Annotated in this window: 426 protein-coding genes, 16 pseudogenes and 1 riboswitch (2 of these 443 running past the window's edge); of the genes and pseudogenes, 241 read left to right on the top strand and 201 right to left on the bottom strand. The window is 62.9% G+C overall.

Annotated features, from left to right (window positions below):
* Both NKL04_RS14435 and NKL04_RS14430 read right to left on the bottom strand, forming a co-directional pair.
* Nucleotides 1–279: the 5' portion of a hypothetical protein gene (locus tag NKL04_RS14435; RefSeq protein ID WP_023684778.1), read on the bottom strand. Its footprint begins 144 nt before the window's first position; the window shows 279 of its 423 coding nt (coding positions 1–279); its start codon is at nucleotides 277–279; the stop codon falls past the left edge of the window.
* A 130-nt stretch (nucleotides 280–409) separates the two neighbouring features.
* The gene (locus NKL04_RS14430; protein ID WP_031198104.1) at nucleotides 410–961 is read right to left on the bottom strand and encodes a cytochrome c; all 552 of its coding nucleotides are present in this window, start codon (nucleotides 959–961) and stop codon (nucleotides 410–412) included.
* 482 nt (nucleotides 962–1443) lie between these two features.
* On the opposite strand from NKL04_RS14430, the gene NKL04_RS14425 reads away from it, so the two are divergent.
* From NKL04_RS14425 to NKL04_RS14385, 9 genes are all read left to right on the top strand, one after another.
* Nucleotides 1444–3006, top strand: coding sequence for a DUF2778 domain-containing protein (locus NKL04_RS14425; protein ID WP_084568578.1), 1563 nt, complete (start codon nucleotides 1444–1446; stop codon nucleotides 3004–3006).
* A gap of 174 nt (nucleotides 3007–3180) precedes the next feature.
* A complete protein-coding gene (locus NKL04_RS14420; RefSeq protein ID WP_023701869.1) occupies nucleotides 3181–3966 on the top strand; it encodes a ThuA domain-containing protein in 786 nt (261 codons plus the stop codon).
* A 103-nt stretch (nucleotides 3967–4069) separates the two neighbouring features.
* Complete coding sequence (locus tag NKL04_RS14415; protein WP_023701868.1) at nucleotides 4070–5128, top strand: Gfo/Idh/MocA family protein; 1059 nt, start codon at nucleotides 4070–4072, stop codon at nucleotides 5126–5128.
* Nucleotides 5129–5149: 21 nt separating this feature from the next.
* Nucleotides 5150–5551, top strand: a complete 402-nt coding sequence (locus NKL04_RS14410; RefSeq protein WP_023670313.1) for a GFA family protein — start codon at nucleotides 5150–5152, stop codon at nucleotides 5549–5551.
* Between the two features lie 196 nt (nucleotides 5552–5747).
* Nucleotides 5748–6413 carry a hypothetical protein gene (locus NKL04_RS14405; RefSeq protein WP_023670314.1) on the top strand — a complete coding sequence of 222 codons (666 nt, stop codon included), beginning with the start codon at nucleotides 5748–5750 and terminating at the stop codon, nucleotides 6411–6413.
* Between the two features lie 7 nt (nucleotides 6414–6420).
* The gene (locus NKL04_RS14400; RefSeq protein ID WP_352723792.1) at nucleotides 6421–9099 is read left to right on the top strand and encodes an OmpA family protein; all 2679 of its coding nucleotides are present in this window, start codon (nucleotides 6421–6423) and stop codon (nucleotides 9097–9099) included.
* 11 nt (nucleotides 9100–9110) lie between these two features.
* A complete protein-coding gene (locus NKL04_RS14395) occupies nucleotides 9111–9605 on the top strand; it encodes a Rab family GTPase (RefSeq protein WP_023670316.1) in 495 nt (164 codons plus the stop codon).
* Between the two features lie 3 nt (nucleotides 9606–9608).
* Nucleotides 9609–10679, top strand: a complete 1071-nt coding sequence (locus NKL04_RS14390) for an adenylate/guanylate cyclase domain-containing protein (RefSeq protein ID WP_023684785.1) — start codon at nucleotides 9609–9611, stop codon at nucleotides 10677–10679.
* A gap of 144 nt (nucleotides 10680–10823) precedes the next feature.
* On the top strand, nucleotides 10824–11891 hold the full coding sequence (locus tag NKL04_RS14385; protein WP_023684786.1) for a cyclic nucleotide-gated potassium channel: 1068 nt from the start codon (nucleotides 10824–10826) through the stop codon (nucleotides 11889–11891).
* Nucleotides 11892–12099: 208 nt separating this feature from the next.
* Here NKL04_RS14385 and NKL04_RS14380 read toward each other — a convergent pair whose 3' ends face one another.
* The 9 genes from NKL04_RS14380 to NKL04_RS14340 form a co-directional block, all read right to left on the bottom strand.
* A complete protein-coding gene (locus NKL04_RS14380) occupies nucleotides 12100–12828 on the bottom strand; it encodes an amino acid ABC transporter ATP-binding protein (RefSeq protein ID WP_023670319.1) in 729 nt (242 codons plus the stop codon).
* A gap of 71 nt (nucleotides 12829–12899) precedes the next feature.
* On the bottom strand, nucleotides 12900–13574 hold the full coding sequence (locus NKL04_RS14375) for an amino acid ABC transporter permease (protein WP_023701866.1): 675 nt from the start codon (nucleotides 13572–13574) through the stop codon (nucleotides 12900–12902).
* Nucleotides 13571–14248, bottom strand: a complete 678-nt coding sequence (locus NKL04_RS14370; RefSeq protein WP_023695534.1) for an amino acid ABC transporter permease — start codon at nucleotides 14246–14248, stop codon at nucleotides 13571–13573. The genes NKL04_RS14375 and NKL04_RS14370 overlap by 4 nt, the downstream gene beginning before the upstream one ends.
* 129 nt (nucleotides 14249–14377) lie before the next feature.
* Nucleotides 14378–15166, bottom strand: coding sequence for an ABC transporter substrate-binding protein (locus tag NKL04_RS14365; RefSeq protein WP_023670322.1), 789 nt, complete (start codon nucleotides 15164–15166; stop codon nucleotides 14378–14380).
* Nucleotides 15167–15275: 109 nt separating this feature from the next.
* The gene (locus NKL04_RS14360) at nucleotides 15276–16439 is read right to left on the bottom strand and encodes a saccharopine dehydrogenase family protein (RefSeq protein ID WP_023701865.1); all 1164 of its coding nucleotides are present in this window, start codon (nucleotides 16437–16439) and stop codon (nucleotides 15276–15278) included.
* Nucleotides 16436–16945: an Lrp/AsnC family transcriptional regulator gene (locus NKL04_RS14355; RefSeq protein ID WP_023670324.1), complete on the bottom strand. Its 510-nt coding sequence runs from the start codon at nucleotides 16943–16945 to the stop codon at nucleotides 16436–16438. Before NKL04_RS14355 ends, NKL04_RS14360 begins: the two co-directional genes overlap by 4 nt.
* A 318-nt stretch (nucleotides 16946–17263) precedes the next feature.
* A complete protein-coding gene (locus NKL04_RS14350; RefSeq protein WP_352723791.1) occupies nucleotides 17264–18307 on the bottom strand; it encodes an acyltransferase family protein in 1044 nt (347 codons plus the stop codon).
* 170 nt (nucleotides 18308–18477) lie between these two features.
* Nucleotides 18478–19203: a 3-keto-5-aminohexanoate cleavage protein gene (locus NKL04_RS14345; protein WP_023701861.1), complete on the bottom strand. Its 726-nt coding sequence runs from the start codon at nucleotides 19201–19203 to the stop codon at nucleotides 18478–18480.
* 350 nt (nucleotides 19204–19553) lie between these two features.
* On the bottom strand, nucleotides 19554–20027 hold the full coding sequence (locus tag NKL04_RS14340; RefSeq protein WP_031209572.1) for a MarR family winged helix-turn-helix transcriptional regulator: 474 nt from the start codon (nucleotides 20025–20027) through the stop codon (nucleotides 19554–19556).
* A gap of 154 nt (nucleotides 20028–20181) precedes the next feature.
* Between NKL04_RS14340 and NKL04_RS14335 the strand changes: the two genes are divergently transcribed.
* Both NKL04_RS14335 and NKL04_RS14330 read left to right on the top strand, forming a co-directional pair.
* A complete protein-coding gene (locus NKL04_RS14335; RefSeq protein ID WP_023701859.1) occupies nucleotides 20182–20997 on the top strand; it encodes a p-hydroxycinnamoyl CoA hydratase/lyase in 816 nt (271 codons plus the stop codon).
* Nucleotides 20998–21030: 33 nt separating this feature from the next.
* Nucleotides 21031–22521, top strand: a complete 1491-nt coding sequence (locus NKL04_RS14330; RefSeq protein WP_023701858.1) for an AMP-binding protein — start codon at nucleotides 21031–21033, stop codon at nucleotides 22519–22521.
* Nucleotides 22522–22543: 22 nt separating this feature from the next.
* On the opposite strand, the gene NKL04_RS14325 is transcribed toward NKL04_RS14330, so the two are convergent.
* From NKL04_RS14325 to NKL04_RS14315, 3 genes are read right to left on the bottom strand one after another with little or no spacing between them, the layout of a single operon-like run.
* A complete protein-coding gene (locus NKL04_RS14325; RefSeq protein ID WP_023701857.1) occupies nucleotides 22544–23851 on the bottom strand; it encodes a c-type cytochrome in 1308 nt (435 codons plus the stop codon).
* Between the two features lie 13 nt (nucleotides 23852–23864).
* Nucleotides 23865–26165: a xanthine dehydrogenase family protein molybdopterin-binding subunit gene (locus tag NKL04_RS14320; protein ID WP_023701856.1), complete on the bottom strand. Its 2301-nt coding sequence runs from the start codon at nucleotides 26163–26165 to the stop codon at nucleotides 23865–23867.
* A 15-nt stretch (nucleotides 26166–26180) separates the two neighbouring features.
* The gene (locus NKL04_RS14315; protein WP_031197152.1) at nucleotides 26181–26633 is read right to left on the bottom strand and encodes a (2Fe-2S)-binding protein; all 453 of its coding nucleotides are present in this window, start codon (nucleotides 26631–26633) and stop codon (nucleotides 26181–26183) included.
* Between the two features lie 174 nt (nucleotides 26634–26807).
* On the opposite strand from NKL04_RS14315, the gene NKL04_RS14310 reads away from it, so the two are divergent.
* On the top strand, nucleotides 26808–27230 hold the full coding sequence (locus tag NKL04_RS14310) for an OsmC family protein (RefSeq protein ID WP_023701855.1): 423 nt from the start codon (nucleotides 26808–26810) through the stop codon (nucleotides 27228–27230).
* 44 nt (nucleotides 27231–27274) lie between these two features.
* A complete protein-coding gene (locus NKL04_RS14305) occupies nucleotides 27275–27814 on the top strand; it encodes a carboxymuconolactone decarboxylase family protein (RefSeq protein ID WP_023684792.1) in 540 nt (179 codons plus the stop codon).
* Nucleotides 27815–27860: 46 nt separating this feature from the next.
* Here NKL04_RS14305 and NKL04_RS14300 read toward each other — a convergent pair whose 3' ends face one another.
* A complete protein-coding gene (locus tag NKL04_RS14300) occupies nucleotides 27861–28319 on the bottom strand; it encodes a hypothetical protein (protein ID WP_031202147.1) in 459 nt (152 codons plus the stop codon).
* Between the two features lie 65 nt (nucleotides 28320–28384).
* On the opposite strand from NKL04_RS14300, the gene NKL04_RS14295 reads away from it, so the two are divergent.
* Nucleotides 28385–29128, top strand: a complete 744-nt coding sequence (locus NKL04_RS14295) for a 2OG-Fe(II) oxygenase (protein WP_023701853.1) — start codon at nucleotides 28385–28387, stop codon at nucleotides 29126–29128.
* A 378-nt stretch (nucleotides 29129–29506) separates the two neighbouring features.
* Nucleotides 29507–31129 (top strand): ABC-F family ATP-binding cassette domain-containing protein, encoded by a 1623-nt coding sequence (locus tag NKL04_RS14290; RefSeq protein ID WP_023701851.1) that lies wholly within the window; start codon nucleotides 29507–29509, stop codon nucleotides 31127–31129.
* A gap of 45 nt (nucleotides 31130–31174) precedes the next feature.
* On the opposite strand, the gene NKL04_RS14285 is transcribed toward NKL04_RS14290, so the two are convergent.
* The 3 genes from NKL04_RS14285 to NKL04_RS14275 form a co-directional block, all read right to left on the bottom strand.
* Nucleotides 31175–33796 (bottom strand): bifunctional diguanylate cyclase/phosphodiesterase, encoded by a 2622-nt coding sequence (locus tag NKL04_RS14285; RefSeq protein WP_031199429.1) that lies wholly within the window; start codon nucleotides 33794–33796, stop codon nucleotides 31175–31177.
* Between the two features lie 262 nt (nucleotides 33797–34058).
* Nucleotides 34059–34952: a hypothetical protein gene (locus NKL04_RS14280; RefSeq protein ID WP_023701849.1), complete on the bottom strand. Its 894-nt coding sequence runs from the start codon at nucleotides 34950–34952 to the stop codon at nucleotides 34059–34061.
* A 236-nt stretch (nucleotides 34953–35188) separates the two neighbouring features.
* A complete protein-coding gene (locus NKL04_RS14275; protein ID WP_023701847.1) occupies nucleotides 35189–36835 on the bottom strand; it encodes an acyl-CoA synthetase in 1647 nt (548 codons plus the stop codon).
* Between the two features lie 201 nt (nucleotides 36836–37036).
* Here NKL04_RS14275 and NKL04_RS14270 point away from each other — a divergent pair, with 201 nt between their 5' ends.
* The 4 genes from NKL04_RS14270 (at nucleotide 37037) to NKL04_RS14255 (ending at nucleotide 43303) form a co-directional block, all read left to right on the top strand.
* Complete coding sequence (locus tag NKL04_RS14270) at nucleotides 37037–38158, top strand: KamA family radical SAM protein (protein ID WP_031209569.1); 1122 nt, start codon at nucleotides 37037–37039, stop codon at nucleotides 38156–38158.
* 150 nt (nucleotides 38159–38308) lie between these two features.
* Nucleotides 38309–42118, top strand: coding sequence for a methionine synthase (gene metH / locus NKL04_RS14265; protein WP_023701845.1), 3810 nt, complete (start codon nucleotides 38309–38311; stop codon nucleotides 42116–42118).
* A gap of 190 nt (nucleotides 42119–42308) precedes the next feature.
* Nucleotides 42309–42899, top strand: coding sequence for a BA14K family protein (locus NKL04_RS14260; protein ID WP_023701844.1), 591 nt, complete (start codon nucleotides 42309–42311; stop codon nucleotides 42897–42899).
* Between the two features lie 86 nt (nucleotides 42900–42985).
* Nucleotides 42986–43303: a DUF2934 domain-containing protein gene (locus NKL04_RS14255; protein ID WP_023701843.1), complete on the top strand. Its 318-nt coding sequence runs from the start codon at nucleotides 42986–42988 to the stop codon at nucleotides 43301–43303.
* Nucleotides 43304–43337: 34 nt separating this feature from the next.
* Here the strand turns inward: NKL04_RS14255 and NKL04_RS14250 are convergent.
* Nucleotides 43338–44337: pseudogene (locus NKL04_RS14250) on the bottom strand (IS481 family transposase).
* 247 nt (nucleotides 44338–44584) lie between these two features.
* Between NKL04_RS14250 and NKL04_RS14245 the strand changes: the two are divergent.
* From NKL04_RS14245 to NKL04_RS14190, 12 genes are all read left to right on the top strand, one after another.
* Nucleotides 44585–45226: a hypothetical protein gene (locus NKL04_RS14245; RefSeq protein ID WP_352723789.1), complete on the top strand. Its 642-nt coding sequence runs from the start codon at nucleotides 44585–44587 to the stop codon at nucleotides 45224–45226.
* Entirely contained in the window at nucleotides 45227–45769 is a 543-nt protein-coding gene (locus NKL04_RS14240; protein ID WP_023701468.1) for a hypothetical protein, read from the top strand.
* 71 nt (nucleotides 45770–45840) lie between these two features.
* Nucleotides 45841–47478: an ATP-binding protein gene (locus tag NKL04_RS14235; protein ID WP_023701469.1), complete on the top strand. Its 1638-nt coding sequence runs from the start codon at nucleotides 45841–45843 to the stop codon at nucleotides 47476–47478.
* 406 nt (nucleotides 47479–47884) lie between these two features.
* Complete coding sequence (gene minC / locus NKL04_RS14230) at nucleotides 47885–48712, top strand: septum site-determining protein MinC (protein WP_023701471.1); 828 nt, start codon at nucleotides 47885–47887, stop codon at nucleotides 48710–48712.
* 49 nt (nucleotides 48713–48761) lie between these two features.
* A complete protein-coding gene (gene minD, locus NKL04_RS14225; protein ID WP_023670342.1) occupies nucleotides 48762–49577 on the top strand; it encodes a septum site-determining protein MinD in 816 nt (271 codons plus the stop codon).
* Nucleotides 49574–49846, top strand: a complete 273-nt coding sequence (minE, locus tag NKL04_RS14220; protein WP_023684809.1) for a cell division topological specificity factor MinE — start codon at nucleotides 49574–49576, stop codon at nucleotides 49844–49846. Before minD ends, minE begins: the two co-directional genes overlap by 4 nt.
* A gap of 236 nt (nucleotides 49847–50082) precedes the next feature.
* Nucleotides 50083–51165: a transposase gene (locus tag NKL04_RS14215; RefSeq protein WP_023701472.1), complete on the top strand. Its 1083-nt coding sequence runs from the start codon at nucleotides 50083–50085 to the stop codon at nucleotides 51163–51165.
* Nucleotides 51166–51443: 278 nt separating this feature from the next.
* Nucleotides 51444–51890: an ArsR/SmtB family transcription factor gene (locus NKL04_RS14210; RefSeq protein WP_023834732.1), complete on the top strand. Its 447-nt coding sequence runs from the start codon at nucleotides 51444–51446 to the stop codon at nucleotides 51888–51890.
* Nucleotides 51887–52423, top strand: a complete 537-nt coding sequence (locus tag NKL04_RS14205) for an SRPBCC family protein (protein ID WP_023684811.1) — start codon at nucleotides 51887–51889, stop codon at nucleotides 52421–52423. The genes NKL04_RS14210 and NKL04_RS14205 overlap by 4 nt, the downstream gene beginning before the upstream one ends.
* A gap of 165 nt (nucleotides 52424–52588) precedes the next feature.
* Entirely contained in the window at nucleotides 52589–53170 is a 582-nt protein-coding gene (locus NKL04_RS14200; protein WP_031209893.1) for a dihydrofolate reductase family protein, read from the top strand.
* A 237-nt stretch (nucleotides 53171–53407) separates the two neighbouring features.
* Entirely contained in the window at nucleotides 53408–54361 is a 954-nt protein-coding gene (locus NKL04_RS14195) for an EamA family transporter (protein ID WP_023702933.1), read from the top strand.
* Between the two features lie 144 nt (nucleotides 54362–54505).
* Nucleotides 54506–55681 carry a hypothetical protein gene (locus tag NKL04_RS14190; protein ID WP_023693873.1) on the top strand — a complete coding sequence of 392 codons (1176 nt, stop codon included), beginning with the start codon at nucleotides 54506–54508 and terminating at the stop codon, nucleotides 55679–55681.
* 90 nt (nucleotides 55682–55771) lie between these two features.
* Here NKL04_RS14190 and NKL04_RS14185 read toward each other — a convergent pair whose 3' ends face one another.
* The 5 genes from NKL04_RS14185 to NKL04_RS14165 all read right to left on the bottom strand — a co-directional run bounded on the left by NKL04_RS14185 (nucleotide 55772) and on the right by NKL04_RS14165 (nucleotide 57895).
* Complete coding sequence (locus NKL04_RS14185; RefSeq protein ID WP_023689018.1) at nucleotides 55772–55864, bottom strand: hypothetical protein; 93 nt, start codon at nucleotides 55862–55864, stop codon at nucleotides 55772–55774.
* 73 nt (nucleotides 55865–55937) lie between these two features.
* Nucleotides 55938–56036, bottom strand: coding sequence for a hypothetical protein (locus NKL04_RS14180; RefSeq protein WP_023684816.1), 99 nt, complete (start codon nucleotides 56034–56036; stop codon nucleotides 55938–55940).
* Nucleotides 56037–56095: 59 nt separating this feature from the next.
* Nucleotides 56096–56194 (bottom strand): hypothetical protein, encoded by a 99-nt coding sequence (locus NKL04_RS14175; RefSeq protein WP_023670351.1) that lies wholly within the window; start codon nucleotides 56192–56194, stop codon nucleotides 56096–56098.
* Nucleotides 56195–56393: 199 nt separating this feature from the next.
* Nucleotides 56394–56984: a DUF924 family protein gene (locus tag NKL04_RS14170; RefSeq protein WP_245271482.1), complete on the bottom strand. Its 591-nt coding sequence runs from the start codon at nucleotides 56982–56984 to the stop codon at nucleotides 56394–56396.
* A gap of 2 nt (nucleotides 56985–56986) precedes the next feature.
* Nucleotides 56987–57895, bottom strand: a complete 909-nt coding sequence (locus tag NKL04_RS14165; protein ID WP_023702930.1) for an SDR family oxidoreductase — start codon at nucleotides 57893–57895, stop codon at nucleotides 56987–56989.
* 111 nt (nucleotides 57896–58006) lie between these two features.
* Here NKL04_RS14165 and NKL04_RS14160 point away from each other — a divergent pair, with 111 nt between their 5' ends.
* On the top strand, nucleotides 58007–58972 hold the full coding sequence (locus NKL04_RS14160) for a LysR family transcriptional regulator (protein WP_023702929.1): 966 nt from the start codon (nucleotides 58007–58009) through the stop codon (nucleotides 58970–58972).
* Between the two features lie 27 nt (nucleotides 58973–58999).
* On the opposite strand, the gene dinB is transcribed toward NKL04_RS14160, so the two are convergent.
* Nucleotides 59000–60241 (bottom strand): DNA polymerase IV, encoded by a 1242-nt coding sequence (gene dinB, locus NKL04_RS14155; protein ID WP_023702928.1) that lies wholly within the window; start codon nucleotides 60239–60241, stop codon nucleotides 59000–59002.
* 235 nt (nucleotides 60242–60476) lie between these two features.
* On the opposite strand from dinB, the gene NKL04_RS14150 reads away from it, so the two are divergent.
* From NKL04_RS14150 to NKL04_RS14140, 3 genes are all read left to right on the top strand, one after another.
* Nucleotides 60477–60713, top strand: coding sequence for a hypothetical protein (locus tag NKL04_RS14150; protein ID WP_023689015.1), 237 nt, complete (start codon nucleotides 60477–60479; stop codon nucleotides 60711–60713).
* Nucleotides 60714–60863: 150 nt separating this feature from the next.
* Entirely contained in the window at nucleotides 60864–61271 is a 408-nt protein-coding gene (locus tag NKL04_RS14145; RefSeq protein WP_023684822.1) for a heme-copper oxidase family protein, read from the top strand.
* Nucleotides 61272–61533: 262 nt separating this feature from the next.
* Nucleotides 61534–61755: a hypothetical protein gene (locus NKL04_RS14140; RefSeq protein WP_023693867.1), complete on the top strand. Its 222-nt coding sequence runs from the start codon at nucleotides 61534–61536 to the stop codon at nucleotides 61753–61755.
* Between the two features lie 20 nt (nucleotides 61756–61775).
* Here NKL04_RS14140 and NKL04_RS14135 read toward each other — a convergent pair whose 3' ends face one another.
* Nucleotides 61776–62006, bottom strand: a complete 231-nt coding sequence (locus tag NKL04_RS14135) for a hypothetical protein (RefSeq protein ID WP_023702926.1) — start codon at nucleotides 62004–62006, stop codon at nucleotides 61776–61778.
* A 140-nt stretch (nucleotides 62007–62146) separates the two neighbouring features.
* Nucleotides 62147–62473 (bottom strand): hypothetical protein, encoded by a 327-nt coding sequence (locus NKL04_RS14125; protein WP_023689014.1) that lies wholly within the window; start codon nucleotides 62471–62473, stop codon nucleotides 62147–62149.
* 161 nt (nucleotides 62474–62634) lie between these two features.
* Here NKL04_RS14125 and NKL04_RS14120 point away from each other — a divergent pair, with 161 nt between their 5' ends.
* The 4 genes from NKL04_RS14120 to NKL04_RS14105 all read left to right on the top strand — a co-directional run bounded on the left by NKL04_RS14120 (nucleotide 62635) and on the right by NKL04_RS14105 (nucleotide 64255).
* Entirely contained in the window at nucleotides 62635–62937 is a 303-nt protein-coding gene (locus NKL04_RS14120) for a hypothetical protein (protein WP_023689013.1), read from the top strand.
* Nucleotides 62938–63279: 342 nt separating this feature from the next.
* On the top strand, nucleotides 63280–63609 hold the full coding sequence (locus tag NKL04_RS14115) for a DUF1236 domain-containing protein (protein WP_023670359.1): 330 nt from the start codon (nucleotides 63280–63282) through the stop codon (nucleotides 63607–63609).
* Between the two features lie 98 nt (nucleotides 63610–63707).
* Nucleotides 63708–63923 (top strand): hypothetical protein, encoded by a 216-nt coding sequence (locus tag NKL04_RS14110; protein ID WP_023670360.1) that lies wholly within the window; start codon nucleotides 63708–63710, stop codon nucleotides 63921–63923.
* Nucleotides 63924–64015: 92 nt separating this feature from the next.
* Nucleotides 64016–64255 carry a DUF2934 domain-containing protein gene (locus NKL04_RS14105; protein WP_023702924.1) on the top strand — a complete coding sequence of 80 codons (240 nt, stop codon included), beginning with the start codon at nucleotides 64016–64018 and terminating at the stop codon, nucleotides 64253–64255.
* A 156-nt stretch (nucleotides 64256–64411) separates the two neighbouring features.
* On the opposite strand, the gene NKL04_RS14100 is transcribed toward NKL04_RS14105, so the two are convergent.
* Nucleotides 64412–64663, bottom strand: coding sequence for a hypothetical protein (locus NKL04_RS14100; RefSeq protein ID WP_023684826.1), 252 nt, complete (start codon nucleotides 64661–64663; stop codon nucleotides 64412–64414).
* A gap of 265 nt (nucleotides 64664–64928) precedes the next feature.
* Nucleotides 64929–65453, bottom strand: a complete 525-nt coding sequence (locus NKL04_RS32095) for a GSU2403 family nucleotidyltransferase fold protein (protein WP_084568622.1) — start codon at nucleotides 65451–65453, stop codon at nucleotides 64929–64931.
* A 73-nt stretch (nucleotides 65454–65526) separates the two neighbouring features.
* A riboswitch (TPP riboswitch) is annotated at nucleotides 65527–65639 on the top strand.
* On the opposite strand from NKL04_RS32095, the gene NKL04_RS14090 reads away from it, so the two are divergent.
* The 4 genes and pseudogenes from NKL04_RS14090 to NKL04_RS14075 all read left to right on the top strand — a co-directional run bounded on the left by NKL04_RS14090 (nucleotide 65630) and on the right by NKL04_RS14075 (nucleotide 69118).
* Nucleotides 65630–66238, top strand: a complete 609-nt coding sequence (locus NKL04_RS14090) for a YkoF family thiamine/hydroxymethylpyrimidine-binding protein (RefSeq protein ID WP_023670364.1) — start codon at nucleotides 65630–65632, stop codon at nucleotides 66236–66238. Its footprint overlaps the riboswitch before it by 10 nt.
* A gap of 255 nt (nucleotides 66239–66493) precedes the next feature.
* Nucleotides 66494–67336, top strand: a complete 843-nt coding sequence (locus NKL04_RS14085) for an ABC transporter permease (RefSeq protein ID WP_023689011.1) — start codon at nucleotides 66494–66496, stop codon at nucleotides 67334–67336.
* Nucleotides 67333–68115 (top strand): ABC transporter ATP-binding protein, encoded by a 783-nt coding sequence (locus tag NKL04_RS14080; protein WP_023689010.1) that lies wholly within the window; start codon nucleotides 67333–67335, stop codon nucleotides 68113–68115. Before NKL04_RS14085 ends, NKL04_RS14080 begins: the two co-directional genes overlap by 4 nt.
* Nucleotides 68112–69118: pseudogene (locus tag NKL04_RS14075) on the top strand (ABC transporter substrate-binding protein). The gene NKL04_RS14080 and the pseudogene NKL04_RS14075 overlap by 4 nt, the downstream one beginning before the upstream one ends.
* A 171-nt stretch (nucleotides 69119–69289) precedes the next feature.
* Here NKL04_RS14075 and NKL04_RS14070 read toward each other — a convergent pair.
* Complete coding sequence (locus NKL04_RS14070; RefSeq protein WP_023689008.1) at nucleotides 69290–69952, bottom strand: LexA family transcriptional regulator; 663 nt, start codon at nucleotides 69950–69952, stop codon at nucleotides 69290–69292.
* 80 nt (nucleotides 69953–70032) lie between these two features.
* Here NKL04_RS14070 and NKL04_RS14065 point away from each other — a divergent pair, with 80 nt between their 5' ends.
* The 3 genes from NKL04_RS14065 (at nucleotide 70033) to NKL04_RS14055 (ending at nucleotide 72111) form a co-directional block, all read left to right on the top strand.
* Nucleotides 70033–70407, top strand: a complete 375-nt coding sequence (locus NKL04_RS14065) for a hypothetical protein (RefSeq protein WP_023689007.1) — start codon at nucleotides 70033–70035, stop codon at nucleotides 70405–70407.
* An 84-nt stretch (nucleotides 70408–70491) separates the two neighbouring features.
* Complete coding sequence (locus NKL04_RS14060) at nucleotides 70492–71184, top strand: hypothetical protein (RefSeq protein WP_031209891.1); 693 nt, start codon at nucleotides 70492–70494, stop codon at nucleotides 71182–71184.
* A gap of 327 nt (nucleotides 71185–71511) precedes the next feature.
* Complete coding sequence (locus NKL04_RS14055; RefSeq protein ID WP_023702920.1) at nucleotides 71512–72111, top strand: DUF6456 domain-containing protein; 600 nt, start codon at nucleotides 71512–71514, stop codon at nucleotides 72109–72111.
* Nucleotides 72112–72178: 67 nt separating this feature from the next.
* Here the strand turns inward: NKL04_RS14055 and NKL04_RS14050 are convergent, their stop codons facing one another.
* On the bottom strand, nucleotides 72179–72487 hold the full coding sequence (locus NKL04_RS14050; protein ID WP_023672486.1) for a hypothetical protein: 309 nt from the start codon (nucleotides 72485–72487) through the stop codon (nucleotides 72179–72181).
* Between the two features lie 203 nt (nucleotides 72488–72690).
* Here NKL04_RS14050 and NKL04_RS14045 point away from each other — a divergent pair, with 203 nt between their 5' ends.
* Nucleotides 72691–73575 carry an NmrA family NAD(P)-binding protein gene (locus tag NKL04_RS14045; protein WP_023730350.1) on the top strand — a complete coding sequence of 295 codons (885 nt, stop codon included), beginning with the start codon at nucleotides 72691–72693 and terminating at the stop codon, nucleotides 73573–73575.
* 57 nt (nucleotides 73576–73632) lie between these two features.
* Here the strand turns inward: NKL04_RS14045 and NKL04_RS14040 are convergent, their stop codons facing one another.
* Both NKL04_RS14040 and NKL04_RS14035 read right to left on the bottom strand, forming a co-directional pair.
* Complete coding sequence (locus NKL04_RS14040; RefSeq protein WP_156951521.1) at nucleotides 73633–74430, bottom strand: COG3904 family protein; 798 nt, start codon at nucleotides 74428–74430, stop codon at nucleotides 73633–73635.
* A 116-nt stretch (nucleotides 74431–74546) separates the two neighbouring features.
* Nucleotides 74547–75821, bottom strand: coding sequence for a DUF763 domain-containing protein (locus NKL04_RS14035; RefSeq protein WP_023689001.1), 1275 nt, complete (start codon nucleotides 75819–75821; stop codon nucleotides 74547–74549).
* A 244-nt stretch (nucleotides 75822–76065) separates the two neighbouring features.
* On the opposite strand from NKL04_RS14035, the gene NKL04_RS14030 reads away from it, so the two are divergent.
* A complete protein-coding gene (locus tag NKL04_RS14030) occupies nucleotides 76066–77058 on the top strand; it encodes an HNH endonuclease (protein WP_023702917.1) in 993 nt (330 codons plus the stop codon).
* 50 nt (nucleotides 77059–77108) lie between these two features.
* On the opposite strand, the gene NKL04_RS14025 is transcribed toward NKL04_RS14030, so the two are convergent.
* Entirely contained in the window at nucleotides 77109–79064 is a 1956-nt protein-coding gene (locus tag NKL04_RS14025; RefSeq protein WP_031209888.1) for an acyltransferase family protein, read from the bottom strand.
* Between the two features lie 461 nt (nucleotides 79065–79525).
* Between NKL04_RS14025 and NKL04_RS14020 the strand changes: the two genes are divergently transcribed.
* Nucleotides 79526–79879, top strand: coding sequence for a cupin domain-containing protein (locus NKL04_RS14020; protein ID WP_023702915.1), 354 nt, complete (start codon nucleotides 79526–79528; stop codon nucleotides 79877–79879).
* A gap of 717 nt (nucleotides 79880–80596) precedes the next feature.
* On the opposite strand, the gene NKL04_RS14015 is transcribed toward NKL04_RS14020, so the two are convergent.
* The 4 genes from NKL04_RS14015 to NKL04_RS14000 form a co-directional block, all read right to left on the bottom strand.
* The gene (locus NKL04_RS14015) at nucleotides 80597–81424 is read right to left on the bottom strand and encodes a metal ABC transporter permease (protein ID WP_023685454.1); all 828 of its coding nucleotides are present in this window, start codon (nucleotides 81422–81424) and stop codon (nucleotides 80597–80599) included.
* Nucleotides 81408–82202, bottom strand: coding sequence for a metal ABC transporter ATP-binding protein (locus NKL04_RS14010; protein WP_023702914.1), 795 nt, complete (start codon nucleotides 82200–82202; stop codon nucleotides 81408–81410). The genes NKL04_RS14015 and NKL04_RS14010 overlap by 17 nt, the downstream gene beginning before the upstream one ends.
* A gap of 26 nt (nucleotides 82203–82228) precedes the next feature.
* Nucleotides 82229–83110, bottom strand: a complete 882-nt coding sequence (locus NKL04_RS14005) for a metal ABC transporter solute-binding protein, Zn/Mn family (protein ID WP_023702913.1) — start codon at nucleotides 83108–83110, stop codon at nucleotides 82229–82231.
* Nucleotides 83111–83410: 300 nt separating this feature from the next.
* Nucleotides 83411–84472, bottom strand: coding sequence for a maleylacetate reductase (locus NKL04_RS14000; RefSeq protein WP_023712496.1), 1062 nt, complete (start codon nucleotides 84470–84472; stop codon nucleotides 83411–83413).
* 309 nt (nucleotides 84473–84781) lie between these two features.
* Between NKL04_RS14000 and NKL04_RS13995 the strand changes: the two genes are divergently transcribed.
* The 6 genes from NKL04_RS13995 (at nucleotide 84782) to NKL04_RS13970 (ending at nucleotide 91676) form a co-directional block, all read left to right on the top strand.
* Nucleotides 84782–85666, top strand: coding sequence for an AraC family transcriptional regulator (locus NKL04_RS13995; RefSeq protein ID WP_023702911.1), 885 nt, complete (start codon nucleotides 84782–84784; stop codon nucleotides 85664–85666).
* A 229-nt stretch (nucleotides 85667–85895) separates the two neighbouring features.
* Nucleotides 85896–86960, top strand: coding sequence for an ABC transporter substrate-binding protein (locus NKL04_RS13990; protein ID WP_023672498.1), 1065 nt, complete (start codon nucleotides 85896–85898; stop codon nucleotides 86958–86960).
* A 151-nt stretch (nucleotides 86961–87111) separates the two neighbouring features.
* The gene (locus tag NKL04_RS13985) at nucleotides 87112–87936 is read left to right on the top strand and encodes an ATP-binding cassette domain-containing protein (RefSeq protein ID WP_023715131.1); all 825 of its coding nucleotides are present in this window, start codon (nucleotides 87112–87114) and stop codon (nucleotides 87934–87936) included.
* Nucleotides 87933–89192, top strand: a complete 1260-nt coding sequence (locus NKL04_RS13980; protein WP_023672500.1) for a sugar ABC transporter permease — start codon at nucleotides 87933–87935, stop codon at nucleotides 89190–89192. The genes NKL04_RS13985 and NKL04_RS13980 overlap by 4 nt, the downstream gene beginning before the upstream one ends.
* Before the next feature lie 28 nt (nucleotides 89193–89220).
* Entirely contained in the window at nucleotides 89221–89949 is a 729-nt protein-coding gene (locus NKL04_RS13975; protein WP_023685460.1) for an SDR family oxidoreductase, read from the top strand.
* A 119-nt stretch (nucleotides 89950–90068) separates the two neighbouring features.
* Complete coding sequence (locus NKL04_RS13970; RefSeq protein ID WP_023702910.1) at nucleotides 90069–91676, top strand: FGGY-family carbohydrate kinase; 1608 nt, start codon at nucleotides 90069–90071, stop codon at nucleotides 91674–91676.
* A gap of 10 nt (nucleotides 91677–91686) precedes the next feature.
* On the opposite strand, the gene NKL04_RS13965 is transcribed toward NKL04_RS13970, so the two are convergent.
* From NKL04_RS13965 to NKL04_RS13940, 6 genes are read right to left on the bottom strand one after another with little or no spacing between them, the layout of a single operon-like run.
* Nucleotides 91687–92616: a phosphatidate cytidylyltransferase gene (locus tag NKL04_RS13965; RefSeq protein WP_023702909.1), complete on the bottom strand. Its 930-nt coding sequence runs from the start codon at nucleotides 92614–92616 to the stop codon at nucleotides 91687–91689.
* A 20-nt stretch (nucleotides 92617–92636) separates the two neighbouring features.
* Nucleotides 92637–93305: a lysophospholipid acyltransferase family protein gene (locus tag NKL04_RS13960; protein ID WP_023685463.1), complete on the bottom strand. Its 669-nt coding sequence runs from the start codon at nucleotides 93303–93305 to the stop codon at nucleotides 92637–92639.
* Between the two features lie 3 nt (nucleotides 93306–93308).
* Nucleotides 93309–93743, bottom strand: a complete 435-nt coding sequence (locus NKL04_RS13955) for a hypothetical protein (RefSeq protein ID WP_023834519.1) — start codon at nucleotides 93741–93743, stop codon at nucleotides 93309–93311.
* Nucleotides 93744–93753: 10 nt separating this feature from the next.
* Nucleotides 93754–95088: a phosphatase PAP2/dual specificity phosphatase family protein gene (locus NKL04_RS13950; protein WP_031204366.1), complete on the bottom strand. Its 1335-nt coding sequence runs from the start codon at nucleotides 95086–95088 to the stop codon at nucleotides 93754–93756.
* Between the two features lie 4 nt (nucleotides 95089–95092).
* A complete protein-coding gene (locus NKL04_RS13945) occupies nucleotides 95093–96874 on the bottom strand; it encodes a bifunctional alpha/beta hydrolase/class I SAM-dependent methyltransferase (protein ID WP_031209921.1) in 1782 nt (593 codons plus the stop codon).
* Between the two features lie 41 nt (nucleotides 96875–96915).
* Nucleotides 96916–97518 (bottom strand): CDP-alcohol phosphatidyltransferase family protein, encoded by a 603-nt coding sequence (locus tag NKL04_RS13940; protein ID WP_023703071.1) that lies wholly within the window; start codon nucleotides 97516–97518, stop codon nucleotides 96916–96918.
* Between the two features lie 238 nt (nucleotides 97519–97756).
* Here NKL04_RS13940 and NKL04_RS13935 point away from each other — a divergent pair, with 238 nt between their 5' ends.
* Genes NKL04_RS13935 through NKL04_RS13925 form a run of 3 tightly spaced genes read left to right on the top strand, consistent with a single transcriptional unit; the run spans nucleotide 97757 to nucleotide 100516 of the window.
* Nucleotides 97757–98740, top strand: a complete 984-nt coding sequence (locus tag NKL04_RS13935) for a sugar phosphate isomerase/epimerase family protein (protein ID WP_023695492.1) — start codon at nucleotides 97757–97759, stop codon at nucleotides 98738–98740.
* Between the two features lie 13 nt (nucleotides 98741–98753).
* The gene (locus NKL04_RS13930) at nucleotides 98754–99629 is read left to right on the top strand and encodes a MurR/RpiR family transcriptional regulator (protein WP_023695491.1); all 876 of its coding nucleotides are present in this window, start codon (nucleotides 98754–98756) and stop codon (nucleotides 99627–99629) included.
* Complete coding sequence (locus NKL04_RS13925) at nucleotides 99626–100516, top strand: ribokinase (RefSeq protein WP_023695490.1); 891 nt, start codon at nucleotides 99626–99628, stop codon at nucleotides 100514–100516. Before NKL04_RS13930 ends, NKL04_RS13925 begins: the two co-directional genes overlap by 4 nt.
* Nucleotides 100517–100656: 140 nt before the next feature.
* Here NKL04_RS13925 and NKL04_RS13920 read toward each other — a convergent pair whose 3' ends face one another.
* Together NKL04_RS13920 and NKL04_RS13915 are read right to left on the bottom strand one after the other, a co-directional pair.
* The gene (locus NKL04_RS13920; protein WP_023713519.1) at nucleotides 100657–101157 is read right to left on the bottom strand and encodes a hypothetical protein; all 501 of its coding nucleotides are present in this window, start codon (nucleotides 101155–101157) and stop codon (nucleotides 100657–100659) included.
* 95 nt (nucleotides 101158–101252) lie between these two features.
* Complete coding sequence (locus tag NKL04_RS13915) at nucleotides 101253–102200, bottom strand: LysR family transcriptional regulator (RefSeq protein ID WP_023688979.1); 948 nt, start codon at nucleotides 102198–102200, stop codon at nucleotides 101253–101255.
* Between the two features lie 106 nt (nucleotides 102201–102306).
* Here NKL04_RS13915 and NKL04_RS13910 point away from each other — a divergent pair, with 106 nt between their 5' ends.
* Entirely contained in the window at nucleotides 102307–103317 is a 1011-nt protein-coding gene (locus tag NKL04_RS13910; RefSeq protein ID WP_023703069.1) for a zinc-dependent alcohol dehydrogenase family protein, read from the top strand.
* A gap of 182 nt (nucleotides 103318–103499) precedes the next feature.
* On the opposite strand, the gene NKL04_RS13905 is transcribed toward NKL04_RS13910, so the two are convergent.
* Genes NKL04_RS13905 through NKL04_RS13895 form a run of 3 tightly spaced genes read right to left on the bottom strand, consistent with a single transcriptional unit; the run spans nucleotide 103500 to nucleotide 107271 of the window.
* On the bottom strand, nucleotides 103500–105800 hold the full coding sequence (locus NKL04_RS13905; RefSeq protein WP_352723783.1) for a xanthine dehydrogenase family protein molybdopterin-binding subunit: 2301 nt from the start codon (nucleotides 105798–105800) through the stop codon (nucleotides 103500–103502).
* Nucleotides 105797–106780 (bottom strand): FAD binding domain-containing protein, encoded by a 984-nt coding sequence (locus NKL04_RS13900; protein ID WP_023703067.1) that lies wholly within the window; start codon nucleotides 106778–106780, stop codon nucleotides 105797–105799. Before NKL04_RS13900 ends, NKL04_RS13905 begins: the two co-directional genes overlap by 4 nt.
* Nucleotides 106777–107271 (bottom strand): (2Fe-2S)-binding protein, encoded by a 495-nt coding sequence (locus tag NKL04_RS13895; RefSeq protein ID WP_023703066.1) that lies wholly within the window; start codon nucleotides 107269–107271, stop codon nucleotides 106777–106779. Before NKL04_RS13895 ends, NKL04_RS13900 begins: the two co-directional genes overlap by 4 nt.
* Nucleotides 107272–107728: 457 nt before the next feature.
* On the opposite strand from NKL04_RS13895, the gene NKL04_RS13890 reads away from it, so the two are divergent.
* Nucleotides 107729–108346, top strand: coding sequence for a TetR/AcrR family transcriptional regulator (locus tag NKL04_RS13890; protein WP_023709407.1), 618 nt, complete (start codon nucleotides 107729–107731; stop codon nucleotides 108344–108346).
* 9 nt (nucleotides 108347–108355) lie between these two features.
* Here the strand turns inward: NKL04_RS13890 and NKL04_RS13885 are convergent, their stop codons facing one another.
* Nucleotides 108356–110452 carry an alpha/beta fold hydrolase gene (locus NKL04_RS13885; RefSeq protein WP_031209920.1) on the bottom strand — a complete coding sequence of 699 codons (2097 nt, stop codon included), beginning with the start codon at nucleotides 110450–110452 and terminating at the stop codon, nucleotides 108356–108358.
* Between the two features lie 134 nt (nucleotides 110453–110586).
* On the opposite strand from NKL04_RS13885, the gene NKL04_RS13880 reads away from it, so the two are divergent.
* Nucleotides 110587–110949 (top strand): hypothetical protein, encoded by a 363-nt coding sequence (locus tag NKL04_RS13880; protein WP_023672522.1) that lies wholly within the window; start codon nucleotides 110587–110589, stop codon nucleotides 110947–110949.
* Nucleotides 110950–110973: 24 nt separating this feature from the next.
* Here NKL04_RS13880 and NKL04_RS13875 read toward each other — a convergent pair whose 3' ends face one another.
* The 3 genes from NKL04_RS13875 to NKL04_RS13865 all read right to left on the bottom strand — a co-directional run bounded on the left by NKL04_RS13875 (nucleotide 110974) and on the right by NKL04_RS13865 (nucleotide 115323).
* Nucleotides 110974–111279, bottom strand: coding sequence for a hypothetical protein (locus tag NKL04_RS13875; protein WP_023703064.1), 306 nt, complete (start codon nucleotides 111277–111279; stop codon nucleotides 110974–110976).
* A gap of 14 nt (nucleotides 111280–111293) precedes the next feature.
* The gene (locus tag NKL04_RS13870; protein ID WP_023703063.1) at nucleotides 111294–113843 is read right to left on the bottom strand and encodes a caspase family protein; all 2550 of its coding nucleotides are present in this window, start codon (nucleotides 113841–113843) and stop codon (nucleotides 111294–111296) included.
* Between the two features lie 244 nt (nucleotides 113844–114087).
* On the bottom strand, nucleotides 114088–115323 hold the full coding sequence (locus tag NKL04_RS13865; RefSeq protein ID WP_023703062.1) for an ROK family protein: 1236 nt from the start codon (nucleotides 115321–115323) through the stop codon (nucleotides 114088–114090).
* Between the two features lie 187 nt (nucleotides 115324–115510).
* Between NKL04_RS13865 and NKL04_RS13860 the strand changes: the two genes are divergently transcribed.
* The 3 genes from NKL04_RS13860 to NKL04_RS13850 all read left to right on the top strand — a co-directional run bounded on the left by NKL04_RS13860 (nucleotide 115511) and on the right by NKL04_RS13850 (nucleotide 119382).
* Nucleotides 115511–116146, top strand: coding sequence for an SGNH/GDSL hydrolase family protein (locus NKL04_RS13860; protein WP_031199628.1), 636 nt, complete (start codon nucleotides 115511–115513; stop codon nucleotides 116144–116146).
* Between the two features lie 158 nt (nucleotides 116147–116304).
* Entirely contained in the window at nucleotides 116305–117450 is a 1146-nt protein-coding gene (locus tag NKL04_RS13855) for a sugar ABC transporter substrate-binding protein (protein WP_032923983.1), read from the top strand.
* 69 nt (nucleotides 117451–117519) lie between these two features.
* Nucleotides 117520–119382, top strand: coding sequence for an ATP-binding cassette domain-containing protein (locus tag NKL04_RS13850; protein ID WP_084568634.1), 1863 nt, complete (start codon nucleotides 117520–117522; stop codon nucleotides 119380–119382).
* Between the two features lie 18 nt (nucleotides 119383–119400).
* Here the strand turns inward: NKL04_RS13850 and NKL04_RS13845 are convergent, their stop codons facing one another.
* The 3 genes from NKL04_RS13845 to NKL04_RS13835 form a co-directional block, all read right to left on the bottom strand.
* Nucleotides 119401–120405, bottom strand: coding sequence for a zinc-dependent alcohol dehydrogenase family protein (locus NKL04_RS13845; RefSeq protein WP_023703058.1), 1005 nt, complete (start codon nucleotides 120403–120405; stop codon nucleotides 119401–119403).
* Nucleotides 120406–120453: 48 nt separating this feature from the next.
* On the bottom strand, nucleotides 120454–120726 hold the full coding sequence (locus NKL04_RS13840; protein WP_023703057.1) for a hypothetical protein: 273 nt from the start codon (nucleotides 120724–120726) through the stop codon (nucleotides 120454–120456).
* An 86-nt stretch (nucleotides 120727–120812) separates the two neighbouring features.
* Nucleotides 120813–121565: a DUF899 domain-containing protein gene (locus NKL04_RS13835; protein ID WP_023703056.1), complete on the bottom strand. Its 753-nt coding sequence runs from the start codon at nucleotides 121563–121565 to the stop codon at nucleotides 120813–120815.
* Nucleotides 121566–121954: 389 nt separating this feature from the next.
* Between NKL04_RS13835 and NKL04_RS13830 the strand changes: the two genes are divergently transcribed.
* Complete coding sequence (locus tag NKL04_RS13830; protein WP_352723781.1) at nucleotides 121955–123175, top strand: helix-turn-helix domain-containing protein; 1221 nt, start codon at nucleotides 121955–121957, stop codon at nucleotides 123173–123175.
* A gap of 29 nt (nucleotides 123176–123204) precedes the next feature.
* The gene (locus tag NKL04_RS13825) at nucleotides 123205–123837 is read left to right on the top strand and encodes a Vgb family protein (protein WP_023730380.1); all 633 of its coding nucleotides are present in this window, start codon (nucleotides 123205–123207) and stop codon (nucleotides 123835–123837) included.
* Between the two features lie 52 nt (nucleotides 123838–123889).
* On the opposite strand, the gene NKL04_RS13820 is transcribed toward NKL04_RS13825, so the two are convergent.
* On the bottom strand, nucleotides 123890–124195 hold the full coding sequence (locus NKL04_RS13820) for a hypothetical protein (RefSeq protein WP_023689804.1): 306 nt from the start codon (nucleotides 124193–124195) through the stop codon (nucleotides 123890–123892).
* Between the two features lie 284 nt (nucleotides 124196–124479).
* Here NKL04_RS13820 and NKL04_RS13815 point away from each other — a divergent pair, with 284 nt between their 5' ends.
* The gene (locus tag NKL04_RS13815) at nucleotides 124480–124824 is read left to right on the top strand and encodes a PQ-loop domain-containing transporter (RefSeq protein WP_023673886.1); all 345 of its coding nucleotides are present in this window, start codon (nucleotides 124480–124482) and stop codon (nucleotides 124822–124824) included.
* A gap of 37 nt (nucleotides 124825–124861) precedes the next feature.
* Here NKL04_RS13815 and NKL04_RS13810 read toward each other — a convergent pair whose 3' ends face one another.
* On the bottom strand, nucleotides 124862–125593 hold the full coding sequence (locus NKL04_RS13810) for a DUF2270 domain-containing protein (protein ID WP_023703102.1): 732 nt from the start codon (nucleotides 125591–125593) through the stop codon (nucleotides 124862–124864).
* Between the two features lie 239 nt (nucleotides 125594–125832).
* On the opposite strand from NKL04_RS13810, the gene NKL04_RS13805 reads away from it, so the two are divergent.
* On the top strand, nucleotides 125833–128127 hold the full coding sequence (locus NKL04_RS13805; RefSeq protein ID WP_023703101.1) for a cation:proton antiporter domain-containing protein: 2295 nt from the start codon (nucleotides 125833–125835) through the stop codon (nucleotides 128125–128127).
* Between the two features lie 30 nt (nucleotides 128128–128157).
* On the opposite strand, the gene NKL04_RS13800 is transcribed toward NKL04_RS13805, so the two are convergent.
* Nucleotides 128158–129366 (bottom strand): MFS transporter, encoded by a 1209-nt coding sequence (locus NKL04_RS13800; RefSeq protein WP_023693802.1) that lies wholly within the window; start codon nucleotides 129364–129366, stop codon nucleotides 128158–128160.
* A gap of 255 nt (nucleotides 129367–129621) precedes the next feature.
* Between NKL04_RS13800 and NKL04_RS13795 the strand changes: the two genes are divergently transcribed.
* Nucleotides 129622–130041, top strand: a complete 420-nt coding sequence (locus NKL04_RS13795; RefSeq protein WP_023703097.1) for a VOC family protein — start codon at nucleotides 129622–129624, stop codon at nucleotides 130039–130041.
* Between the two features lie 95 nt (nucleotides 130042–130136).
* On the opposite strand, the gene NKL04_RS13790 is transcribed toward NKL04_RS13795, so the two are convergent.
* On the bottom strand, nucleotides 130137–130724 hold the full coding sequence (locus tag NKL04_RS13790; protein ID WP_023703096.1) for a dihydrofolate reductase family protein: 588 nt from the start codon (nucleotides 130722–130724) through the stop codon (nucleotides 130137–130139).
* Between the two features lie 132 nt (nucleotides 130725–130856).
* On the opposite strand from NKL04_RS13790, the gene NKL04_RS13785 reads away from it, so the two are divergent.
* Nucleotides 130857–131273, top strand: a complete 417-nt coding sequence (locus tag NKL04_RS13785; protein WP_023703095.1) for a winged helix-turn-helix transcriptional regulator — start codon at nucleotides 130857–130859, stop codon at nucleotides 131271–131273.
* Between the two features lie 451 nt (nucleotides 131274–131724).
* Nucleotides 131725–132828: a flavin-containing monooxygenase gene (locus NKL04_RS13780; RefSeq protein ID WP_023685900.1), complete on the top strand. Its 1104-nt coding sequence runs from the start codon at nucleotides 131725–131727 to the stop codon at nucleotides 132826–132828.
* A 58-nt stretch (nucleotides 132829–132886) separates the two neighbouring features.
* Here the strand turns inward: NKL04_RS13780 and gcvA are convergent, their stop codons facing one another.
* Nucleotides 132887–133786: a transcriptional regulator GcvA gene (gcvA, locus tag NKL04_RS13775; RefSeq protein WP_023685899.1), complete on the bottom strand. Its 900-nt coding sequence runs from the start codon at nucleotides 133784–133786 to the stop codon at nucleotides 132887–132889.
* Nucleotides 133787–133903: 117 nt separating this feature from the next.
* Here gcvA and NKL04_RS13770 point away from each other — a divergent pair, with 117 nt between their 5' ends.
* Nucleotides 133904–134608, top strand: coding sequence for an SDR family oxidoreductase (locus NKL04_RS13770; protein WP_023715144.1), 705 nt, complete (start codon nucleotides 133904–133906; stop codon nucleotides 134606–134608).
* 31 nt (nucleotides 134609–134639) lie between these two features.
* On the opposite strand, the pseudogene NKL04_RS13765 reads toward NKL04_RS13770, so the two are convergent.
* From NKL04_RS13765 to NKL04_RS13735, 7 genes and pseudogenes are all read right to left on the bottom strand, one after another.
* Nucleotides 134640–135541 (bottom strand): annotated as a pseudogene (locus tag NKL04_RS13765) (carbohydrate ABC transporter permease).
* A gap of 1 nt (nucleotide 135542) precedes the next feature.
* On the bottom strand, nucleotides 135543–136442 hold the full coding sequence (locus NKL04_RS13760) for a carbohydrate ABC transporter permease (RefSeq protein WP_444849008.1): 900 nt from the start codon (nucleotides 136440–136442) through the stop codon (nucleotides 135543–135545).
* Nucleotides 136443–136583: 141 nt separating this feature from the next.
* Nucleotides 136584–137909, bottom strand: coding sequence for an ABC transporter substrate-binding protein (locus NKL04_RS13755; RefSeq protein ID WP_023693796.1), 1326 nt, complete (start codon nucleotides 137907–137909; stop codon nucleotides 136584–136586).
* A 39-nt stretch (nucleotides 137910–137948) separates the two neighbouring features.
* Nucleotides 137949–139034 carry an ABC transporter ATP-binding protein gene (locus NKL04_RS13750; protein WP_023703092.1) on the bottom strand — a complete coding sequence of 362 codons (1086 nt, stop codon included), beginning with the start codon at nucleotides 139032–139034 and terminating at the stop codon, nucleotides 137949–137951.
* Nucleotides 139035–139229: 195 nt separating this feature from the next.
* Nucleotides 139230–139820 (bottom strand): DUF922 domain-containing Zn-dependent protease, encoded by a 591-nt coding sequence (locus NKL04_RS13745; protein ID WP_023743900.1) that lies wholly within the window; start codon nucleotides 139818–139820, stop codon nucleotides 139230–139232.
* A 53-nt stretch (nucleotides 139821–139873) separates the two neighbouring features.
* On the bottom strand, nucleotides 139874–141151 hold the full coding sequence (locus NKL04_RS13740) for a D-tagatose-bisphosphate aldolase, class II, non-catalytic subunit (protein ID WP_023703090.1): 1278 nt from the start codon (nucleotides 141149–141151) through the stop codon (nucleotides 139874–139876).
* Complete coding sequence (locus NKL04_RS13735; RefSeq protein ID WP_023703089.1) at nucleotides 141148–142134, bottom strand: tagatose kinase; 987 nt, start codon at nucleotides 142132–142134, stop codon at nucleotides 141148–141150. The genes NKL04_RS13740 and NKL04_RS13735 overlap by 4 nt, the downstream gene beginning before the upstream one ends.
* A gap of 210 nt (nucleotides 142135–142344) precedes the next feature.
* Here NKL04_RS13735 and NKL04_RS13730 point away from each other — a divergent pair, with 210 nt between their 5' ends.
* On the top strand, nucleotides 142345–142974 hold the full coding sequence (locus NKL04_RS13730) for a glutathione S-transferase family protein (protein WP_352723780.1): 630 nt from the start codon (nucleotides 142345–142347) through the stop codon (nucleotides 142972–142974).
* A gap of 145 nt (nucleotides 142975–143119) precedes the next feature.
* A complete protein-coding gene (locus NKL04_RS13725; RefSeq protein WP_031193476.1) occupies nucleotides 143120–143353 on the top strand; it encodes a hypothetical protein in 234 nt (77 codons plus the stop codon).
* 66 nt (nucleotides 143354–143419) lie between these two features.
* Here the strand turns inward: NKL04_RS13725 and NKL04_RS13720 are convergent, their stop codons facing one another.
* From NKL04_RS13720 to NKL04_RS13700, 5 genes and pseudogenes are all read right to left on the bottom strand, one after another.
* Nucleotides 143420–143917, bottom strand: coding sequence for a GNAT family N-acetyltransferase (locus tag NKL04_RS13720; protein WP_023703086.1), 498 nt, complete (start codon nucleotides 143915–143917; stop codon nucleotides 143420–143422).
* An 11-nt stretch (nucleotides 143918–143928) separates the two neighbouring features.
* Nucleotides 143929–144945 (bottom strand): ABC transporter permease, encoded by a 1017-nt coding sequence (locus NKL04_RS13715; RefSeq protein WP_023673479.1) that lies wholly within the window; start codon nucleotides 144943–144945, stop codon nucleotides 143929–143931.
* On the bottom strand, nucleotides 144942–146573 hold the full coding sequence (locus tag NKL04_RS13710; protein WP_502899144.1) for a sugar ABC transporter ATP-binding protein: 1632 nt from the start codon (nucleotides 146571–146573) through the stop codon (nucleotides 144942–144944). The genes NKL04_RS13715 and NKL04_RS13710 overlap by 4 nt, the downstream gene beginning before the upstream one ends.
* Before the next feature lie 171 nt (nucleotides 146574–146744).
* Entirely contained in the window at nucleotides 146745–147692 is a 948-nt protein-coding gene (locus NKL04_RS13705; protein ID WP_023703082.1) for a substrate-binding domain-containing protein, read from the bottom strand.
* Between the two features lie 407 nt (nucleotides 147693–148099).
* A pseudogene (locus NKL04_RS13700) lies at nucleotides 148100–149105 on the bottom strand (aldo/keto reductase).
* 396 nt (nucleotides 149106–149501) lie between these two features.
* On the opposite strand from NKL04_RS13700, the gene NKL04_RS13695 reads away from it, so the two are divergent.
* The 21 genes and pseudogenes from NKL04_RS13695 (at nucleotide 149502) to NKL04_RS13595 (ending at nucleotide 175833) form a co-directional block, all read left to right on the top strand.
* Nucleotides 149502–149726 carry a hypothetical protein gene (locus NKL04_RS13695; protein WP_023673483.1) on the top strand — a complete coding sequence of 75 codons (225 nt, stop codon included), beginning with the start codon at nucleotides 149502–149504 and terminating at the stop codon, nucleotides 149724–149726.
* Nucleotides 149727–149843: 117 nt separating this feature from the next.
* Nucleotides 149844–152330: a DNA ligase D gene (ligD, locus tag NKL04_RS13690; protein WP_023703080.1), complete on the top strand. Its 2487-nt coding sequence runs from the start codon at nucleotides 149844–149846 to the stop codon at nucleotides 152328–152330.
* Between the two features lie 273 nt (nucleotides 152331–152603).
* Nucleotides 152604–153509 carry a non-homologous end joining protein Ku gene (gene ku / locus NKL04_RS13685; protein WP_023712534.1) on the top strand — a complete coding sequence of 302 codons (906 nt, stop codon included), beginning with the start codon at nucleotides 152604–152606 and terminating at the stop codon, nucleotides 153507–153509.
* Nucleotides 153506–154633 (top strand): tetratricopeptide repeat protein, encoded by a 1128-nt coding sequence (locus NKL04_RS13680; protein ID WP_352723778.1) that lies wholly within the window; start codon nucleotides 153506–153508, stop codon nucleotides 154631–154633. Before ku ends, NKL04_RS13680 begins: the two co-directional genes overlap by 4 nt.
* Before the next feature lie 212 nt (nucleotides 154634–154845).
* Entirely contained in the window at nucleotides 154846–155490 is a 645-nt protein-coding gene (locus NKL04_RS13675; RefSeq protein WP_023703075.1) for an alpha/beta hydrolase family protein, read from the top strand.
* 7 nt (nucleotides 155491–155497) lie between these two features.
* Nucleotides 155498–156268, top strand: coding sequence for an exodeoxyribonuclease III (locus NKL04_RS13670; protein WP_023703074.1), 771 nt, complete (start codon nucleotides 155498–155500; stop codon nucleotides 156266–156268).
* Nucleotides 156269–156374: 106 nt separating this feature from the next.
* Nucleotides 156375–157946 carry a WD40 repeat domain-containing protein gene (locus NKL04_RS13665; protein WP_352723776.1) on the top strand — a complete coding sequence of 524 codons (1572 nt, stop codon included), beginning with the start codon at nucleotides 156375–156377 and terminating at the stop codon, nucleotides 157944–157946.
* 80 nt (nucleotides 157947–158026) lie between these two features.
* Nucleotides 158027–160051, top strand: a complete 2025-nt coding sequence (locus NKL04_RS13660; protein ID WP_156951441.1) for an SEL1-like repeat protein — start codon at nucleotides 158027–158029, stop codon at nucleotides 160049–160051.
* Nucleotides 160052–160150: 99 nt separating this feature from the next.
* Nucleotides 160151–162154 carry an amidase gene (locus NKL04_RS13655; protein ID WP_031201941.1) on the top strand — a complete coding sequence of 668 codons (2004 nt, stop codon included), beginning with the start codon at nucleotides 160151–160153 and terminating at the stop codon, nucleotides 162152–162154.
* A 46-nt stretch (nucleotides 162155–162200) separates the two neighbouring features.
* Nucleotides 162201–162647: a GFA family protein gene (locus NKL04_RS13650; RefSeq protein ID WP_050593547.1), complete on the top strand. Its 447-nt coding sequence runs from the start codon at nucleotides 162201–162203 to the stop codon at nucleotides 162645–162647.
* Nucleotides 162648–162913: 266 nt separating this feature from the next.
* Nucleotides 162914–163912: a LacI family DNA-binding transcriptional regulator gene (locus NKL04_RS13645; protein WP_031209315.1), complete on the top strand. Its 999-nt coding sequence runs from the start codon at nucleotides 162914–162916 to the stop codon at nucleotides 163910–163912.
* Nucleotides 163909–165426 carry a sugar ABC transporter ATP-binding protein gene (locus NKL04_RS13640; protein WP_023700710.1) on the top strand — a complete coding sequence of 506 codons (1518 nt, stop codon included), beginning with the start codon at nucleotides 163909–163911 and terminating at the stop codon, nucleotides 165424–165426. Before NKL04_RS13645 ends, NKL04_RS13640 begins: the two co-directional genes overlap by 4 nt.
* Nucleotides 165426–166478, top strand: coding sequence for an ABC transporter permease (locus NKL04_RS13635; protein ID WP_031199588.1), 1053 nt, complete (start codon nucleotides 165426–165428; stop codon nucleotides 166476–166478). The genes NKL04_RS13640 and NKL04_RS13635 overlap by 1 nt, the downstream gene beginning before the upstream one ends.
* A 120-nt stretch (nucleotides 166479–166598) precedes the next feature.
* The gene (locus NKL04_RS13630; protein WP_023689831.1) at nucleotides 166599–167582 is read left to right on the top strand and encodes a substrate-binding domain-containing protein; all 984 of its coding nucleotides are present in this window, start codon (nucleotides 166599–166601) and stop codon (nucleotides 167580–167582) included.
* A 144-nt stretch (nucleotides 167583–167726) separates the two neighbouring features.
* A pseudogene (locus NKL04_RS13625) lies at nucleotides 167727–167965 on the top strand (hypothetical protein).
* 401 nt (nucleotides 167966–168366) lie between these two features.
* Nucleotides 168367–169487: pseudogene (locus NKL04_RS13620) on the top strand (DNA cytosine methyltransferase).
* Nucleotides 169488–169519: 32 nt separating this feature from the next.
* Complete coding sequence (locus tag NKL04_RS13615; protein WP_352723774.1) at nucleotides 169520–172453, top strand: ATP-binding protein; 2934 nt, start codon at nucleotides 169520–169522, stop codon at nucleotides 172451–172453.
* Entirely contained in the window at nucleotides 172450–174261 is a 1812-nt protein-coding gene (locus NKL04_RS13610; RefSeq protein ID WP_352723772.1) for a response regulator receiver domain, read from the top strand. Before NKL04_RS13615 ends, NKL04_RS13610 begins: the two co-directional genes overlap by 4 nt.
* Before the next feature lie 80 nt (nucleotides 174262–174341).
* Entirely contained in the window at nucleotides 174342–174842 is a 501-nt protein-coding gene (locus NKL04_RS13605; RefSeq protein ID WP_023700704.1) for a hypothetical protein, read from the top strand.
* Between the two features lie 138 nt (nucleotides 174843–174980).
* Nucleotides 174981–175454 (top strand): very short patch repair endonuclease, encoded by a 474-nt coding sequence (locus NKL04_RS13600; RefSeq protein WP_023700703.1) that lies wholly within the window; start codon nucleotides 174981–174983, stop codon nucleotides 175452–175454.
* A 199-nt stretch (nucleotides 175455–175653) separates the two neighbouring features.
* Complete coding sequence (locus tag NKL04_RS13595; protein ID WP_352723771.1) at nucleotides 175654–175833, top strand: hypothetical protein; 180 nt, start codon at nucleotides 175654–175656, stop codon at nucleotides 175831–175833.
* Nucleotides 175834–175856: 23 nt separating this feature from the next.
* Here the strand turns inward: NKL04_RS13595 and NKL04_RS13590 are convergent, their stop codons facing one another.
* Nucleotides 175857–176738 carry an SLC5/6 family protein gene (locus NKL04_RS13590; protein ID WP_352723770.1) on the bottom strand — a complete coding sequence of 294 codons (882 nt, stop codon included), beginning with the start codon at nucleotides 176736–176738 and terminating at the stop codon, nucleotides 175857–175859.
* Nucleotides 176739–177355: 617 nt separating this feature from the next.
* On the opposite strand from NKL04_RS13590, the gene NKL04_RS13585 reads away from it, so the two are divergent.
* The 4 genes from NKL04_RS13585 (at nucleotide 177356) to NKL04_RS13570 (ending at nucleotide 179176) form a co-directional block, all read left to right on the top strand.
* A complete protein-coding gene (locus tag NKL04_RS13585; RefSeq protein WP_023671409.1) occupies nucleotides 177356–177511 on the top strand; it encodes a DUF1127 domain-containing protein in 156 nt (51 codons plus the stop codon).
* Between the two features lie 140 nt (nucleotides 177512–177651).
* Nucleotides 177652–177825, top strand: a complete 174-nt coding sequence (locus NKL04_RS13580; protein WP_023689840.1) for a hypothetical protein — start codon at nucleotides 177652–177654, stop codon at nucleotides 177823–177825.
* A gap of 173 nt (nucleotides 177826–177998) precedes the next feature.
* Nucleotides 177999–178703: a Crp/Fnr family transcriptional regulator gene (locus tag NKL04_RS13575; RefSeq protein WP_023685922.1), complete on the top strand. Its 705-nt coding sequence runs from the start codon at nucleotides 177999–178001 to the stop codon at nucleotides 178701–178703.
* A gap of 284 nt (nucleotides 178704–178987) precedes the next feature.
* Nucleotides 178988–179176: a hypothetical protein gene (locus NKL04_RS13570; protein ID WP_023671412.1), complete on the top strand. Its 189-nt coding sequence runs from the start codon at nucleotides 178988–178990 to the stop codon at nucleotides 179174–179176.
* A gap of 22 nt (nucleotides 179177–179198) precedes the next feature.
* On the opposite strand, the gene NKL04_RS13565 is transcribed toward NKL04_RS13570, so the two are convergent.
* Nucleotides 179199–179939: a sulfotransferase family protein gene (locus tag NKL04_RS13565; RefSeq protein WP_023693766.1), complete on the bottom strand. Its 741-nt coding sequence runs from the start codon at nucleotides 179937–179939 to the stop codon at nucleotides 179199–179201.
* Between the two features lie 269 nt (nucleotides 179940–180208).
* Here NKL04_RS13565 and NKL04_RS13560 point away from each other — a divergent pair, with 269 nt between their 5' ends.
* Nucleotides 180209–181405 carry an aminotransferase-like domain-containing protein gene (locus NKL04_RS13560; protein WP_023700698.1) on the top strand — a complete coding sequence of 399 codons (1197 nt, stop codon included), beginning with the start codon at nucleotides 180209–180211 and terminating at the stop codon, nucleotides 181403–181405.
* Between the two features lie 152 nt (nucleotides 181406–181557).
* On the opposite strand, the gene yghU is transcribed toward NKL04_RS13560, so the two are convergent.
* Complete coding sequence (gene yghU, locus NKL04_RS13555) at nucleotides 181558–182427, bottom strand: glutathione-dependent disulfide-bond oxidoreductase (protein WP_023671415.1); 870 nt, start codon at nucleotides 182425–182427, stop codon at nucleotides 181558–181560.
* A gap of 430 nt (nucleotides 182428–182857) precedes the next feature.
* Between yghU and NKL04_RS13550 the strand changes: the two genes are divergently transcribed.
* The gene (locus tag NKL04_RS13550) at nucleotides 182858–183769 is read left to right on the top strand and encodes a S1C family serine protease (RefSeq protein WP_023700697.1); all 912 of its coding nucleotides are present in this window, start codon (nucleotides 182858–182860) and stop codon (nucleotides 183767–183769) included.
* A gap of 188 nt (nucleotides 183770–183957) precedes the next feature.
* On the opposite strand, the gene NKL04_RS13545 is transcribed toward NKL04_RS13550, so the two are convergent.
* Nucleotides 183958–184572 (bottom strand): hypothetical protein, encoded by a 615-nt coding sequence (locus NKL04_RS13545; RefSeq protein ID WP_023693763.1) that lies wholly within the window; start codon nucleotides 184570–184572, stop codon nucleotides 183958–183960.
* Nucleotides 184573–184741: 169 nt separating this feature from the next.
* Here NKL04_RS13545 and NKL04_RS13540 point away from each other — a divergent pair, with 169 nt between their 5' ends.
* The 7 genes from NKL04_RS13540 (at nucleotide 184742) to NKL04_RS13510 (ending at nucleotide 191581) form a co-directional block, all read left to right on the top strand.
* Nucleotides 184742–185338: a YdeI/OmpD-associated family protein gene (locus tag NKL04_RS13540; RefSeq protein WP_023693762.1), complete on the top strand. Its 597-nt coding sequence runs from the start codon at nucleotides 184742–184744 to the stop codon at nucleotides 185336–185338.
* Between the two features lie 211 nt (nucleotides 185339–185549).
* On the top strand, nucleotides 185550–186608 hold the full coding sequence (locus NKL04_RS13535; protein ID WP_023700694.1) for a GSU2403 family nucleotidyltransferase fold protein: 1059 nt from the start codon (nucleotides 185550–185552) through the stop codon (nucleotides 186606–186608).
* Nucleotides 186609–186816: 208 nt separating this feature from the next.
* Nucleotides 186817–188025 (top strand): ABC transporter substrate-binding protein, encoded by a 1209-nt coding sequence (locus tag NKL04_RS13530; RefSeq protein ID WP_023689847.1) that lies wholly within the window; start codon nucleotides 186817–186819, stop codon nucleotides 188023–188025.
* Nucleotides 188026–188039: 14 nt separating this feature from the next.
* Nucleotides 188040–188831, top strand: a complete 792-nt coding sequence (locus tag NKL04_RS13525; protein WP_286456597.1) for an ABC transporter ATP-binding protein — start codon at nucleotides 188040–188042, stop codon at nucleotides 188829–188831.
* A complete protein-coding gene (locus NKL04_RS13520; RefSeq protein WP_023671422.1) occupies nucleotides 188828–189532 on the top strand; it encodes an ABC transporter ATP-binding protein in 705 nt (234 codons plus the stop codon). The genes NKL04_RS13525 and NKL04_RS13520 overlap by 4 nt, the downstream gene beginning before the upstream one ends.
* Before the next feature lie 173 nt (nucleotides 189533–189705).
* The gene (locus tag NKL04_RS13515; protein ID WP_023671423.1) at nucleotides 189706–190593 is read left to right on the top strand and encodes a branched-chain amino acid ABC transporter permease; all 888 of its coding nucleotides are present in this window, start codon (nucleotides 189706–189708) and stop codon (nucleotides 190591–190593) included.
* Nucleotide 190594: 1 nt separating this feature from the next.
* Nucleotides 190595–191581: a branched-chain amino acid ABC transporter permease gene (locus NKL04_RS13510; protein WP_023689850.1), complete on the top strand. Its 987-nt coding sequence runs from the start codon at nucleotides 190595–190597 to the stop codon at nucleotides 191579–191581.
* Here the strand turns inward: NKL04_RS13510 and NKL04_RS13505 are convergent.
* The 4 genes from NKL04_RS13505 to NKL04_RS13490 are packed head-to-tail and all read right to left on the bottom strand — an operon-like array spanning nucleotide 191575 to nucleotide 196175.
* Nucleotides 191575–192531, bottom strand: a complete 957-nt coding sequence (locus NKL04_RS13505; protein ID WP_023689851.1) for a Csu type fimbrial protein — start codon at nucleotides 192529–192531, stop codon at nucleotides 191575–191577. The two genes, NKL04_RS13510 and NKL04_RS13505, sit on opposite strands and share 7 nt — an antisense overlap.
* A gap of 14 nt (nucleotides 192532–192545) precedes the next feature.
* A complete protein-coding gene (locus NKL04_RS13500) occupies nucleotides 192546–194963 on the bottom strand; it encodes a fimbria/pilus outer membrane usher protein (RefSeq protein ID WP_031209310.1) in 2418 nt (805 codons plus the stop codon).
* Nucleotides 194935–195657: a fimbrial biogenesis chaperone gene (locus NKL04_RS13495; RefSeq protein WP_023730420.1), complete on the bottom strand. Its 723-nt coding sequence runs from the start codon at nucleotides 195655–195657 to the stop codon at nucleotides 194935–194937. The genes NKL04_RS13500 and NKL04_RS13495 overlap by 29 nt, the downstream gene beginning before the upstream one ends.
* Before the next feature lie 26 nt (nucleotides 195658–195683).
* Nucleotides 195684–196175 (bottom strand): Csu type fimbrial protein, encoded by a 492-nt coding sequence (locus tag NKL04_RS13490; protein ID WP_023685937.1) that lies wholly within the window; start codon nucleotides 196173–196175, stop codon nucleotides 195684–195686.
* 819 nt (nucleotides 196176–196994) lie between these two features.
* Here NKL04_RS13490 and NKL04_RS13485 point away from each other — a divergent pair.
* The 3 genes from NKL04_RS13485 to NKL04_RS13475 all read left to right on the top strand — a co-directional run bounded on the left by NKL04_RS13485 (nucleotide 196995) and on the right by NKL04_RS13475 (nucleotide 200349).
* The gene (locus tag NKL04_RS13485; protein ID WP_023697761.1) at nucleotides 196995–197384 is read left to right on the top strand and encodes a DUF427 domain-containing protein; all 390 of its coding nucleotides are present in this window, start codon (nucleotides 196995–196997) and stop codon (nucleotides 197382–197384) included.
* A 150-nt stretch (nucleotides 197385–197534) separates the two neighbouring features.
* Entirely contained in the window at nucleotides 197535–198092 is a 558-nt protein-coding gene (locus NKL04_RS13480) for an RNA polymerase sigma factor (protein WP_023697760.1), read from the top strand.
* 142 nt (nucleotides 198093–198234) lie between these two features.
* Nucleotides 198235–200349 (top strand): EAL domain-containing protein, encoded by a 2115-nt coding sequence (locus tag NKL04_RS13475; RefSeq protein WP_023700690.1) that lies wholly within the window; start codon nucleotides 198235–198237, stop codon nucleotides 200347–200349.
* Nucleotides 200350–200387: 38 nt separating this feature from the next.
* On the opposite strand, the gene NKL04_RS13470 is transcribed toward NKL04_RS13475, so the two are convergent.
* Entirely contained in the window at nucleotides 200388–200888 is a 501-nt protein-coding gene (locus NKL04_RS13470; RefSeq protein WP_023693749.1) for a hypothetical protein, read from the bottom strand.
* 106 nt (nucleotides 200889–200994) lie between these two features.
* Nucleotides 200995–201225, bottom strand: coding sequence for a DUF6894 family protein (locus NKL04_RS13465; RefSeq protein WP_023671435.1), 231 nt, complete (start codon nucleotides 201223–201225; stop codon nucleotides 200995–200997).
* Between the two features lie 283 nt (nucleotides 201226–201508).
* Here NKL04_RS13465 and NKL04_RS13460 point away from each other — a divergent pair, with 283 nt between their 5' ends.
* Nucleotides 201509–202228, top strand: a complete 720-nt coding sequence (locus tag NKL04_RS13460) for a Crp/Fnr family transcriptional regulator (RefSeq protein ID WP_023671436.1) — start codon at nucleotides 201509–201511, stop codon at nucleotides 202226–202228.
* A 49-nt stretch (nucleotides 202229–202277) separates the two neighbouring features.
* On the opposite strand, the gene NKL04_RS13455 is transcribed toward NKL04_RS13460, so the two are convergent.
* From NKL04_RS13455 to NKL04_RS13440, 4 genes are all read right to left on the bottom strand, one after another.
* Nucleotides 202278–202571, bottom strand: a complete 294-nt coding sequence (locus NKL04_RS13455) for a DUF982 domain-containing protein (RefSeq protein WP_023685943.1) — start codon at nucleotides 202569–202571, stop codon at nucleotides 202278–202280.
* A gap of 113 nt (nucleotides 202572–202684) precedes the next feature.
* The gene (locus NKL04_RS13450; RefSeq protein ID WP_023671438.1) at nucleotides 202685–202861 is read right to left on the bottom strand and encodes a hypothetical protein; all 177 of its coding nucleotides are present in this window, start codon (nucleotides 202859–202861) and stop codon (nucleotides 202685–202687) included.
* Nucleotides 202862–203263: 402 nt separating this feature from the next.
* On the bottom strand, nucleotides 203264–203629 hold the full coding sequence (locus tag NKL04_RS13445; RefSeq protein WP_023700689.1) for a VOC family protein: 366 nt from the start codon (nucleotides 203627–203629) through the stop codon (nucleotides 203264–203266).
* An 83-nt stretch (nucleotides 203630–203712) separates the two neighbouring features.
* The gene (locus NKL04_RS13440; protein WP_023697757.1) at nucleotides 203713–204270 is read right to left on the bottom strand and encodes an RBBP9/YdeN family alpha/beta hydrolase; all 558 of its coding nucleotides are present in this window, start codon (nucleotides 204268–204270) and stop codon (nucleotides 203713–203715) included.
* An 84-nt stretch (nucleotides 204271–204354) separates the two neighbouring features.
* Between NKL04_RS13440 and NKL04_RS13435 the strand changes: the two genes are divergently transcribed.
* Together NKL04_RS13435 and NKL04_RS13430 are read left to right on the top strand one after the other, a co-directional pair.
* Nucleotides 204355–204858: an Lrp/AsnC family transcriptional regulator gene (locus NKL04_RS13435; RefSeq protein WP_023671442.1), complete on the top strand. Its 504-nt coding sequence runs from the start codon at nucleotides 204355–204357 to the stop codon at nucleotides 204856–204858.
* A gap of 145 nt (nucleotides 204859–205003) precedes the next feature.
* A complete protein-coding gene (locus tag NKL04_RS13430; protein ID WP_023700688.1) occupies nucleotides 205004–205417 on the top strand; it encodes a DoxX family protein in 414 nt (137 codons plus the stop codon).
* 22 nt (nucleotides 205418–205439) lie between these two features.
* Here the strand turns inward: NKL04_RS13430 and NKL04_RS13425 are convergent, their stop codons facing one another.
* The 5 genes from NKL04_RS13425 to NKL04_RS13405 form a co-directional block, all read right to left on the bottom strand.
* Entirely contained in the window at nucleotides 205440–205745 is a 306-nt protein-coding gene (locus NKL04_RS13425) for a hypothetical protein (protein ID WP_023671444.1), read from the bottom strand.
* Nucleotides 205746–205839: 94 nt separating this feature from the next.
* Nucleotides 205840–206109 (bottom strand): hypothetical protein, encoded by a 270-nt coding sequence (locus NKL04_RS13420; protein ID WP_023671445.1) that lies wholly within the window; start codon nucleotides 206107–206109, stop codon nucleotides 205840–205842.
* A 114-nt stretch (nucleotides 206110–206223) separates the two neighbouring features.
* Nucleotides 206224–206388, bottom strand: coding sequence for a hypothetical protein (locus NKL04_RS13415; RefSeq protein WP_023685951.1), 165 nt, complete (start codon nucleotides 206386–206388; stop codon nucleotides 206224–206226).
* A gap of 72 nt (nucleotides 206389–206460) precedes the next feature.
* A complete protein-coding gene (locus tag NKL04_RS13410; RefSeq protein ID WP_023671447.1) occupies nucleotides 206461–206904 on the bottom strand; it encodes a Ros/MucR family transcriptional regulator in 444 nt (147 codons plus the stop codon).
* Nucleotides 206905–207152: 248 nt separating this feature from the next.
* Nucleotides 207153–207968 carry a class I SAM-dependent methyltransferase gene (locus tag NKL04_RS13405; RefSeq protein ID WP_023693742.1) on the bottom strand — a complete coding sequence of 272 codons (816 nt, stop codon included), beginning with the start codon at nucleotides 207966–207968 and terminating at the stop codon, nucleotides 207153–207155.
* A gap of 495 nt (nucleotides 207969–208463) precedes the next feature.
* On the opposite strand from NKL04_RS13405, the gene NKL04_RS13400 reads away from it, so the two are divergent.
* From NKL04_RS13400 to NKL04_RS13390, 3 genes are read left to right on the top strand one after another with little or no spacing between them, the layout of a single operon-like run.
* Nucleotides 208464–208874: a hypothetical protein gene (locus NKL04_RS13400; RefSeq protein WP_023671449.1), complete on the top strand. Its 411-nt coding sequence runs from the start codon at nucleotides 208464–208466 to the stop codon at nucleotides 208872–208874.
* Nucleotides 208867–209253, top strand: a complete 387-nt coding sequence (locus NKL04_RS13395; RefSeq protein ID WP_023671450.1) for a hypothetical protein — start codon at nucleotides 208867–208869, stop codon at nucleotides 209251–209253. The genes NKL04_RS13400 and NKL04_RS13395 overlap by 8 nt, the downstream gene beginning before the upstream one ends.
* Nucleotides 209171–209890 (top strand): terminase large subunit domain-containing protein, encoded by a 720-nt coding sequence (locus tag NKL04_RS13390; protein WP_245271380.1) that lies wholly within the window; start codon nucleotides 209171–209173, stop codon nucleotides 209888–209890. Before NKL04_RS13395 ends, NKL04_RS13390 begins: the two co-directional genes overlap by 83 nt.
* 333 nt (nucleotides 209891–210223) lie before the next feature.
* Here NKL04_RS13390 and NKL04_RS13385 read toward each other — a convergent pair whose 3' ends face one another.
* On the bottom strand, nucleotides 210224–211342 hold the full coding sequence (locus tag NKL04_RS13385) for a HEAT repeat domain-containing protein (RefSeq protein ID WP_156951440.1): 1119 nt from the start codon (nucleotides 211340–211342) through the stop codon (nucleotides 210224–210226).
* A 102-nt stretch (nucleotides 211343–211444) separates the two neighbouring features.
* On the opposite strand from NKL04_RS13385, the gene NKL04_RS13380 reads away from it, so the two are divergent.
* The 9 genes from NKL04_RS13380 to msrA all read left to right on the top strand — a co-directional run bounded on the left by NKL04_RS13380 (nucleotide 211445) and on the right by msrA (nucleotide 217282).
* Nucleotides 211445–211795: a hypothetical protein gene (locus tag NKL04_RS13380; protein ID WP_023671453.1), complete on the top strand. Its 351-nt coding sequence runs from the start codon at nucleotides 211445–211447 to the stop codon at nucleotides 211793–211795.
* Nucleotides 211796–212123: 328 nt separating this feature from the next.
* Nucleotides 212124–213818, top strand: coding sequence for a terminase large subunit domain-containing protein (locus tag NKL04_RS13375; protein ID WP_352723767.1), 1695 nt, complete (start codon nucleotides 212124–212126; stop codon nucleotides 213816–213818).
* A gap of 36 nt (nucleotides 213819–213854) precedes the next feature.
* On the top strand, nucleotides 213855–214799 hold the full coding sequence (locus NKL04_RS13370) for a glycosyltransferase (protein ID WP_031201560.1): 945 nt from the start codon (nucleotides 213855–213857) through the stop codon (nucleotides 214797–214799).
* Nucleotides 214800–214969: 170 nt separating this feature from the next.
* On the top strand, nucleotides 214970–215662 hold the full coding sequence (locus tag NKL04_RS13365; protein ID WP_023700683.1) for a glycoside hydrolase family 108 protein: 693 nt from the start codon (nucleotides 214970–214972) through the stop codon (nucleotides 215660–215662).
* Nucleotides 215659–215862: a Pam3-gp28 family putative phage holin gene (locus NKL04_RS13360; protein ID WP_023689878.1), complete on the top strand. Its 204-nt coding sequence runs from the start codon at nucleotides 215659–215661 to the stop codon at nucleotides 215860–215862. Before NKL04_RS13365 ends, NKL04_RS13360 begins: the two co-directional genes overlap by 4 nt.
* Nucleotides 215863–215958: 96 nt before the next feature.
* Nucleotides 215959–216198: a hypothetical protein gene (locus tag NKL04_RS13355; protein WP_023684348.1), complete on the top strand. Its 240-nt coding sequence runs from the start codon at nucleotides 215959–215961 to the stop codon at nucleotides 216196–216198.
* Complete coding sequence (locus tag NKL04_RS13350; RefSeq protein ID WP_023671459.1) at nucleotides 216183–216374, top strand: hypothetical protein; 192 nt, start codon at nucleotides 216183–216185, stop codon at nucleotides 216372–216374. Before NKL04_RS13355 ends, NKL04_RS13350 begins: the two co-directional genes overlap by 16 nt.
* Before the next feature lie 16 nt (nucleotides 216375–216390).
* Nucleotides 216391–216696, top strand: coding sequence for a hypothetical protein (locus NKL04_RS13345; RefSeq protein ID WP_023700682.1), 306 nt, complete (start codon nucleotides 216391–216393; stop codon nucleotides 216694–216696).
* Between the two features lie 67 nt (nucleotides 216697–216763).
* Nucleotides 216764–217282 carry a peptide-methionine (S)-S-oxide reductase MsrA gene (gene msrA, locus NKL04_RS13340; protein ID WP_023671461.1) on the top strand — a complete coding sequence of 173 codons (519 nt, stop codon included), beginning with the start codon at nucleotides 216764–216766 and terminating at the stop codon, nucleotides 217280–217282.
* A gap of 19 nt (nucleotides 217283–217301) precedes the next feature.
* Here msrA and NKL04_RS13335 read toward each other — a convergent pair whose 3' ends face one another.
* Nucleotides 217302–218147 (bottom strand): glycosyltransferase family 25 protein, encoded by an 846-nt coding sequence (locus NKL04_RS13335; protein WP_198028959.1) that lies wholly within the window; start codon nucleotides 218145–218147, stop codon nucleotides 217302–217304.
* A 653-nt stretch (nucleotides 218148–218800) separates the two neighbouring features.
* On the opposite strand from NKL04_RS13335, the gene waaF reads away from it, so the two are divergent.
* Complete coding sequence (gene waaF / locus NKL04_RS13330; RefSeq protein ID WP_023700677.1) at nucleotides 218801–219823, top strand: lipopolysaccharide heptosyltransferase II; 1023 nt, start codon at nucleotides 218801–218803, stop codon at nucleotides 219821–219823.
* 70 nt (nucleotides 219824–219893) lie between these two features.
* On the opposite strand, the gene NKL04_RS13325 is transcribed toward waaF, so the two are convergent.
* The 5 genes from NKL04_RS13325 to NKL04_RS13305 form a co-directional block, all read right to left on the bottom strand.
* A complete protein-coding gene (locus NKL04_RS13325) occupies nucleotides 219894–220088 on the bottom strand; it encodes a hypothetical protein (RefSeq protein WP_023684343.1) in 195 nt (64 codons plus the stop codon).
* Between the two features lie 568 nt (nucleotides 220089–220656).
* A complete protein-coding gene (locus NKL04_RS13320; protein WP_023814799.1) occupies nucleotides 220657–221127 on the bottom strand; it encodes a GFA family protein in 471 nt (156 codons plus the stop codon).
* 161 nt (nucleotides 221128–221288) lie between these two features.
* On the bottom strand, nucleotides 221289–221582 hold the full coding sequence (locus tag NKL04_RS13315) for a hypothetical protein (protein ID WP_023814798.1): 294 nt from the start codon (nucleotides 221580–221582) through the stop codon (nucleotides 221289–221291).
* 13 nt (nucleotides 221583–221595) lie between these two features.
* Entirely contained in the window at nucleotides 221596–221763 is a 168-nt protein-coding gene (locus NKL04_RS13310; RefSeq protein ID WP_023671469.1) for a Thivi_2564 family membrane protein, read from the bottom strand.
* Between the two features lie 773 nt (nucleotides 221764–222536).
* Nucleotides 222537–222863 carry a hypothetical protein gene (locus NKL04_RS13305; protein WP_023727873.1) on the bottom strand — a complete coding sequence of 109 codons (327 nt, stop codon included), beginning with the start codon at nucleotides 222861–222863 and terminating at the stop codon, nucleotides 222537–222539.
* A gap of 273 nt (nucleotides 222864–223136) precedes the next feature.
* On the opposite strand from NKL04_RS13305, the gene NKL04_RS13300 reads away from it, so the two are divergent.
* Both NKL04_RS13300 and NKL04_RS13295 read left to right on the top strand, forming a co-directional pair.
* A complete protein-coding gene (locus NKL04_RS13300) occupies nucleotides 223137–223373 on the top strand; it encodes a hypothetical protein (RefSeq protein ID WP_023671471.1) in 237 nt (78 codons plus the stop codon).
* A 766-nt stretch (nucleotides 223374–224139) separates the two neighbouring features.
* Nucleotides 224140–225366 carry an anion transporter gene (locus tag NKL04_RS13295; protein WP_352445864.1) on the top strand — a complete coding sequence of 409 codons (1227 nt, stop codon included), beginning with the start codon at nucleotides 224140–224142 and terminating at the stop codon, nucleotides 225364–225366.
* A gap of 99 nt (nucleotides 225367–225465) precedes the next feature.
* Here the strand turns inward: NKL04_RS13295 and NKL04_RS13290 are convergent, their stop codons facing one another.
* Nucleotides 225466–226056, bottom strand: a complete 591-nt coding sequence (locus tag NKL04_RS13290) for a TetR/AcrR family transcriptional regulator (protein ID WP_023700673.1) — start codon at nucleotides 226054–226056, stop codon at nucleotides 225466–225468.
* A gap of 81 nt (nucleotides 226057–226137) precedes the next feature.
* Here NKL04_RS13290 and NKL04_RS13285 point away from each other — a divergent pair, with 81 nt between their 5' ends.
* Nucleotides 226138–227022: a crotonase/enoyl-CoA hydratase family protein gene (locus NKL04_RS13285; protein ID WP_023697731.1), complete on the top strand. Its 885-nt coding sequence runs from the start codon at nucleotides 226138–226140 to the stop codon at nucleotides 227020–227022.
* Here NKL04_RS13285 and NKL04_RS13280 read toward each other — a convergent pair.
* The 5 genes from NKL04_RS13280 to NKL04_RS13260 form a co-directional block, all read right to left on the bottom strand.
* Nucleotides 226998–227309: a cupredoxin domain-containing protein gene (locus NKL04_RS13280; RefSeq protein WP_023671475.1), complete on the bottom strand. Its 312-nt coding sequence runs from the start codon at nucleotides 227307–227309 to the stop codon at nucleotides 226998–227000. The two genes, NKL04_RS13285 and NKL04_RS13280, sit on opposite strands and share 25 nt — an antisense overlap.
* A gap of 10 nt (nucleotides 227310–227319) precedes the next feature.
* A complete protein-coding gene (locus tag NKL04_RS13275; RefSeq protein ID WP_023697729.1) occupies nucleotides 227320–227844 on the bottom strand; it encodes a DUF4142 domain-containing protein in 525 nt (174 codons plus the stop codon).
* Between the two features lie 115 nt (nucleotides 227845–227959).
* Nucleotides 227960–228628, bottom strand: coding sequence for an RNA polymerase sigma factor (locus NKL04_RS13270; protein ID WP_023743964.1), 669 nt, complete (start codon nucleotides 228626–228628; stop codon nucleotides 227960–227962).
* A 101-nt stretch (nucleotides 228629–228729) separates the two neighbouring features.
* On the bottom strand, nucleotides 228730–229818 hold the full coding sequence (locus NKL04_RS13265) for an HPP family protein (RefSeq protein WP_023700669.1): 1089 nt from the start codon (nucleotides 229816–229818) through the stop codon (nucleotides 228730–228732).
* Between the two features lie 224 nt (nucleotides 229819–230042).
* Nucleotides 230043–231212, bottom strand: coding sequence for a cystathionine beta-lyase (locus tag NKL04_RS13260; protein ID WP_023700668.1), 1170 nt, complete (start codon nucleotides 231210–231212; stop codon nucleotides 230043–230045).
* Between the two features lie 458 nt (nucleotides 231213–231670).
* Between NKL04_RS13260 and NKL04_RS13255 the strand changes: the two genes are divergently transcribed.
* From NKL04_RS13255 to NKL04_RS13235, 5 genes and pseudogenes are all read left to right on the top strand, one after another.
* A complete protein-coding gene (locus NKL04_RS13255; RefSeq protein ID WP_023671480.1) occupies nucleotides 231671–232699 on the top strand; it encodes an amino acid ABC transporter substrate-binding protein in 1029 nt (342 codons plus the stop codon).
* Between the two features lie 62 nt (nucleotides 232700–232761).
* Entirely contained in the window at nucleotides 232762–233949 is a 1188-nt protein-coding gene (locus tag NKL04_RS13250; protein ID WP_023700667.1) for an amino acid ABC transporter permease, read from the top strand.
* A gap of 4 nt (nucleotides 233950–233953) precedes the next feature.
* Nucleotides 233954–235111, top strand: coding sequence for an amino acid ABC transporter permease (locus NKL04_RS13245; RefSeq protein ID WP_023700666.1), 1158 nt, complete (start codon nucleotides 233954–233956; stop codon nucleotides 235109–235111).
* A gap of 84 nt (nucleotides 235112–235195) precedes the next feature.
* On the top strand, nucleotides 235196–235999 hold the full coding sequence (locus NKL04_RS13240; protein ID WP_023671483.1) for an amino acid ABC transporter ATP-binding protein: 804 nt from the start codon (nucleotides 235196–235198) through the stop codon (nucleotides 235997–235999).
* 105 nt (nucleotides 236000–236104) lie between these two features.
* A pseudogene (locus NKL04_RS13235) lies at nucleotides 236105–236770 on the top strand (TIGR02117 family protein).
* A 223-nt stretch (nucleotides 236771–236993) separates the two neighbouring features.
* On the opposite strand, the gene NKL04_RS13230 reads toward NKL04_RS13235, so the two are convergent.
* Nucleotides 236994–238232, bottom strand: a complete 1239-nt coding sequence (locus tag NKL04_RS13230) for an FAD-dependent monooxygenase (protein ID WP_023700663.1) — start codon at nucleotides 238230–238232, stop codon at nucleotides 236994–236996.
* Nucleotides 238233–238251: 19 nt separating this feature from the next.
* The gene (locus NKL04_RS13225) at nucleotides 238252–238497 is read right to left on the bottom strand and encodes a zinc-finger domain-containing protein (protein ID WP_023705697.1); all 246 of its coding nucleotides are present in this window, start codon (nucleotides 238495–238497) and stop codon (nucleotides 238252–238254) included.
* 234 nt (nucleotides 238498–238731) lie between these two features.
* Between NKL04_RS13225 and NKL04_RS13220 the strand changes: the two genes are divergently transcribed.
* Both NKL04_RS13220 and ppx read left to right on the top strand, forming a co-directional pair.
* A complete protein-coding gene (locus tag NKL04_RS13220; RefSeq protein WP_023700662.1) occupies nucleotides 238732–240924 on the top strand; it encodes an RNA degradosome polyphosphate kinase in 2193 nt (730 codons plus the stop codon).
* The gene (gene ppx, locus NKL04_RS13215; RefSeq protein ID WP_023697723.1) at nucleotides 240924–242456 is read left to right on the top strand and encodes an exopolyphosphatase; all 1533 of its coding nucleotides are present in this window, start codon (nucleotides 240924–240926) and stop codon (nucleotides 242454–242456) included. Before NKL04_RS13220 ends, ppx begins: the two co-directional genes overlap by 1 nt.
* A 256-nt stretch (nucleotides 242457–242712) precedes the next feature.
* On the opposite strand, the gene NKL04_RS13210 is transcribed toward ppx, so the two are convergent.
* The 7 genes from NKL04_RS13210 to NKL04_RS13180 all read right to left on the bottom strand — a co-directional run bounded on the left by NKL04_RS13210 (nucleotide 242713) and on the right by NKL04_RS13180 (nucleotide 248657).
* On the bottom strand, nucleotides 242713–243120 hold the full coding sequence (locus NKL04_RS13210) for a DoxX family protein (RefSeq protein ID WP_023734272.1): 408 nt from the start codon (nucleotides 243118–243120) through the stop codon (nucleotides 242713–242715).
* A 138-nt stretch (nucleotides 243121–243258) separates the two neighbouring features.
* Nucleotides 243259–243681, bottom strand: a complete 423-nt coding sequence (locus tag NKL04_RS13205) for a DoxX family protein (protein WP_023700661.1) — start codon at nucleotides 243679–243681, stop codon at nucleotides 243259–243261.
* A 248-nt stretch (nucleotides 243682–243929) separates the two neighbouring features.
* Complete coding sequence (fumC, locus tag NKL04_RS13200; protein ID WP_023700660.1) at nucleotides 243930–245327, bottom strand: class II fumarate hydratase; 1398 nt, start codon at nucleotides 245325–245327, stop codon at nucleotides 243930–243932.
* Between the two features lie 587 nt (nucleotides 245328–245914).
* Nucleotides 245915–247000, bottom strand: a complete 1086-nt coding sequence (locus NKL04_RS13195; RefSeq protein WP_245271378.1) for a glycosyltransferase family 10 domain-containing protein — start codon at nucleotides 246998–247000, stop codon at nucleotides 245915–245917.
* A gap of 4 nt (nucleotides 247001–247004) precedes the next feature.
* A complete protein-coding gene (locus tag NKL04_RS13190; protein ID WP_023715188.1) occupies nucleotides 247005–247766 on the bottom strand; it encodes an SDR family NAD(P)-dependent oxidoreductase in 762 nt (253 codons plus the stop codon).
* A 130-nt stretch (nucleotides 247767–247896) separates the two neighbouring features.
* Nucleotides 247897–248253 carry an NIPSNAP family protein gene (locus NKL04_RS13185; protein ID WP_352723764.1) on the bottom strand — a complete coding sequence of 119 codons (357 nt, stop codon included), beginning with the start codon at nucleotides 248251–248253 and terminating at the stop codon, nucleotides 247897–247899.
* Nucleotides 248250–248657, bottom strand: coding sequence for an NIPSNAP family protein (locus NKL04_RS13180; protein ID WP_245271377.1), 408 nt, complete (start codon nucleotides 248655–248657; stop codon nucleotides 248250–248252). The genes NKL04_RS13185 and NKL04_RS13180 overlap by 4 nt, the downstream gene beginning before the upstream one ends.
* Nucleotides 248658–248742: 85 nt before the next feature.
* Between NKL04_RS13180 and NKL04_RS13175 the strand changes: the two genes are divergently transcribed.
* Nucleotides 248743–249429 carry a TetR/AcrR family transcriptional regulator gene (locus tag NKL04_RS13175; RefSeq protein ID WP_023700655.1) on the top strand — a complete coding sequence of 229 codons (687 nt, stop codon included), beginning with the start codon at nucleotides 248743–248745 and terminating at the stop codon, nucleotides 249427–249429.
* Between the two features lie 18 nt (nucleotides 249430–249447).
* Here NKL04_RS13175 and NKL04_RS13170 read toward each other — a convergent pair whose 3' ends face one another.
* Nucleotides 249448–250041, bottom strand: a complete 594-nt coding sequence (locus NKL04_RS13170) for a hypothetical protein (protein WP_023700654.1) — start codon at nucleotides 250039–250041, stop codon at nucleotides 249448–249450.
* Nucleotides 250042–250173: 132 nt separating this feature from the next.
* Here NKL04_RS13170 and NKL04_RS13165 point away from each other — a divergent pair, with 132 nt between their 5' ends.
* On the top strand, nucleotides 250174–251298 hold the full coding sequence (locus tag NKL04_RS13165; protein ID WP_023700653.1) for a metallophosphoesterase: 1125 nt from the start codon (nucleotides 250174–250176) through the stop codon (nucleotides 251296–251298).
* 50 nt (nucleotides 251299–251348) lie between these two features.
* Here the strand turns inward: NKL04_RS13165 and NKL04_RS13160 are convergent, their stop codons facing one another.
* Nucleotides 251349–251528: a CsbD family protein gene (locus NKL04_RS13160; RefSeq protein ID WP_023694693.1), complete on the bottom strand. Its 180-nt coding sequence runs from the start codon at nucleotides 251526–251528 to the stop codon at nucleotides 251349–251351.
* Between the two features lie 171 nt (nucleotides 251529–251699).
* On the opposite strand from NKL04_RS13160, the gene NKL04_RS13155 reads away from it, so the two are divergent.
* The 8 genes from NKL04_RS13155 to NKL04_RS13120 all read left to right on the top strand — a co-directional run bounded on the left by NKL04_RS13155 (nucleotide 251700) and on the right by NKL04_RS13120 (nucleotide 255545).
* Nucleotides 251700–252353, top strand: coding sequence for a glutathione S-transferase family protein (locus tag NKL04_RS13155; RefSeq protein ID WP_023684314.1), 654 nt, complete (start codon nucleotides 251700–251702; stop codon nucleotides 252351–252353).
* A 30-nt stretch (nucleotides 252354–252383) separates the two neighbouring features.
* Nucleotides 252384–252713: a YciI family protein gene (locus tag NKL04_RS13150; protein WP_023723612.1), complete on the top strand. Its 330-nt coding sequence runs from the start codon at nucleotides 252384–252386 to the stop codon at nucleotides 252711–252713.
* Between the two features lie 465 nt (nucleotides 252714–253178).
* A complete protein-coding gene (locus tag NKL04_RS13145) occupies nucleotides 253179–253388 on the top strand; it encodes a cold-shock protein (RefSeq protein WP_023671502.1) in 210 nt (69 codons plus the stop codon).
* 293 nt (nucleotides 253389–253681) lie between these two features.
* Entirely contained in the window at nucleotides 253682–253906 is a 225-nt protein-coding gene (locus NKL04_RS13140) for a hypothetical protein (protein ID WP_023671503.1), read from the top strand.
* Nucleotides 253906–254313 carry a hypothetical protein gene (locus NKL04_RS13135; protein ID WP_023671504.1) on the top strand — a complete coding sequence of 136 codons (408 nt, stop codon included), beginning with the start codon at nucleotides 253906–253908 and terminating at the stop codon, nucleotides 254311–254313. Before NKL04_RS13140 ends, NKL04_RS13135 begins: the two co-directional genes overlap by 1 nt.
* Nucleotide 254314: 1 nt before the next feature.
* Nucleotides 254315–254479, top strand: coding sequence for a hypothetical protein (locus tag NKL04_RS13130; protein WP_023671505.1), 165 nt, complete (start codon nucleotides 254315–254317; stop codon nucleotides 254477–254479).
* Nucleotides 254480–254483: 4 nt separating this feature from the next.
* Nucleotides 254484–254864: a YkgJ family cysteine cluster protein gene (locus NKL04_RS13125; RefSeq protein ID WP_023712743.1), complete on the top strand. Its 381-nt coding sequence runs from the start codon at nucleotides 254484–254486 to the stop codon at nucleotides 254862–254864.
* 69 nt (nucleotides 254865–254933) lie between these two features.
* The gene (locus NKL04_RS13120) at nucleotides 254934–255545 is read left to right on the top strand and encodes a LysE family translocator (RefSeq protein ID WP_023689918.1); all 612 of its coding nucleotides are present in this window, start codon (nucleotides 254934–254936) and stop codon (nucleotides 255543–255545) included.
* Between the two features lie 23 nt (nucleotides 255546–255568).
* Here NKL04_RS13120 and NKL04_RS13115 read toward each other — a convergent pair whose 3' ends face one another.
* Nucleotides 255569–256561, bottom strand: coding sequence for an AraC family transcriptional regulator (locus NKL04_RS13115; RefSeq protein ID WP_023700651.1), 993 nt, complete (start codon nucleotides 256559–256561; stop codon nucleotides 255569–255571).
* A gap of 182 nt (nucleotides 256562–256743) precedes the next feature.
* On the opposite strand from NKL04_RS13115, the gene NKL04_RS13110 reads away from it, so the two are divergent.
* Nucleotides 256744–257169, top strand: a complete 426-nt coding sequence (locus NKL04_RS13110; RefSeq protein WP_031209305.1) for a GFA family protein — start codon at nucleotides 256744–256746, stop codon at nucleotides 257167–257169.
* A gap of 56 nt (nucleotides 257170–257225) precedes the next feature.
* Entirely contained in the window at nucleotides 257226–257741 is a 516-nt protein-coding gene (locus tag NKL04_RS13105; protein ID WP_023671510.1) for an OsmC family protein, read from the top strand.
* 76 nt (nucleotides 257742–257817) lie between these two features.
* Here NKL04_RS13105 and NKL04_RS13100 read toward each other — a convergent pair whose 3' ends face one another.
* Genes NKL04_RS13100 through NKL04_RS13090 form a run of 3 tightly spaced genes read right to left on the bottom strand, consistent with a single transcriptional unit; the run spans nucleotide 257818 to nucleotide 259718 of the window.
* Nucleotides 257818–258204 (bottom strand): nuclear transport factor 2 family protein, encoded by a 387-nt coding sequence (locus tag NKL04_RS13100; protein ID WP_023752084.1) that lies wholly within the window; start codon nucleotides 258202–258204, stop codon nucleotides 257818–257820.
* A 15-nt stretch (nucleotides 258205–258219) separates the two neighbouring features.
* Nucleotides 258220–258666 carry an OsmC family peroxiredoxin gene (locus NKL04_RS13095; RefSeq protein ID WP_023689922.1) on the bottom strand — a complete coding sequence of 149 codons (447 nt, stop codon included), beginning with the start codon at nucleotides 258664–258666 and terminating at the stop codon, nucleotides 258220–258222.
* Between the two features lie 41 nt (nucleotides 258667–258707).
* On the bottom strand, nucleotides 258708–259718 hold the full coding sequence (locus NKL04_RS13090; RefSeq protein WP_023689923.1) for a zinc-dependent alcohol dehydrogenase family protein: 1011 nt from the start codon (nucleotides 259716–259718) through the stop codon (nucleotides 258708–258710).
* Between the two features lie 102 nt (nucleotides 259719–259820).
* Here NKL04_RS13090 and NKL04_RS13085 point away from each other — a divergent pair, with 102 nt between their 5' ends.
* A complete protein-coding gene (locus tag NKL04_RS13085) occupies nucleotides 259821–260429 on the top strand; it encodes a TetR/AcrR family transcriptional regulator (RefSeq protein WP_023697706.1) in 609 nt (202 codons plus the stop codon).
* Between the two features lie 71 nt (nucleotides 260430–260500).
* On the opposite strand, the gene groL is transcribed toward NKL04_RS13085, so the two are convergent.
* From groL to NKL04_RS13070, 3 genes are all read right to left on the bottom strand, one after another.
* Nucleotides 260501–262156, bottom strand: a complete 1656-nt coding sequence (groL, locus tag NKL04_RS13080; protein ID WP_023709705.1) for a chaperonin GroEL — start codon at nucleotides 262154–262156, stop codon at nucleotides 260501–260503.
* A gap of 63 nt (nucleotides 262157–262219) precedes the next feature.
* Nucleotides 262220–262516, bottom strand: coding sequence for a co-chaperone GroES (groES, locus tag NKL04_RS13075; protein WP_006203049.1), 297 nt, complete (start codon nucleotides 262514–262516; stop codon nucleotides 262220–262222).
* A gap of 184 nt (nucleotides 262517–262700) precedes the next feature.
* Nucleotides 262701–263498: a class I SAM-dependent methyltransferase gene (locus tag NKL04_RS13070; RefSeq protein WP_023821185.1), complete on the bottom strand. Its 798-nt coding sequence runs from the start codon at nucleotides 263496–263498 to the stop codon at nucleotides 262701–262703.
* A gap of 82 nt (nucleotides 263499–263580) precedes the next feature.
* Between NKL04_RS13070 and NKL04_RS13065 the strand changes: the two genes are divergently transcribed.
* Nucleotides 263581–264450: a hypothetical protein gene (locus tag NKL04_RS13065; RefSeq protein ID WP_023700645.1), complete on the top strand. Its 870-nt coding sequence runs from the start codon at nucleotides 263581–263583 to the stop codon at nucleotides 264448–264450.
* Here NKL04_RS13065 and NKL04_RS13060 read toward each other — a convergent pair.
* Nucleotides 264447–265073, bottom strand: coding sequence for a TetR/AcrR family transcriptional regulator (locus NKL04_RS13060; RefSeq protein ID WP_023700644.1), 627 nt, complete (start codon nucleotides 265071–265073; stop codon nucleotides 264447–264449). The genes NKL04_RS13065 and NKL04_RS13060 overlap by 4 nt on opposite strands.
* A 170-nt stretch (nucleotides 265074–265243) precedes the next feature.
* Between NKL04_RS13060 and NKL04_RS13055 the strand changes: the two genes are divergently transcribed.
* Both NKL04_RS13055 and NKL04_RS13050 read left to right on the top strand, forming a co-directional pair.
* Nucleotides 265244–266431, top strand: coding sequence for an MFS transporter (locus tag NKL04_RS13055; RefSeq protein WP_023700643.1), 1188 nt, complete (start codon nucleotides 265244–265246; stop codon nucleotides 266429–266431).
* A gap of 79 nt (nucleotides 266432–266510) precedes the next feature.
* Nucleotides 266511–267446 carry a bifunctional helix-turn-helix transcriptional regulator/GNAT family N-acetyltransferase gene (locus NKL04_RS13050; RefSeq protein WP_023700642.1) on the top strand — a complete coding sequence of 312 codons (936 nt, stop codon included), beginning with the start codon at nucleotides 266511–266513 and terminating at the stop codon, nucleotides 267444–267446.
* A gap of 6 nt (nucleotides 267447–267452) precedes the next feature.
* Here the strand turns inward: NKL04_RS13050 and NKL04_RS13045 are convergent.
* Nucleotides 267453–268282: pseudogene (locus NKL04_RS13045) on the bottom strand (AraC family transcriptional regulator).
* A 129-nt stretch (nucleotides 268283–268411) separates the two neighbouring features.
* On the opposite strand from NKL04_RS13045, the pseudogene NKL04_RS13040 reads away from it, so the two are divergent.
* The 5 genes and pseudogenes from NKL04_RS13040 to NKL04_RS13020 all read left to right on the top strand — a co-directional run.
* Nucleotides 268412–268620 (top strand): annotated as a pseudogene (locus tag NKL04_RS13040) (iron chelate uptake ABC transporter family permease subunit); the annotation flags it as partial.
* A 126-nt stretch (nucleotides 268621–268746) separates the two neighbouring features.
* Nucleotides 268747–269217 (top strand): MarR family winged helix-turn-helix transcriptional regulator, encoded by a 471-nt coding sequence (locus tag NKL04_RS13035; protein ID WP_023705728.1) that lies wholly within the window; start codon nucleotides 268747–268749, stop codon nucleotides 269215–269217.
* The gene (locus NKL04_RS13030) at nucleotides 269214–270407 is read left to right on the top strand and encodes an HlyD family secretion protein (protein ID WP_023700640.1); all 1194 of its coding nucleotides are present in this window, start codon (nucleotides 269214–269216) and stop codon (nucleotides 270405–270407) included. The genes NKL04_RS13035 and NKL04_RS13030 overlap by 4 nt, the downstream gene beginning before the upstream one ends.
* A gap of 349 nt (nucleotides 270408–270756) precedes the next feature.
* Nucleotides 270757–272292, top strand: coding sequence for a DHA2 family efflux MFS transporter permease subunit (locus NKL04_RS13025; RefSeq protein ID WP_023694754.1), 1536 nt, complete (start codon nucleotides 270757–270759; stop codon nucleotides 272290–272292).
* Nucleotides 272293–272625: 333 nt separating this feature from the next.
* Nucleotides 272626–275244 carry an EAL domain-containing protein gene (locus tag NKL04_RS13020; protein WP_023700639.1) on the top strand — a complete coding sequence of 873 codons (2619 nt, stop codon included), beginning with the start codon at nucleotides 272626–272628 and terminating at the stop codon, nucleotides 275242–275244.
* Nucleotides 275245–275273: 29 nt separating this feature from the next.
* Here NKL04_RS13020 and NKL04_RS13015 read toward each other — a convergent pair whose 3' ends face one another.
* From NKL04_RS13015 to NKL04_RS13000, 4 genes are all read right to left on the bottom strand, one after another.
* A complete protein-coding gene (locus tag NKL04_RS13015) occupies nucleotides 275274–275708 on the bottom strand; it encodes a CAP domain-containing protein (RefSeq protein WP_023700638.1) in 435 nt (144 codons plus the stop codon).
* A gap of 242 nt (nucleotides 275709–275950) precedes the next feature.
* Nucleotides 275951–276583 (bottom strand): LysE family translocator, encoded by a 633-nt coding sequence (locus NKL04_RS13010; protein ID WP_023700637.1) that lies wholly within the window; start codon nucleotides 276581–276583, stop codon nucleotides 275951–275953.
* Between the two features lie 154 nt (nucleotides 276584–276737).
* Complete coding sequence (locus NKL04_RS13005) at nucleotides 276738–278711, bottom strand: pilus assembly protein (RefSeq protein ID WP_023700636.1); 1974 nt, start codon at nucleotides 278709–278711, stop codon at nucleotides 276738–276740.
* 187 nt (nucleotides 278712–278898) lie between these two features.
* Nucleotides 278899–280788, bottom strand: a complete 1890-nt coding sequence (locus NKL04_RS13000; protein WP_023694757.1) for a pilus assembly protein — start codon at nucleotides 280786–280788, stop codon at nucleotides 278899–278901.
* A gap of 336 nt (nucleotides 280789–281124) precedes the next feature.
* On the opposite strand from NKL04_RS13000, the gene NKL04_RS12995 reads away from it, so the two are divergent.
* Both NKL04_RS12995 and NKL04_RS12990 read left to right on the top strand, forming a co-directional pair.
* Nucleotides 281125–281985, top strand: a complete 861-nt coding sequence (locus NKL04_RS12995; protein WP_023700634.1) for a TIGR01459 family HAD-type hydrolase — start codon at nucleotides 281125–281127, stop codon at nucleotides 281983–281985.
* Between the two features lie 9 nt (nucleotides 281986–281994).
* Nucleotides 281995–282978, top strand: coding sequence for a bifunctional riboflavin kinase/FAD synthetase (locus tag NKL04_RS12990; protein WP_023682976.1), 984 nt, complete (start codon nucleotides 281995–281997; stop codon nucleotides 282976–282978).
* Between the two features lie 29 nt (nucleotides 282979–283007).
* On the opposite strand, the gene NKL04_RS12985 is transcribed toward NKL04_RS12990, so the two are convergent.
* From NKL04_RS12985 to NKL04_RS12970, 4 genes are all read right to left on the bottom strand, one after another.
* Nucleotides 283008–283562: an HdeD family acid-resistance protein gene (locus NKL04_RS12985; protein ID WP_023671535.1), complete on the bottom strand. Its 555-nt coding sequence runs from the start codon at nucleotides 283560–283562 to the stop codon at nucleotides 283008–283010.
* Nucleotides 283563–283690: 128 nt separating this feature from the next.
* Nucleotides 283691–284104 carry an MAPEG family protein gene (locus NKL04_RS12980; protein WP_023671536.1) on the bottom strand — a complete coding sequence of 138 codons (414 nt, stop codon included), beginning with the start codon at nucleotides 284102–284104 and terminating at the stop codon, nucleotides 283691–283693.
* A gap of 12 nt (nucleotides 284105–284116) precedes the next feature.
* Nucleotides 284117–284599 (bottom strand): SRPBCC family protein, encoded by a 483-nt coding sequence (locus NKL04_RS12975; protein ID WP_023700633.1) that lies wholly within the window; start codon nucleotides 284597–284599, stop codon nucleotides 284117–284119.
* Entirely contained in the window at nucleotides 284596–284901 is a 306-nt protein-coding gene (locus tag NKL04_RS12970; protein WP_023689559.1) for an ArsR/SmtB family transcription factor, read from the bottom strand. Before NKL04_RS12970 ends, NKL04_RS12975 begins: the two co-directional genes overlap by 4 nt.
* 212 nt (nucleotides 284902–285113) lie before the next feature.
* Between NKL04_RS12970 and NKL04_RS12965 the strand changes: the two genes are divergently transcribed.
* From NKL04_RS12965 to NKL04_RS12955, 3 genes are all read left to right on the top strand, one after another.
* Nucleotides 285114–285917: a MipA/OmpV family protein gene (locus NKL04_RS12965; RefSeq protein ID WP_023700632.1), complete on the top strand. Its 804-nt coding sequence runs from the start codon at nucleotides 285114–285116 to the stop codon at nucleotides 285915–285917.
* Nucleotides 285918–286150: 233 nt separating this feature from the next.
* Nucleotides 286151–289123, top strand: coding sequence for an isoleucine--tRNA ligase (gene ileS / locus NKL04_RS12960; RefSeq protein ID WP_023700631.1), 2973 nt, complete (start codon nucleotides 286151–286153; stop codon nucleotides 289121–289123).
* 200 nt (nucleotides 289124–289323) lie between these two features.
* Entirely contained in the window at nucleotides 289324–290007 is a 684-nt protein-coding gene (locus NKL04_RS12955) for a hypothetical protein (protein ID WP_023700630.1), read from the top strand.
* A 27-nt stretch (nucleotides 290008–290034) separates the two neighbouring features.
* Here the strand turns inward: NKL04_RS12955 and NKL04_RS12950 are convergent, their stop codons facing one another.
* On the bottom strand, nucleotides 290035–290487 hold the full coding sequence (locus tag NKL04_RS12950; RefSeq protein WP_023694762.1) for a nucleoside deaminase: 453 nt from the start codon (nucleotides 290485–290487) through the stop codon (nucleotides 290035–290037).
* 180 nt (nucleotides 290488–290667) lie between these two features.
* On the opposite strand from NKL04_RS12950, the pseudogene NKL04_RS12945 reads away from it, so the two are divergent.
* From NKL04_RS12945 to NKL04_RS12935, 3 genes and pseudogenes are all read left to right on the top strand, one after another.
* A pseudogene (locus NKL04_RS12945) lies at nucleotides 290668–292850 on the top strand (pseudouridine synthase).
* 48 nt (nucleotides 292851–292898) lie between these two features.
* Nucleotides 292899–293453, top strand: coding sequence for a 16S rRNA (guanine(966)-N(2))-methyltransferase RsmD (gene rsmD, locus NKL04_RS12940; RefSeq protein WP_023671544.1), 555 nt, complete (start codon nucleotides 292899–292901; stop codon nucleotides 293451–293453).
* 96 nt (nucleotides 293454–293549) lie between these two features.
* Nucleotides 293550–294905, top strand: a complete 1356-nt coding sequence (locus NKL04_RS12935) for a M16 family metallopeptidase (protein ID WP_031195979.1) — start codon at nucleotides 293550–293552, stop codon at nucleotides 294903–294905.
* A 106-nt stretch (nucleotides 294906–295011) separates the two neighbouring features.
* Here the strand turns inward: NKL04_RS12935 and NKL04_RS12930 are convergent, their stop codons facing one another.
* Nucleotides 295012–295224 carry a hypothetical protein gene (locus tag NKL04_RS12930; protein WP_352723756.1) on the bottom strand — a complete coding sequence of 71 codons (213 nt, stop codon included), beginning with the start codon at nucleotides 295222–295224 and terminating at the stop codon, nucleotides 295012–295014.
* Here NKL04_RS12930 and NKL04_RS12925 point away from each other — a divergent pair.
* Both NKL04_RS12925 and NKL04_RS12920 read left to right on the top strand, forming a co-directional pair.
* On the top strand, nucleotides 295135–296469 hold the full coding sequence (locus tag NKL04_RS12925; protein ID WP_050593549.1) for a M16 family metallopeptidase: 1335 nt from the start codon (nucleotides 295135–295137) through the stop codon (nucleotides 296467–296469). The two genes, NKL04_RS12930 and NKL04_RS12925, sit on opposite strands and share 90 nt — an antisense overlap.
* On the top strand, nucleotides 296466–297338 hold the full coding sequence (locus NKL04_RS12920) for a patatin-like phospholipase family protein (protein WP_023689567.1): 873 nt from the start codon (nucleotides 296466–296468) through the stop codon (nucleotides 297336–297338). Before NKL04_RS12925 ends, NKL04_RS12920 begins: the two co-directional genes overlap by 4 nt.
* Before the next feature lie 306 nt (nucleotides 297339–297644).
* Here NKL04_RS12920 and NKL04_RS12915 read toward each other — a convergent pair whose 3' ends face one another.
* From NKL04_RS12915 to NKL04_RS12875, 9 genes are all read right to left on the bottom strand, one after another.
* On the bottom strand, nucleotides 297645–298313 hold the full coding sequence (locus tag NKL04_RS12915; protein WP_023700626.1) for a 4'-phosphopantetheinyl transferase family protein: 669 nt from the start codon (nucleotides 298311–298313) through the stop codon (nucleotides 297645–297647).
* Complete coding sequence (locus NKL04_RS12910) at nucleotides 298310–298768, bottom strand: GNAT family N-acetyltransferase (protein ID WP_023700625.1); 459 nt, start codon at nucleotides 298766–298768, stop codon at nucleotides 298310–298312. Before NKL04_RS12910 ends, NKL04_RS12915 begins: the two co-directional genes overlap by 4 nt.
* Nucleotides 298768–302856 carry a Pls/PosA family non-ribosomal peptide synthetase gene (locus NKL04_RS12905; protein WP_023700624.1) on the bottom strand — a complete coding sequence of 1363 codons (4089 nt, stop codon included), beginning with the start codon at nucleotides 302854–302856 and terminating at the stop codon, nucleotides 298768–298770. Before NKL04_RS12905 ends, NKL04_RS12910 begins: the two co-directional genes overlap by 1 nt.
* A gap of 307 nt (nucleotides 302857–303163) precedes the next feature.
* Nucleotides 303164–304345, bottom strand: a complete 1182-nt coding sequence (locus tag NKL04_RS12900) for an arabinose transporter (protein WP_245271375.1) — start codon at nucleotides 304343–304345, stop codon at nucleotides 303164–303166.
* Nucleotides 304346–304374: 29 nt separating this feature from the next.
* A complete protein-coding gene (locus NKL04_RS12895) occupies nucleotides 304375–304809 on the bottom strand; it encodes a lipocalin-like domain-containing protein (RefSeq protein ID WP_245271374.1) in 435 nt (144 codons plus the stop codon).
* A 55-nt stretch (nucleotides 304810–304864) separates the two neighbouring features.
* Nucleotides 304865–305881 (bottom strand): zinc-dependent alcohol dehydrogenase family protein, encoded by a 1017-nt coding sequence (locus tag NKL04_RS12890; protein ID WP_352723753.1) that lies wholly within the window; start codon nucleotides 305879–305881, stop codon nucleotides 304865–304867.
* 25 nt (nucleotides 305882–305906) lie between these two features.
* Nucleotides 305907–306302, bottom strand: a complete 396-nt coding sequence (locus NKL04_RS12885; protein WP_023700619.1) for a (R)-mandelonitrile lyase — start codon at nucleotides 306300–306302, stop codon at nucleotides 305907–305909.
* Nucleotides 306303–306321: 19 nt separating this feature from the next.
* Nucleotides 306322–306792: a cyclophilin-like fold protein gene (locus NKL04_RS12880; RefSeq protein ID WP_023700618.1), complete on the bottom strand. Its 471-nt coding sequence runs from the start codon at nucleotides 306790–306792 to the stop codon at nucleotides 306322–306324.
* Nucleotides 306789–307979: an MFS transporter gene (locus NKL04_RS12875; RefSeq protein WP_023700617.1), complete on the bottom strand. Its 1191-nt coding sequence runs from the start codon at nucleotides 307977–307979 to the stop codon at nucleotides 306789–306791. Before NKL04_RS12875 ends, NKL04_RS12880 begins: the two co-directional genes overlap by 4 nt.
* Nucleotides 307980–308120: 141 nt before the next feature.
* On the opposite strand from NKL04_RS12875, the gene NKL04_RS12870 reads away from it, so the two are divergent.
* The 4 genes from NKL04_RS12870 (at nucleotide 308121) to NKL04_RS12855 (ending at nucleotide 313122) form a co-directional block, all read left to right on the top strand.
* On the top strand, nucleotides 308121–309014 hold the full coding sequence (locus NKL04_RS12870; protein WP_023700616.1) for a LysR family transcriptional regulator: 894 nt from the start codon (nucleotides 308121–308123) through the stop codon (nucleotides 309012–309014).
* 573 nt (nucleotides 309015–309587) lie between these two features.
* Nucleotides 309588–310820, top strand: a complete 1233-nt coding sequence (locus NKL04_RS12865) for an ImmA/IrrE family metallo-endopeptidase (RefSeq protein ID WP_198020036.1) — start codon at nucleotides 309588–309590, stop codon at nucleotides 310818–310820.
* A gap of 2 nt (nucleotides 310821–310822) precedes the next feature.
* Nucleotides 310823–312457 (top strand): adenylosuccinate synthetase, encoded by a 1635-nt coding sequence (locus tag NKL04_RS12860; RefSeq protein WP_023700614.1) that lies wholly within the window; start codon nucleotides 310823–310825, stop codon nucleotides 312455–312457.
* Nucleotides 312454–313122 (top strand): DUF7002 family protein, encoded by a 669-nt coding sequence (locus NKL04_RS12855; protein ID WP_023730478.1) that lies wholly within the window; start codon nucleotides 312454–312456, stop codon nucleotides 313120–313122. The genes NKL04_RS12860 and NKL04_RS12855 overlap by 4 nt, the downstream gene beginning before the upstream one ends.
* A 479-nt stretch (nucleotides 313123–313601) precedes the next feature.
* On the opposite strand, the gene NKL04_RS12850 is transcribed toward NKL04_RS12855, so the two are convergent.
* Nucleotides 313602–314357 (bottom strand): IolE/MocC family protein, encoded by a 756-nt coding sequence (locus tag NKL04_RS12850; protein WP_023730479.1) that lies wholly within the window; start codon nucleotides 314355–314357, stop codon nucleotides 313602–313604.
* Complete coding sequence (locus tag NKL04_RS12845) at nucleotides 314357–315511, bottom strand: DUF294 nucleotidyltransferase-like domain-containing protein (RefSeq protein WP_084568511.1); 1155 nt, start codon at nucleotides 315509–315511, stop codon at nucleotides 314357–314359. Before NKL04_RS12845 ends, NKL04_RS12850 begins: the two co-directional genes overlap by 1 nt.
* A gap of 366 nt (nucleotides 315512–315877) precedes the next feature.
* Between NKL04_RS12845 and NKL04_RS12840 the strand changes: the two genes are divergently transcribed.
* The 5 genes from NKL04_RS12840 (at nucleotide 315878) to NKL04_RS12820 (ending at nucleotide 322354) form a co-directional block, all read left to right on the top strand.
* Nucleotides 315878–316936 carry a LacI family DNA-binding transcriptional regulator gene (locus NKL04_RS12840; RefSeq protein ID WP_023700609.1) on the top strand — a complete coding sequence of 353 codons (1059 nt, stop codon included), beginning with the start codon at nucleotides 315878–315880 and terminating at the stop codon, nucleotides 316934–316936.
* Nucleotides 316937–317001: 65 nt separating this feature from the next.
* Nucleotides 317002–318243, top strand: a complete 1242-nt coding sequence (locus tag NKL04_RS12835) for an ABC transporter substrate-binding protein (protein WP_023700608.1) — start codon at nucleotides 317002–317004, stop codon at nucleotides 318241–318243.
* A gap of 327 nt (nucleotides 318244–318570) precedes the next feature.
* Nucleotides 318571–319491, top strand: a complete 921-nt coding sequence (locus NKL04_RS12830; RefSeq protein WP_023700607.1) for a carbohydrate ABC transporter permease — start codon at nucleotides 318571–318573, stop codon at nucleotides 319489–319491.
* Nucleotides 319491–320348 (top strand): carbohydrate ABC transporter permease, encoded by an 858-nt coding sequence (locus NKL04_RS12825; RefSeq protein WP_023700606.1) that lies wholly within the window; start codon nucleotides 319491–319493, stop codon nucleotides 320346–320348. The genes NKL04_RS12830 and NKL04_RS12825 overlap by 1 nt, the downstream gene beginning before the upstream one ends.
* A gap of 38 nt (nucleotides 320349–320386) precedes the next feature.
* Complete coding sequence (locus tag NKL04_RS12820) at nucleotides 320387–322354, top strand: glycoside hydrolase family 127 protein (protein WP_023700605.1); 1968 nt, start codon at nucleotides 320387–320389, stop codon at nucleotides 322352–322354.
* 1 nt (nucleotide 322355) lies between these two features.
* Here the strand turns inward: NKL04_RS12820 and NKL04_RS12815 are convergent, their stop codons facing one another.
* The 3 genes from NKL04_RS12815 to efp form a co-directional block, all read right to left on the bottom strand.
* Nucleotides 322356–323156 (bottom strand): endonuclease/exonuclease/phosphatase family protein, encoded by an 801-nt coding sequence (locus tag NKL04_RS12815; RefSeq protein ID WP_023671569.1) that lies wholly within the window; start codon nucleotides 323154–323156, stop codon nucleotides 322356–322358.
* 26 nt (nucleotides 323157–323182) lie between these two features.
* Complete coding sequence (locus NKL04_RS12810) at nucleotides 323183–324643, bottom strand: phospholipase D-like domain-containing protein (RefSeq protein WP_023700604.1); 1461 nt, start codon at nucleotides 324641–324643, stop codon at nucleotides 323183–323185.
* A 71-nt stretch (nucleotides 324644–324714) separates the two neighbouring features.
* On the bottom strand, nucleotides 324715–325284 hold the full coding sequence (gene efp / locus NKL04_RS12805) for an elongation factor P (RefSeq protein ID WP_023682947.1): 570 nt from the start codon (nucleotides 325282–325284) through the stop codon (nucleotides 324715–324717).
* Nucleotides 325285–325413: 129 nt separating this feature from the next.
* On the opposite strand from efp, the gene epmA reads away from it, so the two are divergent.
* The 8 genes from epmA to NKL04_RS12765 all read left to right on the top strand — a co-directional run bounded on the left by epmA (nucleotide 325414) and on the right by NKL04_RS12765 (nucleotide 332818).
* A complete protein-coding gene (gene epmA, locus NKL04_RS12800; RefSeq protein ID WP_023700603.1) occupies nucleotides 325414–326460 on the top strand; it encodes an EF-P lysine aminoacylase EpmA in 1047 nt (348 codons plus the stop codon).
* A gap of 199 nt (nucleotides 326461–326659) precedes the next feature.
* Nucleotides 326660–328003, top strand: a complete 1344-nt coding sequence (locus NKL04_RS12795) for a TldD/PmbA family protein (protein ID WP_023816274.1) — start codon at nucleotides 326660–326662, stop codon at nucleotides 328001–328003.
* Nucleotides 327990–328796 carry a 3'(2'),5'-bisphosphate nucleotidase CysQ gene (locus tag NKL04_RS12790; RefSeq protein ID WP_023671574.1) on the top strand — a complete coding sequence of 269 codons (807 nt, stop codon included), beginning with the start codon at nucleotides 327990–327992 and terminating at the stop codon, nucleotides 328794–328796. The genes NKL04_RS12795 and NKL04_RS12790 overlap by 14 nt, the downstream gene beginning before the upstream one ends.
* Nucleotides 328797–328864: 68 nt before the next feature.
* Complete coding sequence (locus tag NKL04_RS12785; protein ID WP_023671575.1) at nucleotides 328865–329110, top strand: DUF4170 domain-containing protein; 246 nt, start codon at nucleotides 328865–328867, stop codon at nucleotides 329108–329110.
* Between the two features lie 5 nt (nucleotides 329111–329115).
* Nucleotides 329116–329904 (top strand): lysophospholipid acyltransferase family protein, encoded by a 789-nt coding sequence (locus tag NKL04_RS12780; protein WP_023671576.1) that lies wholly within the window; start codon nucleotides 329116–329118, stop codon nucleotides 329902–329904.
* Nucleotides 329901–331217, top strand: coding sequence for a lipid IV(A) 3-deoxy-D-manno-octulosonic acid transferase (gene waaA / locus NKL04_RS12775; protein ID WP_023671577.1), 1317 nt, complete (start codon nucleotides 329901–329903; stop codon nucleotides 331215–331217). The genes NKL04_RS12780 and waaA overlap by 4 nt, the downstream gene beginning before the upstream one ends.
* Complete coding sequence (gene lpxK / locus NKL04_RS12770) at nucleotides 331218–332246, top strand: tetraacyldisaccharide 4'-kinase (protein WP_023671578.1); 1029 nt, start codon at nucleotides 331218–331220, stop codon at nucleotides 332244–332246.
* Nucleotides 332247–332335: 89 nt separating this feature from the next.
* A complete protein-coding gene (locus NKL04_RS12765; RefSeq protein ID WP_155922435.1) occupies nucleotides 332336–332818 on the top strand; it encodes a PM0630 family protein in 483 nt (160 codons plus the stop codon).
* Nucleotides 332819–332878: 60 nt separating this feature from the next.
* Here NKL04_RS12765 and NKL04_RS12760 read toward each other — a convergent pair.
* Nucleotides 332879–333111: pseudogene (locus NKL04_RS12760) on the bottom strand (DUF2093 domain-containing protein).
* A gap of 112 nt (nucleotides 333112–333223) precedes the next feature.
* Between NKL04_RS12760 and NKL04_RS12755 the strand changes: the two are divergent.
* Nucleotides 333224–333829 carry a hypothetical protein gene (locus NKL04_RS12755; RefSeq protein WP_023671581.1) on the top strand — a complete coding sequence of 202 codons (606 nt, stop codon included), beginning with the start codon at nucleotides 333224–333226 and terminating at the stop codon, nucleotides 333827–333829.
* A 17-nt stretch (nucleotides 333830–333846) separates the two neighbouring features.
* Here the strand turns inward: NKL04_RS12755 and NKL04_RS12750 are convergent, their stop codons facing one another.
* Nucleotides 333847–334752: a LysR family transcriptional regulator gene (locus NKL04_RS12750; protein ID WP_023702315.1), complete on the bottom strand. Its 906-nt coding sequence runs from the start codon at nucleotides 334750–334752 to the stop codon at nucleotides 333847–333849.
* 113 nt (nucleotides 334753–334865) lie between these two features.
* Here NKL04_RS12750 and NKL04_RS12745 point away from each other — a divergent pair, with 113 nt between their 5' ends.
* Together NKL04_RS12745 and NKL04_RS12740 are read left to right on the top strand one after the other, a co-directional pair.
* On the top strand, nucleotides 334866–335759 hold the full coding sequence (locus NKL04_RS12745) for a DMT family transporter (protein ID WP_023671583.1): 894 nt from the start codon (nucleotides 334866–334868) through the stop codon (nucleotides 335757–335759).
* A 110-nt stretch (nucleotides 335760–335869) separates the two neighbouring features.
* Complete coding sequence (locus NKL04_RS12740; protein WP_023702314.1) at nucleotides 335870–336631, top strand: hypothetical protein; 762 nt, start codon at nucleotides 335870–335872, stop codon at nucleotides 336629–336631.
* A 25-nt stretch (nucleotides 336632–336656) separates the two neighbouring features.
* On the opposite strand, the gene mutL is transcribed toward NKL04_RS12740, so the two are convergent.
* On the bottom strand, nucleotides 336657–338510 hold the full coding sequence (gene mutL, locus NKL04_RS12735) for a DNA mismatch repair endonuclease MutL (protein WP_023702313.1): 1854 nt from the start codon (nucleotides 338508–338510) through the stop codon (nucleotides 336657–336659).
* A 273-nt stretch (nucleotides 338511–338783) separates the two neighbouring features.
* Nucleotides 338784–339686 carry a LysR substrate-binding domain-containing protein gene (locus NKL04_RS12730; RefSeq protein ID WP_023702312.1) on the bottom strand — a complete coding sequence of 301 codons (903 nt, stop codon included), beginning with the start codon at nucleotides 339684–339686 and terminating at the stop codon, nucleotides 338784–338786.
* A gap of 89 nt (nucleotides 339687–339775) precedes the next feature.
* Here NKL04_RS12730 and NKL04_RS12725 point away from each other — a divergent pair, with 89 nt between their 5' ends.
* The 4 genes from NKL04_RS12725 to NKL04_RS12710 all read left to right on the top strand — a co-directional run bounded on the left by NKL04_RS12725 (nucleotide 339776) and on the right by NKL04_RS12710 (nucleotide 344229).
* The gene (locus NKL04_RS12725) at nucleotides 339776–341326 is read left to right on the top strand and encodes a trimethylamine methyltransferase family protein (protein ID WP_023702311.1); all 1551 of its coding nucleotides are present in this window, start codon (nucleotides 339776–339778) and stop codon (nucleotides 341324–341326) included.
* Between the two features lie 61 nt (nucleotides 341327–341387).
* Nucleotides 341388–343037 carry an ABC transporter substrate-binding protein gene (locus NKL04_RS12720; protein ID WP_023715228.1) on the top strand — a complete coding sequence of 550 codons (1650 nt, stop codon included), beginning with the start codon at nucleotides 341388–341390 and terminating at the stop codon, nucleotides 343035–343037.
* Between the two features lie 96 nt (nucleotides 343038–343133).
* Nucleotides 343134–343613, top strand: coding sequence for a DUF3828 domain-containing protein (locus tag NKL04_RS12715; protein ID WP_023702310.1), 480 nt, complete (start codon nucleotides 343134–343136; stop codon nucleotides 343611–343613).
* Nucleotides 343614–343617: 4 nt separating this feature from the next.
* Nucleotides 343618–344229 carry a hypothetical protein gene (locus tag NKL04_RS12710; RefSeq protein WP_023702309.1) on the top strand — a complete coding sequence of 204 codons (612 nt, stop codon included), beginning with the start codon at nucleotides 343618–343620 and terminating at the stop codon, nucleotides 344227–344229.
* 217 nt (nucleotides 344230–344446) lie between these two features.
* Here NKL04_RS12710 and queF read toward each other — a convergent pair whose 3' ends face one another.
* Nucleotides 344447–344908, bottom strand: coding sequence for a preQ(1) synthase (queF, locus tag NKL04_RS12705; RefSeq protein ID WP_023689614.1), 462 nt, complete (start codon nucleotides 344906–344908; stop codon nucleotides 344447–344449).
* A gap of 140 nt (nucleotides 344909–345048) precedes the next feature.
* Between queF and NKL04_RS12700 the strand changes: the two genes are divergently transcribed.
* Entirely contained in the window at nucleotides 345049–347094 is a 2046-nt protein-coding gene (locus NKL04_RS12700; protein WP_031209679.1) for an oxidoreductase, read from the top strand.
* Between the two features lie 220 nt (nucleotides 347095–347314).
* Here NKL04_RS12700 and NKL04_RS12695 read toward each other — a convergent pair whose 3' ends face one another.
* Entirely contained in the window at nucleotides 347315–347722 is a 408-nt protein-coding gene (locus tag NKL04_RS12695) for a hypothetical protein (protein ID WP_023682929.1), read from the bottom strand.
* A 192-nt stretch (nucleotides 347723–347914) separates the two neighbouring features.
* On the opposite strand from NKL04_RS12695, the gene NKL04_RS12690 reads away from it, so the two are divergent.
* A complete protein-coding gene (locus NKL04_RS12690; RefSeq protein WP_023672921.1) occupies nucleotides 347915–348319 on the top strand; it encodes a MarR family winged helix-turn-helix transcriptional regulator in 405 nt (134 codons plus the stop codon).
* A 21-nt stretch (nucleotides 348320–348340) separates the two neighbouring features.
* Here the strand turns inward: NKL04_RS12690 and NKL04_RS12685 are convergent, their stop codons facing one another.
* Complete coding sequence (locus NKL04_RS12685) at nucleotides 348341–350407, bottom strand: putative bifunctional diguanylate cyclase/phosphodiesterase (RefSeq protein ID WP_023672920.1); 2067 nt, start codon at nucleotides 350405–350407, stop codon at nucleotides 348341–348343.
* A 310-nt stretch (nucleotides 350408–350717) separates the two neighbouring features.
* On the opposite strand from NKL04_RS12685, the gene NKL04_RS12680 reads away from it, so the two are divergent.
* From NKL04_RS12680 to NKL04_RS12670, 3 genes are all read left to right on the top strand, one after another.
* Nucleotides 350718–351905: a glycine C-acetyltransferase gene (locus NKL04_RS12680; protein WP_023694421.1), complete on the top strand. Its 1188-nt coding sequence runs from the start codon at nucleotides 350718–350720 to the stop codon at nucleotides 351903–351905.
* A gap of 131 nt (nucleotides 351906–352036) precedes the next feature.
* The gene (gene tdh / locus NKL04_RS12675; protein WP_023672918.1) at nucleotides 352037–353071 is read left to right on the top strand and encodes an L-threonine 3-dehydrogenase; all 1035 of its coding nucleotides are present in this window, start codon (nucleotides 352037–352039) and stop codon (nucleotides 353069–353071) included.
* Between the two features lie 18 nt (nucleotides 353072–353089).
* Nucleotides 353090–353713, top strand: coding sequence for a DUF4304 domain-containing protein (locus NKL04_RS12670; protein WP_023694420.1), 624 nt, complete (start codon nucleotides 353090–353092; stop codon nucleotides 353711–353713).
* A gap of 31 nt (nucleotides 353714–353744) precedes the next feature.
* Here NKL04_RS12670 and NKL04_RS12665 read toward each other — a convergent pair whose 3' ends face one another.
* Nucleotides 353745–354182 (bottom strand): MarR family winged helix-turn-helix transcriptional regulator, encoded by a 438-nt coding sequence (locus NKL04_RS12665; protein ID WP_031208795.1) that lies wholly within the window; start codon nucleotides 354180–354182, stop codon nucleotides 353745–353747.
* 122 nt (nucleotides 354183–354304) lie between these two features.
* Here NKL04_RS12665 and hmgA point away from each other — a divergent pair, with 122 nt between their 5' ends.
* Genes hmgA through NKL04_RS12640 form a run of 5 tightly spaced genes read left to right on the top strand, consistent with a single transcriptional unit; the run spans nucleotide 354305 to nucleotide 358368 of the window.
* Nucleotides 354305–355618, top strand: a complete 1314-nt coding sequence (hmgA, locus tag NKL04_RS12660) for a homogentisate 1,2-dioxygenase (protein ID WP_023694418.1) — start codon at nucleotides 354305–354307, stop codon at nucleotides 355616–355618.
* Nucleotides 355619–355628: 10 nt separating this feature from the next.
* Nucleotides 355629–356516, top strand: a complete 888-nt coding sequence (locus NKL04_RS12655; protein ID WP_023694417.1) for an MBL fold metallo-hydrolase — start codon at nucleotides 355629–355631, stop codon at nucleotides 356514–356516.
* Nucleotides 356513–357526, top strand: coding sequence for a fumarylacetoacetate hydrolase family protein (locus NKL04_RS12650; protein WP_023694416.1), 1014 nt, complete (start codon nucleotides 356513–356515; stop codon nucleotides 357524–357526). Before NKL04_RS12655 ends, NKL04_RS12650 begins: the two co-directional genes overlap by 4 nt.
* A gap of 12 nt (nucleotides 357527–357538) precedes the next feature.
* A complete protein-coding gene (locus tag NKL04_RS12645) occupies nucleotides 357539–357835 on the top strand; it encodes a hypothetical protein (protein ID WP_023694415.1) in 297 nt (98 codons plus the stop codon).
* Nucleotides 357832–358368 (top strand): DinB family protein, encoded by a 537-nt coding sequence (locus tag NKL04_RS12640; protein ID WP_023694414.1) that lies wholly within the window; start codon nucleotides 357832–357834, stop codon nucleotides 358366–358368. The genes NKL04_RS12645 and NKL04_RS12640 overlap by 4 nt, the downstream gene beginning before the upstream one ends.
* 3 nt (nucleotides 358369–358371) lie before the next feature.
* Here NKL04_RS12640 and NKL04_RS12635 read toward each other — a convergent pair whose 3' ends face one another.
* The gene (locus tag NKL04_RS12635; protein WP_023702307.1) at nucleotides 358372–358596 is read right to left on the bottom strand and encodes a type II toxin-antitoxin system Phd/YefM family antitoxin; all 225 of its coding nucleotides are present in this window, start codon (nucleotides 358594–358596) and stop codon (nucleotides 358372–358374) included.
* A gap of 63 nt (nucleotides 358597–358659) precedes the next feature.
* Nucleotides 358660–359775, bottom strand: coding sequence for a 4-hydroxyphenylpyruvate dioxygenase (gene hppD, locus NKL04_RS12630; protein ID WP_023702306.1), 1116 nt, complete (start codon nucleotides 359773–359775; stop codon nucleotides 358660–358662).
* A gap of 139 nt (nucleotides 359776–359914) precedes the next feature.
* Between hppD and NKL04_RS12625 the strand changes: the two genes are divergently transcribed.
* On the top strand, nucleotides 359915–360382 hold the full coding sequence (locus NKL04_RS12625; RefSeq protein ID WP_023694411.1) for an Lrp/AsnC family transcriptional regulator: 468 nt from the start codon (nucleotides 359915–359917) through the stop codon (nucleotides 360380–360382).
* A gap of 219 nt (nucleotides 360383–360601) precedes the next feature.
* On the opposite strand, the gene NKL04_RS12620 is transcribed toward NKL04_RS12625, so the two are convergent.
* On the bottom strand, nucleotides 360602–360940 hold the full coding sequence (locus NKL04_RS12620) for a protein tyrosine phosphatase family protein (protein ID WP_023702305.1): 339 nt from the start codon (nucleotides 360938–360940) through the stop codon (nucleotides 360602–360604).
* Nucleotides 360941–361149: 209 nt separating this feature from the next.
* Here NKL04_RS12620 and NKL04_RS12615 point away from each other — a divergent pair, with 209 nt between their 5' ends.
* Complete coding sequence (locus NKL04_RS12615) at nucleotides 361150–361494, top strand: RidA family protein (protein WP_031209677.1); 345 nt, start codon at nucleotides 361150–361152, stop codon at nucleotides 361492–361494.
* Between the two features lie 120 nt (nucleotides 361495–361614).
* On the opposite strand, the gene hutC is transcribed toward NKL04_RS12615, so the two are convergent.
* Complete coding sequence (gene hutC / locus NKL04_RS12610) at nucleotides 361615–362355, bottom strand: histidine utilization transcriptional repressor HutC (RefSeq protein ID WP_023702303.1); 741 nt, start codon at nucleotides 362353–362355, stop codon at nucleotides 361615–361617.
* Nucleotides 362352–363704: a formimidoylglutamate deiminase gene (locus NKL04_RS12605; protein ID WP_023702302.1), complete on the bottom strand. Its 1353-nt coding sequence runs from the start codon at nucleotides 363702–363704 to the stop codon at nucleotides 362352–362354. The genes hutC and NKL04_RS12605 overlap by 4 nt, the downstream gene beginning before the upstream one ends.
* A 90-nt stretch (nucleotides 363705–363794) precedes the next feature.
* On the opposite strand from NKL04_RS12605, the gene hutI reads away from it, so the two are divergent.
* The 10 genes from hutI (at nucleotide 363795) to NKL04_RS12555 (ending at nucleotide 384136) form a co-directional block, all read left to right on the top strand.
* Nucleotides 363795–365030: an imidazolonepropionase gene (hutI, locus tag NKL04_RS12600; protein WP_031209675.1), complete on the top strand. Its 1236-nt coding sequence runs from the start codon at nucleotides 363795–363797 to the stop codon at nucleotides 365028–365030.
* Nucleotides 365027–366565, top strand: a complete 1539-nt coding sequence (hutH, locus tag NKL04_RS12595) for a histidine ammonia-lyase (RefSeq protein WP_023702300.1) — start codon at nucleotides 365027–365029, stop codon at nucleotides 366563–366565. Before hutI ends, hutH begins: the two co-directional genes overlap by 4 nt.
* Before the next feature lies 1 nt (nucleotide 366566).
* Nucleotides 366567–367379 (top strand): N-formylglutamate deformylase, encoded by an 813-nt coding sequence (gene hutG, locus NKL04_RS12590; RefSeq protein ID WP_023702299.1) that lies wholly within the window; start codon nucleotides 366567–366569, stop codon nucleotides 367377–367379.
* A gap of 28 nt (nucleotides 367380–367407) precedes the next feature.
* Nucleotides 367408–369078, top strand: coding sequence for a urocanate hydratase (gene hutU / locus NKL04_RS12585; RefSeq protein WP_023724867.1), 1671 nt, complete (start codon nucleotides 367408–367410; stop codon nucleotides 369076–369078).
* A 12-nt stretch (nucleotides 369079–369090) separates the two neighbouring features.
* Complete coding sequence (locus NKL04_RS12580; protein ID WP_023698028.1) at nucleotides 369091–369693, top strand: HutD/Ves family protein; 603 nt, start codon at nucleotides 369091–369093, stop codon at nucleotides 369691–369693.
* 289 nt (nucleotides 369694–369982) lie between these two features.
* Nucleotides 369983–378562: a glycoside hydrolase family 94 protein gene (locus NKL04_RS12575; RefSeq protein ID WP_352723750.1), complete on the top strand. Its 8580-nt coding sequence runs from the start codon at nucleotides 369983–369985 to the stop codon at nucleotides 378560–378562.
* Nucleotides 378563–378905: 343 nt separating this feature from the next.
* Nucleotides 378906–380678, top strand: a complete 1773-nt coding sequence (locus tag NKL04_RS12570; protein ID WP_023672897.1) for a glucan ABC transporter ATP-binding protein/ permease — start codon at nucleotides 378906–378908, stop codon at nucleotides 380676–380678.
* A gap of 173 nt (nucleotides 380679–380851) precedes the next feature.
* Nucleotides 380852–381604, top strand: a complete 753-nt coding sequence (locus tag NKL04_RS12565) for a heme ABC transporter permease (protein ID WP_023702296.1) — start codon at nucleotides 380852–380854, stop codon at nucleotides 381602–381604.
* A 193-nt stretch (nucleotides 381605–381797) separates the two neighbouring features.
* Nucleotides 381798–382469: an outer membrane protein gene (locus NKL04_RS12560; protein WP_023702295.1), complete on the top strand. Its 672-nt coding sequence runs from the start codon at nucleotides 381798–381800 to the stop codon at nucleotides 382467–382469.
* 35 nt (nucleotides 382470–382504) lie between these two features.
* Complete coding sequence (locus NKL04_RS12555) at nucleotides 382505–384136, top strand: tetratricopeptide repeat-containing sulfotransferase family protein (protein WP_023702294.1); 1632 nt, start codon at nucleotides 382505–382507, stop codon at nucleotides 384134–384136.
* A 47-nt stretch (nucleotides 384137–384183) separates the two neighbouring features.
* Here the strand turns inward: NKL04_RS12555 and NKL04_RS12550 are convergent, their stop codons facing one another.
* From NKL04_RS12550 to NKL04_RS12540, 3 genes and pseudogenes are all read right to left on the bottom strand, one after another.
* Nucleotides 384184–384480 (bottom strand): addiction module antidote protein, encoded by a 297-nt coding sequence (locus NKL04_RS12550; RefSeq protein WP_023672893.1) that lies wholly within the window; start codon nucleotides 384478–384480, stop codon nucleotides 384184–384186.
* Nucleotides 384473–384777 (bottom strand): annotated as a pseudogene (locus NKL04_RS12545) (type II toxin-antitoxin system RelE/ParE family toxin). Before NKL04_RS12545 ends, NKL04_RS12550 begins: the two are co-directional and overlap by 8 nt.
* A 68-nt stretch (nucleotides 384778–384845) precedes the next feature.
* Nucleotides 384846–385904, bottom strand: coding sequence for a D-TA family PLP-dependent enzyme (locus NKL04_RS12540; protein WP_023702293.1), 1059 nt, complete (start codon nucleotides 385902–385904; stop codon nucleotides 384846–384848).
* A gap of 149 nt (nucleotides 385905–386053) precedes the next feature.
* Here NKL04_RS12540 and NKL04_RS12535 point away from each other — a divergent pair, with 149 nt between their 5' ends.
* Nucleotides 386054–386740 (top strand): D-lyxose/D-mannose family sugar isomerase, encoded by a 687-nt coding sequence (locus NKL04_RS12535; RefSeq protein ID WP_023694398.1) that lies wholly within the window; start codon nucleotides 386054–386056, stop codon nucleotides 386738–386740.
* 7 nt (nucleotides 386741–386747) lie between these two features.
* Here the strand turns inward: NKL04_RS12535 and NKL04_RS12530 are convergent, their stop codons facing one another.
* From NKL04_RS12530 to NKL04_RS12500, 7 genes are read right to left on the bottom strand one after another with little or no spacing between them, the layout of a single operon-like run.
* Entirely contained in the window at nucleotides 386748–387101 is a 354-nt protein-coding gene (locus tag NKL04_RS12530; protein WP_023702292.1) for a hypothetical protein, read from the bottom strand.
* 13 nt (nucleotides 387102–387114) lie between these two features.
* On the bottom strand, nucleotides 387115–387981 hold the full coding sequence (locus NKL04_RS12525) for an RDD family protein (RefSeq protein WP_023702291.1): 867 nt from the start codon (nucleotides 387979–387981) through the stop codon (nucleotides 387115–387117).
* A complete protein-coding gene (locus tag NKL04_RS12520) occupies nucleotides 387968–388987 on the bottom strand; it encodes a stage II sporulation protein M (protein ID WP_023702290.1) in 1020 nt (339 codons plus the stop codon). The genes NKL04_RS12525 and NKL04_RS12520 overlap by 14 nt, the downstream gene beginning before the upstream one ends.
* Nucleotides 388984–390294 (bottom strand): DUF58 domain-containing protein, encoded by a 1311-nt coding sequence (locus NKL04_RS12515; protein WP_352537639.1) that lies wholly within the window; start codon nucleotides 390292–390294, stop codon nucleotides 388984–388986. The genes NKL04_RS12520 and NKL04_RS12515 overlap by 4 nt, the downstream gene beginning before the upstream one ends.
* Nucleotides 390291–391247 carry an AAA family ATPase gene (locus tag NKL04_RS12510; protein WP_023702288.1) on the bottom strand — a complete coding sequence of 319 codons (957 nt, stop codon included), beginning with the start codon at nucleotides 391245–391247 and terminating at the stop codon, nucleotides 390291–390293. Before NKL04_RS12510 ends, NKL04_RS12515 begins: the two co-directional genes overlap by 4 nt.
* The gene (locus NKL04_RS12505; RefSeq protein ID WP_023702287.1) at nucleotides 391234–392439 is read right to left on the bottom strand and encodes a hypothetical protein; all 1206 of its coding nucleotides are present in this window, start codon (nucleotides 392437–392439) and stop codon (nucleotides 391234–391236) included. Before NKL04_RS12505 ends, NKL04_RS12510 begins: the two co-directional genes overlap by 14 nt.
* A complete protein-coding gene (locus NKL04_RS12500) occupies nucleotides 392436–393068 on the bottom strand; it encodes a DUF4129 domain-containing protein (RefSeq protein ID WP_032997428.1) in 633 nt (210 codons plus the stop codon). Before NKL04_RS12500 ends, NKL04_RS12505 begins: the two co-directional genes overlap by 4 nt.
* A 144-nt stretch (nucleotides 393069–393212) precedes the next feature.
* Here NKL04_RS12500 and NKL04_RS12495 point away from each other — a divergent pair, with 144 nt between their 5' ends.
* Nucleotides 393213–394070 carry a hypothetical protein gene (locus NKL04_RS12495; protein ID WP_023702285.1) on the top strand — a complete coding sequence of 286 codons (858 nt, stop codon included), beginning with the start codon at nucleotides 393213–393215 and terminating at the stop codon, nucleotides 394068–394070.
* A 29-nt stretch (nucleotides 394071–394099) separates the two neighbouring features.
* Here NKL04_RS12495 and NKL04_RS12490 read toward each other — a convergent pair.
* Nucleotides 394100–395786, bottom strand: a pseudogene (locus NKL04_RS12490) (hypothetical protein).
* Between the two features lie 209 nt (nucleotides 395787–395995).
* On the opposite strand from NKL04_RS12490, the gene NKL04_RS12485 reads away from it, so the two are divergent.
* Both NKL04_RS12485 and NKL04_RS12480 read left to right on the top strand, forming a co-directional pair.
* Nucleotides 395996–396880 carry a macro domain-containing protein gene (locus NKL04_RS12485; RefSeq protein ID WP_023702282.1) on the top strand — a complete coding sequence of 295 codons (885 nt, stop codon included), beginning with the start codon at nucleotides 395996–395998 and terminating at the stop codon, nucleotides 396878–396880.
* The gene (locus tag NKL04_RS12480; RefSeq protein ID WP_084567151.1) at nucleotides 396865–397809 is read left to right on the top strand and encodes a DarT ssDNA thymidine ADP-ribosyltransferase family protein; all 945 of its coding nucleotides are present in this window, start codon (nucleotides 396865–396867) and stop codon (nucleotides 397807–397809) included. Before NKL04_RS12485 ends, NKL04_RS12480 begins: the two co-directional genes overlap by 16 nt.
* 45 nt (nucleotides 397810–397854) lie before the next feature.
* On the opposite strand, the gene NKL04_RS12475 is transcribed toward NKL04_RS12480, so the two are convergent.
* The 5 genes from NKL04_RS12475 to NKL04_RS12455 all read right to left on the bottom strand — a co-directional run bounded on the left by NKL04_RS12475 (nucleotide 397855) and on the right by NKL04_RS12455 (nucleotide 404410).
* The gene (locus NKL04_RS12475; protein WP_023715258.1) at nucleotides 397855–399495 is read right to left on the bottom strand and encodes an ABC transporter substrate-binding protein; all 1641 of its coding nucleotides are present in this window, start codon (nucleotides 399493–399495) and stop codon (nucleotides 397855–397857) included.
* Nucleotides 399496–399763: 268 nt separating this feature from the next.
* On the bottom strand, nucleotides 399764–400822 hold the full coding sequence (locus NKL04_RS12470) for an alpha/beta hydrolase (protein ID WP_023702279.1): 1059 nt from the start codon (nucleotides 400820–400822) through the stop codon (nucleotides 399764–399766).
* Nucleotides 400823–400825: 3 nt separating this feature from the next.
* Nucleotides 400826–401503, bottom strand: coding sequence for an isochorismatase family protein (locus NKL04_RS12465; RefSeq protein WP_023698043.1), 678 nt, complete (start codon nucleotides 401501–401503; stop codon nucleotides 400826–400828).
* A gap of 382 nt (nucleotides 401504–401885) precedes the next feature.
* Nucleotides 401886–403190, bottom strand: coding sequence for a M24 family metallopeptidase (locus NKL04_RS12460; RefSeq protein ID WP_023702277.1), 1305 nt, complete (start codon nucleotides 403188–403190; stop codon nucleotides 401886–401888).
* Between the two features lie 323 nt (nucleotides 403191–403513).
* Nucleotides 403514–404410 (bottom strand): GlxA family transcriptional regulator, encoded by an 897-nt coding sequence (locus NKL04_RS12455; RefSeq protein ID WP_352519331.1) that lies wholly within the window; start codon nucleotides 404408–404410, stop codon nucleotides 403514–403516.
* Between the two features lie 183 nt (nucleotides 404411–404593).
* On the opposite strand from NKL04_RS12455, the gene msrC reads away from it, so the two are divergent.
* Nucleotides 404594–405091 (top strand): free L-methionine (R)-S-oxide reductase MsrC, encoded by a 498-nt coding sequence (gene msrC, locus NKL04_RS12450; protein WP_023698045.1) that lies wholly within the window; start codon nucleotides 404594–404596, stop codon nucleotides 405089–405091.
* Here the strand turns inward: msrC and NKL04_RS12445 are convergent.
* On the bottom strand, nucleotides 405088–406122 hold the full coding sequence (locus tag NKL04_RS12445) for a YeiH family protein (protein WP_444848994.1): 1035 nt from the start codon (nucleotides 406120–406122) through the stop codon (nucleotides 405088–405090). The two genes, msrC and NKL04_RS12445, sit on opposite strands and share 4 nt — an antisense overlap.
* A gap of 247 nt (nucleotides 406123–406369) precedes the next feature.
* Nucleotides 406370–409096 carry an autotransporter domain-containing protein gene (locus NKL04_RS12440; protein WP_023831567.1) on the bottom strand — a complete coding sequence of 909 codons (2727 nt, stop codon included), beginning with the start codon at nucleotides 409094–409096 and terminating at the stop codon, nucleotides 406370–406372.
* 742 nt (nucleotides 409097–409838) lie between these two features.
* Here NKL04_RS12440 and NKL04_RS12435 point away from each other — a divergent pair.
* The 3 genes from NKL04_RS12435 to NKL04_RS12425 all read left to right on the top strand — a co-directional run bounded on the left by NKL04_RS12435 (nucleotide 409839) and on the right by NKL04_RS12425 (nucleotide 412263).
* A complete protein-coding gene (locus tag NKL04_RS12435) occupies nucleotides 409839–410300 on the top strand; it encodes a GNAT family N-acetyltransferase (protein ID WP_023700601.1) in 462 nt (153 codons plus the stop codon).
* A gap of 23 nt (nucleotides 410301–410323) precedes the next feature.
* Complete coding sequence (locus NKL04_RS12430) at nucleotides 410324–410707, top strand: ACT domain-containing protein (protein WP_023700600.1); 384 nt, start codon at nucleotides 410324–410326, stop codon at nucleotides 410705–410707.
* 122 nt (nucleotides 410708–410829) lie between these two features.
* A complete protein-coding gene (locus tag NKL04_RS12425) occupies nucleotides 410830–412263 on the top strand; it encodes an aldehyde dehydrogenase family protein (protein WP_023700599.1) in 1434 nt (477 codons plus the stop codon).
* Between the two features lie 64 nt (nucleotides 412264–412327).
* Here the strand turns inward: NKL04_RS12425 and NKL04_RS12420 are convergent, their stop codons facing one another.
* The 4 genes from NKL04_RS12420 to NKL04_RS12405 all read right to left on the bottom strand — a co-directional run bounded on the left by NKL04_RS12420 (nucleotide 412328) and on the right by NKL04_RS12405 (nucleotide 419243).
* Entirely contained in the window at nucleotides 412328–413638 is a 1311-nt protein-coding gene (locus NKL04_RS12420) for an HlyD family type I secretion periplasmic adaptor subunit (RefSeq protein ID WP_023700598.1), read from the bottom strand.
* Nucleotides 413635–415371 (bottom strand): type I secretion system permease/ATPase, encoded by a 1737-nt coding sequence (locus NKL04_RS12415; RefSeq protein ID WP_023700597.1) that lies wholly within the window; start codon nucleotides 415369–415371, stop codon nucleotides 413635–413637. The genes NKL04_RS12420 and NKL04_RS12415 overlap by 4 nt, the downstream gene beginning before the upstream one ends.
* 34 nt (nucleotides 415372–415405) lie before the next feature.
* Nucleotides 415406–415828: a hypothetical protein gene (locus NKL04_RS12410; protein ID WP_023682883.1), complete on the bottom strand. Its 423-nt coding sequence runs from the start codon at nucleotides 415826–415828 to the stop codon at nucleotides 415406–415408.
* 73 nt (nucleotides 415829–415901) lie between these two features.
* Nucleotides 415902–419243 (bottom strand): M10 family metallopeptidase C-terminal domain-containing protein, encoded by a 3342-nt coding sequence (locus tag NKL04_RS12405; RefSeq protein WP_023700595.1) that lies wholly within the window; start codon nucleotides 419241–419243, stop codon nucleotides 415902–415904.
* Between the two features lie 501 nt (nucleotides 419244–419744).
* Here NKL04_RS12405 and NKL04_RS12400 point away from each other — a divergent pair.
* Nucleotides 419745–421277 carry a tetratricopeptide repeat protein gene (locus tag NKL04_RS12400; protein WP_198029293.1) on the top strand — a complete coding sequence of 511 codons (1533 nt, stop codon included), beginning with the start codon at nucleotides 419745–419747 and terminating at the stop codon, nucleotides 421275–421277.
* Between the two features lie 89 nt (nucleotides 421278–421366).
* Here NKL04_RS12400 and NKL04_RS12395 read toward each other — a convergent pair whose 3' ends face one another.
* The 8 genes from NKL04_RS12395 to NKL04_RS12360 all read right to left on the bottom strand — a co-directional run bounded on the left by NKL04_RS12395 (nucleotide 421367) and on the right by NKL04_RS12360 (nucleotide 426840).
* On the bottom strand, nucleotides 421367–421831 hold the full coding sequence (locus NKL04_RS12395) for a hypothetical protein (protein ID WP_023700593.1): 465 nt from the start codon (nucleotides 421829–421831) through the stop codon (nucleotides 421367–421369).
* 80 nt (nucleotides 421832–421911) lie between these two features.
* Nucleotides 421912–422415 carry a hypothetical protein gene (locus tag NKL04_RS12390; protein WP_023700592.1) on the bottom strand — a complete coding sequence of 168 codons (504 nt, stop codon included), beginning with the start codon at nucleotides 422413–422415 and terminating at the stop codon, nucleotides 421912–421914.
* Between the two features lie 278 nt (nucleotides 422416–422693).
* Nucleotides 422694–422879 carry a hypothetical protein gene (locus NKL04_RS12385; RefSeq protein ID WP_023672558.1) on the bottom strand — a complete coding sequence of 62 codons (186 nt, stop codon included), beginning with the start codon at nucleotides 422877–422879 and terminating at the stop codon, nucleotides 422694–422696.
* Nucleotides 422880–423435: 556 nt separating this feature from the next.
* A complete protein-coding gene (locus NKL04_RS12380; protein WP_031209288.1) occupies nucleotides 423436–424062 on the bottom strand; it encodes a hypothetical protein in 627 nt (208 codons plus the stop codon).
* Between the two features lie 337 nt (nucleotides 424063–424399).
* Complete coding sequence (locus tag NKL04_RS12375; protein ID WP_156951437.1) at nucleotides 424400–424735, bottom strand: hypothetical protein; 336 nt, start codon at nucleotides 424733–424735, stop codon at nucleotides 424400–424402.
* Between the two features lie 186 nt (nucleotides 424736–424921).
* Nucleotides 424922–425515: a hypothetical protein gene (locus NKL04_RS12370; RefSeq protein WP_023682877.1), complete on the bottom strand. Its 594-nt coding sequence runs from the start codon at nucleotides 425513–425515 to the stop codon at nucleotides 424922–424924.
* Between the two features lie 259 nt (nucleotides 425516–425774).
* Nucleotides 425775–426302: a DedA family protein gene (locus tag NKL04_RS12365; protein ID WP_023700590.1), complete on the bottom strand. Its 528-nt coding sequence runs from the start codon at nucleotides 426300–426302 to the stop codon at nucleotides 425775–425777.
* Between the two features lie 22 nt (nucleotides 426303–426324).
* A complete protein-coding gene (locus NKL04_RS12360) occupies nucleotides 426325–426840 on the bottom strand; it encodes a CorA family divalent cation transporter (RefSeq protein WP_050591962.1) in 516 nt (171 codons plus the stop codon).
* Nucleotides 426841–427233: 393 nt separating this feature from the next.
* Here NKL04_RS12360 and NKL04_RS12355 point away from each other — a divergent pair, with 393 nt between their 5' ends.
* Complete coding sequence (locus NKL04_RS12355) at nucleotides 427234–427758, top strand: OmpA family protein (protein ID WP_023682876.1); 525 nt, start codon at nucleotides 427234–427236, stop codon at nucleotides 427756–427758.
* 213 nt (nucleotides 427759–427971) lie between these two features.
* Here NKL04_RS12355 and NKL04_RS12350 read toward each other — a convergent pair whose 3' ends face one another.
* Nucleotides 427972–428928, bottom strand: coding sequence for a DUF1402 family protein (locus tag NKL04_RS12350; RefSeq protein ID WP_023672572.1), 957 nt, complete (start codon nucleotides 428926–428928; stop codon nucleotides 427972–427974).
* A gap of 488 nt (nucleotides 428929–429416) precedes the next feature.
* On the opposite strand from NKL04_RS12350, the gene NKL04_RS12345 reads away from it, so the two are divergent.
* The 4 genes and pseudogenes from NKL04_RS12345 to tnpC form a co-directional block, all read left to right on the top strand.
* Nucleotides 429417–430727, top strand: coding sequence for a hemolysin family protein (locus NKL04_RS12345; RefSeq protein WP_352723749.1), 1311 nt, complete (start codon nucleotides 429417–429419; stop codon nucleotides 430725–430727).
* A 286-nt stretch (nucleotides 430728–431013) separates the two neighbouring features.
* Nucleotides 431014–432021, top strand: coding sequence for an AI-2E family transporter (locus NKL04_RS12340; RefSeq protein ID WP_023682875.1), 1008 nt, complete (start codon nucleotides 431014–431016; stop codon nucleotides 432019–432021).
* A gap of 729 nt (nucleotides 432022–432750) precedes the next feature.
* Nucleotides 432751–433058: pseudogene (gene tnpB, locus NKL04_RS12335) on the top strand (IS66 family insertion sequence element accessory protein TnpB).
* Between the two features lie 135 nt (nucleotides 433059–433193).
* Nucleotides 433194–434065 (top strand): annotated as a pseudogene (tnpC, locus tag NKL04_RS12330) (IS66 family transposase); the annotation flags it as partial.
* A 23-nt stretch (nucleotides 434066–434088) separates the two neighbouring features.
* Here tnpC and NKL04_RS12325 read toward each other — a convergent pair.
* The 3 genes from NKL04_RS12325 to tatB all read right to left on the bottom strand — a co-directional run bounded on the left by NKL04_RS12325 (nucleotide 434089) and on the right by tatB (nucleotide 436387).
* Nucleotides 434089–434955 carry an undecaprenyl-diphosphate phosphatase gene (locus NKL04_RS12325; protein ID WP_280938711.1) on the bottom strand — a complete coding sequence of 289 codons (867 nt, stop codon included), beginning with the start codon at nucleotides 434953–434955 and terminating at the stop codon, nucleotides 434089–434091.
* 89 nt (nucleotides 434956–435044) lie between these two features.
* Nucleotides 435045–435824 (bottom strand): CDP-diacylglycerol diphosphatase, encoded by a 780-nt coding sequence (locus NKL04_RS12320; protein ID WP_023700588.1) that lies wholly within the window; start codon nucleotides 435822–435824, stop codon nucleotides 435045–435047.
* A gap of 227 nt (nucleotides 435825–436051) precedes the next feature.
* Nucleotides 436052–436387 carry a Sec-independent protein translocase protein TatB gene (gene tatB / locus NKL04_RS12315; protein ID WP_023682870.1) on the bottom strand — a complete coding sequence of 112 codons (336 nt, stop codon included), beginning with the start codon at nucleotides 436385–436387 and terminating at the stop codon, nucleotides 436052–436054.
* A 197-nt stretch (nucleotides 436388–436584) separates the two neighbouring features.
* Between tatB and NKL04_RS12310 the strand changes: the two genes are divergently transcribed.
* A complete protein-coding gene (locus NKL04_RS12310) occupies nucleotides 436585–436905 on the top strand; it encodes a hypothetical protein (RefSeq protein WP_023689684.1) in 321 nt (106 codons plus the stop codon).
* 287 nt (nucleotides 436906–437192) lie between these two features.
* Here NKL04_RS12310 and NKL04_RS12305 read toward each other — a convergent pair whose 3' ends face one another.
* The gene (locus NKL04_RS12305; RefSeq protein WP_352630716.1) at nucleotides 437193–438317 is read right to left on the bottom strand and encodes a DUF2333 family protein; all 1125 of its coding nucleotides are present in this window, start codon (nucleotides 438315–438317) and stop codon (nucleotides 437193–437195) included.
* A 703-nt stretch (nucleotides 438318–439020) separates the two neighbouring features.
* The gene (locus tag NKL04_RS12300; RefSeq protein ID WP_023700586.1) at nucleotides 439021–439851 is read right to left on the bottom strand and encodes a universal stress protein; all 831 of its coding nucleotides are present in this window, start codon (nucleotides 439849–439851) and stop codon (nucleotides 439021–439023) included.
* A gap of 633 nt (nucleotides 439852–440484) precedes the next feature.
* Between NKL04_RS12300 and NKL04_RS12295 the strand changes: the two genes are divergently transcribed.
* Both NKL04_RS12295 and NKL04_RS12290 read left to right on the top strand, forming a co-directional pair.
* Nucleotides 440485–441219 (top strand): IclR family transcriptional regulator, encoded by a 735-nt coding sequence (locus NKL04_RS12295; protein WP_023682866.1) that lies wholly within the window; start codon nucleotides 440485–440487, stop codon nucleotides 441217–441219.
* A gap of 179 nt (nucleotides 441220–441398) precedes the next feature.
* Nucleotides 441399–442103 (top strand): tetratricopeptide repeat protein, encoded by a 705-nt coding sequence (locus tag NKL04_RS12290; RefSeq protein WP_245263077.1) that lies wholly within the window; start codon nucleotides 441399–441401, stop codon nucleotides 442101–442103.
* A 98-nt stretch (nucleotides 442104–442201) separates the two neighbouring features.
* On the opposite strand, the gene NKL04_RS12285 is transcribed toward NKL04_RS12290, so the two are convergent.
* Nucleotides 442202–442918, bottom strand: coding sequence for a hypothetical protein (locus NKL04_RS12285; protein ID WP_023700584.1), 717 nt, complete (start codon nucleotides 442916–442918; stop codon nucleotides 442202–442204).
* Between the two features lie 569 nt (nucleotides 442919–443487).
* Between NKL04_RS12285 and NKL04_RS12280 the strand changes: the two genes are divergently transcribed.
* The 6 genes from NKL04_RS12280 (at nucleotide 443488) to NKL04_RS12255 (ending at nucleotide 450850) form a co-directional block, all read left to right on the top strand.
* A complete protein-coding gene (locus tag NKL04_RS12280) occupies nucleotides 443488–444162 on the top strand; it encodes a response regulator transcription factor (RefSeq protein WP_023673600.1) in 675 nt (224 codons plus the stop codon).
* Entirely contained in the window at nucleotides 444149–445555 is a 1407-nt protein-coding gene (locus NKL04_RS12275) for a sensor histidine kinase (protein WP_023682864.1), read from the top strand. Before NKL04_RS12280 ends, NKL04_RS12275 begins: the two co-directional genes overlap by 14 nt.
* The gene (locus NKL04_RS12270; RefSeq protein WP_023682863.1) at nucleotides 445552–446655 is read left to right on the top strand and encodes an ABC transporter substrate-binding protein; all 1104 of its coding nucleotides are present in this window, start codon (nucleotides 445552–445554) and stop codon (nucleotides 446653–446655) included. The genes NKL04_RS12275 and NKL04_RS12270 overlap by 4 nt, the downstream gene beginning before the upstream one ends.
* 213 nt (nucleotides 446656–446868) lie before the next feature.
* Complete coding sequence (locus NKL04_RS12265) at nucleotides 446869–447972, top strand: ABC transporter substrate-binding protein (RefSeq protein WP_023682862.1); 1104 nt, start codon at nucleotides 446869–446871, stop codon at nucleotides 447970–447972.
* Between the two features lie 120 nt (nucleotides 447973–448092).
* Entirely contained in the window at nucleotides 448093–449763 is a 1671-nt protein-coding gene (locus tag NKL04_RS12260) for an ABC transporter permease (RefSeq protein ID WP_031202992.1), read from the top strand.
* Nucleotides 449756–450850, top strand: a complete 1095-nt coding sequence (locus NKL04_RS12255) for an ABC transporter ATP-binding protein (protein ID WP_023682861.1) — start codon at nucleotides 449756–449758, stop codon at nucleotides 450848–450850. The genes NKL04_RS12260 and NKL04_RS12255 overlap by 8 nt, the downstream gene beginning before the upstream one ends.
* Here the strand turns inward: NKL04_RS12255 and NKL04_RS12250 are convergent.
* Complete coding sequence (locus tag NKL04_RS12250; RefSeq protein WP_245262007.1) at nucleotides 450772–451134, bottom strand: glycosyl hydrolase 108 family protein; 363 nt, start codon at nucleotides 451132–451134, stop codon at nucleotides 450772–450774. The genes NKL04_RS12255 and NKL04_RS12250 overlap by 79 nt on opposite strands.
* A gap of 82 nt (nucleotides 451135–451216) precedes the next feature.
* On the opposite strand from NKL04_RS12250, the gene NKL04_RS12245 reads away from it, so the two are divergent.
* Both NKL04_RS12245 and NKL04_RS12240 read left to right on the top strand, forming a co-directional pair.
* Nucleotides 451217–451810: a CatB-related O-acetyltransferase gene (locus NKL04_RS12245; protein WP_023682860.1), complete on the top strand. Its 594-nt coding sequence runs from the start codon at nucleotides 451217–451219 to the stop codon at nucleotides 451808–451810.
* Between the two features lie 79 nt (nucleotides 451811–451889).
* Complete coding sequence (locus NKL04_RS12240; RefSeq protein WP_023673607.1) at nucleotides 451890–452111, top strand: hypothetical protein; 222 nt, start codon at nucleotides 451890–451892, stop codon at nucleotides 452109–452111.
* 180 nt (nucleotides 452112–452291) lie between these two features.
* Here NKL04_RS12240 and NKL04_RS12235 read toward each other — a convergent pair whose 3' ends face one another.
* The gene (locus NKL04_RS12235; RefSeq protein WP_023673608.1) at nucleotides 452292–452444 is read right to left on the bottom strand and encodes a twin-arginine translocase TatA/TatE family subunit; all 153 of its coding nucleotides are present in this window, start codon (nucleotides 452442–452444) and stop codon (nucleotides 452292–452294) included.
* Between the two features lie 178 nt (nucleotides 452445–452622).
* On the opposite strand from NKL04_RS12235, the pseudogene NKL04_RS12230 reads away from it, so the two are divergent.
* Nucleotides 452623–452837 (top strand): annotated as a pseudogene (locus NKL04_RS12230) (ParB N-terminal domain-containing protein); the annotation flags it as partial.
* Nucleotides 452838–453083: 246 nt separating this feature from the next.
* Nucleotides 453084–453155, top strand: the 5' end (the start) of a protein-coding gene (locus NKL04_RS12225; protein ID WP_023682859.1) for a L,D-transpeptidase. It continues 360 nt past the right edge of the window; only the first 72 of its 432 coding nucleotides appear in the window; its start codon is at nucleotides 453084–453086; the stop codon falls past the right edge of the window.

The raw sequence follows: 453155 nt of genomic DNA, 5'->3' as shown, positions 1-453155 counted from the left end.
ACCTGAGGTAATGGTGCACACCATGTCGTTGTCCATCACGGTTTGAGGAGCATGTGCTCCGGGCTGAAACACAACGTCGATAATTGCGATGCTCTTGTAGGCGGGAATGTCTGCATTGCCGGTGCCGACCTCCACCACCCTGACACCGGGCGCAATCTCCTTGCCCTCTTTCGGGCCGTATTTCTTGATTTTTGCCGATGCCGCCAAGGTGAACAAAGGCGCTACCGCGGCGGTCGTCAGACCGAGGGCAATTGCAGACCTGCGATTCATGGTTTTCATTGCATCCTCCCGATGCTCGTCATGCATGGATATGCATGACTTCGATATATTAGCACGAGCGAATTTACTTGTATGCAAGCGGCTGGGGCGCAGGCCAGCAAAGGGTATCGCTCCGGCGGGTAAGTCTATTTCACTGTAGCTTCCGCCGGAACTTCGAATGACAGCTCGAGCAATCCTGCAGGATCAGGTGCAGGAGATGCTCCGCCGGCACTTTGGTAGGATCGACTTCCACGGTGCTCGGCCGCTTGCCGAGCAGGCTGCCGCCGCCCATTGCCGTGCCGGTGCCCATGCGCATGTCATCAGTGATGACGGCCGGCGCGCTTTGGGCCTTGGCGGCCAGCGCGCGCGCCAGCGCCCCGATATGATTTGCCAGCGCCTCGAATTCCGCCCGTGACTGATCGATCTCCAGCCTGGCCTGCGAAGGCGGTCCAAGCGAGCCGCTCGGAAATTCGGCAATCAGGGCAGGGCCGGTGCGAGCGCGCAGCGTGTCCGCTGCCGCCTTGAAGGCTGCGGCGTCATAGGCTTGCCTGCGGTCGAACATGCCGGCAATGGTTTTCGCAGCCGCCGCCATCTCCTTCATCGACGCCTGGCGGGCCGCGACCATCGGTCCGCCGCCGACGGAGGCGGCCATCGTAAGGGCACAGACCAGCCACAGCAGCGCCGCTTTCACAGTCCATCTCACGGCGCCATGTCCTTGCCCCATCCATCTGTGATCAGCCAGCCGCAGCAGGGGTTCGACCTGCAGTCGGATTCTTCGGTCGTGATGCCGGTTCTCATCGGTAAATTTCCGTCGCCGGAAGTCTCCGTCTCTGAGCGGATAGACCTTCCAGCCACCGGAAGGTCAACTGATTGAGAAGGCCGATCAGCGGGCAATCAGCACAGGCTTGCAGCAAGCTGACGCAGCGTTTCCTTGACTTGGATCGCAAAAACGGGCAGCAAGGCGGGGGTGAGGGAGAGCATTATACCGTGGCGCAGACCATGGAGTGCTCTTTTTTTCGTATCAGGCGCCGCATAATCGGTGGCTGATGGAGGGATTGGTTAACCAACTTTGTCCATCTTTTGATTCAATCGGCAACAGACGCGAAAGGTGCAGGGGGCACCAGCGAACTGTGGATGTCACGGATGCGAGGGTCGCAAGCCTGCATGCCGATTGAGAGTGGTTGTATGGCGTTTTTGCGTTTGAAAGACCGGGGCGACACTCCTGAACGGGGTTTGACTTCGAAGAGATCCGGCCAGCGCTGGGTGGTAGTGCCGGTTGTCGGCGCGGCCTTGGCGCTGTGGTCGGTGGCAACCATGGCCGGCCTCTATTCGCTCGGTACCTCGCTCACCGCAGCCTCCAACAGCCTTCCGCACAGTCTGCTTCTGCCGAACGCAGCACTTGCCGATTCGCGCCGCAGCCTCGCCAATTCGTGGGCGCCGCGGCTTTCGGCGCAAAAATCACAGGCCTCGCTGCTCAGCCAATGCGACGCCGGCTGCGCGCATGCCGCCGCGAACTTCGCGCATGACGGCAAGATGGCGCGGCTGAAGCCGGCCGCGCACGCTGTGGCCCCGAGCAGTGTCGCCTCAAACATTGCGCCAAACACCAGCGTCGCTCTCGCCACTTCGCGCGGCATGCGCTTCGACGGCGTGGTGGCCAAGGCAGAGCTGTCGCCGCAAAAGCTGGCTGCCGCCTTCGCCAAGGCCTCGAATGCGCCCTTCATGCTTGCTAGCCTTCCGGTCGCTGCCCGTTTCGCCGAAGTCCGGCTGCCCGATCAGCATGGCCCCGCCTCGGAACGCTTTGGGCCGGAAGTGGCTGAGATCGAACGCTCGTCGCGCCTGGCGCTGGCGCTGGCCAACAGCTTGCCGGAAGACGCTGACATGCTGGCCCCGCCGCCGGCCGTTGAAGCAATCGCCGGAGGGCAGGATACTGAGCAGGCCGAGGTTCAGGTCGCTTCGCTGCCGCCGCAGGACGATCTGCCCGACAACATTGCGTTGCCGGGTTGGCGTCCACGCGCCGAAACCGCTCAGCCTGCCGAGGCTCGGCAAGCCAGCAAACCCAGGGCAGTCAAGCCACAGACCGACAGGACGGCCGAGAGCCCCGCACCCCAGTCGCCGGGCAATTCGTCGCCGCGCTCGCCACGCAGTACTTCGGAGGTCGCCGCACTGCCTGGCGTGCCAGACAGCCAGAGCATCCAATCAAGCCGGATCAAGCCTGGCAAACGGTCGAAGACACAGGCCGGCGAGATGCTGGCCTATGCCAAGCCGGACGTCCCGGCGGGCGGTGTCGGTCGCGCCTTCAAGGATCTGTTCGCCACGCCCGGAATGGGCGGCGGCGTCGCCGTGTACGATATCTCGGCCAAGACCGTCTATATGCCGGACGGCTCGCGGCTGGAGGCCCATTCGGGGCTGGGTTCGATGGTCGACCAGCCGCGCTTCGTGCACAAGAAGAATGTCGGCCCGACGCCGCCCAACACCTATGATCTGCGACTGCGCGAATCCCGCTTCCATGGCGTCGAGGCGCTCCGTCTCACTCCCGTCAGCGGCGGCAACAAATACGGCCGCGACGGCCTGCTCGCCCACACCTACATGCTGCGCGGCGGCCGTGCGGAATCCAATGGCTGCGTCGTCTTCAAGGACTACGCCCGCTTCCTTGCCGCCTACAAGAAGGGCAAGATCAAGCGCCTCGTCGTCGTGCCGCGCCTGACCAAGCCGCTGACGCGGGTCGCTCAGGAAGGCCGGGGAGCGTAAGGCAGTAGGCAGTAGGCAGTAGGCAGTAGGCAGTAGGCAGTAGGGCCCAGGAGCGTCCATCGCCTGTTGATTGTTTTTCTGCCCCTATTGCCTATTCCCCACTGCCTATTCCCTTTTCACCCCCAGGCAGACTATGAGTGACCCCTGCGGGTCGGCTTCACCACGAGGACATCCATGACAATACGCGCTGTCGTTTGGGGCGAGAACATCCATGAGCGGACCAATGAGGTGGTCGCAGCCCTCTATCCCGAGGGCATGCACACGACCATCGCCAAGGCGCTGAATGCCGACAAGGCGATCTCCGCCTCGACCGCCACGCTCGAGCAGCCGGAGCACGGCCTGCCGGCCGACCGTCTGGCCGAGACCGACGTGCTGGTCTGGTGGGGCCACAAGGATCATGGCGCGGTGGCCGACGAGATCGTCGAGCGCGTCGCCCGCCGCGTTTGGGAGGGGATGGGGCTGATCGTTCTCCATTCCGGCCATTTCTCGAAAATCTTCAAGCGGCTGATGGGCACGCCCTGCACGCTGAAATGGCGCGAGGCGGGCGAGCGCGAGCGGCTTTGGGTGACCAGTCCCAGCCATCCGATCGCCGAGGGCGTCGGCGAATATTTCGAGCTCGAGAATGAAGAAATGTATGGCGAGCAGTTCGCCGTGCCCGAACCTCTGGAGACCGTCTTCATCTCCTGGTTCCAGGGCGGCGAGGTGTTCCGTTCTGGGCTGACCTATCGCCGCGGCGCCGGCAATGTCTTCTACTTCCGCCCGGGCCACGAGACCTATCCGACCTATCACGACGCCAATGTGCACAAGGTGCTGCGCAATGCGGTGAAGTGGGCGCACAATCCGCAGGGCACCAAGTCGGCGATCCTCGAGGCGCCGAACGTGCCGGTCGAGAAGGCGCTGGAGCCGATCGTCGAGCGCGGCGGCAAGCTGCACGCTTCGGGCGAGGCCGGCTTCCGCTAAAGCAAAATCCAGGAAAAAAGGCGTAGCGGTTTTCCGCATGGGTTTCCTAGACCGTATCTGCGCCATATGATTGAATCGAACCAATTCGCTCGGAGTGCAGAGAATGCGGCTTTTGATACTGGGTACCGGCTGGATGGCGCAGGAGCATGCCCGCCGCTTCGGCGGTATCGACGGCGTCGAGATCGTCGGTGCTGTCGACGTCGATGAAAAGCGCGTTGGCGAATTTGCCGACGGGTTCAAGATACCGAAGCGATTCACATCGCTGGAAGACGCGCTGGCGTGGGGCGAGTTCGATGCGGTCGCCAACGTCACGCCCGACCGCATTCACCACCCGACCACCATGGCGCTGATCGCGGCCGGCAAGCCGGTGCTGTGCGAAAAGCCGCTGGCCGAAGACTTCGGCAAGGCAAGCGAGATGGCCAAAGCGGCTGAGGCCGCCGGCATCGTCAACATGGTCAATCTCACCTATCGCAATGTCGCTGCCTTGCAGAAGGCGCGGCAGATGGTGCTGGCCGGCGAGATCGGCACCGTCCGCCACGTCGAGTCCTCCTATCTACAGAGCTGGCTGGTCTCGAAATTCTGGGGCGACTGGCGCACCGACCCGAAATGGCTGTGGCGGCTGTCGCGCGACCACGGCTCCAACGGCGTGCTCGGCGATGTCGGCATCCACATCCTCGATTTCGCCAGCTATGGCGCCGCACTCGATGTCGACCACGTGTTTTGCCGGCTGCGCACCTTCGACAAGGCGCCAGGCAACCGTATCGGCGAATACGACCTCGACGCCAATGACAGCTTCGCCATGACGCTGGATTTCTCCAACGGCGCCTTTGGCGTCGTTCACGCCAGCCGCTGGGCGACCGGCCACATCAACGAATTGCGCCTGCGCATCTATGGCGACAAGGGCGGCATCGAAGTCGTGCACAATCTCGAGGGTTCGGAACTGAAGGCGTGTGTCGGCGGGGGTATCGAGAACGCCAAATGGCAGGTGCTCGACGCCGGCACGGTGCCGACCAATTACCAGCGCTTCGTCGATGCGGTTCGCAGCGGCGTGCAGGCCGAGCCTTCATTCCACCATGCCGCCGAACTGCAGAAGGTGCTGGATCTGGCCATGGTTTCGGAACAGAAGCGGACGGAACTGAGGGCCAGCGCCGATACGCAGTGATGTGAAGGGGAGGAAGAAACAATGGTCACGCGCCGCGCGCAATGTCTCTGCGGCCAGCTTTCAGCCGTCTGTTCGGGCGAGCCGGTGCGCATCTCGGTCTGCCATTGCCTCGACTGCAAGCGCCGCACCGGCAGCGCCTTCAGCTACAATGTCCGGTTTGCGCAAGCTGATGTATCGATCGAGGGACGGGCGAAGCAGTTCACGCGCACCGGCGACGAGGGCGGCCGCGTCATCTACAATTTCTGCCCGGAGTGCGGCGCCGCCGTCCACTATCGCATCGACACGCAGCCCGGTGTGATCGCAATTCCCGTCGGCGCCTTCGCCGACCCGTCGTTCCCGCCGCCCTTCCAGTCTTTTTACCACGAAAGCCGTCGCTGTGAGTGGGTCGAGATCAACGCCGAGCCGCTGGCGACGTTCGACTGAAGGCCGCTTTTTGGATACCCGGAACCGTCCGCACGCTCCGCGCCTTTGAGAGGGCATCGCCCCTGATTGCCATTGCCGAGCCGTTAGCCACCGCGCTCGGCTGCCCCATGAATAGGCATAAGTCAAGACGAATCCGGCTTGCGGCCCGATTGCTGACATGCTTACCTGACGGCATGTGTTCAATGGGGGTATATGGATGGCTAAGGAATCTTCGAATTCCGCTTCTTCAGAAAAGAAGGCGGACGTAAATCTGATAGGTAACACAGAAGGAAACGGGCTGAACTTCATGGGAGTTCAGGCCCGCGAAAACGGAACCGCCGGCGACGCCGTCGGTGTCGACAAGATCCGTGACCTGCTCTTCGGCAACCAGATGCAGGACTATGACCGCCGTTTTTCCAAGCTTGAAGAACGGGTGTTGCAGCGCTTCAAGGATGTCGAGTCCGAGGCCAAGCGCAATCTCGAAATGTACGAGTCGAATGCAAAGAAGCAGATCGATTCGCTTGCAGGGCAATTGCGGAGCGAAAAAGATTCACGAGCCGATGCCGACAAGGAGATCGACCGGAATCTTCGCGAGCAAAACCAGGCTCTTGAAAAGCAGGTGCGCACGTTGTCGGATCAGTTGAGCGCGCTCGAGCGCGACGTTTCGGACCGGATAAATCGAAACGATCATTTGCTGCGTGAGGAAATCAAGCAGAAGAATGAAGGCGTTCAGATGCTGATCGAGAAGATGTTTGCCGACCTCAGCAACGTCAAGACCGACCGAAATCTTTTGGCTGGCCTGTTTGTCGAGGTTGCAAAATGTCTCAATCAGGATCCCGTCGGGAGCAAGAGCAACTCGGACCGCAGCTGGAAAGTGAGTTGATGGGACCTTGACGTCCACCGTCGACCCATTCAACCTTCCGCAAAGAACAGCCTCGAACGATACAGAGATTGATCGCGAGGCTCTGGCTCGTCTTTTGATCGAAATTGCCCGGAACGTTGATCCGGACTACCGTGCGCAGTTCGAGGCGGTTCCAACCGCCGATCCGCGCATGGAAACGCTGCGGCAGTTGCTGGTCAGCCGCGAAATCTCGGAGCTTTCACGCGTTACGCATCTGCTCGACGAACCCGAGCAGCTTGCGGCGGCCGTGGGCGACGTTCTTCCCAGTGCTGCCGGACGAGCGCCTTACGCGCAACTCGGCGAGGCGCTTGCGCCAGCTGTCGAACGGGCTGTGCAACGGTCGATCCAGAAGAGCCCGCGCACGCTGACGGACATATTGTACCCCGTGTTTCTGCCGGCAATTCGGAAGTCGATCGGCGAAAAGATCGACCAGACCTTTCAGTCGCTGAATGAAACTCTAAGGCACATATTCACCTGGCACGGGCTCAAGTGGAGACTTGAAGCCTGGAGAACAGGGGCAAGCTTCTCGGCAGTTGTTCTGAAGCATTCCCTTGTCTACCGTGTGGAACATGCGTTTCTCATTCATCGGAATTCCGGCCTTTTGATAGCGCATGTAACGGCCGACAATGCAACGAGCGAAGATCCTCAGCTCATTTCTTCGATGCTCAGTGCGATTCAGGATTTTGTAAAAGACTCATTCAACGAGAAAGAGCAGAGCGGCCTGGACACAATCCGTTTCGGCGAGCTTCGTCTCTGGTCGGAAGTTGGACCGTTTGCGACCCTGGTTTCGGTGATCCGGGGAAATCCGCCGGAGGAATTGCATGAAATCGTTCGCGATGTGTTGCTTCGCATCCATGAGGAAAGCTCACAGGCCTTAGAGCAGTTTGACGGCGACGGTTCGCAGCTGGCCAGCGTAGAGGCGCAGTTGCAGACCTGCGTCGAGCTGAAGCAGGAGGAATCAAACGACGGATTTCCGTGGCTGGTGGCGGCCGTTGCCCTGTTGCTCTTGAGTCTGGCAGGCGGTTGGTACTTTCTTTCCTGGCAATCAGCGCAGCGCTGGCAGGCTTACGTGTCGCGCTGGCAGGCTTACGTGTCGCGAGTGGAGGCCCAGCCGGGCATCATCGTTGCCGAACAGCAGGTACGCGATGGCCAGTTCTATATTGCCGGCCTGAGGGACCCGCTTGCCGTCGACCCGCAGTCGCTGTTGTCAGGCACGGGAGTCGATCCGGCCGGGGTTCATCCGCAATGGCAATTTTATCAGAGCCTTGAGCCGGAGTTCGTGCTGAAGCGGCTGACGGCGTCGCTGGCTCCGCCGGATTCAGTGCGACTTTCGATTGTCGATGGCCGCATCGTCGCCGAGGGTGAGGCTCCCGACACCTGGATCAGCCGGGCGCGCGCGGCGGCCCAGCAGCTTTCGGCAGGCGGGCCGGTCTTCGATATCTCGGGGGTTCGTGACGTAAGCCCCCAAGTGCGCGAGGCGGAGCGCTGGCACGCCTATGTGTCGCGACTGGAGACCCAGCCGGGCATCATCGTTGCAGACCAAAAGATAAGCGACGGCCAATTCTATATTGCCGGCCTGCGAGACCCGCTTGGCGCCGATCCGCAGTCGCTGTTGTCGGGAACAGAGGTCGATCCTGCCCGGGTTCATGCGCAGTGGCAGTTCTATCAGAGCCTTGAGCCGGAGTTCGTGCTGAAGCGGCTGACGGCGTCACTGTATCCGCCGGATACAGTACGACTTTCGATCGTCGATGATCGCATCGTTGCCGAGGGTGAGGCTCCCGACACCTGGATCGATCGCGCGCGCGCGGCGGCCCGGCAGCTTTCGGCAGGCGGACCCGAATTCGACATCTCCAAGGTTCGTGACGTGAGCCCCGAAGCACGCGCGGCGGAGCACTGGCAGTATTATGTGTCGCGACTTGAGGCCCAATCGGGAATCATCGTCGCCCAACAAAGCGCGAGGGGCGGACATTTCTACATTTCCGGCTTGAGAGACCCGCTTGCCGCCGACCCGCAAGCCCTGCTGTCTGGAACGGACGTTGATCCTGCCCGCGTTCATGCACAGTGGCAATTCTATCAGAGCCTTGATCCGAAGTTTGTGGTGAAGCGGCTGACGGCGGCGCTGTCCCCGCCGAAAACCGTTCAGCTCTCGATCATCCAGGGTCGCATCGTGGCCGTGGGTGAGGCTCCTGCCGTCTGGATCAACCGCGCGCGGGCCGCCGCTGAACAACTTTCGGCGGACGGAGTGGTTCTGGATGTCTCGCAGCTGCGTGAGCTGAACCTCGCAGAACTTAATCATTTGAGGCAGGCGATCCAGACGACCGATATTTTCTTCTCTTCCGGCAAGGTTGTGCCGGGACCGGAGCAGACGCCGGTTCTCGACAGGTTGGCGGATCAAATAAAGGAATTCGCCCAGAGTGCCCGCAATTCCGGCGTAACGGCGAGGTTCATGTTGACCGGGCATTCGGACACCACGGGCCGTGAGACGGCCAACGCGTCGATCAGCGCCGCCCGCGCCGAGACAGTTCGTGCGCTTCTCAACAAGCGCGGCGTTGCTCCCGAACTGCTGCTGGTTCGGGGCGCGGGCACTTTTGAGCCGGCTGTACCTGAAAACAGTCTAACCGGTAGCTCCACCAATCGCCGGGTTTCGATTACGGTAAACCTGGACTAGCGGAGCCCAACATGTTGCAAAAAAAGATCTGCATGCTGGGCGGCTTCGCCGTCGGAAAGACGAGTCTGGTCCGCAGGTTTGTGCAGAGCATCTTCTCAGAAACCTACTTGACCACCGTCGGAGTGAAAATCGACAAGAAAAGCGTCGCGCTCCCGGACAAAACCGTGGATCTGATTTTGTGGGATTTGGCCGGCGAGGACGATATCGGCTCATTCCGCGTCAGCTATGTTCGAGGTGCAACCGGGCTCGTGCTAGTCGTCGATGGAACCCGCGCTGCTACTCTTGCCGTGGCACTCACGCTGCGCGAACGGGTCGAGGCCGAATTCGGCGCCATGCCGTTCGTATTGCTGTTCAACAAGTCCGATCTGGCCGATCGGTGGGCGATATCGGATGGTGAGATCAACGAGTTGAGGCAACGTGGATGGCAAATCTATCTAACAAGTGCGCTTTCGGGCGAGCAGGTCGATGACGCCTTTCGTCAACTTGCCTTGATGGTCACCAAATAGACCATGCATGAATTGCCAAAAGAAGTCAGAAATTGGTTTTTCAATTTCTTCTTCGACGGGCACGCTGTCGCTTATCTGAAAATCGACGCTGAGCTTTGCATAGCTGCCAAGGGCGGTAATGTTGAACATTACGGGCTGTCATCGCTTCGCATCGGCAAGCCTGTTGCGGGGCAGCTTGAATTCATGGAAGGTTTGCTGCCTTGCCCGGAGCTTCCGTTTCGCATGGACATGATCGAACTGCCCGGCGGGCGTGTCGCCGACCTTCATTTTTTTGCTGACAATGCGTGCGTGTGGCTGCTTTTTCTGGACGCCACTGCCGAACGAGACAACAGGCAGCGGCTTCAACAGAAGGCCTATGAAATGACGCTCCTGCAAGAGAGGGAGCGTCAACTCAACGAAAAATTGCAATCGACGAACGAGGCACTGAGAAAGAGCCAGGAGGGATTGGCGCGTGAATACCAGCGCGCCGAAACCCTGCTCCTCAACATTCTTCCGGCATCCATCGCGGAGCGGTTGAAAGCGCAAAAGAAAATTGCCGACAACCACGCGGAGGTGAGTGTGCTTTTTGCCGACATCGTCGGCTTTACCGAAAGAGCGCGAAGCGTCGGAGCCGTGACGACGCTCGCTATCTTGAATTACTTCTTCAGGGCGGCGGACCGGCTCTCGGAACGATACGGCTGCGAAAAAATCAAGACAATCGGCGATTGTGTGATGGTGGTCTCTGGCTTGCCCACCGCGCGATCCGATCATGCAAAAGCCCTCGCGCGCTATGCAGTTGAGCTGCGCAAGGCGGTAAGGCGGGAACGCTTCGCAGGAGAACCGATAAGGCTGAGAATTGGAATTCACTCAGGACCGATCGTCGCCGGTGTCATAGGCAAGAGGCGGTTCGCCTATGACCTGTGGGGTGAGACCGTTAATCTCGCCTCACGTATTCAAACGTCCGCGGAGCCCGATGAAATCCGTATTTCCGATGCAACTTACCAACTGCTTGGACCGAAATTTGCTTGCGACCCACTCGATGAAACGGAATTGCGCGGTGCGGGTCGCGTGCGAATGTGGCGGCTCCCGAGCTGATCCGTCGCCTGCGGTGCGACCGTGGAGAGCCGATAGCGGCGCCCGAAAGCCATTGGCGTGACGTGATCTTGCGATCGCAAAGCACCCTTTGCGCTTGCCCGGAAGGCCTCTATTCTGGAGCACAGTGGCCGCTGGTGGGATAGAATGTCGGTACTGCCTTTTCTGAGAATCTACGCACCGCTAAATGCGGTGCTCGCTGCGCCTGGGCTTCTGGCGGTGGCTGCGCTCACGATGCCGAACATGTCCGGACGAAGCAGACTGGCTCTGGCTGCTGTGCTCGCTGTCATTTGGGCCGCCTATCTTCTGCAGATGGCCGAGACCCTGCTCAAGCGCTGGGCGGGAGACCTCAGGGACAGGACGCCGGCAATCGCGATCGATGTGCTCGCGGTTTTGGTTCCAGTCGCCGCATTTCTGCTCGACGGCACGCCCGACCGGAGCCTCTACTGTGCTGTCTGGCTGCTGAAGCCGCTGCGCGACTCGACCTTCTTCCCGCTGCTTGGCAGGGTTCTGGCCAACGAAGCGCGCAACCTGGTCGGCGTCACCACGGTCTTCGGCCTGGTTCTGTTCGGTGTCGCACTCGCGGCCTATGTCATCGAGCGCGACGTCCAACCGGAAAAGTTCGGCAGCATCCCCGAGACAATGTGGTGGGCGGTGGTCACGCTGTCCACTACCGGCTATGGCGACGACATTCCGCAAAGCTTCGCCGGCCGCGTCCTTGCCGGGGCTGTCATGATGTGTGGCATCGGCATCTTCGGGCTCTGGGCCGGCATTCTTGCCTCCGGCTTTTATCAAGAAGTCCGTCGCGAGGATTTCGTCCGCAATTGGCAATTGATTGCCGGCGTTCCGTTGTTTCAGAAGCTTGGCCCGGCCACGCTGGTCGAGATCGTGCGCGCGTTAAGGCCTCGCACGGTGCCGGCGGGCGCCGTGATCTGCCGCAGCGGCGAGACCGGCGATCGGATGTTCTTCGTCGTGGAGGGCCGCGTCAGCGTCGCGACGCCGAACCCGGTGGAGCTTGGCCCTGGCGCCTTCTTCGGCGAGATGGCGCTGATCAGCGGCGAACCGCGTATGGCGACCGTCACTGCCGCAACTTCTGTCTCACTCCTGTCGCTGCACGCGGCGGATTTCCAGATGCTGTGCAGCAGCAGCCCGGAAATCGCGGAAATCATCCGCAGGACCGCGCTCGAGCGGCGCGGCGCGGCGCCGGTGGCTTGACCGTACAGCCGATGGTGGCCCGGCTGGAACTGGATGGTGCGGCTCTATCGACCACGCGCGGAGGTTATGGACGGCACGTGGAAGTTCCCAGAGGCGTAGCCGGAGACCTAAACGTAGCCGATCCACTCTACCGGCGGCTCGTTGTTTGGCGCTGTGCGTCGACAGTTCCTGCCCCGCGGCCTTTCGGACGACCGGCTTTGGCTAAACTCTAATGCCTTAGAATCTTGCTTAGAAAAGCCCGGCTGCGGTCGGTCTTCGGGTCGGAGAAAAACGCCTCCGGCGTGCCGCTTTCGACGATGGCGCCGGCGTCCATGAACACCACGCGCTGCGCCACCTTGCGGGCAAAGCCCATTTCGTGCGTCACCACCATCATGGTCATGCCTTCCTCGGCCACCGCGACCATGACGTCGAGCACTTCGGAGATCATCTCGGGATCGAGCGCGGAGGTCGGCTCGTCGAACAGCATGATCTTGGGCCGCATGCCGAGGCAGCGCGCGATGGCCACACGCTGCTGCTGGCCGCCGGACAACTGTGACGGGTATGCATTGACCTTGTCAGCGAGGCCGACCTTGGCCAGCAAGTCGCGCCCGGCCTGCTCGGCCTCGGCGCGGGGGATCTTGCGCACATGGATCGGCGCCAGCGTGACGTTTTCCAGCGCCGTCTTGTGCGGGTAGAGGTTGAACGACTGGAAGACGAAGCCGATCTCGGTGCGCAACTGCGTCATGTTGGTGGCGGGGTCGCCGAGGCGCTGGCCGTCGACGACGAGGTCGCCATCCTTGATCGCTTCCAGGCCGTTGATGCAGCGGATCAGCGTCGACTTGCCCGAACCACTTGGGCCGCAGACGACGACCACTTCGCGCGGCTCGACGCTGAGCGTGATGTCCTTCAGCACATTGAGCGAGCCGAACCATTTGTTGACGCCGCGAAAGTCGATCATGCCCGTTTTGGTCAGGTTTGGTTTGGTCGGGCTCGGATTGGTCATGGCGGTCAGCCCTTTGGGGTTCGATGTCACAGCTGCACCTCGCCATGCGCCGCGCCCATGCGTCGCTCCAACCGGCGGGCGAGCATGATCAGCGGATAGCAGACGACGAAATAGCCGACGCCGACCAGGAAGAAGACCAGCAGGCCGTTGGGCACACGCTGCACCACAAGCCAGCCGACGCGGGTGAGGTCGGTCAGCCCGATCGCCGAGACGACGGAGGAATCCTTGATCAAGAGTACATATTGCCCGACCAGCGGCGGCAGCACGATGCGCATCGCCTGCGGCAGCACCACCTGGCGCATGCGTTGCCAGCGCGACAGGCCAGACGCCAGAGCTGCCTCAACCTGGCCGGTCGGCACCGAGCGGATGCCGGCGGCGACGATCTCGCAGATGAAGCACGCGGCGAGGTTGGTGAGCGCGATGATGCCGGCGGTGAAGGCATCGAGCTCGATGCCGAATTCCGGCAGGATGAAGAAGATCAGGAAGATCTGCACCAGGAACGGCGTGCCGCGGATCAGGTCGACCCAGGCCCCGATCACGCTCGAGATCAGCCGGTTGGCGCCGGTGCGCAATATGCCGAGGCCGAAGCCAAGCAGCGTGCCCAGCACCAGGCTGATCGCCGACAGCATCACGGTCATGCCAAGGCCGCGCAAGGCGAGGGGGTAGCTGCCGGCCAGGCTTTGCAGCTGTTGCCAGATCATGTGCTGCTCCTTGCCGGCTGCAGACCGAGCCACCGACTGGACAGCCCCGCCAGTCCTTTGAGGCAGTAATAGAGCAGCAGATAGAAAGCGGCGATGGTGAGAAAGCCTTCCGCCGGCATGAAGCGGTCGGACGCCAGCAACTGGCCGGCGCGCGTCAGTTCGGAAACCGAGATCAGCGACAAAAGCGCGGAATCCTTGACCAGCACGATCGCCTGGCCGAGCAGCGGCGGGATCGTCACCTTGAAGGCTTGCGGCAGGATGACCAGGCGCATGCGCTGGACATAGGTCATTCCCGAGGCAACCCCGGCCTCGACCTGGCCGCGCGGGATCGACAGGATGCCGGCGCGGATGATTTCCGCGACATAGGCGCCGCTGTTCAGCGACAAAGCGATGATGCCGACGACGAGCTCGGGCAGGACGAAGCCGAGACGCGGCAGGCCGAAATAGAGGAAGTAGAGCTGCGCCAGCAACGGCGTGGCGCGCACGGCATCGATATAGCCCTTGGCCAGCACGCGAAACAGCTGGCCGCGCTGCAGGTTCATGGCGGCGAGCACGATGCCGACGGCCAGCGCGCCCGCAAAAGACAGCGCCGACAGCCACACGGTCGTGATCAGACCCTGCCCGAACAGCGGCAGATATTCGACGATGGTGCGGAAGCTGAAATTTTCGAGCATGGCGGTGAATTGTGAATGGTGAATGGGCAGTAGTGAGTAGTGAGTGGTGAGCAGTGAAGGGCGTCCGGAATGGCCATTCACCATTCACCATTCACTACTTCCTACTCACTACTCCCTGCTTACCTCTGCTTAGTGATCCTTCTTCCAGGCGTCGGAATTGACCCAGTAGTCGAGGTTCTTCTGCAAGCGGCCGTCGATGCTGACCTGGTTGAGGAACAGGTTCATCCAGATCAACAGGTCCGGCTCGTCGTAGCGGGTGGCGAAGGCGAGCGGCTCCTTCGACAACAGGTCCGGCATGATGGTGAAGGTGCCGGCGGGATAGGCTGTCGACTGACCCTTGACCGCCGAGACGTCGTTGACGCCGCAATCGGCTTGGCCGTTGTTGACCGCGTCGAGCAGCAGCGGGCCGCCGCCCTTGTAGCTCTTGATGTCGGCATCCGGGAAGGCGTTCTTGGCTTCCTTTTCGCCGGTGGCGCCCAACAGCACGGCGATCTTGGTGCCCTTGGCCTTGCAGTCCTCGGTTGTCTTGAACTTGCTGTCGGCCTTGGTGAAGACGGTGCTGCCCGTATACATGTAAGGTGTGGTGAAGGCGACCTTCATGCCGCGCGCCAGCGTCGGCGTCATGTCGGCGACGAGCAGGTCGGCCTTGCCCGAAAGCAGCGCCGGGATCAGCCCGTCCCAGTCATAGTCGAGGAAGGTGATCTTGACGCCCATTTCCTTGGCCATCAACTCGGCGAGTTCGACCGAACTGCCGGTGCGCTCGCCGGCCGCGCCGACCAGCGAGAAGGGAGGTCCTTGCGTCTGTACCGCGACGCGCAGTTCGCCGCGCTTGGTGATCTCGTCGAGCGTTCCGGCACTGGCCGCCGTGGCGAGCCCCGCAAGCGCAAGTCCGGCGATAAAAAGTCTGGCAATCTTCATTTTGGCATTCCTCCTGTTATCGTTGTTGTTCCACTTTGTTATTCCACCCTTTTGGGTGTTTTTTGAGCGGCGGCACCGTTTGCCGGCGGCAGCCACCGTTCGAAAATCGTCAGTCCCAGGCCACCGTTTCGGTCACCTCGATGCCACGCCTCGCCAGCTCGTCAACGAAGGGTTCGTCCGGCACATGCAGCAGCGGGTTGAGCAGGCCAGGTGTGGCGATCTCGCGCCGCGCCAGCATCTGCGCCACGATGCTGGCGGGATAGCCGACGCCGAGGCTCATGCCGAACAGGCCGGATGCCAGGTCGCGTTCGATGATCAGGTCCGATGTCACCGTTTTGGCGCGACCGCCCTCGAGACCGGAAAAGACATTGCGCATCACGCAAAGGTCCTTCTCGTCAGCGCCATACTGCAATTGCGGGCCGAGCAGCCGGCCGAGAAATTCGCGGGGGCTGGCGCCGGTGCCGGGCACCTTGTCTTCGGAGAGGAAGCCGAGTTCCTTCAGCGGCGCCCAGAACGCCGACCATCCCGGCCAGCGCAGTGTATAGCGGCCCGAGCGTTGCAATCCCTTGGCGGCCGCCAGCATCTCGACATAGTGCAGCGCGTCGCCATTGGGGAAAGCTTCCAGCCGGCCGAGGCCCGCGACCTCGATCTCGTGGATGAAGGCATTGTCGTGCTGCCGCCCGGCCGGCACTTCGACGCGCTTGCCATGCTCGATCATCACGCTGTCGCGGTTCTGGCTGACCAGAACCATGTCGAAATTCCAGCTCACCTTGTAGCAGAGCGGCTTCGCCATCGCCTTCGGTTCGGGGATGCCGCCGCAATAGGAATCGATCGAGGAGATCCTAGAGAACTGCTTTGCGGCGCGCGCGTAGAGCACGAGGTCGATGCCGGGATCGAGCCCGCATTCGGTCATGATCGAAACGCCGGCCTGTTCAGCCTCCGCCGCCAGATCGGCAATCGCGTTGCCGTAATTGGTGGTGACCAGCGGCGTGCGCGTTGCGATCGCGGCCTGCACCGCCTCGCGCATCAATGGCTGTGGCAACAGATCGATGGCGGCGTCGACATCCGCCAGCACGGTGGCAAGTGCCGGGCCGATGGGGCCCTCGGGCACGACGAAACGCACGCGGGAAAGGTCGGTCAGCCCGGCAAGCCGGGCAGGGCCGTCGGCCGACGTATCGACGCAGACGACTTCCTCGACACCGGCGCTGGCGACGAGATCGGCGATGGCCGCCCGTCCCTGCAGGCCGAGGCCGCCGAGAACAGCTATTCTCATGCCGGCTCCTTGCGCGACGGTGTTTCTTCCGACCAGCAGCCTTCGGGAAGGCTGACCCATTTGTTGCATGAAGCCATGACGACGAAGGTTTCGCTGCGCACGACTTCGCCGGGAATGCCGGCGCCGGGGATCAGCTCGCTGGTGATGCGGTAGAGGTCGGCGACATCGCCGGCGACGGTCACGTCGACGATGATGTCGAAGCGCCCGGTAACCACCGAGGCCGAGTTGACGAAAGGCAGTTCGGCAATGCGCTGCGCCAATTCCCGGGCGCGGCCACGTCCCTGCGCATTGATGCCGACAATGGCCGAGATCAGCTCGGGGCGTTCGGTCAGATTGAGCAGCCCGACGATCTTCAAGAGGTTGCGGTCGAGCAGATTGCGCAACCTTGAGCGCACCGTCGGCACCGAGATCGCCATCGTCTCGGCGAGCCGGTTGATGCCGGGCTGGGCATCCTGCGACAACAGCTTTACCAGCCGTCGATCGGTTTGATCGAGATGCTCACGCAAAAGGCAAGGCTTTCATAAAGGGAAAGAAACGATCGGATTTTCTTTCGGATATGAAAAATACCTTATGGGGAATTTTTAACAGCAGCAAGAGCTATGTCATCCCTCTGTGTCCCTTCCGTGTGCGTTCGGGCAAGACAGGATGCATGTCGTCCCAAAACCGCTGCGCATTTTGGGGCAGTCGAGGATGTGCGCGACAGCACTAGGCGACGGAGTGCGAAGACGATCTTGCCGCCGCCGTGGTCGCTTGAACGCGACGCGAGGTCGTAGTGAGCAACGCACCCGCATAACAGGCCGACCAAGTTGCGGCGTAGCCGCAACTCACGCCTTCACCTGATAAGCGGAGAGGCTCATTCGCGACATGGCCAAAAGCGGCCTTTCAATAAAACTATAACTCGCCAGGGACACGGCGATGCAGGCGGTGACAATAGCTATGCCTGCAAGCCATGGTGACACATTGGCGGTTGCAACGACAGGAGCGATCGCGAGCAGCACGATAGGATGGGTCAGATAGAGAGAGTAGGAAGCATCTCCCAGCCTTGCCAGCACGCGAGGAGCAAAAAGTCGGAAGTAGCTCTCCAGGCTGATGCAACCCGCGACAAGGATCAGCGCCGGGATACCTTGAGCAAGGGTTCGCGGCAAGTTGAAGCCAAGTACCATCACCAGTGTGGACACAATAGCGAACCCGACAGCCGAGGTACCCAGGAAAGCGGGCAAACGCAGCAGTCTGCCGACCAGACGGCCGACAGCCATGCCGGCAAGGAACTCAAACAGGATTGGCGTGGTATAGAAAAACAGCACAGTGTCGGCGGCGGGTTTGAAGATAATGCGTGCGGCTACGGCGATTGCAAAGACAACGCCAATCGTGGCCATTTGCGTCAGCGCACCAAAACCCATAGTCGCCGCGAACAGAATGTAAAACAGGATTTCCAGATTGAGCGTCCAACCCACGCCAAGCACTGGCTGGACATAGCCTGTGGCCGTATCGAGATAGGGCACGAAAAACAGGCTATTGGTAATCTGCTCAAAGGACACTCCACGACCGGCAAACAGCCAAAGTGCGGCGACCATGAGGAAGGTCATGACCCAATAGAACGGAACGACGCGCGTGAACCGCTGCATCAAAAAAGCACGGTGGTCGCGATGTCTGTTCTCCGTCGAGAGAACCATGACAAAACCGCTGATGACGAAAAACAGGTCGACGCCGCTGTTTAGAATGGGAATAGGCAAATCGAGCACGCCTAGTGCGGCCGGAAGATGATAGATAACAACCATAAGGGCTGCTAGCCCCCGCAGGGTCTGTATCGATGTATATTGTTGGATCCGACGCGGCGCAGCGTGATCATTATCCGGAATGACGTTCATTAAAAAGTCCCCGATGCGGGAGAATATTAACATAGATGAGACCGTTGATGCGACTATTAACTGCCGGTTTAATTAATACATAAAATTTGAATAGCTTCCACCGACTTTCGCGGCCCGGGCCTTGCGATCGCCATCGTCTCGGCGATGCCTTGGCGCGCTGCTTGTATGCGCTATCGCCCGGCCTGGAAGATCGCCACCGCTGCCGCCGTCAGCGCGGCATTGCCGGCCGCAACCGTGCCATCCGGCAGATGCTTCCCATCCTCCAGCCCGACGCGCGTCGACCAGTTGCGATCCGCCGCACGGCGCACGAACGGCCACACCGTCGCGTTCTCGCCATGCAGCAGGATGGCACGGCGAATGCCGGCGCGCTCCAGGACCTGTTCGATGCCGTCGGCGACCGCAAAAGCCTCGTCTAGCGTCTGCTCGGAAATCTCGATCAGGACGCGCAGCACGCGCCCGCCATGGTCGAGGCTGACGAGGCGCTCGGCGTCGGCGACCGAGGCCAGACCCGCCTCGATGCCGATGCCGCGCTGGCGCAGGCTCTCCATGACGATGGGTGCCTCCGCCTCGCTGAGATTGACAGAGGCATAGTCCGGCAATTCGCGCCAGCCGGCGATGGCGACCAGCGTGCTTGTATCGTCATTCTCGATCCAGGCGCCGGTAGAAACGCCGATCAGCGTGCCGGGGCAGGCGCGGCGCAGCGCTGCGATCGTCGGGTCCATCGCTTCCGGCGCAAGGCTCTCGCGGCGGTCCGCGCCGCGGGCATGGACGTGCAGCTCAGCTGCGCCGGTGGCAACAGAGGCCGCGCCATCGCGCGCCATGGCTTCGGCGTCGAGCGGCAGCGTGGGGTGAAAATCGGCGGCGCGCGCGCCGTTGATGCAGGTCTGGACGATCATGGCTCTCGCGATCCTGTTGCCGATGGGCGAGCCTAGCAAAGGGCAGGGTGGAGAGGAAACGGGCGCGGTAAAGACTGCTGACAGTGTGTCGCGCCAAACCTGGGCAATGCCGAGTTCCTTCGCACCCCCCTCTGGCCTGCCGGCCATCTCCCCCTCAAGGGGAGAGATCAGCTGCGCCTACGGCGCGCAACGTTGGAGACTGGCGAAGGCAGAGGTGAGGTCCAATCTCCCCCCTTGAGGGGGAGATGCCCGGTAGGGCAGAGGGGGGTGTCTCGCGGAAACCTCAGGTGGTGTTCGGCGTCGCCGCCCATCATCGCTACGATCAGCACCGAAGCACCCCGGCCTCCCTTTCAATCGCCGTCCTCGCTCCAGATCAGCTGCAGCAGCCGCAGCAGTGTTGCCCGATCTTTTTTCGTCAGCCGTTGCAGGAACCGGTCCTCGTGGTTGCGCACTTTGAGCCGCCATGCCGGCATGGCGGCTTTGGCTGCCTTGGTCAGAGCGAGCACCTGCACGCGCCTGTCCTGCGCATGGTCATTACGCTCGACCAGCCCGCGCTCCTCGAGTTCGGCCAGCAGCGGCGCCATGTTGGCGCTTTTCATGCCGAGCCGGCGGCAAAGCTCGGCGGCGCTGATGCCGGGCCGTTCGTCGATCAGCGCCAGCATGCCGTAGGTGACCGGGCGCAGTGAGGCATCGGCCATCTCGGCGGTGAAATCATTGAGCGCCAGGGTCGAAGCTCGCCGCAGATTGTAGCCGATCTGTGCGTCGAGCCTGTCTTCAGGCGCCACCCTAGCCACCTTGCCGCTGCGGTCCGATGTCTCGTCCATGCTGCAACCGATCGCTGCGACCAAGGTTCTTGTCAAGCAAAAAAGACTATGCAACATAGCAATTCTAAAAGCTATGTCACATAGCGATTGATGCAGGGGAAGAGCACAACTCTTCTCCCCGCCACACAGGAACGCAAGCCGGAGGAGAGTTGCCATGACCGAAGAGACCGTTGCCTTCGACATCGAGGATGGCATCGCCTGGGTGCGCTTCAACCGGCCTGAAAAACGAAATTGCATGAACCCGGCGCTCAACCGGCGCATGATGGAGGTGCTCGACCAGCTGGAATACCGCGATGATGTCGGCGTGCTGGTGCTGTCGGGCGAGGGCAGTGCGTGGTCGGCGGGCATGGACCTCAAGGAGTATTTTCGCGAGACCGAGGCCAAGGGGCTGGGCGCCGTCCGCAAGGCGCAAGGCGAGGCCTATGGCTGGTGGCGGCGACTGCGCTGGTATCGCAAGCCGACCATTGCCATGGTCAATGGCTGGTGCTTTGGCGGCGGCTACGGCCCGCTGTTTGCCTGCGACCTCGCTTTCGCCGCCGACGAGGCGCAATTCGCTCTGTCGGAGATCAACTGGGGTATCCTGCCCGGCGGCGGCGCCACCAAGGTGGTGGTCGATCTCCTGTCGATGCGCGACGCCATGTATCACGCGCTGACTGGCGAGCTGATCGACGGCAGGAAGGCGGCGGCCTGGAAGCTGGTCAATGAAAGCCTGCCGCTGGCGGAGCTGAAGCCACGAGTTACCGAGGTGGCGAACATCCTGCTGAAGAAAAACCCGGTGGCGCTGAAGGCGACAAAGGACGCCATCCGCCGCGTCGGCGAGATGACCTATGACAATGCCGAGGACTATCTGGTGCGCGCGCAGGAAGCGGCCAATTCTTACGACAATGACGGCCGCAAGGAAGGCATCCGCCAGTTCATCGACGAAAAGAGCTACAAGCCCGGGCTCGGCGCCTATGACAAAGCGAGGTGATCAGCCAATATCCAATCGGGGAGGAGAAGCGAGATGCCGGCCTGGACGACGCCCGATCCCGTGGCCTTGCATGCCGCGACGCAGCCCGAGCGCCTCGCTTGCGTCGACCTGGCTTCCGGGCGGCGCTGGACTTGTGCCGGGCTCGACAAGGCCATCCAGTGTGCCGTCGGCGTGCTCGAGAACGGCTACGGCATCCAACCGGGGCAGCGCATCGCCACCGTCGCCCGCAACAGCGCCGATCTACTCATCGCGCAGCAGGCCGCCATGCGGCTCGGCGCCATCTTCGTGCCGGTCAACTGGCGCCTTTCCGCCGTCGAGCAGCAGACGGTCCTGGCCGATTGCGAGCCGGTGCTGCTGCTGCACGACGCGGCGCTGATTACGGCGCTGCCAAAAGGCTGTGTACCTGTGGAGGTCAGGGCCTTTGCCGCGGCGGCCGAAGCGCAAGCGCCCGCGCTACGACGCGCTTTGCCGGCGGGCGATGTACCGTCGATCATCCTCTACACCTCCGGCACATCGGGCCGGCCCAAGGGTGTCATCCTGACCGAGGCCAATGCGTTCGCCACCGCGGTCAATTTCGGCGTGCTCGGCCGCGTCGGCAATTCCAGCATCTTCCTCTGCGACGCGCCGATGTTCCATGTCATCGGCCTTATCACCAGCCTGCGTCCGCCCTTGCTGCAGGGCGGCACGGTGCTGATCTCGTCCGGCTTCGAGGCCGGTCTCACCAACCGCCGTCTGGCAGACCCGGACCTCGGCGTCACCCACTATTTCTGCGTCCCGCAAATGGCACGGATGCTGCGCGACGGCACCGCGTTCGCGCCGGCGAACTGGGCCACGCTGACGGCCATCTTTACCGGTGGCGCGCCCAATCCCGCCGCCGACATCCTTTGGTGGCTGGAGCAGGGCGTGCGCATGGTCGACGGCTTCGGCATGACCGAAGCCGGCACCGTGCTCGGCATGCCGGTCGAGGCACACCAGATCGCCCGCAAGGCCGGCTCCGCCGGCCTGCCGGCGCCGTCTTTGTCGCTGCGCATCGTGGACGAAGATGGCCACGACGCCGCAGCCGGCGAGCCGGGTGAGATATGGCTGTCAGGCCCCAATGTCACGCCGGGCTACTGGAACCGGCCCGATGAGACGGCGCAGGCCTTTACATCGGATGGCTGGTTCCGCACCGGCGACATTGCGCGCCGCGACGAAGATGGTTTCGTCACCCTCGTCGACCGCCGCAAGGACATGTTCATTTCGGGCGGGGAGAACGTCTATCCAACCGAGGTCGAGATGGCGCTGCTCGATCATCCCGACATTTCGGACGTCGCCGTCATCGGCATCGCCGACGGGCGCTGGGGCGAGGTCGGCCGCGCCTTCGTCGTGCTGAAGGCTGGCTGCGTCCTCGATCCGACGGCGCTCGCGGCGCACTGTGCGGCTCGCATCGCCCGCTACAAGGTGCCGAAGGAATTCCTGCTCACCGACGCGTTGCCCCGCACCGCCTCCGGCAAGATTCAGAAACACATCTTGCGCGGGCGGTGAGATCGAACTTCACCGCCGTTCTTCACTGCGCCCGCGCCTTGGCGACGTCGGCCGGCGTGATGGCGGATTGCTTGCCGCCGAAATGCGCCAGCACATAGTTGCCGAGCGCCGCGATCTCGACATTCGAATAGGCATTGGCGAAAGCCGGCATCGCCTGCTTGCCGAGCGGCGTCGTCATATGCGCGCCCTTCAGGATGACCTGGATGAGGTTCGTGCCATCGGGGTCATTGACCGTGCGGCTGCCGCGCAGCGCCGCATAAGGTGTCTGCAGCCCTTCGCCGTTCCATCCGTGACAGCTGGCACAGGCGCCCTGGAACAGCTTCAGGCCGAGGCCGCCTTGCGCCACTGAATCGGCAGACGGAGCGTAGGCGATGGACGTCGTCAGTGTTGCCGGCGGCTCCGCTTCGACGATCGCCTTGTCGCTGCTGACTTGCGGCGGCACGGTTTTTACGTAAGTGACGATCGCCTTGATGTCTTCCGGCGTCAAATGGCGCAGGCTGTAGTCGACGGCTTCGCCCATGCTGCCGGTGGCCGCACCACGCCCTTCCGCATGACCCTTGGACAGATAGTTGGACAACTGCTCATCGCTCCAGCTGCCGATGCCGGTCGTCTTGTCCGAACTGATGTTGTAGGCCTCCCAGCCCTGCAATTCGGCGCCAGCGAATTTCTTGCTGTTGTCGAGCCCATAGAGCAGGTTGCGGGGCGTGTGGCATTCGCCGCAATGCGCCATCGCTTCGGTGAGATAGGCGCCGCGGTTCCATTCCGCCGTCTGCTTTTCGTCCTGCTGCAATGGACCGTCGGGGACGAACAACAGGTTCCAGAACCGCAGGACATAACGTTGGTTGAACGGGAAGCTCAGATCGTTCTTGGGCGCCTCGGCGTGCACCGGCGGCAGGCTGAACAGATAGGCCTTGATCGCCAGCGCATCTTCCGTGGCCATCCTGGCATAGGAGGCATAGGAAAAGGCCGGATAGAGATTGCGGCCTTGCTTGTCGATGCCCTGATGCAAGGCACGCACGAACTCCGCGTCGCTCCAGTCGCCGATGCCGGTTTCCTTGTCGGCGGTGATGTTTGGGGAATAGACGGTGCCGAACGGCAGCTTGAAGGCAACGCCGCCGGCATAGGGCTGGCCGCCTCCGGTTGTGTGGCAGGCGACGCAATCGGCGGCGCGCGTCAGATATTCGCCGCGATCGATCAGCGCCTGGCCGGCCGGCAGCTTTGCCTCCGCCGCGGAGACGTCCGGCAGCGGCGCCGGCTTGAACAGGAAGATCGCAACGCCGACAGCGATGACGACCACGACAGCGAGGAGGATGCGGACCAATCTTTTCATGGCTCGGCCCTCACTACACTTCGACTTCGGTTTCGATGCCGGGCTCAGAGCGCTCCTCGCTGTTCGCCAGCACCGCCAGCAAGGGCGCTGCCAACGGCGGCACTATCGACACGCTGGTCTTGTCGGCGCCGTCGCTCTTCAGCTGGTTGCGGTCTATGGGCAGGCTGCGCAGGCGTTTTCCCGTCGCGGCAAAGATCGCGTTGGCAAGGGCAGGCCCGGCCGAAACCGTTGCCGTCTCGCCGATGCCGCCGGGCGATTCCAGGCTCTTGACGTGATAGACCTCGATCTTCGGCGCCTCATTGTTGCGCAGGATGCGGTAGTCGTGAAAATTACTCTGGTCGACGCGGCCATTGCTGAAAGTGATGCCGCTGTAGAGCGCCGCCGACAGGCCGAAGATCAACCCGCCTTCGATCTGGGCTTCGACCGTGTTTGGGTTGATGGCGATGCCGCAATCGACGGCCACCACCGCGCGCCGCAGCGTAATCTCGCCGGCCGCTGAAAACGAGATCTCCAGCACCGCGGCCATGAAGCTGCCGAAGGCATCGTGCAGGGAAATGCCGCGGCCGCTGCCGGCCGGAAGCGGCGAGCCCCATCCCGACTTTTCGGCCGCCAGCTCGAGCACGCCTGCGGCCCGCGGCTGGTTCTTGGTCAGCGCCCGGCGATACTCCACCGGATCCCTGCCCACCGCATAGGCGAGTTCGTCCATAAAACTTTCGACCACGAAGACATTGTGCGTCGGCCCGACACCGCGCCACCAGGTGATCGGCACCGGCGGATCCTCGCGCACCCAGTCTACCTGGATGACCGGCAAATCATAGGGCGGTTTGGCGGCGCCCTCGACCGCGTCGTCATCAAGCTTGTCCTGCGGCCAGCCGCCGGGGATGTAATTGCCCAACACCGAGCCGCCGGCGACATGGTCGATCCACACCGTTGGCAGGCCGTCGGCGCCGAGACCGGCTGATATCCGGTCGTAGTAGGTCGGCCGGTAGAGATCGTGCTGGATGTCTTCTTCACGCGTCCAGATAACTTTGACCGGGTAGCTCACCTGTTTGGCGATCGCCACCGCCTGGCCGACATATTCGGCGACCAGCCGGCGGCCGAAGCCGCCGCCGATCAGGTGATTGTGCACGATGATCTTGTCGAGCGGAAAGCCCGTGACCTGTGCCGCCCAGCCTTGCGCCTGGGTGGGCACCTGGGTCCCGAGCCAGATCTCGCATTCATCGGCGCGCACATGCACGACGCAGTTGACCGGCTCCATCGGCGCATGGGCCAGGAACGGCAGCTCATAGCTCGCCTCGACCGTCTTGACGGCGGCTTTCAGCGCGCCGGCGACGTCGCCTTCCTGGCGCGCCATGATCGGTGTCTTGTTTTTGGACGCAGCCTTCAAGGTGTTCATCATATCGTCGCTTGAAAGCCTGGCGTTGGCGCCTTCGTCCCAGGTGATGGTGAGGGCCTCGAGGCCTTTCTTGGCCGCCCAGAAATGATCGCCGATCACGGCGACCGCATTGTCCAGCCTGACGATATCGCGCACGCCTGGAACGGCGCGTGCCGCCGTCTCGTCCACATCGCCGAGCTTGCCGCCGATCACCGGACAGGCGGCGACCGTCGCCACCTTCATGCCGGGCACGCGCACATCGATGCCGTAGACCACTGCGCCATTGACCTTGCCCGCCGTGTCGACCCGGCGCAGCGACTTGCCGATTAGCTGGAAATCCTTGGGGTCCTTGAGCTTGACGTCGCTCGGCACCGGTTGCTTGCCGGCCGCGTCGGCGAGCGCGCCATAGGCCAGCTGCCGGCCTGTCGGCAGATGCGTGACCACGCCAAGCTTGGCGCTGCATTCCGAAATCGGAACCGCCCATTGCGCGGCTGCTGCCGCAACCAGCATCGTGCGGGCGACGGCGCCTGCCTTGCGCAGCGATTCCCAGGTTGCCCGCATCGAGGTCGAGCCGCCCGTTGCCTGGCCGCCAAGCGCAGCGGTGGCGTACAGCTTGTCGTTGGGCGGCGCGTCGACGACCTTCACCTGGTCCAGGCCGACTTCCAGTTCCTCGGCAATCAGCGTCGCTTCGCCGGTGTGCGTGCCTTGGCCCATCTCGATGTTGGGCAGGATGAAAGTGATCTTGCCGTCGCTGTCGACGCGGATAAAAGCATCGGGTGAAAAGGCGGCGGTGACGTCGCCCTCGACGGGTTCGGCGGCGGCAAAACCGGGCCTGGTGCCGGCGCCCAGCATGGTGAAGCCGAGCAGAAGGCCGCTGCCCTGCAGGAAGGCACGGCGCGAGGTGAGTTTTTGGGTGGGGGAGGAGGACGGCTTGCTCATGGCTGGCTATCTCCCTCAGGCCTTCGCGGCCTGTTTTATGGCCGCTCTTATTCGCGTGTAGGTGCCGCACCTGCAGATATTGCCGGACATGGCGGCATCGATATCGCTGTCGCTCGGGTCGGGGTTGCGCTCCAGCAGCGCCGAGGCCGACATGATCTGGCCGGACTGGCAATAGCCGCACTGGATGACTTCAAGGTCGAGCCATGCCTGTTGCACTTTCTTGCCCGATGGCGTCGCATCGATCGCCTCGACGGTGGTGACATGGCGCGACCCAACCGACGCGACCGGCAACACGCAGGATCGCACCGGTTGCCCGTCAAGCTGCACCGTGCAGGCGCCGCACTGGGCGATGCCGCAACCGAACTTCGTGCCGGTCAGGCCGATGACATCGCGCAGCACCCACAGCAATGGCATATCGTCCGGCACGTCGACACTGCGATCCTCGCCGTTTACATTGAGCGCAATCATGGGCCTCTCCTCGGTTATCCGCATCCCCGTGGACAATGCAGTAGGCACCTGTTTGCCGGTAGTGTCTAATCACATGCATGTTGTTCGGCACCGCAACGCGTGTGCAAATCGCACTCGTGTGCGCGCCACAGTGCCCCTGATCTTTGCCGGGCTGCCAGCTGAAAGGTTTTTGCGATGGCTGAGTTGAAGGTCAGGACCCGCGTCACCGGCGCGACGGCGACGCTGCAGCCCGGCGGCTTGCTTTCCATCACCACTCCGACCGGCGGTGCAGTCGATGTCGTCACCGGCGTCAGCGCGCCGGGCTTCAATCCGCTCGACCTGCTCTACGCCTCGCTCGCCGCCTGCATGGTGCTGAGCGCGCGCATCGCCGCCTCCCGCCTCGGGGTTGCCGCCGCGCTTGGCGAGGTGCGCGCCGAGGTCAGCGGCGAGAAGGCCAAGGACGAGCCGTCGCGCGTCGAAAGGCTCAACATCAGGCTCGACATCTCAGGCGATCTCGACGCTGCGACCAAGCAGCGGATCGTCGAGGACGCCGAAGCGATCTGCACGGTGTCCAACACGCTGCGCGCCGCGCCGCAATTGCATACGACGCTTGGGTGAGGGCTTCGCAGAATGCCTCGCTGCCACCAACCAAGGACCGTCCCATGGCCATGATCCCGCCGATCGACTACGCCTCGGCATCGCATGACATCCGCGCCGAGCACGACAGGGAGCTTGGCCTGCGCGGACGCATGACCAACATGAAGCGCATCCTGCTGCATTCACCGGCGGCCCACCGCATCTATGCCGAATGGTTCACCCTGCGCGATCTGCTCAAGCCCGCACTCGACGACCGCGCTGTCTGGCTGTTGTCGCTGGCGATCTCCGAGAGATGCCGCGCCGAGATACCGCTTACCTTCTTCCGCCGCGCGCTGATCGATGGTGGCCTTGATCCCGAGGCAATCCAGCCAACCTCCGACGAGGCGTTGCTGATCGAATTTGGCAAGGCAGTCGCCGCCGATGCCAATGTCATTCCGAACGACATCTGGGCAGCGCTGAAGGCTCGCTATGACGACACGCTGCTGGTCAACCTCGTCGCCTTCGCCGGCATCATGGTGGCGACCTGCCTGTTCACAAACGCGGTGAGGGTCGATCTGGACCCTGAGTTGGAGGCGTATCGCCGCAAGGGTGCCGATCCGGTCTGATGCGATCGATACGCAGTCGATCTGCAGTGGATATCGCCCGGAAGGATCAGCCGTAGTAGCCGGCTCCAAACAGCAAAAGTGTTTCCACCTGGGAGTCCGCTTCTTTTCCTATGGCTGTCCAGATGCTGATGCCGAGAGCATTCGAAATCGCGCTATCGATCTCGACCTTCACATGGGGGTCGGTTTGTCTCAAGAACCTCAGCGCAACCTCCATGGAAATCGGAAACAGCGACGCGCCACCCAGTTCCAAGATCGCAGGCGAGGTGAATTCTAGCGCTTCGAGTGCGCCATCGGCCTTGTAATAGGCGAATACTCCAAGGTCCGGCCAATGGTCGGCCGGAACGCTGGTTGGGCTCCGCCGGAAGACCTTGAGCTCTCCTGAAAAGAAGGATCTGACAGTCGCCTTAGACGATCCGAGAGGAAGCCCTTTGACGCCATTTAGCGGTTCGATCGAAAGATGCATGTACACAGTTAATCGCTGCCGGCAGCAGATGACAATGTTCATCGCAGGAATCGGGTGGCCCAGGCGCCTCGTTCGCCCCACTTTGACCGCAAGCAAAGGAGGCATCCATGACCATCCATTCGATAAGCACCAAACGCGCAGCCCATTCGGCCGAAGCGCGCATCGCAGCGCAGGACTGGAGTGCTCTGATCGGCGAACTGAACAGCCACGGCAGCACCGTCATGCCGGCGCTGCTTTCACCCGAGGAGTGCACCGAGATCGCCGGTCTCTATCCGCATGAGGACCATTTCCGCAGCCATGTGGTGATGGCCCGCCATGGCTTCGGCAAGGGCGAGTACCGCTATTTCCGCTATCCGCTGCCGGATCTGGTCGGTGGCCTGCGCACCGCGCTCTATCCGAGGCTGGCCGGCGTCGCCAACGACTGGAACGAACGCATGGGCGTGGCACGGCGCTATCCCGATGACCATGCCGCCTTCCTCCAGCTTTGCCACGAAAGCGGCCAAACGCGGCCGACGCCGCTTCTCCTCCAGTATGGCCCCGGCGACTTTAACTGCCTCCATCAGGACCTCTATGGCGACCTCGCTTTTCCGCTGCAGGTCGCAATCCTGTTGTCGCAGCCGGGCGAGGATTTCGCCGGCGGCGAATTCGTGCTGACCGAGCAGCGCCCGCGCATGCAAAGCCGTGCCGAAGTGGTGCCGCTGACCCGGGGCGATGCGGTGATCTTTGCTGTCCACAACCGCCCGGTGCAAGGCACGAAAGGCCATTACCGGGTCAACCTCAGGCACGGCGTCAGCCGCCTGCGCTCGGGACGGCGGCATACGGTGGGAATCATTTTCCACGACGCGAAGTGACAATTCGTCGGACACTGCCAAAGCACTTCACTACCGGCTGCTTATTGACATGGCGAGTTCGGCGGAACAGTCTCCGCTTGTGTAAGAGAGGGGAATTTATGAAACGATCCTATGAGAAGCCGACACTCGTCAGACGGGGCAAGCTCGCCTCGCTCGCCGCCCAGCAGGTGCCGTCAATAGAAGCGGAAGTGCCCGCACCGAACTGAGTACAGAAGCTGGTTCAAAAACAGCCCGTTGCGCAAATCGCGCGGCGGGCTGTTTTGCATTCTGGAGGTGCGGACCGCAGCGGCTTTTGCGCGCGGCGTCAAATGGGCGCTTCCTCTGGCGCGGCCGATCGCGTAAGGGCCGGGGAAAATCCTCCAAGGTTCTTCCAGTCGCATGATCCGTCTTGAAAGCATCATCAAACAGAACGGCCGCCAGCTTGTCTTCATCGAGGCCTCGGCCTCGCTACAGAAGGGCGAGAAGATCGGCCTTGTCGGTCCGAACGGCGCCGGCAAGACGACTTTGTTTCGCATGATTACCGGCCAGGAGCAGCCCGACGAGGGCCAGGTGCAGGTCGATCGCGGCGTCACCATCGGCTATTTCAGCCAGGATGTCGGCGACATGGCCGGCCACAGTGCTGTGGCCGAAGTGATGAACGGCGCCGGGCCGGTCAGCGACGTGGCGGCCGAAATGGCCGAACTCGAGGCGGCCATGGCCGATCCCGAGCAGGCCGACCGGATGGATGAGATCATCGAGAAATATGGCGAGGCGCAGCACCGTTTCGAGGAACTCGACGGCTATGCGCTCGATGGCCGCGCCCGCGAAGTGCTGGACGGCCTGGGCTTCAGCCAGGAAATGATGGACGGCGATGTCGGCAAACTGTCCGGCGGCTGGAAGATGCGCGTGGCGCTGGCCCGCATCCTGTTGATGCGGCCCGATGTCATGCTGCTCGACGAACCGTCCAACCATCTCGATCTCGAAAGCCTGATCTGGCTGGAGCAGTTCCTGAAAGGTTATGAGGGCGCGCTGCTGATGACCTCGCATGACCGCGAGTTCATGAACCGCATCGTCAACAAGGTGGTCGAGATCGACGCCGGTTCGCTCACCGCCTATTCCGGCAATTACGAATTCTACCAGCAGCAGCGGGCGATCGCCGACAAGCAGCAGCAGGCGCAGTTCGAGCGCCAGCAGGCCATGCTGGCCAAGGAGATCGCTTTCATCGAGCGCTTCAAGGCGCGGGCGTCACACGCCGCCCAGGTGCAGAGCCGGGTGAAGAAGCTCGACAAGATCGATCGTGTCGAGCCGCCCAAGCGCCGTCAGATCGTGAATTTCGATTTTCAGCCGGCGCCGCGCTGCGGCGAGGATGTCGTGACGCTGAAGAACGTCCACAAGGGCTATGGCAGCCGCTCGATCTATGAGGGGCTGGACTTCCAGGTCCGCCGCCGCGAGCGCTGGTGCATCATGGGCGTCAACGGCGCCGGCAAGTCGACACTGCTGAAGCTGGTGGCCGGCGCGTCTGACCCGGATGCCGGCACAGTTGCTCGGGGGCCGAGTGTGAAAATGGGCTATTTCGCCCAGCACGCCATGGAGGTGTTGGAGGGCGAACGCACCGTGTTCCAGACGCTGGAGGACGCGTTTCCGCAAGCCGGCCAGGCGCCGCTCAGGGCACTCGCCGGCTGCTTCGGCTTTTCCGGCGACGAGATCGAGAAGAAATGCCGGGTGCTGTCGGGCGGCGAAAAGGCGCGCCTGGTAATGGCGCTGATGCTGTTCGACCCGCCCAACCTGCTGGTGCTGGACGAGCCGACCAACCATTTGGACATCGCCACAAAGGAGATGCTGATCACGGCGCTGTCGCAATACGAAGGCACCATGCTGTTCGTCTCGCACGACCGCCATTTCCTGGCCGCACTCTCCAACCGCGTGCTGGAACTGACGCCAGAAGGCATCCACACCTATGGCGGCGGCTATACCGAATATGTGGAGAGGACCGGGCACGAGGCGCCGGGGCTGCGGACCTGACGCAGGTCCTGCGTCCGCATTTGCGTCCGGCAAAGCCAGGATTTGTCAGCTCGCCGCCAGCCATTTGCGCGACTGCGCGAAGGCCTTGAAGGCTTTGGCATCCATCGGGTAGCCGAACAGGAAGCCTTGCAGGATGTCGCAGCCAAGCTCTTTCAGGATGCGCGCGTGCTCCATCGTCTCGACGCCCTCGGCGATCACTTCGATCCCGAGCGACTTGCCGATGTCGATGATGGACGACACAAGCTGCCGCTGTGCGGTTGAGCTGGTGATGGGGGTGACCAGCTGGCGGTCGATCTTGAGGCGACGGGGCCGCAACTTCAACAGCGAGACGATCGAGGCATGCCCGGTGCCGAAATCGTCGATCTCGACGTCGATGCCGAGCCCCTTGATGTGTTCGATGTTCCAGCTGACCAGCTCGTCGTTTTCGTCGAGGAAAATCGACTCCACCAGTTCGAACGACACGGTCCCTTCCTTGATCGGAAGCTTGCGCAAACCCTTGATCAGGTCCCTGTCTTCCAGGCGCCGTGCGGAAACGTTGACCGAGACGCGCGGGATGTTGAGGTGGCTGCGCGACCAACGCTCGAAATTATCGAGCGCCTGCTCCAGGACGGTGCGGTCGATAAGCGCCACGACATTGAGTTCTTCAGCCAACTTGATGTAGGCGTCGGGGGTCAGCATGCCGCGTTGCGGGTGATCCCAACGCGAGAGCGCCTCGACGCCGACGATCTCCAGCGTCTTGGCGTCGAACTGCGGCTGATAGTAGACGACGAATTCGTTCCGCTCGAGCCCGCCCAGAATCTCGTCGGCGGTCTGCTTGGTCCGCACGATCTCGCTCTGCAGCTCTTCGTTGAAAAACTCGTAGCGGTTGCGGCCGCGGCCTTTCGCCCGGTACAGCGCCAGATCGGCATTGACAAGCAACTGCCTTGCATCGACGCCGCTATTGGCCGCAATGCCGATGCTGACGCCGAACCGGCACTGGTGACCCAGATAGTCGACCGGCTGGCGCATCGCATCGATAATGTGGTCGGCCAGCGCGGCGAGTTCCTTGTCGTCGCGTCCATGGCTCAGCACGACAAACTCGTCGCCGCCGATGCGCGCAACGAAATCGGCACTGCCGACGCTGGCCTTGATGACTTTCGAAGCATGCACCAGCAAAGCATCGCCCGCTGCATGGCCGAGCGTGTCGTTGATCTGCTTGAACCGGTCAAGGTCGAGATGCAGCAACGCCGCACGGCCGTCGGCTTCGCGGTTTTCGGCAAGCATCTCGTCCAGATACCGACGGTTGGGCAGACCGGTCAGCGAATCATGCATCGCGACATGCTCGATGCGGGCTTTGGCCAGGTTCAGTTCGGCATTTTTCGATTCTGAAAGGCGACGTTCACGCATGAGATTCTCGTTGAGCAGCACGTCGCCTGTCACATCCCATTCGGCGCCGATCATTTTTGGCGTGCCGTCGATGTCCCGGAAGAAACTGGCGCGGGTGCGCACATGGCGAATGGTGCCGTCCGGCCGCAGGAGCCGATACTGCGAAGAGTAGGGGCCTTGTGTTGCAACAGCCGAATCGAAATCTGCTTTAGCCCGTTCGAAGTCTTCGGGATGGATCGCCAAGGCCCAGTCGTCATAGCTACGGGTCTTGCCGCCGGCGGGTTTGCCATAGATTTCGTTGATGCGGTCGTCCCATACGAGTTCGTTGCTGACGGTATCGTGCTCCCACACGCCTATAGCAGAGGCTTCCAACGCCAGCTCCAGCCGCCGGGACAGGCGCCTCAACTCGGCGTCATTTTTCTGCCGCTCACCGAAAAGACGTCCTGCCACGAGGATCGGCAGCACCACCAGCGCGCCGGCAAGCGCCATGAGCAGACGCAACAGCCACTCATTTTTCGGAGCGGTCGGCCAACCGCCCTTCGGTATGGCTGAAATTTGCCAGGAGCCTGAAGGCAATTGCACCTCTGCCATCACCGGATTGCCGGACACGACATTATCGCCGCCGAAGAACAGTTCCCCGCCGCCGCCGAGCGCATCCTTGCCGATAAGCGCCACATCGATATCCAGATCAGGGTCGGTCAGTCCGCTGGCAGCGTAGAGCCGATCGACATCGATCACGGCCGAGACGATACCCCAGAAACGGTCGCCGCCACCCGCCGTCGGCACGAAGACCGGGATACGGCCGATGAAGCCACGTCCGCCTTGCGCCAGTTTGACCGGCCCGGCGAGCACCAGCGCGCGCTGGTCACGGGCGCGAAGCGCGGCCGTGCGTTGCGTATCGCTCTTGCGGTAGTCCAGCCCGATGGCTTTTTCATTGCCTTCCAGCGGATATATCAGCGCGATGACGAGGTCGGGGGCGCCGGCAATATCGCGCAACTGCGATTTTTGCTCGAACAAATTACGGGCGAGTGCCCCAAATCTTTGCTGGCCCATATAGGGCTCGGTAACGATTGTCGAAACGAGACCCTGAACCAGCTGGAGATTGCCGCCTATGTTGCCTTCGAGCTTGGCGCGTATGATGTTGACCTTGGCGAGGACGTCGGCGCGCGCCAGCTGATCGGAGACCTCTCTGTTCCTCTGGTCGGCAACCAGGGCGCAGACGAGAAGCACGACAAAGGCAATCGCCGCCGGCAAGTTGGCGGAAGAAAAAACGGCCCGTTTCAACCGGCCGGAATTGAGCATTGCACCTGCCAACTCGATCCGAAGACCTTTCCAGGACAGTAGTCCTTCGGTCGACCATAGTAGCTAAAGCTTAAGTTTGAGCTTCGAGACGAATCCGAGAACAAACGGTAAGCTTTTGGCTGCCAGGGTCCAGCCGAAATCTGAATGAGTGTCCGAAAGTAGGACGCCAGGTTGCAGAGTTCTGCAACCCAGCGGCGAAGTCATATTCGCCTCAGATTGCAACAAGCCGCCTTATCTTGCCGCGCGGGCCCTTGCGGGAGGCTTACTTCCCAGCCATTTGATCGGCCAGCGCCTGCGCCTGGGCGAGCAGCGCCGGGAAAGCCGGGTCAGCCGGCAGGCGCTCCGCCATGCAGGCCCGGTAGTCGCTGTCGCCCTTGTCCCAGGCGGCGTTGGAGGAATCGAACGCTTTTTCGTCCTTCAGGTCCGATGCCTGGTAGGCCTCCTGGAATTTCTGCGCGGCGGCGTCCGCAGCAGCCCACACGGCGTCGCAAGCGGCGATCTTCGGAACGGCAGGGGCTGCCGGCGCTGCGACAATTCTCACGCTGTTGCCTTTGACGAGCGTAACGATGACTTCCTGCTCATAGATCGGCCCGACGTCCTGCGTCCAGCCGCCGAGCCGTGCGAAGGCGATGTCGGCGCCTTCGGGTTTCTTCAATGGAAAGTCGAGCGTTCCCTCGAAGGCGGCGTCGCTGTTGATCGCCTGGGTATAGAAGGCATCCAGCTTAAGCGCCTCATCGATGCCGGCGGGCAGTTTGAAACTTTCGTCGGTCTCGGCGGTTCTGGACTGGAGCCAGCGCTCCAGCAGCCCTCGCGTCGTTGCCACCAGGCTGGGCCCGTCGTCGCCCTTGGTGTATCGCAGCCCATCGAGCATGCCATAGCCGATATCGGAGTCGCTGAGGCTTTCGATATTGATTGTGCCGGTTGGCGGAAAGTCCTTGACCGCCAGCGGCCCGATAATGCCGGCAAGACGCTGCTGGAGGTCGGCCAGCGCCTTCTCGTTCTCAGCGTCGATGGTCTCGATTGCCGCGTTCGCGCTGTTCAGCGCCGCGATATCAGCCATCGCCTTGTCACGCGCGGCGACATAGTCGTCCTCCGGCGAGGCCGCGAAAGCCACGCTGCTCACCAGCGCAAACAGAAACGTCCAGACCCACCGCATGATATAAACCCTGCTCTACGTTCGATTCCAAGGATACATGACAACATCGGGCTGAAAAAAGACGGCGTTGGAGCTGCCCCCTTGAGGGAGGAGATGGCCGGCAGGCCAGAGGGGGTCGCCGCGCGTGAAGCGCTGACTCCTTTTGCAGCGCGAGACGACGTTAGCGCTTCACGCGCAACGACCCCCTCTGTCGCCTTCGGCGACATCTCCCCCTCGAGGGGGAGATTGGCGCCTAATCACGCCTTGCGCTTCTCCACCTCCGCCTTCCTCAGCAGGAAGCGCTGGATCTTGCCGCTTGGGGTCTTCGGCAGTTCGGTGATGAACTCGACCTCGCGCGGGTAGGCGTGCGCGGAGAGCCGTTTCTTCACATGCTGGGCAAGCTCTTCGGCGAGGTCGGGGTTGCCCTTGTAAGCCGGCGCCAGAACGACGAAGGCCTTGACGATCTCGGTGCGCTGCGGATCGGGCACGCCGACGACAGCCGCCTCGTTGACCGCCGGATGCTCGATCAACGCGCTTTCGACGTCGAACGGGCCGATGCGATAACCGGCCGAGGTGATGACATCGTCGGCGCGGCCGATGAAGGAAACCGAACCGTCCGGCTCGTACTCCACCGTGTCGCCGGTGCGGTAGTAGCCGCCCGTGGTCGCCGGCGTCTCGGCTTGGTGATAGCCGTCGAACCAGCGCAGCGGCGACTTCGCGATGTCGACGGCGAGGATGCCGGGCTGGTTGGGGCCGAGCTCGTTGCCGGCCTCGTCCAGTACCACCATGCGATATCCGGGCATGGCGAAGCCGGCCGAGCCCGCGCGAACGACATGCGAGAGCCCATGATGGTTGTTGACCATCATGCCGTTCTCGGTCTGGCCGTAGTGGTCGTGAATGGGCGCGGCGAGATTTGCGTCGAACCAGCGGATGACTTCCGGGTTGAGCGGCTCGCCGGCGCTGCTCACCACGCGCAGTCTGCCTTTGACTCGGGCCGCAGCTTCCGCGCCTTCCGCCATCAGCAGGCGATAGGCGGTCGGCGAGCCGGCAAGGCTGGTGACGCCGAGCCGCTCGATGATGTCGTAAGTGCTCTTGGCGTTGAAGGCGCCTTCATGGAAGGTCGTGGCGATGCCGAGCTGCAACGGGCCGGTGATGGCGTAATAGAGGCCGTAGGCCCAGCCGGGGTCCGCGATGTTCCAGAAGATGTCGTCGGGCAGCAAGCCGATCGCGTCGCGCATATAGGCGCCGAAGGCGAGCAGGGCGCGAAGCGGCACCGGGACGCCCTTGGGCAGGCCGGTCGTTCCCGACGTCGACATCATCATGAACAAATCGTCGCCCTTGCGCATCACCGGCTGGCAGTCGGGCGACGCGGTGCCAAGCGCGGCGCGGAAATCGATGTCGCCTGCAGGCAGCACATCGCCATTGCCAAGGATGGTGGCGATTTGCGCTGATGTCTCGACCTCGTCGAGCTTGCCGCGATTGGCCGGGTTGGTCACCACGATCTTGGCGCCGCTATAGCCGAGGCGGTGCTCGATGGCTTTCGGACCGAAGGCGGTGAACAGCGGCTGGTAGACCGCGCCGATGCGCCACGTCCCGAGGATCAGCGCCACCAGTTCGGGGACGCGCGGCAGCATGCCGGCGACGACATCGCCGGCACCGACGCCGGCGGCCTTGAGCACATTGGCGGCGCGCCCCGACATGTCGGCGAGATCGTCGAAGCTGAATTCGCGAAGCTCGCCGCCGGCCGAGATCGCGCGCAGCGCCAGCCGGTCTTCTCCGGTGTAGCGGCCGCAGCATTCGACATAGGTATTGATGCCGGTTCCAGGGTTGCCATACAACCGCGCGATCTCATCTTCGATGCGAAAGCGCTGAACGGCATCCTCATAGCGCGGCATTTTGCTCATGGCGATCCTCCCTAGGCGGCGCCCATCTCCCCTTGGAGCGCCTTATCGGTGAGATTGCCTGAAATTGCTGCGCTGGTCGATTACGGCGATAGTCGGGGGATGCGAAGGACCGCAGCGCAGCGACAATCCGCGCTGAGCCACTGGAGTTGACCGAACCGTCCATCCGGCCGATAGCACCGCCAGAATTGCCCCGAGGCCCCAATGACCCCAGACTCAACTTTCGATGACGCGGCCATCGCCGACGAAGGACGCGATGCCGACACCGCCTGGCAAAACGACATCCGCGCGGGCGTGCGCCACGTCCGCGATCTCGCCTCCCTGCCGCTGTCACCCGCCGAGCGCGCGGCGGCGCAGGAGGCGGCCGTACGCCACAAGGTGCGTGCCCCCAAAACCTATCTCGACCTGATCGACTGGAACGATCCCGCCGATCCGATCCGCGCCCAGGTCATTCCATCGCCGGATGAGCTGACGGAAACGGAAGGCGAGCTCGACGATCCGATCGCCGACCATGCCTTCAGTCCGGTGCCGCGACTGACGCACCGCCACGCCGACCGGGTGCTGTTGTTTGCGACCTACCAATGCGCGGTCTATTGCCGTTTCTGCTTCCGCAAGGAATCCCTGACCTCGATCGGCCGCGGCTATACGCGAGAAGCGCTCGAAGAGGCTTTTGCCTATATCGAAGGCCATACCGAAATCCGCGAAGTGATCCTGACCGGCGGCGATCCGCTTTCGCTGCCGGACAAGGCGCTGGCCGAAATCCGCGCCCGTATCGAGACGATCGCGCATGTGAGGCTGCTGCGTATCCACACACGCGTGCCTGTCGTGCTGCCCGCGCGCATCACGCCGGGGCTGGTTGGCGCCTTGCAGGGCCGGCTGATGGTCACCGTCGTCACCCATTTCAACCATGCGCGGGAGATCACGCCGGCCACCGAATTGGCCTGCCGCGTCATGCGCCAGGCAGGCTTCGTGCTGCTCAACCAGAGTGTCCTGCTCAAGGGCGTCAACGACACGGTCGAGGTGCTGGAGGAACTCTGCCGCGAACTGATGTACCGGCTCGGCGTCAAACCCTATTACCTGCACCATGGCGACCTCGCGCGCGGCATGGCGCACAGGCGCACCACGATTGCGCAGGGACAGGCGCTGGCCGGTGCGTTGCGCGCCCGCCTGTCGGGCATCTGCAATCCCGTCTATGTGCTGGACCTGCCGGAAGGCGGCGGCAAGGTGCCGCTCGGGCCATGCCATGTCGAGGGGCGGGAAGAGCAGGACTGGCGCATCCGCGGCCAGGATGGCGAGGTGAGGCTGTATCGGGACGTCGTGGTGTAGGCAGGGCGCAGCGGCGACGATGACCGCCGCCGTCACATTGTCGATCGGGATGACCATCGCACCAAACTCTCGCCACGACGCGTTCGCCTGCATTCCGTATGTTGACATAAAGATATCCTTATGTGATGGTTGTCGCCTCAAGGATAAAAAATGTCGCAGAATTCTGCATCGCTGGACGCATTGTTCGGCCCCGTCGCGGCAAAGCCCGATGGGTCCGAAGTGCTTGCGGCGCTGACGGCAGCGGCACGCGAGCGCATCCTCATCCTCGACGGCGCCATGGGCACGCAGATCCAGGGTCTCGGTTTCGACGAGGAGCATTTCCGTGGCGAGGCTTTTGCCGGCTGCACCTGCCACCAGCAGGGCAACAACGACCTCTTGATCCTGACGCAGCCGAAGGCGATCGAGGAAATCCATTATCAATACGCCATCGCTGGCGCCGATATCCTCGAGACCAACACCTTCTCCTCGACCTCCATCGCCCAGGCGGACTACGGCATGGAGGATGCCGTCTACGCGCTGAACCGGGACGGCGCGCGACTGGTGCGTCGGGCAGCGGCGAGGGCACAGCAGGAAGACGGCAAGCGGCGCTTCGTCGCCGGCGCGCTCGGGCCGACCAACCGCACCGCCTCGATGTCCCCCGACGTCAACAATCCCGGCTACCGCGCGGTGACCTTCGATGAATTGCGCCTGGCTTATGGCGAGCAGTTGCGCGGCCTGGTCGACGGTGGCGCCGACATCATTCTCATCGAGACCATCTTCGATACGCTGAACGCCAAGGCGGCGATCTTTGCCTGCAACGAGATTTTCCTCGAAAAGGGCGTGCGCCTGCCGGTGATGATTTCGGGCACCATCACCGATCTCTCCGGCCGCACGCTGTCGGGCCAGACGCCGACCGCCTTCTGGCATTCGGTGCGCCATGCGAGCCCCTTCACCATCGGCCTCAACTGCGCGCTCGGCGCCAATGCGATGCGCGCGCATCTGGCCGAAATTTCAGGCGCCGCCGACACCTTCGTCTGCGCGTATCCGAATGCCGGCCTGCCCAATGAATTCGGCCGCTATGACGAGAGCCCGGACTTCATGGCCGCGCAGATCGAGGATTTTGCGCGGGAAGGGCTCGTCAACGTCGTCGGCGGCTGCTGTGGCTCGACGCCGGACCACATCCGCGCCATCGCCGAGGCTGTCAAGAAATATCCGCCACGCGCCATCCCCGAGATCGAGCGCAAGATGCGCCTGTCCGGGCTGGAGCCGTTCACGCTGACTGATGAGATTCCCTTCGTCAATGTCGGCGAACGCACCAACGTCACCGGCTCGGCCAAGTTCCGAAAGCTGATCACGGCGGGCGACTATGTCCCGGCGCTCGACGTGGCGCGCGACCAGGTCGCCAATGGCGCACAGATCATCGACATCAACATGGATGAAGGCCTGATCGATTCGAAAAAGGCGATGGTCGAGTACCTCAATTTGATCGCCGCCGAACCCGACATCGCCCGTGTTCCGGTGATGGTCGACTCCTCGAAATGGGAGATCATCGAGGCCGGGCTGAAATGCGTGCAGGGCAAGCCACTGGTCAACTCCATCTCGATTAAGGAAGGCGAGGAAGCCTTCCTCCATCACGCGAAACTGGTGCGCGCCTATGGCGCCGCGGTGGTCGTCATGGCCTTCGACGAGGCCGGCCAGGCCGACACCAGGGCGCGCAAGGTCGAGATCTGCACCCGCGCCTACAAGCTGCTCACCGAACAGGCCGGCTTCCCGCCCGAAGACATCGTCTTCGACCCCAATGTCTTCGCGGTCGCCACCGGCATAGAGGAGCACGACAATTACGGCGTCGACTTCATCGAGGCCACCGGCGAGATCACCGCCACGCTGCCGCATGTGCATATCTCGGGCGGCGTCTCGAACCTGTCCTTCTCCTTCCGCGGCAACGAGCCGGTGCGCGAGGCGATGCACGCGGTGTTCCTCTACCATGCCATCCAGCGCGGCATGGATATGGGCATCGTCAATGCCGGTCAGCTGGCCGTCTACGACACGATCGAGCCGGAGCTGCGCGAAGCGTGCGAGGACGTCGTGCTCAACCGCGCGCCCAGGGCTGGCGGCACCGCCACCGAACGCATGCTGGAGATCGCCGAGCGTTTCAAGGGCACGGCCGGCAAGGAAGCCAGGGAGCGCGATCTCGCCTGGCGCGACTGGACAGTCGAGCAGCGGATTTCGCATGCGCTGGTCAACGGCATCACCGAATTCATCGACGCCGACACCGAAGAGGCGCGGCTTGCGGCCGAGCGGCCTCTGCATGTCATCGAAGGCCCGCTGATGGCCGGCATGAATGTCGTCGGCGATCTGTTCGGCGCTGGAAAGATGTTTCTGCCGCAAGTGGTGAAGTCGGCGCGCGTGATGAAGCAGGCGGTGGCCGGATTGCTGCCGCACATGGAGGCCGAAAAACTGGCCAACGCCGCCAATGGCATCGACAATGGCGAGCGCCAAACAGCCGGCAAAATCCTGATGGCGACTGTAAAGGGCGATGTCCACGACATCGGCAAGAACATCGTCGGCGTCGTTCTGGCCTGCAACAATTACGAGATCATCGATCTCGGCGTCATGGTGCCGGCGGCGAAGATCCTGCAGACGGCTCGCGAGCAAAATGTCGACATCATCGGCCTGTCCGGCCTGATCACCCCGTCGCTGGACGAGATGGTGCACATGGCCGCCGAGATGGAGCGTGAAGGGTTTGACATTCCGCTGCTGATCGGCGGCGCCACGACCAGCCGCGTGCACACGGCGGTGAAGATCCACCCGCGCTATTCCAAGGGACAGACGGTCTATGTCAATGACGCCAGCCGCGCCGTCGGCGTCGTGTCATCCTTGCTGTCGAACGAGACCAAGGGCGGCTACGTCGACACAGTGCGGGCCGAGTACAAAAAGGTCGCCGACGCGCATGCCCGCTCCGAGGCCGACAAGCAGCGGCTGCCGCTGGCCAAGGCCAGGGCCAATGCGCACAAGGTGGACTGGTCGACCTATGAGCCGCCGAAGCCGTCCTTCACCGGCGTCAAAGTTTTCGGCAACTGGGACCTGACGGAGCTCGCGCGCTACATCGACTGGACGCCGTTCTTCCAGACCTGGGAGTTGAAAGGGCGTTACCCCAAGATCCTCGACGACGAGAAGCAGGGACCGGCGGCACGCCAGCTTTTCGAGGATGCGCAGGCGATGCTGACAAAAATCATCGCGGAAAAATGGTTCGCGCCGCGCGGCGTCATCGGCTTCTGGCCGTCCAATGCCGTCGGCGACGACATCAGGCTGTTCACGGATGAGGCGCGCTCGCAGGAGCTTGCCACTTTCTTCACGCTGCGCCAGCAGCTGATCAAGCGCGACAGCAAGGCCAATGTCGCGCTGTCGGATTTCGTCGCACCGGCCGACAGCGGCAAGCCGGACTATATCGGCGGCTTCATCGTCACCGCGGGGATCGAGGAGGTGGCGATATCAGAGCGCTTCGAGCGCGCCAATGACGATTATTCCTCGATCATGGTCAAGGCGCTGGCCGACCGTTTCGCCGAAGCGTTCGCCGAGCGCATGCACGATAAGGTGCGCAAGGAATTCTGGGGTTACGCCGCCGACGAGACGCTGGCGCCGGACGAACTGGTCGGCGAGCCTTATCGCGGCATCCGCCCGGCGCCCGGCTATCCCGCGCAGCCCGATCATACCGAGAAGGCGACCTTGTTCCGGCTGCTCGACGGCGAGCGCAATGCCGGCGTCAGCCTGACCGAGAGCTATGCGATGTGGCCGGGCTCCTCGGTCTCCGGCATCTATCTCGCCCATCCCGAAAGCTATTATTTCGGCGTCGCCAAAGTCGAGCGCGACCAGGTCGAGGACTATGCCCGCCGCAAAGCCATGCCGCTGGCCGATGTCGAGCGCTGGCTCGGCCCGATCCTCAACTATGTCCCTCAGCACTATGCCGAGGCGGCGGAATAGCGGCTGCGACGTGGCCCAATGGCTGCTCGACCGCTCCCTTGATTTTTCACCGTCGAAAAAAATCGCGCCGCACCCGGTTCTCGGCGAGCTGCCGGTTGTCGGTCGGTCAGACTTAGGTCCCTCGCGCCTGCTTTTCTGGAACAAGCCGTGATGTCCCGCATTTTATTGGCAGGGACACAAGGAGTGTCGAGTGAAAGCGATTTTGGGACTGGTCGGCGGCTTCGTGCTGACCCTTGCGGTGTTCGGCAGCGGGCTGGTTTTCGCAGCCTGGCTGCTTGCCGCCAAGCCTGTGCGGGAGGCAAGGCCCACCGTCAGCGTGGCGGAACTGTGGACCCGGAAAGCGCGGCCGGTGGACAAGACGGCGCAGGACTTCGAACGTGTGCCGCCCGAGCAGTCCGCGCCTGCCGACATCGCCGCCAAGGAGCCAGCTCAGGACCCGGCCAGGCAGCAGCCCGATCCCACAGTCACCGGCGCCATCGCGCGGACCGAACTGCCGCCGCCGCATCTCGCCTGGTGCGCCAGCCGATACCGCTCCTACGATCCCGACGACAACAGCTACATGTCCTATAGCGGACAGCAGCGCACCTGCGTATCGCCCTATCTCGCCGCCGACCGCGTCGCGCCGCGAGAGGCAAGCTACGTCGAGGGCGCGGGCGCCTACGCGGCTGCCGGCGGCGAACCGGACCATGTCGCCTCCTGCTTCAGCCGCTATCGCTCCTACCGTCCGGAAGACAACAGCTACCAGCCATATTCCGGCGGGCCGAGACGGCAATGCGAATAGCCAGCGCGAAGGGCGCCGCGAACGATTGCGACCGCGCGATTTCTGGGGGTCGTTCGGATCGTCCTCAAAGCCCAGGGAGAACCACCATGGAAGACGACCGGCATCACAAGATACAGCAGCGCGCCTACCAGATCTGGGAGCGCGAAGGCACTGGCGACCCCGAGCACCACTGGCACCGGGCCGAGGCCGAAATCGACCGCGAGGCGGCGCTGCCGCTAACCGCCGACGACGCCCTGCCGCGCGAGATCGCCAGCACTGACATCCTGACCGTCGAGGAACTCGCCGTGCGCACCGGTATATCGGGCGACGAGGCGCAGGAGCTGATCGACAGGCTGGGCACGGACAGGGCAGCGGTGGAGCAGGCCGCAACGGGGGTGACAGGGGAGCAAAGGGCGAAGTCTTGAGCAGGAACATTCGGTCGGGGCCTTGATTTACGATCTAGGTGTTTAGTCCCAAGGTTTGATGGGTTGGATCGAGCCTGAATCGTTCGGGCTCTTTTGTCCAGATTTTGCAGATGTATTCAAAGGGCGTGAGGCCCTTGAGGGTCTTCAGTCGACGGCCGAAATTATAGGCTAAGACGAAATCGGCGAGATGCTGGCGCAGTTGGTCATGGCTCTCGTAGTAGAAGCGTTTGACGGTCGCATCCTTGATCGTGCGGTTCATGCGTTCGACCTGGCCGTTGGTCCATGGGTGCCTTGGCTTTGTCGTTCGGTGGTCGATATCGGCCTTGGCGCAAGTATGTTCGAAGGCGTGCGCCCATATGATTTCTCCCGCCGCCATGGCTTCCTTGATCAGCGGAACGGCCGAGCCGCCGGCACCTGGGGTCGTGAACTGAATGCCGTTGTCGGTAAGCACTGTGTGGATCTTGTAAAGGGACAGCATCAAGAAGATGGCGCAGGAAATCGGCGGAGACCGCTGTCGTTGCCTTCTCGTGCAGCTCGACGAAAGCGAACTTCGAGGTCCGATCTATGGCCACGAACATATGCAGCTTGCCCTGCTCGGTTCGGACCTCGGCGACGTCGATATGGAAGTAGCCGATTGGATAGGCCTTGAACTTCTTCCTTGCCGGCTTGTCGCCCTCGACATCCGGCAACCTGCCTATCCCGTGACGCTGCAGGCAGCGATGCAAGGATGACCGCGACAGATGCGGGATCGTCGGTTGGAGAGCATAGAGGCAATCGTCCAGTGGCAGCAGCGTATAACGCCGAAAGGCGACGATGACCGCCTCTTCCTCAGTCGATAGCACTGTCGACTTCGGATCTCTGGGGCCAGTCGGAAGATCGGCGGCCGACGTCCGGTTCCTCCACTTCCTAACCGTCTTCTGATTGATGCCGTAGCGCTTCGCCAGCGCCCTCAGGCTCTCTTGACTATGCTGTATCGCTCGACGGATCGCCTCTGTCGTCGTGGCGCTCCCATGAGAACCTGGCCCATAGCGCATCCTTTGATTCGGACGAAAAGTATGCGCCATCAAAGCCTGGGATCAAACATCTAGGGAGGATGACTTGGCCGTGAAAGTCACCAACGGGAAGAAGAGCACACCTCAAGCGACGAGTGGTCTCACTATTTCGCACGTGATTCGTGTCCTTGGCTCAATACCAGAGGACGCCCGTGATCCTCCGTGGATTTTTGTGGTCTTCCGGCATCTTTGGGAGCTATCTTGTCTCCGTTTGGGGGGGGGTGTCCACATGCAACATTTGCGACCAATTTGCCTTGCGGCTTTGATATGTATTCCCTTAGCAGCAAGTGCTAGCGCTGAAGATGGTTTCTCATGGTCTTATCCTGCCGATTCCCTGACAGTGCTAAAAGAAGCAAAGACCCCTTTTGTGGCGAATGCGGCTGGAAAAATATCTGAAAATTGGACCTTTATTTCGAGTAGTTTTGAGAAGGTCGGTGTTCCAACGGAGTCATTCCAAAGAAGCATGAATCACAATAGGCTGCTTCTAAAGGCGGCTGCGGCGGAGCCGGATAGTGATTTTTCATCGATTTTAATGGAAGACGTCGAGGACGATTTATCTATAAAAGCAAATTATATAAACAATGCTGTATTGTTTAATCCATCATCGTATAGTGAAGTTGCAATTGAAGTCAGAACGGTAAAGAAAGGCAAAGAGGTAAACGGATATTTTGTTGGGTTCAGCCCCAGGCATTTGGCAGGTGACGATCCTATGTTCCGATTTAACAACCCTACCAGTCCAAGTAGTGGATCGCTTCCTCCAGGTCGTTACGAGATGACCGCAATGTGGAATGGCAAGATCGTTCAACGGCAAGAGGTCAGCGTTGGCATATTCGGTCAAGGTAGCAACACCGTGACTTTCTTGGTTCCTTAAATGGGTATCAAAGATGTAACTGAAAAATTCAAATCCGGATGGAATGCTGTTACCGCCGTTGCGGCTGTCGTGATCAGCGTCATCGCGAAAATGGTTGCGGATCCTCCTACACTCTGGCGCGATGCTGGACAGCAGCCTGTTTTCATTTTTTTCGTAGCAACGGTGATTGTTGCGGTGGGCGTGTCAAGCGCGACGGCAGGAAAAGAGCCCGAGCATCGGACGCGTTTGGGTTGGATGGTGGGGCTCGTGGTCGCTGTCGCCGTCGCGTATTTCATCATGTCTGCTCAACTAAGTTGTCCATTTGCCGGCGAACGCATGGCTGCGGGTTGGGCCTATTTGCCCGCTGCAACGGAATACGTCGCCAAGAATCCTCAGCTGAATTGTAGTCTTTTGATTGCCGATTTCACTGGCAATACGGACAGTATCTGGCCAAGAAACCAGATATTAGGTACATGGCTTCTTCTGTTCACAACTTATATTCTAGCTGTTACGCTCGCGGCCGCCGCGGTAGTGCGGATCATGCAGAATCTAACAGGTCGATAACCAACGTGCAGCTTTGCTGGCCAATCCGCCGCCAAATCCCAAAAATTAGCGAGCCATAAAGCAGGGAAGATTTGCGCGTTCAACGGGTCAAGATCGGACATTGGCGTCATTTCGAAGGGGTAGAGTTCAGTCTTCCCGACGACGCGCCGGTTGTCTGCGTAGTTGGCGGCAACGGAACCGGTAAGAGCCTATTGCTCGAACTGATCTCGGCGTGCGTTCAAAACATCGGGCTCTCGCCTGGAGCGGAGAGCGCGCGCGGCAACCCCTTCAACGAAGATGCTACTTTTGAGGTAACTTTTTTTATTGCACTTAAGACAATTGCTGACCTCGATACGGCAGGGGCTTTTCCGAACGAAATGCAGCAGGATTATCGGACCTGGGATCGCACTCTGGTTGTCGGCCGCGACGCAGAGCAAGGCTACAAGCTGATAGCTGGAGGCGTGACTTGTGAACGATCCGGCAGTTTTGCCGGTCTTGTCGTTCACCTAATTAAGCAGAGCGCGTCAGTTCACTATCTTTCTCTCGACGCCGATCGCGCATATCCTAAATTCCAAGTCGAGGCGCACCAACTGGCTGAAGTATTCGGTAGAGATTGGGGAGAATCTACGAATAAGCAGAGTTCCTTTCGGATAACGCGAAACCTCTATGAAGAGTGGTTTAGATTTCTAGTTGGCAGAGAGAATCAGGGGAATAATAGGCACGTACAAGAGATCCGTGCTGCGCGACAAGCTGGAGTGAACGATCCGATATTCGTAGATCAATTTGCTAGCTATAGGAATGCAGTCCAAAAAGTTTTACCTCACCTGATGTTTATCGGAATTGATCCTCTGACAAGAAGCATCAAATTCGACTCAACGGGGATACCACTGAATTTCGATCAATTGAGTGGCGGCGAACGCGAGATCGCCTTTCTTGTTGGTCAGGTAGAACGTTTCGGCCTTAAGAAAGGCCTGTTGTTAGTCGATGAGCCAGAGCTTCACCTAAACAATGATTTACTAAGGGCTTGGATCGGCTTTCTAAAAGATAGCGTTGAGGAAGGGCAGATTTGGTTTGCCACGCATTCGTTGGAGGTTGTGGAGGTAACAGGGCAGGATGCTACGGTTATCCTGCAGCGGGACGAGCAATCCCGACAGGTGACCGAAGCTGCGCCGCTTAACCAACATCCGGTCGTCGCAACGCTTTCGCGGGCAATCGGCTCACCAGCATTTTCCATCTCCAATCTGGCCTTCATTCTTATTGAGGGAGAGGAGGAAATCGGAGAGAGGGAGAGGTTTAGACTTCTCTGCGAAATACCTCCTCATGTCCGCTTCATGGAGGCCGGATCTTGCAACGACGTGGTTCGGCGAATTGAGGAGTTGAGAGATCTTGCTATCGCATCAGGGCAAATGATCCGAATTGGGGGCGTAGTCGATCAGGATTGGCGGCCAAAACAGGAGCAGGATGAACTTTCAGAACGAGGACTCTTCGTCTTGGGCGTGCATGAGATCGAAAACTTCTTTGTTCACCCGCCCACGTTGAAAGACTTCTTGTCAATGAATGGTGGTGACCCGAGAACGGTTGAACCGACCTTGGTTGCTGCGGCGGACCGGCGTGCAGGTTCATGGATTTTCGATGCGGCTAGGACTGATCGGAAAATTTCGCGGGTTTCCGGTGCCGTCCAAGGATGTTCGAGAGCTCGTTCATCGTCTGACATGGGAAGACTTTGGTGATTTAGAAGTTCGATCCGAAGAGATTGCACGGGTTCACGGCGGCCTCGGAGAAGAAGAGATATTGGCCCTCAATACGCATATCGTTGCTCGCGCCAAAATCTATGGGCGTAAACGGATGGACGGAGACATTTGGAGGGTTTGCGAAGGCAAAGAGGTATTTCGCTTGGTTCTTCCCGAGTTTGGTATCGCCGATGAGGATGCAGGGGAGCGAGCAGTGACTGCTGTCTGGAAGCGACGGCCGGACTTGTTACCGGAGGAACTGGTTGCCCTTCGCAACTACATACGAAGCGTATAGTCGCGGGGTATCACTGTCTGATCAAAAGCTGCCCTTTGCAATGCGCCCTCGTTAACCTTTCATTAACCATACCACCGGTAGCGTTTACCTCTCAGTAAGGAATCGCCCGCCGTGACCTTTGCCGCTCCCCTCGAGGCCAAATCCATTCGCTTTCGCGCCCGCTCCTTCGTCGCCTTCACGCTGACGCCGGAGGCGCCTTTGGATGTTTGGCTGGAGAGCCTCGATCGCTGGGTCGGCAACTCGCCGGGCTATTTTGCCGGGCGCCCGGTGGTGCTCGACCTGAACGTGCTCAAGCCCGATGTCGTGGCCATCGAAGCGCTGGTCGATCTTCTCGGCCAGCGCGGCATCCGCATCTATGCCATCGAGCTTGACGGCGGCACTGAGCTTGGCGCGCATCTGCCGCCGGTGCTGGTCGGCGCCAAGGAGGCGACCACCGACGGTCTGCTGCAGCCGAGCCGCAAGGCGGGCAGGGAGGACGCCACTGCCGTAAGCGACATGAAGGCGACCGGTGGCATCAAGGCAGAGGCCGGCGATTTGAAGGCGGGCGACTTGAAACCGGCGAGCGATGCCAAGGCGCAGCCGAAAGACGCCAAAATTGCCGCACTCGACGCCGGCACGTTGATGATCCGCTCGCCGATCCGTTCGGGCCAGCTGATCTTCCATCCGCATGGCGATGTCATCGTGCTGGGCTCCGTCGCCTCCGGCTCCGAGATCGTCGCCACCGGCTCGATCCACGTCTATGGCACGCTGCGCGGCCGCGCTTCGGCAGGCGCTCAAGGCAACACGGCGGCGCGTGTCTTCTGCCGCAGGAACGAAGCCGAACTTCTCTCGGTGGATGGCTGGTATTGCACGGCCGAGGAGATGGACCCGTCAGTCCGGGGCAAGCCTGTGCAGGCATTTCTCGACAACGGCATGCTGCGCATCGCCCCTTTCAGCTAATGCGTCTCGCCCGACAACGACATAACGAACAACAACGGAGGCTTTATTGATGGGCAAGGTAGTGGTGGTCACCTCGGGCAAGGGGGGCGTCGGCAAGACAACCTCTACCGCGGCTCTGGGGGCGGCGGTTGCCAAGACCGGCAAGAAGGTGGCGCTGGTCGATTTCGATGTCGGCCTGCGCAACCTCGATTTGATCATGGGCGCCGAACGGCGCGTGGTGTTCGACCTCGTCAACGTCATCCAGGGCTCGGCAAAGCTGTCGCAGGCGCTGATCCGCGACAAGCGGGTCGAGACTTTGTTCCTGCTGCCGGCCTCGCAGACGCGCGACAAGGATGCGCTGACCGAGGAGGGCGTGGCCGAGGTCATCGGCAAGCTGCGCTCGGTGTTCGACTATGTCTTCTGCGACAGCCCGGCTGGCATCGAGCGCGGCGCGCAACTCGCCATGCGCTTTGCCGACGAGGCGGTCATCGTCACCAATCCGGAAGTGTCGTCGGTGCGCGATTCCGATCGCATCATCGGCCTGCTTGATTCCCGCACCTTGCGGGCCGAGGAGGGCGAGCAGATCGCCAAGCATGTGCTGGTCACGCGCTACGATGCGGGACGCGCCGCGCGGGGGGAAATGCTGTCGATCGACGATGTGCTGGAGATACTGTCGGTGCCGCTGCTGGGCATCATTCCGGAAAGCCAGGATGTGCTGCGCGCCTCCAACCTCGGTTCGCCGGTGACGCTGTCGGAGCCGCTGAACGCCGCCGCCAAGGCTTACATCGACGCGGCCAAGCGCCTCGAGGGCGAACAGCTGCCGGTCATCGTGCCCTTCGAGCGCAAGGGCTTCCTCGATCGTCTTTTGGGAAGGAGGGCGGCATGAACCTGCTCGACATCTTCAAGCGGCGCACCAGCGCGCCGGTGGCGCGCGAACGGCTGCAAGTGCTTCTCGCCTATGAGCGCCGCAACCGCAGCCAGCCCGATCTCGTCTCCATCCTGCGCGAGGAGATCATGGCGGTGATCGCCAAGCATGTGCAGATCGACCAGGACTATCTGCAAGTCTCGATGGACCGCGGCGAGACCATGTCGACGCTGGAGATCGACATCCAGATCCCCAACAAGAGCGCAGTGCCGCTGGCCATGGCTGGGTGAGGTTACCCTCCCCCTTGTGGGGAGGGTCGATCCGCAAAGCGGATCGGGGTGGGGGTCTGCGCGGACTTCCGCCATCTTGGGTTCCTCTCCCAGACTTTCGTGAGGGAAGAGGAAATCCACATCCCCCACGGTCAGCGCTAGTACCCCCGCCCGGACCTACGGTCCGACCTCCCCACAAGGGCATAGGCGCTAAGATAGGTATTGCCCTGCGGAATCGGGTGTGATTCTACACTGCGATGACACACGAATCGCTTGTTGATGACGGCTGGGCCGAGACGATTGAGCTTCTGGGCGGCGAAGAGTTGATCGCAGCAAGTGCCCGCGAGACGAAGGCGTTCCTGCGCCCGCGCGGCGTCAGGTCGGCGAGCGACCTGTTGCGCCTGACACTGGCTTACTGCCTTGGCAAGGTTGGCATGCGGGGCGTCGTGGCTTGGGCGGCGGCGAGCGGGATAGCCGACATTTCGGACGTGGCGTTGCTTGGCCGGCTGCGCAATGCAGGACCATGGCTGCAGCAGTTGATTGGGCACCTTTTGAAGCGCGAGGATGCAGGTTTGGCCAAAGGCCGACTGGTTCGCATCCTCGATGCGACAGCGGTTGCCAAGGCCGGTGCGTATGAGAAGAAGAACAATGGTCTTTGGCGCATGCACTGCGCCTTCGAGCTTGAGCGCGAGCAGTTCGACTTCATCGAGATCACCGACCAGAGCGAGGCCGAGTTGATCGACCGCGTGCCGGTGGTGCCGGGCGAGATCCGCATCGGTGACCGCGCCTATCTGCAGGCCGAGCGGATCGCCAAGGTGATGGCGCAAGGCGGCGATGTTGTTGTGCGCGCGTCGTGGAAAAACGCGCGATGGCTCGACGCCAACGGCAGGGCGTTCGATCTCATCGGCTACCTGGAGAACTGCCGGGAGGAAGTCTGCGAAACGCCTGCCCGGCTGGCACTCAAGAAGGGCGAGCCTGTGAAGATGCGCCTGATCGCCTTGCGCAAATCCGAGGCCGCGGCACAAGAAGCGCGGCGCAAAATCAACAAGGAAGCCAGGGCCAAGGGCAACAAGGTTCAACCGCAGACGCTGATTGCGGCCGGCTTCGTCCTGCTTGTGACCTCGCTTGACCGGGAGGAGTTTCCCGCCGATACGGTCCTCAAGCTCTACCGCATGCGCTGGCGCATCGAACTCGCCTTCAAGCGCCTGAAGAGCCTGATCGGGCTGCGCTCTCCTCCCGCCAAAGACCCAAGGATCGCAAGGCCTTGGATCCTTGCCCACTTCCTCATCGCGCTCGTGACCGAACCCCTCTCGCAGGAGTTGGGTGTCTCTCCCCCTTGAGCGACGGGCGCCCGCTACTGTGGCGCGCAACCCGCCAGATCGTCGCCTCTCTGATCGCGACCATCTTTACTCAACCTTCCTTGGCGGCCCTGCGCCACAATCTCCATGCCTTGCGATATCGCTGGCGCGAACCACCACGAAAGCGCAAATTTCAGTCCATGCCAAAGCTATCTTAGCGCCTATGCCCACAAGGGGGAGGTAGGGGGCCAGCGCCTCTCCCCAAAAAACATTCAACCAACTAGTTGACTATCTAAAATCTCGCCTCTATATTCAACTACATGGTTGAATTAGAGACGCCCCAGATGGACCAGGTTTTTCACGCCCTCGGCGACGCCACGCGCCGGAACATGCTTAACCACCTCGCCGGCGGCGAGCGTACGGTGAGCGAGTTGGCGCAGCCCTTCGCCATGTCGCTGGCCGCCGCCTCCAAGCACATCAAGGCGCTGGAGCATGCCGGGCTGATCCGGCGCGAAGTGCGCGGGCGCACCCATGTCTGCCGCCTCGAGGCCCGCCCGCTGGCGACCGCCTATCAGTGGCTCGGCCAATACGCGCGTTTCTGGAACAGCCGCCTCGATGTCCTCGAACAGCTTATGCGCGAGGAGGCGGGGCGCAAAACGTCGACGACGCCGTCAACGCCGGCACCGGCAAATCCAGAACCATCCAAGCCGGAATCACCCAAGCCAGACACATCCAGGCCAACATCATCCGAGGGAGACGACCGATGAACCAGATGAACAGCTTCGACGGCTACGCCCAGCTGATCCAGCCGGCCACTTTGAGGATCGAACGGCTTTTGCCCGGAACCAGGGAGCGCGTCTGGGAATATCTGACGCAGAGCGACCTGCGCCGCCAATGGCTGGCGGCCGGCGACATGGAGATGGAGGAAGGCTCTTCCTTCGAGCTGGTCTGGCGCAACGACGAACTGACCGACCCGCCCGGCGACAGGCCGGCCAGTTTCAGTGGCGGCGAGCAGCGGATGCACAACCAGATCGTCGAGTGCGACCCGCCGCGCAAGCTCACCATCACCTGGAACGGCAGCGGCAATGTCACCTTCGAATTGGCGCAGCGCGGCGACGACGTCCTGCTCACCCTGGTCCACCGCCGCCTGCCGGACCGCTCGAGCCTGATGATGCATGCCGCCGGCTGGCACGTGCATCTCGACCTCTTGGTTGCCCGCGTGGCGGCCGAGAAGCCCGAACCGTTCTGGGACAGCTTTAGCCGTATCGTGGCGGAATACGACCGGCGCCTGCCGGCCTGACCTGACCTAACGCATCGCCCGGTCCAACCGGGCACCATCGATCCCTTGCGCCGGATGCCGGCGCAAGGGCCGGCGAAACACGCGCCTTCGCCAGACACCGCGGCGCGTCAGCGGAAGTGAAACCAGGCAACGTGCTTGCATCCCGCAAGCCCGAAGGAGGAAGTCATGCGTAAATTGATCACCGGAATGAAGATCTCCATCGACGGCAAGATCGAAGGCCCCGAAGGCTTCGCCGACTGGGTCGACAACTGGTCGGAGGAATACGGCCTGATGCCTGAGATCGACGCCTGCCTGCTCGGCGGCGTCATGTATGCCGGTTATGAGCGCTACTGGAGCGCGATCCAACAGAACGAGCCGGACCAGCCATTGCCGATGACCGGCAGACTGGTCGACCCGGCCGAACTCGAATGGGCGCGCTTTGCCGCGAAAACCCCGCACTATGTGTTGTCGAACACCATGACGACGGCAGCCTGGGCCTCCACGCGCTTGCTGCGCAGCCTCGACGACATCGCGGCGCTGAAGCGCGAGCCCGGCAAGGACATCTACCTCATGGGCGGCGCCCGCCTCACCGCCAGCCTGATCGAGGCGGGGCTAGTGGATGAAATGCGGCTCATTGTCTATCCGCTGCTCGCCGGCGACGGCAAGGCGCTGTTCGGCACGGTGCACGCCCGGCACGGACTGGAACTGCGCAAGGCCGAGGCGCTTTCGGATGGACGTGTGAGCCTGGTGTATCGGCTGGCGAGCTAGCCTCTTTTCCTCTCCCTCCGGAGGGGAGAGGTGGCGCCGCGAAGCGGCGACGGAGTGGGGGAAGGCGCTCATGAAACCCACGGTCGCCGCCTCCGGCAAGCAGGCAATCGGGCGGATGTGATGGACGGTCGACCCCCACTCCGTCGAGCTTCGCTCGACACCTCTCCCCCGATCGACGGGGGAGAGGAAATGCGTCGGCGTTCGCCTTCCACGTCTTGCCCCATCAACAGTCTGCCCGTGCCACACGACAGCCAGGCCTATTATCCATATCTCGGGCCAACGCTGCGGCGCACCGCGGAGGGACTGGAATTGACGTCGACGCAGATTGCCGCAGCTGAAGCGAAGGGCTTGCCGATCGGCGCGTTGCTTGGCGCCATGGTGTCGATCCAGATCGGCGCCACCTTCGCCAAGGGCCTGTTTCCACTGATCGGCGCCAATGGCACCACGGCGCTGCGGCTGGTCGTGGGGGCGCTGATGCTGGCGGCGGTGCTGAGGCCGTGGCGGGTGCGGCCGTCGCGCGCCGTGCTGCCCTGGCTCATCGCCTACGGCGTCAACCTCGCGGCGCTGAACCTGCTGTTTTATGCAGCGCTCGCCAGAATTCCGCTCGGCGTCGCGGTGGCGCTCGAATTCTGCGGCCCGCTGCTCGTGGCGACGCTGTCGTCGCGGCGCGCCACCGACTTCGTCTGGGTGGTGCTGGCCGTTGCCGGCATATTGCTGTTGTCGCCCTTCATCCACTCCGGCAGTGCACTCGACCCGATCGGCGTGATGCTGGCGCTGGCCGCCGGCGGCTGCTGGGCGCTCTACATCGTCTTTGCGCAAAAGGCGGGCGCCGAGCTTGGCAGCCAGACCACGGCTTACGGGCTGGTCATTGCCGCTGCTCTCGCCCTGCCGTTCGGCCTAGCCGAGGCGGGTACCGGCCTGATCGCACCCGCGATCCTGGTCAGCGCGCTGCTGGTCGGGCTGTTCTCCAGCGCCTTGCCGTTCTGGCTGGAGATGGTGGCGCTGACCCGGATGCCGGCCAGGCTCTACGGCACGCTGACTTGTCTGGAGCCGGCGCTGGGCGCGCTGGCCGGCTTCCTGTTCCTGCACGAGACCCTGAGCCCGCTGCAGTGCGCGGGCGTCGCCGCCGTGGTCGTCGCCGCCTTCGGCGCCGCGCTGACCACCAAGCCGCCGGTGCCGTCGCCGGAATAGTTGCCCGAGATGGGTATATGAGGCCGACGCCATGTCCGCCGGTCCCGTGTCCGGTTGCTCAAGCGCCTGCAGCATCGATATATGGATCGATGTATGTGCAGGAGATCCAGATGAGCAGGGCCGACAGCATTGCTTGAGCCGTCCGTGATCAAGGCAATACTCCTTGTCGGGTTCGCCGCTGTCGTTGCGGCTCTCGCCTGGCGGCTGGCGCGGTCTCGTCTCAGAGCCCGGCTTCGTGAAGATCCGGCCAACGACTACGCCGTGCGCCGGGACTGGTCGGGCAACCACGGCAAGCTCAATCATTCGTCCTTTGTCTATTTCGATGCCGATCGCGACGGCCGCTACGGGCTCGGCGACCGCCCGATGGCCGGCATCATGGTCAGACTGCATGATGGCGACGGCCGCTTCGTCGCCGCGGCGCGGAGCAACCGCGGCGGCTTTGCCAATTTCCTGGCGTCGGCGAAACGTCGGGCCGCGCCCATCCATGTGCCGGGCAGCTACCGCTTCACCGTGTCGGTTCCGCCCGGCTGGCGCTCCAGCAGCGCCAACGAGGTCCAGTCGCAGCACCTCCGGCCGCTGCCGGGCTCGCCCACCGGGCTGGCCTCGGAAGCAATGCTGCAGCCGGTCGGCCTGTTTGCGATACGCCGGCTCAGCGGCCGCGTAGCGGACGGTGCTTCGGCGAGCATCTCGGTGATGGCGAAAGGGCAAGAGGTGGCGGTGCATCCGCTAAGTGCTGGGGCTGGCTTCCGTCTCGATCTGCCCGATGACGCCGACGCGATCGAAGTCACCGGCGATGGCATGGAACGACGACTGGCCTTGTCCGCCTACCCGACCGAGCTCGGCCTGCTGTCGCCCGAGAACGCGGCTGTCGACAGCGCCGCGTCCTTGCAGGCCATCGGTTTCGACGATGTCACGACGCGCGGCCTGCGCAAGGTGCCGTCCGGTTATGCCGGGTTGACCTGGTTCAACCTGAACGCACTGGCGCGCGATCATACCGAAGGCAGCGAAGGCTACGTCAACGGCAATATCTCGGGAGACCATGTCTGCTATACGAGCAGCGGACACCCGGCCGAATTCTCGAGCGACAAACCGTTCGGGTTCCATTCCGTGATGCTGACAGCGGCATGGTTGAAGTCCGAAGGCGAAACCGCACTGGTCGAGAGCTGGCTTGGCGACCGGCTGATCGCCAGCGACACGATCGTCCTGTCGGCACTGGCGCCCGTCCACTATGCGCCGATGCTGGCGGCGGTGACGCGCGTACGCCTCTCCACGAGCCACTATTGGCAGCTAGTGCTCGACGATCTGGTGGTTGTGCGCTGAACGGTCCCGCCGCCTGCGGGAGATCATGCTCCGGAAACGATCAAGCCGCCCGACTCTGCCAGGAGGATCTCGATCTACCGGGGAACGAGTTTAGCCCGGAATAGGAGCAGAAGCGCCGTTCGCGGTGATCTGCGAGAGCTTGCCCTTTTTTACCAGCACTGGCTTGGAATAGGTCTTCCTCATTTTCCACTCTCCACGTCGGGCACCCAAAGCCCCGTTCCCGGCCAGACGGCACGAGGCGTCGGATAATCGGCTGCTAGACGGCGACCGGCCCGGAGCCGTTACCATTGTCGGCTGTAACCTGCGAGAGCTTGCCCTTCTTGACCAGCACCGGCTTCGAATAGGTCTTCTTCATGCCGCATCTCCAGTGTCAGGCGAGGCCGCCAGATCAGGCGACAGTCCGACTCAACGACTTCACTCGATCGGGCCGGAACCCGCTCCATTGGCGAGCGCCGTAACCTGCGAAAGCTTGCCTTTTTTGACCAGAACAGGCTTCGAATAGGTTTTCTTCATAGTGAATCCTCCAAGCTTACGCGATAATGCCAGACGGATCGGCACTGTCAACCTTCGCGGCGCCGTCGTCCCGCCCCGGGTTTTCTCGGTCCCGATGCACTAGATCATGATGAGATTTGGTTGCAATCTCATCATGATCTAACCCTTTGTTGGAGCATGATCTTTTCCAACAACCGGACCCGCTTTTTGGAATCATGCTCTAACCCGCAAATCCACCTTCATCGAGAAAGCGTTGTTCTTGGGCGTGCATGGCGCGACCGAGGATCGGGTTGCGGTGCGGAAAACGTCCGAAACGGCGGATGATGTCGCGGTGATGTTCGGCCCGCTTCAGGTCGGACGGGCCGATGTCGCGCGACAGCGCCACCGAGCGGTCCTGGTCGGCAATCGCTTCGGAATGCGCGAAGGGCAGCCCGAAGAACAGCCGCAGCGAGGGATCGACCATCCGCTGGAACCCGGCATCGATCGCCTCAGTAGCGATCGCGCGGGCCTTCGCGTCGCTGGCATACATGCGCGGCGTGTCGCGAAAGGCGTTGCGCGGGAACTGGTCGAGCAGCAGGATCAGCGCCAGAGCCCCGTAGGGCGTCGCCATCCAGCCATCGCAGTCGCCGCGCGCTGCGGCCTCATGCAGCCGCAGGAAGCGATCGCGAAACTCGCGGTCGAAGGCCGCATCCTTGGCGAACCACGCGGCAGGTCCTGCCTGCCACCAGAAGCCGACCACGGCGGCAGCGGCATCCGGCACATTCTTCCGGGCGGCGAGGCCGCCCGGTTCGACGGTTGCGATGGCGTCCATTGTCAGGCCGCCTTCGCATCGCCGGCCAGTGCCGCCCAGTCCAGCGCTCTTGCCCATTCGGCGAATGAGGTCGGCTTCACCGGCAGCAGACGGGTCGTCTGGCCGAGATCGACGGCAAGCACGGTCTGCTTCTGGCTGCGGATCCAGGCATAGCTGGCGGCAGTCTGTTCGGCGGCGTCCTTGCCGAGCATGGTTTCGAGCGCGGCGGCGAAGTCCGCCAGCGGCACCGGATAATAGCTGACTTCGCGGCCGACAATGCCTGACAGGATGACGGCCATCTCCGGTCCGGTCAGCGCCTGCGGCCCGCCAATGTCGAAGCTGGCACCGGCAAGCTCCGGATGCCGCAGCGCTTCGACCACGTAGGCCGCCATATCCTGCCAGGAGATCCAGGAGGTCTGGAAGTTGGCCGGCAGCGGATAGGCGAGGACGCCCTGATGCATGATCGCCGGCGCGCTCCAGGGCGCCGCGATATTGCTCATGGCCAGCGTCGGCTTGAGGACGATGGATGGCGGGCCGAACGTCTTGATGTAGTCGATGAGTTCGGCCTTGGCGTCCATCACCGTGCCGGAATGGCCCGACACATGGCCGCTGGTGTTGAACACCAGAAGCTTGACGCCGCCTTGCTGCGCCGCATCCGCAATGTTGCGGCCGTAGCGCAGAATCTCTTCAGGGCTTGCATCGACGGGCAGGGTCAGCGCCACCGCATCGACGCCGAGGCAGGCGAGGGCCAGTCGGCCGGGGTCGGCGAGATCACCGCGCACGATGTTGACCCCATCGCCGAACGGATCGGGCGAGCCCTTGCGTAACAGGACACGCACCGTGGCGCCGGCGGCGCGGCAAGCGCTGACAATGGCCGACCCTTGGGCGCCGGAGGCGCCGGTGACCAGAACCGAATTGGGAAAGTTTGGCATGGATTTGCTCCTCTCTGAATGAGTGCCGACGAAACCGGCACCACCGTCTTCGCGTCGAAGAAGGCATTCGCAACTTTACTCTGCTGAATCCAGTGATATGATTTCAGGAATATGCTGAACAAAATTGACCTGGCGCGCGCCGATCTCAATTTGCTGGTCTTGTTCCAGGCCATCATGGAGGAGCGGCATGTCGGTCGCTCGGCGGAGCGGCTAAACCTGTCGGCCTCGGCGGTCAGCCATGGCCTTGGCCGGCTGCGCAAGCTGCTTGGCGATCCGTTGTTCCTGAAGACGCCGCGCGGCGTCGTGCCCACCGACCGGGCAACGGAGCTTGCCGAACCGGTGGCCGAGATCCTGGCGCGGGTGCGCCGGGTGATCGCCAGCGCCGAGCCGTTCGATCCGGCCCGCTCGACGCGCCGCTTCACCATCGGTGCGCCGGATGCGGTGTCGTCCGTGCTCCTGCCGCCGCTGCTCGACCAGATCCGCTTTTTGGCCCCCGGCATCGACATCGGCATCCGGCAACTGCTGCCGCGCCAAGGTGAACCGTCGCCCACTACTGCCTGGAGCGACTGTGTCGCCGAACTCGAAGCGCGCGCCATGGATGTCGCGGTGATTCCGTTCGACGGCCTGCCGGCACGCTTCACCGTCGACAAGCTCTATGAGGAGGATTTCGTCGTCGCCATGCGCGCCGGCCACCGCTTCGCCGGCGATCCGTGCCTCGACGCCTATTGCAGCGTGCAGCATATGGTCGTCTCGAACAATGGCGATCCGAACGGGTTTGTCGACAGGGTGCTGGCTGAACGCGGCCTGTCGCGTCGCGTCGCGCTGACTGTCCCCAACTTTATGTTCGGACTGGCCGTGCTTGCTCAGACTGATCTGATATCGGCCTATCCGCGCCGGTTCCTCGCCATGTATGGCGGCCGTTTCGGTGTCGTCGGCGTTGATGCGCCCATCCGGCTCGGCCACTTCAACATCAACAGCATCGTGCCGAAGGTTGCGCTGATGGATGCGGGCTTGGCCTGGCTGGTCGGCCTGCTCAGGCAGACCGGAAATGCAGCACTATCTTCGGGTGCGGCGTAAGCATTGGCCTGGCCGTCGCGGCGGTGCTCAAAGCTCCTTTTCCGCCAGTTCGCGGAAGGCATCGGGAACCGAGCGCCGGGCTTCCAGCGCCACGGCGCCATAGCCGACAGCCTCTCTGCCAAAGCGCTGGCGGATCTTGTCGATGGCGCGGTCGGCGCCAAAGCGCGCCAGGCCTTGCCTGCTGCCGGGCCGCTGCTTTTCATCGGCAAGCCCGAGCGGCAGCTCCAGCTGCAGCTCGGCACTTTCTTCCAGCTGCGACACCGAGATCGCCAGCAGCGAGATGGTCTTCTCCCGAGGGTTGGCGGCCAGCACGCCGCGCACCAGCTCCCCGGCGATTTCGGCCAGCATCGCGGTTGCCGAAATCGGCTGCTCGAGCGTCAGCGAGCGTGTGACAGCGTGCAGATCGGCGAAACGCACGCGCACCGTCACCGTGCGCCCGGGCCGTGATTTCGCCCTGAGCCGGCTGGCGACCCGGTCTGCCAGATGCAGCAGGACGGGTCCGAAGATACGCGCCTCGGCCGGCCGTCTGCCAAGCGCCGACTGCGCGCCGGCGGAATGCGACCGCCTGTGGGTTTCGAGCTTTCGCGGGTCGCGGTTCCATGCCAGCGACGACAGCTTTTCGCCGGCGGCGGGCCCGAGCAATCTTCGCAGCGCCCCACCATGCGTCTTTGCCAACTGGCCGATGGTCTCGATGCCGATCTCGGCCAGCCGCGCTCTGGTCGCCGGGCCGACGCCCCACATCAGCCCGACCGGCAGATCATGCAGGAAGGCAAGTTCGGTGTCCGGATCGACCACCACCAGCCCGTCGGGCTTGGCCACCTGCGAGGCGATCTTGGCCAGATGCTTGGTGCGCGCCACGCCGATCGAGATCGGCAGGCCGAGCTCTGCCCGGACGCGCCGACGCACCGTGGCGGCGATCTCGGCCGGCGGCCCGAACAGATGCGTGCAGCCGACGACATCGGCAAAGGCTTCATCGATGGAAATCCGCTCGACCAGCGGCGTGAAATCGTCGAGCACCTTGATGGCGGCGTCGCCCAGCCGCTGATAGTCGGCGAAATGGCCGCCGACGAAGATCAGTCCGGGGCAAAGCTCGCGCGCGCGTCGTCCGGGCATGCCGCCGCGCACGCCGAAAACCCTGGCTTCGTAGGAGGCGGCAAGCACGACGCCGCCGCCGACGGCGATCGGCTTGCCCCTGAGCGCCGGGTCGAGCAACTGCTCGACCGAGGCGTAGAAGGCGTCGAGATCCGCATGCAGGATGGTGGGCTCCATCCCGACCGTTCCCTTTGCGGCGTTGCAGCATTAGCCGCGTCTGTTGTGATAGGCGTTTATGCCGAACAAATAGAGAACAAACAGGGCCTATTGTCAAGCGAAGCGGTTGCCGCCGGCCGGTCCGTTCCAAGGTCGGGCTGTCGAGTGCTCCGCCTGGGCATCGGTACCTGCGGAACATTGTCTCTAGCCTCAGCGTTCATATCCGCGACGGGACGCTGTTTTTGTGGAGGCCGGTATGGGCCAGTTCGAGATGATCGACCTCGTCAGCGTCGTTGACGCCTGCACGAGCGATCGCGTTGCCGGGCACTGCGTGTCAATGGCCAGGGCGGTAGAGGAGTTGCGAGTGCTGACCGGTGATTTCGTATCGCCGGACGAGACGGTGGCCAACGCGCTGTCGGCAGTGGCGCTGGGGCGCGGCTGCGCGGTGGTGTTCGACGAGCGAGCGGGCGCCGACATCTTGCTGACGCCGTAGCGCGGCGGCGCCGGGTTGTGGCAGCCAGAAAAGTCGAACAGCGTGCAAAAAGCTGTGCAGGCATGGCCCCATAACCGGGGCGTGGAAAAGTTCTGCGCGTGGGTGTATTCTCCAGGTCGCGGTCGCAGACCGCATAGGGGGAGAAATGACATGCCGAGGGTTTCAGAACTCTTTTTCAAAACTGCCATCTTGTTCCTGATGTTGGGGATTGCGGCCGGCCTGCAGATGGCGATCTCGGGTGACCACGCCGCTTTTCCGGCGCACGCGCATATCAATCTGCTCGGTTGGGTGACGAGCGCCATCTTCGGCGGCTACTACGCGCTCAATCCGCAAAAGGCGGCGCGTCGCATCGCCATGATCCACTACGGGCTCTACACACTCGGCCTGGTGATCATGCTGCCGGCGCTGTATGTGATGCTGCAGGGAAACCCGGCGCTTGAACCGATCGTCGCCGGCGGCTCGCTCATCGTCGCCGCTGCCGTTCTGGTTTTTGCTTTCGTGGTGTTTTCGCCCGAAACGGCGCGCTCGGTGTCCGGCGTGGTGCCGGCTTCTCGCTGACTGTTCGCGCAGCGATCAAGTCCGACCCGCGTTCGCGACCCGCGACACGGGTTGGCCAGCCCGATGGACAGCCGCTGGTTTGCGGTGTCTACCGCCGCGTGGGCGCTTAACATACCCGAGTCCCACCACGTATTATTTCGTGACTATTTGGCGCCGGAACCTTCCCAGATATCGCGCGTTGCGGCGACTGTATTCGCGCTGCCTTATATATAGGCAGACTTGAGTACGTCCACAGCATGGGTTGGGGGAGGAGCAGGCCACCATGTCGAAAAGAGAAATCGGAACGTCGGCCTCACTGGGCCGACGCATCGCCGATCTGAAAGCCAGGATGCGAGACGCCAGCGTTACTGAACACGAGATGCAGACCTTCCAGAAGGTCGCAGCCATCATGGGAGGTGTCGAAGGCTCCCTACGCCTCGACGCCGACGACCTGATCGCGGCGTCCTTCGTCACCGAGGCGCTCGGCGATCCCGGGTCGAATTGAAGGTCAGAGCCCGTCGGCACTCAAGTGCCGGCGGTCGATGGCCCGGTTCGCAGCGCCGCGATGCCGGAGCGTGTCTGCACCGCCCGCGGCGGGGATTTCTTGCGCACTTTGAAGATTTCAGGCGAGCGGCCTCGACGGCGCTTGAAATATTGGGCTTCGCGTTCGTGCTTCTCGGCTGCTTCTCGGCTGTCGAAGGTGCCGAGATTGTCGCCGTCCAGCCCTTGACCACAAGGGCTAAGCCAAACCGCCAAGGCGCCTTAAACGAAGGATCCGGCCAGCCGGATCCTTCGAAATATCGCGATGCTCCGGCATCGCCTTCAGCTCATACTTGGTCCAACTGGTGACGGCGTGGACGTCCCGGGAAACCTCTCGAAAGTCCGCGGTCGCTGCCTTACACGTCGTCGAACGGGCCGCCGCGCCTCGCCAGGTCGTGACCAATGGCGGCTTCCTCGGCGTCGTCGGGCAAGGCATCGTCACTGTCTTGGTAGGGGTTGTCGTCATCCTCCTCGGGCAGTTCGCCTTCCTTCTCGACACCGGTGGTGTCCGGCAGGCTTTCCTCATCTGCTCCGTCGGGCAGGACCGTTGCGCCACGCAGCGCATCCCAATCCTGCCGACCCGGCGTCGGCGCTTCCACTTCATCATTGGCGATCCTGTCGCGGGCATCGTTTTTGCTCGGTGGCGCCTCGACCTCGTCATTGGGTTTTCTGTTTCGTTCCATGATTGCCTCCTCTGGGCGGCTTAGCGTCGAGAAGGTGGAACTCACTTCCGGCTGCCAGGTTCCAGCAACCACTCCAGCTTCAGTGGAACCAATTGCCGCCAGTCTGCTTTGCCAAGGACTAGTCTGCTTTGCCAAGGTGATGAATCCAGAGGAGCTGGACCATGAAGACTTTCCCCCTCATCCCATGCGTGCTGCTCTTGGCGCTGGTCGACCCGGCGGCCGCGCAGGACAATAGCGACCAGCACGGCCCTGCCGCGCCTTGCCAGGCGCAGCCTCAGGACGATGGTCAGAAGCCGCCGGCCGCCAATGGCGGTGGCGAATCGTCCAGCACGCTCGGTCCCTGCGGCGGCGTGCTGCAGCCGCCGCCCAGTGGTGACCAGGGTATGACGCAGCCGCCGCCGGATCAGGGCAAGACGCCGGTGATCAAGCCTGGCGAGGTGCCTGCGCAGCCGCCGAAGCAATGACCTTTGCTTGAAACTTCACGGCGTGGCACGAAGGCGGTCGGTTCCGGTCTTGGCCGGGCACGACGCGGTCACCGGATCAATGCCGGCGCCGGCCGCGATCGCCACCGGAATTGGAGCCGTGCATCGTCCATGTCGAAGGTCTCCTGAGGGATTGTGCTTCAATGCGAATCTTGCGGGTGCGGGTTCTGCTGGCATGACCGGAAGCCGATCAATTTAGTCTCCGCTTGCGGAACAAGACCGTACCGGCTGCGTTTGCCTCCAGGAGCCCGCCACCTCGATCTGCGCTGTTTTCGCCTCATGCGGGAACACGGCGGAGCTCGCCAACAACGACAGGAGACGAAGATGAAAACCATCCTTATTCCCGCCGTCGCCGGGCTCGCCATGATCGCTGGTATCGGCATTGCCGCCGCCGACGAGGTCATCGTCACGCAGCCGGCACAGCAGCAGGTGATCATCACCCCGGAACAGCGCACGGTCGTGCACCAATACGTAAAGAAACATCCGCTTGCCTCGGTCAATTTGCTCGGCGTCGAATTGAATGTCGGCACTGCCTTGCCTGACACTGTCGAGCTGCAGGAGGTTCCCGACGTTCAGTACAGATACGCCGTCGTCGACAACCATACCGTGTTGGTCGACCCCAGCACGCGCAGGATTGTCGAGGTGGTCGAGTAACGCTCGACAACCTAACCATTCATCGGTGATACGGCCCTGTCGTTCTTCCCAAAAGGGCGGCAGGGCCGAATGACGAACATGATGAAAGGAGAATTGCCATGTTGCCGCATGTCGAGACCCCGAACTCCGCCAATGTTGCGGCGTGTTGCGACAAGTTGCTGGCCGAGCGCAACACGGCGCTGTTATCGATGAAGGAAGCGATCGCGCTCCTGCGGGAGCGCACCGGCACCGATCGTTCGGATGCCGACCTCGCCGGGCTGATCGTCAAGAAAGCGGCGCTGCTCGGCGTTGCGGTGATTTCCGACCCGCGCTGAGATGTCTCGTCACTCAAGACGCCGGTCGAATTTTCGGCTAATGTTTTCGTGGAATCTGGACCAACCGACCGGACCCAACCACGGAGGCTTAAGTGACGGACGACAAACAGGACCGCATTCGCCAGCGCGCGCACGAGATCTGGGAAAAGGCCGGCCGGCCTGAAGGCGCGCATCAGGAACACTGGGAGCAGGCCACGGCTGAAGTCGATGGCGCGGTCGCCAAGCCCAAAAAGGCGGCGAAGAAAGCTGACGCCAAGCCCGCCAAGGCAGCCGCCAAGCCAAGGGCGGCGAAGCCTGCCGCCGCAAAGTCCGGCAAAGCCAAATCGAAATAAGGCCAGAAATAAGGCCAGTCGAAATAAAGCAAGGCCGGAATTCGCTGGCCGGGGCCATCCTTGGCGCCCGCCGTTCAGGCGCGCCCGAGCCTCTCAACCTGACGAATTGCGCCTGCGACGGGCAGCGCAATTCCTTGTGTTTGGCGACAGGCGCCCTCATGCCTCCCAGGCATAACTCGACAGCGCAAAGCGAATGCCGGCAGCTGTCATGGCCAGTTCGCATTCGGTGATCTGGCGCAGGTGGCGCAGATAGCGCGTTACAGTCTGTGGCAGCCAGCCGGCGCAGGCCTCGACATAGGCGCGGCTGTGAACAAGGGTGCCGGTCGACAGCCTCTCGTCCTTCTCGGCAACGACTTTCAGATATTGGCGGATGAAGCGGATGTCGTCGGCGATGTCTTGGCTGGCCATTCGCCAAGCCCCGGCGAGGCGTTCGCACTGATCGAATGACAAGGGCAACAAAGGGGGCGGCAATAAAGGCGGCGGCAACAAAGGCGGCGGCAACGACGGGGGTGACAGCAAAGGCCGAGAGAGATCGGCGAAGGCAACATGGTTCGCTGTGCTCAAGGACATTCCTCTCTGCGAAAAGAGATATCGTACTTTATGTACGAATAAGCGTCAAGCCAATTTCGTACGGTTGGGACGATGGAAATGAATATAGCAGCGGTCGCTTCAGCTAATCCCGCATCGTGAATCCTTCAGGAGTCGCACCAATTTCGCGGAGGGATTTCCCCAGGATGGTGTGACTGTTTTCCCTCGTGGCGGCGTCGAACAGGTTCAAGCCGCCCCGGATCGTCTCGCGCCAGTTTTCGCCCTTGTCCCACGCTTCCATGAAGGCGAAGGCAAGGTCGTCCTGGCGACGCGTGGCTTCGAGCGCTTGGGTCAGCAGGCGCGCTTGATGGAGATCCTTCTCCCGCTTGGCGCCAGCGCTCGGCCCGCGTCGCGAGGCGACGATCAGCTTGTGGATGGCGTAGCGCTGGGGCGAGGGGACCAGCACAGGCAAGCCCGAGCGATGCAGGAGCACAGTCCGGATGGGGTCGCGGATAAGGAAATCCAGAAACCGTAAGGGCTGCGCGGAGTCTCTGCCGTTTTTATAATTACGTTTATCAGCTTGAATTTCAACGCAGTTATAAGAAGTTCGTGGAAACGTTATAACGCAACGAACTGACGAGTCGTCTGTTAACGCCCGGGCGCCCGGCACGTCTGGCCCAAAACACTTTCCCGCAGTGCCTCAACAAACGGCTTCCCCAATGCCGCGAACGGTGCTTTAACCCGCCCATCCACAGGGGTGCTCCGTATCGTCGGGGCTGAGATGAGGGCGGCAAGCCTTCGGACCCTAAAGCTGATCTGGATAATACCAGCGGAGCGAGGCGGGCGATGTTTTCAGGCGCACAGATTTCCCTTTATCCCATGACCGACGATTTCGTCGGCGTCATCCTCGGCGCGCTCGGCGCGCTCGATCCCTGGCGCGACCGGCTGCGGATCGAAACCGATGACATCTCGACCCTTATGGTCGGGCCGCCCGAGGTGCTGTTTCCCGCCATGCGCGACCTGTTCGTCGCGGCGGCCAAAAGCGGCAAGCACTGCGTGCTTTCGGCGGCGGTCTCGCGCGGCTGTCCGGGCGAGCCCGACGATCCGATCTGCCGCTCCGACGAGACCGGCGGCCCCGCCATTCCGCTGGACGAGCGCAAGATCGCCGCGATCCGCGCTGTCCAGGCCACGCCGTCGACCGGCCAGCCGGTGGCGGCGCAGTTCTCGCTCTACGTTATGGGCACGGGCGACCATATGGACGAGATCTACGGCTGCATCGATTTCCTGAAACAGTCCGGCGTCTTTGAGCGCTCAAAGAACTTCTGCACCAAATTGCGTGGCGATGCCGGTGCGGTGTTTGCCACGCTCAACGAGGCCTTCTGCCGCTTCGGCCCCGGCGCCGGCCACGTCACCCTCGACATCACGATCTCGGCGAACAGCCCGAGCGCCGTCTGAGCCGCGGCTCAAGCGTCGTTCCTTGAGGATATTGCCGTGGCTGGTTTATCTGACCCATTGCGTGGAGGAGATGCCTCTGACCCCTCAGCACAGAGAGGAGGGGAGCCATTGGCGATTGGCGAAGACCGCGATGCCCACGAATCTCCCCCCTCGAGCAGGAGATGGCCGGCAGGCCAGAGGGGGTCCCAGCGCGTGGAGCGCCGACGTCCTTTTCGCATCGGCAAGGCGTGGGCGCTCTATGCGAGACGACCCCCTCTGTCGCCTTCGGCGACATCTCCCCCTCGAGGGGGGAGATTAGCCGCAGCCATCGCCAAGACCATCCCCGCCGCCTGCGCCTCCGCCCTGCTCCTCGCGGCGTGGGAGCTCTACGCCCGCTATGGTGGCGCTGCGCCCACCATGCTGCCGGCGCCGTCGCGCGTGCTGCAGCAGGCCTGGGAGCATCGCGCTGCCCTTGCCGACAACACGCTGCCCACCATCCGCGCCACATCAGCAGGCTTCGCCTGCTCGTTGGTCGCTGCCTTCGTGCTTTCGGCGCTGGTCGATTTCTTGGCCCCGCTGCGCCGCGCGCTGTTTCCGCTGCTGATTGTCAGCCAGACCTTGCCGCTGGTCGCGATTGCGCCGCTCATCGTACTGTGGTTCGGCTTCGGGCTGATGCCAAAAATCTTGCTTGTGGCGCTCGTTACCTTCTTCCCGATGATGGTGGCGCTGGTCGAGGGTTTTGCCGCGACCAGCAAGGCGATTTCGCAGATGCTCGCCACCATGGGGGCAGGGCGCTGGCGCATCTTCTGGCTGGCGCGCCTGCCTTCGGCGCTGCCCTATTTCTTCGCCGGGCTGCGCATCTCCATCACCTACGCCGTCGTCGGCGCGATCTTCGCCGAATATGCGGGGGCGGCGAAGGGGCTGGGCATCTACATGCTCAATGCCAAGAACAACTTTCGGCCCGATCTGGTGCTCGCCGCGGTCGCCGTCAGCGCCGCGCTCACGCTTGTCTTGTTCGCCATTGCGGTGCTCGTCCAGCGCTTCGCCATGCCTTGGGAGAATGCAGGGAGCGAAAGCCGCGACGGCAAGGTTGAAGCTGCAGAAGAGAACCGTCAATGACGCGGCTCGAACTCCGGGACATCAGGAAGAACTTCGGCGCGCTTGAGGTGCTCGCCGGCATTTCGCTTCATGTCGCGGCCGGCGAGTTCGTCTCCATCCTCGGCCCTTCCGGCGCCGGCAAGTCGACGCTGTTCCAGTTGCTGACCGGCGCGCTGAAAGGCGAGGGCGACATGCGCTTCGACGGCGCGCCATTGCAGGGCAGCCCCTTCGCCTTCATGCCGCAGCGCGACGCGCTGATGCCGTGGCGGCGCGTCATCGACAATGTGACGCTGGGGCTGGAAGTGCAGGGTCTTGGCCGCAAGGCGGCGCGCGAACGCGTCGCGCCGTTGTTCGCTGAGTTCGGCCTTGCCGGTTTCGAGCGCGCCTGGCCGGCCGAGCTTTCCGGCGGCATGCGCCAGCGCGCCGCCCTTTTGCGCACGGTGGTGCAGCAGCGCGACATGCTGCTGCTCGACGAGCCCTTTGGCGCGCTGGATGCACTGACCCGCGCGGGTATGCAGCGCTGGCTGGAAGGCATGTGGCAGCGCCAACGCTGGACGGCGCTGCTGATCACCCATGACGTGCGCGAAGCCGTCTACCTCTCCGATCGCATCTATCTGATGTCGGCGCGGCCGGCCCGCATCATCGGCGAGATTGCCGTGCCGCTGCCGCGCCCGCGCACCACCGGCAGCGATGCCGCGCGCCAGGCCGCCGCGCTCGAAGCCGACATCCTCGACACGCTGCTCAATCCCGGGACTGACCGGCCCTCGTTCCCGCAGACCGCTCAAAGGAGTTTTTCATGACCGAATTCACACGCCGGCAGGCTTTGCTGCTGACGCTGGCTGCCGGACTGCCGCTTGCCTCTCGCGCTCATGCGGCTACGCAAAAAATCACCGTCGCGCTCGACTGGACGGTCAACACCAACCATGTCGGCCTGTTCGTTGCCCGCGACAAAGGGTTCTACCACGAGGTCGGGCTCGATGTTGAGATCCTGCCCTATGGCGATACTGGCGGCGGCACGCTGGTCGCCAACCGCATCGCCGATTTCGGCATTGCCGGCGTCGGCCTGTTCACCCAGCGGGCTGCCGGCGCCGATCTCAAGGCGGTCTACGCCGTGGTCCAGCAGGAGACCGGCCGGTTGGTCTTCAACGCGGATCGCGGCGAGATCAAGAGTCCCAGGAATCTCGACGGTCTGACCTATGGCGGCTTCGGCAGCGCCTGGGAAAACACGCTGATCTCGACCATCATCCGCCACGATGGCGGCAAGGGCGTTTTCGAGACGGTGACATTAGGCACCTCGGCCTATGAGGCGCTGGCCAACGGCTCGGTCGACTTCACGCTGGAGGTCTCGACCTGGGAAGGCGTCGCTGCCGAGCTGAAAGGCGTCAGGCAGCGCGGCTTCCGCTACGCCGACTACGGCGTGCCCGACGAGCACACTACCTTGATCGCCTCCAGCAATGCCTATCTCCAGGCAAACCCGAAGGCCGCATCGGCCTTCGTCGAGGCAACGCGGCGCGGCTACCAATTTGCCTGCGATCACCCGCAGGAAGCCGGCGATCTGCTGATGGCTTCCAACAAGGATGCGCTGACCGACCCGGCGCTGATCCACGCTTCGCTGAAGATGCTCGTCGACGGGCATTTCTTGCGCAGCCAGGACGGCGTCATCGGCACCATCGACAGGGCCAAGATCGAGGCGATCGGTACCTACCTCTTCAGGGCCGGCATATTGCTCGATGGCGATGGCAAGGCTCTGAAGGAGAAGCCGGATTTCGGGGGTATTTTACGAACGAGTTTTTGGGAGCGTAATCTCCCCCCTCGAGGGGGAGATGTCGCCGAAGGCGACAGAGGGGGTCGGTACGTCCTGACGCGACTTCCTATCGCGGACAGAGGACGTCAGCGCCTTACGCGCGGCGACCCCCTCTGGCCTGCCGGCCATCTCCCCCTCGAGGGGGAGATTGCGCCTCACCGCCTTCTCCCTCACATATCGATCATCGAGCGCTTCACCCGGCCGATGATGGTGATGGCGCCTTCGAGCGCCGGCGGCGGGATGTCCATGTAGGAGGCCGGCTGGAAGGGCGGGTTCTCGTTGGGGCGATAGCGCTTGTAGGTGGCCTGGCCGCTTTCGTCCGAAATGACATAGCAGCCATTGGTCACCAGCCGCTTGTCCCTGAGGTTGACGAAGATGATCGAATCCGGTGGCGAGATCTTGTTCATCGACGGGCCGTCGACGCGCAGCGCAATCCATTGGCCCTGCTCCAGATCGGTGGTGGGGATGGTCGGATAGTCGCTGAGATTGACCACCATGTCCTGGCTGCCGAGTTCGCCGGCGCTGATCCATGAGACGATGGGCACGTCGACGGTGGCCAGCGACGGCATCGGGATCTGCCGGCCCGACTCGTCAAAGCCGAAATGGCCCCCCGAAAGGCTGCCGCCGTCGCCGTTGAACAAGAGCCAGCCGGGATCGACGCCGAACAGGCGGCCGTATTTCTCCGCCGCCTTGCGCGACAGCGGCCGGTTGCCGTTCTCGTGACTGATCAGGGTGTTCTTGTTGATGTCGCGCAATGCCCGCGCGGCGTCGCTCGGCGAGGCATAGCCCGCCTCCGCCCGCGCCTGCTGCAATCTGTGCCTCGGTTCCTGCATCGTACAAATTGCCTGAAATTTATCGTCCAATGTGTACGATTTCGCTTGCGTACGTTTCGTACATATCGTACGCTTAGCGCATGATCGAACAAATCGCAAGCGTTTCCGCAGACATCCTCAGCTTTCTCCCATCGTCCGGGCTGTCCTCCTCCCCGGTCCGGACGCAAACCGGGGCTTCTGCCCCGGATCCGGTCGAACCGTCGTCCCCCCGATCGACCGGAACGGCCGGAGCCGCTCCTCTCCCGGCTCCGGCCACCTCTTCAGCCCATGGCGCCGCCGGCGCGCCAAGGGCTGTCTCCGGCGGGCAGGGTATTTCCTGCATCCGCACGGAAGATGGCACCGTCATCCTGTTCGACCGGCTGACGGGCAGGGCGGTTTCCGCCCTCACCAAAGCGGCCGCCGAAGCCGCCTTGCGGCATCTCGCCGGCTCGCTGCCGGCCGCCAGTATCGGCTGACCGCACCGACCATCCGCTCTGATTTTTCCCGTGGGCCCTCGGGGCCGGCGCTCGGCCTTGCGCGCGCAATCAATGGATACCGACATGACTGCCTATACCGACACCGAATTGCAGGAGATCGCCGTCTGGCTGAGGGATGGCCTGTCGGCCACAGGGATCGCCGTCCGCTTCACGGCGCTGCGCGGCAGTCCGGTCTCGCGCAATGCCATCATCGGCATCGTCCACCGCAACAGCGCGTTGAAGACCATCGGCTTCGCCAACCCCAGAGGCGGCAGGTCCGGCGGCCGACCGAGGAAGAATGCGACGGGGAAGACTGCGGCAAACGAGAATACCGCCAAGAGGAATCCGCCGGCGCAGCCAAGCAAGCTCGTAAGGGAAGTAGGAGTTTCGAAGCAGGCCGCGCCGGTCAAACCGGCCGCCAAACCGAGCCGTCAGCCATCGGCCAGGCCTCTGTTGCCAGCCCGTCCGGCGCCCTCGATCCCGGGCGAAGGACGGCTGGTGGTGGACGGCGAAATCTACCGCTTCAATGTGTCGGCGCCGCGCCCTGCTTCGCTCGGGCGTCAGCCGCATGTCGCCGCCATGCGCTTCATCGACTGCCTGTTCGACCGCTGCCGCGCGCCGCTCGACCTGACGCTGGAGGAAGACCCCGACAAAGACCCTCCCGGCAGCCGGCCGGGATTGGAGATGCTGTGCTGCGGCCTGCGCACAAGGGCGCTGAAAAGCTACTGCGAATATCATCAGACGCGTTTCCACCGACCTGTGGCGGAGGTGGTGTGAGCGGCTGGGCTCCGTTCCTCGCCTCCGGACGACCCCACCAATGACCGAAAGCCGGCGGGACAGCGCCCCCCTCTGTCCTGCCGGACGTTCGTCGCTCGGGAAGCCAAGCAATTGGCTTTCCGTCCGCTTCGCGGACCACTCCTCAACCCCCACGCGGGGGGAGATTGGCAGCTCGCCCGCACTGCCTTCCAACGGCGGTGGTGATTGGCGAAAGCCGACGCGACATCCGATCTCCCCCCAAGTGGGGGAGATGCCCGGCAGGGCAGAGGGGGCGCGAAGGAACGCCAACCTTCCGGCTCAACAACCCAATCCCACAAGGATCCCCCGATGAGCAAAAAAACCGCGCAGAAAGCCAAACCGCCGAAATTGCCTGCGGGCGAAGCCGAGCAGGTGCGCATCCGCCGCGAGATCGGCCATGATTTCGCGCTGAAGGACGATCGCTTCGGCCGCAAGCGGTTGAGCGTCGGCACCGAAGAGGCGCGGCGCGTCTACGAGGTCTCCAATGACGGCTACACCGCGACCGGCGGCATCGTGCGGGTGCGCAATGTCGATCCGCTGGTCGGCATCACCTCGCTGACCCGCCAGCAGCGTGAGGCCGGCCAGCGGTTTCGCGACGATTTCGAGCGCGCCTCGCGTGACGGGCTGCGGCCGATGCCGTGGGAAGAGCGCATTGACGGCGGCCGCATCAATGGCGGCATCCCCGACCGCGTGCTCAACGCCGGCCGCGCTCATGCTCACGCCGTCGCCGCCCTGGCCCACTGGGAAGTGGCGGAGGTGGTTCGCAAAATCTGCCTCGAAGGCCAGTCGGTGAAGGCGCTCGCCGAGCGCACCGGCGAGGGACGAGATGTGGTGGTGAAGATGTTGAAGGTCGGGCTCGACCTTTTGGCCGTGGATTACGGGATGATGCTGATGCGGAAGCCGCGATAAGGCCGGCAGCCGCGTGGTGAAGCGGCCGGCCGGCAGATGCCGGCCGAACCGGTTTCACCCTATCGGATCACCGTTCGCAAACGCGAATTTCCTCGACGATCCTGTGATGATGGCGCCAATGCTTGACCAACTCTATGCGGCAATGGCGATGGTGCCTGTGATACCTGTGGTACCTGAAGCCGTTATCGTAGGCATTATACTGGTAGTAGGGGCGAGGAGCGTAGCGATCGTAATAGTCGCCATAGCTGTCATTGTAGTCATCGTCATAGTAGCCGTTGCCGATGCCGATCACGACGCGCCCGCCGGCATTCGCCGGAGCGATCATCGCCGCCGCCGCAGTGATAGCGATAGCCGAAGCAAGCAGGAGCTTTCTCATAGCTGCCTCCTATTCAAGGTTGCGCTAATATAACTCGCTGGGCACGACCTCGTTCCATAATTTTGCAAGATGCGAACGACCCCTGCGCCGTGCATTGCGAGGAAAGCCGGCGTCACCTCCTGTCAGCATCGTCCCCCGATTTTTGAACCCTTCGCCGCCCCAGCCATTAATCCGGCATGAATCAGCAAGGGAAGGACGAGACCATGCATGTCATTCTTGGAGGTACCGGCCATGTCGGCTCGGCGGCGGCAATGGCGCTGTTGCGGCAGGGCGAGGATGTCACGGTGGTGACGCGCGACGAGTCGAAGGCCGCATGGTTGGTTGAACAGGGCGCGGAGGCCGCGGTTGCCGATGTGCTCGATGTCGAGGCGCTGCGTGAAGTCTTGCGGCGCGGCAAGCGGGCGTTTCTGCTCAACCCGCCGGCCGATCCATCGACCGACACCGACGCCGAGGAGCGCAAGACGGTTGGCGCCATTGCGGCGGCGCTGGAGGGCTCCGGCCTCGAAAAGCTGGTGGCGGAATCGACCTACGGCGCGCAGGCCGGCGAGGGTGTCGGCGATCTCACCGTCCTTTACGGCCTCGAGCAGAAGCTGAAGGCCCAGGCCATTCCGGCAAGCATCAACCGCGCCGCCTATTACATGAGCAACTGGGATCAGGCCCTGGAGACGGCGCGGCGCGACGGCGTCATCACCTCCTTCTTCCCGGCGGATTTCGAGCTGCCGATGGTGGCGCCGCAGGATCTCGGCGAGGCCGCGGCGAGACGTCTGCTGGAGCCGACGGACAAGACCGGCACGCACTATATCGAGGGCCCTCGGCGCTACTCAGCCGCCGATGTCGCCGCAGCCTTCAGTGCGGCGTTGCGCAAAAACGTGCGCGTGGTCACGGTGCCGCGCGAGCGCTGGACAGAAACCTACGAAAAACTCGGCTTCTCCAAAGCGGCGGCCGAGTCCTACACCCGCATGACCGGGGCCACGCTGGACAAGCCGGCGGAGCCGGAAAACCCGGAGCGCGGCACGACCAGCCTGGAAAGCTATATTGCTGCGCTCGTCGAGGGCCGGCCGGAAGACCTGTTGAAGGGTGCCGCGTAAAGTGAAGGGTTGCTGTTGAGAAACAGGCGCTTCGACGACCTACGTGGCCCGCTATTCCTATTGCCTGACCGTTCGGCAGTTGCCCGCCGGCGGCGTGGTCTTGCAGATATCGATGGAGGTGCGCGTGTCGCCGTGACCGGCTTCGGTTATCAGATTCAGGTCCAAAAGTTCGTATGTCACGAGGTATCGTATGCTGTCGTCGGGTATTTTTTGCATGGCCGATACGATCCACGAACCTGCTTCCATCTCGGTGAAATAGCTGTCGACTTTGCGTTCATACCATTTGGGTATCGGAACGAGGACGATGGTCTTCTTGCCGTGGATTTTCTTGGCGGTCGGCAGCATGATCCGGTGAATGCCGACAAAGGCGCGGCTGTCTGCCAGGCGCCGTACGCCGCCCGCAAGAACCATCGTACAAGCTGACGAACAGACTGCGCCGACGGGGTTGGCGACGCCGAAGCGGAGGTCGCCCGGCCCGCAGGCTTTTGTGTCTGGCGCGCATTCGGAGAACTCCGTCTTGCCAACCATCGTGTCGAGCCCGCTGGCGCGGATCATATGGCCAAGCGCCATCGCCGCATCGGTCTCGCCGCCCGGGGAATTCAACGCCAAAGGCAATTTGCGGGGGCCGAGTTTTTTCAGCAAAGCCTTCAGCAAAGCTGGCGTGCCGGCCACGATGTGACCTTCCGCCGAAATCCATTCCGGGCATGTCGGCTCGCATCCTGGCGTGCTGTTGCGTACAACGACGAAGTGCATCGGCGGTGTATATGCCAGTATGGCAGGCTCAGGCGTCGTTTGGGCGATCGCGCCGCCAATCGCCAGCAGCACGAAAACCAATGTCCATGCGAATGTCTTCATGCCGAGCCTCGCCTGGCAGAGCATCACTTGAGAAATGGGTCTTTGCAAGCATTATCAAAACAAGCCGAGCACGTGTTTCTATGGGCCGCGCACTATCTCTGCATGATGGACAGGCGCTACTGGCGGCCCCTGTCTGAACCGTCGTCGCTTTCCGCCGCCCCCTCCCACCCGAACACACTGCGCCCTCCAAGCAGGTGCGACTGGTCGAACTCGCCGGCGACGATCTCCTTAAGGCTCGGCCCGGTGACGTAGCGCTCCAGCCGCCGCGCTTCGCCATCCAGCCGCTGCAGCGCGCCGAGCTCTTCCTCGCGGCCGAGCTTGGCCTTGCCGACGGCCGATTTCAGCACCGCAATCGTCTCGTCATAGACTTTCAGCGGCACCGGGAAGGGGTGGCGGTCCTTGCCGCCATGGGCAAGCGAAAAGCGCGCCGGATCGGAGAAGCGGCAGGGCGCGCCATGCACCACTTCCGCCACCATGGCCAGCGCCCGCACCGTGCGCGCGCCGACGCCGGGCACCAGCAGCAGCTCGGGAAAATCGGCCGGCCCGCTTTCTATTGCCGCGGAAATGTTGCCATGCAGCCGGTGCATGACGATGTCGCTCTCGCGCACGTCGTGATGCGCCGGCATCACCAGATTGGGCAGCATCGGCTGCGCCGCCGGTTTCGCAGGCGCTGCTTTCGGCGGCGGCTCCAGCACGGCAAGCTCGTCGAGGATCCGTTCCGGGCTCATGGTCTTCAACAGGTCGATCTGGCCGCTACGTGACGGCGCGGCGCGATGGTCGGTCAGGTTGACGATCTCGCCCTGCCGCTCGCCCTCGATCGCCGCATGCGGCTGGTCGACGAAGCTTGTCAGCCCTTCCGACAGCCAGTGATAGCGCCGCGCCTGGCGGCTGTCGCCGTTCATGCCTTGCTGCACCACCACCCAGCGGCTGTCGTCGGTGACGATGAAGCCGTGCAGATAGAGGTCGAAGCCGTCCTGCACGGCCGCACTGTCCACTTTGGCGACCAGGCGGCTGGCGGTGGCGAGTGCCGCGCCATCGATGCCGACGCGTTCGCCGATCGCGGTCAGCTCCTGCGGCGTCTTGCGCGAATGCGCGCCGCGCCCGCCGCAGACATGGATGCCGAGCTCGCGCGACATCGGGTTCAGCCCGCGCTTCAGCGCGCCGACGACCGAGGTGGTGATGCCCGAGGAGTGCCAGTCCATGCCCATGACGGCGCCGAAAGACTGGAACCAGAACGGATGCGCCAGCCGCCGCAACAGCTCGTCGCGGCCATAGTGATGGATGATCGCCTCGCACAACACCGCGCCCAGCCGCGTCATGCGATCGCCCAGCCATTTCGGAACCCGCCCGCCATGCAGCGGCAAATCCGCACTGCCGCTTCGCTGCGTCAAGTGAAAGCTCCGTGGCTAAGGCGCACCGGCGGTGCGCCTGTGATCTAGATGGCATTTGGGGGGCGATTTGCAAGTGGGGTGGGGGCGGCGACTATCGTCGCCCTACGCTCTTCTTGGCGTCTCGCCGAAAGATGCAGTTACGCCGCCTGTCGCACCTGGCAATAAGGTCGGCTCCATGCTTGTAGGCGAGACAGGTCTCGAATAGAGCTTACCCAGCCGACGGCAACTATTAAAATCAAAAACGATGTCGCAATTCTGGTGGGTAAATCACAGTCAGACCGCCTGCCAAGAGATCGACGGGCAATATCTCTGGTCGCCCAAAACTCAGAAGAATGGGGCACGCAGCGAGTTCTACAAAAATATGCGTCGGGCGACACCTGGTGACCTCGTGTTGTCTTTTTTCGGTCAAGCCGTGCGCTATATTGGTCGGGTAGCGGAGTTTGCATTCACAGCACCGAAACCACCGGAGTTCAAGAACACTGGAGCCAATTGGAACGAGGAAGGTTGGCTTCTCCCGGTGTATTGGGCGCCGCTCCTGCCGACGGTGCGCCCGTCGGACATAATTGGCGAATTGGGTCCGCTTCTGCCTCCCCGATACTCGCCCATCGACCCAAACTCCGGATCAGGCCGTCAAAACGCCTATCTCGCGAGCGTATCGCAAGAGGTGTTTCACACCATTGTCGCGGGTACAGCTTTCGACCGCGAAGCTCTGAGGCGTGGTGGCGCAAACAGTCTCACTTTCGAAGTCGTCAATGAAATTTTAGAGGACGTCGTTGAGCGCCGTATCCGAGACGACCTCCAACTCGAGGACACTGTAAAGACGAGCGTCATTCAAGCTCGTCGCGGCCAAGGTAAATTTCGTTCCAATGTCGAAGCCATGGAGCGCTCGTGCCGACTCACAGGGGTCACCAATCCCTCGTTGCTGATTGCAAGCCACATCAAGCCTTGGCGCCTATGCGCTTCCGCGCAGGAGCGCTTGGACGGCATGAACGGGCTGCTCCTCACGCCTGATGCCGACCACCTCTTTGACCGTGGCTTCATCAGTTTTGAAGATAGCGGGCAGGTCCTCATATCCCAGCGCGTCGACAAGACTGATTTGCGGCGGCTCGGTTTCGAGCAATTGGTGATGCAGAGTTTCGGCTTTGCCGAAGCCCCCGCCGTCTGGCGCACTAGCACCTTCACCCCGCCGCAGCAGGCTTACCTCGCTCACCATCGAGAGGATGTGTTTGTGGCATAGCTCGCATCAACTGAGCGGTCAGCCGTCAGGTCCCCCTACCTCGCCGCCCCCTAAAACACCGCCTTCTCCAAGACCGGCTCCAGTGATTCAGCAAATGGCGTCGCCAGGTGGTGCCGGTCGCGGAAGGCGAGTTGGCCGTTGATGAACACGTGGCAGGTTTGGGCGTCGCAGAACTGGCTGGTCAGGTCGACATAGGTGGCGCCGGGCACGCTGCGCACGACGTCGCGCTCGGCCGCGGCGATGTCGTCGTTCGCCGCCGCGTCCCTCGGCGTGTCGCAGACTTCAGGCACCTGCCTGCGCCACAGCGCCCGCGCCACGCATTTGTCGGCATAACTTCCATTGTAGGGAACGTCCCGGACTACCGCGACCTTGATCCCGGCCCGGCTGAATGCCGCCAGCGTCCAGCGCAGGCCGGCCTTCCACTCCTCGTTCCAATCGGCGTGCTTCAGTTCCTCGGGCGATTCCTTCATCACATTGCCGATCGAGAATTCCGAGATCACCACCATGTGCGGGTGCAACGCGATAATGTCCTTGACCGATTGCTCCCGCCACTGGTCGCATTCGGTGTAGTCGCGCTTCAGCCGCCAGTTCCAGGTCGTCACCCGCGAGGCACGGCAGGACGATTTGAGATAGGTGACGAGGCGATAATTGTTCTTGGCCGCCGCCTCGATCAGCGGCGTCGACCAGTGGTCGGCATGCGAATCGCCGAACAGCGCAATCGAGCGCCCGGCGTCCTTGTTGCCGAACACGCAGGCCTTCGGCGTCACCGTCTCAAAGGAGAGAATACAGCCGGCCGCGCGCGCCGTGGACGGCTGCGCGGCGCTGGCGGCAATGCTGCGCTGCTCAGGGTCCAGATCGTGGACGGCAAGCCTGGCATTGGCGTAGGCGGCTGCGACGCCGGTGCCGGTCAGGAGGACGGCCGGCACCAGCGCCCGCGCCGCACTGGCCATCAGCCAGCCATTGCGGCGGATCGGGTTCTCGATGACATGGTAGGTGAAGACCGACAGCGCCAGCGTCAGCGCCAGGCAGGCCAGCCGTCCAAGCGGCGACAGCTCGGGCGTCAGCATCGTGGCATAGACGATCACCGGCCAGTGCCAGAGATAGAGCGAGTAGGAGTGTTTGCCGGCCCATTGCAGCGGCGCCAGCGCCAGTGCCTCGATCGGGCTTTTCTTAGCGCTCTCCTGCTGCGCGTGCGCCGCTCCTGCCAGCAGCAACAGCACGGTGCCGGCCACCGGCACCAGGGCGAGGAAACCCGGGAAGGGCGTTTCGTCGCTGAAGGAAAGATAGGCGCCGGCAATCAGCGCTAGGCCGAGCCACGCCAGCGGCGTGGCGAGCCGCGGGCGGTTTTGCCAGACTTGCTGCGGCACCATGCTGGCCAGCCCGCCGGCGGCGAACTCCCAGGCGCGTAGCGGCGAGAAATAGAAGGCCCAGGGCTGCGAGACCGTGGTGAGCCACGCGCAGACGGCGAACGAGACGAGGCCGGCAATGCCGATCACCAGGATCGCGCCGCGCTTGCCGGGGCGCAGCCATGCCGCCAGCACAAGCAGCGCCGGCCAGGCGACATAGAACTGCTCCTCCACCGACAGCGACCAGAAATGGACAAACGGGTTGCTGGCCGCATCGGCGGCGAAATAATCGAACGACCAGCGGATCAGCCACAGATTGATCATGTAGGCCGAGGCGAACATGGCGCCTTTGGAATAGAGCGATTGTTCCTCCGGCGACAGGATGAAGGCGCCGGCCACCAGTGTGGCGAGGATGACGAACAGCGACGCCGGCAACAGCCGCCGAGCGCGCCTGGCATAGAAGCGCCACAGGTTGAGCCGCCCGGTCTCGGTGATTTCGGCAAGCAGGTGTTTTGTGATCAGATAGCCCGAGATGACGAAGAAGATGTCGACGCCGGTGAAGCCGCCGGGCAGGCCGGTGAAGCCGAAATGAAAGGCGATCACGCCTGCCACCGCCAAGGCACGCAGTCCTTCGATATCGGGCCGGAACGATGCTGACACGACTTGCCACCTCGTGCTGGTGCATGACCCCGCCTCGGCGAGTAACGATCGCGCCGGGATCATACGTGCGGCAGCTTTGCGCCCAACGGGACACGGCGCTGCAACCGTTGACAGTCGGACCAAGACTCCGCCCTATGGGTCGATATCGCAATGCAACAAATCTAACGCAGTGCAACATTGGAGGAGGCGACGCCGCTGATCTCCCCCCTTGAGGGGGAGATGGCCGCGAAGCGGCCAGAGGGGGTCGTCTCGCGTGAAGCGCCAACTTCCGTCTGGTGCAGGGCGCCGCGTCCAGTCGAACCGACCCCCTCTGTCGCCTTCGGCGACATCTCCCCCTCGAGGGGGGAGATTAGCGCGCGCCGTTCGCCAAATCTCCGACATCCGGGGTCGGCCCTTGCGTTGCCCCCGTCACACGCATCGGCTATCCAACCGGCAGCCATGCAATTCAAACGGAGCCTCCCATGACCAACACCACCATTTTCAAATTCGGCGCTGTCGAGCATGCCGAGGGCGGCGACTTGCCGGGCTGGATCGTTGTCGCGGGCCGGCCGACCATGCAGACCGCCGTGCAGCACACCACCGCCGACGGCAAGGTGCTGTCGGGCACCTGGCGGGCCTCGCCCGGCACTTATCACGCCACCTACACCGACTATGAGTTCGTGCACATGATCGCCGGCCGCATCATCATCACGCCCGATGCCGGCACGCCGGTCGAGGTCGGTCCGGGCGATGCGTTCGTGGTCGAAGCCGATTTCAAGGGCACCTGGCAGATCATCGAGCCGGTAACCAAGCACTTCGTCGTCAAGCTTACTTGATCGACGTCGTCAAGCTTGCTTGATCGCGTCGTCAGGAGTGCCTGATCGGTGCCGATACACCTCGGCCGGCGCGGTTCATCGCCAGCGTCCCCCTCGCCCAGCAGGGGAGGGGGACGTAGCGAAGCGAATATCGGTTAAGAGGGCGTCACCTCGTTCGCTTCGAACCGATGCGGATCGAAAAGCTGAGACGATGGCGTTCTGCGGAGCCTGGTCGAGAGAACGCAGGCCAGGACTGCTGCCGGGTCGCCGGCGCGTCAGCCAAGAGCGAGCGGCGCACTTCGAGAGTGCATGCCGCCCGTCCGGCGCCGGGCCGTCAATGCTGTTGTTACGAAACCCCCCAGCCCCGTCTCAACCGCCACGGCCATGGCGTGACCCATGGCTTGCTATACGGCATGCAGCACCGCGGTCTGTCAACGCCGCCCGCAATGGCCGCGGGAGGTCCCTTTTGCGCCTCCCGACCAGCTTTCCAGCCGGCCTCGCGCAAGCCATTCGCCGCTACAAAATGCGCTTGAAATGGCGGTTTTCCGGGTGTTCCGGCCGCTCCGGAGCGGACCTTTGGCGCGACAGAGGTCGCGATCTAGGCGATTGGAGTGAATTTGTCTTTCGCGGCTGAAACGTTTCAGGAGCCGGATTGTAGACCTGACTTTTTTTGGGTGTATTTCCCTCACGTCAGTTTTGCACCCCAGCCGGCCCGATCGACCTGCCGGAGGGCAAGCCTCAGGGGCCGGCGTCGGCGCTCTGAGTCTCTCGGACCGACGGGCGCCGGACCATGCCGCTGACGACATAGGCCGCCGCGCCCAGCGCCGTGATCCAGAAGCTCGTCGGCCAGTCGGTCAGGAAGGCTAGCGTCAGGCTGATCCAGGCGATGATCACGGCAAGCGCGATGGACGTCAGCACGCCGGCTCCGACGCCGCTGGTAAGCCTGAGCGCGGTGGCTGCAGGCGCCACCATCAGCGCGAAGACGAGCAGCACGCCGACGATCTGCACCGCCTCGGACGTGGCGACGGCGACCAGCACCATGAACAGGGTCGAGACAAGAGTGAGCGGCACGCCGCGCGCTTCGGCGAGTTCCGGCTGCAGGCTGGCGAACAGCAGCGGCCGCGCGATCAGCAAAAGCGCGACAAGGATCGCCACCGCCAGCACCGCAAGCACGATAACGGTGCGCAGGCTGATGCCCAGCACATTGCCGAACAGCACGTTGGTCGCCTGCGAGGCGAAGGCGGTGTAGAAATGCAGAAACAGCAAGCCCAGGCCGAGCGACAGCGTCAAAACGATGCCGATGGCGACGTCGCGATGCGCGCGTTCGCCGAGCAGGCCGATGCCGATGCCGGCGGCGACGGTGAACACGGTGAGGCCGAGAAACGGCGACAGCCCGATCAGGCCGGCGCCGGTGGCCCCGGGAAAGCCGACATGGGAGAGCGCATGGCCGGCGAAGGTCTGGCCCCGGAGCACGAGGAAATAGCCGACCGCGCCCGAAACGATGCCGACGATGGTGCAGGCATAGAAGGCGTTGCGCATGAATTCATAGTCAAAGATCGTGGACATGCGCCCCGCTCTCCAGTTCGACATCATCGGCCATGACGAAGATGCGGCCGGCAACCCGCACCACATTGATATGCGTGCCGTAGAGTTTCGACAGCACCGGACCGCTGATGACCTCGTCGACGGAGCCGATCGCCGCCTTGCCGTTGCCGAGATAGAGCACGCGGTCGACGGCGCGCAGCAGCGGGTTGATCTCGTGCGAGCAGAACAGCACGGCAATGCCGAGCCGCTCGCCGATGTCGTGCACCAGGTCGATGATCGCGCGCTGATGGCCCGCATCGAGGCTGATCAGCGGCTCGTCGAGCAGCAGCAGTTGCGGATTGCCGATCAAGGATTGCGCGATCAGGATGCGCTGGCGCTCGCCACCGGAAAGCTCGCCCAGCGGCCGCCGCGCAAGGTCGCCGGCGCCCACCTCTTCAAGAGCCTTCCACGCCGCCTCCTTCTCGGCAGCCGATGCGACGGGCCAGCCCCAGCGATGCCCGCCGGCGGCACTCAGCACGAAGTCGAGGCCGCTGACGCCGACATCGCCAAGCGCGCGCCGCGCCTGCGGCATATAGCCGATGTCGGCGTTGCCGCGCGTCGGCGATTTGCCAAGCACCGAAATGGCGCCGCCGGCCGGTTTGATCAGGCCGAGAATGGCGCGCAGCATCGTCGTCTTGCCGGCGCCATTGGCGCCGAGCAGGCCGACAAAGGCGCCTTGCGGTAGAGAAAAGGAGACGTCGGATAAAACCCGGCGTCCCCCATAGGTCAGCGTGACCTTGTCAAATTCGATTGCGTTCATTTAGTCACATTCATTCGCAGTCACGTTCATTGCGTGCGGACGGCGAGCGCCTTCTGGACCGCGTCGATCTGGCCGCCGAACCAGGTCTGGATCGTCTGGCCCGCCGGTTCCGTCTCGGTGACGCCGATGACCGTGACCTTGTTCTGCTTGGCGATGTCGAGCAGCCTTGTCGTTGCCTCGTCGGTCACCTGCGAATTGTAGAACAGGATCTTGGCCGAGCCGTCCTTCAGGCTGTTTTCGAACGCCGCCACCTGCGTGGCGCTCGGCTCCGCATCGTTCATCAAGGCCACCTGGAAATCGTAGTTCAGCATCTTGAGACCGAGCGCTTCCGCCATGTAGCCGAAGACCGGCTCGGTAGCCGTCACCTCGGTGCCGGCATAGGTGTTCTTGACGTCGGCGATTTCCTTGTCAATGGCCTCGAGCGAGGTCTGGAATGCCTTCAGGTTCGCCTCGTAGTGCACCGCATTGGCCGGATCGCGCTTGGCAAGGTCAGCGCTCAGCGCCTTGGCGATGGCCGGCAGCGTCGCCGGGTCGTACCACAGATGCGGGTTGTCGCCCGACTTCTTGCCGATCAGGTCGGCGGCGACGATGGTCGTGCGATCCTTGGCTGTCGAGGCCGACAGCAGCTTGTCCATCCACGGATCGTAGTCGGCGCCGTTGTAGATGACGATCTTGGCGTCGGCGATGGTGCGCGCCGTCGACGGGCTGGTCTCGAACAGATGCGGATCGTCATCGGGATTGGCCAGGATGCTGGTGACGGTGACGTTGCTGCCGCCGATCTGGCGGGCAAGGTCGCCATAGAAATTCTCGGCCGCCACGATGGTCAGCTTGTCTTCGGCGCAGGCAGCCGTGCCGGTCAAAAACGGCACCGCGACGAGCAGCGCGGCGAGAAAGGGAATGCGACGCATCCGTGGTCTCCTTGCAGTCTGAAATGTATGTCGCCGGAGAGGCGGGCTGTGTAACTGTATAACAGTAACAATATAACGTTTGCGTCGAAAATACGGCTGATGTCAATGGCTTTTCGAGCCGCGCAGTTTTTCACGCGCACAAAAGCGTGAGCGGCCTGCGCCGATCAGGCGGAGCCACTCATGCCTGTGGCTATATGCGAAAGGGCAGGCGATCGCCGGAACCGCCAGGCCGCCGCGAACACACCGGTCGTGGCGGTATCCTGATGAATTCGCGGCGGGTAAGTTCCTTGCTTGTTGCCGTCAGTTTTGCGGGCGCCTTCCCTCCCACGCGTCCTGCAACAGGGCGCGGATTGCGGCGCGGTCGAAAGGCCGCGGATTCCAGTATGGGTTCCTGGTCGCAATCTCAGCGGCGCGGTCGAGATCGGCCTGCTTGAGGCCGAGTTCTTTCAATGTAAGGGGCGCGCCGACCGCCTTGGCGAAATCCTGGAGACCGCTACCGGCGCTGCCGCCAAACAAGTCGGCGACCGGCTTCAACAAGTCGGGCACCGCGGCGGCGTTGAAGCCGATCGTGTGCGGCAACATCACCGCATGCGTCTCGGCATGCGGCATGTCGAAAGAGCCGCCGAGCGTGTGACAGATCTTGTGATGCAGCGCCATGCCGACGGCGCCGAGCACCGTACCGCACAGCCAGGCGCCGTAAAGCGCATCGCCGCGTGCATCGATGTTTCCAGGCTCCTTGGTCAACACCGGCAGCGCAGTCTTCATGGCGCGCAATCCTTCTTTCGCCATCAGGGTGGAAATCGGATTGCGATCCTGCGCGTAAAGCGCTTCGGCCGAGTGCGCCATGGCGTTGAGTCCTGACGCGACGCTCATCGCTATCGGCAGGCCGACGGTCAGCTCTGGATCGTAGATCACCACTTCCGGCAGGATCCTTGCGTCACGCATTGTGGTTTTTTCGCCGTTCTCGGTTTGACCGAGGATCGGCGTCACCTCCGAGCCGGCATAGGTGGTCGGGATGACGATCTGCGGCAGGTCGGTGCGCCAGGCGATCGCCTTGCCGAGACCGGTGGTAGAGCCGCCGCCAAGCGCGACAACGCAGTCAGCGTTGACCTCGGTCGCCTTGGCCATTGCCGTTTGGGTTACCTCGACCGGCGTGTGCATGGCGGCGCCCGAAAAGGTGCCGGCCGCCAACGCGCCGAGGGACTTAGCAAGCGCCTCGCCGTCGGCAGCCCGATGCGGCGTCGACAGCACCAGCGCGCGATTGCAGCCGAGTTTTTCGATCCAGGTGCCCACCTCGGACGACGCGCCATTGCCGAAGACAATATGCGCAGGGCTGCCGGAGTAGGTGAACGTCCTTGTCATGCCGATCCGCTCCCTTTGCATATTATCACTGTGACGGAGCCGAAATCGAGCGACCAGCTCTCGCCGCCGGCGACATCGTTTGCGTCGTCACCGTCTCGCAAGCGGGGCCTGATCTCTCCCGCGTACTCGCAAACGTATCGCCTTGACCACAAAAACGTCAAAAAAGTATCAGTGAGGTGGACACACCGTGGTGGCGGCTGCATGAATTGCCGCCTAAGCTTCGATCACTGCAGAGAGCGGCAAACGCGGCCTGCGGGAGATGGCACTGCAACTGGTCGCATGACCGGACCGGCGCCGGGAGGAACTGACATGAATCCGGACTTGGAAGTCGTCCAGATCAGACGCGGCGAGTCGTTCAAGGCCTGGGCCCACGGCTACCCCTTCCACACGGTGCGCTGGCACTTCCACCCCGAATACGAAATCCATCACGTCGTCGCCACCACGGGCCATTATTTCGTCGGTGACTTCATCGGCGAGTTCGAGCCCGGCAATCTCGTGCTGACTGGCCCGAACCTGCCGCACAACTGGGTCAGCGACGTGCCGGCAGGCGCCAGCGTGCCGCTGCGCGGCCGCGTCGTGCAGTTCTCGCAAGAGTTCATTGCCGACGCCACCGCCGCGCTGCCGGAACTTGCCGGTTGTGAAAACATACTCGAGCTCAGCCGCCGCGGCGCGCTGTTCTCCACCGCTACCGCCAAGCTCGCCGCACCTGTGCTGGCCGAACTGGTCGAGGCGCAAGGCGTTCGCCGCATCGCGCTGTTCATGGAGCTGATCGATATTCTGAGCCGCGCCGCCGATGTGCGGACGCTGACCAGCGCCAGCTATCTGCCAGATCCCTCAGGCTTCATGTCGGCCGGCGTCAACAAGGCGCTTGCCTATATCAACGCCAACCTGACCGAGCCGTTCAGCGAAAGCGATCTGGCGGCGATCGCCGGCCGCAGCCCGAGCGCGTTTTCGCGCAGCTTCCGCCGCCATACCGGCATGGCGCTGGTGCAGTATGTCAACCGGTTGCGCATCAACCTCGCCTGCCAACTGCTGATGAGCGAGGCCGACATGCCGATCACCGAGATCTGCTATGCCGCCGGCTACAACAACATCTCGAATTTCAACCGCCAGTTCCTGACCCAGAAAGGCATGTCGCCTTCGCGCTTCAGGGCCCTGCTGGCGGAAAACGTCAGCGCGGAGATTGCCGCCTAACAGGGAGGACCGGGAGGAGCCTAGACATTTACTGAGGTAAGAACGCGGGGTGCGTTGGAGGCGCTCCGTGCTGGAGATCGCTTGTCCCGAAATCCAGAGATATCTAGAGGATGCGCAGCACGGATCAAGTGCTCCGTTGTTCCTCGCAACAGCCCGACTGCAGTCAAGGCCCGGTGCCATATGGTGTCCAGGGCTTCATGAAACCATTCCTTGAAACGGAGCTATCGAAATGACCAGATTTGCCTGGAAATCGACGGGAGCCATCGCGCTCACTCTTTCTCTTCTTGGCGGCACCGCTGCCTTTGCTGCCCCGGTTACCGACGCCACGGTCGCCTTCTTGATGCCCGACCAGGCCTCGACGCGCTACGAGCAGCACGACTATCCCGGCTTCGTCGCCGAGATGAAAAAACTCTGCCCCGGCTGCAAGGTGATCTACCAGAACGCCGATGCCGACGCCTCGCGCCAGCAGCAGCAGTTCAACTCGGTGATCTCGCAAGGCGCCAAGGCGATCGTGCTCGACCCTGTCGACTCGACCGCCGCCGCCTCGCTGGTCAAGCTGGCGCAGAGCCAGGGCGTCAAGGTCATCGCCTATGATCGCCCGATCCCGACCGCACCTGCCGACTTCTACGTCTCGTTCAACAATGAAGGCATCGGCAAGGCCATTGCCGACTCGCTCGTCGAACACCTCAAGGCGCTAAAGGTCGACCCCGCCAGCGGCGGCCTGCTGCAGATCAACGGCTCGCCGACCGACGCGGCCGCCGGGCTGATCAAGAAGGGCATCCATTCCAGCCTCGACAACAGCGGCTACAAGATCCTTGCCGAATACGACACGCCGGAATGGGCGCCGCCGAAGGCGCAGCAATGGGCAAGCGGCCAGATCACCCGCTTCTCCACGCAGATCGTCGGCGTCGTTGCGGCCAATGACGGCACCGGTGGTGGCGCCATCGCCGCCTTCAAGGCCGCCGGTGTCGATCCGGTGCCGCCGGTGACCGGCAATGACGCGACCATCGCCGCCCTGCAGCTGATCATCGCCGGCGATCAGTACAACACCATCTCCAAGCCGAGCGAGATCGTTGCGGCGGCTGCCGCCAACGTCGCCGTCCAGCTTCTGTCGGGCGAGACGCCGAAGGCCGAAATGACCCTCTACGACACCCCATCGCAGCTGTTCACGCCGGCGGTGGTGACGCAGGAAAACCTCAAGGCCGAGATCATCGACAAGAAGATCAACACCGCCGAAGAGCTCTGCGTCGACCGCTATGCCGAAGGCTGCAAGAAGCTCGGCATTACAAAGTGACAATGCAGGTCGCCCAAAAGTGCGCAGCGGTTTTGGGATAAGACATGCATAAAAGGATGACCTAGAATCCTGATCCTGCTTTCCGGCCGCCCTTGCGGCGGCCGGAAGTTCGCAGTCACTCTTGACCGCCCATCCGGAAAGGTTTGCCACCATGTCTGACATCTCTGACGGACCGGTTTCGGCAGGCGAGCTGGTGCTCAGCCTGCGCGGCATCTCGAAGAATTTCGGCGCCGTTTCGGCGCTCACCGATATCGATCTCGACGTCCATGCCGGCGAGGTGGTGGCGCTGGTCGGCGACAATGGCGCCGGCAAGTCGACGCTGGTCAAGATTCTGGCCGGCGTCCACCAGCCGAGCTCGGGCACCATCAATTTCCGCGGCAGGCAAGTGACGATGCCCGACCCGAGCGCCGCGCTGACGCTCGGCATCGCCACCGTCTTCCAGGATCTCGCACTGTGCGAAAACCTCGACGTCGTCGCCAACATCTTTCTCGGCAAGGAGATCAACCCGCTGCGGCTGGACGAGGTGGCGATGGAAATTCGCGCCTGGACGCTGCTCAACGAATTGTCGGCGCGTATTCCAAGCGTCCGCGAGGCGGTCGCCTCGCTGTCCGGCGGCCAGCGCCAGACGGTGGCGATCGCCCGCTCGCTGCTGCTCGACCCCAAGGTCATCCTCCTCGACGAGCCGACCGCCGCGCTTGGCGTCGCCCAGACGGCGGAAGTGCTGAACCTCATCGACCGGGTGCGCGAGCGTGGGCTCGGCGTGCTGATGATCAGTCACAATATGGAGGACGTGCGCGCCGTCGCCGATCGCATCGTGGTGCTCAGGCTCGGCCGCAACAACGGCGTCTTCGAACCCGACGCCTCGAACCAGGAACTGGTCAGCGCCATCACCGGCGCCGCCAACAATGCAGTGTCGCGCCGCGCCGAACGGCGCAAGGCCGCCGAACAAGCGAACAATCAGGAGCAGCGGCCATGAGCGCGGAGCCCAAGCAGGACACCTCCTCGTCGACGGCGCTCGACCGCAGCGACGTGCGCGTCAAGCACCAGGCCGGCGTTGGTGGCGCCATCAGCGCCTTCTTCGACCGCGTCCGCTCCGGCGACCTCGGCTCGTTGCCGGTCATCGTCGGCCTGGTCATCATCTGGAGCGTGTTCACCGCCCTCAATCCGGTCTTCGTCTCGTCGAGCAACCTCGTTAATCTCCTGTTCGACTGCTCGACCGTCGGCGTCATCGCGCTCGGCATCGTCTGTGTGCTGATGGTCGGCGAGATCGACCTGTCGGTCGGCTCGATCAGCGGCTTTGCTTCGGCCATGGTGGGCACGCTGTGGGTCAACCAGGGCTGGCCGGTGGCGCTCGCCATCCTCGCCGCGATCGCCGTCGGCGGCTTCATCGGCGCGCTCTATGCCTTGCTGTTCAACCGGCTCGGCATGCCAAGCTTCGTCTCGACGCTCGCCGGCCTGCTCGCCGTGCTCGGCCTGCAACTGTATATTCTGGGCTCCACCGGCTCGATCAATCTGCCCTATGGCTCGAACCTGGTGAATTTCGGCCAGTTGCTGGTCATGCCGGACTGGCTGTCCTATGCACTGGCGGCATTGCCCGGCATCGTCATGCTGATCAGCGGCCTGCGCACCGTCAGCCGCCGCCGGGCCGTCAATTTGTCGGCGCCGTCTGTCGGCGGCCTCATCGTGCGCGTCGCCGCCCTGACCATCCTGCTCGAACTGATCGTCGGTTATCTCAACCAGGCGCGCGGCATACCGTGGATGTTCGGCCTGTTCGTCGGCCTGGTGGTGGCGATGAACTATGCGCTGACCCGCACCCAATGGGGCCGCTCGATGACCGCCGTCGGCGGCAACCGCGAAGCGGCGCGCCGCGCCGGCATCAAGGTGCGCTCGATCTACCTCAGCGCCTTCGTCATGTGCTCGATGTTTGCCGCGCTCGGCGGCGTGCTGTCGGCGGCGCGACTGGCCTCGGCCAGCCAGCAGGCCGGCACCGGCGACGTCAACCTCAACGCCATTGCGGCGGCGGTCATAGGCGGCACCAGCCTGTTTGGCGGCCGTGGCAGCGCCTATTCCGCGCTGCTCGGCATCATCGTCATCCAGTCGATCGCCAGCGGGCTGACCTTGCTCGATCTGTCATCGTCGCTTCGCTACATGATCACCGGCGCCGTTCTGGCAATTGCGGTCATCGTCGACTCCCTGGCACGCCGCTCGCGGGTTTCCCACGGCCGCGCCTGAACGCAACCGCAATCGATACGAGGATAGAATGGCTCAGGATTTGAGTGGAAAGGTCGCGGCGATCACCGGCGCCGCGTCGGGCATAGGCCTGGAATGCGCGAGAGCGCTGATTGCCGCCGGCGTTCGCGTTGTGCTCGTCGACCGCGCCGAAGACGCGCTGAAAAGCGTCTGCACCGAACTCGGTCCCGACGCGATCCCGCTGGTGATCGATCTGATGAAGCCGGCCAGCGTCGCGACGATGATGCCGCAAATCCTGGACAAGGCCGGCCCGCTCGATATCTTCCACGCCAATGCCGGCGCCTATGTCGGCGGCCCGGTGCTCGAAGGCGACCCCGATGTGTGGGACCGCATGCTGAACCTCAACATCAATGCGGTCTTTCGTTCCATCCACGCCGTGCTGCCGCATATGGTCGAACGCAAGACCGGCGACATCATCGTCACGTCTTCGATCGCCGGACTGGTGCCCGTGGTCTGGGAGCCGATCTACACAGCGTCGAAACACGCCGTGCAGGCCTTCGTCCATACGGTGCGCCGCCAGGTCGCCCCGCATGGCCTGCGCGTCGGCGCGGTGCAGCCGGGGCCGGTGGTGACAGCGCTGATCAGCGATTGGCCGAAGGACAAGCTTGAGGATGAACTGGCCAAGGGCGGCCTGATACAACCGGTCGAGGTCGCCGAAGCCGTGCTGTTCATGCTGACGCGGCCAAGGAACGTCACCATCAGGGATCTGGTGATCCTGCCGCAGAGCAATGACTTGTGAGGCAGTAGGCATTAGGCAGCAGGGAATGGGGAGAGGCTCTTGCAACTGGCCGTTCACTGCTGACCATCTCGCCTACTGCCTACTGCCTACTGCCTACTGCCTAACTTCTGAGGTTCCCCATGTCCCACTTCCTCGGCATCGATGTCGGCACTGGCAGCGCCAGGGCAGGGGTGTTCGACAATAAGGGCACCATGCTTGCCTCGGCGAAGCGCGACATTGCTTTGTTCATCGAGCCCGGCGAAATCGCCGAACAGTCGAGCGAGGACATCTGGCGTGCGGTTTGCGCCAGCGTGCGCGAGGCGGTGACGAAGTCGGGGCTCGCTGGGCGCGACATTGCCGGCATCGGCTTCGACGCCACCTGTTCGCTGGTCGTGGTCGGCAAGGACGGCGCGCCGTTGCCGGTCGGCAGTTCCGGCGACAGCCAGCGCAACATCATCGTCTGGATGGATCACCGCGCGCTCGACCAGGCGCAGCGCATCAATGCCGGCAAGCACGCCGTGCTCGACTATGTCGGCGGCACCATCTCGCCGGAGATGGAGACGCCGAAGCTGCTGTGGCTGCGGGAAAACCTGCCCGAAAGTTTTGCCGCGGCCGAGCATTTCTTCGACCTGACCGACTATCTGACCTGGCGCTCGACCGGCAGCCTGGCCCGCTCGATCTGCACGCTGACCTGCAAATGGACCTATCTCGGCCATGAGCGGCGCTGGGACGACGCCTATTTCCGTGCCGTCGGCCTCGGCGCGCTCGCCGATGAAGGCTTTGCCCGCATCGGCACCGAAATCGTCGAAGGCGGCACGGCACTTGCCCAAGGCCTGACTGAGGCCGCCGCGGCCGATCTCGGCCTGCTGCCGGGAACGCCGGTTGCGGCCGGCCTGATCGATGCCCATGCCGGCGGCGTCGGCACGGTTGGCGGGCAGGGCTCGGTCGGCACCTTGCAGTCGCGCATGGCCTATGTGTTCGGCACTTCGGCCTGCACCATGGCCAGCACCAGCGAGCCGGCCTTCGTGCCCGGCGTCTGGGGCCCGTATTTTTCCTCGATGGTGCCGGGGCTTTGGCTCAATGAAGGCGGGCAATCGGCGGCGGGTGCTGCAATCGACCACCTCGTCGCTTTCCATCCGGCCACGGCTGAGGCATCCGCAAAAGCCAAGGCGGAAGGTCTCGGCCTGACCGCTTGGCTTGGTCAGCAGGCGGCGAAGCAGTCCGCCGACCTGTCCGCCGTAGCGCACCTGGCCGATGGACTGCATGTCGTGCCGGAATTCCTCGGCAACCGCTCGCCCTTCGCCGATCCCGAGTCCAAGGCCTTGATCGCCGGGCTTGGCATGGACACGTCCCTCGACAGTCTGGTCGCGCTCTATGTCGCCGGCCTGCTGGGCATCGGCTACGGCGTGCGCCAGATCCTTGCGGCGATGGCCAACAAAGGCATTGCCATCGACACCATCGTCGTCAGCGGCGGTGCCGCGCAAAGCGCGCTGGTACGTCAGCTTTTGGCCGACACCACAGGCCTGACCGTCGCCGGTTCGACCTCGCCCGAACCGGTGCTGCTCGGCTCGTCCATATTGGCGGCGGTGGCGGCGCAAAAATATCCCGATGTGATCGCGGCGATGACCGGCATGTCGCGCATCGGCGACATCTATCGCCCGGCCGGCGGCGATCTGGTGCCTTGGCACGACAAGCGCTTCGCCGCCTTCGAACTGTTGCAGCAGGCGGGCCGCGCGATCCGCGATTGAGCGGCTTCGCTCACGTCCAGAAATAGCGGACGATGTGGAAGAACACCGGCGCGGCGAAGACCAAGCTGTCGGCGCGGTCCATCATGCCGCCATGGCCTTCGATGAGGTGGCCCCAGTCCTTGACCCCCTGGTCGCGCTTGATCGCCGACGCCACCAGCCCGCCGAGGAACCCCATCAGGCAGGCAATGAAGGCGACGCCTGCCGCAGCCAGCGGCGAGAACGGCGTCAGGAACGACAAGAGCGCACCGAGCAGGCTCGATGCCACCAGCCCGCCGACCAGCCCCTCCCAGGTCTTTGACGGCGAGACGGAAGGCGACAGAAGGTGCCGGCCGAACAGCTTGCCGAAGATGTATTGCAGCACATCGCTGCCTTGCACGGTGATGATCAGGAAGGCGATCAGCAGGAGGTTGCGGCCCTCGAAACCGGGCACGTTGAGCGTCAGCAGCGCCGGCACATGGCTGACGCAGTAGACCGAGATCATGACCGCCCATTGCTGCGCCGACACCCGCTCGAGGAAGCGTTCGGTGTCGCCGTTGAGCGCTGTGATCGCCGGCATCAAGAGGAAGCAGTAGACCGGGATGAAGATGGTGAAGAGCCCGTACCAGGCGGTCCACACCAGCCAGTACTGGAAGGGAATGATGATGCCGAACATGCCGAGCAGCACCCAGTGGTCGCTGCGCCGGCTGTGCGTCAGCGTCACGAACTCGCGCAGCGCGGCAAACGAGATCAGCGCAAACAGGATGGTCATGCCGGTGCGGCCGAAGAAGAAGGCGACGGTGATCGCCAGCACCATCACCCACCAGGCGTTGATGCGCTGGTTCAAGTTGACGAGCGTCGAGGGCAACGGCTTTGGCGCCCGCCACGACAGGATGCCGGCAATGACGCTCGCCGTGGTCAGCACGCAGACAAGGCCGACCAGCAGGATGACGGTTTCATGCATCGGTGGAAGCGTGAGTGGCATCAGTCGTCTCGATCCGGACGCGGGTTGAGCGACAGCAGCGTCTGGCGCGCGCGCTCGAGGAAGGTGCGGCGTTCTTCGCCGGGCGCGATCGCCACCGGCGGACCAAAGACGACGCGGCACAGAAGCGGCACCGGCAGGAACTGGCCCTTGGGCAGCACGCGCGACATGTTCTCGATCCAGCACGGGATGAGTTCGACATCGGGCCGCGCCATCGACAGATTGTAGAGGCCGGAGCGGAACGGCAGCAGATCCGCCTCCGTCGTGTTGCGAGTGCCTTCGGGAAACAGGATCAGCGAGTGGCCGTCGTCGAGCACCGACAGCATGATCGAGATCGGGTGTTGCGTTTCGTCGGTCCACTGCCGGTGGATGAGCACGGACGACAGCATGTCCTGCGCGATGAAGCGGCGCAGCCGCGACTTGCCCCAATATTCGGCCGCCGCGATCGCATGGGTGCGGGCGCGCACCTTCTCGCTCAGACAGGCCGACAGCAGGATGAAATCGCCATGGCTGGCATGATTGGCGAAGTAGATGCGCTGCCGCTCCGACGGCTGGCTGCCGTTCCAGATTGGCCTGACGCCGGTTACCACCCAGGCCGCCGCCGACAGGCCGACCGAGGTCACCGTCTGCAGCAAGGTGAAGGTGTTGGCGCGCAGGTGAAGTTTTGTCATGGCTCAAACAAATGCTGCGAAAAGGGATGCCGCAGCAAACATGGCGAGCGCCATGCGCTGCCTTGTCAGCAGGCGGCGCGTGCCTGCCATGCGACGGTCGAGCGAGCGGCCGCCGGCAGCGGTGGGCTTCAGGCGCATGCGCGTCAGCACGTCGTCGACCGCAGCACCGCCGGCGGCCTCGCTGGCGTGGCTTGCCATCAGCCGGAACAGCAGCGCATCGAACAAAAGCAAGGCCGAAAGAGCCAGCGTGGCCACGGCGCTCGCCGCCGCGACCAGCCAGGCCGCCGCGGACAGCGCTGTCGTCTGCGGTCCGGCCACCAGGCCGATGACCGGCGCTGCCATCACAGCCGCGACCACCAGCAGGATCGGCCACACCGCCTGCACCATCAGCCCGGCGGCGAATATTTCGGCCTTCTCGGGAAAATTCTCGCCACTCATGCCGGCCAACTCATGTCGGTTCTTCCAGCCCCGGTTCTTCCAGCCCGATCTGAAGATGCACGGGCCGGCCCAATGCGGCGAGTTTCCTGCGCGCCTGCGCGGCAGTGTGCGAGCGTCCGGTCACAACCAGCCAGTCGGCGACGACGGCTGCACTGCGCTGGAAGCCGAGCGCGCAGCAGACCAGCACGGTGCCGCGCCGGCGCGCCAGCTCGATCGCCGCCACCGCTCGCTCCAGCCTGTCGTGAGGCGGCGCCACGAGGTCGAGCATCGCGTAGCTGATCCAGCGGCAGGTCACGCCGCGCGGCCGTTCCATCTCGCCGGCAAGGTCGATCACTGTGCCGAAGCGGTTGGCCTCGTCGGCACTCGGAAACCGGCCGAGGAAAACACCGTCGGTGATCTCCGCTTGCGGCGCCAGTTGGCGGGTCCATACCCACACATTGATCCGGGCGCCAAGCCGGTAGGGCAGGAGCAGGATACGGTTGGCCAGTGAGACGCTACCATCGGCTGCCTTCTGGAACACTTTGGCCCCGGCCCCAGCATAGGCGAAGGCGACGATGGCCAGCGCCAATGCCGGCCACAACAGGATGAGAAAATCGGCGGAGACCAACGCGCCCTCGGCAGCGCCGGCCAGGGCAAGGGCCGCCCCCAGCCCGTAATAACCCGCCAGCCGCCGCGCCCTTGGGTCGGCGGTCAACCGAAAACCCCAGAATGGCAGCTCGCCCTTGGACGGAAACAGCCACAGCGCAAACAGGCCGAGCAGGGCGCCGGTCGGAATGTCGATGAAATGATGCTGCCAGGTCGTCAGCACCGAGGCGCCGATGAGAAAACACCAGACGTGCCAGAGGGGGCGGAGAATGCCGCCGAGACGGTGACGTGCCAGAACGTGACGCCAATGGTCCCAAATGATCACCAGCAGCGCGATGTGCAGGGACGGCGCTTGGTTGAACGGCTTGTCGAAACCACCGAGCACCGCAAACAGGAAACCCGGCAGGCCGGTGGTTGCCGGCCGCACGAAGGTCGCCGTCAGCGGGAACGCGATGAAGCAGGCGACGGCAATGATCTGCGCCGAGAGATAGCGGCCGGCGAGCCGGTCGACGCCGCGCCTGGTCGTGTTGAGCAGCAACGATAGGCCGTAGAACAGATTGATCGACCAATAGGGCACGATCGTCCAGGCGACGAACGGGACGGCGTGCTCCCAAGCGTAGACGATGCTGCCGACATGGTCGCGCCGCGATGCCAGCCAGTTGGCAAAGCCATAGGTCGAATAGAAGAATGGCGCCAGCAGCGCCAACCAAAGGGCGGCCCTCAGCACGATACCCAAATTGTGTTCCCGAGCCGGGGCCATGGTCTCAGACGCGCCGAGCGACCGAAACAGTGAAGATGCCCCATTGGTCGATGCGCTGGTCGATCTTCTCGAAACCGGCAGCCGTCACCAACTGGTCCATCTCGCCCTGCGTGCGCCGCCGCATCACCCAGGCCTGTCCGCCGCGATGCGAGGTCAGGCTGCGCGCGATCATCTCCAGCTGCGGATGCCATGGCTGATTGGTGTAGACGAGCAGGCTGCCGGACTGCATGGCGCTCGCCAGCCCGCCGAGCGAGCGGGAAATCATCGTATTGTCGGCGAACAATTCGTAAAGTCCGGAGACGATGGCGAGGTCCGGCGCCGGCTTTTGCCCGGCCAGCATGTCGGCATCGAAGGCGTCGGCCTGATGAAAGGTGACGCTGGTCGGCAGCTGCCGCTCGGCTATCAGCTTCGAACCCAGTCCGACATTGAGCTCGGAATAATCCTGCAGCCGCACGCTTGCTGGTGGTTCAGTGCATTTGGCGACGGCATCGAGCACATAGCGGCCGTGGCCGGCGGCGATGTCGAGCATGTTGACGGGACGGCCAGCTGCCTTCAGGCTGGCGGCGGCGTTGCCGATCAGCTCTTCCAGATGCAGCTTGCGCTGGCGGATGCCGCGCCAGCCGATGGCGTCGAGGAAGGTGCGGTCGATCATGCGGCCGATGAAGCCGGTGCCGCGCGCATCGTTCTCGTAGACATAGTCGAGCGTCGAGCCGGAATCGAAGCCGGTGGCCATGCCGATCTTCATGCCCGAAGACAGCCAGGCGCCCATGCGGATCGAGGCGCGACTCATCGCCCAGAAAATACCCTTGGGCGACAGCAGCGTCAGCGGCGAGGCGAGCCTCTCGGCCTCGTCGCGGGTGTAGCCGGCGCGGTCGGCCTGAAGCAAGTCGATGGTTTTCTCCGGCGTGGCAAATTGCTTTTCGAGGAATGGCCGGATCAGGTCCAGCGCCTGCTTGCGATCGCGCTCGCCCAGCGTGTCGTGGAAGAAGCCGGGCAGCATATGCCGCTCCTTGGCGCTGCTGCCGAGATTGACGAAGAATTCGTGCTGCGGTCCATGCCGCACCACCCAATCGCTGCCGGAGATCAAGAGCTGCGTCGGCACGGTGATGGCGCGCGCGTCCGAGACGATGCGGGCAGCGTGGTCGTAAAGCTCGACCAGGATGTTGGAGGCGATCGGTCGCGTGATCAGCGGATCGCCGTCGAAGGAAGCGATGCGCTCGGCATCATGCGTCAGGAACTTCGCCTTGACGTAGGAATTGACGAAGAAGCGGCCCTTGAGATTCTGCCACAGCGCAATGCCCTCCTTGGCGAAGGGCACGTAGAGCTTGACCGAAAAGGCCGGTGAAGCCACCACCAGCGCGCGGATGTCGGGCGCATAGTCATGCACCCAGGCAGCAGCCAGCACGGCGCCGAAGGACTGCGCGATCAGCGCGATGTCGCGCTGGCCAAAACCATCCCGGCCGATCTCGCGCACCAGGCAGTCGATATCACGCACCAGGGCGGCAAAGGACGGCGCATAGCCGCGCTCGCCGGCCGATCGGCCATTGCCGCGGGCGTCCCAGGCGTAGAAGGCATGGTCGGGCATGGCGAGCTCGTCGACCAGATGCGCCATGCGGCCGCCATGCTCGTGGCCGCGATGGAACAGCAGGATCGCACCCTTTGGCGCCGACCCGGCGGCCGGCCAGTAGCGGTAGAAGATCTCGGTGCCGTCATGGCTCTTGAACGTGCGCTCCTGCGCGATGCGCTCGAGGCTTGCCGGTGCTAGGGCGGCGATGGTCTGGTGGATCATGGTTTCCCTCTGGCGGTGGGGTGCCTGACGCTTTGGCATCAGGTGCCGCCCGCTCTAAGGCCGCTGCGTATCCGGTTGATGGCGGTTATCCCCGACAGTGTAGCCATGATCGGAAACACAAATGGCGCGATCCCCGCCACCCACAGGCCGCAAGCGAGGAGAAAGCCGATGACGCCGAGCACCAGGGCTCGGTCGCTCTTGCCGAACGGCCCGGCATAGTTGCGCCCGCTGCCTGCGGCAACGCCAAGCACGCCGGCGAACTCGACAAGCATGGCGGTAATAGCGAAGGCGACGACACCCCAGGCCGGGAACAAGGTGGCAAAGGCCAGGATCAGCGCCAGGTCCGAGACGACGTCGCAGAGTTCGTTGAGAAACATGCCGAGTTTTGATGCTTGCCCATGTTCCCTGGCCAGCATCCCGTCAATGGCGTTGAGCGCCATGCGCACGAACAGCACCACCGGCATCAACAGGAAAACCAGGGGATGGTAGGCAAAGGCCGCGACCACCAGGCCGGTGGCGATGGAGAGCGCCGCGGCGAGAAGCGTGATCTGGTTGGCGGTGACGCCGGCATCGGCCAGCCGGTCGGCCAGCGGCCGCAGCCTGGCCTGAAAGGCCGGTTTCAGTTGATAAAGCGTTGGCATGTGCGATCCCCCAACCGCGGCTCATGACAGTGTCGGCGAGATTGGTCAATCGGCAGGCAGGGCGCAAGGGCTTGCACCAGCATCCGCACCGTTGCGGGACTCGAAACTCCCGGCATGGATGCAGAGGCGCAGCCGAAGATCTCGGCCAAGCAGGATGTTGCGCGCTACAAACCGCCTCGCAAATGAGAACTTTACAAATATTCGTATTTATATGAAGTAAATCACTGAAAGGTCCATCATGACAAACAGTCGCTTCGCCACCCGCCTGAATTCCTTCGCCTCGCGGCCGCAAGCCGAATGGCCTGATCTTACCGGCAAGCCGTCCATGCTGCAGATGGCAGCCCGCGCGGCCAAGGTCGACGGGCTGACCGACCTTGATCTTAATTTCCCCGACCATGTCAGTGAAAAGCCGGCTGAAATCGCCCGAAAGCTCGGTGATTTCGGGCTTTCCATCAATGGCTTTGCCATGCGTTACTACTCCAATCCGGCCTTCAAGCTCGGCGCCTTCACCAATCCGGACCCGGCGGTGCGCCGCGAAGCCATCGACTTGACCAAGGCCGGTATCGATGCGGTGCGCGCGGCCGGCGCCAGTCTGATGACGCTGTGGCTGGGCCAGGATGGCTTCGACTATGCATTTCAAACTGACTATGCGACGCTCTGGCAGCACGAAATCGAGGGGATTCGTGAAGTTGCCGCGCATGATCCCGGCTGCCAGATCAGCCTGGAGTACAAGCCTAACGAACCGCGCTCCTACTCGCTGATGCCGGATGCGGCGACCACCTTGCTGGCGATCCGCGAGGTCGGCCTACCCACTCTCGGCGTCACGCTCGATTTCGCCCATGTGCTCTATGCCGACGAACAGCCGGCCTTCGCCGCGGCGCTGATCGCTCGCCACAGCAAGCTGCTCGGCGTCCATCTTAACGATGGCTATGCCAAGCGCGACGACGGCCTGATGGTCGGCGCGGTGCACACGCTGCAGACCATCGAACTGCTGCGCCAGATCCGCCGCGACGGCTACGCCGGCGCCATCTACTTCGACACCTTCCCCGACATGACCGGGCTCGATCCGGTGCGCGAATGCGAAGTCAACATCGCCACCGTCAAGCGCCTGCTGCGCGTTGTCGACCGGCTGGAGAAGGATAACCGCCTGTCCGCCGCCATGGACAGCCAGGACGCCGTGACGTCGCAGGCTATCGTCCAGGAAGCCATGCTCGGGTCGTGACGAGGGGACGTGGATGACGTTGAGCAATCTCGATCTGAAAGCCGTGGGGCCGCGCATCCGCATGATGATGCCGCATCTCACCCCGCTTGAGGCCAAGGTGGTGGAAACCGTCTTCGGCCGGCGCGGTTTCGACGAGACCATTCCGCTCAAGCAGATCGCCGAGGAGGCCGGCGTGTCGGAGGCGATGGTGGTCAAGATCGCCAAGAAACTCGGCTTCTCCGGCTACCGCGACTTCCGCACCGCCGTCTATGAATACAGCCGCCTCCCGACCGCCGAGATGCACCAGGAACTGTCGGTCGACGACAGCTTGGCCGAGATCGTGCAGAAAGTGTTCCGCACCTCGATCCAGGCGCTGGAGGAGACGCTCGCGATCCTCGACATGGACGATTTCGACCGTGCCGCCGATCTGCTCTACCGCGCCAGGAACCGCGATTTCTATGGTGTCGGCGGCTCCGCCCAGATCGCCCGCGACGTCTCGCACAAATTCCTGCGCATCGGCATCCGCGCGTCTGTCTATGACGACTCGCACATGATGCTGATGTCGGCCTCGCTGCTCGGCGCCGACGACATCGCCGTCGGCTTTTCGCATTCCGGCAACACGTCGGCCGTCATCGACGCCATCCATCTTGCCCGCAAGAGCGGCGCCCGCACGCTGGCCATCACCAACTACGACAACTCGCCGCTGGCCCGGATTGCCGACATCGTGCTGTGCTCGACCGCGCAAGGCTCGCCGCTGATGGGCGAAAACGCAGCGGCGCGCATCGCGCAACTCAACATCCTCGACGCTTTGTTCGTGGCGGTGGCGCAGCGCGACTACCAGGCGGCGGAGCGCAATCTCGGCCGCACCATGTCGGCGGTCACCTCGAAACGAAAAGACCGGGGCACATGACGGTTCCGCTGGTCACCGTCTTCGGCAGCCTGCACTACGACATCATGGTCGACGCGCCCGACCGTCCGCGCAAGGGCGAGACTGTGACCGGCCATGCCTGGCAGCCGAAATGCGGCGGCAAGGGCGGCAACCAGGCGGTCTCGGCGGCACGCGCCGGCGTGCGTGCGGCGATGATCGGCGCCGTCGGCGACGACGATTTCGGCACGGCGCTGCTGGCCAATCTCGATCGCGCCGGCGTTGATCGCCGCTTCGTGCGCGTGGCGGCAGGCGCAGGCTCCGGCATCAGCGTGGCGATCTTCGACAGCGATGGCGACTATGGTGCGGTGATCGTCTCCGGCAGCAATCTCACCCTGGGCAGTGATGACATCGCGGCTGCGGGCGAGGTGGTGGTACAGACGGCAGTGCTGTTGCTGCAGAACGAAGTGCCCGATGCCGCCAACATCGCTGCCGCGCGCGCGGTGAGGGCATCCGGAGGCCGCGTCGTGCTCAACGCCGCACCGGCGCGAACACTGTCGGCCGAATTGACCGCGCTGATAGACATCGTCATCGTCAACGCCATCGAAGCGGAATTTTTGGCCGGCGTTCCGGTCGTCGATACGCTCGCCGGCGCAACCGAAGCCGCGCGGCGGCTGATCGATGCCTACCCCTCGGCGATCGTCACCGCCGGCGGCGAAGGTGTCGCCTATTGCGACCGGACCGGCGCGGCCTTCGCACTGGCGGCCGTCCCGGTCAAGGTCGTCAGCACCCATGGCGCCGGCGACGAATTCGTCGGCGCCTTCGCGGCAGGCCTCGCCCGTGGCCATCCGATGGAAGCGGCGATCGCCACGGCCAATGCCGCCGCCGCCTCGCTGGTGGCGACACCGGAGGGAAAGCGCAGCTCGCGTTGAAAACTCAGGCCGCATATTGCCGCCTCCAAACCCGTGCCCCCGTCGATGAGCGAAACGGCAAACCGGGCGCGGCGAGAACCTGCTTGGCTTTGCCCTGATGGAGGCGCGGGACCAAGCTGCGTGGTCGAAAGTAGGGAGCTTCAGTCCGCTTCGCCGGCCGAACTTTTGCCGCACTGCGCCAGCACCTTACCGATCGCAGCGCTCGAGCCCGTCAGCGGAAAGCTGTTCTCGCCATATTTGTCGGCCGTAACCGTGACGTCGCCCTTGCCGCGCAACAGGCCGAGCAGTGGATCGTCTTTGCTCAGCTCAGCCGTGAAGTAATTATACATGGCCTCGAGGTCGAGCTTTTTGGTCACGCTCTTGTCACCGCCCTTGAAGGTGAAGGAAGCGCTGATGCCGGGTTCCAGCTGCTGGCCGGCCGCACCCAGATCGTAGCTCAGCACCGGCTTGTCGAAACAGACGAGCATCAGATGCGCATCGGCCTTCGGTCCGCCGCACACCGAAGCCGTCAGCACGCTGCCGCCTTCGTCTTCTTCCATCTTGGCGCTCCAGTTGCAGGATGCGGCAAAAGCCGGCTGCGCGGCTTGCAGCGCGGCCAGAACGGAACCTGCCATCATGAACTTCGCCAATGCACTTTGCATGATCCCCTCCCAAGCTACATTCAACGAGATCATACAGGACAAAAGGCCTGGTGACAGCGGCATATGCCGTCTTAGCCCCCGGCGCGCCCCATTGATCAAGCCTTTGAGACCGGCCTCGACGTCCAGGGCGGCTCCGGCGCGAAGCGCTTGCCGATCCACTCGGCGAAGGCGCGTGTCTTGGCGGCTTGTCCCTTGGCCGAGGGCATGACGACATAGACCGCGCCTTCGTCGGCCAGCGTCCAGTCCGCCAGCACCGGCACCAGCCGTCCGTCGGCGAGTTCGCGTCCGACAAGCCAGTCGGTGCTCATCATCAGGCCGAGGCCTTGCACCGCGGCTTCGACCAGCACCTCGGCATCGTCGCACACCATCGGCCCCGAGACGTCGACGTTGACGCGGCGTCCCGAACTGTCGGTCATCTCCCAGGTTGGAAAGGTCTGGAAGCCGGAGAAGCCGAGGCAGGCGTGTTCTGTGAGCGCTTCCGGCGCTTCCGGCGTGCCCCGGCGGGCGAGGTAGGAGGGAGCAGCGCACAGCAACCGCCGCCGTGTCGCGATCTTGCGCGCCACCAGGCGCGAGTCCTCCAGCGCGCCGAGACGGACGGCGACATCGAAGTTCTCTGCAACGAGATCGACGAACCGGTTGGAGAACTCGGCCTCGATGCGGACATCCGGGAACGTCGCTAGAAATTGCGGCAGCAGCGGCCCGATCCACATACGGCCAAAGGTTCCCGGCATCGCCAGCCGCAGCAAGCCCCGCGGAGCCCCGCTGGCATGCGCGGAAGCAGCAGCCTCAGCTTCGTCTACCGAGGCCAGGATGGCGCGGACACGCACCAGGAACTCCGCTCCGGCCTCCGTCAACGACACGCTTCGGGTGGTCCGGTGCAGCAGCCGCACGCCGAGCCGCTCCTCCAGCGATTGCAGGCGGCGTGACAGAACCGTCGAGTCGCGCCCGACGCGCAACGCTGCCTTGGTGAAGGAGCGCGCTTCCGTGATGGCCGCAAAGGCGGCCATTTCGGCAAGGCTGGCGGGGTCGTGTGATTGCTGCATAAAGCACAGGATTCAAATGTAAAAATTCCAGATTATCTGCTTGTAGCGCAGCAGATAGCTTCACTCAATCCTGACGATTGACCCCTTAAACAGGAATGCGTGAGCCATGAAAGCCATCGAACTGACCGCCGCCAAGCTGGACGCCTTTCGCGCCACCACCATTGCCACGCCTGAACCGCAGCGCGGCGAAGTGCTGATCCGCCAGCGCGCCGCGAGCCTGAATTTCGTCGATGTGGCGGTGGCCAGCGGCAATTATCGCGTGCCCGGCTTTCCGCTCATTCCCGTCGCCGACGGCGCCGGCGAGATCGTCGCGCTGGGGGAGGGCGTTACGGATTTCGCCGTCGGCGATCGCGTCGTTGCCCATGCCAAGCCGCGCTGGATCGGCGGTCCGCCCCGGCCTAACGAGATGACGCAGATGCGCGGAATTTCGCTGCCGGGGTCGCTCGCCGAATATGTCGCGCTGCCGGCCAACTCGCTCGTGCCGGTACCGGCCCGTCTCTCTTTCGAGGCGGCGTCGACCCTGCCGATCGCCGCGACCACCGCCTGGAACGCCGTCCGCGCCGCCGATGTCGGGCCGGGCTCGGTCGTCGTGCTGCTCGGCACCGGCGGCGTCTCCATCTTCACCCTTCAGCTGGCGAAAGCCGCCGGCGCAACCGTCATCATCACTTCTTCGTCGGACGAGAAGCTGGAGCGGGCGAAGGCACTCGGCGCCGATCATCTCATCAACTACCGCGCAACGCCCGACTGGGACGGCAAGGTGCTGGAACTGACCGGCGGCCTCGGCGCCGACCTCGTCGTCGAGACCGCCGGCACCGCCACCTTCGCCCGCGCCGTCAACGCCACCGCGCCTGGCGGCACGCTGTTCACCATCGGTTTCGTCACCGGCGCCGAGGCCACGGTCGACCTGCTGCCGATCATCATCAAGGCGCTGAAGGTGGTCGGCAACAACACCGGGTCGGTATCTGACCTTCGCGCCGCCGTCCGCGCCATCGCCGCCGCCCGCATCGAACCGGTCGTCGACAAGGTGTTCAGCCAGGAGCAGGCGGCCGAAGCCTACGCGCACATGTCGGCAGGCGGGCAGCATTTCGGCAAACTTGCGTTCAAGCTCGACTGGTAGCCGAGGCGCGCGAGCTGCCAATCTCCCCCCTTGAGGGGGAGATGCCCGGCAGGGCCGAGGGGGTGGTCCGACCGGGCTCGACCTACTGCGGCGGAAGGAGGTTGGCGATCTACGAGAGGGGACCCCCTCTGTCGCCTTCGGCGACATCTCCCCTCGAGGGGGGAGATTACGCACGCCGCTTCCTAGATCAACTTCTCCAGCGTGATCGGGAGGTCGCGTATCCTTTTTCCAGTTGCGTGGAACACCGCGTTGGCGATCGCCGGCGCTACGCCGACGATGGCCAGTTCGCCGACACCCTTGCCGCCGAGCACAGAGGAGTGCAGGTCGGGAATGCCGACCGAGATGACCTCGATATCGGGGATGTCGGCATTGGTCGGCACCAGATAGTCGCCGAGATTGTTGTTGACGATGCGGCCATGCCTGCGGTCGACAATGCCTTCTTCAAGCAGCGCCTGGCCGATGCCCATGATGATGCCGCCCTTCCACTGGCTTTCGGCCAGCTTGGGGTTGTAGAGCCGGCCGGAATCCAGTGCCGATACCACGCGCGACACGCGCACCGTGCCGAAATCCTCGTCGACGCGCACCTCGATGAAATGCGCGCACCAGGAGTGGCGCGAATAGTCGCCCTCGGTGTGCGGCAGCGCCGCCGCGATGGTGGTGTAGTTCTTGTAGCGATCCTCGGCCGTCGAGTTCGCCGGCATGGTGTCGCCTGTGGCCTCGATGCGGTCGCGGCCGACGCTGGCCAGCAGGTCGGCGATCGAGACATCGGGACCATCGCCGCGCGGCGACCTGATGCGGCCATTGGCGACGACCAGCGTGTTGGCCTGCAGCGCGTGGAAGGGCGAGCGCGGATCGCTGATCGCCAGCCCGACAAGCTGGTCGAGCGCCGATGTCGCCGCCTTGTAGACCGCGCCCGTCATCACGCCGGCCAGCCGCGACCCGCCGGCTACGCCGGCGCGGGGATACCGGGAATCACCGAGCTTCACCACGACATGGTCGGCCGCCACGCCGACCGTTTCGGCCGCCGTCTGCGCCAGGATCGTGTAGGTGCCCTGGCCCATGTCGATCGAGGAGCTTTCGACCTCGACCGAGCCGTTGGCAAGGATACGCACGATGGCCTCGCCGTAAGCGCGCCGCACGGGATAGGTGCCGGCGGCGACGCCCCAGCCGATCAGCTGGTTGCCGTTGCGCATCGAACGCGGTTTGGGCGTGCGCTGGGCCCAGCCGAAGTGTTCGGCGCCAGCCGCGAAAGCCTCGCGCAACTGCCGCGTCGACCAAGCCTTTTTTGCGTGCGGATCCTGCTCGGCGTAATTCCTCAGCCGGATCTCCAGCGGATCGATGCCGACCTCATAGGCGAGCTCGTCAATGGCGCTTTCGATGCCGAAGGCGCTAGGGTTTTCGCCCGGCGCGCGCATGGCGCCAGGCACCACCGAATTCACCCGCACGACATTCTGCTTCGAGGAGAAGTTGGGCGTCGCATACATGATCGAGGTGACCACGCCCAAAGGCTCGACCCACATGCCGTCGATCGACGTTTCATTGACGCCGCGATGCACGATCGACTGGATCTTTCCGTCACGGTCGGCGCCGATCGTCACCGTCTGGCGGGTCGCGGCGCGGCCGCCATAGCCGGTAAAAGTCTGCGGCCGCGTCATCACGACCCGCACCGGACGTCCCAGCATCTTGGCTGCGGCAGCAGCCACCGCGCCATGGCCGAGCGCCAGCGCCTTGGAGCCGAAGCCGCCGCCAATATAGGGCGAGACCAGGCGCACATTCTCGAACGGCACGCCGAACCATTCGGCATAGGTGCGGGCCATGCCGTCGAGCCACTGGCTCGGTTCCCACACGGTGAGCTTGTCGCCCTCCCAGCGGGCGATGAGGCCATGCGGCTCCATCGGCGCCTGGTATTCGCGCGGCGTGTTATAGGCGCCGCAGACGCGCACCGGGGCAGCGGCGAAAGCGGCCTGCGCATCGCCCCATTCCTTGGTCATGGCGGCGATCGGAATGCCGTCGCCCGCCTTGGCGTCGCTGAGGTCGACGATGGCCGGCGTCTCGTCATAGCTGACCTTGACCAGGGCTGCGGCCGCAACGGCCTGCTCGAAGGTCTCCGCGATGACCGCGGCGACATGCTGGCCCGAAAAGGTGATATCGCGCGCCAGCGGGCAGTAGGGCTTGTCCGGCGGCGGTGTGCCGAACCAGTCCGATGCAGTCTTCAGCGGCATGATGGTGTCCGGCGTCAGCACCTTGAGCACACCAGGTGCCGCCTCGGCGGCTGACGTGTCGATCGAGCGCACCTTGCCTGATGCGATCGTGCTTTCGACCAGGACGCCGTAGGTTAGCCCGTCGAGCTGCTGCTCGACGGCATATTTTGCCGCACCGGTAATCTTGGCCGGGCCGTCGACGCGCGACAGCCGCCCGCCAACCTGATCGGCAGTGCCGTCCGAAGCGTCGCCGTGCCGTGTCCTCGGGTCGTGAATGGTCATGACATGGCTCCCGTCTTGAGGATGGCGCGGGCAACGACGCGCGGCGCCAGTTCGATCTTGTAGTGGTTGGCGCCGTGGTCGATCGCCCCTTCCATGGCGAGCAAGCTGGCTGCCCGCACCCTGTCTTCGCTGAGCGCCTTGCCCTTCAACGCCGCTTCCACGGCGTGCGCCCGCCACGGCTTCGTCGCGACGCCGCCCAGCGCGACGCGCAGGTCGCGAATGGTGCGGCCATCGGCTTCGAAGTCGATGCCGACTGCGGCACTTGCAGCCGCGAACTCATAGGACTGCCGGTCGCGGATCTTGAGATAGGTCGAACGCCGGGCAGTGCCGGAAGCCGGTATGCTGATGGCGGTGATCATCTCGCCCGGTTGGATGGCATGTTCCCTGTCGGGCGTGGCGCCGGGCAGGAGAAAGAAGTCGTCGACGGCAACCTGGCGTTCGCCAAGATGAACCACGGCGTCGAAGGCGACCAGCGCGGTGGCGAGGTCACCGGGATACATGGCGATGCAGGCGTCGCTGGTGCCGAGCACGGCATGGCCGCGGGTGACGCCGCCGATCGCCGAGCAGCCGCTGCCGGGCGAGCGCTTGTTGCAGGCGGAAAAATTCGCGGGATCGCGGAAATAGGGGCAGCGCGTGCGCTGCATCAGATTGCCGCCGATGGTCGCCATGTTGCGCAGTTGCGCGGAAGCCGCCTGCCACAGCGCTTCGGAGACCGCGGGAAAGCGGCTCTTGATCTCGGCATGGTCGGCGACGTGGCTCATCTTGGCCAGCGCGCCGATCATGGCACTGTCAGCGTCGACCTTGATGGCGTCGAGCCCTTTGAGATGGGTGATGTCGACCAGGCTGTCGGGTTCGGCCACGCCGCATTTGGCGAGATCGACCAGCGTCGTGCCACCGGCAAGCAGCATGGCCCCAGGCAGGGCGGCTGCCTGTCGTGCCGCATCGATGCTATCGGCGCGAACGTAGGAAAAATCCCTCATGACGCGACCTCCAGTGCCGCCTGGCGCACGGCGGCAACGATGTGCGGATAGGCGCCGCAGCGGCACAGATTGCCGGCCATGTATTCGCGGATCTCGTCATCCGAGCCGGCATGGCCCTCGCGGATGCAGGCGACCGCCGACATGATCTGTCCCGGCGTGCAGTAGCCGCACTGGAAAGCATCCTGGTCGAGGAAAGCAGTCTGAACCGCGTTGAGCGTGCCGTCATCGCCGGCCAATCCTTCGATGGTGGTGATCTCGCGGCCTTCGACCTGTGCTGCAAGCGTCAGGCAGGACAGCACGCGCTGTCCCTCGACATGCACCGTGCAGGCGCCGCACTGGCCCTGGTCGCAACCCTTCTTGGTGCCGGTCAGGTCGAGGCGATCACGCAAGGCGTCAAGCAGCGTGACGCGCGGCTCGACCTGCAGTTCGTGACTGTGTCCGTTGATGGTGAGACGGATTGGGATAGTGGTGGATTTGGTTTGGTCGGTCATGAGGCGTCTGGCTCCAGTTGCTTGACGCTAGGGGATTGAAATGGGCTCGAGTGGGAGAGGACAAGGGAAGAGGCGACGGTGCGCCTAATCTCCCCCCTTGTGGGGGAGATGTCCGGCAGGGCAGAGGGGGGCGCGAAGGAATGCGACGTTCCCGATTTACATGCGTCGAAATAGACCTTTCCAAGCGGGTGTTGGTCAGGCCTTGATAGGCTGGCGGGACAGCGCTCCCTCTGTCCTGCCGGACATCTCCCCCACGAGTGGGGAGATTGGCAGCTCTGCCGCCCCAACTCTCCAGCGGGCAGGGATGCTTCAGTCTTCACAATCTCAACACGTGACATACCGGCTCCCCTGATTATATGATAAGACTGCTCCACTAAAACGGAGGCGCCTCCGTTTATCTAGTTGGGGACTTACCCCTTTGGGTTCAAGCCCCCATATATCGACAGTGGAGAAAAAATTGACCGAGCAGTCGCAAGCAATTGCCGACGAGAAGCGCGAAGCCGCAGCGCCAAGGCCGCTGCGCGCCGATGCGCAGCGCAACCGCGACCGGCTGGTCGAGGTTGCGGCAGCGGCCTTTGCCGAGCACGGTGTCGATGCCTCGCTGGAGGAGATCGCGCGCCAGGCCGGCGTCGGCATCGGCACGCTCTACCGGCATTTCCCAACCCGCGAGCATCTGGTCGAAGTGGTCTACCGGCGTGAAGTCGAGGCGCTCTGTGCGGCGGCCGATGACCTCGCCAGCCACCATTCGGCCGACATGGCGCTGGAACAGTGGATGCAGCGCTTCGTCGACTACATCGCCACCAAGCGCGGCCTGGCGGCCAGCCTGCGCATCCTGTTCAACACCAATTCCGCCGTGTTCTCCGACATGTCGGGCCGGGTGTCGCTGGCCTTGCGGCAACTGGTCGAGGCGGCGGTGGCCGAAGGCTCGATCCGCAGCGACGTCGACGCCTCCGATGTGCTGCACGCACTCGGCGGCATCTACTCGGCCCCCGACACCAAGGACTGGCGCGACCGCTCGCGCCGGCTGGTCAAGCTGCTGATGGACGGGCTGCGGTTCGGGGCAGGGAAGAGGTGACCTAGCGGCTCAAGCCGAACCATCGACCGCATAGAACCGAAACGCGCCGGGCAGCCCGCTTGCCGCCATTTCGCCACGCTCCTCGAACCGCAGGCCGGAGCCGACCACGAGATCGCGCACCGTCCTTGATGCGATGATTTCGCCCGGCCGCGCATGGTCAAGCAGACGCGATGACAGTTCGATCGCCGCGCCTGAAAATTGATGGCCCCGCTGCTCGCACTCGCCGATATGCACCGCCGAGCGGACCTCGACACCGGATTGCCGCAAGCGATCGCGGATGGCGATCGCGCACTGGATCGACCGCGTTGGCCGCTGGAACACCGCGAGCACCTTGCCGTCCGATCGGCTGATCTCTCTGCCTTCGGCCGCGAGGAGTTCGCCACGGAGCGCTTCGGCGTGCCGCTCGGCCGGGTCGATGCCGAAAGGCGAGCCCGTCATATCGAGGGACAGCACCGACACAAGCAGCCGTTCGCCTGGGGCCGCCGGCAAGGCGCCGGTGACGAAAGCCTGGATCTCGTCGACGATCCGATCGGAATTCTCGCCCCAGATGACGTGGTCGCGGCCGGCGAACTCAATGTATCGGGCGCCCTCGATGTGCGTCGCCAGGTAACGTCCTTCTTCCCGCTTCACCCAGCCGTCGCCAGTCGTCTGCATGATCAGTGTCGGAACATGGACAGCAGGCAGAATGTCGCGAACATCGATTTCGGCTCCCCAGCGCCACAGGGCGATCGCGTCGGCGGGCGAGGCAGAATTCCTGAGATAGGCGGCGAACCATTCTGTCTCGAACGTGTCGCTCATCAGACTGGGCGCCGCGTTGCTCATATCCGCCGCCGCTCCCCATTCTTTCTCGACGATCGCCAGATCCTCTTCCACCTGCTCGCTTGTCTTCGCCCACGGATAGTCTTGTGACCACCTGCCGCGGGCGTAGGCCCCATTGAGCACGAGTGCCGCTGTGCGCTCGGGATAGGTCGCCGCGAACAGCATGCACATCGGGCCGCCCTCGGAGCTGCCGAAAAGCACCGTGCGCTTCGAGCCAACCGCATCCAGCACTGCCCGCACATCTTCCATCCGCTCTTCCAGGGTCGGCAGACCGACATTGCGGTCCGAGAGCCCGGTGCCGCGCTTGTCCATGCGGATTAGGCGCGAGAAAGTGCCGAGCCGCCGGTGCACATGCGAAAGCCGCGGCGAGCCCCAGGCGTGGTCGAGGTTGGAGACCCATCCCGGCACATGGATCAGGTCGACCGGACCGTCGCCGGTCACCTGATACGCGATGTTGATCCCGGCCGATTTGACATAGTGGGTCGGGGGGGCTGCGAGTTCGTGGCTGAAGCCGGTAGCGTCATCCGCATCAGTCGTGGGTGGCCGTGCCGGCGCCATTGTGCGGCGTGTGCGCAGCGTCTCGAACAATTGCCGCGTCTCCGGCTCCGGCTGCAGCTTGAGATCGCGTAGAAGCGCGGTGCGGCAGTGCTCATATTGCTTCAGCGCGAGATTGGTCCTGCCTTGCGCCGCATAGGCGCGCATCAGGGCACGGTGGACATCCTCCCTCAACGGGTCCATGGCCAGCAGGCGCGCCGCCGCGCGCACGCATGCGGCAGGATCGTTCGTCGCTGCATAATGCGCGACGAGCCTGTCGAGCGCCGCGACGGCCAGTGCCCGCAGCCGCTCGCGTTCGATCCTCAGCCAGTCCTCGAATGGCTCCTCCTTCAGGCCGAAGCCGTCGAGCAGGTCGCCGCGGTAGACATTGAGCGCCAGTTCGAGGTCTTCGGGTGCCGGGCTGGCGACCAGCGCCTCGAACCGCGCGACGTCGAAATCAAGGCCGTCGAGATGCAGAGCGACGCTGTTGCCATCGGTGAGGAAGCGGCCGCCGCCGCACGTCTGCATGGCCTTCCTGACAGACGATACCGCTTGCCGCAGGCTCATTCGCGCCTGCGCCTCGCTGTTGATGCCCCAGAGCAGGGTCGCCAGCTTCTCGCGCGACTGCGAATGCGCCGACTGCAGCGCGAGATAGGCGACCATCGCACGCGCCTTGCGGCTGATGGCTGGAACCGTGGCCCCGACGCCGGCAAAGTCGAAACCACCCAGCAGGTGAAGATAAGGTCCGGTCATCGGATCCGCCACGGTCACAGCGCGACGACGATCCGCTCAAGCTCGGTCCATTTCAACACTTATTCCGCCGCCGAGGCGCTTTTCACGATTCCATCACGCAGGTTCCCACGCGTTGCTCACGGCGCTTGAGGAGATTGTTCGCACTGGATCTCTTTTCGCAGGAGGATACCGTGCATCACCCTGGCCCGACCGAGTGGCCCATCTGGCATGACGACCCCGGGCGCGACCGGCAGGAGCTTGGCGCACCATCGCGTCACGATATTGCGCTGGCCCGCTATCTCGAAACACAACAGGCCCATCGGGCATTGGCGGCTCGCAGACTCGATCCGGCGGCGGTCGTGGCCTCTGCACTGGCAGCGTTCGTCCGCTGCCTTTTCCGTGCAGCGCTGCGCCGAATTGTCCGCTGGCCAACCGATGCCGCGACAGGGATGGACGATTTCGGCTTGACGTTGTCCAAGGCTCATGCGGAATTTAGCAAGACCCTTTGGGGCCGCTGAGTGCAGCGCCCTTGGTCGACGATCTCATCCCCAACCGCCGCCGCCGCCGCCAGCCCCACCGCCGCCTCCGCTGCCGCCGAGAGAAGGAATCACGGGCGGCTTTTGCGGGATCTCCTCGGCCGGCTTGATCACTTTGCCGGTGGCCGCCTTCTTGTATCTGACCACCTTTGGCTGAGGTGCTACGCGAACCACTTTGCGATGGTTCACCGGCGGCGCCGGCTCAAACATCGGCGACACCGAGGTGCAGCCCATGAGCCCGGCCAGAACGCCGGATAGAATTATCCCGATGAATGCCTGCCCGAATGTCTGCTTGAATGCCTTGCCCACCATGGCCTCCTTATTGTTCAGAACAAATCCCGACGCGGATTGGCTTCTTCCCAGACCCCCCGGGCCGCATTGACCAGTTGCGTGTCCAGCGAACCGGACGCGGGAATCTTCGACTTGAGCTCTCGACGCAGGGCGTCCAAAGCTGCCGTTTTCGGCTTGGTGCCGAACTGCGCCAGGCCCTTTTTGGCGTCCGGCAGCTCCTTGCGCAGATCGAGCGCGACGGCGAATGCCAGGAAGCGCACCGCGACAGCCTGATCGGCCTTGTCGCCTTTCGCCATTTCAAGCGCCGCGCGATCATAGGCGCTCGACGGATCGCCGCGCGTGGTCGCCAGTTCGAACAGCCTTTGCGCTTCCGCCGGGTCCTGGCGCACACCGGCGCCATCCCTGTACATGCGGGCGAGGCTGCCGGGCGCGTAGGGCTGGCCAAGATCGGTGGCCTGCTGGAACAGGGCCTGCGCCGTCTTCGGATCCTTGTCGATGCCCTGGCCGGCGAGGTAATCGCGGCCGAGCAGGTTCATCGAATACATGTCTTGGCGCTGCACCCCCGCTTGCAGGAAGGCGACGGCGCGGGCCGGATCGGCAGGCACGCCATTGCGGCCCTCGGTGAAGATGGCGGCAAGATCGTTCATGGCATAGGTGTGCCCCATGGCCGCCGCCTTGAGCAGCAGGTCGAGGCCCTTGGCCGTATCGCGGTTGACGCCATAGCCATTGAACAGCGCGCGTCCCCACGAGGTCATACCGTAAGGATCACCCTTGTCGGCGGCAGCCTTGTAGAGAGCGTTGGCCTGGGTGCGGTCTATGGTCGTTCCGGTTCCGGTTGCGTTGAGATAGCCGAGTTCGAAGACGGCGCGCACATGGCCTTTCTTGGCGGCGTCCTCGATGGCTGACCTGGCCTCGCCGACCCTGCCTGCCGCAAGCAGGGCGCGGCCGAGCTCGTAGTGGAAGCGGGCGACGTCTGGATAGGTTTTCACGGCCGCCTCGCAGGCTGCCACCGCACCGGCGCCGATCTCGTTCGGCAGCAGGCCGGGCACCACCCCTTGCAGGTCGAGAGGCTCGCCGGCGGCGGTATCGCAGGCATCGACCGTCGGCGACAGCTTCATTGTCGCGGGCTTAGCCGAGCTGCTGTCGGCCCGGATTTCGAAGCCGACCTCGACCGGCGCGCCGGCGCCGATCTGCGGCTCGTAACGGAGATGGTCGACTTCACCGGCCAGAAGGCTGGATTGCGGCGACAAGGTTCGATCAGGCAACGACAGCGTTCCCGTTGCCGGATACCCCGTGACCTTCAGGCTGACCGCCGGATCGTCGGTGGGGAAATCCAGATTGAGCGCGACCGGTCCGACACCGACGGGAACATCAAGTTTGCGGTTCTCGATTGCTTCGGCAGCGCCGGTGATGTGGATGCCGCGCTCCAGCACCTGCTGCTTCTGCTCGGCCTCGAGCGAAGCCATGATCCGCTGACCCGCCGCACCTTCGCCGCTCTTGACGCGGAACACCAATATGCCCTGGCTTCCGCCGCCCCAGTTGTCATGCGTGGCATAGGCAAGCATATCCACCTCGTCCTGCGTGGCGGCTCCTTTGGGGATCTCCATCTGCAGGCGTGGCAGGTCCTTGCCCGCGATCGGTTCGCCCACCGCGACATCTCTGCCGTCCAGCATCAAACGGCCCATTGCGGGTGGCCTCTCGATGCTGACGGTGATGGCGCCGCCATCGACATCGACCGGCTCCGGCAGGCCGAGGGCGACGGGGCCGACCCCCGACAGCACCACCTTCTCCAGCACTGGCGGCAGCGAAGGCCGGTTGCTGCGGCGCACCAGCACCACGTCGTCGATCAGCGAGGAATTTTCCCAGGGCACCTGCATGCCGTTGGTGGCCTGCACGACATCGCGGCGCACCGCCGACATGACCGTGCGGATCTCCTGGTTCGGCGCCAGCGCGCGCCGCGAAAAGGCCGATGAGAACGGGCTGAGGTCGCCGCTGCCGTCATAGGCGACGGCGCCCGGTTCGGTGGCGAAGGCAATCAGCGTGTTGAGCGAGCTGCGCACCTGCGCCAGCCCGGTGTTGCCGGCGGTGACAAGCTGGTCGCGCAGCCAGTAATTGTTGCGCGGGAAGGGGTTGTTGCGGCAGGCATCGAGGATGATCACCTGGATCTTCGACTTCGAGCGCAGCTGCTCCAGCACGTCGTTGAGCTTGATGGCCTGGACCTCGATATCGGCCGCCTTCTTCAACGAGGCGTCGACCGGTATCAGGAAATTCTCGCCGCCGATCTGAAAGCCGTGCCCGGAATAGTAGACGACGGCGAGATCGGCGCCGTCGGCGGCGGCCAGATAGTCCCGGAACTGGCCTTCGAACTGCTGCTTGGTGAGATTCTCGGCGACGAAAACCTCGAAGCCCGCCAGCCGGAACGTGGCCGATACGTCCTGGGCATCCTTGGCCGGGTTCTTCAGCGCCGGGATGTCGCGATAATCGGAATTGCCGATGACGAGCGCGACCCTTCGATCGGCGCAGGCCTCGAAGCTTGTGAGGCCGGCAAGGATGAAGGCCGCGATGAATCCGCAAAGTCGGAGCATGACAAAACTCCTGGTCGCGGCCTGACGCCGACGAGAACACCGCTTGCGGCATCAAGGTCCGTTGAGAGTATGCAACCTGCCACAGCATAAAGTGAAAGGCCCGTCACCGCCAGACCATGGCAGGCGATTTCTTTCGGCGTCGACCGACCGCAGGGTGCAAGTAGCACGCGCTTCACGAGCAGGTATGTGACAAGTCTCACAGTTCGCTGTTTTGGGGGAATGCCTGGTGCCGGCGGCTGCGCGCCTATTCCTTGAAGAGCAATTCCTTGTCGTTCGAATATTTCACCAGCAGCGGAATGCTGGCGCCGCCGATGACGGGGCCGAGATGGCCAAACGTCCCCTCGATGACGGAGAACGGCTCGGGGCGATCGACAAGGATCCGTGCCAGCTTTCTGCGCATGGCCTTGGCGATCTCCTTGCGCACGCCATTCGGTATGGCGCCATCGATCACCACATTGTCGATGTCGAGCAAGGCAACGGCACTGCGGGCGGCATAGGCAAGCCCGTCCGAAACCTCATCGATCCACGCGGTGAGCGGCTCTCCAAGGTCGCCCCAGTCGTCGGGCGACGACCAGATGCGGCCGGCGCCCTCGTCCCCATTGTCCTGGTCGTTGAGCTTGCCGGCCAGCGAATGCAGCGAAGCGACGCGCAGCAACGGGGTCATCCGGTCGCCCTTGCGCCCCGGCGCGGGCACCGGCATGTCGCCCAGCGCTCCGGCCAGCTTGTTGCGGCCGGGGAACAAGTGATGATCGAGCACCAGGCCGCCGCCGATGAAGTGCCCGACATAGGCATAGAGAAAGTCGGCGCGCGATCCGCCGGCGCCAAACATCAGTTCGGCCGCGGCCGACACCGTGGCGTCGTTGTAGAGGAACACCGGCCAGTCGAACGCCCGGTCCAGTTCGGCGCGAATGTCGATTTCCTTCCAGGCATCCAGCCTGCTCGCCGGCACCGCGCCCTCTTCGCTCAGGTTCCACTGATGGAATGGCGAGGCGATGCCAAGACCGGCGATGCGGTCTTTTTCTATCGATTTGTGCTTGCGGCACATGCGCGCGATGGCGCCCTTGGCGAATTTCATCACCTCGACGGGCGTCGGATAGTCGAACAGCGTGCGTTCGAACGCGATCACGTCGCCGACGAAATTGACCAGGGCGACATCGGCGCTGCGATGGTCGACCTTGAGGCCGAAGGCATAGGCGGCTTTCGGGTTCAACGCATAGGGAACCGAGGGTTGCCCCAGCCGTCCGCGCAGAGGCTCCAGGCGCAGCAGCAGCTTGTTGTCGGCGGCGCGGTTGACGATGGTGGTAATGGTTTGCGCGGCCAGCCCCGTCAGCCGCGTCAAATCGGTCTTGGCCAGCTGCCCGTGCCGGCGGATGAGCGAGACGATCAGGCGTTCGTTGTAGATGCGGCTCTCGGCCTGCGTGGTTCCGCCGCTGCGGCCCTCGGCGATCTTTTCGAGACTGAAGAAGCTGGTTCCGGTCACGCTTTCCCCTGCGCAAGGAGTTTGGCCGCAAGGCGAGCCGATCAAAGCGCTGACGTAGCAATGCGGGCATGGCAAGGCAACACTTAAATCCACCCGATGGAAAAATGTAGTTGACGCCGGCCGGCCTGCTGTCGTTCAAAGTATGCAGGCCTGGAGGAACAATGCCGTGACGCAGACCCGGACCATCATGTGCTTTGGCGATTCCAATACCTATGGCGCCATTCCCACCCTGGCCCGGGTCGGACGGCACCGCTTCACGCCCGACCGGCGCTGGCCGGGCATCATGCGCCGCCAGCTCGGCAGCGGATGGGATGTGATCGAAGAAGGGCAGGGCGGGCGCACCACCGTGCACGACGATCCGATCGAAGGTCTCCACAAGAACGGGCTCAAATCGCTCCCGGTGTGCCTGGAAACGCATATGCCGCTCGACCTCGTTGTCCTTATGCTCGGCACCAACGATCTCAAGCACAGGTTCTCGGTAACGCCGAATGATGTCGCTGATTCTATTGAGATCTTGGCCAGAATTGTGCTGCGCAGCGAAGCTGGCCCCGCAGGCGTGGCGCCCGCGGTCCTGATTGTTGCGCCGCCGCCGATGCTGGAGGTCGACTGGTTCGGCCAGATGTTCCTGGGCGGCGCTTCAAAGTCGATGCACTTTGCCGGCCTGTTCCGCGATGCGGCCCGGCGCGCCGGCGCCGCCTTCTTCAACGCCGGCGACGTCGTCGAATCGAGCGCGGTAGACGGCATTCACCTCGACAGCGACGCGCATCGCGTGCTCGGCACGGAATTGGCCAAAGCCGTCCAGTCGCTGATCGCCAAGGCGTGATCGCGTGGGCGAGTCACCCGACTATCTCTGATTAATTAATTCCACTGGAAAAACTTTTGACTTGCAAGCGGGAAGGTGGGTATCTGGGGAGACTGGGAAGAGTAGCGACCGCGAGGCTTGCGAAGCGCGGCAACAAACAACGACAGGGAGGAAGTAAAATGCGATCTGACAGGAATATGATGCTGGCGACGCTGCTCGGCGTTGCCGGTGTGCTCGCGGGCGGTACCATTCTGGCAAGCGCGCAGGACGGCCCGGCCGGGCTCACCAAGCCGGCGGTATTTGCGCCGTTCGATCCGAAGGCGCCGGCCTGCAGCCCACCGCCCGGCCTGAACAAGGTGCTGGCCTTCGCGCAGGATAACGAGCGTGAATTCATGCAGGGCGTCGACCGCGGCCTGGCCGCCGCCGCCAAGGATCGCGGCCTGGAATACCGGCGCGCGCTTGCCAACAATGACGCCGCCAAGGGCGTCGAGCAGGTGCAATTGTTTCTCGCCTCCAAGATCGGCGGTCTGGTGGCGGCGCCCGTGGACCCGGCCTCCATGAGCCGCAGCCTGCAGGAGCTTATCTGGTCGGGCGCCTATGTCGGCACCATCGTGCCGCCGCCGGCGACGTCGCTGCTCAACGCGCCGCAATATGAGACCGGCAAGGTGCTGGCCGAAGCGGCCGCGGCCTACATAAAGGACAAGCTCGGTGGCAAGGCCAATGTCGTCATCCTGTCGCATGACAGCATGGAATTCCTGGCGCCGCGCTTTGCCGCCATGCGCGACATCTTCAAGGCTATGCCAGGCGTCACCATCGTCGCCGACATCTCACCCAATCCCGTCAACAAGGAAGGCGGCTTTGCCACGATGAGCACCATTCTCCAGGCCCATCCCGACGTCGATGTCGTGCTCGGCGCCGACACGGTCGTGCTCGGCGCGCTGGCTGCCCTGGAAGCGGCGGGCAAGGCGCGGCCGGACCAGTTCCTTGGCGGCATCGACGGCGAACCGGAGGCAGTCGCCGCGATCAAGAAAGGCGGCGGTCCCTACAAGGCAAGCATCAGCCTGGCGTCGCCGGTCTTCGCTTATGCCATGGGCCAGCACGCCGCCGACTGGCTGGAGGGCAAGAGCATCCCGCAGGCGATGGATATCCTCCCGGTGGCGCTGACCAGCGACTACATGGCCCAGTACGAGGCCGACGTGGCCGATCCGGCCGCGGTCTACAAGGACCCGAAGCGCCGCGACATCTATCTCAGGATGTACGGCAACATCTGCTACGATACGCGCGACCAGTATGTGAATTTCCCCTGGTCGTCCGAGGCAAAGTAGCGCCCGTTTTTCCCGCGATACGGGCGGGTTCAGCCTGACCTGAAACCGCCCGCTTCAGCAGAGGCAAGCATGAGCACAGACAGCCTTCGAACGGGGACGACACCGCTGCAAACGGGCCGGTTTTCATCCTTGCTGCCGGGCGTCAAGGCACCGGGCGAAGCGTCTGGCCGCATCGGGCTGGCGCTGGTCGCGCTGGGCTTGATCGTCGCCTTCTCGCTGTTGAACAAATCGTTCTTCAGCCTCGACAATTTCGTCGTCATCGGCGTCAACTCGACCTCGATCCTGATCGCCGTGCTCGGCACCTCCGCGCTGCTGATCGCCGGCTATGTCGACCTCTCCATCGGCAGCATGGTCGCCTTGATCGGCATCATCACCGCCAAGGTTGCAGTGGCGACGCAGAGCGCGCTGTTGGCGATCTGCGTCGGCCTGGGTCTCGGCCTCTTGCTCGGTCTGCTCAACGGTCTGCTGGTGCGCAGGCTGAGCATCTCGCCGTTGATCGTCACGCTGGCGATGCTGGCGCTCTATGGCGGCCTTGCCTTCGTCGTCTCCAGCACCGCGGTCTATGGTTTTCCCGAGGCTCTGCTCGAATTGGGGCGGGGCAAGATCTTCGGCATCCAGTACACCGTGATCATCGCCGCATCTGTCTTTGTCATCGGAGCCTTTGTCTTGACCAGCACGGTCACCGGCTTGAGGCTCTACGCCATAGGCGGCGACCCGCGCGCGGCCGAACTCTGCGGCATTCCGGTGGGGCGCACGGTGGTCGGCCTCTACGCCGCCAATGGCTTGCTGATCGGTCTGGTATCGGTGCTGATCGCCGGCCGCCTCGGCAGCATCACGCCGACCATCGGCGTTCGCTTCGAGCTCGACGTGCTCACCGCCGCGATCCTTGGCGGCGTCGCTTTTTCCGGCGGCTCCGGCCGGCCGCTCGGCATCGCCATCGGCGTTGCCACCATCGGCATCCTCAATGCAGGACTGATCTTCGTCGGCCTGCAATCATGGTGGCAATCCATTTCGGTGGGAAGCATGCTGTTGCTGGCGTTGGTGGCCGACCAGGCTGCGATCGGTTTTCGCGGCCGGCGCGCTCGGGCGGCCGCGACCAACTTCACGGTGGCGGACAATGGTGCCGTCGCCTCGGCCGGCCCTGCCGTGACGGCGGGCAATGCAGAAGCCCCGCAAGGTCCGGCATTCTCGATTGCCGGCGCCCGCAAATCCTACGGCGCGCTGACGGCCGTGGAAGAGGCGAGCTTCACGGTCGGCAAAGGCGAGATCGTCTGTCTGCTCGGCGACAATGGCGCCGGCAAGTCGACGCTGGTGAAGATTATTTCGGGCGCCATCCAGCCCGATGCCGGCGCGATGACCCTCGAGGACCAGCCGATTTCCTTCAGGAGCCCGCAGGATGCACGCGGCGCCGGCCTGGAGACGGTCTACCAGGATTTGGCGCTCTGCCCAAACCTCAGCGTCGCCCACAACATGATCCTCGGGCGTGAGGAAACGCGGCGTTGGCTCGGTGTCTTCCCGGTTCGCGACGACCGAAAGGCCGCCGAGCAGTGTCGTGCCCGGCTTGCCGCGCTGGGCGTCACGCTTCGCGACGAAAACGTTCTGGTGCGCTCGCTGTCGGGCGGCCAGCGGCAGTCCATCGCCATTGCCCGCGCGCTTGCCGATCACGTCAAGCTGATTTGCCTCGACGAGCCCACCGCCGCGCTTGGCGTCAAGCAGACCGCGCAGGTCGTCAAACTGATCCGTTCGATCGCCGTCAGCGGCACCGGCGTCATCCTGGTCACGCACGACCTGTCGACGGTCAGGGCGCTGGCCGACAGGATCGTGGTGCTCAGCCTCGGCCGGGTGGCCTACGACGGCTCGGCCAGACAGCTGACGGCCGATCAGCTGTGGGGCCTGATGGCAAGCGGCACGCTCGCGCCGGCCGCTGGGTAGGAATGCCGATCGCAGGGTCTAAAGCTCGAGGCAGATCTTGCCGAAATGCCTTTGCGCTTCGTAATGCCTGAAGGCGGCGGCGATGTCCTGCAGTGGAAAGCTGCTGTCGATGACGGGCTTCAGGCGGTTGACCTCTATGGCACGGATCATGTCCTGCTGGTCGGCTTTGCTGCCGATGGAAATCCCGCTGATGCGGATCTGGTTTGAAAACAGCGCCGGGACTGACACTTCTGCTGCAAAGCCGGTCAGGACGCCGATGAGTGCGATATGCCCACCTGTCCGGCAGGCCGCTATCGACTGCGCCAGCGTCGCCGGTCCACCGACCTCGATCACATGGTCGACGCCGCGTCCGTCCGTCAGTTCCCTGGCCTTGCCGCCCCACTCCGGCACCGCCTTGTAGTTGATGACGCTGTCGGCCCCGAGCCGTCTGAGCTTCTCCAGCTTCTCTTCATCGGACGACGTGGCGATGACCCTTGCGCCGGCGGCCTTGGCAAATTGCAGCGCAAACAATGACACGCTGCCGGTGCCAAGGATCAGCACGGTGTCGCCGGGCTTTACCTTGCCGCATGTTACCAGGCCGCGCCAGGCCGTGACGCCCGTGCAGGTCAGCGTTGCCGCCTCGAGATGCGTATAGCCCGCCGGCGCCCTGGTGAAGGCCTGCGCCGGCATGCACACATACTCGCTGGCGAAGCCGTCGAAACTGTCTCCGGGAATGTCGCGGCTTGTATCGGATCTCATGTCGCCGGCCAGCCACCAGGGGTAGAAAACACTGACGACGCTGTCGCCTGGCTTGAACGTGTCGACGCCATCGCCGATGGCGATCACCTCGCCGGCACCATCCGACAGCGGCACGCGGCCGTCAGCGAGCGGCACCTTGCCTTGTACGGCGAAATCGTCGCGCATGTTCAGCGCGCAGGCGCGAATCCTGACCAGCATTTCGCCCGGCCCAGGCCGGGGCTGATCCTCCTCGACCAGGTCGAGCTTGTCCAACCCGCCCGGCGCTCTCAGCCTGACCAGCTTCATTGTCTCTCTCCGACGTAAAGAGCGGTAGAATGGCGGCGGCGGTCCAGCCTATCGCCGGACCGGCCGGCCGGAAATCACGCGCAGCCAGGGCGCCAGATGGACGGCGCTCATCAAGAGATACATCACCGGCATGCCGGTGAGCGGGGAGGCATCGGCCCCCAGGCACGACATGACGCCGTCGCCAGCGTGAATGCAGGTGAGCAGCGCCATCACGGCGAAAACAGGGGCCGCGGCGAGGCACAGCCACTCGGCGGTGCGGAGAGAAACTGCATCGGAGCGTTGAGTGACCTCACTGCCGGTGCCTGTGCCGATATCGCTCATGGTCGTAATCCCTTGATGATCAATGCCCGGGTTTCCTGTCCCGTGAGGGACAGGAAACCAAGCTGGATGGGCGCCGCTCCAGGTCCTTACTTGCCGTCCTTGTTGCGGAACGCGGCTTCGCCGGCCGCCGACACTTCCTCCCACGTCTTGTCGGGTGCGGCGTCGTAATTGTCGTGCCAGTTCCACCAGCTGTAGAGCTCGGTCTGCGGATAGCCTTCGGGCGAATCCTCCCAGATTTCCTGGCGGCCGAGCGGCGTTGCGTCGAGGTAGCTCCAGACCGTGCCCATCTGCTCGTCGCCGCGGTTGTTGATGAAGTAGGTGCGATACACTTTCTTGCCGTCCTGGATGAACACGTTGTGGCCGTGCCATTCGTCGACGCCGAAATCCTTGTCGAAACTGTCGGTGATTGTGTACCAGGGGATCTCCCAACCCATCCGCTGCTTCAAGCTGGCAATGTCGGCCTGCGGCGCGCGGGAGGCATAGGCAAGCGTGGTGTTGCGGGCGTTCAGATGGGCGAGATGGCCGACCTGGTCGGCGCCGAGCGAACAGCCGCGGCAGGCATGTTCGGGCCAGCCGTGGACGCCGGGTTCGTAGAAGGCGCGGTAGACGATCAACTGCCGCCGGCCCTCGAACAAATTGAGCAGGCTCGCTTTGCCGTTGGGACCCTCAAACACATAGGCCTTGTCTACTTCCATCCATGGCATGCGCCGGCGCTCGGCCGACAGCGCGTCCCTGGCGCGCATCGTTGCCTTTTCCTTCACCAGCATCTTTTCGCGCTCGGCTTCCCATTCCTGCCTTGAAACGACCGGTGGGGTCTTCATTGCCACGTGCTTGGTCATTGCTTGTTTCCTTTGCCAATTGTTGAGCCGTTGTGGCTTGTCGTTGCCTGTTGATCGTGAGGCAGGCTAGGGCCGCGAGGCGGCGAGGGCGGAGTTACAAATGTGACGGCATTTGCAGGCGGGCCACCGCAGCAGGGGTGGCGAGGCCGCACGGTGGGCTCGAGGTCCTCGGAAGCAGGCATGGTCGGTTTTTCCTTATTGAGAAGCTTAACGCGACTGTCTGAGATGCTCAGGCTAGCGAATGCGAATATTGCCGTCAACGCAGGCCTGGGCGTCTTCAACCAGTCCAGATGGCTAGGTCGCCGTCCGCGGCTTGCTGCTTGGCGGTGGTGACTTAAGTTAGGGCCGGTAAGGGGAGCGGTGGGAGTTACAAATGTGACGGGATTTGCATGGACTCGCTGATCACCGCGGCAGGGCTGGCGCTGGCGGCGGGCAACCCGCTGGCGGCACTCGACCGCGTCGCCTTGCGCGAGGATGCCCCGGCGCTGGCGTTGCGCGGCATTGCCATGGCGCAGCTCGGCGATCTCGACCGCGCCAAAGTACTGTTGCGTAGGGCCGGCCGTGCCTTCGGTCCAAAGGAGGCGGTGGCGCGCGCCAGATGCGTTGTCGCCGAAGCCGAGATCGCGCTTGTTTCGCGTGATCTCGGCTGGCCATCCAAGGCGCTCGACGCGGCGCGGTCGACATTGGAAAAGCATGGCGACCGGCTGAACGCGGCGCATGCCGGGCATCTCAAGGTGCGCCGCCTGCTTCTGATCGGCCGCCTCGACGAGGCTGAAGACGTGCTGGTTGGGCTCGATCCGTCGCCGCTTCCGCCGGCCTCACGCGCTGCGCATGAACTCGCGGTTGCCGGCATCGCCATGCGGCGCCTGAAGACGAAGGCCGCGCGCGCAGCCCTTGAGTGGGCGCGCTATGCCGCCCGCCGGGCCGGCATTCCGGGTCTTATGGCGGAGGTCGACAGCGCCTTCCTGGCACTGGAGACGCCGGCGGCGCGGCTGATCGCAGGCGGCGAGGAGCGCCCGCTGCTGCTCAAGGAGGTCGAGGCACTGCAGGCGTCGCCGGCCTTGGTCGTCGATACGTTCCGCTATATCGTGCACAAGCAGGAAACAACGATATCCCTGGCAACGCGCCCGGTGCTGTTTGCGCTGGCGCGCGCGCTTGCCGAAGCCTGGCCGGCGGATGTGCCGAGGGCGACGCTGATTGCCCGCGCCTTTGGCGGCCGGCATGCCGATGAATCGCATCGCGCCAGGCTGCGGGTCGAGATCGGCCGCCTGCGCGCCGAATTGCGCCCGCTGGCCGGCATCGGCGCGACCAGCCAGGGCTTTGCGCTGGCGCCGCGCGAAGCAGGCTCCGTGGCGGTGCTGGCGCGGCCGATCGAGGAGCGGCACGCCGCGCTGCTGGCCTTCCTGGCCGATGGTGAATCCTGGGCCAGCTCGGCGTTGGCGCTGGCGCTGGGCGCCGGACAGCGCAGCGTACAGCGGGCGCTCGAGCAGTTGGCCGAGACCGGCAAAGTGCAGTCCTTCGGCCACGGCCGGGCGCGGCGCTGGATGACGCCGCCGGTCGCTGGTTTCACGACCACCTTGTTACTCCCGTCGCCGCTGCCGAACGGCTAGGAAAGGTGACCATGATCGAGGACCAGGACATGAAACATTCAGCAGCGGAAATCCTGCGCGAATACGGGCCCTTTCCTGATGTCGACACCGTGCACGGCGTGAGCTTCGACGGACAGAATGTCTGGTTTGCGACGGGCGAGCGGCTGACCGCCTTCGATCCGGCAAGCGGTGAGACGCTGCGCTCGATCGATGTCGCCGCCCATGCCGGCACCGCCTATGACGGCCGACATCTGTTTCAGCTCGCCGGGGACCGCATCCAGAAGATCGACCCGGATACCGGCAAGGTGCTCTCCACCATCCCGGCGCCCGGCGGCGGCCGCGATTCCGGCATGACCTGGGCCGAGGGCACGCTCTGGGTGGGGCAAAACCGGGAGCGCAAGATCCACCAGATCGATCCCGAGACCGGGAAAATCCTGCGCACCATCGACTCAAACCGCTTCGTCACCGGAGTGACCTGGGTCGATGGCGAGCTCTGGCACGGCACCTGGGAAGGCGACCAGAGCGATGTCCGGCGCGTCGATCCGCAAACTGGCAAGGTGCTGGAACGGCTCGACATGCCGGCGGGGGTGGGCGTTTCCGGGCTCGAATCCGACGGCGGCGACCGCTTCTTTTGCGGCAGCGGCCCCGGCGGCATGGTGCGATCGGTGCGTCGGCCGAAGTAAGGCCGTCAAGTATTGGGCCGGCAGCGTATTTCCTACGGTCATCCCGCCGAGATCATATCCCGGAGCCGTCGAGCAGCGGGACGTCTTCGCCTTGCCACGGACTTGGCATTGAAGCCCGGCTCAGATTGGCCGTCGGCAGCGGCATCCAGCATTTCAACTCCGGTTCGGGGTATTCGATCACCCGTCCTGGCGACGAATCGGAAGAGCGCCAGCCCTCCGTGCCGAACTGGTCGGCGCGCGACCAGTAAGCGAGGTCGACCTCGGCCGGCCCCTGTTCCGATGGCCTGACCGTGACCAGGATGCGGCTGCCGTCCTTGGGGGCGCTCGCCATGTGCCGCCAGCGATCGGGTTCGTCCATTCTCATGTCCTCCTGCACGTTGCAGGGATAGTCGCCGCGCGCTTGGCAGCGGTCAACCCGAACTTTGCCCAAGCACGAGATCTGTTTAGTACTCCCGCGCCGTCGGCCGAAACAAGATCTGGTTCATGTCGACCTCGTCGGGCTGGCTCACGGCGAACGCCCCCATGGCGAAAGAGTCCGGATGCCGGGCCGCAACAGGAAAATCGAAACCGGCATGTGAACGGGCTCACATGCCGCCACTGCAAGGAACGCTATGGGACGTCCGGCCATGACAGGGGTTTCGGATGACACTTGCTGATCTGTCTTTTTATCTTTTCACTATTTTCAATGGCTTGCGGGTGGTGTCCTACCTGCCGCAGATCGTGCGGGTGGCCCGGGACAGGCACGGGGCGTCGGCGATTTCCTACGCGACCTGGCTGTTGTGGACAGGCGCCAACGCCACGACGGGACTCTACGCCCACATCAATCTGAACGATCCCGCTCTGGCGGCGATCAACTGGCTGAACGCCGTATGCTGCGTGCTGGTCATCGCGCTCACCGCCTACAAGCGCCATCGCGCACGGCTTCCGGTTGAGGAAGCCGCAAGCCGGTCGGAAGCGACCGCTCTGATGGTCGACAATGTCTGCTGAAGATCACCGCGGCAGATTGCGCTTTTCGAGGCCGCTCTCAGACATGCACGGTGCCATGCGAAAGCTCGCCCTCGTCGCGTGAGATGAGGAAAGCGGCTGCGAGTAGGCCGACATAGAACAGCCCGACCATGCACACGACATAGATGCCTGGAACCGGGCCGAGCTGCGCCACGCGCGCGGCGTCGAGAAATGACGCGCCCAAGCCTATCGGCGACCCTTCGCGCTGCAGACTGGGCGTCGTGATCTTCAGCACCCACGCCAGCATCAGGATCGTGTACATGAAAATGTAGTTGCGGCGCAGCCGGCGCACCAACGCCGCGCGTTGCGAGATCAGGAAGCGCGGCGAACGCAGGCCTTCGCCGACGATGGCCAGCCAGTTGGAGGCGTAGTCGGGCTGCGGCGAGAAGATCTGCGCGAAATAATAGCGCTCGAACTGGCGCACCCTGGCCCGGTAGACGTCGAAGAAACGATAGCGCCGCGCCTCGATCCATAGCAGCAGGGTGGTCAGCAGCATGGCAAAGAGCAGCACCCCGTGATGGGCGCTGGGCGTCGAGAGTGAGACTGAGAGCATGGCGGCGACGACAGTAATCGCCCAGTTGCTGGTACGGTCCAGCCGGTCGCGCCAGCCGGCCATGCGGGCTATTTCGGCGCGGTGGAAATGCGACATGGTGGCCACGAATTCCGATGAGGTGAGCTTCAGCGCGAACGCATCAGAGGCCCGCGGCGCTGCAGCCGCTTCGTCGGTTTTCACGGTCTTGACCTGGGACATCCCTTGCCACGCGCCTCCCAACGCCATGGCCGGCCGAAACGACGCCGGTCATCCCCATCCGCGCAACGCGCAATCGGTTGAAAATGTTCCGTCGCCGGCCCGGGTCTCGGCGGTTTATCCGCAGTCAGATAGGCCCGTTATGCGATTCAGGTAAGGAGGAACCTGCGGCGCGCCAAGGGAGCGTGGCGTGCAACCGATCTCGCCCTCAAAACGTTATACCGGGCACGATGAGGGGGTGCATGTCCTTCGTGGTCAACCGGCGCCGGTCGGTCGCGCTTGCCGCGGCAGCTTTCGCATTCATGCCGGCCGCATCGTTGGCAGCCGAAAAGACCGGCATGTCCAGCGAGGGCATTTTCGTTCTCGAAATCCTCCTTCTGCTTCTCGTCGGCCGCGGCATCGGCGAGTTGCTGGAGCGGCTCGGCCAGCCGGCGGTGATGGGTCAGCTCATCGGCGGCATCCTGCTCGGGCCATCGCTGCTCGGCTGGCTATTGCCGGAAGCAGAACGCGTGATCTTTTCAGGCGACGCCACCCAAAAGAGCATGATCAGCGCCATCGCCCAGCTCGGCGTGTTGATGCTTCTGTTGCTCACCGGGATGGAGACGGATCTGCGGCTGGTGCGCAGGGTCGGCCGTGCGTGCTTTTCCATCTCCGCCGCGGGCGTCGCCGTGCCTTTCGCGCTCGGCTTCACCGCCGCGCAGTTCATGCCGGCCTCGCTGCTGGCCGACGGAACCGAGCGCATTGTCGCCGGTCTCTTCCTCGGCACGGCGCTGTCGATCTCCTCGGTCAAGATCGTCGCCATGGTGGTGCGCGAGATGAACTTCATGCGCCGCGATCTCGGTCAGATCATCGTCTCGTCGGCCATCATCGAGGACACGATCGGCTGGGTGATCATCGCCATCACCATCGGCATCGCCACCAAGGGGCGCATCGAGCTCGGCAGCCTTGCCTTCACCATTGTCGGCGTCGCCGCCTTCATGGGGTTTTCCTTCACGATTGGCCGCCGCATCGTCTTCGACGCCATCCGCTGGACCAACGATACGTTCCGCAGCGAATACGCCGTCGTCACCGTCATTCTCGCCATCATGGGCGCAATGGCGCTGATCACCGATCTGATCGGCGTCCACACCGTGCTCGGCGCCTTCGTCGCCGGCATACTGGTTGGGGAATCGCCGATCCTGTCGCGTCATATCGAAGGGCAATTGCGCGGCGTCATCATGGCGCTGTTCATGCCGGTTTTCTTCGGCGTCGCCGGCCTTTCGGCGGATCTCACCGTGCTTGTCGACCACGAGCTTGCGCTACTCACGGCCGCTTTGGTGCTGATCGCCAGCTTCGGCAAATTCGCCGGCGCCTTCATCGGCGCCGAGCTTGCCGGCATGAGCCGCAAGGAAGGCATCGCCGTCGGTTGCGGCATGAACGCGCGCGGCTCGACCGAAGTCATCGTCGCCTCTATTGGCCTGTCGATCGGCGTTCTGTCGCACAATCTTTTCACCATGATCGTGACCATGGCCGTCATCACCACGCTCGCCATGCCGCCGACCTTGCGTTGGGCACTCGGCCGCTTGCCGATGGGCGAGAACGAGAAGAAGCGTCTGGAGTGCGAGGAGATCGACCAACGCGGCTTCATCGCCAATCTGGAACGACTGCTGGTGGTGACCGATGAGGGCGTTGTCGGCCGCTTTGCCGCTTACCTCGCAGGAGTCGTGGGCGCCGGCAGGCCGACGACGGTGCTGCATGCCCGAGGCGAGGGGGAGGAGGCCGAGCCCGGCACGGATGCGAAGCTCGAGCCGATCGAAAAGGGTGCCGAGGACAGCCGCGAGGCCGCCAGGAGTTCGGACGAGAAGCTGGCCCGCGCGGCGCCTGTCACGCGGCGCCACGAGGCCGAGCTTTCGGCCGAAACGGTTGCCAAGGAGGCGCGCAAAGGCTATGGGCTGCTGCTGATCGGGCTCGGCCGCGCGGTCACCTCGAAAGGTGGGTTTACCCGCCGCATCAACGAGATCGCCGGCGCCTTCGAGGGTCCGCTATGCCTGGTGCTGAAGGCGACCGGCGCCGGCCGCCAAATGCCAAGGCTAGGACCTGAAGGCGGGAAGATTCTGGTTCCGGTCAACGGCACCGCGATCGCCCGCCGGGGTGCCGAAATGGCACTGGCGATTGCAGCGGTCACGGGTGCGCGGGTCAAGATACTTTATGTCGCGCGCGTAGGCCGCGACGAACCGCGCGACACTGTCTCGCATCGCCACAGGGAGGCGGTGCTGAAGGATACCGTCGCGCTAGCCGACCGCTATGGCGTCGAGATCGAGACGGCCATCCGCAGCCGGGCCGCCGCCGCCGATGCCATTGCCCGCCAGGCCGGCAGGACGGCGGCGCTGATCGTCATGGGCGTGGCGCGGCGCCCTGGCGAGGAACTCTTCTTTGGCGAGACGACCACCGGCGTGCTGCAGCGCTGCCAATGCCCGGTGGTGCTGATCTCGGACGCCAGGCTCAGCCGCGACGACGAGGGCAGGGAAGAGCTGCGCTCGGGAACGGCGACAGGGTGATGAGTATTTCCCCTCGAGGGGAAATTTCGCTCACGCCGCCTGCAGCCTCTCTCGGCCGGGCTGCGGCGGGAAGGCGATGGCGATGCCGGCAGCACCGAGGCCGATCAGCGCCGAGCCGATGAACAGCCAGGAATAGCTGGCATAGGCGTCGAAGATCATGCCGCCGGCGAGCGGGCCGAACGACATGCCGAGGCTGGACAACAGGGTCGCGGCGCCAAGTATCGTGCCGATGATGCGTGGCCCGAAATAGTCGCGCGCCAGAACCGCATAGAGCGGCATGACGCCGCCATAGGTGGCGCCGAAGATGATCGCCAGGAGATAGAACTGCTCGAGATTGCCGACGGCGAGATAGGCGGCGATCACCACCGCCTGGATGGCGAGGCCCACGATCAGCACCGGCTTGGCGCCCAACCTGTCGCCGAGCACGCCGTAGAGCACGCGCCCGCCAAGGCCGGCAAGGCCCTCGACGCTGTAGATCGACACGGCTGCCATCGGCGCCACGCCGCACGACATGGCATAGCTCACCATGTGGAAGATCGGCCCCGAATGCGCCGCGCAACAGGCGAAGAAGGTCATGCCCAGCACCAGGAATTGCGGCGAGCGCAGCGCCTGGCCGACTGACATGCCGGGGGCCGCGGCAGGCGCGGGCGCGCTGCCATCCGCTGCCGCGACCGCCGCCGACGGCTGGCGCACCAGGAAGACGGCCGGCAGCAACAGCACCCAGGCCATGATGCCGATGTCGAACATGGCGGTACGCCAGTCATAGGCCGTGATCAGCCAGCGTGCGAAGGGCGAAATGGTCATCGGCGCCACGCCCATGCCGGCCGAGACCAGCGACACGGCCAGGCTGCGATGGGTCTCGAACCAGGCGGTGGTCAGCGCGATCATCGGCGCGAAGAAGGCGCTGGCCGCCAGCCCGACGATGACGCCATAGCTCAGCTGGAAGACCAGCAGCGATTGGGCTCGGCTCGCCACCACCAGCGACAGGCCGAGCAGCACCGCGCCGGCAAAAACCACCGGGCGGGCGCCGACACGGTCATAGATGGCGCCCCAGGCGAAACCGCCTGCACCCATCACCAAGAAATTCAGCGTCATGGCGCTGGAAATGCCGGTTCGCGACCAGTTGGTGTCGAGCGCCATCGGCTCGAGAAAGATCGCCAGCGAAAACATCGCGCCGAGCGCCACACAGGTCATCAGCGCGCCGCACGCGACGATCACCCAACGGTAGGAATTGTTCATGCTCTTCTCCCGAGATCGGTTTCGATGCGGCGCCACTCGCTCCAGCTCCGTTGCGCCGCTTGCGTCCGAAGGACGTTGGCGGGATTTCGAATCCGACAATCCGGTTGCATTTTTTATCCGGTCTGCGTGGAAGTCCATCCGGATATGACAAAAGCAGGGTGTAAGGCTGCCAAGCGCGCCGACAAGATAGACTGCCGAATTGACGAGCCGCTCCGCGGCACTAGCTTTGTGGTCTCGCGACGGGAGAGATCGCTCATGGAACTGCATCGCGGCCGCCTCATCGACCACGTCCAACTGGTGGTCAGGGACCTCGAGGCGAGCCGGCGCTTCTATGAAGCCGTCTTCAAGGTGCTCGGCATTCCGATCGGCGGCGAGGCCGAGGACTATTTCTGGGCCGACGAACTGTTCATCTCAAGCCTCGACAGCCGGGCGGCGAGAGGACAACTGACCGGGCGCCATCATCTGGCCTTCCAGGCCAGCGACAACGCCATGGTCGATGCCTTCTACAGGGCCGGCCTCAATGCCGGCGGGGCCGACAATGGCGCGCCGGGTGAGCGGCCCTACCACTCCGGCTACTACGCCGCCTTCCTGCTCGACCCCGACGGCAACAACATCGAGGCGGTGTTTCACGGGCCGGCAAAGCGAAGTGCCGCTTCGGTCGAGATCAATTTCTAGCGCAGGTTCACGAGGAGCGGGTTGCGGTGATCCGTCCGGAGTTCTCGCAAAAACAAAGAGTTGAAGCGGTCCACGGATTCAATCGCTGAACTGCTTCACATTGCCGGCGCGTAGCGGTTCACCACCATTCCGCAGGCATAAGCTTTAGAGCCGAGCAGGCGCAATTTCCGGAAGCCACCACGGTCGAAAATCCGCTCGCCGTCGCCCAGCGCGGCCGGATTGATGAACAGCTGGAACTCATCGACCAGTCCCGCTGCAATCAGCGCCGAGGCAAAGCCGGCGCCGCCGAATACCGCCATGTCGCCTTCACCTTCAGCTTTCAGCGCCTTGACCTCGCGCGGCAGGTTGCCGCTGGCAACCGTCGTGCGCTCCCACCGCGATGCCGCGAGCTTGTCGCTCAGCACCACCTTGCGCGCCTCGACGATGCGCTGCGCAAAGGCGTAGAAGGGATCGCGCGGATAGTTTTTTGCCGCATTGCCCCAATGGGTTAGATAGCCTTCTTCGGCCATCTTGCGGCTGAGCAGAATGGTGTCGATGCCGGCGAACACCGCGTTGAAATCCTGCTTCAAGTCGTCGTCCCACGGGCAGTTGGCGCCCCATTCCCAGAGCTGCCAGTGCTCATCGCCGGCCGCGCCGACAAAACCGTCGACCGATATCTGTATCTGCAGGATCAGTTTTCTCATCGTCGTTCTCCTGAGCTCTGGTGTCACCAGCGCCAGGTCAGGCGGCGTTGGTTATTGCTTTACTTTCGGAACCATTGACATGAGTGAAAAATGATGTCAATAGTAAAGTGATTTAAAAATGGAAGCATTTAAATGTCGACCAGGGAAAGATCCGGCTGTCCCATCAGCCTATCGCTCGAATTGCTCGGTGACCGCTGGACGCTGCTGATCATCCGCGACATGATTTTCGCCGGAAAAAGGCACTTCCGGGAGTTTCTGCTATCAGGCGAAGGCATCTCGTCGCGCACCCTGGCCGAGCGGCTGCAGACCTTGCAGGATGAGGGCATCGTCACCAGAAGCGACGACCCCACGCACAAGCTCAAGGCGATCTACAAACTGACGGAGGCGGGCATCGACCTGTTGCCGGTGCTGGCGACGCTCGGCGCCTGGGGCAGCAAATACCGCAACGCCGATGACAAGCTGGCAAGGATCGCCGATGAACTGGCGAGGGGCGGCGAGGCAGCGCTCGAGCAGATAAAGAAGAAGCTGCGCGCCGAGCATGTCGGCTAGGGAGGAACGCCTCCCTTCGCGCTGGTGGCGGGCTAGATCGACACGACGTCGCGCAGCCTCACCCTTCCCATCCCGCAAATCGCTGTGGCCGGAGCCATGTCTGCTTCGGATTGCCATCGCCCGAACCACGGCCTCTTCCAGCCAGCGCGCGGTGGCCGGGGCGGCATGCATGCCGATTGGGCCATGCCGCCATGCACGTAGAGCTCTTCGGTCGCGGTGCGGCCGGCGACAGGCAGCCCGTCCGACAGCATGGGGCGATTGCCGGGATAGACATTCGTCACCGGGGGTGAGCCGAGACCGGACAGGATGCGCAGCGTGCGCGCCGCGATGCGAAGGCGTCTCGGCGCTAGCGCGCCGATCCACCTTCTCCAACAAGGGGAGAAGGTGAGGCGCGCCTTGTCCCGCCTGCGCTTCTACGCGTAGCCTAAGGAGCTAGCGGGAGGAGAATCGCTTGGACACCACTGTCGTTATTGTCGGCGCCGGGCCCGCCGGCCTTGCGGTCGGTGCCTGCCTGAAGCGGGCAGGAGTGGATTTCATCCTGCTCGAAAAATCGCAGGAGATCGCGCCCGCCTGGCGGCGGCACTATCGGCGGCTGCATCTGCATACGGTCAAGTCGTTCTCGTCGCTGCCGTTCCTGCCCTTTCCCAAAAACTATCCGCGCTACGTGCCGCGCGAACTGGTGGTCCGCTATCTCGACGACTACGCGGAAAAATTCGATCTGCGCCCGCGCTTCGGCGTGACGGTGAAAGCCATTCGCCTCGGGGACGGCGGTTTTCTGGTCGAGACAGGATCGGACAACCTCAAGGCGCGCCATGTCGTTATCGCCAGCGGTAACAATGCCGAGCCGATCGTCCCCCGGCTCCCTGCCATCGAGGCTTTCAAGGGCGAGGTGCTGCACAGCGCCGACTATACGCAAGCGGCGCCCTTTGCCGGCCGCTCGGTGCTGATCGTCGGCATGGGCAACACCGGCGCCGAGATCGCGCTCGACTTGGCGGAAAGTGGCGCGCGTCCGACCATTTCGGTGCGCAAGGGCGTCCACATCGTGCCGCGCCAGCTGTTTGGCGTGCCGATCCAGATGGTCGGCATCGCCAGCCGGCCAATGCCGCAGGCGCTGAACGACTGGATGTTTCCGATCATCCTCGATTTCGCGCTGGGCAAGCTCGAGAAATACGGCATCGTCAGGCCGAAACAGGGCATCCTGCAACAGATCGACGAAGTCGGCCGCATCCCGGTCATCGACGTCGGCACGGTCGACGCCATCACCAAAGGCGCCATCAAGATCGCGCCCGACATAGCGGGCTTCACCGAGCGCGGCGCTGCGTTCACCGACGGCAGGCAGGAAAATTTCGACGCCGTCATCCTCGCCACCGGCTATCGCCCGGGCTACGAAAAGTTTCTGCCCGTGGAATTGCAGCCGGAGCGCAGTGGCGTCAACGCCCGCGCCTCGCAACTCGGCCTCTACCTCGTCGGCTTCTACAATCCGGTCACCGGTCTGCTCAGGGAAATTGGACGCGAGGCGAAGGCAGTGGCGGCCGACATTGCTCGGCGAGGCTGAAAGGGGCGGCGTCGGCCAAGCTGCGGATCTCCCGCCTTGCGGGGAGATCGGCTATCCATCACAGCCCCGCCGCGTCGCCCTCATCGAGCAGCCATTGCCGCACGGCTTGCGTCGGTTCTGGGTGCCGTTGCTTGCGCGGCATCACGACATAGAAATCGTGCGTCCCACGCATCTCTGCGTTGATCGGCTGCACCAGCCGGCCGGCGGCAATGTCGGCAGCGACGAGAAACCGGCTGGCCAGCGCGATGCCCTGGCCGGCAATGGCGGCGTCGATCGCGAGGCCTGTCTGGTTGAAGCGCATGCGTTTGGCCTCGGTGGCCATCTTCAGCCCGAGCGCTCTCTCCATGAATTCCGGCCACAGATTGTGCGCGTCGTGCAACAGGACATGATGCTGGATATCGGCCGTCGCGATCTCGTTCGCCTCGGTTGGCAGCAGGGCAGGGCTGCAGATGGCGACGATCTGCTGTGGGAACAACAGGTCGACCATCAGGCCGGCGCCGAAGGGCGGGCGGCCTTGCCTGACCGCAATGTCGACGCCGTCGGCCTGAAAACTCGACAGGCTTTGGCTGGCCAGGATGCGCAAATCGACGAGCGGGTTGTGGGCGACGAACTCCGGCAGTTTGGGGATCAGCCATTTGGTGGCAAAGCTCGGCGTGACGCTGATCGTCAGCCGCGCCGGCTCGGGCCGCAACAGCAGCGTTGCCTCGGAGATCAGCTCGAAGGCGCGGCGAATGTTCGGCGCATAGGCACGTCCCTCATCGGTCAGCGCCAGGCCGCGCGGCAGCCGGTCGAACAGCTTTGCGCCGAGATCCGCCTCCAGCCCGCGTATATGCTGCGCCACCGCCCCTTGCGTCACGTTCAGCTCCTGCGCGGCGATGCGGAAGTTGAGATGACGCGCGGCGGCTTCGAAGGCACGCAGCGCATTCAACGGCGGCAGGCTCAGGAAGGCTTCGGGCATGCAGGAGTTTTTCTACAGCTTGATTTCAGGCTTTCTGGTTCGAACCAGATGGCAAGACCGGCTATATCATCCTTTGAAGTCGCGAGACACACGCCGCAAAACCCCAAGGAGAGAAAAATGAGTGTAGAAAAAGTGGCAGTCGTCGTCGCGGGTGGCAGCGGTATGGGCGCGGCGGCGGCCAAGCGGCTGGCGGCGGACGGGTTCAAGGTCGCGATCCTGTCGTCCTCCGGTAAGGGCGAGGCTCTGGCCAAGGAGATTGGCGGCCTCGGCGTCACCGGCTCCAACCAGTCGAATGACGATCTGCAGCGGCTCGCCGACCTGACGCTCGAGCGCTTCGGCCGCATCGACGTGCTGGTCAACAGCGGCGGCCACGGGCCACGCGCGCCGATCCTCGAAATCACCGACGAGCAGTGGCACACCGGTCTCGACGTCTATCTGATGAACGTCATCCGGCCGGTGCGCATCGTGGCGCCGCAGATGGTCAAGCAGAAGGCCGGCGCCATCATCAACATCTCGACCGCCTGGGTGGTCGAGCCGAGCCCGATGTTCCCGACATCCGCCGTGTTCCGCGCCGGTCTTGCCGCCTACACCAAGATCTTCGCCAACACCTACGCCGCCGACAATGTGCGCATGAACAATGTGCTGCCCGGCTGGATCGACAGCCTGCCGGCCACCGAGGAGCGCCGCGACAGCGTGCCGATGCAGCGCTACGGCACCTCGGAGGAAATTGCCGCGACCATCGCCTTCCTCGCTTCCGAAGGTGCGGGCTACATTACCGGCCAGAACATCCGCGTCGACGGCGGCATCATCGGCGCGATCTGACCGCGCCGGTCGCCTCGCGTGAGCCGGCGCGTCACTCCTTCACCGCGCCGGTCATCGACGAGACATAGTGCTCGACGAAGAACGAATAGAGCACCACCACCGGCAGCGAGCCGATCAGCGCTCCCGCCATCAGCGCCCCCATTCGTAGACGTCGGAGCGCACCAACTCGGTCAGCACACCCACCGGCACGGTCTTGTTTTCCGAGGACTGGATGAATGTCAGCGCATAGATGAACTCGTTCCATGACAGGGTGAAGGCGAATATGCCGGCGGAGATCAGGCCGGGCACCGACAGCGGCAGCACGATCTTGGTGAGGATCTGCCACCGGCTCGCTCCGTCTATCAGCGCGCATTCTTCCAGTTCGAACGGGATGGAGCGGAAGTAACCCATCAACAGCCACGTGCAGAACGGCACCAGGAAGGTCGGATAGGTAAGGATGAGCGCGAAGGGCGTGTCGTAGAGCCCGAGGTTGAACACCATCACCGACAGCGGAATGAACAGGATCGAGGGCGGCACCAGATAGGCGAGGAAGATGCCGAGGCCGACCTGCCGCGCCCCGGAGAAGCGCAACCGCTCGATCGCATAGGCGGCGAACACCGACGCCAGCAGCGACAGGAACGTGGCGGCGGTCGAGATGATGATCGTGTTGAGCAGCCAGCCCGGATAGGAGGTCTCGAACAGGAGATAGCGGATGTGCTCCAATGTCGGATGCACCACCCAGAACGGATTGAACTGCGCATAGTCGGTCATCTCGAGATTGGGCTTAACCGCCGTGATCGTCATCCAGTAAAACGGAAACAAAAGCACGAAGACGAACACCAGCAGCGGCAGATAGACCGTCACCACGCGGCGCGGCAGGCTCTGCAGGTAGCCCATGCCGCCTTCGTCGATATCCCCACGTTTCGCCTTCCTTGTCGCGGCCGTCTTGACCATGTCAGTCTCCGCCGCCTTGTTGCCATTTGCGGCGTTGCAGGCCGAAATAGCTGAACAGGATCGCCGCCAGCAGGAACGGGATCATGGCCACCGCGATGGCCGCGCCCTCGCCAAGCTGGCCGCCGGAAATGCCGCGCTGGAAAGACAATGTCGCCATCAGATGCGTGGCATTCACCGGTCCGCCCCGGGTCAGCACGTAGATCAGCTGGAAATCGGTGAAAGTGAACAGCACCGAGAAGGTCATGGTGATGGCGATGATCGGCGTCAGCAGCGGCAGAGTCACATAACGAAACAACTGCCAGCGACTGGCGCCGTCGAGCGTGGCCGCCTCGTAGAGCGACTGCGGAATGGTCTGCAGGCCGGCGAGCAGCGTGATGGCGACGAAAGGAATGCCGCGCCAGACGTTGGCGGCGATAACCGAAGCGCGCGCATTCTCCGGATCGCCGAGGAAATTGATGCGGTGGTCGATCAGGCCCATTTGCTGCAGCGCCCAGGACAGGATGGAGAACTGCGAATCGTAGATCCACCAGAAGGCGATGGCTGACAGTACGGTGGGCACCACCCAAGGCAGCAGGACTATCGCGCGGAAGAACGATTTGAACGGCAGGTTTTCATTGAGAATGAGCGCCAGCCACAGGCCGAGCACGAACTTCAGGATCGAGGCGCTGACCGTGTAGAGCAAGGTGTTGAAGACGGACAGCCAGAAGACGGCGTCACTCCACAGATACTGATAGTTCTCGGTGCCAATGAAGATGCCGGGGCGGCCGATACGGGCATCGGTGAAGCCGAGCCAGACGCCCAGCCCGAGCGGATAGGTCAGGAAGACCAGCAGCAGCGCCGCCGCCGGCAGCATGAAGCCGAAGCCCAGCGCGTTGCGGCTTTCGGAGATCCGCGAAAGCATCGACGGACGCGGCTGGGCGGCAACGGACGGCACGGCCATGAAGGGCTCCTCATCGGGGAATCAGGTCACGGCGTCAACGGCCGCCATGGGATTGTGCGACGGGCCGGGCAGCGCACTAGACGCTGCCCGGCGGTGCCGTGATCAAACGCGGTAGTAGCGGTTGGCGCGCTTCTCCGCCTCCTCCATCGCCTCCTGCGGCGTCGCCTGGCCGGTCACCGCCTTGGCGAACATGTCGACCAGGACATAGTCGGCCATGGTCGCCGCCGAGGCATAGCCGAGCGGCCCGGCATAGCCGTTGGGGCGCAGCGTCGCCGAGGCCTTGGCATAGGCGGCATTGTTCGGGTCGGCCGTCCACACTGGATTGTTGTCGAAGGCCTTCAGCGTCTGGCAGCAATAGCCCGCCGAGGAGGTGATCCAGTCGGTCATCTGCGGATCCTCGAACATGAACTGCAGATAGGCCTTGGCCGCATTGGGGTAGGGCGTGTAGTTGAAGATGACGGCGGTGGTCACCTGGAACAGTTCGACCGATTTCCCGACGGGACCGATCGGCAGGTTGGTGGTGCGGATGTCCTTGGCGATCTCAGCCAGCTTCGGATCGTTGTCCTTGTTGATCTTGGCCGTATTGTAGGCGGAAATGCCGTTGGCGATGACGCCGAGTTCGCCGGCCAGGAAGGCGCGGTTGTTATTGACGTCGAGCCAGCTTTCGGTCCCGGGAATGAAGGTCTTGTAGAGTTCCTGCGCGTATCCGATCGCCTTTAGCGTCTCGGGGCTGTTGATCGCCACCTTGCCGCTCTCGTCGACCATCTGGCCGCCATGGCTCCACAGCAGCCAGTGCGCGTAATTGTTGCCGTCGCCGACGCCGTGGCCGTGCGTGAAGCCAGCCGGATGTCCCTTCGCCTGCAACGCCTTGCAAAGCTCGAGGAAGCCTGCCGTGTCCTTCGGAAATTCGGAGAAGCCGGCCTCCTTCACCCAGCTTTCGCGATAGACGATGGCATTGCCGATCGTGGCCAGCGGCAGGCCGACGAACTTGCCGTCCCGCGTCGCATATTGCTTTGGTCCGTCGTGCCAGCCGCCATATTTCGAGCCCAGATACTCGCCGAGCTCGGTCACGTCGTGCAGCTTGTCTGGATATTGATGCGGGTCGTCGAACCAGACGAACATGAGGTCCGGGCCGGAACCGACATTGGCGGCGACCGCTGCCTTGGGGCGAATGTCCTCCCAGCTTTCCTTGTCGACACGAACCTCGACACCTGTCGCCTCGGTGAAGCGCTTGGTGTTGGCCAGCCATTGATCCTCATCGCCCTTGACGAAGGGCGACCAGCGCAGCAGCCGCAGCTTTGCGCCTTCCTCGGGCTTGTATTTCAAGCCCTCCTGGGCAAAAGCCGGCGAGCCGACGAACCGGCTTCCCAGAGCTCCCGCCGCGGCACCTGCGGTCGTGCGGATTACATCGCGTCTCGTGAATTTCATGGTCGTCTCCTCCGGTTTATCTTCCTTGCTATGCGGTCCTTACCATCCGTTACGCGTTTCAAATCGTGTTCCAGTCTTGCCGTCAAAGAGATGAATCAGGCCAGGCGCGGCAGAGAGCCGTATGGATTCGCCCGGTGTGAAGGCATGGCGTTCGCGGAAATTGGCGACGATCTCGTCGCCGCCGGCGGTGCGGCCGATGATCTGCACTTCCGACCCGGTCGGCTCGACCACCGCGACGGTGACTGGAATGCCTTGGTCTGACGATAGCCGCAAATGCTCGGGCCGTATTCCCAGCACCACCGGATGACCGTTGCAAACGGCCGGCGCGCCGGCCAGCGGCACGGAAATTCCCCCGGCGCCGCGAAAGGACGGAGACCCGTCGGTGACGATCTCGCCCTTGATCAGGTTCATGGCGGGCGAGCCGATGAAACTGGCGACGAAGAGATTGTTGGGCCTGTCGTAGAGCTCCAGCGGCGGTCCGATCTGTTCGACGATGCCGTCATGCATGACGACGATCTTGTCGGCCATGGTCATGGCCTCGATCTGGTCGTGGGTGACATAGACTGTCGTCGTCTTGAGCCGCTGGTGCAGTTCCTTGATCTCGGCGCGCATCTGCACCCTGAGCTTGGCGTCGAGATTGGAGAGCGGTTCGTCGAACAGGAAAACCTGTGGATCGCGCACGATCGCCCGGCCCATGGCGACGCGCTGGCGCTGGCCGCCGGAAAGTTGGCGCGGATATCGCGTCAGCAATGGCACCAGCCCGAGGATTTCGGCGGCGCGCTGAATGCTGGTAGCGCAATCGGCCTTCGAAACACCTTTGAGCATGAGCGAGAACGCCATGTTCTCGGCGACCGTCATGTGCGGGTAGAGCGCGTAGTTCTGGAACACCATGGCAACGTCGCGCTCTTTCGGGGCAACGTTGTTGACGACCCGATCCCCGATGGCGATCTCGCCCCGAGAAATCTTTTCCAGGCCGGCGATCATCCTGAGAAGGGTCGATTTTCCGCAACCCGACGGGCCGACCAGCGTGACGAATTCGCCGTCATCGATATCCACACTGACGCCATGCAGGACCTCGACGGTCCCGAACGATTTGTAAACGTCGCCGATCGCGACAGACGCCATCGATCTCCTCCCGAATGCTTCTTGCGACGCCCCGAAGGAAACCGCTCCTCTCCCGCCTCGCGACCGTCTCCCATTCCCCGAACAGGTCGCGCGACAATCAGACGGTAGCGCTACCAAGCCTGCCTGTAAAGCGGCCATGCGGCCGGTACTCTTGTCGTTCGGAACACTCGGCGCTATGACCGGCACACCGGCAAACTACCTCCCATTCACAAAAGCCAGCACCAGCTTCTGCAGGTTTCCGCCGGGGCCGAATTCGACTCGGTCGAAGTCGCGGCTCGCCTGCCGCTGTGCCAGCGAGATCTGGGCGAGTTGCCTCGTCAGCTCGGTTCTGATCTTGCTGCAGCCGGGGTCATCAGTAACGGTCAGGCCGACGCTCACCGCCTCGATCTTGCGCACCATCTCGGCGATGGCTGCGCCATGCACTCTCTCGTGGGCGGCGAGCCCGGCGATGAACACCGTCCAGTTCTTCTGGACGGAAGCCGGCAACGGTTCGGCCGGCTTCGGCAAGGTGTAGGTGATGATCAGTTTCGGCCGCGCCGACACCAGCTCGCAGGCGTCGCCTTTCGGCCTGTAGTCCCTGGTCCAGGTCAGCTTGAAATTGGTGTGCGCGATGACCCGGCCCTTGCCGAGCAAGGGGCCGGCTTCACCGATCGCGGCATAGAGTTCCGGGCCGGTCCGCCCTGCGATGGCGTAGGTCTCGACCTTTTCGACCGGCTTCCAGTCGGCGCGTGCCGGCGACGCCAGCAGAGAGGCCGCGAACAGGAGAAAGAACATGGCTGGTTTCATGGAAACGTCAGAGACACTGGGCTGAGGCAAAGATCAACCCGGCGCAAATGCACTCAGGTCCCACGGCATGCCGCGTCATAGTCGGCCAGCACCTGATCGACAGCTTCGAGAAGGATAGCCTCGGGATTGCCCGCCGACCCGAGTTCGGCCGGCAGCGCCGGCAGGAATTGCCGCATCAGCGTTTCGGGAATGGCGACCCCGTCCAGCGCCTTGCGCAGGCGCTCGACGGCCGCGACAGCGGTGGGGTTGCTCCAATAATAGCGGATGCGGTCGCTGTAGCTGTAATGCCGCTGCACATAGAGCTCTGCTTCGTTGCCGTGATAGTGGCTGTGCCAATGGCCGGGTGCTGCCAGCATCGCGCCTTCCATGGTCCGGGCGAGCGACCGGTCGCCATAATCCGTGATCATTTCGGATGCTATCAGGTCGAGCCCGTAAAGCGCCTCGCGCAAGGCGAAGGTCAGGCCGGGGCCGACCTTGAGGATGGGAAAGCCGTTTGCGACCAGCGCGGTCAAAGCCGCACGGCTCTGGTAGTCGGTCGAATGCGCCTCGTAGACGAGCGACGGCTGCTCATCGAGCAAGCCGGTCAGGCCCTTGGATTTCTCGGGCGCGTAGGCGACGACGTTCTGGCTGCCGAATTCCACGCCCGGCTGCACCACCACGGCCATGACGCGGCCGAACGCCTCGGTCAGGCCTTCGCGGGCAAAGATCTCCCGGTGAACCTCGATCGTGCGCCTCGCCGCCGCCGCCTCGGTCGGCTTCAACTCGCTGATCGCATGGTCGACGCCGCCGGGGGCGGGAACTTCGGTGCCGATGATGTAGACCGGCAAGGTGCTGCCTGCGGCGTGCGCGCCCGTTTCGGCCGCCTTTGCCAGCCGCGCCGCCCGGGTGGCGATGGTCTCGTCGTCAAGCGCCGCCGGCTCGCCGGCGCAGCCCATCGATGCGTCGAGATGGATCTTGGTGAAGCCGGCCGCGATATAGGCGCCGACCATGGCCTCGGCCTTGTCCATCGCCTGCGCCGCCGGCTCTGCGCGCCACGGGTTCGGTCCCAGATGATCGCCGCCGAAGATGATGCGCGAGGCTTCCAGCCCCTCGCGGCAGGCGATCTCCAGCACGAAGGCGACGAACAGCGCCGGGGTCATTCCGGTATAGCCGCCGAACTGGTTGACCTGATTGCAGGTTGCCTCAATCAGCAGGTTTTTCTCCCTGTCGGCAACGGCGCGCCTGATCGCCGTCTGGATCACCAGCGGATGCGCGGAGCAGATCGAGGTGATGCCGTAGGGCGAGCCGTTTTTGCGCGCGCTGGCGAGGCCTGCAAGCGGGTTGGCGCTCATGTCCGTCTCGCTGTTCCCTTGATGAATTGGTCAAGCGCATCGAAGCCGGCGGTGCCTTCCATCGGGCCGCGCCGGGTGACGTTGCGGGCGCCGGCGGCATTGGCATAAAGCAGCGCCTTGCCGGGCTCCATCCCCTGGCGGCGGCAGGTCAGGTAGGTGGCGCCGAAACAATCGCCGGCGCCCGTCGGGTCGACTTCCTCGACCTGAAAACCGGCGCAGTCGGTCCTGGCGCCCTCGGCGCCGAACCAGGAAGAGCCGTCAGCACCGCGCTTCAGCACGATCTCGCCGACGCCCCTGGCAAACAGCGCCGCCACCGCCTGATGCTCGTCATCGACGCCCGCCGTAGCGAGCAATTCGTCGCCGGACGGCAGCAGCAGGTCGGCATCATCGATGAGTGCGGAAAACAGTGCGCCGTCGGAGCCGTCGATCAGCTCCTTGCGCACATTCGGGTCGAATGAGGTCGAGCCGCCGCGGGCACGAACCGCCTGCACTGCGTAGCTGACGATCTCCTTCAGCCCTGCCACCGACAGCGTCGATCCCATGATATGCAGATGGCCGGCCCTGTCCGCCAGCAGGCGCGCAGCAGTGGTCAGGTGGATCTGCCCGGCGGCGGATTCGGCGATGTTGTAGACGAAGTCCCTGATACCATCGGGCCGGTAGCGCACGAAGGCGCATCCCGTCGGGAAGCGGTCGCTGATATCGACGGCTGAGACGTCGACGCCGTCGAGCTCCAGCCTGTCCAGGTTGAGCGTGCCGAAATCGTCGCGGCCGACGCAGCCGATAATGCCGGCGCCGCCCCCCAGCCGCGCAACCTGGTCGATGAAGATCGCCGGCGCACCGCTGGGGAATGGCCCGACGAGCGTTTGCGGCTCGAGGAAGCCGAAACCCAGTTCCGTCGCCATGATCTCGACCAGGATCTCGCCGGCGGCAATAGTTGGCCCCGCAGCCTCGGCGGCGATTTCGCTGCGGCGCGAAAGGCTCATGCTTGCGATTCCTCCTTGTCACAGACTGATTGCTTGCTCGCGCAGTTGTTCGGCACAAATGTTTATCGGGTAGATCGCACATACAGCGAAGTCAATAAAACTCTACATGCGTATAGTTTATCTGTTTCCGCGCGTACACATTGCAGGATTCGGGTGGCTGGTATCGTGGCACCTTGCAAATCAGGCGTCGACCGCAGCGAAAGGACAGCCATGCTCACGCTTCATGATTATTTGCCGTCGCAAAACGGTTGGAAGGCGAGGGTCGTGCTCGGCCTGCTTAACATTCCCTATGAAAGCCGCCTGGTGTCGATTTTCGAGGGCGAGAGCCACACCGACGCCTTCCTGAAGCTCAACCCGGCCGGCGCCGTTCCTGTGCTCGAACTCGAGGATGGCCGTGCGATCGCCGAATCGAATGCGATCCTCATTTATCTCGCCGAAGGCACGCCCTTGCTGCCGGCGGATCGCTATGTCAGCGCGAAAGTTATGCAATTGCTGTTCTTCGAACAGTACCATGTCGAGCCGGTCATCGGCTCCCTGCGCTTCTGGACGCTGGCCGGAAGGCTGGAGCGCAACCAGGCGACGCTTCCGGCCAAGCGCGAAGCCGGCGCCCGCACGCTGGCAGCGCTGGAGCGCAGCCTGAACGACACGCCGTTCCTTGTCGGCGACATGCTCACCATCGCCGACATTGCTGTCTATGCCTACGGCCACCGTGCCGAAGATTGCGGCTTTGCGCTGGCGGCTTATCCGGCGGTTCGTGCCTGGACGGGCCGGGTACGCGACGCCATCGGTCCCGGCTATCCCGTGCATCTCTACAGCATCGATCGGCATTCGGCTGCTTGAAGGCAAAAGGCGCGTTCACCTTGCTTAGTCGAAAAGAAGACCCAGATTCTGCTTTGTCGGCGGCTTTCGCTCGCAATCCGTTGACTGGATGGCCGGATCCCGGCGTCAACTCGACGACCTGCCGGCACTTAGCATGGAGGTGACCATGACACGCGACGATATCATTTCGGTGTTGGGGCCGGTAGACGAGGCGGTCATAGCCGACATCGCGCTGACCGGCGCCACCCTTCAAGAACTGCGCGAGGCGTTCGCCTGGCTCGGTGCCGACGAGGCGCTGGTCAACGAGGGCCGCCCCTTGCCGGGAACGAAGGTGGCGCGGCTGATCGAAATTCTCGATATGCCGGACGACGAGGACGGCCGGCAAGCGGCGGCGCAGTAGGCTGTAGGCGTAGGGTATCGGTCTGCGCCACCTTATTCCCTATTCCCTACGGCCTATTCCCTCCCCTTACGCCCTCGACAGCAGCCGGCGCATGATCAGCGAGGCGTGGCCGCCAACGCCGTGCGCGGCCGTGCGGCGCTCGACCACTTCGAAACCGTGCTTGCGATAGAAGGCGATCGCCCGGTCGTTGCCCTCGATCACTTCCAGCGCAATGCTGGGGATGCCGGCATGCGCGACAAGCACCGCGTGCAGCAGGTCGGTGGCGAGCCCGCTGCCGAACTCTGTCTTGTCGATGTGCAGCCGGTCGAGCAGGACATCGCCACGATCGTCCATCGCCGCCATCGCGTAGCCGGCGATCGAACCGTCCGGCCGTTCGGCCACGAACGACATCTTGTTGTCGTCCGCAAGTTCCTCGGCCAGCCGCTCGGGCGCATGCTTGTCGTCCGAGAGCCGCGCAGTGGTCTCTGGCCCCATAATCGCCGAATAGGTGCGCCGCCAGGATTCCCCCAACAGCCGCGACACCGCCGCTATATCTTTCTCGGTCATCGCCCTGATCTGAACCATGGCCTAAATCCTCACCGCCTCACCCGCGACTTCAGCCAACGATCGAAGGCCACGGCGAGGATCAGGATCAGGCCGATGACGATGCTTTGTGTGTAGGACGAGACATTGTTGAACTGCAGCCCGTTCTGCAGCACGCCGATCAGTGCTGCGCCCACCACCGTGCCGCCGACTGAGCCGATGCCGCCGAATAGCGAGGTGCCGCCGATGACCACGGCCGAAATCACCGTAAGCTCGTAGCCGATGCCGGCCACGGCTTCGGAGGAGTTGAGCCGTGCTGACAAAACGAAGGCGGCCAGCCCGGCGAAGAAGCCGACGATGACATAGACCGAGATCAGAATGCGGTCGACGCGCAGGCCCGAAAGGCGCGCGGCCTCGGCATTGCCGCCGACGGCATAGACGGCGCGGCCATAGCGCGTATAGCGCAGCACGATGTGGCACAGGATGGCCGCCACCGCGAAGATGATCGCCGGCACCGGCACCGGTCCGATGAGCCCGGTGCCGAACCAGCGCATCGAGGCGTCGAAACCGGAGATCGGTCCACCATTGGAGATGGTCAGCGTCAGGCCGCGAAACACGGTGAGACCACCCAGCGTGACGACGAAGGGCGGCACTTTCAGCCTGGTGATGGCAAAGCCCTGGACGCCGCCGGCCAGCGCCCCGACGATGACGGCGGCAAGCAAGGCGGCGAACCAGCCATAGCCTTGCGTGCCCGTGGTCGACAGCGACAGCGTGTTGGCGGTGCCGCCCTTGGCCACCACCGCCGCCACCATGCCGCAGAAGGCGAGCAGTGAGCCGACCGACAGGTCGATGCCGGCAGTGAGGATGACGAAAGTCATGCCGAGCGCGATCAGCCCGGTGATCGAGATCTGCCTCAAAATGTTGAACAGGTTGATTGGATCGATGAAGCTCGGCTTCAGCACGGTGAAGATGACGATCAACACCGCCAGGAACATCAGCGGCCCAAAACTCATCAGAAGCCGCGCGATGTTGATGCCGCTGCGCTGGGTCTGTTCGGTGGTGCTGGTCATTGCGTTGCGTCCTGCTTGCGGTCGAGCGCCATCAGTTCCATCAGTTTTTCCTCGGTCGCTTCGATGCCCGGCATTTCGCCAGTGATACGGCCGCGCCGCATCGTAACGATGCGATCCGACACTGCCAGCACCTCCGGCAGCTCCGACGAGATCATCATGATGGCGATGCCGCGTGCGGCAAGCTGCACCAGGATCTGGTGCACTTCGGCCTTGGCGCCGACATCGACGCCGCGCGTCGGCTCGTCGACGATCAGTACTTTCGGGTCGCGCGCCAGCCAGCGGGCCAGGATCACCTTTTGCTGGTTGCCGCCGGACAGCCCCTCGATCGCCTGCTCGGGCGAAGCCATGCGGATCGACAGTGCCTTGCGATAGCCGGCCAGCGCCTCGCGCTCGCGCCGTTCGGCCATGAAGCCGGCGCCATTGCTGTAGCGGCCGAGCGAGGCGATGGAGAAATTGTTGAGAATACCAAGTGCTGCAAAAATCGCCTGGTGCTTGCGGTCTTCCGGCACCAGCCCGATGCCGAGTTTGATGGCGTCGGCGGGGGAGGCCGGGGCGATCGGCTTGCCGTCGAGTGAAATCGTGCCGGCGGCGATCCGGTCGGCGCCGAAAATGGCGCGGGCAAGCTCGGTGCGGCCGGAGCCGACGAGGCCGGCGACGCCGAGGATTTCGCCGGCCTTCAGATCGAGGTTGACACCTTCGAGCACGATGGCGTGCGGCGCCAGCGGATCGCGCACCGTTCGCAAGCCTCGCACCGAGAGCCGGACCTCGCCGGCGACGTCGCGCTGCGTCGGCCGCGCGTAGAGTTCGGAGGCGGCGCGGCCGACCATCTTCTCGATGATCTTCGGAATCTGGATCGGCCGGCCGTCGCGGTCGAGATGACCGGCCAGCCTGCCGTCCCGCAGCACGGTCATGCGGTCGCAAATGGCGGACGCTTCTTCCAGCCGGTGGGTGACGAACATGATGGCGACACCGTCCTTGCGTAGCCTGTCCATGATCGACATCAGTTTCTGCACTTCGGTCTCGGTCAGCGCCGAGGTAGGCTCGTCCATGATGATCAGGCGGCTTTCCAGCGACAGAGCGCGGGCGATTTCGACCAGCTGCTGTTCGGCCACCGACAGCGAGGACACCGGCGTTGCCGGATCGATGTCGAGACCGACGCGGGCGATGATCGCGCGCGAGGCGTCCTCCATCCTGCGCCAGCTGACCAGCCCGAGCGGACCGAGCGGCGCGCGGCCGATGAAAATGTTTTCCGCAACCGTCAGCGTCGGGATCAGGCTCAGTTCCTGATAGATGGTGACGATCCCATGCCGCTTGGCATCCTGCGGACTGGACGGCGCGTAGTCGGCGCCGTCGAAGACGATGCGGCCGCTCGACGGCGGCATCACGCCGGACAGGATTTTCAACAGCGTCGACTTGCCGGCGCCGTTCTCGCCGAGCAGGCCAAGGATCTCACTGGGCCGCACCTCGAGCGAAACGTCGCTGAGCGCGGTGACGCCGGAAAAATGCTTGGTCACGCCTTCGACGGAAAGGAGCGGGGGCGATGATGCGGTGGGTTCAACGGCGGACAAGCATTGCTCCCGGATTGCGATAGGCAGCGGGACAGCGCCCCCCTCTGTCCTGCCGGACATCTCCCCCGCACGGGGGGAGATCAGCAGTTTTGCCGGCAGCACTTTTTCTACAACGTTGGCGATTGGCGAAAGCAGACGTGACGGCCAATCTCCCCCCAAGTGGGGGAGATGTCCGGCAGGACCGAGGGGGGCGCGACAGAGCGCGACCTCCACCCGTCATGGGCCTTACTCTCACTTCGTCTCGTTCAACCTCTCCGCCTTGTCGAGATTGTCCTTGCCGATGACGATCGGCGTCAACAGCACCAGCTTCTCCTTCGGCTCGGTCTTGTCCCTGGCGAAGGCGACCGCGATCTGCACCGCCGTGCGCGACTGTTCGCCGGGGAACTGTTCGACCGTGCCGGCGAGCTTGCCGTCGCGCACGGCGACCAGCGCTTCCGGCAGTGCGTCGAAGCCGTAGATCTTGACGTCGGTGAAGTTGCGGGCGGCACAGGCTTCGAGCGCGCCGAGCGCCATGTCGTCATTGGCGCAGATGATGGCGTCCGGCTTGCCGTTGGCGGCAAGCCCGGCCTCGGTCACCGACAGCGCTTCGGCGCGGGCGAAATTAGCGGTCTGCTCGAAGATGATCTGGTATTTGTCCTTGAGCGGATCGAGCACATTGTGGACGCCTTTGTTGCGGTCGATCGCGGGTCCGGCACCCGGCTGGCCCTGCAAATGGAACAGCTTGGCGCCGTTGGGGAACGCCGCCACCATGGCCTGCGCCTCGGCCTCGCCGCCCTTGACATTGTCGGCGCCGACATGGGCCAGAATGCCCTCGACGCCGTCGACGCGGCGGTCGATGGTGACCACGGGAACCCCGGCCTTGACCGCTTCCTCGATCGCCGGCGCCAGCGCGTTGACGTCAAGCGGCGAAATCACGATGGCGTTGACCTTCTGCACGAGTGCGGCCTCGATGTCGGCGGTCTGCTTCGGCGCCGAGTTCTGGCCGTCGCTCTCGGCCAGGTTGACGCCTTGCGCCTGCGCCTCCGCCTTGATCTCGTTCAGCATGTGCACAAAGAACGGGAAGCCGAGATTGGGCACCGAGCCCAATATGGTCAGTTTGTCGGCGGCAAAGGCCATGGGCGCGGCCAGCGCCATGGCGCCGGTCGCCACGGTCGACAACAGGAATTCGCGTCTGTTCATCAGATATCCTCCACATGAACGCAGGAGCCCGAAACCGGGAGCGGCTCGGGACGGTCCTTGCGTCAATTCAAAAATGGAGTGTCCTGTGAACGCCCCGAGGGGACGCGAGGCGCTCCAGCCGGTCCGCCGCAACGTTCTCCTCCGCACGGCGCCGACCCGAGGATGCTAGCCAAGGAAAATCGATTACGCAAGGTGAGGCGAGGGGCTGAAACTGCTAATCTCCCCCCTTGTGGGGGAGATGTCCGGCAGGACAGAGGGGGGCGCTGTCCCGCCGACATTGGCCAATTTCACTTACATCTTTGAGCTAACCTCTACGCAGAATACTTGATGCGGGCGATCCTTCGCGCCCCCCTCTGCCTTGCCAGGCATCTCCCCCACGAGGGGGGAGATTGGCAGCTTAGACGCCTCTACCTGTCGATGGTCGTCATCACCCGCTCATTGTAGAGCGGCCCTGAGACCGCCCGGCGCAAGGGCTGCGTCGAGCGCAGCAGTCTCGGCCGGGTCGAGCTGGATCGCGGCCGCAGCAACATTTTCTTCGAGATACTTGCGCCGCTTTGTCCCCGGGATCGGCACGATGTCAATGCCGAAACCGTCGCCCTTGCCGAGCACCCAGGCCAGCGCGATCTGTGCGGGCTTTGCCCCTTTGGCCGCGGCCACCTCCTGCACCGCAGCCGCAGCCGCGACATTGGCGTCGTAGTTGGCGCCCTGGTAGCGGGGGTCGCCGCGGCGGAAATCGCCTTCCGGATAATCCTCGGCGCGCTTGACGTCGCCGGCGAGGAAACCGCGGCCGAGCGGCGCGAACGGCACCATGCCGATGCCGAGCTTTTTGAGCAGCGGGATGATCTCCGGCTCCAGATTGCGCTCCCAAAGCGAATACTCGCTCTGCAGGGCCGACACAGGGTGCACGGCATGAGCACGGCCGATATTCGCCGCGCCCGCTTCCGAGAGGCCGAAGAAGCGCACCTTGCCCTCGGCAACCAGCCGGCCGACCGTGCCGGCGACATCTTCCATCGGCACCGCCGGATCGACGCGATGCTGGTAATAAAGGTCGACATGGTCGGTGCCGATCCGCTTCAGCGAGCCCTCCAGCGCCTCGCGGATATGGTCGGGCCGGCTGTCACGCTCCGTGCCGACCTGTCTGCCGTTTTCGATGCGGAAGCCGAATTTGGTGGCAAGGGTCACCTCATCGCGCCGGCCCTTCAGCGCCCGCCCGAGCAGTTCTTCATTGGCATAGGCGCCGTAGACTTCCGCCGTGTCGAGGAAGGTACAGCCGAGTTCGATGGCTCGGTGCAGGGTAGCGATCGATTCCGCCTCGTCGGCAGGGCCGTAGGACTGGCTCATACCCATGCAGCCGAGGCCGATCACCGAGACCTGCAGCCCCTGGCTGCCGAGTTTGCGGGTGCTGAGGGTCATTGCCGTTCTCCTTGGGGCTGAGGAAAACTATAGCGGCCGCTCCTCCAGTTTCCATAGCTGTTCGGCGGAAGAACAGCGCTTCCCTTGACAAAACCCAGCCGCAAGCGCCTTTGCCGGCGGCCATTGGGGGCCATGGGATACCAATGAAGAAGATCTACGAGAAGCCGACGCTGAACCGGCGTCAGCAGCTCTCGCGTCACCGCGCTCATAATTCCTTCGGACCACTAACCGAATATTGTCGTCGCCATTGCAAAGTCCGCTGCCGAGGCGCAGCGGTTTTTTGCTGCCGTCGGATCGTAGCGCTGCCAGAAGCAGGCGGTCAAAATTGACAGAGCGGCCGATCTCCAGCATCCTTATGCCGCCGCCATGTCTTGCGGTCTTGTGTATGAGTGAGCCATGGCCAGTTCCGTCACCAGCCAGAATTCCAAGCGCGCCGCGGTGCGCAAGGCGCTCGACCGCCACAAGGTCTACGTCACCGCGCAAAGCTTTTCCGGCGGCGTCTACTCGGCCCGCGTGCTGGTCGACGGCGAGGCCTACTGGGTCGACGAGTTCCGGCTGAGCCAGCTCCAACAAGGGCTGTCCCCGGCCGAGCTAGACCTGACGCCCGCCTCAGACGATTGAGCGTGATCTCCACATTCTTCGCACCACGCTGGGAAATCTGAAATGTTGGCGGGACAGCACTGTGCAGGAACGCGGCGCAGGGAAGGTTCGTCCGCCGCCGCCGCTCCCGCCTGACCCATGCCAACCCCGCCAAAACTCAAGGCCTACCGCGCCAAGCGCGAATTTACGAAGACGCCGGAACCGGCGGGCGGGCTCATTTCAGGCGACGGCAACCGCTTCGTCGTCCACAAGCATCACGCCACCGCCGACCATTACGATTTGCGCCTGCAGGTCGGCGGCGTGCTGAAAAGCTGGGCGGTGCCGCGCGGGCCCTCGCTCAACCCGGCCGACAAGCGGCTTGCAGTCGAGACCGAGGACCATCCGCTCGAATATATCGACTTCGAGGGCGTCATTCCCGAAGGCGAATATGGCGGCGGGCCGATGATCGTCTGGGACACCGGCACCTGGGCACCGATGGACGATGTCGACAAGAGCCTGCGCACCGGCGCCTTCAAGTTCCGGCTGGCCGGCGACAAGTTGAATGGCGGCTGGATGCTGACCCGTCTGAAGCCCAAGCCCGGCGAAGACAGCGAGAAGAAAAACTGGCTGCTGTTCAAGGAGCGCGATCTCGCCGCCGATACCGGCCTCGACATCCTGGAAGCGCGGCCGGAAAGCGTGAAGTCCGGCAAGCGGATCGAGGAGCTGGTGGCGCCGCCGAGGAAGCCGGCCCGCCTGCCGCCCAAGCCCGGCGCGCTGAAACCCGGCGCGTTGTCCGGTGCGGTCAGGGGCGATCCGCCGTCGCGCATCGAGCCGCAGCTCGCCACGCAGGTGCCGAAACCGCCGGGCGGGCCGGTGGAAGACACAGGTGAACTCTGGCTGCATGAAATAAAATTCGACGGCTATCGTACCATGGCGCATGTCGGAGATGGCGAGGTCAGGTTGATCACCCGCGGCGGCATCGACTGGACGAAGCGTTACGGCGACCTGCCGCAAGCCTTTTCCCGGCTACCGCTCAGCCAGGCGATCATCGACGGCGAGATCATGGTGCTGGACGAGAAGGGCATCTCGCGTTTCGCGCTGCTGCAGGATGCGCTGTCGGCGGGTGCGGGCAGCAAGCTCCATTTCTATGCCTTCGACCTGCTGCATCTCGACGGCTGGGACCTCCGCAAGGCGCCGCTCGCAAGACGCAAGGCCTTGCTCGCCGAACTGCTAGCCGGGCAGGGCGCCAACTCCGCCATCCAGCTGAGCGACCATGTCGAAGGCGACGGGCAGGGGCTTTACGATCAGGCCTCGATCCTTGGGCTGGAAGGCGTCGTCTCCAAGCGCGCCAACGCCATCTACCAGAGCGGCCGCACCAAGACCTGGACCAAGGTCAAGGCGCTGGAGACCGGCGATTTCATCATCGCCGGCTACACCGTTTCCGACGCGGCCGAAGGACTGGCGGCAATCGGCATGGCTGAATTCGCGGATGGTGAACTGCACTATCGCGGCAAGGTTGGCACCGGCTTCGATGCCGCGACGGCGGGCGACTTGCTGGCCCGGCTGCAGCCGCTGCGCGACGGCGCGACAGCACCCGAGGGTGTGCCGCGCGAGATCATGCGCGAGATGAAATGGGTGCGGCCGATGCTGTCGGCCCGCATCCACTACGCCAACCGCACGGCGGACAATTCGCTGCGCCACGGTGTGTTTCGGGGCTTGCGCGATGTCGGCCTGTCGACGCCGGTGTCGCCGAAGCGCAAGCGGCTGATCGCCGAAGCCGATCTCGCAACCATCTGGGTGACCAATCCGGAGCGGCGGCTGTTCGGCAAGACCGGACCGACCAAACTCGACATCGCCGTCTATTACGCGCTGGTCGGCGATTTCATGCTGCCGCACATTATGGGCCGCCCGGTGTCGCTGGTGCGCTGCCCGACGGGCCTGCCGAAGGACTGTTTCTTCCAGCGCCACGCCTTCACCGGCATGCCGCCGTCGGTGGTCACTTTTGACGCCACCAACTCCGAAGGTGAAACCAAATCCTGTCTGTCGGTCGAGGGAGCAAAAGGCTATCTGGCGCTGGCGCAGTTCGGCGTCGTCGAGTTCCACACCTGGGGCACGCATCGCTTGAGCCTCGACAAGCCCGACCAGATCGTTTTCGATCTCGATCCGGGTGAGGGCATCGCCTGGCGCGAGGTGGTCGAGGCCGCCGTCCACATCAAGGGCGAATTGGAGCGGTTCGGCCTGGTGCCGTTCGCCAAGACATCCGGCGGCAGCGGCATCCACATAACCGTGCCGGTGACGCAAAAGCAGAACTGGAAGAAGCTGCACCAGGCGACCAGCGCCATCTCCACGCACCTGGCGGCCACCGCGCCCGACACTTTCACCACCACAATGGGCAAGGAAAACCGCAAGCGCCGCATCTTCATCGACTATCACCGCAACGCGCGCGGCCACACCTCCGCGGCGCCTTATTCGCTGCGCGCCCGCACCAACCTGCCGGCGTCGACGCCGGTGAGCTGGAGCGACCTTGAGACGATCGATGCGCCGCAGGATCTGAACTATTCCTCGCTGCCGGGGTTGTTGGCGACCTCGGGCGACCCCTGGGCGGACATGGAGGATTTCGCGAGGGATTTGCCGGCCTTCAAATAAGGTTTTTCTCCCCATTTCATGGGGGCGAGGAACCCAAGTCCATCGACGCTTCGGACAATTTGAATTATTCTCGGCCTTGGACCTTCAGGGCGACTGGAAGATTTCGCTAGGGATTTGCCTGTATCGTGCCCGGTCGGTGTAGGATTTCCGCAGCACCATTCGTCCTTTGGACGAAGCGCTGCAGTAAGCATGATCCCGAAAAGTGGGAACCGGTTTTCGGTTAAGATCATGCTCAGTCTGAAATGTCAGTGCATGGCCGCGTAGGAGAGTATCATGGCGCCCAGGGCAAGTTGGAAAGGTTACCTCAAGCTCAGCCTCGTCAGCTGTCCGGTCCGGCTCTATCCGGCAACGACGACCAGCGAGCGCATATCGTTCAACCAATTGCACAAGAAGACCCACAACCGCATCAACATGAAGCCGGTCGACCCTGAACTCGGCCTCGTCGAGCGCGCGGACCTGGTCAAGGGTTACGAATACGAGGACAAGCAGTACATCATCATCGATGAGGCCGACCTCGAAGCAGTGCGCATCGAATCCAATCACACGATGAACATCGAGGCCTTCGTCGACGAAGACGAGGTCGACGTCATTTATCAGGATGCGCCGTACTACATGGCGCCGGATGGCGCCATGGCGGAGGAAACCTTCGCCGTGCTGCGCGAGGCAATGCGCAAATCCGGCAAGCTGGCCATTGCCCGCCTTGTCCTGTCCAGCCGCGAGCGCGTGGTGACGATCGGCGCGCGCGAGAACGGCATGTTCGTGTGTACGTTGAGGAACCCGAACGAAGTGCGCGGCACGGCTGAATATTTCGGCAACATCCCGGCTGGCAAGCCGGATCCCGAAATGCTGCAATTGGCCGAAGCGCTGATCAAGCAGAAGGAAACCACCTTCGATCCGAAGAACTATGAGGACCGCTACGAGATCGCGCTGATGACGATGATCCGCGAGAAACTGAAGGGCCATAAGCCGATCATTGCGGCGGCGCCCGAGCGTGGCAATGTCATCAACCTCATGGACGCGTTGAAGGCGAGCCTGTCGCAATCAGCCAAGCCGCCGGCCAAGTCGAAGAGCAAGGCCGACGACGCTGAAAAACCTGCCGCCAAGGCTAAGGCGGGTGCGGCCAAGGAAAACCCGTTGAAGGCCAATCTGCTCAAGGCCGTCGGCAAGAGCAAGGGGTGACGGCGCCGACCGGTATAATCCCGGGCGCCGTCTTCGGCGCCATCGGCGCGCTGGCGGCATTTCCGCTGCGGCTCGCGGCCCGTGAGGTGGAGCGTCAGCACGGCCAGTTGCGGCGCGGCGTCACCAGGCGCACCAGCCATGTTGTGTTCGGCCGAACGCTGATCGCCAAGGCCGGCACGGCGAAGGGCGGCGATGCCGAGATTGAACGCCGTGTTGCCGCCGAGCGTGCCGCCGGCCGAACGCTCCTTAGCGAAAATGGCTTCCTGCGCCTGCTTGGTCTGATGAAGGCGCCGGAGGCGTCTTCGCTGTCCAGGCAGTCTCTCGTCGACCAGTCCAGACTGTCCGGTGCCGACCTCGACCTGCTCAGCCTGTTCGACGCCTTCGAGCACGATTGTGAACCCTACTCGTTCCGCGATCTGATCCTTGCCCGCAAATATGCCGGGCTGGTTGCCGGCGGTGCATCCTGGGGCGCGATCGCGCGCTCCGTGCATCGCTCCGGTCCGGTCGCTTCGCTCACCGCCAAATCGCTCAATGTCGGCTCGCAGCATGGCCGGCCCGATCAGATCTATCTCGAGGATGGCCAGAGCGAACTCGACGGCCAGCTGCTGTTCGATCTCGGCAGCGCAAGCGCAGCCGGCGACGACACGCTGGAAGAATTGTTCGCCGAGGCTGAAAGCGCGGAAGAGGAGGGCCGGCACGACGATGCCGCGGCGCTCTACCAACGCTGCCTCAGCATCGATCCGAGCGACGCCATCGCCGCGTTCAACCGCGCCAATTGCTTGCGTGGCGCCGGTCGCGTGGCCGACGCGGCGCATGACTATGCAAGAGCGATCAAGCTCGATCCGGCGTTCGTCGAGGCCTGGTTCAACCTCGCCGGGCTGATGAGCGACGAAGGCAAGATCGCCTCGGCGCGCCGGCATCTGGTCAAGGCAATCGCGCTCGACAAGAGCTACGCCGATCCGGTGTTCAACCTTGCCCGGCTGGAGTTCGACGCCGGCAATCTGACCGAAGCCCGCCGCCACTGGGTGCGCTATCTCGAACACGATGCTGACAGCGAATGGGCTCGCATGGCGGCCCGGGGGATACAGTTCGTCGATTTGCAGATGACGCGGACGGCGGGGTAGGGCGCAATGGCAGCGCTTGAGCACCCCCCTCTGGCCTGCCGGCCATCTCCCCCTCAAGGGGGGAGATTGGATGTCGCCATCGCTTTCGCCAATCACTATCGTCGCGAGGTCCGTGAGGCGCTGAAACTGCCAATCTCCCCCCTTGAGGGGGAGATGTCCGGCAGGACAGAGGGGGGCGCGAAGGAACTCGGCCTTTACCGGCAGCGCACCCCATGACCACCTTCCTCTTCGACGGCAATTACACCGCTCCCGTCACCATCCTGCTGGCGCACGGCGCCGGCGCATCGATGGATTCGCCTTCGATGACCGCCACCGCCAAGGCGCTCGCCACCGCCGGCTTCCAGGTCGCGCGCTTTGAATTCCACTATATGGCGGCCCGCCGCTATGGCCAGCGCAAGCCGCCGCCGCGCGCCGAGACGGTCAACCCGGAATACATAAAGGCCATCGCCGATCTGAGAGCCATGGGCGTCGCTGGTCCGCTCATCATCGGCGGCAAGTCGATGGGCGGGCGCGTCGCCTCGATGGTTGCCGACGAGATGTTCGCCAAGGGCGAGATTTCGGGCCTCGTCTGCCTCGGCTATCCCTTTCATCCGCCGGCCAAGCCAGAGCAGCTCAGGACAAAACATCTCGCCGACCTCAAGACGCCGACGCTGATCTTCCAGGGCACCCGCGACGAGTTCGGCACGAAAGAAGAGGTCGCGACCTACGGCCTTTCCAAAGCCATCGAGGTGATCTGGCTGGAGGATGGCGACCACGACCTCAAGCCGCGCAAGAGCGTGTCGGGTTTTTCGACCGCCGATCATTTGAAGACGCTGGCCGGGACGGTGAAGGCGTGGACAGGGCGGATCGTTTCCTGATCGCCAAATGCAAATCGCCACCTTCAATATCAACAACATCAACAGCCGGCTGCAAAACCTGCTGGCGTGGCTGGCGGCAGCCAAGCCCGATGTCGTCTGCCTGCAGGAGCTGAAGGCCCGCGACACGCAGTTTCCGCGCACGGCGCTTGCGGCGGCCGGCTACGGCGCGGTGTGGAAGGGCGAACCGACCTGGAATGGCGTCGCCATACTCGCGCGCGGGTCCAAGCCGGTGCTGACCCGTGACGTCCTGCCCGGCGATACCGCCGACAAGCAGAGCCGCTACATCGAGGCGGCCGTGAACGGCATCGTCATCGCTTGTCTCTACGCGCCCAACGGCAACCCGCAGCCGGGGCCGAAATTCCAGTACAAGCTGGCGTGGCACGCGCGGCTGGAGGCGCATGCCGCAGAACTGTTCGACACCGGCCTGCCGGTGGCGCTGGTCGGCGACTACAACATCGTGCCCGAGCCGCGCGACATCTACGCCACCCGCTCCTATGACGACAACGCGCTGGTGCAGCCGGAAAGCCGGGCGTCGTTCCAGCGTCTGCTCGAGCAGGGCTGGACCGATGCGCTCCGCAAGAAGCATCCGAAGGAAACGCTCTACACATTCTGGGATTATCGCCGCAACCGCTGGCCGCGCGATGCCGGGCTGCGGCTCGACCACATCTTGCTGTCGAAGAAACTGGCGCGCCGCCTCACCGCTGCCGGCATCGACCGCGATGTCAGAGGTGAGGACGGCGCCAGCGACCACGCGCCGGTATGGGTCGAATTGAAGTGAATTTGGCTGCGTGATCGCGCCCACTTTCGTGGGCGCAGTTTTGCGCTATTTGTTTCGCTGCGGCGGCCGCATGATGAGCAAGGTGCGGCACCGGAGGGGGAGTCCGATGGACAGGTTGGCCGAAAGGCTGTTTGCGCTTCCGCTGCTGGCGGCCGCTTTGGCTTGTCTGGTGCGGGCGTATCTGCTGCTCGGCGACAGAGATTTCAGCTGGAGCGGGATCGATCACATGCTGCACGGCCCAGCCACGCTGCGACCGGTGGTGTTCCTGACCGTCGGCGGGCTTTGCCTGCTTGGCGCCCTGTTGTTCTGGGCCGGACTGCTGCCGGGTCGGCGAAGCCAGCCTGCTGGAACGCCGCTTTTTGGCCGCGACGCCGAGATCGACCCAAAGGGCCGCCCCGGTCTGCGGCGCGCCTTCCTCATGTTGCCGGTGCTCGCCGTGTTGGCGCTGCTGGCCGACCACTTCCCTTGGGCGCGTGACGCCGGCCCGGGCGCTGAGGTGGCCGCCCCGAACGAACCCAAAGCCGAGCCGAAGGACCAGGGCATCGACGGTGTCCCGCCGGACCTGGCGACGCCGGCGGCCCCGCCGAGTTCGCCGCAGGTCACCATGCCGCCCGAGCCAACTCCGCCGGTGCAGGCAGCCAAACCGCCCGAGCCGGCGCAGCCTACGCCTCCGGCTGCTCCCCCTCAGCCGCCACAAGTCGCACTCGCTCCGGCGACACCGCCACCGCAAACCGTCGCGCCGTTGCCGCCGCCTCCGCCGGCGCTGCCGACCGAGCCCGACGGCCATCGCGACGCCGTCGTCTGGCTCGCCGTCTCGGCCGATGGCCGCGACATCATGAGCGCCAGCACCGACCATATGATCAAGCTCTGGGACATCGCCGGCAAGCGGTTGATCCGCAACCTTGGTGAACACAAGGACATGGCGCGCACGGCGCTGTTCATGCCCGACGGCGCCACCGCGCTGACCGCCGGCGACGATGGCGAGATCGTGCTGCGAAAGCTTGCCGACGGCGCGGTGCTGCATGTCTTCTCGTCGGGCGCGAATGGCGGCGTGCGTAAGCTGGCGATCAGCCCGGACGGCAAGCGCGCCGTCAGTGGCCACGACACCGGCAACGTCATCGTCTGGGATCTCGTCAACAAATCGGTGCTGCATGTGATGACCGGACATGACTGGCCGATCAGCACGGTCGCAATCTCGCCCGACGGCACGCGCGCGCTGAGCGGCTCCATCGACGGCACGCTGAAATTCTGGGACGTCGAAAGCGGCAAGCAATTGCGAAGCTGGCACGGCCACGAGCAGGGCACCTACGGCGCCGTCTTCACCGCCGACGGCCATCATGTCGTCACCGGCAGCGGCGACTACACGATCAAGCTCTGGGACCTCGACACGTTTAGGGAATTGCGCCGCTTCGAGGGCCACGAAGGCACCGTCTATACGCTGGCGCTGTCGGCCGACGGCAAGCGCCTGGCCTCCGGCTCGCTCGACGGCACGGCGCGGCTGTGGGATCTCGGCACTGGAGACCAGATCGCCATGTTCGACAGCCGCACCGGCCCGATCTACGCCGTTGCCTTCGCCACCGACGGCACACTGGTCACCGGCGGCGACGATCGGACCATCAGGGATTGGCCGGCGGCTGGCGGCGATGGCGAAATCCTGTTCGCCGGCGCACCGCAGTAGCGACATCAAATGCTTTGGATATTCCAGAACAGCCTGGCTTGCGCTATGGATTACTGGTGGCTGCAAATGGATTGGGGACGGTGAGCAACAACGACTGGGCGCCCAAAGTGGATACACCTGTCTACAGCCCGCCCACGTCGCGTCGCCGAGGGGTCCTTACCGTCGTTCTGGTGTTGCTGGCGGCTTTTGTGCTGCTCGGTCCTGGCCGAAATTACTATGTGCAGTGGTCAGCGGCACAAAAGGGTGCAGCGGCTCTCCAGGCAAAGGATTATGCCGAGGTATTCCGTCAAATGAAGATCATGGCGGACGCTGGCAATGTTGACGCAAAAGGCCAGCTTGGTGCGCTGTACTGGCGCGGGGAGGGCGTGGCTCAGAACGACAGCCAGGCGGTGTATTGGTGGAAGAAATCCGCCGATGGCGGCAATGCGGAAGCCATAGCAGCACTGGGTCAGGCCTACCTTATGGGCAGGGGCGTTGAAAAGGACAGTCGGCTTGCCGAGAGTTTCTCACGAAAGGCCGCCGATAAAGACAACATGAATGGGCAGTACCAGCTCGGCGTGTTGTACTGGCAGGGCCAAGGGGTCGCGCAAAGTTATGAGCAGGCGCTCTATTGGTGGCGCAAGGCGGCCGATCAGGGGAGCGGGGAGGCTGAATATTCTCTCGGCCAAGTCTATTTAAATGGCCAAGGGGTCGAAAGAAACGATCAACTGGCGTTGAAGTTTTCCAGGCAGTCAGCCGACAAGGGCAATGCGAACGCTCAGTACGCCCTCGGCGTCCTGTATGCGCAGGGTCGGGGTGTTGCGCAAAGCTTCGACCAGGCTGCCTCATGGTGGCGCAAGGCGGCTGACCAAGGAAGCCTGGAGGCCGCTTTCTGTCTCGGACGCGCCTACTATCTTAACCAAGGCGTCAAGAAGGATGATCAGGCCGCCATAGTGTGGGTGAAAAAGGCAGCCGATCTGGGTGAGCCGAATGCCCAGGCTTTGCTGGGCACTTTGTACTCGCGGGGCCACGGCGTTGAGCAGGATGACCGCCTTGCGTTCGGGTGGTGGATGAAGGCCGCAACCACCGGTCTGACAGAAGCGCAATACGCGGTGGCGGCCGCTTATGGCCAGGGAAAAGGTACCCCTAGGGACGACGGCCAGGCGTTTGCGTGGATGAGCAAAGCCGCCAATCAGGGCTTTGTGTTCGCCCAGTCGAATCTGGGCGGATATTATTCGATGGGCCAAGGCGTCGAGAAGAGCGCCGGGCAGGCGGTCTATTGGTGGCGCAAGGCCGCGGAAGCGGGGAATGCCGAAGCCGGTGCCAATCTGGCCCGGGCGTATTCGCTGGGCGAAGGCGTGGGACGGGACGATGCGTTGGCCGCGACTTGGGCGCAAAAGGCGTCCGACGGGCGAAACGCCGACGCTCAATATATGCTTGGTATCCTCTACAGCCAGGGCCGCGGCGTTGCGCAAGACAATGATCTGGCCTTCCGATGGTGGATGAAGGCTGCTGTCCAAGGCCATGTGGTAGCGCAGTATAATGTCGGGGTCGTGTATCGGGAGGGCGTCGGGAAGGATGAAAGGCAGGCATTCGAGTGGCTGAGCAAGGCTGCCGACAAGGACAATGACCTTGCGCAGTTCGCTCTCGGTGGACTGTATTGGGATGGTCTAGGAGTAACGAAGGACCCCGTTCAGGCGGCAAGGCTCTGGCGCAAAGCCGCCGACCAGAGCAATGCATTCGCGCAGAAAGCGCTCGGCACAGCCTATTCCGAGGGTGTTGGCGTTGCGCAAAGCAGTGCGGATGCGGCGGGCTGGTGGCTCAAGGCGGCGCGGCAGGGAAATGTCGATGCCCAGCTAGCCTTAGCGTATGCCTCGGCCAACGGCGTGGGCATTGCCAGAGACGACAAGGCTGCCGAGTCCTGGTGGCTGGAAGCCGCAAAGGCCGGCAGCGTCGATGCCGAGTTCAGTCTGGGCTCGCTCTACTACCGCGGCGTCGATGGGAAACCAAACTACAAGGAAGCCGCCAAATGGTTCTTCAAGGCGGCAGGCCACGGCAGTTCCGGCGCCAAGACCTATCTCGACCTGATGAAGGAAAACGGCCAGCTCGACAGCAAGATGCTGTGAGCCGAGTGCATAAGCGTCGCCGTCACGCCTTCCGTTTGAGGCGTGACACTCGTATCGCACGATGCGAAGACTCATTTGCCGCTGCATCTCGAGAATCCCATGCCCCTCCACATCGTCGAAGCCTCGATTGCCGATCTGCGGCGCGCGTTGGAAGACGGTACCGTCACCAGCGTCGAGCTGGCCGGCGCGTATTTCAGGCGCATCGCGCACTACGACCGCCATGGCATTGCGCTCAATGCCGTGCCGGTGCTTAACCCGGCAATGTTCGAGGAGGCGGCGGCGTCCGACCTGCGCCGCCGCAATGGTGCTGCGCTCGGGCCGCTCGACGGCATCCCCTACACCGCCAAGGACAGCTATAAGGTGAAGGGCCTGACGGTGGCCGCCGGCTCGCCCGCCTTCGAGCATCTCGTCGCCAACGAGGACGCTTTCACCATTGCCAGGCTGAGGGCCGGTGGTGCTGTGCTGATCGGGCTGACCAACATGCCGCCAATGGCCAATGGCGGCATGCAGCGTGGCGTCTATGGCCGCGCCGAGAGCCCCTACAATGCCGACTATTTGACCGCCGCCTTCGCTTCCGGCTCGTCCAACGGCTCGGGCACGGCCACCGCCGCCAGCTTTGCCGCTTTCGGGCTGGGCGAGGAGACATGGTCTTCCGGCCGCGCGCCGGCGTCCAACAATGCACTTGTCGCCTACACGCCGTCGCGCGGCGTCATTTCGGTCAGGGGCAACTGGCCGCTGGTGCCGACCATGGATGTGGTGGTGCCGCACACGCGCGGCATTGCCGACATGCTGGAGCTGCTCGACGTGATCGTCGCCGACGATACCGAGACGCGCGGCGATTTCTGGCGCGCGCAGCCCTGGGTGTCGATCGCGAAAAGCGCTGCTCTCAGGCCGCCAAGCTACACTACACTCGCCTTGGAGGGCTCGTTGAAAGGCAAACGCCTCGGCGTGCCGAAAATGTATATCGGCCGCGACGGCGGCGCGCCCAAACCCATCGAGACCCGCGCCTCGGTGCTCGACCTCTGGCGGCAGGCAGCGCGTGACCTGGAAAAGCTCGGCGCGGAGGTGGTCGAGGTCGATTTCCCCGTCGTCTCGAACTATGAGCGCGACCGTCCGGGCACAAAAACCATGGTCGAACGCGGGCTGGTGCCGGAAGCCTTCGCCGAGCGCGAAATCTGGGATCTCTGCATGTGGGGCTGGGACGATTTCCTGCGCGCCAATGCCGATCCGGCGATCCCCGATCTGGCTGCGGTCGACGGCCCAAAGATTTTCCCGCAGCCGCCGGGCGCGCTGCCGGACCGCTATGGCGACGACGGTTTCGATCTGGCCGACTACGTCACGAGCGCCAAGCAGGGCGTGATGCCATTGCTGGACATTCCAGCGCTGGCGGAAGGTCTGAGGGGATTGGAGGCGACGCGGCGCATCGACTTCGAGGACTGGCTGGACGAGCACAGGCTCGACGCCGTCGTGCTGCCGGCGGTCGCCGATGTCGGCCCGGCCGATGCCGACGTCAACGAGACCTCTGCAGCAATCGCCTGGCGCAACGGCACCTGGGTTGCCAATGGCAATCTGGTGTGGCGTCATCTTGGCATCCCGACCGTCACCGTGCCGATGGGAACGATGGCCGATATCGGCATGCCGGTCGGGCTGACCTTTGCGGGCAAGGCCTATGATGATGCGGAGTTGCTGCGCCTCGCCGGCGACTACGAGCGCGCCACCCAGCGCCGCACCAGCCCGCCGCGCACGCCGGAATTGCCGGACGATGTCTTTGCGGAACGCGGTGATTTGCGGGTCGGCGATGCGCTGCCGCCGGCACTCAGGCTTGCCGCTGAAACGATGCGGCGAGGAGACCAGGCCGAGATCGCCGTGACGGTTGAACTCGATGCGGAGACCGCTGACCTCAAGGTTCACGTCAATGGCGAACCGGTCGCTCTGCGGCGCAGCGGCACAAGCTTTCACGGTCGCATCCTGGTGCCGGCCGGCGAGCATGAAAGAATGCACAGTGTGCGGCGAGGCGCTTACGGCTCGATCGTTACGGCCGTCATGCGGCTGGAGGATGGACGCACGGCTGGTGCTTACGTGGTCGCGGGTGGAATCGGGTGAGGGTACAGGTAATCTCCCCAAGGGGGAGATCAGCAGCTTCGCCGTCTTGACCCTCCCATCGCCCGCGTTATCTTCGCGCCATGTCAAAACTCGCTCCCCTCATCGTTTGACCATGGCTTGCCATTGCACCGGCTGCCAGCGCATGTCGGCCAGCGCCTATTCACTGAGCGCCGCCATTCCCTCGGACGGCTTCGAAATCATGCAAGGCGAGCCGGTGATCGGCGGGCTGCACGGCGCCTCGCGTCATTACTTCTGCCCGCATTGCATGAGCTGGATGTTCACCCAGCCCGAAGAGCTCGACTGGTTCGTCAATCTGCGCCCCACCATGCTCGACGAGCCCGGCTGGTTCACGCCGTTCATCGAGACATGGACCAGCGAGAAACTCCCCTGGGCAACGACGCCTGCGGTGCACAGTTACGAGGCGCTGCCGGCCTTTGAGGAATATGAGGGGCTGGTGGCGGAGTTTGCTGAAACCGCGAATCTCCACACTTGAGGGGGAGATGGCCGGCAGGCCAGAGGGGGTCGGTGCGACTGGGCTCGACGTCCTTGCTGCAGATGGAAGGTTGGCGCTTCACGCGCGGCGACCCCCTCTGTCGCCTTCGGCGACATCTCCCCCTCGAGGGGGCAGATAAGCCCCGCTAAAAATTTGCATCGAATCGATTGCGCAAACGTTTCGATGGCCCTAAGCTCCCTTGAAGTCCGCCGTCAGAGCGGACGGAAAACGCATAAGGGAGGAGCGCTTGCAGGCGCTGATATGTCTTGCCGACAATGGCTGAAGTGGCGCGGCGCGCCGGCGTGTCGGTGTCGACCGTCTCGCATGTCGTCAACAACACGCGCTTCGTTTCGCTGGAAAAGACGAGGCTGATCAACGACGCCATTGCCGCCATGGGCTACCAGCCCAACGAGCTGGCGCGCTCGCTGAAGGCCTCGACCACCAACAGCGTCGGCCTGGCGATCTCGGCGATCTCCAACCCTTATTTCACCGACATCATCTGCGCGGTCGAGGCCGAATGCGCGCGGCTCGGGCTGATGGTCTTCCTGTCGGACACCCAGGAAGATCCCGACCGCGAGCTGCAGGTGGTGCGCGCTTTCCATCAGCGCCGCGTCGACGGCGTCATCCTGGCCCCGTCGGGCTCGCCGCAGCGCGCCATCGATTACCTCGCCGACAAGAAGATGCCATGCGTTCTGATCGACCGTTTCGCCGACGAGCGCTTCGATCAGATCGGCGTCGAGAACGAAACGTCGATGCGCGCGCTGATCGACCATGTCGCCTCCTTCGGCCACAAGCGCATCGGCTATATCGCCGGACAGCCCGGCCTGACGACGACGCGCGAGCGCATCGAGGCGTTCCAGGCTTCGCTCGCCGCCAATGGACTTGAAAGCGTGCCGCACTATCTCTCGGCCGAGAATGTCGACACGGCGGCGGCGACCGCATCCACCCACGCCATCCTGTCGCTGCCGTCGCCACCAACCGCACTGGTCACCGGCAACAACATGACGACGATCGGAGCCGTCCGCGCCATCCGCGAAAAAGGCATCACCATTCCGGGCGATCTGTCGCTGGCCGGCTTCGACGATTTCGAATGGGCCGATTGTTTCGAGCCGCGCCTGACGCTGGTCGCGCAGCCCTGCACCGAGATAGGCAGGCAGGCGGCGGCGCTGCTCAGCGCCCGTATAGCCGCGACCGGTTCCGCGCCGCGTTCGGTGCGGCTGCACGCGACGCTGCAGGCGCGCGCCTCCTGCGGGAGGCCGAAATGAAGGCGCCGCTGCTGGTAATGACCGGCGCCGTCAAACGCTTCGGCGGCGTGCAGGCGCTGCGCGGTGTCGACTTCGATCTCAAGGCCGGCGAAATCCATGCGCTGCTCGGCGAGAACGGCGCCGGCAAGTCGACGCTGATGAACCTGTTGTCGGGCGTCTACACGCCGGACGAAGGCACGATCGAGATCGACGGCAAACCCGTGCGTTTCAACAACCCGCGTGAGGCGCAAGCGGCCGGCATCGCCACCATCTTCCAGGAGCTCGACCTGGTGCCGTCGCTGGATGTCGCCGCCAATCTGTTCCTCGGCCGCGAACTGATGCGTCCGGGCGGCTTCCTCGACGTGCCGGCAATGCGCCGCGAGGCCAAGAAGCGGCTGGAAGCCATCGAGATCGCCATCGATCCGGCCGCCATGGTGGCGGATCTGTCGATCGGCCAGCGCCAGGTGGTGGCGATCGTCAAGGCGCTGTCTTACGCCTCCCGCGTGCTGATCATGGACGAGCCGACGGCCGCACTCACCGTCGGCGAAGTCGAGCGGCTGTTCGATATCATGCGCAAGCTCGCCGCCACCGGCGTCGGCATCGTCTATATCTCGCATCGGCTGGAGGAAGTGCCCGGCATTGCCGACCGGGTGACGGTAATGCGCGACGGCCGTGTCGCCGGCATCACCGAGCCGCACGCGCCGCAGGCCGAGCTGGTCAGGCTGCTGGTCGGACGTCCGCTGGACGAACTCTATCCGCAACGCGCCAAGGCCGCGGGCAAGCCGCTGCTCAGCCTGAGGAACGCCAGCTTCAAACTCGCCCGCGACAGCGCCGGCTGGCAGGCGCCGCGAGGCGTTTCGCTCGATGTCCATGAAGGCGAGATCGTCGGCCTGGCCGGCATTATGGGGGCCGGGCGCACCGAACTGTTGTCCGCGCTCTACGGCACCGGCCTGTCCGGCCGCTGGGAGGGCGAGGTTGCTGTCGGCGGCAAGCCGGTGAAACTGGATTCAATCAGTGCTGCCCGCCACGCCGGCATCGCCTTCGTGACCGACGACCGCCGGGGCTCGGGCCTGATGCTGCGCATGGCGGTCGGCCTCAATCTGGTGATGTCGGTCATATCCCGAATCTCGCCGAACTGGCTGGTCTCGCCGCGCCGCCAGGCCGAGGCGGTGAAGGAATCCTTCAGCCAGTTCGATATCCGCCCGAAGAACCCTGACATCGCGGTCGGCGCGCTCTCGGGCGGCAACCAGCAGAAGGTGGTGCTGGCGAAAGAAATCCTCGGCAACCCGAAACTGTTGCTGCTCGACGAGCCGACACGCGGCGTCGATGTCGGTGCCAAGGGCGAGATTTACGCGAGGTTGCGGGCGCTCGCCGCACAGGGCCTCGGCATACTGGTGGCGTCCAGCGAGATGCCGGAGCTGATCGGTCTGTGCGACCGCATCGTGGTGCTGCGCCAGGGGCGCAATGTGGCGGAATTTTTGGGCGGCGTCGACGAGCACACGGTGCTGGCCGCGGCTAACGGCAGGGAGGCCTGATGTCTGACGAGAAGATTTCCGTGGCAGCAAGCCCAGTCACAGCAGCAGCGCAAAAGCATCGCGACCCGCTGGCGCTCATCGTGCGCTTCCAGAGCCTGATCGGCCTGGTGCTGGTGGCGATCGGCGGCATCATCTTCTCGCCGCGCCGCCACGGCGAGATCCTGTTCCTCAACCCAGACAACATCGCCAACATCGTGCGCGCCGTGTCGGAGACCGGCATCATCGCCATCGGCATGACCTTCGTCATCATCACTGCCGGCATCGACCTGTCGGTCGGCGCGGTGCTTGGCCTGTCCAGCGTCGTCACCGCCTCGATGATGATCTCCGGCGGCTTCGGCCTGATCCCCACCATCCTCGCCGTGCTCGCTTTGGGCATCGTCTTCGGCGCCATCCAGGGCACCATCTCGACGCGTTTCAGGCTGGAACCGTTCATCGTCACGCTGGCTGGCCTGCAGGCCGCGCGCGGCTTGGCGCTGGTCGTCTCCGGCAACCAGTACATCAACATTTCCTATGGCGAAGGGCCGGGCCTGGCGCCGCCGGTGTTCGCCGTGCTGGGCGAGCGGCTGTTCAACAACACCGTGCCGGTGGCGACGCTTGTGTTCGTCGTCTTTGCCGCGATCGCCACCATCGTCCTCAACACCACGCGCTTCGGCCGCTATGTCTTTGCCGTCGGCGGCAATGAGCGCGCCGCGCGCATATCCGGCGTGCCGGTCTCGATGGTGAAAATCTCCGTCTACGCCATCACCGGCTTTGCCGCCGCCCTTGCCGGCATCGTGCATGCCGGCCAGTTCAATTTCGGCAGCGCCAATGACGGCATGGGCTATGAGCTGACGGCCATAGCCGCCGTGGTCATCGGCGGCACCAGCCTGTTTGGCGGCGCCGGCTCGATGGTCGGCACCGTTGCGGGCACCATCATGCTGGGCGCGCTCGCCAACATCCTGCAGCTCAACAACATCACGCCCGCCATGCAGCTGCTCGCGACCGCCGCGATCATCGTCCTGGCGGCAGTGCTTCAGTCCCTCGTTCGCCGCCGCGAGGGGTTGGGTCGTTAGTGCATGTCGCGCAAAAGGTTTTGCGATGACGACATGCACAAACAAACAAGGAGGAGACGGCAACACGTGAACGTCAAACCAAGGTCTGGCCCCCCGGCCGGACGAGGAGGAGAGTGAGTTATGAAAACGACACTAAGAGGATCGACCCTCAAGGCCGTGCTGCTGGCAGGCGCCGGCCTGTGCATTGCAGGCTCCGCTTACGCCGCCGAGCCGCTGGTGAAAGCCTGCGCCAAGGACGGCCAGTTCGTCATCGGCTTTTCGCAGGCCAACAATGCCGAGCCCTACCGCCAGCACGTCAATGACGAGCTGGAGGCGGCGGCCAAGGAAGTGCCTGGCTTCACGCTGCAGATCGCCGACGGCGCCGGCAACGTCAACACGCAGACCTCGCAGGTCGACAATTTCATCACCCAGAAGGTCGACATCCTGCTGATCTCGCCCTTCGAGGCGGCGCCGCTGACGCCGGCGGTGAAGCGCGCCATGGATGCCGGCATCCCGGTCATCGAGCTCGACCGCAAGACGGTCGGCGACCCCGGCAAGGACTACACCGCCTTCATCGGCGGCGACAATTTCAAGATCGCCGAGGAAGCCGGCAAATACACCGCCAAGACCCTGCTCCCCGATGGCGGCGAGGCGGCGGTGCTGCAAGGCCTGCCGAGCTCGACGCCGGCCGTCGAGCGCCTCAACGGCTTCAAGGAAGGCGTGAAAGGCAACCCGAAGGTCCAGATCGTCGCCGAGCAGGCCGCCGACTGGGTGCCGGACAAAGCGCAGGTCGCCTTCGCCGCCATGCTGCAGGCGCACCCCGACATAAAGGTGCTCTACGCCTCCAACGACATGATGGCCGCCGGCGCGCTGCTCGCCGCCAAGGGTGCAGGCAAGGACGTCAAGATCATCGGCACCGACGGCCTGCCGGGCCCGGCCGGCGGCATCGAGGCGGTCGCCAAGGGCGACTGGGTCGCAACCTTCACCTACCCGACCGGCGCCAAGGAAGCGATCGAAATGTCGAAAAAGATCCTGCTCGATTGCGCGACCGAGGTGGACAAGACGGTGACGGTGGAGACCACCGCGATCACGGCCGAGAATGCCAAGCAGCTGATGGGGAAGTAGGGGGCGGAGGCCGCTACTGAGGTTGGTAAGGCAAGGCCCCGGGAGGGGCCTTGTTCGTTTCGACCGGGCGTTGTGCTCGGACGGTCTCATCGGTATCGGCGGATCGGCGAATCTGTGCTAAGCCGCCGCCAAAGCAACCAAAGGATGACACCAGTGAGCGAACCGACGGTGGCCCAGGCGACCGAGAGCATCTATGCCTCGCCAAGGCCGACAATGCCGAGATCGACGCCCATATCGCCACGCTGAAAGCGGCGCTGGCACGCGAAGGGACAAAACAGGCGGTGTTCGATCCGACCAAACTGGCCCACAGCAACCGCGAGGGCCGCAAGCTGATGCAGGCCTATTTTAGGCAGCGCGGCGTGACGGTGAGCTTTTCGGGGTAGGAGTAGATGATAGGCGAAGTAGGGCGACTACAGCCCGCCACTGAGGTTGATGCGCAAGGCCTTGAGGCTTGTTTGTTTTGGGTGGGCTGGTCCTGTCAAAGAATGGCAGCTTCGCGCTCATATCGGTCGTTTGCACGGCCACCCAATGACCCAAAAGCTGCAGGCTCCATAGTTTAATACTTGCCATCACCTCGGGTACCCTTGCCATGTTGGACGACGGCTTGGACGTCATCAAATCGAGGGTCACCGCAGGCTGAAGCTGTCACTCGAAGTTAAGGAGTAGAAACCTATTCTGTTTTGAATGATGTCAAGTTATAGTCTTGGGATGATGGGGGCATGTCGTTGGCGATTTTACCACGACTATCGGGCAGTGGCGTATATTGACTGATTCGAAACTCAAAGTGGCCGACCTGTTCGCCGGCGCTGGCGGATTTTCACTTGCTGCTGTGGCAGCGGGGTGCGAGATCGTTTTTGCCGTGGAGTTCGACAAGAACGCTGCCACGACCTACAAGCACAATATTGGAGCCAAGACCCGGAGCGAGAAGGTCGTTGTCTATAACGACGACGTTACTTTGTTGGATGCCGTCGATCTTGCGGAAAAGCATTTTCCCGATGGCGATTGCGATCTGCTCCTAGGCGGCCCGCCATGCCAAGGATTCTCTACGCATCGGATCAACGATGCAGGCGTGGATGACCCGCGGAATGCCCTGATCCATGAGTACTTCGCGTCGTGCGCAGCCTCAAGCCCAAGGCGTTCCTCATGGAGAATGTCCCGGGCATGCTGTGGCCCCGCCACAAGAGCTACCTCGACGAGTTCTATCGTCAAGCTCTCGACAGCGGCTATACCCTCTTTCAGCCGCACAAGCTGGACGCCAGGGACTACGGCATCCCGCAGCGGCGCCACCGAGTGTTCATCCTCGGCATTCGCGACGACATTTCGGCAGAAGGCTTCGAGTGGCCGCCGAAGCCCACGCATTCGGCCCCCGAATTGGCGGAAACGACCGGGCTGAAGCCATGGGTGTCGTGCGAGACCGCGTTCGCCGATTCGCCTCCCGACGACGTGAATGGCGTGCACATGAACCATGGCCCAGAGCTTGTTGCTGCGTTCGCCTGTACGCCAGCGAACGGCGGCAGCCGGAAGGACTCCGGGCGATTGCTCAATTGCCATGTCGATCACGACGGACACAACGACGTCTATGGTCGTGTTGATCCGAGCAAGCCCGCGCCAACAATGACCACGGCCTGCATCAATCCGTCCAAGGGCCGGTTCGTCCACCCGGTGCTTAACCATGGCATAACGGCTCGCCAGGCGGCTCGCATCCAAACGTTCCCCGACGACTATGTTTTCTTCGGCGGTCTGATGGCAGCTGGCAAGCAGATCGGGAATGCTGTTCCTGTTGTATTCGGCCAGAGCCTTATCCTGCACATAAAGTTGCTGCTTGTTCGCGATGCCAAGCCTGAAGCTGTCGTAGCGATACCTCGCCCCCCGGCAGCCCGAGTCGCTGAGTTGGCCGACGCATGAGGAAAGTCAGTTTCAAGACCCGGGCACGCACAGTGGATCACCTCGGGCGCGAACAGATTGCCGACGTGCCGACTGCGATCTCGGAACTTTGGAAGAACTCGTATGATGCGTATGCGAGGTCGGTGTCGCTGACGATCTTCGACCAGGCGCCTCTGGTTGTAACCATAGCGGACGACGGGCATGGCATGAGCTACGACGAGCTCATCGATCGGTGGCTGGTCGTCGGAACAGAATCGAAGCTATTCGCCGACAGTCGCTCGGACGAGGATCAGGATGGTCTGGACCTGAGGACCCGCCAAGGGCAAAAAGGCATTGGCAGGCTTTCGTCAGCTCACCTTGGCCCACTGATGCTCCTAGTTACCAAGCGCAGGCACGAAGACATGGCCAGCGTCTTGATCGATTGGCGACTGTTCGAGAATCCCTTCCTGATTCTCACCGACATCGAGATTCCCGTTGTCACTTTCGGCGAGCTGTCCGAAATCGCTCAATATGTGCCGCTAATGACCGAAGCGCTACTCGAGAATGTCCTAGGGACGGGCAAGCCCGACGAGCGCTCGGACAGGATAATGAGCGCGTGGGCCAGCTACGACCAAGCCGCGAAAGACGATGCGAACAATGGCGACAGACCCCCGCCATCGCAGTCGATCGTGGCAGCCTGCAGATCGTTCGAGCTGCAGGACCAGTATATGGAACCGTGGGGCGTCTGGTCCGGCACGAGTGAAAAGGGCACCGTGATGGTTGTGTCCGGGGCGACGGACGAGTTCAGCGCACTGCTGCCGGTCAATCGAGACCTTGCGACCGCCAAGGACGACAAGACGAGGTTCGAAACCACCTTGGGGGGATTCGTCGACCCGCTATACGATCCTGCACGGCCAGACATAAACGCGGCAAAGACCGATTTTGAATACGGGGTCTTCGTTGCGTCCGATGGGGAGAACGGAAAAATCATCGGTTCGGAACGAGAGTTCAACCGCTCGCTGACCGATCGGATGGAGCACATCGTCGATGGTCGAATCGACGAAAAGGGTGTCTTCACTGGCCAGATCAAGTCCTTCGGCAAGTGGCGGAAGATCGGCGACGAGTACGAGATCCGTCCACCCAAGGATTTTGTGTTGCCAACAGGCGCTGGCTCATCACTCGGGCCAGTCGACGTGTATTTTGCGACCTACGAGCAGGACCAGAAGAACTCTACCCATACTCCGTTGGACTTCGAGTACCTGCGCCAGCACTCTTCCGCCCACGCTGGCCTGATGATTTACCGGAATGGCCTCAGAGTGCTGCCCTATGGTCGAGAGGACAACGACTTCTTCGAGATCGAGAAGCGGCGAAGCATCAATGCCGGGCGAGAGTACTGGAACGCCCGAAGGATATTCGGCCGCATTGCGATCAGCCGCGAGCACAATCCCAATCTGAAGGACAAGGCCGGACGCGAAGGCTTCATCGTGAACAAGGCCGCTAAGTCTCTCAAGATATTGATCATTAATATTCTGCGGTCGGCGGCCTACGATTATTTCGGGTCGAATTCCGACGATCGTGGCGTGGAGATCGCTGAGACGCAACGCAACTTTGCCGAACAAAAGGCTAAAGAGGCACAGGCGAAGCTGCGCCAGAAGCACCGCAAGGATTTTCGGAAAAATCTTAGCGCGCGCATTGCAAGCATTCCGTCGATATCGGAACGCCTGAGTTCAAAAATTGCTGCTACACGGATTGAGGTCCCTGAGGACATACCTGTTGCGCAGGAAAGCCTTGAAGCGGCACAGGCCAGCATTGCCGAATTGCGCCTTCCTGGCGCACCGTCGCCGCTCGGTACCCTAGAGGAGGACTATCGATCTTACAGAAGGTCGATGACCGAACTGAATCAGTTAATCTCCGAGTTCTCTACCAGCATCGCACAGGCGATTGAGAGGATCCATCCGCCTGCGCCGGAGGAAATCGTCCTTCGGCAGATCCAGCGAAATGAGGGTCAGCTCACTTCGCGGGTGACGCGGTGGGCGAAGGAAATTCGAGTTCTGCAGGATGCCGAACGCGTTCGCATCGGTGATCTCGTCACCGAACGTAACAAGCTCCTGCGCGAAGAGACGGCGCCTTTGATAGAGCAGACGGCGGCTCTCAGGGTCTCCCTCACGGCAGCCTCGAAAGTCATAGTGGAGGCAAAGGGCCGGATAGACGCCGAGAACGAACTCCTGTTCCAGAACTATATTCTGGCGCTGGAGAATCTGCGGGAGAGCATCGACATCCAGGCAATCGCAATCCTGGGAGGCGATGAAAACAGCGAGCTCCGCACGCAGGTTGACCGTCTCAATGGCCTTGCCCAACTGGGGATCACAGTCGAATTCCTGGATCATGAGCTTCACTCGCATGATGCCGTCATCGATGAGGGTATCCAAAAGCTCAGGGCAAGGCTGGGCACCGACCGGGTCCTCGATCAGCTTGCGACCGGGTATGCTGGCCTTAAGCAGATCCTGGATTTCCTCGGCCCGCTGCGAATGGCTGGTCGCCCGCAACCACGAAATCTTGGTGGCGAATACATCCATCGGTATGTGGCGGATTTCTTCGCCCGGACCATTGTGTCGAACGGAATCGATTTCGTAGCAACCGACGGTTTCAAGCGGTTCAGCGTGTTCGAACAACCGTCGCGTTTGCTCCCGGTGTTTGTAAATCTAGTCAACAATAGCCTGTACTGGCTGATCAATTCCCGTACCGAGAGCCCGCAGATCGTCTTCGACGCTCGAGATGGCGAAGTGATTGTGGCTGATAACGGTCCAGGAGTGGACGAGATAGACTTGAAGCGCCTATTCTCACTGTTCTTCACTAGGAAAGTCGAGGGTGGGCGAGGAGTTGGGTTGTATCTCTCTCAGGCCAATCTTGCAGCTGGGGGGCACAGCATTGGTTACGTGCAAGACGAAGATAAGAAGGTACTGCCGGGGGCGAACTTTTCGATGAAATTCCGGGGGGAACTTCAATGAATGATATGGCAGCGCTGGAGCCGAAAAAGGCGACTTTTTCGGATCTAGTCAAAGAGGCTTTCATCGATCCGATCAGATCGGTGCTGATCATCGACGATCAATATCCGACTTGGGAACAGATTTTTAGCGACGAAGGATACGATTCCACTGACAAGAAACGGTGGACCACCAAGTCCGATATTCTGAAAGTGGTTCAGCAATTTCGAAAGGTGTCGCCGGCTCTGACGGTGGATATCCACGATGGGAAGCACAACGAAGAGATCGGCAATTATCTGCATCAGTCGGATCTGCTGGTGCTTGACTACCAGCTGGAGAAGAGCGAGCCGCATGGCGTCCGCGCTACGGAGATCATTGCCGATCTGCTGAAGAACAATCATTTCAACCTCGTGATGGTCCACACCGCCGTCGGCGACCTGATCGATCCTTTCAACATGATCCTGATGTCGCTCTTCACCCCTATAGGCATTTCGGCGAACAAAGCTGCGGCCGGTTTTAAGCTGATCGGGGATCTCGAAGAATCCGAGAACAATGGTATCGCCGACGCCCTGGAAGTCCTTAGCATCGCGCTCAACGCAACCGCCTATGTGGCATTCCGCGCCCATCTAAACGACAACGGAAAGCCGTTCGATTTCATGAACGATGCGCCGGAAATGGAGGCATTTAGAATCATCGCCGAGAAGGCCGGTTGGGACACCCAGGCCCGTCTCAAAGTTTTGGACTGGGGAATGGCCACGCACGACCAACGCGTGGCGGCATACAAGGCACTCCCCAGGGATCTGCGCTGGAGCGCTCCCGGGTACGGCAAACAGCCTTGGATACGGACGAACGGAGGCTTCATCGCGTTCGCCGATAAAAAGAATACCGAGCTGCTGGACATTCTGCAAGCGGCGATCGAGGACTGGCGCCCGTCGCCATCGAGATTGATGTCGTCGCGCATTCGAGCGGAGATCAGCCTGCAGGGAGCCGGGGCAGAGGATTCAGCTCTCAGCGACAAGAACGCGTACTGGCAGTACTACCAGGAGCTTCGGGGCGCCCCCTTGGATGCCTCACCGCAGGCAGCGAAGAACCACCGGAAGACTCTGTTGGAGGGCCATGCCGCTCGGCACACGGAGCGACTTCTCGACCTGATCGGTATGAAGGCCGTCGCCTTTGGATTGAAGGTACTCGAGGCCGATCCGACAGAGGCGGACGCAAAGGTTCCGGGGTTCGCCGAGCATTATGCCATCAAGTCGACCACCAAGAAGGAGCGCGAGAACGCACTGGCGCACTATAACGCTCACATTTCCACGAAACCCGTTTCTGGTTGGCACCTTCATCCCGGCCATATCTTCAAGATCGACCAGGAAACGTGGGTATGCCTCTCGCCGTCCTGCGATTTGGTTCCGATGCAAAAGGCTACGGCAGCGGTTCGTGACTCGGTCGCGGCAGCAGTTAAGCCATTCGTCGCCGTTAGGCTGACGCCGAAGACGGAGTTTTCCCGAGCGGAGGTGAACTCGAACACGCTTATCTTCTTAAAGGAAGGGAAAGTCATCAAGACGTACAGCGTCTATCCGCTTGGCGGCGAGTTCGGCTCACCGGTTTGGCGGCTCTTCATGGCGTCGGATTATGGCAAGTTCGAAATAAGGGAAGATCGGACGGCAGATCTCAATCTCAGTTATTTATTCGGCAAGGGACAGACGATGCAGGTCGAACCGGCAAAAGGACGGATAGTCGGTCAACTGAGATACGAATACGCCCTTAACCTGATCCAGAAGTTGGGGGTTGAATTCACCAGGGTTGGTCTAGATTTCTCCGCTCCCGCTGAGTAACGCCGGCCCGTTTCCAATCAACTGAGGATGCTTGAATGCCGCTTCGTCGAGCTGGGGTTGAGGTTCGTTGGGATGGAGGGATGCGCCACCTGCGCGAAATGGAGGAGGATCAGGCCTCCTCTGAAGATGGGATCGACCTGAACCTGGAGTACGCCGACTACCGACGTGTGCCTATAGAAGAGGCCATCGAGGGCGTGGAGGAGGAAGCCCAATTGCTCATCGATATTGCCGAGGCTGGCTGGGACACGGACGAAGCCGAAGCGGTAGTCGAAGGGAATATGGAGGCCATGGGACTCACCGCGCCGCTGGACCCAGGTGTTGCCGGCTTGGTGCTCGCCATCTCTGCGCTCGGGGGAACACCGATCAGTTCATGTAACGGGGGCCTTATCGGGGCTTCCAGCCACAGAAGCGAAGTCCCACACATCCTTTTCACCGCGCCCCCCGATGTCATGGACAGGATCATTCCGGCGGCCATCGCCAGCGAAGTTGGACTGATCTTCAACGAGGGTTATGCGGAGGCATTCGCCGACCATCTGCCCAACTTCCACAGGCTGGCGCGGTCTCTTCTGGACTTGCCTTAATTTACGCCCTGACGAATGGTTAAACTAGCTACCCAATCGAGGCCTGCTCAACGGCGGCGTGAAGGCGTTGATGCGGCATGGTGACGGTGTCGCCGCGAACCGGATGTAAATGCCAAGCACACAGTACAGAGGCAGATAGTGCACGAGTCGGAGGTGTCTCCTCAGCGCTCTGCAATAATGCGCGCGGTTAAGCACAGGGACACCAAGCCCGAAATGGCGGTTAGACGCGCACTGCATCGCCTAGGCTTGCGGTTCAGGCTACAGCGACGGGACCTGCCCGGCCGCCCTGACATCGTGCTTCCGGGGCGCCGCCTAGCCATTTTCGTTCATGGATGCTTCTGGCACCGGCACCCTGACTGTCGTAGGGCAACGACCCCTAAGACGCGCATCGATTTCTGGAGCGCGAAGCTCGAGGCCAACGCGGCGAGGGACGAACGGGTCGAAAGAGAACTCGTCGCCGCGGGTTGGAAAGTCCTGATTGTTTGGGAGTGCCAGACCAAAAAGCCCGAAGACCTTACCGGCGCTCTGCTCGCAGGCTTGGCCGCTCTCGGTATCAGTAGTCCCAGATCACCCCGGTCGCAAGGTACTCAGACCACACGGATCGAACCGTGATGCCGCCATGCTGTTTCACCGAATATCGATTCGCCCTGCACCACCCACCATCCCCATTACCCCGGAAAGATCGTAACCCCCCCATCGACGCGGATGGCCTGCTCGTTGATGAAGCGCGCTCGGGCCGGCGAGGAAGGCCACCGCCTCGGCGATCTCTTCTGGCTCCGCATACCGGTTTAGCCGGCCTCACGGCGTGGTCGTGAATCCGCACTGCTTCTGTTCCATCTCGATCTGCCTGGTGATGCGGATGGCGTTCTGGGCTTCCGTCACCGAGCCGCTGTTGACGGTCTTGTCCTTCAGCGGGCTGACGGCTGCGCAGAGGTGGAAGACATGCTCGGTGTCGGACTTCGCGGCGCCGTTTTCCGGCGCGATCCGGTAGACGACATCCTGACCATTTCGGATTTATTGCGCAGGAGCGGGCGCTGGCGCGGGTGCCACGGGCGCTGCCGCCGCTGCCGCCGTAAACCCGCACTGCTTCTGTTCCATCTCGATCTGCTTGGTGATGCGGATGGCGTTCTGGGCGTAGGCTTCGGTCACCGAGCCGCTGTTGACGGTCTTGTCCTTCAGCGGGCTGACGGCTGCGCAGAGGTGGAAGACATGCTCGGTGTCGGACTTGGCGGCGCCGTTTTCCGGCGCGATCCAGTAGACGATATCCTGGCCATTGGGGTGTGCCGCGTCCTTCGTCGCCGCGGCCACCGTGGTGGAGTCGGTGGCGATCGCCTGCGCCTGGGCGGCGACCTCGGGCGAACAGGCCGTGGTCGGCTGCCCCGCCTTGATCTGTTCCGCGCAGGTGTTCATGTCCTGCGTGTACTGCTCGACCGATGGCGACTGGTAGCTGACCCCGATCAGCGTCGCCAGCACGGCCAGCACGGCGCCGATGCCGCCGGCCACCTTCTTGCTCTTCGGGTCCATGTTCTTGTCGTTGAGAATCAAGAGAACCAGCGGCAGGAAGGCAATCAGGGTGATGATCGCGCCGAGCTGGTTCTGGACAAAGAACCGGAACGTGTCGGATTCGCGGGCCGGGTCCTTCCTGTTGGCCGCCTTCCAGAGCAGGCTTCCGACGATGGCGAAAATCGCGATCCCGACCAGGATGCCGATCAGCAGCGGCAGGTTGCCCTGGTCGAACTTGTGCTTGTAGAGCAGTACGATCCCGGCGATCTCGCCGCCAATGGCGATGACCCACGACACCACGGCGAACAGGCGCAGCCGCGTGGCCCCGGACTTCTGGCCCTGCGTTGCCTGCCAGTCCTTGGTAACGTCTACGGTCGGCTTGTTGTCGGTCATGACCAGATCCCCCGGTATCGACACTTTGCGGGGCGTCAAAGGCGCCCGGCGCAGCGTCATTGATCGAACGTCGCCTGCCTCGGCGCGAAAGCGCCACGGCAGACCCCATCCTTATTGCGCATGATGGGATTCGTCCATAGCCGAGGCGGGCGGACGCCGATGCCGGCGATGGCGCGGAGGAGGGCAGGGCAATCGCATAAGGCGGCGCCAGCGAATACCCCCACCCTTAATCCCTCCCCACAAGGGGGAGGGAGACTTGGTAGGCGCCGATCGCCGCAAATCGCCTAGGTTCCACGCCAGAATGGGTGGCTTGCGGCAGCGTTCCCTCCCCCTTGTGGGGAGGGTTAGGGTGGGGGTCCTCTTCGTAAGAATTCATATGTGATCGCCTTGCGCCGACGAAGGGTAGGTGGGTCGCCGAACCCGAGGGAGCGCCATATGCGATCGCCCTGCCATAGGTCGGATCACGCCACCGCGGGAGTGCAACTAATTTGTATACAAATGTTTCTGGCCGGCATCGGTTTGTGAAGCGCTTCACCGTTGCCGCGCAATCGATCGGTTACAGAGGCCGTGCAAGAGCGGGCCTAAGGCAGCGCTCTGCTGCTGCATGGAGGTAACCGATGTTTGAAAGTCTCAGCAGAATTCGCGCTGCCCTGGCGCGCGCCAGCAAGCACAGGAAGACCGTGCGCGCACTGAATGCGCTGCCGACGGAGATCCAGAAGGACATTGGCTGGACGGAGTCGAGGTCGATCGATGAGATAAGGCTGCCGTTCTAGGGCCGCATCCAGCGTCGCTAATATATCGCTCGCCATCGATTGTTCGGAAGCGTACAGTATAGCATCGTCGGCCACATCAATGGGCGCTGACGCTTGGGAGCGACCATCGCACTCCTGCCCCGACAGGAGGCATTGGAGCCATGGCGGAGCAACCGAGACAGTCCGGTCTGAGCGCCGAGGCGCTCGCGGCCTTGGCGCGGGAAACCGGGGCCTCCGAGCAGCAGATACAAGAGATCGCATCGCTGATCGGCAACGATCGCTCGTCCATCGTGCGCGAAGCGCGCATGGTTGCGGCTGACCGCCCGAAGCGCTGATCCAGGAAAAAGCTGCTGGATTGATCCATGGGGCGTCGCCCCTAATTTGTCGGTTTTGTACGAAGTACAATGGCTGAATCCGAGTCAGCTATCGTCCAATGACCGTTTGCATTTGGGCAGGGCGCCGACGGCTGGGAGATGACATGTGCTCTTGCCCTTGACGGGAGAGAGCGATGGACCAGTCGGTCAGCAAGGAGAAAAGCGGCCTTTTGCGCCGCATGAACCCGGCCGACTTCGCACTGCTTGCGCCGCATTTGCATCATCGTGTGCTCGATCTCAAAGCCCCGCTCGAAATGGCGGGCGAGCCGGTCGCCTCGGTATGCTTCCTGGAAAGCGGCCTGGCCTCGGTGGTGGCGAGGAACCGGCCGGGCCTGGACACCGAGGTCGGCATCATCGGCCACGAAGGCATGTCGGGCTCCGCTCTGGTGATGGGCGCCGACTGGGCGCCCCATGATTGCTACATGCAGATGCCAGGCGAGGCGGTGTGCATCGATTCCGAGCCGTTCAAGGCAGCGCTGCAGAAAAGCCCGACGCTTCGCGCCTTCCTGCTCCGCTATGCCCATTATCTGCACGGCCAGACCAAATCCACGGCACTGAGCAATGCCCGCGCCAAGCTCGAGGATCGGCTGGCCCGATGGCTCCTGATGTGTGACGACAGGGTGGTCGGCCACCAGATCCAGATCACGCATGAGTTCCTGTCCGTCATGCTCGGCGTCAGGCGTCCCGGCGTCACCATCGGCCTGCAGATCCTGGAAGGGCGCGGCCTGATCCGGTCGAGGCGCGGCGAGATCGTCATTCGCGACCGGGATGGCCTGATCGCCGTCGCCGACGGTTTCTACGGCCAGGCCGAGGCCGAATACGAACGCCTGCTGGGCTGAGCCTGGCACGGGCTGGAAATGGCCGACGCGAATGCCGGTGAAAGCATGTTGCCAGAGCCGCGCCGGCCATTTGCGGCCATCTGGGGAGAGGCCGCCCGGCAAATCTAGCATCGGCGCAAAAGCGGGCAACGAACCGCAATCGCTTGGTAAAAACCGTACAATCGAATTGTGTTGAACCTTGGTTCGGCAAGAGTATGAATCTGCTGTCGTCGACCATGTATATGGGGCGCTGGCGCCTGAGGCTTCGACAGGCCCGCCCGCCGATGTGAACGGAGAAAACCGAAATGGCAGAACTGCTTTTCGATGTATCCGCCTTCGATTGCGCCATCCTGCGCGCCGCCTTCATCAAATCGGTGATGGAAGACAATGTCCCGGAAAAGCGCTGGCGCGCGCTCGCCGCCTCCCTGGTTCGCGACCTGACCGACCACGAAGACGTCGAGCCGGATCTGCTCGGCTGGATCACGCGCAAGTAGCAATATTCTGACGGTCCGGCGGCTACCCCAGCCACCACCACAGCGCCGCGATCGCCGCAAGCACCGCCGCCACCGACAGCCCCAGCATGATGTAGCTGCCCTTGATGATGTCGCGGATGATCTTCTTCACGCTTTCGCGGTCGTTGAGGTTGGGGAAGGGCTCGTTGGGCAGCGCCACGCCGAGGAAGCCGCAGAGCGGCGCCCAGCCATCGCTGACCTTGAACACCAGAAGCTTCTCCGGCGGCACGGCCGCTATCACCTCCTCGGTATAGGCGTTGTAGCGCGCCACCGCCTTGGCGCGGTCGTCCATCACGCCGGCAAGCGTGCGGCCCCAGATCAGTCTGTGCGACATGTCGCCGAATTTGCGGCCGAACGGCGTCAGCCATTCCAGCACCTTGAACTGCCACAATGTCTCGGTGAAGTGGATTGTGTCGATGGTGCTGTCGTACCAGGCCTCGGCGCCGCGCGGATGCAGGGTGAGCAGCACCTTGGCGTCGGGATAGGCGGCCATCAATTCGCGCCACACGCAGCATCCCGGATTGTCGACCGTCGCCTTGTAATTGGCAAAGACTCTGGTCCAGTCGTGCTGGCTGCCGGGCGGGCTGTTGGCCACCTTGCGCCAGAAGTCGAGATGGCCCTTGTTGGCCTTGTTGAGGATGACTTCCTGCATGTGATAGCTGGGAAGGCCCAGCCTGTTCAGCGCGGCAAAGGTCGACCATGTGCCGGTGCGGCCGAATCCGGCCCCGATGAGCTCAAGCGTCATTTTAACCCCCCTTGTTGAGACCGCTTTTCTTTTTATGCCGGTCCGCTCGGAATGAGGTTGCATCCGCGCCCCTCGGCGCGCAACAATTTTCCCTGTGCAGGGGCAAAAATGTGTTTGCTTTTTCGTCTGGGCCACGCGGAATGACGGTCTGGCTATTCCCGCGGGTGAGGGAGCCTGATAATAGGTCAGCCAGATTGACCTAATTCGCATGGCCGGAACGGTCATGCTGGACCAGATGCCGTATCCCGGGAGGTGGGCTCGTGAGTTTGATGGACCTGTTGGCGTCGCGCGCCTCGCGCATGAAGGCGTCAGAAATCCGCGAGCTGCTCAAACTGCTCGACCAGCCCGACATCATCTCCTTTGCCGGCGGCATCCCCGATCCGGCCTTGTTTCCGGCCCAGGCGATCGCCGATGCCTATGCCTCGGTGCTGGGCGGTGCGGAGGCGAGCGCAGCACTTCAGTATCAGGTCTCCGAAGGCTATCTGCCGCTCAGAAAATGGCTGGCCGGCCAGATGGGCAAGCTTGGCATCGCCTGCGACGAGCACAACATCTTCATCACCTCCGGCTCGCAGCAGGCGCTGGACTATCTCGGCAAGCTTTTCCTGTCGCCGGGCGACACAGCACTGGTAACATGGCCGACCTATCTCGGCGCGCTGCAGGCCTTCAACGCCTACGAACCGCGCTACGACCGGCTGACGCCGGACGGCGGCAACATGACGCCTGCCGCCTACCAGGCCGCTGCTGCCGCTGCAGGCGGCAAGGTGAAATTCGCTTATCTCGTTCCGGATTTCGCCAACCCGACCGGCGAGACGCTGAATCGCCAGCAGCGCGAGGCGGTGCTCGACCTCGCCGGCGAGCTCGACATTGCCATCATCGAGGACGCCGCCTATCGCGCGCTGCGCTATGACGGCGAGGGCCAGCCGCCGATGCTGGCGCTCGACTGCGAACGCTCAGGCGGCATCGACAATGCCCGCACGCTCTATTGCGGCTCGTTCTCAAAGATTCTGTCGCCGGGCATGCGCGTCGGCTGGGTCTGCGCGCCGCGCCGCGTCGTCGAGCGGCTGGTGCTGATGAAGCAGGCGTCGGACCTGCACAGCCCGTCGATCAACCAGCTGGTCATGCACCGCGTCTCCGAGGCCGTGTACGACAGCCAGGTGGAAAAGCTGATCGGCGCCTATCGCCAGCGCCGCGACGGCTTGCTTGCAGCACTCGAAGCGGAAATGCCGGATGGCGTCAGCTGGAGCCGACCGGAAGGCGGCATGTTCGTTTGGCTGACGCTGCCCGAAGGTGCGGACGCCACGGCACTGCTCGCCCGCTCGGTCAAGGAAGCCCGCGTCGCCTTCGTGCCGGGCAACGCATTCTACGCCGACGGTTCGGGCCGCAACACGATGCGGATGAGCTTTACGCTGGCTGATGAACGCGCCGTGGGTGAAGGCGTGCCGAGGCTGGCGAAATTGATGGGCTAATCTCCCCCCTCGAGGGGGAGATGTCGCCGAAGGCGACAGAGGGGGTCGCCGCGCGTGGAGCGCTAACCTTCATCAGTCGCAGGAGGTCGCGCCCAGTCGAGCCGACCCCCTCTGGCCTGCCGGCCATCTCCCCCTCAAGGGGGGAGATTAGCTCACTCCGCCACAACCAATTTATCCTGCGTCTTCGTCTCGAAATCGCTGGCGTCGTGGCGCTCGTGCAGTTGCATGGCCGGGTCGCCGAAGGCGCGGTTGACCATGCGGCCGCGTTGCACGGTCGGGCGGGCGTCGATCGCCCTGGCCCAGCGTTGTACGTGCTCGTAGTCCTGCACCGACAGGAACTCGGCGGAATCATTGTACATGCGGCCGAGCGCAAGGCCGCCATACCAGGGCCATACCGCCATGTCGGCGATCGAATAGAAGGCGCCGCCGAGATATTCGGTCTCTGCCAGCCGCCGGTCGAGCACGTCGAGCTGGCGCTTGGTCTCCATGGCGAAGCGGTCGATGGCGTATTCGAACTTTTCCGGCGCATAGGCGTAGAAATGGCCGAAGCCGCCGCCGAGATAGGGCGCCGAGCCCATCTGCCAGAACAGCCAGGACAAGGTTTCCGCGCGCGCCGGCTGTTCGGTCGGCAGGAACTCGCCGAACTTTTCCGCGAGATAAAGCAGGATCGAGCCGGACTCGAAGACGCGGACAGGCGTCTTGCCGCTGCGGTCGAGCAGCGCCGGGATCTTGGAGTTGGGGTTGACCTCGACAAAGCCCGAGCCGAACTGGTCGCCATCGTTGATGCGGATCAGCCAGGCGTCGTATTCGGCGCCCTTGTGGCCGAGCGCCAGAAGCTCCTCCAGCATGACAGTCACTTTGACCCCATTCGGCGTCGCCAGCGAATAGAGCTGCAGCGGATGCTTGCCGACCGGCAGCACCTTGTCATGCGTCGGACCGGCAATAGGCCGGTTGATGCTGGCGAACGTACCGCCATTGGCTTTCTTCCAGCTCCAGACTTTCGGCGGGGTGTATTCGGTCATGCGGGAAATTCCTTGGGTTTGGCGGGGCGAAAACGACTTGCGCGAGGGCGCGAGACTGATGGCGGAAAAGTTGGCGGAACCTAGATACGGGAACACATAGGTGCAATTCAGAAAGGTTCAACTTGTGTTGAACTATTATCGATGTCGGCGCCGCCCCTCATCGCCCTGCCGGGCACTTCTCCCCGTATAGTGACGGCGAGAAGGACGCTGTCGCCTACTGATTTCGCCAATTGCCAGCGTTGCCAAGAGCGCCGATGTTGCGGCCATCTCCCTTCTCCCCGTCGCTATACGGGGGAGAAGGTGCCGGCAGGCGGACGAGGAGCAGCGCCAGCCTCTGAAATGATTGCCTTGTTGCCTAAGCCCTTGCGCCCTGTGCAGCGCGGCATACCTATAGAGGATACTGCCCACGCATATCTGCCAGGATGAAAGCATGCCGATCGATCCCGTTTCCCCGCTCTTGCGCTCCGTCGTTGGCGTGCGCGCCATGGTTCCCGACGATGCCTTCACGGCCAATGCCCTGGGCACGCGCCGGGAAGGCAGCGGCGTCGTCATCCGCGGCGACGGGCTGGTGCTCACCATCGGCTATGTCATCACCGAGGCCGAGGAGGTCTGGCTGACCGACCAGGACGGCCGCGTCGTGCCGGCGCATGCGCTGGCCTATGACCAGGAGACAGGCTTCGGCCTGGTGCAGGCGCTGGCGCCGCTCGGCCTGCCGGCGGTGGCGCTGGGTGACGCCTCGAAGGCGAAGATCGGCGACCCCGTGGTGTTTGCCGACGGCACCGGCCGCTCGGTCAAGGCACACATCGTCACCAAGCAGGAATTCGCCGGCTATTGGGAATATCTGCTCGACGAGGCGATCTTCATTGCCCCGGCGCATCCGTCCTGGGGCGGCGCGGCGCTCATCGGCCAGGATGGCAGCCTGCTCGGCATCGGTTCGCTGCTTTTGCAGATGAGCCGCAACGGCGAGGTCGCCGACATCAACATGGTCGTGCCGATCAACCTTCTGACCCCGATCCTCGACGATCTCCTGACGCGCGGCCAGGTGGCGAAGCCGCCGCGCCCATGGCTCGGCGCCTTCTCGGCCGAGTCGAACGGTGCGGTCGTGGTGATGAGCGTCGCCGAAGGCGGCCCCGCCGCCAAGGCCGGCCTGCGCCAGGGCGACATCATCTCCGACGTGCGCGATGGCGAGGTCGACGGTCTCGCCGATTTCTACCGCAAGCTATGGCAGAATCCGGCGGGTTCGGAGATTCCTCTCAGGGTCGTGCGTGACGGTCGTGAGACTTGGCTGCGAGTGAAATCCGCCGACCGAAACAGCTTTTTGAAGAAACCGCATCTGCAGTGAAGCCAATCTCCCCCCAAGTGGGGGAGATGCCCGGCAGGGCAGAGGGGGGCGCGAAGGATCGCGACCTCTCGATCTATTTTCTGACAAGAATCGCGGGATAAACGTGGCTGACACTAGCCGGTGCGTTGGCGGGACAGCGGCCCCCCTGCCGGCCATCTCCCCCACAAGGGGGGAGATTGGCTGCCCCCTCAATCCCCGCACACCCTAAAAGGCGTCCCCGTGTCCCACTCCGCGAAGGGCACGACCTGGCCTTCGACAGACACGATACTGTTCACCTTGCTATCATCATCCTGCGTCTGCATACTTTTGCCCTTGCCGGTCAGCACGTCGTAGTCGCAGCTGCTGTAGACGACAACGGACTGGTATTTGTAATGGTCATAGGCAACGCCGGCGACGACGAAGGCCTCGTTGCGCCAGGCGATGGTCAGCGTCATGTCGGTCCGCTCGCCGGGGCCGATCAGCCCCGGCAGATAGATCTTGATCGAGCCGTTGGGCAGCAAGGTCAACTCCGGTTCGATGCCGGAGCCCTCATAATGCGGCTGGTCGTAGTCGTTCCATTCGCCGTAGACCTGCTCATGCACGACGCCGGCGGGTTTCAGAAAATTGTACTTTTTGTCCCTCAGGAAGAAATGCATGTCCATGGTATCGTCTTCGGGCTCGGTCTCGACGATCATCGCCAGATCGGCGGCGCCGTCGCCATTGAAGTCGCCGGTCAGCGCGGTGATGATTTTCTGGGTTTCGATCGGTTCGGCCAGTGCCGAGGTCGGCAGCAGAAGGATGAGGCCGAGTAACATCGCTCGCATGGCATTTCCCCCGAATTGCAGTCTGCCTTGCCCGGCTGACCAGCAGGAAACTGCCACGGGCGTCGGCTGCGGCGCAAGCCGGCTCGCAATAGGCTAGGGGGTATCGACGCCGCTGACGGAAACTGGCATCGACAGCCGATACAGCCGGCCCGGCAACAACGAGGTGATGATGGCGCCGTTCAAGGTCGATCCCGACAAGGTTCATGAATTCCCCGATCCCGACAGTTTTTACGCCTGGCTGCGCGAAAATCATGCCGGCGAGAGCGAGGTCTGGATCAAGGTCCACAAGGTCGGCTCGGGCCTCGCCTCGATCACGCCGAAGCAGGCCATCGACGTGGCGCTGTGCTTCGGCTGGATCGACGCCATACGCAAGCCGCTCGACGACAAGAGCTTTCTGCAGCGCTACACGCCGCGCGGCAAGAAGAGCATCTGGAGCAAGATCAACATCGACAATGTCGCCCGCCTGGTCGAGGAGGGCCGCATGACCGAACACGGGCTGAAACAGGTCGAGGCGGCCAAGGCCGACGGCCGCTGGGACCGCGCCTATGCCTCAGGCAAGGACATGAAGATCCCTGACGATCTGCAGGCCGCCATCGACGCCGAGCCGAAGGCGAAGGAGATGCTGGCAAAGCTTTCCGCCCAGAACCGGTTCGCGCTGGCGTTTCGAACGCACAACATGAAGACGGAGGCGGGGCGCAGGAAGAAGATCGAGGCTTTTGTCGAGATGCTGAAGCGCGGCGAGACGATCTATCCGCAGAAGCGGTGAGGCGACGGCAAGCGGCTGCCATGGTGCGCGCAGCTAAAAACCCGCGTGTGAGGTTCTGGCCTCCCTTTCTCGGACATAACCTATTGTTTTTACGGTATTTTCCACTCGGCGTGTGGGTGATAGCTGCGATAGTGGAAAAAGCATAGCAACGTATTGTTAATTAAGAGTTTTCCACTATGTTAACTTGATCCTGGCTTAAGAGTGGAAAACGATGCTGAGAGAGTTGACCGGCGAGCAGCGGCGCCAACTCATAGATACGCAACAGGTCTACGAGGCCTGGCAGCGTGCTGATGACCAGCGCCAAAGGCGCTTTGCAGGCAGCATGCGCTGGGTTGAGCGCAGCGGTGCTGAATACCTGCTGCGGAAGGTCCGGCAGGTCGAGAATTCACTCGGGCCGAAAAGCAGCCAGACGGAGAAGGCGTTCGCTGCGTTTTCCGAGGGCAGGGTGCAGAACAAGGATCTGCTGGCAGGTCTGGCCGATCGCCTGAACGGCCTGGCGAAAGTCAATGTGGCAATGGGGTTGGGCAGGGTACCGGCCATCGCCGCACGGATATTGCGGCGGTGCGCCGAAACAGACCTGCTGGGCAAGCAGTTGCTGGTCGTCGGCACGAATGCGCTGTTCGCTTACGAGGCTCTGGCGGGCGTCCAGATCACCAGCGGTCTCACGGCAACCGGCGACATCGACCTGCTCTTCGATTCCCGACGCCGCATCAGCTTCGTGACCGGCGAGAGGGTAAGCCAGTCCGGCCTGATAGGCGTGTTGCGTAAAGTGGACAGGTCCTTCAAGCCGCTCCAGCCCCGGGCCTTCAGGGCAGCGAACCGTGATGGCTATCTGGTCGACCTGATCCGTCCGCAGGCAAGACATGTCCTCAAGGACAACGCCACTACCTCGATTACACAGCATGCCGACGATCTCGACAGCGCACCCATGGAGGGGCTGCAATGGCTCATCAACGCCCCGAAGGTGGAGGCTGTGGCGATCGATGAGCGTGGCTATCCCGTAAGCATGCCGACGGTCGACCCTCGAATGTTCGCTCTGCACAAGGCTTGGCTGGCCACGCTGCCTGATCGGTCTGCGGTCAAGGCAATGAGAGATCGTGAACAGGCGGAAGCGGCTGCACGCATTGCCACCGCCTATCTTGCCCTTCCGCTGGACAGCGAGCATCTCAAAGGGCTTCCGGGGGCACTGCTGGACGCTGCGGCCGCAACGCTCTCTCTGCCTGGCCCGAGCGGCTTTTCCGAAGACTCTCCAATTGAGCCCGACTGGTAGCGGCCGCGCTAGCACGCCATGCTACGAAAATAGCATTCTCCCCTTGCGAAATCTGATGCTACGTTTCCCGGCGCACCCAGGGCGGAAGGGTTGCCAAGAGGAGAAGTGGCGGGCGCTGGCCCGGATTTCAGCGAGAACCGGACGGAACTGTTGAACCATCGTGAGGCCTCCGCGTTTCCCGGCGTCGGCCACAAGGGAGGAACCACCTGTGAAAGCATCCTATCTCGTCTCAGCCGCGCTGCTTGCGGCGACTGCGATGCCGGCGGCGGCCGGCGAAATTTCCGACGGCAAGGTCAAGATCGGCATCCTCAACGACCAGTCGGGCGTCTATGCCGATTTCGGCGGCAAATGGTCGGTCGAGGCCGCCAGGATGGCGGTCGAGGATTTTGGCGGCAAGGTGCAGGGCGCGCCGATCGAGATCGTCAACGCCGATCACCAGAACAAGCCCGACATTGCCTCCAACATTGCGCGCCAGTGGTACGACACCGAACAGGTCGACGCGATCATGGAACTGACGACATCCTCGGTGGCGCTCGCCGTCCAGGGGTTGTCCAAGGAAAAGAAGAAGATCGACATCGTCACCGGAGCGGCATCGGCCGACCTGACCGGCAAGCAATGCTCGCCCTACGGTTTCCACTGGGCTTACGATACCCACTCGCAGGCGGTCGGCACCGGCGGCGCGCTGGTGCAGCAGGGCGGCGACAGCTGGTATTTCATCACCGTCGACTATGCCTTCGGCTATTCGCTGAAGGAGCAGACCTCAAAGGTTGTTGAGGCAAGCGGCGGCAAAGTGCTGGGCGAGGTGCGTTACCCCTTGGGATCGACGGATTATTCCTCCTTCCTGCTGCAGGCGCAGTCCTCCGGCGCCAAGGTTATCGGCCTTGCCAATGCCGGCCTCGACACCTCCAATACCATCAAGCAGGCGGCCGAGTTCGGCATCGTCGCCGGCGGCCAGCGGCTGGCAGCACTTCTGTTCACGCTTGCCGAGGTGCACGGCCTCGGCCTGCAGGCGGCGCAGGGCGTGGTGCTCACCGAAGGGTTTTACTGGGACCGCGACGACAAGAGCCGCGACTTCGCCGGGCGCTTCTTCAAGCGCACCAACCGCATGCCCAACATGATCCAGGCCGGCACCTATTCGGCGGTGCTGCAATATCTCAAGGCCATCGACAAGGCCGGCACCGACGAAACCGAGGCGGTCGCCAAGCAACTCCATGAAATGCCCGTCGACGACATCATCAACGCCAACGGCAAGGTACAGGCCGACGGCTCGATGGTGCACGACATGTATCTCTATCAGGTCAAAAAGCCCGAGGAGTCGAAGAAGGACTGGGACTACTACACCTACCTTGCGACCATTCCGGGCGACAAGGCCTTCATCAAGGCTGAAGACAGCGGCTGCCCGCTCGTCACCAAGTGACGCTGGCGCAAGCCGTGGCCGTCCAGCCGGACGGTGCCGAAATCAAGCCGCGGGTGGTGCTCTCCGCCCGCGGCCTGCGGCGCGATTTTGCCGGTTTCGTCGCCGTCAACAATGTCGACCTCGACGTCCATCACGGCCAGATCCATGCACTGATCGGGCCGAACGGCGCCGGCAAGACGACGATCTTCAACCTCTTGACCAAGTTCCTGCAGCCGAGCAGCGGCAGGATCGAACTGTTGGGCAACGACATCACCCGCACCGCGCCGGCCAGGGTGGCGCGCATGGGTCTCGTCCGCTCGTTCCAGATATCGGCGATCTTTCCGCATCTGAGCGTGCTCGACAATGTCCGCGTCGCCTTGCAGCGGCCGAGCGGGCTCGGCTTCCAGTTCTGGCGCTCGCTGGCCGCGCTTGACCAACTGACTCCACGGGCGCGCGAATTGCTTGCCGTCGTCGGTCTCGACGATGTCGCGCATCGTCCGGCCGGCGATCTCTCCTATGGCCGAAAGCGCGTGCTCGAGATCGCCACCACGCTGGCGCTCGACCCGAAAGTGCTGCTGCTCGACGAGCCGATGGCCGGCATGGGGCACGAGGATGTCGGCGTCATTTCCGGCATCATCCGCTCGCTGGCAACGGACCGCGCCGTGCTGATGGTCGAGCACAATCTCACCGTCGTCGCCGACCTCTGCGACTGGATCACCGTCATGCAGCGCGGCCAGGTGCTCGCCGCCGGCGACTACGCGACGGTGAGCAAGGACGAGCGCGTCAGGATCGCTTACATGGGGACCGAGCAGGGGGACCGAGCATGAGTGAGCCGCTGCTTGCCGTGCGCGATCTCCATGCCTGGTATGGCGAGGGCCATGCGCTGCATGGCGTCAACCTCGACGTTTTTCGCGGTGAGACCGTGACGCTGCTCGGCCGCAACGGCGTCGGCAAGACCACAACGCTGCGCGCCATCATGGGGCTGGTCCGCAAGCGCAGCGGCAGCGTCGCCTTCGACGGCAGCGACCTGATGCGCCTGCCGCTGCATCGTGTTGCCCATCGCGGCATCGGCTTCGTGCCGGAGGAACGCGGCATCTTCGCCACGCTCACCGTCGACGAGAACCTGATCCTGCCGCCGGTGGTGGCCAAGGGCGGCATGAGCGTCGACGAGATCTTCGATCTCTTTCCCAACCTCAAGGAGCGCCGCAACAGCCCCGGCACCAAACTCTCCGGCGGCGAACAGCAGATGCTGGCCATCGCCCGCATCCTGCGGACGGGCGTGCAGATGCTGCTGCTCGACGAGCCGACCGAGGGCCTGGCGCCGGTCATCGTCCAGCGCATCGGCGAACTGCTGGCGACCTTGAAAAAGCGCGGCATGACCATCCTGCTCGTCGAGCAGAATTTCCGCTTCGCCGCCCGCATCGCCGACCGCTTCTACCTGATGGAGCACGGCAAGGTGGTGGAGGGTTTTGCCGTAAGCGAGCTTGCCGCTCACACGCAACAGCTGCACGAGGTGTTGGGGGTATGATGACGACAGCCCACGGCAGTACCCCCACCCCGCTGCTGCGCAGCGACCCTCCCCATAAGGGGGAGGGTGGAGGGCCACCGCCCTACCTCCCCTTGTGGGGAGGTCGGACCGAAGGTCCGGGTGGGGGTACGTGCGCACAGACGCATCCCCCTTGCAACACCATCGGTGACGCCATGACCATGATCTTCGGCATCCCCGTCCAGGCCTTGCTCGGCCAGATGCTGGTCGGGCTGATCAACGGCTCCTTCTACGCCATGCTGAGCCTCGGCCTGGCCGTCATCTTCGGCCTGCTGCGGATCATCAATTTCGCCCATGGCGCACTCTATATGCTCGGCGCCTTCATCGGTTACCTGCTGCTCGTCCATCTCGGCATCGGCTACTGGCCGGCGCTGCTCCTGGTTCCGCTCATCGTCGGCGTCTTCGGCATGGCGGTCGAGCGCGTGGCGCTGTCGCGGCTCTACCGCCTGGATCCGCTCTACGGGCTGCTGTTCACCTTCGGACTGGCGCTGGTCATCGAAGGCGTGTTCCGTTTCTACTACGGCGTGTCGGGCAACCCTTATGCCGTTCCGGCGCAGCTTGCCGGCGGCACCAATCTCGGCTTCATGTTCCTGCCCAACTATCGCGGCTGGGTGGTGGTGGCCTCGCTCATTATCTGCATCGGCACCTGGCTCCTGATCGAAAAGACCAGGCTCGGCTCCTATCTGCGCGCCGCGACCGAAAATCCCGAGCTGGTGCAGGCCTTCGGCGTCAACGTGCCGCTGCTGCTGACGCTCACCTATGGGCTCGGCGCGGCGCTCGCCGGCCTTGCCGGTATTCTCGCCGCGCCCGTCTACCAGGTCAGTCCGCTGATGGGCTCCGATATCATCATCGTCGTCTTTGCCGTCGTCGTGGTCGGCGGCATGGGTTCGATCCTCGGGGCCATCGTCACCGGCTACATGCTCGGCCTCGCCGAGGGCCTGACCAAGGTGTTCTATCCCGAGGCGTCGAACCTCGTCGTCTTCGTCATCATGGCGGTCGTGCTGCTCCTGCGCCCCGCCGGCCTGTTCGGAAGGGACGCCTGAGATGAGCGAGGCAACCCTTCACCAACAGCGCACCGCCGCCTCCGTGCGGCTGGAGCGGGTATTGCTGGCATTGGCCATACTGGCGCTGATAGCCGCGCCCTTCTTCGTCTATCCGATCTTCCTGATGAAGATGCTGTGCTTCGCGCTGTTTGCCTGCGCCTTCAACCTGCTGCTCGGCTACACCGGGCTGTTGTCGTTCGGCCACGCCACCTTCTACGGCGCCGCCGCCTATTTCTGCGCCTACGCCGTCAAGGCATGGGGCTGGCCGCCCGAGGCCGGCATCCTGCTCGGCACCGCCGGAGCGGCCGTGCTCGGCCTGGTCATGGGCTTCCTCGCCATCCGCCGGCAAGGCATCTATTTCTCGATGATCACGCTGGCGCTGGCGCAGATGTTTTATTTCTTCTGCGTCCAGGCGCCGTTCACCGAAGGCGAGGACGGCATACAGGGCGTGCCGCGCGGGCATCTGTTCGGCATCGTCGATCTCAACGTCACGCTCAACATGTATTTCGTCGTGCTTGCCGTCTTCCTCATCGGCGTCTTCGCCGTCTGGCGCATCGTCAACTCGCCCTTCGGCATGATCCTGCGTTCGATCCGCGAGAACGAGAACCGCGCCATCTCGCTGGGCTATTCGGTCGGCCGCTACAAGCTCGCCGCCTTCGTCATGTCGGCAGCCCTTGCTGGGCTTGCCGGCGCCACCAAGGCGATCGTCTTCCAGTTCGCGACGCTGACCGACGTCACCTGGCAGATGTCGGGCGAGGTGATCCTGATGACACTGCTCGGCGGCATCGGCACCATGGTCGGTCCTGTAGTCGGCGCCGGCCTGGTAGTCGGGCTGGAAAACACCCTCGCCACCTCCGGCTTCCCGGTGACCATCGCCACCGGCCTGATCTTCATGATCTGCGTGCTGGTCTTTCGCCGCGGCATCGTCGGCGAGATTTACGCGCGCTGGCTGGCGCCGGCCAACGGCGAGGAGGGCCGCGATCAATAGGTGATGGTCACCACCACCGTGTCGGTGTAGACGCCGGCCGAGGGCGTCGTCTGCGGCGGCACGCGGCCATAGACGGTGAGCGCCTGGGCCGTACCGGTTCCGGTGCCGGCCACCGTGCTTCCCGGCGTTCCGGCATCACCCCAGGGCTGCGCGCGCGCAATGTCCTTGTAGAGGCCGTAGGTGACCCGCTCGCCGCCCTTCGACATTTTGCGATTGGTCGGCGTGCCGCCTGTCGTGCCGCCATTCAGGGAGACCGTATAGGCGGTCGACGGCGTGCAGGTGACCGAGACCTGGCCGGTGGCATCGGCATTGGCGTCGAGCACGCCCTTGGAGCCGAAATCGATGTTCTGGGTGGCGACCAGGCAGTTTGCCGCGACCGTGGCGTTGATGGTGAAGGTCGGACTGGTGCCCAAGTTGCCCGCGCCAGTGTTGCAGCTGCTGCTCAACAGGGTTGTCCGGGAGCGGAACTCGAGTTGCCCGCCCGAAAATGTCGACAGATAAGTGCCCGGCGGAACGGTCGCCTGGCCGCCGGGAACCCGGCCATAGAGCGTCAGGGTGTCGATTGAGTTGCCGAAGAGATTGGGGCTCAGCAGCAGCGGTGGCGGGCGCGAGGCATAGGCCCAGTTATAGGTGCCCCAGACAACGCTCATTGCGGGGTCCGAATAGAGTTGATAGTTGAGGCTGTTGACGCCGCTCGCCATCTGCCGGGCCGCCGCCGAGGTTGCACCGCCGGTGCCGGCGGCAATATGCGGACAGACCAGGACGGGCAGCAGCAATGGCAAACTGCCGCTGCAAGTCGCGGTGAAGGTGGCTGTCGATGTCGCCGCGGTGCCCGACAGCGTGTCGATGAGGCCGAAATTCAAACTGGTGACGGTGTAACTGCAGCTCTGCGCCCGGGCGAGCGACGGGAGCAGCACCAGCAGCAGGGCGATGATTACGGCGCGCAGCATTTTTCCTCCAGCTCTCATTGGCACACCACGTTCCCGATCACCACTTGCCGGCCGCGCGCCGCCTCGAAGGGAAACTCTGCCCGGCATGAACCGCCGTCAGCGCGCTCGACCTGCACTGAATTCTGCTTGCCGAGGCCCTTGATGTAGGCCTGCCCGTCATAGCCGACGACAAAGTCTTCAGTGCCGCCATCGACGCGTCCCGACAGTCCGGCTTCGAGCGGCGTTCCGCTCGAGTCGACCAGCGTCACCAGCGCGGCCTGCGCCGCCTCGGACACGCCGAACTTCAGCACGACGCCGTTGCGGTCGGCTGGGACGACGGTCTCCTTGGTAGCCGGGACATCCGCGTCGACTGGTAGATTCTTCGGGTCGATGGAGACCGTGTTCAGCTCATAGGAGTTGAGCCCGGTGACCAGGATGCGGCCTTTGCTGTCGGTCCTGCCTACCGGCCGGTTCTGATGCAAGACCTCGACATCAGGCGTGCCGACATCGACAACGGCAAAGGCATCGTCGATGCGGTTGGTGGCGAACACCCCGCCGCCTGCGACCGCAATGGCGCCGTCCATCTGGCCGGTCACGCGAAAGTCCTTGTCGAATTGCTGGGCGCCGGCCTCGAAACGCGCAAACGGCGCGCGGTAGCTGACCGCTGCCGAACGATTGGGGACCTCGCCCTCCGAGGTGCGCAGCCGCCAGCCGATGCTGCCGTCCTCGGCCCGCTCCGATTTGGCGAGGTCGGCAGTGACATTGAGGCCCTCAGGGCCTTGCTCGACGCCTGTCGACGCCGAGATCTCGTCGTTGAACGGGATCGAAATCCCGGCGAACACGCCATAGCTGCTGTCGTCGTCGAGATCGGCGAAGGCGGTGGCATAGAGCGTGCTGCGCTTGAAGATCGCCTGGCTGTAGGACAGGCCGACGATCTGGCTGTTTTCGCCCTCGGCGCTCTTCAAATGCGTATAGGACAGGTTAAGGCTGGAGAAATCGATCGGCATCGGCACGCTGAGCGTCACCTGGTCGACCGAGCGCGGCACGCCAGCGCTGAAACGGGTGAAGTCGTCGGGGTCGAGAACCGGCTCCGCCGTCACCGAGGCGATGTCTTCATAGCCGCCAAAGGCCCGCTGCATGTGGGCGTTGATCGCCCAGCCGTCATAGCCGAATTCGACACTGGCATCGACCAGCGAGCCGGTGCGCCGGTCATGATGGCTGCCGGCGACCGCCAGCGAAGCCGCGCCATATGCCCCGAGCGGGAAGGCAGCACCTATGCCGCCATTGATCAGATCGGCGCCGCCCTCGGCATGGGCTTCCAATGTCAGCCGGTCGGTCACGCCGTAACGCGCGCTGGCGACCCCCATGACGCGGCCGTCATAATCGTCGGAGGAGATGCCGAAATTGCGCCGCGCCATCCCTGCCTCGACGGAAAAGTCGAGCAGTCCCTGGCGCAGCAGCATGCTGGAGGCATAGAACGGCAAGGTGGCCGTGGTCTCGCGGCCCAGGCTGTCGCGCAGCACCACCTGCGCCTGTCCTGCGCCCGTGAACACCGGCAGATTGGTGACCTGGAACGGCCCGGGCTGGATGTCGCCGGAATAGGTGCGCACGTTCTGCGTATAGACCTCGAGCGTCGACGGCACAGCCGCCGTGCCGCCGAAGGAGGGCAGGGGCAGCGTCACCAGGTCCGATCGCAGGTGGAAGTTGCGTTGCGCCTGGATGCCGCCGAGATAGACCGGACGCGTCCACGACAATCCACCGGAGATGAAGTCGCCGGCGCGGTAGGTCATCAGCCGGTCGGGGTCGGAATAGCTCCATGTCGTGTTGAGCCGCGTGAAGCCGCCCAGCCTGCCGTCGGAATAGCCGGCGATGAAGGATTGGCTGAGCGTTCCATAGGGGCTGAACACGCGCGCATCGAAGCCGCCGGAAACGCCTTGGAACAGCTCGACGTCCTTGTCGAACAATGTGTTGGAGCTGGCAAACAGCGAATAGTTGAGAACCGCGCCCAAGCCCGATTGCGGCGCCGGCCGGTCCTGCAAGCGCAAGCCGAGATCCACCATGCGCGCCTCGCGGCTGTCATTGGCGGCGGTGACGTAGAGGCGCTGGGCTACCTCATCGATCCGAAACGAAACGTCGGCCAACTGGTCGAGCCTGACCAGGCCGCCGGCGTCGGCTATGTCCTCCGGCGGTTTCAGGCCGACCTCCTTCAGCTCTTGGGGCGCCGCCGCCAGCCCACCATCCGGCATCTCGATAAAATTGCCGACCAGCTTGGTCGAAACGTCGTTGATGAACACCTCGAGATAGAGGCTGCGGCCCGCTGGCAAAACGGAAGCCGGCTGTTCGAGGTTCGTCACGGCCGGAAATTCCTGCGAACGCACCGCCAAGCAAGGTGTGAAAGTCGCAACCGCGACGATGACAGCGACGCTACTTGCCCTTGACGGCAACGTTGGCATCGAAGGGTCCAAGATCGCTCTGTGCCTTCAAAAGCACGGAGCCCGCGGACAGTGATTTGCCGCTGCCGATCGGCCACTGCATGGTCGCGCCGCCCAGCACATAACCGACGAGCCCGTTTCGGTTGCCGAGCTTTTTGCCGTTCTGGGTCAGGGATAGGTTGGACAAGCGGAGACGACTTTCACCGGTATTGCTCGCTGTCAGCACAAGACTGCCGCCCTTGCGCGAAACACTCCAGGCGACTGCCGGCGCGGCGGCATCGGCGTCGCGGAAAAACACCGGGACCGAATAGCGCAGCGCGAGCGCGACCGTACCGGCCTTCTTGCGCGACGGGTCGGGTAACTCGTCGACGATGACGCGGTAGCTTTCCTCGGCCCGCACCGGCGCCTTGCTGACGCGCACGACGCGAACCACGTATTGGGCATTGGGTCCGAGTTTGGTCGATGGCGGGCTGGCGACGACGTCCGTAGTCGGCGTCAGCTGCTCGATCCCGCCAGCCTGGCTCCAGGCGAAGACGCGTATCTGCACATTGATCGGCCGCTTGGGGTCATCGTTGCTGAGGTTGAGAACCGCCGAGGCGTCGGGCGAGATCAGCTCGAGACCTGTCGGCGCCACCCTGAGCGAAGCGGCTTGTGAGAGACCGGCGCACAGCAACAGAACAGCCGTGGCTCCGATGCATGAAAGCATGGATCGCATGATCGTCCTCGTGTTGGTATCGATTGTCAGTACGTTATGGTGATCGCAACGGTGTCGGTGTAGAGGCCCGCCGCCGGTGTCGTCTGCGGTGGAACACGCCCGTAGACCGTCAGCGGCTGAATGGCGCCGTTGCCGGTTCCGCCGACCGTGTCGGTGGGGATCGTGGTGCCCCAAAGCTGCGTCCGGGTGCTTTCCCTGTAGATGGTGTAGTCGATCGTCGCCGACGCCGGCCCGGTCATCTTGCGAACAGCAACAGTTGCGCCCGCGCCCGCTCCGGCGCTCAGACCAACATTGTAGGACTTGCCGGTCGTGCATTGCACGTTGATGGTGCTGGTCTGGTCGACATTCGCATCAATGACACCGTGCGAGCCGAAATCGAGATCGCTCGCCGTCTGCACCTTGCATTCGTCGGTAATCGTGATGCGGACATTCATGCTGCCCGTCGCGGTCGCGGCGATCGCGGGCAGGATGGGAAGCAGCGACGCTCCCGCCAGCAGCGCATATTTCAGCAATCTCATGCGTGTTTCCTCCGTCGGGCAGACCGTTCCTCGCAACACAGTCTTGACCCGGATTTCACTCCTACAGCTCCTCCGTTGCATGCTTCGCAAGACATCAACGATACAGTAATGTCAGAAGCGAACTGTGCAATGATTATTACAACTTAGATTCGGATTACGACAGCGAATAACTTCGGTATGTATCGGATAATTTTGGTTAATATTTGGTTAACAGAGATGAAATGGACATTTTTCCGAAATGAAAGTTCGTCTGTCGAAAATTTATTTTGCTTCTCGTGCCGAAAAGGCGAAAATATCTGGCAAATCATCTTGATTTTGTAGAGTCTCACCTGTCGTCCTTTATTATCGATATTTCGCGGCGTGCACCGGCGCCAAGCGGCCATCGCCATAGCCGCGCCGGTAGCTGTTCGCGCCTGTCCAAGCCTTGCGGTCGTGCTGACAGGGCCGCATTCGCCAAAACCGTGTTCCGCCCGGCCCAAGCATGGCCGTCCCGGCTGAGATAAATCCACCGCCGTCGGATCGCGGCGAAACACATGCGAATCGTTCTTGCCACGCTGGCCCGGATTTCCTTCGGCGGCGCATCGGCCGGACGGGAGATGCGCCTGTTGTCCCTTGGAGCCATGATCCACGGCCGGCAGCCGCGCGGACCGGCTGCCAGACGTCAGAAAAGGAAGAACGATGAAGAAGACCTATGAAAAGCCACAGCTCGAAAAGCGCCAGAAGCTGTCGCGTGTGACCGCTGTCGCCGGCCCATCAGTGGCCAGTGAGAGCTGACGCCGTCGACCGGCATCGAGCCACCAGCGGACAAGGAGAGCAGTCATGGATCAGCATGCGAACCCGTCACCCGGCTTCAGGCGCAATCCGGGCAAGGTGATCACCGTCGAGCCCTTCAACGGGCGTGTCGTCGTGTTTGCAAACGGCACCATCATCGCTTCCTCGGCAAAAGCCAAAATGGTGACCGAGCCGCCCCATCCCTTCTCCTTCTACATCCCGTTCGAGGACATCGACTTCCGCAAGCTCAGGAAGACGGAGCGGTCGACGCTGTGCCCCTACAAGGGCGACTCCAGCTACTGGAACGTGCTGCCGGCGGGCGAAACCGGTAACGACGCGATGTGGGCCTATGAGCAGCCCTTCGACGAGATGGCCGAGATTCGCGCCCACGGCGCCTTCTATCCCGACCGGGTCGCCATCGACGCCACGCCGCGCTAGCGCGTCATGCCTGTCGCCCAAAAGTGCCCAGCGTTTTTGGAGCCGACGACAGGCATGAACAGAGGAATTTTTCAGATCAGCCAAAGCTGTCCTCACCCGGGGGCGCAGCGGTTTTGCGGCAACGGCATGCCGAAACAAAGACAAAATGTCATGGACGAAAAGCAGAGAGCCATTCTCGACGAAATCCCGCGCCTGCGCCGCTATGCGCGCTCGCTGCTGCGCGACCGCGATTCCGCCGACGATCTCGTCCAGGACTGCCTGGTGCGGGCGCTGCTGCGGCTGGACAACTGGCAGACGGGAGAGAGCCCGCGAAAATGGCTGTTCACGATCATGCATCATCTGTTCATCGACCAGATGCGCAAGGTGAACCGGCGAGGCGAGGCCTCGATGCTGCCGCTGGAGGCCGGCGAGGCGCAAGCCTCTCCCGCCGACCAGCTGGAGAACGTCGCCGCGCGCGAGATCATCGACGCGCTGCAGGCGATCAGCCCGGACCGCCGTGCCGCGCTGACCATGGTCGCCATCGAGGGCTTCTCCTATGCCGAGGCCGCCGAGATGCTCGGCGTTCCGGCCGGCACGCTGATGTCGCGCATCGCGCGCGGCCGTGAGGAACTGCGCGGCCTGCTCGAGGACAATGCGCGCCGCCGCGCGATAAGGATCGTCGAGCCAGGCCCGGCCAGGGCGGTTCCAATCAGGGCGCCAATGGCATGACGAGCCCCAATCGCATGATGACGCCTTACGGCATGGTCCACGATTGCAGGCCTTGTCCGCACTGTGGGCGCGGCGCACCCGGTAACGGTTTCTTCTCTGCTTGCGTGCATAGTGGCGGCGACGGAGTGAGCGAAACCAGGGCATGGCTGAAGAGAAAATACGCAACGGTGAGTTCTGGGCGCTTGCGCTCGAACGCGCTCATCTCGGCGTATGGGACTGGGATATTTTGAGCGGCGACTGCTTCTATTCGCCGACCTGGTCGCACATGCTGGGTTATGAGGATGGCGAGCTTGCCAACAGCGATGACCTCTGGCTGAAGCTGACGCATCCCGACGACCGCCAGCGGGCGCTGGCCAGCGGCGAGCGGCACATTTCCGGCCTGACCGCCTCGATCGAGACCGAGCTGCGCCTCAAGCACAAGGACGGCCACTGGATCTGGGTGCTGGACCGCGGCGGCATTGTCGAGCGTGACGAGACGGGCAAGCCGGTCAGGCTGATGGGCGTGCAGACCGACATCAGCCGGCAGAAAGAGGCGGAAGCCGAACTCGAGCGGGTCAATGTGCGCTTTCGCCTGGCGCTGGCGGCCAGCGGCACCGGCATCTGGCATCACGACATCGACGCCAACAAGAGCTATTGGGACGCCCGCACCAGGGAGATATTCGGCCTGGTCGCCGACACCGACGAGGTGGCTGCCGACCTTTGGCATTCCTATCTGCATCCCGACGACAAGGATGCCGCAGAGCGCGCCCATCTGGCGCCGCTTTCGACCGACGGCGTCGTCGCCGCGCAATACCGCATCGTCAGGCGCGACGGCGAAATCCGCCATGTCGAATCGCTGGTGCGCTTCATCGCGGCGCCCGAGACGGCGGGCCAGATTCTCGGCACCGTGCGCGACATCACCGAGGACAAGAAACGCGAGCGGGAACTCGCCTACGCCGCTCACCACGATGCGCTGACCGGCCTGTTGAACCGTGCCGCCTTCGACCGGCTGCTGGCCGTGCATATCGCCACCGAGCGGGCTTTGCCGCTGGCGGTGTTTTACGTCGATCTCGACTACTTCAAGGCGCTCAACGACTTTGCCGGTCACGCCGCCGGCGACCTGGCGCTGAAGGGCGTGGCCGCCGGTATTCTGGGCTGCCTGCCGGCATCGGCACGTGCCGCGCGCCTCGGCGGCGACGAGTTCGCGCTGCTGGTGCCCAATTGCCAATCGGCCAAGGCCGAGGCGCTGGCCGGCGCCATCCTTGCGGCGGTCCGTGACGCCGACCTCGGACTGCCGGCGACCTCGCGAAAGCTCGCGGCCAGCATCGGCATCGCCTTCGTCGAGGACACCACCACCACGGTTGCCGATGCGTTGGCCTGCGCCGACGACGCCTGCTATGCGGCCAAGGCGGCCGGGCGCAATCGCTTCGCGGTGTTTTCGGCCGATGCGGCGTCGGGCTCCGGCGGCCTCAACGCGGCGCGTGTCGCCGCCGACACTGTCGACGCCATGGATGACGGGCGGCTGAAACTGTTCGGCCAGGAAATCCATCTGCTCGGCCAGCCCTGGCAGGAGAGCCGCCATGTCGAGGTGCTGGCGCGGCTTGCCGGGCGCAATGGCAAGCTGATCCCGCCCAACGAATTCATTCCGGTCGCCGAGCGCTTCGGCATTGCCTCGCGGCTGGACCGCTGGATCATCAGGACAGCGCTTTCGCAGCATGGCGCGGCGATGCGGTCAGGCGCCATCATGCTCGGCTTCAATCTGTCGGCGCAGACGCTGAGCGATCCGCTGCTGTGGGATTTCGTCGACGCCGTCATCGCCGAGACCGGGGCGCCGCATTCCGGCATCGGTTTCGAGATCACCGAGACCGCGGCCGTCACCAATTTCGACGCCGCCGAGCAGTTCGTGCGCAAGGCGCGCGAGCGGCAATGCCGCGTCAGCCTCGACGATTTCGGCGCCGGCATGAGCTCGTTCGAATATTTGCGGCGCTTTCCGGTCGATCAGATCAAGATCGACGGCTCGTTCATCGAGAATATCGCGGAAAGCCGTTTCGACCGCGAGATCGTCTCGGCCATAGCGGGCATCGCCAAAAGTCTCGGCTGCGCGGTGGTGGCCGAAAAGATCGAACAGCAGGAAGCGCTCGACATTCTGCGCGGCATGGGCGTGGCCTATGGCCAGGGTTTTCTGCTTCACCGGCCGGAGCCGCTCGAGGCGATCGTCGCGCGGGCCGGCGAACAGTCACCGGCCAGCGGACAGTCGCCGGAAAAGCGCTTCGGCTGACGGCTTCTCATCGCCTCGGGCTCGCGCGACTTGTCCGGCTAACCGGCGTCGGCCTTTTCCTGCTTTCGCTGCGCCGCCTCCTTCTTGCGGCGCAACACCTCATCTGTACCGACAAGGTCCTTCGAGGCGCCGGAAATGGCGGTCGAGACGACGGCGGGCGGATCGCTGGCCGGAAAACTATCTTCGAGCCCTGATTGCAACTGCTCCTCGAGCGTCTGCGGGTTCTCGGAGCGGCCTTCGGCGCGGCGCTCGCCAACGGCTTCGACATCGCTCTTGGTGTCGGGGTGAGCGCGGGCTTCCGATATCGTCGACACCACCAGCTCGATGGCGAACTCTTTCATCGCCTCGGCTTGCGGCCCATCGACATCAGAGTCTTCGATCAGGCGGATGAGCGACTTTTCCAGGGCGCCCAGTTCCTTGACGCCCTGACACCGCGCCAGACGCTTGGTGAGCGAACCGATCAGCGCCGGGGCAAAGGTCGAATAGGCAAGCCTGCGTGTGTCGTCGACCTGCTCGGGATGAAGCTTTTGCAAGGACATAGATGCCTCCAGTCAATCAGCCGTGCAGCTTCTGCCGCTGGCCCCTCCTTAGGAAACAGAGGGGAGGGCAAGAGGTTCCATACAGTCCTCGACAGGGTCGACGAGTTCAACTCCACAGCGACGCCATGGTCAGCGACGCTTCGAATATCTGCTCCCTGTTCTCGTTCAGCATCTTGACGGTGATCCGCCGGTGGTCGCCCTCCGGTATCTCGTCGCGCGCCACATCGTGCAATATGCGCAGCGCTTCGGCTCCCGCACGCTCCCGGCTGGGAAAAAGCTGCCCCTCTTCATCAATCTGGGTCTCGGCGTTGTACAAGTCGAAGTAGAACCGTTCCATGTGTGCAAGGATCCCTGCGTGAGAACGCTAAGGCGCATCGCGGTTGAAGGACGCAGGCGACGCGCTTCAGGTCTGTGTTTTTATGCATGTCGTTGTCTCAAAATCGGGGCCATTTTTGAGCGACATGGATTAAATCCCAACCCGCACCCATGGTTCCATGCGACTGTGCCCTGAGCAGATTTCCTGCCAGGAGCCGTCGCCGTGCCGGCCGATTGCAACCGCACCCGATCTCCGGCGTTTGGCTAGGCCACGAATGTCCACGAAATCTCGAACTGGATCCTCTATGCTAGAACCGCTTTATCTCAACCTTGGCCAGCATGACGCTTTGTCCGAGCAGGAAAAGGGGCTGCTGGCCGCCGCCATGACCATCGAGATGGATTTTGCCACCGGTCAGGACATCGTTTCAGAGGGATCGAGGCCAGGCTACAGCACGCTCATCATCGAGGGTCTGGCGGCGCGCTACAAGGTGCTGGAGGATGGCGGCCGCCAGTTCACCTCGTTGCAGGTGCCAGGCGATTTTGTCGATTTGCACGCCTTCCTGCTCAAGACAATGGACCATGGCATTATAGCTTTGTCGCCATGCCGGGTGATCGCCGCCGACCACAGTCGGCTAAGGACGATCACCGAACAGGCGCCTCATCTCAGCCGCTTGCTTTGGCTGGACACGCTCGTCGATGGCGCCATCCATCGGGAATGGATCGTGGCCATGGGCCGGCGGTCCAAGACTTCGCATCTGGCGCATCTTGTGTGCGAGCTGTTCGTGCGGCTCCAGGTCGTCAAGCAGACCAACGGCATGAGTTTCCGGCTTCCCCTGTCGCAGGCGGAACTGGCCGATGTGCTTGGGCTTTCGGTCGTCCACATGAACCGGGTCATCGGCGCGCTGCGCAAGATCGGTGTGATCGGCTGGGCAAATTACATGGTGACCATTCTGGACTGGCAGCAGCTGGTGGAAATCGCCGAGTTCGACCCGACTTATCTCAGCATGAACCGCGAGCCGAGATAGGCTATCCGGCGTTCGCCATGACATCGCAGGCAATCCGTCAGCCGGTCTTTCAACGATGCCCATCCAGCGACGCCAATTCGTCGAGCATGGCAAGGGCGGCACTTGGCTTCGCCGGCTTCAGCAAGCCCTGTTGGGCGGCGGCATTCTGGAAAGCGGCAAAGGCGATGTCCGGGCGGCAAATGCCGTTCAACGCGTCATCCACCAGCCTGTCGGCCGCCTTGTAGGCCGCCGTCTGCTTGTTCTTCCATGTTCCGCCTAGCGCCCTCCTGGCGTCGGCGATCGACGACACCGTCATCGCGCTGCCGTCCACGAATCTGATCGTCAGGGGCAGAAAACGGCTCATGCGCTCACCATCCAAACCATTCGCGCCTCGCCCGGATCGATCTCATCACTTGCCTCCTTGAAAACGGGATCGCCATAAACGAGGAAATCACAAACTGGTTGCAGCCCGGCGAGCTACATGTTGCTTGCCGGCCAGATCGGCCGATGCGGTCGATAAGGCGGCCGCGGCGCCGGCTTCAACGGGATGTCGGCGAGCGAGTTGCGGATCGGCCTGAACAGTATCGGCGAAGACGCGGCGCGGCGGTGCAATACCGCGGCCGACAGTTTGGCAATCAGATTTCGAACGTCCATGGGACACCTCGAGCGCGTTGAGAGTCCCCCCATCGCGATCACCTACCACCTCACGCCCAGCATCCGCATTTAACTTTGATATAGGCCGGACGAATACGCGCCGCGCGCAATGTCTGCCGCCGAGATTCTGCCGATCCTCGGCGGCGGCTATTGAGGGCGGTGCCAGGCTGGCGGTCACGCATCCCAGCAGCGACGTCGCGGACGCTGCTGCAACCGGATGAATTTTCGTGCATTCTTGTGCATGGCCACAATGCTTCGAACCGACACGCCGGCAAAATGCTGCTCCTATTGCGGTTCGCGAGAGCATGACTACGAGGATTGTCCGAAGCGTAAAGCAGAGGCGGAGCGGCAGTGGGAAGGCCAGGCAAAGCCCGGCGCCGAATCCGAGGCGACGGCCGAAGTCTAGCTGGGCTCGAACAGCTCGATCACGTTGCCGGACGGGTCTTCACAAAGAATCTGTCGCCCGCCCGGACCTTCGACGATCTGGTTGCGGAACCGCACGCCGGCCTCGACCATCTCAGTCACGATTGACGGCAATTGCTCGACCTCGAGCACGAAGCGGTTCCATCCGCCCGGCTCGGGTGTCCGGCCGTCCGGCATCGGCCTGGCTGCCGACGCCAAGGGACCGGCGAGCCAGAGCGAGAGGTCGCCGCGCGTCAGGATGGCCATCGCCGGACCGAATTGCTGCTTCAGCGCGAAGCCCAGATAGCTCGTATAAAACGCGATGGACAGATCGACATCGCGGACCAGATATCGGACGGACACCATTCGCAGGCTCCCTCACAAACGCCCCTCCCGAGAGATAGCTGGCGGGACAAGTCGGGGCAAGCCCGCGCGCACGCTTCGGGCGCCTACGGTGCGATTGCGTGGTCGGCCTGTCTGTCTCTCACGAAGGCCGTCAGCAGCTCCATTCCCGCCGGCCAGTCGCCCAGCCCGCTATTGCTGTTGATGTGACCAAGCGGCCCGGCGATGTGCAGTTCGCTGCCCCATTGTGTGGCTTTCTCACCGGCATAGCCGTTCGGATCATAGGGATCGTCGGTGCTGGCCACGATCAGCGAGGGGAAGCGAAGCGGCCCGCGCGGCGTATCGGCGAAGGGAATTCCGTAAGCGGGATAGACCGGCGAGGCCGGGTCGGGAACCGCAACCAGAAACGCCCCGCCGATCCGACGGCTCGACACCGCCTGCCAATGCGCGACCAGCAGGCAGCTGAGACTGTGGGCGACGAGCACCGGCGGGGTCTGTGCCTGTGACACCGCGACGTCCAGCGCCGCCACCCAGTCGTCGAAATCCGGCAGCTCCCAGCTTGCCGGGCTGAAGCGGCGCATCGCCGGGTCGGCCTGTTGCCAGCGTGTCTGCCAGTGGGCCTCGCCCGATCCGCCGCTGCCCGGCAGAATGATGAAGTCGGTCATGGAAAATCCTGTTTCTTCGCCGCAGATGATGTCCCAATCCTAGGGCTTCTCCTTGTTCGCGGAATGAGAGATCATCGGAAAGCGATGAAGAATTCCGATGGATTGAAGGTGTTCATGGCAAACGGCGATTACCGGCCACGGCTCGACCCCACCGACATGGCAATCATCGAGATCATGCAGGAGGATGGCCGCATCGGCATTTCCGAACTCGGCCGCCGCGTCGGCCTGTCCCAGCCCGCGACGTCGGAGCGGGTGAAGCGGCTGGAGGAGCGCGGCATCATCGCCGGCTACCGGGCCGCGATCGATCCCACCGCCCTCGGTCTCGGCACCATGGCCATGATCCGCCTGCGCACCACGCATGAGCACATCCAGACCTGCCTGAAGAAATTCGCGGCCATGCCGGAAGTGGTCGAGGTGCTGCGGGTGACCGGCGAGGATTGTTTTCTGGTCAAGGTGGTCGTGCCGTCGCCGCCCGACCTCGAAAGCATCGTCGATGCCATCGGCCGCTACGGCGCGGTGACGACCAATGTGGTGCTGCGCGCCGAGCCGCCGAAACGGTTGGGGCGGGAGCTGATGGCGAAGCTCTGAGCGGCCACGCGCGGCAAGAGGATTGCAAGCGCCTCCTTTTGCGAGGTCCGGCTTTGCCGCGAAAGAATTTCGCGGGCTGGTGTAGGATCGGCGGCGTGGCGCCCGTCCTTGGGGCGAAACCCGTTGCAAACCTTTGGAGCACATCATGGAAGCCGTTCAATCGCCGTGGCAGACCGCGGCCATTCTCATCGCCCGCCTGACCTTGGCCGCCATGTTCGCGATGGGAGCAGCCTTCAAGTTCATGGATATGAACATGACCGCCGGCTACATCGCCGCCGCCGGCTTCCCGTTCCCGCTGTTTCTGGCCTGGTGCGCCGCGATCCTCGAAACGCTGCTGGTGATCGCCTTGCTGACCGGAGCGTTCTTCACGCCGGCCGCCCTGGTCGCCGCCGTCTACGTGGTCTTCCTCGGCTTTGCCTTCCACGGTCCGTCGCACTGGACCGGCAACCAGGCCGAGTTCGGCGCCTTCATGTCCCATTTCCCGTTCGCCGCCGGCCTGCTGTTCGCCGCCGTGCATGGACCGGGCAGCGTGCTGGCCTCGAAGATTGGCCGAGGGTGAGGCCCCGCGTCGGCAGACCGCCTCACATCTGGTCGTTGTAGGGTTCCTTCATCTGACCGACCATGCGGGCCAGTTTCGAGAAGGACGGCATGTCCGCCTCCGGCTGGCATTGATTGGCCAGTTCCAGCAGTCGGATCGGAAAGTTGACGGCGTCGCGGTTGGACTCCGACATGCCGTCGGACCGCTCCTCGCCGGTTTCGATGGCCTCGGCCTTGCGCAGCGCAATGTCGATATCCTCCACCGTGAGCAGGCCCTTGCGCACCAGCACCTGATTGATCGAGGCGACGGCCATCAGCAGGCCTTCGAGTTGCAGATTGGCGACGTTCATGGCTGTTGCTCCCATTTGGCTCACGCTCAACGCATGAGCCGCTGTTACGATCCGGACGGGGATGCAAGCGATAGGCGTCGGCCGATGGCCTGCGCTACTCTTCCATCCAGCGGCGGCCATATTCGGCCCACAGCGCCTTGACCTCCCGGCTGCCGAGGCGCGGGGCCGAGCCGTCGCCATAGGCGATCGAAACGCAGCTGATGTCGTAATGGGGATGGGCGTCGATGACGAAGCGGATCGCCTCGCCGAGCGGCCTTCTGCCGATGACCGGATCGGCCTGGCCTTGGCCGACGCTGCGAACGCCCGAAACAGTGGCTGGCGCTTGCCGCATCCTGAACACGGATGCCATGGCTGGTTTGTCCATCCCGCTCTCCCCCGAGTTGGAGTGGAATGATTCCATAAGAGCCAGCTAATGACCAGTCGCTAGACGGCCTGTCGAAGGCTGCGTCTTGTATCCTGCAGCCCGTTGAAGGACTGTTCAGGCCAGCGGATCCGCCGCCGGCGGCCTGGCGGGAAGGCCGAGCCTTGTCCGCTCGCCGTCGGCAAACTCCTCGGCCGCTTCCTGGGCCATGAACAGATGCTGGGTCACCGTGCCATTCTCGGCAACCAGCACCGCCCATTGGCGGCGGTCCACACGTTCCACGCGAACGTCATTGGGCTCTCCGGCCACCACGATCGTCCTCCAGCAGGCGTACGGCACGGAGGGGGCGTGCCTTTACGCCTTGGTCTTGCTCTTGGCCGGCGCCTTGGCGGCCGGGGCCTCGGGTGTCCTGATGCCGAGCCCGAACTCCTTTGCCAGCTCCGAGCGCTTGGCGGCGTAGCTGGGCGCCGTCATCGGATAGTCGCCGGGCAGGTCCCATTTGGCGCGATAGGCTTCCGGCGTCATGCCATGGGCGGAGCCGAGATGACGCCGCAGCGACCTGAACTTCTTGCCATCCTCGAGGCAGTAAATGAAATTCGGCGTTACCGAGCGCTTGCGGTTGACCGCGGGCTCAGGCGCAGGTTGCGGCGGAGCAACGGGATTGTCCACGGCCGCGAGCGCTGCATTGACGCTCTCGATCAACGCCGGCAGGCTATCCGGAGGCACTGAATTGTTGCGCACGAATGCCGCGACGATGTCGGCGGTCAGATTTATATTTCGGATTTTGTCCTCAGACATGGCTTCTTTTGCCCCCTTGATGCCAAAGGACAAATTATCAGACAACATCCGCCGACGGCATGGCACTTTAGAACATATGCATATGACTTGACGCCGGATGTGGTAGCGCTAGCATCGCCGAGTCTCCGATCGATGTCGATGTAGGAATTCTTTCCTGACATATCTTGACCGGTGAGGGCAGCTATGCTATGATTTGTCGATGTTGCTGATTTGCGCCACCAACCCGCCGCCGAGGCGGGTTTTTTGTTTCAGGCCGGCTTGGAAGCGATGATGGCCAGTGACGCGAGTTTTCCCTCGCTCAGGCTGCTTATGTAGTTTTTTCGCCGATGCACGAACTCGGCGCCGAGCACGATCTCATTGGCCTGCTGCTGGGCGGGCGACGGAACCATGCTGGAATTTGCCCGTTTCAACGCCAGCTCGACGTGATCGCCGGTTTCGTCGATGACGTCGTCGACCTGGAATCCGGCTGAAGCAAACAGAGCCTTCAGGGTTTCGCGGTCGACGAGATGGCTGGCCACAGCCGACACCGCCCAAGGCAAGGGATAGTGAGGCTCGCCGTCCGCCAGCACCGCCTCGGTCCAGACAAGCCTGGCCTTCGGCTTCAGTACGCGCCACGCTTGCCCGATGACCGCCGCCTTGTCGGCGATATTCATGCCGACATAGAAGCAGATCGCCGCGTCGAATGTGTCGTCCGCAAAAGGCAGCCTTGTCGCATCGGCCTCATGGAAACGCACTTTGTCGCCGAGGCCGCAGAGCTCGGTCAATCGGCGGGATGCCTCGACGAACGCCTGCGTCAGGTCGACGCCGTCGACGCTGCACCCATAGGTCTCGGCAAGGAACCGGGCCGGGCCGCCAATGCCGCTGCCGATGTCCAGAACCCGATCGCCGGCGGAGGGCGCAAGACGCGCAGCATGGTCCTGCGTGGCGATCAGCTCGCGGCCATGAAGCTGATCGAACGGATAGAGTTGTTTGGCTGCGAGGCTGCCGGCCTTTGCGTCCGGCACAGCCGACAGGATGCGCTCGACAATGCCGCCGCTGCCATAGTGACTGGTCACATCGCTCATTTCGCTCTCCGACGAGACCCAGCATCCCATCGATGCGGCCCTCGCGCAATGCGCGCCGCCGCCAAGGACGAGGCTTTGACCGGAGTAGGAATTATTTCTTATCTGCATTGACGGGTGAGGGCAGCTTTGCTATGATTTGTCCATGGTGCTGATTTGCGCCACCGACCCGCCCACGAGGCGGGTTTTGTTTTCCTGATGCCCACAACGCGCGGATATCGGATGTCGGCGGGACAGCCCCCCTCTGGCCTGCCGGACGTTCGTCGTTCGGAAAGCCAAGCAATTGGCTTTCCGTCCGCTGCGCGGACCACTCCTCAACCCCCACACGGGGGGGAGATCGGACTGCCGCCTTGCTTTCGCCAATCGTCAGCGCTGCAAATTGGTCGCGACCCTGGAGCTGCCAATCTCCCCCCTTGAGGGGGAGATGTCCGGCAGGACAGAGGGGGGCGTGAAGGAACGCTATCCTCGGTTCATTCTGCCTTATCCGCGAGGCCTCCCTTGTCCAACCGCTATGCCACCATCATCACCGACGATGACGGCCGCGAGGTCGTCAGCGCCATTGGCGTGTTCGAGGGCGCTGCCCCGCAGGCGCGCATCGGCCGTATCGAGCCGGTCGTGCCGGGCGTGCTGATCGGCATGGTTCGCGGTGGTCCTGTCGATGCCATCGGCGGCTTCGGCTTTCCGCGCGGCGCGCACGACGCAAGGGCGATCGCCAGGGCAAGCCTGAAAGCCGCGTCTGCCGGAAAGCGCCACGCGCCGGCCGCTGATGCAGCCCGCAAGGCCGCCCCAACACGGTCAGGGCCAAAATCGGCACGGCGCAAGTCCGGCAAGATCAAGTCCGGCAAGATCAAGCGGCCAGCGAAACAGGCACCTACCGCCGAGCCCGCCGGGATCTCGGATCATGGCTGACCGGACGGCGCCGCGTGCGCGCCCTGGCCGCAAGGCGACTGCCGCCGCTGCCAAGCCGAAGCGGACGAAGAAGACGCTTGGCGATGATTTCCTCGACGCGGTTCGCGCCGATTTCAGCGCCCATGGCGCCGGCGTCATTGCCGCGGTCCGGGCCGACAAGCCCGACCAGTATCTGAAGATCGTGCAATCGGTGCTACCCAAGGATCTGGCCAAGGATTTGCATGTTTCATCTGACAATCTGGAAGCCCTGAGCGATGACGAGATCCGCCGCCGCATCCGTGGCCTCGAAGCCGTCCTTGGGCCGTTTGGCGACCAGCCTGAAGACGCGCCGCCACTATCTGGCGCTGCTGCAGGAGCTGGACCGCAGGCGCAGGACTAACCAGCTTGCCGCCTACCGGCCTTATCCCAGGCAGGCGCAGTTTCACGCCGCCGGCGCGCAGAACCGGGAACGTCTGTTCATGGCCGGCAACCAGTTGGGCAAGACCAGGGCCGGCGGCGCCGAATGGGCCATGCATCTCACCGGCCGCTATCCCGCGTGGTGGCAGGGCAAGACCTTCGACGCCGCCGTCAGGCTATGGGCTGCCGGCGTGACCGGCGAGGGCACGCGAGACAACCCGCAGCGCGTGCTGGTCGGCCCGCCGCAGCAGCAGGCGGCATGGGGCACCGGCATGATCCCCGCCGATGCCATCCGCCAGACCACGATGGGCCGCGGCGCGCCGGGCGCGCTCGACAGCATCGTGGTGCGCTGGGGCGGCGGCGGCGACGTGCAGGCCGATGAATCGGTGCTGTCGTTCAAGAGCTATGAGAAGGGCCGCGAAAAGTGGCAGGGCGAAACCCTGCACGGCGTCTGGTTCGACGAGGAGCCGCCGCTCGATATCTATTCCGAAGGCCTGACCCGCACCAACGCGACGGGCGGCATCACCATGGTGACGTTTACGCCGCTGCTTGGCATGAGCGACGTGGTGCTGCGGTTCTTGACGGCGCAGGAGGTTCTCCCTTCCCCCCTTGTGGGGTGAGCAGCTGGTTCGCGAAGCGAATTCGTCGTGCCAGTGGCACGACGAAAGGCCGGCGAACGCCGGGACGCTGCGGAGCAGCGGGGACCCGGCAGGTTGGATCGGCCACCACCCGGCCCTTCGCAGGCTCAGGGCGTTCGAAGCTCGAAAAGCCAAGCAATTGGCTTTTCGTCCGCCACGCGGACCGCTTCTCACCCCACAAAGGGAGAAGGTAAGAACCGCCACGCCCGGCGCAAATATCGTGCGCGGACAACATCATACGACATTACTTTGAATCAGTTCGGCAGGCTCTACGCCCTGTCACGTCGCTATCTTGACCCCGAGATCAGCGGTGCCTCAGGCGATTGCCGGCAACGATGATTGCCATACGGCGTGGTGCGATATCTGGTTGTGCTCGATGCAATCGGTTGCCAGTTTGCTGATTTCAGGATCGGCGGACGCCTGCGCCCATTCGACGAACGCGTCAACAACGACCAACCTCGCCCGGCTGGCCAGCCCCAAGCCGTAACGGCGCACTACCGGCTCTGAATGGTCGAGCATAGCACGGATCATGCCTGATGCATCACCTCGCCATTGCCCGGAGATATCGGCGATCGCCGAAAACGGCGTTTGCGGCCTGAGCAACGCGGCGTGCTGACGCGCAAGCTTTAACTGCCAGTCTTTTGCAAAGCGCACAAATTTGACGGCTCCCATGCGTACACCATCGTGATAATCATCAAGGGCAAACAACGCCTGCGCGAGATGCTGACCATCGTTCCGCGTACTGCATCGCAAGATAGACTCCACGGCATCGAAGCGCGTGCGCGGGTTGCTGTCCCCAAGCAGCGCGGCCAGCTCACCCACCATCGAACTTATGTTCTGGTTTTGAAAGGTGGCAATAAACGCACCCGCCGCTCGCGTCTCAGCATTGGCAGATGTCAGCAGGAGACGAAGGCTTTCCAACGGCACCGTCTTGCCGAGCTCGCCGAGAAGGTCGTTGGCAAGCGCGCCATCGTCATCATGCGGGGACGACAGCAGCCGCTCCAGCATCTCCTGACCTGTCATGGCATTTGTCGATTTGCCGAGTGGCAGCAGGATCTTACCGCCTTCGCTGAAAAAAAGATGAGCAACCTCGCTGTCCTCGGCGGACAGGCGCATCGCCTCGAATAGATCTGTCATGGCAAAGAGTGGCTGTCCCACCCGCGTAGAGTACAGGCCGCGCAGAATGCACCAGCCCAGACGCATCGATGTCGCCGATGCACGGCAAGACCTACCGCATAAAGCGATAAAGGAAAAGATGAGAGCGAAGCTTTCCCGTTTCGGCGCGTTGCGGAATTGCGAACCGCGACCAGACTGGTGGCCAGGTTGTCGAGGAACCAAGTCCATGAACAGGCGGCAGGTATTGACAGGCGGTTTGTCTTCGCTTGTCGTGTCGCCGGCGGGTGGTGCTGAGGTATCAAAGCCCCAGGTGCCCAAATGGCGACCCTCGTTTTCACAACCCATCGATCGCATCGAGGAACGGTTCGGCTATTACTTCGACAGAGGCCGTGACTTTGCCATCCTTGAAACGGCACCTGCGTGCTGACGGAAGCCGGCCTGTCCGATGAGGCGGCAGCCATGGCCGCCATCCAGACGCTTGCCATGATTTACAACTATCACCCGGACATGAAGCCGTCCGACATGGATGATGGCAACGTGCTGGTCAGCTACAATCATCCAGCCTTCAATGTCGTGCTTTCCGACGTTGCGAATGCGCATTGGCAAGAGATCGAGGCCCGCCACCAGGATGGGCTGGCTACGGGCGAGGTGCTGATCACGCCGCTGGGGCAGAATGTGTTCGATGAGCTCGGCAAAAAGGCGCTGCTTGGCAGGTGCTACATGTTCATGGATGCGCAGGCGCCAAAGGTGATCCGCATCAAACCCAGTTGATAAGTCGAATCAGGGGTATTTGGTGCCGGCAAGTTGCCTGGCACGACCTTCGGCGGTTGACGATTTGCGCGTTAATGGGCCGCACAATATTTTCTCTCGACCGGTATACTGATATATATAGAGCATACAGGATTGATTGGGAGTGTCGGGGACGCAGACCTCGCGTTTGAACCCTGTTCCTGGATCGGTACGGGTTCTGCAGATTTTTTTACTAGTATCGTAAGGAACATTCGCCTGGCTGGTGCATGCCGATGCACTGGCGGCAATGCCGACAACGATTGCAATCCGAATCATGTGTTCCCCCAAGTCTTGGGTCAGCTTCGCATTGATGAGCGCTGGTATCAATGGCCACACTCTATTGGAGCATGCTTGCATGACCCGTCACGTCACCTTCATGACCATAGACGACGTCGAACACTATTCGCCGGACGAGCGTGCCGCGATCATCGCCGCCTATCCCGAACATGAGCGCGAAGCGAGGGCCAAGGGCATTCCGGTGCTGGGCTCCGGCCGCATCTTTCCGATTGCCGAGGAGCTGATTGCCTGCGAGCCGTTCCGGCTGCCGCGCTACTGGCCGCGGATCGGCGCCCTCGATTTCGGCTGGGACCATCCGTCGGCCGCGGTCGAGCTGGCCTGGGATACGGAGGCCGATGTCGTCTATATCTCCAAGGCGGCGCGGGCCTCGCAGCAGACGCCGGCCATGCAGGTACTGGCCCTGAAGCCGTGGGGCGAGTGGCTGCCCTGGGCCTGGCCGCGCGACGGCCGCCGCGAGACGCTGGAAGGCGCGGGCACCGCGCTTGCCAGACAATACGCCGCGCACGGGCTGAACATGCTGTCGGGCCACGCCCGCTTCGCCGACGGCTCGGTCTCGGTCGAGGCGGGGCTGATGGAAATGCTCGACCGCATGCAATCCGGCCGCTTCAAGGTGTTTTCGACGCTGCTGCCCTGGTTCGAGGAATTCAGGCTTTTTCACCGAAAGGACGGCAAGGTGGTGAAACTGCGCGACGATTTGATGGCCGCGACGCGCTACCGCAAACTGACGCTCGCCTATGTCAGCGGCGCCGGCACTTTGCCGACGGTGGCCAACGGCATCTGGCTGATGTTCGACCGTGCCGGCGACAGAGGCGCCGACGGGACGGGAGTAGGAGATTTTTTGGGGCCTGCGTCTTCGGCAACCGACAATATTGTCACTTTCGCGGGCACCACGGGCAAGGTGGGGAAGGATAGTGGGATCGCGGTGTCCAGCCTGGCGCCGAAGGCCAGCCCGACATTCACCGGGACGCCAACGGGGCCGACCGCAGCGCCTGGAACGAATACCACGCAATTGGCTACAACGGGGTTCGTCAAGGCTGGGTTTGATCTGAAACTTGATAGCCGACCCAACCTTGGTGTCGTCGCGCAGACGATCACCGATTGGAACAACGCCCTGGACAATGGCTGGCATATGGCCTCGGCGGCGGCTAATGCGCCAGACGGCGTAAATTGGTTCCTGGGGTTTGTGGAAGCGCACGGAAGCACTGGCTACCGGACGCAGACGGTGCATGATTTCGTCAACGACACTACGGCGGCAGACCAAAAGCTATGGCGGCGCAGGCAGGCTGGCGGTGCCTGGGGAGGATGGATCAAGCTGCAATGGTCGCAGGCCGAACAGGATGCACGCTATGTCCAGTCGTCCACGGCGTTGCTTCAGAAGTTTTATGAAAGCCCGCAACAGACCATCACATCCGGCGGGTCGCTGACGTTGGCTCATGGGCTGGGGATGAAGCCGAAGCTCTATGCGGCCTTCATTCAATGTACTACGGCTAATTCGGGGTATTCGGTTGGTGACGAGATACCCATTAACCCATCTCTCAATACAACTGATGCGACCGCTCAGGCTATTAGCATCGTGCCAGATGCCACCAATTTGAATGTACGGATTGGTAATGCTGCTGGCGCACTTAAAGTCCTCAACAAGGCTGGAACAGGTTTTAACGACATAACAAACGCTAGCTGGAAACTCGTTTTGAGAGCGTGGGCCTAGCTTGCGAAATGTGAGCAACGGTCTAAACGTTGGAACATGCATATTACTATTGCAGTGCAAGGCAAAATTCCCTGTCGAGGCTACGGCGGCACCCAGCGGCAAATCGATTGGCTCGCCAGCGCACTCGCATCTCTCGGACATAAAATCACACTGATTGCCGGAGTGGGCTCCACCCATCCGCGTTGCGAGGTCCGGCAGGCCGCGTCAGTAGTGGAATGTCTGGGGGCGATCCCTATCAATACTGACATCGTGCATTTCAACGGCTGGTATGATGTAGAAAGCCCGTATCGTGCGCTTTACACTCTGCACGGCTATGTTCCAAACGCCCCGAGAAAGGGGCAAAATTACAGCTTCGTCAGCGCCAGTCACGCGCATCATCATGATCGAGAAACGTTTGTTTACAACGGTTTCCCTGTGGATGCCTACCGGCTGGCAGATCGGAAAGGTGAGCGGCTGTTGTTTTTGGGCGGTATCGCGAGGGCCGGGAAGGGCCTCAACCGGGCCGTCGATCTGGCGAAGAAATTTAACTTCGAGCTCGATATCGCGGGTGGCTCGAGGTGGAAGTTGCTCGGGCGCAGCCAAACCCGGAAAGAGTCTCTGTTCTTCAAGAGCTTATCGCCGCGCTACCGCTTCCACGGCACTGTCGATGGCGAGGAAAAGCTCCGATTGCTCGGCGAGGCGTACGCCTTCCTTAACCCGATCTCCTGGGCAGAGCCGTTCGGCATGGCGGCGGTCGAAGCAATGCTGTGCGGAACGCCTGTGCTGACCACTCCGTGCGGTGCGCTTGCCGAAACGGTCGATGCAGACAGCGGGCGTTTCTTCGAAACCGATGACGAGTTTGCTCACGGTCTCAATGAGATCAACAGCATTTCCGCGCGAACATGCCGTGAATCGGCAGCCGAAAGATTTCCGATCCAGAAAGCCGCAAAGGCCTATCTGGAACTCTATAAACGCATCCTTGACGGCGAAGTGCTTCCGTGAGCCCGCTTTAGCCGCTCCATCCAAAATTCCTCTCCCGTGAGGAAGCGTTATAGCTGGCCAACCGACATGCCGTCGGCACAGTCAGGTTCAACAGGACACTCGTCTCCTGTGCGTGATCTGTGACTGGCTAAAGTCTCCGAGCTAAATTCCACAATCTCCTGAGGTTACCCATGGACCGCAACTTCGCGCGGGCGCTTGCGCTCGTCCTCAAATCGGAAGGCGGCTGGTCCGACAATCCGGCTGATCCCGGCGGCGCAACCATGAAGGGCGTGACGCTGGCCAATTTCCGCCGCTACGTGAAGGCGGATGCGACGAAGGACGACCTTCGCCATATCACGGATGCTCAGGTGGCGACGGTCTATCGCCGCTTCTATTGGGATGCCGCTGCGGGCGCCGAGCTTCCCGGCGGTGTCGACTATGCCGTCTTCGACTTCGCCGTGAACAGTGGGCCGGGCAGGGCGGCTAAATATCTGCAGGCGGCAGTTGGCACCGCACAGGACGGCAGGATCGGCCCGGCCACGCTCAAAGCTGTCGGCGCCAGGCCACCGGGCGCAGTCATCGACGATCTTTGCGATGCCCGCCTGGCATTCCTGCGGCGGCTGCCGACCTGGCCGGTTTTCGGCAAGGGTTGGAGCGATCGCATCCGGTCGGTCCGTTCCCAGGCGCTGTTGATGTCGGCACTACAGCCCGCTCCGGCACCTTTGCCGGGCACCCCGCCCCAGCCATCAGCGCTCTCGCCGAAGCCCGGCAGTGCGATGCCGCCGGTGTCTACCGGCGGGCGCGTCAGCCCCGTCGAACGCCTGCCGTTCTGGCGTGCGCTGCTTCAAATCCTGAAATCGATTTTCGGAAGGAGTTCGACATGATCGCCGTCTTCATCCGCATCGGCTTGCGTTACGGCGCCGGTGTTCTGGTCGCGCGTGGCCTGCTCGGCGCCGACGACGCGGCGGCATTTTCTTCCGACCCCGACATTCAAGCTGGTCTGGAGATCGCCGCCGGTCTCGCCATCGCCTCGGTCACGGAGACCTGGCACTGGCTGGCCCGCAAATCCGGCTGGGAGCACTGACATGGAAGGGTTTCAACAACTGCTCATCGCCTATCTCGAAGCCGCGAAACCCTATGCTATCGGCTTTGCCGCCGGGCTTGTCGCCGGGTGGCTGCTGTGAGCGCGCTCCTCGCCGTCCTGCTTGGCAACAAAGCGCTGCTGGGCTTCCTGGCATCGGTCATCGCCGCCCTTTGCTGGGGCGCTCACCAGCGGCTGGCCGGCGCCAGGGCCGAGCGCGGCAAACTGGCGGCCGCTGAGGCCGCGGCGCGCGCGGTCGCTGAGCAGGTGCAGAACGACGTCGGCGCATTGCCGGCGGACGCTGTTCGAAAGGAGCTGAAATCATGGGCAAGGGACTGATGCTTGCGCTGCTTGTGGCGCTTGCCGGGTGCACGACTGCTTCGGGCGGCTTCTGCGCGATTTCGAGCCCGCTGCGCCTGTCGGCCGAAGCCGTCGACGTCCTGTCGGACGCCGAGGCGAGAGCGCTCTTGGCGCACAACCGCAAGGGACAAAAGCTCTGCGGATGGAGGCCTTAGCCGATGCACGACCTCTATGCTCGGCATCAAGGGGCCGGTCGTCGCCGCCGGGCTAGCCGGCGGCGTGCTGCGAGCACTGTCGCGCCATCGCTACAAGCTGCGCGAGATGATTGCCTCGCCGATCTGCGGGGCGCTGGCGGCTGCGTATCTGACGCTGCCTGCCGTCGCCTGGTTCAGGGCAACCGGCATGCCTATCCCCGATCCGGCCGACGACACCACGACGCTCGCCGCCGCCTTTTTGATCGGCGTCTCGGCCATGTGGATTTCCGACATCGTCTTCGAGGTCATCGTGCGGCGGTTCGGCTCGGCCGGCAACGAGTGATGCACTTGAGATGCTGGAAGAAGCCAGCGACAATGCCTACCTAAGGAGCGATCCATGGAGGTATGATATGGCGACGTCCACCGAACGTGCAGTCCTTGCCGGCGGCTGTTTCTGGGGCATGCAGGATTTGATCCGGCGCTATCCCGGCGTGATCTCTACCCGCGTCGGCTATAGCGGTGGCGATGTGCCCAACGCCACGTATCGCAACCACGGCAGCCATGCCGAAGCCATCGAGATCGTCTTCGATCCGGCCAGGATCAGCTTTCGCACATTGCTCGAATCCTTTTTCCAGATCCACGATCCGACCACCAGGAACCGCCAGGGCAACGATGTCGGAATGAGCTATCGCTCGGCGATCTTCTACACCAGCGACGAGCAGAAGCGCGTCGCCGAAGACACCATCGCCGATGTCGATGCCTCTGGACTGTGGCCGGGCAAGGTCGTCACCGAGCTTGCGCCGGTGGGCGATTTCTGGGAGGCGGAGCCAGAGCATCAGGACTATCTCGAGAAATACCCCAACGGCTATACCTGCCACTTTGTCAGGCCGGGCTGGAAGCTTCCGGTCCGCGAAAAGGCTGTTTCGTAACGCAGCCGCTATCGTCTGCTTATCTGGCGGTCGAACTATTCTTCCGCGCGATTGGTATGCCGGCCGCCTTGTTGAGGTGGCCGTGCTCGGGCTGCCCATAGATGAACGCGCCGTGGACGGGTTTGCCGTCGACCTCAGAGCCTGAGAACGCGACGGCCTCGATCTTCTTTGTTCCGGTCAGGCTCTGGTTTCGAAGATGGGCGAAGGTTCGCACCGCTTCTCCGACAATTCGATCGAGAAATGGTTTTGGCCGCCTCCCGGGCCGTCGCACGAGGCTTGGAAAGCGCTCTCGTCCCGAGACAAAATGGTGCTGTGCGCAAAGCGCCGGCATGATCTGATAGATTCGGTTGAGCGAGCAGGTCATGAATCCTGGGTGAAAAAGAACGAAGTCGACCTCTCCTCTCAGATGCATGGTCCTGCGCAGCAATCTTTGCGCTGCCGATCTGGAGATGACATAGCCTGCGGCGCCCGCGTGCAGGCCATAAAGTCTGGCAAGCGAAACCCCATCATCGAGAGCGACTTCCTTGCGTCCGACCCTCACTTTGGCAAAATGCGTTTCCAGCTTGATCACATCGGCATCGCGCGGCACCCATCGATCGGAAGCAAGCAGCGAGCCGGCGCCCGCGCCGAAAACGACGTCGTCCTCGAAAACCGCGCCATATTGATCCGCGCCGTTCGCAACGATCTCCCAACACGAGCGGTGGCTCAGGAAACAGCAAACCTCAGCAGCGCTCAGCGGGCTTTTGGCGACAGAGCAGCAATCGGGGCAATCAATGGCGGAGACACGCTCAAATGGTACTCCGATCCTGCCGAACTCGGACGCGACATGCGCCAGCCGATCGCGAGAACGATCAAGATTGATCATCAGACACCTCATCAGCGCCCCCTTTGTCCAGTGATCAGTGAATATCACGTTCCCGTGATTGCACAAAATTTGCTTACGTGCGAGGCAGTGGGTAGCGGCGTACGGTGCGCCGGTTGAGTTTGGAGGTTGGGTGGACATTGACGGCATCCCCCGCGTGGCGCGAGCCTTTACCGTGCGCGCCTAGACGAGTCGCCCTAGAAGCCGAAGAATTGCCGACCGATCACGTATCCGAGCGCGACGACCACAATGGGAAACAGGGCGGGCGTCAGCCGACCAAGAGCGGAGGTCTTTGGCTGTTGTCTGGAGATGGTCCTGGGTGCATTGCCGAGATTCTTGGTCATCCGGTATAGTAGCAAGCGCTGATTAACGATTCCGTAACCCGATCGAGGCCGCCGCGGCTTTTCGCGTTTCTGGCGCGACCTTGACAATGCCCAGCCCGTGACGCAACTGGGCCGTCTTTGAGAGCATTGTGAGGCAAGGTCAATGCGGCTGATTCAACGTCATGTCGATTTGGTTTGCATCGGCGCTGGTTCGGTTGCCGGTACCGGTCGCCCACAGGACGAAGTGCTGCACGCTTCGGTCGGTCCCGAAATGCCTCGGGTCCATTTTCGCGCGACCCCTACACACCGCATCCTTGACGGCGAAGCGCTTCCTTGACGACCGGCGATCCAATCCTCTTCGTCGGCTTCCCCGCGGTCGGCGACTTCGTCCGTTGCCATTCCGCCATCCAGATCATTGCCGCGCGATTTCCTGATCGCCCCATAGATGTCGTCACCTCGCCCGTTGCAGCGCCGCTGGCGCGCCTGATGCCGCATGTCAGGAAGGGCTGGGCGCTTGCCAAGCGTCATCAGCGCCCCGGTTTTGGCGAGCGCAGCCGCCTGGTTGGCGAGTTGCGCAAGGAAAATTACCGTACGGCCTATCTGATGACCAGCAGCACCAAGGCGGCGCTGATGGCGTTCATGGCCGGAATAGAGGAGCGCATCGGCTATCCGCAGGAGTTGCAATTCGGCCTCCTCAATCGCTTCCCCGCCGGCTGGTTGGCCCATCTATGGGCCTTCGGACCCCGCAAGACGCGGCTGTTCGAGGAGGTCTGCTCGATTGCCTCGCTTGGCGAAAAGCCGGCTGCGGGCGCAGAGTGGCCGGCGCCCCGGCTTGTGGTCGATCCGGCCGAACTGGACGAATGGCGCCAGCACAAGAAGATCGATGCCGACCGACCGGCACTGGCGCTCTATACTGCCGACATTGAGAATTTCCGCTCATGGCCCGTCGAGCGCTTCATTTCGATCGCCAGAGACCATCATGATCGCGGCTGGGCAATCTGGATTGTAGGCGGACCGCGCGAGCACGCCGGTGCCGCAAAAATCCGCGCCGCCATTCCTGAGGCAATCGACTTCACCTCGACCCCGTCGATTGCTGACGCGATGTGCCAAATCGCTGCGTCGACCATGTTCCTCGGGGTTGATGGCGGGATTTCCCACGCCGCCGCTGCCCTGAACGTCCCATGCGCGCTCATCTACGGGCTGAATCGCCCCTATGTGCATGGGCCCGTAAACAACCATGTTCGCTTTATCGAACCGCCGCTTTCGACGCCCAGCTGGGTCAAGGACACGCGGGGCATCAGCGAAACTCGGGTGAGGGAGGCTCTGGCTGACATCTCAGCCGGTATCGCCAACTGACCAATGGTCTCCCCGGCCCCAGGCGTCTGGTTAAAAACGCCCCGTGGGGGCAACCATCGCCGCGTTTCGGTTACCCCATGGCCCTGCGGCTTTCGGGCTCGTGATTGCCGACCCAATGTGCACGGATGCGGTCGCTGGCTTCAAGGTAGGCCATGTCGATGAGATAAGTCAGAAGCTTCTCGCCGTCGGCTTCGGCTTTCTGCCTAAGCTCCCGCAGTATCCCTTGCGCGAACTGCAGGTTCTCCATTTTGCTCGGCTGGTCCATCGGTGCCCCCCAACGTCTGCGTATGAACTTTGCGCTGGCTATGCTTGCATGAAGATTGCCGTGAAGTGGATATTGCACGTGCGGACCGCAATCCTGCGAAGGCGCTGGCTGCATGAAAGCCGCCCCATCCGGCTTCAAGATTCGCTACACTATGTGACGGAAACAAAATAAACAAAGCGTTCTTTTGTACAAGTCAGGAAGGTTCCTCCAGTTCACACCACGAGATACTTGGGCAGCGTAGTTGACGTAACGATATTGCGTGGTCTTAAGCTCTCGTTTCCAAACAAAACGTACCATGGTTGCAACCACAAGACGAATTCCAGCTGACCGGGCCGCTCCGTAGTCAATCGCCGCTTACAAACGGCACCGGGTCTCAGCCCAGGGCTTTGGCCAACCCATCGTTCCACGGCAGCGCAGGCCGGATGATCTACCGCCCGCCTTGGCTGACGCCAAGGCGGGCTTTTTGCGTTTGGCTTCTACCGGGTGAAATGTTGTCGGACCCGGCCCTGTCGGCATCGGGCGGTTTCGAGAACGATTTCCTGCCTGCCGGCTGTCTGCGCCGCTCGCGCTAGGCCGACTTGCGTTGCGGCAAGCTAGACGGCGTCTCGACACCGTCAGAAATCGGTTCGGCTGTCCGGTTTGTCGGCTCGTCATCGACCCGGTCGTGCTCGATTTGCCGGGCGGCAGGCAAGGGTTGCAACCAGTGCTCACGGCGATTGACCCAGAGTTCATAGCTGGGCTCCAGCCCTTCGGTGGGCACCTCATCGAGGCTGCCAATCGTCACTTCCACCTCATTCTCACGAACCAAAGGGACCCGGCCGCCGCAGGTGGGACAAAAACTTCTGTCGCCGTAGCTGTTGACGATACCCGTCGTTTCGAACGCCTCGAGCGGCCACACTGCAAACGCCGAAAAAGCCGACCCGCTAGCCTTGCGGCAGTCCTTGCAATGGCAAAGGCCAATCCGAAAGGGATCTCCCGTCACCGAAAACTGGATGCCGCCGCACAGGCAGCTGCCGCTCCGCCTTGTATCATTGGGCATGACCGCTCCTCCATCTGGTTGGGCATCACACCGCTACATCTTGCAGCGCCATGCGCACAATCAATTCACGCGCGGCGCAAGGGTTCCATGTCGCCTCGCGCAATGCATCGTCTGAACCCGGGAGCGCCATGGCAACGACCGCCGCAAGGCTGCTGGATATGTCAGTTCGGGAAATCGAACACCGGTTCCCGGCACCAATAGACACGGCACTGGCCATCACGTGTCGGAACGGAGGCAGCGACCGGCACCTCCGGCCAGTCGCACTCGTTGCCGTATTGGCGGACATAGCGATCGTAAGTATTCCGGCCGGTCGTCAACACCGCCGAGTGATGGCTCTGGATCAGGTGCTGCGTCTCCTCGCAGCTCATCGAACGCGTGTCGGGTCGGGCGTAGGCCGTGCTTGTTGCTGCAAACAACGCCGTTCCAATGATCCATGCGATTGTTTGGGATGTCATGGCGATCCTTATCCTAAAATACGGCCAGGTACTTCAACAGCGAAATGATGCCGATAATGATGACAACGATCTGCGCGATCTGCCTCGTGCGGCCATCGAGCGGCAGACGCTGGATGAGATAGAGCACCAGGATGATCACCAGGAAAGTGATCAGAATGCCGATAAGTACCGATGAAGCCATGTCCCTCACTCCGTCTGGCTACGTCTGAGAAGAGTACGCAGCGGCAAACGCTCTGGCCCTTGATTGGTTCCTGTCGATGCGAAGCCATCGGCGCAGCGTAAAGGCTGCGAAACAACGTTCCGCGGCCTTTGAAGCTGGATGCCGATCAGGGCCTGTTTGCCGCAATGTTGTCGTTTGCCATCGGCGACACAGTTCCAGGCAACTTGTTGCTGGCGTCAGGCGGGGCTAACGGGAGAACCGCCTCGGGTTGACGAGCTTCCGACAAAGACGGCCTGAGTTGCGCTTCGTTGTCGACATTTGCGCGAGCCCTGAGATCCGGCGCCGCCCGGCGGGTGATCGCCTTTTCTGAGGAGAACAATTGCCGTCCCAAGGGGACGACGGGAACCGAAACCTCGCACGTGCATCTCAGCTACCGCGGAACGGGCAAATCGAGCAGGTGGGGAATTTGGGGTAGGGGAATACGTCATCCAACATGCGGGGATTGGAATCCCAGGTGTCGGGCCCGCCAGTTTGTTGGAAGCGTTGCCCGTTGCAGCCTACACCATCGACACACAGGGCCGCATCACCTTCTACAACGAGGCCGCCGAACCTGAGTGGGACGACGCGCCGCGGTTTTGGCTCCGTCGTGCTCAAGCGGGTTGCACCACAAGCGCTTAGCGGCACCGGACAACTGGAATTTGGGGAACAAGGCGTCGTCTGGACGCTCCAGGCGCCGCTGCGCTCGGTCCAAATCTCTCTCGCGGATTTTGTCGATTGAAAGAGCGGGTCGCGCCTTAGGACAATCCCAGCAGGGGAGCGGTTTGGCCGCCTGTGGTGTCGGAATTGCCGATGCCAGACAGTTCGTGCTTATCGTCGGCAAGCGAAGTCAATCTCCCCGCCTCGACGGAGGTCAGTCCGTCCAATTCCATCACCGCGCCGTAGAGTTGGGCCGTCTGCATCACAAGCCGCTCGACATCTTCAAGGGCGACGTTCTCGTCCAGGTTACGCAATCGTATGTCCTCGGCAACCACCGCAATATTGACCATTCCGCGCGAGCGCAGCGCGCCCAGGACCCGTGAATTGAGATCCTCCCGTAGCCGAGCCGAATATCCGTAGCGCATGGAAACCTTCCTTTCAGGAGCCGGTTGTCCCGTCGTGGTCAAGATGCGCCAACGACCTTCCGATGGCAAGAAGAATATAAAATATTCTCAGGTAAATCAAGTAGTTAGCAGACTGCGCGGGTTGTGCTATCGGCGTGTCTTCCTCATCGTTGGTCTTGTATGTGAGTCACCCATCAGCCTCTCTTGACGCGCTGCACGGGGACCCCTAGCTATACTGCAATTGAGACACATACTAACTCACCATATTTTTGGTCTTGACGGTTGGAGGCGCGAATGGCCGAGCTGGAACGACCCGAGCGACTGCAGATCATGCTGACAGCCGAGGAATTGGCTGCCTTGGAAAACTGGCGCTTCGAAAAGCGCATGCCAAGCCGGTCCGCGGCGGTGCGGGAACTGCTGCGGCGCGGCCTGGATGCGGATGGATTCCTGACTGCGGGACAAGGAACTAAGTCTCAGGACTTTGGAATTCTGGGCAGCAGTGTGACTGGCGACGGCCAGTCGGGCGAGTAATCCGACGGCGGTTAGCCAACAATCGCTTTTTCTGGAAGTGCCGCTACCAATTTATTGCAGTGGCGGAAACGCAAAGCGGGTCGGCTCTCGGCAGGGTACTGGTCTCAGCAGGGTACTCTTGGCGTATGGTTGCAAAGCTCGCTCCGGTTCGCCGGAGCGGGCTTTTTGCGTTTTCCGAACAGGAAATGGTCGCGATCGCTTTCAGATACGCTCAAGGTTCTCTTCGCACTCCATGCACGTGACGCTGTGACCGGGGCACCTGAGCCGGTGTGTTCCTCCAGGGCAGCAATGGCCGTTCGAGCTCGCCCACCGGGCACAGACAAACACCTTGCGGGTTCCGTGGCATTGTGGACATTCTATCGGACGCGCCAGCAGAGCCTCGTTTTCCGAGACACGGCATTCCCTCTCAAGAACCTGGACCATCTGAAACCCCAAGGCCGAAATACGGCTAAGCTATCCATACCCGGAAAGCCTAAATTAGAATTTAATCACATAGATCACGAGCCTTCCGAGGGGGAAGTTTCGCGGATGGCGATCTCAGTCCGCCGCAGTCCGCCGCGCGTGTCTCATTCCCAATTTCGGCCGTCTCAAGATCAAGCTCCGGTTGCTCCCGGCATCGGTCGACCCGCGATTTTGCCCACCGATTTTCGCATTCGGATCGTTATAGGCTTTCGCTTTGCTGGAGCGGCGTTAAAGCTGCCCGGCAAATGCCTGAGCGGGAACAGTCCGTTCCTGCGTCGGTTCGTTTGGACAAGGATGTCTGCCAATGACATTGATGGGCGCAGCGGCACTTTTGATCCTTGTCCTGACTTATGCCGGCGTCGCAGTCGGGCGTATTCCAGGCCTCCGTCTCGACCGGGCAGGGATCGCCTTGCTGGGGGGGGCGGCGATGATCGCCATCGGCGCACTCAGTATGGAAGATGCCTATCGCGCCATCAATTTCGACACCATTACGCTGCTGCTCGGCATGATGATCGTGGTGGCGCATCTGAAGGTGTCCGGCGCCTTCCGGGCGCTTGGCGCCTACGCTATCGAGCATGCGCACGCGCCTTTCGTGCTGCTGGTGATGGTGACGCTGTTGACCGGCGTGTTGTCGGCGTTCCTGGTCAACGACGCCATCTGCCTGGTCATGGCGCCGATCGTCGTCCACGTCACCCGTGTCATCAATCGCAATCCCATTCCCTATCTGATCGCCACCGCCACCGCGTCCAACTGCGGCAGCGTCGCCACCATCACCGGCAACCCGCAGAACATGGTCATCGGCGCGCTGTCGGGAATTTCCTACCCAGCCTTTTCGGCCGCCCTGGCGCCGGTTGCCCTCTTCGGCCTCGTCGCGGTCGTCGTCATCGTGCGCATCGTCTACCGCGCCGAATTCGCCCGCCCCGCCGATCTCAACCCGGAAGTCTATCGCGGCCGCATGCTGCCGGGACAGGTGCTGAAGGCGGTGGTTGTCTGCATTGGCCTGGCCATCGCCTTCTTCGCCGGCGTTCCGATTGCCAAGGCAGCGCTCATCGGCGGGGCCATCCTGCTGCTCACCCGCGCCATCAAGCCGGCCCGCATCTACCGCGAGATCGACGGCCCGCTGCTGTTCATGTTCGCCGGCCTGTTCATCGTTGTCGCCGGCGCCGAAAAGACGCTGCTGACGCCCGACATCATCGCCTCGGCCAAGAACCTCGGGCTGGACGACGTCTGGCGTCTATCGGGCTTCACCGCGGTGCTCTCCAACATCATGAGCAATGTTCCGGCCGTGCTGGCGCTGCGGCCATTCATACCCGGCCTTGAAAACCCCGGGCGTGCCTGGCTGGTGGTGGCGATGAGCTCGACGCTGGCGGGCAACTTCACCTTGCTCGGCTCAGTCGCCAACCTGATCGTCGCCGAACAGGCGCGGGCGGCCGGCACGCAGCTGTCCTTCTCAGCCTTCTTCAAGGTCGGCCTGCCACTGACGCTGCTGACCCTTGCCGTCGGGACGGCATGGCTGGCGGCTGGATTCTAGAGCAATTCCAGGAAAAAGTGTGAAGCGGTTTTTCGGTCCGGAATTGCGTCAAAACAAAGAGATAGCGTGTTTCGCCGTCTTCATTAAACGATGAACGCTCTAGCGGATAGTCGCCGATCCTGACCTTGCCCGAACCAGCGTTGCAGCGGCATGTCCGGCCGCCTCGACATAGTCGGGGTTGCGGTGGATCAGCATGATCGAGAACGCGCCGTCCATCAAAAGCACGATTTCGCGCGCCAGGGTCTGCGGCTCGTCGACGCCGTGGCCTGAGAGTTCGCCGGCCAGCCAGGTCTCGAAATTCTGCTTATGCCGCGCGCCCGCTTTAACGGCCGGGTGTCCGGGCATGGAAGCGAGTTCGGCTGCCGTGCGCAGAAAGCCGCAGCCTCTCCATTTCGGGTGCTTCGCCACGCGCGCCAGATTGGTGAAGATCGCCTCGACCTTGCGCTCGACATCGCCTTCGGCCGTCTCGAACCAGCCGGCCATCTGCTTGAGGTTCGGCTGGTCGCGACCGTCGAGATAGGCCGCGATCAAATCGTCCTTGCTCTTGAAATGATAGTAGAGCGTGCGCTTGGTCAGCCCGGCTTTTTCCGCCACTGCATCGACGCTGACGCGGCCGATCCCCTCGGCATAGAACAGCTTCGTTGCGGCATCGACAATGCGTTTGCGGGTAGGGCTTGGTGCTTGGCTCATACGCAAGTATACCGACTAGTGAATATACATACAACCGAAAGCCTGATCCTCTCCGTCGACAAACACAGGGAAGGAAAAGACATGACCGAGCTTGTGCTCACCGAGGCCCGCAACGGGATCGCCATCCTCACACTTAATCGGCCGGAAAAGCTCAACGCCTTGAACTATGCGCTGATTGATCGCCTGCTTGCGCTCCTCGATGCCGTCGAGACCGACGATGCCATCCGCGCCGTCATCCTCACTGGAGCAGGAGAGCGCGCCTTCTCCGCCGGCGGCGACATCCATGAATTCTCAGGCAGCGTGGACATCGGCGTCGACGTTGCCCTGCGCGACTTCGTCATGCGCGGACAGCGCCTGACCGCAAGGCTGGAGGCGTTCCGCAAGCCCGTCATCGCCGCCGTCAACGGCATCGCCTTCGGCGGCGGCTGCGAGATCACCGAAGCCGTGCCGCTCGCTATCGCCAGCGACCGCGCCTTGTTCGCCAAGCCTGAGATCAACCTTGCAATGCCGCCTGCTTTCGGCGGCACGCAGCGGCTTCCGAGGCTGGCAGGGCGCAAGCGGGCGCTCGAGCTGCTGTTGACCGGCGATTGGTTCCCGCCGCCGCGCGCCCTCGAACTCGGCCTCGTCAATCAGGTGGTGCCGCATGAGGAGCTGATGCCCGCCGCAATTGATCTCGCCCGGCGCATGACCAGGCATTCTCCTGCAGCAATTGCCTCGATCCTCACAGCAGTGGCGCGCGGCCTGAACCAGAGCATCGCGGATGGCTTGGCTGTCGAGGCCGAGCAGTTCGCCCGCATGGCTCCGACCGCTGATCTGCGCGAAGGGCTGGATGCCTGGATCGCACGCCGCCAGCCGGGCTGTCACGGCTCGTGGACGCACATCACCCGGCCGGATGAAGCCAGGCGAGCCTCAACGCAGCAGGACGGGCTTGCGGACCGGGATCAAGGCGCCGTCACGGCCACATGACCTTTCATGTTGGGGTGGAAGCGGCAGAAATATTCGACCGCTTCCGCCTTCCGCAGGGTCAGGCTCGCTGTTGCCTTCGGCGGGATCATCACTTCCCAGCCACCCTTGACGGTAGCCGTATGTGCGAACACGTCCTTGTTCACCCACTTGATCGTGTCGCCGACCTTCGCCTCGACGGTGGCCGGCGAAAAGACAAGCTTGTCGATGGTGACCTGGATGGTTTCGGCCTGCACGGGTGAGGTCCCGAAGACCAGCGCCAGTGCAATCCATAGCAGCCGTTTCGACATGGCCTGGTCCTTACTTCAGCATACCTGCAACATGCTCGGCGTGCTGTTCATGGCCCTGGAAAATCTTCAGGCCGGTCTGCAGCAGGCTCTTCAACTCGGCATTGCTGGCCGATGGGATCAAAAGGGTTTCAAGCGCGCCGTCGACCTGTTTGTGGTAGGCGATCTCGTTGTCGACATAGGCTTTGTCAAAGGCTGCGCCGTCGAGTTTGGCGAGCTTCGCCCGCTCCTCGGCCGCAGCCTTGGTCAGCGCCTGGCTGGTTGCGTTGTCTTCCGGCGTCACCTTCAGCTTCTTTACCAGTTCCAGTGCCTGCGCGTTGACCGCTTCGTGGTCGCGCACCATGTCGTTGGCGAAATCCACGACCTCCTTGGTCTTCGATTTCTTGATCGCCTGCTTGGCGGCTTCCACATCGATGACGCCTGCCGTGTAGGCGATGTGGGCGATCTGCGGGTCCGTCGGCTTGTCGGCGGCTTGCGCGAGCGGGGCAGCGCCAAGCAGCAGCAAGGCAGCGAGGGCGGCGGTGTGTCGGGTAAGCATGGCGTCTCCTTCGCCCGGACGCGGGATCGCGCCGGGCCATGTTTTTGAGTTGACGGTCATTGGATGCGCAGCGGCGGCAAACGTTCCCGGGGAAATCGGCCAAATCAGCCGATGATCAGCTCTCCAGGCCGAGCCGCTGCATGACGGCGCTGGTCAGCCTGTCGCAGCGCCGGCCGGCAAACGGGAAGGCGTCGAGCAGCACCGGCCCGATCTGGTCGTCGAGTGCCTTGCGTACCAGGGCGCGGGCGCGGTGTAGCCTTGTCTTGACGGTTTCCGGCCGCACGCCAAGCAGCTCGGCGGTCTCCTCGATACTGAGCCCCTCGATAACCCGCGCCACGAACACCGTCCGATAAACATCGGGTAGGCTGTCGGTCGCCCGTTCCACCAACTCGAGGATCTGCCGCTGCGCCATCGTCCGCTCCGGATCGTCGCTGGGATTGAGGGGGAACTGGATGATTTCGGCTTGCGGGTTTTTCGCCACCGTCCGCCGCCTTTTGCGCAGACGGCCGAGCGCCTCGTTGATGACGATGCGCGACAGCCAGGTGGCCAATGAGGACTCCCCGCGAAAGGCATCGAGATGGGCAAAGGCTCTGACATAGGCCTCCTGGACGATGTCCTCGGCTTCGGCATCGTTGCGCACCACCCCGCGAGCGATGCGATAGAGCCGCTGATTATGGGTCTTCATGATGATGCGGAAGGCGTTGCCTTCGCGTGCCAGCGCGCGGCGCACGAGAAGCATCTCGCTTGAAGCAGCCGTGGGCATTGGTACAGACATAGCAGGCATGGCCAGTTCCTCGATCCAATCCCCGTCCGAAACCTCGATAGACATTGGATGACATCGCCGGCAAAAGGTTCCCGGCCATTTTCGCCCGGCTCCGACGGCGCCTAGAATACTGCTTCCGCCAGCGGCTTGTCAGCAGCCTGCACTCGCGCCGTGGCCGCAAGCAGGTCGGTCTGCGTGATCAGGCCAAGGATGCGGCTGTCCCCGTCCAAGATGATGACTGCATGGGTGCGGCCGTCGGTGAGCACCGGTAGCAGCGCCATGGCGGGCGTACCGGCGGCGGCGGTCGACGCTGTCGAGGTAACGCTTCCGACGGCTTCGTCGGCTCGCGCCAATTCCCTTAATCCAACGGTGCCGACCAGCCTGGCGTCCTTGTCGACAACCGGCAGCGTGCGGATATTGTGGTCGAGCAGCAGATGACGCGCCCGATCAGCGGACGCGTGTTCATCGACCGAAATCACGTCGCGGGACATGATGTCCTCGCACAACATGGTTCGGTGTGCGCGCATCGCCGCTTGCAGTTCGACCTGTCGCAGCAGCTGTTCGAGATCGTTGCGGTCGATGTCGAAGGTCTCGTCGAGCGCAGCCAGCGCGGCATCGATGTCCTCGGCCCGGAAGCCGATGCGCTCCTGAGCCGGCGGATCGATGGTTCCGTGCGTGCTTTTCGGGGCAGGGGCCGGCACATGCGGGTAGCTGCGTCGCGACAGCCTGTGGAAAGCATAGCCGAGCGCGACCAGCATCATGGAGTTCAGCGCCACCGGCACGAACGGAAACAGGAAGCCCGCACCGATCACGGCCGGCCCGCCGAGCACGGCGGTCAGTGCGGCGGCTCCGCCCGGCGGATGCAGGCAGCGCGAGAACGACATGGCGGCGATCGCCATCGCCACGGCAATGCCCGTGGCGAGAACGGGCTGATGGACGAAATGGGCCACGATCACGCCGACCAGCGCCGATATTGTATTGCCGCCGATGATCGACCATGGCTGCGCCAGCGGGCTTGCAGGCACCGCAAACAGCAGCACCGCCGACGCCCCCATCGGCGCCACCAGCAGCGGCACATGCGGGCCATTGCCAAGCACCAGCGCGCCGATCGCGCCGGTCAGCGCAATGCCGATCATCGCCCCGATGCAGGCGATGAGGCGCTCGCGCAGCGTCGCGCCGGCGAGAATGGGGACAAAGAGACGAAAGGCCATGGCAAGCTCAGTCAGGCTGGAATTGTGCGCGCAGCGCCTGCAATGGCGTTGGACCGACGATTTTGAAAGTCAAACCGATCCGAAAAAGCGCGCATTGGGGAAATAACATTGCGCTTGGTCGACCCATGAGCGGCTTTGCGACGTCGATCGCCTGCGAAAGTCGCTCGCCAACCCTTTCAACGGGTTGGGCGACCAGCGGAATCAGCTTCGCAAGTTTGCTGGTGTCATGCCGCAGCGGCCGCTTCCAGCCCGCGCAGGATATCGGCCTTGAGGTCCTCGACATCCTCGAGCCCGATCTGCAGCCGGATCAGCGGGCCGTCATAGGGGCCCTTGGCGACGGTACGGTCGCCGAGGAAGACCGGCACGGCAAGGCTCTCATAGCCGCCCCAGGAATAGCCGAGACCGAAGATTTTCAACGCATCGAGGAAGGCATGCTGCTGTCTCTGGCCGCCGCCTTTGAGCACGATGGAAAAGATGCCGCTCGAGCCGGAAAAATCACGCTTCCACACCGCGTGGTCGGGGTGGCTGGGAAGCGCCGGGTGCAGCACGCGGGCCACGCCGGGCTGGCCTTCAAGCCAGGTGGCAATCGAAAGCGCGCTCTTTTGATGGTGATCCAGCCGAACGCCCATCGTGCGCAGGCCGCGCAGGACTTGGTAGACGTCGTCGGGGCCGGCGCAGCAGCCCATCGTGTAGAACGTCTCGCAAAGCTGCTTCCAGCAGTTGGCATTGGCAGACACTGTGCCCAGCAGCACGTCCGAATGCCCGGCCGGATATTTCGTCGCCGCATGGATCGAGATATCGACGCCGTGGTCGAGCGGACGGAAATAGAGCGGCGTTGCCCAGGTGTTGTCCATCATGACGATGGCGCCCGTTTCATGCGCCGCCTTGGCGATCGCCGGAACGTCCTGCACCTCGAAGGTGTTGGAGGCCGGTGATTCCGTAAACACGACTTTGGTGTTCGGCTTGATCAAGCTGGCGATGCCGGCGCCGGCATGCGGATCGTAATACTCGACCTCGACACCCAGCCGCTTCAGCATCGTGTCGGCGAAATTGCGGGTCGGATGGTAGACGGAATCGACAATCAGGATGTGATCGCCTGCCGAGAGAAACGCCAGCAACGGGACGGTCACCGCCGCCAGGCCCGACGGCACGATTATTGTGCCGGCGGAGCCTTCCAGCGCGTCGATCGCATGCGCCAACGCATCGGTGGTCGGCGTGCCGCGTGTGCCATAGGTGTATTTCTGGCTGCGCGCCGCCATCACCGACGCATTGGGATAGAGCACGGTCGAGGCATGCACGATCGGCGGATTGACGAAGCCGAAATAGTCGTGCGGATTGTTGCCCGAATGGGCAAGCCGCGTGTTGATACCCATTTCGTTGCCGTCAGTCGCCATTTCTCTTCGCCTTGTGGTGAAAGCGCTAGCCATAGAGCGGCGGCATTGGCCGTGCAACAGCGGGCGCCCGCCAGGCGGTGCCCTTTGCATAGGCCAATTCCCCCATGAATAGTCTGGAAAGCGTGGCGATCCAGAGCCGCGGATTTCATGAGTGGATGTGGATTAGCGTCGACGGACTTTGCCGGTTTTATTTGCGGGGCTTGCTGCTTTCCTGATGCTGTTGTCTGCAATTCAGGCATTTGCGGCAATTGGTTTTCAAAGCTGTCGTGAAACGGTCATTTCCCTTGACCTCACAGAGATAATCGCCTTCGATGCAGTTCGTGAATGGGAGGGGCCGGGCGTCGGTTACGACGCGAGGTTCCGGAATGAGCCGGATGGGAGCCGGGTTCACGCGGGAAAAGATCAGGATTTGCCTGAGGATCAGGGTTTACCTGAAAACAGAAAAGGGTCTGTGGGTTATGAAACATATTGCAATTGGCATTCTCGGTGCCGCTGCGCTTGGATGGATGGCTTCGGCCGCGTCGGCGACAACGCTCGATACCGTCAAGGCGAAGGGCTTCATCCAGTGCGGTGTCTCGACGGGCCTGGCCGGCTTCTCGGCGCCTGACGACAAAGGCGATTGGAAAGGCATCGACGCGGATTTCTGCCGCGCTGTCGCTGGTGCAGTCTTCGGCGATGCCTCCAAGGTCAAGTTCACGCCGCTCAGCGCCAAGGAGCGCTTCACCGCGTTGCAGTCGGGCGAGATCGATCTCCTGTCGCGCAACACCACATGGACCATCAATCGCGATACCGCGCTTGGCCTGAACTTCATCGGCGTCACCTATTATGACGGCCAGGGTTTCATGATCAACGCCAAGAAACTGCCTGGCGTCAATTCGGCGCTGCAGCTTTCAGGTGCGGCAGTCTGCGTGCAGAGCGGCACCACGACCGAGCTCAACCTCGCCGATTACTTCAAGGCGAACAAGATGGAGTACAACCCGGTCGTCTTCGAAAAGCTGGAAGAGGTCAACGCTGCCTATGACGCCGGCCGCTGCGACGTCTACACCACCGACCAATCCGGCCTCTATGGCATCCGCCTGACGCTGAGTGCGCCGGCCGACCATGTCGTGCTGCCCGAGATCATCTCCAAAGAGCCGCTCGGCCCCGCCGTACGCCAGGGGGACGACCAGTGGTACCACATCGTCAAGTGGACCTACTTCGCCCTGTTGCAGGCAGAGGAACTGGGCATCACCCAGGCCAATGTCGAAGAGATGAAGACCTCCGATAATCCGGAGATCAAGCGCGTGCTCGGTCAGGAAGCCGAAACCAAGATCGGAACCGACCTTGGCGTGAGCAATGACTGGGTCGTCAACATCGTCAAGGCAGTCGGCAATTACGGTGAGATGTTCGAGCGCAATGTCGGCACCGGCAGCCCGCTGAAGATCGCGCGCGGCATCAATGCGCTGTGGACCAAGGGCGGCCTGCAATACGCACCGCCGATCCGCTGATCGAAATGTGATCCGGAAGGCAGATCATCTGCCTTCCGGTTTCTCTTTCCAGGGGATGAGCAATGGCATCGCAGGAAGTTCTTCGCGAGGAGCCGAGCCGCGGTTCCTTCATCAACGATCCGAAAGTCCGCGGGTTTTTCTTCCAGGCGGTGGTTGTCATCTTGCTGGTGGCGGGCGTCTGGTGGATCGTCCACAACGTCATCGTCAACCTGCAGCGCCTGCATATTACTTCCGGTTTTGGCTTCCTGAACAACCGAGCAGGCTTTGACATTCCAGTCAGGCCCATCGCTTATGATTCTGATTCGACCTATGGCCAGGCCATTGTCGTCGGGCTTATCAACACCATTATCGTCGCCGTTGCCGGCATTATCACCGCGACCATCATTGGCTTCATTGTCGGCGTCGGCCGGTTATCGCGCAACTGGCTGGTTCGCAAGATTTGCACGGTCTATGTCGAGGTGTTCCGCAACATCCCGCCGCTGCTGGTGATCTTCTTCTGGTATTCAGGCGTGCTCGCGGTACTGCCGGCGCCTCGCGACAGTTTCAATTTGCCGTTCGGCTCTTTCCTCAACCAACGCGGTTTCTATTTTCCGCGCGCTATCTGGGGCGACGGCTCCTGGCTGATGTTTGTCGCCTTGCTTGTCGGCATCGCCATGGCTTTTTTTGTCGCGCGCACGGCACGCCAGCGGCAAATGGCAACCGGCCAGCAGTTTCCCGTATTCTGGACTTCGGCGGCGCTGATCGTCGGCCTTCCGCTCCTGGCCTATTCGCTGAGCGGCTTTCCCTTGAGCTTCGACTTTCCAAAGCAATCGACCTTCAACCTGACCGGAGGCTTTCAGATCGGGCCGGAGTTCCTGTCTCTCTATTTGGCGCTGTCCTGTTACACGGCCTCCTTCATCGCCGAGATCGTGCGCGCCGGCATTCTCGGCGTCAGCAAGGGTCAGACCGAAGCGGCTGGCGCCCTGGGGCTGCGGCCGGGATCTATCCTGCGGCTTGTCGTCGTTCCCCAAGCCATGCGGATCGTCATCCCGCCGCTGACCAGCCAGTATCTCAACCTGACAAAGAACTCGTCGCTGGCCATTGCCATCGGTTACCCCGACCTGACGGCGATCGCCGGCACAGTGCTGAATCAGACCGGTCAAGCGGTCGAGGGTGTGCTGATCATGATGGTCGTCTATCTCATCATCAGCCTGGTGACGTCGGCGGTGATGAATGTGGTCAACGCCAGGATGGCGCTGGTGGAGAGGTAAGACCATGCAGGAACATGATACCTCCTGGGTGCGGACCGAAATGGCACTCGCTCAACAAGCCCCGGCCGGCGTGCGGGGGCCTTTGGCCTGGGTTCGCAAGAACCTGATCGGTTCGGTGGGCGACGTCATCCTGACTGTAGTGGCTATTGCGCTGGTGGTGATGATCGTGCCGCCCGTCGTCAACTGGGCCTTCATCAACGCCCAGTGGACGGGGCCGGACCGGACTGTATGCGCCACGGTGGCGCAAGGCGGCATCCAGCCGGACGGCTGGTCAGGCGCCTGCTGGGCCTTCGTCAACGCGAAGTTCGGCCAGTTGATGCTTGGCCGCTATCCCCTGGAAGAGCGCTGGCGGCCGATCCTGGTCGCCGTCCTGTTCGTGGCGCTGCTGGTGCCGTTGCTGATGCCACGCGTGCCGCGCAAGGGGTTGAACGCCATTCTTCTATTCCTGGCATTGCCGATCATCGCGTTCGTGCTCCTGGTCGGCGGCATCTTCGGCCTGCCGCATGTGGAGACCCAGCTATGGGGCGGGCTGCTGGTGACGCTGAGCCTGTCCTTTGTCGGCATTGCCGTGTCGCTGCCGATGGGCATCGTGCTGGCGCTTGGCCGGCGCTCCAAGATGCCGATCGTCAAGACACTGTGCGTGGTCTTTATCGAGTTCGTTCGCGGCATCCCGCTGATCACCGTTTTGTTCTTTGCCAGCGTCATGCTGCCGCTGTTTCTGCCCGCCGGGGTTTCGTTCGACAAATATCTCAGGGCGCTGATCGGCGTCTCGCTGTTTGCCGCCGCCTATATGGCCGAAGTGGTGCGCGGCGGCCTGCAGGCGATCCCCAAGGGCCAGTATGAGGGTGCGGATTCGCTTGGCCTGGGCTACTGGCAGAAGATGGTGCTGATCGTGCTGCCGCAGGCACTGAAGCTGGTCATCCCCGGCATCGTCAATACCTTCATCGGTATGTTCAAGGACACAAGCCTCGTCATCATCATCTCGATGTTTGACCTGCTTGGCGTCGTCAAGCAGAACTTCTCGGACGCCAATTGGGCGACCCCACAGACCGCGAGATCCGGTCTCATCTTTGCAGCCTTCGTCTTCTGGCTGTTCTGCTTCGGCATGTCGCGGTATTCGATGTACACGGAACGCCGGCTCGACACCGGCCACAAACGTTGATGCATGTCGCCCAAAAGTGTTTAGCGGTTTTGGGACAACGACATGCATCATAGCTAAAAGACAGAACAAAAAGGGGAACCTGCCATGGTCATAGAAAACGCCGTCAGCGCCGAAGAGATCAAGGTCGATGCCAAGAAGATGCACATCTCGACCACCGATGTCGCAATCGACATCATCGGCATGCACAAATGGTATGGCGAGTTCCATGTGCTGAAGGACATCAACCTCAAGGTGATGCGCGGCGAGCGCATCGTCATCTGCGGTCCTTCGGGCTCGGGCAAATCGACCATGATCCGCTGCATCAACCGGCTGGAAGAGCACCAGAAGGGCAAGATCATCGTCGACGGCAAGGAACTCACCAACGATCTCAAGAAGATCGACGAGGTGCGCCGCGAGGTCGGCATGGTGTTCCAGCACTTCAACCTGTTCCCGCATCTGACCATCCTGGAGAACTGCACATTGGCACCGATCTGGGTGCGCAAGACGCCGAAGAAGCAGGCCGAGGAAATCGCCATGCACTTCCTCAAGCGCGTCAAGATCCCCGAACAGGCCAACAAATATCCGGGCCAGCTGTCGGGCGGCCAGCAGCAGCGCGTGGCGATCGCGCGTTCGCTGTGCATGAACCCGCGCATCATGCTGTTCGATGAGCCGACCTCGGCGCTCGATCCAGAAATGATCAAGGAAGTGCTGGAGACGATGGTGGGCCTGGCCGAGGAAGGCATGACCATGCTGTGCGTCACCCACGAAATGGGCTTTGCCCGCAAGGTCGCCAACCGGGTGATCTTCATGGATCAGGGCCAGATCGTCGAACAGAACACGCCGGCCGAGTTCTTCGACCATCCGCGCCACGAGCGCACCAAGCTGTTTCTGTCGCAGATCCTGCACTGAGCATTTTCATGCGAACCAAAAGAGCCCGGCCGTAATGCGGCCGGGCTCTTTTGCTATCTGGGGTCGGGGTTGATCTTCTCCATTGAAACACAAAGCCGGCGCCGCATGAGAAAAGCCCTGCGTTTCGTGGCCATGCTGATTATCGTGGTCGCGCTCGCTGCCACGCTCGGCACGCTGGTGCCGCGTCCGCTGTGACCGGCGTCAGCGGCGGGTGAGGGCACGCGCCAAATTCTGGTGCTGGAGAATCCGATCCACACCGACATCGCCATTCCCGTCGATGACGAGGTGCGCCGGCGCTTCCATTTCCTGGTCGCTGCCGGCATCCCTGTCGACGCCCCGGAAGTGCGCTACATCGTCTTTGGCTGGGGCGGCCGGGCCTTCTATCTGGAGACGCCGAGCTGGTCGCAGCTGAAAGCAGTGCCCGTCCTCAAGGCGCTGACACTGGACGCCTCGGTCATGCATGTCGATATCGCCGGGACCATCGCCGAGCCGCACCCTGCTGTCACCGGTTTCGACATCGATGAGGAACGTTTTGCAGCGCTGCTCGACTATATCGACGCGAGTTTCCAGCATGGGCCGCATGGTCCGGTCGTCATCGAGAACGCCGCCTATTCCAGCTTCGACCGCTTCTTCGAGGCGAACGGCCAATTCAACGCGCTTGTCGGCTGTAACACCTGGACAGCCGCCGGCCTGCGCACCGCCGGCCTGCGCACCGGCTGGTGGAACCCGCTGCCGGCCTCGCTGCGATTTTCAATGCGGCTGTATAATTAGCAGCTCCTACGCCGCACCCCGACAGTGTTGGATCTTTTGAAGTCAGCGGGACGGCCCCCCCTCTGGCCAGCCGGCCATCTCCCCCGCAAGGGGGGAGATCAGCCGTTTTGCCCGCGGCGCTCCTGCTGCAACGCCGGCGATTTTGGCGAAGGCGACGGCGACATCCAATCTCCCCCCTTGCGGGGGAGATGTCCGGCAGGACAGAGGGGGGTGGGAAGGATCGCTACGTCGACGATCTGGACTGCCGAGTGTCCGCTCGCCATCCATAGAGCCAGTCGAGGTCGGCGGCGAGCTTGTCGGGCGAGCGCATGGCCAGGAACAGATTGCGGGCGATCGCCACCGGGCCGGCAGCATGCCAGGCGAGGCGGTTTACGGCCCCACGACGCGCGGCCTTGGCGACACGCGGCCGCCGAAGATTTTCCCAGATTTGAAAACTTCTGGGCAGATCGCCAGGGAAATCGGCGATAGCGTCGGCAAGCGTGATGGCATCCTCGATCGCCATTGCCGCGCCCTGCGCGGCAAACGGCGTCATCGCGTGCGCGGCGTCGCCGATCAGCGCGATGCCCTGCGGGCTCGTCCACCGCTTCTGTTCGACGGTGTGGATCGGAAAGGCCGTCCATGGGCCGGCCAGTGCCACAAGCTTCGTCAGGCCCGGCGCGGTGCCGCGCAGGGCAGCCGTGAGTATCGCGGGATCGGCATGGCCCGACCAACCTTCGGCCATGCGCTCACCCTTGGTGAAGGCGGCGAGATTGAAGGCCCGGCCTTTGCTGACGGGGTAGGCGACCATGTGGAAGCCAGGATGCAGGAACGTGGTGACGCAGTCGGCGGCGCCGATCGCGACAAAGGCTTCTCCGGCCGCACCGTCGGCCGCGATCGTGACTCGCCAGGCGAGTTCGCCCGAAAAACGGCTTTTGACGAAGTCCTCGCCTGCGAGTTGCGCCCTGACCGCCGACCAGACGCCGTCGGCGCCGACCAGCAGTTTGCCGCGTGCCTCGATCTCGCGGCCGTCCACTTCGGCGGTCACGGCGACATATTGCGCGTCTTTGACGATGCCGGTCACGCGGGCGCCGGTGATGAGCTCAATCTCCGGCCGTTCAGCCATTTGCGGCAACAGCGCTGCCTGCAGATCTGCGCGGTGAGCAACGAGATAAGGCGACTGCCAGCGCGCATCGGCGGCGCGCCCGAGCGGTACCCGCGCCAGCTCACGCAGCGTCGCTGCATCCTTCAGCACCACCGCTTCGGGCCGCGAGGCTGCCGGCAGCAGCCGGTCGAGAACGCCGAGCTTTCCAAGGATGCACGTCGCATTGGGCGAAAGCTGGATGCCTGCGCCGGCCGCGTCGAGGTGCTGTGCCTGTTCGATCAGCTTTACCGGATAACCCCGTCCGGCGAAGGCAAGGGCAGCGGTCAGCCCGGCGATGCCGGCCCCGGCGATTATGACCTGCCGGGACCTGATGTCTTCCATCGGGCTTGTCGCGGAAGGATCAGGCGGCCTGGTCGATATAAAGGCAACCAGCCGGCAGCGTTTCCGTCGCCCTCAGCTTCGCCGAATAGCGGTAGAGCGTCGAGCAGTAGGGACAGACCTTTTCATTGTCGTCGCCCATGTCGAGGAACACATGTGGGTGGTCGAAGGGCGGGTTGGCGCCGGTGCACATGAATTCCTTGACGCCGATGTCGATTGCCGGATGGCCCGCATCGTTCTGGAAATGGGGAATGGAACCGCCTGCCATCGTCGTCTCCTTGATCTCGTCGAAAAGCATCTGGAACATAACAGGCCTGTTTGCAAGATCGATGAAATGAAACTGTCGCAAAAGCCTGTCAGAGGATACGTTGAGCCGGTTAAGTGCATGTCCCTGAAATCGGAACGGTTTTCGCCGAAGGGGTCATGCGTCACAAAAGCGTGTTAGAGGCATGGCACGTCCAACGGCGCTCCAAGGGACGGTTGGCGGGGAAGAGCAGGAACCATGAACGAACTGAAGCCGGTGCAGAGCGAATTCATCAATGTCGAGGTGGCGAGCCCCGAGGGCGGCAACCCCGATCGGTTCGTCAACCGTGAGTTCTCCTGGCTGCAGTTCAACCGGCGTGTGCTCGAGGAATCACAGAACGAGCACCATCCGCTGCTCGAACGCGTCCGTTTCCTGTCGATTTCGGCCGCCAATCTCGATGAATTCTTCATGGTCCGCGTCGCCGGCCTTGCGGGCCAGGTGCGCGAAGGCATTGCGCTAAAGAGCCCCGACGGCCGCACGCCGGAGCAGCAGCTGGAACAATTGCTGCGCGAGGTCGAGCGGCTGCAGGAGGACCAGCAGAACAGCCTTTCGGCGCTGATGTTGCTGCTCAACAAGGAAGGCATTGAGAGCATCACCCGCGATGCACTGACCAAGGATGAAAAAGTCTGGCTGGAAGACCATTTCCAGGACCAGGTTTTCCCGGTGCTGACTCCACTGTCGATCGACCCGGCGCATCCGTTTCCGTTCATTCCCAATCTCGGCTTCTCGATGGCGCTGCAATTGCGCCATCGCAAGAATGGCGAGGAGATGAGCGCGCTTCTGCGCCTGCCGGTGGCGCTGAAGCGCTTCATCCGTCTGCCCGACCGCAAGCAGCACGTTCGCTTCATTCCGTTGGAGGAGGCTGTCGGCCTCTATATCGGCAAGCTGTTCCCCGGCTATGAGGTCAAGGGTTCCGGCACCTTCCGCATCATCCGGGACAGCGATATCGAGGTCGAGGAAGAGTCGGAAGATCTCGTGCGCCTGTTCGAGACGGCGCTGAAGCGGCGCCGCCGCGGTTCGGTCATCCGCATCGAATTCGACAAGTCGATGCCCGGCGAATTGCGCGAGTTCGTCGCCGGCGAGCTTGGCGTCTCTTCGAGCCGCATCAGCGTTCTGACCGGCCCGCTGGCGCTCAGCCAGATTTCCGAGATCGTCGCCGTGCCACGCGACGACCTGAAGTTCACCCCCTACAATCCACGCTTTCCCGAGCGCATCCGCGAGCATGGCGGCGACTGTTTCGCGGCCATCCGCGAGAAGGACATCGTCGTCCACCACCCCTATGAATCCTTCGACGTGGTGGTCCAATTCCTGCGCCAGGCGATGGCCGACCCCGAGGTGGTGGCGATCAAGCAGACGCTCTACCGCACCTCCAACGACAGCCCGATCGTGCGCGCCTTGGTCGACGCGGCCGAGGCCGGCAAGTCGGTAACCGCCCTGGTCGAGCTCAAGGCGCGCTTCGACGAGGAAGCCAACATCCGCTGGGCGCGCGACCTCGAACGCGCCGGCGTCCAGGTCGTGTTCGGCTTCCTCGAACTCAAAACCCATGCGAAAATGTCGCTAGTAGTGCGGCGCGAGGACGGCAAGCTGCGCAACTATGTCCATCTCGGCACCGGCAACTACCATCCGGTGACCGCGCGCATCTACACCGACCTGTCCTTCTTCACCACCGATCCGACGATCGCGCGCGATGTGGCCCAGCTGTTCAACTTCATCACCGGCTATGCCGAGCCGACCGATGAGATGCGGATCGCCATCTCGCCGTTTACGCTGCGCAGCCGTATCCTCAAGCACATTGCCGACGAGGTCGCCTACGCGCTGGCTGGCCGTCCGGCGCGCATCTGGATGAAGATGAACGCGCTCGTCGATCCCAACATCATCGACGCGCTCTATGACGCCAGCCGTGCCGGCGTCGAGATCGATCTCGTCGTGCGCGGCATCTGCTGCCTGCGGCCGCAGGTGCCCGGCCTGTCGGAAAACATCAGGGTCAAGTCGATCGTCGGCCGCTTCCTCGAACACAGCCGCATCTATTGCTTCGGCAACGGCCATGGCCTGCCGTCGGACGAGGCGATCGTCTACATCGCCTCGGCCGACTTGATGCCACGCAATCTCGACCGCCGCGTCGAGACCATGGTGCCGATCACCAATCCGACGGTGCATGAACAGATCCTTGGCCAGATCATGCTGGGCAACATCATGGACAACCAGCAAAGTTTCGACGTATTGGCTGACGGAACCTCCCGGCGCGTCGTGCTGGAGGAGGGTGAGGAACCGTTCAACGCGCAGGAATATTTCATGACCAATCCGAGCCTGTCGGGACGGGGTGACGCGCTGAAGTCGCATGCGCCCAAGCGCATCGCGCAGTTTAAGCGTCGCAAGAAGAACACCGGCTGATGATTTCAACGTCCCAAGGCCGGCTGCAGGATCGCCGGCCGCTGTCCATCATCGACATCGGCTCGAACTCGATCCGCCTTGTCGTCTATGAAGGGTTGGCGCGCTCGCCGACCTTGCTGTTCAACGAAAAGATGCTGGCCGGCCTCGGCCGCGGCATCGTTTCGACCGGCAAGCTCGATCCCGAGGCGGTGACGCGCTCGATGGAGGAGTTCCGCCGTTTCCGCGCGCTCTCCGATCAGGCGGGTGCGGAGCACATGTTTGTGCTGGCAACAGCCGCGGCCCGCGAAGCGATCAACGGCCCCGATTTCATCCACCGCGCCCAGGATGTGCTCAAGACCGAGATCCGCGTGCTCACTGGCCGGCAGGAGGCGCATTATTCGGCGCTTGGCGTCATTTCGGGCTTCCACCCCGCCAATGGCATTGCCGGTGATCTTGGCGGCGGCAGCCTGGAGCTTATCGACATCAATGGCGAGGCGATCGGCGACGGCATCACGCTGCCGCTGGGTGGCCTGCGGCTGCAGGACATGGCCAGGAATTCGCTCGCCCAGGCGGCAAAGATCACCCGCGACGAACTGGCGCGCGCCAAATTGTTGAAGGGCGGGCTGGGACGGCCCTTTTACGCCGTTGGCGGCACCTGGCGAAACCTTGCCCGGCTGCACATGGAAATGACCAACTACCCGCTTGGCGTCATGCACCACTATGAGATCGGTGTCGAAAGCGCCGCCAATTTCCTGAAGCAGGTGGCGAAAGGCGAGATCGAGAAGGTCAAGGGCATCGAAGGTGTGTCGAAGAACCGCCGTTCGTTGCTGCCCTATGGCGCGGTCGTGCTGCAGGAGATCATGGCGGCGATGCAGCCGTCGAAGATCATCGTCTCGGCATTGGGCGTGCGCGAAGGGTTTCTCTATTCGCTGCTCGACCCTGCCGAGCAGAAGGCCGATCCGCTGGTCTCCGCTTCGGAGGAACTGGCGCGGCTGCGGTCGCGCTCGGTCACCCATGCGCATGAGCTTGTCGAATGGACGGACAAGACCTTTGCCGCCTTCGGCATCGACGAGACGGAGGATGAGGCGCGCTATCGCCACGCTGCCTGTCTGCTGGCCGATATAGGCTGGCGCGCGCACCCGGAATATCGCGGCAAGCAGTCGCTCAACATCATTGCCCACGCCTCCTTCATTGGCGTCGATCACCCCGGCCGTGCCTTCCTGGCGCTGGTCGGCCTGTTCCGCCACGAAGGCGTGTTCAACGATGCGGCGCCGGAAATCCGCGGCCTGGCGACGCCGCGCTATCTCGAGCGCGCCCGCATCCTGGCGGCGGTGCTGCGCGTCGTCTATCTGCTGACTGCGGCCATGCCCGGCGTCATGCCGCGGCTGAAATGGGAAAACCGCGGCAATGGCACGTTGGCGCTGGTGCTGCCGGCCTCACTTTCCGATCTTTACGGCGAACGCCCGGCAGGACGGCTGGCGCAACTGGCGCGGATCACCAACCGCCGGCTGGTGCTGGCGGTCGAGGGTGGGCAGAGCGTGTCGGTGAAGTAGGCGCGGCCTGACAGCAAAACCATGTCGTCGTCGGCCTCGCGTTCGAGGACCGGCTTCCTCAATCCGTCGCTGCTTCGCACCGCCACCTTCCCCCTCCGGAGGGAAAGGAAGGGAGCCTCGTTGGAAAGCGTTGGCGGCAATAGGCTCGCGCACTTCCTCTACCCCGTCGATCGGGGGAGAGGTGGCTCGACGAAGCCGAGACGGAGTGGGGGTCGACCTGGCACGGATGGTTCAACCGGGACGATATTTGACGATATCAGACCGCGGCGCGGCGCCCGTCGATCGACCAGGCCCCGGCGCCGGCCATGGCTAGCGCCAGGAATCCACCGGCGATGGCAATATCCTTCATCAGCATCTGCTGGTGCAGGAAGGTGAGCATCGGGTCATCGCCGCCCTGGCCGTAGTGGCCGATGGAGCCTGCAACGATGCAGAAAGCGGCAAGAAGTATCGCAACGACCGGCGTCTGAAAGCCGACCAGTATCAAGAGACCGGCAATCAACTCGAACAGCCCGGTGCCCCAGGCGGCAAGCGTCGGCAATGGCATGCCGAGGCCGGCGAAATAGCCGGTCGTCCCGGCAATGTCGGCGAGCGCGTGGTAGCCGGAGGGAACGAGCAGGACGGCGAGCAGCAGCCGGGAAATCAGAAGCAATGCATCGCGGGGCATGGTCATCTCCGATGTCTGTCCGCCGGCTGTTTCGAGACCGATCCTAGCAGGGATGGGTCGAGCGTGCGCTTGGGCAGACAACGAAAAAGCGGCGTGGAAAATTCCACGCCGCTTTTTTCAGGCCTGGGAAGGGAAAGCTCAGCCGCGCTTGGCGTCGATCGAGTAGGTGCCAGGGCCTGAGGAAGCCAGCAGCAGGAAGCCGCCGGTGATGGCGACGTTCTTCAGGAAATGGATCATCTGGTTCTGGTCGGCCCAGCCGGTATGGGCGACAAAGGCCGAGGCGATGGTGAAGACCGCGAGCACCCAGGCGGCGATGCGGGTCTGAAAGCCAACGAGCACGGCAAGGCCGCCGAGCAATTCGATCAGGCCGACGACAATGGCCGTTATGGTCGGCACCGGCAGGCCCATGGCGCCGAAATAGCCGGCGGTGCCGGAAATGGCGGTGAGCTTGCCGAAGCCGGAAAGCAGGAAGATGGCGGCGAGCAGGATGCGGCCGAGCAGGATGGTGGTGGAGCTGTTGGACGCGATGCCGGCGCCGGCAGCGGAAGTGTTGATGGACATGGTGGCTCTCCGAAAAGGGTTGATGTCCCGTCAGATAGACCAAGCCGACTGTTCACCAAAGCCGCCAGTCCGGCGACACATTGTTCACAGGACGTACATTTCGGGATCGTTCGACCGACGCAAAATTCTTGTCGCGGCCAGCAGCGGCGGGAGCAAATTGTCCCGCCACACAATTCGGATTTCTAGTTGACGCAATTCCAAAGAGGAAGGGCTGCGCGCTTCGAGGAAGGCACTTCCCCTGGAATCGCTTAACCCGGATGCGTCATGTCCTCCGGCCGCACCAGCCGGTCGTAGTCTGCCTCGCTGACCAGCCCGGTGGCCAGTGCTTCCTCGCGCAAGGTGGTGCCCTTCTTGTGCGCGGTCTTGGCGATCTTGGCGGCATTGTCGTACCCGATCGTCGGCGCCAGCGCCGTCACCAGCATCAGCGAGCGGTCGAGCGCGGCCTTGATGTTGTCTTCGCGCGCCTCGATGCCGACGACGCAATTGTCGGTGAAGGAGATCGAAGCGTCGGCCAACAGCTGCACCGACTGCAGGAAGTTGTAGGCCATCAGCGGGTTGTAGACGTTGAGCTCGAAATGGCCCTGGCTGCCGGCGAAGGTCAGCGAGGCGTTGTTGCCGAACACCTGCACGCAGACCTGCGTCAGAGCCTCGCATTGGGTCGGGTTGACCTTGCCCGGCATGATCGAGGAACCCGGCTCGTTTTCCGGCAGCGACAGTTCGCCGAGGCCCGAGCGCGGGCCGGAGCCGAGGAAGCGGATGTCGTTGGCGATCTTGAAGAGGGCGGCGGCCGCCGCGTTGATGGCGCCATGCGAGAACACCATGGAATCGTGCGCGGCGAGCGCCTCGAACTTGTTCGGCGCGGTGACGAAGGCGATGCCGGTGATTTCGGCGATGCGCGCCGCCACCGTTTCGGCAAAGCCCACCGGCGCGTTGAGGCCGGTGCCGACGGCGGTGCCGCCCTGCGCCAGTTCCTGCAGGCCGGGCAGCGTCATCTCGATGCGCTTGATCGAAGAGGCCACCTGCGCGGCGTAGCCGGAAAATTCCTGGCCCAGCGTGAGGGGTGTCGCGTCCTGCGTATGGGTGCGGCCGATCTTGATGATGTGGGCGAAGGCCTTTGTCTTGACCTCGAGCGCGGCGTGCAGATGCCTAAGCGCCGGCAGCAGATCGTGCACGATGCGCTCGGCGCAAGCGATGTGCATGGCTGTCGGGTAGGTGTCGTTCGACGACTGGCTCATATTGACGTGGTCGTTGGGGTGCACCGGCTTCTTCGAGCCCATGACGCCGCCCAGAAGTTCGATCGCCCGGTTAGAGATCACCTCGTTGGCGTTCATGTTGGACTGCGTGCCCGAGCCGGTCTGCCACACGACCAGCGGGAAATGGTCGTTGAGCTTGCCGTCGATCACCTCTTGCGCCGCCTCGATGATCGCCTTCCCGACTTCCGGATCGAGCCGCTTCAGCTCCATATTGGCTTCCGCCGCCGCTCGCTTGACGATGCCGAGCGCACGCACGATCGAGGCCGGCTGCTTTTCCCAGCCTATCCTGAAATTGCCGAGGGAACGCTGCGCCTGCGCGCCCCAGTAACGGTCGGCGGCAACCTCGATGGGGCCGAACGTGTCGGTTTCGGTTCTGGTCCTGGCAGCGGTCACTTGTCTCTCCGACGATCGAATTCGGCAACGGCGTATCGCGTTGCACAATGGCCTTCAAGCAGAGATTGCGGCCGGCAGGCAGTAAATCGGTTGAAGCAGTAGCGCCGCCCTTCGGGATCCTGCACCCTCCACTTTCGTGTGAAGGAAATTGCTCCTCAGTGCGGCTTGATCCCATGAAGTGGACGGAAACTTGCGGATTTAGCTCGATAAGATCATGTCGAGCTGGCGGATTGCTCTACGCAAACTTCCCCGAGGATCAGCGATGCGCAATTCATGTCTACCTACTCTACCTACGAGCGACGCTGCCACACAAACTACCATCCGTGCCGGCGTCTCACTGGCAACAGCAGCGATGAGGTAGCTTATGCACTTGTCCTTCTGTTCAGTTTCCCGACCAAAATCCGGCATCGCATCTGGATCGAGCTTCGGATCGCGAAACCGAGAATTTCAAGTCCACCCTGGGAGCGCCTCCACATAGCCTCGGAGATTTCCAAGATGCATGGCGGCAAGGTCGAAGCCGTCTCGACGTCGCAAGAGACGCTCTTTGTCCTCCGTATTTTGCTGAAAGCGCGCCTGATCGCGGACCGTCAGCTCGGAACCTTTTTCCTCCAACGGCGCAGCTTTGTCCTGAGATAGGATCTATAGCCGAACGGAAGTGTTCGCCGTCCGGAAGGCGTGCTTGTCCGCGCCTCCAGACGCTGGCGCACGACGCTCATCAGTCTGCAGAACGCGGGTGTTTCCAATGATTGCACCCGTTTGACGAGGTTGTCGGGCAATGGCTTTGAGCGCCAGTCGAAATAAGCCTCGTAGTCTTGCGGCGTTGCGATCAGGTGCTGGAGATAGGCTGCAAGATCGCTGGCGCTGGCGAAGGCACTGGCGTCAATAAAGGAGTGCTCCGGAACGAACTCGTCCACATTGGGAGCGCCAAGGTAGATCGGCACCGTGCCGGCCATGAACGCGTCATAGATTTTCTCGGTGACATAGTCGGCCTCGATCGAGTTCTCCATGGCCAGGCAGAATTTGTGCCGCGCAATGGTTTCGATCTTGGTCTTCGAGCCCAGATCGGGGCCAGAGACCGATCGGTTGTTGCGATATCGGCCATAGGAATCGATCTTGATGTGGCGCGCCAGTTCGTTCGCCAAATCGACACGGCCGCTATAATTCAGGCCGGCCGACTGGAAGAGTGCGACCGGCGCTTCTTCCGTTTTCGGCACGATTGGTCTGGCCAGCGCATCTTTCCACCACACCGCACGCGGAAGGTAGGGTACCCAGACATCGGACCGGGATTCATGCGTCATGATGATATCGAAGTGCCGCATGATTTTGGGGTCGGCAAGTCGCTTGTAGTTTTGGCCGCATTCCATCGACCAGGCGACCCAATATTGACCAGGGTATTTGTAGGCATCGCCCACTTCGCGAAAGTTCGGAATATGGAAGACGACTGCCGCGGCCTCGGAAATCCGTCGTTTGTCCAGTGTCCACCGCCCGGGCATTTCGCACTGTATCGACGCGATATCGACGGGTTTGCTGAAGAACGTTGTGTAGAAGAGGATCAGTGGATCGATAGACGGCATGGCACCACGAATGTCTGAAGCATTGCTCAATCTGCAGACAGACGCGGTATCGGAAGTTTGGTCAAGTGCTCCGCTTGTTCGAGGCCGAGGGCCGTCCAAACGGTCACCCCGCCGTATACCCGCCATCGATCGCGAAAATGCCGCCGCTGGTCCACGCCGCCTCGTCGCTGGCCAGATAGACGGCGATGCCGGCAAGATCGCTGGTTTGGCCGATGCGGCCGAGCGGGTAGCTGCGCTCGACATAGGTTTTCAGCTCGGCCTGCGCTGCCGCCGGCAGGTTGTCGATCGACTTGCGCCGCATGGCGGTGTCGACCGTGCCGGGCGCAATCGCATTGACCCTGATGCCGCGCGGACCAAGCTCGAAGGCCAGCGACTTGGTCAGCGAATTCAGCGCGCCCTTGGACAAGGAATACAGGCTCGACGGCCGCTTCGGGATCATCTTGTCGGCGAAGTAGGACGAGATGTTGATGACGGAGGCGTTGGCGCCGAGATGCGGCAGCAGCCGCTGGGTAAGGAAGAACGCCGCCGTCACATTGAGCGCGAAGGATTGCTGGAATTGGTGCTCGGTGACGGACTCGAACGGCACCAGATAAGCGACCCCAGCATTGTTGACGAGGATGTCGAGTGGGCCGGTTGCTTTCGCGCGATCGACCACGGCATCGATGCCGGAAGAGGTCGAGAGATCGGCCGACTGGGTGCCGACGTTGCCCGCCGCCGCAAGTGTCTCGTGGGCGGTCTCGAGCTTGCTGGTGTCGCGGCCGACGATCAGCACGTCGGCGCCCTCGCGCAAGAAAGCTTCCGATATCGCCAGGCCGATGCCGTCTGAGCCGCCGGTCACCAGTGCTCGTTTGCCAGAAAGTCTCATTGAAGGCCAAGTCGCATCGAATGCTCTCGCTGTATTGCCCGCGTCACGAAGGCAATGCCGATCGGCGAGGGCGGTCAAGCCGCCGGCCTATCGCTCAGTATGAACTTCGGTTGGCCGCGTGCCGATCCGGTTACCGCAGCAGCGACTGCGACGTCGGCGTCAGGCGCAAGGTTTCGGTCCGCCAGGTCACATCGGCCGCTTGCCATTGGGGCGAAGCGGCAACTGCGGCTTCGTAACTGGCATGCGCCTCGGGACTGTCGAAACCCGTCACCGCGATAAAGACGTTTTCGCTCAAGCGCACCGGCAGGCGGGGAAAGCTGTTTTCAGCGTGCTCGGTGATGAAGGCGCCAAGCAACCGTCCGCTGGCGCCGATAAGGACCGGAACGGCGTCCGTTTCGAAATTGCCGGCGAAATCGGCTTCGGCGCCAGACCGCAGATGATGAATCTGGATGACAACAACACCGGTCAAGCGATTGTCTGCGCTCAACTTTCCTCCGCCGGCATGGCGCCTCGCTGCGCGCCTGACAGATCGAAGCCGGCGCCTGGCCATGCCGGCTTCAAGAGCAGCACATCGTCGGAATCGATCATCGTCGCATTGGCGGCGTCGCGGTGCGCCGTCCACACCGGCCCGTCATAGAAGGCGGTGAGCGCCTGCTTCCGCGCTTCCATGCCATCGAAGCCGCGCAGCCAGACGAACATGTCGGGGCGGTCGAGGTCGCGGAACTGTCCGATGATGGTCATGCCGGCGTGTTCCTGGCCTTCGATGAACCGACTGTCGAAGATGTCGATCAGCGTCTCGCGCCGGCCCGGCTTCAGCGTGTACTGCCGCAACTCGAGGACAGGCGAAGCGAGCAGGCTTGCCGTCGCAGGCGCATTCAGGGGTACGGTCATTGTGTCGTCTCCAAAAAACAGGATGATCATCCGGTTTATAAAACAGACCGGTTGTCCTGTTTTGTCAATCTGCTATCGTTGGCAAATGTCAGCAGAGATTGCTCGGGCTCCGAAAGGGCCGCCGCGAAAACGCACCAACGATCCCGAAGGGCTGCGCAACAAGGTGCTCGATATCGCCGAAGCGTCGTTCCAGGCGCGTGGCTATCATACATCCGCTCTTGGCGAGTTGATGACGACCGCAGGCGTCAGCGGCGGCGCGCTGCATCATCATTTCCCGACCAAGAAGGCGCTCGCTCTGGCGGTGATCGAGGAGCGCGTGGCAGCGGCCCTCGATGAAACCTGGATCAACCCTGTACGGGCGGCAGGCTCGGCGCGCGAAGGCGTGCGCGCGGTGTTCGAGGCGGTGGCGACCGAGCTTGAGCAGCAAGGCTTCGTGCGCGGCTGTCCGCTCAACAATCTGGCGCATGAACTGTCGCTCGCTGACCCGGATTTCCGCGCCGCTCTGGACGATATCTTTGCCGGATGGCGTCAGGCGGTTGCCGACAAGGTGCGAGCCGACCAGCAGTCGGGGAGGGAGCAGGGCACCGACCCCGAGCGCTTTGCGGCACTCGCCATCGCCGCCTATTCCGGCGCCATGTCGATGGCCAAGGCGGCACAGGATGCCAGCGTGCTGCGCGATTGCCTGGCCGAACTTCAGGGTAGCTCAACGCCGCCATTCCCGAGCAGAGCGAAGCGGCGTAGCAGGATCCTGCTGCGGCCGGGAAAACCTTGAGGCCGGAACTGCGCTGTTCTAGTTGGAAAGCGGCTTGATCGTCTCGTAACCGTTCACCGATTCCGCGCTGGTCCCTTCGTCGTAGCGCCGGGCGAGGGACGCTTGCAGATCGGGCGCATAAAGCGCGGTAAATGTGTCCAGCGTTTCGCCGGCGCCGTTCTTGAAGGTCTCCGTGACCGCCAGCACGTTGTATTTGCAGCTGCCGACGCTGAACGTCTCCTTGCCCTTGACGACCAGGCTCAGTGTCTTGGTGCTCTTCGGCTGCTTGTTCGGCGACAACTCGACGAATTCGATCGTGCTCTTGGCTCCCGTCTTCAGCGGAAACAGTTTTCGCAGATCGGAAAACGGGATCGTCGCCACCCGTCCGGTATCGCTGTCGCGAAACACTTCGACCAGGCCGGCAAACAGGAACTGTGTCTGCGGCGATTGCGATTCGTAGTTGTTGGCGACGGACACCATGCCGCCGGCCACCGGCCGAAACTCGCTGCGGACGCCAGGCATTTCCAGAACGAAGCCGGCCTTGGCCGATTTTGCGTCGACACAATCGGCGGCATGCACCGCAGCCGCCGGTAGCAACCCAGCCAGCACCACGCCTATCGAAACGGCTCTCATGAAATCCTCCCCCTCTGCTTGTATTTGCTGCGCGCCAGCATGACCCAAGAAATGCCAGAGCCACAGTGCCGTGTCGACCTGCCATTCCTGGCAACTGGACGGTGGGGCGCCGGCTGTGCTGAATTTCAGGTCATGAATCGCAAGCTCGTCCTCTCCCGTCGCAATTTCCTCGCACAGGCAGCCGGCCTTGCCATGGCTGGTATGCTGCCGCGCGCCGCGCTTGGCCAGACCGGCAAGCGCATCCAGCCCATCGACGCCACCTTTCTGTTCATCGCCGATGTCCATGCCTGCCGCATGTCGAGCGGCCTCAGCCCCAACTGCCTGGAGGAAGGCAAGACCGATGCCGCGCTGTTGCGCAATGTCGCTGTTCTCAATGGCTTGGCCGGCCGGCAATGGCCAGTCGAGATCGATGGCGTTGCAACCCGCCTGCGTTCGGCCGGCAGCCGCATCGATGCGCCGCTCGGCCTCGTTGTCGGCGGCGACATCACCGACGATGGCGGCGGCCAGATCACCGAGCCCAGCGAAGGCACGCAACTGTTGCAGTTCAGCCAGCGCTATCAACAAGGCGTCGGCCCGGACCGCGTGCACATGCCGGTCTATGTCGGCCTCGGCAACCACGATCTCGACCAGAATGGCTCGCCGCCCCATGTCGACTGGTATCGGCGTGAATTGCGCGACTATGTCGAGGTCAACCACCGCCCCGGCGTGTTCTTCAAGCCGCCGGTGCCGGCCACCGAATACGATGTCGACACCGACTGCTATTCCTGGGACTGGGGCGGCCTGCATCTCGTCCAGACCCACCGCTTTGCCGGCGACACCGGCCATGGCGCGGTGAGCAGCCTGCCGTGGCTGAAGCAGGATCTGGCGACCTACGCGGCGGATGGCCGTCCCGTCATCCTGTTCCAGCACTATGGCTGGGACACTTTCTCGGTCGAGCGCTGGGACCCGGCCAAGCGCACCTATGACGATGACGGCGCAGGCGCGCCGCACTGGTGGAGCGAGGCCGACCGCCAGGCGATGCTGGCGGCGCTGAAGGGCTACAATGTCATCGCCATCTTCCATGGCCATCAGCACGAAGTGCCTATGATCTACAAAAGCGATGGCCTCGACCTGTTCAAGCCGAAGGCTGCCTATATGGGTGGCTTCGCGCTGGTGAGGGTAACCGGGGACGGCATGGACGTGGTGCTGGGCGAGGCGGCGGGCGACCGGGGCGGGGTCAAGTTCACCAGCGCCTTCAGCAAGAGCCTCAGCCTCTGACAAGAAAAAGGCGGCCTTGAGCCGCCTTCCTCATTGCCTGCAAGATCGAATCAGAGCGCCTTTTTGATCTTGTCCTTCACGTCGCCATAGACCTTCTGCACCTTGCCGGCGGTCTTGTCGGCCGTGCCTTCGGCCTGGGTCTGCCTGTTGCCGGTCGCCTTGCCGCCGACCTCCTTGACCGAGCCCTTGACCTGCTTGGCCACGCCGGCAACCTGATCCTTGTTCACCATCTTTGCATCTCCTGGGATTCCGGGGATTCATTCGCAGGAGGCAAACGGGCCGGCTTGGCTTAGGTTCCCTGGGCGGCGATCATCGTCGCATCTGGTCGCTTATATGGTCGCCGAAACGCTTTGCCGCGTCGTATCGTGTGACTAGTGTGACGAAATTTTGGGGAGACCGCCTTGGCTGAATTTACGCTCATCATCGCCAACAAGTGCTTTTCGTCCTGGTCGCTGAGGCCATGGGTGGCGATGAAGCATCTGGAGATCCCGTTCGAGGAAGGTTTCGTGCGCCTGCGCACGCCCGAGACTTTTGCCGCTCTGGCGAAAGTCTCGCCCACCGGCCTTGTGCCAGTGTTGAATCACAATGGCAGGATTGTCTGGGAAACCCTTGCCATCCTTGAATATCTGGCCGACCTGTTTCCGGAGAAAAAACTTTGGCCGCAGGATATCGGCGCCCGCGCCTTGGCTCGCTCGGTGGCGACCGAGATGCATTCCGGCTTTCGCGAGGTGCGCTATGGCTGGCCGATGAATTTGCGCCGGCCGAAGGGCCACAAGCCGCTCGACGCCGAAGGCGAAATGCAGCGCGCGCGCATCGAAACGATCTGGCGCCAGTGCCGGGAACAATACGGCAAAGGCGGCCCCTTCCTGTTCGGTCATTTCACCGCGGCCGATGCCATGTATGCACCTGTCGTCACCCGCTTCGACACCTATGGCGGCAAGCTCGCGCCCGACACGCGCGCCTACGTCGACGCCGTGTTGGCAACGCCGGCGATGCGGCACTGGTATGCGGAAGCAGCGAAGGAGACTTGGCCGGAACCCGGCCCGGACGAATAGGACCACTAATGACATCACGGTGAGTGACCGATGGCCAGCAATGATGGACCGCGTGAGACTACCGCGCCAACAATCTTCCACTGCCGGCTGATCCCGCCTCGGCCGGACTTCGCCTTCACCCTGACGGAGGAGGAGAGGGAGTTGATGGGCCGGCATGCCGACTATCTGCGCGGCAAGCTTGCCGAGGGCACCATGATCCTCGCCGGGCCGGTCGCCGACCCGGCCGGCCCTTGGGGTCTGCTGATCCTGCGTGTCGGCAGCGAAGCCGAGGCAAGAGCGGTCACCGACGGCGATCCGGTGTCGAGCTCCGGCCGCGGTTTCCGCTACGAGATCCTGCCGCTGATCAGCGCGATCCTGTAGGCGAGCGTAAGTTTAAGGAAAAGTGTGAAACGGTTTTCCCTTGGGAATTGTGTCAGACAACGGCACATACAAGAACGCCTCTCGCACCGTTCAATGTGCGGGAGGCGTCCTTTTGCCAGCATTACCGAGATTGCTCTCTGAATTGCTGACACCATGGAAACGCGCCGGCTTGCGATTGGTTCCGGGGCGTGGAATATTTTTTGGGAACGCGTTGCGCTCCGCCACCTCGTCAGTTGAGGCTTATGCCTCAGGCATCCTCAGGTTGAATTTGGGCTGTGGCCAAACCAGAAATTGACTCGGCGCTAAGAGAAGTCTATAAGAAATATGTCGATATTTGTTTGACCGACTTTTGTTATCCGCGCATGATGCGCGCCTTTGACGAACTTCCCCATCAAAAATCGAGACAAAACGCTGTTGTGCAGTCGCACGATGGTGAACGAATATTTGCCAGGGAAAGGGTTCTTCATGGCCACCGGCACAGTGAAATGGTTCAACGCCACCAAAGGTTTTGGTTTTATTCAGCCTGACGACGGCTCCGCCGACGTTTTCGTCCACATCTCGGCCGTAGAGCGCGCCGGCATGCGTGACATCGTCGAGGGTCAGAAGCTCGGCTACGAGATGACCCGCGACAACAAGTCGGGCAAGATGTCCGCCGACCAGTTGAAGGCGGCCTGATAAGGAATTCGGCCTTCCGGTGACCACGGATGTACTGGCACCGATGAAAGGCTGAAAGGAGCGCCTTGCGCATCCAACTGGATGCGCGGCGCTTTCATGGAAGGTCAGGCGGTGCCTGGCCTTTTTCATTTTGTGCGTCGTGCCGCTAAAAGTGCGCCGCACGCCGGCCGGAACGTGCTAAGGGACGCTCCAGCAATCTGAACCGCCCATACTGCCCCGCTGCCGTATTGCTTTGGTCGTAATCGAAGACCGCTCTCGCTTTATCGGCACCAGGCTCCCGACAGGAGAAAGTTTTGACCACTCAATCCAAGACCGCCGACCAGGCCGGCTCGCTGTTCAGCAAGACGCAAACCCAGTCGATGTCACTCAACCGCATCCTGTCCGAGCGTGATGCCGTCAGCGAGGCGCGCGAAGCCAAGACCGCGCGCTTGCGCGAACTGCGCAAGGAAAAGGAAGCCGACGACATGGCAGCGGCCGCAGCCCTTGCGGCGCTGCCGAAGCGGGCAGGCAAACGCTGATGGCCACCAAGCGCGTACCGCCGACGCCGATCGATGCCGATGCGACCATAGCGTCCATGGTCCCGGGCCTGGACAAGCCGGTCGAATATGTCCGCCGTGTGCTGGAAAAGCTCGAGCGCTGCAAGCGCGCGCATGGCGATGCCCAGGTGCGCGTCGGCGTGCGCGGCCGTGCCGAAGCCCCGAACTATCTGGTCGAATATGTCCGCGAGGACAAAAAGACCCAGGAGCGCGTGACCTACCAGGATGCCGCCTATAGCGGCAGCACGCATCGCGAACTGGCGGCGCACCACATTGCCGAGGCGAGGAACTGGTCGCCCGAGGAAATGAACATCACAGCGGTCTCGGCGCTGATCGGCCGCTTGCGCAATCCGCGCGCACCATCATCCCGCTTTTCCGACGAGGACTGACATGGCCATAAAGTTTTCCACCAAGGACCAGCCGGCAGCGCCGGCTGCTGCCACTGCAAAGCAGGCCAAGCCCGCTGCCGCGCCGAAGGCCGCCGAACCGTCGGCGACCGATCTGTTCGAGGCGCCAGCCGCCACGCCCAAGGGCAAGGCAGGCAAGAAGAAATAGCGCCTTGCCGCACCAAGCCGATCGCAATCTCGCAGCGCCTGGGCTGGTCGCGTTGGCCGCCAGGGATATCCGGTCGTCAAAACAGGACGACCAGCCGGTTTTCGATTGCCAGAGCTGCGGCGCCTGCTGCTCCTACTCGGCCGAATGGCCGCGCTTTTCGACCGAGGACGATGCGCAACTTGACCGGATTCCGGAAAAGTTCGTGTCCGCCGACCTGTCCGGGATGCGCTGCGAGGGCGTGCGCTGTTCGGCGCTTACGGGCGAGATCGGCAAGCACACGGCCTGCGGCATCTACGAGATCCGCCCCGACGTCTGCCACGCCTGCATGCCTGGCGGCGACGATTGCCTGATGGCGCGCAAGGCGCACGAGATGCCAACGATCTAGCCGACGCCCACCTTGCCTCATCCCACATCCCCCGATAGCTTCGACCACGGGCAGGGCGTCGGAGGAACCATGAGCATCGAATTCCTGTTGACGTCGCTGATCGTTGTGGCTTCGCCCGGCACCGGCGTTCTCTACACGCTGAGCGCCGGGCTTTCGCGAGGCGCGCGCGCCTCGATCACTGCTGCATTCGGCTGCACGCTTGGCATCATCCCGCATATGGCCGCCGCCATCACCGGCCTGGCGGCGCTGCTGCACACAAGTGCTGTCGCCTTCGAGACGCTGAAATATCTCGGCGTCGCCTATCTCCTCTACATGGCCTGGAACACGCTGAAGGAGAAGGGCGGCCTGAGCGTCGATGAAAACGCGGCACCCCGCTCGGCAGCCAAGGTCATCACCTCCGGTATCCTGATCAACATCCTGAACCCGAAGCTGTCGATCTTCTTCTTTGCCTTCCTGCCGCAATTCGTCAGCACCACCGAACCGAACGCATTTGCCAAGATGCTGGAGCTATCGAGCGTTTTCATGCTGCTGACCTTCGTCGTCTTCGTCGCTTACGGCATCTTTGCCGCCTCGATCCGCAGCCATGTCGTGTCGCGGCCGATGGTGCTGACCTGGATGCGCCGCACCTTCGCCGGCGCCTTTGTCATGCTCGGCGCCAAGCTGGCGCTGGCTGATCGATAGAACAGGATCTAGCAGGCATCGGCCTACTCTTCGTCGGTTCCGGATCCGGTCCGGATGCCTAGACGCCAGGCCGAGGGAGGAAGGCCGATCATCTTCTTGAAGGCGCGGCTGAACGCTGCCTCGGATTCGTAGCCGATTTCAGCGGCGATGCTGGCCATGTTGCTGGAGCCGGCGCTGAGCAGCTCCGAGGCGATCTGCATGCGCCATTTGGCGAGATAATGCATTGGCGGCATGCCGACCAGCCTGGTGAAGCGTTCGGCGAGCACGCTGCGCGACAGCGCGGAGTCCTTCGCCAGCGCCTCCACCGTCCAGTTATGCGCCGGCCGGTCGTGGATCAGCGCCAGTGCCCTCGCCAGGTTTGGATCGCGCAGGCCAGCCAGCCATCCCGTGGTTTGTGGCGGCAGCGATTCCAAGTAACGGCGCAACACGTCGACAAACATCAGTTCGCTCAGTTTGGTGAGCACCGTTTCACTGCCTGCGCGCTTTTGCGCCACCTCCGTGACAGCCAGGTTGATGAACTGGCTGAGCCAGCCGCCATCGCCTTTGGCATCTCCGGCCTTGATCACCGGCGGCAAAGCCTCGAGCAGGGGATTGAATGGCTGTGCATCACAGGCGAGATAGCCGCAAACCAGCCTGGCCGAGGTCGCGCCGTCGCCGGCGCAGTTGATGTAAAACGGCATCCGGCCGGATGTTGCGATGTCGAGAACGTCGGCTGTCGGCGGATCGGCGCGCAGCGCCGGATTGCTGGACATAATATGCGGGTCGCTCCTGGTGAAGACGACGACTTCGCCTGCCTCCAGCGCGATCGCTTCCTGGCCGACGATGCGCGCGAAGCAGCGACCGGCCGTTACCACATGGTAGGAGATCAGATGGTCCGCACCGGGCAGGATCTTCGGCAGGATGGACGATGGCGCCGGCGAGCAGACGGCCCACGGCTCGTGGCCCTCAATGTCAAAAAACGTCGCGCCGGTAAGGCGTACCGTCCTCAACAGGTCAGACAGAGCATCCCCGGCCATTCCGTTTCGTCCCGCACCCGGCTAGCCGGTCAGCCATCCCTTTCGAGTTCCGGACGCGCTGTCAAGCGAGGCGGACGCCGTATCATTCAGTTCGCGGCCAGAACTCCTAAACCTGCACCGGTGCTCAAGCGCTGCCGAGAGTGGGCGCTGAGTGCTGTCGAAACCAACCAGGGACAAATATCATGACGGTACATAAGGGCGGGTGTTTTTGCGGCGCTGTGGAAATCGAAGTGCACGGAGCCGCCGAGGCAATGGGCTATTGCCATTGCGGTTCGTGTCGATCGTGGTCGGCGTCTCCCGTGAACGCATTCACGCTGTGGAAGCCTCAGAACGTCAAGGTCACCGGGGGCGCGGAGTTCCTGTCCGGGTTCGAGAACACCGAAATGAGCGATCGCCAGTTCTGCACGAAATGCGGTGGTCATCTGATGACCGTTCATCCGCCGCTCGGCCTGGTCGATGTCTATGCGGCAACGATACCAGGCGTGAAATTCACGCCTGGAGTTCACGTCAACTACGCTGAGACCGTGCTGCCGATGAAGGACGGGCTGCCCAAGCTCAGGGACTTTCCGGCTGAGCTCGGCGGCTCCGGCATCGCGGTGCCGGAATAAGGCCCGGCCACTGCTCGCCATTTTTGACAACGACAATTCAAGACAGGAGATTGTTCATGGAAATCGCAACATTTCGCGCCACGCAGGAGCCGATCAAGGATCTCTATCGCAGGGATGCGAAGGCCGCGTTCCTCACCTTGAAGGCCAAAGGCGTCGCCGACGCGTCCACCGTGACCTGCAAGGTCGAGACCGGACGCGGGCTGGCGCTTGCCGGCATCCATCCGATGGCCGGGGGCAGCGGCCAGGAACTGTGCTCCGGCGACATGCTGCTGGAGGCGCTGATCGCATGCGCCGGTGTCTCGATGCGCGCGGCGGCGGCCGTGCTCGAAATTCCGATCAGGTCCGCCGAAGTTTCCGCGGAAGGTGACGTCGATCTTCGCGGCACGCTCGGCGTGACTGCGGGTGTTCCAGTCGGCTTCAAGGAAATCCGCTTGCGGTTCGACATCGACACCGACGCTCCCCAAAGCCAGCTCGACCAACTGCTCGAACTCACGGATCGCTATTGCGTGATCTTCCAGACCATCCAGAACAGTCCCAGCACCACGGTGAAGCTGCACCGCGTCATCCAGTGACCAGAAAACCGGCCCGGAAACTCGACTTGAGCGAGATTCCGGGCTGGGAACGGTAGTGCCGTATCGGGCAACGCTTCTATCCCTTGACGTAACCCATCGCCTCGACGATCAGCCCGTCCGCGACACGCATCAGGTTGACGCCGCGGATGGAGTTGCCGTCGGCCATGAAGTAGCGCCAGCGGATCGTCGCCCGTTCGCCGGCGACGAAGGTTTCCTCGAGGTCGAAGCGCGTGCCGGGCTGGGTAGCGATCGCCGACCATAGGTCAATGCACGCCTCTTTGCCGGCATGGCGGGCGCCGTCCGGCGCCGGCACGGTGTTTTCGATAACGCAATCCTGCGCCACCAACTCGGCAAGCGCGGACGGATCGTGCAGCTGGAACACATCGTTGAAGCGATGCATGATCTCGGCCGTCTGCCGGGACAAATCATTCCCGGCTGCGTCCATGATAAGCTCCTGTTTCATCATATTCTCCCGGTTTCATTGATCTTTGACGGCTTTGACCAGCACGGCCTTTAGGGTGATCTGAGGCACGCCGGCCAAGGCGCGCGAGACGAGGCAAGTCGCCTTGGCCGACTGCGCCAGGCGTTCGAACTCGTCTTCGGCGAGATCCGTGACCTCCGCCTCCGTTTCGAGCTCGATGCGGGTGATCGTCGGCCCGGCGGCGGTCGCGCCGAGATGCACCTTGGCGACGGTGCGGATGGTGCGGGCGACGTGGCCTTCCTGGCCGAGGATGAAGGTCAGCGCCATCGAGAAGCAGCCGGCATGTGCTGCCCCGATCAGCTCTTCGGGATTGGTGCCCGGACCGTTCTCGAACCGCGACGGAAAGGAATAGGCGCCTTCGAAGACGCCGCTGCCAAGCCGCAGACGACCGCCGCCTTCCTTCAGCGTGCCTTGCCATTCTGCGGAAGCTTCACGGATGGTCATGGTCGTTCTCCTGGTTCGGGGTTGAAAAGCGGGCAATTGGGTCAGGCGCAGTCGATGACAACCTTCCCGAACACGTCGCCCTGCTGGAAGTGGCGGTACGCTTCGGGGGCTTCGGCAAAGGGGAAGACCCTGTCGACAACGGGCTTGAGGCGATGCTGCGACACGGCGCGCAGCATGGCCTCGAGATTGCTGCGGCTGCCGACGAACAGGCGGCTGATGGTGGCGAGGCTGCGCTGATAAAGCGCTGCCGGCATCTCGATCGATCTGCCACTGGCGTCCTGCAGCGTCAGCAGCACGATGTGTCCATAAAGCGTGCTGGCAATCAGCGACTGCGCGAAGGTGGCCGGGCCGCCGGTTTCGACGACGAGGTCGATGCCGCCTGTCTGCTCGCGCGCCCAGCCGCCCCATTCCGGTATGTCGGTGCTGGAGACAACGAGGTCGGCGCCCAGCGCCCGCAGCCTGTCGGCCTTCTCCGCGCGCGATGTGATGGCGACAACCCGGCAGCCGAGCAACTTGGCGAACTGCAGAGCAAACAGCGAAACGCCACCCGAACCGATGGTGAGAACCCATTGACCAGGCTTCGGAATCCGGGTCCCGGTCACCGCGTTCCAGGCCGTCACGCCGGCGCAGGTCAGCGTCGCCGCTTCGTGCCAGCTCAGATGATCGGGCAGTCGCGCCGCCCATTGTTCGTCGAGCACGGCAAACTCAGTCAGCATTCCGTCCAGCGTACAGCCGAGCTGGTCGATCAGACCGGCATTGATGCGGCCATCGATCCAGCGGGCGAAGTAGCTGCCGGTGACGCGGTCGCCGACGGCAAAACGGGTGACGGCATCGCCGATTGCGACGACGTCACCGGCTCCGTCGCTCAGCGGCACGATGCCTTGCCGCGCCGGCAAGGGATAGGTGCCGCCAAGGATCATCGTGTCGCGCCGATTGAGCGAGGCGGCGCGGACTCGCACCACGATCTCATGCGGTTTCGGTTCCGTCCGCGCCTCGTCGCGCATCGCCAGGGATTCGGTTCCACCAAACCCTTCGAGACGGTAGCTGCGCATGTCACTCTCCTTAATAGTATATAGACTGATCCACATATTATATAGACCGATTGTCATATTCTTGGCAAGGCCTATAATGCGTCACTGCTGACAGAGGTTGACATGGCCAACGACACCCGCACCCGCATACTCGAGACCACAGGCCTGTTGCTCAGGCAGCGCGGCTATCACGGCACCTCGCTCAACGACATTCTGGGCGCCAGCGGGGCGCCGCGCGGCTCGCTCTATTTTCATTTCCCAGGCGGCAAGGACCAACTGGTCATCGAGGTGACGCGCAACAGCGTTGCCGACGTCACGAAAAGGCTGGGCGAAGCACTGGCAGCCGAGAGCGATCCTGCAGTGGCCGTCCATCACATCTACCAGTCGGTCGGGCGCATGCTGGAGGACAATGATTTTTCGCTGGGTTGCCCCATCGCGCCGGTGGTGCTGGATTCACCCACCGATGTGCCGGAACTGGCGGAACTCTGCCGATCGGCTTTCGAGCAATGGATCGGCTTGCTGCGACAGGCCTTTGTCAGGGCAGGAGTGCCCGAACGCCGGGCGCATGCCCTGGCACTGCTGGTCGAATCCTCGCTGGAAGGGCTGATGGTGATTGCGAGGGCCACCCGCGATCGTGGCCCGGTGCTGGTGGTGGCCGACGAGGTGGCGGCGCTTGTCGAGCAGGCGGTGCTTGCAGGCAAGGTTGCGCGGCAGGCGGACAGCGCCGCCTAATCATCCGCTTTCCAAAATAAAAAGGGCGCCTCTCGGCGCCCTTTCCGTATGCATAAGCCGGATAGCTTGGATTAGAAATCCATGCCGCCCATGCCGCCCATGCCGCCGCCGCCCATGCCGCCAGGCATGCCGCCGCCAGCCGACTCCTTCTTGGGAGCCTCCGCGATCATGGCTTCGGTGGTGACGAGCAGGCCGGCGACCGAGGCCGCGTCCTGGAGAGCGGTGCGAACGACCTTGACCGGGTCGACGATGCCCATGGCGATCATGTCGCCATACTCGCCGGTCTGGGCGTTGTAGCCGTAGGTCGCGCCCTTGTTGTCGAGGATCTTGCCGGCAACGATCGAAGCTTCAGCACCTGCGTTCGAAGCGATCTGACGGGCCGGAGCCTGCAGTGCACGGCGAACGATGTTGATTCCGGCAGCCTGGTCGGCATTGACGCCGGTGACCTTGATGTTGGCTGAAGCGCGCAGGAGAGCGACGCCGCCGCCTGCAACGATGCCTTCTTCCACGGCCGCGCGGGTCGCGTTGAGGGCGTCATCGACGCGGTCCTTCTTTTCCTTGACTTCGACTTCCGTCGCGCCGCCGACACGGATCACCGCAACGCCGCCGGCGAGCTTCGCCAGACGTTCCTGCAGCTTCTCCTTGTCGTAGTCCGACGTGGTCTCTTCGATCTGCTGCTTGATCTGGGCAACGCGGCCCTGGATCTCGGCCTTCTTGCCGGCGCCGTCGACGATGGTGGTGTTCTCCTTGGAGATCGACACCTTCTTGGCGCGGCCGAGCATGTTGAGGCCGACATTCTCGAGCTTGATGCCGAGGTCTTCCGAGATGACCTGGCCACCGGTTAGGATGGCGATGTCTTCCAGCATGGCCTTGCGGCGATCACCGAAGCCCGGCGCCTTGACGGCGGCGATCTTCAGGCCGCCACGCAGTTTGTTGACGACCAGCGTGGCCAGAGCCTCGCCTTCGACGTCTTCCGAGATGATGAGCAGCGGCTTGGAGGTCTGCACGACAGCTTCGAGAACCGGCAGCATGGCCTGGAGGTTGGACAGCTTCTTCTCGTGCAGGAGGATGTAGACGTCCTCGAGCTCGGCAACCATCTTGTCGGCGTTGGTGACGAAGTAGGGCGAGAGATAGCCGCGGTCGAACTGCATGCCTTCGACGACTTCCAGCTCGGTCTCGGCGGTCTTGGCTTCTTCAACCGTGATGACGCCTTCATTGCCGACCTTCTGCATCGCTTCGGCGATCATGGCGCCGACCGACTCGTCGCCATTGGCCGAGATCGTGCCGACCTGGGCAACTTCCTCGGAGGTCTTGATCTTCTTGGCAGCCTTGCCGAGAGCCGCGACGACTTCGGTCACGGCCAGGTCGATGCCGCGCTTCAGATCCATCGGGTTCATGCCGGCGGCAACGGCCTTGTGGCCTTCCTGGACGATCGACTGCGCCAGAACGGTCGCGGTCGTGGTGCCGTCGCCGGCGATGTCGTTGGTCTTCGAAGCAACTTCGCGGACCATCTGCGCGCCCATGTTTTCGAACTTGTCTTCAAGCTCGATTTCCTTGGCGACGGTGACGCCGTCCTTGGTGATGCGCGGTGCGCCGAACGACTTGTCGATGACGACGTTGCGGCCCTTGGGGCCGAGCGTGACCTTCACTGCGTCGGCGAGGATGTTGACGCCGCGCAGCATGCGCTCGCGGGCGTCGCGGGAGAATTTTACGTCTTTAGCAGCCATTTTTTAGCTCCTGGCAGGGGGCTTGCGATCAAGCCCGAAATTAGTTGACGGTGAGGCCGATGATCAGCCGATGATGCCCATAATGTCGGATTCCTTCATGATCAGAAGGTCTTCGCCATTGAGCTTGACTTCGGTGCCCGACCACTTGCCGAACAGGATGCGGTCGCCGGCCTTGACGTCCAGCGGGACCAGCTTGCCGGCTTCGTCGCGAGCGCCGGAGCCGACGGCGATGATCTCGCCTTCCTGCGGCTTTTCCTTTGCCGTATCCGGGATGATGATCCCGCCGGCGGTCTTGGATTCGGATTCGACCCGGCGTACGACCACGCGGTCATGAAGCGGGCGGAACTTCGACTTTGCCATTTTTTCTTCCTCGAATGAGAACGGTGAGAGCTGTTCCTCGATCCGGCGGTGCCGGATGTGCGTTAGCACTCACCTGGGGAGAGTGCTAACGTGCGCTGAAATAAGCGCGTGGCTTTCGAGAGTCAAGGCGAACGGTGAGCACAATTGTGCCAATTGGAGCCGTGCCGCGATCCGACGGCAGACCCTACCGGCGCCGCGGCGATTTAAGCACCAGAAGCGGACAGCGTTCAGCCAGCCCATAGGTCCCTGTCGGCGCGAGGCGGACACTGTCAAAAAACCGGCTCGCCTCTTCGACCAGCGTCGCCGCCGGGGCGAAACTGTAGACAGTCTGCGAATTCGCATAGACATCGATGGTGCCGATGACCGGCATCTCCCATCCGGTCGTCGCGGCAAGGGCCTCCCGGTCGGCAAACAGCGCATCGAAGGCGTCGAGGATCGCCCGCACCGGAATGGCGCGGTCGGGATCGCCGCCGGCACAAGCCATGGCAATGCGCCATTTGAGTTCGTGGAAGGTCGCGACACCACCGGACAGCGTCAGCGCCCGGACCTCCTGCAGATCCTCCGGCACCTGAGGGCTTGCATAGGCGCGCAATGCAGCCCGCCCATCGGACTTCAGCACACGCGCGATCTCGGCAAGCAGCGCCTGCCGTGCAACCGAGGAGTCCAGCGCCGACAGGCAGCCGTCGCCGATCACCGCCCCGGCGCTTTCGTCGCCCAGCGGCAACTCCAGCCAGTTGCCGATCACCGCCTTGCGTGAGGCGGTATCGCCCGGCCAGATGCCCGATATCATGGCAGTGGACTCGTCGATCGCGAGCATGGTCCTTCCGAGGGCGGCAAGCTCCGGCGTGACCCCGAGCAGCACCACATCGACTGATTGCAGGCTAAGTTCGCGCTCATAGGCGGCGACAGCTTCCGGGGGCGGACACAGCGGCGACCCGAGAAGCCGCCAATGACGGCGAATTGCGTCCCAATGCTCAGTCATGCGGAAAGGTTTGGGGAAAGGCTGGACATATTTCCTTCCAGGCTGTTGGTTGCCTTGCGAGTTACCTCATGCAGGAAAGGCCATGGCCCGCATTGCCGTCATAACGCATGAATTTGACCGCTTCCAGAGCCGGCGGGGCCTCCTGCTGCGCCAGGACAGCCCCTACATGCTGTTCGACGTCCTGGCGGAGCTGAAACGGCGCGGTCACTCCGTGCAGATCATGCGTGGACCCTCGGCAAGTCATAACGCCGATATTGCCGTCCTGCATGTCGACGCGACAGTGACGCCATCGGACTATGTCGACTACGCGCGCGGATTTCCGATTTGTCTCAATCTTGGTGCAACCGACATTTCCAAGCGCCGCATCAGCGGTGCAATCCTCGAGGAGGGTGCCAACTGGAGCGGCCAGGTCATCGTCAAGAGCAACCTCAATCATTGGGGGACGCCCGAGGAGCAGCTCAACCGAAAATCCGTTCGCGCCGGCAAGGCAGTGCCTTTCCCGGGCGCGCAGACCTTCGACCGCTATCAGGTGCATGCCTCGCTGGCCGATGTGGCGCCGGAGATTTTCAGGCGTGCCGACCTGATCGTGGAAAAATTCATTCCCGAAATCGAGCCCGACGGGTTTGCGGCGCGGTTCTGGATTTTCTGCGGCGATCGGGAGCGCTGCACCCGCTATGTCTCGCCGCAGCGCCTGGTCAAGGGCGACGACACCATCCGCCGGCAGCCGGTTGCGGTTCCCGACGAATTGCGCGCCTTGCGTCGGAAGCTGGGCTTCGACTATGGCAAGTTCGACTTTGTCGTGCATGAGGGCAGGGCCGTGCTGCTCGATGCCAACAAGACCCCAGGTCGCGCCAGGAACCTGTCGAAGATTGTTGCCGCCGGCACAGCCAACCTGGCCGACGGCTTCGAAAACCTCATCCACCAGACCGGACGGGGTCGAATCGGGCGCTAGAGAAACAGTCCCAACTGCGTATGGATGATCGACCGGTAGTCCTCGATGGTGTGGCGGCTTTCCTCCTGGTTCTGGGTCAGCGCCATGCGCACGACGCTGCCGGCCAGCTGGAAGATCAGGAAAACCATACGGCCGAACTCATTGCGTCGCTCCGGCGCGAGAAAGGGGCCGACATGGTCGCAGAACATCGTCGCCTGGCGCCGGGTTTCGGCGATGTCGAGATTCTTCAGCGCCTTGTCAGCCTGGATGGCGTTTTGCAGGTCCTGAATGGCGGGGTCGCCGGCGACGCGCTCATAGTAGTCGTCGAGCAGCCGGTCGGCCGCAGCGATAACGTCGCTCAGCCCGCCGACCTCGGCAACGATCGCGGCAAGCCGGGCGCGGCTCACTTCGGAGAATCGCTCGTAGAGCATCGCCAGGATCGCCGACTTGTTGGGGAAGTAATGATAGACGGTGGCGATCGGCCCGCCGGCCTGTGCGCCGACTTCCTTCATGGTGACGGCGTCGATGCCTTTCTCGCCGATCAGCCGCATGGTCGTCGACAGGATGGCGTCGATGCGCTCGCGGCTGCGCTCCTGTTTGGGCCTGCGCCTCGGTTCGGTCGTCATCTGCACTGCTTCGTTCATGCCGCCATCCTCTCGATCGCCCAGACCATTCGATCGCCAAGACCATCCCCAGCCTTGTTGGTGCCAAGTCCCGCTACTGATTGACAAACGAATATGATCGAGTATCAGTTTCTAAATGCTGACAGACTGTCAGTTTTTTTGCCGTCAGGCAAGGACGTTGGGAGGCGACCGTGACTTCTGCTGGTAACGCGGATGCCGGGAACGGCGACTGGCTGGTCGGCAACCCCACTGGGGCGCAACTCGCCTCGGCATTGTGGATCGGCTCGGTCGGGCTGCTCATTCTCGGGCTGCAGCCGGTGCTTCTCGGCGCGCTCTACACCGAAGGGCATGTCAGCGGTGACGAACTCGCGCTGGTCGCCACGGCGGAGATGATCGCGATCGGCATCGGATCGGCGGCCATCGCCATGATGCTGTCCGCCCACAATATGCGCTTGAAAAGTGCCGTCCTTCTGCTCTTGCTGGCGCTGGCGAACGGGGCGACCGCCTATGCGCTGACCTCGACCTCGCTGATTGCCGCCCGCGCGGTGGCAGGCCTCGCCGAGGGTGGGCTGGTGGCGGTCGCCACGGAACTGATCGCCCGTTCACGCCGGGCCGAGCGCATCGGCGGCTTCTTCGTCACCCTTCAGACCCTGGCGCAATGCGCCCTTGCCCTGCTGCTGGCGCTTTACGTCATCCCGGCCGCCGGATCGGCGGGCGGCTTCATCGTTCTTGCCGTCGTCTGCATCGCCTCGGTGGCCGTCGCCTTCATCGTCCCGGATAGCTATGCCGACCTGCCCAAGGAGGAACAGTTCAGCAATGTGCTGACCGTTCCTTCGCTTGCCGCTTTGCTGAGCGTCTTCTGCTACTTCATGTTCTTCGGCTCGGTCTGGGCGTTTCTCGAGCCACTTGGCGCACAATACGGCATCGATGGCCGCACCGTCGGCCTGATCGTCTCGGCCAACCTCGCATTGCAGGTGCTGGGCGCAATGACGGCTACCGTCTTCGAGGCGCGCATCGATTACCGCTTCGCCATCGTGGCGATCGGCGTGGTCGCCGTCGCCAGTTCCGTGATGCTCGCCGGCAGCCCCGGCCTGACGGTTTTCTGGGTCGCGGCCTTGATCATGGGCTTCATCCTTCTGTTCATCGTGCCCTATCAGATCCGGCTGGCGATCACCGCCGACGAGACGCGCACGGCCGTGCTTCTGGTGCCGGCGGCCCAGCTTTTCGGTCTGGCGATCGGCCCGGTCGCGGCATCGCTGCTGATCGACGGCAAGGATTTTCGGCCGGTGCCGGAATTTGCCGCCGCCAGTGCTGCGGCCAGCGTTGTGCTGCTCGGCCTGTTCGTCCTGATCGCACGGCGCCGCCGCGCCATCGCCTGAGACACGACCGGGGGAGCATCTCCTCGATACTTGACTAAGTCAAATAAATGACCGATCGTTGATGGGCAGGAGGCTTCCCATGACGATCCATCATCAACCCGGCAAGGAACGCATCGACGCGGTGCGGGCTTTCAACCGCTTCTACACCCGCCAGATAGGTCTGCTCGACGAAGGCCTGCTGAAAAGCGCCTTCTCGCTGACCGAGGCGCGGGTGCTCTACGAACTGGCGCATCGCGATGGCCTGACCGCCAGCGATCTCATCCGCGATCTCGGCCTCGACGCCGGTTACGTCAGCCGGCTCCTGAAGAAGTTCGAGCACCTGCAGCTGATTGCGCGCGCGCCGCTGGCGTCGGATGCGCGGCAGTCGTCGATCACGCTGACGCCGGTGGGGCGGCAGGCCTTCGCGCCGCTGAACCGGGCTTCGCACGACCAGGTCGCGGCCTTGCTGGAGCGGCTTCCTGCTGCCGAACAGGACCGGCTGGTCAAGGCCATGCAGACGGTGCAGCAACTCCTGGGCGACAGCCCGGAGTCCAAAGTGCCGTATATGCTGCGCCCCTTGCAGGTCGGCGACATCGGCTGGGTGGTGCGCCGCCAAGGACAGATCTACGCACAGGACTATGGCTGGGACGAAACCTACGAGGCGCTGGTCGCCGAAATCCTCGGCGCCTTCGTAAAATCCTTCGATCCAGAATGGGAACGCAGCTGGATTGCCGAACGGCAAGGGGAGGTGGTCGGCTCGGTCTTCGTCGTGCGCAAATCCGACGCGGTGGCGAAGCTGCGCCTGCTCCATGTCGAACCATCGGCGCGCGGCCTCGGCATCGGCAAGCGGCTGGTTCAGGAGTGCATCGGCTTTGCTCGTGCTAAGGGCTACAAGACGCTGACCCTATGGACCAACGACATCCTGACCGCCGCCCGCCACATCTACGAGAGTGCCGGCTTCAGGCTGGTGGACGAAGAGCGCCATCACGCCTTCGGCAAGGATCTGGTCGGCCAGAACTGGAACCTGGAGTTGTAGCGGCGTTCAGGCCACCGGGACCCATATCTCCAGCCCGCCATTGCCGCTGCGCGGATCGAACTCCGGGCCGTAGCGCTCGAATTCGGGGCCGTCGGCTATATCGTGCCCCGAGGCCGGCAGCCATTTGTTCCAGATCGTGTTGACGGTGCGGCGGATGGTGGAGATGTGCTCGGCATGGGTGAACACGGCGTATTTCTGCGCCGGCACCCGCACCCGCGAAAGCTCCTTCGGCAGGTCCGAGAAATCCGAAACTTCGACCCCGGCGATATAGTCGAAATTGCCGGCATCGTCGCCATTGACGCAGACGCCATAGGCGACGTCGCCGGTCTCGCCCGGGATGTTGCCGATAAAGGGACCGAAGCGCTGCCACTGCATCGGAATGGCCGCGCTGGTCTCCAGCTGTAGCGCTCGCCGAGGCCGGCAATGAGGAAGGGACGGCCGGTCTCGAAGCGCGGCGGCGGCAGTGAGGCGAGGAAGGACTGGTCCATCAGGATCGGCTCCACCAGGTCGAGATTGCTGAGGCTGCCCTGCGCGCGCACCAGTTCCGGCGTCGTGCCGAACTGATCGCGGAAGGCGCGGGTGAAGGCTTCGTGCGAGGCGTAGCCGGCATCGAGCGCGACAGCGAGGATGTCGGGCGCGCAGGAAGCCAGCTTGCGCGCCGCTTCGGTCAGCCGGCGCGCGCGCATATAGCCCATCACCGAACGGCCGGTGGCGGCGCCAAAGGCGCGCGTCACATGAAAGCGCGAGACGCCGCTGCTTTGCGCGACATCCTCAAGCGAGATCGCTTCCGGCAAATGGCTCTCGACAAACCACAGCGCTTTCTCGGTCGGGTTCATGAGTCTCCTCTCATTTGGCCACTCCATGCTGCCGGCTTTTTGCGAGGCCAGTTTGATCGAAATTGCGCCTGTCGTAAAATCGAAGGGCGCTGGTCGACTGTGGCAGGTCACCATCGTGGAAAGCCGCTGCTGGGCGGCCTCGGCCTGGCTCGCTGGGACAATATCTGGGCGCGCTGGGTGCGGGCACCATCCTTGCCTATGCCCTGTGGAACCACCGCCGGCTCGATGCCTTCCCCGCCGGCGAAAATGCCGCCGAAAGCCTAGGTGTGCCAGTGGCGGGGACGCGCATGACGACCTTTCTCCTCGCGGCGTTCTCGACGGCAATTCACGTCACGGTCGGGAGGTCATCCGCAACCGTTATTGACTGTGCCATGACCGCATCTGCATGGCTGCCATCCCTCTTTTTCGGCTCTGGTGCAATGCGGCGCCTTGAATGGTAAGCACGCTTATAATATATACCGCTCATGGTTTCCGACGGCATAGATAGATTGGGCTTTTTGATCCACGACGTGCAGCGCCTCATGCGCAAGCGCTTCGAGGCGCGCGCCAGCGGTCTTGGCCTTTCCTCGGCACAATGGCGGCTTCTGGTTCGCGTCGCCAAGGAGGCCGGCGTCGCCCAGGCTCGCCTCGCCGAACTTCTCGAAATCGAGCCGATCAGCGTTTCACGCCTCGTCGACCGGATGGAGGAGGGCGGCTGGATCGAACGGCGCTCCGATGCAACTGACCGGCGCGTGCGCATGATCTTCCCGACAGCCAAGGCGAACGCGGCCTATGCCGAGGTCAAAAGCCTTGCCGGCGAAGTTTATGAGGAATCGCTGGTCGGCGTTTCGCCGGACGACCGCCGCGTCCTGATCCGGGCGCTGGACACCATCGTGCAAAACCTGGCGGACGGCGAGACGTCGTCCTTGAAGAGTACGGAAGGGGCAGCAGCATGAACGCGGCAGCCAAGCTAGACGAGAATGTAACCAAGATCGAGACGCCGGCACAGCCTGCTGCCGAAGCGCCTGCACAGCCGGCCGCAGCACCTGTCGCGGTGGCTCCCCCGGTTCAACCCGCTCCGGCTCCGGTCAAGAAGCGCCGCATCGGCCGCTTGCTGCTGATGGTCGCCCTGCCGGCGGCACTGGCCATTGGCGGGGGCTACGTCTGGGTGACCGGCGGCCGCTATCAGGAGACCGAAAACGCCAATTTGCAGCAGGCCAAGGTGTCGATCGCCTCGGACACGGCCGGCCGCATCGTTCAGGTCGGCATCTCGGACAATCAGCAGGTCAAGCAGGGCGATGTGCTGTTTGCCGTCGACCCCGAGCCCTACCGGATCGCGTTGGCGCAGGCCGACGCGGCTGTCGCAGTCGCACGCGTCGGTATCGAACAGCTGCGCGCCGCCTACAGCCAGGCGCTGGCGCAGGAAAAGTCCGATGCCAGCCAGGTCGACTACGCGCAGTCGCAGTATGACCGCGCCGCCGACCTTGCCCAGAAGGGCATCAACGCCAAATCGTCGCTGGACGAGGCCAAGAACGATCTCGACAAGGCCAGGCAGCAACTGGCCGTTGCCGAGCAAGGCATCATCAGCGCCAAGGCGGCTCTCGCCGGCAATCCCGATATCGAGACCGACAAGCATCCGACGGTGATGGCCGCACTCGCCGCGCGCGACAAGGCCGCCTACGATCTGGCGCAGACCACGGTCAAGGCGCCGGCCGACGGCGTCATCAGCCAGGCCTCCTCGTTCAAGGTCGGCCAGTATGTCGGTTCCGGCACGCCGCTGTTTGCGTTGGTCGAGACCGGCGACACCTGGATCGATGCCAATTTCAAGGAAACCCAGCTTACCCACATGAAGCCTGGCCAGAAGGCCGAGATCGTCGTCGACACCTATCCGGGCAGAACTTTCGAGGCCACCGTCAAGGCGATCGGCGCCGGCACCGGCGCGGAGTTTTCGCTGCTGCCAGCTCAAAACGCCACCGGCAACTGGGTCAAGGTCACGCAGCGCATTCCGGTGCGCCTGGAGCTGACCGATGCCGACGCCAAAATGGCGCTGCGCACCGGTATGAGCGCCTCGGTTACGGTGGATACCGGCGTTGCCCGCGGGTTCCCCGCTATCTTCGGCCACGCCACCGCAGGCGAAGCACAATAGACTGTGAATGGACCGTGATCTCGAAAAGCAGGATCACGGCCCGGCAGAACGCCCGCCGCAGGCGAGGTGAAGTTGAGATGACAGGATCGGTCCGACGGCAGGTTGAACGAGGGGTGGATTGGACCGGGCCGCATCGCGGCCTGCCCACAACCTGGACCATCTCGGCGCCCATCCTTCGGACCTTGGATTTCCGGGCGGCAAGCGCCTGATGTGTCGAGACCATCGATCGATGTAACCCCCACATCGATAGATCGCGTCCCACCGCGATGAGGGTCTCTTCACCAGAGAAGGCCTCGCCGCCCGGAAACCTAATGTACACGTTTTTGTTACCTGTCGGAAGTTCCGCATCATGACCACACCAGAACCTTTCAAGGAAGTGCCGCATCGCGGCCTGATCACCGTGGCGCTGATGCTGGCGACGGTGATGCAGGCGCTCGACACCACGATCGCCAATGTCGCGCTGCCGACCATGACCGGCGACCTCGGCGCGTCGCCCGACAACATCAACTGGGTGTTGACCTCCTACATCGTTGCCGCCGCGATCATGACGCCGGTGACCGGCTGGCTGGCCGACCGCTTCGGCCGCAAGGAACTGTTCCTGGCGGCGGTTGTCGGCTTCACCGTGTTCTCGATGCTGTGCGGCATTGCCTGGAGCCTGGAGAGCATTGTGTTCTTCCGGCTGATGCAGGGCGTGTTCGGCGCAGCCATCGTGCCGCTGTCGCAGACCTTCCTGCTCGACATCAACCCCAGGGAACGCCACGGCCAGGCGATGGCCATCTGGGGCGCCGGCATCATGCTGGGGCCGATCCTGGGTCCGACGCTGGGCGGTTGGCTGACCGAGAATTTCAACTGGCGCTGGGTGTTCTTCATCAATTTGCCGGTCGGCATCATCGCCTTCCTCGGCATGGCAGCCTATTTGCCGGTCATTGCCCGGCGGATACGCAGCTTCGATTTCTTCGGTTTCGCCATGATTTCGCTCGGCGTCGGCGCACTGCAGCTGCTGCTCGACCGCGGCGGCGAGGTCGACTGGTTTTCCTCGGTCGAAATCTGGATCGAGCTTGCTCTTTCGATCACCGGCTTCTGGGTGTTCATCATCCACACACTGACGGCGGAACGTCCTTTCATCGACCCCAAGATCTTCCTCGACCGCAATTTCGTCACCGGTCTGGCCTTCATCTTCGTCATGGGCGTGCTGATCCTGGCCTCGATGTCGCTGCTGCCGCCGATGCTGTCGACCATCTTCGGCTATCCGACCGTGACCATCGGCGTCGTCCTGGGGCCGCGCGGTGTCGGCACGATGATTTCGATGCTTGTCGTTGGGCGGCTCATGAGCAGGATCGACGCCCGGATCCTCGTCGTCATCGGCTTTCTGCTCACCGCGCAGTCGCTCTACACCATGTCCTCCTTCACGCCGCAGATGGACAATTGGCTGATCCTTAGCTCCGGCGTCATCCAGGGCCTCGGCATGGGCATGGTGTTCGTGCCGCTGTCGACGGTGGCCTTCGCCACGCTCGACGTGCGCTTCCGCACCGACGCCACGGCCCTGTTCAGCCTAGTTCGAAATCTCGGTTCGTCGATCGGCGTGTCGGTGGTGACGGTGCTCATGGTGCGCAACACGCAGGTCAATCACACCGAACTGTCGGCTTTCATCAACCCGTTCAACCCCAATTTGTGGGCGGCCTCGCCGGCGGCAGCAGGCGGCGATCCGACGGCACTTTCGCAGGTGGACCGCATGGTCAACATCCAGGCGATGATGATCTCCTACGTCAACGACTTCAAACTGCTGATGGTGATGACGCTGGTTGCCATTCCGTTTGTCTTCCTGCTGCGCAAGCCGAAGACCGCTCCGGCCGGCGCGGCCGCTCCTGCCGCGCATATGGATTGAGGCGGGCGCCGGTAGCGCTGGCAGCAAGCTGGTTGCCCCTGATGATTGTTGCTCGGATGATCGTCAAAACCCGCGTGTGCAAAAGAATATCGATAATGAGCCGTTGGAAGTTGATTTGAAATGACATTTGCACCTTTGGTATCTGGTTGCTGACGCCTCCAATTCCGTTACAGTTCATCTTGAATTAGCACATCTGTAACATTGTCAGTCGACTTTCGTCTGGCACGACAGAGGCCCTTTCTTGTTTCAGGTGCCAAACCGGAGGAGGTCTGTTTGGTCACGAAGTCATCCAGAAGATCCGTCGGGGCGCGCGGGCCGGTGGGCGTAGCCGCATTGGCAAGACTGGCTGACGTTTCCTACGATACGCTCGAGGGAGAACTTCGCACGACCATTGCGGGTCTCGAAGGGCAGACCCTGCGCTTCGAGACTGCGATCGAGAATATTTCGCAAGGCATCTGCTTTTTCGATGCCGATGAACGCCTGATCCTGAGCAACCGGCGCTATGCGGAAATCTACCGCATTGCGCCCGAGGAATTGCGGCCTGGCGTGACACTGAGCGAAATAGTCGAACGCCGCGTTGCCGCCGGCACGGCGGCGACGGCCGCCGACACCTATCTCGCAACGGCTCGCTCGATCAATTCGGGCAAGGCTTCGCGGCTCTGGACCGCCAAACTTGTCGATGGTCGCACAATCCAGATCCGTAACCAGCCCATGCCCGATGGCAGTTGGATCGCCACGCATGAGGACATCACTGAACTCCTCGCCAATCGGCAGATCGTCGACGAGCGCATTTCGCTGCAGGCGCTGATCGACTGGGTGCCCGATTATCTCTGGGTCAAGGATACGCAAAGCCGTTTCGTCGTGGTCAACAGCGCCCTTGCGACCGATAGCGGCCGCAACAAGACCAGCGACATGATCGGTTTGACCGATTTTGATCTCCACCCCCCGGAAGTTGCGCGGAAATTTCGCCTGGTCGAGCAGCGCCTGCTCAAGAGCGGACAACCAATGATCGACGCGGAAGAGTTTGTCGTCGATGCGTCGGGGAACGGCAAATGGCTTTCGTCGACGAAGGTGCCGTTGCGCAATCGCCAAAATGAAATCTTCGGCCTGGTTGGCATCGCCCACGACATCACCGCCCGCAAGCAGGCGGATGTCCTTCGCAGCGGGCAGGCGCAGATCCTCGAAATGATTGCCACGAGCGCGCCGCTGGAGGACGTGCTCGACCGCCTCATGCGCTTCGTCGAGGCTCAGTTGAAGGGGATATTCGGTTCCGTCCTGCTGCTCGACAAGGACGGCATTCATTTGCGTCACGGTGCGGCGCCGGGCCTGGCGAAAGCCTATACGAGCGCCATCGATCGGGCGGCCATCGGTCCCAAGGTGGGATCCTGCGGAACCGCCATCTACCGGCGGGAAGCGGTCATTGTTACCGATATTCTGCAGGATCCGCTTTGGGACGATTACCGCGAACTGGCGGCACCCCATGGCTATCGTTCGTGCTGGTCAACCCCGATCCTGTCGCATCGGGGCGTCGTGTTGGGCGCCTTTGCCATGTATTCGATGACCGTGCGCGAACCCACCCATGCCGAGACCCGCCTGATCGAGTTCACCACACACATTGCCGGCATCGCGATCGAGCGCAAACTGGCGGAAGACCAGATCCACTTCATGGCCAACCATGATGCGCTGACCGGCCTGCCCAATCGCGCTTTGCTGGAGGATCGGCTTTCCCAGGCGGTCCTCTACGCGCAGCGATACAATCGCTGGATGACGGTAGTGTTCATCGATCTCGACAATTTCAAACTGGTGAACGATACGTTTGGCCACAATGCCGGCGACGAACTCCTCAAGACCGTCGCCAGCCGTTTGGTTGGATGCTTGAAGGCCACCGACACCGTCGTGCGGCTTGGCGGCGACGAATTTGTCATCGTCCTGTTCGACCAAACCACCAATGTCGATGTGGTCTCGGAAACCCTGCAGACGATCAGGGATGCGATCGCGGAACCGGTTCTTGTCGGAGAGCATCGGCTGAGAACGACGGCCAGCATCGGCATCGCAAATTACCCGAAGGACGGGACCAGCCCGGATACGCTGTTGGCCAATGCCGACGCCGCCATGTATCGCGCCAAGGAATTCGGCCGCGACAATTTCCAGTTCTATGCCCCGGAGTTCAACTCAACGGCACATGAAAAATTCCTGCTTCAGGAGGAATTGCGAAACGCGCTCGCCCGGTCGGAATTCGCTCTGCATTATCAGCCACAGGTGGATCTGCGATCGGGGCAGGTTTTCGCCGTCGAAGCGCTGGTGCGCTGGAACCACCCGACGCGAGGCCTGGTTTCGCCGGCGATGTTCATCCCGACCGCCGAGGAGACCGGGCTGATCGTGCCGCTCGGCGACTGGATCCTGCACGAAGCCTGCCGGCAGAACAAAGCCTGGCAGCGCGCCGGTCTGTCGCCCGTAACCGTCTGCGTCAACGTGTCGGCGCGGCAGTTCCGGGAGAAGAACCTGATCGACCGCGTCGTCAACGCATTGAAGGAAAGCGGCCTGGAGGCGAGGTATCTCGAGCTCGAAGTGACGGAAAGCCTGATCATGCAGGATTTCGAGCTGGCGGTCGCAACGATGAACGGACTGCAAAAGCTCGGCGTGCAGATATCGATCGACGATTTCGGAACAGGCTATTCCAGTCTCAGCGCCCTCAAGACGTTTCCGGTGGCGCGGCTGAAGATCGACAAGTCCTTCATCAACGATCTCGCGACCGACGAGAACGATCAGGCGGTCACTGGCGCCGTGATTTCCCTGGGGCAGAAGTTGAACCTTCGGGTGCTGGCCGAAGGTGTCGAAACGGAAGACCAGGTCGCCTTCCTGCGCAAGAACAATTGTGACGAGGTGCAGGGCAATTATTTCAGCGAACCCCTGTCGGCCGGGGATATCGGCGAGCTGATCGCGAAAGGCTGACGGCTGGCTCGCGCCGTAACCGCTGGCTGCTATTTTCCGAGCACCAGGCTCCAGTAGCGGATGGCGCTGTCGCGTCCGTCGCGTACATAGGCGAGGCCGAAGCGGCTGAAATCCGGATCGAGCATGTTGCGGCGGTGGCCAGCCGAATGCATCCATATGTCGAACAGTTTCTGCTGGTCGAAGCGGCCCTCGGCGATGTTCTCGGCGGCGGCGCCCCGCACGCCATTGTCCTTCATCCGCGACGCGAAATCCTTTCCCCAGCCCGTCGTGTGGCTCATGCGTTCGCGTGAGGCCATATAGCCGGCCTGCTGCCGAGCGGCCTGCTCGAGCTGGGCGTCCGGCACCAGCGCCGGCAGTCCGGCCGAAGCTCGGATGCCGGCCAGCGTCGCGGTGGCCGAGGACGACACACCGGCGCCTTCGCCGGTCGGCACCGAGACCGTGCTGCAAGCAGCGAGGCCGGCCATGGCTGCAAGGCCGATCAGCAGTAGGCGCCTGTTTGGTTTTGGACTTGCTGCGCCAGAGCGGGTTTGCGCGAGCGGGTGATTGGTGGTGCAGATCATTGTCATGCCTGCCTGACTTAGCGGCGATCATGGCTTTTGCCGGGCAGGGCTGCGAAAATCTCAATCGCTGGCCTCCGTGCAGGTTCGGCCGGCCGATTCGAATGGGAAGGTCGGCGGCCGATGTAGTCTCGGCGCGCTGCGTCCGATCAGCGTTGCGCGTCGGTCGCCATTTTAAGCGCCAGCGCGGCGAGCACCGTGCCCATCATCCAGCGCTGGATGATCATCCATAGCGGCCGTCCGGCAAGAAAGGTGGCGATCGAACCGGCCGTTACCGCGATGATGGCATTGACGGTCAGGCTGATCGAGATCTGCGTGGCGCCGAGCACCAGAAGCTGCGACAGCACATGGCCCTTGCCCAGCGAGATGAACTGCGGCAGCAGCGACAGATAAAGCACCGCCACCTTGGGGTTGAGCAGATTGGTCATTAGACCCATGGCGAACAGCTTGCGCGGCCTGTCCTTCGGCAGTTCGCGCACCTGGAATGGTGAGCGCCCGCCGGGCCGCACCGCTTGCCAGGCGAGCCATAGCAGATAGAGCGCGCCGGCAATGCGCAGTGCGTCATAGGCAAACGGCACGGCAAGCAGCAGCGCGGTGATGCCCAGCGCAGCCGATACGACATAGAACAGAAAGCCGACGGCCACGCCGCCGAGCGAGAACAGCCCGGCCTTGGGGCCTTGCGACAGCGAGCGCGAGATCAGGTAGATCATGTTCGGCCCGGGCGTCAGCACCATGCCCAGGCAGACCAGCGCGAAGGCGAGATGGTTGGCGGTTTCGGGCACGGGCGATCTCCGGGAAGAGGTGACGATACCGAGCACGCGTTTTGACTCACCGCAAGAGCATGATGGCGGGAGCCTTTGCGCCAGCGTCGAAAATTGGCGAAAGCGGCGAAGCCGCCAATTTCCCCCGCAAGGGGGAAGATCAGCAGTTCAACCCTCAGCTCACCACGCGCAGGTTCGAGAGCTCGTTGGCGATTTCCTTGAAATTGTCGGACAGCGTGGCGCCGGTCGCGTTCCAGAACAGTTTTGCAGGCTTGCTCGGGTCGGTCGGATCCTTGCGGAAGCGCGAGTCCGACGAGCACGTCTTCAGTGCCTCCATCGCGCTCTTGTCGCCGGCGTCGGTCGTCGACATATCGAGCGCCACCGTCATCACCATGATGTTGGCCGCCTTGGCGTTGTTGCACAGCGTCGCCATCTGCTCGTTGAGCGCGGCGGTGTAGTTGCTCGACGAATAGTTGAGCTGGCCGATGGCGCTCGACGTGCCGCCGAACAGGCGGGTGACCGCAGTGCCGTTGTAGCCGACGCCGGTATAGCCATAGCCGGCATAGGTCGACTTGTTGCCGGCGGGGTCGGAACTCACCGTCGAATAGGTGTTCTCGCCGTCGGTGAGCACGATGACCACCTTGTCATTGCCTCGTTCCGTCTCAGGACGTCCTCCTGTGAAAGGCTCCGTGCTGGAGACGGTGCGCCAGCCCCAGGCCATGCCTTCCGGCACATTGGTGTTGCCGTTGGGCGCCATAAGGTCGATCGCAGCCTTGATCTTTGTCAGCCCGGCGGCGTTGGCGACGTCGGTCAGGGGTGTGATCGGCGTGGTGGTGCAGCTGTAATTCGGACCGGCACCCGTCCCCAGCACCGGCGCGTTCATCGGCCGTGGCTGGAAATATTTGGCCATGTTGGATTGCCTGGTCTTGCCGGTGGTGCTCGCCGGATCGTCGTTCCACCAGCTGTTGGCCGCGCCATAGGTCTTGGGGGCCACCTCGTCGGGGTCCTGCGTTATGTACCAATGATTGCCCGGCTCATCCGGCGCAAACATCGGCACGAACATGGTCGCGGGATCGCCGACGCCGGTGCCGGTGTTGTTCGGTCCGCCGGAGGCCGGCGCGTCGTTGACATTATAGGGATAGGGCCGCACTTCGACGCAGCCCTGCCAGCTGGCGAACGGTCCGTATGTGTCGTTGTAGTCGTATTCGTTGTGGCTGTCCGAGCATGTATGATTGGCGCGATATTTGTCGCAGACCACGCGTTTGCTGCCGACGATGCGCTCGTGGCTGGTGACCACCTTCATGTCGCGGTAGAGCGAGAAGCGGGTCAGCATCTGCCCCTCCTGCTCACCCCAGCCAGTGCCTTTCTTGTACCAGATGCCGCCGATCTTCTGGGCATATTTGTCGGCTGCGTTAAGCGTGGACCAGGCGAAATTCTCATTGTGGATGGGCGACAGCCCGTAGGCGTCGATCCACGACGCGTTGTCGTTGCTGGCGCCGACATTGACCGAGGCGGCGAACGGCACAAGGCTGAACTGGACCGGCTTGTCGATCTGCTTGATCATCGCGGCCTGCAAGGCAAGCGTGTCGACGAGCTGCTTGGCGGCTTGCTTGAGAAGGTCGATGCGCTTTTGTCCGGCACCCGTGCCCGTGTTCGACATCGACCCCGAATTGTCGAGCACCATGGCCACTTCCAGCGTGTTCTTCAGCCGGACTTGCGAACACACGGAGTAGGTGACGTTTTCCGACGTCCTGCCGATCAGCATCGCCGCTGCCGGCAGGAAATAGGGCTTGTAGACCAGGCTGGCGCACAGCTTGACGATGCCGCCGCCGGTCGTGCTGCTGGGCAGCGTAACGCTGAGCGTCGTGTCGGCGGGATCGACGTCGTTGAGGTTTGCCTTGAAGAAGTCGAGCGCATAGGCCCGCAACTGGTCGTCGGTGGCGCCTTCCACCAGCCGGCGCGCGGTGGCGAAGTTGGCGGCGTCGAGCGCGTTGACCACCCTCTGCTTCTCGCTGACCACGCCGGTGTAGTCGACGGCCATGGCCACGCCGCCCATCAGTGGCACCATCGCCACAACGGTCATCAGAGCGTAATTGCCGCGGCGGTCACGCCAGAAGTCACGCCGGAATGTGCGCCAGAGTTCACGCATGTGATGTAAGCGGCCCCGCCTGCGGATTCTTCAATGCCGCCACAGTTTCACAAAACGTTGAAGGACGGGTTTGGGAAACTGCTCGATTGCGCGGATAGCGCTTCACCAGGCGCTAACCAAATGCGCCAGCTGCCGAACGCAAAACGCCCCGCCGAGGCGGAGCGCCTTGTTCGAAAGATCGCGCCGATCAGCTGACGATGCGCAGGTTCGACAGTTCGTCGGCGATTTCCTTGAAACTTTGCGACAAGGTGGCGCCGGTCGCGTTCCAGTACAGCTTCGCCGGTTTGCTCGGGTCGGTCGGATCCTTGCGGAAGCGCGAATCCGAGGAGCATTTCTTGAGCGCATCTATGGCAGTCTTTTCCGCCGGCTTGGAACTAACAAGGTCGAGCGAGACGGTCATCAAGAGAATGTTCGAATTCTTCGCATTGGCGCAAAGGGTTTGCATCTGCTCGTCAAGCGCGGCCGTGTAGTTGGTCGCCGTATAGGTTGTCTTGGCGACGGTCGTGTTGACGAACAGGCGGGTCGCAGGCTCCACTGGCTTCGGAAAATTAGGGCCGGTGTAGCCATAGGCGGCGTAGGTCGATCCATTCTTGGCGTAGTTGCTGGTCATGTCGTTGCTTGGGCCGATGCTATAGGTGTTTGCGCCGTCGGTCAGGACGATGACCACTTTGTCGTTGCCTCTTTCGGTGTTCGGCCGGCCTTGCGTAAAAGGCTCGTTGCTCGACACCGTCCGCCAGCCCCAGGCCAGCCCTTCCGGCACGTTGGTGTTGCCCGTCGGGGCCATGGCATTGATGGCATCCGTCAGGATTTTCTTGCCATCGGTGGTGGTTATGTCCTGCAACGGCGTGATCGCGGCGGTCGTGCATGCCGAATTGGGTCCATCATCGGCCGCAGCGGCTGCTGCGTCCCAGGGCTTTGTCAGAAAATACTTGCGCATATCCGCCTGGCGTTTGGGGACAGTCAGCGTGTCGGAATAATCGATCCACCAATTGTTGGCGTAACCCCACGTCGATGTGCTGGTGCGAGTTGTGTCGGTCCAGAAATTGCCAGCTTCGTCCGGCGCGAACATCGGCACGAACATGGTGGCGGGCGTCCCAGTGGTCGGCGACGTGTCGTCGTCATTATAGGGATACGGCCTCGCCTCCACGCAGCCCTTCCAGGCTTCGTATTTGGCGACGACGGAGGTCTTGCAAGTGCCGTTCGAGTTTTTCTTCGTACAGGTCGTTGCCATCATGTCCTGATAGAGGGTGAAACGCGTCATCTCCTTGTCTTTGTCTGTGCCCCAGCCCGTGCCGCGCTGGTAGTAAACGCTGCCTACTTTTTCGATCCATTTGGTGGCATTTGCCGCCGCTGTCATCGTCGACCAATCGAAGTTCTGATGATGGATCGGGGAAATGCCGGTCGTGTCCAGCCACGTCGGCAATGGAGCCGGGGGGATCGGAGCGCCGACATTGACCGACGCAGAAAACGGGACCAGCGAGAACTGCACCGGCTTGGTCACCTGCTTCATTTGTGCGGCCTGGAGCGCCATTGTATTGACAAGCTCGGTCGCGGCCTTCTTGAGCAAATCTATTCGCGGCTGGCCGGTGCCGGAGCCGTTGATGCTCATAGAGCCGGAATTGTCGAGCACGAGAGACACTTCCAGCGTGTTTTTGAGGCGGATCTCCGAGCATGCCGATGTTGTGACGTCGGCGGCGGTTCTTCCGATCATCATGGCCGCTGCCGGCAGGAAATAGGGGTGGTACGTCAATTCGGCGCACAGCTTCAGCGTGCCACCACCTGCGTTGTTGTTGGGAAGCGTCACCGTCAGGGCCGTATTGGCTGCTTTGACGCGGCCGAGATTGGCTTCGAAGAAATCCTTCGCATAGGCCTTGACTGCCGTGTCGGTCGCCCCGGTGACGATCTGCTGTGCCGTGGCAATCCCGGCGGCATCCAGCGCGTTCAGCATGTTCTGCTTTTGGCGCAAGAGATCGGTGTAGTCGATGGCAAGCGCCAGCGCGCCCATCAAGGGCACCATGGTGATCACTGTCATCAAGGCATAGTTGCCGCGTCTGTCGTTCAGAAATCTGCGGATCATGCCTTCAGCACCCCTGCCAGGACCCCAATATCGGTCCGAAGATGCCCACAAAATCGTTAAATTTCAGGTTGCTGAAATGCGTTCAACATAGGCCCATCTTTTCAAGGCTCGTTAACCACTCGGCCCTGGTGATCAGCGGTGCGACATTGTTTCGATAGACCGAAGCTCGGAGAAGGGTGGTTCCTGCCTGTGCAACCTTCGATCAGCCCGTTGCGCAACAGCCTGGCAAGTGCCGAAAAGCTGGTGACAGGATGAAACGCTTCGGTTAATGCGGGGCCGGTTGCGGCGGACCGTCGGCTGCAGCTCTCGCAATGATCGTCACAGCAGGTAAACGGCATGGCGGATTCGCCTGATATCATCGGCTCGCTCGCGGATTTGTCGGGCGCCTACTCGGCCATCCTGTGCGATGTCTGGGGCGTGATCCACAATGGCGAATGGCATTTTCCGGCGGCTGCCGAAGCGCTTGCCGCCGCGCGTGCGGCGAAGGTCCCGGTCGTCCTGATCACCAACTCGCCGCGCCGCAATGCCGATGTGGTGGCGCAGATGAATGCGATCGGCGTTCCCGCCGTCGCCTACGACCGCGTCGTGACCTCAGGCGATGTGACCCGCGACCTTATCGCCGAAGGCCCACGAAAAATCTTCCATATCGGCGCCGACCGCGATTTCACCCTCTATGACGGTCTGGACGTCGAGCTCGTCGAGGAGTTCGAGGCCTCCGGCGCGGTCTGCACCGGGCTGTTCGACGACGAGGTGGAAACGCCTGAGGATTACGCCGATCTGCTGCGCCGGCTGCGCGCCAGGAACCTGCCTTTCATCTGCGCCAATCCCGACATCGTGGTCGAACGCGGCGAGCGCATGATCTGGTGCGCCGGCGCCTTGGCGCGCGACTATGCCCAGCTTGGCGGCCGCACGCTGATCGCCGGAAAACCTTATGCGCCGGTCTATGACGTAGCGCTGCGGGAGGTCGCCGTGCTTCTCGGCCGAGACGTCGCGCGCACCGAGGTGCTGGCCATCGGCGACGGCATGATGACCGACGTCAAGGGCGCCGCCGACAACGGCATCGACGTGCTTTACGTCTCGGGCGGCATTCACGCGCGCGACTATGGCGATCCCATGCAGCCGGACCCCGCCAGGCTTGCAGCCTTTCTGCAAAAGCACGGCTACCGGCCGGTCGCCGTCATTCCGAGACTGCGGTAGGGTTGCTGCATGAGCGCAGCTTTCGAACACATTTCAGCAACCGCGCCGCTGCCGCCGCATTTGCGCGGCGGCGTGGTGGCGATCGGCAATTTCGACGGCGTCCATCGCGGCCACCAGGCGGTGCTCGATCGCGCGCTTGCCGAAGCCGGGCGGCGCGGCGTGCCGGCGCTAGTGCTGACCTTCGACCCGCATCCGCGCAAGGTGTTCAGGCCCGATATGCCGCTGTTCGTATTGACGCCGCCGCCGATGAAGGCGCGGCTGCTGTCGCATCTGGGCTTTGCCGCACTCGTCGAACAGCCGTTCACGCGCGCCTTTGCCGGCCTGTCGGCCGAGGCTTTCGTGACCGATGTGCTGGAGACGAACCTCGGCATCACCCATGCCGTCACCGGCTTCGATTTTCACTTCGGCAAGGACCGGCAGGGCGGTCCTGCGTTTCTGATGGCGGCAGGCGAGCGCCATGGTTTCGGCGTCACCCTGGTCGACGCCTTTCGCGACGAGGGCGCCGAGGTGGTGTCGTCGAGCCGTATCCGCGAGCTGCTCTGCGAGGGAGAGGTCGCCGAGGCCGCAGGCCTGCTCGGCTACCGCTTCACCGTCGAAAGCGAAGTGATCGGCGGCCAGCAGCTCGGCCGCACGCTCGGCTTCCCGACAGCCAACATGAGGCTTTCGCCGGAAACGACTCTGAAGGAAGGGATTTATGCCGTCCGCTTTCGCCGCGCCGACGGCACGCTCTATGATGGTGTCGCCAGCTTCGGGCGTCGCCCGACTGTCGACGACAATGGCGCGCCGCTGCTCGAAACCTTCGTCTTCGACTTTGCCGGCGATCTCTATGGCGAGATCTGCGACGTATCGCTCTTCGGCTTTTTGCGTCCCGAGGTGAAGTTCGATGGGCTCGATGGGCTGGTGGCACAAATGAAGCGCGACGAGGCGGAGGCGCGCGCGCTGCTGGCCGGCGTCAGGCCGCTTTCGGATCTGGACGGCGCCATCGCTTTTTGAGCCTTCCGGCCGCTTACCTCTTCAAGCCCCTACTTCTTCAACGCCAGTCCGAGAGCGATGAAGCTCCAGCCCTGGAAGATCAGGTCGATGGCCAGGAACAGGCCGAGCACCCACAGGCTGTTGACCGGCCAGCCCATGGCGATGGTCAGCCCCGCCAGCACGCTGATCAGGCCCGCCGCGACGACCCAGCCCCAGCCCTTTTCCGGTCGGTGGCTATAGCCGACCCAGGCCCTGAGCGCGCCTGAAGCGACCAGCGCCACCGCCAGCAGCAAGGTCAGCACCGTCGAGGCCAGCAGCGGATTGTCGAAGGCAAAGAAACCGGCAACGGCATAAAGTAGGCCGCTGAGCAGCCAATAGAAGAAGCGACTCCAGGTCTTCACGCCGAAGGCATGCACGATCTCGATGATGCCGGCCATCAGCATCAGCCAGCCCACGACATAGACCGAGGCGACGGTGGCGATGAACAGATTGCCGAAGGCAATGCCGCCGAAGATGAGCAGCAGCACGCCGAGCGCGACGAACCACCCCCATTTGTCCCGTGTCCGGCCGATCGCATCTTTGAGGGTATCACCGTGCAGGGTCATGGCTGCATCTCCTCGAAATCGCCTGGCACCTTGCCGGGAGGTTAGCCCCGGCTGTAGCGGACGTCCAGCCGATGGCGACGGCTAGCAAACAAACAAAGCGTCGGTGGCTTGAGGTTCGCGCGTACGTGTCAATTTATGGCAGCCCACCCAGTCACAAGGACGAGGACAAGCGTGACGATCGCTCCAGAGACGTAGACGATCGTTCTGACACTGCCACCCTTGGCGGCATTGCCGCCGCGTAGGTAAACCCCCAGGTGAAGCAGGCGTATCGCCACATGAACCCAGACAATGGTCGCCAACGTGGCCGACCCAACGCCAACCATCATGGCCAGCACCGCCGGGACGACAAAAGGCGCCAGCGCCTCGACCGAGTTCATATGCACGCGGTCGATCCTGTAGAGGAGATTGGCGTCGTCGGCCGGGATCACCGGACCGGAAAGCGCTCCGGCAAATCCCTTGGACGAACCCGAGTAAACCGCCAGCGCGACTGACAAAAGACAGAGGATCAGTACACCGAGGATGCTTAGCCAATAGGGTTCCATAATTGTGCTCCTTCAGGTCACCTTGCTGGCAAAAAGATCTTGGAATCGCCTGAGATACAGCGGCCAGCCTCGATCACCGTCAATCCCAAAGCGCACGCCTTCCCAGCCTTCGCCATGACGTTCGAGATTGCGATGCTCGATCTCGACGCGGGTCCGGCTATTCGTCTCCGCCGTAAACCGGACTTCCCACTCGCTGGTCCTGTCCGGATTGGTCTCGATCTGCCATTGAGGGCTGATATCCCAACTCAGAAGCAGTCGGTTCGGCGGCTCGTAGGCCAGCACCCGTGCCCAGCGGCACTCGCTGCCATCCACACCGCGGTCGTAGACGTGACCGCCAACGCGGGGTTCGAAGATCGTCTCCGCGACCGGCACCGCAAGCAGGTTATGCTCTTTGGGTTTGAAACTGCCGAAGTGCTCGGTGAAAACCTTGAAGGCATGCGCGATCGGAGCCTCGACAAGGATGGAGTGCCTCACGGGCGGTTGATGCGTGCTCATTCCTGCTCCTTCAAGGGCTGTTCGACGACCACTTTGTAGGCCGCCAAGGTCTTGCTCCAGAACCGGTCGAGTTCGGCGCGCAGGCTGGCCAAGCCTTCCGGTTCGACCCGGTAGATGCGTTGCTTGCCTAGCCGTGTGTTGGCCACCAGGCCGGCGTCCTTGAGCACCTTCAGGTGCTGCGAGACCGCCGGCCGGGTGACAGGAAGCGCACGAGCCAATTCCCCGACCGAACAGGGTTGTTCGACCAGCAGTTCGAAGATCGTCCGCCTGGTCGGGTCGCCAAGCGCTGTCCATCTGTTCATGTTAGTCTGCACTAACGCGAATTTAGGCAACCTCGCTATTTCTGTCAACTCGCCACAGGCCCGGCGGCGCCCTGTTCAAACGGGCCACAGCATAAAAAACAGGGTCGCAGTTGCCGCAACTGCTGTAGATTTTAAGTCAAATTTTACCGAACCGGCGCCATGGCTTTGGCTGCCGGGTGTTCTCTCCGTTTTGTTTCGCGTATGGGGTGGTGATGCGTATTGTCTGGACGATTCCGCTGTTTCTCGCCTCGGCGCTGCTCACTGTGTCCACCGCCAATGCGGGCGAGGGTGCCTTCGGCTGGATGTCCGGCGACTGGTACCTGACGCTTGGCGCCACCGGCATGGTCGTGCCGAAATTCGAGGGCTCCAACAGCTATCTGCTCAGCGCATCGCCGATCATCTCGCTGGGCAAGGCCGGCCCGGCCGCGCGCTTTACCTCGCGCAACGACAACATCTCGCTGGCGCTGGTCGACGATGGCGGCGTCCGCGCCGGCCTGACCGGAAAATTCCTGTTTTCCCGCGACAGCAAGGATGAGCTCAAGGGCCTCGACCCGGTGCGCTGGGGCGGTGAGGTCGGCGGCTTCTTCGAAATCTATCCGACGGACTGGCTGCGCGCCCGCGCCGAACTGCGCCATGGCATTCGTGCCCATGATGGCTATGTCGCCGACATCGCCGCCGATGCTTTCTACGACGTGACGCCGACTGTCAGAATTTCGGGCGGACCACGCGTGTCCTTTGCCTCGTCGGGCTATTTCGACTCTTATTATGGTGTCAACGCCAAGGAGGCTGCGGCCTCGGGCCTGAGCGAATACCATCCTGGCGGCGGCCTGAAATCGACCGGCCTTGGTGGCGCCATCACCTGGAAGGTGACCGATCCGATGACCGCCAGCCTGTTCGGCGAATATGCGCGCCTGATGGGCCCGGCTGCCGATTCCAGCCTGGTCAAGGAGCGCGGCGACCGTAACCAGTTCACGGTCGGCGTCTCGACCACCTATCGCTTCGACTTCGCGATGTAAGTGAATCGAACAAGAGACGCTTTATTCCTGCGGCTTTCTCGGCTAAAAGCCCGGCAATGACGAGCTTTTCACGCCTTCGCGCGCTGACGATACGAATTACAGGCCCGGTGTTCCGGGCGGCCTGAGCGCCGCCGGAGCCGCCGGGAGTTTTGCGCGCCCCCTCGCGCTTTTCCAAATCATGATAGTTCACGCCCGAGCTTTTACGCCCGCCGGGCAATGCACATGGCAGACCAATGACCGACACTGTTGAAACGATCGACTATTCCAAGACGCTTTACCTGCCGCAGACGGATTTCCCGATGCGCGCCGGCTTGCCGGAAAAGGAACCGCTGCTGGTCAAGCGCTGGCAGGATATGGACCTTTACGCCAAGCTGCGCGAGGCGGCCGCCGGCCGCGAAAAATACGTGCTGCATGACGGCCCGCCCTACGCCAACGGCAACATCCATATCGGCCACGCGCTGAACAAGATCCTCAAGGACGTCATCACCCGCTCGTTCCAGATGCGCGGCTATGACTCCAATTACGTGCCCGGCTGGGACTGCCACGGCCTGCCGATCGAATGGAAGATCGAGGAACAGTACCGCGCCAAGGGCAAGAACAAGGACGAGGTGCCGGTCAACGAATTTCGCAAGGAATGCCGCGACTTCGCCGCGAACTGGATCACGGTGCAGGGTGGCGAGTTCCAGCGGCTCGGCGTCGTCGGCGACTTCAAGAACCCCTATACGACGATGGCTTTCCACTCGGAGTCGCGCATCGCCGGGGAGTTGTTGAAGTTCGCCATGTCGGGCCAGCTCTATCGCGGCTCCAAGCCGGTAATGTGGAGCGTCGTCGAGCGCACCGCACTGGCCGAGGCCGAGATCGAATACCATGATTATGAGAGCGACACGATCTGGGTGAAGTTCCCGATCGTCGGCGCTGGATCAGGAAGAACTGTCACGACACCCGAGTTGGGTGGCGCTTGGGAAGCTATCAAGGAACTGAGGGATGCCCACGTCGTCATCTGGACGACAACCCCGTGGACGATCCCCGGCAACCGTGCCGTCAACTATTCGTCACGGATCGGCTACGGCCTTTATGAAGTTACCGCAGCCGAAAATTCGTTCGGTCCACAGCCCGGTGAAAAGCTGATCTTTGCAGATGCGCTTGCCGAAGACTCTTCGGCCAAGGCCAAGGTCACCTTGAATCGCCTTCGCAGCGTTTCGGTCGAAGAGCTTGGAAGCCTTACACTTTCACATCCCTTCGAAGGTCTCGGCGGCGGCTACGAATTCGCCGTGCCGATGCTGGCCGGCGATCATGTCACCGACGACGCCGGCACCGGCTTCGTCCACACCGCGCCCGGCCATGGCCGCGAGGACTTTGATGCCTGGATGGATGCGGCATCGGATTTGCGCGCACGCGGCATCGACCCTGCCATCCCCTTCACTGTAGATGATGCCGGCTTCTTCACCAGGGACGCGCCGGGTTTTGGCCCGGATCGCGAAGGCGGGGCGGCGCGCGTCATCGACGACAACGGCAAGAAGGGCAATGCCAACCAGGCGGTCATCGACGAACTGATCAAGCGCAACGCGCTGTTCGCGCGCGGCCGGCTGAAGCACAGCTATCCGCACTCGTGGCGGTCGAAGAAGCCGATCATCTTCCGCAACACGCCGCAATGGTTCGTCTATATGGACAAGGACCTCGGCGACGGCACGACGCTGCGCAGCCGTGCGCTGAAGGCGATCGATGACACACGCTTCGTGCCGGCGGCCGGCCAGAACCGTATCCGCGCCATGATCGAGGAACGCCCGGATTGGGTCTTGTCGCGCCAGCGCGCCTGGGGCGTGCCGATCGCCGTCTTTGCCGACGAGGACGGCAATGTGCTGAAGGACGATGCCGTCAACCAGCGCGTCATGGACGCATTCGAGAGGGAAGGCGCCGACGCCTGGTTCGCTGCCGGCGCCAAGGAGCGTTTCCTCGGCAATCACGATGCCTCCAAATGGAAGCAGGTGATGGACATCCTCGACGTCTGGTTCGATTCGGGCTCGACGCATGTCTTCACGCTGGAAGACCGTCCGGACCTGAAATGGCCGGCCGACGTCTATCTCGAAGGTTCCGACCAGCACCGCGGCTGGTTCCACTCCTCGCTGCTCGAAAGCTGCGGCACCAGGGGCAGGGCACCTTACGACACCGTCGTCACCCATGGCTTCACCATGGATGAGGAGGGGCGAAAGATGTCGAAATCGCTCGGCAACACCGTCGTGCCGCAAGACGTCATCAAGCAGTCCGGCGCCGACATTCTGCGGCTATGGGTGGTGACGACGGATTATTGGGAAGACCAGCGTCTCGGCAAGAACGTGCTGCAGACCAACATCGACGCCTACCGCAAGCTTCGCAACACCATCCGCTGGATGCTGGGCACGCTCGCCCATGATGATGGCGAGGAGGTGCCGCTGGACAAGATGCCGGAACTGGAGCGGCTGATGCTGCATCGGCTGGCCGAACTCGATGAGGTCGTGCGCTCGGGCTACGACGCGTTCGAGTTCAAACGCATCACCCGCACTTTGCTCGACTTCATGGTGGTCGAGCTGTCGGCCTTCTATTTCGACATCAGGAAGGACGCGCTCTATTGCGAGGGACCCGCCAGCGTGAAGCGCAAGGCCTCGGTACAAGTGGTGCGCCACCTCTTCGACTGCCTGGTGAAATGGCTGGCGCCGATGCTGCCCTTCACCACGGAAGAAGCCTGGCTCGACCGTCATCCGGATGCTGTCTCGCTGCATCTCGACCAGTTCCCCGAGATTCCGGCCGACTGGAAGAACGAGGCACTGGCTGAGAAATGGCGCAAGGTGCGGCAGGTTCGCCGTGTCGTCACCGGCGCGCTCGAGATCGCACGCGCTCAGAAGGTCATCGGTGCCTCTCTGGAAGCCGTGCCGGTCGTGACCCTCGACGATGCCGCGCTTGAAGCCGCGATCGCCGATGTCGACATGGCCGAGATGGCGATCACCAGCGATCTCGTCATCGCCCATGGCAAGGCGCCGGAAGGCGCCTTTGCGCTCGACGATGTCAAAGGTGTCTCGGTGGTGGTCGAAAAGGCCGAGGACCGCGGCTTGGTCAAATGCGCGCGTTCGTGGCGCTATACCGCCGATGTCGGGCAGGACGTGGAATTCCCCGACGTGTCTGCCCGCGATGCCGCCGTGCTGCATGAACTCAAGGCTCTGGGACGTTTGTGAGTGCTCAAAGCCGGTGCACAAATGCCACGGCGGGCGGGTGAAAAGCGCCCGCGCGTTGCCCTTAACGAGTGGTTGAGATAAACACGCGAAACTCCGGAAGACAAATTGTCGCCGGAATTCCGTCGCAAGAGCGTGGACGATGGGGACCGGGCCTTCGGCCGGTGACGATCGAGAGGCTGTCTAGAGTGGGACTTTTTGGCATGACCAAGAGAACTTATGCGCGCGTTGCGCTGCTGGCGCCGTTTGTCGCGTCCGGCCTCGCTCTGTCCGGCTGCATGGGTTCGCCGACCTACGGCACCGACAAGACGGCTGGCGAGCAGCTTGCCGGAGACCTTTCCGGCGCCTTCGCGATCACGCCCAAGCACAAGGAACAGATCGACTACAGGCCGCGTCCGGAGCTGGTAAAGCCGGCGCCGGGGCAGAAGGAAGTGCTGCCGCCGCCTCAGGAAAGCATCGAGACGGCGAGCACCGATTGGCCCGAATCGCCCGAGCAGCGCCGCGCCCGTCTGCGTGCCGACGCCACTGCCCACCAGGACGACCCGTCCTATCAATCGGGGATCGTCGATGACGTGCAGACCGATCCGGCTTCCGTGAAGAAGGCGCTGGCGGATTCGGGCTCCAGCCACCCGCCGGCCTGGTCGCCGAAGGATTCAGACAAGGGCCGCGCCGCGGAGATCCAGCGCCGCACCGCAGAGCAAAAGCAGGGCGATCCCAACACTCGCAGATATCTGAGCGAGCCGCCTCTGGCCTACCGAGCTGCCTCCGACACGGCGCCGCAGGGCGAACTCGGCGAGGATGAATACAAGAAGGAACGCCGCCTCAAGAAGGAAGCGGCCGCCAAAGGCAAGAGCGGCGGGCTCTTCGACTGGCTGCCCTCCTGGTAGGAACGCCGCCTTCGGTAGCTGAAGGCTCTACGTTTCGCGTCTTTCCCGAAAGAATTCCCTGAGCAGCAGCGCCGCATCGGCCTCGGCCATGCCCGGATAGATGTCGGGCGTATGGTGGCAGGTCGGCGAAGCGAAGAAGCGCACGCCGTTGACCACCGCGCCGCCCTTCTCGTCGGCCGCGCCGAAATAGAGCCGGCGCAGCCTGGCGAAGGAAATGGCGCCGGCGCACATGGCGCAGGGTTCCAGCGTCACATAGAGGTCGTGGCCGGTCAGCCGCTCGCTGGAGAGCGTTTGGCAGGCCGCGCGGATGGCCAGCATTTCGGCATGCGCCGTCGGATCGGCAAGTTCGCGGGTGCGGTTACCGGCGGATGCCACCACCGTGTCGCCGCTGGCGATGACGGCGCCAACCGGAACTTCTCCGCGCAAGGCGGCGGCTTGCGCCTCTTTCAGCGCCAGCGCCATGAAATCCGGCCGCTTCACGCGGTTTCCATTCCGATTATCTCCTCGCCACTTGGCGGTGATCCTGTTATGGAGCGCGTCAACCCGAATATCGGAACAGATTTTCGGAAATGATCATGCGCCAAATCAAAGTGCTATAGCGTCCTTTGCGCGTCCGAAAGGATGCGCCACGCTGTAGCAGCGCAACAAGGCAAAGGCCACATGGACGACAACGACAAGAAATCTCCGCGCCACAAAGGCCCGGGCAAAAGCGGCCCTGGAGCCGCGGGGCCGCGCCGCGATGGCGCCGCCGGCAAAAGCGGCAAACCCTCCTTCGGGGCCAAGAAACCCTATTCACCGCGAGGCGCCCGGCCCGCAGCGGCTGAGGGCGAGCGGCCCAAGCGCGATTTCAAAAGTGGCGACCGGCCATTCAGCAAAGGTCCGCGTTCCGAAGGCAAGCCCTTCGAAAAGCGCGAGGGACCGCGCAAGCCATATGCACCACGCGGTGACCGGCCGATGGCAGCCGAAGGCGAGCGCAAGCCGTATGAAAAGCGCGAAGGGCCGCGCAAACCCTATGCGCCGCGTGGGGATCGCCCTATGCCGGCCGAGGGTGAACGCAAGCCGTATGAAAAGCGCGAGGGGCCGCGCAAGCCTTATGCACCGCGCGGCGATCGGCCGGTTGCGGCCGATGGCGAGCGGCCAAAGCGCGATTTCAAGGGCGGCGATCGGCCATTCAGCAAGGGGCCGCGTCCCGAAGGCAAGCCTTTCGAAAAGCGTGAAGGGCCGCGCAAGCCCTACGCACCGCGTGGCGATCGGCCTGCTTCCGCCGAGGGCGAAAAGCGTTTTGACCGGCCAAAGCGCGATTTTGGCGATCGCCCGCAGAGCGACGCCGGAGATCGTCCCAAGCGTGACTTCAGCGATCGCCCCAAGCGCGATTTCGGTGGTGACCGGCCGCAAGCATCTGGCGGCGCCTTCAAGCCGCGCCCGCGTCCGGCAGATGCGGAAGAAGCCGGCGAGCGTATCGCCAAGCGGCTGGCCCGCGCCGGCCTGGCGTCGCGCCGCGACGCCGAAGACCTGATCGCGGCGGGCCGTGTCAAGGTCAACAACCGGGCTTTGACCTCGCCGGCCTTCAACGTCATGCCGGGCGACATCATCCATCTCGACGGCATGGAGATCCCGCCGATCGAGCGCACCCGCCTGTTCCTGTTTCACAAGCCGGCCGGCGTCGTTACCACCAACCGCGACCCGAGGGCCGCAAGACCGTGTTCGACGTGCTGCCGGCCGAATTGCCGCGGCTGATGACCATCGGCCGCCTCGACATCAACACCGAAGGCCTGCTGCTGCTCACCAATGATGGCGGTCTGTCGCGCGTGCTCGAACTGCCTGCCACTGGCTGGCTGCGCCGTTACCGCGTGCGCGTCCATGGCAAGGTCGAGGAAAGCATGCTCGCAGGCCTGCGTGAAGGCATTGCCGTCGACGGCGTCTTCTACGGCGCCATCGAAGCGACGCTCGACCGTGAGCAAGGCACCAACGCCTGGCTGACGATCGGCCTGCGCGAAGGCAAGAACCGCGAAGTGAAGAACATCCTTGGATCGCTCGGCCTCGACGTGACGCGGCTGATCCGTATCTCCTACGGACCGTTCCAGCTCGACGATCTCGCCGAAGGCCATGTGCTGGAGATCAAGGGCCGCGTCTTGCGCGACCAGCTCGGCGAGCGACTGGTCGAGGAATCCGGCGCCAATTTCGACGCCGAGATCATCAAGCCGTTTTCCAACCAGCCGGTGCGGCGAGAGCGTGACGCGGAGCCGGAACGGCCGAAAGTCACCCGCGAGGGTGACCATCGGCCGATCGGCGAGGGCGGTCTGATCAAGAACCGCAAGCGCCGCGAAGGCAGCCGCGACGAAGCGCTCGGCAAGCTGTCGACCAGTCCCGAAAGGGGCGCGAGGCCGGAAAAGAGCTTTGGCGAACGCGGCCCGAGACCCGAGCGCAGCGAGTTTTCGGACAAGCCGCGCAGCGAGTTTCGCGAAAAGCCGCGCGGCGATTTTGGCGACAAGCCCCGTGGAGGCTTCGGCGACAAGCCGCGCGGCGCCTTTGGTGACAAACCGCGCGGCGGCAAGAAGCCCGAGCGCGAGCAGCGGCCGATCGATCCGCCGGGCCAGCGCAAGGCTAATGTCTGGATGGCGCCGGGCGCGCGTCCGATCGGCAAGGGCAGGGCGGAAGCCGATGCCGCCAAGGCGGCCGAGGCCAAGGCGCGCAAGGCGTCATTCAAGCCGTCCTATGGCAAGCCGGCCTATGGCAAGCCGGGCGGAGCCAAGCCGTTCGGCAAGCCGGGTGGCGAGCGTCCGGATGGCGGTCGGGGCGGCGAGCGGCCACGCAACGGTCCCAAGGGCCCGAGGACCAGATGATGCCGGGACTTAAATGAGATCCGGCCTTAAATTGAGACCCGGGCATAAATGAGAATCGTCGGCGGCCAATTTCGCGGGCGTCCGCTGGCGACGCCGCGCGACCATGCCATCCGCCCGACGACCGACCGCGCCCGCGAGGCCGTCTTCAACGTGCTGGCGCACCGCTTTGCCGACAAGCTCGACGGCGCGCGTGTGCTCGACCTTTTCGCCGGCACCGGCGCTCTCGGCCTCGAAGCGCTGTCGCGCGGCGCTTCCTATGGCGTCTTTATCGAAGAATCGGCCGAAGGACGCGGCCTGATCCGCACCAATGTCGAAGCTTTTGGCCTTACCGGCCGCACCAAGATCTTCCGCCGCGACGCGACCGCCCTGGGTGAGGCCGGTACGCTTGCGGCATTCGGCCTGGTCTTCGCCGATCCGCCCTATGGCAAGGGCCTTGGCGAGCGCGCCCTGCGCTCGGCCAGGGATGGCGGCTGGTTGCTGCCCGGCGCGCTCTGCGTGGTCGAGGAAGCCGCCTCGGCGCCCTTCGAGATTGGGCCGGAATTCTCGGTGGTTGATGAACGAAACTACGGCGAGACGGTGGTCCGGTTCATCGAGCTTGCGTAAGGGTGGAGCGACCGGCGCCTTCAAAATGACGCACAATTCACTTTGCCTCCGCGGCTAACCTTGCCTATCGTCGCGCGATAACAACCGGAGCCATCAATGACATTTCATACTGAATGGCTGCGGAGAGCCTTGCTCGCCACCGCGCTGACCATGGCCGGCCCGGCCCTGGCCGCGGACGATGGCAAGGTGGCCAACTTCCTGCTCGACAATGGAATGGAGGTGGTGGTCGTTCCCGATCATCGCGCCCCCATCGTCACCCATATGGTGTGGTACAAGATCGGCAGCGCCGACGAGCCGCCAGGCAAGTCCGGCATAGCGCACTTCTTCGAACACCTGATGTTCAAGGCCACGACCAACCACGCCGCGGGCGAGTTCGACCGCGCCATATCGGCCATCGGCGGCTCCAACAACGCCTTCACCTCCTATGACTACACTGCCTTCCACGAGACGGTGGCGCCCCCGGCACTCGGTGAGATGATGAGCTTCGAGGCCGATCGCATGCGCAACCTCATCTTGACCGACGAGGTCATCAAGACCGAGCGCGACGTGATCCTGGAAGAGCGCCGCGCGCGCATCGACAGCAATCCGCAGGCGGTGCTCGACGAAGAGGTCGACGCGACGCTCTGGCAGAACCAGCCCTACCGCATTCCGGTGATCGGCTGGATGCAGGAGATGGAGCAGTTGAACCGCACCGATGCGGTTGCCTTCTATGACAAATACTACCGGCCCAACAATGCGGTGCTGATCGTGGCCGGCGATGTCGAGCCGGAGGTCGTGAAGGCGCTGGCCGAAAAAACCTATGGCAAGGTCGCGCGCGGTCCCGACCTGCCCCCGCGCATCCGCCCGGTCGAGCCGGAGCAGAACACCAAGCGGACGGTGACGCTCACCGATGGGCGCGTTTCGGTGCCGAGCTTTTCGACGCAATGGGTGGTTCCGTCCTACCACACGGCAAAACCGGGCGAGGCCGAGGCGCTCGACCTGCTGGGAGAGATCCTTGGCGGCGGCAGCCGCAGCCGGCTCTACCAGCAGCTCGTGGTCAAGCAAGGCATCGCATCGGCGACCGGCGCCTTCTTCCAGGGTACGATGCTCGACGCCACCAATTTCACCGTCTATGGCGCGCCGCGCGGCGACGCCAAGCTGAGCGACGTCGAGGCGGCCGTCGAGGCCGAGATCGCCCGCATCGTCAAGGACGGCGTCACCGCGGACGAGCTGGAGAAGGCCAAGGCCCGCTATATCAGGGCCATGATCTTCGCCCGCGACAAGCAGGACGAGATGGCCAATCTCTACGGCGCCGAGCTCGCCACCGGCGGCAACGTCAGGGATATCGAGGAATGGCCGGACCGCATTCGCAAGGTCACCGCCGATGAGATCAAGGCGGTCGCCGCACGCTATCTGCTGCTCGACCGTACGACGACCGGCTATCTCTTGCCGCAGCAACAGGCGGGGAATTGATGATGACGAGATTGAGCGTTAGCGCTGCCCCTCACCTGCCTGCCGGCATCCTCTCCCCCTATAGTGACGGGGAGAGGGGCGCTGTCATCGTCGATTTCGCCAACCATCAGCGTCGTAAGAAGAGCGCCAGCGTCGCGGCGAGACCCCTTCTCCCCGTCACTATACGGGGAGAAGTGCCCGGCAGCGCGATGAGGGCGGAGCTGACCTTGGCGATCAATGGCCTTATGCGATTACTCATAGGCGCATCGCGGTTCTCCACGCCCTCGCCACACTGTTCCTCGGCATCTTCTTCCTCATCCTGCCGGCGCTTGCCGCGCACGCGATGGACATCCAACCGGTGACCTCGTCAAAGGGCGTCAATGCCTGGCTGGTCGAGGACCACTCCATTCCGATCATCGCCATCCGCTTCGTCTTCGATGGCGGCTCGACGCAGGATCCGGCGGGGCGGGAAGGGTTGGTCAATCTGATGACCGGCCTGTTCGACGAGGGCGCCGGCGACCTCGACAGCGAGGCCTTCCAGATCAAGCTTGACGATGCCGGCGCAGAGATGGGCTTCGAAGCGGCGCGCGACGGCACCTACGGCGCGATGCGGATGCTGGCCGAGCAGAAGGATGCGGCCTTCGACCTGCTCAGGCTGGCGGTCACCAGCCCGCGCTTCGACCAGGCGCCGATCGACCGCATCCGCGCCCAGATCCTGTCCGGCATCATCGCCAATGAGCGTGACCCCAACACCGTCGCGCAAACCAAATGGCTGCGCGCCATCTATGGCGAACATCCGTATTCCAGGCCCGACCAGGGCACCAAGGACAGCATCGCCACCATCACGGCAGCGGATCTGGCTGCCTTCCACAAGGCCAATTTCGCCCGCAGCGGCCTGCATGTTGCGGTGGTCGGCGACATAGATGCCGCGACGCTGAAACGGAAGCTCGATGAGGTCTTCGGCGATCTGCCGGAAAAGCAGGTGCTGCAACCGGTTGCCGATACCGAGCTGAAGCTCGGCCAGCAGCTCGAGGTCGACTACGACCTGCCGCAGACCTCGCTGCAGTTTGCCTATCCCGGTGTGAAGCGCGATGCGCCGGATTTCTTCCCTGCGGTGCTGATGAACCAGATTCTCGGCGGCGGCACCTTCACCTCGCGCCTCTATGACGAGGTGCGGGAAAAGCGCGGCCTGGCCTATTCCGTCGATTCCAACCTGGTCGATCACCAGCATTCCAACGCGCTGATCATCACCACGGCGACGCGTTCCGACCGCGCCGCCGAGACGCTCGGCATCGTCAAGGACGTGGTCAAGAAGATGGCCGAGGAGGGGCCGACCGAGGCCGAGCTGGACGCGACCAAGAAATACATGGTCGGCTCCTATGCGATCAGCAATCTGGATTCTTCCAGCGCCATTGCCGCGACCCTGGTGGAATTGCAGCTCGACAATCTCGGCATCGACTACGTGCAGCGCCGCGCGGCGCTCATCAACGGTGTGACGCTCGATCAGGTCAAGGCAGCGGCGAAGAAGCTGCTGACGCCGGCGCCCGCGATCATGAGCATCGGGCCGAAGCTGGAGGCCAGATGACGAGCTCCACCTCAGGCCTCACCTTCGGTATCGCCTTTGGCGGCGGCGGCGCGCGCGGCCTCGCCCATATCCACATCGTCGAGGCGCTGGACGAGCTCGGCATCAAGCCGGTGGCCATCGCCGGCTCCTCGATCGGCGCCATCATGGGCGCCGGCATGGCCTCGGGCATGAGCGGCAAGGACATCGAGGACTACGCCCGCTCGATCCTCGGCCGCCGCGCCGAGGTGGCGGCGCGCATGTGGCGCTCGCGTCCTGGCACCATCGCCGAGGCGATGCAGGGCGGCATCCGCGTGAGCCAGTTCAACATAGAGCGCATCTTGAAGGCGTTCCTGCCGGAAGCCATCCCGGAAACCTTCGCCGAGCTGATGATCCCGCTCAAGGTGACGGCGACGGACTATTTCGGTCACAAGCTGGCCGTCTTCGACGAGGGCGACCTGCATTCGGCGCTCGCCGCCTCGGCTGCCATTCCCGCCGTGTTCCGCCCGGTGACGCGCGACGACCGCGTGCTGATCGACGGCGGCATCTACAATCCGGTGCCGTTCGACCTCATCGAAAACGCCGCCGACATCATCATCGCCATCGACGTTGTCGGCGCGCCGAGCGAGGCCGAGCGCAAGCACCCGACCACGGTCGACCTGATGTATGGCGCCACGCAATTGATGATGCAGTCGATCATCGCCCACAAGCTGAACCAGCGCCCCCCCGACATACTGATCCGCCCGCCAGTGTCGAAATACCGCGTGCTCGATTTCATGAAGATCGACACGCTGCTTGCCGAGACGCAGGAGGTCAAGGACGAACTGAAGCGCGAGGTGGAAAGAGTGGTCGAGGCGCGTGCCAAGGGCAAGCGGGGGAAGAAAGCAGGGTGAGCTGCCGATCTCCCCCCTCGAGGGGGAGATGGCCGGCGGGCCAGAGGGGGTCGTCTCGCGTGAAGCTCGACCTCCTGCGGTCGGTAGGAGGTTGCGTCAGGACGGACCGACCCCCTCTGTCGCCTTCGGCGACATCTCCCCCTCAAGGGGGAGATTACCCCGACCAGCGTCTCACACCTTCCCAGCCGCATATTCCAGCGCCACCACGCCATTGCTGAACTGTACGGTCGAGACAGGCTCCTTGCGACCGCTCTGCGAACAAAATGCGCTTTGTTGAGCAGCTGTCGGGCGCTGGCCCATTCGCGCTTAAAGGGGGGCGCTTCGGACACCATCGACAAACGCCAGAACGACCACGCACGGAGCAAGGCAGTAAACCAGTCTCGCTCTGCGGCCCGTCTTCGTCACAGCGTCGCCTGCGTCGAGATCGACGGTGATGTCGTCATAGCCCAGCACTTCGCGATCAAGCGGGTAGGCGGCCTTGTAGACAGCTTCCTTGGCGGCAAAAAGGATGCGACCGGCAAGATACGGGTCGGTTGCGTCGATCCGGTCAGCGGGGACTGCAACCAGCGCGAAGATGTCGTCGGGCAGGGGCAAAGCGGGCTCGATATCGATGCCGAGCGAGGCGACGTGGGAGAGCGGCGCGACGGCCGCCACGGCTATCTCGTCGTCGTGAGCCAGCGACCCCGTTACACCATGAGGCCATACCGGTGCGCCGGAGGAGCCGCGGAGGATAGCGACGTCGTTCAAGCCCATATCCGCCAGCAGCTCGTGCGCGATCCACCGCGCCGCGCCACTCGCCCGCCGCATCAGCGGCAGGCGTGACGGGATGGAGCGTGCTTCCTGCGGCAGCAAATGGTTCTCATCGCCTTCGCGGATCGTGCGGCATCCGATCTGAACGCCGGCCGGTGCCATGGCGGCCATCGCCGCCAGCAACTGCGCCGACAGGCTGCCACCGGCATCGAGCGGGCGCGTCATGGCTGGCCGCCCCGCAGAGCGAGGTCGGCGATCATTTCCCCGTCCTCGTCGGGCCCTTCTTCGACGAAACCGGCAGCGCGATAGAGGCGGCGTGCCGCTTCATTCCCAGGTTCGTAGCAGATCGAAACGTGGCTGATGTGGCCGAGCCGCATGATTTCATCCAGCACTTCGCGCAAAGCGGCCTTGCCGTAGCCTTGGCCCTGATGGACGCGATCGATCATGAAGCGGTAGATCCGCGCCTCGTCGTCGCCCTGCGGCGCCTCGTACATCAGGAAACCGACGACGCGATCCCCTGCCATGACGACGCGCGGCCGAGCGTCCCTGTCGGTTTCGGCTTCGTCCAGCGACTCCGCATTGCTGGCGACGAAATCCATCTGATCCGCAGCCAGTTCCAGAGCCGCGACCAGGGCCCGGTTGGCCCCGGTCACCGAAACGAGGCGGATGTCTGCGCTCATCAAGCCGTTGCCTTGACGCTATCCTCCGGCACCGGCGTGACGAAGCGATGCAGCTTGGCCGGGTTGCCCCGCCAGATCGAGTTGGGCTCCAGCTCTTCGCCCTTCATCACGAAGGAGTCCGCATCGACCATCGACCCTTCACCCATCACCACGCCGTAGTGGACAAAGGCGGACGGTCCGAGCGTGCAGCCCTTGCCGATACGGATGAAATCGGACTTGAACGCACCTTCTTCCAGCGAATGCGCCTGGATGACGCAGCCTTCGTTTAGCGTGACGTCGTTGCCGATCTCGACCAGCGAACGCTCGGTCAGGTTGCTGCCGCCGTCATAGACCCGGCTGCCGACCTTGACGCCGAGCATACGCAGGATCATCGGCCGGAACGGCGTGCCGGCAAACAGGCGTACGATCGGCGAATCCGCCAGCTTCCAGTGGCGCTCGTGACGCCAGAAGTCGACGTCGTAGATGGTCGTCATCTGCGGCTTCAAGCCGCGGAAACCAAGACTTGCCCGCTCGACAAGGACGTAGAACGGAATAGTGATCGCCGAGGTCAAAAGCACGGCGGCGAACAGGGCGACCTCCGCCCATTCCGTATAGTAGTTCAGCGCCCGGTCCCAGATCGCCAGCGTGACGAACAGCATGACCCATTGCGTTGCCAGGAACAGAAGAATGGTCACCAGGTTGTGGCGGTTCTTGTGCGGGATGCGCCGGCGCCGGTCGGCCTCGTCGACGCCGGCGATAAGCTCCTTGTCGCGGTTCACCATGCGCGGGATTTCAAACGCAGGCGAACCGAGAAGGCCGACATTCTCGCGCACCGGCCCGTCGATGGGGATCATCACCTTGGTGCCGAGCAGCACGTTGTCGCCGGTGCGGCCGTCCGGCGGATAGTAGATGTTGTTGCCGAGATAGTTGCGTTCGCCGATGCGCGTCGGCTCGAGCCTGAAGGCCGAGGCGGACTTGTGCATGTTGATCATGAACAGCCCGTCCGAGACCATGGTCTCGGTGCCGATCTCGCACAGAAGCGGGTTTTCGTGCTGCTGGTTGGAGCCGAAATTGGAGCCGGTCTGCACCACCTTGTTGAGCTTCCAGCCGATGGCGCGCATGTAGTGCACGATTGCCGAGCTGTCGCCGGCCAGGAGCCCGAGCACGCGGGAATTGCTGGCGAATTCGGCGACGGTCTGCAGCCAGTAGCGGAAACCGTAAAGCGTGTAGGTGCGGCCCGGCTTCAAGATCAGGCTCGTCAGGCGCGGCACCAGCGTCGCTGCCAGGAAAGCCGCCGCGATATAGCCGAAAAGCGTGACCGTGGTGCCGATTGCGACAAGGCCGATCGTCTCCTGATAGTCGTCGCCGACATATTCCCAGTAGCTGTGGAACAGGAGCGGCAGCGGGGTGACGAGGCCAAACAGGCCGACCAGCTGCAGCGCTTCATAGAGGAAGCGCCGGACCTGGTAAGGATTGACATTGCGCACCTTGCAATAGTCCGCCGTGGTCGGCACCGCCGGCGATCCATGCCAGTGCTCGCCGTCCGGGATGCTTTGCCCGCGATGCAGCGAGGACGAATGGCCGAGCTGGGCGCCGTTGCCGATCCTGGTGTCGATGTCGAGCGTGGAGCCGACGCCGACGAAAGCATCGCGGCCGATGGTCAGCGGCCCGGTGTGGATATAACCGGACTGGGCCCTGAAGCCGAGGATCATCGATTCCTTGCGCAGGATGGTGTTGGCACCGATGGAAATAAGATCTGTGCAGACGGGCACGGATTTCGATTCGATGACGGCGTTTTTCCCGAGCTTGGTGCCGAGCAGCTGCAGATAGAGGCTGTAGAGCGGGCTGCCGCGGAACAGCACGACGGGCGCGGTGCGGATCAATGTCTTGACCACCCAGAAGCGGAAGTAGCGCACGCCCCAGATCGGAAACGCCTCGGCCTTCCACCGGCCGATGAGCACCCATTTCGCCAGGACGGCAAAGCCCGACATGCCGAAGAACACGGCGGCCGAGAGCGCCACGCACCGGATATAGAGCTGCAGCGGATCGTCGAGCGCGTCATACATCCAGTTGAGGCCGTCATTGATCGCCCAGAGCGCCACGTAGCTGTAGAGACCGTAGAACGAAAGCTGCGCCGCGCCGCAGGTCCAGTAGGCGAAGTTCGAGGCCCGGCGGGTGAGGACCGGCTCGTTGGTTGCCGTCGTCATCTCCTCCGCTACCCCCAGATGCAGCGCCAGGCGCGCCACCGTGGGATAGAGGTAGATGTCGCGCATCGACGTCGTCGCCCATTCCTTCCTGGTGCGCACGCGCGCGCAGAAATGCGCCATCAGCAAGGAGTTGGCGCCGAGATCGTCGAAGAAGTGATCCTCGACCGACACCGCGTCGAATTTCAGCACCGTGGCCAGCGCTTCCGCCAGGAATCGCTCGTCCTCATTGCCGGGCGGCACCATCGTGCGATCGGCCGAAAGCCGGACGCTCGTCGGCTTCGGCAGTTGGCGCAGGTCTACCTTGTTGGAGACGGTCATCGGGATGGCGGGCAGCTCCTCCAGATAGGCGGGCACCATGTAGTCGGGCAGCCGCCGCTTCATCGTCTGGGCGAGATCCGCACGGGAAACCGCCGCTACGCCGGTTTTAAGCGCGTAATAGGCAACCAGTTCGACGCGGCCGGGCTCAATCTCCCAGGTGGTGACGGCGGCCTGCGCGATCTCGGGCTGGTCGAGCAGCACCGCTTCGATCTCGCCTAGCTCGATGCGATATCCGCGAATCTTTACCTGCGTGTCGATGCGCCCGGCATACTCGATCTCGCCGCTATCGTTGATCCGGCCAAGATCGCCGGTGCGGTAGATGCGCTGCGACGGGTTGTTCGGCAGGCCGACGAAATCGGCGATGAATTTCTGGTCGGTCAGGTCCGGCCGGTTCAGATAACCGACGGCGAGCCCGATGCCGGCAATGCCGATCTCGCCCAGTTCACCGGGCTCGGCAAGTTGCGGCAGCGAAGCGTCGAGAATGACGATGGAGTAAGTCGGCAACGGCGCGCCGATCGTGACGGGACTGTCCGGCGTCAGCGCCCCCATCGTTGCGGTGACGGTCGCCTCGGTCGGCCCGTAGGTGTTGAGGATCTGCCGGCCCGGCTTCGACCAGCGCACCACCAGATTGTGCGGGCAGGCCTCGCCGCCCACCAGAAGCGTGCGCAGGCTGGGAACGTCCGATGTCATCGATGACAACAATGTCGGGCTGCAGGCCATGCAGGTGATGTCATGGAGGCGCAGGAAATCCGCCAGTTCCTCGCCCACCAGCGGCATCTGGCCAGGTGCCGGCACCACCGTCGCGCCGGCGACGAACGGCACCCAGATCTCTTCGGAGGAAAAGTCGAAGGCAATGGTCATGCCCTGATACACCCGGTCGCCCGGCCGGTAGCCGTAGGAGGCGGCCGCGACGTGTATGAAATTGACGAAGCTCTGGTGCGTGATGACCACGCCCTTGGGCTTGCCGGTGGTGCCCGAGGTATAGAGGATGTAGCAAATGTCGTCGGCCGCCTGCGGCTTCAGCGGCGCGGGCGACTGCGCGGAAATCTCGGCGGCGGCGCTGTCGATCAGCACATGCGGAACGGGCAGTTGACCGGCGCGCGACGCATAGGCGGCGATGGTGACGATCATGCTGACGGCGGCGTCTTCGATGATCAGCGCCATCCGCTCCTGCGGAAACGCGGTGGCCAGCGGCACGAAGGCAGCCCCCGCCTTCATCACCGCCAGCAACGCGACATAGGTCTCCGCCGACCGGTCGAGAATGAGCCCAACCCGGTGGCCCGGCCGCACGCCATGCTTGATCAGCATGCGGGCGAACCGGTTGGCGCGGCTGTTCAGCTCCTGATAGGTCCACACGCGCCCGTCGGAGATCACCGCCGGCAGTGCGGCAAACGTTACGGCGAGCTGCTCGAACACCGTATCGAGCCGCTCACCCGGCTGCCGGGCAAAGTCGGCGCCCGTCAGGACCTGGCCGTCCCTTGCCCGGCCGCGAGCGATCCGTGCCAGCGCATCGATGCTTGCCAGGCTGCCGATCGGCATTGCCGCGTCGCTGTCCAGTCCGGCGATATCGTAGTCCATGTCCATACTCTCTCGTCCTGGCCGGGCATCGCCCGGCTGTTCATGCCGCCGCTGGAACAGGCTTGTGCCGCCGCTGCGATTTTGTTGGTGGAGGGCTTCCAAAAAGGAAGTGCCCGGAATCCCGACCGGGAAGCTTATGCCACCCGATCTTTTCGCCGGTTTTTCCGAACTGTTGAATTTTGTTTCTGGAGTGTGTCTGGGCGGGGAGCTTGGCCGGCCGCTCGCTGCACCTTGCGGGGGAGGGGTTCAGCCTCCGTGGCAACCCGGAAAGAGACTATGAGCGAACCTCATGCAGACGACGCCGGCGAGCTGTCTACAATGGAGCGTTACGGCGACCCAGCAGCAGAGCGATGCCCAACGCCGGAAGCGTCGCCGCCGCGACGGCCAAGAAGACGAATTGCAGCCCGGTCGACGCAGCGACCAAGCCGAGCGCCGGACTGCCGAAGCCGAGCGCCACGTCGAGGAAGACGGTGTAGAGTCCCATGGCCAGGCCGCGGCTGCGCGACGGAAGACGGCTTACGGCCTCGGCGCCGAGGCCGGGATAGACCAGCGAGTAGCCGAGGCCAGTCAGACCCGCTCCGATTGCGGCGACAACAGGCCCGGTCGCAAGCCAGATCAGCATCAGCCCTGCCGCCTCGACCGCGACGAAGATCACGGCGACGCGTGCGCCTCCAAGCCTGTCGGGCAGGTGGCCGAAGCACAGCCTTGCCACAATCAGAGACGCAGCATAGGCCGTGAAAGGAAGCCATACCGGCTGCCAGCCCCGCTCGGCGAAGAGCAGGGCGCCGAAGCCCAGAATAGCACCATAGCCGAGGCTGCTGAAAGCAGCTCCGACGCCAGGAAGCCAGACCGCTTTCGCCACGCTCCTCCATGACTGCGGCAGGCTGCCCGCGGCGGCGCCGGTGCCGCGCATCGGCAGGATGGCAAGCAGCGTCGCCAGCGGCAGGAGGATCGTCGCGAGCGCGATCGCGGTGAAACCGCTCGCTGCATAAAGCGCAGATCCGGCCGGCGCTCCTAGCGCGAGCGCCGCAAACATCGCCGTGCCCACCCAGGCTATGACTTTTCCGGAGTTCTGTCCGCCCGCAACGGAGAGGCCCCAGGCGACGCCGCCGGTGATGATGAAGCTCTCGGACGCGCCCAGTACCGCCCGTCCGGCGAACAGCGCGGATGCGGTCGCTACCGGCCGGTCGAGCAATGCCAGCGAGCCGAGGTAAAATAGCCCGGCAAGGGCAGCGGCAATGAGGCCGATGACGACGGCCCGCTTGCCGCCGCGTCCATCGGCATAGTTTCCAGCCCCGATGCGCGACAGCATCGAGGCGACGAACTGGCTGCCCGTCACCAGTCCCACTGCGAAGGGGCCGAAGCCGAGCTGCTGGTGAAGATGCAGCGGCAGGACGGGTAGCGCCAGGCCGATCAGCAGGAAGCCGGCGAAGACGGCCGCCATGATCGGCACCAGTTCCGCGATGACGCCATCTCGGTCTGACATCCGCGCCATTTTGGCCATCGGTAACCCAACTGTTCGGATCAGTAGCGTTCGTAGGTTACGCGCCAGCCTTCGGCCGGGTTGTCCGGCGTGAGGACCAGTTTGTTGTCCGAGACCTCGAATTTGCGTTTCATGCTCTTGCCGACAAGGTTACGGACCAGGGAGGACTCGATGGTGATGACGAAGGTCTTGTCCTGGTCGTTGATGGCGACCGGCCCGTAATAGGCTTCGTAGCCATTCGCCGTGTAAGGCGTGTCCGGCGCCTTGGGGTCGGGGTTCTGCGCCTGCACAGAGAGGGTGCCGGCCCCGGTGAAGATGACCTGGCCGGAATAGGACACGGGCTTCAGGTTTCCCTCGGCCCCGGCCTCGAGCGAAATCATGCGCCATGCGCCGATGATCGCGGATTCTTGCGAGAAAACCGGCGTGGCGACCGAAAGCGCAAGCGCAAGGGCGGCAATCTTCAATCTCATTGTCATATGTTGTTCCTTTTCTGAGTTTTGGGTGCGCACAGGCCGTCCGCCCGATTGCTGCTCACACCGAAAGCATGACCTTGATGGCGCGACGCTCGTCCATGGCGCGATAGCCTTCAGCGACCTCGGCCAACGGCAGCTTGAGGTCGAAGACCTTGCCGGGCTTGATCCGACCTTGCAGCACACGGTCCATCAGGTCGGGCAGGAAGCGGCGCACCGGCGCCGGGCCGCCCAGCATGCGTTTCTGGCCGAAGAATAGTTTTTGGCCGTCGAAGTTCACGCCATGCGGCACGCCGACATAGCCGATGGTGCCGCCGGGGCGGGAGCAGGCCAGCGCCTGGTCGAAGGATTCTCCCGTGCCGACGCATTCCAGCACGGAGTCCGCGCCGACGCCCTTGGTGAGTTCCTTGATGCGGGCCACGCCTTCCTCGCCGCGCTCAGCGACGATTTCGGTGGCGCCGAACTCGCGGGCGAGCTTTTGGCGGCTGGCGTGCCGGCTCATGGCGATGATGCGCTCGGCGCCCATCTCCTTGGCCGCAAGCACGCCCATCAGGCCGACCGCACCATCGCCGACCACCACCACCGTCGATCCTTCGCGGACCTCGGCTGCGTCGGCCGCATACCAGCCGGTGCCGAGCACATCGGACACAGCCAGCAGGTCAGGGATGAGTTCGGCCGGCGGCACTTCGGCGGTGGCGACCAGTGTGCCATCCGCCAACGGTACACGGGCGTAAGGCGCCTGCGCGCCCGACATGAACTCGCGCTGCACACAAGACGACTGGAAGCCGAAGCGGCAATGCGGGCAGGTGTTGTCGGAGAGGCAGAACGAGCCGACGACGAACTGGCCGGGACGGACCGTGCGCACCTCTGTGCCGACCTCGACGACGATGCCGCAATATTCGTGGCCCATATGCATAGGCCCGGCGACCGGCTGCAGCCCACGATAGGGCCACAGGTCCGAGCCGCAGATGCAGCTTGCCGACAGCTTGATGATGGCGTCCGTCGGCCGCATGATTTTCGGATCGGCGATTTCCTCGCAGCGTATGTCGCCCGGTTTGTGAAGAACGGTTGCAAGCATGTTGGTTCCTTCCGAGGGGAGAAGATCAGCCGCCGTAGTCGGCTTCGCTGACATGTTCCAGCCAGTCCACGACCTTGCCGTCCTTGACCTCCTGGAGGGCAATGTGGGTCATGGCGGTCCGAGGCGACGCGCCGTGCCAGTGCTTTTCGCCGGGCGCGAACCAGACGACGTCGCCTGGACGGATTTCCTCGACCGGGCCACCTTCGCGCTGAACTCGGCCGAGGCCCGAGACGACGATCAGCGTCTGGCCGAGCGGATGCGTGTGCCAGGCGGTGCGGGCGCCGGGCTCGAAGGTCACCTGTGCGCCTTGAACCCGCTCGGCGTCGAAGGGATTGAAGAGCGGATCGATCCGCACCGTTCCGGTGAACCAGTCAGGCGGTCCCTTGCCGGAAGGCCTGGTGCCGGCGCGAAGAATGTCCATGGTGATCTCCTTTGCGTCCTCAAATGCGTTCGATGCGAAGCGGGAATTTGCCGCGAATGTGCAGGGCCTGCTCGCCCTCGTCGAAGCGGCCAAGCCTGATCAGCCCGGGATGGCGGTAGTCGGCGTAGAACATGGCCAGGTTGCCCCAGGGCATGAAATAGCACAGGTCATAGGGCTGCTCGTCGGCGAACGGACCGCTTCCCTCCTGCGTCAGCTTGCGTGGCAGATAGGCGATCTTCTCGTTATGGGCGTAGTCCTCGATCTCGAGGTCGAGCGGCAGCATGGAGAAGAAGTCGCGCGCCGAGGGATTGTCGTAGAGCGTGGCGGTCATGGTGCGGCCGTTGAAAACCATCCTGATCTTCATGTCGGTGGGCTCCTGGCTGACGGGAGATTGGCCTTCCTGGCCGGCGGCTGTGCGAGGCAGGGCCGCCACCGCGAGCGCGATGCCGAGCAATGTCCGGCGGCTGAGCGGCGCACGTTCGATCGTCATGGCAAAGACCTCCGGGCCATATGCGCTGCGGCAAGGGCGGCGAGCGCCGATCCGCAGAGCAGCACCGCGCCCAGAGTGAACGGTCCCCACCAGCCGACCGTATCGAACAGCGTGCCGCCGATCGCGGCGCCGCCGGTGATGGCGAGCTGGATGACGGCTACCTGCAACCCGCCGCCGGCCTCCGCGTCGTTCGGCAACGTTCGGCTGAGCCACGTGCCCCAACCGACCGGCGCGGCCATGCCGAAGAAGCCCCAGGCAACGAGCAGCAGCGCTGTGGGACCCGGGAGTGCACCGAGGGCGATGAGCGCGGCGGCCAGCGCAGCCATGACCAGCGGGATGACGGTGAGGATGCTGAACAGACGCGTGCGCAAAAGCCGGCCGACGCACCATGTGCCGAGCACCCCGGCCAGCCCCATCGCCAGCAGGACCGCCGAGAGGGCGGCGATGTCGAGCCGCGTGACGTTCTCGAGGAAGGGCCGCAGATAGGTGAAGAGCGCGAACTGGCCCATGAACAGCATCATGATCGACGCCATGCCGGTGGCGACGGGAAGACGGCCGAGCAGCGCCAGCGGATTGCCGGCACGTTTCCTCCGGCGCGGCGGCAGCGCCGGCAGGCTTGTCCACTGCCAGGCCGGCGCCAGGAGACCAAACGGCACGACGAGGAAGAAAGCGCCGCGCCAGCCGACATAGGCGCCAAGAAAACTGCCCAGCGGCGCGGCGATGGTGGCCGCAATGGCATTGCCGGCGTTCAGCATGGCGAGACCCTTCGGAACCATGTCTTGCGGCACGAGGCGCATGACGATCGCGGTCGACATCGACCAGAACCCGCCGATCGCGATGCCGAGCAGCGCCCGGCCGACCATGAGCAACGCGTAGTTCGGCGCGAAGGTGACAGCCAGACCGGACACGATGAGGAGGAGGGTGAAGCCGGTCACGACCAGTCGGCGGTCGATCTGGCGCGTGAGGCCGGCGACCAGCAGGCTGGTCACGACGGCGAAAGCGCCCGAAATCGAGATCGCCTGTCCCGCGCGGCCCTCGGTGATGCCGAGATCGGCCGCTAGCGGCGACAGCAGGCTGACCGGCATGAATTCCGACGCGATGAGCACGAAAACACACAGCGCCATCGACAACACCGCGCCCCATGCGGCGCGGTTTTCAACAAGCCTTGTGTCGTATGTGGTTTCCATGATTGGCATCCTGGCAAAGCGACGGGACGGATCAGCCGCCGTCGCTGCCAGAAGATATTGCAGGGGAACCCATTTAAGTAGACTAAGCAATCCGCATGGACTTATCTGCTCATGATATGAATGTCCGATGGGAGGTGCCCTATGCAGCGCGATGGCATGAAGGATCTGCTATGGTTCGTGGCGGTCGCCCGCGAGCGCAGTTTCACCAGGGCGGCGGCAAAGCTCGGAACCTCGCAGTCGACCTTGAGTTCGACAATCAAGGAGCTTGAAGCTCGCCTTGGCGTCCGCCTGCTGACGCGTACGACGCGGAGCGTCTCTCCGACCGAGGCCGGCGAGCGACTATTCCAATCTCTCGTTCCCCGCTTCGAGGAAATCGAATCCGACCTCGCAAGCCTGGTGGCGTTTCGCGACAAGCCCTCCGGAACGGTCCGCATCACCCTGTCCGACCATGCGCTCCAGACGACCGTCTGGCCGAAGCTCCAGCCCTTGCTCAACGACAATCCCGACGTTCGCGTCGAGCTCTACAGCGACAACGGCATGAAGAACATTGTGGAGGAGCGCTTCGACGCAGGCGTGCGGCTCGGCGAGAGCATCGACAGGGATATGATCGCAGTGCGCATCGGGCCGGATTGGAGGCTCGTGGCCGTGGCTTCGCCGGACTACTTTTCCCGCCATCCGGTTCCGACCGCGCCCCAGGACCTGGTCGATCACGATTGCATCAATATGCGGCAGGCGACGTTCGGCGGATTGTATGCCTGGGAATTCGCCAGGGATGGCCGCGACCTTCGTGTGCGGGTGGAAGGCCAACTCACCTTCAATTCGTCCATTCCCATGATCGAGGCTGCGACAAGCGGTTTCGGGATCGCCTACGTCCCGGAAAACCTCGTCAGCCACCACATCGCCGAGGGACGCCTCAGGCTCGTGCTTGACGACTGGAGCCCGCCTTTTGCCGGCTATCACCTCTATTATCCGAGCAGGCGACAGCTCTCCCCTGCGATGGCGGTGATCATCGACGCGCTCCGCCATCGCATCTGACGCCAAGACTGTTTGGATCATAAAGTTGGCCTTGGTAAATGGCAGGTCGACCCGGGCGTCGACCGGCTGTTCATGCCGCCGCTGGAGCAGGCCCTGCGCCGCCGCTGCGATTTTGTTGGTGGTCCAAAAAGGAAGAACCCGGAATCCCGACCGGGAAGCTTATGCCACCCGATCTTTTCGCCGGTTTTTCCGAACGGTTGAATTTTGTTTCTGGAGTGTGTCTGGGCGGGGATCTCCCCTGGAGCGGGTGGCCGCGTGAGTTTGAACAGCCGCCTACGACCCAAAGCAAACTTTCAGGGGTGAAGCGGCGTGGCAGCATGGCATTTGCCAAGCAGGCGCATTGTGATACCGCACGGTATATACTTGTGCGGCCACTGAAAGCACGACACACATGTTGATCCAAGTAAGGTGATGCGATTCTCTTCGGATTGATCGGGCTGATAACAAAGACGACGCCAGGAGGAGCGATTTCAGATGAGACAATTCGGGGTTCGGCATTGGACTAACCCTTCCGTACGGAGTTTTGCTCCGGAGGGAGACCCTGTCGAGGCGATGGTGAGGAGGGTGCGTGCGGTGGTCCTCGAAGCGCGCGACGCGGGGTGGTCGGGGCCTCCCTTTAATCCGATCACGCTTGCCCGGCAGATCGGTCTGCGGGTGGAGGCGAGTGCCGCCGTTCCGGACGCCCGAACGATCGTCGACGACCGTGGGCCTCGCATCGAGTACAATCCACAGCAGAAACGCGCGAGGGCACGGTTCTCAATCGCCCATGAGATCGCCCACACGTTCTTTCCAGATGTTGGTGATGCCATACGGAACCGCGGCGGTGATGCGGCCATCCGCGACGATTGGCAACTCGAGCTTCTCTGCAATCTCGGCGCTTCCGAAATCGTCATGCCGGTCGGTAGCTTGCCGAAGCTCGACCACGTCCCGCCGCTTGAACGGTTGATCCAGGACCGCCTACAGTTCGACGTGTCGACGGAGGCCTACCTTATCCGCGTGGTGAGCGTTACTGACGCTCCCATCACAATGTTCATCGCTTCACCGCATCCGGACGGCGAACAAGTCGGTTACCGCATCGATTATGCTATCGCGTCATCATCAGCGCCAAGGCTCGCGCTTGGGGAGAGGCGCATACCTGACGGCAGCATCGTGAGGCAAGCCAACGCGATCGGTGCGACAGCGCACAGCATCGAGCACTGGCCGGATGGTGATCCGGCTTCCGTCGAGTGCGTCGGCATTCCCGGTTATCCAGGCAGCCTTCTGCCACGCGTTGCAGGACTGATCCGACACGGCAGACGCGATCTCGGCGACTTCCTGCACTTCATCCACGGCGACATCCTTGCGCCCCGCACTATACCGCCGGTCATCGTCTGCCAACTCGTCAACGACCGCGCGTTGCGCTGGGGCGGGGGTGTCGCGCGGCAGATGGCGAAGCGCTTCCCTAAGGCCGAGGCCGAGTTCGGGGAATGGATGAAGTCGAAGCCGAAGGCCGAGCGCTTGGGCGAGGTTCATTATGCTACTACCCCCAGCTTCACCTTGGCCAGCTTGGTCGCGCAGGAAGGATTCGGCCCAAGCGGGGGTACTCGGATACGCTATCAAGCCTTGGCCAAAGCCATGGCCACACTCGCTGATGTTACACGCCACCGGGGAGCGTCCTTACACATGCCCCGGTTAGGGACGGGCGGGGCGGGAGGAGACTGGGAGGTCGTCGAAGCCTTGATCCGCCAAAATTTCGACGGGCTGGATAAGGGGGTATGGGTTTATGATCTTCCGCCCCGCCAGACCCAACACAGCCTGGAATTCTGAGCTTGAACACGCGCCGGAAACTGCAGATTGTCCTGCTTTCCGGTCGCATCGGTGCCGGCAAGACACGGCTTGCGGCCCGGCTCGTCGATCGGCACGCCGCGACGCTCGTTAAGACCCGCGAACTCATCCTGCGTACACTTCCGCGCACCTCTGACAAGCGCCAGGAGTTGCAGCGCGCCGGCGAGCGACTTGACCGCCAGACTGATGGTCGCTGGCTGGCTGAAGCGCTCGCCGCGTTGATCGACGAACGTCGTTCAAATGATGAACTCCCGGCGGGGTTGTTTGTCCTAGATGCCGTGCGGATCAACGGCCAGATCGGAGCGATCCGGCGCGCCTTCGGCGACTCTGTGGTCCATCACGTCCATCTAACGGCGTCTCCAGAAACACTTGAGAAGCGTTTCAGCCAGCGCAAGGTGAGGTCCGACGACGGCGTTACCTGGAGCCAGGCCGCAGCCAATGCCACGGAGCGCAAGGTCGAAGGACTGGCGTCGTTCGCCGATACCGTAATCAACACCGACTACTGCACGCCCGAAGACGTGTCCGTTCGTGCGACGGCCCTTCTCGGGTTGATACCCCGGTCTGTCGACCGGTTAGTCGACGTCTTGGTGGGAGGGCAGTTCGGGAGCGAGGGAAAGGGCAACATCGTAGGTCACATCGCGCCGGAGTATGACCTGTTCGTGCGGGTGGGAGGACCAAATGCCGGACACCAGGTTTATGCTGTCCCCATGCCCGAGAAATACTTCCACCTCCCGTCCGGTTCGGAACGGGCGCCTAACGCGCAATTGCTGCTCGGGCCGGGCGCGGTGATCCATCCCGCGAAGCTCTTGGCCGAGATCAGCACTCACAAGATCAGCGCAGACCGGCTAGTGATCGACGAGCAGGCGATGATTATCGAAGACATCGATAAGGAGGTGGAAAAGGCTAAGCTTGCGAGCATGGGGTCGACCACGCAAGGCGTTGGCGCCGCTTCAGCTCGGAAGATCATGGGACGGGGTGGCGCGGAAGACCCCCCGGTCAGGCTCGCCAAGGACGTGTCCGAGCTGAAGTCGTACATTGGCCAAGCCCAACGCGTGCTTGACGAAGCCTACTGCCGGGGCCAGCGCGTCCTGCTTGAGGGCACGCAGGGGACCAGCCTGAGCCTCCACCATGGTCCTTACCCCCATGTGACGTCGCGTGACACGACGGTTTCCGGTTGCCTGGCGGATGCTGGCATTGCGCCGGGCCGCGTGAGGCGGACCATTGCGGTTTTCCGCACCTACCCAATACGCGTGGGCGGGCCGTCGGGCGATTTCGGCGGGGCTGAGATCACCCATGAGGACATTGCGTTACGGTCTGGTATTCCCGTAGAGGAATTGAAGTCACGCGAAGTGACGACCACTACCGGCAGATCCCGTCGCTTCGGCGAGTTTGACTGGGTCCAGCTCCACCGGTCATGCGTCCTGAACGGTCCAACCGATATCGCGCTAACGTTCGTGGACTATTTGTCGGTGCGTAACAGGAATGCCTATCGCTTCGAGCAGCTCACCGAGGAAACCTTGCGCTTTATCGAGGAGGTTGAGCGTGTGTCCGGCCAACCGGTGACGCTCATATCGACCAAGTTCGACTGGCGTAACGTGATTGACAGGAGGTCGTGGTGACGGAAGAGGAACTAAAAACCCTGATTGCTGACTGTCCGCATCTTTATCACATGGCGATGCGGCAGAGTTGGCCGTCGATCAAGAAGCACGGGCTCCTTCCCACGGACACGTTGCTCAACCTCTGGGAGGTCAGTGGCCAGCTCCGGACCGAACTCACCACAAGACGGCGGCCCAAGTCAGTCCCGATATCCCATGTCATGCACGGTGAGGCGGTGATCCGCGATCAGATTCCGATGCATGACCATCACCTGTCGAAATGCCTTCGCGACGGGTTGACGCCGGCCGACTGGCATAAGCGCCTCAACGAGAGGGTGTTTTTTTGGCTGACGGAACAAAGGTTGGAGCGGCTCCTATGTGCCGGAGCCTACAGGCGGGACGAGCATGTCGTCTTGAAGGTTGATACGCGGTCCCTCATTACAGCACATAGGGACAGAATTGAGCTGTCACCAATGAACAGCGGCTGCACTATGCCTTTTCCGCATCCGCGCGGTGCAGACACGTTTCTGCCGATCGACGCTTACCCTTACGCCGCGTGGCGTGCGAAGCGACGGGCGAGCGATGTCGTCGTTGAACTCACGGTGATCGGCGGCGTTCCAGATATCAAGGCATATGTGACCGAAGTATCGATCCGCACGTGCGGAAAAACTCTTGAGAGGTTGCTTTGACAAATAGAAACGTAAACTGAAATTGCGCGAAGACATGCTATTTCGGCGAAAGGTAACATGTCCGACGACGTCGTGATATTTGCGTGACTGGTGCGCCTCGTCGACAGCAAGCTACGCGCCTGCGATCTCGTCAAGATCAAAATCGACCAGCTTGTTGTAGGACCGGAAATCAGGCCTCTCGCGATGGTCATCCAACAGAAGACCGGCCGACCTGTTCAGTTCGAGTTGATGAGCGATGCACGCTCCAGCCTATTCGCATGATTGGAGCGACGCTACGGGACAGTGGGTGATTAGGCATTTCCGAACAGGATCGATCCAAGGGCTCACATGAGCACAAGGCAGTATGCCCGTCTCGTCGACGAATGGGTCGAGGCGATCGGCCTTCGGCCCCAGGAATACGGAGCTCCGGCTATTTTTCGGCAGAACCCTCGTAACGTCATCCTGAAAAATACTGAACAACAAGCAACCCTGGTGAAAACCTACTCGGCAGGATTTATAGTGAAACCTGGTGTAGTGATGGCGTGCGAGACTGAGCGTTTGGGGATGTCTAACAGAAGCCTCTCCGTCTGTTCAAGCTCTCTTTCGATCTCGTCAGGCAATCTCGCTATTGACTCGAGAATTACCGGAGCGCGCGCCATGATCTTAGCGAACGGTTCAAAAGCGCGCAGGGCAGCTGACGACATCATAAAGTGAGTCCCTCGCGAATTGATCTCACTAATATGCGTTTGTATCAGGCGATTGCCGTGTGCCTTCAGAATTCCCGCGGCAACGGTCATTGTTGGGTCGACCTGTCGCGCATGAGCGATGTCAAAGCAAAGACCAGCCTCCGGCAACACGTCGAAATACTCTGCCAACTCATCCGCTGTGCGGCCAATGGCTTTGCGAGAATCCATGTTCTCTACGCAGAGTTTCGCCCCAAGTTTCATCCACAGCGCTGGCGTATGAATCGTATCAGGATGAACTATTATAGGCAGGCCCATTTCCGCAACTGCAACCAACTGGTCTACTGTGGCTGCTTCGTCAGTAAAGTTGGTCGGTGCGTGAAAGCTGATATAGCTGTAGCGCTGGCGTGCCTGCTTTAGTATTTTGGGCAGAGCGCTCAACAATCCAGCCAGCTCAACTGAGCGGAGAGCCGATAACTCGACAGCAGTCGCTCGGGTAGGTTCAAGTAGGTCCAGCGCGGTTGCAAAATCGTCGAACGCGATAGCCCCGGTTGAGAATCCTATGACCGCCATCAAAAGACTCCATACTTTTGGACGAGGCGAGTAATATCCTTGTTCGTATCGAACAGCAGGGTTGTTAGGGCTGCGTCAAAGCTCGTTGCAGTTTCTCGCGCCTTTAGGAAGATTGGATCCTTGTAAGCTTCCTCCGGCAAGAGTTTCTCCAGATGTTTGCGGATGTCATCATTATTTAGAAGCGCTAAGAATTCATCGTAGCTGTCGAAAATCTCTGACTTCAAGGATGGCCTATATTGCTGAACAATACGGGCCAACGATTCCAACGGCGAGCGTTGGGTCCAAGACATTAGATGGGCTATGAGATTCTGACGGAGCTGCTCAACGTCATTTCCCCGGTTCTCCAATGCCCAGGAAATGCACATAAAAAAGCCGGAGACGAACAAGAGTTTGCGTGACATTCGAAGTTTAATATTGCGCAACGCCCATTTGTCACCCGCTCGAGCACGATACTTGTTGGCATAGTCAACTGCCATTGTTCGCCAGAAGCGAACTACGTCGTTGAGCAAAAAGCGCGGGATCTTATCGTGACGCGTGTTGCTGGTGATGAAGTTGGCGTCTTCTTCGACATACCTACCAAGGATGCCGCGGATGAGGCGTTCATGTGCAGCCTTTTGCGTAGGAGTGCCGATAGCCGTTGACTCTAGGAGCAGCAACAGCCGCCGCGTCATGTTCTTGTTCGTGTCTTCATCCCCGCCAATGGCGTGGACGAGTTCATGACTGAATATCATCCCGCCAAACATTTCGGTCGGACCGGGAACCTTGTAATTAGCGGTTTCGAGAGCAGCCCTTATGGAGTGTACGATTTCAAGATGCCCGGAATCGGCTTGCCCATCGATCAGCAGTGTCCAGTCAAGGTCGCTGCCGAGGGTGAACTCCTCGCGGGCCAATGATCCGAACACCACAAAACTGACCTCGTCAGTCGTCAGTTCTTGAGCTACCAAGCTGGCTAACTCTAACCACTTCTGCTTACTTAACGACTGTGCGGCTGCGATATTTCTCCAGTGGCCGGTGTCAGACCCACGCAAGGCATCAAGAGTCGATTTTGACATGAACGCAGGACCATCTTTCGAGACTCGCCCTTGATATAGCCCCTTGCTGCGCGATTGTCTTGGCTCACGTTCCCCTTTTCCGAGACCGACAGTGCGTCGCATATTGCAATCTCAGGCCGCGCCGCAGCCAAAAGTACGAGGTGCCGGCATAGCAAGGCGGTCTTCACGTCCGCTTTTGAGAGCCGTCCTGACGACAACGGGGGTCGCTTACTCAATGGCAGCTATCCTCTAAGCGCGACTTGAAAACTGACGGTCTGCAATCGGCCCGAAGGCGACATCTGCTCTCGTCAGTGACCGTCACTGACGAACAACCACGCAACACCCCTTGCCATACCCAAATCCTCATCTTAATCTCCCTCTGGGAAAACCTTTTCCCAAATTCCGCAGCGTCGGCCATCCACCCGCATCGAAACGCTACAGGCCAGCAAGAGAAAACCTTTTCCCAACTAAGGGATTTCGCCTCGCACCATGGCAGCCGACACCTCGCCCGCACCCGCCAAACAACCCGTCACGCTGCGTGAAGTGGCGGCGATGGCTGGCGTCAGTGTGGCCACGGCCTCGAAGGCGCTGAACGGGCAGGGGCGGATGACGGCCGAGACGCGGCAGCGCATTCGCGAGACGGCGCAGCGGCTCGGCTTTCGCCCCAACAGCCTGGCGCAGAGCCTGCTGCGGCGGCGCTCCTTCACCGTCGGCCTGTTGACCAACGATACCTATGGCCGCTTTTCGCTGCCGGTCATGTCGGGCATTTCCGATGCGCTGGTCGATGCCGGCGTTTCGGTGTTCATGTGCAATGTCGAGGATGACCCGCGGCTGGCGCAACTGCATGTCGAGGCGATGCTGGACAAGCGCATCGACGGCATCATCGCCAGCGGCAAGCGCATCGACCGCCATCTGCCGGTCGACCTCGCCAATCTCGGCGTGCCCGTGATCTACGCTTTCAGCCAGCCCGATCCCGATGCCATCGCCTTCGTCTCCGACGATGCCGGCGGCGCGCGGCTGGCGGTCGAGCATTTTTGCCGCCTCGGGCGGCGGCGCATCGCCCATGTCAGCGGTCCCGCCAGTTTTGCCGTGGTGAATGAGCGGGCACAGGCTTTTCGCGATGTGCTGGCGGCGCACGGCCTGCCGGTGACCGAGCCCTTGCTCGGCTCGTGGTCGGAAGCCTGGGGGCATGAAGCCGTCGGAAAGCTGTTCGACGGCCCAACGCTCTTCAACAAGAAGGGAGAGAAACCCGATGCGGTGTTCTGCGGCAACGACCAGATCGCGCGCGGCGTCATCGATGCGCTGCGCGAGCGCGGCTTTGGCGTGCCTGGCGATGTCGGCGTCATCGGTTTCGACAATTGGGAGATCGTGGCCGAGGCAACCCGCCCGCCGCTGACCTCGGTCGACATGAACCTGGCGGCGCTCGGCCGCGAGGCCGGCCTCACTCTGCTTTCGCTCGTCGGCGGCCAACCCGCCGCGCCGGGCATTCGAAAACTGCCGTGCCGGCTGGTGGTGCGTCAGTCATGCGGCCGTCCACCGGGCGGTTGAGAATCAAAAAGCCGCGCGGGGAGCGCGGTTACAGGGAGGAGAACTGAACCATGAGGAGGAGAACCATGAAGACCATGATCGCCGGGCTCGCCTTTGCGAGCATTCTGGGCACGCTGGCAACAGCTTCTGCCGCCGATACCGCCAACATCTGGGTTCGCGCCGACGGCTCGAACTTCATGCCGCGCATCGTCGATGCCTTCAACAAGGGCCATGAGAACCAGGTCAAGCTGGACATCATTCCCAATGCCGAGATCATCCCGAAATATGGCGCCGCCGCCGCCGGCGGCACGGCGCCCGACGCGCTGTCGCTCGACCTGATCTACACGCCGTCCTTTGCCGCCGCCGGTCAGCTCGAAGACATCACCGACTGGGCGAAGTCGCTGCCCTATTTCGCCAGCCTGTCGCCGGCGCACGTCAAGACCGGCACCTACAAGGATCATATTTACGGGCTGCCGTTCTCGGCCGACGCCTCGGTGCTGATCTGGAACAAGAAGCTGTTTAAGCAGGCGGGGCTCGATCCCGAGAAGGGCCCGACCAACTGGGCCGAGATCGCGGCCGATGCCGAAAAGGTCAACGCGCTTGGTGGCGACATCAAGGGCTTTTATTTCTCCGGCAATTGCGGCGGCTGCAACATCTTCACCTTCACGCCGCTGATCTGGGCCTCGGGCGGCGACATCCTCTCAGAGGACGGCTCGAAGGCGACGCTGGACAGCCCGCAATTGCGCGGCGCCATCGACCTCTACCGCTCGATGGTCAAGAAGGACCTGGTGCCGGCAGGCGCGCAGACCGACACCGGCTCCAACTTCTTTGCCGCCTTCGCCACCGGCAACATCGGCATCACGCCGTCCGGCGCCTTCGCCATCGGCGCGCTCAACACGCAATATCCTGATATCGACTATGGCGTCACCTTCCTGCCGGGCAAGGACAGCGGCTGGTCGTCCTTTGCCGGCGGCGACAATTTCGTCGTCACCAAGGGCACCAAGAAGCTCGCCGTGGTAAAGGAGTTCCTCGATTTCGCCTATTCGCTCGAAGGCCAGACCATTCTGGCCAAATATGGCAGCCTGCCGGTGCGCGGCGACATCGCCAAGGAAGCGCTGAAAGATCTCGATCCGCGCTACCAGATCGCCGCCGAAGCCATGGCCAAGGGCCGCACGCCCTACTCCGTGGTGTTCAATGACCTGATCAACTCGGCCAACGGTCCGTGGACGCAGATGATCAACGAGGTCGTCTTCGGCGACGACGTCGATGGCGCCATCGCCAACGCCCAAGAGACCATGGAGTCGATCATCGACCAGGCGCAGAAATAAGGACTGGCCGGCGGCGAGGGCGCATGACGCCCCTGCCGTCGCAGGTCCTGATCCGGCCGCCCGATCGTCTCCCTGGACGGGCGGCCGGCGCTCCTTACCCTCCCACTTGTGGGGAGGGTCGCTGCGCAGCAGCGGGGTGGGGGAGGTGTGTCCCACCGCCCTACGAGATCCAACGGAAGAGCAGCATGACCCCTGGCATTCTCAATCATCGCACCGACGCCCTACCTCTCCCTTGCGGGGAGGTCGGACCGCAGGTTCGGGTGGGGGGCCGGCGCCGCACCCCCACCCCGCTGCTGCGCAGCGACCCTCCCCACAAGGGGAGGGTAAATGACCGCCATCACCACCACCCCGCCACGCGCCAGAAATCTGGTCGGCGCCGGCCGCCGGCAGTGGATCGGCCTGCTCTATGTCGCGCCGGCAGTGGCGCTGGTCGTCGTGTTCTTCATCATTCCCCTCGGCATGACCGCCTGGATGTCGCTGCACAACTGGCCGCTGATGGGCGAGCATTTTTACATCGGCTTCGACAATTACCGGGCGATCCTGCGCGACAACCGCTTCTGGAACGCGCTGAGCTTCACCGCCTACTACACCGTGATCGTCACCATCGTGATCTTCGCCGTCGCCTTTCCGCTGGCGCTGTTCATCGAAAAGCCCAGGCGGCTGACCGGCTTTTACCGGACATCCTTCTTCATGCCGGCGGTCGTCGGTTTCGCTTCTGCCAGCCTGCTGTGGTCGTGGCTGCTCAATGTCGATTCCGGCCTGTTCAGCCCGGCCGCCTACGACCTCGGCCTGACGGCGAAAAAGTTCAACCTCCTGGCGACGTTCCAGCCGGCCTTCTGGTCGATCATCGCCATGGTCGTCTGGAAGGTGGCGGGCTTCACCATGATCATCCTGATGACCGGCCTGCAGTCGATCCCGACCGATCTGCAGGAAGCGGCGATGATCGACGGGGCAGGGCCGTTCGCGCGCTTTCGCGCCATCACCCTGCCGCTGATGCGCCGCACGCTGGCGCTGGCGCTGATCCTGTCGATCGCCGGCTCGATCCTCGCCTTCGACCAGTTCTACATCATCCTGCGCGGCGGCCCGCGCAACCAGACGCTGACCGCCGTCTACTGGATTTTCAACCAATCCTTCGTCTCGTTCAAGCTCGGCTATGGCGCAGCGCTGTCGATGATCCTGCTGGCCATACTGGTGGCGCTCAGCCTGGTTCAGCTGTGGCTGCTGCGCAAGCCGGAGGGCATCGACTGATGGCGCAGGCAAGAAGCCGCAGCAGCCGCCTCTGGCTCAGGATCGCCGAGCATTCGACCGGCATGATCGCGTCCGCGCTGTTCATAGCGCCGATCGTCTGGGCCGTGCTGTCGACCTTCAAGCCGGCGCAGGAGGCGCGCCAGCCGCCGCTGCCGCCGTGGCCGACGACCGGCTTCTCGATCGAGAACTACCGCACGCTCGACACCTTTGGCGACGGCCTCTGGCTGCCGGCGCAAAACAGCCTCTATGTCGCGTCGATGACGGTGGTGCTGTCGGTGATCGTCAGCGTGTTCGCCGGCTACGGCTTTTCGCGCTTCCGCTTTCCGATGAAAGACCTGCTCTTCATCGTCATCCTGTCGACGATCATGATCCCGTTCCAGTCGATCCTGACGCCGATCTTCCTGGTGCTGACCAAGATCGGCCTGCACAACACGCTGACCGGGCTGGTCCTGGTCTACACCACGCTGCAATTGCCGTTCTCGATCTTCATGATGCGCAACGCCTTCGACGCGGTGCCGCGCGAGATCGAGGAGGCCGCGCGCATGGATGGCGCCAACAACGTCACCATGCTGCTGAAGGTGATGCTGCCTTTGGTCTGGCCGGGCATCGTCACCATCGCGTTGTTCGCCTTCCTCGGCGCCTGGAACGAATTCCTGGCCGCACTCGTGCTGATGACCGACCAGTCCAAATTCACGCTGCCGATCATGATGACGGCGCTGCAGTCCGGCCGCTTCGGCGCCATCGACTGGGGCGCGGTGCAGGCGGGCGTCACCGTGATGATGGTGCCGTGCCTGGTGCTCTTCCTGCTGCTGCAGCGCTTCTACATCCGCGGCCTGATGGCCGGCGCGGTGAAATGACCCGCCGTGAAATGACCAATATCCAACGGAGTGACACGATGACCGTTCAACCAACCGCCAAGCCCGGCAAACTCGCCTTCCGCCCGCTGCCGGTGCCGCAGGTCGATGTCCGCGGCTTCTGGGGCGACCGTGTCGATGCCGTGGCGTCGCGCACCGCCGACATCCTCTACGAGCGCTGCGTCGAGGCGCGCATGCTGGAGCAGATCGACCCGGACCGGCCCTCGCCGGGCGTCGTCATTCCGTTTCATTCGCCGTCGCCCGACGAGGCTGCCAGCCCCGGCTTCACCGGCTCGACGGTGACGACGCAGATGTTCTGGGACTCCGATTGGGGCAAGACCATCGAGACCGCGGCCTATTCGCTTTACCGGCGCAAGAATGCGGCACTCGAGACGAAGATCGATGCCGTCATCGACCTCTACGGCAGACTGCAGCAGGAAGACGGTTATCTCTCCAGCTGGTACCAGCGCATCCAGCCCGGCAAGCGCTGGACCAATCTGCGCGATTGCCACGAGCTCTATTGCGCCGGCCATCTGATCGAAGGCGCGGTCGCCTACTACCAGGCCACCGGCAAGCGCAAGCTGCTGGATATCATGTGCCGCTATGTCGACCATATCGCCGACACCTTCGGCCCGGAGCCGGGCAAGAAGAAGGGCTATTGCGGCCATGAGGAGATCGAGCTGGCGCTGGTCAAGCTGGCGCGGGCTACCGGCGAGCAGAAATACATGGACCTGGCCAGGTATTTCATCGACCAGCGCGGGCAACAGCCGCATTATTTCGACGAGGAGGCGCGTGCGCGCGGCGCCGACCCGAAGGCCTATCATTTCAAGACCTATGAGTACAACCAGTCGCACAAGCCGGTGCGCGAGCAGGACAAGGTCGTCGGCCATGCGGTCAGGGCGATGTACCTCTATTCCGGCATGGCCGACATCGCCACCGAATATGGCGACGACACGCTCAGGGTAGCGCTCGACCGTCTGTGGAACGATCTCACCACCAAAAACCTCTATATCACCGGCGGACTCGGGCCATCGGCGCACAATGAGGGCTTTACCAGCGACTACGACCTGCCCAACGAAACCGCCTATGCCGAGACCTGTGCCTCGGTCGGCCTCGTGTTCTGGGCCAGTCGCATGCTCGGCATGGGTCCCAACGCCCGCTACGCCGACATGATGGAGCGGGCACTCTACAACGGCTCGATCTCCGGCCTGTCGCTCGACGGCTCGCTGTTCTTCTACGAGAACCCGTTGGAGAGCCGGGGCAGGCACAATCGCTGGAAATGGCATCGCTGCCCCTGTTGCCCGCCCAATATCGGCCGCATGGTCGCCTCCATCGGCAGCTATTTCTACTCCCTCTCGGATGATGCGCTGGCCGTTCATCTCTACGGCGACAGCACCGCGCGATTCGACATATCGAACCGGGCGGTCAGTCTGATTCAGACCAGCAATTATCCCTGGGATGGCGCGGTCTCCATTCGGATCGAAGCCGACGCGCCGGTCGAGTTCACCTTGCACCTGCGCGTCCCCTCCTGGTGCGGCAAGGCGGCGCTCAAGGTCAACGGCGCCGCGGTCGATCTGGATGACATCACCAGCGACGGCTATGCCGCGATCCGGCGCGAGTGGCGCCAGGGCGACCGGGTCGAACTCGATCTCGAAATGTCGATCGCCCGTCTGTTCGCCAATCCGGAGGTGCGTCAGGACATCGGCCGCGTCGCACTTGCGCGCGGTCCGCTGATCTATTGCGTCGAGGAGACCGACAATGCCGGCCAGTTGCATCGGATCGCTCTGCCGCGAACGGCAACAATCGAGGCGCATGCCGAGCCGAACCTGCTCGGCGGCATCGTCACGCTTTCGGCACTTGCCAGCAAGGAAGCCCAGGAAAACTGGGAAACCGGGCTCTATCGCACCGATCCGCCGGCGGTGAGCGAAACGAAAATCACCGCCGTCCCGTACTTTGCCTGGGACAACCGTGAACCCGGTGAGATGCTGGTCTGGCTGCGGGACGGATGAGTTACAGGCTGACGAACGCCGTCAGCGGCAAATGATCCGACGCAACCCGCGACAGCGGCGTGTCATGGGCTTCCACCGACGAGACCATGCCGTGCCGGTTGGCCATGATCCGGTCGAGCGCCAGCACCGGCAGGCCTGAGGGGAAAGTCGGCACCGCCGCCGGCGTGAAACCAAAGGTGGCGTGCAGCGTCTTGAGCGCCGAGCGGTTGCCCAGCCGCCATTCGTTGAGGTCGCCGAGCAGCAAGGTCGGCCTTTCATCCTGGTTGCTCATGATGTCGAGCACGACGCGGGCCTGCTCCGAACGCGAGCGGCGCAACAGGCCGAGATGCGCGGCGATGACGCGCAGAGTGCGCGTTTCGTCGAGGTCGATCTCGGCAACCAGCGCGCCGCGGGGCTCCAGTCCCGGAAGCTTGATCTGATGGACGTCGCGCACCGTGCCGCGCTTGAACAAAAGCACGTTGCCGCGCCAGCCATGGCCCTTGCCGCTTCCGGAAACCGGCACCGGCACAAGCCCTGTTTCGTGTTCGATCCGGGCAAGGTCGAGCAGCCCGGCGCGATCGCCGAAGCGGTTGTCGGCCTCCTGCAGCGCGATGACGTCGGGGCCGATCTCGCGGATGACGCGAGCGGTCCGTTCGGGGTCGAACCTGCGGTCGGTGCCGATGCATTTGTGGACGTTGTAGGAGGCGACCACCATCTGGGCGCCTTCAATGTGCTTGCGCGGCGTCGCGTTCGCCTTGCGCGCTTTCCTGCCGCGGATCGACAGGAGCACTGTTTCAGGAAGGCTGCGTCCGTTTATGTCCATAGGCCTGCGTTCAATCTGTCCTGATTCTAAAGATAGGGCGATCCCAGCCATAACAACCGGTCAAAAACCCGGATGACAAATGGCCGCGCTCTTAGGGTTGCGAGTGTGACGGGTTTGGCGGAAGCGATTGCCGCTCCGATGCGCCCCTCGATCTCGGCGGCAAAGCCGGTATCCAGCACCTCCAGGTCGATTTCGAAATTCAGCCGCAGCGACCGGGCGTCGAGGTTGGAGGAGCCTACATAGGCCCACACGCCATCGACCGACAACAGCTTCGAATGGTCGAACGACCCTTCATGGCGCCAGACGCGGCAATAGTGCTTCAGCACCTGGTCGTACTGCGCCGTCATGGCGCGGCCGACCAGGAAGAGATTGTTGACCGCGGGCACGACGATGTCGATCTCGACGCCGCGCCGGGCAGCCGTGACCAGCGCGCTGACAAATTCCCGGTCCGGCAGGAAATAGGGCGACATGATGCGGATCGATTTGCGGGCGACGGAAAATGCCCCCGTCAGCAATTTGTGGTTGGTTTCGATGCTGGCGTCCGGCCCCGACGCCACGGCCCGCACCAGGATCGGCTGACCGGGTGGCGGCGAGGGCTTTTCTACGTGCCAAACCTCGTCCTTGAGCGCCTCGTTGCCGGCAAAACGCCAGTCTTCGGCGGCAACCGCGAACAGGTCGGCCACGACCGGCCCCGTCACCTGGAAATGCGTATCCGCCGAACTGGCGCTGCCGGCGAATTCGGCCGAAAATCCCTTGCGGATGTTCATGCCTCCCGTGAACGCCACCACACCGTCGACGATCAGGATTTTTCTGTGCGTCCTCAAATTCGCATAGGGAAGTCTCAGGCCCATGACGATGTTGCCGTTGAACAGATCGACGGTGACGCCGGCTTCCCGGAGTGTCCCAAGGATGCTGGGCACGGAATAGCGCACGCCGACCGCATCGATCAGCACGCGAACCGTCACACCGCGCCGGACCGCGCCGGCCAGCGATCCGACAAAACGTCGTCCGATCTCGTCATTGTCGAAGATGTAGGTCTCGAGCAGAATGCTGCGCTGTGCGCTGTCTATCGCCCGGCACATTGCTGCGTAAGCTTCGTCGCCGGTCCTGAGGATCGTGATCGCGTTTGCCGACGTCAGTGCGCGCCGCGCCACCCTGTCGCCTAGCGTCTTCAGGCCGGCAAAGCGCTGGCCGAATTCGGCTGAGATGAGTGTTTCGAGCGCAATGTCGTGGTCGTGTTTGGCTGTCTCGGCTTCACCGGCGACGGGCCGCATGGCGCTGATCGTGGCGCGGCGGATGCGGTTGATGCCGGCAATGGCATAGATGATCGCGCCAAGGAATGGCGACAAGATCATCACGCCGACCCAGCCGGTGGCGGCGCGCACGTCTTCCTTGGTCATGATTGCGTGGACGATGCCGATGGCGGCCATCAGCATCGGAATGATCACAAGGATCAGAGGCCAGTAGGTCACAAAGGTCTGCCACATCGGCAGGACTATCGAGCCAGCGGCCGCAGAAGGCAATGCAACGGATCAACCAGGACGGAGGCGCTCGCGCCTCAGTCCTTCGCCCGCTCCACATAAGCGCCATCGGCCGTCATCACCACCACGCGGGTACCCGGCGCGATGTGCGGCGGCACCAGCGTGCGCACGCCGTTGGAAAGCACGGCCGGCTTGTATGACGAGGACGCCGTCTGGCCTTTGGTCGTCGGCTCCGTCTCGACCACTTCGAAAGTAGCGCGCTGCGGCAGCACCAGGGCTATGGCGATGCCGTTGAACTGCGAAATCTGCACCGCCATGCCTTCGAGCAGGTAGGGCGCCATGTCGCCGACCACGCTTTCCGGCACCGCGACCTGGTCGTAGCTTTCCGGGTTCATGAAGTGATACCCCTCGGCGTCGGCGTAGAGGAAGGTGTGCTCGCGCTCCTCGACATAGGCGCGCTCGACCTGCTCGGTGGTGCGGTAGCGCTCCGAAACCTTCACCCCGTCGGAGATGCGGCGCATGTCGAGCTGGGTGACCGGCGTACCCTTGCCAGGGTGGATGTTTTCGGCAAAGAGGATCACGTAAAGCTTGCCGTCCTTGTCGACGACATTGCCTTTACGGAGCGAACTGGCGATGACCTTCACCACGGTTTTCAATCCTAGACTTCGTTGGCCTGAAACGATCGTTCGGCGCAAATCGGCTGCGAGAGCCGTCGCCGTAGCGCATCTTGGCCCGAACCGCCAGCCCTGTCAGCAATTCCGTTGCCCGGCAAACCCATGACTGGCGCTTCGCCCTGGTGGACGCCGGATGTTCACGCCGACCGCCGGCCGCGGCTGATGGCCCGCAACGCCATAGCTGCCGCCATGCGCGGCTGGTTTGGCGAGCGCGACTTCATCGAGGTCGAGACGGCGGCATTGCAGATTTCGCCCGGCAACGAGGCGCATCTCTCAGCCTTCGCCACCGAGGCGATCGGCGCCGACGGCGCGCGCCGGCCGCTTTATCTCCACACCTCGCCGGAGTTCGCCTGCAAGAAGCTGCTGGCCGCCGGTGAGCGGCGCATCTTCAGCCTGGGCGCCGTCTGGCGCAACCGCGAGCGCGGCCCCTTGCACCATCCCGAATTCACCATGCTGGAATGGTATCGGGTCGGCGAAACCTATGACAGCCTGATGGCCGATTGCGCCGAACTGCTGAAGCTGGCAGCCGAGCGGGCCGGCGCCAAAACCTTCCGCTTTCGCGGCCGCGAGGCCGATCCGTTCGCCGAACCGGAACGCGTGAGCGTGGCGGAAGCTTTTGCGCGTTACGCCGGCATCGATCTTCTTGCCACCGTTTCTGCCGATGGCGGCACAGACCGCGCCGCACTCCATGATGCTCTGGTCAAGGCCGGCCTGCGCACGGCCGACGATGACAACTGGGCCGATTTGTTCAGCCGCGTGATGGTGGAAAAGGTCGAACCGATGCTGGGGCAGGGGCGGGCCACAATCCTCTATGGCTATCCGATCTCCGAGGCCGCCTTGGCCCGGCCGAGCGCGGAGGACCAGCGCGTGGCCGAGCGCTTCGAGCTCTATTGCTGCGGCGTCGAGCTCGCCAATGCTTTCGGCGAACTGACCGATCCGGCCGAGCAGCGCCGGCGCTTTGCCGCCGAGATGGACGAGAAGGAGCGCGTCTATGGCGAGCGCTATCCGCTGGATGAGGATTTTCTCGCCGCCCTCGCCATCATGCCGCAAGCCAGCGGCTCGGCGCTTGGCTTCGATCGGCTGGTGATGCTGGCAACGGGCGCGACGAGGATCGATGACGTGATCTGGACGCCGGTCGCCACTCCTTGACGGAAATCGGCCTCGGTTAAACTCACAAACCGGTCAAGCCGCGCGTCTGTGGCGGCCGCCGCGGATGGGCTTTGCGGGCCGCTTGGGCGCTATGCCGCAGCGGGACAATTGCCCGTGCGCCATTGCACAAGCCGCATTGGGACAATAGATGGTGCAACAGCCGCTACCGCCCGGCGCGGCTTCAGCCAGGACCATGCGCATGACCGATACACCAGAGGCAGCGAAATTGACCGACCGCGTCGCGGCACTGGTCGAGGCTGCCAAGCGGGCCGGCGCCGACGCCGCCGACGCGGTTGCCGTGCGCGGCCGCTCGATCGGCGTGTCGGTGCGGCTGGGCAAGGTCGAGAACACTGAGGCGTCCGAGGGCGACGATGTCTCGCTGCGCGTCTTCGTCGGCAACCGGGTGGCGAGCGTCTCGGCGACGGCGGCATCGGACCCCAAGGCATTGGCCGAGCGCGCCGTGGCCATGGCCAAAGTCTCGCCCGAGGACCCCTATCAGGGTCTCGCCGATCCGGCTTTGCTGGTCGGCAAGGTGCGCGACCTCGATCTGTTCGACGCCACCGAGGTTTCGGCCGATCAGTTGAAGGAAGCGGCCCTGGCCGCCGAGGAAGCGGCCCTTGCAGTCAAGGGCGTCACCAATTCGGCCGGCAGCGGCGCCAGCGCAGGCCTCGGCGGGCTGGTGCTTGCCACGTCGAACGGCTTCGTCGGCCACTATGTCGCGTCGCGCTTTTCGCGTTCGGCCAGCGTGATTGCGGGCGAAGGCACCGGCATGGAGCGCGACTACGAATACTCTTCGAACCAGCATTTTTCCGATCTGGACGCACCGGAATTGATCGGCCGCAAGGCCGGCGAGCGCGCCGTGCGCCGCCTCGGCGCCCGCAAGGCGGCGACCGGTCCGGTCAACGTGGTGTTCGATCCGCGCGTCGCGCGCGGCATTGCCGGTCATCTCGCCGGCGCCATCAACGGCGCTTCGGTGGCGCGCAAGACGAGTTTTTTGCGCGAGATGATGGGCAAGCAGGTTGCGTCGGCTGCCATCACCGTCACCGACGAGCCGCTACGGCGTCGCGGCCAGGCCTCGCGCCCGTTCGACGGCGAAGGCGTCGAGGGCGAAAAGCTGTTGATGGTCGAGAACGGCGTGCTGAAGCACTGGTTCCTGTCGACGTCCGCCGCGCGGGAATTGGGGCTGACCACCAACGGACGCGGCGCGCGCAGCGGCTCGTCGGTATCGCCGTCTTCGACCAATCTCGCCATCGAGCCGGGCGACAGGACGCCGGAAGACCTGATCAGGTCGCTGAAATCCGGCTTTTATGTCACTGAAGTGTTCGGCCAGGGCGTCGACATGGTGACCGGCGAATACAGCCGTGGCGCATCCGGCTTCTGGATCGACAATGGTGAGCTTGCCTATCCGGTGGCCGAGGTGACCATCGCCTCCAATTTGAAGACGATGTTCCTCAATATGGTTCCGGCGAGCGATCTTGACCGCGATTTCGGCACTGCCGCACCGACGCTGCTGATCGAAGGAATGACCCTTGCCGGAGCGTGACCCGGTCATATCGGCCGGGGCCTCGGAAGACCTCGATCTGCTGCGCGACGCCGCCCGCGAGGCGGGCGCGATCGCCATGCGCTATTTCGGCAAGAACCCGCAAGTGTGGATGAAAGGCGGCACCTCGCCGGTCAGCGAAGCCGACCACGCGGCGGACGCCTATCTTCGCGAGACCCTGCTGGCGGCGCGGCCGGACTATGGCTGGCTGTCGGAGGAAACGACTGACGATCCGGCACGGCTTCTGGCGCGGCGCACCTTTGTCGTCGACCCCATAGACGGCACCCGCGGCTTCCTCGAAGGTCTGCGCTCGTGGTGCGTCAGCGTCGCGGTGGTCGAGAATGGCCGCACGCTCACCGGTGTGCTCGAATGTCCGGCCAAGGGCGAAACCTATTGGGCGCTGCCTGGCCATGGAGCTTTCCGCAACGGCAAGCCGATTGCCGTGCGCGGCCTGGGTAAGACGGTCGAGATCGGCGGGCTGAAGCAGTTGATCGACCTGATGCCGGCGCAATGGCAAAGCCGGGTGCGGCGCGCGGCGCACATTCCCTCTCTCGCCTACCGGCTGGCGATGGTCGCCAACGGCACGCTCGACGCAACCTTCGTCAAGCCCAACGCGCATGACTGGGATATCGCCGCCGCCGATCTCATCTTGCGCGAGGCTGGCGGCGCCGTGCTCGACGGCCATGGCCGCGCGCCGCTTTATGCCGGGGAGATCATCCGTCACGGCGCGCTGGTCGCCGGCAGCGGGCAGCTGCTGACCGTGCTTGCCGGCGTCATTGCCGATACGGAAGCGTGATCGAAGGTTCCAAAGTCGGCAGCTTTGGGCTAGACCTGTCGCAAACTCACAATATGTGAAGGACCGAAATGGCCGCGGAAGACGGAAAGAAACAGCTTTTGCACCTGGTGTTCGGCGGCGAGCTGAAGCAACTGGGAGGCACCGAGTTCCGCGATCTCGACGCGCTCGACATCGTTGGCGTCTATCCGGACTATCAAACCGCGCACACCGCGTGGAAGGCCAAGGCGCAAGCCAGCGTGGACAATGCCCATATGCGCTATTTCGTCGTCCATCTGCACCGGCTGCTCGACCCTGAAAGCAAGGCCGCCGGTTGACAGTGATGGAGCATGAAGCGGTGAAAGGGCAGCCCACCGGCGCCGCGGTCCGAAGAAGACGCGGCGGCAGTTCGAAGACGTTCTGGCGCAAGATCCGCGAGCCGTTGGCGCAGTCGCGAATCGTCAAGAGCATCATCGTCAGCCTGCTCGCCCAGTTCGTCCGCCTGGTGCGCCTGACCAACCGCGTGGTCGAAGGCTCGGCTAAATTTTCAGGCGGCGACTACGCCGAATTCGAACCCGGCATCATCGCGCTCTGGCATGGCCAGCATCTGCTGACCCCAGCCTATTATCCCAAGGGACGGCCGCTGGTCGCCATGGTCTCGCGCAGCGCCGACGCCGAACTCAACGCGCTGATGATCGAAAAATTCGGCATCGAGGCGGTGCGCGGCTCCGGCGGGCGTGAAAGCACGAAGCATCTCGACAAGGGCGGCGCCAAGGCGCTCATCGCCCTGAAAAAGTCACTCGTCGCCGGCAAGAACGTCGCCATGATCGCCGACATTCCCCACGGCACGCCGCGCGACGCGGGGCTTGGTATCGTTCTGCTGGCACGCCTTTCCGGCCGGCCGATCATGCCTGCCGCCATCGCCACCAGCCGCCGCAAGGTGCTGGAAAGAAGCTGGGACAAGACCACCATCAACCTGCCGTTCGGCCGCTCCTCGATCGTCATCGGAACGCCGGTTTTCGTGCCGGCCAATGCCGACGAGGCCGAAATGGAGCGCAAGCGCCAGGAAGTCACGGCCGCGCTCAATGCCGCGACCGCCGAGGCCTATCGGCTCGTGGACGGCAGGCCATGAGCGTCGGCTGGGCGCGCGCCTTCCTGGCGGCGTACCGCCTTGCCGGTGCCGCCGCCTATCCGCTGATGGGTCCCTATGTCGCCTGGCGCACATCGCAGGGCAAGGAAGACCGCAGCCGCAGCCGTGAGCGCTACGGCGTTGCCGGGCGGCCGCGCCCTGAAGGGCCGGTGATCTGGATCCATGCGGCAAGCGTCGGCGAGACCCTTGCGGTCGTGCCGCTGGTGCAAAGCATCCTCGACTACGGTGTCAACATCGTGCTGACGACGGGCACCGTCACTTCGGCGCAGGTTGCCGACGAACGGCTGGGCGACCGCATCATCCACCAATATGTTCCGCTCGACCTGAAGCCGGCCGTCAGCCGCTTTCTCGATCACTGGCGGCCGGACCTGGCGATCATCGCCGAATCCGAGATATGGCCGATGACCATCCTCGAGCTCGGCGCCCGACACGTGCCGCAGGTGCTGGTCAACGGCCGGCTGTCCGACCGTTCGTTCAAATCCTGGAAGAAGCGCGCCAACATCGCCGAGGCGCTGTTCGAGAACCTCGCACATGTCGTTGCCCAGTCGGATGTCGACGGCGAACGGTTTCGCGCGCTTGGCGCCCGGCCGGTCACCGTGTCCGGCAACCTCAAGGTCGACACCTTGCCGCCGCCCGTCGACGAACGGGCGCTGGCGACGCTGAAGCGCCAGATCGCCGGCCGCCCGACCTGGGCGGCAATTTCGACCCATGACGGCGAGGAGGTGGTCGCGGCGGAAGTCCACGCCACGCTCTACAAGCGCCACCATGGCCTGCTGACAATCATCGTCCCGCGCCATCCCGACCGCGCCGAAGCGCTGGCAGCACAGATTTCCGGCATGGGCCTGAAGCTGGCGCGGCGCAGCAAGGGGGACCGGATCACCGCCGACACCGATATCCTCCTTGGCGATACGATCGGCGAGATGGGGCTTTATCTCCGGCTGACGGAAATCGCCTTTGTCGGCCGCTCGCTGACCTCGGAAGGCGGCCAGAATCCGCTGGAGCCGGCCATGCTCGACACCGCTGTGCTGGCCGGCCGCAACGTCCAGAATTTTCGCGAGGCCTATCAGCGCCTGCTCGACAGTGGCGGCGCCAAGCTGGTGCGCGACCGCGACATGCTGGCCGGCGCCGTCAATTTCCTGCTGAGCAATGAAGTTGCGCGCCATGAGATGATGGCGGCCGGTGCCGCCACAGTCGACCAGATGCGCGGTGCGCTGGCGCACACGCTGAAGTCGCTCGAGCCTTATATCCAGCCATTGATCGTCAAGTCGCGCCTGAAGGGCGCCGACGGGCGATAGGTGGCGTCGGAAGCACCACCTTTCTGGTGGGAAGCGCCGGACTGGCGGGTCTTTGCGCTGTCGCCGCTATCAGCGGTCTATGGCATGGTCGCCGGCCGCCATATGCATCGGGCGATACGTCAAAAGATCGACGCGCCAGTGCTTTGCGTCGGCAACTTCACCGTCGGCGGCAGCGGCAAGACGCCGGTCGCCATCGCGCTGGCCAAGCAGGCCAGGCGCATGCAGCTCAATCCCGGATTCCTGTCGCGCGGCCATGGCGGCTCGTTTGCGCAGCCGCATGTCGTCGATGCCAGTCACGACGCCGCCAAGCATGTCGGCGACGAGCCGCTGCTTCTGGCCGAGCACGCGCCGGTTGCGGTAAGCCCGAACCGCGCCGCCGGCGCCAAGCTGCTCATGGAAGCCCATGGCTGCGATTTCCTGATCATGGATGACGGTTTTCAGAGCGCGCGCATCCATATCGACTATGCGCTGGTCGTCGTCGACGCCCGCTACGGCATCGGCAATGGCCGCGTCATTCCGGGTGGGCCGCTGCGCGCCAACGTCGTCGACCAACTGGTGTTCACCGATGGGCTGTTGAAGATGGGCGAGGGCACCGCCGCCGACCAGGTCGTGCGCCAGGCGGCGCGCGCCGGCCGGCCGATCTTCGAGGCGCATGCTGAACCGGGCGGCAAGGAGCGGTTCGCCGGCCGGCGGTTCCTCGCCTTTGCCGGCATCGGCCATCCCGAAAAATTCTTCGAGACGCTGCGCGGCACGGGCGCGGAAGTGGCGCTGAGCCGGTCGTTTCCGGACCATCATTTTTATGCCCCCGACGAACTCGCCGAACTGGCGGCAACCGCGCGCCGTGAGGGACTGGGCCTCGTGACCACCGCCAAGGACGCAGCCCGGCTGCGCCATGGCGCAGCCTCGGCTGAATTCCTTGGTCAACTCGACGTGCTGGAGATAGACGCCACGTTCGAACTCGACAATGTGCCGGAGCGGATCATCGATGAGACGCTGGATGCCTGGAGACAGCGCCGGCTGCGAGGGTAGGGCGCTCCCGCGTTGACACAGGATATTTCTCGCCGCTTATCACAATTATAAGTCAGACCGGCTTCAGCGCGGGGGGTGGAATGGTTAGGTTGCGGGCACTCTTTGTGGGCTTTGTTCTTGTGGCGATGGCGAACCCATCTTCGGCGCAGGCACCCACCGCGACCGACAGCGAATTTCTGGTCTCGGTCACCGAAGCGGACGGTGCTACCCACGTTCGGCCCTCAAACATTGTACCGCTTATCCCCGATAGCGCCTGCTTTGAATGGCGCGTACGTCTGGCGCAAGGCGACAGACTGGTATCGGTCACCGAGGTGTTCGCGCTTCCCGCGGAGCCCAGGCAGTGGGGTGGTATCGACGGAAACGAATACAGCTTGAGCAAGCTATCGGGCGATCGAAGGGTCTCCGAGACCACCATGTTCTACAAACCGCAGGACGGATGGATCTCGCATGGGTGGTGCATGGCCGAGGGTGATCCGATCGGGCCGTATTCCATCAAAGTGCTTGTCGGAGATCGGCTTGTTCATAAATTCGACTTTTCGGTCGAAAACGCGCCGGCATCCTCAAAGCCATAGTCCTGCAGGCGTTCCAGGAAAATCAGATCGACGGTGAGCCTTGCTTTCCGGTGTGCCGATCTAGCCCCGGCTGCGCAGGTCCGGATGCGTTTCGATCTCGCGGCGCAGCGAGGCGGCGGCGCTGACATAGGGCTCCTGCCTGGCGACGCTCCAATATTTGAGCTCGTCCAGCGGAATGCTCTCACCGGTCACAGCGCAGCGCACGAATGCGCCGGGCTGGTGACCTGGAAGTCGCCGTCGAGATAGCGGATCCGGGCTTCCTTGCCGCCAGGGCCTTCGAAGCGGTTCATCATGGGTGGTGCCAGAGTTCATGCTGATTTCATCGCCATAAATTGCCGGCAAGGTCAAGCTTGACGCAATGCTGAGGCGCTATTGTCGGCTCCAAACCATTCTTATGGGACCGGCATGGACATTTCATCCGCCCGCCTGACTGCGCTGCTGCGCGAGGCCATGATATTGGCAGCGGTGCCGTCGGCGAAGGCCGATCCGGCGAAAGCAGCACTTATAAAGGCGCTGGTGCAGCCGCCGACGCCATCCGGTGCGCCTTTGCAGCCGGCAGCGGCGCCGGCGCTGCAGGCGCTGTTGTCCGCAGCCGTCGCAAAGGGGCAGCAGACGGGTTCAGCCGAGATCCTGCAGGCCTATCTGGCGCTTGCCGAACCGGGTGACGCGGCGCCCGACGATTTCGGGCCGACAACGGCTGCGACAGGCAAGGCGACGCCAGCCAACGACGATGCACAGCGCGGTCTGCCGGTGCCGCCGGCCAGGGCCGATGATGGCGCTGCCGCAAAGCCGGCAGGACTGCCCTGGTTTGCGCTTCTCGCACCGGGGGTTTCGCCGCCGCGCCGCGCCTCCGCCACCGACGCGGCGGCGAAGCGGGGGCAGGCGATGTCTGGGTCGAATGACACGGTCCAGCCCGAAGGCCGGCAGCAGATGCGTGTCGGCCTGATGGCGCTGGCAGCCGGGTTTCTGGCCGTCGCCATTGTCGGGCTCGCCTTGCTGGTGCTTGGCTGAGCACCGAACGATCGCCGCTATCGCTCGGCTTCGAGGAAAGCTTCCATCTTGTCCATCGCCAGCCCCGCCTCGACAGCGATACGGCGTGAAAGTTCGGCGGCAGCCGTACGCGGCCGCCCCAGCGGCCGGTCCAGCCAGTACGACACCGGGTTCAGCGCCGTGCGCTCGTCGACGGCGACGATGCGGCCTGCCTCCAACTGGTGTCCGGTCAGCGGCGGCCGCGCCAGCGCGATGCCGAGCCCGTAAGCTGCGGCGTCGAGCACCAGATTGTAGTCCTCGAAGCGGCGATCCTGCGGGCGCGGGCGGTAGTCCATCCCTTGCGCGGCAAACCAGGCACGCCAACCCGAAGCGTCGGAATCGTTGATCAGTGGAAACCTCAGCAGCCGGGCCGGGTCGCCGCGGCCGATCTCGCGGGCAAGGCCGGGCGCGGCGACGGGAAAGACATGTTCCTCGAACAGCTTCACCGAGATGCGGCCCGGAATGCCCCCGCGGCCGCAGCGGACCGACAGGTCGATGCCTTCATCGGCAAGGTCGCCCTGGCGGATGTCGACGTCGAGCACGATGCGCAGCTTGGTTGGATTGTTCTCCAGCGCCGCCATGCGTGGCATCAGCCACAGCCCGCTGACGGAGGGTATCGAGGTCAGCCGCACCACGGCGGTGCCGCGCGGCTCGACCCAGCGGTCGGAATGGCTGGAGATCAGCGCAAAGGCTTCCGCCGTGCGCAGATGCAGGCGGTTGCCCTCGATGGTCAGCGAGACGCCGCGCGCGCCGCGGTCGAACACTTTCAAGCCCAGCCAGTCCTCCAGCTTGGCGATCTGCCGGCTGACGGCGCCGTGGGTGATGTTGAGCTTCTCGGCCGCGGCCGAAAAGCTCCCCGTTCGCGCCGCCGCATCGAAGGCGCGCAGGGTCTCGAGCGGCACCATTGTGTCTGAGCTGTGATCCACAGTCACAGGTGATCCTCGATTTGATCGTTTGTCAACGGCGCCGAAAAGGCGCTTTCTGCCTTTCAACACTCTGGGAACCCGAGGACAGGCAGATGAGCGCAACGACCAGCACGTCGAATCCGACACAGCGGATGGACACCACGGCGGCCATCGCCGTGGCCTTGACGGTGGTCGGCTGGGCCTCGGCCTTTCCCGCGATCCGTGCCGGCCTCGCCGCTTTCGGGCCGCTGGAACTCGGTGCGTTGCGCTTTGCCATTGCCGCGGTGCCGGCGGCGATCTTTCTTGCCGTCAAGCGCCCGGCGCTGCCGAGGCTCGACGAAGTGTGGCGCCTGGTCTTTGGCGGCGCCATCTTCGTCGCGCTCTACACTGTCATGCTCAATTTCGGCGAATTGACGGTTTCGGCGGGTGCCGCCGGTTTCATCATCAATGTCAGCCCGATCTTCACCGCCATCATGGCAATGGCATTGCTCGGCGAGCGCTTCTCAAGCTGGGCCTGGTTCGGCACGGCGATTTCTTTCGCCGGCATCGGCATCATCGCTGTGGCTGACGGCAATGGCTTGAGTTTCGACACCGGCGCGCTGCTGGTTCTTGGCTCCGCGCTGTGCTCGGCCGTCAACACGATCGTCCAGAAGCCGCTCTTTGCCCGCCATCACCCGCTGACCATTTCGGCCTCGAACATGATTCTTGGCGCTCTTTGCCTGGCACCCTTTCTGCCGAGCGGCTTTGCGCAGGCCGCGGTCGCCAACACGGCCGGTATCGGCGCCGTGATCTTTCTTGGCATCGTGCCCAGCCTGATCGCCTATGCCGCCTGGGCAACCGCACTGTCGCGTCTTCCGGCAGCGCGCGCGTCGAACTTCCTCTATCTGGTCTCGCCCATGTCAGCCCTGATCGGCTTCTTCTGGCTGGGCGAAGTGCCGACGCTACTTGGTATCCTCGGCGGCGCACTGGCGCTGGGCGGCGTGATCGTGGTGAATTTAAAGCGTTAAAACAAATGATTTGAGCTGTTTTCGGACTCAAACCGGGAACCGCATTCCATCAGAATGCAGACACCCAGAGGAAGGACAGCTGTGGTATGCTGCCTTCACTGGGGGACGGAATGGGAAGACTGTTCATATCGGCAATTTTTTGCGTTTTGCTGCTGACCGGGAAAGCCGCTGCGGGCTGGTATCAGGTCGAAAACTACGAAGGCTCCATCGGACCTAACCCCGTCCACCTATCGCTGCAGAGATATGACAGTTTCGGCAGCGGGATTACGGTCGAGGGGAGCTATTTCTACGACGCGAAGCAAAGCCCGATAGCGGTGTACGGCAAGATCAGTGGCACCAGCCTCTTCCTTTGCGAGATTGCGGACGACAGGGAGTTCGACAGGTTGCTGGTCATGGGATCGAAAACGCCCGTTGGCACCGCCGGATGTCCGTTTTCTCTTGACCTTGGCGAAAGCGGCGCAACAGGGACTTGGAGCAAGGGCTCGGACAAGTTCCCGATCACGCTGAAGAAGGTCGCAAGCCTCGACGATACCGGTGAGGCGAAGGTTGACGGCGCCGTCGAGATTCCCTTCTGGGCGCAGACAGCAACCCACAGATTTGCCGGGGTCTACGAGAAAGCGGGCTTTCTCGTCTGCATGAATAAGCTGCGGGTCATCGATAAGAAGAAAAAGAAGGTCGTTCAGGAGATCGCTTTCGATGACGACGATTGCGATGCCGGCATGCTGATGACTCCCATCTACATGAATGTTCAAAAACAGGTTGGGAGAAGCTTCGAGATAATCTCCGTGAATTTTCGCGGCGGTAGCGCCGGTTACTCAAGGGATTACGTTTTCTCTCATAGGTTCAAGGATTATCGCCTGTTGGTGAATTGAGCGTGTGCCCTGACCTGGCTTGTGCTCACCGCCGCCCAAACAGCCGCTCTATATCGGCGAGCTTGAGTTCGATATAGGTCGGGCGGCCGTGGTTGCAGGTGCCGGAGCCCGGCGTTGCTTCCATCTGGCGCAGCAGCGCGTTCATCTCCTCAGGCTTGAGCAGGCGGCCGGAGCGGACCGAGCCGTGGCAGGCCATAGTCGCGGCGATCTTGTCCAGTCGTTCCTTCAGCGTCTCGATCGTGTCGTTGTCGGCGATCTCGTCGGCAAGATCACGCACCAATTGCTGGACATTGGTTTCGCCGAGCATCGACGGCGTCTCGCGCACCGCCACCGCGCCGGGACCGAAACGCTCAATGCCGAGGCCGAACCGGGCCAGCGTTTCGGAATGCATGGCCAGCCGCTCGGCGTCCTCCTCCGGCAGGTCGACGATCTCCGGCAGAAGCAGCATCTGCGAGGGCACCGCGCGCGAGTGCAGGGCATTCTTCAGCGCCTCGTAGACCAGCCGCTCATGCGCCGCGTGCTGGTCGACGATGACAAGCGAATCCCTGGTCTGGGCGACGATGTAGTTCTCGTGGACCTGCGCGCGGGCGGCGCCCAGCGCGGTGCCGAGCAGCGTCTCGGCCGGCTCGGCTAAGCCGGCACGCGCATCGGCGCTGGCGAGCGGACCGGCGTCGAATGCAGCCTGGTCGTTTTCGCGGAAGCCGGCGCCGTCAAATCCCATATCCAGCGGCCGCTGTGGCGAGCGGTCAAAGCCCGAAAAGCCCGAGGCCCGGTAGGCCGCGTCATAACTGCGATGACCGTTGGCAGGACCCGCATGGGCGTAGGAGGCGGCTCCCGGCCGGAACGCCGCCACCATCCCGGCGGCCCCGCTGGTGGCGGCGCGGATGCCGGCATTGGCCAGCACCTCGCGGATGGCGCCGACGATCAGCCCGCGCACCAGGCCGGGATCGCGGAAGCGAACATCGGCCTTGGCTGGGTGGACATTGACGTCGACGGTCGCCGGATCAAGCGTCAGGAACAGCACCGTGACAGCATGCCGGTCGCGCGGCAGCACGTCGGCGAAGGCGCCGCGAATGGCGCCGGCGATCAGCTTGTCGCGCACCGGACGGCCGTTGACATAGGCATATTGCTGCAGCGCGTTGGCGCGGGTGAAGGACGGGATCGAGACGTGGCCGGTCAAGTGCACGCCGTCCCGGCTGGCGTCGATAGCGATGGAATTGTCGGGAAACTCGGCGCCCATGACTTGCGCGACGCGGCGCAGGCTGCCTTCCGCCGTGTCGTCGGTTGCCGGCAATTCCAGCGTCGAGCGGTCGGAGCCGGCGAGCGTAAAGCGCACGGCAGGGAAGGCGATGGCGATGCGCTTGACCACGTCGCTGGTGGCGGAGCTTTCGGCGCGCTCGCCCTTCATGAATTTGAGCCGCGCCGGCGTGGCGAAGAACAGGTCGCGCACCTCGACCGTGGTGCCGCGGTTGGCCGCCGCCGGTTTGACCGCCGAAACGCGGCCGCCTTCGATGGCGATCTCGGCTGCAGCGTCGCCTGCGGCCGTGCGCGAGCGAACCGACAGTCGCGACACCGAACCAATTGACGGCAATGCCTCGCCACGGAACCCGAGCGAGCGGATATCATGAATGTTGTCGGCAAGTTTCGAGGTGCAGTGGCGCGCAATGGCCAGCGCCAGTTCCTGTTCGGGGATACCGGAGCCGTCATCGGTGACGCGGATCAGGTTCAGCCCGCCGCCGGCAGTGACGACCTCGACGCGGGAGGCGCCGGCGTCGAGCGCGTTTTCGACCAGTTCCTTCACCACGCTCGCCGGACGCTCGATGACTTCGCCGGCGGCGATCTGGTTGATCATCGTTTCGGAAAGCTGGCGAATGGGCATGGGGGTATTATAGGCGGATTCGAAGGGTGTGCGGAAGGCTTCAATGAATGCCGGACATTGGAGACGCCAGCGGGACAGCACCCCCTCTGGCCTGCCGGCCATCTCCCCCGCAAGGAGGGAGATCAGATGTCACGACGGCTTTCGCCAATCTCCAATGCTTGAAGGGTGACGCGACATATGAACTGCCAATCTCCCCCCTTGCGGGGGAGATGTCCGGCAGGACAGAGGGGGGTGTGAAGGAACTCCGCGATAGTGACTACGCTGCAACCGATTTCAAGCCTGCGCTGCCAGCCAGTCCCTGACTTTCCGCGCATTCTCGCTCAGCTCACGGTTCTTAGGCCAAACCACATAGAACGCCTTGCCGGTCTTCAGCACATGATCGGTCACCGGCACCAGCAGCCCCGACGCCAGGAGCCGTTCGGCCAGATGCCGCCAGCCAAGCGCGATGCCCTGGCCTTCCATGACGCCCTGGATCACGAGGCCGTAATCGTTGATGCGCAGGCCGCGCGCGGTGTTGTCGAGGCTGCCGCCCGCCGACTGGAACCATTCGTCCCAGCTAGCCGCCTCGCGGTAGGGCTCCTCGAGGTGGATCAGGCGATGCGTCGCCAGCTCCGCGACGCTCCTCGGCATGCCGAATTTCGCCAGATAGCTGGCGCCAACCACCGGAAAAATCTCCTCGTCGGCCAGCGGCAGCGAATGATAATCGGCCCAGTCGCGCGGCTCGCCGCCGCGCACGGCGAGCGGGATGCCCTCGGCGATGATGTCGAGATCGCGGTCGGCGGTCTGGATGCGCAAGTCGATGCCCGGCAGTTCGTCGCGGAACTGCTGCAGGCGCGGCATCATCCAGAACGAGCCGAAGGCGGTCGACGCCGCCAGCGTGACATGGCCGCCGGTCGCCTGCAGGCGCAGATCCTCCGCCGATTTGCGGATATGCGACAGGCCGAGCGAGACGTCGGCATGGAAGCGTTCGCCCGCTTCTGTCAGGACGACCTGGCGGTGGCGGCGCTGGAACAGCTGCGCGCCAAGCTGTTCCTCCAACCCGCGCACCGCATAGGAGACGGCGGCCTGTGTCATGCCGAGCTCGCGCCCGGCAGCGGTGAAGCTCGACAGCCGGCCCGCCGCTTCGAAGACGATCAGGCTGCCGGCCGAGGGCAGGAGGTGGCGCAGGCTTCGCATAAGCTGAGCTTATACAAGAGATCAGGATTTTCCAGCATCACATCCATATTTCCTCTCGCTAACTTGGTTGGACGGAATGAGGAGGCTCCATGAACGCACCGGCCGCTGAACTGACCGAGCAAACCCACCGCCGCGGCGGCGGTCGCCTCGGACGCAAGGCGCTGAGGAGCGCCCCCGTCACCTCGTTCCCGACGCTGGTCCGCGAGATTCCCACCTACCAGATGGTCCCGGACGAGGCGGTGGAACTGATCCACCAGGAGTCGCTCGCCATCCTCGAAGAGGTCGGTTGCGAGTTCCGCGACGACGAGGCGATCGCCATGTGGAAGGCGGCGGGCGCCGACGTGTCCGAGACACGCGTCCGCATCGACCGCGGCCTGCTGATGGAACTGGTCGCGAAGGTTCCGTCCGAATTCACCCTCAATGCGCGTAATCCCGAGCGCACCGTGCGCGTCGGCGGCAAGAACTCCATCTTCGCGCCGATGTATGGCGCGCCTTACGTGCGCGACCTCGACAACAACCGGCGTTATGGCACGCTTGAAGACCTCAACAATTTCCACAAGCTGGCCTACATGGCCCCGGCGCTGCATTCGTCGAGTTCGATCATCTGCGAGCCGATGGAGATCGCGGTGCCGAAACGGCATCTCCACATCATCCATTCGGCGCTGAAGCATTCCGACAAGCCGTTCATGGGCATCGTTACTTCCAAAGACCGCGCCGAAGACACGATGGCGATGGCGGGCATCGTCTTTGGCGAAGATTTCGTTCGCGATAACCCGGTGCTGGTGTCGATTACCAACTGCAACTCGCCGCTGGTGTGGGACGCCACCATGCTGGACGCGATGAAGGTCTATGCGCGCAGCAATCAGCCGCTGATCCTGGCTCCCTTTGCGCTGTGCGGCGCATCGACTTCGGCCTCGGCCGTCGGCGCGGTGGCGCAGGTCAATGCCGAAGCACTGGCCGGCGTCGCTTTCACCCAACTGCTGCGCCCGGGTTCGCCGCAAATCTACGGCCAGTTCATGGTGACGGTCGACATGAAGACCGGCGCGCCGATGGGCGGCACGCCGGAAGCCGCCCAGATGATGTATCTGATGGGCGCGCTGGCGCGGAAATACGAACTGCCCTGGCGAACCTCCGGCTTCCATGTCGGCTCCAAACTCAACGACGCCCAGGCCGGCTATGAATCCAACATGCTGATGCATGCCGCCATCCTCGCCGGCGCCAATTATATCTGGCACTCCGCCGGCTGGTTGGAGGCCGGGCTGACATGCGGCTATTCGAAATTCGCCACCGACTGCGAGCAGCTTGTCGGCTGGTATAAATATGCCGGCGGCCTGCCGTTCGACGATTTCAAGGAGGCCATGGCGGCGATCCGCGAAGTCGGGCCGCAGGGCCATTTCCTCGGCACCCAGCACACGCTCGATCATTACGAGTCGGCATTCTTCATGCCCACCATCATGGATTTCAACTCCTACGAACAATGGAAGGCCGGAGGGGCGAAGGACCACGACACGCGCGGCCGCGAGAAAGCCCGCAACATGCTGGCCGACTATGAAGAGCCGAAACTCGATGAGGGCATTGCCGAGGGCCTCAGGGACTTTATCGCGCAGCGCGAAGAGAGGCTGCCCGACAGCGTTAGCTAAGAGAACGACGAATGAGTTGATAACGGGCGAAGACCCGATGGGAACCGCAAGGGAGAAAGACATGACACTTTTCAAAAGCAATGGCGATCGCGTGCCGACGGCCATCGAGGCGATGGCGCAAGAGACGCGTGCTGGCCGTATGGACCGGCGCGAGTTTCTTGCATTGGCAAGTGCGTTCGGCGCATCGACGGCGCTGGCCTACGGCATGATCGGCCTTGCCGCGCCGGGACAGGCTTTTGCCGAGGAGCCGAAGAAGGGCGGCACGCTGCACATATCGATGTCGGTCAAGGCACAAAAAGATCCGCGCACCTATGACTGGGTGGAACTGGCCAACATCTCGCGCTGCTGGCTGGAGCCGCTGGTCCGCTACACCAGGGAATTCACCTTCGAGCCAGTGCTGCTCGAAAGCTGGGACATCAATGACGACGCCACGGAATACACGTTGCATGTGCGCAAGGGCATCACCTGGAACAATGGCGATGCCTTCAACGCCGATGACGTGGTCTTCAATGTTACCCGCTGGTGCGAGAAGAAGGTCGCCGGCAACTCCATGGCCGCTCGCGTCGGCGGGCTGATCGACGAAAAGTCGGGCAAGGCCAGGGAAGGCGCGATCGCCAAGGTCGACGACAATACGGTCAAGCTGACGCTCAGCGCGCCCGACATTTCGCTGATCCCGAACCTCACCGATTATCCCGCGCTCGTCGTCCACCGCAATTTCGACGCCGAAGGCGCCGACCCGGTCAAGAAGCCGATCGGCACGGGCCCGTTCGAACTGGTCTCCTACGATGTTGGCCAGAAGGCGGTGGTCAAGCGTCGTGAAAACGGCAAGTGGTGGGGTGGTGAAGCGCCGCTCGACAGCGTCGAGTTCATCGACTACGGCACCGACTTCAACGCTTCGATCAACGCCTTCGAATCCGGCGAGATAGACCTCAATTTCGAGACGCCGGCCGACTTCATCGACATCCTGGATAAGATGGGGCTGGAGAAGTCCGAGGTTGCGACGGCAACCACGCTGGTTGCCCGCACGAACGTTACCCACAAGCCCTATGACGACCAGCGGGTGCGCAGCGCGCTGCAGATGGCGGTCGACAACAATGCGGTGCTGGAACTCGGCTATGCCGGGCGAGGGACGGTCGGTGAAAACCACCATGTCAGCCCTATCCATCCTGAATATTTCGCGCTGCCCAAGAAGACGCGCGACGCGGCCGGCGCCAAGAAGCTGATGGCGGACGCAGGGCAGGCCGATTTCGAGCACGAGCTGATCACCGTCGAGGACGATTGGCAGAAGAACACCGGCGACGCGATTGCGGGCCAGCTGCGCGACGCCGGCATCAAGGTGAAGCGCACGGTGCTGCCGGGCTCGACCTTCTGGAACGACTGGACGAAGTATCCCTATTCGATGACCATCTGGTACATGCGCCCGCTTGGCGTCCAGGTGCTGGCGCTTGGTTATCGCACCGGCGAAGCCTGGAATGAATCGGCCTATTCCAACCCGGACTTCGACGCCAAGCTGAAGCAGGCGCTGTCGCTGATCGACGTGGAGAAACGGCGTGAGGTGATGAAGGATGTCGAGCAGATCCTGCAGGATTCCGGCGTCATCATTCAACCCTTCTGGCAGAAGCTCTACAGCCACATGAACAAGAAGGTGAAAAACTACGGCGTCCACCAGACCTTCGAGATGGACCTGCAGAACGTCTGGCTGGATGGCTGAGACGATACAAGCCGGGGCTTCATGAGCCGCAAAAAAAGCCGATATGCAGGATGTCTGGTATTGCCGCCTTGCCGCCGAACCGTCCGGAGATCCTGCATGAAACCGATAGTGCTTGCCGCAGTCTTTTCGATTGCCTTGCCTGCGACGGTGCTGGCCGGGCCGGCTTCCAACGCCGTGAAGTTCTTTTATCTGCCCGAGGTGAAATTCGAGGGAGATGCAAAGTACCGCGACCGCTTCACCGAGCCGGTGACCAAGCTGTTCGATCTCAACGACCAGGCCACGAAGAACAAGCCCGACGAAGTCGCCTGCCTCGACTTCGATCCTGGCCTTGACGCGCAGGATTTCGACCAGACTTCGATTGCCAAGACATTGAAGCTGGCCGAGACCGTCAATGGCGATACGGCCGAAGTCACCGCCACATTCAGCCTTTTTGCGGAAGGCGATGATTCCAAACGCGAAATGCTGTGGTCGCTGAAGAAAATCGACGGCAAATGGAAGGTCGCCGACATTACCTCCAAGACCAGCAACTGGACGCTGAGCGCGCTGGAATGCATGCCCGACAAAGCGCCGGAGTGATCCCGTGCTCCGCCGTCTTGCCCTGGCGCTGTCGACCATGTGCCTGCTGACGGTGGGTATGAGCGCCGGCGCCGCTCAAGGGCTGCTCGGCGCGCCGCCCGCAAATGATCCAGCCGAGACAGCGCCGGGTGGCGGCACGCCGCCCGCAAATCCACCCGGGACAGCGGTGGAACCGGCGACACCGCCGGTTGGGTGGCCGCCGGCCGACGCCCCACCGGCCGCACCCATTCTGCCGGGATCCCCGACGGCGGTGGTGCGGCCATTTTACGATCAGGTGGGACTGGAGCTCGATCCGACCCAGCGCAAGAACTTCGTCGACCCGGCCAAGACCGTACTCGACAAGAGCGACGCGTTGCGCAAATCCGGGCAGGGCGAATGCCTCGACCCCAACATGGCGCTCGACAATGCCGCCTATGACAAGGCCGAGATCGATAAGAGCCTGAAGACACTCGAAGCGATCAATGGCGACCAGGCCAAGGTCATTGTCGCGTTCGTCGTCGCCGGCAACCCGCATCGCCTTGAATGGAAATTCAGGAAAGTCGACGGCGACTGGAAGATATCCGATCTGCTTTCGGTGACCGGTGAATGGGCGCTCAGCCAGTATCAGTGCGAATAATGTTGATTGAGGGTCAGCGCCTGCGATCCTGCGCGCCCCCCCTCTGTCCTGTCGGACATCTCCCCACGGGTGGGGAGATCAGCAGTTCCAGCGTCTCGCCCGCTCCGCATCATTTGAGATTAGCGAAAGCCTATGTGGCGGCCAATCTCCCCCCGTGTGCGGGAGATGTCCGGCAGGACAGAGGGGGGCGCTGTCCCGCTAAAGGTGCAAAATAGCTTCAGCCACGGCCGCGATAGGGGGCAACGCCGGTGTCGGGCAACCAGGCGCCTTCGGGCGGAGCGCCGGTCTGCCAGAAGACATCGATCGGAATGCCGCCGCGCGGATACCAATAGCCGCCTATGCGCAACCACAGCGGCTTCGTTGCCGCCACAATGCGGCGGCCGATCATCACCGTGCAGTCTTCATGGAAAGCGCCATGGTTGCGAAACGAGGTCATGAACAGTTTGAGCGACTTCGATTCCACGAGCGTGGCATCGGGTGCGTAGTCGACGACGATATGAGCGAAATCCGGCTGTCCGGTTACCGGGCAGAGCGAGGTGAATTCCGGGCAGGTGAAGCGCACGATCGCCGGCGGTCCGTCGCCGCGCTGGAACGGCACGGTCTCCAGGAACGCGGTATCCGGGCTCTGTGGCGTCTCGACGTGGGCGCCGAGCTGGGTGAGGGTTTTGGTATCGATCATCGCGGTTTTCCTGGGGATTTTCCGCGCTCATTAGCATCGGATCGAAAAGTGTGCAGCGATTTTCGGATAAATTCGATGCTTAAGACAAGAACTGGAGCAGCGCGCGCTGCTCCGACACAAACTGGAATGGCAGGAAGATGATGACCAGCAACGACCCGCTTCTCCAGCCTTACCAGCTCAAACACCTGACGCTGAAGAACAGGGTGATGTCGACCAGCCACGAGCCGGCCTATTCCGAGGACGGCATGCCGAAACAGCGCTACCGGCTCTACCACGCCGAAAAGGCCAAGGGCGGCATGGCGCTGACCATGACGGCGGGCTCGGCGATCGTCTCGCGCGACAGCCCGGCCGCCTTTGGCAATCTGCATGTCTATGACGACCGCATCGTGCCGTGGCTGGCCGAACTGGCGGACGCCTGCCACGAGCATGACTGCAAGGTGATGATCCAGATCACCCATCTTGGTCGCCGCACCGGCTGGAACAAGGCCGACTGGCTGCCGGTGCTGTCGGCTTCGCCGGTGCGTGAGCCGGCGCACCGCGCGTTCCCCAAAACCATCGAGGACTGGGACATCGAGCGCATCGTCGCCGACTATGCGTCGGCTGCGCAGCGCTGCCAGGCCGCCGGCCTCGACGGCATCGAGTTCGAATCCTACGGCCATCTGATGGACGGTTTCTGGTCGCCGGCCACAAACCATCGCGACGACGAGTTCGGCGGTTCGCTCGACAACCGGCTGCGCTTCACCGACATGGTGCTGGATGCCGTGCGGGCGGCGGTCGGCGAAAAATTCGTCGTTGGCATCCGCATGGTCGCCGATGAGGATTTTGACAAAGGCCTGTCAAAGGCGGAGGGCGTCGAGATCGCGAGACGGCTCGCCAATTCCGGCAAGGTCGATTTCCTGAACATCATCCGCGGCTCGATCGAAAGCGACGCGGCGCTCACCAAGGTTATCCCGGTGACCGGCATGCGCTCTTCGCCGCATCTCGATTTCGCCGGCGAGGTGAGGGCGGCAACAAAATTCCCGACCTTCCATGCGGCGCGGATTTCCGATGTCGCCACGGCGCGCCACGCCATCGCGACCGGCAAGCTCGATATGGTCGGCATGACCCGCGCCCATATCGCCGACCCGCACATCATCAAGAAGGTCATGGAAGGTCGCGAGCACGAGATCCGGCCTTGCGTCGGCGCCACCTATTGCCTCGATCGTATCTATGAAGGCGGCGAAGCGCTCTGTGTCCACAATGCCGCGACCGGCCGCGAGGCCGAGATTCCGCATATCATCGTCATGACCGAAGGGCCCAGGCGGAACGTCGTCGTCGTTGGCGCTGGCGCTGGCGGGCTCGAGGCAGCTCGCGTCATGGCCGAACGTGGCCATCATGTCACGGTGCTTGAAGCCTCCGGTCAGGCCGGCGGCCAGGTCCGGCTCGCGACGCAGAACCCGCGCCGCAAGGAACTGATCGGCATCATCGACTGGCGGCTGGCCGAACTCGACCGGCTCGGCGTCGGGATCCGCTACGATACATGGGCCGAGCAGGACGATGTGCTGGCGCTGTCGCCCGATGTGGTGGTGATCGCCACCGGCGGCCTGCCGCAGAACCCGCCGCTGACATCGGGCGACAATCTCGTCACGTCGAGCTGGGACATCATGGCCGGCAGCGTCAAGCCGGCGGAGAACGTGCTGCTCTTCGACGACAATGGCGGCCATCAGGGCATGGGCGCGGCGGAGCTGATCGCCAATGCCGGTTCGAAGCTGGACCTGGTTTCGCCGGAGCGCTTCTTCGCCCCCGAAATGGGCGGCATGAACCACGTGCCCTATATGCGCGCCTTCCAGGAGAAGGGCGTCACCATCACCATCAACACCAGGCTGCGCTCGGTACGGCGCGAGGGCAACCAGCTGGTCGCCGAACTCGCCTCCGACTTTGCCGACGGCTGGCGCGGCGAGAGGCGGGTCGACCAGGTGGTGGTCGAGCACGGCACGGCGCCGCTCGACGATCTCTATCTCCAGCTGAAACCGCTGTCGAAGAATGGTGGCGCGGTCGACTATGAGCGGCTGGTCGGCGGCGGCGATATTTTTCCTTCACGCAATCCCGAAGGCGGCTTCGTGCTGTTGCGCATCGGCGATGCGGTCGCCTCGCGCAACATCCATGCCGCCATCTATGACGGCATCAGGTTCGGCTTGCGGGTTTGAGCCTACAAGCCGGCCTACGGCTTGTTCCAAAGCTCGATCTCACCCTTCCGGCGGGCGCATCTCGATCGATCAAAGTGATGGGTGGCGCGCAGCCAAACCTCTGTGCGGAGAGCCACCTTGCACATCCGTCCGAACTGCGCGCCGCGTACGCCACCAGCCGAGAGCCAGGCGACGCACGATGCGGAATGGTCTTCAACCGGGAGGCGACGCGCGGCAGGGCTCAAATCATCCTGGCGGTCGCCATGCAAAGCACGGTGAGCACCAGCAGCCAGGCGGCGATGCGCTCGCCGCGGGCCATTTTGGTGCGCAGCGCCGCTTCCGTTGCGACGTCCGCGCCGGCAAGCTGCCGGCTGGTCTTGCGGACGACGACGCTGAGAACGCCGGCAGCGGCGAAGGCGGCCAGGATGCCTAGCGCCAGCACCATTTCCATCGAGCCGAAATAGGCGCCGTGGAAGAAATACCAGAGCAGGGCGCCGGTCACGAACACCATGCCGGCCGAGCCCATTTGCGGTCCGATAAAGCGCTCCGCCCTGATCTCGGGGTCGCGGGCAAGCGTGATGGTGGTGCCGGCCCAGAACACACCGGCCATGACGTGAAGGCCGATAACGACGATGTAGACATATTGCATGACCGCTTCCTCCTTGCCCGCCGCCCGTCCTCGGATCCCTGTCGAATGCAGGATGATACGAACTCGGTAGATCGACACCCATGATAGTTAGGTATCAAATGGTTCGATGTCAATGTATAATGCCGCGTTCCATCGCTCGGCGCCTTGTTCTACTGTCGGCGCATGACTCCCTTTGACCGTCCGCCAATCGGCATGAATCTCGCGCGCACCTCCAAGCTGGTGGCGCAGGCATTTGACGCCGCTTTGGTCGAGGCCGGGGGCACGCTGCCGGTGTGGCTGACCTTGCTTTCGGTCAAGTCGAGCGAGCTTGCCAACCAACGCGAACTTGCCGGCATGATCGGCATCCAGGGCGCCACGCTCACCCACCATCTCAACGCCATGGAGGCGCAAGGCTTGCTGACGCGCCGCCGCGATCCGGACAACCGCCGGGTTCATCTGGTCGAGCTGACGCAGGCGGGCGAAACGATGTTCCTGAAGCTGCGGGCGGCGGCTCTCATCTTCGACAAGCGGCTGCGCGCGGGATTGCCGGACGACAGGCTGGCGGAGTTCGCCGAGGTGCTGGCGGCATTGCGGGCGAATGTCGCGCCGGCCAAATGACCGGCACCGGTGGGCAATAGTCTAGGCTAAATTGCCCTGAAGCACCTTCAGCTTGGCTTTCTTCGGGCTGCGCGCCAGCAGCCATTCGCGCGCTTTGTCCTGCGGCATCGGGAAGGCGATGGAATAGCCCTGCACCTGATCGCAGCCGATTGCCATCAGCGAATCGAGCTCGGCTTCGGTTTCCGCGCCCTCGGCGACGATCGAAATGCCGAGACCGCGCGCCAGCTCGGTGATGGCGCGCACGATCTTGGTGTTGTCGCCATTCTCGTTGATGTTCTGGACGAAGCGGCGGTCGATCTTCAGCCGGTCGATCTCGTTGGGATTGACGTGGCTGAGCGAGGCATAGCCGGTGCCGAAATCGTCGAGCTCAAGATGGACGCCGGCAGCGCGGATGTGGCGCAGCTTCGCCGCGATGCCCGTCTTCTCGTCGTCGAGAATGACGGATTCGACGATTTCCAGCGACAGTTTCTGCGGAGCAAGGCCGGCCTTTTCCAGCGTCGCGAACAGGAAGCGGTCGAAGTCGGGTTCGCGCAGCTCGGTGCCGGACACGTTGACGGCAAGCCGGCCGAAAGCGATGCCGGCGCGATCCCATTCGGCTGCTTGCTCGATCGCCTTGGTAAAGACGATGCGGCCGATCTCGGGCATGAAGCCGCATTTTTCGGCGACCGGAATGAACTCGCCCGGCGCAATCATGCCGCGCTCGGCATGCTTCCAGCGCACCAGCGCCTCGATGCCGCTGATGGCGCCGTTGCTCAGCGACACCTGCGGCTGGAAATAGACTTGGAAGGCGTTCTCCGAAATCGCGACCTTGATGTCGTGCTCGAGCTGCTTGCGGTAGTCTAGCTCGCGCCTGAGTTCCTCGGAGAAGAACGAGAAGCTGCCGCCGCCGAGCTTTTTGGCGGAATAGAGCGCGAGGTCGGCGTGGACGAGCAGATCCTCGGCATTGTCGGCGTCGATGGGATAGACGGCAATGCCGGCGCTGGCCCCTGGAAGGATGGTCGTGCCCTGGAAGGTAATCGGCTCGTTGATCTCCTCCAGGATGCGCCGGGCCAGCATGTTGATGTCCTCGGGGCCGCCGGCGCCATTGAGGATCATCACGAATTCGTCGCCGCCAAGGCGCGCGCAGAGATCCGACGCACGGCAGGAATCGCGCATGCGCTGCGCGGTGACGACCAGCACATAGTCGCCGGCGGCGTGGCCGAGTGTGTCGTTGATCTGCTTGAACCGGTCGAGGTCGAGCTGGATGACCGCCAGCCTCTCGCGCCGGCGATGCGCGCCCTTGATCAGCGTTTCGAAGTGGTCGGTCAGGAAGGTGCGGTTGTGCAGGCCGGTCAGCCCGTCATGTACGGCGATGAAGGCCATCGAGTTGCGGGCATCGACAAGCTCGTGCGTCTTGCGCAGGATCGCCTTCGACATCGGCCGGAAGATGAAAAGCGCCACCAGGACGATGACGCCGATGGTGGCGTAGAACAAGGTGCGATGGAGATCGAGGAGCTTTTCCGACCGCTCGTCTGCGAATGCGGCGATGCGTTGGCCGAGCGCGGCATAACCCGACAGCGTCGCATTGGCGACGGAAGCATCGAGATTGACGCGCTCGCCGCCGCCCTTGTAGGCGGCATTGCCGGAGAGCTGGGATTCGAAGGACGAGATCAGCCTTTCGCCATTGGCGACCAGCCCGACCGAGAAATAGTCGAGGTGGAACGGCTTGCCGTAAAGCACGCTCTCGATCGACTTTGGATCGGACAATGCCGGTGACAGTGGGTCGGCTCCCGTCTGTTTGAGCAGCAGGTCGTAGTTCGTCTCGAACTCGGCGGTCGCCTGTTTCAGCGCGGCAACCAGGGCCGGCTGCTTGTCACGCGCGGCGGAGCCGGTTGCGCTGGTCAAAAAGACAATACGCTGCGACAGCGCCTTCTGGGTGCTGACGATGTCGAGCAGAGTATGGTTGTGCTGTTGCGCCGCCATCATCTGCTGCAGCAGGATGAAGGAGGCCATCACCATGGCGGCGATGATCAGCAGCGCCAGCCAGTAGCCGCTCTTGATCAGCAGGATGAGTTTGCCCGAGACGGTTTGCGCCGGCTGCTGCGACATATTCTAGGTGACCCCTCGGTCGACGGATTTCTGCCACCGATTCGTGGCGAGAAGACCATTGGCTTGAAAGGGTTAACAGGTCTGGAAGCCGGCGGAACTGTTGCTTCGGCAGTAAACGAAAGCTGCCGAGATGGTTATCATGTTCTTTCGCGGCATAGCCGTATTCGCGTGCCTGCTACTCCAGCATGCGGGCCATGCGATCGGGTCGCGCCAGGGTTGAGCCCGCCGTGCCACCGAAACGGTCGCTTTTGCGATGGATTTTTAGTGCGCGTAGCGCGACAGTCGCGCCAATCTCAACAGGACCTGATCCATGAGCGCGGCATTCCTCTCCCATATCGACAACGAACTGCAAGGGCTGAAATCCGCCGGGCTCTACAAATCCGAGCGGGTGATCACCTCGACCCAGTCGGCTGAGATCGAAGTCGGCGGCGACAAGGTGCTGAATTTCTGCGCCAACAACTATCTCGGCCTCGCCGACAGCTCAGAATTGCGCGATGCAGCCAAAGGCGCGCTCGACCGCTACGGCTACGGCATGGCCTCGGTGCGCTTCATCTGCGGCACGCAGGAAGAGCACAAGCAGCTTGAATCAACGATTTCATCATTCCTCGGCATGGACGACACCATCCTCTACGGCTCCTGCTTCGACGCCAATGGCGGCCTGTTCGAGACACTGCTCGGCGAGGATGATGCGATCATTTCCGATGCGCTGAACCATGCCTCGATCATCGACGGTGTGCGGCTGTCGAAGGCCAAGCGTTTCCGCTACGCCAACAACGACATGGCCGATCTCGAAGCCCGGCTGAAGGAGGCGAAAGACTGCCGCTTCCGCCTGATCGCCACCGACGGTGTGTTCTCCATGGATGGCATCATCGCCAATCTTAAAGGCGTCTGCGACCTCGCGGAAAAATACGACGCCATGGTCATGGTCGACGACAGCCATGCCGTCGGCTTCGTCGGCAAGAACGGCCGCGGCTCGGCCGAGCATTGCGGTGTCGAGGGCAGGGTGGATATCATCACCGGCACGCTCGGCAAGGCGCTCGGCGGCGCCTCCGGCGGCTACACCTCCGGCAAAAGCCAGGTCGTCGACTGGCTGCGCCAGCGCTCGCGGCCCTATCTCTTCTCCAACACGCTGATGCCGGCGATCGCCGGCGCCTCGATCAAGGTGTTCGAGCTGATCCGAAATGGCGACGCCCTGCGCCAGCGCCTATATGCCAATGCGGCGCGCTTCCGGTCCGAGATGGGCAAGCTCGGCTTCACGTTGGCCGGCGCCGATCACCCGATCATCCCGGTGATGCTGGGCGATGCCAGCCTAGCGCAGGAAATGGCGGCGCGCATGCTGAAGCGCGGCATTTATGTCATCGGCTTTTCGTTCCCGGTGGTGCCGAAAGGCCAGGCGCGCATCCGCACCCAGATGTCGGCGGCGCACTCCAGCGCCGACATCGATCGCGCCGTGGCGGCATTCGCGGCGGTCGGCAAGGAATTGGGCGTGATTGGCTGAGAGTTTTACCCTCCCCCATGTCGGGAGGCGGGGTGGGGGTCTGCAGGGTCACGACCTCCGCCAGTTTTTTGACCCCCATCCGGCCCTTCGGGCCACCCTCCCCGCAAAGGGGGAGGGTAAGGAGTTGTAGCATGTCGAACATGATGAAGGCGCTGGTGAAGGCCAAGGCCGAACCGGGCATCTGGATGGAAGAGGTGCCGGTGCCGGAGATCGGCCCTAACGACGTGCTGATCAAGGTCAAGAAGACGGCGATCTGCGGCACCGACGTCCACATCTACAATTGGGACCAGTGGGCGCAGAAGACCGTGCCGGTGCCGATGGTGACCGGCCATGAATTCGTCGGCACGGTGGCCGATTTCGGCGCTGCGGTCACCGAATACAAGGTCGGCCAGCGTGTCTCCGGCGAAGGTCACATCGTCTGCGGCCATTGCCGCAATTGCCGCGCCGGCAGGGGGCATCTCTGCCGTAACACGCTCGGCGTCGGCGTCAACCGCCCCGGCGCCTTCGGCGAATATCTGGCGATCCCGCAGCACAATGTCGTGCCGATCCCCGACGATGTGCCCGACGAGATCGCCGCGATCTTCGATCCCCTGGGCAATGCCGTCCACACCGCTCTGTCCTTCGACCTGGTCGGTGAAGACGTTCTGGTCACCGGCGCCGGGCCGATCGGCATCATGGGCGCGCTCGTTGCCCAATGTGTGGGGGCGCGAAAAGTCGTCATCACCGACATCAACCCGGTGCGGCTGGCGCTGGCCAAAAAGCTCGGCGTCCAGCATGTCGTCGATGCCTCGAAGGAAAAACTGCGCGACGTTATGCCGGCGCTGGGCATGACCGAGGGTTTTGACGTCGGCCTCGAAATGTCGGGCGCCGCGCCCGCCTTTCGCGACATGATCGACACCATGAACAATGGCGGCAAGATCGCCATTCTGGGCATCGCGCCGACCGGCTTCGAAATCGACTGGAACAAGGTCATCTTCAAGATGCTGCACTTGAAGGGCATCTACGGCCGCGAAATGTTCGAGACTTGGTACAAGATGATCGCCCTGGTGCAGGGGCCGCTGGATGTGTCGGGTCTGATTACGCACCGCATTGGGATCGACGATTTCCAGACGGGGTTTGACGCGATGCGGAGCGGCAGTTCGGGCAAGGTGGTGATGGATTGGTGAGGCACGTGTGGGTGCAAGATGGCGGACAATGAGCACGGTCGTATCATTGCCTCGCAGGCAAAGCTCGTACTGAAGCCGGCCGGATTTCGACGCAAAGGGCAGTCCCGAATCTGGATCGCCGATCGCGGCTTCTGGCTAAGTGTAGTCGAGTTCCAGCCCAGTTCCTGGTCCAAGGGCACTTACCTTAACGTAGCAGTCCACTGGCTCTGGGGTTCGCTTCCGGAAACGATTACCTTCGATCGCGTTGAGCGCATTGGACAGTTCGTTCCGTTCGAGAGCCCGCCTCAGTTTCTTCTCGCGGTTGATCAAATGGCCAAGAAGGTCGTCGAAATCGATCAGGTTCACCGATCGATGTTCCCTTCCGTCCAGGCGACAGCGAAAATCCTCGTGAGTGAATTGCAGCCGGGCGCCTACGGCGAGTGGGCGGCCTTCCACGCCGGGGTGGCGGCTGGTTTGGCCGGTGATTTTGAAACGGCAAGGCGACTGTTTGAAAGCGCTCAAAGACACGCGGCTTCGCAAGCGCAGGCGCTTCTAGCCTACATTGATGATCCGGCGGCATTTCGAAGCCGTGTCAGAGGCTTCATTGAAGCCGAACGCGCCTATTACGGTCTAGGGGCGTTGCCTGCCGCATTCGCGATCTGATTTCAGCGACGGTCGAACTTATGGGAAGATCTCAACCCAAGGTGAGTTTTGCCTCCAGCGCCGCCACCCCATTCACAATCGCCGCCCGCTCTTCCGTACCAAGCCTCTCCAGCAACTCCCGTTCAAACGCCTTCGCCAGCGGCACCATTTCGCCATAGGCCGCCAGCCCCGCCTTCGTCAGCGCCAGATGCTCTACACGTCGATCATTCTCGTCGGTTGTGCGTACCAGCCAGCGTCGCCGCTCGAGCTCGGCCACGGCGCGCGACACCTTGGTCTTGTGCATGGCCGACTGTTCGCCAAGCGCTGTCGCCGTCATGGTGCCGCGCTGTCCGAGCCCTGACAGCGTGCGCCATTCCGGCCGCGTCAGGCCGTGGCGGTCGCGGTAGATTTTTGAAAATTCGCGGCTGACGGCGTCGGCCAGCCGGTAGAGCCGATAGGGCAGGAAGCTTTCGAGTTCGAGGATTTCCATCTGCACCATGGATGCGGCATTCGCCCGTTGATAGTTACATTTTCGATGGTTACAAATGAAACCAGTTTGGTCAACATCGCCGGCAAGCAGCGCTTTGCGGGGCCGGGTTCAGGGAGGATCGGATGACCTTTTCCTACATGCCGGGCTTCGGCAACGACTTCGAAACCGAGACGCTGCCCGGCTCGCTGCCGCAGGGGCGGAACTCGCCGCAACGGCCGGCTTACGGGCTCTATGCCGAACAGCTATCGGGCTCGCCCTTCACCGCGCCGCGCGGCACCAATGAGCGTTCCTGGCTCTACCGCATCCGGCCGAGCGTAAAACACACCGGCCGCTTCAAGGCAGCGAGCTATCCCCTGTGGAAGACAGCACCCAATGTCGGCGACCACGAACTGGCGCTCGGGCAGTATCGCTGGAGCCCGGTGCCGATGCCGAGTGAGCCGACCGACTTCATCGCCGGCATGCGCACCATCACCACTGCCGGAGATGTGCTGGGCCAAAGCGGCATGGCCGCGCATGTCTATGTCGCCAACCGATCGATGGTCGACGATCATTTCTTCAATGCCGATGGCGAGTTGCTGATCGTCCCCCAGGTCGGCGCCTTGCGCTTCGTCACCGAGATGGGTGTCATCGAGCTGCGGCCCGGCGAGATCGCCGTGCTGCCGCGCGGGCTGGTGTTCAAGGTCGAGCTCATCGACAAGGAAGTGCGCGGCTATATCTGCGAAAACTACGGCGCCAAGCTGACGCTGCCGGACCGCGGCCCGATCGGCGCCAACTGCCTGGCCAATCCTCGCGATTTCAAGACGCCTTGCGCCTGGTTCGAGGAGAAGGAAACGCCGTGCCGGCTGACGGTGAAATGGTGCGGCAATTTCCATGTCACCGAGATCGGCCATTCGCCGCTCGATGTCGTCGCCTGGCACGGCAACTACGCCCCCTACAAATATGATCTGGCGACGTTTTCTCCGGTTGGCGCCATCCTGTTCGACCATCCCGATCCGTCGATCTTCACCGTGCTGACGGCGCCGAGCGGCGAGGAGGGCACCGCCAACATCGACTTCGTCATCTTCCCGCCGCGCTGGCTGGTGGCGGAGGATACGTTCCGCCCGCCCTGGTACCACCGAAACATCATGAGCGAGTTCATGGGCCTGATCCACGGCCAGTATGACGCCAAGGAGGAAGGTTTTCTCCCGGGCGGCATCAGCCTGCACAATCTGATGCTGGCCCACGGCCCAGACGCGCCTGGCTTCGAAAAGGCCTCGCGCTCGGAGCTGAAACCGGTCAAGCTCGACAACACCATGGCCTTCATGTTCGAGACCCGATTCCCGCAAATGCTCACCCGCTACGGCGCCGAGCTTGAAACGAGGCAGGACAATTACATCGATTGCTGGACCGATCTGAAGAAGCGTTTCAACGGCACGCCGGAGGGCGACTGGTCTTGAGATCAGCCCAGTGAACGACCGGCTGGTGCTTCTCGGCTCCAAGGGCGGCCCGGCGCTGCGGCCGGGCGGGCCGTGGCCGAGTTCGTCGCTGCTGGAGCTTGGCGGGCGAACCATCGTCGTCGATTGCGGGCTCGGCGTCACGCGCGGTCTGGTCGATTCCGCCGTCAGCCTGAAGGCGCTCGACCTGATCTTCGTCACCCACCTGCATTCCGACCATGTACTGGAACTGGGTCCGTTGCTCCACACCGCCTGGACCGCCGGCCTCGCCAGCCCGGTGACGCTGTTCGGACCACCCGGCACCGGCCAATACTGGCGCCGCTTCTGCCAGGCGATGGAGTTCGACATTGAAATTCGCATCGTCGATGAGGGCAGGCCGGACATTCGCGAAATGGCTTCGATCGTGGAATTCGGCGAGGGCGAGATTTTTGCGCAGCGCGGCCTGAAGGTCTCGGCACTGCGCGTCGACCATCCGCCGGTCACGGACTGTTTCGCGCTGCGTTTCGACCACGCCGGCAAAAGCATCGTCTTCTCGGCCGACACAGCCTTCTTTCCGCCGCTCGCAGGCTTTGCCCGAAATGCCGACATTCTCGTCCATGAGGCCATGCTGGAAGAAGGCATCGAGCGGCTGGTCGCCAGGACCGGCAATGGCGCGCGGCTGAAGGAGCATCTGCTTGCCAGCCACTCATTTGCCGAGCAGGCAGGCCGCATTGCCAGCGATGCCGGGGTGAAGAGGCTGGTGCTCAACCACCTCATTCCGGCCGATGATCCCGAGATCGGCGAGGCCGACTGGGAGGCTGCTGTCAGGAAATCGTGGGTGGGTGACTTGACGATTGCCCACGACGGCCTTGTTGTAAACTTAGACGGCGCCAAAGCCGCATTAGGAGAGGAAACCGCATGAAGCTTGCCACATTGAGGGACGGGACGCGCGACGGAAAGCTTGTCGTCGTCTCGCGCGACCTGACGCGCTTCACCGACGCCTCGTTCCTGGCGCGCACGCTGCAGGCGGCACTCGACGACTGGCAGCGGATTTCGCCGCACCTGGCGACGATCGCCGAATCGCTGGAGAACAATGCGGTGCCGTCGGCACGCTTCCATGAACATGACGCCCATTCGCCGCTGCCGCGCGCCTATCAATGGGCCGATGGCTCTGCCTATGTGAACCATGTCGAGCTGGTGCGCAAAGCCCGCGGCGCAGAGATGCCGGCAAGCTTCTGGACCGATCCGCTGATCTACCAGGGTGGCTCGGATTCCTTTATCGCGCCGCGCGAGCCGATCCGCGCGGCGGACGAAGCCTTCGGCATCGACATGGAGGCGGAGGTCGCCGTCGTCGTCGACGATGTGCCAATGGGCGCCAGCCTCGACCAGGCGCGCGCTGCGATCCGGCTGGTCATGCTGGTCAATGATGTGACGCTGCGCGCGCTCACCGGACCCGAACTCGCCAAGGGGTTTGGCTTCTTCCAGTCGAAGCCGTCCTCGGCTTTTTCGCCGGTGGCGGTGACGCCGGACGAACTCGGCGACGCCTGGGATGGCGGCAAGGTCAACCTGCCTCTGCTCGCCGACGTCAACGGCAAGCCGTTCGGCCGTGCCAATGCCGGCGTCGACATGACCTTCGACTTCCCGGCGCTGATTGCCCATGCCGCAAAGACACGGCCGCTGGTTGCCGGCACCATCATCGGTTCCGGCACCGTCTCCAACAAGCTGGATGGCGGGCCGGGCAAACCGGTGGCGGCCGGCGGCGCCGGCTATTCCTGCATCGCTGAACTGCGCATGATCGAGACCATTGAGTCTGGCGAGCCCAAGACGCCGTTCCTGCGCTTTGGCGATACGGTGCGTATCGAGATGAAGAATAAAAGCGGAAACTCGATCTTCGGCGCCATCGAGCAGAAGGTCGAGAAGTCCCAGGCATAAGAGGGGGCAATAGTGACGGGAGAGGCGTTCTACCTGCTGGCCGGCGTCTGGGCGCTGGCCATTCTGGTGGTCTTCATCCAGGCGATCCGGCTGAGCTACCGCATCGAGGCGCGCTCGCCCGATCTGACCAACCGCAGTGGCTACCCGCGCAAGGCGATGATGTTCCACACCATCACCAACACCAATGTGGCGCGGGACGAGGAGACGCAGGCGATGCGGCGGCGCATGAACCGGCTGCTGCTGATCGTTGTCGCCGGCTTCGCGGTGATGGCGGCTGGCATTGGCCTGATCAGACGAATGAACGCGTGACCCTGCTCGAGCATTTCAGCCGCATGGCCGGCAACAATCTCTGGTCGAACGACCGGCTCTATCGCGCCGTGCTGCAGCTAAAGCCCGGCGAATTCGAAGCCGAGCGCACAAGCTTCTTCCCGTCGATCAAGGCGACGCTCAACCACATCCTCGCGGTCGATCATCTCTATCTCGATTTTCTCGAAGAAGGCGGCGTCGGTGCGGCCGCTTATGACGACTACGTGCCGTTCGATGTGCCGCAGGCGCTGTTTGCCGCCCAGGTCGCAGCAGATCGACGCCTAATCGCCTTTTGCGAGAAGCTGTCGGAGGCGGATCTCGACCGTCAGGTCATCACGGACCGGCGCGAGGACGGCATGATCCCCGAAAAGATCGGCGACATTCTCGCCCATGTCTTCCTGCACGACATCCACCATCGCGGCCAGGTTCACGCGATGCTCTCGGGCAGCTCGGTCGCGCCGCCGCAGCTGGACGAGTTTTTGCTCGATTATGATTTGAAGGTGAGGAAGGAGGAGGTCGAGCGGCTGGGCCTCTGACCTTTATCTGGTGTACTCGTTCCATTCAGGGCCGAGTTTGTCGAAATCGTCAGAAATCCAAATCTTGCCCTTCAGGGCACCTATGCGCGACAACAAGTCTTCTCGAACTGGTGCCACGAGCCGCGCCGCGATCTTGCCGTGACGAGTGATGACTATCTCCTCGCCGGCTTCCGCGCGGCCGACGAGTTCCGATAGTTTGGCCTTTGCTTCGGTTATGGAGACGTTCACGGCTCGACCTCTTGGATCGGAACTTAGATCAAAGCCGATCGAGCCGCAAACGAGCTTACGGTTTCACGCCGCCTTGCCATCGACCTTGATCACGCCGCGCTTGATCTGGTCCTGCTCGATCGACTCGAACAGCGCGCGGAAATTGCCTTCGCCAAAACCTTCGTCGCCCTTCCTCTGGATAAATTCGAAGAAGATCGGGCCGATCACGGTTTTGGAGAATATCTGCAGCAGGATCTTGGTCATGCCGCCGTCGACCACGCCTTCGCCGTCGATCAGGATGCCGTGCTTCTTCATCCGCTCGATCGGCTCGTCATGCCCGTTCACCCTGTTGTACGACATGTCGTAGTAGGTCTCCGGCGGACCGGGCATGAACTTCAGCCCGTTGTCGGCAAGCTTGTCGGTGGCGGCGTAGATGTCGTCGGTCCCGACGGCGATATGCTGTATGCCTTCGCCATTGTACTTCTTCAGGTATTCGGCGATCTGGCTGGTGTCGTCCTTGGATTCATTTAGCGGAATGCGGATCTTGCCGCAGGGCGAGGTGATGGCGCGGCTGACGAGGCCGGTGATCTTGCCGTCGATGTCGAAGAAATGGATCTGCTTGAAGCCGAACAGTTCGCGATAAAAGTCCCACCATTTGTCCATCTGGCCGCGATAGACATTGTGGGTGAGGTGGTCGAGGAAATAGAAGCCGACGCCTTGCGGCCGCGGGTCGCGTTCGCCCAGCCACTCGAACTCGGCATCATAGGCCGAGCCCTTCTTGCCATAGGCTTCGATGAAATAGAGCAGCGAGCCGCCAATGCCGACAATGGCCGGCACGTCGAGCGCCTTGTCGTTGCCGTTGTAGGGCGTGGCGCCTTTCGATACCGCATGCTCGAACGCATGCTTTGCATCGACCACGCGCCAGGCCATCGAGGCGGCGCAGGGGCCGTGCTTGTCGACGAATTTCATCGCATGCGAGCCTGGCTCGGCATTGACGACATAGTTGATGTCGCCCTGGCGCCAGACGGTGATGTCTTTCGTGCGGTGCTTGGCGACCGCGACATAGCCCATGCGGGTGAACAGCTCGGCGAGCTTCTGCGGCTCCGCATGCGCGAACTCGACGAACTCGAAACCGTCGGTGCCGGCGGGGTTTTCCTTGCTGATCTTGGCGGGCGGGGCGTCGTGCGGGAAGGGACCCATGGCATTCCTCCAAACGGATGGTGGCCGCATCGGACCACGAGATGACGCATGATAGTACGAAGCGACCGCACGGTGCTTGTATTCAAACGCTTGAAATGATCATCTGGTGCGTAATTCATGCATGATTGGAGGTGAATCGATGAATGACGCGCGCATCGATCAATTTGACCGCAAGATAATGGCTCTCTTGCAGGGCGACGCGCGGCTCACCAATAACGATCTCTCGGAGCGCGTGAACCTGTCGGCATCGCAATGCTCGCGCCGCCGCCAACGGCTGGAGGAAGACGGCTTCATCAAGGGCTATCGCGCCGTGCTCGACCGCGACAAGCTTGGATTCTCGCTGGTCAATGTCATCTCGGTGACGCTCGCCACCCATAACCGCGACAATGCCAGGCGCTTCGGCGAGCTGCTGGCGCGGCTGCCGGAGGTGCAGGAGGCGCACGCGCTGACCGGCGAGATGGATTATATCTTGAAGGTGGTGACGCCCGATCTGAAATCATTGTCGGAATTCGTCAACGGTGTGCTCCTGCCGCACGAATCCGTGCAGCATGTGAAGACGGCGATCGTGTTGGAGACGCTGAAGGAGACCGGCGCGCTGCCGATCTAGTTTGAGAGAGTTTCAGTTGATACGTCGGCGGGACAGCACCCCCCTCTGGCCTGCCGGCCATCTCCCCCGCAAGGAGGGAGATCAGCAGCTTTGTCGACAGCGCTCCTGCAACGTCGGCGATTGGCGAAAAGCGAAGGCGACATCCGATCTCCCCCCTTGCGGGGGAGATGTCCGGCAGGACAGAGGGGGGTGTGAGGGATCGCCGGCGCCTCAGGATGCTCACCCCTTGGACTGCTGAATCAGCCCGTAGAGATTGGTGCAGCGCGCGCCGGAGCGGCAATAGGCAAACACCGGGCCTTCGAGCGCTTCGAGCGCTTCGGCCTGATCTTCGACATTCTCGGCTGTGATCTGGCCGCTGATCACCGGGATGTAACGGAAGGCCAGCCCCGCGGCTTCGACCGCCGCCTTGACGCTGTCGGCCGAAGGCTGGTCGGGCTGCTCGTCATCCGGTCGGTTGCAGATCACGCTCTTGAAACCGGCTTCCTTGATGGCGACGGCATCTTCGGGCTGGATCTGGCCCGAGACCGAATAGTCCCCGCTGATTTCGCGATATTCCATGGCTCTCATCCTCGCAATCTGGTTTGGCGCAAAGTCTTGCCACTCTCACACGAGGTCGGCAATCCGCGCCGGAAAGAAATCCCTCGGCGCAGATAGACATTTGCGGTCTAAGATCCAACCCAGGCTCAAGAGGTTTCGCGCTGTTGGCCTTGCCCGAAGCCGGCAGCGACTCTAAACAGGCGCCACCGACAAACAGGAAGGAAACTCCCATGAGCATTCGTCGCATCGATGTTGGCCCGCGCATGAGCCAGATCGTCATCCACGGCAACACCGTCTATCTCGCCGGCCAGGTCGGCACGCCCGGCGCCAGCGTTGGCGAACAGACCAGGTCGGTCCTCGCATCTATCGACGAACTGCTGGCCAAGGCCGGCACCGACAAGACCAAGATCCTGCAGGCGATCATCTGGCTGGCCGATATGGGCACCTTCGCCGAGATGAACAAGGAATGGGACAAGTGGGTCCCGCAAGGCAACACGCCCGCCCGCGCCACGGGCGAGGCCAAGCTTGCAGGGCCGGAATACACCGTCGAGATTATCGTTACGGCTGCGATTTAAAGTGCAGCCTTCTACCTCGCCTTGTGGGGAGGTCGGACCGAAGGTCCGGGTGGGGGGCTGGCGCCGACCCCACCCCGCTGCTTCGCAGCGACCCTCTCCACAAGGGGGAGGGTAAAGGAGCTACCCCTGCGAAGGCCTGAACCGCGCCACCAGCGTATGGCTCTCCGCGGCATAAGTGAACCTCACCTGCGTCACCGGGTGCTCCGCGCTCCAGGTCCGGCGCTCGACCACCAGGCAGGGCGCGCCGGTTGCGATGTCGAGCGCTTCGGCAATGTGCCTGTCGGCCGCGACCGCGCGGATACGGTGCTCTGCCTCGCTCCATGGCACGCGGCCGATCAGCCAAGGGCCGGGGGCGATGTCGAGAAATTCTTCATTGCCGGCTTCCGCGACGGCGGCCAGATTGATCAGCCGCTGTTCATGCGCGAACGGCCGCTTGCCGGCGAAATGCCGGCATTCCAGCGCCAGCACCTGTCCAGCCGCTCCCAATTCCAGCAAGGCGCGATCCTCGGCGCTGCTGCGCCTTTTCTGCCGCGCCACGCGCTCGTAGCGATAGGCCAGCCCAAGCGCCTCGACCTCGATCCTGATGTCGTGGATTTCCAGCACCGCGGCCTGCGATTGCGGCTGGCGCACGAAACTGCCCGAACGGCGGCGGCGCTCGATCAGCCCGGCCTTGGCCAGTTGCGACAGCGCCTTGTTCACCGTCATGCGCGAGCAATGATACTGCGCCGTCAGCTCGTGCTCGAACGGGATGCGGTGGCCCGGCGCCCAGGCGCCGGACATTATTTTCTCGCTGATGTCGGACAGGATGCGCTGGTGCAGCGAGCCGCCGCCTTCCGACGCCGCTGTCTCAATCATGCTCATGCCGAAAGCGCCGTCATCACCTGGCGAAAGCGCTCTGCAATCGGCTCGCGCCTGGAATGCCGGCCGCCGCTGACCTGCTTTTTTCCGTGCACCCAGACGCAATCGACCTTGCCGCCATTGGCAAAGATCCAGGCGTCGAGGATCGCATCGCCACTTTTTCCGGCCAGCGAAGGATGGTTTTCGTCGAGGGAGACGAAATCAGCCGCGGCGCCGGCGGCGATCCGCGACGGGCCGGCGCCGAGGGCAGTGCTGCCGCCATCGAGGGCGGCGTCGAACAGGGCCCGCCCGGTCGAACCGCCGGCCACCGCCAGCACATTGCGGGCGCGATGTGCGAGGCGCTGCGAATATTCGAGCTGACGCAATTCATCCGGCAGGCCGATCAGCACATTGGAATCGGAGCCGACGCCGAAGCGGCCGCCGTGCTCTGTGAACAGAGGTGCTGAAAAGGTGCCGTCGCCGAGATTGGCCTCGGTGATCGGGCAAAGCCCGGCAATGGCGCCGCTTCTGGCCATGCCGGTTGTCTCAGCCTCGGTCATGTGGGTGGCGTGGATCAGGCACCAACGCTTGTCGATCCCGGCATTGGCGAGCAGCCATTCGACCGGTCGCGCACCCGACCACGCCAGGCAATCCTCGACCTCCTTCACCTGCTCGGCGACGTGGATGTGGATCGGTCCGTCCGGCGCAATGGCGGCAACAGCGCTGAGTTCCTCCGGCGTCGCGGCGCGCAGGCTGTGCGGGGCGACGCCAACAACAGCCTGATTCAACGCACGAACCGATTTGCGGCTTTTCTCAAGCAAGCGTTCGAACCGATTCACATCGTTGATGAATCGCCGCTGGCCTTCGTTGGGCGCAGCGCCGCTGAAGGAGGAATGGGCATAAAACACCGGCAGCAGCGTCAGGCCGATCCCGGTTTCGCCGGCGGCCGCGGCAATACGTTCGGCCATCTCGGCGAGGTTGGCATAGGGTTTTCCGTCGCGATCGTGGTGGAGATAATGAAATTCGCCGACGCGCGAGAATCCGGCCTCCAGCATTTCGACATAAAGCTGGGCGGCGACCGCCTCGACCTGGTCCGGCGTCATCGACAGCGCAAAGCGGTACATCACCTCGCGCCAGCTCCAGAAGCTGTCGGCGGAGGGACCGCGCAGTTCGGCAAGCCCGGCCATGCCGCGCTGGAAGGCGTGGCTGTGCAGGTTCGGCATGCCCGGCACCAGAATGGCGTGGCGTTCGTCGTCAGCCTGTATCGACGTGCCGGCTTCGACTGCCGTGATGCGACCGTCGTTCAACAAAATCCGCACCTTGTCGTGCCAGCCATTGGGCAGCAGCGCCTGTTCCGCAAAGATCGCCGTCACGTTTTTCTCCGCATTCCCTGAACAATTGCACTTGCAGTGCTTTTCAATATGTATATACATAATCGCCATCCAATCAAACGGAAAAAGATGATGGCGGCACAGAACAAAAGCCGGGCAGGGGGCCTTCACCTTTGGCGCAATGCGCGCTTGGCAACCATGGCCGAAGGCGACGCCGGACTGGGCATTGTCGACAAGGGCGCGATCGTCGCCCGTGACGGCGTCATCGTCTATGCCGGTCCGGAAGCCGACATGCCGTCAGCGTTGGCTCAGGGCGGCGAGACTACCGATTGCGAAGGCCGCTGGATCACGCCCGGCCTGATCGACTGCCACACCCATCTCATCCATGCCGGCAACCGTGCCAACGAGTTCGAGATGCGGCTGGCCGGCGCCACCTATGAAGAAGTCGCCCGTGCCGGCGGCGGCATCGTCTCCTCGGTCAAATCCCTGCGTGCCGCGAGCGAAGACGCACTGGTTGCGCAGACGCTGCCACGCCTCGATGCGCTGATGGCCGAGGGTGTCACCACGGTAGAGGTAAAGTCGGGTTACGGGCTCGATCTCGAAAATGAACAGAAGTCGCTTCGCGCCGCGCGGCAGCTGGACAAGCAACGCCCGGTCACGGTCCGCACCACCTTCCTCGGCGCGCATGCGCTGCCGCCGGAAGCAAAAGGCGACAAGGACGCTTTTGTCGATCTCGTCGCCAACACGATCCTGCCCGCAATCGCCGCCGAGGGCCTGGCTGACGCCGTAGACGGCTTTTGCGAGGGCATTGCCTTTTCGCCGGAACAGATTGCCCGCGTCTTCGACAAGGCCAAGGCGCTTGGCCTGCCGGTAAAGCTCCATGCCGACCAGCTGTCGAACCTGCGTGGCGCCGAACTTGCCGCCCGCTATGGCGCGCTGTCGGCCGACCATCTCGAATACACCGACGAGGCCGGCGCCGCAGCGATGGCCAAGGCCGGCACCGTGGCGACCATCCTGCCCGGCGCCTACTATTTCATCCGCGAAACCAGGAAGCCGCCGATCGGCCTGTTTCGCCAGCACGGCGTCAAGATGGCGGTCGCCACCGACAACAATCCCGGGACGTCGCCGCTGACCTCGCTGTTGCTGACCATGAACATGGCCGCGACGCTTTTCGGCCTGACCGTCGAGGAATGCCTGGCCGGCACCACTCGCGAGGCTGCCCGCGCGCTGGGATTGCTCGGCCAGACCGGCACGCTGGAGGCAGGAAAATCCGCCGACCTGGCGATCTGGGACGTCGAGCGTCCGGCCGAACTCGTCTACCGCATGGGCTTCAACCCGCTCCATGCCCGCATCTGGAGAGGACAATGACCGAACTTAACCTGAAGCCCGGCAATGCGACGCTGGCCGACTGGCGCGCTATCTATCGTGGCGCCATGCCGAAGCTCGACGCCTCCTGCCGGCCAAAAATCAAGGCCAGCGCCGAGGCAGTCGCCCGCATCGTCGCCAAGGGTGAGCCGGTCTACGGCATCAACACCGGCTTCGGCAAACTGGCCAGCGTCCGCATTCCGGCCGAGGATCTAGAGACCCTGCAACGCAACATCGTTTTGTCGCATGCCGCCGGTGTCGGCGAGCCGATGCCGGTTTCGGTGGTTCGGCTGATGATGGCGCTGAAGCTCGCCAGCCTTGCGCAGGGCGCGTCGGGCGTACGGCCGCAAACCATCGAGTTGCTGGAAGCGATGCTGGCCAACGACGTCATCCCCATGGTGCCGGCGCAGGGCTCGGTCGGCGCCTCCGGCGATCTCGCGCCGCTGTCGCACATGACGGCGGTGATGATCGGCGTCGGCGAATGCTTTACACCGCATGGCCGCTTCCCGGCCAAGGTCGCTTTCGTCTCGCACGGCCTGGAGCCCGTGACGCTCGGCGCCAAGGAAGGTCTGGCGCTGCTCAACGGCACGCAGTTTTCCACCGCCTACGCGCTGGCCGCTCTGTTCGAGGCCGAAGTGCTGTATCAGTCGGCGCTGGTCGCCGGGGCGCTGTCGACCGACGCTGCCAAGGGCTCGGACGCGCCCTTCGATCGGCGCATCCATCTCCTGCGCAAACATCCCGGCCAGATCGAGACGGCGGAAGCGCTGCGCAACCTGATGGCCGGCAGCGCCATTCGTGAATCGCACCGCGTCGGCGATGAGCGCGTGCAGGATCCGTACTGCCTGCGCTGCCAGCCGCAGGTGATGGGTGCGGCGCTCAACGTGCTGCGCCAGGCCGCCGATACGCTCGGCACCGAGGCCAATGGCGTCACCGACAATCCGCTGATCTTCGCCGAGGACGATACTGCGCTGTCCGGCGGCAATTTCCACGCCGAGCCGGTGGCTTTCGCTGCCGACATGATCGCGCTTGCCGTCTGCGAGATCGGCTCGCTGTCGGAGCGCCGCATCGCCATGCTGGTAGACCCCGCGCTGTCCGGCATGCCGGCCTTCCTGACGCCGAAGCCCGGCCTGAACTCCGGCTTCATGATCCCGCAGGTGACGGCGGCGGCGCTCGTCTCTGAGAACAAGCAGAAGGCCTATCCGGCAAGTGTCGATTCCATCCCGACCTCGGCCAACCAGGAAGACCATGTATCGATGGCCGCACACGGCGCTCGCCGGCTGATCGGCATGATCGAAAACGCCACGGCCGTCATCGGCATCGAACTCTTGGCCGCCGCGCAAGGCTGCGATTTCCATGCGCCGCTGGCGTCGAGTGCAGCTCTGGAAGCGGTTCGCAAGCTGGTCCGCGCAGAAGTGCCGCATCTCGACAATGACCGGCATTTCCACCCTGACATGGAAAAAGCCATCGCCATGGTGCGCAGCGGCGCAGCCATCAAGGCTGCGAGCGCGGTGACATTGCCTTCGATCTCGGGAGTCTGACATGACCGACTGGCTGACAGTGACCGAAGGCACGGCACCCCTGTTGGTGTCGATCCCGCACACGGGTATCGATCTCGTCGGCATCGACAATCGGCTGGTCTCGCCCTGGCTCGGCCGCCGCGATTGCGACTGGTGGATCGACAATCTCTACGATTTCGCCGCCGGCCTTGGCGCGACGATTGTGCATACGTCGATCTCGCGCACCGTTATCGACGTCAACCGCAATCCTTCCGGCGCCTCGCTCTATCCCGGGCAGACGACAACGACGCTATGCCCGACCGAGACCTTCGACGGCGATCCGCTGTATCTGCCCGGCGCGGAACCGACGCCGTCGGAGATAGACCAGCGCCGCATAGCGTATTTCGTGCCTTACCATGAAATGCTGGCGGCCCAGGCCGTCAGGCTGCGCGGCCTGCATGAGAAGGTCGTCATTTACGATTGCCACTCGATCCGGTCGGTGCTGCCGCGCCTGTTCTACGGCACGCTGCCGGTGTTCAATCTCGGCACCAATGACGGTCAGACCGCGGATCCTACGCTGCAGGCGCTGGTTGGCCAGATCATGGCCGAGAGCGGTGAAAGCAATGTCATCAACGGCCGTTTCAAGGGTGGCTGGATCACCCGCTATTTCGGCAATCCGCAAGGCGGCTACCATGCGCTGCAGATGGAACTTGCCGATCGCGGCTATTTGCGCGAGCCCGAGGGCAAGGGCGAACCGGACAATTGGCCGGTGCCTTATGATGCCGAGTTCGCCGCGCCGATGCGCGCCACACTGACGAAAATCCTCCAATCCGCCATTGACTGGGCCGGGCGTTGAGACGCCGCCTTACTCCAAAGGGACAATGATGAACAATCCTCGCCACAACATCCGCGAAGTGCGCGCGCCCCGCGGCGACAAGCTCAACGCCAAATACTGGACGACCGAAGCGCCGCTGCGCATGCTGATGAACAACCTCGATCCCGATGTCGCCGAAAACCCCAATGAGCTCGTCGTCTATGGCGGCATCGGCCGGGCCGCGCGCACCTGGAACGATTTCGACAGCATCGTCGCCTCGTTGAAGACCCTCAATGAAGACGAGACGCTGCTGGTCCAGTCCGGCAAGCCGGTCGGCGTCTTCCGGACGCACACCGATGCGCCGCGCGTGCTGATCGCCAACTCCAACATCGTGCCGCATTGGGCGACCTGGGATAAATTCAACGAGCTCGATAAAAAAGGCCTGATGATGTACGGCCAGATGACGGCCGGCTCCTGGATCTATATCGGCACGCAAGGCATCGTGCAGGGCACCTACGAGACCTTCGTCGAGGCCGGCCGCCAGCACTACAATGGCAACCTTACGGGCAAATGGATCCTGACCGGCGGCCTCGGCGGCATGGGCGGCGCCCAGCCGCTTGCCGCCGTCATGGCCGGCGCCTGCTGCCTCGCCATCGAATGCAATCCGGACTCGATCGATTTCCGGCTGCGCACCCGCTATGTCGACGAGAAGGCCGAGACGCTCGACGAAGCGATGGAAATGATCGAGCGCTGGACCAAGGCCGGCGAGGCGAAGTCGGTCGGCCTGCTCGGCAATGCGGCCGACATCGTGCCGGAAATGTTCAAGCGGGGCATCCGCCCCGACATGGTCACCGACCAGACCTCGGCGCATGACCCGATCAACGGCTATCTGCCCAAGGGCTGGACGATGGCTGAGTGGCGCGAGAAGCGCGTCTCCGATCCCAAGGCTGTCGAGAAGGCCGCCCGCGCCTCAATGCGCGAGCATGTCGAGGCGATGGTCGCGTTCTGGAATGCCGGCGTGCCGACGCTCGACTATGGCAACAACATCCGCCAGGTCGCCAAGGACGAAGGCTTCGAGAACGCCTTTGCTTTCCCGGGTTTCGTGCCGGCCTATATAAGGCCGCTGTTCTGCCGTGGCATCGGCCCGTTCCGCTGGGCTGCTCTTTCGGGCGATCCCGAGGATATCTACAAGACGGACGCCAAGGTGCGCGAACTCACCCCCGGCAACACCCATCTGCACAACTGGCTGGACATGGCACGTGAGCGCATCGCCTTCCAGGGCCTGCCGGCGCGCATCTGCTGGGTCGGCCTCGGCGACCGCCACAGGCTGGGCCTCGCCTTCAACGAAATGGTGGCCAGGGGCGAACTGAAGGCGCCCGTCGTCATCGGCCGCGATCACCTCGATTCCGGCTCGGTCGCTTCGCCGAACCGCGAGACGGAAGCGATGAAGGACGGCTCCGACGCCGTCTCCGACTGGCCGCTGCTCAATGCGTTGCTCAACACCGCGTCGGGCGCAACCTGGGTGTCGCTGCATCATGGCGGTGGCGTCGGCATGGGCTTCTCGCAGCATGCGGGCATGGTCATCGTCGCCGACGGCACGCCGGACGCCGCAAGGCGCCTGGAGCGCGTGTTGTGGAACGACCCGGCGACCGGCGTCATGCGGCATGCCGATGCCGGCTACGACATCGCCATCGAGTGTGCGAAGGAGCACCAGCTCAACCTGCCCGGCATTCTCGGCTGATTGGCTGAAACGATGCGTATCCGTCGTGCCGCCGACTACCGCGTCATGCCGTGGAAGAATGGCGGCGGCACGACCACCGAGATCGCCGTCTCGCCGGACGGCGCCGGGCTGGACGATTTCGACTGGCGCGTTTCGATGGCGCGAGTCGAGGGCAGCGGCCCGTTCTCGGGCTTTGCCGGCGTCGACCGCACGCTTGCCGTGCTGGAAGGCGAGGGTATCGTGCTTGACATTGCCGGCCGGCGGCCGGCCGAAGTGACGGCGGCTTCCGCCCCGCTGTCCTTCCCGGCCGACGTGCCGACCTCGGCGGCGCTGATCTCCGGTCCGATCACCGATCTCAACGTCATGACCCGCCGCGCGCGGGCCACGCACTCGGTCCAGCGTCTGATGGTTTCGGTTCCGACCGATATCCGGCCGACCAGCGCTATGACCCTGATCCTGCCGTTCGACGGCGAGGTCGGCGTGACCGGCGCGACATCGTCGCGCCTTGGACCTCGCGACACGCTGTTGCTCGGACCGCAGGCCGCGAAACTGCGGCTTGAACCGGTGCGGCCGACGATCGTGTTCGTCGTCCGGATAGCCAGCCTGGGCCACCCGCGCCGCCAGAACAACGATTAACGCCTGTTGCCAAACATGATCGCACGCCGGAGAAATCTGGCGTAAGCTGTTGTCTGGATCACGAAAAAGCCCGAATCCTTCCGTCGTTCCAAGGCGGACGGGAGGGCAGGGGTGCTCGTCCTTGAGTTGTCTGAAACCCCACTTAAAATGTCGAAGGGATAACGCCTCTGGCGTGGTGCGAAGCAAAACTTTCGGCCAGTGTAATCATGCAACCAATTGCATTTGAATCGGTTTTAGGGACATTGCCGTGGCGGTGGCGCCGCATCGCGTCCCCCATGCGGAATTTTCAATGAATATCCAGACAAATCCTGCCCATATCGAAAAGTCCAGCGCCGGCTTCCCGGTCATCACCGAAGAGCCGATACGCTCCAATTTCCTGCCCGAAGAGCGGCTGCGCGCGCTGGGCGAAAGCCTCGCCAACGGCGACATCAAGGACCTGTTCGGCCTGACGCCGTTCGATTTCCAGGCCCGCATCCGCGACAGCGCCAAGAAAATCCTCGAAGTCTACCGCTCGACCAATGCCGCCCAGGCCAAGGGCGAAACCATCACGCCTGCCGCGCAATGGCTGCTCGACAACAATTATCTCGTCGAGGAGACCATTTTTCAGGTGAAGCGCGACCTGCCGCGCCGTTTCTACCGGCAGTTGCCGACCCTGGAAGTGGCCAACCGCGCCGCGGTGCCGCGCGCGCTGGCCCTGGCCTGGAGCTATGTCGCCCATTCCGACAGTTCGGTTTCGGCGACCATGTTCAAATCCATCGTCGAGGGTTTTCAGTCGGTCGAGCCGCTCAAGATCGGCGAATTGTGGGCGCTGCCGTCGCTGCTGCGCTTCGTTTTGATCGAGAATCTGCGCCGCATCGCCGTGCGCGTCGACCGCACCAGGCAGATGCGCCATATCGCCAACGAGGTCGCCGACCGCGTGCTGGCGACCGACGACAATGCAGACCGCCGGAAGATCCTGTCGGGCTACGGCGCGCATGCGCAGGACACCACCTTCGCCACCCAGTTGCTCTACCGCCTGCGCGACGGCTCGCAGAATGCCGGCAGGGCGCTGGAATGGCTGGAGGTCGAGCTCGAGAAAACCGGCTCCGACGCCGAGGAAATCATCATTTCCGAGCATCGCACGCTGTCCAGCGGCAATGTCACCACCGGCAACATCATCCGCGGCCTGCGCCTCATCAACGACGTCGACTGGACGGTGTGGTTCGAGGGCGTCAGCCGCATCGACACGCTGTTGCGCGAGCGCACCGATTTCGCCGCGCTCGATTTCTTTTCGCGCGACCAGTACCGCACGTCGATCGAGCAACTGGCGCGGCGCTCCGACCTGTCCGAATTCCGTGTCGCCGAAAAGGCCATCGAGCTGGCCAGCCATGTTCCCGGGGTCACCGATGCCTCCGGCGTGCCGGATGCATCAGCCGATCCGGCCATGCATACCGATGTCGGCTTCTTCCTGGTCGGCCCGCGCCGGCCGGATCTGGAAAAGGCGATCGGCTATCGGCCGCCCTTCCATGTGACCTTCAAGCGCGCCTTCACCGCCACGGGCTGGCTCGGCATCGTTGTGCCGGTCTTCCTGCTGACGGTGCTACTGCTGGTTGTCTCCGGCAATGCGCTTGCCCATCTCGGCCTGTCGGTGGAATCCATCACGCTGATGCTGGCGCTGTTTGCGGTGCCTGCCAGCGAAGGCGCGCTCGCCTTCTTCAACACCGTTGTTTCACTGTTCCTGAAGCCGACGCGGCTCGTCGGCTATGACTACAAGCACGGCATTCCGGCGGCATCACGCACCTTGGTCGTGGTGCCGTCGCTGATCGGCTCGCGCGATGATGTCGAGGAAAACATCCGCAACATCGAGGTGCATCACCTCGCCAACACGGCCGAAGAAATCCATTTCGCGCTGCTGTCCGACTGGCCGGATTCCAAGACCGAGATCGACGCCGCCGACATCGAGATCCTGCAATATGCGCGCGACGAGATCGCCAGGCTCAATGCCCGTTATCCCTCGGAAGGCGCGCCGCGTTTCTATATCCTGCATCGCCGCCGGCTCTACAACCAGGCGCAGGGCGCCTGGATGGGCTGGGAGCGCAAGCGCGGCAAGCTGCATGAGCTGAACCTTCTCTTGCGCGGCGACAGCGACACCACCTTCCTGCCGCTCGACGTGCCGCTGCCGGAAAAGGTCGTCTATGTCATGACGCTCGACGCCGACACGCGCACCACGCGCGACGCCGTGTCGTCACTGGTCGGCAAGCTCGCCCATCCGCTCAACCGCCCGCATTTCGACGCGACAAAGCGCGTCGTTACCGCCGGCTACACCATTCTGCAGCCGCGCATCACAGCCTCGCTCACCAGCGGCGACGACGCTTCTTTCTTCCAGCGCGTCTTCTCGTCCAACAGCGGTCTCGATCCTTACGTCTTTGCCGTCTCGGATCTCTACCAGGACGTCTTCAGCGACGGCTCCTTCACCGGCAAGGGCCTTTATCACGTCGACGCTTTCGAGGCGGCGCTGCAGGGCCGCATCGAGGAAAACACCGTCCTCAGCCACGATCTGCTCGAAGGTGCGCTGGCGCGCGCAGCACTTGTCACCGACGTCGAACTGGTCGAGGACTATCCTACCCGCTACTCGGTCGACGCCTCGCGCCACCACCGCTGGGCGCGCGGCGACTGGCAGCTGCTGCGCTTCATCTTCTCGCCGCGTTCCGGCGTGCCGGCGCTGTCGCGCTGGAAGATGGTCGACAATCTGCGCCGCTCGCTGACCCCGATCTTCTGGGTGATGGCGGCGATCGCCGGCTGGACGCTGCTGCCCTTCACGCAGGCCGCGCAGTGGCAGGCGCTGCTGATCCTGTCGCTGTTCATGGCGCCGACCTTCGATGTCGTCAACGCCATCCTGCCCAAGAGCGGCGACCAGACGCCGCGCGGCCATTTCTCCGCACTGGCGCACGACACCGTCTTCGGCACGGCCCTTGTGGCGCTGAAAGTGCTGTTGATGGCGCACAATGCCTGGATGATGGGCGACGCCATCGTGCGCACGCTCTACCGCCTGTTCGTCAGCCGCCAGAACCTGCTGGAATGGCGCACCGCGTCGCAGGCGCACAAGGGCGGCGACAACGATATCGGCTCCTATTACAGCATGATGTATGGCGCCGTGATCATCGGCGTCGTCGGTCTCGCTATCCCCGTGCTGGCCGATTCCACCGGTGCCTTCGTCGCCTTCTTCTTCGCTCTGTTCTGGATCGGTTCGCCGGCGGTTGCCTGCTGGATCAGCCGCTCGGCCGAGACCGAGGACCGCCTGCGCATATCGCAAGCCGACATCCACGCGCTGCGCACCGTGGCGCGCCGCACCTGGCATTATTTCGAAACCTTCGTCACGGCCGAGCACCACAATCTGCCGCCCGACAATTTCCAGGAAAGCCCGGCGCCGGTTGTGGCGCCGCGGACGTCGCCGACCAATATCGGCGTCTACCTGCTGTCGGTGGTGTCGGCACGCGATTTCGGCTGGATTGCGCTCTCCGACGCCATCACTCGCATCGACGCCACGATGACGACCATCGAGAGCATGCCGCGCAACCGCGGCCACCTCTTCAACTGGTACGACACCACGACGCTCAAGCCGCTCTATCCGCTCTACATCTCGGCCGTCGACAGCGGCAATCTGGCCGGACATCTGGTCGCGGTGGCGGCGGCCTGTGCCGAGTGGGCGGAAGCCCCGTCCGTTCACCTGCAGGGCGATTTCGAAGGCGTCCTCGACACGGTGAGTATCCTCGACGAGAGCCTCGAGGAATTGCCTGACGACCGCCGGCAACTGCGGCCGTTGCGCCAGCGTCTGGCCGATCGCCTCGATGGCATGCGGCGCGCCGTCATGACCATCAAGGCGCAGCCGGAGATGGCCTCGATCCGCACCATTAACCTGGCCGTGCTTGCCGGCGAGATCCGCAAGCTCGCCACCGCCATCCACACCGAGGCCGGATCGCAGCGCAGCGACATTATCGCCGACTGGGCGGCACGGCTGGAAGCGACCTGCGAGGCGCATGTGCATGACTCGCACAGCGACGAAAACGCCGTCGAAGCCTTGCGCGCCAAGCTGCTGGCGCTGCGCGAACGCTGCCGCCGCTATGCCTTCGAGATGGATTTCTCTTTCCTGATGCGTCAGGAGCGCAAACTGCTCTCGATCGGCTACCGGGTCGAGGAGCACCAGCTCGATGAGAGCTGCTACGATCTGCTCGCCTCCGAGGCGCGGCTGACCAGCCTGTTCGCCATCGCCAAGGGTGACCTGCCGACGGAGCATTGGTTCCGGCTTGGAAGGCCGATCGTCGAGATCGGCTTCCAGGGTGCGCTGATGTCCTGGTCGGGCTCGATGTTCGAGTATCTGATGCCGCCACTGGTGATGAAGGAACCGCAGGGCTCGATCCTCAACCAGACCAGCAAGCTGATCATCAAGCGTCAGATCCAGTACGCGCGTTCGAAGAACGTGCCCTGGGGCATTTCGGAAGCGGCCTACAATGCCCGCGACCGCGAACTGACCTACCAGTATACCAATTTCGGCGTGCCCGGACTTGGCCTCAAGCGCGGCCTTGGCCAGAACACGGTGATCGCCCCTTACGCCACGATCCTCGCGGCGCAGTTCACACCGCGCGAATCCGTCCAGAATCTGGCTAGGCTGCGCTCCATCGGCGCTCTCGGCCGGCATGGCTTTTACGACGCCGTCGACTTCACGCCGCAGCGCGTGCCGGAAGGCACCGACCACGCTGTTGTCCTGAACTACATGGCGCATCACTCCGGCATGTCGATCGCCGCCGTTGCCGACGCCATCTTCGAGGGCCGGCTGCGCGACCGCTTCCACAGCGATCCGGTGATCGAGTCTGCCGAACTCCTGCTGCAGGAGAGGGCGCCGCGCGACATCCCGACCGCCACGGTCAGGACCGAAGCCGACGAGCGCTCGAAGGACGAGACCGAGGTCGAGAGCCCGGATTCGCGCATCGTCCTCGACCCGCTGAGGGCGTTGCGCGCCACCAGCGTCATGTCCAATGGCCGCTACTCCGTCATGGTCTCGGCCACCGGTTCCGGTTACAGCCGCTGGGGCGAACTCGCCGTCACCCGTTGGCAGCCCGACCCGACCGAAGACCGGCTCGGCTCCTACATCTTCCTGCGCGACGCCGGCAGCGGCGACTGGTGGTCGGCCACCGCGGAGCCGAAGCAGGCGACCGGCGAGAGAGTGCAGACGCTGTTTTCCGACGACAAGGCGAGCTTCGTCAAAACAGTGGGCTCGCTTCGTTCGGAGGTCGAATGCATCGTCATCTCGGAAGGCAATGGCGAGGGACGGCGCGTCACGCTCTACAACGACGGCGCCACTGACCGGCATATCGAGGTGACCTCCTTTGCCGAGCTGGTGCTGGGCAACGAAGCCTCCGACAATGCCCATCCTGCGTTCTCGAAAATGTTTATCGAGACCGAGATCGCTGCCAATAACGGCGCCATCTTTGCCACCAGGCGCAAGCGCGAGAAGAACGAGCCTGACGTCACCATGGTGCATTTCGTCACCGATCCGTCCGGGTCGGCGCGCGATGCCGAGGCCGAAACCGACCGCCGTGCCTTCATCGGCCGTGGCCGTACCATCGCGGAAGCGGCGGCCTTCGATCCCGGCGCCAAGCTTGGCGGTCACCACGGCTTCACCCTCGATCCGGTAGCGGCCCTGCGCCGCCAGGTGCGGGTGCCGGCCAACAAGAAGATATCGCTGACCTTCTGGACCGCCGTCGGCGCCAACCGCGCCGAACTGGACGAGGCCATCGCCAGGCTCGACCATCCCGAAAGTTTTGCTCGCCAGGCGATGCTTGCCTGGACGCGTTCGCAGGTGCAGACCCGCCATCTTGGTCTCAGCCTGACCGACGCCGCCAACGTGCAGAAGCTGGCGCGCTTCCTGATCTATCCCGATCCGTTCCTGCGCCTGCCCGGCGAATCCATCGCTTCGGGGCTGGGCAAGCAGTCCAGCCTGTGGCCGACCAGCATTTCGGGCGATTTCCCGATCTTCCTGGTCCGCATCGGCGACGTGGCCGACCTCGAAATTGTCGCCCAGGCGCTGCGCTTCCAGGAGTATATGCGCGCCCGCGGCATGATGATCGACTTCGTGGTCGTCAACGAGCAGGCATCGTCCTATGTCCAGGACCTGCAGCGCGCGGTCGAAACGCTGTGCGAAAACAGCCGCCTGCGCGGCAAGGAACTCGGGCCGCGCCAGCACATCTTCGCCGTGCGCCGCGACCTGATGGACGAGGCGACGTACAAGACGCTGCTGGCGGTTGCCCGCGTGGTTCTGCACACGCGCAACGGCACCATCTTCGACCAGATCGAACGCGCCGAGGCGGCAGCCTTGCAAGCACGCGATGGCCTGCAGCCGGCGGCCCCCGCGTCACTGCGCGAGCCGTCTCTGCCGGTGCCGGCGGCGCCTGCATACCATGCCGCGTCCGACAGCAGCGCCGACGGCAGCGGCCTCAGCCAGTGGAACGGCTTCGGCGGTTTCGAAGGCGATGGCCGTCACTATGTCACGCGTCTCACCGGCCGGCGCACGACTCCGCAGCCCTGGATCAACGTCGTCTCGAACGCCTCGTTCGGATTCCATGTCTCGGCCGAAGGCGCTGCCTTCACCTGGAGCCGCAACAGCCGCGATTACCAACTGACGCCATGGTCGAACGATCCGGTCACCAACCGGCCGGGCGAGGGCATCTACATCTACGATCAGGCCAGCGGCAAGGCATTCTCGCCGCTGGCTGCCGTGGTCCGCGATCCCTCGATGACCTATGAGACATGGCACGGCCAGGGCTTCTCGACCTTCCGATCCAAACGCGGCCCGCTGTCAATGGATCTGACGCACGTCGTCGATCCCGTCGATCCAGTGAAGATCACGCGGCTGCGCATCCAGAACTCGGGCTCGGCGCCGGCGCGGCTGCGCATCTATGCCTATGCCGAATGGGTTCTCGGCAGCCATCGCTCGAGCACGGCTGCGACCATCATCCCGTCCAGGGATCCAGCGACCGGCGCGCTTCTGGCGCAAAACCCCTACGGTCTCGATTTCGGCGACCGGGTGGCCTTCCTGGCCGCCACCGGTCCGGTGCATTCGGTGACAGCCGATCGTGGCGAGTTCATCGGCAGGCAGGGCACCAGCGCCTTCCCGCACACTGTCGTCAGCGGCGCCGGCCTATCGGGCCGCGTCGAGGCCGGCGACGATCCGTGCGCAGCTGTCGCCAGCGACATCGACATCCCTGCCGGCGGCGACGTCACGCTGGTCTGGCTGCTTGGCGACGCCGCTACATCAGCCGAAGCGAGCGCGTTGGTGCAGACCCATTCGGGCAAGGATTTCGACCAGCGGCTGGCCGATAATGAACGCGTCTGGCGCGGCTTCCTCGACACCATCCAGGTCGAGACGCCCGACAAGGCGCTCGACGCCATGGTCAATCACTGGCTGCCCTATCAGAGCCTGGCCTGCCGCATCCGCGCCCGCTCGGCCTTTTATCAGGCAAGCGGCGCCTTCGGCTTCCGCGACCAGCTACAGGACACGCTGGCCCTGCTTGCGCATGATCCGAAACTGGCGCGCAACCAGATCCTCAATGCGGCGCGCCGGCAGTTCCCCGAAGGCGACGTCCAGCATTGGTGGTTGCCGCGCACCGACGCCGGCGTGCGCACCATGATCTCCGACGATGTGGTCTGGCTGGCGCATGCCACCAATCGCTACATCGAGGTGACCGGCGATACAGGGATCCTGAAGGAGCAGCTGCCTTTCATCGACGGGCAGGTGTTGGGCGAGGGCGAGCACGACGCCTTCTTCACGCCGGAAATCTCCAAGACGAGCGCTTCGCTTTACGACCATTGCGCGCGCGCGCTCGACCTTGCGGTCAAGCGCAGCAGCCCGGCCGGGCTGCCGCTGATCCTCGGCGGCGACTGGAACGACGGCATGAACCGCGTCGGCGAAGCCGGCAAGGGGGAGAGTGTCTGGCTCGGCTGGTTCCTTTTGAAGACGCTGGGCGACTTTACCACCGTGGCCAAGGGGCAGGGCGACACCAAGCGGGCGCAGGCCTGGACAAAACACGCCGATGTGCTGAAGCGGGCGCTGGAAAGCACCGCCTGGGACGGCCAGTGGTATCGCCGCGGCAGCTACGACGACGGCACGCCGCTTGGCTCGCACAATTCGGACGAGTGCAAGATCGACTCCATCGCGCAGTCGTGGAGCGTGCTCTCCGGCGAGGGCGACCCCGCGCGCTCGACCACGGCGATGCAGCAGGCGACGAACCTGCTGGTCGACGACAAGCTCAAGATCGTCAAACTGTTTACCCCGGCCTTCCAGAACACGAGAAAGGACCCTGGTTACATCAAGAGTTATCCGCCGGGCGTGCGCGAGAACGGCGGCCAGTACACCCATGCGGCGACCTGGTTCGTGATCGCGCTCGCCGAAATGGGCCGCACCGACGATGCCTATCGCTGCTTCTCGATGCTGAACCCGGTCAACCATGCGCTCGACGATGCATCGGCCGAGCATTATCGCGTCGAGCCGTACGTCGTCGCCGCCGACATCTATTCCGGTGAGGACAAGGGCGGTCGCGGCGGCTGGACCTGGTATACGGGCTCAGCGGGATGGCTCTACCGTGCTGCGGTCGAAGGCATTCTGGGCATTGAGCGGCGGGGCAAGCAGATCACGTTCCGGCCGAAACTGCCCAGCCATTGGGACGGCTATTCTGCCACGCTGAAGATGCTGGGGTCGGAGATCAAGGTTCGCGTCATCCGCGACAAAAAGGCCAAATCCATCTCGCTCGAAGTCAATGGAACCAAGACAAAATCTTCCGGTTTTCAGCCGAAAGCCGGCGACAAGACCGAGGTGGTCGTCAAGATACCCTCGTAAAATCAAAGGCTTCAGGTTATTGACGCGCGCCTTTCGAGGCGCGCGTTTTCTACTTCGGCATGCTCCTGGCGCAGAACGGCGTGCCTTCCCGATAACGGCGGTCCAAGCGTGCAGTGACTAAAAATGTGGCAGGGCCAGCTGCTGCCATGATTTAGCCGCAAGACTGACATTTCACCTTTTATCTCAAACCGTTAGGTGATCACGGCAGATTTCGCAACGTCGTCATCTTTTGTTCGCAGAATGGGAACGGAAGAGGTAGACGGGCATTGTTTTGCGACCCGTTAACCGGTACGTGTCAAGAAATGGTGCGGTGCACAATAATGTTTTGGGCGGAGTAGCTGAAGTGTCACTTCTGCAAATCTACTGGAGAGCGCTGGGTTATCTCGCAGCCGACAGGAAGCGCGTTGCGTTTATCTGCGGTGCGAATGTCGCGCTCGCCATTATCGCCATCCTCGAGCCGATCATGTTCGGCCGGGTAATCGACGCCATCTCCGATAAGGGTTCGGTGTTTTCGACGCTGGCGCTGTGGGCCGGTCTCGGCGCCTTTAACATCGTCGCCTTCGTGCTGGTGGCGCGCGGCGCCGACCGTTTTGCCCACAAGCGGCGCAGCGAGGTGCTGTGCCAGTCGTTCGAGCGCGTGATCACCATGCCGCTCGCCTGGCACCACCAGCGCGGCACCTCCAACGCGCTGCACACGCTGCTGCGCGCCGTCGAGACGCTGTTCAGCCTGTGGCTTGAATTCATGCGCCAGCATCTGTCGACGGCTGTTGCGCTGGCTCTGCTGATTCCGACCGCTATAAGCATGGATCTTCGCATGTCGCTGGTGCTGATGGCGCTGGGCGTTCTCTATGTCGGCATCGGCCGGCTTGTGATGAAGCGCACCAAGGCGGGCCAGGCCGCGGTCGAGCGCCACTACCATCAGGTGTTCGCGCATGTGACCGACTCGGTCAGCAATGTCGCCGTGCTGCAGAGCTACAACCGTCTCGGTCACGAGGCCGATACGCTGCGCCGCTATGTCAAGAACCTGCTCGACGCGCAGAACCCGGTGCTCGACTGGTGGGCGATGGCCAATGCGTTGCACCGCCTGTCGTCGACCATTTCGATGATGGTTGTGCTTTTGATCGGCGCCTATCTGGTCACCCATGGCCAGCTCAAGATCGGCGACGTCATCGCCTTCACCGGCTTTGCCACGCTGCTGATTGCCCGCCTCGACCAGATGTCGGCTTTCGCCAACCAGATTTCGGAAGCCCGCGCCAAGCTCGAGGACTTCTATCACCTCGAGGATTCGGCCGCCGACTCCGCCGAGCCGGACGGCTTGCGCGACCTCACCAACGTCACCGGCCACGTCCGCTTCGAGAATGTCGGCTTCGAGTTTGCCAATTCGAGGCAGGGCGTCGACGACGTCTCCTTCGAAGTCCAGGCCGGGCAGACGGTTGCCATCGTCGGCCCGACCGGCGCCGGCAAAACGACGCTGATCAACCTCTTGCAGCGCGTCTTCTCGCCGTCTCATGGCCGTATCCTGATCGACGGCATCGACACCCGCACGGTGACCCGCAAGTCGCTGCGTCATTCGATCGCCACCGTCTTCCAGGATGCCGGCCTGCTCAACCGCTCGATCGAGGACAACATCCGCGTCGGTCGTGCCGAGGCGACTTATGACGAGGTTCACGCCGCCGCCAATGCGGCTGCCGCGCAGGATTTCATCCTTGCCAAGAGCGCCGGTTACGACACCGTCGTTGGCGAGCGCGGCGGCCAGCTTTCGGGCGGCGAGCGTCAGCGCATCGCCATTGCCCGCGCCGTGCTCAAGGACGCACCGATCCTGGTGCTCGACGAGGCAACGAGCGCGCTCGATGTCGAGACCGAGGACCGCGTCAAGGAAGCCATCGACGAACTGAGGCGCAACCGCACCACCTTCATCATCGCCCACCGCCTGACCACCGTCCGCGACGCCGACCTGGTCGTGTTCATGGACAAGGGCAAGGTGGTCGAGATGGGCGGCTTCGCCGAACTGTCGCTGCGCAATGGCCGTTTCGCCAGCCTGCTGCGCGCCGGCGGCCTGCTCAACGACGAGGAAGTCCGCCGTCTCAGCCGCACGGTGAATATCGAAGCTGCGTAAGCTTTTTTACCTCCCCCTTGTGGGGAGGTCGGACCCGTAGGGTCCCGGTGGGGGTGGTGCCCCACCACCCCCACCCCGCTGCTTTGCAGCGACCTCCCCACAAGGGGGAGGGTAAATAAGACTGCGACAACCGCTCGATTGCCCCGAACGCGCCGCCGGTCTATCTAGACCTTATGAGCGACACCTCCTCACGCCTCGCCGGCTGGACCGACCTCGCCAACCCGACGCGCTTTGTCGGGCTGGCCGATAGGCTGGTGCCGTGGCTGGCGTCGATCGCCGCGATCCTGCTAGCCATCGGTCTCTATATGAGCTTTGCCGCGCCTGAGGATTTCCAGCAAGGCATCACGGTGCGCATCATGTATATCCACGTGCCTTTCGCCTGGCTCGCCATGATGTGCTACACGGTGATGGCGGTCGCCGCGCTCGGCACGCTGGTCTGGCGCCATCCGCTGGCCGACGTCGCGCTAAAATCTGCAGCCCCGATCGGCGCCACCTTCACCGCGCTTGCTCTGGTGACCGGCTCGATCTGGGGCAAGCCGATGTGGGGCACCTGGTGGGTGTGGGACGCGCGCCTGACGTCGGTCTTCGTCCTGTTCCTGATGTATCTCGGCATCATCGCGCTGACGCGTGCGCTGGATGACGCCAGCCGCGCCGCCTGGGCCGCCGCCATCATCACGCTCGTCGGCTTCATCAACATCCCGATCATCAAATTCTCGGTCGACTGGTGGAACACGCTGCACCAGCCGGCCTCGGTGTTCCGGCTCGGCGGACCGACGATCGATCCCAGCCTGCTATGGCCGCTGCTGGTGATGGCGCTCGGCTTCACCGTGCTGTTCTTCGCGCTGCATTTGACGGCGATGCGCACCGAAATCCGCCGCCGGCGGGTGATCGCCATGCGCAGGGTGGCAGCACGGCAGGCCGACTAGCGCGATTTTCAAAACCGAAGCCATACGCCTGCCGCCAAACATTAGCATGTGCTGCTATGTTGCGGTGCAGCAACAAGAATTCTCAAAAGATTGTTCCGACTTCGCTTGGCTCCTTGATCTCGTTTGCTTTCTTGACAGCTCGGCCGCGAAGCAAGAGTGATACCAGTCACTAGTTGTAGCGAGGGAATCGGCGATGAAACTGCGCTTGTTGGCTGGCGTCTCGACATTTGCATTGGCGCTTGGTTGGAGTTCGGCCTTCGCCGCCGACGCGATTGTCGACGTTCCGAGGGCGGAGGATCTCTGGTACGTCACGCTCTTCGGCGGCGCCAGTTTCCCGAACCATGTGAAAACGGACTACAATGGTACTGGCTATTCAGTCGATCTTGATACCGGGTTCGTAATCGGCGGCGCTGTCGGTCGGCGCATCAACGATGTGTTTCGTGTCGAAGGCGAACTGTCCTACGCGCGCTACAAGGCAAGCGAATACAGCTACACGGGCGTCGGCAACTATCCGGCTTCCGGCAATCTGTCGGCCACCTATCTTCTCGCCAACGTCTGGGCCGATGTTGCGCATTTTGGTGATGCCAAACTCTATGTCGGCGGCGGTGTCGGCGCGGCCTATGTTACCGCCGATACTCACTTTGATGGCCACGCCTTTGGATACGGGCCTGGCGGCTGGGGTTTCGCCGGCCAAGTGGGCGCCGGTGTTACCTACGCGGTAACGCAGAATGTCGACCTCGATTTCGGTTACCGCTTTAAGGCCGTGACAAGCGTGGATCTAGACGACAATGATGGCGGCGGCACATACGAGAACGCCAAATTGTACTCCCACAATCTCCAGCTTGGCGTAACCCTGAAGTTCTGATTGGTTCGTCGCAGGCCGCGACCGGGATTTGACGGATGCCGCTCTTGCCACGCCGGCAACCCCTGGGCCTGCCGGCAATGATCCCAGCCTCGCTGCCGACCGCCGGTGAGTCGGGGGAAAAGACATTGCAGCGCGGCATCGACCTGCAACGGCGCAAGCGTTTTCGCGAGGCCGAGTTCTGCTACCAGACGGTGCTTCGCACGCAGCCCAAAAATGCCATGGCGCTGAACCTGATGGGCACGCTGGCCATCGAGGCCGAACATCATGACGCCGCCATTGCCTATATGGAAAGGGCGGTCAAGCTCGAACCGGACAACGCCATCTTCCGCAACAATCTCGGCAACGCCTACAATGTCACCGGCAACGTCGACAAGGCGCGCAGACATCTGAGAAAGGCGATCCAGCTCGATGGAGGGCTCATCGAAGCGCTGTGCAATCTCGGCCGCTCCTACCGCAGCCAGCTCGAGGGCGACATTGCCGAAGGGTTCTATCGCCAGGCGCTGGCTATCGACGGCCAGTCGGTGATGGCACTTGCCGGTATGGGCGATTTGCTCACCGACATTGGCCGGCCGGCCGAGGCGGTCGAATGCTTCAGCAAGGCCCTTGCCATCGACCCGGGCCATGTCGAGGCGCTGGCTGGAATGGCGCTTGCGCGCCGGGCGGTCAAGGACGATCCGACGTTGCCTTTGGTGCTGAAACGCCTGGAATTGCCGACAACCACCGATCGCGAGCGGGTAGTGCTGCACCACGCCGCCGGCAAGATGCTCAATGATCAGCGCGAGTATAGCCCGGCCATCCGCCATTTCGCGAGGGCCAAGGCGATTTCCGGCAATGATTTCGACATCGACCGGCACACCCAGCTTTACGACAGCTTCATCGACACCTTCGACGCTGGCTTCTTCAAGACGCGAGCCAGTTTGGGAAATCCATCCAGGCGCCCGGTCTTCATCGTCGGCATGCCCCGGTCGGGAACGACGCTGACCGAGCAGATATGCGCCAGCCATCGCGATATCCATGGCGCCGGCGAGTTGTCGACCATTCGTTCACTTGCCGGCGAACTTGGGTTCGACAAGCTCGACCCAGCCATTTTCACCAAGGGCATGGCGGCGCTCACTGCGGCCAAGGCCAAGGAGCTTGGATCGAAATATCTCGACGATCTCAACAGACGCAACACCAAGGCGCGGCTTGTCGTCGACAAGATGCCGCACAATTTCGAGCTGCTGGCCTTCATCAGCCTGATCTTGCCGAATGCCCGCATCATCCATTGCCGGCGTGACCCGATGGACAATTGCGCGTCCTGTTTCATGCATAATTTTTCCGAGGCGCACGGCTATAATGCCGATCTGACCAAGCTTGGGCAGTATTACCGGCAGTATGACCGCCTGATGCGCCATTGGACCAAGGTCATCCCGCTGAATATCCACGACATGCCCTACGAAGAAACGGTCGCCGATTTCGAAAATCGCGCCCGTGGATTGATCGGATTCCTCGGCGTTGAGTGGGACGATGCCTGCCTGCGTTTCAACGAGACCGAGCGCACCGTGCGGACGCCGAGCCGCTGGCAGGTGCGCCAGCCGATCTATTCATCCTCGGTCGAGCGCTGGAAGCTGTATGGCGACGCGCTGGATCCGCTGAAGGCGGCGCTGGGTCCGGTTTATCAGTCCTGATTTCAGTTGGCCCGAACAACCTCGCGCTCGACGCGCGCTGGCGTAGATTAGACCTGAGTTGCATCGTGCTTTGGGGCCAAATGAAAGCCGAATGCTTTCATGACCGCCAGTGTGGTTTCCAGCGTAGGATTACCGTTTTCGCTGAGCGAGGTATAAAGATGCTCGCGAGCCAAGCCGGTCTTTCTGGCAATGTTGCTCATCCCCTTGGCGCGGGCAACGACACCGAGGGCGGACGCGACGAATTTGGCGTCTCCGGTTTCCATTGCCTCTGCCAGAAACGCCTCGATTGCCGTATCGGAATCGAGCATTTCGGCGGGATCGAAATCATAGATTTTTTCAACCATTGTCGTCACTCCATTCTACGGCCAGGCGCTTTGCTGTCCGTATGTCGGTTTCTTGTGAACTTTTATCCCCGCCGCACAGGAGCAGGATGACCGTTTCACCGCGCTTGTGAAATAAACGCGATAGCCGGGCCCATAGTGAATGCGCAATTCACTGATGCCTTCACCCACTGGGGCCACGTCGCCGGGATTTCCTACAATCAAACGTTGCAGCCGAACGGCAATTGCAGCCTTGGCTCTTCCGTCTTTCAGCTTTTGGTGCCACCTCCGAAAGGTGGCTGTCTGCTTCAGGATTGCCATGGGGACTAGTAAGTTATAAATTACAATTCGTCAATGCCGAAATAGGGCGAGCCTCCAAAACGAAAGCCTCACCCCATCCGTCCACGCGCTTCCACCTTCAGCGTTTCCAACACCTTGTCGCCCTCGATCAGATGCACCTGGTCGAACAGGTTGGTCACCACGCAGCAATGATCCGGAACCAAGCGCACGCGTTCGCCGATGCGAAGCTTCGCGCCATTTTCAAGCGTGACCGTGCCATGTTCCTCGCTCAAGCTGGTGACGCGGGCTCCGGGCATGCCGAGCAGCTCGCCAAAATCGGCGAGCCCCAGCGTGTCGCTGGACAGCGCCTTGCTGCCGCTGTCGAGGATGGCGCGGGCCGGCGTCGGATGGCTGACCACGGTGGCGAGCACCGTCAGCGCACAATCGTCGAGCGTGCCGACGCCTTTGGCGACCTGGTAGCGGTCGAGGTAGATGTAGGTGCCGGGGCGGTATTCGGTCACCACGCTGTCCTCGCCCGAGCGCCACATGTCAGGCGTGCCGCCGCTGGAGATGCGTTCACAGGCGAGACCCGAGGCCGCGAGCGTTTGTTTGGCGCCGGCCAGCCACGATTCAGCCTCGGCGGCGCGGCCGGCCGCGGGGTAGGTCATCAGCCCGCCGAAGGTGAGCCCCTTGGCTTGGTCGATCAACTTCGCCAGTGCCAGCGCCTCGGCGGCGCTCTGCACGCCGCAACGGCCCATGCCGGTGTCGCATTCGACCAGGACGGGCAGGGGGTGCCCTGCATCGGTGAAGGTGGCGGCGAGCCCCTCCAGCGTTTCGAGGCTGTCGGCCGTCACTGACAGTGTCACACGGCCATGCAGGGCCTTGAGCCGCTCCAGCTTGGCGCGGCCAAGGATGTTGTAGGGCAGGAAAATATCGGTCAGCCCGGCATCGGCCATCACCTCGGCTTCGCCGATCTTCTGGCAGGTGATGCCGACCGCGCCGGCCGCCACCTGCTTCTTCGCCCAATAAGGCAGCTTGTGCGTCTTGATGTGCGGCCTGAGTTTCAGCCCGTGGCGGTCGGCATGCGCCTGCGCTCGTGTGATGTTGGCTTCGGCGCGGGCTGCGTCGATGAGGATCGCCGGCGTGTCGAGGTCGTCTATGCCTTGCATGAAATATCACCCTGGGAAATCTGGCTGACTTATGGCCCCGATCCGCACGGATGTCATGGGCCAGCACGCAGTTTGCGTCGACACCGCAGCGCTGTTCGGCTATGCGCTTCAGATAACTCCAGGGAACGCGACGCGAAGGGATCACGATCATGAAACGCTCCACCGTCAACGACATCATCCGCGATGCAGACGCCTTCATCCGCTCGTTCGGCTACATCATGCCGCCCTTCGCCTACTGGAGCCCGGAAGAGATGAAGGCGCGCAAGGCCGACTCCGCCGCCATTTTCACCTCGCGGCTCGGTTGGGACATCACCGATTACGGCCAGGAAAAATTCGACGAACTCGGCCTGTTCCTGTTCACCGTTCGCAACGGCGTCTATGCCGACATGAAGAAGGGCATGGGCATGCTTTATGCCGAGAAGATCATGATCTCGCGCAAGGATCAGCTGTCGCCGATGCACCGCCACAACATCAAGGCCGAGGACATCATCAACCGCGGCGGCGGTAAGCTCGTGCTGGAACTGTTCATGCACGATCGCGACGGCGGCATCGATCCGAAGGCCGAAGTGACGGTGCCGGTCGACGGCACCATCCACAGGCTGCCGGCAGGCGGGCTCCTGAAGCTCGACCCGGGCCAGAGCGTGACGCTGCTGCCCGGCGTCTGGCACGCCTTCTGGGCCGAGGGCAAGGATGTGCTGATCGGTGAGGTCTCGACCGTCAATGACGATCTCACCGACAACGTCTTCCGCGAGCCGATCGGCCGCTTCTCCAACATCGACGAGGATGTCGCGCCGGTGCACCTTTTGGTGTCCGACTATGAGAAGTGGGTGGGGTAGGCGATGCCTAATCGCCCCAATTCACCTGCTGAAAGAACGTCCAGATGCTGATCGTGCTGTCATCCCGATCGCTCGTGCTGTGCAGCGTCAGGACAATATCCACGGTGGGCGGCGCCTTGATCAAGACTGTGATCAGGCGCGCGCTGCCGTCAGGCACGATACCTATGCCTGAGGTCATTTCCCAATTTCCGTCGGCTTGCTGAAGTCGGGAAGAAGTATCTCCGAATTGCTCCCTCATCGATGCATCGTTTGGAAACGGTTCGTCGGTGAGTTCTGCAAATTCCTTCCAGGATCCGGAGACTGCCGCCTGAATGGCGCGTTCTATTCTGGCTTTTTCCGCTTCGCTAACTTGAGCCGGCATCCCGAACTCCGATCTACCGCTGGTACTTATCCGCCTTGCGTGTTCCCAGCAAAAGCTTGCGTTCGAGCTGTGCCCGCAGCTCGCCATAATAGGCGGTGAGGAAGGCCCTGGAATCGACCGGCTCGATCGTCATGCCGATTTTGCGCCCGATCGTCTCGGCCACGGCTTTCAGGGCGAAATAGTCGTCGCGGCGCAGCACCTCTTCCAGCTTGTGCAGTTCGGCGATGCCATAGGCATCTAGCTGCGCCTGGGTGAATCGGAAGGCGCGTGCGTTGGTATTTCGCCTTTGCGACAGGTCCTCGACCAGCGCCAGTTTCGGCGCCTCGACCACCCAGGTTCCGGCCAGCAGGTCGCCGATGCGCATGCGGTCGCGGTTGAACAGCGGGAACAGTGCAAACAGCAGCGTCCACACCAGCCCGAAGATCGTCGACAGCGTGTCGGCGAGCCCCATCTGGCTGCGGCCAAGGATGATCGACAGCGGCAGGAATATCTCGATCTCGCGCATCAGATTGCGGGCAATGACCTGATCGATCGACAGGCCGGCGCCGCTGCGCGACGCCACCCGGATGCCGAGCATCCGTTTGCCGGGCGTGGCGGCGCGGCGGCCGGCTTCGAAGACGATGAAATAGGCGTTGCGCAGGAAGAAGATCAGGATGATCCAGACGATGAACAGCGGCTGCGCGCCTTCGCCTTTGAGGCCGGCCAGCCCGAACAGCGCGACGATCGAGATCACGATCGCCGTGACGACGATGATGACAAAGTCGAGCAGGAAGGCGGCGGCGCGGGTGCCGGCATCGGCGAGCTTGATCCGGAGATCGACGCCTTCCGGCGTGACCAGCGGCCGTATCGTCGAGACGGCAGCACGCCTAGCGGTTGCCATGCCGCACCACCCTGAACACATAGAAATAGCAAAGCCACAGCGTCAGCATGACGCCGCCAATGGCATAGCGTGTCACGTCGCTGGTGATCACCTGCCTGCCGATGCCTTCGAGCAGGCCGGCGAACAAAAGCATGATCGTCACCCCGACCATGGTGGTTGCCGCCACGCGCCCGGCATCGGCTGCGGCCGTCATCCGCGTCAGTTCACCGGGGAAGGCGATACGCGTGCCGATACGCATGCCAGCGGCGCCCGCCAAGGCGATCGCGAACATCTCGGTGGTGCCGTGGATGGACAGCCATCCGCCCAGCTCGATGCCAAGCCCCTTGGCGACATAGATTTGGAACATCGCGCCGAGCAGGCAGCCATTCATCAGGATCAGGAGCACGCTCGGCACCGCGAAGGCAAAGCCGAGCGCGAAGGCCAGGATCGCCACCTGGACATTGTGCGTGAACAGATAGGCGGCGAAGCCCGACAGGAAATTGCTGTCGGCGCCGTCATAAAGCACCTGCCGCAGCACTTCCGCCGATGCATCCGGGTTGCGCCCGCCGGCCAGGCTCGGCGGAATGATGGCGTCGAACCAGCCCTTGTCCTTCGCCACCAGCCAGTAGCCGGCGCCGAGACCGACAAACGTCAGGACGACCGACAGCAAGGTCTCGCGCCACAAATCGCGAATGGCATGCGGCCAGTCATGCAGGAAGAAATCGCCGATGCGCTGCCGCAACCCTCGGCGTGCGCCATAGAGGTAGAAATAGCCGCGCAGGCACAGCGCCTCGAGATAGCCGACCAGCGCATTGTCGAGCGACGTCGCCCGCGCCACCGAAAGCGAGGACAGCGCCGAGCGGTAGAGCAGCGGCAGCGACAGCAACTCGTCTTCCGACAGCGTGCGCGGCGCGCGTTTCTCGACCCGGGCAAGCAGCGCCTCGAACGCCTTCCAGTCGGCCTCGCGCTCCGAACGGAAGCTCGCCAGCGACTGGCGCACCGCATCCTTGCCGACCAGCGCGTTCACAACAGATCCTCCCGCTTGAGTTCGAGATAGCGCTCGACCAGTGCCGGCCCGAGCCTCTGATGGTCGGCTTCGATGACATGCGCGCCGAGCAGCCTGAGCCTGCCGATGACGACCTGCCTTTCGCGCAGCAGCCCGCCGGCGACAACCGAGCGCGCCACATCCTCCGGTGCGTCCGGCGGCATGTCGGCCAGTGTCTCCAATTCGACATCCTTCATCATCATGAACAGCACCAGATGGCGTTCGGTGAGCCGGCCTACTGTGCGCAGCATCAGTTCGGCGCTGATCGGATCGACGAAGTCGGTGAAGATGATCACCAGCGAGCGTCGGTCGAGCTTTGCTGCAAGGGTCGTCAGGGCAAGGGTGAAATTGGTCTCTTCGGTGGAATAGTCGATTTCCGCCGCCCGCTTTTGGATCATGGCGAAGCTGGCGGAGCCGCGCACGGCGCCGCTGGAAACGCGCGGCCGCGCGTCGAAGCCGAACAGGGAGACCATGTCGCCGCCCTTCAGCGCAATGAACGCCGACAGCAAGGCTGCGGTGACGGCGCGGTCGACCTTCGGCACGCCGTCGACGGGCTCGCACATCAGCCGGCCGCTATCGATGGCCAGGACGATGTTGTTGTTCTCCTCGATGCGGAATTCGCGCGCCAGAAGCCTGCCGTGGCGGGCGCTGCGCTTCCAGTCGATCATGCGCCGGCCCATGCCGGGCTGGTAGTCCTTGAGCGCCTCGAATTCGCGGCCCTGGCCGGCGCGGCGCTGCGCATGGCCGTCGGGCAGCGCCTGGCGCTGCAGAAGGGTGATCGCCTCGTCGCGGGCGCTGCTGACATCGGGCAGCACCGCCACTTGGCTCGCCATCGGCAGTACGACCTGGTTCCAGACCAAGCCGAACGGCCCGGGCCAGCGCACCCACAAGCGGTCGAACCTGGCAATGCCGCGCCGCAGCGCCTGAAATTTGAGATCGAGCGATGCGCTGCCGGCCTCAGCGGTCAATGCGCCGCCGGTGCCGCCCAGCGGTTCCAGCCGCTCATCATGGCCGAGACGCGCCTGCACGGCGCGCGGCCGTCCGCTGAGCCCGGCGGTGACATGGACGGTGAACTGGCCGCCGACGCTGACCTGCGGCGGGGCATGGATGCTGGCATCCAGCGAAGCCCGTCCGCGTCCGGCGGCGGCGTCCACGGCCAGGAAAGCAAGCAGCACGCAGATCCACAACAGGCCGAGATACCACAGCGACGGCAGCGCGAGCGCGATCAGGAAGGCCGGTATTGCACCTGCCGCACCTGCCCAGACTGCCCGGCCGCTCGGATAGATCAACGCGGCGCTTCCGTCTGGTCTACAAGGTCGGTCACGATCTGTTCGACCAGGCGGCCGTCGATCTGCGCCGCCGGCGACAGGATAACGCGATGGCGTAGCGCCGGCACGGCAAGCGCCTTGACGTCGTCGGGGATGACATACGCACGCCCGTCGAGCGCTGCCCGGGCCCGTGCCGCCCTGGCCAGCATGGCGCCCGCACGCGGGCTGGCGCCAACCTCCAGATCGGGACTTTCGCGCGTGGCCCGCACCAGCCTGGCGATATAGTCGACGACATCGTCGACAAGCGTTACCTCGCCGACGGTCGCCAACGCCTTTTCCAGCGTCTTGCGGTCGGCCTGGGCGGTGATGCCGTACTGCTTGATGTCGTGCGAGGCGGTGCCGCCGCCGTGATGGATGATGATCGCCTTCTCTTCTTCGGGGCCGGGGTAGCTCACCCGGTGCTTGAACAGGAAACGGTCGAGCTGGGCTTCGGGCAGGGGATAGACGCCCTGATGTTCGATCGGGTTCTGCGTCGCCACCACCATGAAGTTCGGGCCGAGCGCATGGGTGGTGCCGTCGAAGGTGACGGCATGCTCCTGCATCGCCTCCAAAAGGGCGGCCTGGGTCTTGGGCGGCGTGCGATTGATTTCGTCGGCGAGCAAAAGGTCGCAGAAGATCGGGCCGCGCGTCAGCGTGAATTGCCCGGTCTGGAAATTGTAGATGTTGGAACCGAGGATATCGCCGGGCATCAGGTCGGGCGTGAACTGGATGCGGCCATAGGCGACGCCCAGCGCCTGGGCAAAGCAGCGCGCCGTCATCGTCTTGGCCGTGCCCGGCGGTCCCTCGAGCAATATATGCCCGCCGGCGAACAATGCCGTCAGCATCAGATCGACCGTATCGTGTTGCCCGGTGATGGCCTTGGCCACCTCTTCCCTGATCTGTGTCGCCAGGGCCTTCACATCATCGACGTTCACCGAGCCTCCTTGCCGTCCAGTCGTGCAGCTTTTCGGCTGCATCATGCATTTGTGTCAGGGTCTTTGCCGCGTTCGCAGCTTGCAGGCGGGTCGTGAAACCGCCGGCTTCGTCCTTGTCGCGGGAATCGAGCCAGCGGTCGAGCGCTTCGCCCTGCAAACCGTGCGGCGCGCCGAGCAGCGCGCCGGCGCGTACGCGTGCCAGTGCTCCATAGCGGTCGCCTAGTTCTTCCAGCCGGCCGGCGCGGCGCAACAGCATCGCCGTGGTGTCGACCAGCGCGCGTTTGCCGAAGGCGATGGCGCGGTGATTGGCCCGTGGCGGCCCGAACCGGCCAAGGCCATGCAGGAAGGCAAGTGCCGCCGCCGCCAGGATGGTCAGCGTCAGCGCCAGGAAAGGCGGTTCGACCAGAAGCTTGGCGAGATCGTATTTTCGCCCGACGCCATGCAGCGTCAGGTCGAACATGACGGCACCCTCTTCGGGCTGGAGGAACTCGATCAGCTTGAGCGCCGCCGCCGCCTTGTCGGGATCTTTCAAGCCAGCGTTGTTGATGAGATCGGGGTCCGTCAGAATGTAGAACCGCTCGTCTTCGACCTCGGTCAGCACGGCCTTGCCGTTGCCGGCGGCAATCAGCGGGTGTTCGTCGGCCACCCATTGCAACTGGTCGGGAACGCTGACCATTTGCCCTGAGACGTCGAGTTGCTTGGCCGTGCTTTCGCCTTCGCCGAGCTTGGCCTTGGCGATGCGGCCGAGCCAGTCGTTGACCACCACATCCGGCAGTCGCTGGATCTTCATCTCCCAGCCTTCGTGCAAGGCCAGCGGCAAGGTCGCCCATTTGGGCAGAACGAACAGCGTATCCAGGCCCTTGCGAAGCTTGATGATGTTGGCGAGCGCATCTGGGTCGCTGTCGGGCGAAATGGTGACGATCAGCAGCATCTCGGTCTCGAGATCGCTGTCGGACCGCGCCATATCGGGCGCCTTGCCGGTCAGCTTCAGCCATTGCGCCAGGCCGGCATAGCCGATGCCGCTCTTCGACAGCGGCGTTGCGCCACCGGCGCTCGGCTGGCGAAAGTCGGGCGCATAGGTGGACAACAGGAAGAAGCCCGCGGCCGCGAGTAGGCTGGCGAAAATGCCCCAGAACAGCGTCCTGCGGCTGAACGGTTCCTGCTGGGCGATGTCGGCTGTCGCGTCACTCACGTCCAGGCATCCCTGAAGACGAATCGCTCATAGGCGCTGCGCGCCTCCTGCCAGCCTTCCGGCCCGACCGGCCGGCGCGCGAACAACGCTGCCTCGACGATGCGCGCGATCTGGGTAAAGGCGCTGCGCGCCCGCGTTGGCAGCGACGCCGCTCCCGCGATATCGCGCGCGGTCAGCGACGGGCGCAGGAAGTCGGGCAGGCGGCCGGCAATGTCGGCAACGCTGCGGCGAAGCAGGAGATGCACCGCCTCGTCATACTCGCCGCGGGCGGCCAGGGCATCGGCTTCCGACAGCAGGATCTGTGCCGCGCCAACGTCGGGGTGCCATGTCGCTTCCGCCTCGGTCACGCTCTTTTTGCGCCACCAGGGCAGGCGCCAGGCGACGCCTTTCACCTCAAGCAAAATCAGCAGCAGAATGATCGCGGCACCTGTGATCACCGCGCCCCAGAACAGGTAGATCATGTACGGGCCGAGCGATTTCAGGAACTCGCCCAGCGGTCTCAGCCACTCGGGTGTCTCGGGTGGTCTGTAGGCCGGCAGGTCGAACTGGATCGAATCGTCCGACAGCAACTGCTTGTGCAGTTTGGCCAGCCATTCGGCTTGCGCAGCGTCCGGCTGTGCACCAGTCACGTCTTCGCCCCCATGCAACCTGCGGTTCGCGGGCCGACACTGACAATACGCCAAGGCAATTGCAAGCGGCGCCAACCGCAAGTATCAATATCGGTGATTTATACTTTCTGATTTCGGATATCCATTAGTCGGGGGGAATGTAACATGACGTCAATCGCGAGCGAGCGGCCGGAACGGTTCAGCATCGGCAGGGCTTTCAGCAATACGTTTTCGGTAATCGGACGCAGCTTCGTCCCACTTGCCGCCATCGTCGGCCTTTTTTCGACACTGCCTGCGCTGCTGTACAACATCTGGAGCTTTAGACAGATTGCTAAGATAGCAGTACCCGGGGCGAGCTTCGAGCAATCGGCGATGGCAGGCTATGGTGCCGTTTCGATGATTGCCGGCCTGGTGCTCCTGATCTTGGCCTTTCTGGCGCAGGCGGCGCTGGTGCGAGCGACAATCGAAGATTTGAACGGCAAGCGCCCGTCGATTGGCGATTGCATTCAAATAGCCCTGCGCAGCTTCCTCCCCACGCTCGGAATTGGTCTTGTGATCATCGTGGCAATATTTCTGGTGGCGATGATATTAACGATCATCACCATGGCCATCCCCATCGTCGGCGGCGTGATTGCACTTCTGTCGCTTATCCCCATAGCCATGTGGTTGATCAGCATATCGGTGGCCGTGCCCGTCGCGGTTCAGGAAAGGCCTGGCGTCTTCGCCTCGATTTCGCGAAGCAGGGCGCTGACGAAGGGAAGCCGCTGGCGGATATTCGCGCTGTTTCTCGTCCTCGGCATTGTTGCGATAGGGCTACAAGCGGTTTTCACCTTGCTGTTTCAGGCTGCAATTGTGAGCGGCGGTATCAGCACGACCGGACTCATTGCCGCCGCCATCGGAAGCAGCCTGCTGTCGACAATCGTTTCGGCGGTAATTTCGGTGGCGATCGCCGTCACCTACATCGAGCTGCGCCAGGTCAAGGAAGGCACCAGCGTCGACGAGCTGGCGGAGATTTTCTCCTGACGGCCATGCAGCGGTCGAGCCGCACGGATTCAGTGGCAGTAGCTATGCTCCGATTGCACGCTCGTCCGGCACAGGCATGACGACGTGATCGCCACATCAGCCTTGGCCAGTGCTACGTCGAGCTTCTCCTGCACCCCCGGCAGTTCCACGCTCTCGCCGCGCCGCTTCAGACATTCCACCAACCCGTGCAGCGACCAGACATTGTCGGGGTGCTGGGCGCAGCGCTGGACCTTGCCGCTCAGGCCGAGGTCGTCGCGATAGACCTGCTCGGCCTCGTCAGTGTGGCCCTGGTCGAGGACCAGTGCCGCCAGCGCATGGCGCGGCGGTGCATCCAGGCCCAGGGCTCGGTGTAGGACAGATTGTCGTCGAGTTCGACGGATTGGCGCAGATGGGCGTAAGAGTCGTCATGCTGCCCCTGGTGGTAGGCCAACTCGCCATCGAGCAAGGCGGCGCCGACGGCTAGCGAGGCCCGTGCCGGGTTGCTGAGGAAGCGCCGCTCGGGCGCAATGCTCTCGACATGCCTGCGGAAATTTTCGCGCTCACGCTCGGCTGCCGCGAATTGCTTGAGCGTCGCATGGGCGACGCCCTTGGCGTAGTGCTGCATGGCGGCGGCCAGCACATAAAGTGCCGGCTCGTCCACCATCGGCTCATCGATGATCTCCTGCCAGCGGCCGAAGCGCACCTGCACATGCGATTTTATCGCATGATAGCCCTCCACTGTTTGCGTCAGCTTTGGCCGGTCCTGGATGGCGACCACGTCGCGCGTGACCAGGCTGCGCACCTTGTCAGCCGCCCACAGTGCCGGCTGGTACTGGCCAAGGAACATGCAGGTGAACATCATCAGATGCAAATCGTGGCAGCAGCCGAGCAGATAGTAGGTCGTCTCACCGGCATAGGCGAGGTAGAGGTCGTTGGCGCGCACCGCCTTTTCGCTGGCCAGCTTTGCCTTCTCGTACTCGCCGCACAGCACATGGATATGGCCCGGCATATGGTTCATGTGGCCGGCATCGGGGCACATGGTGCCGAGCCGGTCCGCCGAGCGCATGCCGCGTTCCGGCTGCGTCGACATCTCGAGCAGATGGATATGCAGGTGCAGGATCGCCGGATGCGGCGCAGTGCCGGCTTCGTCCGACAGCCGGATCGATCGCTCGCAGACCTCCAGCGCCTCCAGCACATCTAGTTCGGCGCCGGCTTGCCGGTTTTCAAATCCCACAGCCGCCGCACGGTGCGCATCATCAGCGCCTCGACGGTGAGAGCCATCACGTCATGGTCGTCGGGAAAGTCACAATAGACCTACCGCATCGCGGCGGCAGCGTAAGCATTGTCCCATTGTTCGAATTCCGCCGGCGTCACGCCATGCGGCTGCTGGAAGCGTGCGGCCAGCGCCTCGATCAGCCGCTGCTCGACGGGGCTTGCGCCCGCAGAACCAGCCCGCGCAAGCTGGACATGATCAAAGCAGCGTCGCGCGGCGCGGTTAGCCTCGTCCTTGCCGTGCTCCTTCCAGGTGAGGTTGTAAAAAGGCTCGGCGGCATAGGCGATGCCCCAATACACGAAGGCGCAATCAGGATCGGTCTCCAGCGCCTTTTCGAAGCACTTTATGCCTTCCTCATGGTTGAAGCCGTAGCACCAGTTCAGCCCGATATCGAACCAGCGCTGTGTTTCAGCCGAAGAGGTGGAGATGGGGCGGCGGTAGGTGCCGAGGTCGAAATGATCCATGCGTACATTTCTCACACATTGAAGTGCCATGGGACTAGCTGATGCTGGATATCACCGACGAGTCGCCGATAGGTGCAACACGTCGAAGTGTGTATAACCTCAGGCGGAATGCCGAGCCGCCAACGACAGCGCTGCAGAATCGTGCTAGAAACCTTGCTTAATGTTCTCTATATGTTCTCATTCGTTCTGACCTTGGGGCATCTAAGCGAATGATCACTTTTCTTGAAAGCAGCGTATTTGAATCTCCCGCGCAGACGCTGGTGAACACCGTCAACACGGTGGGTGTCATGGGTAAGGGAATCGCCAGGGAGTTCAAAAGCAGGTACCCGCGAATGTTTCGGGAGTATCGCGATCTTTGCGAGGCGCGCGCCCTTCGGATTGGCAATCTCCATCTGTGGCGATCCGACACGCGGTGGGTGTTGAATTTTCCAACTAAAACCACTTGGAAACTGCCATCGAAGATAGAGTACATCGAGCACGGTCTGCAGAAGTTCGTCGCGGCTTATAAGGACTTAGGGATCACCTCGGTTTCTTTTCCGCCTCTGGGATGCGGCAACGGCAACTTGAATTGGGAAGACGTTCGTCCTTTGATGGAACGCTATCTGGCTCGAGTAAGTATCCCCGTTTACATCCACGACATACAGGTTCCTTCGGATTTTGTAGCAGAGCACAAAGAGCGAGTAAGAATCCCGGAAGATTTTGCGGAGTTCTCTGAGGATCTAAGGAAGCTTGCCAAAGGTCACGTGTTCGCAACTTCCAAAGAGTCTCAATTCACGGTGCAGATGCAAACAGACAACTCTCTTGTTGTGGAGCATCAGTCGGGGAAGAAAGAGCGAATTGATGGGGAGTTGCTCCAAGCCTCATGGGTCAGGCTGCGAGAGAGGATACTCTCAATAGATAGTTTCTCAGACGCAAAATCACAGCGCCTAAAGAGTTACCTTTTTCCGATCCTGTCCGAGCTTCCTTATATCTGTTCGGTGAAGTCTCGAACAGGTGCTTCAACCGCATCTCGGGCAGAAGCGCTTTTCTTAGATCGCGATCAATACACTCCCTACACTGTGGCGAAACCGACGCAAGGATGGCTATTTCAATAGCGAGGGCCGATCAGCATATCGCGACCTTGGGACCTCGCCTTGATCGTTTTGCATCAAGGACGGGTTGGGGTCGGTCTCTCTATCACGCATGCCAAATCGAAGTTGCCGCAGAAATCTTGCGGGGTGGCGAGATTATATGCCGCAATGGAGTGCCCGCTTTGCTATGTGACGTCGCCAATCAGGGTGCTTTGAACAACAATCCAGCCGCTCATAACTATGTACGGTTATATTTCAGGCCCAAGAACAGATTCCATTTAAAGACCGAAGGTATAAAGGCTCGGAGTGACCCCAATAGGGCGGATCCTCATATGTGCATTCCTGTGATGTTAGTGTTTGACCTAAAATCGGTGCTCACCCTAGCGTCTAGCCGTTTTGTTGCCGGAAACTTTGCTAATTCTAATCAGATACCGAGAGACGGAGACAATCAATTTGACCAACTCAAATTTGAACATATATATCATGACTCAGCAGTCTCTCAGGACGAAATGCAACACATTCACAATATGAGAATGTCTGAGGTTGTCGTCCCCCAAAGACTGAGTCTCGCAACCCTGAATTACGTTGTGTGCAGGACGATCCATGAAGAGCGCTATCTGAAGCGGCTGCTTGGACCGGGAGCATGGAATTACAATTTCGCGGTAGAGAAAGGCGGATCAGTCTTTTTTCGTCGTGGTATGTTTATCAGTGAATTGTATACCGAAAACGGGGAATTGCATTTCGAGTTCAGATCACCTGTTTCTGCATCGAAACCCCAGTATGAGGTCAAGGTGACCTGCGGCGATCAGCATTTCCGATATGAGATAGCTCCAAGCAGATGGCGCATTCCGGCCATCGTAAATCCGAACCCCAATGCCATCTGGAAGATCGAGATAGAAGGGTGCACAGCATACGAAGGAGTAGTTCCAGCTGCTGGGCCAGTCGTCGCCTAGCTCTAATTCTGTCTTATCTACCCCGACCGGGCGACACCAATTGAATCAGCCCTCCAGCCACACCTTCTCGAAGTGCTGCTCCAGCGACTGGTGCTGTTCGCAGCCTTGCACGCCCTTGCGATAGGTGCGGTAGACCGAGCGCCAGTAGGGCTGGATGATGATGCCGGCATCGCGCAGATTCTGTTCGATCTTGGCCATGATCTCCTTGCGCTGGGCGGCGTCCGGCGTTGCCAGCGCCTTGTCGAGAAGCGTGTCGAATTCCTTGTCGGCATAGGCGCTTTCGTTCCAGGCGGCGCCCGATTTGTACGCGAGCGCCAGCACCTGGACGCCGAGCGGGCGGCCCAGCCATTCGGTTGTGGAGAAGGGGTATTTGCTCCAGTCGTTCCAGAAGGTCGCCGCCGGCAACACGGTGCGTTTGATCTTCAGGCCAGCCTCGCGCATCTGCGCGGCGATCGCGTCGCCGGTGCTCTTTTGCCATTCGATGTCGACCGAGATCAGCTCGAATTCGTGGTCGGCCTTGCCGGCTTCAGTGAGCAGTTTCTTGGCCTGATCCATGTCGCGCTTGGCCGGGCCGATATCGGCAAATTCCGGATGCATCGGGCCGACATGGTGGTTGTCGGCCGGCTTGCCGCGCCCGCCGAGGCCGAGCGCTAGAACGGCGGAATTGTCGACGGCAAGCTGGGCGGCGCGGCGCACCTTGACGTCGTCATAGGGTGCGTTGCCGACATTGAAGCGGGCAACGATGGTCGAGCCGGTGGCGATCTCGGAATTTTGCAGGCCCATCTGCTCGGTCTGCGACACGGCGTCGGAGGCGGTCTCGTGGTCGGTGTCGATCTCGCCGGATTCAAACGCCGACAGCATGGCGTTGGGGTCGGAGCCGTAATCGACCCATTTGATGCCGTCGAGGTAGAAGTCGCCCTTCCACCAGGGCTTGTCCTTGCGCTTGACCTCAGCACTTGTCTCGGCATTCCAGCTGACCAGCTCGCAGGGTCCGGTGGTGATCGCCAGTGCCTTCATCGGATCGTCGCCGCCTTCATAGGAGCGGTGCATGATCAGCGCGGGGTAGTCGGCCATGCCGGCGATCAGCGAAATGTCGGGCTTCGGCAGATTGAGCTTTACGGTGAAGTCGTCGACCTTCTCGATGCCGCCGTCGACCGGCTTCTTGGTGTCGGCATTGACCAGCGCGCCCATGCGCGCGGCGACCGAATTGCCGGCAATGGAAGCATCGCACCAGCGGTTGAGATTGTGGATGACATCGTCGGCGTTGAAGGCGTCGCCATTCGACCAGGCGATGCCCTTGCGCACATGCAGCGTCAGCGTCCTGGCGTCGTCGCTGGTTTCCCAGCTTTCGAGCAGCCACGGCTCGAAGGTGAAGTCGCGGTTCCAGCGCACCAGATATTCGTTGCAGTGGCGCGCCACATTGGACATCTCGACACCGTCGAAGGTGCGCGGATCCTTGAAACCCTTGACGTTCATGGCGACGCGCAAGGTGCCGCCGCGCTTCGGCTCCTCTGCCCGGGCGGGCGACGCGCTGAGGCCGCCCAATGCCAGTGCTCCGGCCGCGCTGACGCCGAAGCCGGCCATGATGGCGAGATATTCGCGCCGGTTGACGCCGCCCTTTGTGAAATCTTGGGCGACGGGTTTGGCCTGCGGGTGCAAATTGCGGTCGGTCAGCATGAATTTCATCGTCGTTCCCTCTTTTGTTGGGCGCCCCGACGGTCCGCCTCCGCTGGGGCGGATGCGATCATCGGGCGCCGTTGCCTGAGCAGGTGATGATAAAGCGGGCCGACCCCGGGAAATGTTCTCTTTTCCGCAATTCTTGTGCGCCACTCCGCAGAGGTAGACGGCCAATCTCCCCCCTTGTGGGGGAGATGTCCGGCAGGACAGAGGGGGGCGCTGTCCCGCCATCCCGTCTGCCGACTGGAGTATCTTCACAGATAATCGTTGCGTTGATTTAGGATACTGAAGGGCCGCGATCCTTCGCGCCCCCCTCTGGCCTGCCGGCCATCTCCCCCACGAGGGGGGAGATCAGCGCTTCATCGTTCTTGCCGAGCACTGCGACGGCGGCGATGGCTGCAAGCGTGCACACGAACGCCTCGCCGGCGCGCGGAACATTTTTGCGGGCACGCAGAAAACTGTGCACGAGGCGGGGCTCCTCATACCACCAGGCGCGGCCGCCTGCGGCAACGATGCGGTCGCGATAGGTCTCGCCGTCCGATGACAGCGGATCGCATTGAGCGGTGATGATGACAGTCGGCGGCAAGCCGGAGAAGTCATTGTCGCTCAGCGGCGAAAAAGTCGGGTCGTCGGGCGACTGTGCCGGTGCGGAGCGAATGGTGCGGTAGAACGCGATGTCGCGCAGCGTCAGCAGCGGTGCCTCGGCATGTTCGACATAGGAGCCGGCGCTCTCGTCGCCGCCGAGGCCGGGATAGATCAGCACCTGGCCAACCGCGCGGCGCGGGTGGCGGCGCGACGCATGGGCGACCGCGGCGGCAAGGTTGCCGCCGGCGCTTTCGCCGACGAGCACGATCGGCAGGTCCGTTGTCACCGCCGCCCATTCGAACACGGTCAGCGCGTCGTCGAAGGCGGCCGGGTGGGGATGTTCCGGCGCCAACCGGTAGCCAACCGAGACAACGTCGAAGCCGGTGCCGGCGCAGATTTCGGCGCAGATGTCGTCATGGCTGTCGAGCCCGCCAAGCACAAAGCCGCCGCCATGATAGTAAAGGATGACGGCGCGCACGGGCTTGCCCGCCATCCGATAGTAGCGGATCGGGATGGCGTGCCCTGCATCGGCGGCGATGATGCCGTCGCTGGCCGAAACCCCCTTGGGATAACCCTGATGGAAGGCGCGGCACATCGCATCATAGACCGACCTTTGCTCGGCGATCGGCAGTTCGGCGATTTCGGGTGGGAACCAGTCATTGACCAGGTCGATATAACCCCACAGTGCCGGATCGAGCAGGGTGGCGTATTTCCCCCGCCTGGCCATCTTGAGCTTGTGGACTGTGCCCATCTCTCAGAGCTCGCCGTAGAGCCGTTCGGCGTTTTCAAAGGTGAAGCGCAGCGGCACCGAGCCCTCGACCCGCCATGCATCGACGGTGTCGCCCGCCATCAGCCGGCACGCGTCTATCGTGTTGGTGACGGCGCCGCCATAGAGCCGGTTGGCAAGGTTGAGGATGGCGGTCTGGTGCATGGCGGCACTGCCGCTGCCGCATGCATCCTTGACCAGAAGCACACGAAAGCCGGATGCCACCGCGTCCTTCACGGTGGCGTCGATGCAGGCCTCGGTCCAGACGCCGGCGACGATCAGCCATTCGATGCCGCGCGCCTTGAGTTCGGTTGCGGCAGGCCCGGCGCCGAAGGCGCTGGCCTGCGTCTTGACCAGCATCGTCTCGCCGGCCGCGGGCGCCACTTCCGGGCAGATTTCCGTCAGAGGATCGCTCTTGTCAGAAAAGGCGGACTTGCCGTCGGCGTCGAGCGGATGGAACCGACGCGCCTTGGCGGTATCGACGACATAGGCCCAGTGATAGAGCGGCACGAAGTTGCGCCGCGCCGCCGCCTGCAGGCGCTGGACATTGGCAAGCACCTCGCCAAAACCTTCGACCAGATAGCGCTTGTCCTGCCGATGCTCTTCCTGGAGGTCGATGAACGCCGCGGCGACCGTGCCGCGTTTGATCGAGATGCGGCTTTTCATGCGGATAGGCCTTGGTTCGCGACCAACGCCGCCGCTCTTCTCGCAAGGGCAGCGCAAGCGATGGAGATTGGTCGTCGTCCTCCGAACTTCGTCATCCCAGGGCGAAGCAGCCGCGCAGCGGCGTCGCGGAGACCCTGGGATCCATTCCGTGACGTCGACCGTGCAGTGCAACTGTGCAGGATCTGCACCGTTGCGGCGCTCTGGAGTCCATGCCGTGACATTGGCCAAGGAATGCAGCGGAGCAGAACTTGCACCGTTGCGGCGCGGATGAGTCCCGGCATGGATCCTAGGGTCTGCGCCGCGTCGCTGCGCTCCTTGCTTCGCCCTAGGATGACGACGGGATTGGCGTTCGCGCTGGTTGCCAAGGGATGCGAAACGACCATCAAACCTGCTTCTCCAGAAACTCATCCTCGTAGGGAAAGCGCGACAGAAGTTCGGTGCCGGTGTCGGTGATCAGGATCTCGTCCTCCAGCTTGACGCCCTCGCGGCCGCCTTTCTCGCCGATATAGCTTTCCACGCTCACCACCATGCCGGGCACGACAACACCGTCGCGGCCGTAGGTTTCATAGTCCATGGCGTGCGCTATGAACGGCGTCTCGCCATGCATGCCGACGCCGTGCATCACCGAGGTATAGCGCTGGTCGACGAAACGGTCCGGGATTTTCCACGCCTTTTCGGCGATTTCGCGAAACGCCATGCCCGGCCTGACGATCGAAATGTTGTGCTGAACCTGGTCGTGCGCCATGCGGTAAAGCGATTTCTGATAGTCGGTCGGCTTGCCCGGCCCGCAGCGGAAGGTGCGCGAAAAATCGGAATAATAGCCATAGCAGCCGATCGTGTCGGTATCGAGCGCCAGAAGCTCGCCCGGCCGGATTTTGCGGCCGCTGGCCTCGTTGAACCACGGATTGGTGCGCTGGCCCGAGGTGAGCAACCGCGTCTCGATGAACTCGCCGCCCTGGCGGATCACCTCGCCATACATGATGGCGAACAGCTCGTTTTCGGAGACGCCGGGCTTGATCGCCTCGCGCACGGCATAAACAGCGGCTTCCGCGCCAGCCATCGATACCTGCAGGCATTTGACTTCCTCGGGTGTTTTCACCGCGCGCACCGCCAGGATTTCGCCCTGACAATCCCTGACGTCGCAGCCGCGCTTTTCCAGCGCCAGCGCCTGCAAATGGCTGCAGCGGTCGAGCCCGAGCTTCATCGAGCCGCCGCCATGTTTCTTCAAAAGCTCGGCGATCTCGTCGGCGAAGGGGCCGGCGGTTTCGTCGTCGCGGCCCGACACCGAAGACCATACCAGCTTGGACGGGCGCGCCTCGTCGATCGTGTCGAGCACCATCGAGACATGGTAGCTCTGCGGGTATTCGAACAGCACGATCGGCCCGTCGGTCGGGATGAAGAAATACCGCGTCGAGTTGCGCAGGAAATAGCCGAACATGTTGCGCGAGCCGGTGGCATAGCGCTGGTTGTAGGGGTCGAACAAAACGACGCCCCCATAGCCCGCCTCGCGCATCCAGCCGCGCAGTTTCGCCAGCCGACCCTTGCGCAGCGCGTCGGCATCGATGAAGGACGGCTCGGTGTCCGACAGCCACATGCCACCGCCCGAGTCAGCCGCGACCGGGTGGCGCATGCGGTCCTTGAAATCCACATCCTCGGTGCTGTCCGGGTCGAAAACGACGATGCTCATGGGTGCGCCTCCTGAAGGGCTAGACCATAGCCATGCGCCGAAAAATGTCTGTGCGAGAATCCGCAGATGTCGTGCGAAATGCCGCAAGAAGGGCATGGATACAAAGGGCAATGTTGCGATCCTTCGCGCCCCCTCTGTCCTGCCGGACATCTCCCCCACAAGGAGGGAGATTAGCAGCTTTCGCGTCCCGCTCGCCCTGCAACGTTGGTGATTGGCGAAAGCCGAGGCGACATCTGATCTCCCCCCGTGTGGGGGAGATGTCCGGCAGGACAGAGGGGGGCGCTGTCCCGCCAGCATCTCACCGCGTTAGCGCGCAGCGCCCTCTAATGCCGCCGCATCGCCTTCGGCGCGTGCCCATGCTCCTCGCGAAACGCTCGGGCAAAACTTGACATGGACGCGAAGCCGCAGGCCAGCGCCACGTCTCGCACCATCAGCGTCGAATGGGCCAACAGGTCGGCGGCGCGCCGTAGCCTGAGGCGCCGGTAATAGCCGTTGGGCGAAATGCTGAGCTCGGTGCGGAAATTGCGCTCCAGCTTGTCGGAGGAGACACCGAGCCTTGCCGCCAGCTCCGTCATGCCAAGCCGCTCTTCCACCGCATCCTCCATGATGGCGATGGCCGACAGCACCAGTTCGTTCTGGACGCCGGTGCGCAGCCTGAGCGGCATCAGCTTGCGGTCGACGCTCGAACGCAAGGGGCTGTGCACGAACCATTCGGCAACGCCCGCCGCGAGCTCGCCGCCATAATCGTTGGTGATGATCTCCAGCATCATGTCGAGGCTGCCGACGCCACCGGCCGAGGTGAAGCGTTTGCGGTCGATGACATAGAGATCGCGCCGAAGCTCGATATCCGGGAAGGCCTCCGTGAAGGCCGCCTGGCTGGTCCAGTGCAAGGTGCAAGCATGGCCGTCGAGCAAGCCGGCCCTGGCGAGGAAGAAGGCGGCGTCGGCCACCGCGCCGATATGGGCGCCGGCGCGCAGGCTCCTGCGGATCCAGGCAACCGCATCGTCCGCGACAAGCAAGTCCGCATTGCCGCCGGAGCAGACGACGATGCGGTCGACCTTCGGTGCGCTCGAGGCTGAGAATCCCGGTTGTATGACAACCCCATTGGACGCCTCGACCGTGCCCTGGTCGGCGCCGACGATCACCCAGCGGTAACAATCGCGCTTGGCCAGCACATTGGCGGCGCGCAGCGGCTCGATCACCGAACTGAACGCCATCATCGGAAAGCCGGGAAAGACCAGCACAGCGAAGGTGAGGGGACCTTCGCTCGCTGCGGGTTGCGCCCGGTCGTGTGTTTGGCTGGCACGGTCGGTATTCACAATTGTGTATTTCCTGGGAGCGTCATTGGTGGCAGACAGGAAATGTAACGGGCTTTTTGGCCCGCCGGCAATGGAGACGACGCCATGTTTGCGGCCCAGACCATCGACAGCACCGACAAGCCGGCCTTCTACCGCGAACTGGCCACCCAGTTGAAGGCGCTGCTGGAAGGCGAGAGCGACTCCGTCGCCAACGCCGCCAACACATCGGCGCTGATCTTTCAGATGGTGCCCGATCTCAACTGGGCCGGCTTCTATTTCCTGGCCTCCGACGAGGAGCTGGTGCTCGGACCGTTCCAGGGCAAGCCGGCCTGCGTGCGCATCGCCGTCGGCAAGGGCGTGTGCGGCACCGCCATCGATCTCGAAATGTCGATGCTGGTCAAGGATGTGCATGAATTTGCCGGCCACATCGCTTGCGACGCCGACTCGCGCTCGGAACTCGTCGTGCTGCTGAGGGACAATGACGGCGTCTTCGGCCTGATCGACCTCGACAGCCCGGCGCCCGGCCGCTTCGACAAGGACGACCAGGCGGGCATCGAGGCGCTTGCCGCGATCTATGTCGCGGCGAGTTCGTTCGAGGATTAAGCGAACTTCACCAGCATCAGGCTGAAGCAGCCGATGAACAGGAAGGCGCAGGAGGCGAGCGCCAGCGGGCGAAGGCCGCGCGAGCGCAGCTGCGAAATGTTGGCCTGCAGACCCATGGCGGCGAGCCCCATGGTCAGCATGATGGTGGTGGCGAACGCCATGGCCGACTTCACTTCGGCCGGCACGGCAACCAGGCTGTTCAGCGCCACGACGGCGATGAAAGCGGCGACGAACCACGGCATCGGCGGCCGCGCACCGGATTGGTCGCTTGGGCGATCGCCATTGCTCTTGCGGCGCGCCATCAGGCCGAGCGCGATGACCATCGGCGCCAGCAGGGCGACGCGGGTCAGCTTGGCGACGGTGGCGATCTCGCCGGACTGGGCGCCGTTCTGGAAGCCGGCGCCGATGACCTGTGCCACCTCGTGGATCGAGGCGCCGGCCCACAGGCCGAATGCGTGCTGGTCGAGGCCGAGCACCGGCGCCAGCAGCGGAAAGCCGAGCATGGCGACGGTGCCGAACAGCGTGATCGAGGCGACGGCATAAGTGACGTCCTCGTCGCGCGCATCGGTGACGATGTTGGTGGCAACGATCGCCGAAGCGCCGCAGATCGAGGTGCCGGCGGCAATCAGCTGCGCCAGCTTGGCGTCGACGCCGATCAGCCGGCCAAGCGTAATGGTGAAGACGAAGGTCGCTCCAAGGGTCAGCGCCACGATGCCGACGCCGCCGGCGCCGATGGAGACAACCTGGCCGAGCGTCAGCTGAAAGCCGAGCAGCACGATGGCAAAGCGCAGCAGGCGCTTCTGCGAGAATGCAATGCCGGCCTTGGCGTGGGCGGGCGTGCCGAGCACGTTGGAATAGATCATGCCGGCGACGACGGCGAGGATCATCGGGCTGAACAGCGCGAAGCCGGAGACATTATGGGCCGAGAAGGCCACCCCCGTGATCATCGCCACCAGCACGATCCCGGGGATGACGCCATTCCACACGGAACCGAGCCGCTTCCGGCCCACGGCCAGATCGGCGGAAATCATGCTGATCGGAATATCGTTCGCTAGCTGGGCGGCGGAAGACAATGCAATTCTCCACGCAAGTACCTCAGGAGAATGTCATTCCAGAATCGATCTTTCCAACGAATTGTTTTTGTTGAAATGATCGATTTTTGTGAACGTTTAGGGCGGCCGAGGTCAGAATGAGAAAGAGCGGCCGGGCGAAACCTGGAGCCGCCCTAGATCATGATGAATTCCCTCACGATCTAACCCCACTTTTTGGGATCATGCCCTAGTATTTCATCCCAATTCGCGCGGCGATCGTATGGTCCTGGCTGTCGCCGTTGCTGCCGACCGCGGTGCTGTAGTTCAGCCCGAAGGCAATACCGCCGATTTGCGCATCGACGCCGAGCCCGATTGACAAATAGTCGTTGGAAAAGGCATCTGCGTCCAGCGCGTAGGGCGTGGTGCCGATATCGGCATAGCCGAGGCTGACGCGGCTGGAGCCGGCAAAGTCGTGCGTATACTCAAAGCGCGCGCGCGGTGTGAGCAGACCCCAGCTGGTAGGAATGTTGTTCTCGATGCGCAGGCCAAGGGTGCCCGACAGCGTGTCGACGGTCTGCTTGCCGAAGGTCAGATTATAGATGTCGCCACCCGTCTCGGTGAAGCCGTCAAGCGTGGAGTGGGACCCCGACAGACGTCCATAGGGTGATATCAGAGAGTCCGGCCGGCGAAATTCGTAGCCCGCCGTCAGCGACCCGAAGACCTGGCTTCCGTCGCGCGTTCCAGACGCGAAATCGCCGGTATCGGTCACATAGCGCTCACTGTCGAAATTGAGGGCGCCATAGCCGGCAAGGCCATCGACAAAAAAACTTGGCGCCGGGCGGTAGCTGCTATAGGCGGCGACCGAGATGGCATGGGCGCGGCTTTCGGTGCCGTTGCTCCCGACGTCGGTGACGTCATGGCCATAGCCAAACCCGAGACCGGCGGTGAAGGTCGGGGAAAAGCGGTAGTCGGCACCGACGCTCACGCCGACCAGCGTATGGTCGAGCTTGATGGCTCCATCGTCATCGGTGCCGAAATTGACGTAGCCGCCGCTCCAGAAGGCCAGTTCGCCAAATGGGTTCTCGGCCGGCAGTGACGACGTCTGGGTGTCCACGTCCGTGCCAGTTGAAGACTGTCCGGTCTTGATCGGCGACGCGCCGGTCGAAGTCCTGTCCTGCTTTGCGTTGGCGTTGGGCTGAATGCGCTCCGGATTGGGCGCTCCGTAAGTGGACTGCGACGATGCCGTGGCGATTGCGGCGAGCGCCGGATCGTTCGCCGCATTCTGCTGCTGAGCGTATGCGTCGGGATTGTCCGACGATTGCTGGACGGCAACGCTGAGGCCTATCGAACTGTGGCGCTGGTCGCCCTCATTGTGGAGCTGTTCCAGCCTCTGTCCAAATCCCTGGATCTGAATGTCGGCGAAGTGCTTTGCCGCCTCCACCTGTGCCCGAATCAGGCCGATCACTTCCGGATCGCGGGAGGGGTCGGGCCGTGCCGTGACGTTGATGGTCACGGTTGCCGGAGGTGACGTTCCGTCGGCATTCGAGAGCGTGTAGGTCAGGCTGGTTGTGCCGACAAAGGTGGCTGCCGCGGCAAACTGCAGGATATAAGCGCCGCCATCGGGCACAATGGAAGCCGTGCCCGCTTCGCTCGGCGGCGGCGAGGCAATCGTGGCGCTGGTAAACGGCCCATTCGTAGCCCCTTGCGTCAGGTCGAGGGACCCGGTCGTTCCGGCCATCACGTCCAGCGTGTGGTCCTGTGCCGACGGCAAGTGGATCTCGACGACCACAGTGTAGTCACGTTGGCCGGTAAAGCCGTTGCTGTCCGTGGCCCGCACCGTAAAATCGTAATTGGCCGCGACAGTGGGTGTGCCAGCCAGCGTACCTCCAGGCGAGAGCGCGAGGCCGGGAGGCACTGAGCCGGAAATCACGGTGAAGGTATAGGGTGCGGCGCCGCCATTGGGGCTGCTTGCCGTGATGGTCTGGCTGTACGGCGTGCCAATATGCGCATTCGGCAATGTTGCCGGCGACAGCTCCACCGTGACCGTGGTGCAGGACAGGACAAGATTGGTCACGTCGGCTCCCGCCACCGTGCCCGAGGCCGTCGTGACCGTGCATGTCTGGTCGGCCGGCTTGGCAGTAACCTCAACGCTCCAGTTGGAGCCGGTCAGCAGGCCATCCGCAAAGGCAAAGGTGATATCGCCGACATTCACGTCCCTGGTTTGCGTCCCTGCCGGCGAGCTTGATGTCAATTTCAAACTCACCGTCCCGGTCTGACCGCTCGCTGTGCCACTGATCACATAGAGCGGCTCATCAAAACAGATCAATGCGGACCCATCGCCGGAATTGACGCCATCCGCCACCGCAGCCGATTGCAGCGAGCCGGCATCCGATGATCCGCCGCCGCCGCCGCCGCCGGCGCCGTTCCAGTTCTGCTGGCACGAGGTCGTGCCGACGCCTGCGCCGCCACCACCGCCGCCGACAGTAGCCCCGCCACCGCCGCCACCAGCATATCCGGCGCCCAGGAAAGACCCTGAGAAATTTCGTGCAGTTCCGCCTTGGCCATTTGTCTGACCGGCCGTGCCAGGAAAACTATCGCACCCAGCGCCGATCGCGCCACCGGCACCTACAGTGCCACCTTCACCGCCAAAGGGGCCAAGGCCGCCCGAAACATCGGTTCCTGCCGAGCCGGATCCCCCGCTCTTGCCACCGGCGCCACCAGCTATCGAATTTGTAGTGTGCCAGCCCCCGTTGCCACCGCCGCCACCGCCGCCAGCAATTGCCAGGCGGGTTCCGCCCAGCCGCAGGTCGGTCGCCCCGCCACCATTGCCGCCGTCGGGAGTACCGCTCGCGCCACCGGGATTGACCGCGAGCGAGCCACGGCCGCCAACGCCGACAGAAAGGATGTCACCCGGCGCGACAGTCAAGGAACCGCTCACCTGGCCGCCGAGCCCGCCGGCGCCGCCTGGGCTCAATGGGCTGCCCCCGATGGTGCCGGCGCCGCTCTTGCCAACCCCGCCTTGCGCTCCCTTGAGGTATACTGTGGCGGAATGGGTGTTGCCAGGAACCGAGATGGACTGGTCGCCGCCAGTAAAGCTAAAAGCATGAGCTGTCTGTGTGGGACTACAAGACTGCCCGAGCGCTGACGTCGTGCCCGCGAGCGCGTAGACGACCGTCATCGCGCCTAACAAACGTGAGATTGTACGCTTTGCCAGCCCTCGATGCATGGCGCCCCCCCCGTCAGCCCGTCCAGTGCTTCTCCGCTTATATTATGATGCCAAGATTAGATCAAATAGAAATTTGAACCAATGGTAGGTTGAATGTCCAACAATATTAGCTGTTGCTGTTTTTTTGTACGCGTACGAGAGCCCTACTCGACGGCGCAGCAGTTTAGGCGAGCAACCACCGCGCAAGGTGAAGACTGGCGTTGCCTGGCAGTACACTTATGGCCTTGCCGGCGCCGCCCGCTCTAGCCGCGCGGGTCAACTCGGAGGCTGGGCCAACGCCAAAATCTTGACAGCGCCGCGCTTCCTGCTCCAGCGTGGCGTCATGTTCGTTTTCTCGTTCGCCATCGCCAAGCGACGCCGTTCCTGCACCACGCAGCGCGGCAAGCTGTTTGCGCGACGAAAAGGACCGGCCCAATAAAATTCCGGTTCGTTCGTTCCAGCCCCGCCCGCGACGTCTGCCGGCGGGGTTTTCATGTCTGGAGCCTTTGCCATGTCCAATTCTTCCATCCTGTTTCGGCCGGCCCAACCGGCGGACGCTGCTGCCATCAAGGACATTGTGCGTGCCGCCTATGCCAAATGGGTGCCTCTGATCGGCCGCGAGCCGCTGCCGATGCGCGCCGACTATGACAAGGCGGTCGCCGAACATCCGTTCGATCTCGCCATCGAAAATGGCCGCATCGTCGGCATGATCGAGACCATGCCGGCCGACGATCATCTCTGGATCGAGAATGTCTGCGTCGCACCAGAGGCGCAGGGCAGGGGAATCGGCCGGCTGCTGCTGGAACGGGCGGAGCAGAAGGCGCTGGAGGCCGGTTGCTTCGAGCTGCGCCTGCTGACCAATGGCGCCTTCATGGCCAATGTGTTGTTGTACAAACGGCATGGCTATACGATCGACCGGGAGGAGCCGTTCATGAACGGCATCACGGTCTATATGAGCAAGAAACTGGGGTAATGGCCGATAACAGGGAGGATCGATTGGCAGTCAGGGTCCGGTTGAAGCCGCTCTCGGGGCGGTATGCCGTTTCGCGCCTCGAAGCAAAAGACAGCATTCCCGGCTGGGCGGACGGGCCGGGCTTCGTCAGCATTACCAGGACCGACGACGAGCTTTCGGTTGTCTGCCTGCAGGATCGGGTGCCGGACGGGGTGAAGCATGACAGGGACTGGGTCGCCCTGAAACTCCAAGGTCCCTTTGCCTTCGACGAAACAGGCATCGTCCTGTCGGTGATAAAACCATTGTCGGAAAACGAACTCGGCATTTTTCTGGTATCCACCTTCGATGGTGACCATCTGCTCGTCAAAGCCAAGGATGAAGCCGCGGCAAGGGGGCTTCTGGTCGCGGCGGGGCACACGCTTCTGTAGCCGTAGGCTCAATCGCCCGCCCTTGCGTTTGACATCGCTCTTGCCCCATCGCTATTCCTGAACCGATACGACGATCCGGCGATCGCCCCCCATCAATTCAGAAATCCCCCGAGGAGAAGCCCGTGTCACACGATCTGCAGTTCTATATCGACGGCGTGTGGGTCGATCCTGTCGTGCCCAGCACACTCGACGTCATCGACCCGTCAAACGAAGATGCTTTCGCGCAGATTTCGCTCGGCTCAAAGGCCGATGTCGACAAGGCGGTTGCGGCCGCCAAGCGCGCCTTCGAGACATTCGGCTTCACTTCGGTCGAGGAGCGCCTGGATATCCTCAACCGCATAATCGAGGTCTACAAGAAGCGCAGCGCCGATCTGGCGCTGGCCGTATCGCGCGAGATGGGCGCGCCGCGCCAGATGGCACTCGACAGCCAGGTCGGCATCGGCCTGGCACATCTGCGGAAGATGGCCGAGGTGCTGAAGTCGTTCGAATTTCGCCAAGTCAAGGGCTCGTCGCTGATCGTCAAGGAGCCGATCGGGGTCGTCGGCCTGATCACGCCGTGGAACTGGCCGCTGAACCAGATCACCTGCAAGGTCGGTCCTGCGCTCGCCGCCGGCTGCACCATGGTGCTGAAGCCCTCGGAAATCGCGCCGCTCGACGCCATCATCTTTGCCGAAATCATCGACGAGGCCGGCGTTCCCAAGGGCGCCTTCAACCTCGTCAATGGCGACGGCCCGGGCGTCGGCCAGGCGCTGTCCAGCCATCCCGATGTCGACATGATGTCGTTCACCGGTTCGACCCGCGCCGGCATCCTGGTTGCCAAGGCGGCCGCCGAGACGGTCAAGCGCGTGCATCAGGAACTCGGCGGCAAGTCGGCCAACATCCTGTTTCCCGATGTCGATCTTGAAAAGGCGGTGAGCAAGGGCGTCGCCGGCTGCTTCAGCAACTCAGGCCAGTCCTGCAACGCGCCAACCCGCATGTTCGTGCCGCGCGACCGCCATGATGAGGCGACCGGCTACGCCAAGACGGCGGCCGAAAAATTGACCGTCGGCCCGGCCGATGCGGCCGGTACCAAGCTCGGCCCGGTGGTCAGCCAGATCCAGTTCGACAAGATCCAGGACCTGATCCAGGCCGGCATAGATGAAGGCGCGACGCTCGTTGCCGGTGGCCCCGGCCGTCCGGCCGAACTCAACCGCGGCTACTATGTCCGCCCGACCGTGTTCGGCGATGTCACGCCCGACATGCGCATCGCACGCGAGGAAATCTTCGGACCGGTGCTGGCGATCATGCCTTACGACACAGTGGAAGAGGCGATCGGCACCGCCAACGACACCGTCTATGGCCTGGCCTCCTACATTCAGGCCAAGGACATTCAGAAGGCCCGCGAAGTCGCCGCCCGCATGCGCACCGGCAACGTCTACATCAACTATCCCCAATGGGACGCCGGCCTGCCCTTCGGCGGCTACAAGCAATCCGGCAACGGTCGCGAATACGCCGAATACGGCCTCGAGGATTTCCTCGAGATCAAGGGCATCGCCGGCTACGAGGCGGCGGAGTAGGGGCTACCCCTTGGGGACCGGCAACCAGCCGGTCCCCAAGGCTTCAGCTCTCAAACGTGCGGCTTCACTCTTCCCGGAAAGCTTTCTGGATCTGATCCGACAGCGGCTTCACCAGATAGGAAAGCATCGTCCGGTCGCCCGTCGGGAAGAACACCTCGGCCGGCATGCCCGGCGCCAGCGCCAGCCCGCGCAGCTTGGCGACCTCCGTTTTCGGCAGCGTCACCCGCGCCACATAGAAGGCTGCTCCGGTGCGCTCTTCGACGGTGAGATCGGCCGAGATCCGCGACAGCGTCCCGGTCAGCTCCGGCGTGGTTTGCCGATTGAACGCCGACAGGCGCAAAATCGCATTCTGGCCCATCGTCACCTGGTCGATATCCTGCGGTGCGATATGCGCTTCAACGGTCAGGTCGTCCGTCACCGGTACGATCTGCATCACCTGTTCGCCGGGGGTGATGACCCCGCCGATCGTATGCACCGCCAACTGCAGCACCACGCCATCCTGCGGGCTGCGCAGATCGATGCGCTTCAACTGGTCCTCGGCCGCTACCTTGCGTTCGACGAACTCGGAGATCTTTCCCTGGGTATCGCGTAAATCGGTCGCGACCTCGCTGCGAAGATCCTGGTCGATCTGGATGATCTGCAGTTCGATCTCGGACGCCTTGCCTTTCACCTGGGCAATTCCCGCGGTCAACTGGCCATGCTCGCCTTCGAGCCGCACCGCGTCCCGTTCCAGCGACGTCATGCGGTCGATTCCTATCAGCTTGCGATGCCAGAGCGACCGCACACCTTCCAGCTCGATCTGGATCAGCTCGATCTCGCGGCGTTTCGCCTGCAGCTGCTCGGTCAGGCCGGCACTCTCCTGCTTCAACTGCGCGATCCGTTCGCGCAATTGCGATCGCTGGCCAGACCGCGCCTGGTGCCGGAAATCGAACAGCGATTGTTCTCCGGCCATCGATGCGGCGACACCGGCTTCGTCGCGCCGCGATGTCAAAACGTCCGGAAAGCTGATCGTGTCCTTGCCGTCACGCTCCGCCTCCAGGCGCGCCAACCGTGCATAAAACTCATCCAGACCTTTTGAGACGATCGCCAGATTGGCGCGTGTTGTCGTTTCATCCAGCCGCACCAGAATATCGCCCGCCTTGACCCGGTCGCCTTCACGCACCCTGATCTCGCCGACCACGCCGCCCGTCGGATGCTGAACCTTCTTTACATTGGAATCGACCACCAGCCGGCCAGCTGCGATCACCGCACCCGACATCTTGGTCACCGCCGCCAGGCCGCCAACACCTCCGACAAGCAGCAGACAGGTAGCAACGCCAGCCACGAGATAGCGGCGGACCTGCCGATGATGCAAAGCGCTTCTGTCCTCGCTCATGCAGGAACGCCTCTCTCCGTGGCGGCAACGACCTTGAGCGGTGCCGCCGATCGGAAGACCTTGTTCAGCACCTCATCCTTCGGACCGACGGCCTGCACATGGCCATTGGCCATCACCAGCACGGTGTCGACATTGGCCAGCACACTTGACCGGTGCGCGACGACGATAACGATGCCGCCGCGGTCCCTGATGCCCTGGATGGCGGCGGACAAGGCCACTTCACCCTCTGAGTCGAGATTGGAATTCGGCTCGTCCAGGATGACCAGGAACGGATCGCCATAAAGAGAGCGGGCAAGGGCGACACGCTGGCGTTGCCCCGCCGAGAGCGAGGCGCCGGCTTCGCCAACCTTTGTGTCGTAACCGTCGGCCAGATGCACGACGAGATCATGCACGCCGGCGGCCTTGGCTGCCGCAAGCACCATGTCGGACGACGCATCCGGGTCGAAGCGGGCGATGTTCTGCGCAATCGTGCCGTCGAACAACTGCACATCCTGCGGCAGATAGCCGATATGTTTACCCAGCTCGTCGGCCGGCCACTGGTCAAGCGTCGCGCCGTCCAGCCGCACGGCGCCGCGCGCCGGAAGCCAGACACCTGCAAGCGTACGCACCAGCGATGATTTGCCGGAAGCACTCGGGCCGATGACCACCAGGCCTGCTCCCCTGGCCAGTGAAAAACTTGCATCCCACACCACCGGCGTGCGTTCGCCCGGCGGCGCGACACTGACATTCTCGACCGCCAGCGCGCTGACAGGCGCGGGCAGGGTCACGCCGGTTGCGCCTTCCGGCAGCGCGGACAGAAGCTGCTTCAGGCGTGCCCAGCTTTGCCGCGCCGAAATGAAACCCTTCCAATGCGCTATCGCCAGTTCGATCGGAGCCAGCGCCCTGCCCATCATGATCGAGCTTGCGATCATGATGCCGCCGGTCGCCTCTTGCTTGATGACCAGATAAGCGCCGATCGCCAGCATTGCCGATTGCAGCATCAATCGCAGGATCTTGGAAATCGTGCCAAGCGTTCCCGCGACATCGCTGGCCGCCGCATGGGCGTTCAGGTACTCGGCATTGACGGCAGACCACCGCTCGGCGATACGCCCGCCAAAACCCATGGCCTGCATGGCTTCGGCATTGCGCCTTGTCGCCTCGGCCAACGTGCTGCGGACGGCTGCGTGCTGTCCGGCGATCCTTGTCGGGCCGCGGGTCCGGAATTCGGCCAGAAGCGTCAATGCAAACAGGACAACGGCGCCGGCAAGCGCGGTAACGCCGATCCAGAAATGAAAAATGAAACAGATGCCGATATAGAGCGGCATCCATGGCAGGTCGAACAAAGCGGTCGGTCCGGCACTGCCGATAAAGGAGCGGACCTGATCGAGATCCCGTAGGGGTTGCAGCCCGTCGCCGGAAGGCTTGGCGCGCAGCGGCAGGCGCATCAACGCCGAATAGACCGACGGGCTCAGCTTTGCGTCCAGCCCCTGTCCCAGCCGCACCATGAGGCGAGAGCGGATCAGCTCCAGCACTCCCTGAAACACGAACAATGTTCCCGCAAGCACCGCCAGGCCGACCAGCGTCGGCACGCTGCGACCCGGAACGACGCGGTCATAGACTTGCAACATGAAGAACGAACCGGTCAGGGTCAGCACGTTGACGACCCCGCTCATCAGGACGATGCCCGAAAACGCACGTCGAAAGGACGCCAGGATTCCGACCAGCGTAAGCGGCGTCGATGGCGTCAGCTGCATGCAGGCTCGCAATCAGGATATGGCATCTCGTCCTTCAATAGATAACTGCCTTGAGTGTGACATGGACGGGCAGGCCGGCCTGGAACTGCGCGCTGCCCCGCGCCACCAGCCAGCCGTCCGCACGCTCCAGGCGCGCAACGACCTGCAGCGTTGGTGAAGCGGTCGAGCTTGCGGGCAGGGGCAAGGAAAATTCTATCGTCTTTGAGCCGCCCTCGCTCTTGAGGCTGGTTTTGGCGGCGCGGCGTCGCCCACTGTCCTGAATGGCGGGATCCTCAAGATAGATCTCGAGATGACCTTCCGGGATAGCCTTGCCGCCCACAAAGGTGACGGCGCCGCGAATATCTGTTGCGCGAATATCTGGCGCGCGAATATCTGGCGATTGCGCTGCCGCTGCCCCGGTGGCCGCGGCGACTGCCGCAACTCCGGCGGCCATTAACACCGTGCGGCGGTCAGTCATCGCGTCCTCTCCCTTTTCACTGCGCTGGGGTATGCGGGAGGGCAGCCTGACGGCACCCCCTCCCGGCAACGCGTTAGATGACAATGAAGTCTGCAGCCGAAAGATCCAGATTTGTGTTCAGGTGTGCAAACTGAACGGCTGCTCCCTGTCCGGAACCATCGGCGTCGTAAGACAATATTCCACTGTCGGTGTCGTAGATGATGCGGTCGTCGGCATCATGAGCAGCGCCGGCTGCGCTCTTGTAGAATGAGCCCAAAGCAAGGGCGCCGTCGCCGCCAACGCTGGCAAAGATGAGGTTGTCCAGCAGGATCGTATCGTCGGCGACCTTGAAGTCCTTGATCCAGTCGATATTGCCGTTCCCGAGTTCTGTCGAGAAGCGGAAATAGTCGTCGCCGGCGCCGCCGGTCAGCGTATCGGCAGCCAGCCCGCCATCCAAAAGGTCGCTGCCGCCGCCGCCGTTGAGCGTATCGGCGCCCGCAACGCCCGGCTGAGCTGGTGCCGGCGGGAATTCGACCGACACGTTCAGCTTGTAAGTCGAGCCCTCCGGCACGGATTCGACCCAGCCATCGCCAGGAGCCGAGTCCGACCATTCGCCCTCCACAATATAGTAGGTTCCGGTTTCCTGAACGATGAAGCTGGTGCTCGAATCGCGGCCGTTGTTGGAGCCGGGGTCGTTGCCGCCATCGTCGTTCTGGGCGACGATATTGCCATCGCTGTCCAGCACCCTGACGATGCTGTCATGGACATTGGGGTCGGCAATGCCATCGATGTCGATGGTGATGATCGTGCCGGCCGCCAGGCTGATGCTGTAATATCCGCCCAAGCCGTTTCCGGTGGCATTGACGGTGGTGTGAAGGGTGGTCGTCGAATCGAAGATGTCGGGGTCGGCGGTCAGCGAGAAGTTGTTCGAGATGTCGAAGGCGGTCGAGACCGAATTGTTGGTCGCGTCCGGTCCGAGCGTGGCGTAGCCGGTGCCCATGCCCGGGCGTGGCGGAGCATCGCCCTGATAGGCGAAATCGCCGAGCAGGGTGTCATCGCCGCCGCCGCCGTCGATCTTGTCGGCGCCGCCCTGGCCGGTCATCACATTGGCCGCGCCATCGCCGGTCAGGTGATCGTTGAAGCCCGAGCCAGCCAGATTTTCGATCGAGATATAGGTGTCGCCGCCGGATTTGCCGCCACCCAGTTTGAGGTTTTGCCCGCTGGCCGCGTCGGCGTAGTCCGCCGTGTCGCTGCCGGCGCCGCCATTCAATATATCGGCGCCGCCACCGCCGGTCAGCGTGTCGTTGCCGGCGCCGCCGGAAAGTTTGTTGGCCTGGGCGTTGCCGATGAGATGGTCGTCGAAGAACGACCCGACGGCGTTTTCGAAGCCGACCAGGATGTCGTGCCGGATAACGGTGCCGCGCCCGACGATCTGCACCGGGCCATCGCCGTCGCCGCCATTGGCCGTGCCATTGGCGAGGTCGATCGTCACGCCGGCGGAACTGCCTTCGTAGACGACCGTATCAATGCCGGCGCCGCCATCCAGATAGTCCTGGCCGGCGCCGCCGATGATCGTGTCGTTGCCGGCTTCACCGTAAAGGATGTCGCCGTCATTGCCGCCATCCAGTATGTCGTTGCCGCCGCCGCCGTTGAAATAGTCGCCGCCGCCCCGGCCCCAGAAATGATTTGCCGCCGACGTACCGATGAAACGGTCGATGCGGTCATCGGACCCGATCAGGTTTTCGATGCTGTAGAAGGTGTCGCCGGTGGCGGTGCCGCCATTGGCAACGTTCGTCTCGAGGTTGACGAGCAGTTGGAAGGGGCTCTCCTTGCTGAAGTCTACCGTGTCGACGCCGGCGCCGCCCCTGAATATATCGACGCCATCCTGGCCGCTCAGCGTATCGTCGCCGTCGCCGCCGTCGAGGATGTCGTTGCCCTGGCCGCCGAGGATCGTATCGTTGCCGCGGCCGCCATAGAGCGTGTCATTGCCGTCGTCGCTCTCGGTCTGGTCTGGAAGGTCGGCGACATCGATGGTGTTGTTGATGTCGCGGCTGGCGAGCGAGTCGCGGCCGCCGATGATGAGATCATCGCCGCCCTGACCGAAGATCGTGTCGTCGCCGGCGCCGCCGTCGAGCGTATTGTTGCCATTGTCGCCGAAGATGACGCTGGTCATCGTGTTGTCGCCGATGGTCGGTGCGGTTTCGGTGCCGCCGTCTCCAGGCTGGAGTGTCGACCCGTCGGCGTAGATGATGTGTTCGACGTTGGCGATTTTCCGGATATTCAAGTTCCGGTTCAGCAGAACGACCGTGTCATTCCCGCCATTCGCTTCCTCGCGCACGATGTCGTCGAGAGAATCGACGAAGTAGGTGTCGTCGCCGCCATTGCCGGCCATGCGGTCGCCGCCGCCGCGGCCATCCAGCACGTTGGCTCCGTCATTGCCGATCAGGACGTCGTCATAGCTGCTGCCGATGCCGTTCTCGATGTAATAGTCCGTGCCGTCGGCGTTGTGCCCGGCAAAGATCGACACATTGTTGCTATGGCCGTTGACGCTGGAAAACTGTCCGGCGCGCAGATCGAGGATCGTGCCGGCCGTCGAGCCGGAGAAGTCGATCGTGTCGGTTCCTCCGGTGTCATGGATGACAAAACCGATATCGTGCTGCATGCCCGAGGAGGTCAGCCGGTAGCCGTCCACGGCACTGCCGAAGCCGTAGACGTTGTCGCCCGTGTTGAGGTCGATATGCTGATAGGTGCGCACGCCGTTCTCGTCGACGGTGGAGAAAAAGCGGCGGATGACTGCCTCGATGTCGGCCATCATCGGCGTTGACGCCGACCAGCGGCTGGTTTCACCGACATCGATCCCGTCGAAATAGGACATGACGCTGTATTGCTGACGGTCGTAGGTCCAGGTCGCATTGTTCAGATAATTGATCTGTACGCCGCCGGGGCCGCTGTAATTGTAGAGCCCGGGGTGGTTCAGGCCGAACTCATGACCGAATTCATGGATGAAGGAATCGAAGACATAGCCGCCAATATCCGTCTTGTTGACCTCGGTGTCGTGGAAACGCTGGCCGATGCTGACATAGCGGTCGTTGGAATAGGCGCTGCCGTCGTCCTCTTCGCCCAGTTCGGGGCTGACAACCTGCATCCAGTCCGTTGCGCTGTTGTATGGTGCATTGTCGACGATTTCGAACTTCAACGGGGTGACACTGGCCCACATCTGCAAGGCGCCGATCGCGGCGGCCTTGTATTCGGGATGGTCATTGAGCTCGGAGACATTGATCCTCAGCGTTCCCGCCGCGATCGCCGGCGTTATCGACCGGTCCAGCGCTCCAAGGTAGGTGAGGAAGGCCCCGTAATCTTCGCTTTTGCCGTACGGGTTGTCCGGCGTCTGGTCGTTGACCCACCATTGATCGCTGGTTTGGCTTGGGTTCGGCATCCTTGGGACTCCTTGGTCTCGCAGCCGTGGCAATTACGGCTGTATGGTTTAGCAGTTGCCAACCACCGACAAGCATCGTTTGCGATTGCCGGTCGAGCCCCGTCCCAGTGCCAACAATGCTATTGGAATCTTCGCTTGTCTAGCCTCTGTTCGCGCTCAGTACATGTGAAGGTTCTTGGGCGCGCTTGTACCGGCGGGTTTGAGATACTCGTTTGGTGTCGACCGTGGTGGCGCTAGGCTATGTCCATACTTCGCCAACAGGCGCACCGGGTTAAGGACTTTCGAGACCAAGTGCATCGCAGGCTACGAGGCGGCTGATTAGGCGTGTATCGGGCAGACTTTCAAGATCGGCCGAAGGCACGCTGTCGCCGATCATGGCGTGCCGACGCGGCTAATCCTTTCGGCAGCCACCAGATCGCGGAGTTGGAACAGGGGATTGGCTAGAGCTGGTTTCTTTGCCGCGATGACTTGCGAAGCACAGAGATTTGTTCGATGAATTGGATGGAGGCCCGCAACTCTTCAAATTGTGCTGGCACAATGTTTCATAGGCGGCAAGTCGAGCGGTCGGTTGGGGAGGGTTCCGGTCTGTTTTGGCTGGCCGGTCTGGTCGTTTTGCTTGGGCTGTGTGTTCCCGCCTTGGCCTCGGGCAACGACTACCAAACCTGTACCGATCACGATGCGGAAGCCGCACGGCGGATCGCGGCTTGCACGCATGTCATGGCGGACGATACCGAATCCTATCGCAGCCATGTCATTGCTTATTCCATGCGCGCAAATGCACTGGCCGACATCGGCGACTACGACCGCGCCATAGCCGACTACGATCAAGCCATCGTCTTTGGACCGGAAGATTCCATCGTCTACAACAATCGAGGCTGGGCCTGGAGCCAGAAGAAGGACTACGGCCGTGCCATCGCCGACTACAGCCGGTCGATTAGCCTCAGTCCGAAGGCCCGCACCTACACCAATCGCGGCATAGCCTGGGGATACAAGGGCGATTTCGATCAAGCCATTGCGGACTACAATCAGGCGATAGAAATCGACGCCAATCTCGCCGATATCCACTTCAACCGGCAGGATGCTTACCTCCACAGAGGCAATGCGTGGCTCGATAAGGACAATTATGACCACGCCATTGCCGACTACAACGAGGTCATCAAGCTCGATCCGAAGCAGGCCCTGGCCTATGCCGGCCGGGGTCTGGCCAGGGTGGGTAAGGGCGAGTACGACCAAGCGATCGCCGACGGCGACAAAGCCATCTCGCTGGATCCCAAGAGCGACCTCAGCTACGCCAGCCGGGGCTTGGGCTGGCTTTACAAAAAAGACTATGACCAAGCCATCGCCGACTTCGACCAAGCCATCGGCCTTAATCCGGATTTTTCGCTCGCTTACAGCAACCGGGGATATGCCTGGTGGCGCAAGGGCGATGACGACCGCGCCATCGCCGACCTCGATCATGCTATTCTGCTCGACCCGACTGATGCCGACGCGTTAAACAACCGTGGGCTGGCTTGGCGCAACAAGGCGGCTGACGGCAGGACTATCGCCGACATCAGCCAGGCCATCCTGCTCGACCCGACGCAGGCTCGACGCTTTCAGGACCGGGGACTCCTGCGCTACTATTCCGGCCCGATAGCCGATGCGCGAGCCGACATGGAACAGGCCGCCAGGCTGGCGCCGGACAACGCCTATCTAGCTATCTGGGCGGATCTCGCCCAACGGCGCAACGGGCTTCCCGGCAGTCTACAGGGGGCGCAAAGCAAGCTCGACATGACAAAATGGCCGGCGCCGGTGGTGCGCATGCTGCTTGGCGAGTTGACGCCCGAGGCCGTCCTTGCCGCCGCCGATGACCCGGATGCGGCCAGGAAGACCGGGCAAGCCTGCGAGGCGAACTTCTTCACGGCGGAACTTGACCGACTGCAGAAGCACGACGATGAAGCGTTGCGCCTGTATCGCGTGGCGCAACGCGATTGCCCCAAAAACTTCGTCGAATACCACGCGGCGGCCGCAGCGCTACGTGCCTTGTCGCCATAAGGCGGCTCCCGACGGCAGCGCTGGCCTGCCTCAGCGGCTACAAGCAATCCGGCAACGAACGGCCGGGAATACGCCCTTCGCCGTTTCGTTCAGACGCCGGTATGCGCGCTGTTGCCTTTCGCCGGCGGGGCAGGCGGCGGGACCACCGCCTTCGTGCTTTCGCCGGGGGCGTCGACAGGAACGAGGGTTATCAGCGCCGGGTTGGGAAAATGATCGAGCGTTGCGCCGGTCATCGCATCGACGCCGACGCCGATCAGGCCGCCGACCAGAATGTTTCCGGCAAGCCCGGCCGCACCTTTCCCGCCCATCTTGGTGCCTATGTAAAGGCTGCCTGGCTTGTAGCCTTCCTTCTCGGCAAAGGCGGTAAAGCCTTCTTTACGGCTTGCTTCGACAGTGCATGGCGATGCAGGACAGGAATGCCCGAGGGATGTTCGTATTGCCGCGTCCGCCGGCTCTGAATTGATGGACACTTTGTCTGTAGTTCCGCGCACCACTGATGCGCAGCCGGAAACAGCAAGCGCTGCCGCCAAGGCGGCAAGAATACTTGATTTCATTTGAGATTCCCCCCAGGCCAGTCATGACGCGACTTGCATGCGGGCGCAAGGGCACGAGGGGCTGAATGCACAGGCGTGCTTCAGGATCCCGTCCGGCGCGCGAAATGTTCATATGTCACGCGCCAGGGGTCGCTCTCCGCTCGTCTCTCCTCGCCGATCCAGTGAAAGCTCGCGGCGGTGATCTCGGTGAACCGCCACCGCGCCTGCAGGCCGCGCGAGTCGGCGCCCATCTGGACGATGTCCTTGCCTTCGGCCCGCCCGATCTGGCGCGAATAGTCCTGGTTGAGCGGATCGCTCCAGATAACGTGCCAGCCACCGATCCCGGGATCGAAGACGCGCAAGGTCGTGCCATACATGGTGGACGGGGCAGGGCGCCTGGGCCTGATCCAGATGTCCTGAATGGCGCGGCCTTCGAGCACCCAGCCAAAATGACACTCGCCATCCGATTTCTGATTTGTGCCGTCGTTGCGGTGGTGGACCGTCTCCATGTCCCAACTGCCGATCAACCATCCATACAGGTCCATGTCTTTCGCCCGGTCGGCTGGCGGACCTTCGGATGCGAGAGCGGTAAGAAACGTCGTCATGACTGTCTCCAGGCAAGCCGCGCTGAAACGCTGGCGCCACAACCCTTGCAGCGTTGCGGGCCCAGGTCTTGGGAAAAATTGCTGTAGTCCCGTGGCTGCAGGCACTTCCGCGTTCGCGCCATATCATATCTATGCGTGAATGCTAATGTAGCGTCGGCGGGTACCCCAATGCCCGCCTGGCCGGCGCCTCCTCAGGCAATCTCTTGGATGAGCGGCGCCGGCCGCTGGCTTGGGCGGCGACCAAACTCCTGCCGGAAGAATATCAGCCTGGCAGGTGGTTATTGCTGGGCAGTTTTGGCAGGCATTTCGATATCGGTCTGTATCCCCAGAACGTCCGCTGCCCAATCGCGCATTTCCGGTGAAGCATCGCCGGATTTCATGATCGACACGGCCAAAGCGGCCATGTCAACGGCGGTTTTTTGCTGGCGATCGCAAAGGCGAAATAGCCGGCCATGATGGCGCATCCCACGGAAATGACCGGCGGGACGATCTGGAGTGTCGCCAAAGCCATTGCGCGCCAGCGGCCGGATCGGCTGGGTGCCGGAAGCTCATCCTCATCCACAAGGTCGGTCATTCCACTCCACCCACCAACCGGGAGAACGCTGGCCTGTAAGAATTATCTACATTAGTTAAAATGCGGATAAATCCATATTGAGATGCCGAGGAACTTCGTCAGAGCGCGCCGAGAAATGCCCATTGCGCTAGGCGGAATAGATCAACAGGGCGAGGAGCCCAAAGACAACGATAAGGCCAACTGGCCAATACCGTACGATCTGATCAGGATATTTCTCGCTCAGGCTAAGCAACCGGTCCCCGTAAGGGAGACGACTAAAGCCTGCCGGGCCGTTCTGTTGCTTGATGTCCCGGAGGATGCGGCGCGATTCCCTGATATCTCTGTCCTCTGGTTCGGCCATTGCAAAAGTCCTCCCTGCCGGGACCGATCTTAGCCTGTTTACGTGAAGTGCCCAACAGCGTCGACCGGATCGCACGCCAGCGGCGCATGACATCATTGGAACCCAATCAATTCTCAGGCGGCGCTTCATCTTCCCAGCCGGCCAGCTCCGGCAGGTCGTCAAGCCAGCTTTTCTCTGTGATCGAGGTTTCGCCGGCCTGCGGCACTTCCTCAGTCGCGTTTTGAATGAGCCAGTCCATCCACTTGCGATAGGCAGCCGGCGCCAATTCGGGCGGCAGCACCTTGGCCTTGGTCAGCATGCGTTTGCGGAAACTGAGTTGCCGGCGCAGTTTGGTCGTCGTGAATTTTATCGCCTTGCCCTGGTATTCCACCGTCCAGCGCCCATCGCCGTGGCTGGTCAGCCTGTCGATGGCAAAACCGGCATCGACCGGCCTGTCCCGCCAGGGAAGCTCGATGGCATTCCGCCTCAGATCGAGAGCCCATCGCCGGTAGTCGGCCCCGGTACGCTGCGGCGGCAGCACGCCAGCCTGTTCGAGGATTTTCTTGCGAAAGGTCGGCTGCTTCTTGATCTGGCCGGTCGTCAGTTCGATGCGGTGCCTACGCAATTCGACATGCCAGCGGATCCTGCCGTTGCCGACATATTTGACCAGCCTGTCGATGACGAACTCGTCGTCGGACAACTCCACGCATCCTTGGCGGATGCGTTCGAGGATGTACTGGCTGTCAGTGGGCATGACGTGCCTTGGCTGGGGTTCCTGGAAGCTTTTCGAACTTTCTGGGTCACGCCTCAGCCCGAATTGCTGGCACTTGTGAAGGACGTCGGGGCGCATGTATTTGCTCTGGGGCAGGCTTGATCGACGTATGTCGGATTTCGTCCCGGGGATGAACTGGCCCCGCTTCATCGCCCCTTCGAGACTCTTTGGGAGAGCCGTAAGGGTGAAACTTCCGAGCTGCGAGACTTGGACGCCGGCATGTTAGCCAAGCGTCGCCGCTCTAAGCCTGGGCAACGTCTGCCCCCGCGGCGCCTTGGCATCCCGCGCCAGAGTCTTCGTCGCTACAGCCACTCGATCTTCAGGATCTGGTGCAGTTCAAGCCGTTCAGCGATGAGGTGCCGGTGGCGCCATGGATGCGGTCGAAGAACCCCACGCCGGTTATGCGCGCGGCTGTCGGCTTCGCCTTCGCCCCAAAGGTCGGCATCTCCAAGGCTTGGTCCAGAGGCGTGGGGAACGAGACTAGCAGCCTCTCCATGTCCGCGCCGCTGCATCCCCGTACACGTTGGCCGGCCGCCGGTTGGCCATGTCGCGCGACGTTACCGACTTGGGCGGCAATGAAGATTGTTCCGGCGATGCCTGTTGGGCGCAGCGCCGATTTTCCGTCGCTAAAGCGGTTCAATGGGCAGGTTGACATTCTCGTATCGGGCTCCTTCCGGATAGACAATCTCGGCTGATCTCAGCCACTTATCCATTCTAGTGATGTAGTGGGTGATGCTCTCGCTCCATTTCAACGGCTGAATAACGGCAAGAAGCTCAAGATATACCATGTTAAGTTGAATTTTTCCTTTCCTTGGTTTTCAATTGTGATCGACATGTGAGATCACGCTCTGTCGATTGCTTTCTCGCTCAAGTGTTTCCGATGATCCGAAACATGCGCGGCCTTCTTATCCGCGACGTATTTAATGACCTCCCTCCGCCGCACCGGTGTTCCATGTACCGCGATCGCGAGACCTTTCAGATATTCCGAGAGGGAGACGTCGGCGTCGTCCCGAAATCGCCAAGGGGTCCCAGTCAAAGGAGGTTGCCCCTTTAGCGAGAACACAGCAGCGATATTCGGGAGCCGATCCCCGGCCCAAGGGTAGTTACCGCACGTCAAAAGCACGGCGGGGTGAATAGGGTCGAAATCCAGCATCCGCGCGAGAACTCTCAGGCCCGAACTCGGGATCAAGAGGCGTCCCGCGTTGAACAAGTCTCTCTCCGATAGCAAACGCCGCAGAATGGTACTGCGACCGCGGATTTCAGCGGGCAGTTCCGCCACATTTGTGGTCATCTCCCTGGTCACGAACCGAAAATCCTCCACAGTTATCCGGGCAAGATCAAACTCCGCTTCAGAGAGAAGGCGATCCGGCGATTTTAACCGAAAGTGCGGCTTGACCAAATATGAGAACAGTGGCGCTTTGGCTGGCTTGTCCATTAGCAATCCTCAAGGACCAAGCATGCAGCATACACGTCTCTGGTCGGGCTTATGGGTCGAAAAGTTCGGCGAAATCGCCATTTTCTAGCGACGGTTGTCGAGGTTCGGCCATGTGGGTGCCACCCGGCCCTCCGGCGGGTGGCCAGGGGCAATCGCTAAGGCCGACACTGTGCACTGATCGGGGCGAGCGGCTTACCGCGCCTTCAAGGGTAACTGCTTGGAAGGCGGATCGACAAGCTGCTCGCCCGGCGTGAGTCGCCTACATCCAAGCCTGCAGCCATTTGAGGCCGAACGCACCGGGCGCGAGTATCCCTGTCGCCCAGAGGATCGCCGAGGAGACGTTGGCGATCTGGAATGTCAGGACGCGCATTTCGCAGATACCTGCAACCAGCGGAACGGATGCCCGCAACGGACCGGAGAAGCGGCCGATAAACACCCCAAGCCCACCCCAGCGTTCGAAGAATCTATGGCCACGCGGAAGCAGATCTGGGTAACGCTTCAGCGGCCAATAGTGCGAAACCCGGTCTCCCAGCCGCGTGCCAACCCAGAAAGACAGCCAATCGCCAAGTGCCGCGCCGACGATAGCGGCGAGCCACAACGGCCAGAACGCGATCCCACTTTCGCCGATCAGAAAACCGATGCCAACGAGGATCACGGTCGCGGGAAGTAAGAGCGAGATGAAGGCCAGCGATTCGCCGAAGGCCAGCATGGTCACGAGCGGAATGCCCCATGCCTCATGCGCCCGCATAAAAGCGATGGTCGCTTGCGTGATCTCGGCGAGCCTCATTCGTTGGTTTCCTGCTTCACCCCTACCAAGGCGACAAATCCCGATATTTAGAACCAACCCCGCCACTTGAACCAACCAACGGAATGATAGCGCTGAAAGCGATCATGGCCAGTCCATAGGGGTAGCCGAAGGCCCAGTCGTATTCGGGCATGGTCTTGAAGTTCATGCCGTAGATGCCCGCGATTAGGGTCGGCGGAATGCCAACGATCGAGACGATGGTGAGGATTTTGAAAATGTCGTTCTGGGAGATGCCGATCAGCCCGACCATGGCATCGAGCAGGAACTGCACCTTATCGGAGAGATGGACCTCATAATCGTCCAGCGAAGCCACGCCTTGCTTCAGGCCGTTCATTCGCGACGCTACCTTCTCGTCGCCCCAGTCCCCGGTCATCGCGGACGCGAAATCGATGGCGCGCCCCAGGGCAAGCAAGGCATCGCGCTTTTCCGAGAGATAGTCACCCAGCCGGCCGACATGGCGCAACTGGGCGCGAATAACCTTGTTTGAGCGGATCGCCTTACGGCCCTGGCTGTCCGGCACATGGAAGGCGGCGGCAGAAAGGGCGCGCAGGTCCGTCGACTTCGTCGCCCGGCGAGGCGCGCGGCACCGTCGAGACCTGCAGCGGCTCCAGCGTCTCGCTGCCTTGGCGCCTGATCTCGAATTCGAGGCTGGCGTCCTCCGACGGAAGCGGTCACGAGCTGTGAAAGCCCAGCAGCACTAGGAAAACGTGGCGCCGGCTGGTCTCTCGCATCCTTGACCGCGCCGGCAGCGGAGTGGCAGCAGTCACAAAGAGCCTGATTGTCACCCTGAAACAGCTGAATGAGTAACTTATCTCGGCTTGTCGCAACCATAGTGTGGTTGACCCGGCACGCGCTCCGGATTTATTTTGGGAATTATCCGATCGTGACGTCGATTTCCATGCTGGAGGCCGCTATGCGGATAGGCACTTCTTTCTTGGTGCTGGCGACTGTGCTGGCGTCTTCAAATTCGTTTGCCGACCCTGTCCAAACGTCAGAAGACATCGTCAAGTTTTTCGGCAATGCGACTGATCTGGGCCCGTCGCGTGGAATATGCATCGGCACTGAAGACGAATGCAAGAGCAAAGCGGACGCGTCAGTGCCAACCGGCCTCGACATGTTGATCAATTTCAGCCTCGATTCTGCTGAGTTGCAGCCGGAGGCGCGAACAAAACTCGGCGAATTTGCCAAGGCGCTGAAAGACAACCGTCTAAGGGCGCATAACTTCATCGTCGAAGGCCACACCGACGCCTCGGGCTCGGCTATCTACAATCAAGGACTTTCGGAACGACGGGCGCAATCAGTGACGGCATTCCTCCTATCGAACGGAATCGAACCGTCACGCATCAGGGCAATTGGCGAGGGCAAAAGCCATCCGAGAGTCGCCGATCCCTACGACCCGGTCAACCGGCGGGTCGAGATGCGGATAAACTTGCCATAGTCATATTGGACTGCCGGGGGGGTTCGTCGCGTTGACATTCTCGCGTGACGTTCTGAGTTCAATGGTGCTCGAATGGCACTTAGGCCAACTCTAGAAAATGCCGCCTTCCGAATTTCGCCACCAATGTCGGGCTCTGCTCCGTCTGCGCGGCGCCTGACCTGCGGGTGATGGTCTGCCAACGCGCTTAACCGCGCGGCGGCCAGCGTTGATTGCTCACCCTTGACCGTCAAGAAGGGCTCGCAATTCATCGAGTTTGGTGTTTACGAACCAGCCGTAGTAATTCTCCACCGGCAGCTTTCGTCCGGATCCCTTTGCCGCAGCTTCGCGAAGTTCGGCTGCGCGACGTTGCGGCTGGCCGACATTGTAGAGCGTTGCTGTAATGCCCGGATTCCCGGAAATATCGAACCCCTCCTCGGCATACGCGTCGATCGCCTCCCGCAGGATGGCGGTCGTGTAGATCACGCTGCGCTTCGGATCCATGATGTCGCGGTAGATTGCCTGCGGCCGATCGGGTGAGAGCTTTTCAAAGCCGCTCACCCGATTGACCAGGTCGGTCACTTCCAGCGCCGCCAGAGGGCTGATCTGGCCAAGCCCGAACGTCTGGCCGGCGAAGAACGGTTGAAAGAACGCCCTTTGAAAGGTCACGTTCTCATAGGCGACATTGCCGACAGTTTTTCCGAGGAACTGTGTGTTCCAGACGTCGGTTCGGCAGCTCCACAGTGCCGAACTCCCTTTGGCAGGGGTGCAGCCGGAAAATTCCGGGCGATTGACAAACGACTGCAGCGAAATGCCTTTGTAGCGGAATTCGAAATCCGCGTTGGCGTATGCCAGGGCCTTGACGTAGTAGGTTTGCGCCGCATCAACGCTGCTGACATTGTAGGTATGTTCGCCGACAAGCGCGCCGACAACGTGGATCGGATCGATACCATAGGCAGCGGCCGTATCCTTGATCTGTTGCACGAGCTTTTTATCGTTACTCAGCAACGCCAGAATCTTGTGGTACTTGGCGTCGTAAGTTGTCTTGAAGGCGCGCGTCCTATTCGCTGACGCTGCGGGAATCGGCGGCTGCTGCTCGAACCGGTTTCCGGGAGGAACGACGGTGAGGCCCTTCGCGAGGGCTTCGAGGCCCAATCCGTTGGCAAACACCAGGACAAGGGCGGTCAGCGCCATGAGCGCGTGCCTAGTATTTTTCATGTGTCGCCCCCGATGAGCAGGGGATACACCCACGCTCGCCGCCCGTTCCCGTATGAACCAATCAAGCTCGATCAGCGTGGCACGCCGGTTGTCAACGCATGACCGCGATCGCCGGGCATGATCGCGCCCTGGGTGTGACGTATCGGTCACTATGCTGGTGCTGACGCCAGCAAATCGTTCGCGGGACCGGCATCTCGGCCAACCTGTTGCCTTGCGAATCTTCGAACACGAGTCTCGCGTTGATCGAGCGTACCGCCCTTGGAAGGTTGCTTTTCACCCTAAACGTTATGATCGGTCCCGTCCGTCCAGGCTTAGCGCACCAAGTTCAGTAGTACGAGCTTGTCCGACCTTCCGCTCAAGCAGTCGCATTGGTGTATCTGCCGTCGGTCCTTGCTACGGATCGCTGCAACATAGTGGTCGAATGCACCTTTTCGTTCCCGCTTCGCAGATGCTAAACGTTCGCTATGCTTTACATTGAACTCGCGACCGTCGTCGTCCTGATCTGCATCAACGGCCTGCTTGCAATGTCGGAACTAGCCGTTGTCTCGGCGCGACCGGCTAGGCTCAAAGGTATGGCCGAACGAGGCCTGAAGGGTGCCAATCGTGCGCTGGCGCTTGGTGCCGATCCCGGAAAATTCCTATCGTCTGTCCAAATAGGGATTACATTGGTGGGCGTGCTTTCCGGGGCCTTCTCAGGCGCTACGCTGGGCGAGCGCCTGTCATTTGTCTTGGCCGCTAGCGGCGTGCCCGGCAACATTGCAGACGCCTTGGGTGTCGGTATCGTAGTGGCAGTCATCACCTATGCCTCTCTGATCGTGGGAGAACTTGTTCCCAAGCAGATTGCACTTCGCAATCCGGAGGGCATAGCAATGCGTGTAGCTCCGGCGATGACCATCGTTGCGAAAATTGGCGCACCGCTGGTGTTCTTACTGGATTTCTCCGGTCGTGGTTTGCTGTGGCTCTTAGGCCAGAAAGGCGAGTCCAAGGAAAAAGTCACCGATGAGGAAATCAAAATGTTGGTTGCCGAAGCCGAGCATCACGGCACCATCGAGGCAGACGAACGCCGGATGATCGCGGGCGTCATGCGTCTGGGAGACCGGGCGGTGCGCGCCGTTATGACACCACGGACCGATGTGGACTGGATCGACATTACCTGGGAAGAAACGAGAGTGCGCAAGGCGATCATCGAGACGGAGCATTCTCTGCTGCCGATTGCCGAAGGTACGGTCGATGCAATGATCGGCGTCGTGCAGACCCGCAAGGTACTGGCGGGCATGCTCAATGGGCAGAAGGTCGATCTCAGGCCTGACCTGCAGAATGCGCCGATCGTGCACGACCAGGCGGATGCGCTTGATGTGCTGACAACACTGAAAGGAGCACAGGTGCCTTTGGCCCTGGTCCATGACGAGTACGGTCATTTCGAGGGCATTGTGACGCCGGCCGACATCCTCGAGGCGATCACAGGCGTGTTCCGTTCCGATCTGGAAGCCGAGGAAGAAACGGCCGCCGTGCAGCGCGAGGATGGGTCATGGCTGCTTGCGGGGTATATGCCCGTTGACGAGATGTGTGATCACCTTGCCATCGAGCTCCCAGAAAATCGCGATTATGAAACAGTTGCCGGTTTCATCCTGTCGCACATGCACCATTTGCCGGCGACAGGCGAAACGGTCGAAGCGGACGGCTGGCGGTTTGAAGTCGTCGATCTTGACGGCAGACGCATCGACAAGGTCATGGCCAGCAAATTACCCAGCGGACGCCGGCTCGCTCGGTATTAAATCAATGATCGCGCAGGATGGCAGCCGCATGTCTCTTACTGCCGTTCGCGACGATTGATTCACGCCTTGTCGGGCAGAACGAGCGTTCCGAAGGCGCACATGCCAATTCGACCACGGACCGTGTCGCATGGATCAAAGTATGAACGACAACCATCAAGCTGCAAACCGGGAAGAAATGTAGGCGGCTAGCCTCACACACGTATTGGGTGCGTGTTCGCTTGCGCATCACCGGGTATCAAAGCTAATGGAAACCCGGAGAGGACTTGGCTGCTTCAGCAGGTGAAAAGTGCTGCCTTTCTCACGGTTCTATGTCGCGTCGTGCCTGCTCGCAATTATAGCGCTGGTCGCCGTTCTCGAGCTCGGCCTACTACCGGCACTGCTTTCGGGCCTTCTCGTGTTCAACCTCGTTCATTTCGCCGCACCGATGCTCCATCGAATCGGCGTCTCCAACAGCCTGACGAAAAGCCTTGCGTTGACCTTGGTGGCATTGATTTTCACGCTCCTGATAGCCGCCGCTATCTTTAGCGGCGTGTCGCAATTGACTGGCGGTTCGGAGAACGTCGTGACGCTCCTCAAGAAGATGGCCGAGATCATCGATACCGCGCGTGTCCATCTCCCGACCTGGGCGATGGCCTATTTTCCGTCGAATATCGAGGAACTGGAAGTCTTCGCGGCCCGGTGGCTCCGCGAACATGCCGGCCAGCTTCAACTCGTCGGGCGAGATGTCGGCGTCCTGGTGGTCCACATTATCGTCGGCATGGTGATCGGCGGCTTGATCGCGGTGAACTCGGCGGCGCCATCGGGCGAGCCCGGCCCACTGGCGATCGCGCTGGCGGATCGTGTCAAAATTCTGAGCAAGGCTTTTCGCAACATCGTGTTCTCGCAAATTCGGATTTCGGCGTTGAATACATTTCTAACGGCGATCTATCTCGTCGCTGTTTTGCCGTCCTTCGGAATCGATCTGCCATTCATCAGGACGATGATAGCGCTGACTTTCGTCGCCGGCCTTCTGCCGGTCATCGGCAATCTGATCTCCAACACCGTGATCGTCGTTGTCAGCCTCAGCATCTCCTTCCTTGCAGCGCTCGGCTCGCTTACCTTTCTCATCGTCATTCACAAGCTCGAATACTTCATGAACGCCAAGATTATTGGAACGCGGATCAACGCGCGTGCCTGGGAGCTTCTTCTGGCGATGGTTTTCATGGAGGCCTGGTTCGGTATGCCGGGTCTTGTCGCCGCGCCGATCTATTATGCCTATCTGAAGGCTGAACTCACGATGCGCGGGCTAATCTAGGATTGGAGCAATGCCCGATCGAACGAAATCGGGTCGCGTCGATGGTTAACAGGCCAGCTAGCATCAGGCTCATTGATTAAGACGGAAGGCCACGGCGGCTGCGATGCAGATTGCCGAGAAGACGGTGTGTGCGTAGCGGTCAAATTGGGCGCGATGCGCCGCTAGTCCTTCAGCTTGGCGAACATGTTCTCGATGTTGTGACGTTGGCGGCATAGGGTGTTGTCGTCGTCGATCGGCTTGTTTCCGCTTTTGACCGGTGGGGTGCATTTTGAGTATCCATCCGGCGTGTCGCGCCTTGTTCGGGTGATGAACGAGTGGTCTTAAGCGTGCTCTTATGAGCGCACTTAGGAGCAGTTGATGGGTCAGATCACGTTGCTCACAGGCCCCGAACGTCGGCGGCGGTGGAACGAGGCGGAACGGCGCCAGATTTTGGAGGAGGCGTTTTCGCCGAGACCTGTGTGACGCAGGTGGCGCAGCGGCATGACGTTTCGACGCCGCTGATCTACACGTGGCGCGCAAGCTGTGCGAGCACGTCCCGGACCCGTGCCTTACAGAGGCGGTGGTTGTCGATGACGACGTCGGCCATCCACTGGAGCACCGGCCGGCTATTGTCGTGGAGGTGGTAAAGGGCGGCCGGGTGAGCATCTTCGCGGGAGCGACGCCCACGCTGGTTACGGCAGTGGTAAAGGCACTGCGGTGATCCCGCCGGGCGCGCGGGTGTGGCTGTCGATGGGTCACACCGATATGAGGAAGGGCATGCAGGGCCTGGCTTTGCTGGTGCAGCAGCACCTGAAGCGCGATCCCCACGGTGGTGATCTCTACGTTTTCCGCGGACGCGCCGGATCGCTGGTAAAGACATCTGGCATGACGGGATCGGTATGTCGCTTTATGCCAAGCGGCTCGAGAAGGGCCGCTTCATTTGGCCCCAGGTGAAGGACGGTGCAGTGTCGCTGACGAGCGCTCAGCTGGCGTGTTTGCTCGACGGGATTGACTGGCGCAACCCGCAGTACAGCTGGCGTCCGGTGAGCGCGGGATAGGACACGGATTTCCTCAGCCAAAGCGGCATTTTTCGGTTGCACCGAGAGACAGTGTGCTGATTCATTTCGGTCATGGAAGCCGCCATTTAGCCCCTGCCGGACGATGTCGAAGCGCTTAAGGCCCTGGTTGTGTCGATGGGCGCCGAACTTGCCGCCGCGTGGGCTAAGGCGTCGGCCAGGGAAGCTCTGATCGGGCACCTCAAGCTGCAGATCGCCAAGCTCAGGCGCGAGCAGTATGGCCCCAGCGCCGAGCGCAGCCGCCGGCTCCTGGACCAACTTGAATTGCAACTCGAGGAACTCGAGGCCACAGCCAGCGAAGTTGACCTTGCCGCCGAAGCGGCGGCGACCAGGACGACCAGTGTCACCGTCTTCGAGCTTCGAGCGCAAACGGCCAGTGAAGAAGCCGTTTCCCGAGCATCTGACACGTGAGCGCATCGTCATCCCCCGCGCCATGTTCGTGTCCGACTTGCGGCGGGACGCGGCTTTCGAAGCTCGGCGAGGTCGTGACCGAGACACTGGAGGTGATCCCGCGTCAGTGGAAGGTCATCCAGACGGTGCGCGAGAAGTTCTCGTGCCGGAACTGTGACGATCACCCAGCCGCGGGCGCCGTTCCATGTCGTGCCGCGTGGCTGGGCAGGTCCTGGCTTGCTCGCCATGCTGCTGTTCGACAAGTACGGCCAGCATCAACGCTTAACCCGCCAGGCTGAACGTTTCGCTCGCGAGGGCGTGCCACTGAGCCTGTCGACGCTCGCCGACCAAGTTGGCGCGGCCACTTTCGCGCTCATGCCCCTCTATCGCCGGATCGAGGCTCATGTTCTCGCCGCCGACCGATTGCACGGCGACGACACAACGTGCCGGTCCTCGCCAAGGGCAAGACCGATATCGGCAGGCTGTGGGTCTATGCCCGCGACGACCGGCCCTTCGGCGGCGCCGATACGCCCGCCGCGCTGTTCCACTATTCGCGCGACCGCCGTGGCGAACATCTTGCGCTGTTCGCGTTCGCATGGTTTCGGAGCGACCCCAAGAAAGCTTAAAGCGCCAGATAGAGCAAGGCTGCGGCTCCAGCGCCGATGCAATAGTACGCGAATGGCTTGAGCGTGTCCGTTTCAAAGTATTTGAGCAGAAAGCGAATTGAAAGAAATGCGGTTCCGCCAGCACACAAGGCGCCAACAACCGCCTGACCCAATCCTGCGCCGCCATTTGTGAAAAGATCGGGGACCTTGAGCACGGCAGCCGCCAGGATGATTGGGGTGGCCAGCAGGAATGAATAGCGGACGGCGTTCTCGTGAGAAAGCCCACAGGCGAGCCCACCGCTCATGGTCAGTCCGGTGCGAGAAAATCCCGGTATCAATGCGAAACATTGCGTGATGCCGATGATGACGGCTTGGATCCATGAAAGGGCAGCAAGCTTCCCGTCATCGTGGGCACCTTCAGTCGCGCCGCGCGAACGCAACACTTCGACGACATAGAGCATTGGGCCATTCAGTACGAGCACAGCCGCGACGAGTGTCGCGGCTGCAAAGAGCTGCTTCAGTCGCTCTTCGAACAGAAGCCCAAGGAGTCCGGCCGGAATGGTGCTGACGATGAGAAGCCATCCCAGCTTGGCATAGGTGTCATCGGCGCGGATCTCGTGTTGTTTGAGGGAGCGGAGAACACCACCGATGATGCCTAGCCAATCGCGCCAGAAAAAGCCCAGCAACACGAGAGCCGTCGCCAGGTGCGTCAGCACCAAAAAGGCGACAAATGCAACGCTCGATCGGTCGACGGGCCAGCCAAGCAGGGCAGGGATCAGAACGGTCTGTCCCAAGCTCGAAATGGAAAGAGTTCGGCGAAACCCTGCAAAAGCCCCAAAACGATCGCCTGGAAATAAGTGATCATAGGTCCGTAATCCCGGAATCTTGGTTCCCCAAAATAACGTCGATACCAGCTTTCAAGGGGTGACGGTATCAGGTGCGGCCATTGGCCTTTCCAAATACCTCGTGGCGCTCATCGCGAAGTGCAGTCGTGATCTAAAAGGCGCTCGGCGGCGGAGTGCTCCCAGTTGGCCAGAATGTAAAACCCTGGCCTGGCATGGGCCAGTTCGGCCCCAACAACGACGATATTTACCCGATGCATGGCGCGCCGAGCCTGCGGCAACCCGGCAGCAACAATGCCGGCCACGTTGGTGGCTGCCAAATCCGGCCGATCGACCGCCTTGATCCAGTAGCGTTTTCCCATCAGCGCCAGGGGGAACAGCTGCCATGGGCCTTCGGTCTTCGGCCCGGTCGAGGCGAGTTTCTTTTCTACCGATGCTGCAAGGCAATCGACGTGGATGTGGAACTGATCCTGGGACCGCGCAGTTCTGGAATTCACCGCCAGGGCAACCGCCGTTCGTGGCAGATATCGTCCAAGGCTCGCCGAAACCCTGTTTCGAACTTCCCATGCCCGATGCCAGAGTTGGGCACTGTCCTCCTCACGGACCGGCGGGCTTTCAATACCGGCAACAGCCGCAAGTGGCATCAACAGAAACTCGGTCCGAAATCGGGGCGACTTGATGAGAGCCGACCCAGGTGGGCCCTGTTTGGGCAGGACCACTTCCTCGCAAGGGAAGGCGCTGCCAAGATGCGCCGCGGCAAAAGCGCAAGTCTGCACAACCTGCCAGAGCGCGTTGCGATGCGCGGGAGCGGAGCCGACGCTACTGGCCGACACCGTTACAAACAATGTCAGCAGTGCCCGGAGGACCCTGTCCCGAGCCAAAAGGCCCCACAAATGGCGTTGGATGGTCATGGGTAGCGGAAACCGGCAGCGCAAGATTGCCAACAATATCAAAGCTTCTGGACGACAATGATGGAGGAACTGCGACCTGCAACCGGGTATGTAGCAGCCGAAATGTCGTTCACGAGGCTTGGAGACTGAGGCTGCGTTCGGCGGAACCGGGATGGTATCGGTGGAGCCGCTGTTTGACTCCTTGAGATGGTTTCGTTCAAGCGGGCTGTCGCCCTTTTGGTGTCAGATCACCGGTTGGATGCGGTGGACGCCAACTTTGAGTCAGCGCTCTGTTCAGCAGCCGGATTGCGATCGTTATCCTTCCCTTCGATGGCCTTATCAGCGCTTTGCGATACACTTTCCATTGAATTCTTTAGCACCGAGCGGGTTTCCTGCAGGTCGAGTTCCTTCTCGGCTTGTCGTACGGCGTCGTCAAACTGCTTTCGAAAATCACCAGCGATCCGATTGAATGTCTTCATCATTGCCCCCGCCGATCGCATTACTTTTGGAAGCTCCTCTGGTCCGAAAACAACGAGCGCCACCACAAAGATGACCACCAGGTGGGTCATGCCAAGTCCGAACATCGGTAAGTCCTCTCGCGCACATCGCCGGCAGTGACAATCTCTCCGCGGTTTTGCGTCGACCTATCGGGTAGCGGTTCGATCGACACCGCCGAGCCTGCCATCAGACCGCCTCGCGTGAGCCATTCCAGTATGCGCCGCGCGATTGTCGTCCATACTTCGCGCCATGTGGCACCACCCGTCAACCCGAATATCAAGCCATGCTCACAGCAAGCGGACACCACGCCGGAGCGGATGGCACACGGCCCAGAATCTTTGAAGCGGGCGCCTACTCCTTTTCTGACGAACTCGGCGGATTACGGGTCATTTCAGTCTCGGGAGCAGGAACGAGGGGCGCCCCCATCGTGGTCACCGGGGAACTTGAATCGGTTGATCCCGTAGCCCTGACCATACGGACCATCCGGCCGGTTCAACCCTTCGGGCACTTTGGCAACTACGCCGCGGGTTTCATTCCCCTCAAGATCGTCGCCCTCAACAATAGTCGTCACGCCTGGGTCGAATTCGAGCTGGAGTTGCATTAGATTCTCAACAGCAGAGCGATTTCGGCGACGGGCTTTGGTTCGACAAGGCACGCCGCGGGACGGGTCCAATTTTGTCAAGCAGTTTAGCCGGACCTCACGACCGCCTCCTGTTCCGCAAAGGCAAGGTCGATCCGTGTAGCGATGGTGCGGACTTGGTCAGGCCTGCGAGCACAACCAGTTTCCCGGATGAAGGCCATTACTCGTCAAGACACCCACCCAGGAGGCGTGCTGAAAATTCGGTTCTGGGCGAATTTCACCGTTCACAAAACTGGGTCGGTGGCAGCGAGTTACTGCGCAATAACGTTGCTAATCTCGATCATGTTTGAGCGCACGCGCAACATGTAGAAGCCAATTGTCGTTAGGTGGTTCGGCAGCAGCCAGCCGTCCTCGCGGCCGTTGGCGATGATTAAGGGCAGGATGCGCAGCGCCGAGACGAACTGCGCATCCATGGTGTCCCACAGGTTCTGCAGGTGCTTTTCCTTGATCACGTCCTCGAAATCGGCCTGGGCGCCCTTCATCAGCCCGTAATAGGCATAGAGCTGACCATAGGAGAACCAGAAGCGGTCGTCGGCGCGGAAGTCGAACCAGCCATTGTTGTGGTTCTCGGCGCGTTCCTTGAGGATCGCCGAGGTTGAGCCGATGTCGGAGGAGATGCGGTCGATATACTGTTTCAGATTGTCGGCTCGGGCATCGAACGTCGCCTGGCAGGTGGCCAGCCGAGCATTGAAGGAGCGCAATTTGCGAACCGCGTCGCGATAATAGCTCGGCGTCGGCGTCTTGGGTCCGAACGGGTTGAGGCCGAAATACCAGGTTTCCTCATCGAACTGCAGATTGCCGCGCGCATCCTGTAGGTCGGTGTCGATCTGCGATGTGGTGCGCACGCGGCCGAGATTGTCGGCAAGCTCGGTGGAGGTGCGCCGCACCGCCTGGTTGATGCCCCGCTGGAACGAGGCCTTGTTGTCCATGAACGGCGTGTGGTCCCAGTCGATGCCGAACAGGCCGAGTTTGTAGAGGATCATCGACGAGATCCAGGCATTCTGGTTGACGTTGAAATCGGTGAGGTCGGCCGCGACCTGGGCGATACCTGAATTGCCGCAGGTCTTGGCGGTTTCGGTGCCAGCGCCGGCCGCGACCTGTTCGCCGGCGGAAATGTTGCGGTTCTCGAAGGTGTATTTGTCGACGTAGTTGGGATCGAACTTGTTCCACCACTGGGTGGCGTAGAAGAAATTGGCGTAGAGACCGATCAGAACCAGCAGCGCGAGGCCGACCGCCGCCTTCAGGATCCAGCCGCGCTGTGTGTACCAGCGCCCGGCCCACAGGAACGGCCAAAGGATCACGCCGAAGGCGAGGCCGATGCCGCGGCCGATCCACTGGAAGATGCGGGTGAAGAAATTCACGATCGGATCAAGCATGGCTCTCGTTCACCCCTTCAGCATGATGCCAAAAAGTTGCAGACTTTTTGGATGACATCATGCGCCAAAACAATAAGTTAGAACGAAATGACGGCTCATTTCGTTCTAGTCAGTCAAGCCGTAAAGGCGCGTGCGAAACGCCACCTTGTCCTTCAAATATGTGGTTTGCAGAACGACGCGCTGCATAGACCATCCGTCCCGGTTTTCAAACCGCATGGTTATCGGCACACACCATACCTCGCCTAGCCATTCGCACACGACAGGCAATTTCGGCGCTTTTTATGAGCGCGCCTTCGTGCCAGTTTACTTCGTTCTGATATCGATAGACGTTCGCCAAATGCAAGCAGTGTGCCTCTGCGAGATGCCCGTCTTGACGTTTGAGACTGCCAACATCATCTAGTGTTCGCTCAGCCCCAGACTTCTGGCTCTGTGCGAGTTCGGCCTCAAGTGGTTGCAGGCGCGGACGTGATGGGCACCAAAGGCGGACCGTCATTGTCGGCCTCTGGCAGGGGCAGGAATCAATCGTAGGTGCCGCGAACGGCTATGCTCCCGGTTCAGGTCGAGTTCGATATCGAAGGCAAAACAATCGGCAACTCACGAGCAATCCGGCAGTTTCGTCTTGGGCTAGTTTAGAACCTGATACAGTGCGCCGCTGGCACAATCGTAGTAGCCAACCCGCCGCCGACAACTCTCGGGCAGATTTCTAGTGCGACAAAAGGACAGGCAGGCGCAGATCGCCAAGAACGCTTTTGGTTGCTCCACCCACGACAAAATCTCTCATCCGGGAATGGCCGTATGCACCCATAACAAGCAGATCGGCGCCCATGCTGACAGCGCGCGCCTGAAGCGTAACGCCAATGGGGCGATCTTCGAGGTCGATTGAGATCCCCTCAGCGGGAAAGCCACGCTTTCTCAGGCTCAGGGCGAGGCGTTCGCCAATATCGCGCAGCGACTTTTCGTCTGTCACTGTCAGTACCGTTATCTTTGAGGCACATTGCAGAAACGCGTGCGCATCGGCAACGGCCCGGGCCGCAACGCGGCTACCATCCCAAGCGATGATGACATGATCGATCGCACCAACGTTTGCGTCTTCCGGCAGAATTATGGTTGGGCGACCCGAACCAAACAGGACCGCATTAACGGTCATGCGCGCAGTCTGGTTATTTGGCTCCAACCCAATCAAAGCAAAATCGAAATAGCGTGACTGAGTTGCCGCAACATCGCCGATAGATGCTGGCTGAACAGCAATCTGCTCGGTTGTGAGGAGCGATCCGACGCGTGCCGCTTCAGCTTTCAATGCCTCCAGCAAATCGAGCCCATGCTTGCGGCTGGTCGCTTCTGTCTCCCGGATCATTTCGGGAAGATCGATCAAGTATCGCGAAACCGGATTGGAAATACCCGGAATATCGACATTGATCGTCAATGCATGAAGTGCGGCACCAACGTGCTTGACCACCGCGATTGCGTTTGATGCGATTTTGGTGGAATTCGCTTCCGGATACGTCGCCAGAGGAAGTAAGGCAATTTTGCTCATCAGACCTCAACCCCGTTATTTCGATCGCCGTCGACCATTGGCCCAATGCGTGTCACACTCAAGCCAGCCATTTCAGCCTACAAAAACTCAGACGACCGAGGGTTGTTACTGCCTATCCAAGGCGATCTTGCGCCGCGCCGATTCCGTCCTGAACGACTGTGGCTATAATGGCAGGCATCCAGGAACAGAGATGGCAAATGACGATTGGCCTGCTTGTTGCCATGAGCGCAGTGCCGCTCGCAAGCATTGTTTGAACAGTAGCGGTAGGCGATGATGTGGCCGCAACCCAGCGGTTCACGATCCGCGCCGGGGAAACCACGCTCCGCGACCATCCTGCTAAATCAGGATACCAGCCAACTTGGATGCTGGGGAGGCTGCGACACAACTTGGAGCACCCGACGCGCCAGTATTGTGTCCCCCACATCATGTCCGACAGGACGCGACATTTGAAGATGCAGTAGGTCCTCTTTTTCCACGATCGTGTAGGATTTTCAGTTACCGACAGGATAATATGCTGAATGATGAAATGGCACTTTGCTTTTCGCGAGCGAGGTACTCCAAAGCTGAGCACGTGGGGACGTGATCAGGACCCGACTTCGCAACTGAGCTTTGGCGTTCAAAGGAACCAAACGCGTGAACCATCAGGCGGTGGAGCAAGCTGACACAAGAGCGGGAGGGGTTGAAGCTGTCGATCGCGCGCTTTCGATCCTCGGGTGCTTCACAGAGCATGACGAGGGTTTAAGCCTGGCTGAGATATCTTCTAGAACGGGCCTATACAAAAGCACGATCCTTCGGTTAACGGAATCCCTTGTCCGCAGTGGCTACATTGTTCGCATGGCGGACAAGCGCTTTGCTGTCGGCCATACGCCGATGATATTGGCCTCATTCTACCGTCGTCGTTTTAAGATAGAGGCATTCGTTCGGCCTCTCCTTTTGAGCCTTGTCGAACAGGCGGGTGAAAGCGCATCGTTTTTTCGAAAGGAGGGAAATGACGGAATTTGCCTATTTCGCGCAGACTGTCGTCATTTGATCCGTGATCAAATCCGAGAGGGTGATGTGCTTTCGCTTGACGGTCACGCAGCTGGCCAAGTGCTTGCACGGTTCAGTACGGCTAAGCCTAGGACGCGAACAGCTCTTATGGCGAAGATTCCGTTTATATCGCTCGGGAAGGGAGATTCCGAAACAGCTGCGATGGCCGTACCGGTTTTTTCAGGCAGCGAGGGCTTGATCGGAGCGCTGGCTGTTTCTGGGCCGCTGACCAGATTTACGCCGGAAAAGTTGGTCAGCATCAGACCGCTTTTGCTGGGTTTTGGCGAACGTCTATCGATATCCCTTGCGAGCAAACAATATGCACAAGCGCGCTCATAGAATGGTCGTGACCAGCACGTGTCTGCTTAAGGGAAGGGGAGTAGCAGTTGGGGCGGATTGGTGGCAAGCGAGGCTCCAAGTCGGTTACTCTCTGCTCTGTGGCAAGTGGTCCCGCCAAACATGACTGGAATCGACATCGGCCCCTTGCGGACATGACTGCCAGTGAGCGTCCAAGCATAATGCGCACCAATCAAAACGATAGTGACGATCTGATCCGCCGCGCTTTGGCCGCGTTCAATTCCGGCAATCATCGCCAAGCGATCGATGTGTGCGAATTGGGCCTGAAGCAGCACCCAGGCGACCCGGCGCTTTGCCATCTTCTGGCGGCTGTATTGTTCGCCAAGGCAGATCTGCCGGAGGCTCGTGCGCGCATCGAAGCAAGCCTTGCCACTCGACCCGACTATGCGCCCGCCTTGATACTGGCATGCCGGATTGCCCGGGCCGAAGGCAGGTTTGAAGCGGCGTTTCAGTTCCTGGACCGCGCGGCAAGACTGTCATCTCAGGCGGAAATGCTCGTCGAACGGGCACGCACCTTCGATCAAGCAGGCGATGCCCCTGCGGCGAGCGCGTCCTGGACACTTGTCTTGCAACGGGATCCGAAATCCGGGGAGGCAGCGGCGCGCCTCGGGCGCCTTGCATGGCAGCGCCGAGCGGCTGTCGAGGCGGAAGGTCTGCTCGAACGCGCAGTCGCTGGCCGCGGGCATCTGTCGGCCTGGTTCGACCTCGGGCTGGTACGTCAGGACATGCGCAAGTTCGGCAGCGCTGCACAGGCCTATCGACGCGTGCTTGAGATGAGCCCGGCGCCCCGGAAGCGGCTGTCAATCTGGGTGTCGTCCTGCAGGAAACCGGCGACCTCGACGAGGCCATGGCAGCGTATTCATTAGCCTATGGTCTCAGCTCATCCACCTTCAGCGTCATCGCCATGGCGCTGACGTCGGCGCCAAGGGGCCGGCTGTGGCTTGATGAGAAAGCGCTGCGTCGCTCACTCGCTGGCGGAGCGTCCCCGCCTGGCGCGAAACCGCTTGCGGTAGACGCCGGGCGTTGACAGGACATCGGCGACCGTCTGCGCATAGGATGCCTGTCGCTTTTCGTCGAACACTTCGTATTCGAGCTGCGGCGCGGCCCGCGGAACCGCAAAGCACTGCGCGACTGGAGTTCCTTTCCTGAGCACGCCAGAGAATCCGGGCTCCGTCCAGATCGCCGGGAAATTGATGCCCCCATCGCTGAACCGGTCGGAATCCACCAGGCCAGTCACCAGCCTGAAGGGAAGATCCTCGCGATTGACCGGATGCTTCGCGAAGAGCGACCAGCCGTCCTCGATCTGTATGGTCCAGAAGCTGTTGAATTTGATAGCGGCTTGACCGGGAGTGGCAAACGGGCTGCCGGCGAGCTGCCCCGGCGTGTGGAAGCTCAAAGGCGCTCGGGGGTGGTTCTCACTGACCGGGTCTGGAATGTGCCAGTCCCAGGAAAAGGTCCCTTTGTCGACGACGACGTCGCACGGCAGGAGGATCATGAAGCCATAGGTCATCGCATCGATAACGGGCGGGCACTGCTTGAGCGTGCGAATGTCGCGGCCGTGGATCGCCGAATAGGCAGTGGCGGGCATTGCGCGCAGCCAATCCGGTAGAGCACCGCGCGCGAGGATCGGGCGTGGCAAATGCTCGATCAACATCGGATCACATCGGAAAATGACACGCATCGTCGCCTCCCGGCGTTGCGGTACCACGATTGCCGATCACACTCCAAGCGGCGATAAGGTAGGGCAATGCTGCACTAACACCTTGGACAAATTGGCGAGTTTTTCTTCAATTCAGGCGAGACCCAGCCATTTGCTAGGCCAAGCTGTTCCAAAGGCTATCCGGAAGGGCGCAACGCAGTCAACAAACCGCCGCGTCACACATGACCAACGGCACAATCGCCACCAAGACTGCCGCGTTTGCGAGGATAAACGGAGGGCGCTGCCAAGCAACCAGGCAAAAGATGAAAATGACGACGCCAACGACAACAAGATGCAGGCGAAAAGTTCACCGTGTCTTTGCGAGAACGACAGTCGACATCGTAGCTTGCATTTTGTCGTCACGACAATCCGGGCATCCTGTCTCGCCTGATGCGCCCTCGTCGGCCGACAGTGTATACGCAGATCAAAATGAAGGCAGACGGCATGGCGCAGCCAGTCGTTCGGATGATTGGAAGCTGAACAGCTGATATCCGCAGATGCTGTCGAGCGCGACGCTTGATAGGCTACTGCTTCCGTGCAAATGCTCCGTCATGCGAATTCTCCTCGTCGAAGACACGCACGACGTTGGCGAGGCAATCAGCCGCCGCTTCGAAACGATCGGCCATGCGGTCGATTGGGAGACGGACGGTCGTGCTGCCGCAGAAATCCTCGGTTTCACCAGCTACGATCTCGTCATACTCGATGTCATGTTGCCCGGCCTCGACGGGTTCGAAATCGTTCGAAGGCTCCGGCAGGCAAGAAAGACGACCCCAGTTCTGATGTTGACGGCCCGTTCGGAGATAGAGGACCGCGTTGGCGCGCTCGATATCGGCGCCGACGACTATCTGGTCAAACCGTTCGATTTCCGCGAATTGGAAGCGCGCGCCCGTGTTCTGCTGCGGCGGAAAAGCGGCGAGGCGACCAACATCGTTCAGTGCGGCGATGTCGTGCTCGACCGCGCCAGCCGCTCGGTCCGGGTAGGCAGGCGCGAGGTGCAATTGAAACGACGCGAAATGACGTTGCTTGAGATACTGGCGTCGCGGCCAGGTCGCGTCTTCAGCAAGGATGAACTTATCGATCAGCTTTTTGGGTTTGACGAGCCGGTCAATCAGAACGCGATCGAACTTTATGTCGGCCGGCTGCGCAAGAAGCTGGAAGGCGCCAAGGCGCAGATCGTCACCGTGCGGGGCATGGGATATCAGCTGGCTTCCGATGATACCGGCTGAGCCTTCCCTTTTCACGCGCCTGGCGGTCCGCATCTCGCTGGTGCTGGGCCTGGGCGCGGCTCTTCTGGTGAGTGCGGCGTGGTACTACGCGCGAACCGCCGCCGATGACGCCTATGACCGGCTTCTGCTAGGTGCGGCGATCCAGATGGCGGACAGCCTTACGGTTGAATCCGGTTCACTCATCGTCAACTTGCCGGTATCGGCTTTTGAGCTCCTGGGCCTCGCCAGCCGCGACCGCATCTTCTATCGCGTGATCGATCCTTCCGGCGCGACGCTGACAGGTTATGCCGATCTGCAAACAGAAGTTGATTTGGCAGCAATACACGATGTCCCGGTATTGGAATCGGCGCGTTATCGCGGCGAACCGGTCCGCATAGCGGTGGTGGCTCGCGCTCTATCCGATCCCGCCGTATCCGGTTGGGCGCATGTCATCGTTGGGCAGACCACGGAAGCGCGCAGTGCGCTCGCGGGGGAGTTGACGCTCAGAGCGACCGTCCTCCTGGTAATCATGAGCATATTGGCATTGGCTGGGGCGATGGTGGCCATTCGCTATTCTCTGCAACCGGTCAAGCATCTGGGAGCGACGCTTCGCCGTCGTGATCCACAAGACCTTACGCCCGTGACAGTCGTCGTCCCGCGAGAATTGCGGCCTTTCGTTACTTCCATCAATTATTTCATGAGTCGGCTCGACGAGCGCGTGAAACTCCTGCAGCGCTTCATCGCCGACGCGGCGCACCAGATCAGAACGCCGCTGACGGCACTTACCGCGCAGCTCGATCTGTTGAGTCAAGCCAAGCTGGACAAGTCGAGCCGCCAGCATCTCGATCGCGTACAGCAGCGCGCCGGCGAACTTGCGCGCCTGACCAACCAGTTGCTCAGCCACGCCATGGTCATCCATCGTGCCGATTCCGTGCAGCTTCAGCCGCACCACCTTGCAGACGTCGCACGGCGCGCTTTCCGTGCGGCGGTTCCGATAACTATCGATTCGGACATCATCGTCTCCTTCGAGGCGCCTGACGATGAACCTGTCGTGCTTGCGGACGCCGTCAGCCTGCGTGAAGCGATCGTCAATATCATCGACAATGCCCTGCGCCACGGAGTGATGTCGCGCCTTGAGGTCAGGGTACGCAGCGACGGTACGCTTGCCCATGTCGAGGTCGAGGATGACGGACAGGGCATTCCGTCGAGCGAGTGGGAGCGAGTCACGCAGCGCTTCGAAACGTCCAAATCTCACGACGGCAGCGCAGGTCTGGGTTTCGCCATCGCGTCGGAGGTGGCGGCGGCTCACGGTGGCGCGCTGACCTTTCGCGAGAAAAGCGAGGATGGCGGGAAGCGCACGCAAGGGTTCACCGTCACCTTGACGTTGCCCATCGCCAGAGAGAAGGCAGGATGATAGCGAGAGCATTGCGGGCATTCACTTTACTGGCTGCAATCCTTTTGTGCGTCGATCAGGCGGCAAGAGCTGCTGAAGGAAGCAGCGCATTTTTCCCTTCGCCACAGCCGGAGAAGGATCGACTGTCGATCCACGCCGCGACCGATCTGGTGGCGATGGAACCCCTGATCCGGGACTTTCAGTCCGTTTTCCCCAACGTTGCAGTCGACTATGTTGAATATGTCACCAACGACTTGCAAAAGAGTGCCAGCGAAGCCTGTCGGACGGGCGCGGTGCTGGGCGACATCTTGTTGTCGCCGTCGGTCGACCAACTCGTGAAGCTCGCCAATGACGGCTGCGCGGCGCCGCACGTGTCGGCGGAAACCGCGCATGTCGCCGACTGGGCAAACTGGCGCGACGAAGTATTCGGCTTTACCTACGAACCGGCCGTCTTCGTCTACAACGCCCGCCTCGTGCCGTCCGGCGACGTACCGCGCACCCACATCGAACTCGCCGATCTTCTTAGGCGGCGGCTCGATTTTTATCGTGGGCGGGTCGGAACGTTCGACATCCGGCTTTCGGGCATCGGCTACCTATTGGCGTTCAGTGATGCGCGGCAGACGACCGCGGTCTACGGTCGGCTTCTGGAAAGCATGAGCCGAGCGGAAACCGTGGTTCGTTGTTGCACCGCGGAGACCCTTCAGGACGTTGCAAACGGGACCCTGTATATTGGCTACAATATGATCGGGTCATACGCCTATGCGGCGGCCAGGGACAATTCCGACTTAAGGGTCGTTGTCCCGCGGGACTATGCGCTGATACTCAGTCGTGGCGCGCTCATTCCGAAGACGGCACCGAGTATGGCCCTTGCCAAACGATTTCTCGACTACCTTCTGTCAGCCCGGGGACAGAAAGTCGCGAGGGAAAGTTCCTTTTTCTTCGCCGAGAATGGGCAATTGCCTGACGGAGCGGACGGCCCGGAAACACTTGGCGAGTCTGGTATCGCGCGCGCCATTCGCATCGGCCCTGCGTTACTTGCCGTACAGGACGAGGCGCTGCGCCGCCGCTTCATCGAAGATTGGAGCAAGTCGATGATCGGTGCCCAGGGCCAGCGACCGTGACCCCGCAGGATGCCGCTCCAAAATTTCCACAATCTCAGCGATATGTCGATGTGGCCGATCCGGCTGTCGTCGAGAAACTGAGCACGACCCATCGGGCCCAAGTCGGCTGAGCAAACCTCTACATTGCCGTGACAGGTTGGTGACAGGTCAGGATGATACTCGCCTTTTGTGCCTGGAGGAGGTACGATTTAGGCGAACTTGGAGGAGACCTCAATGAAAAATCGTCTTGCGACGATGACGGCCGTGCTTTCGCTGTCAGCCGCTTTCGCGACGCTTGCCCCCGCTGCCGAAATTCCCGCCGGGTATCCGGACAACTACAAGGATCTGGTGGCCGCCGCCACCGCGGAAGGACACCTCAGCATCTATTCGACGACCGATGCGGCGCTGGTCCAGCCCTTGCTCAAGGATTTCGAAGCAGCGTTCCCCGGGATTGCCGTAGAATATTCCGACCTCAATTCGACCGAACTCTACAATCGCGTCATTGCCGAAACCGCTTCGGGCCAAGGCACGGCGGATGTCGCCTGGTCTTCGGCTCCGGATCTGCAGATCAAACTTGCCGCAGACGGTTATGCGCAGGAGTACAAATCCGTCGAGGCGGCTCACGTTCCGGCCTGGGCGTCGTACAAGGGCATGATCTATGGTGCCACAGCCGACCCGGTGACTTTCGTCTACAACAAGCGTCTCGTGCCTGAAGGCGATGTTCCCGCAAGCCACGCCGATCTGCTCAAGCTGATGACCGGCAAGACCGCCGATTACGACGGCAAGATCGCGTCCTACGATCCGGAAAAGTCCGGGGTCGGCTTCTATTTCTACAACCAGGACGCCAAGACCTGGACCGATTCCTGGGCGCTCAACAAGGCTTTTGGCAAGGCCCATATCAAGCTCTATAGCTCCGCCGGCTCGATGATTGAGAAGGTCACGTCTGGCGAACATTCCATCGCCTACGGCATCTTCGGCTCGTATGGCCTCGCCAAACAGGCCAAGGACGAGAACCTTGGTGTGATAATCCCCAAGGATTATGTTTTAGTGACCACCCGCGCCACGGTCATTCCAGCGGAAGCCAAGGATCCCAATGCGGCGAAGTTGTTCGTCGACTATCTGCTGTCGGCGCGCGCGCAGAAGCTGATCGCCAACGACATCAAGCTCTATGCCGTTCGTGATGACGTTGAGGGGGCAACCACGCTGGCGTCCATAAAGGCCGCTGCCGGCGAAAATGTTCATCCGATCGCGCTCGACGACAAACTGCTCGAAGGCCTGGACGAGACGACACGGCTGGCGTTCCTCAACGAGTGGCAGAAAGCCATGAAGGGCGAGTAATCGCCTGATCGGGAGTGCCGCCACAATCGGCTCTTCCGCCTTTCTTGCTGTTAAGAACCATCGGAACGGCGCGCTTGCGCTCTTGCTAGCGGACGGCCCCCGGCTTTGTTCGAGGCGATCATGCCCTTCCGCGTCTTTCGTGTCAGCACCAATCTCCTCGCCATCCTGGTGGTGTTGGCGCCGGTAACGCTGATCATCTACCAGAGTTTTCTGTCCGGCCCGTTCTTCCAGAAGACCGCGCATCTGTCGCTGAAGGCTTATAGCTTCATCCTTGCAGATGCGGATTTCTGGCTGGCGCTGACGACTTCGCTCAAGCTCGCGGTGGGGATGACATTGATCGCCGTTCCGGTGGGAATCCTGCTGGCGTTCATCATCGTGCGTACCGACGTGCCGGGCAAGCGCTGGCTGGAGCCGATCATCCTCATCCCGGTGTTCATGTCGGCGGTAGTGCTGGCCTTCGGCTATGTGATGACGTTGGGACCAGTCGGCTTCGTCTCGCTGGCGGTCAAGTCGGTGATTGGCTACGTGCCTTGGAATGTCTATTCGGTGACATCGATCGCGATTATCGCCGGGCTCACCCATGTCCCGCATGTCTATCTCTATGCGTCGGCGGCGCTGCGCAATGTCGGCGCCGACCTGGAAGAGGCGGCACGCATCGTCGGCGCCGGCCCCTGGCGCGTCGCCGCCAGCGTGTCGCTGCCCATGGTGATGCCGGTGGTGCTTTATGCGGCGGTTCTAGTGTTCTTCCTTGGTTTCGAACTTTTCGGCCTGCCACTGGTGCTTGGCGATCCGGAAGGGGTGTTAGTTCTCGCCACCTATCTCTACAAGCTCACCAACAAGCTCGGGGTTCCTTCCTACCAGTTGATGGCCGTAGTGGTGGTGGCGATCATCATGATCGCGCTTCCGCTGGTGGTGCTGCAGCGCTACATGCTGCGCAATGCCAGCCGCTATGTGTCTGTCAAGGGCAAGGGCAGCCGGCACAACCCCATTCGGCTGGGCGCGCTTCGCTGGCCGGCCTTCGCGCTCGTAGTGGCATGGTTCGCGGCCACGGTGATCATACCGGTGGGCGGCGTCGCAATTCGCTCGCTGGTGACAAGCTGGGGCGTCGGGGTGAACATCTTCGAGGTGCTGACGTTAGATCACTATCGCGATCTCGCTGACTATCCGAATGTCGTCAGCGCCATTGTCAACACGGTCGGTGTTGCGGTCATCGGCGGTGCGGCTTCGATCGCGGCCTATACCGCCGTGGCACTCGCCGGTCACCGCTCGAACGCACCCCTGACCAAAGTCGTCGACTACGTGGCCATGATACCGCGGGCGATGCCGGGTATTGTGGCTGGCCTCGCCATGCTGTGGATCTTTCTGTTCTTCAAGCCGATCGCGCCCCTGCGTGCCACGATGATCTCGGTGTGGCTTGCCTATACCATTGTCTGGTTCGCCTATGGCATGCGACTGATTTCCGGAACGCTCCTGCAGATCGGCAAGGAACTCGAGGAAGCCGGCCGGTCAGTTGGCGCCAGCGAAGGCCGGGTCGCCAGGGACATCACGCTGCCGCTCATCCGTGGCGGGATGTTCTCGGCCTGGCTGCTGATCTTCCTGATCTTCGCGCGTGAATATTCGACCGGCGTTTATCTGCTCGGGCCGGGAACCGAAGTGATCGGCTCGCTCATGGTTTCCCTGTGGGGCACCGGCGCGATCGATCTGGTCTCCGCTCTCGCCGTCATCAACACCGTCATCATCGTGACCGGTCTCGCCGTAGCGATGCGCTTTGGAGTCCGCCTCAATGACTGACATCATCATAGACGGCCTGCGCCTCAGTTACGGCACCCTCGAGATCCTGAAAGGTGTGTCCTTCTCGGTCGAACCAGGCCAGATTGTCGCCTTGCTCGGCGCCTCCGGGTCCGGCAAGACGACGCTCTTGCGAGCGGTCGCTGGTCTGGAAACACCCAACCGCGGCAAGATACTGCTCGGTGACAGGCCGCTTTTCGACGCGGAGCAGAACATCAATCTGGCGCCGGAAACGCGCGGTCTCGGGCTGGTATTCCAGTCCTATGCGCTGTGGCCGCACCGGACGGTGTCGGAGAATGTGGGTTATCCGCTGAAGCTGCGCAAAGTGTCTCGGGCGGATCTTGCCAGCCGCGTCCAGAAGGCTTTGGACAGCATAGGCCTCGGCAAACTAGGTGAGCGCTATCCGCACCAGCTCTCCGGCGGGCAGCAACAGCGCGTCGCGTTGGCCCGCGCGCTGGTCTACGAGCCGAACGTGATCCTGCTCGACGAGCCGCTGTCCAATCTGGACGCCAAGCTGCGCGAGGAAGCGCGGATCTGGTTGCGTCGCCTCATCACCAATCTCGGCCTATCGGCACTGTGCGTCACCCATGACCAGGTCGAAGCGATGGCGCTCGCCGACCGCATCCTGCTGCTCAATGGCGGCCAGATCGAACAGGACGGAACGCCCAAACAAATCTACAACAGGCCGAAGAGTCTGTTTGCAGCAGAGTTTATGGGCGCCAGCAATCGCCTTGACGGCGTGGTCGCCGCCATCAAGCGCAACCGTGCGGAAATTGTCGCGAACGGCATCCATCTCGTGGGCAATGCTCAGGAGGAGCTGACCGTCGGCACCAAAGTCACCGCACTCGTCCGGCTTGAGCGGGTGACGTGGTCCGGGAAGGACGGTCCGGGGCGTATTGCCATGACCTGCGTCGAGAGCCTTTTCCTCGGCGACCGGCACGAGGTGATTTTCGAAGGCAATGACCTGACGGTCCGGACTTATTCCCGCGATGCCCTTCCGTCCGGCCAGTACTACGTTGAATTCCCCGTCGAGGACCTGATGGTTTTCGCGGCGGAACGCGGGAGCCGAACGCTGGGCACGACCAAGTAATTTGATGCCGGCATTGAAGTTCGACCACCCGCTACCGCGAACGGCGACCACAAAAATTCCGCCGGGAAGAAGAAGCCGTTCGCGGCAACGAGCCGGTCGTAAATCTCGTTCAGCTCGTCGGTCGTGACGCTTTTGACCGAGCGCTTTGTCTGGCCCTTGCCGACCCAGCAAGCGTCATAGACGCGCTGGGTGACGCCCTTCAATGTTGGGCCACCAAGATCATTCTTATTGTTTTGAATAGTCGCCTTCGTGCGCGAGCACCTTGGCAAGCGATTCCTTCTCACGGGAAACTGCCATTACAATTCCTCTTGGGTTGTGTTGATGCGTGTTTTCCGGCTATGCCATTCGGCAGAGGCGGATCGAAGAATGTCGGCTATTTCGAAGTGGATTCGGGACGCACGTGCGAAATTGCCCGAGCATGTTTCTGTCGGCCGCCACACCTATGGCGTCACTTGGCGGAAGGTGCTTTTCCCAACTGGTGAATCTCCCCTAGACGTGGGGAGCTTCTGCTCAGTTGCTGGCCAAGTCCTCTTCATGTGTACTGGTCAACACCAGACAAAGAGTGCCACTTCATTCCCGATTTATAGCCGCCTCCTGAAGCAGCCTGAGCCGATACCCAACGCCGGAAAGCCTGGAGGCATTACGATTGGCAACGATGTTTGGATTGGCCACGGCGCCATCATATTGCCAGGCGTGACCGTTGGCGATGGCGCCGTTGTGGGTGCCGGCTCCGTGGTCACCAAGTCTGTCGAGCCGTATTCAATAGTCGCCGGCAATCGTGCACGAGTCATCCGCAGTCGGTTCCCTACTGATGTCATTGCACAGTTGCTGGAAATAAAGTGGTGGCTATGGGAAGAAGATAAGATCAAGAGCGAGGCAGCTATTCTCACCGGTCCGATCGAGACTTTCATTGCTAAGCACGCGACCAGAACCAAGTCGGTGTCGAGCCGGAAGGTCTAGCGATCTGGGCCATCGGCGCGATGCGATGTCGTCACGCCTGAACCTTCCTGGGAACAAGGGATTGGTGTAGAAACGATCGATGAGAAATTTTACGCTGAAATTGCTCTACCAGTATGATGCCTATTTCGCGGGGCTGGCTGCAGCGGCGACCGGCCTATCTGCCTACAGATTGGGTGCCGGATACTGGCTCTCAGGCATTGCCGCGCTGGCTATTTTCCTGTTCGTCGCCATAGCGGTTGACCAATATTTTCTCTGGTCATTCGATAATTACCGCGACCGGCAAAACAGCAGGACCAGATAATCATCAGGCCCAAGCCCCTACAACAAATGGGTTGTGGAGCAAAATTAGGTATTGCTGGGCGGCCGAAAGGACTTGGTCGGGTACATCGCCTACGGCGACAAGGAATTATACCACCGCGGCGTAGGCGCGAAGATGATTGCAGGATGGAGCGCTCGGACCAGGCTGAGGGCATCCGCATCGTCACTGTAAACTTCCGAAATCACCAGCGATCCGATTGAATGTCTTCATCATCGCCCCTGGCGATCGCATGACTTTTGGAAGCTCCTCTGGCCCGAAAACAACCAGCGCCACCACAAAGATGACCACCAGGTGGGTGATGCCAAATCCGAACATCGGTTCGGACTCTCGCGCACATCGCCGGTAGCGACAATCTCTCCGCGGTTTTGCGACCGATCCGGTTGAACGCCTCGATCGACACCGCCAAGCCCGGTCATCAAACCGCTCGCATGGGCCATTCCACCATGAGGCCGCGCGATTGCCGTTCATATTTCGGGCCATGTGGACCGCCCGTCAACCCCTGCAAAACCTTGTGGTGAAGCCGGAGCTTGACGGCGAAAGTGCGGAAACCGGCTTCCATTTAGTCAGCATCTGGCGAAGGCCGCAGGGTCGAGCAGTTGCTTCGCGTAAAAACGCAAGCAGATCAAGATGACCGAACCGATCCGCTGTGTCATCGACACCGTGAACGATCCGCACGAAATCAGCCTCGATGAGAATATCACGCGCGAGGTAACCAGCTTCAGGTGTTGTTCGTTCATCCGACGATTTGAGCAGTGGACGGGGTGGTTGTGCAAGCCTGCCGCCTATATCGATTGTGCGTGTCGTCGCGGCAGCTATGACGGGAAATCGTTCAAATCCGCTGCTTTAGATTGGCGATTTCGTCAAAGACTGTGTGTTACGCCACTCACCTGCCGCTAAAGATGAAGAAACCGCGCGATGGCAGTCAGGCAAAGGGCATAAAAGGGGCTTTATCTCATGAACAGAGTTGTTCTCATGGCGGTAGCACTTGCTGCGATGCTGTTCGGCACGTCTGTCGAAGGCAACGCC

It is taken from the genome of Mesorhizobium sp. C264A, assembly GCF_040324515.1.
Lineage (GTDB): Bacteria > Pseudomonadota > Alphaproteobacteria > Rhizobiales > Rhizobiaceae > Mesorhizobium.
This window is presented reverse-complemented; position numbering and strand designations above follow the sequence as displayed.

What these genes read in the sequence shown, in the direction of transcription:
- NKL04_RS14425 (WP_084568578.1), top strand. Translation starts at nt 1,444, where the DNA reads ATGGCGTTTTTGCGTTTGAAAGACCGGGGCGACACTCCTGAACGGGGT.
- NKL04_RS14420 (WP_023701869.1), top strand. Translation starts at nt 3,181, where the DNA reads ATGACAATACGCGCTGTCGTTTGGGGCGAGAACATCCATGAGCGGACC.
- NKL04_RS14415 (WP_023701868.1), top strand. Translation starts at nt 4,070, where the DNA reads ATGCGGCTTTTGATACTGGGTACCGGCTGGATGGCGCAGGAGCATGCC.
- NKL04_RS14410 (WP_023670313.1), top strand. Translation starts at nt 5,150, where the DNA reads ATGGTCACGCGCCGCGCGCAATGTCTCTGCGGCCAGCTTTCAGCCGTC.
- NKL04_RS14405 (WP_023670314.1), top strand. Translation starts at nt 5,748, where the DNA reads ATGGCTAAGGAATCTTCGAATTCCGCTTCTTCAGAAAAGAAGGCGGAC.
- NKL04_RS14395 (WP_023670316.1), top strand. Translation starts at nt 9,111, where the DNA reads ATGTTGCAAAAAAAGATCTGCATGCTGGGCGGCTTCGCCGTCGGAAAG.
- NKL04_RS14390 (WP_023684785.1), top strand. Translation starts at nt 9,609, where the DNA reads ATGCATGAATTGCCAAAAGAAGTCAGAAATTGGTTTTTCAATTTCTTC.
- NKL04_RS14385 (WP_023684786.1), top strand. Translation starts at nt 10,824, where the DNA reads ATGTCGGTACTGCCTTTTCTGAGAATCTACGCACCGCTAAATGCGGTG.
- NKL04_RS14380 (WP_023670319.1), bottom strand. Translation starts at nt 12,828, where the DNA reads ATGATCGACTTTCGCGGCGTCAACAAATGGTTCGGCTCGCTCAATGTG.
- NKL04_RS14375 (WP_023701866.1), bottom strand. Translation starts at nt 13,574, where the DNA reads ATGATCTGGCAACAGCTGCAAAGCCTGGCCGGCAGCTACCCCCTCGCC.
- NKL04_RS14370 (WP_023695534.1), bottom strand. Translation starts at nt 14,248, where the DNA reads ATGCTCGAAAATTTCAGCTTCCGCACCATCGTCGAATATCTGCCGCTG.
- NKL04_RS14365 (WP_023670322.1), bottom strand. Translation starts at nt 15,166, where the DNA reads ATGAAGATTGCCAGACTTTTTATCGCCGGACTTGCGCTTGCGGGGCTC.
- NKL04_RS14360 (WP_023701865.1), bottom strand. Translation starts at nt 16,439, where the DNA reads ATGAGAATAGCTGTTCTCGGCGGCCTCGGCCTGCAGGGACGGGCGGCC.
- NKL04_RS14350 (WP_352723791.1), bottom strand. Translation starts at nt 18,307, where the DNA reads ATGAACGTCATTCCGGATAATGATCACGCTGCGCCGCGTCGGATCCAA.
- NKL04_RS14345 (WP_023701861.1), bottom strand. Translation starts at nt 19,203, where the DNA reads ATGATCGTCCAGACCTGCATCAACGGCGCGCGCGCCGCCGATTTTCAC.
- NKL04_RS14340 (WP_031209572.1), bottom strand. Translation starts at nt 20,027, where the DNA reads ATGGACGAGACATCGGACCGCAGCGGCAAGGTGGCTAGGGTGGCGCCT.
- NKL04_RS14335 (WP_023701859.1), top strand. Translation starts at nt 20,182, where the DNA reads ATGACCGAAGAGACCGTTGCCTTCGACATCGAGGATGGCATCGCCTGG.
- NKL04_RS14330 (WP_023701858.1), top strand. Translation starts at nt 21,031, where the DNA reads ATGCCGGCCTGGACGACGCCCGATCCCGTGGCCTTGCATGCCGCGACG.
- NKL04_RS14325 (WP_023701857.1), bottom strand. Translation starts at nt 23,851, where the DNA reads ATGAAAAGATTGGTCCGCATCCTCCTCGCTGTCGTGGTCGTCATCGCT.
- NKL04_RS14320 (WP_023701856.1), bottom strand. Translation starts at nt 26,165, where the DNA reads ATGAGCAAGCCGTCCTCCTCCCCCACCCAAAAACTCACCTCGCGCCGT.
- NKL04_RS14315 (WP_031197152.1), bottom strand. Translation starts at nt 26,633, where the DNA reads ATGATTGCGCTCAATGTAAACGGCGAGGATCGCAGTGTCGACGTGCCG.
- NKL04_RS14310 (WP_023701855.1), top strand. Translation starts at nt 26,808, where the DNA reads ATGGCTGAGTTGAAGGTCAGGACCCGCGTCACCGGCGCGACGGCGACG.
- NKL04_RS14305 (WP_023684792.1), top strand. Translation starts at nt 27,275, where the DNA reads ATGGCCATGATCCCGCCGATCGACTACGCCTCGGCATCGCATGACATC.
- NKL04_RS14300 (WP_031202147.1), bottom strand. Translation starts at nt 28,319, where the DNA reads ATGAACATTGTCATCTGCTGCCGGCAGCGATTAACTGTGTACATGCAT.
- NKL04_RS14295 (WP_023701853.1), top strand. Translation starts at nt 28,385, where the DNA reads ATGACCATCCATTCGATAAGCACCAAACGCGCAGCCCATTCGGCCGAA.
- NKL04_RS14290 (WP_023701851.1), top strand. Translation starts at nt 29,507, where the DNA reads ATGATCCGTCTTGAAAGCATCATCAAACAGAACGGCCGCCAGCTTGTC.
- NKL04_RS14285 (WP_031199429.1), bottom strand. Translation starts at nt 33,796, where the DNA reads ATGCTCAATTCCGGCCGGTTGAAACGGGCCGTTTTTTCTTCCGCCAAC.
- NKL04_RS14280 (WP_023701849.1), bottom strand. Translation starts at nt 34,952, where the DNA reads ATGCGGTGGGTCTGGACGTTTCTGTTTGCGCTGGTGAGCAGCGTGGCT.
- NKL04_RS14275 (WP_023701847.1), bottom strand. Translation starts at nt 36,835, where the DNA reads ATGAGCAAAATGCCGCGCTATGAGGATGCCGTTCAGCGCTTTCGCATC.
- NKL04_RS14270 (WP_031209569.1), top strand. Translation starts at nt 37,037, where the DNA reads ATGACCCCAGACTCAACTTTCGATGACGCGGCCATCGCCGACGAAGGA.
- metH (WP_023701845.1), top strand. Translation starts at nt 38,309, where the DNA reads ATGTCGCAGAATTCTGCATCGCTGGACGCATTGTTCGGCCCCGTCGCG.
- NKL04_RS14255 (WP_023701843.1), top strand. Translation starts at nt 42,986, where the DNA reads ATGGAAGACGACCGGCATCACAAGATACAGCAGCGCGCCTACCAGATC.
- NKL04_RS14245 (WP_352723789.1), top strand. Translation starts at nt 44,585, where the DNA reads ATGCAACATTTGCGACCAATTTGCCTTGCGGCTTTGATATGTATTCCC.
- NKL04_RS14240 (WP_023701468.1), top strand. Translation starts at nt 45,227, where the DNA reads ATGGGTATCAAAGATGTAACTGAAAAATTCAAATCCGGATGGAATGCT.
- minD (WP_023670342.1), top strand. Translation starts at nt 48,762, where the DNA reads ATGGGCAAGGTAGTGGTGGTCACCTCGGGCAAGGGGGGCGTCGGCAAG.
- minE (WP_023684809.1), top strand. Translation starts at nt 49,574, where the DNA reads ATGAACCTGCTCGACATCTTCAAGCGGCGCACCAGCGCGCCGGTGGCG.
- NKL04_RS14215 (WP_023701472.1), top strand. Translation starts at nt 50,083, where the DNA reads ATGACACACGAATCGCTTGTTGATGACGGCTGGGCCGAGACGATTGAG.
- NKL04_RS14210 (WP_023834732.1), top strand. Translation starts at nt 51,444, where the DNA reads ATGGTTGAATTAGAGACGCCCCAGATGGACCAGGTTTTTCACGCCCTC.
- NKL04_RS14205 (WP_023684811.1), top strand. Translation starts at nt 51,887, where the DNA reads ATGAACCAGATGAACAGCTTCGACGGCTACGCCCAGCTGATCCAGCCG.
- NKL04_RS14200 (WP_031209893.1), top strand. Translation starts at nt 52,589, where the DNA reads ATGCGTAAATTGATCACCGGAATGAAGATCTCCATCGACGGCAAGATC.
- NKL04_RS14185 (WP_023689018.1), bottom strand. Translation starts at nt 55,864, where the DNA reads ATGAGGAAGACCTATTCCAAGCCAGTGCTGGTAAAAAAGGGCAAGCTC.
- NKL04_RS14180 (WP_023684816.1), bottom strand. Translation starts at nt 56,036, where the DNA reads ATGAAGAAGACCTATTCGAAGCCGGTGCTGGTCAAGAAGGGCAAGCTC.
- NKL04_RS14175 (WP_023670351.1), bottom strand. Translation starts at nt 56,194, where the DNA reads ATGAAGAAAACCTATTCGAAGCCTGTTCTGGTCAAAAAAGGCAAGCTT.
- NKL04_RS14170 (WP_245271482.1), bottom strand. Translation starts at nt 56,984, where the DNA reads ATGGACGCCATCGCAACCGTCGAACCGGGCGGCCTCGCCGCCCGGAAG.
- NKL04_RS14165 (WP_023702930.1), bottom strand. Translation starts at nt 57,895, where the DNA reads ATGCCAAACTTTCCCAATTCGGTTCTGGTCACCGGCGCCTCCGGCGCC.
- NKL04_RS14160 (WP_023702929.1), top strand. Translation starts at nt 58,007, where the DNA reads ATGCTGAACAAAATTGACCTGGCGCGCGCCGATCTCAATTTGCTGGTC.
- dinB (WP_023702928.1), bottom strand. Translation starts at nt 60,241, where the DNA reads ATGGAGCCCACCATCCTGCATGCGGATCTCGACGCCTTCTACGCCTCG.
- NKL04_RS14150 (WP_023689015.1), top strand. Translation starts at nt 60,477, where the DNA reads ATGGGCCAGTTCGAGATGATCGACCTCGTCAGCGTCGTTGACGCCTGC.
- NKL04_RS14145 (WP_023684822.1), top strand. Translation starts at nt 60,864, where the DNA reads ATGCCGAGGGTTTCAGAACTCTTTTTCAAAACTGCCATCTTGTTCCTG.
- NKL04_RS14140 (WP_023693867.1), top strand. Translation starts at nt 61,534, where the DNA reads ATGTCGAAAAGAGAAATCGGAACGTCGGCCTCACTGGGCCGACGCATC.
- NKL04_RS14125 (WP_023689014.1), bottom strand. Translation starts at nt 62,473, where the DNA reads ATGGAACGAAACAGAAAACCCAATGACGAGGTCGAGGCGCCACCGAGC.
- NKL04_RS14120 (WP_023689013.1), top strand. Translation starts at nt 62,635, where the DNA reads ATGAAGACTTTCCCCCTCATCCCATGCGTGCTGCTCTTGGCGCTGGTC.
- NKL04_RS14115 (WP_023670359.1), top strand. Translation starts at nt 63,280, where the DNA reads ATGAAAACCATCCTTATTCCCGCCGTCGCCGGGCTCGCCATGATCGCT.
- NKL04_RS14110 (WP_023670360.1), top strand. Translation starts at nt 63,708, where the DNA reads ATGTTGCCGCATGTCGAGACCCCGAACTCCGCCAATGTTGCGGCGTGT.
- NKL04_RS14100 (WP_023684826.1), bottom strand. Translation starts at nt 64,663, where the DNA reads ATGGCCAGCCAAGACATCGCCGACGACATCCGCTTCATCCGCCAATAT.
- NKL04_RS14090 (WP_023670364.1), top strand. Translation starts at nt 65,630, where the DNA reads ATGTTTTCAGGCGCACAGATTTCCCTTTATCCCATGACCGACGATTTC.
- NKL04_RS14080 (WP_023689010.1), top strand. Translation starts at nt 67,333, where the DNA reads ATGACGCGGCTCGAACTCCGGGACATCAGGAAGAACTTCGGCGCGCTT.
- NKL04_RS14070 (WP_023689008.1), bottom strand. Translation starts at nt 69,952, where the DNA reads ATGCAGGAACCGAGGCACAGATTGCAGCAGGCGCGGGCGGAGGCGGGC.
- NKL04_RS14065 (WP_023689007.1), top strand. Translation starts at nt 70,033, where the DNA reads ATGATCGAACAAATCGCAAGCGTTTCCGCAGACATCCTCAGCTTTCTC.
- NKL04_RS14060 (WP_031209891.1), top strand. Translation starts at nt 70,492, where the DNA reads ATGACTGCCTATACCGACACCGAATTGCAGGAGATCGCCGTCTGGCTG.
- NKL04_RS14055 (WP_023702920.1), top strand. Translation starts at nt 71,512, where the DNA reads ATGAGCAAAAAAACCGCGCAGAAAGCCAAACCGCCGAAATTGCCTGCG.
- NKL04_RS14050 (WP_023672486.1), bottom strand. Translation starts at nt 72,487, where the DNA reads ATGAGAAAGCTCCTGCTTGCTTCGGCTATCGCTATCACTGCGGCGGCG.
- NKL04_RS14045 (WP_023730350.1), top strand. Translation starts at nt 72,691, where the DNA reads ATGCATGTCATTCTTGGAGGTACCGGCCATGTCGGCTCGGCGGCGGCA.
- NKL04_RS14040 (WP_156951521.1), bottom strand. Translation starts at nt 74,430, where the DNA reads ATGAAGACATTCGCATGGACATTGGTTTTCGTGCTGCTGGCGATTGGC.
- NKL04_RS14030 (WP_023702917.1), top strand. Translation starts at nt 76,066, where the DNA reads ATGTCGCAATTCTGGTGGGTAAATCACAGTCAGACCGCCTGCCAAGAG.
- NKL04_RS14020 (WP_023702915.1), top strand. Translation starts at nt 79,526, where the DNA reads ATGACCAACACCACCATTTTCAAATTCGGCGCTGTCGAGCATGCCGAG.
- NKL04_RS14015 (WP_023685454.1), bottom strand. Translation starts at nt 81,424, where the DNA reads ATGTCCACGATCTTTGACTATGAATTCATGCGCAACGCCTTCTATGCC.
- NKL04_RS14010 (WP_023702914.1), bottom strand. Translation starts at nt 82,202, where the DNA reads ATGAACGCAATCGAATTTGACAAGGTCACGCTGACCTATGGGGGACGC.
- NKL04_RS14005 (WP_023702913.1), bottom strand. Translation starts at nt 83,110, where the DNA reads ATGCGTCGCATTCCCTTTCTCGCCGCGCTGCTCGTCGCGGTGCCGTTT.
- NKL04_RS14000 (WP_023712496.1), bottom strand. Translation starts at nt 84,472, where the DNA reads ATGACAAGGACGTTCACCTACTCCGGCAGCCCTGCGCATATTGTCTTC.
- NKL04_RS13995 (WP_023702911.1), top strand. Translation starts at nt 84,782, where the DNA reads ATGAATCCGGACTTGGAAGTCGTCCAGATCAGACGCGGCGAGTCGTTC.
- NKL04_RS13990 (WP_023672498.1), top strand. Translation starts at nt 85,896, where the DNA reads ATGACCAGATTTGCCTGGAAATCGACGGGAGCCATCGCGCTCACTCTT.
- NKL04_RS13985 (WP_023715131.1), top strand. Translation starts at nt 87,112, where the DNA reads ATGTCTGACATCTCTGACGGACCGGTTTCGGCAGGCGAGCTGGTGCTC.
- NKL04_RS13980 (WP_023672500.1), top strand. Translation starts at nt 87,933, where the DNA reads ATGAGCGCGGAGCCCAAGCAGGACACCTCCTCGTCGACGGCGCTCGAC.
- NKL04_RS13975 (WP_023685460.1), top strand. Translation starts at nt 89,221, where the DNA reads ATGGCTCAGGATTTGAGTGGAAAGGTCGCGGCGATCACCGGCGCCGCG.
- NKL04_RS13970 (WP_023702910.1), top strand. Translation starts at nt 90,069, where the DNA reads ATGTCCCACTTCCTCGGCATCGATGTCGGCACTGGCAGCGCCAGGGCA.
- NKL04_RS13965 (WP_023702909.1), bottom strand. Translation starts at nt 92,616, where the DNA reads ATGCATGAAACCGTCATCCTGCTGGTCGGCCTTGTCTGCGTGCTGACC.
- NKL04_RS13960 (WP_023685463.1), bottom strand. Translation starts at nt 93,305, where the DNA reads ATGACAAAACTTCACCTGCGCGCCAACACCTTCACCTTGCTGCAGACG.
- NKL04_RS13955 (WP_023834519.1), bottom strand. Translation starts at nt 93,743, where the DNA reads ATGAGTGGCGAGAATTTTCCCGAGAAGGCCGAAATATTCGCCGCCGGG.
- NKL04_RS13950 (WP_031204366.1), bottom strand. Translation starts at nt 95,088, where the DNA reads ATGGCCCCGGCTCGGGAACACAATTTGGGTATCGTGCTGAGGGCCGCC.
- NKL04_RS13940 (WP_023703071.1), bottom strand. Translation starts at nt 97,518, where the DNA reads ATGCCAACGCTTTATCAACTGAAACCGGCCTTTCAGGCCAGGCTGCGG.
- NKL04_RS13935 (WP_023695492.1), top strand. Translation starts at nt 97,757, where the DNA reads ATGACAAACAGTCGCTTCGCCACCCGCCTGAATTCCTTCGCCTCGCGG.
- NKL04_RS13930 (WP_023695491.1), top strand. Translation starts at nt 98,754, where the DNA reads ATGACGTTGAGCAATCTCGATCTGAAAGCCGTGGGGCCGCGCATCCGC.
- NKL04_RS13925 (WP_023695490.1), top strand. Translation starts at nt 99,626, where the DNA reads ATGACGGTTCCGCTGGTCACCGTCTTCGGCAGCCTGCACTACGACATC.
- NKL04_RS13920 (WP_023713519.1), bottom strand. Translation starts at nt 101,157, where the DNA reads ATGCAAAGTGCATTGGCGAAGTTCATGATGGCAGGTTCCGTTCTGGCC.
- NKL04_RS13915 (WP_023688979.1), bottom strand. Translation starts at nt 102,200, where the DNA reads ATGCAGCAATCACACGACCCCGCCAGCCTTGCCGAAATGGCCGCCTTT.
- NKL04_RS13910 (WP_023703069.1), top strand. Translation starts at nt 102,307, where the DNA reads ATGAAAGCCATCGAACTGACCGCCGCCAAGCTGGACGCCTTTCGCGCC.
- NKL04_RS13905 (WP_352723783.1), bottom strand. Translation starts at nt 105,800, where the DNA reads ATGACCATTCACGACCCGAGGACACGGCACGGCGACGCTTCGGACGGC.
- NKL04_RS13900 (WP_023703067.1), bottom strand. Translation starts at nt 106,780, where the DNA reads ATGAGGGATTTTTCCTACGTTCGCGCCGATAGCATCGATGCGGCACGA.
- NKL04_RS13895 (WP_023703066.1), bottom strand. Translation starts at nt 107,271, where the DNA reads ATGACCGACCAAACCAAATCCACCACTATCCCAATCCGTCTCACCATC.
- NKL04_RS13885 (WP_031209920.1), bottom strand. Translation starts at nt 110,452, where the DNA reads ATGACCGGACCTTATCTTCACCTGCTGGGTGGTTTCGACTTTGCCGGC.
- NKL04_RS13875 (WP_023703064.1), bottom strand. Translation starts at nt 111,279, where the DNA reads ATGGTGGGCAAGGCATTCAAGCAGACATTCGGGCAGGCATTCATCGGG.
- NKL04_RS13870 (WP_023703063.1), bottom strand. Translation starts at nt 113,843, where the DNA reads ATGCTCCGACTTTGCGGATTCATCGCGGCCTTCATCCTTGCCGGCCTC.
- NKL04_RS13860 (WP_031199628.1), top strand. Translation starts at nt 115,511, where the DNA reads ATGTGCTTTGGCGATTCCAATACCTATGGCGCCATTCCCACCCTGGCC.
- NKL04_RS13855 (WP_032923983.1), top strand. Translation starts at nt 116,305, where the DNA reads ATGCGATCTGACAGGAATATGATGCTGGCGACGCTGCTCGGCGTTGCC.
- NKL04_RS13850 (WP_084568634.1), top strand. Translation starts at nt 117,520, where the DNA reads ATGAGCACAGACAGCCTTCGAACGGGGACGACACCGCTGCAAACGGGC.
- NKL04_RS13845 (WP_023703058.1), bottom strand. Translation starts at nt 120,405, where the DNA reads ATGAAGCTGGTCAGGCTGAGAGCGCCGGGCGGGTTGGACAAGCTCGAC.
- NKL04_RS13840 (WP_023703057.1), bottom strand. Translation starts at nt 120,726, where the DNA reads ATGAGCGATATCGGCACAGGCACCGGCAGTGAGGTCACTCAACGCTCC.
- NKL04_RS13835 (WP_023703056.1), bottom strand. Translation starts at nt 121,565, where the DNA reads ATGACCAAGCACGTGGCAATGAAGACCCCACCGGTCGTTTCAAGGCAG.
- NKL04_RS13830 (WP_352723781.1), top strand. Translation starts at nt 121,955, where the DNA reads ATGGACTCGCTGATCACCGCGGCAGGGCTGGCGCTGGCGGCGGGCAAC.
- NKL04_RS13825 (WP_023730380.1), top strand. Translation starts at nt 123,205, where the DNA reads ATGAAACATTCAGCAGCGGAAATCCTGCGCGAATACGGGCCCTTTCCT.
- NKL04_RS13820 (WP_023689804.1), bottom strand. Translation starts at nt 124,195, where the DNA reads ATGGACGAACCCGATCGCTGGCGGCACATGGCGAGCGCCCCCAAGGAC.
- NKL04_RS13815 (WP_023673886.1), top strand. Translation starts at nt 124,480, where the DNA reads ATGACACTTGCTGATCTGTCTTTTTATCTTTTCACTATTTTCAATGGC.
- NKL04_RS13810 (WP_023703102.1), bottom strand. Translation starts at nt 125,593, where the DNA reads ATGTCCCAGGTCAAGACCGTGAAAACCGACGAAGCGGCTGCAGCGCCG.
- NKL04_RS13805 (WP_023703101.1), top strand. Translation starts at nt 125,833, where the DNA reads ATGTCCTTCGTGGTCAACCGGCGCCGGTCGGTCGCGCTTGCCGCGGCA.
- NKL04_RS13800 (WP_023693802.1), bottom strand. Translation starts at nt 129,366, where the DNA reads ATGAACAATTCCTACCGTTGGGTGATCGTCGCGTGCGGCGCGCTGATG.
- NKL04_RS13795 (WP_023703097.1), top strand. Translation starts at nt 129,622, where the DNA reads ATGGAACTGCATCGCGGCCGCCTCATCGACCACGTCCAACTGGTGGTC.
- NKL04_RS13790 (WP_023703096.1), bottom strand. Translation starts at nt 130,724, where the DNA reads ATGAGAAAACTGATCCTGCAGATACAGATATCGGTCGACGGTTTTGTC.
- NKL04_RS13785 (WP_023703095.1), top strand. Translation starts at nt 130,857, where the DNA reads ATGTCGACCAGGGAAAGATCCGGCTGTCCCATCAGCCTATCGCTCGAA.
- gcvA (WP_023685899.1), bottom strand. Translation starts at nt 133,786, where the DNA reads ATGCCCGAAGCCTTCCTGAGCCTGCCGCCGTTGAATGCGCTGCGTGCC.
- NKL04_RS13770 (WP_023715144.1), top strand. Translation starts at nt 133,904, where the DNA reads ATGAGTGTAGAAAAAGTGGCAGTCGTCGTCGCGGGTGGCAGCGGTATG.
- NKL04_RS13760 (WP_444849008.1), bottom strand. Translation starts at nt 136,442, where the DNA reads ATGCTTTCGCGGATCTCCGAAAGCCGCAACGCGCTGGGCTTCGGCTTC.
- NKL04_RS13755 (WP_023693796.1), bottom strand. Translation starts at nt 137,909, where the DNA reads ATGAAATTCACGAGACGCGATGTAATCCGCACGACCGCAGGTGCCGCG.
- NKL04_RS13750 (WP_023703092.1), bottom strand. Translation starts at nt 139,034, where the DNA reads ATGGCGTCTGTCGCGATCGGCGACGTTTACAAATCGTTCGGGACCGTC.
- NKL04_RS13745 (WP_023743900.1), bottom strand. Translation starts at nt 139,820, where the DNA reads ATGAAACCAGCCATGTTCTTTCTCCTGTTCGCGGCCTCTCTGCTGGCG.
- NKL04_RS13740 (WP_023703090.1), bottom strand. Translation starts at nt 141,151, where the DNA reads ATGAGCGCCAACCCGCTTGCAGGCCTCGCCAGCGCGCGCAAAAACGGC.
- NKL04_RS13735 (WP_023703089.1), bottom strand. Translation starts at nt 142,134, where the DNA reads ATGAGCCTTTCGCGCCGCAGCGAAATCGCCGCCGAGGCTGCGGGGCCA.
- NKL04_RS13730 (WP_352723780.1), top strand. Translation starts at nt 142,345, where the DNA reads ATGCTCACGCTTCATGATTATTTGCCGTCGCAAAACGGTTGGAAGGCG.
- NKL04_RS13725 (WP_031193476.1), top strand. Translation starts at nt 143,120, where the DNA reads ATGACACGCGACGATATCATTTCGGTGTTGGGGCCGGTAGACGAGGCG.
- NKL04_RS13720 (WP_023703086.1), bottom strand. Translation starts at nt 143,917, where the DNA reads ATGGTTCAGATCAGGGCGATGACCGAGAAAGATATAGCGGCGGTGTCG.
- NKL04_RS13715 (WP_023673479.1), bottom strand. Translation starts at nt 144,945, where the DNA reads ATGACCAGCACCACCGAACAGACCCAGCGCAGCGGCATCAACATCGCG.
- NKL04_RS13710 (WP_502899144.1), bottom strand. Translation starts at nt 146,573, where the DNA reads ATGTCCGGCAGGACAGAGGGGGGCGCTGTCCCGCTGCCTATCGCAATC.
- NKL04_RS13705 (WP_023703082.1), bottom strand. Translation starts at nt 147,692, where the DNA reads ATGAACAGACGCGAATTCCTGTTGTCGACCGTGGCGACCGGCGCCATG.
- NKL04_RS13695 (WP_023673483.1), top strand. Translation starts at nt 149,502, where the DNA reads ATGGCCAGTTCCGTCACCAGCCAGAATTCCAAGCGCGCCGCGGTGCGC.
- ligD (WP_023703080.1), top strand. Translation starts at nt 149,844, where the DNA reads ATGCCAACCCCGCCAAAACTCAAGGCCTACCGCGCCAAGCGCGAATTT.
- ku (WP_023712534.1), top strand. Translation starts at nt 152,604, where the DNA reads ATGGCGCCCAGGGCAAGTTGGAAAGGTTACCTCAAGCTCAGCCTCGTC.
- NKL04_RS13675 (WP_023703075.1), top strand. Translation starts at nt 154,846, where the DNA reads ATGACCACCTTCCTCTTCGACGGCAATTACACCGCTCCCGTCACCATC.
- NKL04_RS13670 (WP_023703074.1), top strand. Translation starts at nt 155,498, where the DNA reads ATGCAAATCGCCACCTTCAATATCAACAACATCAACAGCCGGCTGCAA.
- NKL04_RS13665 (WP_352723776.1), top strand. Translation starts at nt 156,375, where the DNA reads ATGGACAGGTTGGCCGAAAGGCTGTTTGCGCTTCCGCTGCTGGCGGCC.
- NKL04_RS13655 (WP_031201941.1), top strand. Translation starts at nt 160,151, where the DNA reads ATGCCCCTCCACATCGTCGAAGCCTCGATTGCCGATCTGCGGCGCGCG.
- NKL04_RS13640 (WP_023700710.1), top strand. Translation starts at nt 163,909, where the DNA reads ATGAAGGCGCCGCTGCTGGTAATGACCGGCGCCGTCAAACGCTTCGGC.
- NKL04_RS13635 (WP_031199588.1), top strand. Translation starts at nt 165,426, where the DNA reads ATGTCTGACGAGAAGATTTCCGTGGCAGCAAGCCCAGTCACAGCAGCA.
- NKL04_RS13630 (WP_023689831.1), top strand. Translation starts at nt 166,599, where the DNA reads ATGAAAACGACACTAAGAGGATCGACCCTCAAGGCCGTGCTGCTGGCA.
- NKL04_RS13610 (WP_352723772.1), top strand. Translation starts at nt 172,450, where the DNA reads ATGAATGATATGGCAGCGCTGGAGCCGAAAAAGGCGACTTTTTCGGAT.
- NKL04_RS13605 (WP_023700704.1), top strand. Translation starts at nt 174,342, where the DNA reads ATGCGCCACCTGCGCGAAATGGAGGAGGATCAGGCCTCCTCTGAAGAT.
- NKL04_RS13590 (WP_352723770.1), bottom strand. Translation starts at nt 176,738, where the DNA reads ATGACCGACAACAAGCCGACCGTAGACGTTACCAAGGACTGGCAGGCA.
- NKL04_RS13585 (WP_023671409.1), top strand. Translation starts at nt 177,356, where the DNA reads ATGTTTGAAAGTCTCAGCAGAATTCGCGCTGCCCTGGCGCGCGCCAGC.
- NKL04_RS13580 (WP_023689840.1), top strand. Translation starts at nt 177,652, where the DNA reads ATGGCGGAGCAACCGAGACAGTCCGGTCTGAGCGCCGAGGCGCTCGCG.
- NKL04_RS13575 (WP_023685922.1), top strand. Translation starts at nt 177,999, where the DNA reads ATGGACCAGTCGGTCAGCAAGGAGAAAAGCGGCCTTTTGCGCCGCATG.
- NKL04_RS13570 (WP_023671412.1), top strand. Translation starts at nt 178,988, where the DNA reads ATGGCAGAACTGCTTTTCGATGTATCCGCCTTCGATTGCGCCATCCTG.
- NKL04_RS13565 (WP_023693766.1), bottom strand. Translation starts at nt 179,939, where the DNA reads ATGACGCTTGAGCTCATCGGGGCCGGATTCGGCCGCACCGGCACATGG.
- NKL04_RS13560 (WP_023700698.1), top strand. Translation starts at nt 180,209, where the DNA reads ATGGACCTGTTGGCGTCGCGCGCCTCGCGCATGAAGGCGTCAGAAATC.
- yghU (WP_023671415.1), bottom strand. Translation starts at nt 182,427, where the DNA reads ATGACCGAATACACCCCGCCGAAAGTCTGGAGCTGGAAGAAAGCCAAT.
- NKL04_RS13550 (WP_023700697.1), top strand. Translation starts at nt 182,858, where the DNA reads ATGCCGATCGATCCCGTTTCCCCGCTCTTGCGCTCCGTCGTTGGCGTG.
- NKL04_RS13545 (WP_023693763.1), bottom strand. Translation starts at nt 184,572, where the DNA reads ATGCGAGCGATGTTACTCGGCCTCATCCTTCTGCTGCCGACCTCGGCA.
- NKL04_RS13540 (WP_023693762.1), top strand. Translation starts at nt 184,742, where the DNA reads ATGGCGCCGTTCAAGGTCGATCCCGACAAGGTTCATGAATTCCCCGAT.
- NKL04_RS13535 (WP_023700694.1), top strand. Translation starts at nt 185,550, where the DNA reads ATGCTGAGAGAGTTGACCGGCGAGCAGCGGCGCCAACTCATAGATACG.
- NKL04_RS13520 (WP_023671422.1), top strand. Translation starts at nt 188,828, where the DNA reads ATGAGTGAGCCGCTGCTTGCCGTGCGCGATCTCCATGCCTGGTATGGC.
- NKL04_RS13515 (WP_023671423.1), top strand. Translation starts at nt 189,706, where the DNA reads ATGACCATGATCTTCGGCATCCCCGTCCAGGCCTTGCTCGGCCAGATG.
- NKL04_RS13510 (WP_023689850.1), top strand. Translation starts at nt 190,595, where the DNA reads ATGAGCGAGGCAACCCTTCACCAACAGCGCACCGCCGCCTCCGTGCGG.
- NKL04_RS13505 (WP_023689851.1), bottom strand. Translation starts at nt 192,531, where the DNA reads ATGCTGCGCGCCGTAATCATCGCCCTGCTGCTGGTGCTGCTCCCGTCG.
- NKL04_RS13500 (WP_031209310.1), bottom strand. Translation starts at nt 194,963, where the DNA reads ATGCCAACGTTGCCGTCAAGGGCAAGTAGCGTCGCTGTCATCGTCGCG.
- NKL04_RS13495 (WP_023730420.1), bottom strand. Translation starts at nt 195,657, where the DNA reads ATGCGATCCATGCTTTCATGCATCGGAGCCACGGCTGTTCTGTTGCTG.
- NKL04_RS13490 (WP_023685937.1), bottom strand. Translation starts at nt 196,175, where the DNA reads ATGAGATTGCTGAAATATGCGCTGCTGGCGGGAGCGTCGCTGCTTCCC.
- NKL04_RS13485 (WP_023697761.1), top strand. Translation starts at nt 196,995, where the DNA reads ATGGATCAGCATGCGAACCCGTCACCCGGCTTCAGGCGCAATCCGGGC.
- NKL04_RS13480 (WP_023697760.1), top strand. Translation starts at nt 197,535, where the DNA reads ATGGACGAAAAGCAGAGAGCCATTCTCGACGAAATCCCGCGCCTGCGC.
- NKL04_RS13475 (WP_023700690.1), top strand. Translation starts at nt 198,235, where the DNA reads ATGGCTGAAGAGAAAATACGCAACGGTGAGTTCTGGGCGCTTGCGCTC.
- NKL04_RS13470 (WP_023693749.1), bottom strand. Translation starts at nt 200,888, where the DNA reads ATGTCCTTGCAAAAGCTTCATCCCGAGCAGGTCGACGACACACGCAGG.
- NKL04_RS13465 (WP_023671435.1), bottom strand. Translation starts at nt 201,225, where the DNA reads ATGGAACGGTTCTACTTCGACTTGTACAACGCCGAGACCCAGATTGAT.
- NKL04_RS13460 (WP_023671436.1), top strand. Translation starts at nt 201,509, where the DNA reads ATGCTAGAACCGCTTTATCTCAACCTTGGCCAGCATGACGCTTTGTCC.
- NKL04_RS13455 (WP_023685943.1), bottom strand. Translation starts at nt 202,571, where the DNA reads ATGAGCCGTTTTCTGCCCCTGACGATCAGATTCGTGGACGGCAGCGCG.
- NKL04_RS13450 (WP_023671438.1), bottom strand. Translation starts at nt 202,861, where the DNA reads ATGGACGTTCGAAATCTGATTGCCAAACTGTCGGCCGCGGTATTGCAC.
- NKL04_RS13445 (WP_023700689.1), bottom strand. Translation starts at nt 203,629, where the DNA reads ATGGTGTCCGTCCGATATCTGGTCCGCGATGTCGATCTGTCCATCGCG.
- NKL04_RS13440 (WP_023697757.1), bottom strand. Translation starts at nt 204,270, where the DNA reads ATGACCGACTTCATCATTCTGCCGGGCAGCGGCGGATCGGGCGAGGCC.
- NKL04_RS13435 (WP_023671442.1), top strand. Translation starts at nt 204,355, where the DNA reads ATGAAGAATTCCGATGGATTGAAGGTGTTCATGGCAAACGGCGATTAC.
- NKL04_RS13430 (WP_023700688.1), top strand. Translation starts at nt 205,004, where the DNA reads ATGGAAGCCGTTCAATCGCCGTGGCAGACCGCGGCCATTCTCATCGCC.
- NKL04_RS13425 (WP_023671444.1), bottom strand. Translation starts at nt 205,745, where the DNA reads ATGAACGTCGCCAATCTGCAACTCGAAGGCCTGCTGATGGCCGTCGCC.
- NKL04_RS13420 (WP_023671445.1), bottom strand. Translation starts at nt 206,109, where the DNA reads ATGGACAAACCAGCCATGGCATCCGTGTTCAGGATGCGGCAAGCGCCA.
- NKL04_RS13410 (WP_023671447.1), bottom strand. Translation starts at nt 206,904, where the DNA reads ATGTCTGAGGACAAAATCCGAAATATAAATCTGACCGCCGACATCGTC.
- NKL04_RS13405 (WP_023693742.1), bottom strand. Translation starts at nt 207,968, where the DNA reads ATGAGCGATGTGACCAGTCACTATGGCAGCGGCGGCATTGTCGAGCGC.
- NKL04_RS13395 (WP_023671450.1), top strand. Translation starts at nt 208,867, where the DNA reads ATGGCTGACCGGACGGCGCCGCGTGCGCGCCCTGGCCGCAAGGCGACT.
- NKL04_RS13375 (WP_352723767.1), top strand. Translation starts at nt 212,124, where the DNA reads ATGAGCGCTGGTATCAATGGCCACACTCTATTGGAGCATGCTTGCATG.
- NKL04_RS13370 (WP_031201560.1), top strand. Translation starts at nt 213,855, where the DNA reads ATGCATATTACTATTGCAGTGCAAGGCAAAATTCCCTGTCGAGGCTAC.
- NKL04_RS13365 (WP_023700683.1), top strand. Translation starts at nt 214,970, where the DNA reads ATGGACCGCAACTTCGCGCGGGCGCTTGCGCTCGTCCTCAAATCGGAA.
- NKL04_RS13360 (WP_023689878.1), top strand. Translation starts at nt 215,659, where the DNA reads ATGATCGCCGTCTTCATCCGCATCGGCTTGCGTTACGGCGCCGGTGTT.
- NKL04_RS13350 (WP_023671459.1), top strand. Translation starts at nt 216,183, where the DNA reads ATGGGCAAGGGACTGATGCTTGCGCTGCTTGTGGCGCTTGCCGGGTGC.
- NKL04_RS13345 (WP_023700682.1), top strand. Translation starts at nt 216,391, where the DNA reads ATGCTCGGCATCAAGGGGCCGGTCGTCGCCGCCGGGCTAGCCGGCGGC.
- msrA (WP_023671461.1), top strand. Translation starts at nt 216,764, where the DNA reads ATGGCGACGTCCACCGAACGTGCAGTCCTTGCCGGCGGCTGTTTCTGG.
- NKL04_RS13335 (WP_198028959.1), bottom strand. Translation starts at nt 218,147, where the DNA reads ATGATCAATCTTGATCGTTCTCGCGATCGGCTGGCGCATGTCGCGTCC.
- NKL04_RS13325 (WP_023684343.1), bottom strand. Translation starts at nt 220,088, where the DNA reads ATGGACCAGCCGAGCAAAATGGAGAACCTGCAGTTCGCGCAAGGGATA.
- NKL04_RS13320 (WP_023814799.1), bottom strand. Translation starts at nt 221,127, where the DNA reads ATGCCCAATGATACAAGGCGGAGCGGCAGCTGCCTGTGCGGCGGCATC.
- NKL04_RS13315 (WP_023814798.1), bottom strand. Translation starts at nt 221,582, where the DNA reads ATGACATCCCAAACAATCGCATGGATCATTGGAACGGCGTTGTTTGCA.
- NKL04_RS13310 (WP_023671469.1), bottom strand. Translation starts at nt 221,763, where the DNA reads ATGGCTTCATCGGTACTTATCGGCATTCTGATCACTTTCCTGGTGATC.
- NKL04_RS13305 (WP_023727873.1), bottom strand. Translation starts at nt 222,863, where the DNA reads ATGCGCTACGGATATTCGGCTCGGCTACGGGAGGATCTCAATTCACGG.
- NKL04_RS13300 (WP_023671471.1), top strand. Translation starts at nt 223,137, where the DNA reads ATGGCCGAGCTGGAACGACCCGAGCGACTGCAGATCATGCTGACAGCC.
- NKL04_RS13295 (WP_352445864.1), top strand. Translation starts at nt 224,140, where the DNA reads ATGACATTGATGGGCGCAGCGGCACTTTTGATCCTTGTCCTGACTTAT.
- NKL04_RS13290 (WP_023700673.1), bottom strand. Translation starts at nt 226,056, where the DNA reads ATGAGCCAAGCACCAAGCCCTACCCGCAAACGCATTGTCGATGCCGCA.
- NKL04_RS13285 (WP_023697731.1), top strand. Translation starts at nt 226,138, where the DNA reads ATGACCGAGCTTGTGCTCACCGAGGCCCGCAACGGGATCGCCATCCTC.
- NKL04_RS13280 (WP_023671475.1), bottom strand. Translation starts at nt 227,309, where the DNA reads ATGTCGAAACGGCTGCTATGGATTGCACTGGCGCTGGTCTTCGGGACC.
- NKL04_RS13275 (WP_023697729.1), bottom strand. Translation starts at nt 227,844, where the DNA reads ATGCTTACCCGACACACCGCCGCCCTCGCTGCCTTGCTGCTGCTTGGC.
- NKL04_RS13270 (WP_023743964.1), bottom strand. Translation starts at nt 228,628, where the DNA reads ATGCCTGCTATGTCTGTACCAATGCCCACGGCTGCTTCAAGCGAGATG.
- NKL04_RS13265 (WP_023700669.1), bottom strand. Translation starts at nt 229,818, where the DNA reads ATGGCCTTTCGTCTCTTTGTCCCCATTCTCGCCGGCGCGACGCTGCGC.
- NKL04_RS13260 (WP_023700668.1), bottom strand. Translation starts at nt 231,212, where the DNA reads ATGGCGACTGACGGCAACGAAATGGGTATCAACACGCGGCTTGCCCAT.
- NKL04_RS13255 (WP_023671480.1), top strand. Translation starts at nt 231,671, where the DNA reads ATGAAACATATTGCAATTGGCATTCTCGGTGCCGCTGCGCTTGGATGG.
- NKL04_RS13250 (WP_023700667.1), top strand. Translation starts at nt 232,762, where the DNA reads ATGGCATCGCAGGAAGTTCTTCGCGAGGAGCCGAGCCGCGGTTCCTTC.
- NKL04_RS13245 (WP_023700666.1), top strand. Translation starts at nt 233,954, where the DNA reads ATGCAGGAACATGATACCTCCTGGGTGCGGACCGAAATGGCACTCGCT.
- NKL04_RS13240 (WP_023671483.1), top strand. Translation starts at nt 235,196, where the DNA reads ATGGTCATAGAAAACGCCGTCAGCGCCGAAGAGATCAAGGTCGATGCC.
- NKL04_RS13230 (WP_023700663.1), bottom strand. Translation starts at nt 238,232, where the DNA reads ATGGAAGACATCAGGTCCCGGCAGGTCATAATCGCCGGGGCCGGCATC.
- NKL04_RS13225 (WP_023705697.1), bottom strand. Translation starts at nt 238,497, where the DNA reads ATGGCAGGCGGTTCCATTCCCCATTTCCAGAACGATGCGGGCCATCCG.
- NKL04_RS13220 (WP_023700662.1), top strand. Translation starts at nt 238,732, where the DNA reads ATGAACGAACTGAAGCCGGTGCAGAGCGAATTCATCAATGTCGAGGTG.
- ppx (WP_023697723.1), top strand. Translation starts at nt 240,924, where the DNA reads ATGATTTCAACGTCCCAAGGCCGGCTGCAGGATCGCCGGCCGCTGTCC.
- NKL04_RS13210 (WP_023734272.1), bottom strand. Translation starts at nt 243,120, where the DNA reads ATGCCCCGCGATGCATTGCTTCTGATTTCCCGGCTGCTGCTCGCCGTC.
- NKL04_RS13205 (WP_023700661.1), bottom strand. Translation starts at nt 243,681, where the DNA reads ATGTCCATCAACACTTCCGCTGCCGGCGCCGGCATCGCGTCCAACAGC.
- NKL04_RS13190 (WP_023715188.1), bottom strand. Translation starts at nt 247,766, where the DNA reads ATGAGACTTTCTGGCAAACGAGCACTGGTGACCGGCGGCTCAGACGGC.
- NKL04_RS13180 (WP_245271377.1), bottom strand. Translation starts at nt 248,657, where the DNA reads ATGACCGTACCCCTGAATGCGCCTGCGACGGCAAGCCTGCTCGCTTCG.
- NKL04_RS13175 (WP_023700655.1), top strand. Translation starts at nt 248,743, where the DNA reads ATGTCAGCAGAGATTGCTCGGGCTCCGAAAGGGCCGCCGCGAAAACGC.
- NKL04_RS13170 (WP_023700654.1), bottom strand. Translation starts at nt 250,041, where the DNA reads ATGAGAGCCGTTTCGATAGGCGTGGTGCTGGCTGGGTTGCTACCGGCG.
- NKL04_RS13165 (WP_023700653.1), top strand. Translation starts at nt 250,174, where the DNA reads ATGAATCGCAAGCTCGTCCTCTCCCGTCGCAATTTCCTCGCACAGGCA.
- NKL04_RS13160 (WP_023694693.1), bottom strand. Translation starts at nt 251,528, where the DNA reads ATGGTGAACAAGGATCAGGTTGCCGGCGTGGCCAAGCAGGTCAAGGGC.
- NKL04_RS13150 (WP_023723612.1), top strand. Translation starts at nt 252,384, where the DNA reads ATGGCCAGCAATGATGGACCGCGTGAGACTACCGCGCCAACAATCTTC.
- NKL04_RS13145 (WP_023671502.1), top strand. Translation starts at nt 253,179, where the DNA reads ATGGCCACCGGCACAGTGAAATGGTTCAACGCCACCAAAGGTTTTGGT.
- NKL04_RS13135 (WP_023671504.1), top strand. Translation starts at nt 253,906, where the DNA reads ATGGCCACCAAGCGCGTACCGCCGACGCCGATCGATGCCGATGCGACC.
- NKL04_RS13130 (WP_023671505.1), top strand. Translation starts at nt 254,315, where the DNA reads ATGGCCATAAAGTTTTCCACCAAGGACCAGCCGGCAGCGCCGGCTGCT.
- NKL04_RS13120 (WP_023689918.1), top strand. Translation starts at nt 254,934, where the DNA reads ATGAGCATCGAATTCCTGTTGACGTCGCTGATCGTTGTGGCTTCGCCC.
- NKL04_RS13115 (WP_023700651.1), bottom strand. Translation starts at nt 256,561, where the DNA reads ATGGCCGGGGATGCTCTGTCTGACCTGTTGAGGACGGTACGCCTTACC.
- NKL04_RS13110 (WP_031209305.1), top strand. Translation starts at nt 256,744, where the DNA reads ATGACGGTACATAAGGGCGGGTGTTTTTGCGGCGCTGTGGAAATCGAA.
- NKL04_RS13105 (WP_023671510.1), top strand. Translation starts at nt 257,226, where the DNA reads ATGGAAATCGCAACATTTCGCGCCACGCAGGAGCCGATCAAGGATCTC.
- NKL04_RS13100 (WP_023752084.1), bottom strand. Translation starts at nt 258,204, where the DNA reads ATGAAACAGGAGCTTATCATGGACGCAGCCGGGAATGATTTGTCCCGG.
- NKL04_RS13095 (WP_023689922.1), bottom strand. Translation starts at nt 258,666, where the DNA reads ATGACCATCCGTGAAGCTTCCGCAGAATGGCAAGGCACGCTGAAGGAA.
- NKL04_RS13090 (WP_023689923.1), bottom strand. Translation starts at nt 259,718, where the DNA reads ATGCGCAGCTACCGTCTCGAAGGGTTTGGTGGAACCGAATCCCTGGCG.
- NKL04_RS13085 (WP_023697706.1), top strand. Translation starts at nt 259,821, where the DNA reads ATGGCCAACGACACCCGCACCCGCATACTCGAGACCACAGGCCTGTTG.
- groL (WP_023709705.1), bottom strand. Translation starts at nt 262,156, where the DNA reads ATGGCTGCTAAAGACGTAAAATTCTCCCGCGACGCCCGCGAGCGCATG.
- groES (WP_006203049.1), bottom strand. Translation starts at nt 262,516, where the DNA reads ATGGCAAAGTCGAAGTTCCGCCCGCTTCATGACCGCGTGGTCGTACGC.
- NKL04_RS13070 (WP_023821185.1), bottom strand. Translation starts at nt 263,498, where the DNA reads ATGACTGAGCATTGGGACGCAATTCGCCGTCATTGGCGGCTTCTCGGG.
- NKL04_RS13065 (WP_023700645.1), top strand. Translation starts at nt 263,581, where the DNA reads ATGGCCCGCATTGCCGTCATAACGCATGAATTTGACCGCTTCCAGAGC.
- NKL04_RS13060 (WP_023700644.1), bottom strand. Translation starts at nt 265,073, where the DNA reads ATGAACGAAGCAGTGCAGATGACGACCGAACCGAGGCGCAGGCCCAAA.
- NKL04_RS13050 (WP_023700642.1), top strand. Translation starts at nt 266,511, where the DNA reads ATGACGATCCATCATCAACCCGGCAAGGAACGCATCGACGCGGTGCGG.
- NKL04_RS13035 (WP_023705728.1), top strand. Translation starts at nt 268,747, where the DNA reads ATGGTTTCCGACGGCATAGATAGATTGGGCTTTTTGATCCACGACGTG.
- NKL04_RS13030 (WP_023700640.1), top strand. Translation starts at nt 269,214, where the DNA reads ATGAACGCGGCAGCCAAGCTAGACGAGAATGTAACCAAGATCGAGACG.
- NKL04_RS13025 (WP_023694754.1), top strand. Translation starts at nt 270,757, where the DNA reads ATGACCACACCAGAACCTTTCAAGGAAGTGCCGCATCGCGGCCTGATC.
- NKL04_RS13015 (WP_023700638.1), bottom strand. Translation starts at nt 275,708, where the DNA reads ATGGCCGGCCTCGCTGCTTGCAGCACGGTCTCGGTGCCGACCGGCGAA.
- NKL04_RS13005 (WP_023700636.1), bottom strand. Translation starts at nt 278,711, where the DNA reads ATGCGTGAACTCTGGCGCACATTCCGGCGTGACTTCTGGCGTGACCGC.
- NKL04_RS13000 (WP_023694757.1), bottom strand. Translation starts at nt 280,788, where the DNA reads ATGATCCGCAGATTTCTGAACGACAGACGCGGCAACTATGCCTTGATG.
- NKL04_RS12995 (WP_023700634.1), top strand. Translation starts at nt 281,125, where the DNA reads ATGGCGGATTCGCCTGATATCATCGGCTCGCTCGCGGATTTGTCGGGC.
- NKL04_RS12990 (WP_023682976.1), top strand. Translation starts at nt 281,995, where the DNA reads ATGAGCGCAGCTTTCGAACACATTTCAGCAACCGCGCCGCTGCCGCCG.
- NKL04_RS12985 (WP_023671535.1), bottom strand. Translation starts at nt 283,562, where the DNA reads ATGACCCTGCACGGTGATACCCTCAAAGATGCGATCGGCCGGACACGG.
- NKL04_RS12980 (WP_023671536.1), bottom strand. Translation starts at nt 284,104, where the DNA reads ATGGAACCCTATTGGCTAAGCATCCTCGGTGTACTGATCCTCTGTCTT.
- NKL04_RS12975 (WP_023700633.1), bottom strand. Translation starts at nt 284,599, where the DNA reads ATGAGCACGCATCAACCGCCCGTGAGGCACTCCATCCTTGTCGAGGCT.
- NKL04_RS12970 (WP_023689559.1), bottom strand. Translation starts at nt 284,901, where the DNA reads ATGAACAGATGGACAGCGCTTGGCGACCCGACCAGGCGGACGATCTTC.
- NKL04_RS12965 (WP_023700632.1), top strand. Translation starts at nt 285,114, where the DNA reads ATGCGTATTGTCTGGACGATTCCGCTGTTTCTCGCCTCGGCGCTGCTC.
- ileS (WP_023700631.1), top strand. Translation starts at nt 286,151, where the DNA reads ATGACCGACACTGTTGAAACGATCGACTATTCCAAGACGCTTTACCTG.
- NKL04_RS12955 (WP_023700630.1), top strand. Translation starts at nt 289,324, where the DNA reads ATGACCAAGAGAACTTATGCGCGCGTTGCGCTGCTGGCGCCGTTTGTC.
- rsmD (WP_023671544.1), top strand. Translation starts at nt 292,899, where the DNA reads ATGAGAATCGTCGGCGGCCAATTTCGCGGGCGTCCGCTGGCGACGCCG.
- NKL04_RS12935 (WP_031195979.1), top strand. Translation starts at nt 293,550, where the DNA reads ATGACATTTCATACTGAATGGCTGCGGAGAGCCTTGCTCGCCACCGCG.
- NKL04_RS12920 (WP_023689567.1), top strand. Translation starts at nt 296,466, where the DNA reads ATGACGAGCTCCACCTCAGGCCTCACCTTCGGTATCGCCTTTGGCGGC.
- NKL04_RS12915 (WP_023700626.1), bottom strand. Translation starts at nt 298,313, where the DNA reads ATGACGCGCCCGCTCGATGCCGGTGGCAGCCTGTCGGCGCAGTTGCTG.
- NKL04_RS12910 (WP_023700625.1), bottom strand. Translation starts at nt 298,768, where the DNA reads ATGAGCGCAGACATCCGCCTCGTTTCGGTGACCGGGGCCAACCGGGCC.
- NKL04_RS12905 (WP_023700624.1), bottom strand. Translation starts at nt 302,856, where the DNA reads ATGGACATGGACTACGATATCGCCGGACTGGACAGCGACGCGGCAATG.
- NKL04_RS12900 (WP_245271375.1), bottom strand. Translation starts at nt 304,345, where the DNA reads ATGGCGCGGATGTCAGACCGAGATGGCGTCATCGCGGAACTGGTGCCG.
- NKL04_RS12895 (WP_245271374.1), bottom strand. Translation starts at nt 304,809, where the DNA reads ATGACAATGAGATTGAAGATTGCCGCCCTTGCGCTTGCGCTTTCGGTC.
- NKL04_RS12890 (WP_352723753.1), bottom strand. Translation starts at nt 305,881, where the DNA reads ATGCTTGCAACCGTTCTTCACAAACCGGGCGACATACGCTGCGAGGAA.
- NKL04_RS12885 (WP_023700619.1), bottom strand. Translation starts at nt 306,302, where the DNA reads ATGGACATTCTTCGCGCCGGCACCAGGCCTTCCGGCAAGGGACCGCCT.
- NKL04_RS12880 (WP_023700618.1), bottom strand. Translation starts at nt 306,792, where the DNA reads ATGACGATCGAACGTGCGCCGCTCAGCCGCCGGACATTGCTCGGCATC.
- NKL04_RS12875 (WP_023700617.1), bottom strand. Translation starts at nt 307,979, where the DNA reads ATGGAAACCACATACGACACAAGGCTTGTTGAAAACCGCGCCGCATGG.
- NKL04_RS12870 (WP_023700616.1), top strand. Translation starts at nt 308,121, where the DNA reads ATGCAGCGCGATGGCATGAAGGATCTGCTATGGTTCGTGGCGGTCGCC.
- NKL04_RS12850 (WP_023730479.1), bottom strand. Translation starts at nt 314,357, where the DNA reads ATGGCGGTCATAGGATTCTCAACCGGGGCTATCGCGTTCGACGATTTT.
- NKL04_RS12845 (WP_084568511.1), bottom strand. Translation starts at nt 315,511, where the DNA reads ATGCGACGCACTGTCGGTCTCGGAAAAGGGGAACGTGAGCCAAGACAA.
- NKL04_RS12840 (WP_023700609.1), top strand. Translation starts at nt 315,878, where the DNA reads ATGGCAGCCGACACCTCGCCCGCACCCGCCAAACAACCCGTCACGCTG.
- NKL04_RS12835 (WP_023700608.1), top strand. Translation starts at nt 317,002, where the DNA reads ATGAAGACCATGATCGCCGGGCTCGCCTTTGCGAGCATTCTGGGCACG.
- NKL04_RS12830 (WP_023700607.1), top strand. Translation starts at nt 318,571, where the DNA reads ATGACCGCCATCACCACCACCCCGCCACGCGCCAGAAATCTGGTCGGC.
- NKL04_RS12825 (WP_023700606.1), top strand. Translation starts at nt 319,491, where the DNA reads ATGGCGCAGGCAAGAAGCCGCAGCAGCCGCCTCTGGCTCAGGATCGCC.
- NKL04_RS12820 (WP_023700605.1), top strand. Translation starts at nt 320,387, where the DNA reads ATGACCGTTCAACCAACCGCCAAGCCCGGCAAACTCGCCTTCCGCCCG.
- NKL04_RS12815 (WP_023671569.1), bottom strand. Translation starts at nt 323,156, where the DNA reads ATGGACATAAACGGACGCAGCCTTCCTGAAACAGTGCTCCTGTCGATC.
- NKL04_RS12810 (WP_023700604.1), bottom strand. Translation starts at nt 324,643, where the DNA reads ATGTGGCAGACCTTTGTGACCTACTGGCCTCTGATCCTTGTGATCATT.
- epmA (WP_023700603.1), top strand. Translation starts at nt 325,414, where the DNA reads ATGACTGGCGCTTCGCCCTGGTGGACGCCGGATGTTCACGCCGACCGC.
- NKL04_RS12795 (WP_023816274.1), top strand. Translation starts at nt 326,660, where the DNA reads ATGACCGATACACCAGAGGCAGCGAAATTGACCGACCGCGTCGCGGCA.
- NKL04_RS12785 (WP_023671575.1), top strand. Translation starts at nt 328,865, where the DNA reads ATGGCCGCGGAAGACGGAAAGAAACAGCTTTTGCACCTGGTGTTCGGC.
- NKL04_RS12780 (WP_023671576.1), top strand. Translation starts at nt 329,116, where the DNA reads ATGGAGCATGAAGCGGTGAAAGGGCAGCCCACCGGCGCCGCGGTCCGA.
- waaA (WP_023671577.1), top strand. Translation starts at nt 329,901, where the DNA reads ATGAGCGTCGGCTGGGCGCGCGCCTTCCTGGCGGCGTACCGCCTTGCC.
- NKL04_RS12755 (WP_023671581.1), top strand. Translation starts at nt 333,224, where the DNA reads ATGGACATTTCATCCGCCCGCCTGACTGCGCTGCTGCGCGAGGCCATG.
- NKL04_RS12750 (WP_023702315.1), bottom strand. Translation starts at nt 334,752, where the DNA reads ATGGTGCCGCTCGAGACCCTGCGCGCCTTCGATGCGGCGGCGCGAACG.
- NKL04_RS12745 (WP_023671583.1), top strand. Translation starts at nt 334,866, where the DNA reads ATGAGCGCAACGACCAGCACGTCGAATCCGACACAGCGGATGGACACC.
- NKL04_RS12740 (WP_023702314.1), top strand. Translation starts at nt 335,870, where the DNA reads ATGGGAAGACTGTTCATATCGGCAATTTTTTGCGTTTTGCTGCTGACC.
- mutL (WP_023702313.1), bottom strand. Translation starts at nt 338,510, where the DNA reads ATGCCCATTCGCCAGCTTTCCGAAACGATGATCAACCAGATCGCCGCC.
- NKL04_RS12730 (WP_023702312.1), bottom strand. Translation starts at nt 339,686, where the DNA reads ATGCGAAGCCTGCGCCACCTCCTGCCCTCGGCCGGCAGCCTGATCGTC.
- NKL04_RS12725 (WP_023702311.1), top strand. Translation starts at nt 339,776, where the DNA reads ATGAACGCACCGGCCGCTGAACTGACCGAGCAAACCCACCGCCGCGGC.
- NKL04_RS12720 (WP_023715228.1), top strand. Translation starts at nt 341,388, where the DNA reads ATGACACTTTTCAAAAGCAATGGCGATCGCGTGCCGACGGCCATCGAG.
- NKL04_RS12715 (WP_023702310.1), top strand. Translation starts at nt 343,134, where the DNA reads ATGAAACCGATAGTGCTTGCCGCAGTCTTTTCGATTGCCTTGCCTGCG.
- queF (WP_023689614.1), bottom strand. Translation starts at nt 344,908, where the DNA reads ATGATCGATACCAAAACCCTCACCCAGCTCGGCGCCCACGTCGAGACG.
- NKL04_RS12700 (WP_031209679.1), top strand. Translation starts at nt 345,049, where the DNA reads ATGACCAGCAACGACCCGCTTCTCCAGCCTTACCAGCTCAAACACCTG.
- NKL04_RS12695 (WP_023682929.1), bottom strand. Translation starts at nt 347,722, where the DNA reads ATGCAATATGTCTACATCGTCGTTATCGGCCTTCACGTCATGGCCGGT.
- NKL04_RS12690 (WP_023672921.1), top strand. Translation starts at nt 347,915, where the DNA reads ATGAATCTCGCGCGCACCTCCAAGCTGGTGGCGCAGGCATTTGACGCC.
- NKL04_RS12685 (WP_023672920.1), bottom strand. Translation starts at nt 350,407, where the DNA reads ATGTCGCAGCAGCCGGCGCAAACCGTCTCGGGCAAACTCATCCTGCTG.
- NKL04_RS12680 (WP_023694421.1), top strand. Translation starts at nt 350,718, where the DNA reads ATGAGCGCGGCATTCCTCTCCCATATCGACAACGAACTGCAAGGGCTG.
- tdh (WP_023672918.1), top strand. Translation starts at nt 352,037, where the DNA reads ATGTCGAACATGATGAAGGCGCTGGTGAAGGCCAAGGCCGAACCGGGC.
- NKL04_RS12670 (WP_023694420.1), top strand. Translation starts at nt 353,090, where the DNA reads ATGGCGGACAATGAGCACGGTCGTATCATTGCCTCGCAGGCAAAGCTC.
- NKL04_RS12665 (WP_031208795.1), bottom strand. Translation starts at nt 354,182, where the DNA reads ATGGAAATCCTCGAACTCGAAAGCTTCCTGCCCTATCGGCTCTACCGG.
- hmgA (WP_023694418.1), top strand. Translation starts at nt 354,305, where the DNA reads ATGACCTTTTCCTACATGCCGGGCTTCGGCAACGACTTCGAAACCGAG.
- NKL04_RS12650 (WP_023694416.1), top strand. Translation starts at nt 356,513, where the DNA reads ATGAAGCTTGCCACATTGAGGGACGGGACGCGCGACGGAAAGCTTGTC.
- hppD (WP_023702306.1), bottom strand. Translation starts at nt 359,775, where the DNA reads ATGGGTCCCTTCCCGCACGACGCCCCGCCCGCCAAGATCAGCAAGGAA.
- NKL04_RS12625 (WP_023694411.1), top strand. Translation starts at nt 359,915, where the DNA reads ATGAATGACGCGCGCATCGATCAATTTGACCGCAAGATAATGGCTCTC.
- NKL04_RS12620 (WP_023702305.1), bottom strand. Translation starts at nt 360,940, where the DNA reads ATGGAATATCGCGAAATCAGCGGGGACTATTCGGTCTCGGGCCAGATC.
- NKL04_RS12615 (WP_031209677.1), top strand. Translation starts at nt 361,150, where the DNA reads ATGAGCATTCGTCGCATCGATGTTGGCCCGCGCATGAGCCAGATCGTC.
- hutC (WP_023702303.1), bottom strand. Translation starts at nt 362,355, where the DNA reads ATGAGCATGATTGAGACAGCGGCGTCGGAAGGCGGCGGCTCGCTGCAC.
- hutI (WP_031209675.1), top strand. Translation starts at nt 363,795, where the DNA reads ATGGCGGCACAGAACAAAAGCCGGGCAGGGGGCCTTCACCTTTGGCGC.
- hutH (WP_023702300.1), top strand. Translation starts at nt 365,027, where the DNA reads ATGACCGAACTTAACCTGAAGCCCGGCAATGCGACGCTGGCCGACTGG.
- hutG (WP_023702299.1), top strand. Translation starts at nt 366,567, where the DNA reads ATGACCGACTGGCTGACAGTGACCGAAGGCACGGCACCCCTGTTGGTG.
- hutU (WP_023724867.1), top strand. Translation starts at nt 367,408, where the DNA reads ATGAACAATCCTCGCCACAACATCCGCGAAGTGCGCGCGCCCCGCGGC.
- NKL04_RS12580 (WP_023698028.1), top strand. Translation starts at nt 369,091, where the DNA reads ATGCGTATCCGTCGTGCCGCCGACTACCGCGTCATGCCGTGGAAGAAT.
- NKL04_RS12575 (WP_352723750.1), top strand. Translation starts at nt 369,983, where the DNA reads ATGAATATCCAGACAAATCCTGCCCATATCGAAAAGTCCAGCGCCGGC.
- NKL04_RS12565 (WP_023702296.1), top strand. Translation starts at nt 380,852, where the DNA reads ATGAGCGACACCTCCTCACGCCTCGCCGGCTGGACCGACCTCGCCAAC.
- NKL04_RS12560 (WP_023702295.1), top strand. Translation starts at nt 381,798, where the DNA reads ATGAAACTGCGCTTGTTGGCTGGCGTCTCGACATTTGCATTGGCGCTT.
- NKL04_RS12555 (WP_023702294.1), top strand. Translation starts at nt 382,505, where the DNA reads ATGCCGCTCTTGCCACGCCGGCAACCCCTGGGCCTGCCGGCAATGATC.
- NKL04_RS12550 (WP_023672893.1), bottom strand. Translation starts at nt 384,480, where the DNA reads ATGGTTGAAAAAATCTATGATTTCGATCCCGCCGAAATGCTCGATTCC.
- NKL04_RS12540 (WP_023702293.1), bottom strand. Translation starts at nt 385,904, where the DNA reads ATGCAAGGCATAGACGACCTCGACACGCCGGCGATCCTCATCGACGCA.
- NKL04_RS12535 (WP_023694398.1), top strand. Translation starts at nt 386,054, where the DNA reads ATGAAACGCTCCACCGTCAACGACATCATCCGCGATGCAGACGCCTTC.
- NKL04_RS12530 (WP_023702292.1), bottom strand. Translation starts at nt 387,101, where the DNA reads ATGCCGGCTCAAGTTAGCGAAGCGGAAAAAGCCAGAATAGAACGCGCC.
- NKL04_RS12525 (WP_023702291.1), bottom strand. Translation starts at nt 387,981, where the DNA reads ATGGCAACCGCTAGGCGTGCTGCCGTCTCGACGATACGGCCGCTGGTC.
- NKL04_RS12495 (WP_023702285.1), top strand. Translation starts at nt 393,213, where the DNA reads ATGACGTCAATCGCGAGCGAGCGGCCGGAACGGTTCAGCATCGGCAGG.
- NKL04_RS12485 (WP_023702282.1), top strand. Translation starts at nt 395,996, where the DNA reads ATGATCACTTTTCTTGAAAGCAGCGTATTTGAATCTCCCGCGCAGACG.
- NKL04_RS12480 (WP_084567151.1), top strand. Translation starts at nt 396,865, where the DNA reads ATGGCTATTTCAATAGCGAGGGCCGATCAGCATATCGCGACCTTGGGA.
- NKL04_RS12475 (WP_023715258.1), bottom strand. Translation starts at nt 399,495, where the DNA reads ATGAAATTCATGCTGACCGACCGCAATTTGCACCCGCAGGCCAAACCC.
- NKL04_RS12470 (WP_023702279.1), bottom strand. Translation starts at nt 400,822, where the DNA reads ATGGGCACAGTCCACAAGCTCAAGATGGCCAGGCGGGGGAAATACGCC.
- NKL04_RS12465 (WP_023698043.1), bottom strand. Translation starts at nt 401,503, where the DNA reads ATGAAAAGCCGCATCTCGATCAAACGCGGCACGGTCGCCGCGGCGTTC.
- NKL04_RS12460 (WP_023702277.1), bottom strand. Translation starts at nt 403,190, where the DNA reads ATGAGCATCGTCGTTTTCGACCCGGACAGCACCGAGGATGTGGATTTC.
- NKL04_RS12455 (WP_352519331.1), bottom strand. Translation starts at nt 404,410, where the DNA reads ATGATGGCGTTCAGTTCGGTGATCGAGCCGCTGCGCGCCGCCAATGTG.
- msrC (WP_023698045.1), top strand. Translation starts at nt 404,594, where the DNA reads ATGTTTGCGGCCCAGACCATCGACAGCACCGACAAGCCGGCCTTCTAC.
- NKL04_RS12445 (WP_444848994.1), bottom strand. Translation starts at nt 406,122, where the DNA reads ATGATTTCCGCCGATCTGGCCGTGGGCCGGAAGCGGCTCGGTTCCGTG.
- NKL04_RS12435 (WP_023700601.1), top strand. Translation starts at nt 409,839, where the DNA reads ATGTCCAATTCTTCCATCCTGTTTCGGCCGGCCCAACCGGCGGACGCT.
- NKL04_RS12420 (WP_023700598.1), bottom strand. Translation starts at nt 413,638, where the DNA reads ATGAGCGAGGACAGAAGCGCTTTGCATCATCGGCAGGTCCGCCGCTAT.
- NKL04_RS12415 (WP_023700597.1), bottom strand. Translation starts at nt 415,371, where the DNA reads ATGCAGCTGACGCCATCGACGCCGCTTACGCTGGTCGGAATCCTGGCG.
- NKL04_RS12410 (WP_023682883.1), bottom strand. Translation starts at nt 415,828, where the DNA reads ATGACTGACCGCCGCACGGTGTTAATGGCCGCCGGAGTTGCGGCAGTC.
- NKL04_RS12405 (WP_023700595.1), bottom strand. Translation starts at nt 419,243, where the DNA reads ATGCCGAACCCAAGCCAAACCAGCGATCAATGGTGGGTCAACGACCAG.
- NKL04_RS12400 (WP_198029293.1), top strand. Translation starts at nt 419,745, where the DNA reads ATGGAGGCCCGCAACTCTTCAAATTGTGCTGGCACAATGTTTCATAGG.
- NKL04_RS12395 (WP_023700593.1), bottom strand. Translation starts at nt 421,831, where the DNA reads ATGAAATCAAGTATTCTTGCCGCCTTGGCGGCAGCGCTTGCTGTTTCC.
- NKL04_RS12390 (WP_023700592.1), bottom strand. Translation starts at nt 422,415, where the DNA reads ATGACGACGTTTCTTACCGCTCTCGCATCCGAAGGTCCGCCAGCCGAC.
- NKL04_RS12385 (WP_023672558.1), bottom strand. Translation starts at nt 422,879, where the DNA reads ATGCGCCATCATGGCCGGCTATTTCGCCTTTGCGATCGCCAGCAAAAA.
- NKL04_RS12380 (WP_031209288.1), bottom strand. Translation starts at nt 424,062, where the DNA reads ATGCCCACTGACAGCCAGTACATCCTCGAACGCATCCGCCAAGGATGC.
- NKL04_RS12375 (WP_156951437.1), bottom strand. Translation starts at nt 424,735, where the DNA reads ATGTCAACCTGCCCATTGAACCGCTTTAGCGACGGAAAATCGGCGCTG.
- NKL04_RS12370 (WP_023682877.1), bottom strand. Translation starts at nt 425,515, where the DNA reads ATGGACAAGCCAGCCAAAGCGCCACTGTTCTCATATTTGGTCAAGCCG.
- NKL04_RS12365 (WP_023700590.1), bottom strand. Translation starts at nt 426,302, where the DNA reads ATGAGGCTCGCCGAGATCACGCAAGCGACCATCGCTTTTATGCGGGCG.
- NKL04_RS12355 (WP_023682876.1), top strand. Translation starts at nt 427,234, where the DNA reads ATGCGGATAGGCACTTCTTTCTTGGTGCTGGCGACTGTGCTGGCGTCT.
- NKL04_RS12350 (WP_023672572.1), bottom strand. Translation starts at nt 428,928, where the DNA reads ATGGCGCTGACCGCCCTTGTCCTGGTGTTTGCCAACGGATTGGGCCTC.
- NKL04_RS12345 (WP_352723749.1), top strand. Translation starts at nt 429,417, where the DNA reads ATGCTTTACATTGAACTCGCGACCGTCGTCGTCCTGATCTGCATCAAC.
- NKL04_RS12320 (WP_023700588.1), bottom strand. Translation starts at nt 435,824, where the DNA reads ATGACCATCCAACGCCATTTGTGGGGCCTTTTGGCTCGGGACAGGGTC.
- tatB (WP_023682870.1), bottom strand. Translation starts at nt 436,387, where the DNA reads ATGTTCGGACTTGGCATGACCCACCTGGTGGTCATCTTTGTGGTGGCG.
- NKL04_RS12310 (WP_023689684.1), top strand. Translation starts at nt 436,585, where the DNA reads ATGCTCACAGCAAGCGGACACCACGCCGGAGCGGATGGCACACGGCCC.
- NKL04_RS12305 (WP_352630716.1), bottom strand. Translation starts at nt 438,317, where the DNA reads ATGCTTGATCCGATCGTGAATTTCTTCACCCGCATCTTCCAGTGGATC.
- NKL04_RS12300 (WP_023700586.1), bottom strand. Translation starts at nt 439,851, where the DNA reads ATGAGCAAAATTGCCTTACTTCCTCTGGCGACGTATCCGGAAGCGAAT.
- NKL04_RS12290 (WP_245263077.1), top strand. Translation starts at nt 441,399, where the DNA reads ATGCGCACCAATCAAAACGATAGTGACGATCTGATCCGCCGCGCTTTG.
- NKL04_RS12285 (WP_023700584.1), bottom strand. Translation starts at nt 442,918, where the DNA reads ATGCGTGTCATTTTCCGATGTGATCCGATGTTGATCGAGCATTTGCCA.
- NKL04_RS12280 (WP_023673600.1), top strand. Translation starts at nt 443,488, where the DNA reads ATGCGAATTCTCCTCGTCGAAGACACGCACGACGTTGGCGAGGCAATC.
- NKL04_RS12275 (WP_023682864.1), top strand. Translation starts at nt 444,149, where the DNA reads ATGATACCGGCTGAGCCTTCCCTTTTCACGCGCCTGGCGGTCCGCATC.
- NKL04_RS12270 (WP_023682863.1), top strand. Translation starts at nt 445,552, where the DNA reads ATGATAGCGAGAGCATTGCGGGCATTCACTTTACTGGCTGCAATCCTT.
- NKL04_RS12265 (WP_023682862.1), top strand. Translation starts at nt 446,869, where the DNA reads ATGAAAAATCGTCTTGCGACGATGACGGCCGTGCTTTCGCTGTCAGCC.
- NKL04_RS12260 (WP_031202992.1), top strand. Translation starts at nt 448,093, where the DNA reads ATGCCCTTCCGCGTCTTTCGTGTCAGCACCAATCTCCTCGCCATCCTG.
- NKL04_RS12255 (WP_023682861.1), top strand. Translation starts at nt 449,756, where the DNA reads ATGACTGACATCATCATAGACGGCCTGCGCCTCAGTTACGGCACCCTC.
- NKL04_RS12245 (WP_023682860.1), top strand. Translation starts at nt 451,217, where the DNA reads ATGTCGGCTATTTCGAAGTGGATTCGGGACGCACGTGCGAAATTGCCC.
- NKL04_RS12240 (WP_023673607.1), top strand. Translation starts at nt 451,890, where the DNA reads ATGAGAAATTTTACGCTGAAATTGCTCTACCAGTATGATGCCTATTTC.
- NKL04_RS12235 (WP_023673608.1), bottom strand. Translation starts at nt 452,444, where the DNA reads ATGTTCGGATTTGGCATCACCCACCTGGTGGTCATCTTTGTGGTGGCG.